The sequence below is a fragment of the Dyadobacter psychrotolerans genome, from assembly GCF_004349265.1.
Lineage (GTDB): Bacteria > Bacteroidota > Bacteroidia > Cytophagales > Spirosomataceae > Dyadobacter > Dyadobacter psychrotolerans.
This window is the reverse complement of sequence record NZ_SMFL01000004.1, coordinates 346,030-680,442: the sequence shown is the minus strand read 5'-3', so window position 1 is coordinate 680,442 and position 334,413 is coordinate 346,030. Positions and strand designations below refer to the sequence as shown.

The 334,413-nt window shown below is 42.3% G+C and carries 273 protein-coding genes, 4 tRNA genes and 2 pseudogenes; 140 read left to right on the top strand and 139 right to left on the bottom strand.

The genetic code is table 11. The annotated features are described in order from the left end of the window. The 3 genes and pseudogenes from E0F88_RS34035 to gyrA all read right to left on the bottom strand — a co-directional run. Positions 1–258, bottom strand: a pseudogene (locus E0F88_RS34035) (hypothetical protein); the annotation flags it as partial. A gap of 135 nt (positions 259–393) precedes the next feature. Continuing rightward, positions 394–1,851 (bottom strand): tetratricopeptide repeat protein, encoded by a 1,458-nt coding sequence (locus tag E0F88_RS14485; protein ID WP_131958962.1) that lies wholly within the window; start codon positions 1,849–1,851, stop codon positions 394–396. 73 nt (positions 1,852–1,924) lie between these two features. Continuing rightward, entirely contained in the window at positions 1,925–4,564 is a 2,640-nt protein-coding gene (gene gyrA / locus E0F88_RS14480) for a DNA gyrase subunit A (protein ID WP_131958961.1), read from the bottom strand. 274 nt (positions 4,565–4,838) lie between these two features. Between gyrA and E0F88_RS14475 the strand changes: the two genes are divergently transcribed. The 3 genes from E0F88_RS14475 to E0F88_RS14465 all read left to right on the top strand — a co-directional run bounded on the left by E0F88_RS14475 (position 4,839) and on the right by E0F88_RS14465 (position 7,873). Further along, positions 4,839–6,143 (top strand): gluconate:H+ symporter, encoded by a 1,305-nt coding sequence (locus tag E0F88_RS14475; protein ID WP_131958960.1) that lies wholly within the window; start codon positions 4,839–4,841, stop codon positions 6,141–6,143. A 63-nt stretch (positions 6,144–6,206) separates the two neighbouring features. After that, entirely contained in the window at positions 6,207–7,316 is a 1,110-nt protein-coding gene (locus E0F88_RS14470; RefSeq protein ID WP_131958959.1) for a D-TA family PLP-dependent enzyme, read from the top strand. Between the two features lie 305 nt (positions 7,317–7,621). Continuing rightward, positions 7,622–7,873, top strand: coding sequence for a hypothetical protein (locus E0F88_RS14465; RefSeq protein ID WP_131958958.1), 252 nt, complete (start codon positions 7,622–7,624; stop codon positions 7,871–7,873). A gap of 70 nt (positions 7,874–7,943) precedes the next feature. On the opposite strand, the gene E0F88_RS14460 is transcribed toward E0F88_RS14465, so the two are convergent. The 6 genes from E0F88_RS14460 to E0F88_RS14435 all read right to left on the bottom strand — a co-directional run bounded on the left by E0F88_RS14460 (position 7,944) and on the right by E0F88_RS14435 (position 19,035). Next, the gene (locus E0F88_RS14460; RefSeq protein WP_131958957.1) at positions 7,944–10,181 is read right to left on the bottom strand and encodes a bifunctional alpha,alpha-trehalose-phosphate synthase (UDP-forming)/trehalose-phosphatase; all 2,238 of its coding nucleotides are present in this window, start codon (positions 10,179–10,181) and stop codon (positions 7,944–7,946) included. Positions 10,182–10,526: 345 nt separating this feature from the next. Beyond that, entirely contained in the window at positions 10,527–12,017 is a 1,491-nt protein-coding gene (locus E0F88_RS14455; protein ID WP_131958956.1) for a RagB/SusD family nutrient uptake outer membrane protein, read from the bottom strand. A 26-nt stretch (positions 12,018–12,043) separates the two neighbouring features. Then, positions 12,044–15,211, bottom strand: a complete 3,168-nt coding sequence (locus E0F88_RS14450; RefSeq protein ID WP_131958955.1) for a SusC/RagA family TonB-linked outer membrane protein — start codon at positions 15,209–15,211, stop codon at positions 12,044–12,046. Positions 15,212–15,610: 399 nt separating this feature from the next. Beyond that, positions 15,611–16,720 (bottom strand): tyrosine-protein phosphatase, encoded by a 1,110-nt coding sequence (locus E0F88_RS14445; RefSeq protein ID WP_131958954.1) that lies wholly within the window; start codon positions 16,718–16,720, stop codon positions 15,611–15,613. 220 nt (positions 16,721–16,940) lie between these two features. Continuing rightward, positions 16,941–17,013: transfer RNA gene (locus E0F88_RS14440), tRNA-Thr, on the bottom strand. Positions 17,014–17,124: 111 nt separating this feature from the next. Beyond that, positions 17,125–19,035, bottom strand: coding sequence for a DUF349 domain-containing protein (locus E0F88_RS14435; RefSeq protein WP_131958953.1), 1,911 nt, complete (start codon positions 19,033–19,035; stop codon positions 17,125–17,127). 105 nt (positions 19,036–19,140) lie between these two features. Here E0F88_RS14435 and pdxH point away from each other — a divergent pair, with 105 nt between their 5' ends. Then, positions 19,141–19,779 (top strand): pyridoxamine 5'-phosphate oxidase, encoded by a 639-nt coding sequence (gene pdxH / locus E0F88_RS14430; RefSeq protein ID WP_131958952.1) that lies wholly within the window; start codon positions 19,141–19,143, stop codon positions 19,777–19,779. A 68-nt stretch (positions 19,780–19,847) separates the two neighbouring features. On the opposite strand, the gene E0F88_RS14425 is transcribed toward pdxH, so the two are convergent. From E0F88_RS14425 to E0F88_RS14395, 7 genes are all read right to left on the bottom strand, one after another. After that, positions 19,848–21,314, bottom strand: a complete 1,467-nt coding sequence (locus tag E0F88_RS14425) for a M56 family metallopeptidase (RefSeq protein WP_131958951.1) — start codon at positions 21,312–21,314, stop codon at positions 19,848–19,850. Beyond that, entirely contained in the window at positions 21,307–21,690 is a 384-nt protein-coding gene (locus E0F88_RS14420; RefSeq protein WP_131958950.1) for a BlaI/MecI/CopY family transcriptional regulator, read from the bottom strand. Before E0F88_RS14420 ends, E0F88_RS14425 begins: the two co-directional genes overlap by 8 nt. A 188-nt stretch (positions 21,691–21,878) precedes the next feature. Beyond that, complete coding sequence (locus E0F88_RS14415; RefSeq protein WP_131958949.1) at positions 21,879–23,162, bottom strand: citrate synthase; 1,284 nt, start codon at positions 23,160–23,162, stop codon at positions 21,879–21,881. Between the two features lie 304 nt (positions 23,163–23,466). Further along, positions 23,467–23,919 carry a hypothetical protein gene (locus tag E0F88_RS14410; RefSeq protein WP_131958948.1) on the bottom strand — a complete coding sequence of 151 codons (453 nt, stop codon included), beginning with the start codon at positions 23,917–23,919 and terminating at the stop codon, positions 23,467–23,469. A gap of 34 nt (positions 23,920–23,953) precedes the next feature. Beyond that, positions 23,954–24,898, bottom strand: coding sequence for a tRNA (adenosine(37)-N6)-dimethylallyltransferase MiaA (gene miaA, locus E0F88_RS14405; RefSeq protein ID WP_131958947.1), 945 nt, complete (start codon positions 24,896–24,898; stop codon positions 23,954–23,956). Next, positions 24,895–25,779 (bottom strand): hypothetical protein, encoded by an 885-nt coding sequence (locus E0F88_RS14400; RefSeq protein ID WP_131958946.1) that lies wholly within the window; start codon positions 25,777–25,779, stop codon positions 24,895–24,897. Before E0F88_RS14400 ends, miaA begins: the two co-directional genes overlap by 4 nt. A gap of 139 nt (positions 25,780–25,918) precedes the next feature. After that, positions 25,919–26,524: an outer membrane beta-barrel protein gene (locus E0F88_RS14395; protein ID WP_131958945.1), complete on the bottom strand. Its 606-nt coding sequence runs from the start codon at positions 26,522–26,524 to the stop codon at positions 25,919–25,921. A 317-nt stretch (positions 26,525–26,841) separates the two neighbouring features. Here E0F88_RS14395 and E0F88_RS14390 point away from each other — a divergent pair, with 317 nt between their 5' ends. Then, positions 26,842–27,486: a cysteine hydrolase family protein gene (locus tag E0F88_RS14390; protein WP_131958944.1), complete on the top strand. Its 645-nt coding sequence runs from the start codon at positions 26,842–26,844 to the stop codon at positions 27,484–27,486. Between the two features lie 10 nt (positions 27,487–27,496). Then, positions 27,497–27,802: a hypothetical protein gene (locus E0F88_RS14385; protein WP_131958943.1), complete on the top strand. Its 306-nt coding sequence runs from the start codon at positions 27,497–27,499 to the stop codon at positions 27,800–27,802. A 276-nt stretch (positions 27,803–28,078) separates the two neighbouring features. Here E0F88_RS14385 and E0F88_RS14380 read toward each other — a convergent pair whose 3' ends face one another. After that, positions 28,079–29,059 carry a Gfo/Idh/MocA family protein gene (locus E0F88_RS14380; protein WP_131958942.1) on the bottom strand — a complete coding sequence of 327 codons (981 nt, stop codon included), beginning with the start codon at positions 29,057–29,059 and terminating at the stop codon, positions 28,079–28,081. A 92-nt stretch (positions 29,060–29,151) separates the two neighbouring features. Between E0F88_RS14380 and E0F88_RS14375 the strand changes: the two genes are divergently transcribed. The 4 genes from E0F88_RS14375 (at position 29,152) to E0F88_RS14360 (ending at position 31,998) form a co-directional block, all read left to right on the top strand. Then, complete coding sequence (locus E0F88_RS14375) at positions 29,152–29,373, top strand: VF530 family protein (protein ID WP_131958941.1); 222 nt, start codon at positions 29,152–29,154, stop codon at positions 29,371–29,373. 64 nt (positions 29,374–29,437) lie between these two features. Next, entirely contained in the window at positions 29,438–30,319 is an 882-nt protein-coding gene (locus E0F88_RS14370) for a DnaJ C-terminal domain-containing protein (RefSeq protein WP_131958940.1), read from the top strand. A 12-nt stretch (positions 30,320–30,331) separates the two neighbouring features. After that, the gene (locus E0F88_RS14365; protein WP_131958939.1) at positions 30,332–30,631 is read left to right on the top strand and encodes a chaperone modulator CbpM; all 300 of its coding nucleotides are present in this window, start codon (positions 30,332–30,334) and stop codon (positions 30,629–30,631) included. Between the two features lie 131 nt (positions 30,632–30,762). Continuing rightward, positions 30,763–31,998 carry a DEAD/DEAH box helicase gene (locus E0F88_RS14360; protein WP_131958938.1) on the top strand — a complete coding sequence of 412 codons (1,236 nt, stop codon included), beginning with the start codon at positions 30,763–30,765 and terminating at the stop codon, positions 31,996–31,998. Between the two features lie 74 nt (positions 31,999–32,072). Here E0F88_RS14360 and E0F88_RS14355 read toward each other — a convergent pair whose 3' ends face one another. Both E0F88_RS14355 and E0F88_RS14350 read right to left on the bottom strand, forming a co-directional pair. Next, positions 32,073–32,510 (bottom strand): CHRD domain-containing protein, encoded by a 438-nt coding sequence (locus E0F88_RS14355; protein WP_131958937.1) that lies wholly within the window; start codon positions 32,508–32,510, stop codon positions 32,073–32,075. Between the two features lie 82 nt (positions 32,511–32,592). Next, complete coding sequence (locus E0F88_RS14350) at positions 32,593–33,327, bottom strand: SH3 domain-containing protein (RefSeq protein ID WP_131958936.1); 735 nt, start codon at positions 33,325–33,327, stop codon at positions 32,593–32,595. A 125-nt stretch (positions 33,328–33,452) separates the two neighbouring features. On the opposite strand from E0F88_RS14350, the gene E0F88_RS14345 reads away from it, so the two are divergent. The 3 genes from E0F88_RS14345 (at position 33,453) to E0F88_RS14340 (ending at position 35,085) form a co-directional block, all read left to right on the top strand. Then, positions 33,453–33,525: transfer RNA gene (locus E0F88_RS14345), tRNA-Lys, on the top strand. 255 nt (positions 33,526–33,780) lie between these two features. Further along, positions 33,781–34,134, top strand: a complete 354-nt coding sequence (locus E0F88_RS34270; RefSeq protein ID WP_229213773.1) for an Arm DNA-binding domain-containing protein — start codon at positions 33,781–33,783, stop codon at positions 34,132–34,134. 3 nt (positions 34,135–34,137) lie between these two features. Then, a complete protein-coding gene (locus tag E0F88_RS14340; protein WP_229213772.1) occupies positions 34,138–35,085 on the top strand; it encodes a site-specific integrase in 948 nt (315 codons plus the stop codon). 122 nt (positions 35,086–35,207) lie between these two features. Here the strand turns inward: E0F88_RS14340 and E0F88_RS14335 are convergent, their stop codons facing one another. Further along, positions 35,208–35,741 carry a hypothetical protein gene (locus E0F88_RS14335; protein WP_131958935.1) on the bottom strand — a complete coding sequence of 178 codons (534 nt, stop codon included), beginning with the start codon at positions 35,739–35,741 and terminating at the stop codon, positions 35,208–35,210. Between the two features lie 350 nt (positions 35,742–36,091). Between E0F88_RS14335 and E0F88_RS14330 the strand changes: the two genes are divergently transcribed. Further along, on the top strand, positions 36,092–37,186 hold the full coding sequence (locus E0F88_RS14330) for a DUF695 domain-containing protein (RefSeq protein ID WP_131958934.1): 1,095 nt from the start codon (positions 36,092–36,094) through the stop codon (positions 37,184–37,186). Positions 37,187–37,337: 151 nt separating this feature from the next. On the opposite strand, the gene E0F88_RS14325 is transcribed toward E0F88_RS14330, so the two are convergent. The 4 genes from E0F88_RS14325 to E0F88_RS14310 form a co-directional block, all read right to left on the bottom strand. Then, positions 37,338–37,658, bottom strand: a complete 321-nt coding sequence (locus tag E0F88_RS14325; RefSeq protein ID WP_131958933.1) for a hypothetical protein — start codon at positions 37,656–37,658, stop codon at positions 37,338–37,340. 98 nt (positions 37,659–37,756) lie between these two features. After that, positions 37,757–38,053: a sulfatase/phosphatase domain-containing protein gene (locus E0F88_RS35035; RefSeq protein WP_165940064.1), complete on the bottom strand. Its 297-nt coding sequence runs from the start codon at positions 38,051–38,053 to the stop codon at positions 37,757–37,759. A gap of 608 nt (positions 38,054–38,661) precedes the next feature. Next, positions 38,662–41,898, bottom strand: a complete 3,237-nt coding sequence (locus tag E0F88_RS14315) for a S41 family peptidase (protein ID WP_131958931.1) — start codon at positions 41,896–41,898, stop codon at positions 38,662–38,664. Between the two features lie 305 nt (positions 41,899–42,203). Then, a complete protein-coding gene (locus E0F88_RS14310; RefSeq protein ID WP_131958930.1) occupies positions 42,204–43,706 on the bottom strand; it encodes a choice-of-anchor I family protein in 1,503 nt (500 codons plus the stop codon). 343 nt (positions 43,707–44,049) lie between these two features. Here E0F88_RS14310 and E0F88_RS14305 point away from each other — a divergent pair, with 343 nt between their 5' ends. The 5 genes from E0F88_RS14305 (at position 44,050) to E0F88_RS33695 (ending at position 48,801) form a co-directional block, all read left to right on the top strand. Continuing rightward, complete coding sequence (locus tag E0F88_RS14305; protein WP_229213771.1) at positions 44,050–45,210, top strand: glycosyltransferase family 4 protein; 1,161 nt, start codon at positions 44,050–44,052, stop codon at positions 45,208–45,210. Between the two features lie 11 nt (positions 45,211–45,221). Beyond that, positions 45,222–46,235, top strand: coding sequence for a lysylphosphatidylglycerol synthase transmembrane domain-containing protein (locus E0F88_RS14300; RefSeq protein ID WP_131958928.1), 1,014 nt, complete (start codon positions 45,222–45,224; stop codon positions 46,233–46,235). Continuing rightward, a complete protein-coding gene (locus E0F88_RS14295; RefSeq protein WP_131958927.1) occupies positions 46,210–47,412 on the top strand; it encodes a glycosyltransferase family 4 protein in 1,203 nt (400 codons plus the stop codon). The genes E0F88_RS14300 and E0F88_RS14295 overlap by 26 nt, the downstream gene beginning before the upstream one ends. A gap of 148 nt (positions 47,413–47,560) precedes the next feature. After that, positions 47,561–48,634 carry an endonuclease/exonuclease/phosphatase family protein gene (locus tag E0F88_RS14290; protein ID WP_131958926.1) on the top strand — a complete coding sequence of 358 codons (1,074 nt, stop codon included), beginning with the start codon at positions 47,561–47,563 and terminating at the stop codon, positions 48,632–48,634. Next, a complete protein-coding gene (locus tag E0F88_RS33695; protein ID WP_165940063.1) occupies positions 48,634–48,801 on the top strand; it encodes a hypothetical protein in 168 nt (55 codons plus the stop codon). Before E0F88_RS14290 ends, E0F88_RS33695 begins: the two co-directional genes overlap by 1 nt. A gap of 34 nt (positions 48,802–48,835) precedes the next feature. Here the strand turns inward: E0F88_RS33695 and E0F88_RS14285 are convergent, their stop codons facing one another. The 4 genes from E0F88_RS14285 to E0F88_RS14270 all read right to left on the bottom strand — a co-directional run bounded on the left by E0F88_RS14285 (position 48,836) and on the right by E0F88_RS14270 (position 57,824). Next, entirely contained in the window at positions 48,836–50,911 is a 2,076-nt protein-coding gene (locus E0F88_RS14285) for a glycoside hydrolase domain-containing protein (RefSeq protein ID WP_131958925.1), read from the bottom strand. A gap of 193 nt (positions 50,912–51,104) precedes the next feature. Further along, positions 51,105–52,946, bottom strand: coding sequence for an alkaline phosphatase (locus E0F88_RS14280; protein WP_131958924.1), 1,842 nt, complete (start codon positions 52,944–52,946; stop codon positions 51,105–51,107). 136 nt (positions 52,947–53,082) lie between these two features. Continuing rightward, positions 53,083–54,681 (bottom strand): RagB/SusD family nutrient uptake outer membrane protein, encoded by a 1,599-nt coding sequence (locus tag E0F88_RS14275; RefSeq protein ID WP_131958923.1) that lies wholly within the window; start codon positions 54,679–54,681, stop codon positions 53,083–53,085. Positions 54,682–54,704: 23 nt separating this feature from the next. After that, positions 54,705–57,824 carry a SusC/RagA family TonB-linked outer membrane protein gene (locus E0F88_RS14270; RefSeq protein WP_131958922.1) on the bottom strand — a complete coding sequence of 1,040 codons (3,120 nt, stop codon included), beginning with the start codon at positions 57,822–57,824 and terminating at the stop codon, positions 54,705–54,707. Between the two features lie 322 nt (positions 57,825–58,146). On the opposite strand from E0F88_RS14270, the gene E0F88_RS14265 reads away from it, so the two are divergent. Next, complete coding sequence (locus tag E0F88_RS14265) at positions 58,147–58,752, top strand: WD40 repeat domain-containing protein (protein WP_131958921.1); 606 nt, start codon at positions 58,147–58,149, stop codon at positions 58,750–58,752. A 12-nt stretch (positions 58,753–58,764) separates the two neighbouring features. Here E0F88_RS14265 and E0F88_RS14260 read toward each other — a convergent pair whose 3' ends face one another. The 4 genes from E0F88_RS14260 to E0F88_RS14245 form a co-directional block, all read right to left on the bottom strand. Next, positions 58,765–59,613 carry a glycerophosphodiester phosphodiesterase family protein gene (locus tag E0F88_RS14260; RefSeq protein ID WP_229213770.1) on the bottom strand — a complete coding sequence of 283 codons (849 nt, stop codon included), beginning with the start codon at positions 59,611–59,613 and terminating at the stop codon, positions 58,765–58,767. 87 nt (positions 59,614–59,700) lie between these two features. Continuing rightward, positions 59,701–61,482 carry a cytochrome-c peroxidase gene (locus E0F88_RS14255; RefSeq protein WP_165940062.1) on the bottom strand — a complete coding sequence of 594 codons (1,782 nt, stop codon included), beginning with the start codon at positions 61,480–61,482 and terminating at the stop codon, positions 59,701–59,703. A 60-nt stretch (positions 61,483–61,542) separates the two neighbouring features. After that, positions 61,543–63,006 (bottom strand): PhoX family protein, encoded by a 1,464-nt coding sequence (locus tag E0F88_RS14250; RefSeq protein WP_131958919.1) that lies wholly within the window; start codon positions 63,004–63,006, stop codon positions 61,543–61,545. A gap of 363 nt (positions 63,007–63,369) precedes the next feature. Then, complete coding sequence (locus tag E0F88_RS14245; RefSeq protein WP_131958918.1) at positions 63,370–67,437, bottom strand: caspase family protein; 4,068 nt, start codon at positions 67,435–67,437, stop codon at positions 63,370–63,372. 261 nt (positions 67,438–67,698) lie between these two features. On the opposite strand from E0F88_RS14245, the gene E0F88_RS14240 reads away from it, so the two are divergent. Beyond that, positions 67,699–70,884, top strand: a complete 3,186-nt coding sequence (locus tag E0F88_RS14240) for a DUF7379 domain-containing protein (protein WP_131958917.1) — start codon at positions 67,699–67,701, stop codon at positions 70,882–70,884. Positions 70,885–71,067: 183 nt separating this feature from the next. Beyond that, on the top strand, positions 71,068–73,002 hold the full coding sequence (locus E0F88_RS14235) for an alpha-amylase family glycosyl hydrolase (RefSeq protein ID WP_131958916.1): 1,935 nt from the start codon (positions 71,068–71,070) through the stop codon (positions 73,000–73,002). A 213-nt stretch (positions 73,003–73,215) separates the two neighbouring features. Here the strand turns inward: E0F88_RS14235 and estT are convergent, their stop codons facing one another. Continuing rightward, positions 73,216–74,067, bottom strand: a complete 852-nt coding sequence (gene estT, locus E0F88_RS14230) for a macrolide hydrolase EstT (RefSeq protein ID WP_131958915.1) — start codon at positions 74,065–74,067, stop codon at positions 73,216–73,218. 78 nt (positions 74,068–74,145) lie between these two features. Here estT and E0F88_RS14225 point away from each other — a divergent pair, with 78 nt between their 5' ends. From E0F88_RS14225 to E0F88_RS14215, 3 genes are all read left to right on the top strand, one after another. After that, positions 74,146–75,171 (top strand): alpha/beta fold hydrolase, encoded by a 1,026-nt coding sequence (locus E0F88_RS14225; protein ID WP_229213769.1) that lies wholly within the window; start codon positions 74,146–74,148, stop codon positions 75,169–75,171. 28 nt (positions 75,172–75,199) lie between these two features. Then, complete coding sequence (locus tag E0F88_RS14220) at positions 75,200–76,027, top strand: helix-turn-helix domain-containing protein (RefSeq protein WP_131958914.1); 828 nt, start codon at positions 75,200–75,202, stop codon at positions 76,025–76,027. Positions 76,028–76,337: 310 nt separating this feature from the next. Further along, positions 76,338–77,090 (top strand): hypothetical protein, encoded by a 753-nt coding sequence (locus tag E0F88_RS14215; protein ID WP_131958913.1) that lies wholly within the window; start codon positions 76,338–76,340, stop codon positions 77,088–77,090. A gap of 28 nt (positions 77,091–77,118) precedes the next feature. Here E0F88_RS14215 and E0F88_RS14210 read toward each other — a convergent pair whose 3' ends face one another. After that, on the bottom strand, positions 77,119–78,075 hold the full coding sequence (locus E0F88_RS14210; RefSeq protein WP_131958912.1) for an amidohydrolase family protein: 957 nt from the start codon (positions 78,073–78,075) through the stop codon (positions 77,119–77,121). 686 nt (positions 78,076–78,761) lie between these two features. On the opposite strand from E0F88_RS14210, the gene E0F88_RS14205 reads away from it, so the two are divergent. After that, positions 78,762–80,345 (top strand): Na+/H+ antiporter, encoded by a 1,584-nt coding sequence (locus E0F88_RS14205; protein WP_131958911.1) that lies wholly within the window; start codon positions 78,762–78,764, stop codon positions 80,343–80,345. A gap of 203 nt (positions 80,346–80,548) precedes the next feature. On the opposite strand, the gene E0F88_RS14200 is transcribed toward E0F88_RS14205, so the two are convergent. Beyond that, a complete protein-coding gene (locus tag E0F88_RS14200; RefSeq protein WP_131958910.1) occupies positions 80,549–80,920 on the bottom strand; it encodes a hypothetical protein in 372 nt (123 codons plus the stop codon). 594 nt (positions 80,921–81,514) lie between these two features. Here E0F88_RS14200 and E0F88_RS14195 point away from each other — a divergent pair. Further along, positions 81,515–81,973, top strand: a complete 459-nt coding sequence (locus tag E0F88_RS14195; RefSeq protein WP_131958909.1) for an SRPBCC family protein — start codon at positions 81,515–81,517, stop codon at positions 81,971–81,973. A 133-nt stretch (positions 81,974–82,106) separates the two neighbouring features. Here E0F88_RS14195 and E0F88_RS14190 read toward each other — a convergent pair whose 3' ends face one another. From E0F88_RS14190 to E0F88_RS14165, 6 genes are all read right to left on the bottom strand, one after another. Continuing rightward, positions 82,107–84,263 carry a molybdopterin cofactor-binding domain-containing protein gene (locus E0F88_RS14190; protein WP_131958908.1) on the bottom strand — a complete coding sequence of 719 codons (2,157 nt, stop codon included), beginning with the start codon at positions 84,261–84,263 and terminating at the stop codon, positions 82,107–82,109. An 18-nt stretch (positions 84,264–84,281) separates the two neighbouring features. Further along, the gene (locus E0F88_RS14185; protein WP_131958907.1) at positions 84,282–84,941 is read right to left on the bottom strand and encodes a hypothetical protein; all 660 of its coding nucleotides are present in this window, start codon (positions 84,939–84,941) and stop codon (positions 84,282–84,284) included. Positions 84,942–84,964: 23 nt separating this feature from the next. Next, the gene (locus E0F88_RS14180; protein WP_131958906.1) at positions 84,965–85,444 is read right to left on the bottom strand and encodes a (2Fe-2S)-binding protein; all 480 of its coding nucleotides are present in this window, start codon (positions 85,442–85,444) and stop codon (positions 84,965–84,967) included. 217 nt (positions 85,445–85,661) lie between these two features. After that, entirely contained in the window at positions 85,662–86,294 is a 633-nt protein-coding gene (locus E0F88_RS14175; RefSeq protein ID WP_131958905.1) for a flavodoxin family protein, read from the bottom strand. A gap of 83 nt (positions 86,295–86,377) precedes the next feature. Continuing rightward, entirely contained in the window at positions 86,378–86,890 is a 513-nt protein-coding gene (locus E0F88_RS14170) for a nuclear transport factor 2 family protein (RefSeq protein ID WP_131958904.1), read from the bottom strand. Between the two features lie 27 nt (positions 86,891–86,917). Then, on the bottom strand, positions 86,918–87,403 hold the full coding sequence (locus tag E0F88_RS14165) for a nuclear transport factor 2 family protein (RefSeq protein WP_131958903.1): 486 nt from the start codon (positions 87,401–87,403) through the stop codon (positions 86,918–86,920). Between the two features lie 161 nt (positions 87,404–87,564). Between E0F88_RS14165 and E0F88_RS14160 the strand changes: the two genes are divergently transcribed. The 6 genes from E0F88_RS14160 (at position 87,565) to E0F88_RS14135 (ending at position 92,669) form a co-directional block, all read left to right on the top strand. Next, a complete protein-coding gene (locus E0F88_RS14160) occupies positions 87,565–88,470 on the top strand; it encodes a helix-turn-helix domain-containing protein (RefSeq protein WP_131958902.1) in 906 nt (301 codons plus the stop codon). Positions 88,471–88,541: 71 nt separating this feature from the next. Continuing rightward, positions 88,542–89,039, top strand: coding sequence for a cupin domain-containing protein (locus tag E0F88_RS14155; protein WP_131958901.1), 498 nt, complete (start codon positions 88,542–88,544; stop codon positions 89,037–89,039). Between the two features lie 117 nt (positions 89,040–89,156). After that, on the top strand, positions 89,157–89,516 hold the full coding sequence (locus E0F88_RS14150; RefSeq protein WP_131958900.1) for a hypothetical protein: 360 nt from the start codon (positions 89,157–89,159) through the stop codon (positions 89,514–89,516). A 156-nt stretch (positions 89,517–89,672) separates the two neighbouring features. Next, positions 89,673–90,239 carry a TetR/AcrR family transcriptional regulator gene (locus tag E0F88_RS14145; RefSeq protein ID WP_131958899.1) on the top strand — a complete coding sequence of 189 codons (567 nt, stop codon included), beginning with the start codon at positions 89,673–89,675 and terminating at the stop codon, positions 90,237–90,239. Between the two features lie 74 nt (positions 90,240–90,313). After that, positions 90,314–91,297, top strand: coding sequence for a ketoacyl-ACP synthase III (locus E0F88_RS14140; protein ID WP_131958898.1), 984 nt, complete (start codon positions 90,314–90,316; stop codon positions 91,295–91,297). A gap of 106 nt (positions 91,298–91,403) precedes the next feature. After that, positions 91,404–92,669 (top strand): tetratricopeptide repeat protein, encoded by a 1,266-nt coding sequence (locus E0F88_RS14135; protein WP_131958897.1) that lies wholly within the window; start codon positions 91,404–91,406, stop codon positions 92,667–92,669. 170 nt (positions 92,670–92,839) lie between these two features. On the opposite strand, the gene E0F88_RS14130 is transcribed toward E0F88_RS14135, so the two are convergent. From E0F88_RS14130 to E0F88_RS14110, 5 genes are all read right to left on the bottom strand, one after another. After that, a complete protein-coding gene (locus E0F88_RS14130; RefSeq protein WP_131958896.1) occupies positions 92,840–94,777 on the bottom strand; it encodes a KUP/HAK/KT family potassium transporter in 1,938 nt (645 codons plus the stop codon). 295 nt (positions 94,778–95,072) lie between these two features. Next, complete coding sequence (locus E0F88_RS14125) at positions 95,073–95,408, bottom strand: potassium transporter KefB (protein ID WP_131958895.1); 336 nt, start codon at positions 95,406–95,408, stop codon at positions 95,073–95,075. A gap of 114 nt (positions 95,409–95,522) precedes the next feature. After that, entirely contained in the window at positions 95,523–96,437 is a 915-nt protein-coding gene (locus E0F88_RS14120; RefSeq protein ID WP_131958894.1) for a helix-turn-helix domain-containing protein, read from the bottom strand. Positions 96,438–96,530: 93 nt separating this feature from the next. Beyond that, on the bottom strand, positions 96,531–97,421 hold the full coding sequence (locus tag E0F88_RS14115; protein ID WP_131958893.1) for an SDR family oxidoreductase: 891 nt from the start codon (positions 97,419–97,421) through the stop codon (positions 96,531–96,533). A gap of 148 nt (positions 97,422–97,569) precedes the next feature. Then, positions 97,570–98,058, bottom strand: coding sequence for an SRPBCC family protein (locus tag E0F88_RS14110; protein WP_131958892.1), 489 nt, complete (start codon positions 98,056–98,058; stop codon positions 97,570–97,572). A gap of 194 nt (positions 98,059–98,252) precedes the next feature. Here E0F88_RS14110 and E0F88_RS14105 point away from each other — a divergent pair, with 194 nt between their 5' ends. Together E0F88_RS14105 and tpx are read left to right on the top strand one after the other, a co-directional pair. Continuing rightward, on the top strand, positions 98,253–99,233 hold the full coding sequence (locus E0F88_RS14105; RefSeq protein WP_131958891.1) for a GlxA family transcriptional regulator: 981 nt from the start codon (positions 98,253–98,255) through the stop codon (positions 99,231–99,233). 142 nt (positions 99,234–99,375) lie between these two features. Beyond that, entirely contained in the window at positions 99,376–99,969 is a 594-nt protein-coding gene (tpx, locus tag E0F88_RS14100; RefSeq protein ID WP_131958890.1) for a thiol peroxidase, read from the top strand. An 86-nt stretch (positions 99,970–100,055) separates the two neighbouring features. Here the strand turns inward: tpx and E0F88_RS14095 are convergent, their stop codons facing one another. Both E0F88_RS14095 and E0F88_RS14090 read right to left on the bottom strand, forming a co-directional pair. Then, positions 100,056–100,877, bottom strand: coding sequence for an alpha/beta fold hydrolase (locus E0F88_RS14095; protein ID WP_131958889.1), 822 nt, complete (start codon positions 100,875–100,877; stop codon positions 100,056–100,058). 198 nt (positions 100,878–101,075) lie between these two features. Then, the gene (locus E0F88_RS14090) at positions 101,076–101,831 is read right to left on the bottom strand and encodes an MBL fold metallo-hydrolase (RefSeq protein WP_131958988.1); all 756 of its coding nucleotides are present in this window, start codon (positions 101,829–101,831) and stop codon (positions 101,076–101,078) included. A 364-nt stretch (positions 101,832–102,195) separates the two neighbouring features. Between E0F88_RS14090 and E0F88_RS14085 the strand changes: the two genes are divergently transcribed. Continuing rightward, positions 102,196–103,755, top strand: a complete 1,560-nt coding sequence (locus tag E0F88_RS14085) for a M12 family metallopeptidase (RefSeq protein ID WP_131958888.1) — start codon at positions 102,196–102,198, stop codon at positions 103,753–103,755. Positions 103,756–103,831: 76 nt separating this feature from the next. Here the strand turns inward: E0F88_RS14085 and E0F88_RS14080 are convergent, their stop codons facing one another. After that, on the bottom strand, positions 103,832–104,257 hold the full coding sequence (locus E0F88_RS14080) for a DUF1810 domain-containing protein (RefSeq protein WP_131958887.1): 426 nt from the start codon (positions 104,255–104,257) through the stop codon (positions 103,832–103,834). 463 nt (positions 104,258–104,720) lie between these two features. On the opposite strand from E0F88_RS14080, the gene E0F88_RS14075 reads away from it, so the two are divergent. Then, positions 104,721–104,793, top strand: a tRNA-Lys gene (locus tag E0F88_RS14075). 637 nt (positions 104,794–105,430) lie between these two features. Here E0F88_RS14075 and E0F88_RS14070 read toward each other — a convergent pair. From E0F88_RS14070 to E0F88_RS14030, 9 genes are all read right to left on the bottom strand, one after another. After that, positions 105,431–105,844, bottom strand: a complete 414-nt coding sequence (locus E0F88_RS14070; protein ID WP_131958886.1) for an ester cyclase — start codon at positions 105,842–105,844, stop codon at positions 105,431–105,433. 66 nt (positions 105,845–105,910) lie between these two features. Further along, positions 105,911–108,406: a T9SS type A sorting domain-containing protein gene (locus E0F88_RS14065; protein ID WP_131958885.1), complete on the bottom strand. Its 2,496-nt coding sequence runs from the start codon at positions 108,404–108,406 to the stop codon at positions 105,911–105,913. Positions 108,407–108,489: 83 nt separating this feature from the next. Continuing rightward, positions 108,490–110,097, bottom strand: coding sequence for a BspA family leucine-rich repeat surface protein (locus tag E0F88_RS14060; protein WP_131958884.1), 1,608 nt, complete (start codon positions 110,095–110,097; stop codon positions 108,490–108,492). 103 nt (positions 110,098–110,200) lie between these two features. Next, positions 110,201–114,169 (bottom strand): hybrid sensor histidine kinase/response regulator transcription factor, encoded by a 3,969-nt coding sequence (locus E0F88_RS14055; RefSeq protein ID WP_220466286.1) that lies wholly within the window; start codon positions 114,167–114,169, stop codon positions 110,201–110,203. Between the two features lie 437 nt (positions 114,170–114,606). Continuing rightward, positions 114,607–116,301, bottom strand: a complete 1,695-nt coding sequence (locus E0F88_RS14050; protein WP_131958882.1) for an ATP-binding protein — start codon at positions 116,299–116,301, stop codon at positions 114,607–114,609. Position 116,302: 1 nt separating this feature from the next. Further along, positions 116,303–117,313, bottom strand: coding sequence for an ATP-binding SpoIIE family protein phosphatase (locus E0F88_RS14045; protein ID WP_131958881.1), 1,011 nt, complete (start codon positions 117,311–117,313; stop codon positions 116,303–116,305). Next, positions 117,306–117,710 carry an anti-sigma regulatory factor gene (locus E0F88_RS14040; protein ID WP_220466284.1) on the bottom strand — a complete coding sequence of 135 codons (405 nt, stop codon included), beginning with the start codon at positions 117,708–117,710 and terminating at the stop codon, positions 117,306–117,308. The genes E0F88_RS14045 and E0F88_RS14040 overlap by 8 nt, the downstream gene beginning before the upstream one ends. Continuing rightward, a complete protein-coding gene (locus E0F88_RS14035; RefSeq protein ID WP_131958880.1) occupies positions 117,700–118,092 on the bottom strand; it encodes an STAS domain-containing protein in 393 nt (130 codons plus the stop codon). Before E0F88_RS14035 ends, E0F88_RS14040 begins: the two co-directional genes overlap by 11 nt. Positions 118,093–118,109: 17 nt before the next feature. Then, positions 118,110–118,973 carry an STAS domain-containing protein gene (locus E0F88_RS14030; protein WP_131958879.1) on the bottom strand — a complete coding sequence of 288 codons (864 nt, stop codon included), beginning with the start codon at positions 118,971–118,973 and terminating at the stop codon, positions 118,110–118,112. 868 nt (positions 118,974–119,841) lie between these two features. On the opposite strand from E0F88_RS14030, the gene E0F88_RS14025 reads away from it, so the two are divergent. After that, on the top strand, positions 119,842–121,509 hold the full coding sequence (locus E0F88_RS14025; protein ID WP_165940061.1) for a PQQ-dependent sugar dehydrogenase: 1,668 nt from the start codon (positions 119,842–119,844) through the stop codon (positions 121,507–121,509). A gap of 189 nt (positions 121,510–121,698) precedes the next feature. Here the strand turns inward: E0F88_RS14025 and E0F88_RS14020 are convergent, their stop codons facing one another. From E0F88_RS14020 to E0F88_RS14010, 3 genes and pseudogenes are all read right to left on the bottom strand, one after another. Then, positions 121,699–122,598, bottom strand: coding sequence for an SDR family oxidoreductase (locus E0F88_RS14020; RefSeq protein ID WP_131958877.1), 900 nt, complete (start codon positions 122,596–122,598; stop codon positions 121,699–121,701). A gap of 557 nt (positions 122,599–123,155) precedes the next feature. Beyond that, on the bottom strand, positions 123,156–123,401 hold the full coding sequence (locus E0F88_RS14015; RefSeq protein WP_131958876.1) for a DUF3253 domain-containing protein: 246 nt from the start codon (positions 123,399–123,401) through the stop codon (positions 123,156–123,158). A gap of 248 nt (positions 123,402–123,649) precedes the next feature. Continuing rightward, positions 123,650–124,408, bottom strand: a pseudogene (locus E0F88_RS14010) (SDR family oxidoreductase). A 107-nt stretch (positions 124,409–124,515) separates the two neighbouring features. Between E0F88_RS14010 and E0F88_RS14005 the strand changes: the two are divergent. The 6 genes from E0F88_RS14005 (at position 124,516) to E0F88_RS13980 (ending at position 129,299) form a co-directional block, all read left to right on the top strand. Continuing rightward, positions 124,516–124,872, top strand: a complete 357-nt coding sequence (locus tag E0F88_RS14005) for a winged helix-turn-helix transcriptional regulator (RefSeq protein ID WP_131958875.1) — start codon at positions 124,516–124,518, stop codon at positions 124,870–124,872. A 270-nt stretch (positions 124,873–125,142) separates the two neighbouring features. After that, a complete protein-coding gene (locus tag E0F88_RS14000; protein ID WP_131958874.1) occupies positions 125,143–126,468 on the top strand; it encodes a Gfo/Idh/MocA family protein in 1,326 nt (441 codons plus the stop codon). 331 nt (positions 126,469–126,799) lie between these two features. Next, positions 126,800–127,162: a VOC family protein gene (locus tag E0F88_RS13995; protein WP_131958873.1), complete on the top strand. Its 363-nt coding sequence runs from the start codon at positions 126,800–126,802 to the stop codon at positions 127,160–127,162. 228 nt (positions 127,163–127,390) lie between these two features. Next, positions 127,391–127,876 (top strand): MarR family winged helix-turn-helix transcriptional regulator, encoded by a 486-nt coding sequence (locus E0F88_RS13990; protein WP_131958872.1) that lies wholly within the window; start codon positions 127,391–127,393, stop codon positions 127,874–127,876. 67 nt (positions 127,877–127,943) lie between these two features. Beyond that, on the top strand, positions 127,944–128,678 hold the full coding sequence (locus E0F88_RS13985) for an MBL fold metallo-hydrolase (protein WP_131958871.1): 735 nt from the start codon (positions 127,944–127,946) through the stop codon (positions 128,676–128,678). A gap of 168 nt (positions 128,679–128,846) precedes the next feature. Continuing rightward, positions 128,847–129,299, top strand: coding sequence for a VOC family protein (locus E0F88_RS13980; RefSeq protein WP_131958870.1), 453 nt, complete (start codon positions 128,847–128,849; stop codon positions 129,297–129,299). 92 nt (positions 129,300–129,391) lie between these two features. Here E0F88_RS13980 and E0F88_RS13975 read toward each other — a convergent pair whose 3' ends face one another. Further along, entirely contained in the window at positions 129,392–129,697 is a 306-nt protein-coding gene (locus tag E0F88_RS13975) for a winged helix-turn-helix transcriptional regulator (protein ID WP_131958869.1), read from the bottom strand. Between the two features lie 276 nt (positions 129,698–129,973). On the opposite strand from E0F88_RS13975, the gene E0F88_RS13970 reads away from it, so the two are divergent. From E0F88_RS13970 to E0F88_RS13955, 4 genes are all read left to right on the top strand, one after another. Further along, the gene (locus tag E0F88_RS13970) at positions 129,974–130,891 is read left to right on the top strand and encodes a ClpXP adapter SpxH family protein (protein WP_131958868.1); all 918 of its coding nucleotides are present in this window, start codon (positions 129,974–129,976) and stop codon (positions 130,889–130,891) included. A 157-nt stretch (positions 130,892–131,048) separates the two neighbouring features. After that, positions 131,049–131,390, top strand: a complete 342-nt coding sequence (locus tag E0F88_RS13965) for a nuclear transport factor 2 family protein (protein WP_131958867.1) — start codon at positions 131,049–131,051, stop codon at positions 131,388–131,390. Between the two features lie 240 nt (positions 131,391–131,630). Further along, on the top strand, positions 131,631–133,595 hold the full coding sequence (locus tag E0F88_RS13960; protein WP_131958866.1) for a tetratricopeptide repeat-containing sensor histidine kinase: 1,965 nt from the start codon (positions 131,631–131,633) through the stop codon (positions 133,593–133,595). A gap of 272 nt (positions 133,596–133,867) precedes the next feature. After that, positions 133,868–134,749: a DUF808 domain-containing protein gene (locus E0F88_RS13955; RefSeq protein ID WP_131958865.1), complete on the top strand. Its 882-nt coding sequence runs from the start codon at positions 133,868–133,870 to the stop codon at positions 134,747–134,749. Between the two features lie 96 nt (positions 134,750–134,845). Here E0F88_RS13955 and E0F88_RS13950 read toward each other — a convergent pair whose 3' ends face one another. Further along, positions 134,846–137,326: a glutaminase family protein gene (locus E0F88_RS13950; RefSeq protein WP_131958864.1), complete on the bottom strand. Its 2,481-nt coding sequence runs from the start codon at positions 137,324–137,326 to the stop codon at positions 134,846–134,848. Between the two features lie 330 nt (positions 137,327–137,656). On the opposite strand from E0F88_RS13950, the gene E0F88_RS13945 reads away from it, so the two are divergent. Together E0F88_RS13945 and E0F88_RS13940 are read left to right on the top strand one after the other, a co-directional pair. Then, a complete protein-coding gene (locus E0F88_RS13945; protein ID WP_165940060.1) occupies positions 137,657–138,694 on the top strand; it encodes a sensor histidine kinase in 1,038 nt (345 codons plus the stop codon). Continuing rightward, the gene (locus tag E0F88_RS13940) at positions 138,675–139,433 is read left to right on the top strand and encodes a LytR/AlgR family response regulator transcription factor (RefSeq protein ID WP_131958862.1); all 759 of its coding nucleotides are present in this window, start codon (positions 138,675–138,677) and stop codon (positions 139,431–139,433) included. The genes E0F88_RS13945 and E0F88_RS13940 overlap by 20 nt, the downstream gene beginning before the upstream one ends. Positions 139,434–139,486: 53 nt before the next feature. Here the strand turns inward: E0F88_RS13940 and E0F88_RS13935 are convergent, their stop codons facing one another. Further along, positions 139,487–140,368, bottom strand: coding sequence for an AraC family transcriptional regulator (locus E0F88_RS13935; protein ID WP_131958861.1), 882 nt, complete (start codon positions 140,366–140,368; stop codon positions 139,487–139,489). Positions 140,369–140,646: 278 nt separating this feature from the next. Here E0F88_RS13935 and E0F88_RS13930 point away from each other — a divergent pair, with 278 nt between their 5' ends. Then, positions 140,647–141,861, top strand: coding sequence for an FAD-dependent monooxygenase (locus E0F88_RS13930; protein ID WP_131958860.1), 1,215 nt, complete (start codon positions 140,647–140,649; stop codon positions 141,859–141,861). Positions 141,862–141,949: 88 nt separating this feature from the next. On the opposite strand, the gene E0F88_RS13925 is transcribed toward E0F88_RS13930, so the two are convergent. From E0F88_RS13925 to E0F88_RS13915, 3 genes are read right to left on the bottom strand one after another with little or no spacing between them, the layout of a single operon-like run. Then, positions 141,950–145,075 carry an efflux RND transporter permease subunit gene (locus E0F88_RS13925; RefSeq protein ID WP_131958859.1) on the bottom strand — a complete coding sequence of 1,042 codons (3,126 nt, stop codon included), beginning with the start codon at positions 145,073–145,075 and terminating at the stop codon, positions 141,950–141,952. 10 nt (positions 145,076–145,085) lie between these two features. Next, positions 145,086–146,147: an efflux RND transporter periplasmic adaptor subunit gene (locus E0F88_RS13920; RefSeq protein WP_131958858.1), complete on the bottom strand. Its 1,062-nt coding sequence runs from the start codon at positions 146,145–146,147 to the stop codon at positions 145,086–145,088. Positions 146,148–146,154: 7 nt separating this feature from the next. Then, the gene (locus tag E0F88_RS13915; protein WP_131958857.1) at positions 146,155–147,495 is read right to left on the bottom strand and encodes a TolC family protein; all 1,341 of its coding nucleotides are present in this window, start codon (positions 147,493–147,495) and stop codon (positions 146,155–146,157) included. A gap of 321 nt (positions 147,496–147,816) precedes the next feature. Here E0F88_RS13915 and E0F88_RS13910 point away from each other — a divergent pair, with 321 nt between their 5' ends. Continuing rightward, positions 147,817–148,005: a hypothetical protein gene (locus E0F88_RS13910; protein WP_131958856.1), complete on the top strand. Its 189-nt coding sequence runs from the start codon at positions 147,817–147,819 to the stop codon at positions 148,003–148,005. Here the strand turns inward: E0F88_RS13910 and E0F88_RS13905 are convergent. Further along, entirely contained in the window at positions 148,002–150,584 is a 2,583-nt protein-coding gene (locus E0F88_RS13905) for a BamA/TamA family outer membrane protein (RefSeq protein ID WP_220466282.1), read from the bottom strand. The two genes, E0F88_RS13910 and E0F88_RS13905, sit on opposite strands and share 4 nt — an antisense overlap. Before the next feature lie 341 nt (positions 150,585–150,925). On the opposite strand from E0F88_RS13905, the gene E0F88_RS13900 reads away from it, so the two are divergent. Continuing rightward, positions 150,926–151,618: a phosphatase PAP2 family protein gene (locus tag E0F88_RS13900; RefSeq protein WP_229213768.1), complete on the top strand. Its 693-nt coding sequence runs from the start codon at positions 150,926–150,928 to the stop codon at positions 151,616–151,618. An 84-nt stretch (positions 151,619–151,702) separates the two neighbouring features. After that, on the top strand, positions 151,703–153,868 hold the full coding sequence (locus E0F88_RS13895; RefSeq protein WP_131958855.1) for a polysaccharide lyase family 8 super-sandwich domain-containing protein: 2,166 nt from the start codon (positions 151,703–151,705) through the stop codon (positions 153,866–153,868). A 35-nt stretch (positions 153,869–153,903) separates the two neighbouring features. Here E0F88_RS13895 and E0F88_RS13890 read toward each other — a convergent pair whose 3' ends face one another. Together E0F88_RS13890 and E0F88_RS13885 are read right to left on the bottom strand one after the other, a co-directional pair. Beyond that, positions 153,904–154,398, bottom strand: coding sequence for a DUF2306 domain-containing protein (locus E0F88_RS13890; RefSeq protein WP_131958854.1), 495 nt, complete (start codon positions 154,396–154,398; stop codon positions 153,904–153,906). A 232-nt stretch (positions 154,399–154,630) separates the two neighbouring features. Next, entirely contained in the window at positions 154,631–155,620 is a 990-nt protein-coding gene (locus tag E0F88_RS13885; RefSeq protein ID WP_131958853.1) for a ScyD/ScyE family protein, read from the bottom strand. Between the two features lie 335 nt (positions 155,621–155,955). Here E0F88_RS13885 and E0F88_RS13880 point away from each other — a divergent pair, with 335 nt between their 5' ends. Beyond that, a complete protein-coding gene (locus E0F88_RS13880; RefSeq protein WP_131958852.1) occupies positions 155,956–156,339 on the top strand; it encodes a T9SS type A sorting domain-containing protein in 384 nt (127 codons plus the stop codon). Between the two features lie 78 nt (positions 156,340–156,417). Here E0F88_RS13880 and E0F88_RS13875 read toward each other — a convergent pair whose 3' ends face one another. From E0F88_RS13875 to E0F88_RS13840, 8 genes are all read right to left on the bottom strand, one after another. Continuing rightward, positions 156,418–158,010 (bottom strand): DUF5060 domain-containing protein, encoded by a 1,593-nt coding sequence (locus tag E0F88_RS13875; RefSeq protein WP_131958851.1) that lies wholly within the window; start codon positions 158,008–158,010, stop codon positions 156,418–156,420. Positions 158,011–158,048: 38 nt separating this feature from the next. Next, positions 158,049–159,704, bottom strand: a complete 1,656-nt coding sequence (locus E0F88_RS13870) for a glycoside hydrolase family 43 protein (protein WP_131958850.1) — start codon at positions 159,702–159,704, stop codon at positions 158,049–158,051. A 32-nt stretch (positions 159,705–159,736) separates the two neighbouring features. Then, entirely contained in the window at positions 159,737–161,392 is a 1,656-nt protein-coding gene (locus E0F88_RS13865) for a glycoside hydrolase family 28 protein (protein ID WP_131958849.1), read from the bottom strand. An 84-nt stretch (positions 161,393–161,476) separates the two neighbouring features. After that, positions 161,477–163,123: a RagB/SusD family nutrient uptake outer membrane protein gene (locus E0F88_RS13860; RefSeq protein WP_131958848.1), complete on the bottom strand. Its 1,647-nt coding sequence runs from the start codon at positions 163,121–163,123 to the stop codon at positions 161,477–161,479. A 14-nt stretch (positions 163,124–163,137) separates the two neighbouring features. Then, positions 163,138–166,446 (bottom strand): TonB-dependent receptor, encoded by a 3,309-nt coding sequence (locus E0F88_RS13855; protein WP_131958847.1) that lies wholly within the window; start codon positions 166,444–166,446, stop codon positions 163,138–163,140. Between the two features lie 177 nt (positions 166,447–166,623). Further along, positions 166,624–167,646, bottom strand: a complete 1,023-nt coding sequence (locus E0F88_RS13850) for a FecR family protein (RefSeq protein WP_131958846.1) — start codon at positions 167,644–167,646, stop codon at positions 166,624–166,626. A gap of 195 nt (positions 167,647–167,841) precedes the next feature. Continuing rightward, the gene (locus E0F88_RS13845; protein WP_131958845.1) at positions 167,842–168,390 is read right to left on the bottom strand and encodes an RNA polymerase sigma-70 factor; all 549 of its coding nucleotides are present in this window, start codon (positions 168,388–168,390) and stop codon (positions 167,842–167,844) included. 224 nt (positions 168,391–168,614) lie between these two features. Further along, positions 168,615–168,821, bottom strand: a complete 207-nt coding sequence (locus tag E0F88_RS13840) for a hypothetical protein (protein WP_131958844.1) — start codon at positions 168,819–168,821, stop codon at positions 168,615–168,617. Between the two features lie 159 nt (positions 168,822–168,980). Between E0F88_RS13840 and E0F88_RS13835 the strand changes: the two genes are divergently transcribed. The 4 genes from E0F88_RS13835 (at position 168,981) to E0F88_RS13820 (ending at position 171,749) form a co-directional block, all read left to right on the top strand. Then, entirely contained in the window at positions 168,981–169,373 is a 393-nt protein-coding gene (locus E0F88_RS13835) for a YtxH domain-containing protein (protein ID WP_131958843.1), read from the top strand. A gap of 92 nt (positions 169,374–169,465) precedes the next feature. Beyond that, a complete protein-coding gene (locus E0F88_RS13830) occupies positions 169,466–170,077 on the top strand; it encodes an OmpA family protein (protein ID WP_131958842.1) in 612 nt (203 codons plus the stop codon). 29 nt (positions 170,078–170,106) lie between these two features. After that, positions 170,107–170,607 (top strand): PRC-barrel domain-containing protein, encoded by a 501-nt coding sequence (locus tag E0F88_RS13825; protein ID WP_131958841.1) that lies wholly within the window; start codon positions 170,107–170,109, stop codon positions 170,605–170,607. A 272-nt stretch (positions 170,608–170,879) separates the two neighbouring features. Then, positions 170,880–171,749, top strand: coding sequence for a sugar phosphate isomerase/epimerase family protein (locus tag E0F88_RS13820; RefSeq protein ID WP_131958840.1), 870 nt, complete (start codon positions 170,880–170,882; stop codon positions 171,747–171,749). 16 nt (positions 171,750–171,765) lie between these two features. Here the strand turns inward: E0F88_RS13820 and E0F88_RS13815 are convergent, their stop codons facing one another. Continuing rightward, on the bottom strand, positions 171,766–173,904 hold the full coding sequence (locus tag E0F88_RS13815; RefSeq protein WP_165940059.1) for a tetratricopeptide repeat-containing sensor histidine kinase: 2,139 nt from the start codon (positions 173,902–173,904) through the stop codon (positions 171,766–171,768). A gap of 141 nt (positions 173,905–174,045) precedes the next feature. On the opposite strand from E0F88_RS13815, the gene E0F88_RS13810 reads away from it, so the two are divergent. Next, positions 174,046–174,270, top strand: coding sequence for a hypothetical protein (locus E0F88_RS13810; RefSeq protein WP_131958838.1), 225 nt, complete (start codon positions 174,046–174,048; stop codon positions 174,268–174,270). A gap of 3 nt (positions 174,271–174,273) precedes the next feature. After that, complete coding sequence (locus E0F88_RS13805; RefSeq protein ID WP_131958837.1) at positions 174,274–175,668, top strand: caspase family protein; 1,395 nt, start codon at positions 174,274–174,276, stop codon at positions 175,666–175,668. A gap of 2 nt (positions 175,669–175,670) precedes the next feature. Here E0F88_RS13805 and E0F88_RS13800 read toward each other — a convergent pair whose 3' ends face one another. Together E0F88_RS13800 and E0F88_RS13795 are read right to left on the bottom strand one after the other, a co-directional pair. Then, positions 175,671–179,489, bottom strand: a complete 3,819-nt coding sequence (locus tag E0F88_RS13800; protein ID WP_131958836.1) for a caspase family protein — start codon at positions 179,487–179,489, stop codon at positions 175,671–175,673. A gap of 268 nt (positions 179,490–179,757) precedes the next feature. Beyond that, positions 179,758–181,245 carry an alpha-amylase gene (locus E0F88_RS13795; RefSeq protein ID WP_131958835.1) on the bottom strand — a complete coding sequence of 496 codons (1,488 nt, stop codon included), beginning with the start codon at positions 181,243–181,245 and terminating at the stop codon, positions 179,758–179,760. A gap of 216 nt (positions 181,246–181,461) precedes the next feature. On the opposite strand from E0F88_RS13795, the gene E0F88_RS13790 reads away from it, so the two are divergent. Next, the gene (locus E0F88_RS13790; RefSeq protein ID WP_131958834.1) at positions 181,462–181,899 is read left to right on the top strand and encodes a nucleoside deaminase; all 438 of its coding nucleotides are present in this window, start codon (positions 181,462–181,464) and stop codon (positions 181,897–181,899) included. 4 nt (positions 181,900–181,903) lie between these two features. Here E0F88_RS13790 and E0F88_RS13785 read toward each other — a convergent pair whose 3' ends face one another. Next, the gene (locus E0F88_RS13785) at positions 181,904–182,242 is read right to left on the bottom strand and encodes a winged helix-turn-helix transcriptional regulator (protein WP_131958833.1); all 339 of its coding nucleotides are present in this window, start codon (positions 182,240–182,242) and stop codon (positions 181,904–181,906) included. Between the two features lie 129 nt (positions 182,243–182,371). Here E0F88_RS13785 and E0F88_RS13780 point away from each other — a divergent pair, with 129 nt between their 5' ends. Further along, on the top strand, positions 182,372–182,779 hold the full coding sequence (locus tag E0F88_RS13780) for a DoxX family protein (RefSeq protein ID WP_131958832.1): 408 nt from the start codon (positions 182,372–182,374) through the stop codon (positions 182,777–182,779). Between the two features lie 17 nt (positions 182,780–182,796). Here the strand turns inward: E0F88_RS13780 and E0F88_RS13775 are convergent, their stop codons facing one another. Genes E0F88_RS13775 through E0F88_RS13760 form a run of 4 tightly spaced genes read right to left on the bottom strand, consistent with a single transcriptional unit; the run spans position 182,797 to position 185,208 of the window. Continuing rightward, the gene (locus tag E0F88_RS13775; RefSeq protein WP_131958831.1) at positions 182,797–183,120 is read right to left on the bottom strand and encodes a nucleoside triphosphate pyrophosphohydrolase family protein; all 324 of its coding nucleotides are present in this window, start codon (positions 183,118–183,120) and stop codon (positions 182,797–182,799) included. Between the two features lie 7 nt (positions 183,121–183,127). Next, entirely contained in the window at positions 183,128–184,051 is a 924-nt protein-coding gene (locus E0F88_RS13770; RefSeq protein ID WP_131958830.1) for a helix-turn-helix domain-containing protein, read from the bottom strand. A gap of 20 nt (positions 184,052–184,071) precedes the next feature. Next, positions 184,072–184,386, bottom strand: coding sequence for a hypothetical protein (locus tag E0F88_RS13765; RefSeq protein ID WP_131958829.1), 315 nt, complete (start codon positions 184,384–184,386; stop codon positions 184,072–184,074). A gap of 3 nt (positions 184,387–184,389) precedes the next feature. Next, on the bottom strand, positions 184,390–185,208 hold the full coding sequence (locus tag E0F88_RS13760; protein WP_131958828.1) for an SDR family oxidoreductase: 819 nt from the start codon (positions 185,206–185,208) through the stop codon (positions 184,390–184,392). A 495-nt stretch (positions 185,209–185,703) separates the two neighbouring features. On the opposite strand from E0F88_RS13760, the gene E0F88_RS13755 reads away from it, so the two are divergent. Together E0F88_RS13755 and E0F88_RS13750 are read left to right on the top strand one after the other, a co-directional pair. Further along, positions 185,704–186,039 carry a TfoX/Sxy family protein gene (locus E0F88_RS13755; protein WP_131958827.1) on the top strand — a complete coding sequence of 112 codons (336 nt, stop codon included), beginning with the start codon at positions 185,704–185,706 and terminating at the stop codon, positions 186,037–186,039. Positions 186,040–186,193: 154 nt separating this feature from the next. Next, complete coding sequence (locus tag E0F88_RS13750; RefSeq protein WP_131958826.1) at positions 186,194–186,922, top strand: SDR family oxidoreductase; 729 nt, start codon at positions 186,194–186,196, stop codon at positions 186,920–186,922. A gap of 9 nt (positions 186,923–186,931) precedes the next feature. Here the strand turns inward: E0F88_RS13750 and E0F88_RS13745 are convergent, their stop codons facing one another. After that, the gene (locus E0F88_RS13745; RefSeq protein WP_131958825.1) at positions 186,932–188,452 is read right to left on the bottom strand and encodes an ArnT family glycosyltransferase; all 1,521 of its coding nucleotides are present in this window, start codon (positions 188,450–188,452) and stop codon (positions 186,932–186,934) included. A 205-nt stretch (positions 188,453–188,657) separates the two neighbouring features. Between E0F88_RS13745 and E0F88_RS13740 the strand changes: the two genes are divergently transcribed. Continuing rightward, a complete protein-coding gene (locus tag E0F88_RS13740; protein WP_131958824.1) occupies positions 188,658–189,476 on the top strand; it encodes a transglutaminase domain-containing protein in 819 nt (272 codons plus the stop codon). 105 nt (positions 189,477–189,581) lie between these two features. Here the strand turns inward: E0F88_RS13740 and E0F88_RS13735 are convergent, their stop codons facing one another. Beyond that, positions 189,582–189,818: a hypothetical protein gene (locus E0F88_RS13735; RefSeq protein WP_131958823.1), complete on the bottom strand. Its 237-nt coding sequence runs from the start codon at positions 189,816–189,818 to the stop codon at positions 189,582–189,584. Positions 189,819–189,941: 123 nt separating this feature from the next. Continuing rightward, positions 189,942–191,261 carry a Gfo/Idh/MocA family protein gene (locus E0F88_RS13730; RefSeq protein WP_131958822.1) on the bottom strand — a complete coding sequence of 440 codons (1,320 nt, stop codon included), beginning with the start codon at positions 191,259–191,261 and terminating at the stop codon, positions 189,942–189,944. 329 nt (positions 191,262–191,590) lie between these two features. Here E0F88_RS13730 and E0F88_RS13725 point away from each other — a divergent pair, with 329 nt between their 5' ends. Next, on the top strand, positions 191,591–192,730 hold the full coding sequence (locus E0F88_RS13725) for a hypothetical protein (protein WP_131958821.1): 1,140 nt from the start codon (positions 191,591–191,593) through the stop codon (positions 192,728–192,730). 53 nt (positions 192,731–192,783) lie between these two features. Here the strand turns inward: E0F88_RS13725 and E0F88_RS13720 are convergent, their stop codons facing one another. Together E0F88_RS13720 and E0F88_RS13715 are read right to left on the bottom strand one after the other, a co-directional pair. Next, positions 192,784–194,967, bottom strand: a complete 2,184-nt coding sequence (locus tag E0F88_RS13720) for a catalase (protein ID WP_131958820.1) — start codon at positions 194,965–194,967, stop codon at positions 192,784–192,786. A gap of 22 nt (positions 194,968–194,989) precedes the next feature. After that, complete coding sequence (locus tag E0F88_RS13715; protein WP_131958819.1) at positions 194,990–195,541, bottom strand: YciE/YciF ferroxidase family protein; 552 nt, start codon at positions 195,539–195,541, stop codon at positions 194,990–194,992. Between the two features lie 304 nt (positions 195,542–195,845). Between E0F88_RS13715 and E0F88_RS13710 the strand changes: the two genes are divergently transcribed. Both E0F88_RS13710 and E0F88_RS13705 read left to right on the top strand, forming a co-directional pair. Continuing rightward, entirely contained in the window at positions 195,846–196,571 is a 726-nt protein-coding gene (locus E0F88_RS13710; RefSeq protein WP_131958818.1) for a hypothetical protein, read from the top strand. A gap of 129 nt (positions 196,572–196,700) precedes the next feature. Then, positions 196,701–197,546 carry an aldo/keto reductase gene (locus tag E0F88_RS13705; protein WP_131958817.1) on the top strand — a complete coding sequence of 282 codons (846 nt, stop codon included), beginning with the start codon at positions 196,701–196,703 and terminating at the stop codon, positions 197,544–197,546. Positions 197,547–197,613: 67 nt separating this feature from the next. On the opposite strand, the gene E0F88_RS13700 is transcribed toward E0F88_RS13705, so the two are convergent. Next, entirely contained in the window at positions 197,614–198,735 is a 1,122-nt protein-coding gene (locus E0F88_RS13700) for an AI-2E family transporter (RefSeq protein ID WP_131958816.1), read from the bottom strand. Between the two features lie 93 nt (positions 198,736–198,828). Next, positions 198,829–198,987, bottom strand: a complete 159-nt coding sequence (locus E0F88_RS33690) for a hypothetical protein (protein ID WP_165940058.1) — start codon at positions 198,985–198,987, stop codon at positions 198,829–198,831. A 79-nt stretch (positions 198,988–199,066) separates the two neighbouring features. Between E0F88_RS33690 and E0F88_RS13695 the strand changes: the two genes are divergently transcribed. The 7 genes from E0F88_RS13695 (at position 199,067) to E0F88_RS13665 (ending at position 203,583) form a co-directional block, all read left to right on the top strand. Then, a tRNA-Leu gene (locus tag E0F88_RS13695) sits at positions 199,067–199,150 on the top strand. 507 nt (positions 199,151–199,657) lie between these two features. After that, entirely contained in the window at positions 199,658–200,389 is a 732-nt protein-coding gene (locus tag E0F88_RS13690; protein ID WP_131958815.1) for an FxLYD domain-containing protein, read from the top strand. A gap of 16 nt (positions 200,390–200,405) precedes the next feature. Beyond that, positions 200,406–200,666 (top strand): hypothetical protein, encoded by a 261-nt coding sequence (locus E0F88_RS13685; protein WP_131958814.1) that lies wholly within the window; start codon positions 200,406–200,408, stop codon positions 200,664–200,666. Between the two features lie 41 nt (positions 200,667–200,707). Next, positions 200,708–201,709, top strand: a complete 1,002-nt coding sequence (locus tag E0F88_RS13680) for a HEPN domain-containing protein (protein ID WP_131958813.1) — start codon at positions 200,708–200,710, stop codon at positions 201,707–201,709. Positions 201,710–201,790: 81 nt separating this feature from the next. Next, a complete protein-coding gene (locus E0F88_RS13675; RefSeq protein WP_131958812.1) occupies positions 201,791–201,985 on the top strand; it encodes a DUF2158 domain-containing protein in 195 nt (64 codons plus the stop codon). Positions 201,986–202,513: 528 nt separating this feature from the next. Beyond that, the gene (locus tag E0F88_RS13670; protein WP_131958811.1) at positions 202,514–202,945 is read left to right on the top strand and encodes a hypothetical protein; all 432 of its coding nucleotides are present in this window, start codon (positions 202,514–202,516) and stop codon (positions 202,943–202,945) included. Positions 202,946–203,025: 80 nt separating this feature from the next. Continuing rightward, positions 203,026–203,583, top strand: a complete 558-nt coding sequence (locus tag E0F88_RS13665) for a DUF7010 family protein (RefSeq protein WP_131958810.1) — start codon at positions 203,026–203,028, stop codon at positions 203,581–203,583. 6 nt (positions 203,584–203,589) lie between these two features. Here the strand turns inward: E0F88_RS13665 and E0F88_RS13660 are convergent, their stop codons facing one another. After that, complete coding sequence (locus E0F88_RS13660) at positions 203,590–204,204, bottom strand: deoxynucleoside kinase (protein WP_131958809.1); 615 nt, start codon at positions 204,202–204,204, stop codon at positions 203,590–203,592. A 404-nt stretch (positions 204,205–204,608) separates the two neighbouring features. Here E0F88_RS13660 and trhO point away from each other — a divergent pair, with 404 nt between their 5' ends. Beyond that, the gene (trhO, locus tag E0F88_RS13655; protein WP_131958808.1) at positions 204,609–205,592 is read left to right on the top strand and encodes an oxygen-dependent tRNA uridine(34) hydroxylase TrhO; all 984 of its coding nucleotides are present in this window, start codon (positions 204,609–204,611) and stop codon (positions 205,590–205,592) included. Here trhO and E0F88_RS13650 read toward each other — a convergent pair. Then, complete coding sequence (locus E0F88_RS13650; protein ID WP_131958807.1) at positions 205,589–206,086, bottom strand: GNAT family N-acetyltransferase; 498 nt, start codon at positions 206,084–206,086, stop codon at positions 205,589–205,591. The two genes, trhO and E0F88_RS13650, sit on opposite strands and share 4 nt — an antisense overlap. A gap of 137 nt (positions 206,087–206,223) precedes the next feature. Between E0F88_RS13650 and surE (E0F88_RS13645) the strand changes: the two genes are divergently transcribed. Continuing rightward, positions 206,224–206,991, top strand: coding sequence for a 5'/3'-nucleotidase SurE (gene surE, locus E0F88_RS13645; RefSeq protein WP_131958806.1), 768 nt, complete (start codon positions 206,224–206,226; stop codon positions 206,989–206,991). 21 nt (positions 206,992–207,012) lie between these two features. Next, positions 207,013–208,596, top strand: coding sequence for a GH3 family acyl-acid amido synthetase (locus E0F88_RS13640; protein WP_131958805.1), 1,584 nt, complete (start codon positions 207,013–207,015; stop codon positions 208,594–208,596). Positions 208,597–208,599: 3 nt separating this feature from the next. Here the strand turns inward: E0F88_RS13640 and E0F88_RS13635 are convergent, their stop codons facing one another. Both E0F88_RS13635 and E0F88_RS13630 read right to left on the bottom strand, forming a co-directional pair. Next, the gene (locus tag E0F88_RS13635; RefSeq protein ID WP_131958804.1) at positions 208,600–209,214 is read right to left on the bottom strand and encodes a LysE family translocator; all 615 of its coding nucleotides are present in this window, start codon (positions 209,212–209,214) and stop codon (positions 208,600–208,602) included. Between the two features lies 1 nt (position 209,215). Beyond that, entirely contained in the window at positions 209,216–209,770 is a 555-nt protein-coding gene (locus E0F88_RS13630; protein ID WP_131958803.1) for an NUDIX domain-containing protein, read from the bottom strand. A gap of 356 nt (positions 209,771–210,126) precedes the next feature. On the opposite strand from E0F88_RS13630, the gene E0F88_RS13625 reads away from it, so the two are divergent. Next, positions 210,127–211,050 (top strand): sugar phosphate isomerase/epimerase family protein, encoded by a 924-nt coding sequence (locus E0F88_RS13625; RefSeq protein WP_131958984.1) that lies wholly within the window; start codon positions 210,127–210,129, stop codon positions 211,048–211,050. A 118-nt stretch (positions 211,051–211,168) separates the two neighbouring features. Here E0F88_RS13625 and folE read toward each other — a convergent pair whose 3' ends face one another. Together folE and E0F88_RS13615 are read right to left on the bottom strand one after the other, a co-directional pair. Next, a complete protein-coding gene (gene folE, locus E0F88_RS13620) occupies positions 211,169–211,858 on the bottom strand; it encodes a GTP cyclohydrolase I FolE (protein ID WP_131958802.1) in 690 nt (229 codons plus the stop codon). Continuing rightward, positions 211,818–212,234 (bottom strand): 6-pyruvoyl trahydropterin synthase family protein, encoded by a 417-nt coding sequence (locus E0F88_RS13615; protein ID WP_131958801.1) that lies wholly within the window; start codon positions 212,232–212,234, stop codon positions 211,818–211,820. The genes folE and E0F88_RS13615 overlap by 41 nt, the downstream gene beginning before the upstream one ends. 389 nt (positions 212,235–212,623) lie before the next feature. Here E0F88_RS13615 and E0F88_RS13610 point away from each other — a divergent pair, with 389 nt between their 5' ends. From E0F88_RS13610 to E0F88_RS13595, 4 genes are all read left to right on the top strand, one after another. After that, positions 212,624–213,850 (top strand): sugar MFS transporter, encoded by a 1,227-nt coding sequence (locus tag E0F88_RS13610; protein ID WP_131958800.1) that lies wholly within the window; start codon positions 212,624–212,626, stop codon positions 213,848–213,850. 287 nt (positions 213,851–214,137) lie between these two features. Next, entirely contained in the window at positions 214,138–216,147 is a 2,010-nt protein-coding gene (gene ispG, locus E0F88_RS13605; RefSeq protein WP_131958799.1) for a (E)-4-hydroxy-3-methylbut-2-enyl-diphosphate synthase, read from the top strand. A 30-nt stretch (positions 216,148–216,177) separates the two neighbouring features. Beyond that, positions 216,178–216,357 carry a DUF6728 family protein gene (locus E0F88_RS13600; protein WP_131958798.1) on the top strand — a complete coding sequence of 60 codons (180 nt, stop codon included), beginning with the start codon at positions 216,178–216,180 and terminating at the stop codon, positions 216,355–216,357. Further along, a complete protein-coding gene (locus E0F88_RS13595) occupies positions 216,354–216,722 on the top strand; it encodes an MmcQ/YjbR family DNA-binding protein (protein WP_131958797.1) in 369 nt (122 codons plus the stop codon). The genes E0F88_RS13600 and E0F88_RS13595 overlap by 4 nt, the downstream gene beginning before the upstream one ends. Before the next feature lie 67 nt (positions 216,723–216,789). Here E0F88_RS13595 and gldC read toward each other — a convergent pair whose 3' ends face one another. Then, the gene (gene gldC, locus E0F88_RS13590; RefSeq protein ID WP_131958796.1) at positions 216,790–217,131 is read right to left on the bottom strand and encodes a gliding motility protein GldC; all 342 of its coding nucleotides are present in this window, start codon (positions 217,129–217,131) and stop codon (positions 216,790–216,792) included. A gap of 56 nt (positions 217,132–217,187) precedes the next feature. Beyond that, positions 217,188–217,919, bottom strand: a complete 732-nt coding sequence (locus E0F88_RS13585) for a DUF4197 domain-containing protein (RefSeq protein ID WP_131958795.1) — start codon at positions 217,917–217,919, stop codon at positions 217,188–217,190. A gap of 109 nt (positions 217,920–218,028) precedes the next feature. Between E0F88_RS13585 and E0F88_RS13580 the strand changes: the two genes are divergently transcribed. From E0F88_RS13580 to E0F88_RS13560, 5 genes are all read left to right on the top strand, one after another. Then, the gene (locus E0F88_RS13580; protein ID WP_131958794.1) at positions 218,029–219,297 is read left to right on the top strand and encodes a competence/damage-inducible protein A; all 1,269 of its coding nucleotides are present in this window, start codon (positions 218,029–218,031) and stop codon (positions 219,295–219,297) included. 86 nt (positions 219,298–219,383) lie between these two features. Next, positions 219,384–220,754, top strand: coding sequence for a dihydrolipoamide acetyltransferase family protein (locus E0F88_RS13575; RefSeq protein ID WP_131958793.1), 1,371 nt, complete (start codon positions 219,384–219,386; stop codon positions 220,752–220,754). Further along, complete coding sequence (locus tag E0F88_RS13570; RefSeq protein WP_131958792.1) at positions 220,754–221,287, top strand: 5' nucleotidase, NT5C type; 534 nt, start codon at positions 220,754–220,756, stop codon at positions 221,285–221,287. Before E0F88_RS13575 ends, E0F88_RS13570 begins: the two co-directional genes overlap by 1 nt. Next, positions 221,284–221,964, top strand: coding sequence for a response regulator transcription factor (locus tag E0F88_RS13565; RefSeq protein WP_131958791.1), 681 nt, complete (start codon positions 221,284–221,286; stop codon positions 221,962–221,964). The genes E0F88_RS13570 and E0F88_RS13565 overlap by 4 nt, the downstream gene beginning before the upstream one ends. Next, positions 221,964–223,340: a sensor histidine kinase gene (locus E0F88_RS13560; RefSeq protein ID WP_131958790.1), complete on the top strand. Its 1,377-nt coding sequence runs from the start codon at positions 221,964–221,966 to the stop codon at positions 223,338–223,340. The genes E0F88_RS13565 and E0F88_RS13560 overlap by 1 nt, the downstream gene beginning before the upstream one ends. 323 nt (positions 223,341–223,663) lie before the next feature. On the opposite strand, the gene E0F88_RS13555 is transcribed toward E0F88_RS13560, so the two are convergent. From E0F88_RS13555 to E0F88_RS13545, 3 genes are all read right to left on the bottom strand, one after another. Continuing rightward, positions 223,664–224,410: an acyl-CoA desaturase gene (locus E0F88_RS13555; protein ID WP_131958789.1), complete on the bottom strand. Its 747-nt coding sequence runs from the start codon at positions 224,408–224,410 to the stop codon at positions 223,664–223,666. Positions 224,411–224,542: 132 nt separating this feature from the next. Beyond that, on the bottom strand, positions 224,543–225,187 hold the full coding sequence (locus tag E0F88_RS13550; protein WP_229213767.1) for a DUF4159 domain-containing protein: 645 nt from the start codon (positions 225,185–225,187) through the stop codon (positions 224,543–224,545). Positions 225,188–225,240: 53 nt separating this feature from the next. Next, positions 225,241–225,954, bottom strand: coding sequence for an RsmE family RNA methyltransferase (locus E0F88_RS13545; protein WP_131958788.1), 714 nt, complete (start codon positions 225,952–225,954; stop codon positions 225,241–225,243). A gap of 391 nt (positions 225,955–226,345) precedes the next feature. Here E0F88_RS13545 and E0F88_RS13540 point away from each other — a divergent pair, with 391 nt between their 5' ends. Further along, positions 226,346–227,356, top strand: coding sequence for a glutamine synthetase beta-grasp domain-containing protein (locus E0F88_RS13540; RefSeq protein ID WP_131958787.1), 1,011 nt, complete (start codon positions 226,346–226,348; stop codon positions 227,354–227,356). A gap of 73 nt (positions 227,357–227,429) precedes the next feature. Here E0F88_RS13540 and E0F88_RS13535 read toward each other — a convergent pair whose 3' ends face one another. Both E0F88_RS13535 and E0F88_RS13530 read right to left on the bottom strand, forming a co-directional pair. Next, positions 227,430–227,984 (bottom strand): hypothetical protein, encoded by a 555-nt coding sequence (locus E0F88_RS13535; protein ID WP_131958786.1) that lies wholly within the window; start codon positions 227,982–227,984, stop codon positions 227,430–227,432. A gap of 38 nt (positions 227,985–228,022) precedes the next feature. After that, positions 228,023–230,209 (bottom strand): glutamine synthetase III family protein, encoded by a 2,187-nt coding sequence (locus tag E0F88_RS13530; RefSeq protein ID WP_131958785.1) that lies wholly within the window; start codon positions 230,207–230,209, stop codon positions 228,023–228,025. A gap of 159 nt (positions 230,210–230,368) precedes the next feature. Between E0F88_RS13530 and E0F88_RS13525 the strand changes: the two genes are divergently transcribed. Together E0F88_RS13525 and mtaB are read left to right on the top strand one after the other, a co-directional pair. Further along, positions 230,369–232,204: an LTA synthase family protein gene (locus E0F88_RS13525; protein ID WP_131958784.1), complete on the top strand. Its 1,836-nt coding sequence runs from the start codon at positions 230,369–230,371 to the stop codon at positions 232,202–232,204. 39 nt (positions 232,205–232,243) lie between these two features. Then, positions 232,244–233,578, top strand: coding sequence for a tRNA (N(6)-L-threonylcarbamoyladenosine(37)-C(2))-methylthiotransferase MtaB (mtaB, locus tag E0F88_RS13520; protein WP_131958783.1), 1,335 nt, complete (start codon positions 232,244–232,246; stop codon positions 233,576–233,578). A gap of 131 nt (positions 233,579–233,709) precedes the next feature. Here the strand turns inward: mtaB and E0F88_RS13515 are convergent, their stop codons facing one another. The 3 genes from E0F88_RS13515 to E0F88_RS13505 form a co-directional block, all read right to left on the bottom strand. Next, complete coding sequence (locus tag E0F88_RS13515; RefSeq protein WP_131958782.1) at positions 233,710–235,035, bottom strand: ammonium transporter; 1,326 nt, start codon at positions 235,033–235,035, stop codon at positions 233,710–233,712. Positions 235,036–235,078: 43 nt separating this feature from the next. After that, on the bottom strand, positions 235,079–236,284 hold the full coding sequence (locus tag E0F88_RS13510; RefSeq protein ID WP_229213766.1) for a porin: 1,206 nt from the start codon (positions 236,282–236,284) through the stop codon (positions 235,079–235,081). Positions 236,285–236,630: 346 nt separating this feature from the next. After that, entirely contained in the window at positions 236,631–236,978 is a 348-nt protein-coding gene (locus tag E0F88_RS13505) for a 4Fe-4S binding protein (protein ID WP_131958781.1), read from the bottom strand. Positions 236,979–237,109: 131 nt separating this feature from the next. On the opposite strand from E0F88_RS13505, the gene E0F88_RS13500 reads away from it, so the two are divergent. After that, complete coding sequence (locus tag E0F88_RS13500; protein ID WP_181956090.1) at positions 237,110–238,132, top strand: acyl-CoA reductase; 1,023 nt, start codon at positions 237,110–237,112, stop codon at positions 238,130–238,132. A gap of 45 nt (positions 238,133–238,177) precedes the next feature. Here E0F88_RS13500 and E0F88_RS13495 read toward each other — a convergent pair whose 3' ends face one another. Continuing rightward, positions 238,178–239,014 (bottom strand): alpha/beta hydrolase, encoded by an 837-nt coding sequence (locus tag E0F88_RS13495; protein WP_229213765.1) that lies wholly within the window; start codon positions 239,012–239,014, stop codon positions 238,178–238,180. Positions 239,015–239,255: 241 nt separating this feature from the next. Here E0F88_RS13495 and E0F88_RS13490 point away from each other — a divergent pair, with 241 nt between their 5' ends. The 7 genes from E0F88_RS13490 to E0F88_RS13460 all read left to right on the top strand — a co-directional run bounded on the left by E0F88_RS13490 (position 239,256) and on the right by E0F88_RS13460 (position 246,764). Further along, the gene (locus E0F88_RS13490) at positions 239,256–239,963 is read left to right on the top strand and encodes an esterase family protein (protein WP_131958780.1); all 708 of its coding nucleotides are present in this window, start codon (positions 239,256–239,258) and stop codon (positions 239,961–239,963) included. 50 nt (positions 239,964–240,013) lie between these two features. Next, on the top strand, positions 240,014–241,156 hold the full coding sequence (locus E0F88_RS13485) for an ATP-grasp domain-containing protein (protein ID WP_131958779.1): 1,143 nt from the start codon (positions 240,014–240,016) through the stop codon (positions 241,154–241,156). A 31-nt stretch (positions 241,157–241,187) separates the two neighbouring features. Then, a complete protein-coding gene (locus E0F88_RS13480; protein ID WP_131958778.1) occupies positions 241,188–242,288 on the top strand; it encodes a carboxylate-amine ligase in 1,101 nt (366 codons plus the stop codon). A gap of 165 nt (positions 242,289–242,453) precedes the next feature. Then, entirely contained in the window at positions 242,454–243,311 is an 858-nt protein-coding gene (locus tag E0F88_RS13475; RefSeq protein ID WP_131958777.1) for a type 1 glutamine amidotransferase, read from the top strand. Between the two features lie 36 nt (positions 243,312–243,347). Then, entirely contained in the window at positions 243,348–244,541 is a 1,194-nt protein-coding gene (locus E0F88_RS13470; RefSeq protein WP_131958776.1) for a hypothetical protein, read from the top strand. 103 nt (positions 244,542–244,644) lie between these two features. Beyond that, complete coding sequence (locus tag E0F88_RS13465) at positions 244,645–245,859, top strand: aspartate aminotransferase family protein (RefSeq protein WP_131958775.1); 1,215 nt, start codon at positions 244,645–244,647, stop codon at positions 245,857–245,859. 26 nt (positions 245,860–245,885) lie between these two features. Then, positions 245,886–246,764, top strand: coding sequence for an aldose 1-epimerase family protein (locus E0F88_RS13460; RefSeq protein ID WP_131958774.1), 879 nt, complete (start codon positions 245,886–245,888; stop codon positions 246,762–246,764). A gap of 102 nt (positions 246,765–246,866) precedes the next feature. Here E0F88_RS13460 and trxA read toward each other — a convergent pair whose 3' ends face one another. The 3 genes from trxA to E0F88_RS13445 all read right to left on the bottom strand — a co-directional run bounded on the left by trxA (position 246,867) and on the right by E0F88_RS13445 (position 251,804). After that, a complete protein-coding gene (gene trxA / locus E0F88_RS13455) occupies positions 246,867–247,199 on the bottom strand; it encodes a thioredoxin (RefSeq protein WP_131958773.1) in 333 nt (110 codons plus the stop codon). A 207-nt stretch (positions 247,200–247,406) separates the two neighbouring features. After that, entirely contained in the window at positions 247,407–251,057 is a 3,651-nt protein-coding gene (dnaE, locus tag E0F88_RS13450; protein ID WP_131958772.1) for a DNA polymerase III subunit alpha, read from the bottom strand. Between the two features lie 72 nt (positions 251,058–251,129). After that, positions 251,130–251,804, bottom strand: coding sequence for a DUF2461 domain-containing protein (locus E0F88_RS13445; protein ID WP_131958771.1), 675 nt, complete (start codon positions 251,802–251,804; stop codon positions 251,130–251,132). Between the two features lie 729 nt (positions 251,805–252,533). Between E0F88_RS13445 and trpS the strand changes: the two genes are divergently transcribed. The 5 genes from trpS to E0F88_RS13415 all read left to right on the top strand — a co-directional run bounded on the left by trpS (position 252,534) and on the right by E0F88_RS13415 (position 256,267). Further along, a complete protein-coding gene (trpS, locus tag E0F88_RS13435) occupies positions 252,534–253,511 on the top strand; it encodes a tryptophan--tRNA ligase (protein ID WP_131958770.1) in 978 nt (325 codons plus the stop codon). Next, the gene (locus E0F88_RS13430; RefSeq protein WP_131958769.1) at positions 253,508–254,083 is read left to right on the top strand and encodes a phosphatase PAP2 family protein; all 576 of its coding nucleotides are present in this window, start codon (positions 253,508–253,510) and stop codon (positions 254,081–254,083) included. The genes trpS and E0F88_RS13430 overlap by 4 nt, the downstream gene beginning before the upstream one ends. A gap of 37 nt (positions 254,084–254,120) precedes the next feature. After that, the gene (locus E0F88_RS13425) at positions 254,121–255,068 is read left to right on the top strand and encodes a ribose-phosphate pyrophosphokinase (RefSeq protein WP_131958768.1); all 948 of its coding nucleotides are present in this window, start codon (positions 254,121–254,123) and stop codon (positions 255,066–255,068) included. 30 nt (positions 255,069–255,098) lie between these two features. After that, positions 255,099–255,665: a 50S ribosomal protein L25/general stress protein Ctc gene (locus E0F88_RS13420; protein ID WP_131958767.1), complete on the top strand. Its 567-nt coding sequence runs from the start codon at positions 255,099–255,101 to the stop codon at positions 255,663–255,665. Positions 255,666–255,766: 101 nt separating this feature from the next. After that, positions 255,767–256,267 carry a DUF421 domain-containing protein gene (locus E0F88_RS13415; RefSeq protein ID WP_131958766.1) on the top strand — a complete coding sequence of 167 codons (501 nt, stop codon included), beginning with the start codon at positions 255,767–255,769 and terminating at the stop codon, positions 256,265–256,267. 16 nt (positions 256,268–256,283) lie between these two features. Here E0F88_RS13415 and E0F88_RS13410 read toward each other — a convergent pair whose 3' ends face one another. Next, the gene (locus tag E0F88_RS13410) at positions 256,284–257,216 is read right to left on the bottom strand and encodes a 2-hydroxyacid dehydrogenase (protein WP_131958765.1); all 933 of its coding nucleotides are present in this window, start codon (positions 257,214–257,216) and stop codon (positions 256,284–256,286) included. A 96-nt stretch (positions 257,217–257,312) separates the two neighbouring features. Here E0F88_RS13410 and pdxA point away from each other — a divergent pair, with 96 nt between their 5' ends. The 7 genes from pdxA (at position 257,313) to E0F88_RS13375 (ending at position 267,194) form a co-directional block, all read left to right on the top strand. Beyond that, positions 257,313–258,422, top strand: a complete 1,110-nt coding sequence (gene pdxA / locus E0F88_RS13405; protein ID WP_131958764.1) for a 4-hydroxythreonine-4-phosphate dehydrogenase PdxA — start codon at positions 257,313–257,315, stop codon at positions 258,420–258,422. A gap of 28 nt (positions 258,423–258,450) precedes the next feature. Then, positions 258,451–259,338: a YicC/YloC family endoribonuclease gene (locus tag E0F88_RS13400; protein WP_131958763.1), complete on the top strand. Its 888-nt coding sequence runs from the start codon at positions 258,451–258,453 to the stop codon at positions 259,336–259,338. 5 nt (positions 259,339–259,343) lie between these two features. Continuing rightward, complete coding sequence (locus E0F88_RS13395; protein WP_131958762.1) at positions 259,344–259,958, top strand: DNA-3-methyladenine glycosylase; 615 nt, start codon at positions 259,344–259,346, stop codon at positions 259,956–259,958. A 171-nt stretch (positions 259,959–260,129) separates the two neighbouring features. Next, the gene (locus tag E0F88_RS13390; RefSeq protein ID WP_131958761.1) at positions 260,130–261,917 is read left to right on the top strand and encodes a tetratricopeptide repeat-containing sensor histidine kinase; all 1,788 of its coding nucleotides are present in this window, start codon (positions 260,130–260,132) and stop codon (positions 261,915–261,917) included. Positions 261,918–262,023: 106 nt separating this feature from the next. Continuing rightward, positions 262,024–263,208, top strand: a complete 1,185-nt coding sequence (locus E0F88_RS13385; RefSeq protein WP_131958760.1) for a class I SAM-dependent methyltransferase — start codon at positions 262,024–262,026, stop codon at positions 263,206–263,208. Positions 263,209–263,382: 174 nt separating this feature from the next. Continuing rightward, a complete protein-coding gene (locus tag E0F88_RS13380) occupies positions 263,383–265,704 on the top strand; it encodes an efflux RND transporter permease subunit (protein ID WP_131958759.1) in 2,322 nt (773 codons plus the stop codon). A 104-nt stretch (positions 265,705–265,808) separates the two neighbouring features. Continuing rightward, positions 265,809–267,194: a M28 family peptidase gene (locus E0F88_RS13375; RefSeq protein WP_131958758.1), complete on the top strand. Its 1,386-nt coding sequence runs from the start codon at positions 265,809–265,811 to the stop codon at positions 267,192–267,194. Positions 267,195–267,276: 82 nt separating this feature from the next. Here the strand turns inward: E0F88_RS13375 and E0F88_RS13370 are convergent, their stop codons facing one another. Further along, a complete protein-coding gene (locus tag E0F88_RS13370; RefSeq protein ID WP_131958757.1) occupies positions 267,277–268,002 on the bottom strand; it encodes a proteasome-type protease in 726 nt (241 codons plus the stop codon). 438 nt (positions 268,003–268,440) lie between these two features. On the opposite strand from E0F88_RS13370, the gene E0F88_RS13365 reads away from it, so the two are divergent. After that, a complete protein-coding gene (locus E0F88_RS13365) occupies positions 268,441–269,145 on the top strand; it encodes an SGNH/GDSL hydrolase family protein (protein WP_229213764.1) in 705 nt (234 codons plus the stop codon). A 107-nt stretch (positions 269,146–269,252) separates the two neighbouring features. Here the strand turns inward: E0F88_RS13365 and E0F88_RS13360 are convergent, their stop codons facing one another. From E0F88_RS13360 to E0F88_RS13350, 3 genes are all read right to left on the bottom strand, one after another. Continuing rightward, the gene (locus E0F88_RS13360; RefSeq protein ID WP_131958756.1) at positions 269,253–269,576 is read right to left on the bottom strand and encodes a 2Fe-2S iron-sulfur cluster-binding protein; all 324 of its coding nucleotides are present in this window, start codon (positions 269,574–269,576) and stop codon (positions 269,253–269,255) included. Positions 269,577–269,578: 2 nt separating this feature from the next. Beyond that, the gene (locus E0F88_RS13355) at positions 269,579–270,583 is read right to left on the bottom strand and encodes an NAD(P)/FAD-dependent oxidoreductase (protein WP_131958755.1); all 1,005 of its coding nucleotides are present in this window, start codon (positions 270,581–270,583) and stop codon (positions 269,579–269,581) included. A gap of 245 nt (positions 270,584–270,828) precedes the next feature. Beyond that, complete coding sequence (locus E0F88_RS13350; protein ID WP_131958754.1) at positions 270,829–271,731, bottom strand: diacylglycerol/lipid kinase family protein; 903 nt, start codon at positions 271,729–271,731, stop codon at positions 270,829–270,831. 85 nt (positions 271,732–271,816) lie between these two features. On the opposite strand from E0F88_RS13350, the gene surE (E0F88_RS13345) reads away from it, so the two are divergent. From surE (E0F88_RS13345) to E0F88_RS13310, 8 genes are all read left to right on the top strand, one after another. Continuing rightward, positions 271,817–272,554, top strand: a complete 738-nt coding sequence (gene surE, locus E0F88_RS13345; RefSeq protein WP_131958753.1) for a 5'/3'-nucleotidase SurE — start codon at positions 271,817–271,819, stop codon at positions 272,552–272,554. Positions 272,555–272,753: 199 nt separating this feature from the next. Then, positions 272,754–274,052, top strand: a complete 1,299-nt coding sequence (locus E0F88_RS13340; protein WP_131958752.1) for an MFS transporter — start codon at positions 272,754–272,756, stop codon at positions 274,050–274,052. A gap of 66 nt (positions 274,053–274,118) precedes the next feature. After that, positions 274,119–276,431, top strand: a complete 2,313-nt coding sequence (locus tag E0F88_RS13335) for a DUF7133 domain-containing protein (protein WP_131958751.1) — start codon at positions 274,119–274,121, stop codon at positions 276,429–276,431. Positions 276,432–276,493: 62 nt separating this feature from the next. Then, the gene (locus tag E0F88_RS13330; protein ID WP_131958750.1) at positions 276,494–278,188 is read left to right on the top strand and encodes a GMC oxidoreductase; all 1,695 of its coding nucleotides are present in this window, start codon (positions 276,494–276,496) and stop codon (positions 278,186–278,188) included. 68 nt (positions 278,189–278,256) lie between these two features. Beyond that, positions 278,257–278,814 (top strand): TetR/AcrR family transcriptional regulator, encoded by a 558-nt coding sequence (locus tag E0F88_RS13325; RefSeq protein WP_131958749.1) that lies wholly within the window; start codon positions 278,257–278,259, stop codon positions 278,812–278,814. Between the two features lie 63 nt (positions 278,815–278,877). Beyond that, positions 278,878–279,786 carry an NAD(P)/FAD-dependent oxidoreductase gene (locus tag E0F88_RS13320; RefSeq protein ID WP_131958748.1) on the top strand — a complete coding sequence of 303 codons (909 nt, stop codon included), beginning with the start codon at positions 278,878–278,880 and terminating at the stop codon, positions 279,784–279,786. Between the two features lie 118 nt (positions 279,787–279,904). Continuing rightward, positions 279,905–281,086, top strand: coding sequence for a THUMP domain-containing class I SAM-dependent RNA methyltransferase (locus E0F88_RS13315; protein WP_131958747.1), 1,182 nt, complete (start codon positions 279,905–279,907; stop codon positions 281,084–281,086). Between the two features lie 39 nt (positions 281,087–281,125). Continuing rightward, positions 281,126–281,305 (top strand): hypothetical protein, encoded by a 180-nt coding sequence (locus E0F88_RS13310; RefSeq protein WP_131958746.1) that lies wholly within the window; start codon positions 281,126–281,128, stop codon positions 281,303–281,305. Positions 281,306–281,371: 66 nt separating this feature from the next. Here the strand turns inward: E0F88_RS13310 and E0F88_RS13305 are convergent, their stop codons facing one another. Continuing rightward, positions 281,372–282,811: an arabinose isomerase gene (locus E0F88_RS13305; RefSeq protein WP_131958745.1), complete on the bottom strand. Its 1,440-nt coding sequence runs from the start codon at positions 282,809–282,811 to the stop codon at positions 281,372–281,374. 175 nt (positions 282,812–282,986) lie between these two features. Here E0F88_RS13305 and E0F88_RS13300 point away from each other — a divergent pair, with 175 nt between their 5' ends. After that, entirely contained in the window at positions 282,987–283,880 is an 894-nt protein-coding gene (locus E0F88_RS13300) for a helix-turn-helix transcriptional regulator (protein WP_131958744.1), read from the top strand. Positions 283,881–283,962: 82 nt separating this feature from the next. Here the strand turns inward: E0F88_RS13300 and E0F88_RS13295 are convergent, their stop codons facing one another. The 3 genes from E0F88_RS13295 to E0F88_RS13285 form a co-directional block, all read right to left on the bottom strand. Next, positions 283,963–286,848, bottom strand: coding sequence for a glycosyl hydrolase (locus E0F88_RS13295; RefSeq protein WP_131958743.1), 2,886 nt, complete (start codon positions 286,846–286,848; stop codon positions 283,963–283,965). A gap of 129 nt (positions 286,849–286,977) precedes the next feature. Beyond that, positions 286,978–288,702 (bottom strand): RagB/SusD family nutrient uptake outer membrane protein, encoded by a 1,725-nt coding sequence (locus tag E0F88_RS13290; protein WP_131958742.1) that lies wholly within the window; start codon positions 288,700–288,702, stop codon positions 286,978–286,980. A 12-nt stretch (positions 288,703–288,714) separates the two neighbouring features. After that, a complete protein-coding gene (locus E0F88_RS13285) occupies positions 288,715–291,843 on the bottom strand; it encodes a SusC/RagA family TonB-linked outer membrane protein (RefSeq protein WP_229213763.1) in 3,129 nt (1,042 codons plus the stop codon). A 306-nt stretch (positions 291,844–292,149) separates the two neighbouring features. Between E0F88_RS13285 and E0F88_RS13280 the strand changes: the two genes are divergently transcribed. The 10 genes from E0F88_RS13280 (at position 292,150) to E0F88_RS13235 (ending at position 303,494) form a co-directional block, all read left to right on the top strand. Beyond that, entirely contained in the window at positions 292,150–292,887 is a 738-nt protein-coding gene (locus E0F88_RS13280; RefSeq protein WP_165940057.1) for a DUF3891 family protein, read from the top strand. Positions 292,888–292,968: 81 nt separating this feature from the next. Beyond that, positions 292,969–293,541 carry a hypothetical protein gene (locus E0F88_RS13275; protein WP_131958740.1) on the top strand — a complete coding sequence of 191 codons (573 nt, stop codon included), beginning with the start codon at positions 292,969–292,971 and terminating at the stop codon, positions 293,539–293,541. A gap of 395 nt (positions 293,542–293,936) precedes the next feature. After that, a complete protein-coding gene (locus E0F88_RS13270; RefSeq protein ID WP_131958739.1) occupies positions 293,937–295,178 on the top strand; it encodes an ice-binding family protein in 1,242 nt (413 codons plus the stop codon). Between the two features lie 183 nt (positions 295,179–295,361). After that, complete coding sequence (locus tag E0F88_RS13265; RefSeq protein ID WP_131958738.1) at positions 295,362–295,637, top strand: hypothetical protein; 276 nt, start codon at positions 295,362–295,364, stop codon at positions 295,635–295,637. Positions 295,638–295,902: 265 nt separating this feature from the next. Further along, positions 295,903–297,492: a hybrid sensor histidine kinase/response regulator gene (locus E0F88_RS13260; RefSeq protein ID WP_131958737.1), complete on the top strand. Its 1,590-nt coding sequence runs from the start codon at positions 295,903–295,905 to the stop codon at positions 297,490–297,492. An 18-nt stretch (positions 297,493–297,510) separates the two neighbouring features. Further along, positions 297,511–301,101, top strand: a complete 3,591-nt coding sequence (locus E0F88_RS13255) for a response regulator (RefSeq protein ID WP_131958736.1) — start codon at positions 297,511–297,513, stop codon at positions 301,099–301,101. Between the two features lie 54 nt (positions 301,102–301,155). Then, complete coding sequence (locus E0F88_RS13250; RefSeq protein WP_131958735.1) at positions 301,156–301,524, top strand: response regulator; 369 nt, start codon at positions 301,156–301,158, stop codon at positions 301,522–301,524. 4 nt (positions 301,525–301,528) lie between these two features. After that, a complete protein-coding gene (locus tag E0F88_RS13245; RefSeq protein ID WP_131958734.1) occupies positions 301,529–302,338 on the top strand; it encodes a CheR family methyltransferase in 810 nt (269 codons plus the stop codon). Continuing rightward, positions 302,320–302,898 carry a chemotaxis protein CheB gene (locus E0F88_RS13240; RefSeq protein ID WP_131958733.1) on the top strand — a complete coding sequence of 193 codons (579 nt, stop codon included), beginning with the start codon at positions 302,320–302,322 and terminating at the stop codon, positions 302,896–302,898. Before E0F88_RS13245 ends, E0F88_RS13240 begins: the two co-directional genes overlap by 19 nt. 215 nt (positions 302,899–303,113) lie before the next feature. Then, entirely contained in the window at positions 303,114–303,494 is a 381-nt protein-coding gene (locus E0F88_RS13235; RefSeq protein WP_131958732.1) for a DUF983 domain-containing protein, read from the top strand. Between the two features lie 29 nt (positions 303,495–303,523). Here E0F88_RS13235 and E0F88_RS13230 read toward each other — a convergent pair whose 3' ends face one another. The 3 genes from E0F88_RS13230 to E0F88_RS13220 all read right to left on the bottom strand — a co-directional run bounded on the left by E0F88_RS13230 (position 303,524) and on the right by E0F88_RS13220 (position 306,351). Next, positions 303,524–304,414, bottom strand: a complete 891-nt coding sequence (locus tag E0F88_RS13230; protein WP_131958731.1) for an AraC family transcriptional regulator — start codon at positions 304,412–304,414, stop codon at positions 303,524–303,526. Between the two features lie 91 nt (positions 304,415–304,505). After that, complete coding sequence (locus E0F88_RS13225) at positions 304,506–304,805, bottom strand: hypothetical protein (protein WP_131958730.1); 300 nt, start codon at positions 304,803–304,805, stop codon at positions 304,506–304,508. A 154-nt stretch (positions 304,806–304,959) separates the two neighbouring features. After that, complete coding sequence (locus E0F88_RS13220) at positions 304,960–306,351, bottom strand: glycoside hydrolase family 140 protein (protein WP_131958729.1); 1,392 nt, start codon at positions 306,349–306,351, stop codon at positions 304,960–304,962. Positions 306,352–306,532: 181 nt separating this feature from the next. Between E0F88_RS13220 and E0F88_RS13215 the strand changes: the two genes are divergently transcribed. Together E0F88_RS13215 and E0F88_RS13210 are read left to right on the top strand one after the other, a co-directional pair. Continuing rightward, entirely contained in the window at positions 306,533–308,326 is a 1,794-nt protein-coding gene (locus E0F88_RS13215) for a cytochrome-c peroxidase (RefSeq protein ID WP_131958978.1), read from the top strand. 4 nt (positions 308,327–308,330) lie between these two features. Then, positions 308,331–310,433, top strand: a complete 2,103-nt coding sequence (locus tag E0F88_RS13210) for a metallophosphoesterase (protein WP_131958728.1) — start codon at positions 308,331–308,333, stop codon at positions 310,431–310,433. A 5-nt stretch (positions 310,434–310,438) separates the two neighbouring features. On the opposite strand, the gene E0F88_RS13205 is transcribed toward E0F88_RS13210, so the two are convergent. Next, positions 310,439–311,110 (bottom strand): class I SAM-dependent methyltransferase, encoded by a 672-nt coding sequence (locus E0F88_RS13205; RefSeq protein WP_131958727.1) that lies wholly within the window; start codon positions 311,108–311,110, stop codon positions 310,439–310,441. 310 nt (positions 311,111–311,420) lie between these two features. Here E0F88_RS13205 and E0F88_RS13200 point away from each other — a divergent pair, with 310 nt between their 5' ends. Then, positions 311,421–314,270 carry a S9 family peptidase gene (locus E0F88_RS13200; protein ID WP_131958726.1) on the top strand — a complete coding sequence of 950 codons (2,850 nt, stop codon included), beginning with the start codon at positions 311,421–311,423 and terminating at the stop codon, positions 314,268–314,270. A gap of 88 nt (positions 314,271–314,358) precedes the next feature. Here E0F88_RS13200 and E0F88_RS13195 read toward each other — a convergent pair whose 3' ends face one another. The 3 genes from E0F88_RS13195 to E0F88_RS13185 form a co-directional block, all read right to left on the bottom strand. After that, on the bottom strand, positions 314,359–316,314 hold the full coding sequence (locus E0F88_RS13195) for a CocE/NonD family hydrolase (RefSeq protein ID WP_229213761.1): 1,956 nt from the start codon (positions 316,312–316,314) through the stop codon (positions 314,359–314,361). A 73-nt stretch (positions 316,315–316,387) separates the two neighbouring features. Then, entirely contained in the window at positions 316,388–316,921 is a 534-nt protein-coding gene (locus E0F88_RS13190) for a DUF4199 domain-containing protein (protein WP_131958725.1), read from the bottom strand. A gap of 121 nt (positions 316,922–317,042) precedes the next feature. Beyond that, entirely contained in the window at positions 317,043–317,516 is a 474-nt protein-coding gene (locus tag E0F88_RS13185) for a response regulator transcription factor (RefSeq protein ID WP_131958724.1), read from the bottom strand. A gap of 175 nt (positions 317,517–317,691) precedes the next feature. Here E0F88_RS13185 and E0F88_RS13180 point away from each other — a divergent pair, with 175 nt between their 5' ends. The 3 genes from E0F88_RS13180 (at position 317,692) to E0F88_RS13170 (ending at position 320,229) form a co-directional block, all read left to right on the top strand. After that, positions 317,692–319,404, top strand: a complete 1,713-nt coding sequence (locus E0F88_RS13180; protein WP_131958723.1) for a GMC oxidoreductase — start codon at positions 317,692–317,694, stop codon at positions 319,402–319,404. A gap of 91 nt (positions 319,405–319,495) precedes the next feature. Beyond that, complete coding sequence (locus E0F88_RS13175) at positions 319,496–319,684, top strand: hypothetical protein (protein ID WP_131958722.1); 189 nt, start codon at positions 319,496–319,498, stop codon at positions 319,682–319,684. 59 nt (positions 319,685–319,743) lie between these two features. After that, on the top strand, positions 319,744–320,229 hold the full coding sequence (locus E0F88_RS13170) for a TlpA family protein disulfide reductase (RefSeq protein ID WP_131958721.1): 486 nt from the start codon (positions 319,744–319,746) through the stop codon (positions 320,227–320,229). Here E0F88_RS13170 and E0F88_RS13165 read toward each other — a convergent pair. Continuing rightward, positions 320,226–320,429, bottom strand: a complete 204-nt coding sequence (locus E0F88_RS13165; RefSeq protein ID WP_131958720.1) for a KTSC domain-containing protein — start codon at positions 320,427–320,429, stop codon at positions 320,226–320,228. The genes E0F88_RS13170 and E0F88_RS13165 overlap by 4 nt on opposite strands. A 90-nt stretch (positions 320,430–320,519) precedes the next feature. After that, positions 320,520–322,181, bottom strand: a complete 1,662-nt coding sequence (locus E0F88_RS13160; protein ID WP_131958719.1) for a serine hydrolase domain-containing protein — start codon at positions 322,179–322,181, stop codon at positions 320,520–320,522. Positions 322,182–322,424: 243 nt separating this feature from the next. Between E0F88_RS13160 and E0F88_RS13155 the strand changes: the two genes are divergently transcribed. Further along, positions 322,425–323,696 carry an NAD(P)/FAD-dependent oxidoreductase gene (locus E0F88_RS13155; protein WP_131958718.1) on the top strand — a complete coding sequence of 424 codons (1,272 nt, stop codon included), beginning with the start codon at positions 322,425–322,427 and terminating at the stop codon, positions 323,694–323,696. Positions 323,697–323,733: 37 nt separating this feature from the next. On the opposite strand, the gene E0F88_RS13150 is transcribed toward E0F88_RS13155, so the two are convergent. Next, on the bottom strand, positions 323,734–324,159 hold the full coding sequence (locus tag E0F88_RS13150; protein ID WP_131958717.1) for a winged helix-turn-helix transcriptional regulator: 426 nt from the start codon (positions 324,157–324,159) through the stop codon (positions 323,734–323,736). 204 nt (positions 324,160–324,363) lie between these two features. Between E0F88_RS13150 and E0F88_RS13145 the strand changes: the two genes are divergently transcribed. Beyond that, positions 324,364–324,843: a Dps family protein gene (locus tag E0F88_RS13145; RefSeq protein ID WP_131958716.1), complete on the top strand. Its 480-nt coding sequence runs from the start codon at positions 324,364–324,366 to the stop codon at positions 324,841–324,843. A gap of 88 nt (positions 324,844–324,931) precedes the next feature. On the opposite strand, the gene E0F88_RS13140 is transcribed toward E0F88_RS13145, so the two are convergent. From E0F88_RS13140 to E0F88_RS13110, 7 genes are all read right to left on the bottom strand, one after another. After that, on the bottom strand, positions 324,932–325,174 hold the full coding sequence (locus E0F88_RS13140) for a hypothetical protein (protein WP_131958715.1): 243 nt from the start codon (positions 325,172–325,174) through the stop codon (positions 324,932–324,934). A gap of 12 nt (positions 325,175–325,186) precedes the next feature. Then, positions 325,187–326,182, bottom strand: a complete 996-nt coding sequence (locus tag E0F88_RS13135) for a CobW family GTP-binding protein (RefSeq protein ID WP_165940056.1) — start codon at positions 326,180–326,182, stop codon at positions 325,187–325,189. 53 nt (positions 326,183–326,235) lie between these two features. Further along, a complete protein-coding gene (locus E0F88_RS13130; RefSeq protein WP_374756313.1) occupies positions 326,236–327,168 on the bottom strand; it encodes a metallophosphoesterase in 933 nt (310 codons plus the stop codon). After that, positions 327,161–327,928 (bottom strand): 5'-nucleotidase C-terminal domain-containing protein, encoded by a 768-nt coding sequence (locus tag E0F88_RS13125; protein WP_131958712.1) that lies wholly within the window; start codon positions 327,926–327,928, stop codon positions 327,161–327,163. Before E0F88_RS13125 ends, E0F88_RS13130 begins: the two co-directional genes overlap by 8 nt. 158 nt (positions 327,929–328,086) lie before the next feature. Beyond that, a complete protein-coding gene (locus E0F88_RS13120; protein ID WP_131958711.1) occupies positions 328,087–328,872 on the bottom strand; it encodes a hypothetical protein in 786 nt (261 codons plus the stop codon). Positions 328,873–329,027: 155 nt separating this feature from the next. Then, the gene (locus E0F88_RS13115; protein ID WP_131958710.1) at positions 329,028–330,608 is read right to left on the bottom strand and encodes a RagB/SusD family nutrient uptake outer membrane protein; all 1,581 of its coding nucleotides are present in this window, start codon (positions 330,606–330,608) and stop codon (positions 329,028–329,030) included. A gap of 11 nt (positions 330,609–330,619) precedes the next feature. Beyond that, positions 330,620–334,216 carry a SusC/RagA family TonB-linked outer membrane protein gene (locus E0F88_RS13110; protein WP_131958709.1) on the bottom strand — a complete coding sequence of 1,199 codons (3,597 nt, stop codon included), beginning with the start codon at positions 334,214–334,216 and terminating at the stop codon, positions 330,620–330,622. Positions 334,217–334,413: the final 197 nt, after the last annotated feature.

The window sequence follows — 334,413 nt, the reverse complement described above, 5'->3', positions numbered from 1 at the left end:
TTCCAAAGCCTTCAAATAAGACGCATCGGTTTTCTTTTTCATAGTAGTTCTGTTATAAAATGAAAGGGAAAAATAAGGTCTTAACCGGTGCTTAAAGTACCACCGGTTCATTTGGCGAAGTTCTGTCTGCGAGATGTGGAGACTCTGTTGGATCTCAAATTGACTGGATAACTCTGCACGGTAAATTTCCACAACTTTTCTCTTAAAAAGTACAGATCGTCTGCTTTTTTTATTTCTTTGTAAGTCATTAACATTCATAATGTTACAAGTTAAGTGTACACTTAAAATAGTAGCATATGATTTGTTTTATAATTTATATTATGTTAAATAGAATTTGATGCAATTTAAAAGGGACATTGTGCATGTCCCTTTTAAATTGATACTTCCTATTTGCTATTCTTCAACACATGCTACTTTCTTTTCCGCAAATTGTTCAAGAACACTGTTAACAGTCGCAAGATTTTCTTTTGCTTCTGCTTCGTCTTTTGAAGCAATTGCTTTTTCGAAATAAGGTTTAGCTTTTTTGAATCTTCCGCAAACACGGCCTTCAACCTCTTTACCTCTTGCCTGATATTCAGTCATATTCATGTTATCAACTTCGCTTTTTAACAAAACCGCTTCGTTGAAATAAAATACGCCCAGGTTATAAAGTGCATCGTAGTTGGTTGCTTCCAACTCCAATACTTTTTTATAATTAGCCATAGCCTCGTTTGAAGCATTAACTTGTTTTGCTTTTAACTCAGTTAGCTCCTTTTCCAGAGCAGCATTGTCATTACCTTTAGCAGATTCCGTTGCCGTTTTAATGTTCCCTTCAATTGTAGCAATGGCAGTAACTGCTTCCTTCTTCTTAGCATTTACTTCATCCAGCTGACGTTTAAGATCCGCACTTTTCGGCTGTTTTTTCAACAGAGCAGAAATACGTTTTACCTCTCCGTCATAAACCTCAATTTTACCCTTTTCACTTTCAAGATTTTTGGTAAGACCAGCAACTTTTGTTGTACCAGTACCTAACTTACCCTGAACTTCCTTGATTTTGTCTAGCGCTTTTCTGTTTGTGTTATCATACAGAATTGCAAGGTTTACAATATTCTGAACATTACTTGGATCAGACTTCGAAAGTGCTGTTAACTCATTGATGGCCTGATCTTCTTTACCTGATGCCAACAGAATGTTAACAATCTCAGCTTTTAGATCCTTGTTCCCCGGAGACTTTTCCAGTCCCTTATTCAGAATCTCTGTCGCTTTGTCGAAATCGTTGTCAGCACGATATAGTTGAGCTAAGCTATAGTACACACTTGGATCTTTACCGCCATTAGCGATATATGTTCCAAATTGTGTCTTAGCCTCATCTTTTTTATCTATTTGCTGAGCTGCGATACCACCGTACAATGCAGCAGTAGTATCTTTTTTATTAACCTGCTGTGCCAATTGGAACATCTCCAAAGCACCTGCAAGGTTTTTAGTCTGATATTTTTCCGCTCCTTGTTTTACAAAAGCATTGAACAAAGATGTACCTTCTTCTCCATTCAAAACTTTCTGTGCATCCTTAGAGGATTTCCCTGGCTCCCCTTTTTTAGTAAGATCCAGTTCAACTACTTTTTTGTAAGCCTCAAATGCAGTTTTCGATGCACTTGAATCTACTTCCGAACCCTGCAATGCTATATTTTCGTAAAGTTTTGCACGTTCAAGCCAGAAAGCAGCTTTTGCACTATTTTTTGGATCGGCTACATCTTTATCACTTTTCTCTTTATCCTTACGGTATTGATCTACCATCGCCTTGTTGATAGCATCCTGCGAAAACGCAGTTAAGCTAACAAGGCTAAGTGCAGAAACAAAAAACATTTTTTTCATAAATCTTAACTTTTATTGTGATTGATAATTCGAAAAGCTAAATATAAATCAATAATTACAAATTCTACAAAAATCATACCTCTTCATCGGCATCATCCTCTTCCGAATCTGCGTCTGTTTCCTCCTCTTCATCGTCTGCGTCAATATCTGCATCCAATTCTGAGTCATTTGAATCAGCCAGATCTTCGTCAGCAAGTGCTATAATATCAGGTGATTTCGTAACGATTACATTTCCATCTTCATCCAGTTCTTCAACCTTTTCATCAGGATCTTTCAGGATACGGGTAACGGAAGTTATTTCATCAGAGTTATTTAGTCTGATCAATTTCACACCCTGCGTATTTCTACCGGCCTGACGGATATCAAGAACACTCATACGGATAGCAATACCATTTCTGGTAATGATCATCAGGTCATCCTGTTCTGTCACTTCACGGATCGCAACAAGTTTACCAACTTTCTCAGTGGCATTCATTGTTGAAACTCCTTTACCACCACGTTTGGTAACACGGTAACTTTCGATGTTAGACCTTTTACCAAAACCATTTTCAGAAACAACCAAAAGCTGAGCATCTTCGCGATTGATACACACCATCCCAATTACTTTATTGCCTTCATCCGTCAGGTTAATTCCGCGAACACCCGCAGCAGTTCTACCCATTGGTCTAACTCCTTTTTCATTAAATCGAACCGCGCGGCCCGCACTTGATGCAATTACAATATCATTATCGCCATTGGTCAAAGCTACGTCCAACAGACGGTCGCCTTCGTGAATTGAGATTGCAATAATTCCGTTTGTACGCGGACGTGAGTAAGCTTCAAGCAAAGTTTTCTTGATCGTACCCTGTTCTGTACACATAATAAGGTAGTTATTATTGATATAATCCTCATTAGTAAGCGTACGAACATTGATAACAGACCTTATCGAATCGCCGTTTTCCAAACTGATCAGATTTTGTATCGGCCTTCCTTTTGATATTTTACTACCCTCAGGAACTTCGTAAACCTTCATCCAGAACAACTTACCATACTCTGTAAAAATGAGCAGGTAATTGAGCATCGTTGCAGAGAATAAATGTTCGGTAAAATCAGAATCCTTGGTTTTCACACCACGGGACCCAACCCCTCCCCTTGTCTGCGTACGATATTCTGCCAGAGGTGTACGTTTAATATAACCTTCGTGCGAAATGGTAATTAACATTTCGTCATCCGGTATCATATCCTCATCGCTGAATTCCTCAGCAGCAAACTCAATCTGCGTACGGCGTTCGTCTCCGTAACGTTCTTTGATTTCGCCTAATTCTGTTTTAATAATCTCAAACTTGCGCCATTCGTTGGCAAGAATATCTCTTAAATCAGTGATAAGAATCATGATCTCTTCGTATTCTTTTACGATTTTGTCCCGTTCAAGACCGGTTAACCGCTGCAGACGAAGTTCAAGAATTGCTTTGGACTGAATTTCACTCAACTGAAACTGCTCCATCAAACCATTCTTGGCTGTTTCAGGATCCCGCGCATTTCTGATCAGGGTGATAACCGCATCGAGGTTGTCAAGTGCAATTAGCAAACCTTCCAAAATGTGCGCACGTTTTTCAGCTTCACGAAGTTCGTATTCTGTACGACGTGTAATGACAACGATCCGGTGCTCAACATAATGTTTAATCAGATCTTTCAGATTAAGCATCATCGGGCGTCCTTTTACAAGAGCAACGTTATTTACACCAAAAGAGGATTGCAACGGTGTGTACTTGTAAAGGTGATTCAGAACGATATTAGGTATTGCATCTTTTTTAAGATCAAAAACGATACGCATACCATCCCTATCCGATTCATCACGGATATCTGAAATTCCATCCAGTTTTTTATCATTAATAAGTCCGGCGATCCTCTCGATCATCGCAGCCTTATTGGTCATGTAAGGAATTTCAGTAATAATGATCTGCTCCTTACCTGTTTTAGAAACTTCAAAACTGGCTTTTGAACGGATGATGATACTTCCTCTACCCGTTTCGAGTGCTGAGCGAACTCCCTGATAACCGTATATAATTCCTCCTGTCGGGAAATCAGGTGCTTTTACATGTTCCATCAATTCAGGAACAGTAATATCATTGTTATCGATATAGGCAAGCACACCATTTACAACCTCGGTAAGGTTATGCGGCGCCATATTTGTTGCCATACCGACCGCAATACCGGAAGACCCGTTTACAAGAAGGTTGGGAAATTTAGCAGGAAGTACAGAGGGCTCTGTTAAGGAATCATCAAAGTTGGGTTGAAAATCAACGGTATCTTTACCCAAATCGTTTAATAATTCATCAGCAAGACGTTTCAGTCTGGCCTCAGTATAACGCATTGCTGCCGGGTTGTCGCCGTCAACCGAACCAAAGTTACCCTGGCCGTCTACAAGAGGATAACGCAACGACCATGGCTGAGCCATACGAACCATTGTGTTGTAAACCGATGAGTCACCGTGCGGGTGATACTTACCTAAAACCTCCCCTACTATACGTGCTGACTTTTTGTGGGACCTGTTGTAGTTAACCCCTAAATCTGACATACCGTATAACACACGGCGGTGTACAGGTTTTAAACCATCTCTTACATCGGGTAAAGCTCGGGAAATAATAACGGACATCGAATAATCAATGTACGCGCCCCGCATTTCATCCTCAATATTGATGGGGATAATGTTTTCACTGGGAGATTCTGCCATAGATAATCAGAAAAGAATCGAAATTTAATTGTGGTACGCTTCAATAACAATACGCACAAGGTTAGTCAAAATTGTAAAATCTAAAGCTCAAATTTCGTCATTTTTGGGCACTCTAACAAACTATCTGTAACCTATTAACCATGTTCTTTTGTATTATGATGATTTTATGGATCTTACACGTACGCATCTGAGAAAAAACTTAAAAGTGATATGAACATTAAATTTATCACCAAAGTCTCTTCTATCTTAAAGTTAACTTCGCAACCCATTTCCCATGCCATTATTACTGACTTTCCTGGCTATTCTTTTGCTGATTTTATTAATAGCCTGGCTGAAAATCGATACGTTCATTTCATTTCTTTTAGTTTCCATCGCGCTTGGCTTATCCAGCGGACTTGATGTTCCGTCTGTGAGCAGGGCCATTCAAAAAGGAGTTGGCGGCACGCTGGGAGACCTTGTCCTAATTGTAGGATTTGGAGCCATGTTGGGAAAGCTGGTAGCAGACAGCGGAGCTGCACAGCGAATTACCGACGCGCTGATTGGTATTTTCGGAAAAAGATATATCCAGTGGGGAATGGCTCTGGCTGGTTTTGTTATAGGGATTCCTTTGTTTTACAACGCTGGTTTTGTGATTGTAATACCACTTATTTTCATGATCAGTGCAACAGCCAGGCTACCGCTTTTGTACATTGGGATACCCATGCTATCTGCCTTATCCGTCGCTCATGGCTATCTCCCGCCGCATCCATCGCCGGCAGCAATTGCGAGTCAGCTTAACGCAGATATCGGTAAAACACTTCTTTACGGACTTATTGTCTCCATTCCCGCAATCGCCATAGCCGGGCCGATATTTGGCAGCACTTTAAAACGTTTTCAGCCAAAACCTGATACAGACCTTTTTGACGTCCGTCCCCGTCCGTCGTCAGAACTTCCCGGACTTGGAATTAGTGTTGTCACTGCACTTTTACCCGTTTTTTTACTTACTTCTATGTCTGCGCTAAAAAAAATGTATCCTGAGAATCCGGTTATCGGGCTTCTGGCCGAGCCTTACTTTGGCATGCTGCTCTCCGTTCTTTTCGCGGCTTACTCGCTTGGAATCCTGCGCGGTCTAAATATGAAAGCCATCAGCAAATCAATGGAAGAAGCATTTAAAGGTGTTTCTGTGATATTGCTAATCATAGCCGGTGCGGGGGTTTTCAAAGAGATTATGACTGCCAGCGGAGTGAGCACTTACATTGCGGAAAGTTTGAAAGGTGCAGATATTTCACCTTTGGTTTTAAGCTGGGCAATAGCTGCTCTGATTCGCGTATGTGTAGGATCAGCAACCGTTGCAGGACTTACTACAGTTGGTATTCTATTGCCCCTTTTAACCAACTCAACAGTTTCACCTGAATTACTGGTATTAGCCATCGGATCGGGAAGCCTGATGTTTTCACATGTCAATGATGGCGGATTCTGGCTCTTTAAAGAATATTTTAATTTAAGCATTAAAGATACCCTGCTTACTTGGTCGGTGATGGAAACAATCGTTTCAATTATGGGGCTTATTGGCGTTTTGATCCTAAATTTGTTCATTTAGCAGATTCGTCATTGATTTGCGTCAACAGAAGCTACTTTTTATCAGTTAAAACAAATACCAGTTATGTGGTTTCAACTCAACAACCCTGAGCAGGTTATATCTCCCTCTCTATTATTTTACAAAACCAGGATCGAAAATAACATCGACCGGATGATTAATATGGCAGGCAGTGCGGACCGGCTTATTCCACATGTCAAAACGCACAAATGTTCAGAGATCGTTCGCATTCAACTGGATAAGGGAATCAGCAAATTCAAATGCGCCACCATCGCAGAAGCCGAAATGCTTGCCAGAGCCGGAGCAAAGTGGATTCTGATTGCCTATCAGATGGTGGGACCAAATCTGCAGCGTATAATAAAATTGAAAAAAACTTTTGCCGATGTAACGATATCATCTCTAATCGATAATGAAAAGTCTGCCGAACAGTTACAAAGCATTTCGGTTGAAAACGATCTGGTCTCCTCTGCGTTTATTGATGTTAACGTGGGCATGGATCGGACCGGACGGATAACTGATTTTAGCCTGCTTTCGTTATTCCGGGATCTGGAAAGTTTGCCTAACATTTCAGTTGAGGGAGTACATATTTATGACGGGCATATTCGAAATCAAGAATTCGCTGACAGAAAACTGGCGAGTGATGAGGCATTTGAAAAGGTACTTCCATTGTTAGATCTGATAACTAAAAATCAGGAGCATAAACCAATGGTAATTGCCGGAGGCTCTCCAACCTTTACTGTACATAAATCCAGAACCGACATTTTCCTAAGTCCTGGAACCAATGTGCTCTGGGATTGGGGTTATGGTGCCAACTTGCAGGATCAGCCATTTTTACATGCTGCGCTCATCCTAACCCGGGTTGTGTCAAAACCTTCATCCGGCATAATTACGATTGATCTTGGTCATAAGGCTGTTGCTGCTGAAAATCCGGTAGACAAGCGGTTCCAACTGCTGAATCTTACCAACTATTCGGTAGTCGGCCAGAGTGAGGAACACGGCGTAATTAGGGTTGGCGAACAGGCATGGGAAAACATTCAGATCGGCGATGTGCTTTATGCGCTACCCTACCACATATGTCCGTCCGTAGCATTACACGATTTTGCCTCTGTAGTGGATAGCGGAGATGTTACAGCTGAATGGAAAATCAGCGCAAGATCCCGGCGACTGACAATCTGATATTTTTGTTTGTATTTCAAAAATCTAAAATATTCTTTCCACCAATCATCAGTTTTATCACCACTTAAAGGCATAAATCACCTTCGGGCGCTGATTTAATAACAATTAACATTTGCTTAAAGTAATTGTCGGGAAAGCTTTGCAACTTTCCGCCCAGATCGAAAGTATTACCATATACGAGATCACAATATATATTTTACCAAAAACGAATCTTTATTTGGAATCATTATAAATTATTTGCAGTTTTGATTATTGTCTTCCTTTATAACAAAGAGAAGACACCTTACATTTTTCCTATTAAGTAAATGAGTTCAAAATATAAGATTTCCTTCCGCACAAAATTAAAAAACAGCCGTTCCTTTCAACGGCTGCATGATTGCCTCAAACAGCTCAACGTAAAACACTGGGCTTACGATTTTCAGGATTTACTGCTTACACTTACTTCTGAGCTTCCGGATTTTAAGAGAATTCAGGCTGCATTACAGTCAGCAGGTTATGTATGTCATTTTGTAAAACTTGAAAACCTGAACGAAGACGGGCACTTTGTTCTTTCCTGATTTGGACAAACAATAAAATGGTGATAACTTCTCAGCAGAGAAACTATCACCATTTTTCATTTACTCCCTATTATTCAGTAACGGACGAAACCATAAAACTCAGGAAATGAAATACTTCCTCCTGGTTTCGGATATGATTTCTTGCCGCTGACAAATCTTCACCTACTTTAATCGTATACGAAGTTTCCGGCAAGACCTCGAACATGTCCTCATCGGTGGTATCATCGCCAATCGCTAAAATAAAGTCGTAATCCGCACCATCTACAAAACTTCTTGCAGCGGTGCCTTTATTAAAGGCTGTCTTTTTAACTTCAACCACCTTATTGCCGTCGATAATCTGAAGGTTCAGCTCGGGCTGTATAAAATTTTTGAGCTGCCAGGTTAATTCCTGGGCTCTTCTGGCGGCATAATCCTTATCGTCCGCAGTGCGATAGTGCCAGGCTAGTGAAGTTTCCTTTTCTTCAACAAAGGCGCCTGGGCACCTTTTTGCATACATGGTAAGAATCGGCTTGATACTCTCTTTCCAATTCTCTTCATAATTCTCATTTAGCGTCCATTCATCGTCTCCTTTCACCTTGATGAGCGCTCCATGTTCAGCAATGATGTGAACTGGTAAATTCAGAAATGTGGTATCCAAAAAACGTCTGTCCCGGCCGCTGATGATGACAACGGTATCTCTTTTAGCGATGTCAAGTATCAATTTTTTGACATCTTCCGAAACAATAGCCTGCGAAGGATCAGAAACGATCGGCGCCAGCGTACCGTCATAGTCAAAAAAAAGAATTCTCTTCGATGACTTTTCGTAAGCAATTCTTATCGCATCGATTCCTTTATTAGTCAAAAAGACTTGTTTTAGCCTTTCATGTTCTTGTTCCAGCATAATCATTTGAGTAAAAAAATCATTGGTCCATGCAAATACATCATAATCGCGGATCCTTTCCCGCATGGCCGTCATTCGTTTTATTTGTTCCTTTTCGGGCATTTTGAAAGCTTCTTCAATTGCATCAGCAATACCCTGATTATCAAGTGGATTAATAATAAGCGCCTCGCCCAACTCTGCTGCCGCACCAGCCATCTCACTGAGGATAAGGATACCCTTAACGTCCTGCCGACTTGCCACATATTCCTTGCAAACCAGATTCATCCCGTCCCGTACAGGTGTTATCAGTGCCACATCGCTTGCTGTATACATGCCAACCAGTTCAGAATAAGACATTGACCGGTATTGATAAATAATGGGCTGCCAATAAATATTCCCAAAATTGGCGTTGATTGCTCCTACGGTTTGATCAATATCCATCTTCATGTTCTGGTATTGCTCGATGGTGTCACGGGAAGGAACGACCACCATCACAAATGAAACTCTTTCATGCCATTCCGGGTATTGTTCCAAAAACCTTTTAAAACCATTTAGCCGGTGGAGAATTCCTTTTGAGTAGTCCAACCGATCGACTGAAAAAATAATCTTTTCTTTCAAAGATTCCCTTGCTTCACTTCTCGCAAGGGCTACCTCGGGATCATTATAGGAATTGTTAAATTTGCCAAAATCAATGCTGATCGGAAACGAGTCAACCTTTACAATCCGGTTACTCATATTAATATAATGCAGCTTATTACCGTACCCAGACACAAGACGGGCCGCTTTCAGAAAGTATTCTACGTAATCGTTGGTATGAAAACCGACTACGTCAGCTCCGAGCATCCCATCAACGAGCGCTTTACGCCATTTAACAGGTAGCATACGGAAAAGTTCGAAGGATGGAAAAGGAATATGGAAGAAGAATCCGATTTTGTTATCCGGATATTTTTGCCTGATCATTTCCGGCAAAAGCATCAGCTGATAATCCTGAACCCAAACCACATCACCAGGCTGAATTACTTCATCCAACTTCTCAAAAAACAATTTATTTGCTATCTGATAAGCCTCAAAATAAGCATCATCAAACCGGGCAAGAGATGGAAAATAATGGCATAGCGGCCATAACAGGTTATTGCAAAAGCCTTCGTAGTAATTTTCGTTGACATCATCGTTTATAAATACCGGATGCGCCTGAAAGGAATCGTTTGCGAGCGACTGGCCTTCCAGTTCTTCCCGCGTATTCTCACTAAATCCAATCCACTGTATTTTATCATCCGATTTGAACATGGAATCTTCCTGTTCATTTACCAGGGAAAGTACTGCAGACACAAGTCCGCCTGAGTTTTGGAAGAGCTGCACCTGATCATTTTCACGTACAATTTTGAATGGTAATCGATAGGCAACAATGATTAATCTTCCTGAATTTTCTGTTTGTTTTAAATCTTTCATAAGCTTCAAAGCAGTCGGACTCTGACCGCATTTGATTAAATATAAGAAAATAGGTCTAAAAAAGGAAGTTTTGAACGAACTACTTTAGAAAATCCAAGTCCGGAAAGCAAGAAAATATTCCGCATTCAGCCAGTTTAATAGTAATTTATTTAAACACTTTTCGCCTTTTTATCCTCCTTTACGTAACTATGTTTCATGAGCACAAACCATGCCAGATTTACGCTATTGAACTTAAAGTGCAACAGAAGTGGCAGATTATGATAATCGGAGAACAATTGTTTTTTGAAAACACAATAAAAAAAGCCGGATCGACTGATCCGGCTTTTGAACTAAGCATATTGCCTTTTACAGTGGATTTTGAGCCACAAGGCCATTTGAATTATTAATTTCATCCTGAGGAATCAGAAACTGCCATCTTTTGTCATTGGCAGGCACATCAAGAATTCCATTTGTGAAAGTCGCGCTGTGGTTTCCGCCGTTCCTGTTTAACGGACTGTTAGTACGTTTCAAGTCATAGAAACGGAAGCCTTCTCCCCATAATTCAGCCCGGCGTTGTAACATAATTTCCTCTATAAGTGCTGCAGCTGTTTTTGTAGAAAGCACATAAGATGGATCACGGTTTACAGCCAGTTGATAAAGTACAGCTGCCGCTTCAGTATTTTTGTTCTGACGGGCCAAAGCCTCCGCTTCTACCAGATACATTTCTGCGGTACGCATGTAAGGAACATCTCCTATACTTAGTGACGCATCAGCAACTTTGAATTTCTTAGACAGATATTTATAACGCTGAAAAGTTGAAGCAGGCAATGGAAAATCAACTGTGTTTGTTCCTGTCGGATCCCACAACTTCTTGCGAACATCGGTCGCGCTGATTTTATCATACAGTACGGAAAACATCACTTTCGGCGTGGAACGGATCGCTGTTGAGTTGTAATTACTCGACATATATGCAAAAAACGAATAGAAGTAGTTGGTTTGATCCGAAACGATACGGGATGACCACAACCATTCTCTGTTGTCGTAGTTGTTAAATCCACCAAGATATTCTGCATTTGTCATCAGTGTAAAACCCTGCCTTGCTTCCTGAGCAGCCGTAACGGCCGAGGCATAATCCTGCTGGGTTAAGGATACCCGCGCCTTGATACCTTTCGCGACGTTCACGTTAAAGTGAGACTTGTTCGCTCTTGTATACCCCGCAAATAAAGCGATCGCGTCGTTAAGGTCTGTGTTTATCTGTGCATAAACTTCTGCAACTGTATTACGCGGTTTTGCCTCGGTGGATGGCTCCAATACCAATGGAATACCGGGACCGCTGTTAGCTGCACCAGCAACAAAACGTTCTCCAAACAACTGTACGGCCTGAAAGTATGCCCATGCACGATAAGTAAGTGCCTCAGCTTTGATCGCCTTTTTGTCTGCCTCTGCCCCTTCGGCCAGGTCAATGTTAGCAATGATCATATTGGCATTGCTAATAATCATGTAATAAAATGTGTAGTTGTAATAAACCATGGAACTGTTCGAATTCCTGTGGCTTATCCACTGATATTCCGATCTGAACCAGCTGTTGGATACGTTCGGAAAAACGAGGTCGTCACCAAGAACATCAACATAGATCATATTACCGGACTGTCCGCCCTGTGATTGTGTGCTGAAGATCTGTGAATACATCAAACGGTGAATTCCATTTAAAGCTGCCCAGGCATTTTTAGTAGTTTTAAATGCATCACCGGTTGACACCTGATCTGTGGGAGCCGTCTCAAGAAAATCTTCCTTACAGGCTGTGAACGCCAGAAGCATCGCCAGTACGAAAATTCCTCTTTTAAATATATTTTTCATTTTGTTTAATTTAAAAATCCAGACAATTAAAATTTCAATTTCGCTCCAACAGAAAGGACCTTGTTAAAGTTGTAAGAGTTAGAAACTATTCCGTTGAAAGAACCGGTTACGTTCATTCCTTTGCGGTGAGAAAGTAAACCAAGGTTTTCTCCCGAAACAAAAATGCTTGCATCCTTGGCAGCAATACGACTCATTACTACTGCAGGGATTTTATAACTCAGCGTCACATTGTTCAACATCAGGTATGATGCGTTTGTCAGATAACGGGAACTTGCTCCGGCCTGGTTGACTACTGCACCGGCATCCAGACGGGAAACTTCCGTAACATCTCCCGGATTCTGCCATCTGTTCAGTGCGTCTATGTGCATTGCAGTTCCGTAAGTTCCTCCGTGCATCAGCCCCGCGTATGCGCCATCGTAAACTCTGCCACCAACCTGATAAGTTAACAGGAATGTAAGTGAAAGATCTTTGTAGCTGAGGTTATGCGTCATAGAACCGTAAAACTTAGGAATCGCCGATTGTCCAACATATCTCAGGTTTGCCTCAGAGTGTATCGTTGTAAGCGTATCATTACCGATAATTTTTGTATTTGCGTTTGAAATATTCGTCTTATAAAGCGACAAGCCTGTTTCGGCATCCACTCCATAAAAGTCACGCAGATAAAAATCATAGATTGAATGACCAACACTGTATGCTTTTGTTCCGTCAATAATCAGCTTTTGGGTTTCCGGCATTTTGGTAATGCGGTTCTTAACTGTGGTCCAGTTTAAAGTTGTAGAGTAACTAAAATTTTCAGTTTTCACAATTTCACCCGTAATCTGGATCTCAAAACCTTTATTGTAGAGATTACCAATGTTTTTATCCACCTCAAACCCTCCAGTAGTTGTTCCGCCGTTGGACAGAGATAAGGGAACACTAAAAATCAAACCGTCGGTCATTCTCTTGAAGTATTCCACACTACCAGACAGGCGTCCGTTCAGGATTGTGAAGTCAATACCTGCGTCGAAATTCTTTGCAGACTCCCAGGTAAGCTCATTATTAGCAATAGATGCCTGGATGAAACCCGGCTCACCGGCATTGTTACGTCCCAGGTTGTACAGAGCCTGATATGGATAATAGCCCAGACCTCCATCATTACCAACAACACCATAAGAGGTCCGTAGTTTTAGTAAGTCAATCCATGATACACGGAAGAAATCTTCTCTGTCCAAGTTGTATCCAGCGCCGACAGACCAAAAATTAGCCCAGCGTACGTCTTTATAAAATCTTGAGTTTCCGTCTCTTCGCAAAGAAGCACTAAGGATATATTTTTTATCAAAATCATAACTGGCGCGTGAGAAGAAACTTTCAATTCCATGATTGTCTTCATAAGAAGACAGGGAAAGCACGGTTGCAAAGTTTGGCAATTCGGTGATACCATCAACGATTACGCCTGTACGACCACCGGTCAGCTCATTGTATTTGTAGGAATAATTTTCATGTCCTGCCAAAACGTTGAGCTGATGCTTACCAAATGCTTTGTCAAATTCAAGCAGCTGGTTCCAGGTGTAACTTGTAGTCCGGTAAAGATCATGGTAAGCACGACCAGCCGGAGCTCCGTCTCCAATGATTGCATTGTCGAACCTACGATAATGCGTGTCCTGTAAGTCGAAACTTAGATTTGAGGTGGCCTTCAAAAATGGCAGAATGTTTACCGTAGCAAATGTTCTGGCTCCAACTGTACCGCGAACCTGATATTTTTGATTCAATTCATTTTCCCAGATTGCATGCCGCCCGGGAGTGTATGGTCTGCTGTCACCCTGGTCGTAGACCTTGTTCCCGTTCTCGTCAAGTACATAAGCACCCGTTGTCGCATCATGTTTATAAACCGGATAAATCGGGCCGATAAACCGGGAAATATTAAATGGGTTTACAATAGAGGTACTTGCGTCCTCAAGACCATCAACATTAGACATTGCGTAAGATGCATTGATATTGATCCCGGTTTTAAGCCACTTTGTTGCCTGCGTATTAACATTCACTCTACCGGTAAAACGTTTAAAATCAGATTTGATCAAATATCCCTTCTCGCTTGTGTAACCAAGAGATACGAAATAATCAGACTTTGCCGATCCCCCGTCATAAGATAAAACATAATTTTGGCGGCTTTTACCACCTCTTTGCAGTGCTTTCGACCAATTCAAATCATCACCATAAAGCAATTGTGCATTTGGGTTAAGTGCCCCATTTACATCAACTATCTGATTAGCAGCCACGTTGAAAGGATTGTAACCAAGCAGACTGGCAATACCTGAATACGTTTTTCCTGCATAAGATGTCGTCAAACCGGATGCGATGCTGTTCGCTGTTTCGCGGGGAATCAGTGTAGCACCGTATAGAAGGTTATTTCTATAGGCCTCCCACATCAACGGATAGTACTGTTGCGCACTTACTGTCTCATATTCCGGCAAACCTCTGCTAATCGATCCTCCAGAAGCACTTAAACTAAAATTGCTCCTACCCACCTTACCTTTTTTTGTTGTAATGAGAACAACTCCGTTTGCTCCCCGTGAACCGTATATAGCAGTTGTGGAGGCATCTTTCAGAACAGAAATTGATTCAATATCATCCGGATTCAGGTTCGAAGTGCTACCGCTGTAAGGTACACCATCTACAACATACAGAGCCGAATTTGAAGCTGAAATCGAACCAAAGCCCCGAACACGTATTGTTGGAGCTGAACCGGGAGCCCCGCCTGACATGGTCGTTTGAACCCCAGGTGCCGCACCGACTAAAGAATTTAATGCGTTGGAATTTGGGCGCTTTTCAATATCACCTGCACCGACCTGTGCTGAAGAGCCGGTAAATGTTGTTTTGTTCACAGTTCCGTAACCAATGACAACCGCCTCTTCCATCATTTTGACATCCTGCTCCAATTTGATATCAACAACTGTTCGTTTGTCGGCGTTAACTTCTTTTGAAAGAAATCCGATAAAGCTGACAATAAACACCCGGTTTTCACCGGAAATACTGATACTGTATTTTCCGTCAGAATCAGTTACAGTCCCGTTGGTTGTTCCTTTTACAAGAAGATTTACACCAGGTAACGGTGACCCGTCTTCGGCAGAAGTAACAGTACCTCTGATAGTTGATTGAGCTTGGAGAAGGCCGACACCTAACAGAAATGTCAGGCAGACATGCAGAATTCTCTTCATAATTTAATTGTTTGGTTAGATAATTGTTATGCTAAATGTTAACACAAAGTTAATCTAAAAAGATATGAAAAATATGCTTTAAACAATATTCACCTACCTATACTAATCTATCGGACTAGTATATTTTTTACATTTACGATGAATATCTGTCATGTTAAGGCACCATAGAATGTTTATAAATTACTAATTAACAATTATTTATTAGTTAAAACACTTAAAATTAGTAGGCATGATGACAATTACCGTTTCGCAGACTGATTAAAACTTCTGGAAGTCAGTTTAGGACTATTCTTCTAATTGAAATATCAGCTTTTTCGACTTGCCCGCATACGAGCATCCTGCCCGCGGGGTTGTTTGTCGCAGTCAGAGCAGGAATCAGAAAAATAGTTTATTTGATAATCAGTAGGTAAATCTGGCAACAACAGCTTCACGCAATTTTGGATTGTACTCTAACTGATTTTCAATGAAGAGATCTATACCGCCATATTTTTTATCAATCACATTAAAAACCGCATTGATAAAACTTTCGTCGACGGTCATAAAAACCTGAATTGCCTTTAGATCCATTTTAGGTTTAATCACTTTGGCAAACTTTGCTTTTGACATTAGCTTTTGAGTTTTCTTCTGGCGGTAGTAATTGGACATGAGGAACTCATTCACAATTGTATCCCTGTCCACCTTTAAGATAGCCAGGATCAAAGCTGAAACAATACCGGTCCTGTCTTTGCCGGCGGAGCAGTGATAAAGTACTGGCTGCTCTGAATCGAGAATACGGTGAATGATACTGCGCATGGAATCAAGATTGACGGTGACCGCATCTTCATAAAATCGTATGGTCTGTTCTTTTGCCTGTTCTTCGGATATAGCACCATTAAGCACCTTTTTGCGCAGCTGTGCAATCTGACCTTCCCGGTCGGTAACCGTTGGCGTGTGAATGTATGTTACGTTTGCAGGAAGACGATCCTCTTTGCCGATTATTTCATGATCCGTGCGAAGATCCATAACGGTGGCGATATGCAGATCATTGAACTTTTGATAATCACCGGCATCAAGTTTTGACAAATTATCGGATCTGTATATTTTCCCCCAGCGAACTGTTTTACCATCTCTGGTAACCAGACCACCAAGGTCTCTGAAATTGACAGTATTTTTGAAATCGAAATGACGATTGGCAACAACTACTGTATCCTTTTCTGAAATCAGTTTATAGTAAGGTCTGGACGGCTGATCTTTTAAAGCCAGTGTGTTTTCGGTTTTACCAACTTTTAACTCCGGTTCATATTCTGCGGGCTTGGTCGAAACTTCAACGGCCGTGAGATGTTCTGATTTTGACAGATGCAGCGTATAGTTTTTTTTGTTATTGTGAACGTAAACATCTTCAACAAGCGTCTTTCTGTTAAATTTTTCAGGAAGCCTGGCGCATGACCAGAAGTTGGCAGCGAGAAAAACGCTGTAGATGCAGTAAGATAATTTTGACCATTTCGGCCCGGCGTTTGCAGGAGTATTCATACACTGACAACATCGTTTCCCGGAAATCGTTTCCCGGAAATCGTTTCCCGGAAACTCTCCAAAACAAACGGGTTTGATTAAAAACACAAACCTAAAAAAATCCTATGCACGCCACAAGTTTTTGACTTGATCCAAAAAGATTACAGAAGTTCCGGGTTAGAAAAATATCATTTAAACGAAAAAAGCACTTAGCAGTGATTGCTAAGTGCTTAATTTTAAGAGCCTCCAGTCGGGATCGAACCAACGACCTACTGATTACAAGTCAGTTGCTCTACCAGCTGAGCTATGGAGGCCTTTTTACTTGCTGATAGCGTTTGTTATTCCGTTATCATGGTGCAAAAGTAGTAGGAAACTCTATACAGCGCAAGTCTTTTTAAAACTATTTTAAAAGTTTTTTTCAACTTTTATATAGCTTCCTGAATTATAGATAGTTGATGTTTTAAATCTTCCAGCTGACTTAATGCAGTATTTATCTTTCTTTCGAATTCGGCTTTCAAACGATCAGAAGTTTTTGATTTTGCAAAGAACTCGATATTGTTCTGCCAAAGTGCGATGTCGTTTTCCAACTGCGTAGCTTTCCTGCGAATGTCACTTTCTTTTCTGAAAAGATTACGGCTGCTGTCACCACCATCACGAACAAGTTCTACTTCGCTTTCCAATACGGCCTGCTCTTTCTCTTTTGTAGAAAGCTGTCCAATGGCACTCACGTACGTATTGATCGCTGCTATGTAGCGTTTTTGTATCGACTGCATGTCCTTTTTGGGAACAAAACCAATCGATGACCATTCGCTCTTGAAAGCAGATAACAAATTCAGAGACGATTCATCTTTGCTGTTTGCTGCGAGTTCAATGCGCTCTATCAGATCCGTTTTCTTTTTTAAATTACCTTCAAACTCTTCTTCGACTTCTTTATTCTTTGCGCGCTTCTGGTTGAAGTAAGCATCACAAGCCTTCTTGAAACGATCATAAATCGTGTCCTTATATTTCTCAGGGACCTGGCCGACACCTTTCCACTTTTTCTGCAATTCAATAATCTTCTGGGTATTCGAAGCATTGTCATCACCCGTTTCGAGGATCGCCTCAGCATCTGCACACAGCTGGTTTTTCAATTCAAGATTTTGCTCCCTTTTGCCTTCAAGCTGACGGAAAAATTCCCCCTTGTTATTAAAAAAGGTTTTCAGACTAGCCCAAAACTTCTTGCTAAGGTCTTTACCTTCTTCTCTCGGCATGATCCCTTTTAAAGCAACCCATTGGTCCTGAAATGCCATGATCTCTTTTGTCTTGGCATTCCACTCCTTAATACTTCCTGAATTGTATGTCGTAAAGGGAACAATCTGCTCATAAATAGCCGCCTTTTGCTCAAAATTTTCCTGCATCGACTTCTTTTGCTCGGCAAACTGTCCGCGCTGTGCATCATACAGCACATCAAGCGCTACCTTGAAGCGCTGCCATAACTTCTCCTGATCTTCTTTTGGCGCCGGTCCAAGATGTTTATAATCTTCAAAGATGTGATTGGCCTCGTTCAATATTTCCCTTGACATCAGGCGGTTTTCTAATGACTTGCCAAGCTCTTCAACCTTCTCGCAAAGTTCTGCTTTTAGCTCCGCATTACGGCGGCGATCAAGCTCCTTCAATTCGAAGTAGATATTACGGTTGCTAAAATAGCGGTCAATTAAAGCATTATAGGTTGCCCAAAGTGTTCCGTTATGAGGAGACGCTATATTACCGGCAGATTTCCACTCGTCCTGGATCTTCTTGAATTCTTCCCAGCTTGTTTTAAGACCGGAAGCATCCGTTTCCCGTGTTCCCTCATCTTCAAGCAAAGATCTCAAACGCTGAAGCAAGGAAGTTTTTACATTAAAATTCTTTTCCTTTTCTTTTTCCTGATTTTGGTAAAAAGAGTTTTTAAGACCACGGATTTCACGGCTAAGAGAATCAATACGCTGCGTTTCGGCATCATACTTGTACTCAAAACCATCTTCGTCGCCGTTATCAGCAACAAATGCTTTTAACGCCGCTTCTCTGTCCGACAGTTTAATCTGATCCAGAACAGGACGAATTTCACGAACCACAGCTTCTGCTTTTTTCAAAAGTGCCGGTTTTGCACCTTCTCCATTTACAGCGGCCAGCTCATTTTCCAGAAGCTTAACAAGCTGCTCCTTGGAGAGTTGGCTGTAATCTACATCCGGCGTATGTTCCTCTTCATGCTCCTCAGCCAATTCATTGTTAAGATCAATTTCAAGGGTATCAATCGTTTTTTGTGTCAGGTCTTCCTGCGCGTTGCTTTCGACCCCTTCGTTTTGTTCTTGTGCCATCGTGATTCGTGTTTCGTACGTACGTTCTTATTGACTACAAATCTAACAATCTTTCCAATGAATTGGCTAATTTTGATTTCGTAACATTGAACATATTACCAGGAAATGAATCATAATATTGCAAATATTCGAAATGAATATACATTAAAAGGCCTGCACGAAGAAGATCTTGACCCGGATCCGCTTATTCAGTTTTCAAAATGGTTCGACGAAGCGGTTCTTTCAGGGCTTGATGAACCCAATGCCATGCTTTTGAGCACGCTACACGATACACGCCCATCGGCTAGAATCGTACTTTTGAAAGACCTGGATCACGGATTTAAATTTTTCACAAATTACTCAAGCAGCAAAGGAAAAGACATTGAAACCAACGCTCAGGTAGCATTAACCTTTTTTTGGAAGGAGCTTGAAAGACAGGTAAGAATTGAAGGTGTTGCTACCAAAACTTCCGAAGCAGAATCGGATGAATATTTCGCATCACGTCCGCGTGGCAGCCAGATTGGCGCATTGGTTTCAGCGCAAAGTGAAGTGATTGAAAACCGGGAGATTCTGGAAAACAAAAACCGGGATCTGGAGGCACAATTTAAAGGAAGGATCATTCCCCGTCCCGACCATTGGGGTGGATATCGCATCATTCCGGATTACATCGAATTCTGGCAGGGACGTCCCAGCCGGCTTCACGACAGACTGGCTTTTCAGAAAGTAGAATCGGGCGACTGGAAAATTGAGAGGCTTTCGCCTTGATTAAGTGGAGCCGTCATAAGCGGCCGTTGAAAAACTATATTTTCAACGGCTGTTTTTTTACATTTTTTTCACAATTCAGTAACTTCAAATTCCATATCCACGGTAGTAAATTCGTCACCTTTTACCTTTTCCCTTATTAGAGGATTTATGGCAATGGCATCCGATTTAAAAAGTCCTGATTTTGAAAGCTGACTTTGTGAAAGAATTAAGGCTGACCTATTAAACCCCGAACCTTCTTTAACTGAAATCAAATCCAAAACTTTTTTCCTGTCGGTTTTTTTAAGACCCTTTATGATCACCTTTCCAAATTTCGCTTTCTCCCCCTCATAAATTTTCATTTTGACATCAACCTGACCTCCGTTTTCTGTAATCACAGGTTCCGCTCTGAAAAATAAATGACCATCATCCATATATCGTGACACAACACCTTTACCATCATACAACCGTTTCTGTGTAAAAACTGAATCGTAAATATCACCGGGCTTAAGACCTAAAAAGCCCGTCAACTCGTCGTCACTATATTTCTCGTTACCCTCCCAGGAAATGACGGCAATTGTTTTGGCCCCCGAAGGCGAACTAGCTGACAAACCGGACAGATCTGATCCTTTGTCACTATCAGGCTTGCAACTATCTATAAAAGCGACCAATGTAATGATCAATACCAGCATGGGCACAACTGAAAAAAATCTGATTTTTTGCATAGGATTTGTTTTAGGTTTAGTAAGCATTTTGATTCGGCTAAAAATCTGAGAATCAGAAAAGGTGTGAGTTAGTCGTGTGCCCGAATGCTGCATAGCAAGTTTCACCAAGAGTTCGCCATAACCAACTGTGTCGTTCGAAACCGCGGATACGTACTTGTCTACAAGATATTCGTGCGTTTTACGCAGCGCGTCAGAGAGATGTTTAAGACACGGATTAAACCAAAACGCAATTGCAGCTATTTCAAATAAAATGATATCAGCAGTGTGGTATTGCCTGATATGTGTTTGTTCATGAAGCAGCACCTGTTCCAATTCCAAACTGCTGAGCACGACGGAATCTTCGTGCAGGAAAATACTTTTGCCAAAAGAAAAGGTTGGCTGAATATTTTGTGTGTAAGTCTTGCAGAATGACTCAGACTTTATTAAAGTAGCTTTCCTGCGAAGCCGGGATAAAAACGACAGGCTGCGGATAAGTAAAACCACTTTGTACAGGACACCAGTTATGTACACAGCAAGCAGCGTATTCAATAGTGTTTCGTAAAACGAACTCTGAATTGTTGGATAAATCTCGAAAGTAAAAGGAACAATCTGTGAAGAAAAGTCGGCTTGGATCTCGACAGTGTTAATGATCGCATTTCCCGGTGTTGGCTCAAAGACCGACAAAACCGCTGAGACGGAAACCAATGGCAGAATGATACAAACACAAAGTCCTCCCACCAGGTAGAATCGGTTCCACTCAAAAAAGGTGAGCTTTTCAAAAAGAAATTTGTAGACCAGTGAAAGCAGGACCAAACCGGCCGAAACCTGAACCAGATAGAGGAAAAAGTCATTCATCACTTTCTGTTTTATTTAAACCCTTTTGATTAAGCAATTCCTTCATTTTATCAATTTCCTGCTGCCCGAGATTTTCCTCTCTAACCATATAAGAAATCACATTCTCGGGAGAACCTTCAAAATAGTTGGTCACAAAATTTTTAAAGGTAAAACTCCGGTAGGCCAGTTTGGATATTGCAGGAAAATATTCGTGCGTTTTGCCATAAGCCTTGTGATCCACAAATCCTTTCTTTTCCAAGATCCGTATCAGTGAAGAAACTGTGTTGTAAGGCGGTTGCGGCTCCTCCATTTTATCGATCACATCCTTCACAAATCCTCTTTTCAGTTCCCAGAGAATCTGCATCACTTTTTCCTCAGTTTTTGTTAACATTTCCATATTTCAAATGTATAACGTATCGATCAGTTATACAACTAAAAACTAAATTATATAACGTTAAAATACGTTAACTGACTTTTCTTCGAAGGATTATCATCATAATAAATTAAAAATCAATTTTTTAGACAAAAAAAAATGGGCACCCGGAAATTCCGGATGCCCAACTTAGTCTTAATATGTACAGCGATCTATCGTTCGTTCATCTGAACAAAATCTCTTTTAGGAGCTCCCACATAAACCTGGCGCGGACGACCGATTGGCTCTTTATTTTCACGCATTTCTTTCCATTGTGCAATCCAGCCGGGAAGACGGCCGATTGCAAACATCACTGTAAACATATTTGTAGGAATTCCAAGCGCACGGTAGATAATACCTGAATAAAAATCAACGTTTGGATAAAGCTTACGTGATACGAAGTACTCATCTTCCAGAGCCGCCTTTTCGAGTTTTTGAGCTATTTCCAAAACGGGATCGTTAATACCCAACTTGCTCAATACCTCGTCCGCTGCTTTTTTAATAATTCTTGCACGCGGATCAAAGTTTTTGTAGACACGGTGACCAAATCCAAACAGACGGAAGCCGCTGGTTTTATCCTTAGCCATATCGATATACTTCTGTGTATCTCCGCCGTCGTTTTTGATTGCTTCCAGCATTTCTATTACTTCCTGGTTAGCACCACCATGAAGCGGCCCCCAAAGTGCACTGATACCTGATGAAATCGAAGAGTAAATATTTGCGTGAGAAGAACCAACTAATCTTACTGTTGAAGTAGAGCAGTTTTGTTCGTGGTCAGCATGAAGAATCAGTAACTTGTTTAGCGCATTGGCAACAACCGGGTCCACATCGTAATCCGCAACAGGAAGAGAGAACATCATGTTCAGGAAATTTGAACAATAATCCAGTCCGTTTTTTGGGTAATTTACCGGATGTCCCTGCGATTTTTTATATGACCAGGTAGCGATTGTTGGAAGTTTGGCCAACAAACGGATGATATGAAGCTGTGTTACGTCGTCTGCGTTCTGATCAAATGTTTCAGGATAAAACGCGCTCATTGCACTAACCAGTGAAGAAAGAACACCCATTGGATGTGCATTCACCGGAAATCCTTCAAAAATCTTACGCATATCTTCATTAACAAGCGTATGCGTTCTTATTTCATATTCGAAATCAGCAAATTCTTTTTCATTTGGAAGTTCTCCGTAAATCAAAAGATAGGCAACTTCGAGAAAAGAAGCTTTTTCGGCAAGGTCCTCAATCGAATAACCCCTGTAATTTAAAATCCCTTCTTCTCCATCCAGAAATGTAATGGCACTTTTCGTTGCACCTGTGTTTTTATAGCCTGCATCGATTGTAATGTAACCGGTCTGATCACGCAACTTAGCTATATCTATCGCTTTTTCCTTCTCACTGCCTTCTATTATTGGGAATTGGTAACTTTTACCTTCAAGGGTTAATTCAGCTATTTCGGACATATTAAAAAGAATAAAATAAAAAGGTTAGTATAATAAATGTGTTGATGACAGGCTTGCAGCATCAAAGAAACAACAAGCCGCGTATTACTTACTCAACATATTAATTTTGTGTTAAATCAAACGGGCCGCTAACAATTGCCCGTAAAACACAAGTCGCAATATCTTAAAAAACTGTGTACTTTCTATTATTATCTCTGTTTTATTTGTAAAAATTCAAGATCAGGACAACAATGTTTCACAATCCAAAGTATTTATGATATTATTCTATTGATATACGTTAAAAAGCGCCTTTACCGCCTGCTGACTATACTTTCTCATCCAACGATCCGGCTGTCGGCTGGTTTTTACGCCTGTCGGTCATCCACAATACTTTGACGAGATATCTGCCATAAAGCCCTATAAGAATTACCGGTAATAAATGCGCGCCGTAAATAAAAGCCTTTCCCGTAATCCTATATGAGAAGGTCGAAAACGTTGAAAAAACGTAAGCAAGCCATACAAAAGAGATGATCAGCAGCGCAGAATAAACCGCCGAACTGACTTTCCTGGAAGCAAAAATTCTCAACAGTTCACAAATTGCCAGTGAGATTCCCAGGATCAGCGAAACGGTGATCAGCGCGCTGGCGAAATTTTTAATATATGAATGTTTGTAAATTAAAACACCCAAACGACCAATCAGGTTTGGATGAGCCAGAAGGTACGCGTCGGTGATACCGAGTACCACAAGCAGAACCAGACTACTTATTTTTTTATTCATTTTTTAATCCCGGGTTGACGTTGTTGTAATTATTTTATATTTCTGAACTGCATTTACCTTGATAATCTGCAACGATATGTTTCGCCTTCTGATCGACAGATAAATTCTCGTCAAGCCAGTTGATAACCAGCCCATCCTTTTCCATTTTTCTAAAAAAGGTCATCTGACGTTTTGCAAAACGATGGATTTCCGTTTCCAATTTACTGCTCATTTCCTCTAACGAGAGCTCACCTTGCAGGTACATAGTCACAAATTTGTATTCAAGACCGTAATATATGAGCTGTTCTGCGGAAAGTCCCTTAGCTAACAGTTCTTCCACCTCCTCAATTAACCCGTTTTCAAGTCTGCTTTTTAAACGGGTAGTAATTCGGTCGCGTCTTGTTTCAAGGGCAAGATTTAATCCGTAAATGATCGCATTGTAACCAGGATTGGAGCCAAATCTTTCAGCAGTTTCATCCGGATGAGCAATCAGATATTCCGAAATTTCAATCGCACGTATCAAACGTTTTCTGGTGGAGGTATCTGCCAGGTCGTTATAGCCGGATATTGTTTTTGAAAATCTTTCAGCTAATTCTTCCTTAGAAAACAGCTCCAATGATTCGCGCAAATTTTCATTTACAGGAATTGAACCAAAAGCATGTCCTTTCAAAAGTGAATGGATATAAAATCCTGTTCCTCCGCAAACAACCGGAACTGCATTTCTTTGCTGAATGGATTGGTGAACTCTGATAAAATCCTTTTGAAATTCATTTACATTATATTGCTCGCCGGCATCAAGGATATCAATAAGGTGATAAGGAATCGTTTTCCCTTCCGTTGTGAACTCATGCAAATCCTTTCCTGTACCAATGTTCATGCCCCGATAGACTTGCCTGGAATCTGCACTAATGAGCTCCCCGCCTATTTGGGAACAAACCTTTGTTGCCAGATTTGTTTTTCCGGAGGCCGTAGGACCCAGTATTACCAGCAGAGGTTTCAAATTTCGATATTACTTTTACTAATTGTCTTGACAAATTTAAGGTTTCCTGCGTTGGTAATCTTTATCACTTGCCTGTTTTCAGGAATGTTTTTTCCCGAAAATCGCTCATTGGTTTGAGGATCAAGCAATAATTGCATCGATGGCTTTGCCGATATTTTATTGAATCCCAATTTGGTATATCCGGCACCATCAGACCATTCCAGATCAACATAGCTCATGATATCATCCGGATGAAATTCTTTAATAAAAGCAGACAGTAATTTATCCATGCCGCCGACAACCGTGGTGTTACGCAGGTTAGAAAAGCGGATCAGCTCATGCGACCGGAACGTCTTTTCGTTCTTTGCAAAAATCCGCGCATTGCTAAACGTTGCAACAGCTACGAGTAAATCCTGATTTTCTCCATTTGAGACAAAACCGTCCGGAAGCACCCGGAAATACCTTGCTGGCAGATATAAGCCATACCGGTATTTGGATGATACCGATCCCTGAAGATGATTACGTTCCAGGAAAGTTTCCGAAGTTTTTTTATGCAACCGGGAAATGTAGGTGAGCCGTCCAGGGATCCGGGTTGATTTTCCCAATAAGGCACTTATTCTGGATTGGACTATCTTCTTTTTAAATTTCCAAAGATCTTCCCAAAGAACAACACTTACAATTCCGGAATGACGAAGTTGCTGCTGATCAACCAAATAAGCTTCATATTCATCAGATGCAAACGGCATCAACCATAATTCAGTTTCTATTAATTTGATTTCCAGTATTTTCTTCTTACTTCGTATTACCGCTATCGAAGCAAAAAGCTTCCCGGAATCTTTTTGAATTATGCAGTCAAAATCTGATTCGCTAAGCCAGGCATAAACTTCTTGCTGATATGTCAACCTAGTGATCAATTTTATCCTGAATATATTATTAATGTAAAATCTGCTGTTGCCTGGCAAATGTAGCTTTCTTATTTGGGTGGTAAAAGAAAAAGGGCATCATAACTGATACCCTTTTGATTCCCAGCGCCTTGCAATCTTACTTTCCGCCCAGGCCAAAGATAAGACCGACATTCACACCTCCGAATTTCGAAGTAGATTCAAAGTCGATATTGTTGGCTGAACCTGTGTTTCCGCTGTGATCCTGGTTGCCAAAGACAAAGTGATAAATTCCTTCAATTTGTAACCCAACATTTCCAAAAGCAAACACTACACCCAGACGTGGAGCGGCACCGAAGTTACTGCGGGTCTTTGATTCAAAAACTGTTCTATTATTTAATTCAGCTTTGTATGAAGAAAGGTACACACCGGCATCACCGCCAAGATACGGGCGAACCGGACCGTCTAAAAAGTAATAATCTAAAGTTCCTGTGATTGGGGTAAGTCTTCCTTTTGTTTCAAACGTCTGACCGGCCAGGGTGTAATCGCTTCCATCAGCATATAACTTACCTGCTACACCTATTGCAAACTGTGGTGAGGCGAATACTCTTAAATTTACACCACCACCTACGATTGTTTTAGAATCTTCAACATCTGATTTTGCTAAACCACCCTGAACTCCTAACGAAAGCTGAGCGGAGGCTGCCGAACTTATAAATAGTACCAAAGCAGCTGCACTTATTGTTTGAATCAAAAACTTTTTCATGAATTAAATTATGTTTGATGAATACCGGATAAATTATAAAATCAATCCAGTATGGCGCTTTTGATCAAACACAACCTAAACCATTTCAAATCAAATATTTAAAAACTATCCTAAAATTCGGACAGGCAATTTAGCAAATAAGTTCTGTGCAAATTGTTCCTCAACTCAATGAAATACCGGACAAAACTCTTCCGGTGCTACCAGGCCATGCTTACCGTAACGGTCACGAATTTTCTCGCATTCAAAGGATGGTTCAGACAAGAAAAAGATGTTTAAAGAGTTATATTCACAACATTAAAAATTAAACAAAACACGTCATGGAGCTAAACCCAAAAGAAACTGCGCTCGTGCTAATCGAGTTTCAGAACGATTTTACAACAGAAGGCGGCATTTTTCACAGTGCTGTGAAAGGCGTTATGGATGCAAACAACATGCTTCATAACACAGCAGATACTGTGAAAGCTGCGCGTGTGGCGGGAATAAACATTATTTACGTTCCAATTTCGTTTACTTCCGATTATCATGAGGTCACACCAAAACCTTATGGTATCATGAAAGGTGTGGTTGATAACGGTGCATTTAAAAAAGATACCTGGGGAACAGAGTTTTCTGAAATGTTAACCCCTGAAAAAGAAGACATTATTATCGAGGGGAAACGCAGTTTTTGTGGCTTTGCCAGTACGAATCTGGATTTTGTTTTGCGGAGTCGCGGCATAAAAAATGTGGTACTGGCGGGATATCTGACCAACTGCTGCGTAGAATCAACCATGCGCACTGCTTATGACAAAGGATATAACGTAATTACACTTACAGACTGTTGCGCAACATTAAGCCAGGAAGAACATGACAACGCGCTGAAAAGCGATTTTCCAATGTTTAGCCAACCCATGTCGCACACCGAATTAATTTCAATTTTAACCAACGAAACAGTACTGGAATTAAAAGGAAAGGGTTACGAGTAAATCTTGATTTATGAAATACAAAAAATGGATCGCTGCTTTATTTGTAACGATAACTGTGCAGGCTGCGAATGCACAGAATTTTAAAGCAGATTTAAAAAAACTAAATGCTGAAATTGAAAGCGCTTACAAAGCTAAAAAACTGACAGCTATTGAATATGGTAAGATGAAGCGGGAGCAGGATATCATTAAACTCGCAATTGATAAAGCCAATGCCGACGACATCATGACACCGGACGAAAAGAATAAAATACATTCAAAGATTGTCCGGTCGAAGAAACGGCTGGCAAAGTATAAAACCAACCGGGAAATTTACTGACGAACTAAAACGGAGTCGATACGTATTTGAGTCGACTCCGCCAATACAGAATTAATAGTCTTTTTTTCCGTCTTTCTTAGCCTTTTTTTCGGCACGTTTTTCTTTGAGATTTTTCTCCGGTTCCTTTTTGGTACTGCCTTTGTCCAGATTTTTACCCTTTGCCATGACTAGTATTTTTTAATGTTAATTTTCGTAAAATAACTGAAATACTTCTGAATTTGGTATTTACCACACGACATTTTTCAAACATCAGTTATTCCAGTGTTAAACCAAGGCTTACTTTGCGGTAATCCAGTCCATAATCAGGTTCGCACGCGCTCCGGTTTGCCCATTGCTTGGACTTTTCCCCTCCCCTCTTAAATCTTTAACAATCTGTTCAATAAGCGGTTGCTGCACGTGTGCCGGATAAGGTATATTAAAAATCTCGGTACCCTGCTCTGTTTCAACAATGATGTCAAACTTTTCGAAGAATGAAAAAGAAATTCTGCCTTTCGATCCGGTGATGGTTGCTAAATCTTCCCGCTGAATCTTGTTTACCGTGTAACACCAGCTTCCATTACCCAGAATACCGGACTCGAACTCAAAATTAGCCACTGTAATATCATCCGCCTCGTATAAACCAGCCTGATTACGTGAAATCCCACTTGCAGTGTTAACCGGTCCGAAAATGTATTCAAGCAGATCAAACTGGTGGGAAGCCAGGTCATGAAAATGACCTCCTCCGGAAACTGCCGGATCCACCCGCCAGCGCGGTTTTGGATTACTTCCAACTTCTTCTTCGTATGGCTGCCATTGAAGACAGATATTTACAAACCGTATGTCACCGATAACCTTATTGTCAATCAACTCTTTCAGTTTAACAAAATATGGTAAACAGCGGCGGTAGTACGCTACAAAAAGCGGAACGCCGGTCTCTTTGCTGACCGCATTCATACGGCTGCATTCATCTGCATTGCGAGCCATGGGTTTTTCCACATAAACTGGTTTTCCTGCGCGCATTGCCTTTATGGCATATTCCTCGTGCACATCCGGAGGGGTTGCAATGTATATGGCGTTGACAGCTGGATCATTAATCAGTTCGTCCACATCAGAATACCATTTTGGAACACCATGCCTTTGGGCATAGTCAGCAGCTTTTTCTGCATCTCTTCGCATCACAGCTACAAGCCGGGAATTTTCGACTTTATTAAAAGCAGGTCCGCTTTTGACCTCCGTAACATTACCACAGCCTATTATTCCCCAATTAATCTGATCCATATAACTGAATTATTTTTTGAACTAATACCTAAGCATTATTATTATTTATTCTAATGAACTAGCTTTAACTTATTGCAAATTTAATCTTAACAATGTCTGAACAACTTAATAACCCGCTGCACGGAAAAACACTGGAAGTAATTCTCAATGAGCTCGTTGATCACTACGGCTGGGAAGAGTTGGGCCAACATATAAACATCAACAGCTTTCAGTTTGAACCTAGCATCAAGTCCAGTCTCAAATTTTTGAGAAAAACGCCTTGGGCAAGAAAAAAAGTTGAAGATCTTTACCTACGAATGATCGAAAGAAAATAACTTTAAAAGAAAAACACGGTTAGTACCAATCCGGATATTGACCACTTATAAGATATACTGAATTATGGCATTTGTTGACTATTACCAGATACTGGGTTTAGAAAAAACCGCATCGGACAAGGATATTAAAAATGCATACCGAAAACTGGCCAGAAAATATCATCCTGACCTGAACCCCGACGATAAAGAAGCACAAAAGAAATTTCAGGAGCTCAATGAGGCCAATGAAGTGCTGAGCGATCCTGAAAAACGTAAAAAATATGATCAGTACGGAAAAGACTGGCAGCATGGTGAAGAATATGAGAGAGCCAGGCAGTCAAGAGGACGTGCACAACAAAGTGCCGGATGGAACGCAGGAGATGATGGAGGAGGTTTTTCCGATTTCTTCGAATCTATGTTCGGCTCCTCCTCGGGATTTGGTGGCGGCAGACAGACCAGATTCCGAGGGCAGGATTACAAAGCAGAAGTTAATTTAACGCTGCTGGAAGCTTATGAAACACATAAACAGACCTTAAATGTAAACGGAAAAAATATCAGGATAACTGTACCGGCCGGCATTGAAAACGGACAAACCATCAAGATTTCAGGTCACGGAGGTCCCGGATCAAACGGCGGGCCAAATGGTGATCTGTACCTTACTTTTACCGTGGCAAACGACGACAAATTTAAAAGGTCGGGCAGTGACATTCATCTCAAAGCAGATGTCGATTTGTACACGGCAGTTCTGGGCGGTGACTTGATCATCGAAACACTCAGCGGAAAAGTAAAGCTGAGCGTACAACCCGAAACCCAAAATGGCACTGCTGTCAGACTAAAAGGAAAAGGTTTTCCGGTTTACAAAAAAGAAGGAAGTTTTGGAGACCTCTATGTGACATTTAATGTTAAAATCCCTACCAATTTATCAGATAAACAAAAGGAATTATTTACAGAATTGTCTAAATCGTAACCGGATAAAGATATGGAAACGGATCAATTGATAGCTGCTGATAAGTTTTGCACATACTACAACGTGGAATATACCTTCGTAGAATCTTTGGAAGAAATTGGATTGCTTGAAACTATTTTTGTAAAGGAAACACAGTTTATCCATATTCCGGAACTGCATAAAATTGAAAGAATGCTCCGACTGCATGATGATCTGGCAATTAATGCCGAGGGTATCGGCGCGGTCCATACGCTCCTTGATCAGATGGAGCTGATGAAACTGGAAATTATAAATCTTAAAAATAAGCTCAGATTTTACGAAGAAAGGCATTAACGATTTTCCAATTTAACCTATCACCATAATCCGATTTGCTGGAATTTCTGTAAAACACCGATAACGAACGTATCTTTGCCGCATGTTACATAAAGTGAACCCGTTTGCGGTTCACTTGAACAATCGTTATTATGAAATTTGATGATTACCATATTGCTCCGGAAATAAAACGAAGTCTGGAGAAAACCGGATTTAAACGTCCCACAGACATTCAGTTTAAAGCCATCCCGGCGATTATGAAGGGTGAAGACGTTCTTGCCATTGCACAGACAGGAACAGGTAAAACGGCAGCTTTCGCTATTCCGGTTATCGACATGTTGCACAATCAGAAAGTGTCTTCCCGTTCGGAAGGCATCCGGTGCATTGTCATGGTTCCTACGCGTGAGCTGGCCATCCAGATTACAGAAGTATTTGACAGGATCGGACAGTATACCAAAGTAAAAGCATTTAGTGTGTTTGGCGGTGTTGAACAGGGACCACAGATTGCACAGCTGGAAAAAGGGATTGATGTGCTGATTTCCACCCCGGGAAGAATGTTTGATCTGGTTAGCCAGGGACATATCAAGCTGAACCGTATTGAAGTACTGGTTTTGGACGAAGCCGACCACATGCTCGATCTGGGTTTTATAAAGGATATACAGGATTTGATTAAATTCCTTCCTAAAAACCGCCAGACATTATTTTTCTCGGCTACTATCAATGAAAAAATAAAGAAGCTTGCCTATTCACTTGTCAGAAATGCCATCCGTATTCAGATTTCTCCGAACAATCCGGTTGCCAGAAACATTACGCATTCGGTTGCTTATGTGGGCATGGATGATAAAAGATTTTTCCTTGAAAGGGTAATTAAGGAAAACCCGGAAAGTAAAATTCTTGTATTCGTAAGAACAAAGGTCCGAGCTGAACGGTTATTTGCAGCGCTTGAAAGGATGGAAATCAAAAGTCTTACCATTCACGGAGACAAAGATCAAACCGACCGCCTCGATGCTTTAAATCAGTTTAGAAAAGGCGAAACGAAGATATTAATTGCCACTGATGTCAGTTCAAGAGGTATTGATATTGCAAATGTTGACTATGTGGTAAATTACGATTTGCCCGAGCAGGCAGAAAATTATGTTCACCGTGTGGGACGTACCGGCAGAGGCACACAGAAAGGACTTGCTGTTTCTTTCTGCAGTCCTGAAGAAAAACCGATCCTTGAAGAAATTGAAGAGTATTTGGGAAAACCAATCGAGGTCGTTAAAATCAGCGCAAACGATTATTCAGAAACTCTGGATTTCACAACTGATACAACTTACGATTTGAAAGGTTTGATGAAAGAGGTAGAAGAATACGAAGGAGTTAAAAGGAAGAAAAAGAAGAAATAATATATGCTTAGGCAAAAAAATGAGGCTGTCAGAATCAAATCTAACAGCCTCATCTTTTATATTTTTATAAAAAATTAATCGAGTTCGTTTGGCAAAATCTGACCTCTAACTTCTTTAGTTGGATTGTCCTTTGGTGCGATGTTGACATAAAACAGGCCATTGATCAGTTCCGTTTGTTCAGCCAAAGTTAGAACACGCGTTTTGCCGGTAACCTGTGAAGCTGTGAAACCAGGAAGGTTCACGAGCACAGGTCCTCTTTGCCACCCCGGAGTAGCATGATTGATTGTTACCGCAAAAGGTACAATATTGGAATACGATACATTGTAGGAAAGCTCTCTGGTAACTTTATTGTATTCAAAAGCGCCTGTACCAACTGTCGGTGCACTGTTAATGGTTGCCGAAAATTTAACAATATCGTCTTTGTGAGGTCCCTCTTCTTTACAGGAAGACGCCATACCCAACATGGCAATACCGGTCATAAATAGTAAAATACGTTTCATTGGCTTTTTCATACAGCTTTAATTTTTAATAAAGTACCCTTTAAATATAAACACAAACTTTTCAGACTACAAAAATGATACCAGTAATGTCTAACTAAATCGACCAAATGTCATTTTTACGAATATAAACAATCTTATTATTCCAAATTACCCGATCCCAATGATCGACTGATCCAAATAGCGTTATTTTGTGTCCCTTTCTCACAATCTCAATAACACCGGAAGCCGACGAGGGCTCTTCCCGTAAAAACGTGTTGTCATTCATGATGATCCCCGTTTTATATAACGACGGAACATTTATCATACCGAGCAAAATAACAAGATATACAACCGTTGAGACCTTATGAATTTGCAAAATTGGTTCTTTCCGCCTTGTTTTCAAAATCATGATGAAAACGATATATGCCCCCAAAGTTAGGAGCAATATTGGTATGTAATCACCATAGCGCCTGTAAAAAATTATAAAATAATTGTAATCGTCAAATTCATAGCCACTTAAATTTTGCTCAGCCGCCAAATTATCCATTTTTTCAAAAAGACGGCGGGAAGGACTGACGAGTGCGAGTTTACTTAAATAAAACAGGCAATTGGTAACATTATTTGTCTTTTCAGATAAAAAAGCAAGCTTCAAAAGAAGGTTTTGATTATTTTTTTCATCTTCTGTAAAGTTTTTTTTGTACAATATTTCTGCCTCCGCATATTTAGCCATAGCAAACAGAGAATCAGCAGTTTTTAACTCAGATATACTGGCTGATTTGGCCGGTAAAAAAGCAAAAAAGAGGCTCGTTAAAAGCCAAAATGAAATGTATTTTTTTAACAGAATTTGCATTATACTTTTTAGAATTCTACTTTTGCATCGCAATAACGGAAAACGCTTCGGCTAATCCAACAGGTTGAAAGATTACTTGAATTGCGAAACTGAATGTTGAACAGTTTGAAATAAAGTCAGCAAATGATTCCGTAGCTCAGCTGGTAGAGCAATACACTTTTAATGTATGGGTCCTGGGTTCGAATCCCAGCGGGATCACTTGAAGAAATAACAAAAAGCATCAAAAGCCTGCAATTCAAGCGATTAGCAGGCTTTTTTCTTTTCCGATTGTCCCAAAATATTCAATTTTCCACAGATTTTTGGTGAGTAATTCGGTGAGTTCAAAGATCTGCAAATTTGACTCACCAGAATCGCTACAACTCCCTGTGTAACAAGATGTTTACCTAGTAAACATCTTGTGCTGATCAGGCTTGCAAGACTACTTTTGTTAAACTTTTTAACCTGAAAAAGGGTATGAAAACAAAGATCAGTCTGCTTTTTTATTTGAAGAACCCGAAAAATTATCAAAAAGGGCCGGCACCAATTTATCTGCGGATTACGGTTGAAAGTAAAAAAGCAGAACTTACGACCGGGCGCGAATGTGAGCCGAGCCGGTGGAATGCGGTTGCTGGCAGAGTGACTTGTGCGAAAGAGGCGGTGAAGTCTGTTAATGCCTATCTCGGCAATATCGAACAGCAATTGTTAGATGCCCACGCCGCTCTGGTTCGTGACGGAGCATTGATATCGGCGGAAACGATCAAAAACAAATATCCAGGCGTCGGTCCTAAGCAGCGGTTATTGATGGCAGTGATCGCTGACCACAACTAGCGGATGAAGGTATTGGTTGGGCAGGAATATGCGATTGGAACATTCAATCGCTACAAGGTGCTCGAACGTCACACCGTGGCATTTTTACAGTGCAATTACAGCACGACTGATTATGATATTAGCCGTATCGATTTCGCTTTCATCGCCAACTATGAACTTTATCTGCGGTCCGTTCCCAAGATGGGCAACAATGCGGTTGTGAAGCACATGAAAATGTTTCGCAAAATCGTAAACATTTGTTGGGGTAATGGCTGGATGAATTTTGATCCGTATTTGAATTTTAAGGGCAAGTTTAAGAAGGTTGACAAAGCGATCCTCACGTGGGCTGAACTGGACCTGATGGCTAACAAAGAGTTCGCGAGTGATCGACTTGCACAAGTTCGAGACACCTTTCTGTTTTGTTGTTTCACCGGCCTGGCCTACTCCGATGTCCAGAAGCTCGAAAAAAGGCAGATTGCAAGAGGAATTGATGGTGAACAGTGGATTTTCACCCAGCGGACAAAAACGAATGTTAAATTGCACATTCCGCTGTTGCCAGAAGCGCTTCAACTTATCGATAGATATAAAGATCACCCGCTTTGTGAATCACGCGGCCTCGTCTTGCCTGTGCCGAGTAATCAAAAGATGAATGACTATCTGAAAGAGATTGCCGTGATCTGCGGGATCGATCAGGTTCTCACTTCACACGTAGCCAGGCATACGTTCGCGACGACTATTACCTTGCAAAATGGCGTGCCGATTGAGAGTGTTTCCAAAATGCTTGGGCATACAAATATTCGGACAACTCAGATTTATGCGAAAATTCTAGATACCAAGGTGAGTGAGGATATGCAGGCTTTGAAAGGTCGGCTTTCTAAGAGATCTGCACGGAAGCTTAGCGCTGCACCATCTCTCTCACGACCCCTCCTGTTTGTGAGAGGGGATCGCGAGAGAGATGGTGAAAAAGAGTAGAGCAAAATTATATCATAACTAACTCACAAACAAATCAATAGGCTCTCCTGACTTGTCTTCCGAACTCATACATGCGAGTAAAATGAGATGTTGCTTATTTAGACGGAAATTTAGAATCAAGGCTACCAATGTTTCAATTCAGGATCCATATCTAGTACTTGCTTGCCTACCCAAAAATTTTTACCGTCTTTTTTGACAATTGCGCATTGCTTCTTGATAAGCGTTATGAGGTCTTTGTAAAACTCATTTAACCCATCGGGAGAGCCATATTCAATCGAACTATCAGAGTGAATATAATGCGAGTAATGTTCAACTATTGAGCATTTGTAGGGAAACAAAGCCTCATTTGCGTAGCCAGTATAAAAGGAGATATTAATGTATGGCCCACCTTTACGTTGATATATAGAATACTTAGGCTCCTCTGAAAATCTATTTTTTGACACCGCGAGGGGTTCAACCTCGAATCTGGTGTCGAGCAGCAAGAAGCCAACTTCGTTGTTTTGTAGGTGATTAAACAGCTCATTACCATTTTTCAGCGTTCGATAGTTAGCAATATCATACATGAGATCAGGAATGACCTTCGTCCCTTTCGTAATTAATTGATTCACGAGATCGCGTCGCTCGTCGTCGCAGATGTAGAATTTGAACTCCGGCATTTTAATTTTCTTGTTATAACTCGATGAATATTCCAGTACGGCGCTAAAATACTCTAATTCATATTATCAAACTTTATCTCACCAACCCTTCTTTTCGAGGGATATATAGTTATAACTTTTCCTGCTTCCTTTCATCAGCCACATTGGTATTGTCAAACATTGATTGCCTCTTAACCGCAATCGGCTAGATGTCAGATTGTGTCACAATCTAATCTGGCCCGCCTAAACGCTCCGGAGTCGCTGGCGGGAGAATTTTATAAATATTCTGAGATCAGGAAAATAAACTTTGCGAATGTATCACTCAATTGAGAGATTTTTGCTTAGTTACAACAAACACAATTATGTTGAATATGGATTTCGTAAAAAGCATTCTGGGCATAAAAAGCAAGCCACTCCAAAACTGTTCAGACTTCTGGAAATGGTTTGCAGAAAATGAGAGGAAATTTTTCAAAGCAGTTCAAAGTGGCCAGAATATAGAAAAATATTTTTTCAACAAACTCTCGGAGAAACTGGAAGAACTGCGGGATGGATACTTCTATCTAGCCGGCATGTATGACGATAATACTGCGGAGCTCATTTTGACAGCCGATGGGAATATAAAAAATATAGTGTTTGTAGAAGAGCTTGTTCAGTCCGCCCCTCAGTTAGCTGGATGGAAGTTTACAGCCTTAAAACCCGCAACGGACATCGAGAATGTTTCCATTTCAATGGCCGACTTAGAATTTTATTCAGATAATTTATTCTTTTATGCCAACGACCACAACGACTATCCGGATGAAATTGATATTTGCATCGTCCATAGTGATATGACAGATGAAAATCGTGAGCAGATAATCAGGGGTATCTATATCTTTTTGGAAAACTATTTAGGAGAACTTGACTTTGTAAACAATATTGACAATCTGCAAGTCATTGCTGAAAATGAAGCACAAGGAGAGTTGCTTCCTATTGGCAAGTTGAAAGACTTTTTAGGTTGGAGAGAAAAAGAATTTGTGGAGAAATATGAGGGCACCAGATATGATACAAATGAAGATGAGTATTCAATTTTGGAAGCTGAATTAGAGAATGGTAGCCCCCTCTTAGCAGTGATCAATTCAAAGTTGCTTGCGTGGGATAGGCAAGCTTCGCATCCTTGGTTAGCCATTGTGACGATAAATTATGATGGAATTGAAAGCAATGGTCTACCGAACAGTGTCGACTATGCGTTAATGAATGAGATTGAGGATGAAATTATGATGTTTCTAATTGAAAGCGAGGGATTTTTGAATGTCGGAAGGCAAACTGCGAAAAATGAGAGAGACATTTATTTCGCTTGCAAAGATTTCAGAAGGCCATCCAAGATATTTGATGAGATTCAACGTAAGCATCACAATAGCTTTGAAATCCAATATGACATTTTTAAGGACAAATATTGGCAAACATTTGAGCGATTTAGACAAAATTAGTTGATTAGCTTAGTCGTCAAGCATACCTGATCCAAATTCCATTCTGACCTTGGCTAGGTAGTTTTAATAATTCCTATCTTTGAGCTAATTGCAAGCCAGTCACGGCAATCTGGTGAGTGACAAGGTGATTATATGATTTGACAGGATACAATCAATTGATAAACAATTTGTTTTGCACGGCCAGCTGTCCGGCGAAGGCGTTACTTAAAAGAGTGACAGGTGCACTTTCAAGCCTTTCACCATCCAGATAACCTACCGACTGGACGAGCCTGTCTCTTGTTTGCTGACCATGCAAAAGGTTTAGTTTTAAAGGGCGAAAAACCTGCTGGTTTCCATTTACATGAACAGGCAAAGAATCGGTACTTGGGTCAGCTTGTAAAGCCAGACAAGCAGTATTCGTGACTGGTATAATTCCGCAAAAACATGCCAACGGAACCATCACCTTGTACCAGGGAAGTAAAAAATTTCTCATTTGAATTATCTGTCTAAACAATACTTGTTATTCTTTGGCAATAGGTATCCGTTTGAATGCGTGCATTCAAATCGTTTTCGCGACTCGGTGGGTATCAGTTATTGACCTTTTCTTGCTGCATTGGGTGGCACCGGCAAAGGGAGATAATCCTGATTAAGAATCATCCATTCCTGCAAACGCGTTTTCAAGTCCTTCTCAACTGCTGCGAATTCAGGTTTTCCTGCCAGGTTAGTAAATTCATCGGGATCATTTTTCAGATCAAAAACTTCAAACATGGATCGGTGCTCCCGAAAAAATAAACCAGTATATAAAGAATCCAGCTTGCCGGTTTTGTTTTGTTCCGAAATTGATTTCCAAAAAGACTGGCCGGCGAAATCAACGGGATGGTATGGCAACTGCCAAAGGGCGTTGTAAATGAGTTTATAGTTTTTATTAAAGCCGTAACAGGAGGTTTTGGCAAATAAGTGGAAAGTTTAGGAAGCATGGCGGTATAAGTTTTATTCAAATAAAGAAGATGCAAGAAAAAGTATACTTAATTGATAGACAAGTAAGTAAAACTTTTTTACAAACTTTCTTTAGGATCAAATTTTTCAAAAATTTATGTTGAAATGTTTCCGCACGTAGAAATAAAAAGACAGTGCCTGCCTGGGAGGTTTAGATAGTCTTACTAAATTCGAAAGTCTTTCAGATCTGATCACTTTACAAAATCGAGGGAAGATGCACGGATTGACCTATAAACAGGTGTAAGAAATAGTCTTAGTCAATGTTAAGCCTTAGCTGCGCGTAGCAATTGATCCACGGACTTACCTGAGAATTTCAGGTGTATTTTCCAGGTAAGAGGAGATTTGTGTCTTGGGTAATCTGCTACTATAATGATAAACTTTTTACATATCTTAAATTCATTTACGCAGCATCAAAGCCGGTTTACCTCTCCAACCGGCTTTGATGATTTTAATAAGCTATTTTCGGCATAAACGAACCAGATTCATAGAATCTTTTGTCACTATTTCGGAGCTATATCTTTCAACAACTCTTCGACGGCTTTTTCAAGTTGCTGATCTTTTCCGATTGCAATAAGCGCAGGATCATTTTTAACTTCAAAGCCGGGCCTGGTCTCGTTATTTTCCAGCCACTCCCCTGCTTTGTTTTTAGCACTGATTGGCACTGCGCCCCATCTGGTACCGTCTGGTAATAGTTCCCAGCCTGCAAAACTGCATGTTCCGGGAACCGGCATACCTACTGTTTTACCAATTTTAAGCTCAGTATAACCACAGGAAAAGCAGTGCCCGTCGCTGTAATTGGCCTCGTTAAACATGGCGAGTGTTGGTTTGGTCCAACGGAAAGTCGGCTCATACCCTATCGACCGATCTGCTGTGGCATAGGTGATGAATTTGTCGCCAGTAAAGAACATCGCAAGATCAGAAACAAGGTCGCCTCCGCCATTGAACCGAGTGTCTACCACTACGCCCTGCCGGTCAGCGTATTTACCCATCATTTCTTCATACACGTTTCGGTACTGGCCGTCGTTCATTCCCGGAATATGCACGTAACCCAGTTTCCCCTTTGACAGACTGTCAACTTCGGCTTGGTTTTGCTTCACCCAGCGCTTATAAAGCAATACATTTTCTTCTGCCAGTGTAATGGGTTTTACAGTAATTTGCTCCCGTTTTTTTGACTTGGGATCCAGAATTTCGAGCAATGTAAACTTACCAGCTTTGCGATTCAGGTACCGGGAAATATCTCTGTCAGAGACGATCGTTTCGCCATCAATTTTCTCAATAATATGACCCGGTTTTACGATAAAACCAGCCTTATCCAGCGGCCCCTGCTGTAAAACCTCAGTAATTAAAATCCCGTCAGTCGTATGGGAATAATCCAAAAGTATCCCCAGAGAAGCGGTTGCATCCGCCTCAGGTACACTGCGCCCGAAACGTGCTCCGGCGTGTGATACATTTAGCTCGCCGATCATCTCAGAAAGCAACTCAGCAAACTCATAACTATTACCTACATGCGGCAGCAAGCCTAGATACACCTTTTTCAATCCGTCCCAGTCTGCCCCGTGCATCTCCGGCGTGTAAAATATTTTCCTGGTTCTTAGCCATACGTGTTCAAACATGTATGCGCGTTCAGCCTCGGAATCCAGCATCATGTCACCCGCTATCTGGATTGCCTCTTTTTTATTTCCCTCAATCGTAATTTTGGTGATTTTACCGGCAGCAAGCAAAAACAGGTTTTTTTGTTCTTTATCCCATTTCAAACTTCCATCTGTATCGTCAAGCGACATCTCCATTTTTGTTTCCTTGGTTCTCAGGTTTGTGCTCCAAAGGTTGCTGTTTTTCTCAAAGCGCGCCAGATAATAAAGCTTTTCCCCATCTTTGGAAAGAACAGCATCACTCAGATTTGACGAATGAATAGTAAGGCGGGCTTTTCGGTCATAAATGCCATTCAGTTCAATGACAATCGGTTCATTTTGCTTTTCCTTTTCTATTTTTAATGAATCCTTTTTGTCCTTCGGTTTATCTCCGCCTTTCAATTTGTCTATCTCTTTTGACAAATTATATTCGTCCTTGCTGAGGTTGTATTTATCCCAGGCCTCTCTGGTAAGGAACATGGTGTAGACATCCGCTTGGGAACTGCCGCTTGATGCATGGTCTTTCATTCCGTGGCGATTGCTAACCCACAGGATTTGCTTTCCGCCGTTCACCCAATTAGCCTCGTAGTCATCATAGCCACTCTTTGTCAGATTGGTCATTGGCTTTTTCCCTTCTGCATCCAGCAACGTCACCTCTCCGTTTACCATAGTCGGTTTCACGTTAGCCAGGATCCACTTGCTGTCAGGACTCCATGAGAAGTACTGATCGCCGTCCTGCATATGATACAGCTCTTTTGGAGTCAGAAGAACTGTACTGTTTCCTGTACTGATCTCCATAACTTTCAAGGTACGCCTATCTTCGACATAAGCTAGTTTTTTTCCATCCGGGGAAAGTTTAGGCTGATAATTATCGTTTTTGGTTTTAACAAGTGCTTTCTCATCAATCAATGTTGAGGCGTAAAAGAAAGGCTCCTCCTTACGCCCCCTGCTTGCCTGAAATATTTGCCAATGGTTGTCACGCTCACTGGCATAAACCAATGATTTGCCATCCGGAGCAAATTCTACAAACCGCTCCTGCTGCGGTGTATTCGTGATACGTTTGGTCATTTTGCCGTCTACCGAAGTAACAAAAACCTCCCCTCTGGCAATAAAAGCAACTTCTTTTCCATCCGGCGAAACTGAAAATTCCTTTACGCCACCGTTGATCGCCACAAAGCTGTCTTTGTTGGACTTATCCTGGGTAATGATGCTAATGTCTAGCTTTTTGGGATTTTCTCCTTCCCGCACTGTATAGAGTTCGCCTCCAAAAGAGAAGCTAAGCAAACCACTGTCAGAAGCACTTAGAAATCTTACAGGATGTGTCTTCAAAGAGGTGATTTTTGTATTTTTAGAAGGTTCTGTCAGAGCAAGTTTATGAATGTTGAAATTGCCGCTTTCTTCCGAGAGATAATAAATACTTTTATCATTATCGGCCAATACCGGCTGGCGGTCTTCGCCATAAAATGAAGTTATTTTAGAATGCTTTTGGGTTTTGGTGTCATATGTCCAGATATCGCGGGCAATGGAAGATTTATGATGTTTCCTCCATTCATTTTCGCCGCCTTTTTTATCATGATAAACCAGCGTTTTTCCGTCTTTCGTGTAGCGAACATATTCCGCCGGACTGGTTAAGACCATTTTTACCCTTCCACCCTGAACCGGCACAGCATAAAGTTCTGGCTGCGAGGCCGCCGGATATTGCCTGTGTGAAGCCTGGTCTTGTCGCACTCCACCAAACACCACCGACCGGCCATCTGGCGTAAAAGTAAATGGCGTTTCGTCGTTGGAGTGAAAAGTAAGCCGTTTTGCTTCACCTCCCTGCGCGCTCATGATAAACAAGTCAAAATTGCCATAACGGTCTGAAGCAAAAGCAATTTGTTTCCCGTCCGGACTCCAAACAGGCTGGTAGTCATGCGCTTCATGGAAAGTAAGTTGCAGTGCCTGGCCGCCAGAGGAAGCAACCCGGTACAAATCACCTTTATAGGTAAAAACAATGGCACTTCCATCCGGAGAAATGGAAGGATACCGGACCCATTTTGGAGTGGTCTGTCCACACGCTATGAGAACACAAAATAATAACAATACAAAAATCGATATCCGATGATACATGTGCAGGCAAATATGAGGTTGATTTTAGTAACAGGTGTTACAAAGATATCAAATATAGCCCCTGTATCTCACTAAAATGGTCTTTTAAAGGTCTCCGACGTTTGGAAATGAATCACTGCGGCTATTTAGAACGTAAAGAATACAGGCAATCAGTTAACAGGATTAACAGCGTGGCCCGGTGATCCAAAAAATTTGCTCTTTCAAGGAGAGGTAAGACCCGGACGCATAGGACGAGTTGAAGCCAATGGGCAATAAAAATGCTGCTTTGGTCGAAAGCAGCATTTTTAAATTGAAACCGGTAATAATTAATTTGCCTGATAAAACTTTACCGTACCGTCACCTTCATTGCTGGATATCAACAGACTTTTACCATTCGGACTTTTATCTGAGGAAACAAATAATATTCCTTCCGGCGCATCACCGGTTTTTATAAGTTGCAGAAATACAGGCTTTGCAGGATCGCTTAAATCATAAACAGCGATTGCATCAACGCGCTCCAAGGCAATGAAGGCAACAGGTTTATTATTCATCCAGCCAACGGTGACTCCTTCGGGCTCAACACCTTTGTCATCTGAGCGGTCATCATCATAAATACCGGCATTGATCACTTCCTGTTCCAAACCTTTACCTGAATCATGAACAAGCTGTCCGCTGGCCGCATTGTAAATGCTAAATCCACGCCCTCCAAAACCATAAAGTACATCGTAATCTCCGTCGTTGTCGGTATCACCCAAAGTGCTTGTCACACGCAAACGTCCAAGATTTGCAGGCAATTGCAAAGTAGCTGCTGTTGGAAAAGCGGTCGGATCCAGTTTAAGTGTACTCACTCTTGCCTGCTCATCAAACGCAGTATATTCACGGGCATCTCCTTCGTTGGCAGTGATCAAATATTCAGCGCTACCCACAGAAAAATAAGAAATGGCATCAGGCAGATAAAGCGATTTTACCGGCCAGCTCCCCAGAGCAATTTTACTGTCTCTGTCGCTGGGATCCATTGCGTTGGCTGCCAAATTCATATCCTTGGTTCCCAAAGGGTTAATTTTCAGAATTGCTCCGCTAACAAGATCAACTTCTGCAATTCCGTTATTCTCCTGAAGGGTTACGAAAGCTTTTTTCGAATCAGAGGAAACGGCTACGTATTCGGGTTCGACGTCCTGGGCGAAATTAGCCTTCGGCCCGTATACCCTGAAGCCACCCGCAGCCAGCTGGCTGTAAGAAGAAGCAAATGAACTGAACGTGAGTGTTTTTACGCTATAATTATCCGCAACGTTAATGATGGATACAGAACCTTCGGGATCCACCGTGTAGTCTGCGCTGGGCTCTCCTTCATTGGCAGTTACGATGAATTTCCCATCCGGGCTGAAAGTAACCATGTCCGGCAGGACGCCTACTGTAATTTGCTTAATGGTTTGAAGTGAGCCGGTATTGATCACGATCACACTGCCATTTGCCTGCTTGTTGGTTGCTTCCAAAGCAATGGCAAGCTTGCCGTCAGAAACTGCGACACTGTTGGCTACACCTCCCAAGGCTGAAACGTTGATCGGCTGTAATTTGGTGATCACAGGAAATGCGGAAAGATCCAAAACGTCTACCAGCGCACTGGATTCATTGTTGACTGTAAAAAGTCTTTTTGATGCTGCATCATAGGCAGAAATTTCTGACGCAGCAGCTCCTCCAAGATCAATTGTAGCCACTTCCTTAAATGACGCCGGGTTCTCCACAGGGACCTGAGGAATATGATCCTTCATACAAGCATTTAATACAACTGCCACAACAAGGCAGGAAATAATAGAATTTGTAAATTTCATATAGTGATCTGAGTATGTAAAAAGCAAAACTAATATGCCTGATCAGATCCTAACGGTAGGAAAAGCAATCTTAACAATAACATAATGCCAGCAGGTTTAAAGCAGTGTTTTAGACGTGTTTTATCCATTAGGCTGATAAGGATAAATATAATTTATCTTCTTTTCAGACAATAAAACCAGGGTATTACATTGCAATCCATAAATGTTCCTCTTCGGAGAAACGCCTTACCGTTATAACGTGACTGATTCTGTATTAAATTATTGTGATCATTTCAGTGCATTAATTTTCAAATCAGCTGCCTTGGTATATTTATCAAATTTTAAAAAGATAAATCCGCAGAAATTGAAAAAAATCAAGATCGCCTTCTTTGCTGAAATTCTGATTGAAGACTTCGACGGCGCTTCCCGGACCATGTTCCAGATCATCAGAAGAATTCCGCAACAGCACTTTGAATTTCTTTTCATCTGTGGCAAAGGACCTGATGAGCTTTTTGGATTTGAATGTGTTTGCATACCTACGCTTACTGTCCCTTTCAACAAAAGTTACTCCATGGCACTTCCCTATCTGGCGGATAAAACACTCAGGGAAAAACTATCGGCTTTCGATCCTGATATAATCCATATAGCAACACCATCGCTGTTAGGCAGCTTTGCTCTTCAATATGCCCGATCCCTGCAGCTACCTGTTATTTCGATTTACCACACCCACTTTATATCCTATATAAGCTATTACCTCAGTAAGGCGCCTTTTCTGATCGATCTGGTAAAAGCGAAACTAATGGTCGCACAAAAGAACTTTTATAATCAATGTGAACTGGTGTACGTTCCATCAGAAAGCATTGCCGCCGAAATGCAACAAATGGGAATAAGTCAATCCGGACTAAAACTTTGGAAGCGAGGAATAGATACACACCTGTTTTCTCCGGAGAAAAGAGATACAACTTCACTCCGATTGACAACAGGCAATAATAATCCTAACATTTTGTTTGCTTCTCGGCTTGTTTGGGAGAAAAACCTTGAAACCTTAATCAGGATCTATGAATACTGTCAAAGCAAAAATCTAAAATATAACTTTATCATCGCAGGGGATGGTATTGCAAAAAAGGCTTGTCAGCAAAAGATGAATAAAGCATTTTTCACCGGAAGTCTTCAGCACGCTGAACTCGCGAAGTTGTACGCATCAGCGGATGTCTTTCTTTTTACATCCGTTTCTGAAACTTACGGCAATGTGGTTCTGGAAGCAATGGCCTGCGGGCTGCCGTGCGTTATTGCAGATGGCGGCGGCTCGAGAGACTTTATCGAGCAAGGAATCAATGGTTTTAAATGTCAGCCACAGAATCATGCCGATTACGTTGACAAAATTCAAACGATCCTTTCAGATGATCCGCTGAGAGCCCGTTTTTCTCAGAAAGGACGAAGTTTCAGTCTCGATCTGGATTGGGATAAACTAACCGATGTTTACTTTGATGACCTGCAAAGTATGGCAGGTGTGCTCCATATTTGACCTTCTGTTACGTGAAAATATTCAAGGTCACCGCCATTATTACAATTATCTTGTCTTTTTGTCTTTTTGTAAAGGCAACAGATATGCAGCAGGTTACCTTATCACTTAGCAAAATTGGATACCAATTCATCTACCTGCTGCTGATCACGTTGGCAGCGTACTGGTCGGCGACAATCGGCTGGAAATATACACTGGGCAAAAAAGCAGAAAAGATCAGCGTCACTTACCTGTTTTTAATCAGACACATTGGTGAAATGGTAAGCCTTGTCAACCCGGCCAGCGTCGTGGCCGGAGAGGCTGTCAAAGTCTATTTACTCCAAGATACACCGGTGAAAAAAGCGGAGATGATTTCCTCTGTGCTAATTTCCAGAATTATGATAGCCATCACTCAGTTGCTTCTGTTCTTTTTGACTTTAGCCTATGTTTTCCTTACCGATTACGACTTCTTTGAGCGTCTTCCCATGGCTACACTGCTGGTTTTCGCCTGGCTTATTGTACTTCTTGTCATAGTTGTTATCTTTTCCAGAAGCACTTACATAAGGGAGATTTTTGCCCGGTCAAAACTCAGTCTTAAAATTCAAAAACTGGCAGACATTTATAAGTTGAGGCAGGTTTTCATTGAATTCAATCATTTTTTTAAAACCAATAAAAAAGGGCTTTTACTGTGCACTTTGTTTTTCTCACTGCATTGGGTAATTGGCTCGCTGGAAATTTACGCCATCTTAAAATTTCTCGGTATAAAAACTGGTATTCTGCAAGTGCTTTTTGTCGATATGGGGATCATTCTGTTCAAATCTGCCGGTGCCTTTATTCCCGGACAGATCGGGGTTGAAGAGATTGGCAACAAGGTAATGCTCGAACTGGTCGGTATCCAGGATGCCGGTGTATGGATTACGGTCTCCGTTTTACGACGATCCCGCCAGGTTTTCTGGCTTATTTGCGGGATGGTTTTTTATTTTTTATATGATATGAAACGTAAAGGGTTGTCAAAATTTTTTAATGGAGATTCTGTTCATAAGTCATAAATTTCCACCTGCTGTGGGTGGAATGGAAAAGCAAAGTTTTGAACTGATTGATGGCATGAAGCGCTTTACAAACGTTCATTCCATCGTTTACACAGGTCAGCAAAGCAGGATTGCATTTTTTCTTTCGCTTGAAAAAAGAATACAGGATTTGTGCAGCGAATACCCTTCGATATCCGTGATTCACTTTAATGATGCGCTGATCGCCACTTTTTGTCTGCATCATAAAAGCTATGCGCATCTTTACCGTTCGGTAACTGTTCACGGACTTGACGTTGTTTTCCCGAGCACGATTTATCAAAAGTACATCCTTCCAAAATTCAACCGCTTTGATCTGATCATTGCAGTAAGTCACGCAACCAAACAGGCTTGCGTGCAGCGCGGCATCGGCGTGAGAAAAGTGGTCGTTATCAGTAACGGGGTCGACCATACGCTTTTACAGCATAGACCTGACAGTAATTTTCATCAATTGTTTAGAACTAAATACGGAATTGATCTGAGCGGAAAAACCATTCTGACAACCTTGGGCAGACCTGTGAAAAGAAAAGGATTTTCCTGGTTTCTCCAATATGTACTGCCAGAATTAGAAGGAAATCTCATTTTACTGATGGCCGGCCCATTCAATAAATCAAGAACCTGGCAAGACCGTTTTTATCACTTCTTACCGCCAATTTTCCGTACAAAAATTGAACTATTCACCGGTTATCCTGCCGATGAAAATAAAATCCGTATTCTTTTAAATACAAAGAAATATAGTCAGAATGTGCTTCATCTGGGCAAGTTGCCATTCGAAGAGCTAATTCAGATATTGCTAGCAACAGACGGATTTATCATGCCAAATATCGCCGTAGAGGGTGACATGGAAGGATTTGGGCTGGTTTGCCTGGAAGCTAGTTTATGTGGCAGCTGGGTATTTGCAGCAGATACAGATGGGATCACAGACGCTATTACGGATCAAAAAAACGGTACATTGATCCGCACCGGATCTACAAGTGACTGGACGGCAGTTTTAAACAATTTTATAGAAAATCCTGATGTTATCAAAAAGCAATTGGAATCAGCAAAAAGCTACACCCAAAATACTTTCAGTTGGGAGAAAATGGTGAGCTCGTATTGGAGCCAATTTAAATTACTTGTTCAAACCGGTCAAAAAGTCAAAACAAGTGATACAAACAGGTAAAGCAATGCAGCAGCCGGGGAAATTGAGACCTTACTTTACAATCATACCATTCAAAGGCAAACCGGCTAATACATAATAAAACGTTAATATACAGGTACTTTCGGGATCATAGTGGTGATGTAATTTTGAGAAACAAAACCACATTGTAATGATACGGAAGTCTGTCAAGAAAAAGACGTTGGAAACCCGGTTTGAAACACGGTTGGCAACCCGGTTGGCAACCCGTCTTGCCCCTACACTAACACTCGCCTCTCTGGTATTTTTCTCCTCAGGTTTTGAAACCAATTACAATTTGGATAAACAATCCGGTTTAGAACGAAATAACGTAACGACTGTTCCGGACAGCGCAAACAGCGGTGAATTTTCTGTGCTGACTTATAATATAGCCGGTCTTCCTGAAATCATTTCCAGCGCAGCAACCAAACGTGCGCCAAGCATTGCTGAAATCGGAAGAAGGTTAAATGCATTCGATATCGTACATGTCCAGGAGGACTTCAACTATAACAAATCTTTATACAACCACGGAAATACACATCCTTTCCGCAGCCGTTCAAAAGGCGGCGTTCCGTTTGGAGACGGCTTAAATACACTGTCTATATATCCGGTCCATTCCATACGCCGCATATCCTGGAATGACTGCACAGGCGCAGATTGTCTTACGCCCAAAGGTTTTACTTTTTCACGTTTAGAAATTGCAAGAGGATTATATGTTGACCTGTACAATGTTCATGCAAATGCCTACAACCACCCGGCGGCAGCGGCAGCAAGACGTGAAAATATCAAACAGCTTTCCGGTTTTATCAAACAAAATTCTCAAGGCCGGCCCGTTATTGTTATGGGTGATTTGAACGCACGTTACAGTTACGATCAGGATAATTTGGAACAGTTACTAAATTTTAACGGGCTTAGAGACGCCTGGCTGGTTTTGATTAATAATGATCGTTTACCAAAAGCAACACCGAACCTGCCTGAAAGCAATATTTTGAACTTAGATAGTTCTTTGGAGTCGATTGACAAAATCCTTTACCGCAGCAATGATCAAATACAACTACAGGTATCGGAATATAATCTTGAAAATAAACTTTTCAGTGATAGTAAAGGAACACCATTATCGGATCATCATCCGGTTAGTCTCCGGTTTTCGTGGAGTCTTCGACCAACAAAGCCTTTAATTAACACCCTCGCTGTGAACGGTGTGGTACAAATTAGCAATCAAAAGTAATGCAAGTCTTTTTCATCACACAGCTGACTGCATCCCGTAGACATGACGTTTTGAAAGACTTATCCTGCGATCGTTTCGGTTTTAATACCAAGATCTCCAACAACGTCAGTGAAGTAGGTAATCCTATCGATGCTACACCTAATACTGTTACCAGGGTAAGTGTATAAAGTGCCGATCAAACCAAATTGAAAACCGAGATGGCTATTTGCCATCCGAAATCCAAATCGTGTCTGAGCCGTAACTGGTGGGTTTGTCAGTTGCTTCAATGACCAATTTACCCCCTGTCATAATTTCCTGGTGGGTAAGCCAGATTCGGTTCAAGTCCTTTCCGTTCAATATTACCCGTCGAATATACTGTTTTAAGTCGGAGAAGCCAGGTACGCTGATTTCCAGTTTGCCGTTCGGCAGACGAATCGAAACTTTTTCAAACAAAGGCACATTCAGATAGTAAACCGGCTCTCCTACAAGTGGTTGCTGAATACCCATCGCGGTCAGAACAAACCAGCCGGACATGGCCCCGGCATCATCATCCATCGTGCGCACAAATGCCTTTGGGGTATTTTTATATATCCTGTCGATATGCGCGCCAATACCGCGGCTATTATCATTGAAATAATATTGAATCACCGTATCCACTGCCAGTTGATGTACAAGCTGCTGATATTTCCAGGGCTTTTCACTGGCGTAATACAAAGCGGGCGACTGCAGATCAGGCTCGTTGGCCCGGTTGAAATAGTGGCCATCAAAAAATTCGTCCAGTTGTTCAGTAAATGCAGTTTTACCGCCTGCAAGTTCGACCAGACCCTTAACATCAAAAGGTACTGCCCAGCGGTATTGGCGGATTGTACCCTGATACATTTTTCTGGCTGACATACGATCCACGTCATTTTTGCTTAAATCTTTGAATTCTCTTTCCCAAACAGGCTTATAAGATTGCGAACGTGTCAGAAAGTGCCTGGCTTTATCCTTGTCTGAGTTTGCAAACAATCCTGCCATCGTCCACATGTCAAAAGATGCTTCCAGATATTTATCCGGTTTTGAAAAGTCGAAACGGGCCGTATCCGTAAGCAGTGAATCGCGGATTGCCGCAAAATCCAGGTCGTGTCCCTTTTTAATCGCATCCAGCAATACAACGGCTGCATGCTCGGTGCGGACTGTATTTGCAGGCTCGAATGGACCTGCATAATCATATTTCCCATAGCGATAAAGATTAGCGACCGAATGAGCAATATCCTGGTAGAGAGCCGGATAAAGTATGGAAAACAATGGCATCTGCGTCTTATAATTATCCCATATCGCCCAACCATGATAACGTTTTCCGTCAGCCTGATGAATATTTCCATCTGTGCCGCGAAAGCGTCCGTCATTTTCTGAAACAAGATAGGGAGATTGAATCGTCCTGTACAGAAGCGAATAAAACAGCGACTTCCGTTCACTTGGCCCTTCCACCTGCACAACTCCAAGGTAGTCGTTCCAAAGAGATTCTGACTTTTTGAGCACCTCGTTATAAGAACTGGAAGTACCTAGCAGCAGTCTCTGTTTCGCAGAAGCCTCGTCAAGGGACGAAAAGGCAAGGCGAACTTGGCTTTGGCGAATGTCTGCAGGAAGATGAACCGTCAAAACATGATCGCTTTCATTTTCCCATCTCGCGTTGCCTGACAGGGTCATTGCATAATAAACTTTGTAAGTGCCTGCGTGGCATGTGCTGTGAGCCTCTATCCAACCCCAAAGTAGAGCCCCTTCAATCTGATGTTCTTCTTTGACAAAAGCATTGTTAAACGTGTGGGAAAGATCAAGACGAAAACCTTTCTCACCTTCGGGAAAGCTGAATTCCGATAGCCCGTAATTCTGATAGACAGCAGCTTTTAGACTAATTCCGTTGTTAAACGTGATTGAATATGCACCCGGTTTTGCCTGATCCGAAATCTTTTGCAGCGGCTTTCCATTGTCGCTTGTACCCAGGAACGGTTTCAATAGCAACAGCCCCCCACTTCCCTGACAGCCCACACCTTCAAACCGGTTATGGGTAAAACCCAAAACGTCTTTGGCCAGATTCTCATAACCGGTATGCGTCGCCGGGCTGGACTTAGACAATATACTCAACTGACTCAATGGCGAAGACGCAGCCGGTGAGAGCTGACCGTGATCGCCGGAAGAACCCAAAAACACATTGACCTGTGCGCTTTGCGCATACAGGTATTGGACATTAGCAACTGTCGTTAGCAAAAGTATCTTAGTGACCAGAATTGTGAAATTCCTTGTCGTATTGAAAATCATTTGTTTATCAGAGTGTTTATGATAATTTGAGACAGAATGGTCACTTCATCCACACAAATGTTACCTTATTTGATTGCCCGAGAAAACTCAATTAAATCAGTAAAAAATATTGTAAACGTTTATCGCCAGCCTTCTAAAAGGATTTGGTCCGCCACTAGCTCATCAAACTGAAGCAGTTTAGGCCATTTCACGACTACAACTTTTTGCGATTCAGATTTAATACGGCCATGATTTTTTCGAAAATTTCCGTGTTTTCATAAACACCGCGAAAATCCATGGAGTGAGGCCCATAGGCAAAAACAGATACCATAATTCCGGTATGATCGTTGGTACTAAAATGTCCATCGACATACCCTTTTGAAATACTTCCGTCAAGCAAGGTCAACCCGCCCGTTTCATGATCCGCCGTGACAATTACCAATGTTTGCCCGTTTGAGTCTGCATATTTCATGGCCTCTCCCACCAGCAAATCAAAGTCAAGCATTTCGGTTACCACGTATGACATATTGTTCGCATGGCCGCCGTAATCGATCTGCGCTCCTTCTGCCATAATGAAAAATCCATTTTTGTTATTCTCCAACGACCGATAAGTTTTTTTGAAAGATTGCGTTAAAAAATCTCCTCTTCCTTTTTGAACCGACCGGGTTTTATCGTCATTCAACAGCACAAAAGGTGGGTTCATTCCGGCAAGATCTGCCCAGTTATTTGAGTAGCGAATCCCTTTTAAACGCAGCGAATCACTCACTTTTTCATCGTTAAACATTTTTGCACCACCGCCAATCAGGATGTCAACAGAAGATTTCAGATAGTCATGTGCTATTAGTTTTTCGTAATCCCTGTAAGGCTGATGAGCAAAAAACGCTGCCGGAGTCGCATCCAAAATGTTACCTGCTGAGATCAGCCCTGTTTTTATCCCGAGCGGCCTGAGTTTTTCCGGCAAGTTTGCGATGACTTTAAAATCACTGTCAACGCCGATTGCCCTGTTTCTTGTTTTTTTCCCGGTTGCCATTGCGGTTGCACCTGCCGCAGAATCGGTAATATAACTATCAGAAGCACTCGTTTTCGAAAAACCTATATTCAGGAACTTCGTCAGGTTAAGCTCGCCTTTGTTGGCAGTAACACCCGAATAGATCTGCGCCAATCCCATCCCGTCGCCAATCAACAGAATGACATTTCGGACATCTCCGCTGCTGTCATTATTTCGATAGGTCGGTTTGTAAGCAGCATACGACTTAATTTCATAATATTCAGAAGCCGGCCTGCTGCGCAGATATGGACCTAATTCTTCGACTTTATCTGTATTCAGATAGTCAATACCCAGATTCATAAACATCTTCCAGGAATTAATGAAGTCCGGTGTGGCCCAAAGTCTTAATTTCTTACCAATAGCGTGGGTCTGTGTTACCACTTTTTCAATCGCCGATTTATCATCTTTGGTCAATACACCTTTCCCATTCCAATGACTAAAAGTGTCAAATGACTGGCTGATGAGTCCTACTCTTAAAAGCTGAGAAGCCGTGTAGACAATTCCGGGACGGCCATCAAAATATATAAAACTTGGATATTTCTCAAACTCCGCAGGAGGCGGCGTGTTTCCGCTGAGCACAATTTTGACAGGACCGTTTGGTGCCAATATAGATTTAAACTCCTGTAGCTCCCTCACTAAAACTGCAATTGTTTCCTTTCCCGATGTTTTCAGATCAATCAGTAACTGTAAGGAATCGGTTGTTTTGGAATAAACCACGCCTTTATTCTTGTTGATCTGCGAGAGCAAAGGGCTCAGGTACAGGGATTTCAGGGTACGTCCCGGGCGTATGTCCTTTGCATTATGTGCCACAAAAAGTGAGTCATTACGCAAAAAAATATCAGCCTCAACAGATCCGAATTGCTGATTGTAAGCAGACCAAAAGGGAAATTTCTGCTCGTAGTCGTTATGAGAATGTGCCTGTGCCGTGGTGTACGTTTGAGGAGTCTGCCCCCAGGATGAAAACGAAGCCAAAAAGCCAAAAAAAACGATTTGAAAGATTATTCTCATTATAAAAATTTAGTTATTAAAAACATAAATTCCGCTCAGTCGCCCAACCAGATCTGATTCTATCACAGGTAACAACAGTAAATACCGGCTAAAAAGCCAGCCTTTACTGTTGTTAAAATTTTAGCAGTGAACATTATTACCAACCCGGTGTTTGTTTGTATGCTCCGTTGGATCTTGAAATTTCATCAGGACTGATAGGCCACGCCATATGCTTTGCAGGGTCAAAACTACGTGCAGGCCAGATTTGCTGAACCGTGTAAGCAGAAGTCGGATCGGTTTTGCTTGCATGTATCCGGCCGTGTAATGGCGCGTTGATTTTCGCAAAATCACCCCATCTTTTCAAATCCTGGAAACGGTCAGTCCATTCGCATGCAAGTTCTACACGGCGTTCATGTTTCAAATCCGCAAGTGTTGGAACAGCAACCGGGGCAAGTCCAACCCGCGCTCTGACTTCATTTAAGGGAGCAGCAGCTTCCGCATTTTTGCCCTGTGCGATGAGTGCTTCGGCTTTCAAAAGCAAAATTTCTGCATACCGCATCAGAGACAAGTTCAGTTTCGTTGTAGGATAATCGCCGTTCTGGTTGATCATCGTATTTGTGCTGGCATCTTCATTGCTACCATAGCTGTAAGGTTCCATGTATTTGTTGATTTGGAAACCAGACAGGCTATTGGTTGAAAAGTAAGAACGTTCTTTTCCAAAGTAAGTAAACTTATCTCCGAATTTAAGTATGGTCACTTCCCGCCGCGGATCGTTGGCTTCATATTCCTGATATAGTTCTTCCGTTGGCTGAAAATAGCCCCAGCCATTAAAAACTCCCCAGCCCTTGTTTTCCAGAATCACTCCTACAAACTCAGAACCGCCCTGCAAACCGGAAGTAACAGACCAGATATACTCACTGCTGAAATTGTTTTCCACCTTGAACACGCCCTGATAATTGGCACGGGCACTTCCTTTTCCGCTAACAAGAGCACGTTTGCCCTCCGTTTTGATCTTGTCCGCAAGCGCAGGAACCAATGCCCATTTGCTTGCATCGTATTGTGCCCAGTAGGCATAGGTTTTAGCCATATATCCCCAGGCCGCGGCTTTATGTGCCCGACCCTGATCTGCAGCACCATAACTTTCAAATAATGGAAGCAAATCCGCCGCTTTTTGTAAATCAGAAATGACCTGAGCATAATTATCGGTCACAGATGCCAGCTGAGGCGGTACACGCTTTCCATATTCAGCATTTTCGGGACCATCGAAAGGCACGCCTTGATTTTTATGACCCCACAGATAGGCAATCCAGAAATGGGCAAAACCACGAACGAAATAAGCTTCCCCTAAGGCAGTATTTTTTACACTCTCAGACACGCCTGTTGCATTCGGTATCCCTTCAATTACCTGATTTGCTTTATTGATCATCCAGTACACATCATTCCATCCACCCGTCATGCCGCCCTCCCGACCTGTAACATTGAAGTTCTTGATGTTGTCGCTTTCAGCACGTACACGGCCGGTAACAAGGTCGTCACTTGCATTCTGCATCCAGAAAAGATTTCTGCCCCAGGTTGACTCATAACGCATAGGAACATACATGGCCGCAACCGCCTTTTGCACATCGTCTTCACTTTTCCAGAAAAAGGCCGTTGTTGGTTCTCCGTTTGGCTTGGTATCTACCCATTTTTCATTGCAGCCCGTAGCGGCTGCAAGGGTAGCAACCAGGGATATTTTATAAAGAATATTGAATTTCATTTTTGAAATATTAAGCTTACAAATTAGAATTTAAGTCTCAGCCCAGCCGAATAAGTCCTTGAAACTGGAAACTGGCCTCCATCAAGTCCGATTCCACCCACTTCCGGATCCATCCCTGAGTATTTTGTGAATGTCAAAAGGTTGTCTCCGCTGATATAAAACCGCAGGTTTTCAATCCCTTTCAATTTCTTAAAGGTGTAGCCAATCATCAGGTTTTTAAGGCGCAGGTAATTTCCGTTTTCAAGATACCAGTCTGAGTTTGTAGCAAAATTGCGGTTAGGATCGTTTGCCCGAACACGTGGGATGTCTGATCCCGTATTGGTTTCCGACCAGGCGTCCAGGATCTCATCCCAACGGTTATAACCCTGTTCAGCACCATTTAAAGTGGATTGCTTGAATGCGTGAAAAAGTTTCACGCCGCCGACACCCTGCAAAAAGAAACTGGCGTCAAAATTCTTCCAGGCTACATTAGCTGTAACACCGTAGGTAATTTTCGGGAAGGCACTGCCCATGAAAACACGGTCACTGTCATCGATTTTGCCATCTTTGTTTTCATCAATAAATTTCAGATCACCTGCTTTTGCATTTGGCTGGATACGGGTTCCGTTTTGAGCAACATAACCCTCGGCCTCCGCATTGCTTTGAAAAATCCCTGCATTTTTGATTAGCCAGTAAGAGTAATAAGGCTGCCCAACTACCGAGCGGTAAGGGTTCAATATTCCTCTCCACGAATCACCGTGTGACCAGAATGAACCCGGGTTTCCGTCAATATAATCTACCCTGTTTTTCAATGTTGCCAGATTACCATTTACTTCATAGCTAAAATCGTTGAAGCGTTCGCGCCATGATGCTGAGAATTCCCATCCGGTATTTCTGATTTTTCCCTGATTGATGTAAGGAGCACTGTAACCGAATGTATTAGGCCAGCCGGTATCCTGCTGCTTAATCAGGTCGTAAGTCAGTTTGTCAAAATAATCCACTGTCAATGAAAGTCTTTCTTTCAAAACACTTACATCCAAACCGATATCGGTCTGCTGAGAAGTTTCCCATGACAGTTCAGGATTAAACCGGCTGTTTACATAAAGTGCGCTGCTGATCGGAGCGTCGCTGCCAATCTGGTAGGTGCTGTTTGAACTTAATCTTGGATAACCATAGTAAGTACTGATCGAACCGATGTTTCCTATCCTACCCCAGCTTGCCCGGAGTTTGAGCAGATCAATTGCCGAACTGTTCAGGAAAGGTTCTGAACTGATCTTCCACGCACCGGTAATACCCGGAAAACCTTTTCCGCGATATCCCTCTGCCAGGCGTCCGGCGATATCAAACCGGTAACTTCCTGTCACGAAATAACGGTCCGCCCAGCTGTAAGACAAACGCCCGACGTAAGAGGCATTTTTATCTTTCCATTCATAGTCACTTGGACGGTCCTGATCAAAGATTGTAGCATTTACAAAAAAATTAGCCCATTCAGATTCATTTTCAAAACCTCTTGCACCTGCACCAAATCCGCGTGCACCATTTTCCTGGGCCGTGCTTGACAGCATCGCACCGATGTTATTTTTACCTAAAACCTTATTATAACTCAAAGTATTTTCCCAGATCCAATGGTAATTGCGATCGGTAGAGTACGCCAGGCTATTCTGATTATTTGGCTTACCCGGTTCTGTTCTTTTTGGATCAAATTTTTTCCAAAGCGAATTCCCCTGACGATAAGAAAAACGGGTAAAAAAATTCAGGTCTGGAATGATGTCTGAATAACCTAATTCTGATACCGACTGAACCTGGTTAGATTTGTTATAGGGATTGTTACGCAACAAGGTTCCTACCGGGTTTATTGCATCCCCGTGAATCCCCAGATACTGACTATCACGGGGACCAACGCCGCCAAAGCTTCCGTCTTCATAATAAGCAGCAGCAGATCTTGGCATGTAGATCGCAGAAAGGATTGTGCCGCTATATCCGCTGGACGTTTCCGTACCTCGATTATCGTTGTTGTTCCAAAATACGTCTTGTCTGAACTTCAAATGCTTATTGAACTGATAATTCGCATTCAGTCTAAGAGATAAGTTTTGGCTGAATGTATTAAGAAGCGTTCCCTCTTCTTTTTCATAACGCCCCTGAATCAGCGTGGAAAATTTGTCCGTTCCCGAATTGATACTCACATTGTGACGCTGCACGATTCCGGTTCTGAAAATTTCGTCTATCCAGTTTGTGCGGGTAATCTGCGCATAAGGATTTTTGGCAGCATCCCAGCCATCCAGAGGCGAAAGTCCTGCATTCGTGTAGGCAAGGTTTGAAATACGGGCTTCATCCTGCGCATTAAGTGATTGTGGAAGGCGCCATGCCTGTTTGGCACCAACGAATCCGCTGTATTCGATACTTGGCTTTCCCTGTGATGCCTGGCGAGTAGTGATAAGAATTACTCCGGCCGACCCTGAAAATGCACCGTAAATTGCCGCCGAAGCAGCATCTTTCAAAACCGTCATTGATTCAACATCGGATGGGTTAAAGGGCGCACCTGGCACACCGTCAACGACGTACAACACACTTTCGCCGCTGCGTGAACCCATTCCGCGAATTGTTACCGAAGGAGCACTGTTGGGATGACCGCCATTGCTGACGGCGGTAACACCGGCAACTTTCCCCTGGATCATGCTCTGCACATTTAAAACAGGCCTGTTCTTGATTTGCGCCATATCCGGCACTGTGGAAACCGCAGCAGACAAGTCGCTTTTCCGCGCAGTACCGTAACCGATTACGACCACTTCATCCAGGGACTTTGCATCCGCTTTCATGACCACGTCCAGAGTAGTGTAGTTTCCGAGTACAATTTCCTGAGACTGGTAACCGACAAATGAAAAGACCAGTGATACTTCTTCGTCGTCGCCAATTGCCAGACTGTAATGTCCGTTGACATCCGTAACAGCACCGCGTTGAGTGCCTTTGACAACAACACTTACGCCGGGAAGAAACTCACCCTTGTCGTCGCTCACTTTGCCTCGTATGTCACGAAGTGTCTGCTGAATTTGCCTTGCGTTAGCCGAAGCTATTAAAGGCTCCTGGGCCGTCAGCGAAAAACACGCCAGAAATAGCGCGCTTACAGCAATCTTTGGTTTAAAAGTGCTGGTAAAACATGAAAACATAAGTTGTGGAATTGGTAGTAAAAAATTAGGATTGATAGATTTTGTTCCATACAAACCTTAAAAACTGGGCAAAGAAACACCCTGTTAAACCCGGGAAAAAGCGCAGAAGCGTTTCTTAACAATTATTTAAAATAATTTAAAAACTACATAACGGCATAAATTATACTTCATGATGATATTATTATATGCCGTCAATTACAATGCTATAAAAAATGTCGGGAGAAGAAATTATTCACTAGCACCAGAAAAAAACTTGATACGATCATAGGGGTAAGCATGGCGATGGTTGTCCAATCTTTAAAGGCTAATCATCATCGAAACCATGACGCTCACAGATAGCAGAAACTGCATTGTCATTTTAATTTCAGGGATGTTGCTGATGGTCTCATGTAAGGCGACCCGGCCCGTATTACAGTCAAAACTGATAAATGAAACACCTACTTCAACCGTTTTTTCACCGGATGGAAAGCTCATCGCAGCCGGCGTGTGGGGTGGAGTCAGGATATGGGATCTGACATCAGACGTCCACACAGACTACCCTGCTAAATTGAGAAACGAAACGCCTAAAAACGTGAGTTTTTCGCCCGATGGTTTATGCATTGCGGCTGGGGTATGGGGTGCGGTGCGTATTTGGACAATAAACTCCACGGAAGTCAGGGATTATCCGGTAAATCTAAAATTCGATACCCCAGCCAGGGTTTACTTTTCTCCGGACGGTAAATGGATTGCCGCCGGAATTTTCGGAGCTGTCAGGGTTTGGAATCTGGAAGACGGCGTTTTTATCGATTATCCATTAAAAATCAGAACTGACACACCCGATGTTATTGCAATCTCTCCGGATAGCAAAGTGATAGCCACAGGCAGCTTTGGCGGCGTGATGAAATGGGAATTACAGCCATTCAAAAAGAATTTTACCGAGTTTAAATAGCTTCCTCAAAAACTACTGATGTAAACCAACAGCACGGAGGTATTTCAATAATTTTTCCGGCTCGTCGGTTTGAATAATATTTGCTCCGTTTTTTATAAGCTCCAATATGGCTTGTTTTCCGTTGCCCTGCCTGATTGCTTCATCCGGTTTGCCCAGCGCATTTATCCAAACTCTGGCATGTCCCTTTTTGATTGTACCAACCATCTCAGCTGTATTGGTTTTTTCATCGATATGAACAACTTCCGGACTGTACAGCTTTAAAGCCGAATCTGCCATAGCCATATTGTAAGCCCTTGGCATAATCATAAATTGTTTGGAAACCGAGTCCACTTTTGACAAGATGCTGTAATCACTGTCGAAAAAGAAAGCAATGTTTTCTGTTTTGGTACTTTTAATAACCTGCATTACCTGTTCTACATGACTGGTTTTCATGTCCAGATCAACCAGAATATGCCCTTTCGCAATCAGCAGCGCCTCCTTCAAGGTCGGGATTTGCTCATCAGTCAAATTGCCATTTGCGACAAGTCTTAGTTTTTTCAAGTCCTGATAATTCTGAGTTTCAAGGTTTCCTTTCCCGTTGGTTGTGCGATCCACTTTTCCATCGTGCATCAGCATTGGAATGCCGTCCTTGCTTACCTGAACATCAATTTCGATCACATCAACTCCCAGCCGGATCGCCTCTTTAATAGCCGGAATTGAATTTTCCGGATACTGATGGTGAACAGCCCTGTGAGAAGCAACCAGGACTTGGGAAGATTCAGGATTTAAAAATTCTTTTCTGATAGAATGTATCTTACCTTGCGCACAAACAGGTATGTTTACGCTTACAATAACAATGAAAACAAGAAGTAATCTGGTCACAATTTTAAAAGATTTAAAGACAGTAAATTCATTTTTTTTAAACACTATACGCAACGTTTCTTATTTATTTAGAATAGGTTGTGATTATCATCTATCCGTTAAGCTTTTCATAAAATCAATCACCAGCCCGATTTCTAGCGGAGTCAAATTGAGTTTGTCTCCCGACAGTGTTTGATTAGGAACGTTTAGACCTAAACCGGCACCTCCACCCTCATTATAAAAATCCATGACCTGCTCTAAGGTTTGAAAAGCTCCGTTATGCATATACGGCGCAGTTTTGGCAATGTTTCTAACCGTTTGTGTTTTAAAAGAGTTTTTCCATTGAGGAAACTGGTTGTGGACTCCTCTTCCCGGATCATTGTCCAAAACCGGATTTTTAAGATCAGCACTTTTGGTAATACCTAAAACTTCGGACTCGCTGCGCTGGTAATCCGGAGGAACTGTACCATTAAAAAGCGGCATAAAATGACAGGTACCGCAGCGGGCTTTACCCATAAATAAATTAAATCCCTTAACCTGATTATCCGTAAGTGCTTTTTTATCTCCTCGCATGTATTGGTCAAAGGGCGAATTAAAAGGGCTAAGTGAGCGCACAAAAACGGCCAGCGCACTCTGAATGTGCATAGGCTGAACCGAATCCAGTTTGGGATAGGCCTTTTTAAACAACTTTTTATAATCGCTGTCCGTACCAGTAAGACGAGCGATGTTCTTCAAAGAGCCAGACATTTCCTCTTTGTTATGAATTACGTCAGCCGCCTGGTCTTCCAGGGAAGGTGATCTCAAATCGTAAAACAAAGCCTGCTGAAGCGCCGAGTACATAATCGTAGGTGCATTTCTTTTGATGTTACCCGCAGTGACCCCTTTGCTGGTTGTAATACCGTCGCTGTAAGCAAGTGCAGGTTGGTGGCAGGTTCCGCAATTGGTTTTTCCGTTGCCGGAAACGCGTCCGTCATAAAACAATTTCTGTCCCAGACTGATTCGGTTGGCCGTCGAACCAAGTTTTGGATTTGAGAGCAGGTTTTCGGAATTAAAAGCGCCGTTTTCAAACAAAGTAGCAGCGTCACTATCCAAAAGTCTTCTGTCTTTTAGCGCAGGAATAGATGCCGCTTCACGATTTGTTTTCAATGAAACAGATATGGGATTGATGTAATCAGCAATAAACACAGCCCTGTTAAAAGTATTAAGATCCGGGTTTGCCTTTAGATATCCAATGGCCCTTTCAGTAAGATCTTTCAGGTTTTCATACTCTGGTAAAATGTCTTGGTAGGCAAGTAAATACCGGTCGAAAGATTCAAGGACAGCAACACTTTCTGCAATTACATTTCCCGAGGCAGGTGTGTCAAATCCGGAAATTCCAAGCGTTATTAACCTGAAAAGTTCCAGCCTGAGCGCATCGAATACATGTGAATCGGTAATTCGGATATCTTTCCAAAGCGTTTTTATCCTTTTAACGTTGACCTGCATTTTCCGTACATGGCGGATGAGTTCTTCCTGTTCAACAGCCTCTCGGGTATAAATCAGTTCTTCTATTACCTGTAAGCCGCCCGGCTCAAAAACAGCATTTTCCTCATCTTCAATTTCATCCAGCGGCGCACCGTTGACCAGCCTGACAGTAGAAGGAGCGAAGTATTCAGCGAAAGCTTCGACCTTTTTGAATTGCAGACGAAGTTTTAAAAATGGTATTTTTAATTCACCTGCCTGCTTTTTTTCTTTGACCAGCTTTAAGAATTCATCATTCATTAAAACAAGTGAATCGATATCGCTGTCAAAATCTGTATAAAGCTTATCCTTCCCGGTTTTTGGAGAAGAGCAGAAAGACAGCACTACCGAGACTAAGCCTATCAGCGCATATTGGATTATTTTGGACATAATATAAAAAATAGGAAGGCCCCGATAACAGGGCCTCCTATCCATTTGTTTAGCAAGTAATTATTGTTTTATACCTCTTACGATCACAGTTTGGCCGCCTTCCTGATTAGTAGACAGGCCACTTCCGTCAGCTCCTTTGTACTTCGGATCCTGCCATGTATGCGGGTGAAGATTGATCATAAAAGTTTCAGGAATACCTGTCTCCTCAGAAATGTCGATCATCGCACCATATTCCCAGGAGCTTAAAAGGTTGCTGTTTACAGAGTTGTATTTGGCATTAAATGCAGCATCCGTTCTTCTATGGTTCATTTGAAGCATAGCTTTGCTTTCTTTTGTAGCGATGTTATACTGCCAAATCGTTCCGTCGTGGTCATTGTCACGGTAAAACGAATCACCATCCTCCTGAACATAAACATAGTTTTTTGTCACGCAGATATTGTCCGGATTGACAATAAAATTACCTGGGCGGTCAGCGCCATCCATGATAATATCCAACTTTCCTTTTAACGGATTGATAGCGTCAAATTTCAGGTGATACACCCTACCCCACATATTTTTGCCAGCGACCGGGGTTACTTTGTCGGCCTGGCTTACACCAGTTGCTGTAAAGTAGATTTCTCTTCCGGCGCCATTTCCACCTTTCACATAATCGATGTCTTCAACCCTTGCGAACTGGATCATTTTTTTATCCACGGTTTGCGCCTGAAGTTGTGTTCCCGTACTGGTTTTCACATCATCAAAAGGCACAAATTCAACATCGTATGATTGTCCTTTAACCATATCTGTCTCAACACTTTCCTGATTGGTCCTGCGAAGTGCATACAGTTTCCCGTTATTCAGATCTCCAACTGTTTCAGATACGTAGGCTACCAGCTGTCCGTTGGTGTCATCTTCACCGATGATAATTACTGTTTTACCAGGGAAAGCATCTTTTGGAAGTGGCACTGCGTTCTCAGCATTCCATTTTCCAAATGCGCTTACCGTTCTGGATTTATTTTTCTTATCAGCGGCTCCAAACGGGTCAATTGCATGCGTCATCGACTCCGAATTTGTTTCACCAGCTGTCAGGAAAACTGGACCAAAGCCATGTTCCTTGGGCGTAGCCAGCGTTGCAGAGCATAACCGCCATTGACCGCCTTCGGCATCCACGATGTATTCTCCCTTTACCGGTTTGAGGTCTTTATCCAGATAAACCCTTGACACTGAAAACAAGATCTCATGATTGTTGATCATCACAAAACCTTCTCCGTTTGGGTTTCTTACAAATGCTCCGCCATCGGGCTGTGCGCCGTAAACAAAATCTGGAGATTCGGCGAGTTTGTCATCTGAGCTGATCAGCGTCGTGATCTGAAGGCTTTCGAAACCGGGCATCGATTTCAGTAAAGATGGATTTACTGATCTGTTAACCAGCTTAGATGCATCGACCGGCGGATTTTCATGGTCTTTGATACATCCGTTCAAAGTCATTGAGCCACAAATAATGGCAGCTGCAAGGCTTTTTTTGTTCATAAAATTCTTTGTCATGGTGAGTAGTATTTTTTACAAATCTACCCTTTGCCCAACACTAAGATTTTACGTAAATGTTATGAAATTATGAACACCTGGTTATGGATTATGACCCTTTCGGCTGGTTTCGATTGCAGGATTCCGGCATCAGGTTAAAGTTTTCTTAAAGAGTCATACCTTACATATGAATGCTGCTTAGACACGCTATATATTTGCACAGATTGACTATGTAAACTTGTTGGTCCCAAGCGCTCTTTGTTTGGAATGCCCGCTTCCATCATGGTCACTCTAAAATTTGGAGAGAACATTGACTGGATTGTCGTCTATATATTCACGAACAAAATATGCAACAAATGCAAGTAAATGTGCCAGATTCAGAGATTATTTAATCGCGCGTTTCCAGGCGGCTTCGTCACTGTAATTAAAAATTGCACCATAAGATCTCAGGTTCTTCATGACTGCATCGGAAAAAACAGACTTCGGATCTATTTTTCTGAAATCACAGCTCTGGACCAGCAATCCTGATACATTTGTAAAGGTGAGAACAGGACGATTGGTTGCAAGTTTAACAGTAACCTGCGCCTGAAAGCATTTCACTTGATATGATTTCGAGGATGCTTCGATGAGCGATTGCATTTGTGAGGCCAGTAAAGCGCTATTATCGCCATCATGCACGATTTCCTTACCTGTGTCGGTCGACCATTCACGATAATTATCACTGAAATCACACGAGATTATACTGGTACCGTTCAGATTAAAAACGGCGTCTTCAATGCGGTGTTGGTGTCCATGGTAAATATGTATACATTCTCCCGTTTCAACTGACCATTCCCTAACCGTTAAATCTTCCGAACCGGAGACTAATTTGGTACCATCCGAACTGTATCTAGCTCTTTGGATCCATTTTTCATGGCCACGAAACGTCTGAAGACAAATTCCCGTTTCTATGTCAATTTCACTGAAGGTCCGGTCATAGTTGACCGTCAGTAATTTTTTTTCATCCGGACTAATAACGCATCTGTTAAGTACCCAGTCCGACTGCCCTTTAATGGCAAAAAGCTGAATGCCGGTTTCAATGTTCCATTCACGAATGGATTTGTCGTTTGAAGCGGAGACAACATGCAACTTATTGGGACTGTAACTGACGAAGTTTACCTTATCCGTATGGCCTTCATAACTGCGGAGTTCCTTACATGTTTCACTTGACCATTCTCTGATGGTTTTGTCCGACGAGGCCGAGACTATTTTTGTACCGTCAGGGCTGTAAATTGCATTGAGCACCTCTGCCACATGACCATTGAGATAATTCAGCGGCTGGCCTGTCTCAGCAGACCATTGGATAATCGAGTGGTCGTCAGAGGCTGAAAGGATATTTTTTTCGTTTGGGCTATAACAGGCGGTATTAACTTTTTTGGTGTGGCCAGAAAGGACTCTTAGACAGTCGCCGGTAACGACTGACCATTCCCGGATGCAGGCGTCGGCTGAGGCGGAGATAATTTTTTGTCCGTCTTTACTGTAATAAGCCGACGAGACATTTTTACTATGCCCGGTGTAGATTTTAGTGCATTCCCTGGTTGCCACATCCCATTCTCTCACAAGTTTATCATCTGCCGCTGTTAGAATTTTAGTATTGTCAGGTGAGTACACCGCATTATTAACCTTCGCGCGAACATGTTCATATGTAGCTAACCGATCACCGGTTAGCTGAGACCATTCTATTACCAGGCCGTCGTGTGACGCTGAAAGTATTTTTTCTCCATCCGGGCTATATCTGGCTGATATAACCTTACCCATGTGGCCCGAAAATGTCTGTAAAAGCTTACATGTAGAAATCAGCCACTCTTTAACCGTATGGTCGTCCGAAGCTGTCAACAACTTTTTTCCATCGGCGCTGTAATGTGCCTGATTGATCTGTCCATAATGCCCGTCGAAACTAAAAGCCTGACCGTACAAGATACTGCCTTCGAATCGGGCTGAAAGATATGTCTTATTTTTGTGTTGCGTCAAAGGCAGGCCATTGAATTTAACTTGGGAGAGATCCAGATTAGTCAGATCAGCCCCCGCAAGTGTTTGGCGTAAATCAAGCCAGATGGCTATAATATTACGTACCACTGATGCTCGCTCAGCTTCGCTCGCAGCAATGCCAGAATTAGTCTTGCACAAGGCCATCAGGCGCGACAAGAGATTTTGTGGTTCCGGAAGTTCTAACTTTCCTTTTATATCATTCCAAAAAGGAACCACGTGATGTTCTCCTTCGATTTCGCCAATCATCCTGCGTAAATAAACAGGCATATCATTTTTGATAAATACCTCCGGAAGCGTTCGTCTCAGAATGGCTATTTCAGTCATATTACGTATATGACATACCGCAAAAAAGTCCCGGAAATTCTGGTGTAAAAAACGCAGGTCATCTCCTTCCATAACCAATACACGGAGACGTTCCACCAGAAATTGCGTTACCCTGGCGGCACGTTGCTCTCTTTCGTCCATATCCTCCAGATCGGCTAAACCCAGCACTTTTCTTTTTCCCGCAAAGGCCGGATAGAGTTCAGCAAGTTCTGGCGTGTTCAGATCCCTGAAGGCATCTTCGAGTATAAGTTTGAGATTAAAAACAGGGTCTATCAGCTTACGAATTGTGATGGCGTACCTTCCTTTGTCCTCCATCCGGTAGGCGATATAGGGAACAAGAACACGCAGAAGGAAGGTTTGATAAAGCGTTTCTTCGTCATTTGCCGACTCGGAAAGTTGCGCGAGCTGGGCTTCGTTGAAGTTCCACATAAGTTCCCCGTAAGCGGTCACTTTCTTAAACTGGAATTGATCGTCGTGTCTGTACTTCGCAGCAATACTATTCGCACCGGCATAAAGTGTGAGCATCATCGGGTTAGCGAACAGCCTGACAAGTTCCCCGCTTTTTGGTAATCCGAGTCCATTTAGGCCAAGATATTTTTCTATAATGTCTTTTGACAACGGAAGGATCTCCGCTATGGAGAACCGGTCGAATACCCGGTCGATCTTTTCGATTTGCTTATGTCTCGACGAAAGGACCATCTGCGCACCAGCAGCTCTTGACGCAAAATCTTCAAAATTGCTCATTAAGCGACTTTTCGGGACCGTAACTTCGTTCAGACCGTCCAGTAGCAGCACAACACGTGGCTTATCGTTTTCCGAAGTTTCAAAAAGCTCCCAAAGCGAGTCGATAGTGTGTGGAAGCGGTTCCGAAATATCGAGATGAGTCTTGCAGATGTAGCGGATCAAAAAGTCTTCCCGTTCTGATGCCGGGGCTGAGTTATATTCGTGGAGCGGGATGAAGATCGGAATTGGACCTTTTTTGTCAAAAAGGAAGCGTTGCCATAACAATAGCAACGACATGGTTTTACCCATACCGCCATCACCGAAAAGAAGCGTGTGTGGTTTTGGACTATTCCATAAGGCACTCACGGCCATGTCAAGTAATGCTATCCTGTCTCCTGTTTTTACCTGAACATCGAGGTACCCACCTTTATTGGCTTCCGAGCCTAATATTTTCTCAATATTAAGATATTTGTACCTGCCTTTCTGAAGTCGCTCGAAATGGTTGTCAGTCCCGATCCAGAGTTTTTTTGCAAGATCCGCACTGTCCGAACCGACAGCGGGTTGCAAGGTAGCTTTACGGTGGAAGAAAAATTCACCCAGCTTGTATTTGGTATCGACCAGGCTTTTACATAATGGTTCGAGAATGAACGGGTTGTTGGGCACGCGCTGGTTTGTACTACGGACCTGCTTTGTAACTTCGGCACCAAGCCAATTTATGGAAACGCTTTCAGTCTGATTTTTAGTCAGGATATCTACCAACGCGTTGGCAAACGGACTTTTATTTGGTACCGGTCCGTTACGTCCGGCAGTGAGTACCCATCTGGAAGGAAGATCCTCTGCTTCCGCGGCTTCGCTTTGTGGTTTCACTTCCACTTCCATTGCCGCAAAGGCTTCTGAAAAACAGGCATCCACAATTAATACGATATGGTGGGCATTGATGTTGGACAGCACCTTGACAACCTCGCTCACTGAAATCAGATTTTTTCTGATTTCTGATGGCTTGCTGTTTTTTTCGATTTTCGGTGCGTTGACGGCGACCCAGTACCCTTCCTTGTTTATGAAATGACCATGGCCGGAAAAGTAAATGATCAGGTTTTCGTCTGGTTTGACACGGGCCTCCCCGTTTTCATCTTTTCCTGCCAGATAGGACATCTCGTCGATCAGAATATCGGTTTCTGCCTTTTGGTCATAGAGTGGTTGAATGACCAGATCGCTGTCCGAAAAACCGTAGAAATCTTTCAGCACTGTATTGAATCGCTGGCAGTCGGACACTGGGTAAGTTAGCTTTGGCCAATGTTGGTATTGGTCAATACCAACCAGAAAGAGGTGGTTCTTCCGATTTTTCTTTTGTTTGAAGGCTGTTGTACCGAGTCCCATAGTAGTGAGGATTGCGCTGACTGGTGTTGAAGATCGCTATTTTTCCGAGGTATTATTTCTAGTAAGAAAAAAACTTATTAAACGGCCGGATGCTCAATTAAAGGTGTGAATTGCAATATGTACCGTTTAATAATTAGGAGTTAAAAAAGTTTGAATTTATTGGCTAAGGCAGGTAATTTTAAAAAAAAGGACCTTCTTTCAAGTGAGGCGACAGCGGTAACTTGTAACGATCTTTCTCCAAATCCTTCAACCAAAACCCCTATGAAAATTTTTGCATTACTGATTGGCATTAATGACTACAGTCCTTCTTCCAGTCCGTCTATCAGAGCGTTGAACGGATGTGTGAATGATGTGAATGATTTTAAAAAATTTCTTACAGAAAACTATCAGGATCTTATCCCTGATAGTAAACAAATTCATGTACTCACCAATGCCGATGCCTCACGTGCCAATGTAATTAAGGGATTCAGGGAACATTTGGCACAGGCCGGCCCTGAGGACATTGCTTTGGCGTACTACTCAGGGCACGGATCAACTGGCATTACCGCTGCCGAGTTCCAGGCAGAAACAATCGACGGTGAGGAACAGACATGGGTGCTTTACGACAGCAGGGAACCGGGTAAATACGATCTGGCAGACAAGGAGATTGCGCTGTTGCTGGAAGAGGTTAGTGCAAAAAAACCACAGATTGTTGTGATACCCGATTCCTGCCATTCCGGTTCTGTGACCAGAGAAATCGAACAGTTTTTGCAAATGCAGGCGCGTTTCGAAAAAGGGAGTACCGCAACCCGAACGCTTGACACGTATCTGGACGGGGCATACTTACGCCGCTCTGACCTCAGGATCCCTGCGACCGATCACCTGCTGCTGGCCGCCTGCGACCGTACAGAGCGTGCGTGGGAGTTTAAGGGACATGGGCAATTTACCCAATCATTGATCTCCGTGCTGAGCAAAAGCGGCGGTCAGGTAACCTATTCCGATCTTTTTGTTCAGGTCCGGGCGTTTATCAAAAACGCTTTAAAAAATCAGACTCCACAAATGGAAGTTCTCGGGATCTTTGATTTGAGCAGGGGATTTCTTGGCCGAAACGTCGAAGGCATCCAGTTGGGAAGATACCGTGTTTATCAAAAAACGAATAAAAAATGGACGATCGATCTCGGGGCCGGTATGGGATTAGAGGAAAAGGTTGGCGAGCCTGTAGAAGTAATGATTTACGATTCTGTGGCCGAAGGGCAGTTTATCGGCGAGGCTAGTCTTGATGTAATGAATGTCACTGAGAGTACATTAAACATAGGAGCACTACCGCTCGATGCCAGCAAAGTATACTGGGGAGAACCCGAATTTCTTAGATTGTCGCCATTTTTTGTTTATGGAGACAATACCGTCCGACAAGCTATGAACGACACCCTGTCGACGGCATCAGAGTCAGGGATTTTGCTTACCGACACCATCCAGGCTGCATTGTTTGAGCTTAAAGTCGAAAATGGTAACGTCGCCATTTATAAAACTGCAAACGGAGAGCGCGTTCAGACTATCGCCGGAACGGATAAATTCTCTACCGCCCACATGCTGAAAGTTCTGGAGACACTGGCCAGGTGGCAGCGTTTACTCCAGTTGCAGAACACGCGATCGGCCATCCAACAGGATCAGATTAAATTCGAAGTCGAGATTTCCGAGGGGAGACGTAACAAGGCTTTTGACGACCTGTCGATTACCCTGGATCACGATGGAACAAACATTCCGTTCAAAGTCAAATTCACCAATAATGCGAGCCAGAAGCTGTATGTCAGCCTGTTGTACTTGTCGCCTGATTACGGTGTGATCGTTCTTTTCATGGATGCCCAACCCGTCCCACCAGGCGGCTCTGCTGTGTTGACAAGCGATGTGTTTACATTGGACAGCGACGAGGAGATCGATACATTGAAGCTGATCGTGTCAACAGAAGCGATGGACAGCAGCCTTTTTGTACAGGAGCCTTTGCAAATAGGGGCTGTCGTCACGCCATCGGCAGGAAGGGGACTTTTGCAGGCGAAAGGAATCGGCACGACGAAATCGGACTGGCTCACAAAAGCGATGACGATCAGGCTCGTTAAAAAGGCGGAGAAGGAAGTAGGCTCTGAACAGCTGATCATCGGCAATGGTGTAATAATCGAACCACATGCTTCATTTCGGGGGAAATTGGGCTGGGCTCCGCTCGTGTCTGGCACAAGAGGAGTCGACAAGCCGGGTATCAATGAGGCATATACAACGAATCCATGGTTTCAGATTATGGACTTCGAAGAGGGTGCCAAAGGCGAAAGCCGGAGCGTCGCTGAGGTTGTGGATGTACGTAACACGCCGGATTTGAAGGACCAACCGCTGATCATCAATATTAAACCTGAAAATGACGAAGAAATTGTTTTGCCGTTTTTCTTCGATGGAGAGGACTTTGTGCCTATGGGGGTCATCTCGATCAATGATCCCGGCCTTATACAAGTTCAAATACATACAATTCCGGAGGAAACATCCGAGAAGACGAGAAGCCTTGGTGGTGCGTTCAGGATGGTATTCCTAAAATTTGCCGCCAAATTGGGTGTAAAGGCGGACCCTAACCAGCTGAGATGGGTTGACTATAATGACGATGCGACCCGAAAGGATGAGAGACTTGCCTCAAAAGTAAAGGATTCGAAAAACGTGTTGCTGCTTGTGCATGGGATCATCGGCGACACGGAGGATATGGCTAAAACATTTCAAATGGCACTAAACGGCGGTTATGACCTTGTGTTAACCTATGACTACGAAAACCTGAACACCCCGATTGAACAGATAGCCAGGATTCTTAAAGACAAATTAACCGGTCTGGGATTCCACGAAAATGATGACAAAAAACTCGTTTTCGTAGCGCATTCGATGGGCGGCCTCGTCTCGCGGTACCTGATTGAGGATCTCGGGGGCAGCAAATTTATCGACAAGCTGATTATGGCGGGAACGCCTAACGGAGGAAGCAGATTCGGTAAAATTCCGGGTTATGTGAGCTGGACATCCGTTGCCCTGGCACTCGGCACCAAGTTTTTCCCGCCACAAGTCGGTGCGGTAACAGGATTCTTATCGTCGGTATTAAAAGTGGGTAACAAGCAAGTTCTTTACACGCTGGAGCAAATGGATAGCGGCAGCGAATTCATCAAAAAGCTGAATCACAAGAGTGCGGCACCAATTCCATACTTCATTGTAGGAGGCGACCTCGAGACTTATCTGATTGCAAATGAGGGACTGCCGTTCATGGAGAAAGTGGTTGGCCAGATCGGCACCTGGGTGTACAGGGACACCGTTAACGACATTGCTGTAAGTTTAGATAGCATATTCGACGTTCACGCTGCCAGTGTGCCGCAAAAGATATCTTGTCATCACCTGAATTATTTTGTTAATGATGACTCAGTCCGTGCGTTGGCGAAACTGTTGCAGGTGTAATGGCTTTCCCGGCGAATGTTTTAAACGCAGCAAGGTCAATCTCGTAGCCAACTTACCCACTAACGCACTTCATACGCCAGTATGTGATGTTGAATAAAGGTATCAGGCGCGATGTATTTGGATGCATACAAAACCTGTAATGATTGATAAAATAAGCAGCAACCTCTATCTACAAATTATACCATGCCAGCATCTCAGCAACATATTACACCTTCCACGCCTATGGGGGCCAACTTGCTTCACGATGGAGCAACCTTTCGTGTCTGGGCACCACGCGCAAAACAGGTTTATGTTTCCGGCGGGTTTAACAACTGGGAACACGATGATAGCACATTGCTTATCCAAAACAATGACGGACATTGGACAGGTTTCATGGCCGGTCTGGAGGACGGAGAAACCTACAAATTTTATGTAATCGGCCAGGGAACCGAAGGTTTCAAGCGGGATCCATATGCACGTGAGCTGACCATAGAGTGGCCTAATCCATCTTGTATCCTAAGATCAGCATCCAGCTTCCCTTGGCAGGACGGCAATTGGAAAACGCCCGTCTTCAGTGATTTGATTATATACCAGTTTCACATTGGGACGTGGTATGGCCCTAACCGCGAGACCAGAGTTGCCAAGTTTCTGGATGTACTTGACCGTATAGAGTACCTTTCCGAACTTGGCGTGAATGCCATAGAGCCATTACCCATAGTGGAATACAGCACACCCCGCAGCATGGGTTACAATGGCTCAGATCTATTCTCTCCTGAAATGGATTATCAGGTAACGGATGATTCCGAACTGGATGGTTATCTTGAGCTTGCAAACCGGCTGCTTACCCGGAAAGGAAAGCCACCTCTTACAAAGCAAATACTTGCCATTGGGATCAATCAGTTCAAGGCGCTTGTTGATATCTGTCACCACTACGGTATAGCTGTCATTCTCGATGTTGTCTACAATCACGCTTCGGGAGATGTTACCGGACAGTCAGAGTCGATCTATTTCTTTGACCGTGCAGCAGGCGCCGATAAAAATGACAGCCTTTATTTCACCAATGAAGATCACACAGGCCCGGTATTTGCGTTCTGGAACGAAAGTGTCAGACAGTTCCTGATTGACAATGCAAGATTTTTCCTGGACGAGTATCACATTGACGGCTACCGGTATGATCAGGTGACGGTAATTGACAAACAAAATGTACCCAGTGGATGGTTGTTCTGCCAACATTTAAATTCAACATTGGCCGCGCAGGAGCCGGAAGCAATTAACATCGCCGAGTACTGGGGACCTGACCCTGCTGTCGTACGCACGCAACAGCAGGGAGGCGCCGGTTTTCATGCGAACTGGCATGACGGTTTACGAAATGCCATTCGAGGTGTCATTAGTCAGGCTTCGGGAGGGCAAAACGCTCATATTGATTGGCAACCTGTTGCAAACCAACTTATTGTTCCCGGTTTCGCTGATACATGGCGGGCAGTACAGTATGTAGAAAGTCATGACGAAGTATATCGTGACAGAGCTCCGCGAATTCCATCTCTGGCGGTCGGTGGAGGTGACACACGCAGCTGGTATGCGACCAGTCGTTCACGTGTTGCGACAGGACTTATTCTTACCTCACCAGGGATTCCGATGCTGTTCATGGGTCAGGAGTTTTTCGAGGACAAACGTTGGGCGGATGACGCGCCGAATCACAAGGACATGCTTATTTTTTGGAAGGGGCTGGATGATCAAAAAATTATGATTGATTTTCTCCGTTTCACCCGCGAGCTTATCTGGATAAGACGTAAGCACCCTGGCCTGCGGGGCGAAAGAGTAAAAGCCCTTTCAATGGAGAATAGTTCGCGTGTGCTGGTATTTCAGAGGTGGGTAGAAAGAACAGGGCGAGACGTAATCGTGGTGGTTAGCTTGAACGAGAATACGCTTTACAATTACCAGATTCCTTTACCGGCAAGTGGAAAGTGGTTTGAAGTGTTCAACAGCGATGTCTACGAGAATTGGGTAAATCCCGCATCTGCCGGTAACGGGGGTAGCATTGAGGCAATCGGCGGACCGATGAATGGATTGTCTGCTTCCGCATTGATAACGGTTCCGGCCAATTCAATAGTCATATTTTCCCGGGATTTAGGTGATTGACATATTTGTTGTGCTCAAATCGATCTTTTATTCAGTCCCCTTATTTTGGCATATGAATACAGTTTTTAAAATAATTTCATATAACATACACCCATTTCCAGTAGACGATGGATTTTAATGTAAGTACTTAGATCCTATGACATCAGAAGCCAAGCTAATGGCAGATTGCGTTTAAACGACAGGACTGCAATAAATAATCTACACGCATAAAGATCAATCCAACTGGCCAGTATGCCGGGCAATAGCATCGATAATAAGATTCCAGTCCAGTCGGTGTAGCTCGTGCCCAACGCCATCAAGAGTTAACAACCGCACGTTTGGCAAAGTCCTCTCCAGGGTAAGCGCATTGTTGTAATTCCAGATTTTGTCAGCGGTACCATGAATAATCAGTGTTGGCTGTGTGATTTCAGCGGTTCGATTGAAATAGTTTTCACCACCTTGAAGCTGCGCATGGTTATACATGCTTCTAAAATTGATTGCTCTTCTGAACTCTGCACGTGCAAGAATTTCAGACCTGTTTTTGTCGAAACTATGTTTGGTGCCGTTGAGCAATTCTGCTCCGCCAGCCAGGTATGATACCACCGCGTCTTCATCTGTCCAATCAATTTCATCAGCTTTTTTTTGAAACGTTATGATACGGTCATCCATCGGCGGAATATTCGGATCTGTTTCACCAAAAGGCCCCGTGGCCAATAATGTTAATGACAAAACCAGCCCGGGATATTTGAGTGCCGTAATCTGACTCAGGATACCCCCGAGCGACATACCAACCAGGTGAACCTGTTTTATTTTATAGGCATCCAGAATATGTAGGGCGTCGTCAGCCAAATCAACCAGGTCGTAAGCAGACGAACCAGATTCGTAAATTGTGCTTTTTCCGGTATCCCGGTTATCATAACGTATGACAAAATAGCCTCTGCTCGCTAACTGTTCACAAAATTCTTCATCCCACCAAAGCATTGAGGCCGTGGCTCCCATTATCAGTAAAATTGCAGGCCTGCCAGCTTCCCCAAAATTTTCTGTACATAAAGTCACGTTGTTGTTTTTTACAAGGAGTTCTTTCATTTGGGAATAAATCAGTTTCCAAATGTCAGGCAATAATTTTGCCAGGCCCATACCAACCAATAAGGAAAGAAATTTTAAATGAACAGACGTGTAAGAAAAAGTAACAAATCAAATCGTTGCCTGATACCTGGTCTGAAACCAATCACTTTGAATAAATGGCTCATAACAAAAAGTTTACCTATCTGTTTCCTGCCAAAGATTTACTATGTTTACCTGAATGAAAACTGTATCGTAATGCCGGATACCATGGTAAAATACTTTTGTTACCTTTTTGCGAGTGTACTACTTCTTTCCTGTAAAGAAACAAAACCAACTGAAAAGCCAATCAGGTACGGTTCAAATAATGGAAAGTATCTGAATATTCGCGGTACAAAGATTTACTATGAACAATATGGCAGTGGCACACCTCTACTGCTGTTCCATCAGGGACTTGGTTCAATTGAAAATCTGGGTGGTATTATTCCGGAGTTGTCAAAACATTTCCGAGTGATAGCGCCGGATGCTCCGGGTCACGGGCGATCACAACAAGCCGACAGTCTGAGTGGTGACTTGCTTGCTGAATATTGTTCGGATCTTATTGATTCCCTAAATCTGGACAGCGCATATGTTATGGGTTGGAGCATGGGAGGAAACACGGCACTGCTGCTTGCAGCTAACCGACCTGACAAAATAAAGAAAGTGGTGAGCGGCGCTTCAAATTCAAGGTCGAGCGGGCTGACACAAGAGGGACTGGACCTGTTAAAACAGTATACCGTGGAAGCGGTTAAAGAAGATAAAGACTGGCTGGAAAATTACCAAAAGATGAATCCCGAACCCGAAAAATGGATCAAGTTCTGGGAGGATACACAGAAAATGTGGTCAAGAGAAATAAAAATACCCGACGACAAACTTTCCGGTATTAATATTCCTGTGCTAATAATACGAGGCGATCGCGACATGATCAAATTGGATCATAGCATCAAAATTTTTCAATCGCTCAGCAAAGGCCAATTATGCATTTATCCAAATACAGGACACGAAATGCCAGATTCAAAAGGTGAGATTCTCTGCAAAATTGCGATTGATTTTTTCATGGAAGATCAGGATGGTACACCTGGTAAATGATTTGCTCTAACATTTAAACGATATTTAAATGGAGGTTAAAATATACAAACCGCACCCGGCCTTACAGACCTACGTATCTACCATACTCACCATTGACGTCACTTTGCCGGAAGGAATTATGGAGGTCGTTACCCCCTACCCTCCCTCACCCTTTCAATCGATCATGTTCTACTGCAATGACCCCATATCGATGGGCCGCATAGGGGATGAAAATTTCCACAAGCAACCGCTTACGTTACTGACCGGCCCGCAGATTTCCCGCGTGAACGTTAAAGTGCATAAGCAGCTTAAATCCGTACGCGTTGATTTTCTGCCAGGTGCGATGTACCGGCTTTTGGGAATTCCTATGAATGAATTGTTCGATGGCGGTTTTGACGCAAATGACATTTTTGGCAGCGAACTGAAAAGTGTCAACGACCAATTGCAGCAGCTTTACGATTTAGAAGCCTGTAAAATTATCGTTGAACAATTTCTTCTAAGCCGGACAAAAAATGTCAAGGCGCTGTTACCTTTTGATTCGGCCCTGCTGACGATGTTAAAGCACGAGGGCAACATCTCCATAGAAAAAACAGCCTCATTTTCCTGTCTGAGCCTAAAACAATTTGAAAGAAAATGTCAGGAAAGATTGGGTATGAATCCAAAACTGTACAGCCGGATTTTAAAATTTTCGAAGGCTTACAGATTGCATGAAGCTTTCCCATATCTTAGCTGGATACAAATTGCCTACGAAGCCGGATACTACGACCAAATGCATATGATCAGAGACTTTAAAGTATTTGCCGGCGTGAATCCATCTGTGATTGCACAGCAACTGATTTCCACTCCGCTGCGAATGCAAAGAGATATGCGTTACTAGCGTCAAAGTTGTCGATTTTATACTATGCAGGCCGAATTTCGAAGGTCTAAATTTGCTAAAAAAAATCATGGCAACACGAATCAATCATCAATCATTTTGGAGAATCGAAGCAGTCAATTGCGACAGAGCGGTTTCTGAATACGCAAATTTTTTAAAGCCATTTGGTATAAGACTGTCCTGCTTGCTGTTACTGGGCCTTTGGCTATTTGGCTGCAATTTATTTGCTCAATCGTACGAGGGTTTAAATAAATTGAAGGGTTACCAAACACCTGTCTATTTTAGTTCTGGCGTAGAAATCAAGGCAAAACGAATGGCGAAACAGCTTGATCAGGTTATTGCATTTTATAGCACTCAACTTCAATTCACCCCGTCCGTTACACTACTGATTCTTTCTCCTCAGGACTGGAACAAGCATACCAAATTTCCCTTTTATGGTATGCCGCACTATACCAGCAATAAAACGCTCATTGTGGCTTCGGAAGACAATGATTATTGGAAAAGTATGATTCCCGCGTTAGATAAAATGTCAAAAGAACAAGCTGACTTAATCACCAGCGCCTATTCAGACAAAAAAGGCGGGTTAAATATGGAACCCTTCTTTGATCTTCTGGCGATTCACGAACTGGGGCACGCATATCACAATCAAGGCGGCCTGGTGATGCAGCGCAGGTGGATGGGCGAACTATTTCCGAATATTTTGCTGCACACTTACATTGCTGAAAATGAACCCGGACTGTTGCCTGCGTTAACCGCTTTTCCAAAAATGGTGGTAGCCACTACAGAGAAGTCCACACTGAAATATACCACGCTGCAAGACCTGGAAACCTATTACAATGAGATAGGTCCAAAATTCCCCCAAAACTATGGCTGGTATCAATGCCGCTGGCACGTTGCAGCTGGCAAAATATATGATGATAGTAAAATTCCGGGATTTAAAAGTCTTTGGTATGTCTTAAAAACACAAAGGGAAATTTTGAACGATAAGGAGCTGGTGGATTTATTGAAAACCAAGGTTCACAAAAGCCTGGCGGATGTACCAATGAATTGGGATAAAATCGAGTAAGATGAAGTGTTTTAAAATGCTTTGACCGCTATGGCTGAGTAACGTCTCGTTTTCGCCAGTTGTAAGCCGCGACTGAGTTTTTCCAGAAATATTTTTCTGCAGCAGTCTGGCCCTTTTCCATAAAATATTCACGCACCAGGTTAAGTCCGGTTTCAAATGGCAGCCATTGATCACTATTCGGCCAATCGCTGCCATATAATAATCTATCTTCACCAAAGGTGGTAAACAGTTCATCGAGGCGCTCGCGGTAAAAATCCAGTTCAGTCGGGATCTGACCATTAACCCGGCGCAGCACCTCAGAAATTTTCACATAAACTTTAGGGCTTTGCCCTAGTAGACGAAGGTCGGCTTCATAATTGTTCTTAATCTGTTTATCCGCCGGAATGTTCATCTGCGGCAAATGATCGATGATGATCTTTAAATCGGGCACCAGATCTGTCAGATTAACAATCGCTGCCAACAAAGCCGGATTAGGATTGGCCGTGTCCAGAACCAAACCATCCCGCGCCAAAGCTTTCAGGTCTGAGATAAAACCAGGACTCTTTAATTGAATCGCAATATCCCGGCCCCAAAGGTTTCCATAACGAATACCAAGAAAAAGCGGATTGTTCTGAAAGCGGTCTAATTGTTTATTGAATTCCGGTTTGCCCGGTTCCAGATTACCAATTACACCGACAATGATTTTATCTTTTGCAGCCACCTCCAGCACCCACTGATTGTCTTCTGGCCAGGGACTGGCTTCCACTACAATAGCTCCAGCTACTCCAAGACGTCCCGCAATACCGCGGTAGCGTTCAGGGAGCGCAGGTTTGTAAAGAATTTTGTCATTTTTACCAGGCCACGGGATACCCTGGGGTCGGTTCGGATCAAAAAGATGAATGTGGGTATCAATAATGGGTATTGCTGCTTTTCGCTGCGCACTTACAGAAAGCCCGGTTGCTAGGGAAGCACCGGCAGATAAAGAAAGAAATGTTCTGCGGTTCATTGGTTAAATGATTTGGTCACAATTTCACACCCATCCTTTCACAGCTTGCACCATCCGGGACCACAGATTCAAAACGATTTTTTATCAAAGTTTACTCACGGGAACATAAAATGGTTTGGATTTAGCGGGTAACCGCTACTCAATGCTGAGCCCTGACAGATTCAGGCACGGTTCCGGTCATCTTCTAAAAGGTGTTATCAAAAATGGGTCGGACACAAGAACATCTGATTATCAACGGATTACATGGTAAATTGTCTTTCCAATAATTCTAGAAATAGTGAAGTAATGCGAAAAAATGAAGTCTTATGCATTTCAAACTGATCAGCAGATTCGCGTTTCAGCGCTCTAACTTCCAGTCAACTTTTGCCTAATATTCCCTTTTCAAAACAGATTCCAGCTACGGATGAAATTATAAGTACAAAATTACGACATGCCAGTACGGCAGAATTAAGGAAAACAAACAAAAAATTAAAACAGTCCACAGTCTTCATTTTCTATCAAAACCAAACTGATAGATAATCCTAAAATCTTTAACATTTTCAAATCCAATTAAATATTCGCAAAAAGCTTATTTTCGCAAAATGAAGAAGTTCTAAATGGTATACGCTGCCTTGATAACCTTCTGCCATAAAGATCCTGCCTGATCTTCATTTCTATTAATTGAAGGAATTATATACTGATTTTCGATGCACACCTATTTACCCTTTCTGCTTGCAATGATTGCCGCCATTGTGCTTCTCAACACACTGGCCAACAAATTAAAGATCGCCTATCCGATTCTGCTGGTTGTGGCCGGACTGCTTATTGGTTTCGTTCCGGGGCTGCCCATGGTACGGATAAATCCGGATCTTATCTTTTTTATCTTTTTACCGCCACTCCTGTTTGAGGCTTCCTGGAACATCTCATTCAAAGAAATGAAAAGGTGGTGGCGGATTATTGGTAGTTTCGCCTTTCTGGTTGTGTTTTTTACTGCTTTGTCTGTAGCAATTGTCGCTCATCATTTTATTCCGGGATTTACGATTGCGCTCGGATTTTTATTAGGTGGAATCGTTTCGCCGCCGGATGCGATAAGTACCGGTGCTATCACCAGGTTTGTAAAAATCCCTAAAACTACGTCGGCCATTCTGGAAGGTGAGAGCCTCCTTAATGATGCATCTTCGCTGATTATTTTCAGGTTTGCATTGATTGCCGTTGGAACCGGGCAGTTTTTCTGGCAGGAAGCTGCCCTCACTTTTGTTTGGATGATAATCGGTGGCGCTGGAATTGGTTTGCTTCTTGCATGGATTTTCGTACAAATACATAAGCGCCTTCCACTCGATGCGCCGTCCAACATAGCATTAACTATTATCGAACCCTATTTTATGTATTGGCTTGCAGAACAGTTTCATTGTTCAGGAGTTTTGGCCGTTGTATGCGGCGGTTTGTTCTTGTCATCAAAACGGCTCATCTTTTTTAATAGCACCAGCCGTATTCAGAGCTCCAGTGTCTGGGATAGTTTTGTATTTATATTAAATGGCTTTGTATTTCTGATCATTGGGCTCGAACTTCCCGAAATTGTAGAAGGTCTGCGCGACAAGGGCATTCCGTTATGGACCGCTATCTGCTCGGGTGTATTGATTACAGGAGTTCTGGTTGCTGCCCGGGTCATCAGTTCTTACGCCGCTTTAATTGCTACCTACATTTTTCGCCCTGGCGTAATGCCACGTGCGAGTTCCAACAAACGAAGATGGCTAATGCCCATGCTTCTTGGCTGGACGGGTATGCGCGGAGTCGTTTCACTGGCAGCGGCTCTGGCCATACCCATTACCTTAGACAACGGCGCACCTTTCCCGCAAAGGAACCTGATTCTGTTTATTACCTTCATTGTCATCCTGTTAACACTTCTGGTACAAGGACTTACGCTACCAATTTTCATAAGACGTACGCGATTGTTTGAAGGTGTAATAGAAGAAGAATCCGAAGAACTGACCAAACAAAAAATGAAACAGGGCTTGAAAGAACATGTTTACCAGTTTCTGAAAAATAAATATGAAACAGAGCTAAACGGTCATAGCGGTATGGAAAAATTCCTGAAGCAATGGGAAGAAAGAGCGAAAGCCAATGACGATAGCTGGATGAATTTAAAAACAAAAGTCATTTTTGTGGAATTACTGGAAAGCCAACGGCAGTATCTGACAGAACTTAATAAGGATCCAAAAATTGACGAAGACATGATCCGCCAACAACTGTATCAAATCGATTTGGAAGAAGAGCGGCTGAAGATTATTTAAATGATACTTTAAATTGTAGAAAGCACTGTCTGACTAAATATCTTTTAAGTATCATACACATCGTCCGTGTCAACTTCCTATTCAAAAAAACGCATTAACTATCAGCCAGTATCGATAGTCAATGCGTTATATTAGCTCCTTTGGTCGAACAAATTTTAAAAAACTGGCAGAGACCTTTGGAAGGTAATGAGCTTTTAAAGTCCCTATTTTCCCTGTCTGATCGCCCTTATTGCAAAATCACCGTATTGAGATGCGATCATTCCGGTTAGCGTATCGCCTTTTTGCATCAGGGTATACTTAAATGCGCTGCCCTGGGCTTCCGTTGTAAACGTTACCTTACCCTGATCAACAGTCAATTCTTTCATCTCGTTTTTTGCAGTGCCCTCCGTGTACCCGGTCATTTTATTATCCTTTTGTTCAAAAACCAGAGATCCCGTCTGGTACTCAGTCGGAACGTCACTGATCATGTATTTCCAGGTGCCAACCAGGTCATCAGCAATGAAAGCTTTTCGCGCTGCAAGCGAGAACATACTGATTGTAATAAGCATCAGGAAGATGTAGTGTTTTGTTTTCATGTTCTTTTGGAAAATTGTTTAGTTGATCTGATTCATCTGCTAATATTAAAAATAAATCCGGAGTTTGTTCTATTTCTGAATTAATTTGATCTGACTAAAAAAGCGATAGCACTTTTAGCGCTGGTAATACCTGATCTTCGGTACTTTCTGTCGGTTCGAAAATCCATCCAACTTTTTTTACACCGGTAAAACAATTCGGTTACCAGCTCGGGTGTGCGTGATAGAGATGTGAAGTGTATATAAAAGCTACCAACCTGTCTGCATTTTCGGCAAGTAGTTATTAGCTAAATATTTCTCATTCAGTAAAAGATTGTACCTAAACTACCCAACCTGAAACTTCGCTGAGACCGTCGAGCTTCACAATCATAGTAATCTGATATTTTGAACAGCTTGGCGCATTTGTCTGGTGATTACATAGGCCAGGGTTGCAGATATACGATCCGAAAATTAAGTGATTCATAAATCAGCTGAACCTCTTTCCAAAAAGACGCAAACTTTCTTAATTTTATAATAAAAAATCGGATGAATTATTTCATGAAGCGGGTTATTGGAAAACCCCTTTCTACAATGATCAATAACCTAAATCAATAAATCATGAAAAAGCTACAATTCAAAATACACATCAATGCAACCGTGGCCAAGGTATATGATCTAATGCTTGGCATCACCAGTAAATCAACGTATGAGCACTGGACTGCCATGTTTAACCCGACATCTACCTATGAGGGAAAATGGGACAAGGGAAGTAAAATCCTGTTTATTGGCGTAGATGAGAAAGGTGAAAAGGGAGGTATGGTTTCCAGGATAGCTGAAAATATTCCCAACCAATCTGTTTCAACTCAGCATTACGGCCTGTTACAAGCTGACAAGGAAATTACAGAAGGACCAGAAGTCGAAAAATGGGCAAATGGATTTGAAAACTACACTTTTGAAGATAACAATGGGGCTACAACCGTTACTGTTGACTTAGACACCACAGAAGATTTTGTTGATTACATGAACGAGTCTTACCCAAAAGCACTCGACAAGTTGAAAGAACTTTGTGAGAATTAACTATCTAAGAGTTTTCGAAAAGTTAAACAAATGCCTGATTCAATAGGTTTTAACACGAATACACAGTTCTAGAAAAAGCCATTCCTCCAAAAGAAACGGCTTTTTCTAGAACTGTGTACAGTGGCAACTAAACCTACACCATCCCCAAATTAAACGGCAATTTCCTTATCCGCTTACCAGTCAAGTCAAAAATCGCATTTGTCAGCGCCGGAGCAAATGGAGGTAAACCAGGCTCTCCTACTCCGCCGGCATCTTCGTCATTGTCCATGATGTGGATATCGATAGGCGGAATGTCGTTGATACGTGGCATTTGATACGTGCTGAAATTATTGTCAACTGCCATACCATCCTTGAATTTAACCTGATGGATCGTCGCGGCGCCAAGCGCCATTACTATCGAGCCTTCAATCTGCGCTTTGATCGTATCGGGATTTACGTACCAGCCACAATCCATTACTGCCCAAACTTTATCAACTTTTACACCGCCCCCCGGTGCCTTTGAAACCTTCACAACCTGCGCCACAGTACTAGAGAAACATTCAGTAATAGCGACCCCGTAGCCTGCACCCTTTGCCCTGCTTTTCCAGCCGGAAACTTCTTCAACTTTATCAATCAGTTTTTGCAGACGTTCTTCCTTCAAATAAACTCGTCTGAAATCCAGCGGATCTTTTCCTGCTTCGTGTGCCAGTTCGTCCAGAAAACTTTCAAAAGCAAACCCGTTCGTAGATGCATATACAGACCGCCACCACATGGTTGGAATCGGCGTCTCAAACGGAATGTCCATGATCGCCAGGTTTTTGATCGATTCGGTGTAAGGCTTCAGAAATCCTTCCGAAGCGCTTCCGTTAGGTACGTCCTTTTTTCCTCCACGCCAGTGGTTATTATTTTGCCCGGCCAGTTTGACCTTGAAAGCATCTATCCCGCCATCTTTGATCACCCCTTCGCAGCGGTAGGTAATTCCCGGGCGGAATGGTCCCTGTGTAGCATCATCCTCCCTTGTCCACACAACCTGTACCGGTGCTTTTATTTCTTTTGAGATTACAGAAGCTTCATGCGGATAATCCATAAATGCTTTCCGGCCAAAACCTCCTCCCAGAAAAGTCATATTCACAATCACCTTTTCTTTTGGGATCGACATTTCTTTACTGATGTAATCCTGCACCCATTCCGGTGCCTGGATAGGTCCCCAGATTTCCAGCTTGTCATCCTGATAATGGGCTACGCAGTTAAGCGGCTCCATTGCAGCGTGATACTGATATGGCGTTTCGTAAATTACATCTATTTTTTTAGATGCTTTTGCTATAACTTCATTTGGTTCACCCTGCTTTTTAAACGGCAAACCTTCCTGCGTTTGCAGTGCTTCCGCCTGACGTTTGTAAATTTCTTCCGTATCCAGATGCTCAAATCCGGTATCGTCCCACTCTACTTTTAACGCCTTTTTGCCCTGAATAGCTGCCCAGGTGGAATCTGCCACTACGGCTACGCCTTCACGGTAGGTATTAAAAACACCCATTTTGACCTTAAAAACATTTTTGACGCCTGGTATCAGTCTGGTTTTGCTGTCGTCAAAGCTTTTCACTTTTCCTCTTAGTCTTGGATTACGTTCAACCGCGGCGTACATCATGCCTGGAATCTGCTTGTCCAATCCAAAAACGGCGACACCATTTGTTTTAAGGGGTGTATCCAGCCTCCGTAATGGTTTTCCGATCAGTTTGTATTCTGAGCGTTTTTTCAAAACTACGTCTTTCGGCGCTTCCAGTTTTGATGCTGCTTCAACAAGTTGACCGTAATGCAACTTTTTACCGGAGGGTTTGTGAATGACGTCTCCGCCCTCAGCATAACATTCCAGTTTGGGGACATTCCATTTTTTCGCCGCTGCCTGAATCAGCATTTCGCGCGCGGTGGCACTGAGTTTCAAAAGGTTTTTATATGAACCGCGCACCGTAGAACTACCGCCGGTAACTTGGTTGCCATACTTCTTTGCATCGCCCTGGGCAAAAACCACATTGATTTCATTGAGGTTTACTTCCAGCTCTTCGGCAACGATCTGCGGAACTGCCTGGTACGAGCCCTGCCCCATCTCGGCGCGGTGATCGAAAATAGTTACCTTGCCTGAGGCATCAATATGCACCCAGGAATTCATTTCCACTCCAAATTTATTGGCTTCGGCGGCATTGATAACCTTTGCAGATTTGGCATTACCCGGCCAGTAAAAGCCAAGTGAAAACACAGCACCCGTTACGGCCGATGTTTTCAAAAAATTTCTTCTTGATACTGTTTGATTGTCCATGATGTCGTTGATGAGGTGTTACTTTTTAGGCGCATAGGCACCTTTTTTAATCCATGTCAACCATGCTTTTTTAAAATCAGCATGGCTTACGGGCGGCAAAGTCCTGCCTTCTCCCGGATTCCAGCCTGCGAGTACCAGACCATCATCAGCATGTTCTATCAGCTTTTTGATGTCTTTGTTGCCATTCTGTTTTTTGTCAATCAGTTGCCTGGCAAGCTCGTGTGGACTTTTTCCCTGAAAAACCATTTTCATAGCAGCCGGCGGCAAGTGCCACTCGGGATTTCCGGGAGGCGTATGAAGTCCCGGCGTATTGGTATCCTGATGGCAGTTCGAACATTTCATCGCGTAAACACCCTTGCCTTCGACGCCGCGCTTGGGAGCCATTGCATGTAAATGACTATCATCTCCTTGCAATGGAATATCACCTGCAGGATGGCAGTTCATACACCGAGGGCTCATCAGCACCTTGTAAACCGTTTCAAATGCCTTAACAGACTCTACACTATCACGGTTGATCGCGATGAGCCTGATTTCTTTTACAGGCGCATCGTCTTTCCGGAACGCAGATGCACCCACTGAAACGATAAAAATGAGTATGGTCAGGAATGCGGCGGCCGGTGCCGCTGCCGCCTGAACTGAGAAAAGCTTTCCTTTTCCAGCCTTGTTATTTTGCTTCATAATGTCAGATTGAGATGGATGAATTAACCCTGAGGAGCCGTTTTCTTTTGCGTTTCTGCGGCCAGATGTATAGCAGCGCGGATACGCAGATACGTACCACACCGGCAGATATTACCAGCCATGGCATCATCAATATCCTGATCAGTCGGATCGGGTTTTTCACGGAGTAAAACCACGGCGGACATGATTTGTCCTGAATGGCAATAGCCGCATTGTGGCACATCGATATCCTGCCAGGCCTTTTGTACAGGATGGGAATTTGTTTCAGATAAACCTTCGATTGTTACAACCTGCTTGCCGACAGCGCGGCTTACCTTGGTAACGCAGGAGCGAACTGCTTCCCCGTTTAAATGAACCACGCAGGCGCCACATTGTGCAACGCCGCAGCCATATTTGGTACCTTTCAAACCAGCCAAATCCCGTATGGCCCATAAAAGCGGCATTTGAGGATCGGCTTCCAGCGGATACTCCTTCTTGTTAATGTTTAATGTGATCTTCGTCATGGTGAGTAGTATTTAAAGTTATATTGTCATAAAAATTATGCCTGACTGTCAGGTATATACTTTTATCTCAGGGTGCTTCAAATTTAGGTGTATGGAGGTTGGTCAACTGACGTTATTCAAATAAGTTAGTATAAAAATCAAACATTCACGGCTCTAACTCCGGCGTTCACTTCAAACGAGAGCAATGCCAAAATCACAATTACCAGCTTAATAAGATTCATATTATTTTAAGTTTTTGCAACCAATTCTCAATCTCTGTCTCCGTCTGTTTTGCCTTTTCTTCTTTAATCATCAATAATTGACCATCTCTCTCCAATCCGCCCCGGGTCGAATAACCTTCCAGCACACGGCTGTCAGGGCAAAGCTGCTTTACCGTTTCGAAGGTACTCCCGATGCCATAACCTCCATTTGAATTAAACGGAATTATAGTCTTTCCGGTTAGATTATATTGTTTCAAAAAACTTTTCATAGGCGGAGGTAACTGCATGCCCCAGGTTGGAAAGCCAATAAAAACCACATCATATTTTTGAATGCTGTCGATCTTTGTTTTTAAAAGCGGCATAAAACCCGTTTCATTTTCTTTTGCCACCTGTGCGACAGTTGCCTGATAATTCTCCGGATACGGAGTCTGCAATTCAACGGCTACCAATTTGCCTCCCACGGTCTTTTGTATCATTTCCGCAATAGCCTTTGTATTGTTTGTCCGGGACAAATACACAATCAAAGTCTTATTTGGATCAATGTCGGAACTGGTTGCCGCTTCCACACGCTCTGTCTGGGTAGTGGAGCATGCGGAAATCAGACAAATAAACATCAATAACAAGTGTATCATAAAGATTGTTGTTTTCATTTTTATACGTTTCAATATGATGAGCTTGACATTAAAAAGTCAGGGATCGCGACCTAAAGCGATCTTCTATCTATCTGAAAACACTATTTAACCGGTCTGGCCAGCTTTGAGAAAGAGAGTGATCCCATCGTCCATTTTCCATTTTCTTTAACGTAAACCTCAGTTACCATGAACGGATTAATCACTTCGTTTCCGCCAACCACCGCCACCAGATCAATATCATTTAAAAGGATAGCCGTACTACCAATGAAATTTACGGAAGCCGAATGCACTGTTGCCTTTTTATACCAAATATTGCCCGATTTGATAACGTCCAATTCCCGGCTTTTACCCCAGCTTCCTCCCATGTGAACAAACACGGATTTTTCATTGAAAAGAGCATTCAGCTTCTCCACATTCTTGTCCGACATCCATTGCCATTTGTCTTTTGAAAGATCAAGGATTTCCTGGCCTGCAATGGAGCTGTTTCCGGAAGACGTACCTGCGTTTGTGGTCTGGGCAAAGCCGGCTTGTCCGTCAACCAGCATAAGACCTAAGCCAACAATGAAGACTACCAAGCTAGTCTTTAACCAATTGTGTTTGTTGATTGCTTTCATTGTCTTGACATTATATGGTTTAATTACTTAATGCTTAATTACATGGGTGTCGCGTACACTGCTGAATGTCAGGGCAAGCATTTTCCAGTTTTTACCTTTCTTTTTGTAGACCTCAGTCACTGTGAACTCCGTATTGGCCTCAGTACCCCGAACCATTGCAGACAACGTAATGCGAGACCAGATGATGGCTGTATCATCAAAGAGTTCTACTACCACATCGTGTACGTCGGCTCTTTTGTACCAGATGCTTCCGGTTTTTATGATTTCGAGCTCCTCACCCTTTTTCCAGGTTCCGCTCATGTGAACAAATTTTGCCTTATCGTCAAAAAGCTGAGCCAGTTTGTCCACGTTTTTGTCGGACATCCATTGCCATTTGTCTTTTGAAAGCGAGATGATTTGTTGTTCCACTCTAGCAGGAGTTTGCGCCTCTGAAATTTCAATATTGAATAAGAGAAAACACAATCCCAGTATTGATGCTTTAAGAAATGATTTTATGAATGTTTTGGTCTGCATAGATTTTCAGATTTTGTTATGGATACAAAGTTCCTCCCTTTCACTGGCACCGATGGTATACAGATTCCTGAAATGTCTACCAATATTCCTGATTTGGATGCCCTTGTTAACAAACACATCTCTGATATTGTAATTTAGCGTCAGTAAAATGAAATCAGATTATGGAAGATTTAATTCGGTTCGATACAGTAAGTCAATACAATATATTTAATCAGCAGGAGACTTTGCATCCGCTTGTAACTGTGATCGATTTGGCGACGGCCAGTCCCCGACGCAAGGCTAGCCAGTACATGGGATGTTACGGCGTCTTTTTAAAAGAGGTCATTTGCGGTGATCTTAAATACGGCAAAGAATATTACGATTACCAGGAAGGCACGCTCGTTTTCATGGCACCCGGACAAGTCTTCACAGTAGAAAATGACGGAGAACTGTATCAGCCCAAAGGTCATGCCCTGGCTTTTCACCCTGATCTGCTGCATGGTACGCCTTTGAACTCAAGGATGCACGAATTTTCATTTTTTGGTTATCAGGTAAATGAAGCGCTGCATCTCTCACAGCGCGAGACACAGATCGTTATGGATTGCCTCGGTAAGATCAGATATGAACTGGAACATTCGATAGATAAACACAGCAGGAAACTTATTGTTTCAAACATCGAGCTGTTTCTCGATTACTGCATCCGTTTTTATGATCGCCAGTTTCTTACCCGCGACGTAGTTCATAAGGGCGTTCTGGCTAAATTTGAGACGCTTTTAAGCAGCTATTTCACCTCTGATAAGCCGCAGACAATCGGCCTGCCGTCGGTAGCTTACTGCGCGAGCGAACTAAATTTATCTCCAAAATATTTTGGAGACCTGATTAAAAAAGAGACGGGTCAATCTGCTCAGGAATATGTCCAACACAAAGTTATTGAGGCAGCGAAAGAGCGCATATTTGACGGCAGCAAAACGATTAACGAAATCGCATTTGAACTTGGATTTAAATATCCGCAGCATTTCAGCAGGGTATTTAAACAACGCGTCGGTCAATCACCGAATGAATACAGGATACTTAGTGATTTGAATTAAAAATATGACCAGCAGTTAGCTGATAGCTAATAGCTCCGCCGTGGCTAACTGCGAATAACTCATCGCTACCTATGAAAAAAGAGACAAACTTATTTATTACACAGCTATTGGCCGTTTTTATCCTGACGGTTATTTCGGCCAGTGCTCAAGAGAAAACAAATTCATCACCTGATACGCAATCTATTTTTCCAAAGGGTTCGAAAGCACCAGCTGTAAATTTTACAGGAACTGCATGGGTACATTCGCTGATAGAATCTGACAGCACCTTCAATATCCCCGTTGCCAGTGTAACCTTTGAGCCGGGAGCCAGAACCAAATGGCACACACACGGAGGCGGCCAGGCACTGATTGCCATCGATGGCATTGGTTATTATCAGGAAAAAGGTAAGCCCATCCGGATCCTGCGAAAAGGTGATTCCGTTAAATGTGCTGCTGATACACCCCATTGGCACGGCGCTTCGCCTGAAACCGGTTTTGTCCAGATCGCCGTTACACCTAACGCGACAAAAGGGCGCGTTACCTGGTTACAGCCGGTGAGCGATGAAGAATACAAGAATTTAAAAAAGTAACCTCTCCAAGCCCTTTTCACTGGCGATCATACTGAATCAAACCTTCCCACCGGTTTGGATACAACTAACCGCAATCCGGAAACTTACCCTTTGTAATATTTTCCGATTTTTACCTCTATGAATTTACTAATAAAAATATCAGGCGGTATTTTGTTAACAGCAGGTTTTATCCTCGCAATCCGGCCCGATTTGTTTTTCAGGTTTCCAGCAACAATTGATGGGTACGTGATGATAGAAAAAAGAGTAAAATGGGGATTTGTGATTGGCTTTGGTGGATTCATGGTATTTTATAATGATTGGACTTCCCGGGGACTGACAGTTATAGCACTATTAGTATCTCTAACACTTGGTATTATCATAGCAAGATTAATAGGTTTTGCGCTGGATGGATTTTATATTAAACAATTGTATTGGTTGCTGATGGAATTGGCTGTGCTGATCATCTTCGGATTTTTTTATTGGAAGCAAAATTATTAATGTAACGAGCTTATCATTTAAGATGTGATGATTGCTTTTCTCAGATTGAGGTACCGGAAGATTTTGTTATTCATCAATCGGACACCTGAGTGATAGAGACGTTCTTGCTTAATTTTATTTTAACGAACGTTAAATAAAATTTTCTACCTTTACGGCATGCCCAAAGTTCAAACCTGCAAAGAAGACCTAATAGTAAAGTCCGCCGAAGTGTTTTTGAGAAATGGATACTATCATACCAGCTTTTCAGATTTGGCTAAGGCCTGTGAAATAGAAAAGTCTCACTTCTACTACTACTTTACCGATAAGAGAGATTTGATGAACCAATGCCTGATTTTCTTTTCAGGCAGAATCCAAAAGAATGTGTTTGATGTTTCAATGGATGGATCCATCAAGCCTTCGGAAAGAATAAAAAAGATGTTGGGCTTTGTTTGGGGTCTGCATTCTGAGAACGGCTATGGGTGTCTTTTCGGTAATACCTTGTTGGAAACAGTAGGTAAAGAACCCTATTTCGAGCCGATCATACGTGATTTTTTCAACCAATGGAAAAACGCACTGGGCCATCTGTATACTGAAATATCATTAACAACTGATTTAGAACAAACCGCGTTTGACGATATTCAAAAACTTCAGGGAAGCATTATGCTTATGAAGCTCTATAACGACAAATCCATTTTAAAAAGGGCTATCAATCAAATCTCTGACCGGTTTTCAACTTTTTCTTAAAAGTCAGAATTGGATCCTCCGATTGATGAGTGAATTCCTTTTTTCAGAATATATTTTAATGAACGTTAAATAAAATGAGTGCTACAATCAGTGCGATAGGTATTTATGTACCTGATACCAAAATTGATAATTCATATTTTGAAAAAATTCTTGATACCAACGACACGTGGATCCGACAGAGAACCGGAATCATTAACCGTTATTTTGCAAAAGAGGATGAGTTTACCAGTGATCTCTGCATAAAAGCGGTTAAGAATTTGATAGAAAATAATGACGCAGACGTTTCGAATGTAGATTTTATCATTGTTGCTACCAGTACACCCGATTATACAATGCCAAGTGTTGCCAGCCAGGTGCAAGCCAGCTTCAATATCAGTAAAGCGGGCTGCATGGATATTTCGGCAGCGTGTGCCGGATTTGTGTATGGGATCATTCTCGCAAAGGGACTGATCGCATCAGGAGCTAATAAAAAAGTACTGATTATTGGTGCTGAAACGCTTTCAAAAGTCATCAACCTCGAAGACAGAACCTCATGTATCCTGTTTGGGGACGGTGCCGGTGCAGTTATTGTTGAGGCAAGTGCTGAAAATCATATATTTCAGAGTATCACCGAAACGGAAGGTATACTGGGTCAAAACCTCTATCTGTCAAATCTGCCCGCTGCAATTAATGGCCAGAAGATCACAGGTGACAATAAAATACACCAAAATGGCCGTGCGGTATTCAAATGGGCCGTTTCAACGCTGGTAGAAAAGATCAGGGAACTCTCAGAGTTAAATGAAAGGAAACTTGACAAAGTTGACTGGCTGATCCCTCATAGCGCCAATCTGCGAATATTGGAAGCTGTATGTGAAACTCTGGATTTCCCAATTGAAAAGTGTCTGGAAAGTATCAGAAATTACGGCAACACCTCAGCAGCCTCGATTCCAATTGCCTGGTTCAACGGTTTGAAATCAGGAAAGGTAAAACCGGATGATATCATCATTTTCGCAGGATTTGGAGGTGGTTTGACCTCTGCCAGTATCTGTATCCAAAATAAAATTGCCTTGAAAAGATAACAAGGAAAGACCGAGATTGCCAGGTATTAGCAGGAACGTCTAAGGCATTCCATTCACAGGTATATTTTCGCGATATTTGCAGGATAATTAAGGCACCATTTGACTAATGATAAAAAGAATATCCCTTCTTCTGATTGTAATCTTCAATACGTTCTTGTCACAAGGGCAGTCCACCACGACGGTTTTAAAAGAAAAAAGTCTGGTAAAAGGTCAGACCATTTATTTAAACAGTAAAGCAAGGCTGGGTGGAAAAAACAGAATTGTCGTCCCGATCAGACTGCCGGCCAATACCGTGGCCTGGTATTATTCCTTTACAACGGTGACAACCAACAATGCAAAACAACATGTCCCGGGCTCCGGTTTGCAAATGCAGATCGCAAAGTTGATCACAGACGGTGCACTTAATTTAATCAGCGCGGGCCTTGTTACCAATATTGTCAGTCAGCTCATCAAGCCCACCGGCAGCGGCGCAGTTGACGTTTACCTAACTGATGCGAACGGCCTGAAACAATTTGAACGAAAAGACCTTGTGGGCATGTACGCTGTTAATGTTCCGACGTTTTACAGCGAAGGTACCGCACAGAACAGCCGAAACGGAGTTTTCCAAATCCCAATCATTAGAAACGACTTATCGCTTTGCTTGCGGAATCCCAGTGTGACTGAAGGCGTAGCTGTATCGGTGGATGTCGTGGCAATTGTATCTTCTAAAGAATACAGGGATATCTGGTCGACAAAAAACATTTCTTCCATTTATGATGACTGTCTTAACAAATTCAGTGTTAAAGATGCTGAGGCGGAAAAGGCGTGTAATTGCGCTAAAAGCAAAGTAAGCACCTCTTATAAACCCTCTTTTTATCTGGCTTTATCAGATTCAAAAAGAACTGATGTATTACAGGAAGCAATGAAACGCTGTCTGCAGGAAAGCGATTCTTCGGGTATTTCCGGTAAAGAAAAAAGAATTCAGGAAATTACCGAGTTGGTTAAAGGCCAGGAAATTACAAAAGAGTACGCAGGTGCAGTGCGTTCATACAACGAGCTCATTATATTGGGCGCTAATTCCTGGCAAAATTACAATGGGCTCGCTTATAACCAGCTTCGCCTTGGCTTGTTTGAAGACGCCCGAAAAAATATAACAACCGGACTGGGTAAAAATCCGGAAGATCTTTCTCTGCTTGCTAACCTTGGAAATTATTATCTCCTGACGAACAAGTATGATCAGGCTCTTCAGATATTTCAAAAGTACAAGAATAAAAAACGCTCTGACAAAAAGAAGTTTAAAGACATCCTGTCGGAAGATTTAAAGGAATTTGAACGGCTGGGTTTTGATAATGTTTATTTTAACAAAACGCGTCAGGATTTAAAAATCAAATAAGAGATAACTTTTGTCCAAAAGTTACTTCAATCAAATTATCCTGCACACTGCCTATTTTTATAAGTTTTAACGAAACGTAAAAAGCATGAAAACTGATGTTTAGTCCGCCAGTTTTCATGCTTTCTTAATTTGGCATTGCTAACTATAACTTTTAGCCTGTTTAAAACACTTTACATATAAACCCTTCGCATCCTAATCTGTTTGCTGGTATTTAGAACCAGAGGCACTTTCTCTACCTTCACTGAACTGTTGTCCAATCCAAACCATTGAGACTCCGTATTGGTAATACTTTTGACAGCAAAGTAAAACTTCATAATGAATTCTTCATGCCAGGGAAGATCATTTTCAACAGACAGATATCGTTCAAGAACTACAAAACGGAAGTCGCCGGTAATATTCTGGCGGTTTAAAGACTCGTACCGGCTGGTGATGTCTACCTCTTTATTCCGCACCATATCTTCGACCACGTTTCTTAAAAACATATTGATGCGCTGCTCAACACGAAAGCCGAGAATGAAATTGATTTTAATTACATCATCTTCCGCCACCACATTTACATGATAATCCATTGTGTAGGGCTCGTCGGTAGTCTCCACATGGACAAACCAGAAAATGTCAGCACGCTTTGGACGCTTTTGGAATATAGAATAAATGATTTTGCTCTCAATCTCATTGTCGCCTGCGGCATTGGACATAAAGATCAGATGGGTTGCATATTTTGGAATGCTAATATCATTGCTAAGCTCTTTAAGCGAAGGAATGTGTTTGTCCAGATCTACAAATTCGGTCAGTCTTAACTTGATCACGTTGGCTCTGAGCCACATGGCCATCAGATCCGCAATGATGATCGCAAGCAAAAGCGAAACCCAGCCTCCATGTGCAAATTTCAAAAGATTTGCGGCAAGAAAAGATCCTTCAATCGCGAGGTAAACGACCATAAAAGCACCAACCCAAATTTTATTGATCTTATGAACAAAAAGGTAATAAGAAAATAAAAGCGTAGTCATAATCATCGTCAGCGTGATGGCCAGACCATACGCAGCCTCCATGTGAGACGATTCTTTAAAGTAAAGCACGATTCCGATACAGCCAGCCCATAAAAGCCAGTTTACACTTGGTACATAAAGCTGTCCTTTCTGGTTGCTGGGATACACCAGACGAACCTTTGGCCAAAGATTTAATCGGATTGCTTCCGAGATAAGGGTAAATGAGCCGCTGATCAGCGCCTGACTTGCAATGATTGTGGCCATCGTAGCAACGCAGATTCCCGGCAGAAGCCACCAGTCGGGCATGATTTCGTAGAAAGGTTTACGGCCGTTCAGTGTTTCGCCTACATGCATGGCAAGCCAAGCTCCCTGCCCAAAGTAGTTGATAACCAGGCATGTCTTAACGTAAATCCAACTGATCCGAATATTTCCCCGGCCGCAATGTCCCAAATCAGAATACAGTGCCTCCGCTCCGGTTGTACAAAGGAAAACAGATCCCAGCAACCAAAAGCCCCCCGGATGTTTTGCCAGAAGCTCATACGCGTAATAAGGATTGAATGCTTTGAATATTTCGGGATGATAAAGTACCTGAGAAAGGCCCAGCACCAGCAGCATTAAAAACCAGATCAGCATCACCGGACCAAAAGCGCGGCCAACGATGGTCGTTCCGAATATCTGAATTACAAAAAGCAGCGTGAGTATCCCAATGACAATTGGAATGGTCTGAATGTGCGGATACAAAATCCGCAAACCTTCAACGGCGGATGACACTGAAATGGGCGGAGTAATGATACCGTCGGCAAGCAGCGTACTGGCGCCAATGATGGCAGGCACAGTGAGCCATTTAGCATTTTTCCGCACCAAAGCATAGAGTGCAAGAATACCGCCTTCACCATTGTTGTCAGCCCGCAGAATCAAAATGACGTACTTAACGGTGGTTTGTAAAGTTAATGTCCAGAAAATACAGGACACCGAACCATACACGACGTCAAGTGCGATGGGGGCATTACCGATGATAGCCTGCATCGCGTAAAGTGGAGATGTACCGATATCACCAAAGATGATACCAAGGGCAACCAGAAGGCCCGCAGCAGAGGCCTTTTCATTATGTTTTGAACTCATTTAACGTTCGTTTTCAGTTGTGGTGTTTTTTGTAGTTGTGCAATATTTCGCAAATATGCGGTAATACCTTCACATTGCATAATCTGTTCTTTCCAGATCAATGCGCCATCAAAAGGCATGTCATTTTTACCGCTATTTTATTCGAAAGAAATTTGTCGTATTGATACGAAAAACCTGAAAAATGGTAACCACTTCCGGACATCACCCCATAAAAAACAAAACAGCTGAAGCCGGAAAGTTTCCCGAGTTCAGCCGTTCACATTTTTTAAAATTGTATATAATATTCCTACATAGATCAATCCCACATCGTACCGTCCAAACCTAAAATAGTACCCATCCACAGGCCTATGATGTATATAACCAGACTTAATACGTTAGCCAGGACCTTTTTCCAGCCACCCTGATAACGCAGACAATCCAGATTGTAATAAACGGCACCTCCTACCGCACCTGCCAGCGGAACAATTACGAGCGGTCTGATCATCCAGAATTTTGGCCAGGCCGGGTTTGATTCTCCCGCGGAAAGAAGAAACGCTGTGATTAAAATCAAGGCAATGCCTGCACCCTTCAACATCCTTTTATTAAGGGGAGCCGGATGAAGCCCGTTGGTCAATTCGTTTTGCTGTGTCATGGTCTTTCGGATTTAAATTGAAACAAAATAAAGTACTTTGTATTACAAAGTAAATAAACATTCCAATATTTTCCAGGAATGTAGGTCAATTTATTTTTTAGGTACCAGCCAGACTTAATTAAACGATTGTCTGAATTCCAGCGGAGAAAGATTGGTTTTGGTTTTAAACAGTTTGCTGAAAGACTGAGGATGCTCAAAACCCAGTTCATATGCAATTTCACTTACAGATAAACCCGTAACAGACAGCTGTTCTTTTGCCTTTTCTATCAGTTTATCATGGATATGCTGTTGCGTACTTTGTCCGGTCAGTACCTTCAGAAGACCGCTTAAATAATTCGGTGAAAGGTTTAAAGTTTCAGCGACGTACTGAACGGTCGGCAATCCCTTCTTTGCCAGCGAATCACTGTTAAAGTAATCTTTCAAAATACTTTCCAGACGGTTGAGGATAGCATGGTTGGTGATTTTCCTGGTGATGAACTGGCGCTGATAAAACCTTTCTGCATAGGTAAATAGTAATTCCAGCTGAGCGATAATTACATCCTGGCTAAACTTATCAATGTTTGAATGATATTCCTGTTCAATATTTTGAATGATTCCCGCAATCATCGTTTCCTCTTTTTCCGAAAGATGCAGGGCTTCATGAACCGAATAACTAAAATACTCGTATTGTTTTATTTTTTGAGCCAGAGGTGTATTCCAAAGAAAATCCGGATGGATGAGCAACGACCATCCCGTATGCTTTATATCCCCTTCGGCCTCGATGGAAAAAACCTGCCCCGGTGAAATAAAAAACATAACGCCTTCTTCAAAGTCATATTCCTGCTGACCATATTTCATTTTTGCGTTGGGACTTCTTTTAAGCGCGATGGAGTAAAATTCATTTACAATACTCCTGGGTTCATCCTCACGCAGCCGTTTTACGTCCGCAAAATTGACCACGCTGATTAACGGGTGCTCAGGTTTTGGTAAGTACCTGAACTGATGCCATTCAGATATCGTCCTGAGACGGTAAGGTTCCATATTTGCCATATTACAATGTACTGATTATCTCGTTCATGCCAATGTCATGCCTTAGGTGATTTTCTCATTTTTGCCACTAAAAACACAAAGTTGCACGAGTGTTCATTTGAATGCTTCTGCAAATTCCAAAGCAAAATCCGCCAGTTTTACTTTTCCCATTTCTGCCGGCTTGTCAAGATGATAATCTTCGGCAAGTAATCCGGTTTGTAAAGCCCCATACATTTCAACCAGACCCGCTGCAATTTTTGGATTCATCCCAATCGCTTTCAGACCAGCCAGGGTTTCTTCATCAGAAATGACGATCCATTGCAGATCAGGTTTTCCGATGGCTGTGCCTAAAATTTTGGCAGTCTGCTGACCAGTGAGCTCTTCGCTGGCTACGTAACGAACTTTTCTGCCTGATGCTACTGACAATAGTTCATCTGCTATGGCCGCAGCAATGTCAATCGGAGAAACCCAGGGTATGCCTGTGTCGCCATAATTTGCTGCGATGTAACCCAAATCCTTTATCATGCTGGCATAACCATATAAATTATAGTAGAATGAGGTGGGACGCATATGGGTAATGGTTACGTCTGATGGCAGTGCGTTTAGTATTTGCTCTACATCATGTGCGCCGCGTAATATTCCGCTGCCTTTCTCCAAATTTCCTCCAATTGTACTGAGGTTAACCAAATGCTTTACACCCGAACGCTTAATGGCCTGCGCATAGTTGTTGCCGATGTTGTGATAATGTGCCAGCAAATCAATATTCAGGTCAAAATAGTTGCCAGGAGGCACCATTGTGTACACTGCATCTGCGCCGGAGAAAGCGGACGCGAGAAAATAAGTGTCTTCCATAGAACCAATTGCAGCGACAGCTCCTTCCGTCTCAATTTCCTTTTGTTTTCCCGGGTTGCTGCTGATTACGGTTACAGCATGTCCTTTTTGAACCAGCTCCTTTACCAGCGGTTTTCCTATGTGTCCTAGTGATCCTGTTAATGTGATTTTCATTTTGTTTCTGTTTTTTTGATGATGCAAAGTTGTGCCGCACCAGCCAAACAGAAGTAGCCGAATCTATGGTTGTTGTAGCCAAAAAAGATATCCTGCAATTTTATTACGGCTTTACTCCAGGTGAGCCATCCTAACCTGAAATAAAGCCTCATCCATTGACACTGATTTTTTTCTCATTTTCTGTCTGTGGCATTCCTGTCGCGTTTGGTTGGCCCTTTCCGGTGGTGATGAGATTTCTCAGGCTGATTTGAATATAAGTCGTCCAGGCATCCCGGCAGATCTCGAAACATTCATACTCCGGAACCAGGCCTTCATGTGTAAATCGTATCTGCGTTTTTCCGTCCTTTTCCGATAGGTCAAAAATAATTTTGGTACCGCTCCATTCGCTTTCATCCTTTGTGAACTTGAAGTAATTTTCCAATACAAGCCAAACCATTTTTCTATCAGCGATAACTTCAATTAGCTTCATTTTGCAGCGATGCACATCTTCATAATGATAAGCAAATTCGTCGTGAAGCTTTTCCGTACAGCCCTTAATTTCTTCTGACCACCATCGGCGGACATTACTGATAGCAGCGAAAGCCTGATTTGGTGTTTGGTCTACCAGCAGTGTGGTAGTAAAATCCTGTCCAGTCATATTTTGTTGGCAGTTAAAGGTTTAAAAACACAAGCATATCAGCATACTTAAAGAAAACGAGTCAGTTAATCTTTAAGGTTGAGTTAATTTTAAGACAAATGTATTTTACTAATATCACTTTCATACGGTGCAAAATGGACAATGTGACGGGTTGATTTGGACATGTCGGTTTTTTATCTTTGTTTAAAAATTCCATGAAACATCTAACAATCATTGTTCCCGATGGCGAGAATAACCTCAGCAGTATCGTGGGTACTTACAAAATCTTCACAAGGGCAAATGCTTACTGGAAAGAAAAATCCGGCAAGGAATTGTTTAGGATCGAGCTGGCTGGAGTTTCAAAGGAAATTGATTTTCACGAAGGTCTTTTTACCGTAAGGCCACACACTCATATAACAGCAATCGCAAAAACCAGCCTGGTCATTATTCCTTCTTTAAACCACAATTTTCAATCTGCGGTGAAGGAGAACAAATTAGTTATTGAGTGGATCGAAAAACAGTACAAACAAGGAGCAGAAATAGCGAGTATCTGCACCGGTGCTTTTATGCTCGCATCCTCTGGTCTGCTGGATGGAAAAAGCTGCTCCACACACTGGGCAGTTGCAGATACTTTCAGAGCAATGTTCCCCAAAGTGAATCTTCAGACAGATAAGCTGATCACAGATGAGAATGGCATTTATACAAACGGCGGAGCCTATTCATTTTTGAATCTGGTCATTTATCTGGTAGAAAAATATTACGACAGACAAACCGCCATTTTTTGTTCCAAAGTATTTCAAATCGAACTGGACAGGCAGAGCCAGTCGGAGTTTACCATATTCACCGGACAAAAACTGCATGGGGATGATATGGTCCAAAAAGCCCAGGCATATATTGAAAGCAAATTGGAAGAGAAAATCTCCGTTGAAGCGCTATCGTCACAATTTGCGGTTGGCCGACGAAATTTCGACAGAAGATTTATCAAAGCTACCGGCAACACACCCGGTGAGTATGCGCAGCGTGTAAAAATCGAGTCAGCCAAAAAGGCTTTTGAAACCAGTCGCAAAACGATTAACGAAGTAATGTACGACGTCGGTTATTCGGACGTGAAAGCGTTTCGTGAAGTATTCAGGAAAATTACGGGCATGTCTCCGCTAGAATACCGAAGCAAATACAATAAAAATGCTTTGGCTTGATTCGGGTCAGTTAGTTGTAAAACAGGTCAATTTAAGAATAATTACCAAGCGTTCATTCTTGGAGACTTTGTAGGAAAGTCAGCAGACTGGTGTCAGTTTTCTTCGTAAATTCGAAAATTCAACTTTATCCAAAAATAACTGCATGACCAACTTAGAAAAAACTTTATCTACCGTTAAAATCCTTTTGATTGGAGCAGCCGTGCTTTTGATCACTACTAACATTTTTGCTCAGACAGCAGGAACAGCCATCACATTGGGAGGTAAAACCATCCATACAGTTGGCAAATTACCTGCGGTTGGAACAGAAATTAAGGATTTCACTTTAACCGGAGTTGACCTTAAAGATAAATCCTCGTCAGATTTCAAGGGCAAATATGTGATCATGAATATTTTCCCAAGCGTAAATACCGGCGTTTGTTCCAAGTCTGTAAGAAAATTCAACGAAGATGCGGCGAGCCTGAAAAATACAACAGTGCTGTGTATCTCCAAAGACCTCCCGTTTGCACAAAAAGCCTTTTGCGGCGCAGAAGGAATTAATAACGTTGTGATGCTTTCCGATTTCAGATCTGATTTTGGAAACAAATACGGAGTGCAAATTGCGGATGGCCCCATGAAAGGATTGCTGAGCCGCGCGGTGATTGTTGTGAATCCGGAAGGTAAAATTGTGTACGAGCAACAGGTTCCCGAAATTGGACAGGAGCCTGATTATGCTGCCGCCATTGCTGCAATAAAATAGGATCATTATAACAAACCCTGTGCTATCTCGTCCGGAATCAAACGAGCAGCACAGGGTTGTTTTTTCTTAATTCTCAGATACTATGATCAGGCTTCAATAAAAGCCAAAAGATCTTTGTTGATCGTTTCTGCTTCGGTTGTTGGCATTCCGTGCGGGAAGCCCGGATAAGAAATAAGCTTTCCGTTTTTAACAAGTTTCGCAGCTTTCACAGCAGTAAGCTCAAAAGGAACAATCTGATCGTCTTCACCATGCAGGATCAATACAGGCACATCAACACTTTTCAGATCTTCGGTAAAATCGGTTTCCGAGAAAGCCTTGATACATTCGGTATGCGCATTAATTGCTCCCATCATTCCCTGACGCCACCAGTTATCCTGAATCCCTTGTGAAACTTTGGCACCTTCACGGTTATAACCATAAAATGCCACAGGGAAATCTTTAAAGTATTGCGGCCTTTTCGTAGCAGTTCCTTCCCGTATCTCATCAAATACAGACATTGGAATACCATCCGGATTGCTTTCCGTTTGAGCCATGATTGGCGTAACAGCACTTACTAACACCGCTTTTGCAACACGATCCTTGCCATATTTCGCAACATACCGAATTACCTCTCCCCCACCTGTTGAATGGCCAACATGAATGGCATTTTTCAAATCAAGTGCCTCTGTCAGTTCTGCAACGTCGGCAGCGTAAGTATCCATGTCATGACCACCGGAAGTTTGGGTAGATCTGCCATGTCCTCTGCGGTCGTGGGCGATAACCCGGTATCCTTTGCCAAGGAAAAACATCATTTGCGCATCCCAGTCGTCGCCCGATAATGGCCAGCCGTGGTGAAATACAATCGGTTGGCCAGTTCCCCAGTCTTTGTAGTAAATTTCAGTATCGTCTTTTAAAGTGATCGTAGCCATATTTGTTGTTGAATGGTTAAATTAAGTTCTGACAAGATAGCTTATTTCAGGAACAAATAGCCCTCCAAATAGCCTGTTTGTCTCTTTTGTTAAAAGATTGACTAAAATTCTGGTATAATTTCTATTCGCCAAAGACCATAAATCTGTCTCGCTTTCAACAAAAAAACCTGATAAGGCTGGATCCCAAATTAGACAAAGTTACTTTTTCGGATACCAGTTACGCAACCGTACATCAATGGAAGCGTTGGTGGTATTCACGGTTTTCTTAAAAGCTTCCGTGTCGCTGAATCCGTTTGCTCCGCGATAGTGATAAGGATAAACGATTTTAGGTTTGAAGTCAAGAACCGCAGAAGCTGCTTCGGTTACATCCATCGTATAGGGAAGATTCATACAAACGAAAGCAACATCGATGTTGTTTAGCGACCGCATTTCCGGAATGCCAGCTGTGTCCCCACTGATATAAATGGTTTTATCACCCATTTTCAGGACATAACCATTTCCTCTCCCTTTTGTGTGTTTTGCATCTGCCGCCTCGGGAAGGTTATACATCGGGATGGCCGTAATAGAAATACCCAGCTTATTGATGGTCTGTCCGTTGTTAACGATCACTACCATGGACTTTAATTTTTCAGACATCTTATCCGCTACTGCCTGCGGTACCACAAGTATTGCTTTCGACAGATCAAGTGCTTCCAGCGTAGCCGGGTCAAAGTGATCACCATGAATGTCGGTGATAAGAACAAGATCCGGAGCAGCTACACCTTCAAAGGTTTTAGCACCTTCATAGGGGTCCGCGTAAATCGTCTTGCCGTTCCAGGTCAGCGCCAAAGTTGCGTGGTTGAGCGGCTGAATTTTCAAGGGGCCTTTTGAAGTTTTTACCTCATCCGCAGCCGGAAGCTGTGCCCAAGAAGCGGCGCAAATGATCATTAATAAAAGTGTTAGCCTGGTTTTCATCATTTTGGTGATTTGTTTAATCAAAGATATGTTACAAGCGTCTTTCCATGGTTGTGTTGATCAACTTATTTGGTGTTTTGTAAATAGTAAATTTTGATTCCAGGTTAGCTGTTGGCTTACAGTGTAAAAGGGAAATGATCAGCTTATCAATTAAAAGAGTATTTATAATTCGATGCAAAGCCCGGCTATTTCCAGTCAGTACTTCCGTTTTTTTACCCAAAAATCTCCCGTAGATTACATTCAGCGATTTACTGGCGCCCTTCACCGATTAGTTTCAAGTTAGCGTGGCTCCCTGCCCTACTTTTGACCAACAGCAATTCCACCGTCTGTTCTTGTCAAGATTAACTTTTAAATCACAGCAATCATGAAAAGGATTTATGTTTTAGCCAGAATAAGCTTTGTTTTATTAACCTCAATTTACCTGATTTCCTGCAAAAATATCGAAGACCAAAACGGCGAACCGGGTATTTCGCCAAACCTGTCAGATAACATCAAAACAGAAGAGGCTTACCCGGGCGATTATGGAATTTTAAAAAAAGGTAAGCTTTTTGGGCAAACAATCAGCTACTCGGAAGTATATGGCCGGGCAGTTTTTGAGGGAGATATTATTTTAACACCCGATCAGCTGGCAGGTGAAGCCTCTAAAGCCCGCGAAGCAGCAACAGGCACCAGTCTGTCGACAGAGCGCTGGACAAATAACACTGTTTACTACACCATCGACCGGGCACTTTCAAATAAGGATCTTGTTCAGCAGGCAATCACGCACGTACAAAACAATACCCCGCTGAAATTTGTACTAAGAACCACCCAGGCCAATTATGTAACTTTTACACCGGCCAGAGGTTTTTCTTCATCCGTTGGCATGATCGGCGGACAACAATTTATTGAGTTGGGAGGTGGCTTTACAGCAGGAAATGTACTTCATGAAATTGGCCATACCGTTGGACTTTTTCACGAGCATACCCGTACTGACCGCGATCAGTTCATTAACATTAATCTTGCAAATGTTGCGCCGGCAGCGCAGCATAACTTCCAGACTTACCAGGCAAAAGGGCTTGCTGGTTTCGATTTTGATGTGATGGATATAGGATCTGTTATGATGCTGGATCCTTACGCGTATTCGAATAATGGTAAGGCAACGATGACTCTGGCAAACGGAAAAATATTTGGTGTTCAAAGAGATCATTTATCTACCCAGGATATCCGGTGCATAACGGTAATGTATGCAAACCTGTATGTGACGTTGAACGACCGCCTTTATGCTGTAAATGCAAGCAACGGACTGAAAACAGAAATCGGAAGCGCGTGGGGTGGAACAGAGGCGGTTACTTCCGATGCAAACTTCATTTATGCAGTGAGGGTGGACAATATTTGGAAAACCAATAAATTTAACGGAAAAGTTACGGCCCTTGCACATGACTACAGCGGCACCAAACAAATGGCCATGTACAAAGGTGACCTCTATGTTATCAAAAATGGCAACTTATTGAGGATCAATACAACTACGGGTGTTTCAACCAACGTGGGCGGGCAAATCTGGCTTCCTGCAACTTCCATGAGTGCATGCTATGGATTCTTATATATAGTTAGCGGAGATGTTCTTTACAGAGTCACACCTGAAACCGGCGTTTACGTAGCTGTCGCCAGTGGATATCTGGGCGTAAAGGAGACGGCAGCAATAAATCAGACATTGTGGTTTCTAACCAAGACCTTTCTGTTCAAAATCTATCCGATGAATGGCTATTCTGCACAGGTTGACTACAATTCCTGGGCAAACAGCGCCCAGTTAACAGGATTTGACGGGAACATATACGTGATCAATGGTGATTATTTATATAGAGTGGATAACGAGGGATATCGTACCTATTTGTCTGCCGGCTGGAATGGTGCAAGTCACATCACCGCCAACGACAATATTCACTAAGAACCCACTTACGACCAAAAGCCGCCTGGGAAGCCCCCTGGCGGCCTTTTATCGTTAATCTAAGATCAGATATCACCTAATTTCGTATCAGTGCAATGGTTTTCTGGTCCGGCTTTCCGTTGAAATATTTATCCAGAACGGCCTGGAAAACAGGATCTGCATTTTCGACCAAACTAAACAGCGTCATACTGGACCGCAGTTTCAGATCATCCGGACTACCCATAATTTGAATTGCCGTCTTTCCCTGTATACCTAAAACTGCATTTGACACTTCTTTTAATCTGCCGCCCAAAACCGGATGCGACCAATAACTTTCAGCTTCAGTTTTGTTTTGAATAGCGTAAAATGCGGAGGTGCTGCTAAATCCTAATCCAGCAATCTGCGGAAAAATATACCATATCCAATGACTTTGCTTTCTGCCGTTTCTGATCTCTGCAAGCGCGGTATGGTAGTCGCGCTCCTGTGCTTTCAGAAATCGCTCTAAACTGTTCTCTGGTTTCATAATCAATTTTGGTGCTAAATGTCACTTAGCCGCTTCCCTCAATTATTATTCCATTACCGAAAAAGTCTTCGGTCGCTTGCTTGGTACCCTATTTAAGTGAGAAGAAATGTATATCGAACCAAGTCAACACAAGTATCCAGAAATTTTTTTCACTTCTTTTCAATATTTAAAATTCTAAAAAACAGCCAATTAAAGCCAAATGGACTAAAAGGAAGAAAAAAATATATGATATAAATTTGCATTGTACCACAATAATCCTACTTTTGCACCACGATAACAATGTGACAAACGAAGCACATCTTATCAAGTGTTCAGTTGGCTTCCTGATGACTACAACAATTTGTACTTCAAGTACAGTATTCGAGTAAAAAGATTCTCCCCGAATCCCACATCTGAAAATTGAATATTAGATATAAGGTTGAATAGTTTAACCGGTTTTAATCGGACATAGATAACGTATAATGATTCCGTAGCTCAGCTGGTAGAGCAATACACTTTTAATGTATGGGTCCTGGGTTCGAATCCCAGCGGGATCACTAAAAGCGCCTTTTGAGGCGTTTTTTTTGTTTATAATGATCTAATAATCAGTCATTTTTGTAAAAAGCAGTTCATTCTGAATCAAGGTATTCGGTTACCTATTCAGTTACAATTCGAAATCCCTAAATTAGGTAACAGATTTTCCGATAGAGACTTTTGTGAGCAGATGTTTCGGAAATCAATGTGTTGGCCCCGGCTCTGCCGGAGAAAACCATTTGACAACTTAAACAGTGTGAACAATGAAAAATAATCAGAAACTCTCAATCCTGTTTTGGCTAATTAAGGCCAAAGCTAATGAGATTGCAGGGCTCCAATCTACGCCAGAATCGCTATTGAAGGTGTTGATGAAGAAATTTCATTGGTCCGAAAAACTTCTTCTAATTTGTAGTACAACAAATTTAAACTTGTCACCGAAGCAAAAATCACTAACCAAAATATTGGCAAGCTAAAAAGGTGATCTGGAAAGTCATTTTATAAATGCGGACATAATCTCTTAGTACTGGTTATTAAAATTATGGAAAAAATAAACCGTACACGGACATCGCGACGGTTTATCTACTGGACTGGTCATTAAGAGCGTTGACTGCACAGTAGGCGGTATCCTGGATGATCAGCTCTTCCTCGCTTTTCCTCAACTTATGGCATCACACCCAATTGCTGCAAAAGTCCAACCGAATCCATGATCATCCGGCTTTCTGAAAATAATCCGTTCCTGACAACGTCGATTACTACACCCCAAACTTCCACTTTTTTGCCGGTTGCAGGTATTCCCATAAATTCCCCCTGGTGTGTTCCTGTCCAGGTAAACCGGGTTACCACCTTTTCCCCCTCGGCAATTTGTTCATCGATTGTCCAGATCATATCCGAAAATCCGGTAAACATCGAATTAAGTACAAATTTCAATCCTTCCCTACCTGGTCCCTGCCCGGGAAACGGCACTTCTTCAATAAAATCTTCGGAGACGAGCTCGTTGGCCGCATCTAAATTTTTCTTATTGATGACTTTCTCGATAAAGTCATTCATAAATTTCTTGTTTTCTTCCGGAGTCATGTCGGCAAGGTTTAGATATTAATTGTGATGTTAAAATGTAAAGTATATTATTCAAATTCGAACTGCTTACTGCTTCACAAACGAAATCGATTTTTCCCTGTTTTCGGAAATAACGGCTATGAAGTATAAGCCAGCCGGAAGACTAGAAACGTCAATTTTTTGATTGACTATTGTTACATTCATCACCAGTCTGCCAAGAATATCAAAGATTTTCACACCGGACTCTACACGTTCTATATGCAGTATTCCAGATGTAGGATTTGGATACATTTTTACCAGGTTTGCACTTTCTGTTTCTACATTAACAATCCGCGACAATTCTGCACTTCCGTCAAAATCCAACTGACGCAACCTGTAATAATTCATACCGGATAACGGGTTTTTATCTAAAAATGAATAAGTCCGATTTTCTGTTGTGGTTCCATGGCCATCCATAAATCCGATGTTTTCCCATTTTCCATCATCATGTTTGCGCTCAATGCCAAAACCTTGATTACTGGTTTCTGAGGTAGTTTGCCAATCAAGTTTTACATCTTCTGCCAGTTTTTTGGCTGTGAAGTATACCAGGGTTACGGGCAGTACATTTGAATATACAAGGCTTACTTCTCCTGCATTTGGTGTGTTGTATTTTACAGTCCAGTTCTCTGGCAAGCCTGTTACCGAATTAAAAGTACCGGATAATTTTGTAGCGTCTAAAATTGTAATTACATCTCCGTCAATAGGTATTGGAAGGTTGAAAGTAAGCGCCAAAGTACCGCCCAATGTCGCTATTCCATTTACTGCCACCTGGTCGTAATCCGTACCTGCAACACCTGTTCCATTAATTTCCATGGACAGGGTGCTATTGCTAAAATCTTCATTTCCATCAAAAGCCAATAACCCAGGCGAATTTCCTAGTGAAATGATTCCACCGTCATTAGTGAAATAAGCAGATCGAATTTTACCACTACCATGCAAAGTTCCGGTTGAACTGTTGCTGATTGTACCTGAGTATGAGTCTACCAAATAGGGCGCTGTTTCCATCGTTTTGAGAAAAAGCGATGCACGATTTGTAAAAGTGCCGGAACCATTATAAAGCGCTGCCTGGTTAGCATGATCAATATTGATTGTCCCGGAGTTATGATTGAATGTTCCCTCATTTTTTATTCCGTACCAGCTGGTGCCAGTGGTGAGACCGATGTTGAGAATGCCATTATTCGTTACTGTTCCTGCATTTGAAATACCAAAACCATTACCGACGTTAATCGTCAGTATGCCGGCATCAGATATGTTAAGGACACCTCCGCTTTCCACACTGACTGACTTTGCGACCGCGTTAGCTATATTTATGACGGGTTTATAATCCAGATATCTGTATACAATAGTCACGTCATCGCTTGCCGTAGGTACTGTATGGACATTCCAGTTAGACGGAGTATTCCAATCCGCGCTGGTGCATCCTTTCCATATTAGTCCATTGGTGGTGATCGCGCCAGGACCAATTCTAATATTAAAGTTGCCACCATTCAGGTTTTGTACCATACCCGTGTTGTAGTAGATGTTGCTATTACCGGTAGAATTTTCAATGATGGTGCCTGAGTTGTTGAACGTTCCCGTACTATTTATGATATTATCTGATGCAATGTTTAAATAGGCTGCACAGCCGTTATTTTCGAAAGTGGCAGAGTTAAGTATTCCATAACCGCTAATACTTCCTTCCGCCCCAATGCTGATAGCACCTTGATTGGTAATTATTCCAATGGTATAATTGGCTATTCCGTCGCCACTAGCCTGGTCGATAGACAAGATTGCGCCAACCTGGTTAAAAAAAGTGCCGGAAGGGCCTATGTTCAATAAACCAATGCCAACGTTAAGTTCATCGGAAAACCCTCCGATATTGATGCGGGCCTTATTAATGAAGGAAGCTTCATTGGAGATAGCAGCACTGGCAAAAATTGATTTCCCTGAACTTAATGTTCGATTAATGGAAATAGAGCCGCTTTCGTTTACAAAACTACCAAAATTAGCAATACCTGAACCGGTAGTACCCCCCCCCGTAGTTCCGATGTTACCAGTATTTCCGATACTTAAAGTGCCCTTATTGGTGAAAAGGCTCTCTGTTGTTCTCATCAAAATTCCATCACGGCCTGTATTATTAATGCTCAGTGTACCATTGTTTTCTATAGAACCTGAATTATCTATTCCCCAGGATACTGAACCAGAAACTGCCAGTTCCCCGCCAATGGTAATTTTAAGAAAGCCTCCATTTATCACTACACTTTTGGCAACAGCCTCAGATGTAATGACGGGTGAATATCTGTTTTGGGCTAAGGGATTTATTCTAACGTCATCGTCTATATCGGGAATACCATTTGACCAGTTGCGCGGTGTGTGCCAGTCATTACTGACGCCGCCAAACCATATCGTAAATGCAAATGAAGCAGGCGCAAACAAAAGCATATAGCTTATTACCAGTAAGTATACCTTGTTAAACCGTGAAAATGGTTTGAACCTAAATCTTTTTTTCTTTATAAAATTTGTTTCTTTTAGCTGATGATCAGCAGATAAGGTAGAGTGATCCATAATGATTTGAAAAGTTTGTGATTTGACTGGGTGCGTAGGTTAAAATAAAATTGTGGAATCAGGATTGGCAATAAATCCATAGATTACCTTTTGATATACTTTGCATTCCAGCCGTCATCCATTTTGATGATGTAAGTTCCGGCTGGAAGCTGGCCCACTGAGATTTGCTGTTTTTCTGCTTTTATCTCTGTTTGCAATACTTCCAGTCCTGATAAATTATACATTTTTAAATGACCTTCTGGTTTTCCGGAAATTGTGATGGAAGTGGTGGCAGGATTGGGATAAAGATCATGACTTGCCGGACCGGGAGTATTAATAGCCCTGATTCTGGAATAACCCGCAATGCCTGACAAATCAACATATTTCAGCCGGTAGTACGAGGTGCCTCCCAAAGGGTCCGAATCTGTTACAGAATAGTTTTTGGCAGAGGTTACGGTTCCCGCTCCTTTGATGCGGTTGACGACTTGCCAGTTAAGTGCATTTTCTGACCGCTCTATTTCAAAATAATCATTATCAGTTTCGTTGGCTGTGGCCCATTCCAGCTTTACTTTTCCGGCTTCCTGGTGCGCATCAAACCGGATCAGAGATACATCCAGCGCAGTGCAGGCGACCTGAGATCCTATTGTTATGTTCCAGCTTTTATTATCTCTCAGGATTTTTAATGCGGCGGCACCTTCGCTGCCATAGGTACGATCAGATGCACCAAAGGTGATGTTATTGGATGTATTAATGTCAGCCGCCCAGCCTTGTAAAGTTTGCGTCATGTTCATGCAATCCATTGCAGAACCGTCCAGCATGTCGGTCATATAAGTAACTTTTCTTATTTCCCAGCCACCAATGGGTTGGTTAAATGCGGAATTCCGGAGCATAAACGACATGTGTGTGACGTTGCTTACGTTCCAGTTTTCTAATGGCTGGTTAAAAGCTCTTGCGCCGTTAAACATTTCAACCATTGACGTTACCTTGCTTACATTCCAACTGCCGATAGGTTGATTAAAACTCGCTGCGGCACCAAACATGTTGTTCATACCAAAAACACTGCTTACGTCCCATTTTTCCAGAGGTTGGTTAAAACGGGATGCTCTTGAAAACATATCGGACATAACTCTTACATCACTTACGTCCCAATCCTGGATAGCGCTATTGAAGAGTGTTGATTGGAACATATTACTCATGTCCACTACGCGGGAAACATCCCACTGATTTATGTTTGGGACGTCAGTAAGTTTTAAGCATGACGCAAACATACTTGCCATAAAATATACATTTTGTAAATTGGGGATATCCGGAGCGGTAACAGTCAAATTTGCACAGCCACTGTAAGCACCAGCCATTGTGCTCCACTGGATTTCACCCCATTGTTTTACTTCAAGGATTTTGCTCTTGTCTCCGGTGTTTGAAAAGTTAATTCTGTCAAATGTGCCACTGCCTGGAATAATGCTCACCTGATAAATACCCGCAAAAGGAAAAGTAAGCAGGTATGACCCTGATCCAGTTGCTGTTCCATTATTTACAGCATTACCTACTTCCTCCCAGGCAATGCTGTAATTGGTGCCTGTTGCGGGAATTATAATTTGGTTATCGGCGCTTGCGCCGGGATTGTCTGTTTTCCAGACTGTGATGTATTGTGCCTTTGCGTGAAAAGCTGTTGCCAAAAACAGGATGGCGAATAAATTGAAAAACCTGTTCATAGGTTAAGATTCGGAAGTTTTGTAACGTGGATTCATGTTACAAAACTATCTTTCAGCCCCGCTGATCCCTATCAGTTTTGGGTCAAATCCTATCAAATTTGGGTCAAATGGCCTTTGAAATGTATTCTGAGGGGGTCATTCCATATTGTTCTCTGAAACACTGACTAAAATAGGACGGGCTGCTAAAGCCTGTCTTAAATGTTGTGGAAGTAATATCCAGCCCGAAGTCGAGATATTCGGTTGCCTTTTGAAGCCTGTATTGCCGGATCAGATCATTTGGGGACATGCCGAGCAGCGATTTTAATTTCCGGTTCAGTGTACTGCGGCTCATCAACGAAACTTTACAAAGATAATCAACGTCCAGGCTGGGATCGGTTAGGTTGTTTTCAATCACTTCATACAAGCGGGCCAGAAAAGTGTCGGTAACCACCGGTGGTTTTTCCCGAGGCGTAGTACTGAAGAGCCGGGTTCTTAACTGGGTTCTTACCCTTTGCTGTAAACGAAAGAGGTTGGATACCCGCAAATCCAGCTCAGCCATTTGAAATGGTTTAGTCATGTAGTCATCAGCGCCGGCCTGAAGTCCCTTCATGCGTGCATCATGCGCGGATTTTGAAGTCAATAGAATAAAACCGATATGGGCAGTTCTTGGGTCTGTCTTACACAATTCACACAGATCAAAGCCATCGCGCCCAGGCATCATCACATCGCTGACCACAATATCCGGAAGTTCTTCCAACATCAATTCCCACGCTTTAAGGCCATTTGAAGCAGAGATTACATGGTACGTATCATCCAAGCTGTTTGTAATGAACGAAAGCAGTTCCGTGTTGTCTTCAACAATCATAACCAGCGCCTGTTCCCGATCGTCCCGGGTCGCCTGCGTACTGTTAATTGAGATCTGCGGCGAATTTTCCTGTGTCGCAAGAACCTTTGATAATGGTACTTCAACTGTGAACTTACTATACGCGCCCATCTCGCTATCGACCCTTATCGAGCCGTTCATTAGATCCACAAGTTCTTTTACCAGTGAAAGGCCAATACCTGTTCCGCCAAAATTTCGTATAGCCGAGTCGTCTGCCTGATAAAACCTGTCAAATATTTTCAACTGTTGATCGGCCGTGATCCCAGGTCCATTGTCGGTCACTTCAAGCCTTACCATGTCATCCGTGGCGGGCGTAAGAAATAAGGAAATTTCACCATATATTGGCGTAAATTTCAATGCATTACTAACCAGGTTGGAGACAATCTTTCGCCATTTTTCATGATCAAACATGTAATGGCCTTGTATCAGATCAACCGAGATAATAAGCCGGATGTTTTTTGCCAGTGCTGCCGTCTCAAAAGCCTTCATGCAGTCTGATACAAAGAATGAAAGTTCGCCAGAGGAAAGATTTAACCGGATTTGCCCATTGTTCAGTTTGGAAAAATCCAGAAACTCGTTGCTCAGATGCAGCAACTGAGAGGAATTCCTGTGAATTGTTTGTAAAGTTTGTATAACCGTTTGAGATAATGAGACATCAGTCAGGAGTTTTTCCAGCGGGCTGATAATCAGTGTCAATGGTGTTCTGAATTCATGGGTGACATTGCTGAAAAAGCGGTCTTTCATTTCATCCATTTCTCTAAGCCTTAATGCTTCCCGCTTTCCAAAAGCCAAATTTTGTTCTGTCAGGATTCTTCGCTCTCTGAAAACGAAATACCAGCGGCCTAGCGCAAGTAAAATCAGCCCATAAACAATGTAAGCCCATAAAGTTGCCCAAAATGCAGGACGGATTGTTATGGCTATTTCTTTGATACCCGAACTCCAAAGTCCGTTATAGTCTGTTGCATTGATCTGTAACTTGTATGAGCCGGCAGGGAGTGAGGCGTAGGAGGCCACATTGCTCGTGCCGTTTTCAATCCACCCCGTATTCTTTGTGCCCTGCAGCCGGTAGCGGTACTTTGTTTTCTGAGGCTGATTAAAAAGCATTGCTGCAAATTCGAACCGGAGATAGTTTTTGTCATATGGCAGCTCAATGCTTGTCAGCGACGCCAATGGTTCACTGATGATACTGTTTCGTTCGGTATGCCCCTGCGGTTCATTATTGATCTGAAGATTTGTCAGTTGTATCGGAACGTTAATTTCCTGTTTTTGCTGGTTAAAATCCGCCGGATTAAAAATCGTATAACCTTCCGTTCCTCCAAAAGCAATACGTCCGTCGGCAAACCTGAATTTATGTGCCCTGTTGAATTCATTGCCTTGTAGCCCGTCAGGTTTTTCAAAACTGTTAATCGCTTTCGTTTTCGGATCAAATCTAAAAATCCCTTTATTGGTACTGCACCAAATCTTGCCGGTGTTATCGGGTACTATACAATAAATGGTGTTGTTGGGCAGGCCATCGTCAACGGTGTATACCTTCTGCAATCCTTTGGCCAGATCCCATAGAATAAGCCCGCCGCCTCGGGATCCGATCCAAAACTGATTTTTGTTAAAAGGATTAATACAGATTTCTGTAAGTTCTCTCGGCATAAATCCGGCATTGCCGGGCTGTTTACCCGCAAACTGGTTGATCCGCTTGTTGCCCCGGTATTGCAGTAACCCTTCTGCATAAGTAGAAAGCCAGAGGCTGCCGCCAAGATAATACGCATCGGCCAGTTCAGTTTTGTTCATGTGTGCCTTCCCAAACTGAACCGAATCAGGAACCGACTGGGGTGTTTTCCAATTATACCAATTGGCACTTCTCTGGTCAAAAACGCTGATTTGATTATCAGGTGTTATAACAAGAGCAGAGAAAATTCCCATCTTTATAGTTTGCCGGAATTTTGCTAAAGTCTTGCCGTCATAGCTGAAAATTTCATTGTCATTGTAAGGGTTTTTACATAAATAAAGTCTGTTTTTACTGTCACGGGCCTGCCGGAAATAGTACGCACCTACAGGATCAAGCCATTTGGCCGGAATCAAAGAGGGTGCAATGCCGGCCTTTTCAAGAACGTCGGCGACAAAACTGTGCTTATACCGGTAAGACTGGAACGGCATTGCATTCAAATCTATCCTGATAATGCCCTGGGCATTTATACTCAGCCAAAGCACATTCCCGGAGTCGACAAAGAATGCCGTAATGTTGGTATTAGGAGAAGCGGTATTTTGCCATACCAGTTCAGGCTTGTCTTCCTTATCGATGCGAAATACGCTTCCGCCATTTATAAAGTAAGCCTGCCCTCTTGCATCCAGGCAAAGCAATTTTTCCATTTCCCTGTAAACGCCTGGTCTTGCCGCAGGAATAGCTATGTTTTTGGTTGTTTTTCTTGCAAGATCCAGCATTACAAGGGTATCAGACTGATATACCAGCAGCCTGTTTTCTGATAGCAAAGCCACAGATCCTGCGTACAACCTATTCTCGATATAACGCGCCGGAGCAAGTTTTTTTACGTTGGTTTGGAAACGGATAAATTCAAAGCGGTTTTTTGATGTATTGCTTATCTGAACGCCATCCTCTGAAACCAGGAAAATCCTGCCGTTGATAGTTTGAAAAAATGCGCTGATTGTGTCCTTTTTAAGCAATCTGTTAGCCACATTTGCGTAATATGTCTTTCCGGTTTTACTATTTCTCCATCCGATTCCCTTTCCCGGATTCATGGAAAAAATCCAGTCAGTGCCATTGTAAATGTTACCCGAATTCATCACAAGAGGCTTCGCGTTTGGAATTTTGTAGAGTGAAGGCAAATGAGGGCTACGAGCTGACCGGAAAGTTCGCAGGTCAAAAGTGTCATAAAATGCTCCTTCGTAGATTAAGGTCACCTTGTTATTGGCCTGCGGAAACATCTTGTAGATTGCATTCCGGGACAGACTGGTCGGGTCACCTGGCCGGTTCCTGAAATTTTTGAAACTGCGTCCGTCATAGCGGCTGAGTCCATCCAGAGTAGCAATCCAGATAAATCCATCTTTATCCTGCGTAATGCCTGAGACGAAACTCTGTGGTAAACCATCTTCTATACCAAAACGATGCTGACTGGTAAACATCGGTTGCTGCGCAAAGGCTCCACAAACAAGGGTTAGAAAAAACGTGAGGGATGTTAATAAAAAAGGCGTTTTCAAGTAAAACTGATATGACTTTGTCACAAAATGATGCAGGAAGATTAATAACCGGCAAGGTAGCCCTTTCAATTATACCTACACCTATTTACACAGATGAAATGTGTACAGGGACATTTTTGGTAACTTACTACACATTGGTCAACTATCCAAATATCTGACTTGCCGGTAAGATGTATTCTTACAAATATCAGAATAAAAAAAACAGGTAACTCTTCGCATGCCAGCATGCTTATGTTTCTGAAATAGACAACAACGAAGATATGTAAAGCACGAACGAAGAGATGCAGTCGGTCAACTAAGAACTGGTGCCGTTATTACCTTCAATAACATTAGTGAATTAAAAAAATCCATCAAAAGCTTAACAAAAACGAATCATGATATGACCTGACTTAAACTATATCCATCCATAACAAACTATGGCAGCTGCTGAGTTTTTTTTACATACGTGGATTAGTCCAATTTACCAGTGTAGGTAAATAGGGTAATGTGAGGGTAAATACGGACCCTTTACCCTCTTCGCTGGTCACTGAAATTCGGCCGCCATGCAGTTCTACAATCTTTTTACAAATCGATAGGCCGATACCCGTTCCTGTGTATTGAGTTCGTGAATGAAGTCGCTGAAAAACCTCGAAAATCCTTTCGGCGAAACTTTCATCAAAGCCTATTCCGTTATCACACACATCTATGGAAAGCCAGTCGGATCCGGGAAGATTCAGACTGGCAACTTGCAAATGAGACAATGGTTGTGCATTAATATTGATTACAGGAACCAAACCCATTCCAGCAAATTTAACTGCATTACCGATCAGATTCTGAAATAGTTGCTGAAGCTGAATGGTGTTGCCCAACAGAACATATGAGCCATTCAGGTTAATACGGGCGTTAACCTCACGGATTGTAAATTCCAGATTCTCGCTGGCAACACTGACAATGTCAGACAATTCCGCGTGTTCATCAAGCTTTCTTTCGCCGGAGTCTATTCGGGAGTAAACCAAAAGATCTGTTACAAGAGCCTGCATACGATCCGCAGACCCTTTAATACGATCCAGCAAACCATTAGCCTCCGGCGGAATAGTCGACTTATAGCGATCCATGATCATGCTGGAAAGAAGAATAATCTTTCTGGTTGGCTCCTGTAAATCATGGGATGCCACATATGCATATCTTGCCAGCTCCTGATTGCTCCTGTTAAGTTCCTGTATTGTTTGATCCAGTTGCTTTTCATGCGCTTCCATAGCGATTTTGATCTGGATCAATTCCTGGTTATCCCGAAGGGTTTTTTCAACGACTTTCTGTGCATGAATGTTGACAATGAAACCAAACCATTGTATGTTTTCCTGTTTTAAGTCGTTACCCTGAGGAGTTAGGGACAACAAATGCCAAACAGTCGACCCATCCAGCGTGGTGAGCAAAACTTCCTGCTGAAATGCCTGTTTTAGTTCAAGCAATTGCCTGAGACTTTCAAAATCAACCTGAACATGGTGAACACTAAGCCAGTTCAGCCAATTGGTTTTGTTCAGACTTTGAAGATTTTTGCCTGTAAAATTTAAAAACCATTCATTGGCATAAAGCATTTGTCCATCCTCGGCCAGGATAAACATCATCAATGGTAATGAGTTTGTCAGCTGCTGATAACGATTTTCGCTTTGTAGAAGACTATCCGCCATTTGCTGAAGTTCAGCATTCTTCCTCTTGACTTCATCGTAAGGTGAAATAGGTTGCGAATTCTTAAACCTGTTTTTGCACTTATCTATAAAGCTGGTGTTGAACGCCACATTCCTGGGAAGTTCCAAATACATGCAGACCTCTGTGGATGAAACCACAAACTCATTAACTAACCGTTTTGCATATTGAAACTTCTCATTAGAAATATCAATATTATTTATAGAAGGACTGTAAATACTGGCGCAAATCGCAGACAGATTCATGGGTGCTTTACCTAGCGAGAGGCGTATGCTTGCATGAGCCTGGATTTCGATCATGAACCTGGCAATTTCTGACACGGCCGTTGCAAGGCTTGTTTGGGCAACCAATCCTAAACCACACATTTCAGCGAGTTGCATGGATCTTTTGTGCGCCAAAACAATATCCTGGTCATTTTCCAGATTGAAAACACTTATCTGATGCATCATGCTAATTTACTTTAACAACAACGACGGACATATCATCGGAGTGACGCGCGAAATCCTTATATATTATGGCAGCCAAAATAGAAAGATCATACTTAAAAACAGACGGGTGTTTTGAAGTTTCCCAACGTGTGGAAATCCCATCAGAACAAAATACCATATATCCTCCTGTCTCATTCTGAATGGTTTGCGATTCAAGTCTTGATGAGATGTTCATTCCGACTATACCGTTATACGGCATATGCGTTTTAGATGTTATCGCATTACATAACCTGGTAGAGATATTACCAACGCCACATATTTTCCAATTTTTGTTGACAATATCATACACGGCGGCTGTGGCAACAAGTCCACGGGTATCCTTGACCTGCTTGTGAATATCATTAATGATGTCACTGGGATTGTTGAAGGTGGATTTGCGGAAAACCTCACAGGCTTTCTCCGAAGCCTGGTTTGCCAATGGCCCATGCCCCAGACCGTCTGCCAGCATAACCTTCACAAAATAAGGATTAAACTTAAATGCATAGGCATCACCACAAACTGTCTCCCCGGGCTTATTAAGTACTATCGGATATACTCCTATTTTCGAAACCGGAAAAGACACGGGAGGCTGCTGAAAAATTCTCGACAAAAGCACAGTTCCCCACCCTTTTACTGAATAGAGCTGAAACTGGTCTGATAGCCTTTTAATTGAACCCAGGCCATGTCCCAATGTGTTGGTTGTCGAAACACCGTCTTCAATCATTTTCGCAGGATCTGTCATCCCGGGGCCTTTGTCAATACTTAGCAGTTCTACACCCCGGTTATTTGGATCAATTAATGGCCTGACAATAATCTCGCCACCTCCTGCGTGTTTTAAAAGGTTTGTTGCAATTTCTGAAACGATCAAATCAAGCTCTGCGAGCTTCTTCGGACTTAGCTCTACTTTCTGACCGATTTTAAGAATATCCTTTTTTAAAATGTTTAGATAACTACGGTCTGTGAGGCTAAAAACCTGCTGTTTATAATTATCCATTCTTCCACTTTAAAATTTTCACCGTCGTTCCCTTGCCGACAACGCTTTGGATTGCAAATTCATTGACAAGCCTTTTTGCACCCGGAAGACCTAATCCCAGCGTATTTCCTGTGGTAAAACCATCCTGCATTGCCTTATTAATATCAGGTATTCCAGGGCCTGAATCTTCAAAGACCAATTGTAAACCTTCCAGCTTTCCTCTGGTTATAACTTCTACCTTCACATTTCCACCACCAGCATATCTAAGCATATTACGCGCGATCTCGCTGGTGGCAGTAATCAATTTAGTCTGGTTCACAATACCCATACCTATCTTGGCGGCAATTTCCTTAACCCGGTTACGGCAGTAAACCAAATCGCGTTCCTGCTGAATTGCCATGTTTTCTTTAATCGTCATCGGCATCGGAGGTATCATCCGGACGTGCAGACATCCGTGATTCAAGCAGTGCCATTCCCCTTTCCACATTTAGAGCCGTGTGAACTCCTGCCAATGGCAGACCTAATTCAATAAGGGTAATGGCTACTGCAGGCTGCATGCCAACAACGACCGTTTCGGCATCCATGATACTTGACATACCGGCAATATTTCCTATAATTCTGCCCATAAACGAATCGACTATCGATAAGGCAGAAATATCAATCAACACCCCGCTTGCACCAGTGTCGTAGACCATTTGGACGAGATCCTCCTCTAATGTTAGTGCGAGTCTGTCATATAAGTCTACCTGAATCGTGACAAGCAGAAACCTTCCCATTTTCAGAATTGGGATTCTTTCCATAAATTTTCAGTAACAGGTCAGTTTGCTTTATTTTTGTCAATGCGCCTTACTTCTAGCTGAAGGGTATTAAAGGCATATTTGAGGGCACTCTCCAGGGTCGCTTTTGTAATCATCTGGGAAAGATCAATTCCGAGATGCACCACAGTCTGGGCAATTTCAGGCCTGATCCCGCTGATGATACACTCTGCTCCCATTAGCCGCGTTGCATTTACAGTCTTAATCAAATGCTGTGCAACAAGCGAATCAACTGCCGGAACACCCGAGATGTCCAGAATGGCTATACTGCTTCCTGTATCAACAATTCCCTGCAAAAGATTTTCCATTACTATCTGCGTGCGGGCACTATCCAAAGTACCGATAATTGGCATGGCAAGAATTCCATTCCAAACCCGGATCACTGGTGTAGAAAGCTCAGCCATCTCATCTGACTGCTGAGAGATTACATCTTCTCTTCCCGTGATAAAAGTTTCAAAGCTAAGTATACCAATATTGTCAATGAACTTACTTATCTTAAGGGTAACGCTATAAAGCTTAGTTGGCTCGCCGGCAACAATTTCACCCAATACTTTTATTAGAGCATCTTTTAGGGTAAAGATGTAGGTCGCTGTCTCGCGAGGAGAGAAACCTTGCCTTGCTCTTGAAATAGTAAGGCTGGAAATATAATCGGTTAAAGGCTCGAGATCACCCGAAGAAAAATTATTTAGGGTATCTTCGTTTAAAGTGCTTAATAAGATATCTACAAGCTCAGCGGACTGACCTTCAAGCTCTTCATTTGTATTAAAGTTGTTTGAATAATCTGATGCTTCCGCCTGGTCTTTAAGCCATTGTTCTAAAACCTGATCTTTTTTTAATTTAAGGCCATCAATGATGTCTTGCTCCATGAATTTTATCCGGTGATTATGTGGAAATATACGTTAAATGACAATGGCTACAAGGTAGATTAAAAATAACTAATTTCTATTTTGAAAGTGAAATTATAAAAGTTCTAAGCCAGGATAATTCAAAAATCATCCTCCACAAAATCAACTGTGGCATGGCTGAAATTCGGGACAAAGTTTCTAATATCATCCCGACGACCTGATCTCTAGTCACAAAATTGATCTGCTCCGGATTTAAGTGACGAAACACAACTGAAAGGCATATTTTGGCTTTGAATCCGTAGTTTTTATGTTACTGCACGAATAAAACTAGGATAGCTTCACCGATGTTGATGTCATATTATTCGGAAATAAAATCAAGTTCTCAACTTAACGGCAATTTTGATTGCCGCTTTTGAAATTATTATATTGATTTAACCTCCGGTTATCCACTCTACTAAATCCTGATAGAATGCTCCAAAACTGAAACCGACCTGAGGTGTGCCCGCAATTAGTAGAGAATAAACACTTCCACAATGATTCATTTAGGAATACAGTCCCTATTCAAATAAGTCCATCCACATACGTTGTTTCTTTCAGGTCAAAAGATTTTCGCCGGACGATTGGAATTCCTGGCTTCTGATTGCCAATAGTTTATCTGGGGAAAGTGTTTGCTTCTCCTATTCCATTCGTTAGTTTATAAAACACTGTTTTTAATTTTCGCTCTGCGAGTAATATCATCAAAATAAAGGCACCATATTTGTGTATATACTTTTGGTTAAGACACAGGCCACGGAACAGGTTTGAGTAGAAAAATAGAATTTACACATTGAATTCATATTACTGGTCACCTGTTGCGTAGGTTATGAAATTCGTCCATCAAGTTCGCTCTATGAAACAAAAAGTTTTACACCTGATCTTTTTTCAAATCTTACTCGGCGGAATTCTTCTGGCTCAACCACCAATTTTTATTGAACATTATCTGTCTGGATTTACCCGGCCTGTCAAAATTACACATGCGTATGACTCACGGTTATTTGTTGCAGAGATAGGCGGAAAGATTAAGATCATTAAAAACGGGTCAATTCTGCCTACTCCATTTTTGGATATTAGCAGCAAAATCAACGATCCGGATTGGGCTGGAATTTATAGCATTGCATTCGATCCAAACTACTTGAGAAATGGTTATTTCTACGTAATGTACGTAATGTATGTTGTAAAGGGGAAGTTTGAAGTACAGATTTCCCGATTTCAACGCTTAGGCAGCACTACCTCTGACATTGCAGGTTCCATAGAAACACCTATTTTAACCATTCCTTATACGGACGTCTTAGGCGGGCACAGAGGAGGTGACATGGCCTTCGGAAAAGATAGTCAGTTTTACGTCTCAACCGGTGACAATGGACCAGGAAGCCGGGGCATGGTGGGTGACCCTGAAAATAACGCACAGAATATGTCCGGACTTTTCGGAAAAATATTAAAAATTAATCCTGATAACCCGCCGACAGCAGCAAATGCAACCGAGAGTATCTGGGCGCTGGGACTGCGAAATCCATGGCGTTTCAGTTTTGACCGGTCAAACGGCGATCTATGGATCGGGGATAATGGACAGGACGGATGGGAGGAAGTTAACTATTTCAGTGTTGCAAATACAATGACATCAAGAAATTTTGGATGGGATTATATGGAAGGTAACGCCGTTTACAGAGATTGCAATTGTGATATAGTAAGTACCTTCATCGCTCCAAAACTCACTTACCCAGGTTATGCCAACAACGCAAATCATACAAGCGCCTCTGTTATGGGAGGGTATGTGTATCGCGGGTCAAATTATCCATCGTTGAAAGGCACTTATTTCTATGGGGATTATCAGTCTTTTGACATAGGCGTTATCGTTCCAAATGGATATCAGGGTTTTCTTTCCAATGTTTCATATTCATCCCTTATTTCGTTTGGAGAAGATCAACAGGGCGAGTTGTATGTGATTTCGTTTTTCAATGGCACTTTGGGAAAATTGAAGCTTCCAGGTGTCCCCCTTCCAGTGAAGTTAGAATCATTTACCGCCCAGCCAATCGAAAACTCAGTTCAACTAAAATGGATAACCACATTTGAAACCAATTTTTCACATTTCGAGCTGGAACATAGTCCGGATGGAAAGAAATTTCAAAAATTGAAAGCCATCCAAGCCACTGAAAAAAACGATAACTATACCTATTTAGATAATTCCCCTTTTAATGATCTAAATTACTACCGCCTTAAAATGATTGATCGGGACAACAGCTATCAATTTAGTCATTTGGTTTTTGCCAAGCCTGTTTTTAATAGAGAAATCTCGGTTTTCCCAAATCCCGCATCAGAAAAATTTATGATCAAAGGGGTCAGGCCAGGAGATACGATTCGCATGTATAGTATTACCGGTTACTTTCTTGAAAGCAAAACAATCACATCAGAAGCCAAGATAGAATTGGACTTACAAAATTATCCAATCGGGGCTTATAATTTATCCATTGAGTACGGAGGTTCCGGTTTGGTTAAGAGATTTAAATTGGTAAAGGATTAAATCGTGCTGTACCGCCACCTGGATCTTCTCAGGAGTATTTATGAGAAGTTATTTCGATATTACCACCGACATTTCCGATATTTTTTGGAGTAAACGGATACGCGTTAATAATGCTTGTCAATAAATTTGTAATTGCAGGCAAGCACAATTACAGTTTGTAGTTGCCTGCAAGTGGCATAACATAAGAGGTTATGGATGTCCGCTGCCACCGGCAGCCCCATAAATCTGCCCCGTCGCATAACTGGCTTCCGGATCTGCGAGCTGTACGAATATAGATGCCAGCTCGGCAGGCTGTCCGGGCCTTCCCAAGGGTGTTGCCTCCCCAAATTCCACGATCTTATCCTGTGGCTGTCCACCGCTAACCTGTAGTGGTGTCCATACAGGCCCTGGCGCTACACCGTTAACCCTAATACCTTTTGGACCTAACTGCTTGGCGAGTGACTTAACGAAAGCAACATTTGCAGCTTTGGTTTGAGCATAGTCAAACAAATTTTCTGATGGGTCATATGCCTGAACCGACGAAGTGGCAATAATTACGGCACCTGCTGCTAAGTGCGCCAATGCAGCCTTGGTAATCCAAAATGGGGCATAAATGTTGGTTTTAATAGTGGCGTCAAAACCTTCAGAGGTAAGATCAAGCAGGGATTCCACTGCCTGCTGGTGCCCTGCGTTATTTACTAAAATATCCAAACCTCCCAATTTTTGTACGGCCTGCTCTACAAGCTCCCGACAAAAGGATTCGTTGGTAATGTCACCAGGGATGGCATATCCCTTTCTTCCCTCCGCCTCAATGAGTGCAATAACCTCGTCTGCATCTGACTGTTCCTGAGGTAAATAGTTTATGGCTACATCAGCACCCTCACGAGCGTAAGCAATTGCGGCCGCACGTCCTATTCCGGAATCACCCCCGGTTATTAAAGCCTTTCTTCCGCTCAGTCTGCCGGCCCCCTTGTAGGTTTTTTCGCCATGATCTGGTTGCGGATTCATCTTTGAAGCCAATCCCGGCACTTGCTGCGGCTGTTTTTCAAATGGTGGTTTGGGGTATTTGTCGAGTGGGTTTTGAAGCGCTGTTTTTACTGTTTTAGACATGTCAATAAAATTATGATGATAAATAAATCAGTGTTAGTGGAGACACTATAATAAAACTCTGCCAGTTGTCTGAGTTAGCAGCGCAGGCCTGGTAGAATAAACCGAATGCTGCAGGTTGCAAATGGAAAGAAGTGCCGAATATTTAAAAAAATCGGTTCTATAAACGGAATTGGAGCTCACACCGCTTATAGCTGTTTTGCGCTATTATGAGCTGGGCATAACAGGCCAGTTGATATCCATCAATCCAGCGGATTTGACAGCATGATCTGAATACAACTCAGGCACTTATAAAAGAAAAAAAATAGCTTTTTGAACACCGCGGAGAACGCTGGCTGGTATTACTAATATGGAATTATGGTTATCTGGCTGAAATTCCGCAGACACGGTCTGCGGAAATGAACATCTAAGACAAACAATCCTCTTATTGATCCGGTTCCAATATACTTTATCCTAACAGCCGGTACACATAATAACCATAAGTTGCTACGATGATAGGCGAGCTGTGCGCTCAAAACAAAATATCCCCGATAATCAATCACAAATACATACCGCTATGTTTAGATAATCTTGATGCGGACCGGCCCCTTGATATCCTTAACATCAACAGGTATTCCCTTTTGTGTTATTACTACACTACCTTTTTTGTGCAAATCAATTGCCACCGCGAGTATATCTTTCATATGCGTACGCCAGCCACCAGGAAATAGCATACGTGCAATTTCAGAAGGACAGGTACTTTTCTCAGCGCCACGATGAATGGCGGTAGATAGTATGGTTGATGCTATTTTCTCGTAATGCTGCATGCGTATACGATTTGGAATAAATTGTCGGAAAATTACATCAAAGATCCGGATCTGCCGCTAAATTAACCGCCGGAATCTTACGACTTTGCTTCTAGCTGGTTCAAAGGCTTTTTGAAGCCGAATGTATTAACAAGTCATATTTTGATAGAAGTGTCCTCGATGAAGTTGAATGCCAATACACCGCTAACAATATTGATTACTCAGTAAATTATAAACCAGTTTTCGAAGTATATGCTGTCATTAGAAGATTATTTCAGTGGATAGTTCGTCATACCACCATCGACTACACACTCACTTCCCGTAATAAAACTTGCATGGTCAGAAGCTAGGAATAGTACCATATTTGCGATTTCTTTCGGATGCCCCATTCTTTTCACTGCCGTGGTTGCCACAATTTTTTCTTTAACCTGAATTTCCACGTCTTTCAGCATCCCTACCTTGGATAAAATACCTGTGTCTATGGGCCCCGGCGTAACAATGTTTACACGAATTTTTCTTTCTGCCAATTCATTTGCTGCAACACGGGCAATCGTATTTACCGCGGATTTTGTTGCAGAATAGACACTGACATTTATGTTTGATAAATGTGCCGCGTTTGATGAGGTAAAGATGACCGAAGCTCCGTCTGCCAAATGCGGTATCATTTTTTACAGCGTAAAGAAATACCCCTTTACATTTGTATTGAACTGTGCATCAAAGTCCGCTTCTGTTGCTTGTTCAATAGGTGCGAATACTGCAACCCCTGCGTTTAAGAGCAGAACGTCCAATTTTCTACTGCTATCTGTAATTGCTTCTTCTAAAACTGCAATTCCTGCTAAATTCGAAGTGTCGGAAACAACCGTTTTTAATTTCGGGCTGTTGCTTTGTGCCGCTGCTTTATGCAGATTTTCGGCACTTCTTCCTGTTATCCAAACACTTGCTCCTGCATCGATAAACGCTTTTGCCGTTGCAAATCCTATTCCTGTGCTCCCGCCTGTAATGGCTACGTCTTTATTTATAAAATCCATTTTGAAAATATTTATTTTTTTAACGGATCAAAGGTAGAGACAGGTGGTTACTTTCAGTAACGTTATAACTAAAAGTAACAGTAATACAGAGATAAATAAGTAACATAATGGGGTGTAAAATCGAAGAGTTCAAACAGGAACAAAAGAGAAGAGTCAGAGCCGTTCAGGACTCAATGGACGTGCTAAATGGGAAATGGAAAATAGCCATTGTTACGTCCATTTGCTGTTATGGTAAAAGGAGATTTGCCGATATTTTGAATGATATAGAAGTGTTCTCCAATAGAATGTTGAGTAAAGAATTAAAGGAATTAGAGATAAACCATTTGGTAAAACGAACTGTTTTAGATACACAACCCATAATGGTTCAATATGAACTTACCCAACATGGCAATACCCTACAAACCATCATCAGTAATCTTACAGACTGGGGAATAGCACATCGAAAAGCAATTTTTAATCAATAAGCTTCCGCAGAAATATGCCTGGCGGCGAAGTGCGTGGTTTATCTTGGTGGATACTTGCAAATCCATGCTACCACCTAAAAATCCTAAAAAACTTAAAAAATCCCGACCAACATTCCCCTACCTCTTGGAATTGACCTAAAAACAGCTCAAATTTAAACTTTTCCAACCACCTGCTGTTTGAGCTTATTAGTTTTACATAAACCAACAAGTTTCCTAGCTCGTTTTGATATCCTTAATTTCTAACCCAAAAAAATTTAATCTTTTCAATTCATGAATAAAAGAGAGTTTCTTAAAAATGCGGCAGCTTTATCTTCGCTTGCCATAATACCTGCTGAATCATGGGCTTTTTCTGCCGACAAACGCTTGAGAACTGCTCATATAGGTTTAGGAGGAATGGGTCAGGCAGATCTGGCATCCATATCTTCTCATAGCAACGTGGATGTTGTAGCGCTTTGCGATGTTGATTCCACTGTCTTGACGCAGGTGAGTTCCAAGTTTCCAAATGCAAAAACTTATAAGGACTACCGTGTGATGCTCAAAGAACTTAGCAAGGATATTGATGCCGTGATCGTGTCCACGCCTGACCATACCCACGCGCCAGCATCGATGATGGCTATGGAAATGAATAAACCTGTTTATTGTCAAAAGCCGCTCACCCATTATGTAAAGGAAGCCAGGGCAATGGACAAAATTGCCAAAGATAAAAAACTGGTAACACAGATGGGCATCCAGGTGCATTCTTTTTATGATTATAAGCTGGCTACTTTGCTCATCCAATCCGGAATTGTTGGAAAGGTCCACACCGTAAGGGCCTGGTCACCAAAAAACTGGGGTTATAACGGACCCGTACCCGATACGGGAGATGCAGTACCAGCCAATCTGGACTGGAATTTATGGCAGGGAACTTCGGCAGAAAGGCCTTACAAGGATGGTTTTTATCATCCCGGCAACTGGCGGAAACTCGTTGATTATGGCTGCGCTACTTTGGGCGATATGGGTGTACATATTTTTGATACGCCGTATAATGCTTTGCAGCTAGATGTACCGAGAACGATCATCAACAATTGCAGAAAACCGAACGGATTTGGATATCCTGAAAAAAACATGGTTACCTATGAATTCCCGGGAACAAAATACACCGCAGATACACTGAAATGGGTATGGTATGATGGCGTAGGCGCAGATAAACAACGTGAAGATCTAATGCTTCCCGACGGAGCTGATTTACACGACCAGGGTGCAATGTTCATTGGAGAAAAGGGAAGATTGTATCTGCCGCATTTCCAGGTAATGCCTAAATTAATTGTTGACGGCAGCTACAAGGATATAGACATTTCGCAGTTCAAATTGAGTGAGCCGGTTCGGGAGTATAGCTCCGAAGTGCACAAACATTATCACGAGTTTGTAGATGCATGTCTGGGAAAAGCTACCTGTAGCGCTCCATTCTCTTATGCTTCCCGCCTTACAGAAACCATATTGCTTGGCGTAATTGCCGGCCGTTTCCCCAACAAAACATTGCACTGGGATGCAAAAAAAGCACAGTTCGCAGAAGAGGAGGCCAACCAATACCTGGGTGGCACCTATCGGAAATTCTAGACTGACAAGTTACCTCAAGCCTCACTCCAAAAACGAGGTTGCGAAGTAAATCTCAATTGTGAGACTATCTCCCACACGAGTTCGCAAACAATTTATCTGTTTTCATAACAACGACCGGCCACTTTTCCAGAGGTCGGTCGTTCTGTTTAATAAAAAAAAACATTCCACAGTTCTAACATTTCTTTCACATAATGATGAGCTTATCAGTTATCCAGGCCACACCTATACCGCAAGTCCACAGATCATTTGATTTAAAGTGAGAAAACAATAAACAAGTTTTAGTAAATAATATTCACATATATTATATTTGTGACAACAAAATATCACTACAATGAGAAAATTAGAATTTGCATCCCTTCAGGTTAGGGATCTTGAAGTTTCAAAAGAATTTTATATCAAAAAATTAGGGTTTGAGGAAGCAGGAATACCCAACCCGCAGGCTTGTGTTTTCAGATACAACAAGGGTGAAGCAAGTTTTGCCATCAGAACACCGATCGGAAATCTGGAAGGAAAGGAACTGGGCATCGGTGCATCACTCTGGTTCGCCATCGACGGAGAAATAGAGCATCTGCAGGCTCAATTATCAGCTAAAAATGTGACATTGTTAGGACCGGTCCAGGTTACACCTTTCGGGAAAATCATTATTGCCAAAGACCCCGACGGATATAATATTACTTTTTTGCAAGCAAACTAATTGTATCACTATAATCTGTTACAAGATACCGGATCCTTGTGGCATCAAACAGCAACTTGAAACCGATGCTTATGGAAGGAATTCGCCAGGTTGGGATGTCGCACTTCTATCGTTAATTCGCAGATAATCTTATCCAAAACAAACAGGCCGGAGTATTCACTCAGTTTGTTCCCGACGAGACCGGCCGTAATGACATTGAAATAATTCCTTACAGACGTCAGAAAGACTATGTCCAAAAAAATTGAATTTCATTTTAAAAGGCCGGAAGAAAGTCCGGGTTACCTTCTGGGACAGCTCACCATGTTATGGCAGCGAAAACAAAAGCGTGTTTTAGATCCATTGGACCTGACACATACTCAGTTCCAACTACTGTGTGCGCTTGCCTGGCTATCCAGAGAAAGTAATCAGGTTACACAGGTCGAAATAGCCAATCAGAGCAATGCGGACAGGATGATGGTGTCAAAAGTATTAAGGACGCTGGAAGAGAAGAAATTCATCACCCGACAAGAGCACCCGAAAGATACCAGGGCAAAGATTATCAAATTAACCCAGGAAGGAGAAATAGTCTTGCAAAAGGCAATTATCAGCGTGGAAACTGCCGATCTCGATTTTTTTAAAAAGTTGAGTACGGATCTTACGACCTTTAATTCAACGATGGTCGCACTTATCGAACAGAATACCAATGAAATATCAAACAGTAATTGGCTCAACTAAGCCAATTACTGTTTGCTTACAAAAATTACCTCACAAAGCCAGCCAGGCAATACTGATCTAAAATTCCATGGAAATATTGCCGTTAGAAGAGGGAATTTATAGTGTTGACAAGAAGAAAAATCTTTCACCCGTGACGGGGCTGGACAGTGCCCAGGTTCCGGGATTTTTGCAGATGGCGGTTCGTCCATTCTTAATCAGATTGAAGAATGATCTGGTGCTTTTGGATTGCGGACTTGGAATCGTGAATGGCAGTTATATGATGACTTCCGTCTTAGGACATCATGGCATAAATTCAGGTCAGATCACGAAAGTTTTGCTCTCGCACCTACATAAAGATCATATCGAAGGATTGGGTTATTTTCAGAACAGCGAATTCGTTCAGCAATTTGGGAATGCGACGATTTATGCCAACAGACAGGAGCATGATTACGCGCTCAGCCAGAAAGGAAACCCTTCCTATAATGATGATCTCGTTGAGCAACTCGCCGGATTCCCAAATCTGCAACTGATGGATGCTATGCAGGGAAACCTGTCACCTGAAATTTATTTTGAGGTGGTTGATGGTCATACTCCTTACCACCTGGCGTTCCGGATATCAGAAGGTGATCAAACGATCTTTTACGGAGGAGACAACCTTCCTCAGGCACATTATCTGGATTACCATATCGCCTATAAAACCGATTATGATGGCAAAAAAGCGATGACACTTCGGCAGAAATGGCAAAATGAATCAAAACACAAACACTGGACAGTTCTGCTATATCATGATCTTAAACTTCCAATGCTCAAATTTAATAATTAAATAAGCTTGGTTTTACTTTAAAAATGACTAGTAATCGCGAATAATAGTACTTATCATAAGTAAATATTGCCATTGACTTTCTCTAAAAACTATACAACATTATCCGGTTTGAAAGTGCGCCAATCGGCTGCTTAGGCCCAACCTATTCAATCTTAAAAAAGAAAAAAAATGGAAAGCAATAAATTACTCAGAATCGACAATGTCGGAATCGTTGTTGAATCACTCGATGACGCTATTGCTTTTTTCTCAGAAATAGGCTTGAAGCTGGAAGGCCGGACAATCGTGGAAGGAGACTGGGCAGGCCGGGTCACCGGACTTGTCTCTCAGCGTGTGGAGATTGCCATGATGATAACTCCGGATGGTCATAGCCGACTGGAACTTTCCAAATTTATCACACCCCCTACAGTATCTGATCACCGAACTTCGCCCGTAAATGCCCTTGGCTATCTGCGTGTCATGTTCACCGTTGAAGACATTGACGAGCTGGTGTCCAGACTAATCAAACACGGTGCCCGCCTTGTTGGAGACGTGGTTCAGTATGAGAATTCTTACCGGCTTTGCTACATCAGGGCAAGCGATGGACTTCTGATTGGGCTGGCACAAGAAATTGGTGACAAATGAGGAAAACCAGCGAATAAGGTAGCACTGACTTTTTCTTCTTTATCTGGAAGAAGATGAAAGACCTATATCATTTTACAGTCAGTCTCTGCCATTCAGCCCAAAAGTTCAAGCTGCTGAAAAATCGGTATGAGTAACTTTCCCCGATCTGAGAGCTTGTATTCGATGTGAAGTGGTTTTATTTTAATAACGGTCTTTTGGACCAAATCCTGCTCTTCCATTTCTTTTAGCGCGTTTGCAAGGGCCTGTTTATTTGAACCTTCCAGCTGTCGCAAAAGCGAATTAAACCGAACTGGTTCTGCTATCGCAATTCTGAATATTTGAGGCTTCCATTTACCAGACAGTTGCTTCAATAGTGTCTCAGCCGGGCATTGGCCCTGTTCTCTTCCATTTTTCTCCATAAAATTATTATTTTCTTACCACCCTAACCTGATTTCCTTTACCGGCGCTCTCATAAAAGTAAGTAAGTTTAGCTATGCTTTCATTTACATTACCATTTCAGGTAGTCAACTTTTTTTGACTAATTGAACCGGAACCAAACTTTGGCGAAATTTGCCTATTATCATTTCCAGTAGCAAAGCGAACGGAAGCTGACTTCAATATGTAAAGGTTAACATGATAAACTCCTGGCAGTAATTGCTTGCTTTTAAATTACCGAATTTTACGAATAATCTAAAATGGAAACCCAAAATAACAACCCGCTTTTGTGTGATATCGAATCAGGAATTTGCGAAATGCCTGATGTTTCATCAACAGTCCTGAAAGGCAATGGAAAGGCCGGTGGTAAACCTGTAAAAATAATATATTTCACTGATCCTATCTGCTCATCTTGCTGGGGCATTGAACCACAGTTGCGGAAGCTCAAAATGGAATACGGTCAAAACTTTGAAATTGATTACCGGATGGGAGGTTTGTTACCGGATTGGAGCTATAACAGTGGTGGAATAAGTAAACCATCAGACGTCGCCAGTCATTGGGATGAAGTTAGCCAACACTACGATATGCCTATTGACGGAGATGTATGGCTGGAAGATCCTTTGAACTCATCCTATCCACCGTCAATAGCCTTCAAAGCAGCTCAATTACAGGATTCGGAAAAGTCTGTCCACTTTCTTCGTGAATTAAGGGAAATGGTATTTCTTAGAAAAATCAACATAACCAAATGGGAAAACCTGACTATCGCTGCTAAAAAGGCAGATTTGGATATTCAACAGTTTGAAAAAGATTTCAACGCAGACGCCAACGAACTCTTCCGTTTTGACTTACAACTTGCTCTTCAGATGGGAGTCAGAGGCTTCCCTACCCTATTTTTTGTAGATGGAGCGGGAAGTGAAGAAAAAGTATACGGTACCAAGCCATACTCAGTTTATGAGACTGCACTGCTCAAACAATTACCAACCGCTACCAAAACAAAAACAGACAAAAATTGGGAAAAACTGTTTGTAAAATTTAAAACGCTGACTGCCCGTGAATTTTCCGAGCTTTCAGATACGCCCCGCCCGGAAACTGACGGAATTTTGCAAGGACTGGTTAAATCAGGAAACCTCACGGAACTGGTGACTAAGAACGGATCTTTATGGACAGTTATAGTTTGAAACATGATTCATAAACCTTCGTGCTTACTTCCGGTAGCATAAAATAATCCGGCTTTGGATTTCCGGATAAACAACATCGATACTTTACTATAAAATCAGTACCTTAAAACGCCGGGATCACCGATTATTGAACAGATGATCTTAAACTATCACTCAAATGAATTTAAACAATAAAGAAATTTTGCAAATCGCCAATGCAGCTGTCACAGAAGGTGACAATGAAGGTTTTTTGTCTTTCTGCACCGACGATACCAAATGGACTTTTGTCGGAGAACAGGTACTGCAGGGAAAAGACGCAGTTCGGCAATATATGGCAAAGGCCTACTTAGAACCACCAAAGTTTGTAGTCGAAAACTTAATTGCTGAGGACGAATTTGTAATCGCGATCGGCAAAATTAGTATGAAGGATGAAACTGGAAAAATGTCTGAGTATTCGTACTGCGACGTGTGGCGGTTTCGTGAAGGTAAGATGGCCGAACTAAAGGCTTTTGTCATTTAGTATAGAGAATGAATGTTGGTCAAAAGGCGTAGTATTTATTTCCACTAACCATTCAGCGCTTATAGAAACCATTGTCTGGTCATTTCGAACTATTTTCGCACTTTATTCAACAAAGTATTGACTTATTAGGGTGATAATTTGTTCGCATCATGCGATATTTAAGGAATAATTCTCAACGGCAGTACGGTTATGTTGCCCGCAAGAAGATACCCCACAATAAAGTGATGATGTCAGAAAAAAATGAAAAGAACTTTAAACCCACTTCTATTATTTACCATACTTTTTTTAATTCAAATTTTATCCCCTACCGCCCACAGTCAGACTTCAGCAGACTTACTTAATGACTTCAAAAGCTTTAAAGGAATACCCACAGATTCCCTTCAGGTCTCAGTAAGCAACCGACTTGCGGATAAATATATTTACAACCATCCGGATAGCTCGATCTTATTTGGCAAGACTGCATTGCACGCAGCAAAAAAGATGCACCTGACCAGAGAGACCGCCAAAGCTTACAACAATATTGCCAGAACACATTATGTCAGCGGGTCCTATTTTGAGTCACTGACCTATGCGGATTCTGCATTGAATACTGGCAAGAAATACGACTTTAAGCCTGAGGTTGCCACTGCGATCAATACCAGAGGAGTGATATATCTCGGTCAGAACAGATTGAATGAAGCCATTCCGGAATTTTCAAAAGCACTACTACTTAATGAAGCGCTGAAAGACAGCGCAAAAATCGCAGCAAATTATTTTAATATTGGATTGGCGTACGATGAACTTGGCCAGTTCGAAAATGCGTTCCTTAATCTAAAAAAAGCTCTTCTTGTTTCAAAATTATGTAAAGACGGGCACCTCAACCAAATGTCTTTGAACAGGATCGGAGAAATTCATTACCACTCCAAAAACTATCAGCAGGCTTTGCGTTACTACCGGGCAGCCCTTGACTTCAAAGCCTATCAGGACAATTGGGAAAAAGGTTTTGCGTATTCCGGGATGGCGCAGACGCTTTATGAAATGAAACAACACCAGCAGGCCCTTGAATATGCGACCAAAAGTTTTGTATTAATGAAAGAAGTGAATGCCGATTGGGATACCGAACGTGCAGCCAACATTCTCTCGAAATGTTACGCAGCGCTAGAAAATTATCAAAAGGCTTACGAATATCAGAGCATAGCAAGAGCTTACGGCGATAGCATTCTTAATGAGAAAAAGGAACAGGAAATTAATTATCTGCATTTGCAGGACAAAAAAGCTGAAAACCTGGCATTACTTCGAGAAAATGAAAATAGCAGGCAGGTAATCAGAAATAACAGGATTGTAATTTCAATTACCGTGTTATTCTCCCTGCTACTGCTTGCAGCACTGTTTTTATTAAGACGGAATATCAACCGAAAGAATGCTTTAAACACAGAGCTCAAACACCGAAACGACGAAATACAAATACAGAAAGAAGAAATTCAGGCGCAGCGGGAGGAGCTAATATCGATCAATAAAACCAAAGACCGGGTGTTATCCGTAATTGGCCATGATCTGCGAAGCCCTTTTGCCTCGGTACGCCAAGTGCTCGATCTGATCAGAAGCGGTGATCTTGACGAGCACGAACAGGAAATGCTATTTGACGATTTTCAGAAACAGATAACGCTGGTATCCGAGCTCATTGACGGTTTACTTGCCTGGGCAAGCAGTCAGCAAAGCGGAGGAGCAGTTAATTATGAAAAGATCAGTTTAACAGATACCACAGAAAAAATACTATCACTGTACAAGCCTGCATTTGATCAAAAAAAGCAACAGGTTGAACATACTAAAAATGAAAACATTTTCATTGAGGCTGATGAAAACCATGTTAGGATCATTCTCCAAAACATTGTGAGCAATGCTATTAAATTCACACCACAACAGGGAACAGTAAGTTTGTTCTACACAAAAGAAAATGATTTTGTAGCCATTCATATCAAAGACGACGGGTTGGGCATGTCGAAGAAAAAGCTGGCGGAATTATTTAATACTTCCGGCGTCGCCATTTCAGAAAATGGTACGGACATGGAACCCGGAACAGGACTTGGCTTACTGCTTATAAAACAATTTGTTGAAGAAAATAAAGGACACATCGAGGTGAAAAGTGAGATAGACAAGGGATCCGAATTTATCGTTTATTTCAAGGCAAGCCAAACAACCGCATCTGATTTGCAGAGTATTAAATGACCTGAGGTATCTCAAACCAGGGAAAATTCGCTTAAACCATCCATATTCTCACCAAAAACTTACATCAGGTACAATCCGATCATTCTCAATATCTTCCATGCAACAGCAGTAACCAATTGAAGGCATCCGGAATCTAAAAAATGGACTGCACGCAAGAATTAAGACGATTGTGTGGCATTGGTTTATTACCTTCGAATAAAATCAAATACCAAATAACTTTAATTTAAGCTGTTAGAACCAACATTACCTAATATTTTACAAGTAGAACAAACATGGCCTCAGGATTTTTTGCAATTTTAGATGATATAGCTTTTTTAATGGATGATGTTGCTTTGGCGACAAAAGTAGCAACCCGCAAAACAGCAGGTATCCTGGGTGATGACCTGGCCGTAAATGCCGAGAAAGCGACAGGCTTTCTGTCTAACCGGGAGTTACCGGTGTTATGGGCTATCACAAAAGGGTCGTTGATAAATAAACTGATTATCGTTCCCATTGCTTTGCTTTTGAATATATTCCTACCCAAAGCCATCACCTTCGTTTTGCTGTTAGGAGGGATTTATCTGGCGTTTGAAGGTGTAGAAAAGATAGTAGAATATTTTTTTCATAGTCACAAAAGTGATCACAAAACCGAGGAAGATGTTCCTGAACGATCAAGTGCGCTTACGCCTGACAATGAAAAAGAGAAAGTTAAGTCTGCCGTCACAACCGACTTTATTTTGTCAATCGAGATCGTGATCATTGCTTTGGGAAGTGTATTGGAAAAAAGTATGACTATACAGATTGTTACCGTTGCCGCAGTCGCTTTGCTGGCAACAGTGGGTGTTTACGGCATTGTTGCGCTAATTGTGAGAATGGATGATGCCGGTTACAAACTCATTAAAAAATCCGATGATAAGGGATTTCTTTCAAAGTTAGGGCACATATTGGTTAAGGCTTTGCCAGTAATAATAAAGATTTTAGGTGCGGTCGGAACAGTTGCTTTACTGCTGGTTTCAGGTGGAATTTTTGTGCATAACATCGAATTCTTACATCATGTTCTACCACAGCTCCCCGATATGATCAAAGAATTTGGAATGGGCCTTATTGTGGGTCTAATTGCGCTGTTACTCTTTACGGCTTATAAAAAAATAGCGTCTTTGTTCAAGCGCGCTTAGAAGAGACAGCAATTAACCGTTTCAATTGCTATAAAAAATGAGGTAAACAAAATCGAATGTTTACCTCATTTTTTTATAGAATGACATCGCATCACCTCACTTCCAGCGGTCTCCCAAAACCTTCATCCAATATCCACCTACAACGGATCTTGCCCGAAACCCTACTGACTTTCCATCCACGGTTTCATACCAGTCCGAAAGCGGAATGCGGTCCGGGGTTTCCATCGCAAATTTATAGACCGGATTTATAAACGCTTCAAAATCTTTCCGGTTCGTAGTTAATGTGGCTGTCCAAATGATCCAGTCGGATTTTGAATACGTTTTGCGGCTGTCAAGCGGAAGACCAAATGCTTTCTGTTTGGTCAGATAATATTTAATTTCCTTTTCTGCGACAGTTTTAGGAAATACATTCAGTTTTAAAAGGTCATCCCAAACCAGGTTATATTTCTGGCTCCAGGAATCCTTGTTGTCAAAAGTCAGCGCATAATGGTCACCACTGTCTGCCAGCTCCATCCATTTCTTGACAAAGTCTTTTACCAACGCGTTCACCTCCGCGGCTTCTGTGGTTTCTCCCAGCTGTTCAGCCATTTTTGCGTATGAAGCCAAACCCATAATGGCCTTAATTGACAAGTTGGCATTACGGGCAAGGTGGCCGGCAAAATCGTCAGTGCAAAGCTGGTTCGCAGGATCAAAGCCCTCCTTTTTAAGATAATTTGCCCAGATCGTGAGTACTTTCCAGTGCTTTTTAGCAAACTCAACATTGTTTTCTGCCTTGCATACGGCGTAGGCCAGCGTTAACATGTTACCAGATTCTTCCACCGGCATATCCTCACCGTAGGTTTGGCCGTTTGCCAGCGGATAGGTCCCGACATCATGCGCAGCGAAAGGTTTGGTCCATTTACCGCTTTCGGAATAATAGAAAATCGGTTCCATCATACCTTTCAACAATATAGGATTATAGAGCAAAAACAGTGGTGCCGAAGGATAGGTGATATCGACTGTTCCAATAGAACCATTACTAAAATTTTCTTTTGACAAAAACAACGGAGTACCGGCAGCGTCGGCTACAAGTTTGTGCGCTGCGATTGCCTGACGATAGGCTAAAACGCAAAGTTCGGCATACTGTTTTCCACCAGCTTTCAGCGCATCCTGATAAATCATTTCATCTGTAGCTTCACAATCTTTCAGGATTTTAGCAAAATCGGTTTCAGCACTTTTCAGCTCTCCCTGAATGGTTTTGTTGCCATCTCTATTCCACCAGGGCCTAAGATTTTGACCAAAGTACTGAACCGAATACCCGTCGTCATATCCAAGCATGGCATGAAGAGATTGTGTTTGGCTGCCTACATTTTGAGAGGAAAGTACAACGGCCATCGATTTTGTATCACCATTGGTCGCGCCAGTTTGATTAGCAATTACAGAACCGATTTTTGAAAAAGAACGGATCAGTTCAGCAGGTGAACCCAGTCCGGAACTTTTTACAGCCGCAGAAGGTGCAGAGAGATAAGCATATCCCCAGTCAATACGGACATCATCACCTTTCCGGTCGAGTAACTTTTGTTGATTATTTCCCAAAGAAAGCGTTACAAGACCATTCTCATTCCCTTTTTTACCAATTACTTTTTGATTTGCGTCATTCACCGCCCAAAGTCCCGAAACCGAATTGAGGATTTCGACCTGATGCGTTTTTCCGTCACCGGCCTTTAAATCATAAACCACATAATTGACAGGACGTGACACCATATTAAGATCTTTCAGGATTAATGGCGCTACAAAACGGACTTTAAGCTGGATGGGACCTGCTTCAAAGTCATAAATCGTCTGCGTAGCTTTCATATCAAAACCGGTTTGCTTTGCTGTCAGGATTACATCATCCCCTTTCGGTGCGATTTCATCTGCAAGACCGACATCGATATATCCCGGTCCTACACCATTTTTGCAATAAGCTGCTAATATGTTTTTACCCTTTTTAAGTGCTTTGCGTGCCGCTGCACTTATTGGCTTGAATTCATAATCACCTGTAAAACAAGGCGCACATTCAAATGCCGGAACACCGTTGATATAAACCTGAACATCGTCATCATGAAAAATATTCAGCATAGGTTTTTCAAAATCAGTTGCGGTCAATGTGAATTCACGTTTGTACCAAACTTCCTTTGGGAATTCCGTTCCGCTTTTTAGCATTGCATCATTGCGGTCTTTTGTTCCGAACGGCGCGGGAGCCTGCTTCCAGCTACTAACATTGTAGTTATCCTTATACCAAGCCGGACCCGGGTCAACGGTTGTAAACCTGGCTGAATATCCCGACTGTTTTGCGGTGGGTAACAGCGTTTTCATCACCGGCGTGGCCGCTCCCATGAAACGGTACGCCTTTCCGTCCACGCGTATGAGTCCGTCCATTGGCTGAACTTTACCGGTCCAGTGTCTTGTCGGTGAGCCATTTAACTGATCGCCAAAAGACCAAACACTTGTGTAGGGATCGATGGTAACTAGCGGCGTTGCCGGCGGCCGAAAGGTTTGCGAAAAGGACGTTAAAGTGGCAAAAATCAGAAGGATCAGAAGACCGGATTTCGACATTATATTAATTGTAGTGTTAGGAAATAAAACAGATTGGTATTCGAAACCCAAAAATAAGCTGGTTAAACTATAAATCCTCAGTTATTTTATTTTACCATTCCATTATTTTAGGGTGCAAGCCAAATTATAAAACTACTCCTAAAATAGATACTCTAAGCATTGCCCAAGGTAAACTCAATTGACAGAATCTGCCAAAGTGCGGAATTATTTCATACAAAATTGCGATGTTACATTGCCGGCCCCAACTACCATAACCTTTTCAAACCGGGTTTTGTCCGTTTCAACCAAAAACCTCCGGTGATTATTCCATTTGGAATGTTAACTTTATTTATGAAATCTTCTCTGCCCATTTCTAATCTTCACCGGATCACGCTGCTGATGGCTGTCTGGATCAACTTGTTTGTTCTGGTACTCATATTCAATAATCGTGACGCTGATGCTCTTATCATCCCCAAACTTCTTAAAAGTTTTGCCATCATTTACATATTAGGGCTGACCAATATTTTAGCTATATATCTGATTCAAAAGAAATATGAGCATGTTTTTAAGAAACCGGAAAGGGTCAGATATATCTTTAGCACCCTATTAAGTCTGGCTGTTTTCTTAGTTTTAAGCATTGCGCTCGAGAACATTGGTGCGGATGATAAAGAACTGGTTGGTCAGCAGAAAGTCAATGCGCTGATCCTTGTTTTCGTGATTTTTCATATGCTGACCGTTGTGTTACATGATCAGGTGATTTTGCAGCACAGCAAGGCACAGGCAGAACTGGAAAATATGCAGTTGAAGGCAGCGATCAGTGAAGCTTCTAACTTTCAATTACGTCAGCAAATACACCCCCATTTTCTTTTTAATTCACTGACAATCTTAAAGTCAATTTATAAAAAAGATGCGGTGAAAGGTGAATTTTACTTAACCCGGCTATCCAATTTTCTCAGGGCTTCGTTCTCTGACCACTCATCCAGAATCACATCCCTTCAAACAGAACTAACGCTGTGCACAGATTACATGGACATGCAGAAAATCAGGTTCGGTGATGCAATCCACTATGATGTAAATGTGTCAGAACAGGCTCAAATAAAGTATGTACCCTTCTTTTCAATTCAGGTATTGCTTGAAAATGCGATCAAACATAATGCAATGACGGAGGCAAATCCTTTGAAGATCATTGTCTTTGAAAGCGGCAGCTTTATTACGGTAAAAAATAATCTTCAGCCAAAAGCCAATAAGGAAGATTCTACCGGCCAGGGGCTCGCAAACCTGGCAGAAAGATACCGGCTTTTGTCAGGTGACCGGATCATAATCACACAGGATCAGGGCACTTTTTCAGCAACTATTAAAATGTATGAGAATGAAGATAGTTATCATTGAGGACGAAAAATGGACGGCGGAAGATCTGGCAGATACGATCATTCAGATTGAACCTCACAGCCAGATTGTAGCCGTACTGCAATCTGTAAAAGAATCCATCGCCTACTTTAAAGATAATGCCGTTCCGGACGTAATTTTTAGTGACATACAACTCGGGGATGGTCTGAGTTTCGAGATTTTTTCAGCAATTTCCATTACCACGCCAGTCATTTTCTGCACTGCTTTTGATGACTATGCGTTAAACGCTTTCAAAGCAAATGGTATAGAGTATATGTTAAAACCGTTTACACTTGAGTCGGTGCAGGCGGCGCTCGGCAAGTTTCATACGCTACGAAATACAAGCCCAAACGCAGATTACTTTCAGTCTTTCATAAAAGAAATAACTTCTCAAAACCGGCCAAAATCCGCCGCTATACTGGTCTATTACAAAGATGTTATATTGCCAGTCAAAGTAAATGATATTGCTTTATTTTATGTTGAAAATGAAAACACGCATCTGGTTACGTTTGACAACAAAACTTACTATCCCAAAAATAATCTGGATGAATTAGAAAGGATGACCGGAAACGACTTTTTCAGGGCCAACAGAAAATGCCTTATTAACAGAAAGAGTGTTGTAAACGCGTCGAGTTATCTTTCACGTAAATTATCAGTAAAAGTTTCCATTCCGTTTGATCACATCATCACGATCAGCAAGGAGAAAACACCGCATTTTCTTGCATGGCTGGCAGGCAATTAGGCTTGTACATTTTAAATGTTGCAAAAGAATATCAATAGATATTGAAAACCAATTCAGGTTTTTTGAGAATAAACTGCCGCTTGTAGCCGGAAGCCTAATGGCGTTGAATGTGTTGCTTTTCCAAACTGCCTGATAAAATACTTATAATCCTGGTAACCAAGCTCAAAAGCTATTTCTTTCACACTCTTGGAGGTATAAAAAAGTAGCCGCTGCGCCTCTCCGATAATCTCCTGCTGTATAATGTAGGTGCTGGAAAAACCAGTTACTGCTTTCAGCGTATCATTCAGATAACTTACCGTAATATTCATTTTATACGCATAATCGGCAGGCCTTTTCAGGGTTTTGTAATGTTCTTTTACAAGCTGACTGAATCCTCTCGCTATCTCAACGGCGCGTGTGGGATGCTTCTCAACGTTTCCGGCCTCTTGTGAATAAAGAATACCAGCTGTCTTATAAAAAAAGGCATTCAATAACGATTGAAGAAATTGTATGTGGAATTTGCCGGGCCGTTCTTCTTCAATGGCTGTGCTTATCGAATTTAACAGCCGACTAACTTCCGGTAAGTCTTCCTGTGTAAGATTCAAAAGGATCGTATTTTGCAAAGATTGCTCGATCGCCAACCTGGCTTTCTGGTCTATTATTTGCCCGTTAAAAAACATGATCCAGCCGGATACATTATTTGCCGCTTCTGTTTGATGTACCTGGCCGGGCCGCAACAGCAACATAGTAGCAGATTTTAGATCAATAGATTGAAAGTCAACCAGTAAACTGGCTTGCCCCGTTTCGAAAAAGATTAGAGAATAGTAATCATGACGGTGCGGGGTTGCAATGTCCTCCCTCACTTCCTCTGTGATGTTTTCAGGTAGCATCCTGGCCACCAATACGCCATATGGACTATCGGACAATTTTAAAAACCTGATCTCTTTTCCTTTCATCTTTTAGCTGCGATCCAACCTGACAAATGTTTTTCAAATTTAGACAGAATACTTCGTTAAACGGATCACAAACAGCAGCATCGAGTGGACAAAAGGCATATATACAACATGTAAATTTTTATTTAAACTTAAATACAATCAATATTACGATATGAATTTTTGCATTATCCATTTTGAAGTATCGGCATGCGATTTGTCAGGGACATTTCACTTATACCTAATCCGGTCTATTGTTATTAACTGATAATTAGTAAGTAAACACAATCAAAACTAAAATCATGAAGAAAATACTGGTTTCAGGCGCCAGCATTTCCGGTCCCACATTAGCATACTGGTTGCATAAATATGCTTTTGAAGTCACGCTCGTAGAACGTGCAGCGGAACTGCGGCTGGGTGGACAAAATATTGATGTCAAAGGTCCGGCTCTCGAGGTAGTCAGGAAAATGAACCTGGAAGAGGAAATTCGTGCTGCCAACACCACTGAAATCGGGATTCGGTTTGTAAACGTAAAAAATGAAATTATTGCTGAATTTCCGGTGGATAGTTCACTGAGCATGACCCAGGAACTGGAAATCCTGCGGGGTGATTTAGTTCAGATTTTGTATAAAAGAACGAAGGCTCATGTGCGGTACATTTTCGGTGATGCCATCACCGCCTTAAATCAAAATGCGGAACAGGTATCTGTCACATTTTCAAGTGGTAAAACAGAAGACTTTGACCTGGTTGTATCTGCCGAAGGTATTGGTTCTCATACGCGTAAACTGATTTTTGGTGATGAAATTAAATTCAAATATCTGGGTTTATATACCGCTTACCTGACGATCAAAAAAGCAAGCACGGATAGTCGCTGGGCCCGCTGGTGCAATGTTGTTGGCGGAATTATATTCGTTCTAAGACCAGATAATTACGAAACAACGCGCGCTTCTGTAACTTTTCTTTCACCAGAATTGGGTTATGAGAAGCTTTCGGTTGAGGAAAAGAAAGATGTTCTGATCAAAAAGATTAAAAATGTGGGCTGGGAAGCGGAAAGAATTGTTCAGGAAATCAAGGATTCGGATGATCTGTATTTTGAGAGAGTCAGCCAGGTAAAAGCGACTAAATGGAGCCATGGCCGGTTTTGTCTGACCGGAGATGCTGCCTGGTGTGTTACACCAATTGCCGGAAAAGGCGTGGATTTATCTATGTCCGGAGCCTACATCCTTGCAGGTGAGCTCTCCAAAACCGATGATTATGAACAAGCTTTCATGAACTATGAAAACCGGATGCGCCCTTTTGTGGAATCATCCCAAAAGCTACCGCCCGGCGTACCCCGGATCGTGTATCCCACTTCAAAAATCGGAGTAGCTATTTTGAATGGGTTATTCTCCATTGTCGGCAGTAAACCTGTTAAAAATATCATTGGCCTATTTAGCAGCAAAAACAAGGATCCGGAAAAGGAAATCGAGTTACCTGATTATGTTGTTGACACAAAACGAAGTGTAAGTAATGACTGAAATCAATTAAGCAACAAGGGAAAGTGAACAAAAAACATCCGGTTGCACGATCTTGCGAGCCGGATGTTCTATTTCAAGACAAAATTATTTATCCCTGATAAACCACAATCGCCTCTGCCTTTTGTTCTGGTTTTTTGCTAAACCTGTTGATCAGTTTTTCAATGATGATATACATCGATGGAACTACAAACAAAGTAAGGATCATGGAGCTTGTTAGTCCGCCAATAATAACCCACGCCATACCGTTTTTGATCTCTGATCCGGATCCGCTTGCCAGTGCGATTGGGAGCATACCGAGAATCATCGCAAGCGTCGTCATCAAAATCGGGCGAAGTCTTTCCTTTCCTGCTTCCACAAGCGCATCGTGGGCAGAATGTCCTTTTGCTTTCAATTCGTTCGTAAAATCGACAATTAAAATTGCATTCTTGGCTACCAATCCCAAGAGCATGATCACACCAATGATGGAGAAAATATTAAGCGTTTCCATCGTCAATGCCAAAGCAAGAAGTGCGCCGATCAATGCCACCGGTATTGAGAACAATACCACAAACGGATAAATAAGACTTTCATAAAGCGCTACCATGATCAGGTAAACCAGCAGGATCGCCGTTATAATGGCTATTCCCAGACTTCCAAATGCATCTCCCTGGTTTTTTGTATCACCGAGATACTCAATCGTTACGCCCTCCGGCAGTTTTATTTTTGCTGCCTTCACCGCAATTTCATCGGATACAGAACCCACCGGACGGCCAATTACGTTTGCATTCACGGTGATGGCACTCAGGCGGTTGTTACGCTGCAAAACGCTTTCTCCTAACCCGTCCCCTACCTGTGCAAACTGACTCAAAACAAAGCTCTGACCATCGCTATTGGTGAATGACAGATTTTTCACGTTGCTGATATTAGATCGGTTGTATTGATCCAGACCAATTTTTATATCATACTCATTTCCCGATTGTTTGAATTTGCTCTGGTCGTTCCCGCTGAAAGCATTTTGCAATGCAGCGCCAACCTGACTCGCGTCAAGGCCTAAAAGCGTCATTTTTTCACGGTTCAGCTTCACTTCTACTTCCTGCTTCTGATTCTTTACTGAAAGCTCAACAAACTGAGTTCCTGCAATGCTGGCAATGCTATCTTTAAATTGATTCGCCACTTTACGTACCTGGTCAATGTTAACGCCTTTGATCGCAACCTGTATGGGTGCCGCACTGGTTCCGGATACGCTGGTTGCCGCAGTGGTAACTTTTATGCCCGGGATGACCGCGCTAATTTCCTTTTGCATTTTGAGACCAAAAGCAGCCGGTGAAACATTCCGTTTCTTTTTATCTACAAGACTTACTGTTAAATCTGCCAGGTTACCGTTGTTCGCCGCTCCCGAAACACTTCCGGAAACAAAACCTACGCTGGTAAACACATTAACAACTTCCGGTTTTTTCATGATCATTTCTTCAACCTGCTGCGCAACCATGTTGGTCTGGTAAATGCTGGCTGAGGGATCCAGTTCCAGTTTGATGACCAGTTCTCCCTGATCAGAAATAGGAATAAACGCAGCACCGATGAACCCTTTCGCTACGAGCATAATCGCCCCAACAATAAGGACAATCACACCGGACAGCAGATACCGTTTTTTGTGCAAAACAATTTCCAGCAGATAACCGTAGCCGGCAATTAGTTGATCGATGAAGTGTTCAATGCCCAGGTTAATTCTTCCCCACAAAGTCCTTGGATTCAACTCTTCCACTTTTCCAAAACGGCTAGCCAAAAGCGGGGTAACCGTAAAGGAAACAAACAAACTCATCAGTGTGGAGATCACAACCACCAAAGAGAATTCGCGTAAAATGGCACCGATAATACCGCCTGAAAGCGCCAGCGGAAGAAATACAACTACGTCAACTAAGGTAATGGCAAGAGCGGTAAAACCGATTTCGCTGCGTCCTTCCAAAGCCGCTGTCATTTTATCTTTCCCCATTTCCAAATGCCGGTAAATATTCTCCAAAACCACGATGGAGTCATCGACCAGAATTCCGACAACCAGCGAAAGAGCCATCAAGGTCATCAGATTCAATGAAAATCCGAAAAAGTACATCGCGATGAATGTTGGGATAATTGAGCACGGAAGTGCGACCATGACAAACATCGAACTTCTGACACTATGCAAAAATGCAAGCATTACAAGTCCCACGATTACGATGGCTAATACCAAATCTTCCATCACCGCATGCGCAGAAGCAAGCGTATAAGTACTCTGGTCGTTGGTCACCTGGAATTTTACATCCTGGGATTTAAACTGGCCTTCCAAAGAAATAAACTCTTCTCTTACAAGCGTGCTCACATCCACCGCATTGGCATCGGTCTGTTTGATGATCTGGACACCAATTGATGGAATTCCATTTACGTGATTAATGGCGGTTGTTTTGGCGGTAGCATCTACTACTTCGGCCACATTTTCAAGATAAATCGTCCCACCCCTGAGGTCTTTGGCGACGATCAGCTTTCTTATCTGATCCAGAGAAGTTACATTGGCATCGTAGCGGATGGAGAACTGCTGGTTTTTTGTTTCAATCTGTCCTGCCGGGAAAGACTGGTTTCCTTTTGCAACAGCCTGAGTGATCTGATCTATACTTAAGTTATAACCTTTCAAACGAGCCTGATCGATGTTGACCTGAATCTGTCTTTCATCGCCGCCAATGATGTTAACCTGCCCAACTCCCTGAATATTTTGAAGAAGCGGACGCACCTGAAGATCCATCAGATCATACAATTCTCTTGGTGAAAGTTTACCAGTCACCCCGGCCTGTATCACCGGCGTTTCTTCCAGGCTGATTTTATTTACAACAGGTTTTTCGATCCCGTCTGGCAAATCATTTTGGGCCTGATCGGCCTTCCGCTGTATATCACGCTCTGCTTTATCCACATCGGCATCTGCTTTTAGCGTCACGGTAATTTGAGATACGCCTTCCTGTGATGTCGAGCTGATCTGGTCCAATCCTTCAATCGAAGCAAATGCATCTTCCAGTTTTTTGGTTACCGAACTTTCTACCTCCGCAGCACCCGCGCCCGGGTAAATGGTGGCCACACTGACTACGTTTACTGAAATGTTAGGCAGCAATTTGTAGTTAAGCAGCGTGTAACTCTGCACACCGAAGAGCATGAGTACCGTAAATATTACAACAATTAATAGTGGCCGTTTAACGGCTATTTCTGATATTGACATGTCCTTCTGATTAATTGGCTAAACTAACTTCAGTTCCGTTTTTCAGGTTGATCTGTCCGGAGGTAACCACACGGTCGCCAGCTTTCACACCACCAATGATTTCGATCAAACTGCCCATTTCTCTGCCCGGCTGTACAGGGGTTAAAACAACCTTGTTATCCGCTCCAACCACGTAAACGGATGCATTTTTCACACTCTCAGTCAGCGCTTCACGCGGGATCACCAGCACATTTTGTTTTGATTTTTGGGAGAAATCGGCATACACAAACGTTCCTGAGCGAAGTACCGTTTTCTGTGTATTTTCAATCATGATCTCGGCCATGTAGTTATGTGTCACATCAGCTTGCGGACTGATAAAAGATACTTTTCCGGAAAAAACTACGTCAGGATATACATCCGTCGTAATTTTTACAGACTGTCCCTGTTTGATCTGGTAAACTTCCGCTTCCGTCAGATTCACCTGCACTTTGGTTCTTGAAAGATTAATAATCGTCGCGATCTCTGAACCAGGACTTGCAAACACGCCTTGCTCCATATTTTTGGCGGAAATGATACCGCTCGTCGGCGCCTTGACCGAAGCATCGCCCATTTGTTTTCTGATCTGGTCTACCTGAACCTGCGCGTCGCTAACATTCTGACGAATATCATTGACCTTTTCACGGGTGGTTGCTTTTCCTTCCAAAAGCTCAGTGTAGGTTTGTAAATCTGCTTTTAATTTGATCAGATTACTTTCTGCTTTTTGAAGGTCGAGTTGTTGTGTACGGTTGTCCATAATGGCCAGAACCTGTCCCTGACGAACCTGATCGCCCAATTCAAAACGTACAGTTTGTAAAATGCCGCTACTCGTTGTAATCACTTTCGATTCTTTAAAAGGTGCGAGATTTCCTGTTTTTACAATACGTAATTCAAGCAGTTGCTCTTTTACCTCTGCATATTTTACCGGGATTTTTACCGCTACTTTTTTCTCAGGCGTGTTATTGGCGTCGATCTGCTTTTTGTTGGCAGAAAGTTTGTAAGCGATCAGGGCGATGATGGCAACGAGCGCTATGGAAATGATGTATTTACGTTTCATGGTGTTTTTATAATGAGGTATGAAAAGTTTTCAAAGTGCCGTTCGCCTTTTCCAGATCGATTTTGGCTATCAGAAAATTATAAAGGGAGTTGAGGTAATTGCTTTGGGCTTCTTTGAGAGAATATTGCGAATTTAGCCAGTCGGTCAGGTCGGTTACCCCTTTCTGGTATTGCAGATCCGTACTTTTGAAAACCGATTCGGCCAGTCCGATATTCCTCTTATCCATATCCAGACTGCTTTGCGCTTTAATCAGCTTCGTGCGGGCGTTGTCATATTCTAGATGGAAATTTTCCTGGTCCAGTTTCAGATTTTCACGGGCATTGACCTGTTTAATTCTGGCCTGGTTGTATTGAGAATTGCGTTTAAAACCATCAAATATTGGTATCGCAAGTTTGATACCAATCGCAGAATAATCACTAAAACCCGAAATCGATTCTCCCAAACGATCACCAAATCCGATGTAACCATATCTGGCATAAGCTGTCAGTTTCGGAAGCGAAGTAGCACGAATTCTAGCCTGATCAATATCTAAAAGTGCAATGTTGACTTCGGCCAGTCGGTAATCGATCCGGTTGGCTGCATTAAATGAAGCAAAATCACGAAAGCTGATTTGCGTTTGATCGGCAGCTGGTTCATCCAGTTCAAAATTCTGAATTTGAAGGGAGTCAGTAAGGGAATAACCCATTGCATTTTTCAACTGGTTTTGAGCAAGTTCCAGATCACTTTCGGCAGCTAATATCTGCGAACTGGTATTGTTATAATTCACCTGTATTTTGTTCACATCCGACTCCATCGCCACGCCTTTTTCAAGCTGCAGTTTTGAAATATTCAGTTGCTGCTGATAAGTTTCCCGGTTGGATTGAAGAAGAGTAAGCTGCTGACGGTAGACGAAAATCTGGTAATAGGCATTGCTGATATTGTAGATAATCGTCTCATCATTTTGCTCACCATTTAGCTGGGCCTGCTGCTGAGCAACTTTATTTGCTTTCAGGCCGGTGATCAGCGACTGATCGAAAATGGTCTGGTCAACCTGGGCGACCACATTGCTGTTGAATTTCTTGGTGAATGCTACTTTAAGATCTGTGGGCCCAAATATCCCCGCAGGAATAACCGACTGCTGTACTATAAGGTTATCATCGATGCTTCCGTTCAGGTTCACATTTGGCAAATAAGCCGCCAGTGCTTCCTTGGACTGATACCGCGCAGCCTCCTGGTTATTGCGGTAAACTAATGTGCTGCGGTGGTGTTTAAGTCCGTAATCGATGCATTGTTTCAGGCTCAGCCGCTCCTGAGCTTTGGCCGACACCGACAAAACAGAAAGAATTAATATTACGATATGCTTTTTCATTTGGCTTTCTTTGGCACTCCTTGTGCATGTTTAACATCACAAAATTGAGTTTCCCAGCCAGGCAATCTTAGCAGTTTTCAGCCGAAACGGACAAAATCAGCGTTGAATAGACAGCATATTGGAATTATTATATTTTTTCTAAAATTCCATTAAACAAAGATTTATGCGAAATCATCATGTTCAGAGATATGGAGAATAACAGGATGGTTGAACAGTTCAATAAAAAAGGAGGTTCAAACTCAGATTTGTCCGTTTGAATTAAAAAGGATTATGTCTTTCAAGCGGCTGCTGCGATTTTTACAACTTACCAAAACTTTAAACATGACACTTTACAGCTTAGCTCTGCGCATCAAAGAAGTGCGGGACCTTCAAAAAAACTACATGCAAACCATGGATTCTAATACCTTAACACAACTTACAGACAGAGAAACAGAACTGGATAAACTTGTAACCGGTATTACAGAGTCTTATGGAGGTGGGACTTCAAATAGTAGAATAATAATCAATTAATTCAAGCGCACTCCAAGTGTAAAATAAGGAATTACCCGTTCACGCGAGACACCAACCATGACTTCAAACACCAACATTTGGGCCGGAATAATATAAATACCTCCACCATAACCGACGTGTATTTTATTAGATTTTTCATCATGCACCCAAACTCTTCCCAGATCATGTAAACCGATAACTCCAACTGATCCAGGCAGCAGATAGGATTTAAAATCGAAAAGTTTTAACCGCATTTCGACATTGTTGTAAAGCATCTGCTGGCCGGTAAAACGGCCGGTATTGAAGCCGCGTAAATTGGCAAGCCCTCCCAGCCTCTCCTTTTGAAAAAATTCAGGTTCGCCAAAAACCGCTCCGCCTCCGGTCCGGTTGGTAACGATCAAAACCGAATCTTGGCCGGGATTTATGGTAAAGCCAAATTCAGATGAAATCTGCATAAGACTTTTGTAACTGCCCGATACCGCCTTATAGCCGGCAAGCGTGGTATTCCAGGTTATTCCACCGATGCGCACAATTCCCTTATTACGTGTATCCAAGGTGGAGTTGATCATCGCACCAACATAACCTTTGTTGGTAAAGACCCTTTCAGATGGAGTCAGTTTATTATACTCATTTAAGAATTTATCTTGGTTGTGGTCCTGCTTGCTGTTGTAATACTGCCCTGCAATACCTGCGCTGAACCGCCAGCCTCTAACATCTCTGTAAAGCGAAATATCACCCGTTAAATAGTCGTAACGGTTTCGGTAATAATCAATCTCTTTGTCGTCATCGTTCACAAAAACGCTTTCGTTTCCGACACCAAAAAAATTGCTAACATTATTGGGGCCTCTTGATCTGACGTTGATCATCAGGTTATTATTTCCAATCACCTTTTTAAAATCACCCAAATAGGTTATCAAAAATGACTCCCGGGCAATAGAATAATCGGCCAGTAACTCATGCCGGTATGCATAAGGTTGTTTGCGAAAGCCATGCTTTTCATAAGAAAATCCACCCATCAGCGAGACACCTTTATCCACTCCGTAAGTTGCTGTTGTAATTAATGCAAAGCGGTCATATTGATAGCTTGTTTTGTCATAGCTGTTTGCCAGTGTGTCATTCGACAGCCGCAGTGAAGCCTGTGACCGCAAAGGGAAACTGTTTTTTTCGTCTTTACGGTCATAGATATAGAGCCGTTGTTGATTGTAAAGATTTTTGGATATGGTAACGCTGTCTTCACCAGCTCCGGCGATGATTCTCACAGTTATTGGCGAGGGCGGTGAACCGTTTAAGTTGAACTTATCGCTGTTATCAAATCCATACAAACGCACCTCTTTTGTAGTTTCAGGGTAAAAAGTCCTCATGTAAGTAACATGATCGATACTTCCGTCTTTTTTGATCTTGTTTACTGTGACTTTTAAACTTCCGTCCGGGTTATTTTGTATGTCAAAATTATCGTGTTTGTCAGTCGCAGGAATTTCTACCTCTTTTGATAAAAAACGATAGTATTTCAACGCCTGGTCCGTTAGCATATTTCGGCGTTCTATAAACCTTGAAATAATTTCTTTACCTGAAATTTGAAAAACGGTATCAGGCATCAGTCTCACTGAGCCCGTGATCAGCTCATCGGTAAGACTTTTTTGGACAAGCGAAATTTGCTCTTTCCAGTCGTCCGCACCCAGCTGGTTGAGAAAATATCTGTCAAACGACTGATTTTGTAAGTTCCAGGTTTTAATGTCACGAATCTTATTTTCATATGGCTGAAACTTTGACCGCAGCCATCCATGTGAGACAAACCAGGGAAATATCCCGCTTGTTTTGTAAAAAACCTGATCACGGTCGCGGGGAACGGGCAAATAGGTATCGCCCTTTTTTCCCTTGATCCGTTCCCACCGCCATTGATCTTCATGCCGGTCCCAGTCGCCCAGCAGCATATCGAGCAAGCGTGCGCGAAGCACCATTTTTTCGTCGACACTGTTGTCATTATCATTGTGGATTTTGTCCTGAATAGTCCGGGTACTATATGTCTTATCCGCGTCCAGCGGCGCCCGTTCCTCAAACAAAAACACTTGTTTTGCAAAGTCATTATTGTAATTTCCTAAGGCGGTATCTTCTGCAAGATAAACGATTTCCGGATTAGCATGCGCGATGCCCAATGCTTCTGCCAGAGCCGGCACAACCAGTGAACTAAAAGGATGCGTTGCTGAAACCTGGTCTTTAAGAATGTCGCTGGCAATGGTATTTTTGAGGTTTTCGGATAATTTGCGGTCCGGATACTTTTGCAGCGTTCGCAGTACCCATTGACGCCCCGACGGATCCTGTAATCTCAAAGAACGGGTTTGATTTCCCCCGCCAAGCTGTACAATTTTCAGACCACCTTTTTCGGTCGACAAATACAGGACGCGCAGCTTTACCGGAGCGGCCCATACGGCACGGTTATGCGCACCGAGAAATATCTTATGCAGTTTGCTTACTTTATTATATTCCGGCCCCACCGCAATCGTAATACTGTCACCGAAAGTTGTCTGTGCCGTAGCGGCAGAGAAAACCAGGAGTAGGACAGTCGAAATAATTAAAAGATTCCGGTAAAGTTTATTCAGCACGTTTAACTATTTGATTTTAAAATTCAAATATCAATGCTTTCTCCAAACATCAAAGGGTTTAGGACATTTTTCTTTGTTATAAAATGAAAAACACATTATCAACCTACATTTTTTAATGTGATCCGAGTTTGCGAAATCAGAAACGGCGCCTTGAGAAATGATTTGTCCCCAGTTTGCGTTATCAAAACTCTGTTTCTTTTGGTGACCCTGCGTTTGAAATTGTAACTTATTAATTCCGCCGCTGCTTTTTTTGTCTTGCGATCATTTTGGTGCAGCTGGTAAAATCTGTTTTGTTAATCTATTTCGTGTCATTAATGCCAAATTATCTTTCAAAATTTTCTTTGTCACACAGATTTGTATCACTACTGCTTTTTCTGGCATCCTTTTCCTGTTTGGGCCAGCAACCGGATTCTGTCGCGATTGTAAACCGTCCGTTAGCATTTAAGCCAGCTAAACTTTATGTTCCGGCTGTTTTGATGAGCTCAGGGCTGGTGACAACTCTTTTTTTTAAAGATCAGATAAAATACAGGATCGCCGACCAGCGCGGTAAACATTTCGGCAATTTCAGAACAAGACTGGATGATTATCTTGAATATGCCCCCCTACCGATCGCCTATGGTCTGGATGTTTTTGGAGTAAAATCAAAAAATGATTTTTTAAACAAAACTGTAATCTTGATAAAGGGAGAAATCCTGTTTTATGCTTCTACAAATCTTCTAAAAGAGGTTTCCAGCGAACTTCGACCGGATGGAAGTGATTATAGATCTTTTCCTTCCGGGCACACCGCGCAGGCATTTGCAACGGCAACTTTTTTAAGCGAAGAATACAAAGACCGGCTCCCATGGATTCCTTACGCGGCATATACCATGGCCAGCACCACCGGACTGCTGCGTATTGCCAATAATAAACATTACATTGGCGATGTCCTTTTTGGAGCGGGTTTGGGACTGTTATCCATGAAAACTGCTTACTGGACCCACCGGTACAAATGGGGAAAAAACAGGAAAACAAATTTGTCTACGGTCCCGTATTAAAAAATGGCCTCGAACTAAATCGATAGAAATATCATAAAACCAGCTTTGTTAAGAACTCAAAGAAACTATAGTTAAAGTTCGATTATGAAGTTTTTAAACAAAAGCGCGTTTACTCTTTCAGCAATTTTTCTAATGGCACTTAGCTGCCTGGCGCAAAATGACATAAAGATTATCAAAGAGCGTATTGGCGCCGATTTGATGGAGACTAAAATCGAAGATGCCAAAGTGGAGTCGCTGATGGCAAATATGAACGAAGATGGCAGCTTCAAGGCGATCAATTACAGCGATTTGAGCCGAAACGCCAGCTTTCCGCACGGAGGACACACCCGCGATATGGTTTACATGGCCAAAGCTTATAAGAACAAAACCTCAAAATTCTATCAAAGTAAACCGCTTAAAGCACAAATTGAAAAGGGACTACTGTACTGGGTCGAGCATGACTTCGTGGGAGATAACTGGCATGATAACCAGATCACAACCCCAACAAACCTGGGCAACCTTATGCTGGTAATTGGTGATGAGCTCCCCAAGGAACTCGTCGCAAGAGCCCAGCCTATGATCGGAAGGGCAAATATGAACGCATCAGGAGCAAGGCCAAGCGGCGACCGTATTGTGATTGCAGGGATTCTGGCCAAAAATCTTCTTTTCCAGGGTGATTATAAGGAGTTTGATAAGATCATTAAAATTATAGAAGGAGAGCTGAAATTCGCTACCGGAGAAAGAGGTATGCAGCATGATTACAGTTTTCACCATCGCGTCGACCGGGTTAACAATACTTCCTCTTATGGATATGGAAAATATGCAAACGCTTACGGTGAGTGGTCCTATTATGTTTCGGGCACACCTTATGCGTTTTCCAAAGAGAAAATAAACCAGCTTGTCGATTATTATCTCGATGGAATCTACAAGCAGATGGTTTACGGAGTTTATGAAGATATCAGTGTAAAAAACCGCAGTATCTCCAATCCGTCCAACTTCCAGCCTTTTGGTACATTAGAAATTGAGCGCGTTCTTATAAGTACCGATTACAGAAAAAAGGAACTGGAAGAGATTATCAGACTCAGAAAAGGAGAGGCTAAACCTTCGGCTTCGTTTGCTAAATTTTTCTGGCAATCCGAGCATTTTGTTTTTCAGCGGCCAAACTTTTACACCACGGTTCGTATGTTTTCAACCCGCAACCGAAATATGGAAGAACCCTATAACGGACCGGGAAAATTGACCCACCACCGCGCTGACGGCACCAATTATCTGATGCTGAAAGGTGATGAATATTTGAACATCTGGCCTGCATACGACTGGCAGAAAATTTCAGGAACTACCATTGTACAAAAACCAGCCCTTCCTGGACCTGATGACATTCAAAAAGCCGGTTTGACGGACTTCGTCGGCGCAGTTACAGATGGGCTGTACGGAGCTGTTGTTTTCGATTTTAAAAGTCCTCATGATCCTTTGAAAGCGAAAAAATCCTGGTTCTTTTTCGACGAAGAGTATGTTTGCCTGGGCACTGATATCAAATCAGAGTCTGATATGGAAGTAGCCACTACACTCAACCAGGTCTTGATGCGAACCGATGTACACATGCTGCAGGGAGGAAATCTGCAAGTAGTTGCCAATGGCAGCAGAGTTCTGCAAAATGTGAAGTGGGTTCATCATGACAAAATCGGCTATATTTTTCCTGATCCTGCAACAGTAAATCTTTCCAATCAGACTGAAACGGGAAGCTGGGCGGCGATAACAGACCAGAAAAATATCAGTAAAGAGCCCGTGAATAGAGGAATTTTTAAACTATGGTTTAACCACGGAAGCAAACCTGATAAGGCCTCCTATCAATACATTGTTGTGCCGGATATATCAGAGAAAGATCTGGTCACAACCAGCAAAAATAATCGTTTCGTTGAAATCCTATCTAATACGTCTTCTTTGCAGGCAGTAAGACAAAGCAAATTGGGAATCACCCAGCTGGCATTTTATCAGCCGGGTAATTTACAGATTGAAAAAGGCTTAAATGTTCGTTTGGCAAGTTCCGGCATCATTATGCTTAAAACCAATGCAGGTAAACTAAAAACACTTACGCTGGCTGATCCATCCCGAAAGCTTGGTAGCATGGAACTGTCTGTCAGTGGTATATACAAAGCTGAGGGTGAAGGTTACAAAACAGTAGTTAACCAAAAACAAAACACTACAACTTTCATCGTGGATTTGCCCCAGGGTGTTTATTTGGGCAAAAGCGTAAGCTTATCTGTCAAATAATCAAAAGCGTTTTATCAGTTTTATATCGAAAGTTTTTATTTATTCTGATCGGTGTTTGAAAGCGATCTTTCTGTGATCAGCCGCTTTGCGTTACGCCGTATCAGGTATGATCCGATCATTGCTGTCACCGTGGCTGCCGCAAAAACAAGAGGCCAGAACTGGCGCACCGGCAGCGTTCGTGTTAAAGTTTCAGCCCAGAAGGCGGCATAAAGGCCAACGACCGACCAGTTCATAAAGTAGTAGTGCCAATCAAGCCAGTTTTTGACATGTTTTTTGAAAATTGCCGGTATAATTCCCCCTGACAGACAGATCAGACTCATGACAGACAGGGCATGAAATGGCCCAAATTTTCCGAACAGATAATAAATAAAAAATGCCGTGATATTCAGCGTATACATGCTGATTACATAAGTGTAACCTACCCTCTTATGAAAAATCCCTCCTTTTTTATTTAAGAGAACAAAAGCACCGCTGATCATGGCAATAAATGCGGCGGAAAGATGGATCAGACCTGTGGTAGAATGAAACATTGCAAACAAGTAGTTAGTTTAAATCAGATAGCCAAATTTAAATCATCAGGCTAAACACACTACATAATTTCCGATCAATGAATCATTTTTAAGGATAAAAGGCCATCTATTGGAGATGAAGTCTATGGTATAATTTGTCAAGATAAAATAGCCGGTATGGGCCCCAACACTAATGTGTTTGCAAACCATACCGGATTTTCAAATGCGGGCAGTGAAAACTGCTTTTTTAAGCCTAATAAGTCAGCTTTTGAACGGTTCCAGTTCCATTGCTCAGCACGTAATAGGTTTTATCACCGCTTCTTTCCAGATCAGTAGGCATGGTTAGACCTGAAAAAAGCGTAACCCCATCCTCATTGGCAACGCGGCCCGTTCCCGCCACAAAACCTGGCTGAGTGAGTGAAAATTCGGCAAATTCAGTTACGAGCGGTTTGTTATTCGGTGTAAGCACGATGCTGGTTAGCGTGGTAAGATTTGTTTTATAATCATCTACTTTACCCGATTTATCAACCTGGAAAATTTTTGCTGTGCCCTTAAAAAACGGACCTCCGCTGAAAGTAGTCAGCAGAAATTTCGAACCATCGTAAACAATGCTGGTCGGTACCGGCTCCTGATTTTGAGTGACGTTAGGAATCCTGGCAAACAGACTAAGTTCCTTAGTTGTCTGATCTCTTTTGATGATTGCATTGGAGCCTGCATCCAGAATGTACAGGTGACCATCGGGACCGAATGTCATATTAAAAACATTCGAGTTTAGCGGTGTCACCAATTTAAGACCATCAATAAAAGTCCCCAGATCCTGGCTCTCAAGAGCACCTAAAGCGATCTGATCGCCGGTTTTGTATGAAGAAACGTCTGCAATGTAAAGTCGGTTAGCCAATCCGTTTAGGATATAGAGCTTACCTTCTTTAAAGATCACGTGCCCCATTCCTTCAATTGCGCCATTGGCAAATTCGGATTTGAAACCGGTGATGACCTGACTGACCTTTCCATCGGTAGTGATCACAGAAACGCTGGCATCGTCTTTACCAAGTCCTCCCTCAGTGACCCAAATCTGTCCTTTGTTATCAAGGGTCATACCAATAGGCGCTTTAAGCCCGGAGGCATAGGCACTTGCCTGGAAGGAGGTTGGCTCAGATACCGAAGGGATGTGATCTTTTGTGCAGCTTAGAACAAGTGTCAGCGCCAAAGCGGAGCCAAAGGATAAAATTGAAGTACGCATCATGTTGAGAAATTTTAGATTGGTTAGAAGGCAATACTTTAGAAAGTGAACAAAAATAAGGTTCAATTAACATTCAAAAGTAACCGCTCACTAAGTCAGGCGCAACCAAAGCCATGTGAAGGCTACCCAAAAAGGAGGTGAAACGGCAATTTTAACAAGTGAAACATCACTTAGATACTTAGCCAAACCGCGTGCAAAATAGCATCAAACGCAATTTCTACCACTGATCACAATCCATCACCATTCATGTACTTTGTTATACATAGTACCTTTCATTGCCATTACATTTGTCATGTTCTTTTAATTATAACAGCCAGAAAAATAAAATATAAAAAGCCATGAAAAATTCAATTAAAACCTTCGTTTGCGCTTTGGCGCTTTTTGTTACTGCCACTTTCACTGCTAATGCAGAAGATAAAGAAACCAAAAAATCAACAGGCTTTGGTACCGGTATTTATTCAACCAAGAGCGGGAAAATCAATGTTCTTGTCGACAAGGTCAATGCGGATGCCTCAACTATACTTTTGCTTAGAAATGAAAGAGGTGAAATCGTATACCGTGAAACAGTAAGCAAAAACAGTCAGAAATTTGGCCGGACCTTAAACGTTGACGAGTTAGCAGCGGGCAAATATGAAATTGAGGTTTCCAGTAAAGGGGAAAAACAAACCAAGTCCTTTGAACTGTCTGAACAGAAGTCGGAAAGAGTATTAGCCGTCAAATAACACTTAAAGCCAAAATGCCGGAGGGTTAGATCTTTCCGGCATTTTGGGTTTACAATAAATTTATATCCTGACAGACAACTATTTATTTGAAACCTCAGTAATTCTCAAAGCAAGATATGGTTTCATCGGAAGGCGAATTGATTTTCGTCTCTTATCAAATATGCGGTAGTTTTCTACTTTGGCCATCTCAAATATTTCGGGCAGCTTTTTAATAGTCATGTCCCAGGTGTCGATCACTTCAACCTGAAAATTCCTCTTCTCCGAAGGTCCGCTTTTTCCCGGTAAACTAAACGTCCATTCGGCCTGCATCTCTTTACCAAAATACACAAGATAATAACTGCTGTCGGCTGTGGCTGTTTTGTGATCCTTCCAGGGATCGGCAAGCTGTAATGGACCGGGGCCCTCTTCCAGAATTTTTCGCAAAAATGATATACGCGCAGGGCTGCTGCCGATCAGTTTGCCGCCTTTCGCCCAGAAAATGGTGTCGCCAGCATTTTTGTAGGTTTCTCCGTGGGTAACGTAAGTTCCGGCAACGATACCCTGCCAGAACGCGGCCGTCATTTCCTCACCGCTCAAATGCCCCCATCGCTGTGGCAGATCGCCTTCATAGCAAACCTCGTCGTAAACCATTGGCTTAAAAAATACATCTCTAAGCAAAACAGCCCGGCCAAAGTCTTCTACCGTTGATCCGTTCTGAATGCTGACGTGTGTAAATTCAGGTTTCCAGTTATCGTAGTAAACACTTCCGTTGTGAATGGAACACAGGTGTTTGTAAGGATCTCCGGCAATAACGGCCCTTGTATAAATATCCCATGCTTCGCGCGGTTTGGTTTTGATATAATCGAATTCATTGGCCAGCGACCACCATACATTTCTAAAAGATGATAGCCTCGCGGTGAGATATTTAATGTATTTTAAATCGTTTTCCATGCCCAAACTATCAAAGCCCCATCGTCCTTTATCATAAGGATGAAAGATGATCACGTCAGCCTCTATTCCTAAATCTTTCAGATCATCAATCCGCTTTTCGAGATGCTGAAAAAATGCCGGATTAAATTTTGAAAAATCCCAGACAATTTTGACTCTGCCATTTGCTGCGGCTGACTGGCTCTTTTTTTCGTAAGGATAAAACTTCGGCTCATTTTCCACACCGGAATAATATTTTGGAAAAACGCACATTCTCACCTTATTAAATGCATTGTTTTTCAGCGTAGCAAGCGTTAGCTCTTCCAGTGATTGTGGCTGATGCGTCCAGGCATATAATGTCGTTCCGAAAGGATAGTATCGTTTTCCATCTGTATATTTAAAATGATAGGTATCTGCAACCTGAACCGGTCCGTGGTTGTTTTGTTTCGGTCCAATGCAGGTAAAAGTGCCGGTTTTGCCATTTAAAGACTTGCTGTTACTGATCGTTCTGTATTTCCAGACCCCGGTTTTTTGGGGCATAAAGCGAACTTTATAAGTACCCTCACCATCGTAAAATCCATTGACGGTCAGCTTTTCTGTTCCATTTGAAAACTCTGCGGTAAGACTGACGTCGGAGAACGGATTGCCTGTTTCAGGGCCTTTCAGCGAAACTTCAAACCGGTCCCAAATCTCGGTTTGCCCTTGAGAAAGAACACTTTGTTGACCACATAATAATACAAGCAAAAACAGGCTTAGCACTTTCATAAAAGTATGGGTAACGAATTTTGAGTGAAGTAAACAGTCTACCGAACAGGTTCTATGTGAAACCAGTCAAAGTCAGCATAACCTGAATCGTTGATCTGCGTTTCCCGGGTACAGAACAGTCCCATTTTTGCGCCAATCCACCGGCCTACTTCAGCCTTAAACACTCCACCGGCCGGAAGGTATTTTTGATTATCAAAACTATAGCTAAACTGGCAGGCTCCTCCCTGTGTTACCTGCACCCGGAGGTATACCGTTTGATTCGCTTTAAATCGTTCGATGACCATCGTTTTCTCCGGTTTATCCTCAGCAGCTTTCAAACAAACTGCCTGAATCAGTTCAAGTCCATCCTTCGTACTTTTTAAATACAAAGCGGCATAACTCAGTCCCATCACCACGAGACCTGCTTTTTCATTTTCCAGCTTGGTATTTGGCGTAAAAATTACTTTTGTGGTTGCTGTGAACTGCTCTGCCGGAAATTTTTGCAGCAGGATATTAGGTGTGGTCCAAAGGTTTTGATTGGGTTCAGGTGATTTATATGAATATAATCTTAGAAAACCGCTGGCACTTGTTGTAAACCAGGTTCCTTTCGCATTCGCCTGCCATTGCCATTGTTTTCCAAGTAAAAGCGAATTAAATTCATCCGACTCCGGTGGTGTAGCAATGGAGGAAACCAAGGCAACGTCTGGTTTTCTGTATGTCGTTACCGGCTCGCCTTTTCCATCGCCATCCGGATCAGCCCCGATCACGGGCCAGTCGTTAACCCATTTCATTGGCTGCAAATGAACGACCCTTCCGTATTCATTTTTGTCCTGAAAGTGAATAAACCAATCCTGAGATTTCCCATTTACCGGTTTTGTATCCACCCAGGCTCCCTGGTGCGGGCCGTTGACTGTCGATTTGCCCTGATCCATTACGACTTTGCGCTCATAAGGGCCATACACATTTTTTGATCTAAGTGCCAGCTGCCAGCCGGTAGCTACACCACCCGCGGGTGCAAAAATGTAATAGAAACCATTTCGTTTATAAAACTTGGGGCCTTCAACCGTAGGATCCAGTTCATGCCCATCGTAAACGACCACGCCGTTATCCAGCACTTTATCGCCTGTCGCATTAAGTTCTTTTACAGTCAAAATGCTCTTTATGCCTGCCCTGCTGCCAGCCCAGCCATGAGCCAGGTAAACCTTACCGTTATCATCCCAAAGCGGACAAGGATCAATCAGCCCCTTTCCACCTTCCACTAAGACCGGCTCGCTCCACGGTCCGTGAGCGCTTTTTGCCTTCGTCAGATAAATACCGAAATCAGGATCCGGATAATAAATATAAAATTCCTGATTGTGAAAACGGATGGCAGGTGCCCAGACTCCGTTTCCATGTTGTGTTTTTTCAAAATGTTCGATCGGAACCTGACGTTTGAGCGCATGTCCGATCAGTTTCCAGTTTACAAGATCTTTGGAATGAAGAATCGGAAGTCCCGGAACGGCATCGAAGCTGGAAGCCGTCATGTAAAAATTATCTCCTACGCGGCAAACGTCGGGATCTGAGTAATCGGCGTGCAAAACCGGATTTTTGTAACTGCCATTTCCTAAATCTGAAACCCAGACTTTGGACGGTTGCTCTGATACTTTTTGGACTGTTTGAGAGAATGCACTTACGCTCAAACAAGAAATAATTGGAATTAAAAAAATAGCTTTCATATAACTGTAAACAGGCGGCGACTCCGTGATTGTTATTTACCCGCCTTTTTTATCAAACTTTTTTCAAGCGCTCCCTTTTGAAATACTGCTTCTTTTTTGGCTTTGGAAACATCTGTTTTTGTCAAAGTAATATGCGTAGTGCGATCGCCGTTTACCGACATAAAAAGGTCTGAATCTTTATCAAAATCAATTTTGTCCAATGTAATATTACTGCTGTTGTCAATGAAAACAATAGGATTTTTGGATTCGGTTACCAGCTTAATATTGTTCAGCATAACACCTTTGGCATCAATAAGCTCAACGCCTTTGGAAGCTCTGACAACCAGATTTTCGATCCTGATATTTTCAACTGGCATTTCAGGCAAACCTCTAATGAACACAGCCTTTTCAGCTCCGTTACAAACAATATTTTCAAAATGCATGTTTCTGAAAACAGGCGTACCTTCATTGACAACCGGGCTCATATCGCGTTCGCCATCAGTAGCAAATTTTACAAAATAATACATATCAAAAAAGATCGCTTCCTGCACGATGTCTTTCATGAAAATGTCCTTTGCATAAATATTTTCAACCACACCGCCCCGGCCTCGCACGGATTTGAACCGCAGGCCTTTATCTGTGCCCATAAAAGTGCAGTTTTGAACAAAAATATTCCTTGCGCCACCGCTCATCTCGCTTCCCACTACAAAACCGCCATGACCTTTGTAGATAATATTGTTTCTGATTATACCGTTTTCGGTTGGCATACCGCGTTTTCTGCCTTCTTCATCTTTTCCTGATTTTATACAGATTGCGTCATCTCCAACATCCAGCACACAGCCTTCAATCATAAAATTGGCACAGGATTCCACATCGATCCCATCGCCATTGTGTGCGTAATCAGGGTTTTTGATGCGAAGATTACGCATGGTGATGTTTTGACACATCAGCGGATGAAGACACCAAGCCCCGGAATTTTGAAAAGTTATGCCTTCAAGTAACACCTTTTTACAATTGGTCAGAACGAGCAGATTTGGTCTTAAAAAATCCTTCATGTCAGCAAATTCGCTCAGGCTTTGACCCGGCTTTACAAGCATACTGCGGTTGGTAGTACTCGCAGCTTTAAACTGCTCACTTGGATACCAGGTTTTGCCATCATCTTTCAGAACGCCCCCACTGGCCACTTTCTCTTTCCATTCACTTTCCGTAAGCTGACTTTTGTGTACCGCACGCCATACATCGCCGTTTCCGTCCACAACACCTTTGCCGGTAATGGCGATGTTTTCAAGGTTTGTTCCTGAAATCGGGGATTGATTCCGGGCCGCTGTTTTGCCTTCATAGACACCGGCCACCAGGGCGTATTGGGTCTTATCAGCAGTAAAGTATAAAAGTGCAGATTCGCTGATATGCAAATTCACATTGTTTTTTAATTCAATTGGTCCTGTAAGCCACAAGCCTGGAGGAATCAAAACAACGCCTCCACCCTTTTTGCTGCAACTTGTAATTGCATCGTTTATTGACTTTGTATTCAGTGTAACTCCGTCTGGCCTGGCGCCAAAGTTAACTACATTCACCGTGTCCTTTTTAAAGACAGGCTGCTGTATAAACGGAAGATTGGTCCAGCTGTACTTCGCGTTTCCCTGCCCCACTGCACTAAAAGCAAGCGAAGCAAAAAGAGCGATCCCTAACAAACGGGTTTGATTCATCATAAAAAAAGCTACAATTAAATTAACACTAAACATTATAAAATGCGATCCTGAACAGGGTATATGCCCGCTCAGGATCGCGTTTACTTATTGATAACCAGCATTTTGCTTGAACTCATCCTTATTAACAACTGCATCGAGCTGAGTCTGAGGAATAGGTCTTAAAATATGGAAAGCCTGAACGTTCACCGCATTATCAGGACTGTAACCCTTGATGCGCTCTACAAGCTTACCTGTACGTTTCAGGTCAAACCACCGAAGCTGTTCACCGGCAAGTTCTCTGGCGCGCTCGTCCAGGATAAAATCGATGTTTACCTGAGCAGCTTTGATCTGCATCGCCGCGGCTTTACCTGGTTTGGCTGCCCTGGTGCGCAGTACATTGATATAATCTGCGGCTACCTGCAAATTGCCAAGCTGCATCTGCGCTTCGGCGGCAATCAGGTAAACCTCAGCCAGTCTGATCACAAATACGTCTCTGGCACTTTGCGCTTCATTCAGACTCGCGCGGGTCGGATCCATAAATTTGGATAGTGAAGGGTAACGCAGATTGTCTTTTACCGTCCCGTCGGCCAGGTAGATCTTACTGCGATCGATGGTCTGATATTTCTTGCTAGCCTCCACCGCATCAGGAATTTCTTTTCTTGTACAAAAAACCGCAGTATCACCAATGGCCACACCGGCCGGACGGGAAGTTGAATTGGCATACCAAACCTCATTAAAAGAACCTTCGTAACGCGCGTCGTCATCGGAATACAGATCAAGTAAAAACCGTGTCGGCATGTACCTGTTAAAAGGCCGGCCGTTGGCAAGGTCCCTGATCATTCCGGGCCGGTCATCGTATTTCATCAGGAAAAGCAGATGACCGTTGTTACTTCCTCTTCCATGTCCATAGGGATTAAATGTGGAATTGGCCAGATCGTTCAGGGCAAAATTTACTGAATAATCAACGACATAAATTGCCTCCTTGGTTTTCAGATTGCTCATTTTCCAAAGATTGGCGTAGTTATCTTCCAGTTTGTAGCCATAGTTTCCTTTCAGAACGGCTTCCGCCATTTCGAGGGATTCTTTGTACATGCCGCGTGTAAGATACATTCTTGCTAAAAAGGCCTGTGCGGCACCCTTGGTAACCCGGCCATACTGAGGCTGAGTAGCAGGAAGATTGTTCACTGCAATTTTCAGATCCTCAAAAATTTGTTTGTAAAAGGTCTCAACAGGCGTCTTGTTCGCCGTCGCTACGATGCCATTGGTTTCTTCTGTAGTAAAATGCACGCCGCCCCAGGTTTCAACAATGTGCCAGTAGTAAAACGCTCTCAGAAACCGGAGTTCTCCTTCCCTTACAGGTCTGAGTGCAGCGGATAATCCAGCCTGATCGATTCTTTTGATACCGCCATTGCAAAGATTGATGGCCGCATAAAACTCCCGCCATTCACTGGCCAAAGCCCCGTTGCTACCCTGAAGGTTGAGATATTGGGTAAGGTCGCGGTAAACTTCACCGGCACCAGCTGTCCAGATATCCGTTCCGGTTTCAGCGATGTTGTAAGCCTCCTCTTTACCATACCACCATCTTTGGTAAGTATAGGCAGCATTAACCAAAGTTTCGAATCCCTCCGGTGTAGTGTATACGGTCTCCGAAGTCAGGCCGCTTGGATTGTATTCGTCAAGCACGTTATCGCAGGCAAACAAGATCAGCATCAAAATCGCTGATAACCCTGATTTTAGAAAAAATGATTTCATGATTATCTTTAAGATTACAGATTAAGATTAATACCAAAAACGTAGAGCTTTGTCATCGGGAAGTTTTCAGATCCCCCACGCTCAGGATCATAATCAAGTTTTGTAAAAGTGAACAGGTTTTTTCCGGTAGCATATACACGCACCCCTTTGATCACTTTCCATTTTAAAACAGACGAAGGAATGTTATAGGCAACTGAAATATTTCTGATTCTCGCATAAGACCCATTCTGATAGCCCAGCGTAGAAAGATACTTCAAACCACCGTTTTTGTTCGGTCTTGGATAGGCGTTGGTTGGATTTTCAGGCGTCCAGTAATCCAGTCCTGCCGTACTGTTCCCTACTCCCTGTGCATCAAAGCGCGCATAACGATCCGAATTGATCATCTGTCCCACCCGGGCATAAAGCAATACATTCAAGTCAAAACCTTTAAACTTTACCGTGTTATCAAATCCACCACTCCACTTTGGCCTTGGAGAACCCAGAATTACCCGGTCATTTACCGCATCGATTTTACCATCTCCGTTCACATCCCTTACTTTTATCTCACCGGGAAGTTGTGTTGGAGAAAGCTTAGAAGCAGCATCTGCCTCGGAAGTTTGCCAGATGCCCAGTTTCTCATAATCATAAAAAACACTGATTGGCTGACCGATAAACCATCCGTTACCGATGTCGTTTCCGTCTGTTACCAATTCTGAGATACGCTCCTGGTTTTTGGTAAAGGTGAAATTACTTGTCCAGGTCAGATTGTTAGTCCGGATGTTTGTGCTTGTAAGTGCTATCTCAATACCGCGATTATTTGTCTTACCAATATTTTGTTTTACCGTGGTTACTCCCGTTGTTGGAGGAAGCCCTCTGTCCAGAAGGAGATCACTGGTGCGGGTATCGTACAAATCGACAGAAGCACTGATGCGTCCATCCAAAAGACCAAAGTCCAAACCTAAGTTAGCCGTATTCGAGAGTTCCCAGCCAAGTGCTGCATTACCTACGTTTCTGGAAAAAGTATAAGCAGGCAGAGCGACTTCATCAAAACCAAACGCAACACGGGTCAGTGTAGTCTGGGTGGCGTATGGCCCTGAAGGATCATTTCCTGCTACACCATAACTTACACGCACTTTCAAATCACTAAGTGCTTTTACATTCTGCATAAAACCTTCTTCGATGATTCTCCAAGCAAAGGCAGCGGAAGGAAAAAAGGTCCATTTATTTCCGGGAGCTAGCTTAGACGACCCATCTTTTCTTGCCGTAAGGGTAAGCAGGTAACGGTCACGAAAGCCGTAATTCAACCTTCCGGCATAAGACACCAATGTATTCTTGGAATAGGCAGAGTTTATTTTGATCTCCTCCGTAGCACTTCCAAGTGAGTAAAATAGCTGCGATGGCAAAAGCTGATTTACGCCTGATGCCGAAGCGTTCTGAGATGTACTTCCCAAATAACTGCCAATTCCCGTAAAGCTGAAATTATGCTGACCAATTGTTTTCTGGTAGGAAATAACGTTTTCCCAGTTGATCGTACGGCCGCTGCTGGTATTAAATGTGGCAAGTGATTTTCCGGATAACGAACGGTCAATTGATTTTGGCGAAGAAAATGCACCGTTTTCAGATGAGGAAAGGTTGGCACCGATGGTACTACGGAAGGTAAAACCCTTAAACGGAGCCAGTTCTACATAACCATTGGTCAGTATTCTGGTTGTGAGCACTGTATTGTTAAAAACACCAGGCTGCTCGTCTGACAAAGGATTAGCTGACTGTCCGTCAAGAAGCAGGAAAGCAAAATTGCCGTTTTCGTCATAAAGTGATCCCAGCGGGCTGATTTTATTAGCCTGATTCAAAGGGTCCCTCCTTACACTTTGGTTGTAATAGGTAAGCTGGCTTTGAAGCCCCACTTTCATCCAGTTATTCAGGGTATAATCGACATTCAAACGTGCTGTATATCTTTTGATCTCATCAAGTTTGAGGATGCCTTTTTCATTATAATAATCAACCGAAACGTAAGATTTTAGTTTATCAGTACCGGCTCGGAAACCTATTTGATAATCCTGCTGCAAACCATTGTGAATCAGCGCATCCTGAAAATCTGTCCAGGTTCCGCTTTGAAGCGCTTTGTAATCGGCTACGTTTGTGAAAATGGCCGGATCGTCCGCAGGACTTTTCCAAACACCGGCAGCCCGCCAGGCTTCTCTTTTTAAATCTCTGTATCCATTGATATCCATCGCTTTGGGATACATCGATACCTGTGATACACCAGAGTAGGCATTGAAAGAAATATCCGGAGCACCTGATTTTCCTTTTTTGGTCGTGATCAGAATAACCCCGTTTGCACCGCGGGATCCGTAAATGGCAATCGAAGATGCATCTTTTAAAACCTCCATAGATTCGATGTCGTTGGAGTTGATGTCACCAAGGTTGCCATATTGAACACCGTCTACAATTATCAGCGGTGAGTTATTTCCGCCAATGGATCGGTTTCCGCGAATGGTGATATTAACTCCTGAGCCGGCCTGTCCGCTGCTCCTGGTGATATCTGCACCCGCAATTTTTCCCTGCACCGCTTCGAGTACGTTGGCAGTCGGCACTTCTTTTAGTTGCTCAGATTTTAACTGTACAACAGAACCGGTTAAATCTTTTTTACGTACTGAACCATAACCGATAACAATCACCTCATCCAGAGCACTTTCGTCCGGACTTAATGTTATATTGAAAATGGCCTGAGCACCAAGCTGAACATCCTGACTTTTATAACCAACAAAGGAAAAGGTTAAAAGAGCCGTAGTTTCATCGGGAACGTCGAGGGAAAACTTTCCGTTTTCGTCGGTGCTTGTACCTTTGCTGGTTCCCTTGATCACAACGCTTACACCTGGCAAAAGCACATTTTTTTCGTCCTTAACCGTTCCCGAAACCTTTCGGTCGACGGCTGGTAAAGCGGCGTTCTTGATTTCAGGCTGGTTTTCCGGTTGACGTTCAAGAACAATTTGCCCGCCCACAAGCCGGTAAGAAAGTTTCAGTGGATCTAATAATTCATCAAGTACCTGATCGAGTCTTCTCTTTGTAGCTGAAATTGTTACGATCTGCTGGACGTTAATCCGCTTTGAGCTGTAAACAATTCTGGCACCTGACTGTTTTTCAAGAATGGTCAGCACTTTTTCGAAACGCTGATTCTGTGCATTGACGGTTACCAGCGCCATCATTACATCCTGTTCGGAAGAAGCCTGAACAGCTGAATTTCCCAAATAACAGACAGCAAACCAAACGCTGAAAAGTAAAAGCTTAACCCTGCTCAGGGTGGCTGAAAGCCGTTTAGAAGGTAAAGGTTCTGTTTTTTTCATACCTTTAATTGTTTTATTGAATGGATGTTTGATAAAATAATTTTTCCCGTCCTGTCAGATTCGCTGTCTGGCTGCGAGGAAATCCCATACGCTGGTCCATGTTCGCTGCATGGCCGGCGTTTTTTGTTGTAGTTTATTTAGGCATATAAAAGGTTTAATAGTGGTTGTTAAATAGGTCTAAGCCGGGTTGACGCTGCATCCTTTTCCTCTGATTACAATTCGGGTTGCCTCAAGGCGGTAGCTTGCCGCTATTGCAGCACAAATAATATCAAGCTGGGTAAACAAAGGCTGACCGGAAAGGTCCGCTGTGAGCGTACAACTGTTCATGTTTTTGTTTTCTATTATGATGTCAATACCATATGCGTCTTTCAAAATTGCCACCACATCGGACAAGCTGCTGTTACGAAACTGAAATCGGACCGGGCTCATCTTCGGATCAATCAGCCTGGGCAAATCGACGAGACTGGATGTGAATTTGTGTTCACTGGCATTGAAGGTGGCTTGTTTGTTGGCTGTAAGAATAATGTCTGTGGCTGGTTTAATACCGGATTCGGGATTTTCATAAACGGCTACCGTGCCGGTTACAACTTCTACTTTTGGCATTCTGGCCGCAGTACCGGTCTCAACATAAAAACTTGTCCCCAAAACCTTGGTAACAATTTCGCCGGATCTGACATAAAAGGGTCGTTTTGTATCTCTGTGAATACTAAAAAATGCATTTCCGGTAAGGTGCACCACTCTTTCTTTTAAGTCGAACCGGTCGGGAAATTTCAGTTTGCTGTTTGGTGAAAGCTCAACGATGCTCCCATCGCTTAGACTTACCTTTTTTACAGAGGATGTATTGTTTTCCTCCACCACCCAACCGCTTTCTGATTTTACCCGACTACTCATCCAGCTCCCGGTTTTTGGCCCGGACAAAAACAGGTACGATGCAGCGAGAATCAAACATGCCGCACTGAGCCATTTTATTGTAGAAAACAAAAAAACGGGTCTTTTGTACTGAATTGGTTCAGGTTGCATTTTGGTTTGCATACTAGCCCACATCCTGTCTTCAACCTCCTGCCAATCGATGTGCTGATCTTTCTCATTAGGTGAAGCTTCTATCAGACCAAACCAATACTCGACAAACTTTTTCTCCAACTGAGTACATTCTCCCCGCTGATATTTTTCTAGTAAATGAGAGAATTTTTTACGGCTCATGATTTTTATTCAACTGTTACAATACTACAGTCAAATAAATCAGACTCACACCGCAATTATTTTATTATTTAGAAGAAAATTTATATAACAAAGAAGCTAGATATCAAATATTCATGGAAATGTCATATTAACAATTATTCCAAAAACCAGCATACAAGCTCAATTGCTAAATTCTTCCAAAAGGGGCAAGATTATTTACAAATAATCGTGAAGTGAGATTCGTAAAGCCTGAACTACCCTGCTCAAATGTAATTCGACGGTCCTTTGCGGAATGTTAAGCTGTTTGGAAATCTCTTTGGTGGAGCGGTACTCCAGACGATGAAGACGAAAAATCTGCTGCCAGCTTTCCGGGAAGGAACGAAGCTGGTTTTCAATTGTGTTGATCAAATCATTTAAATCAAGCTGCTCTTCGGTCACGCTTATTTCCTCTGAATCGTAAGCATAAGTATAAAGCTCATACTTCTCATGCAAAACAGAAGCCTTGATTTGATTTATGCACCCAAACCGTACAGAGGTGACCAGATAGGCTTCAAGATTTTCAATTTGCAGCGACGTTCTTCTTTCCCAAATACTTAGAAAAATATCCTGAACAATACCCTCGGCTATATCAGTGTCACTCAATTTACGGAGCGCAATTACGTAGAGTTTTTTCCAGTAACGGTTGTAAATTTCTTTAAATGCCTTCTCATCCCCTTTTTGGAGACGATCGATCAAAATTTGGTCCGAAGGAAGCAAAAAAGTCATCTATAAACCGTAGTGAGACGCCGCTGACAGGCATTAAATATTTAATTATTCCGTGAATCCCATTAGGGCATCCTACAAAATCACGGTTAAGTACCACACGTTTACAGAGATAAGCAATAAGTACGCCTCTTTTTTCTATGCAATCGTTATCGGGAACGTTGCCGGATAAAAAAAATCCACAATAAAAATTAAAATTTTATGTAAAACAACAATTTTCAGCTGGGCTATTGAAAGATTAGAGATTGAACTTTGCCTTTATAATAATAGAATATTTGCTCCTGCTGACTGTCAAAAGTGAGCGAAGCGCCGTTGCTGGTTGGATATAAATATTCCTTTTGCAAAAATCCCAATGTGACATTAGCAAGATAAAAAATATCAACGTTAAAGCGATATCTGGTTTTGACGTAGCGAAATTCGTACAAGGCGATCATCGTGGTGACCTGTTTAATCAAAAAAAACAATCTGAAGTCACCACCGGCACGGCGGTGAAATTTTTAACAATATATACAGATGGCGACTTGACAAAGCTTCACTAATACTTGTGGCACGTTTTTATACATGGCGTTTTATTCACAATAAAACATACAAACATGAAATCGAAGTACGAAGATTACGAAAGAGAAGAATCCGATGGCGCCGGGTTTGTTACCGGCCTCTTCCTGGGTGCTGTTATCGGTGCAGTTGCTGCACTTCTTTATGCGCCAAAGTCAGGTGAAGAGACACGCCAGGAAATAAAAGACCTAGCGGATCAGCAAAAAGACAATCTTAAAAATCAGTGGGATCGCACAAAAGAGAAAGCCGCTGATGTGGTAAATACAGCAAAGGAAAAACTGGATTCAGTTGCACAGAAAGCTAGTAATTCTGTCGATGTTTATGCAGACAAGGCAATCGATAAGGTCATTCAGGTTGCGGATGACGCAAAGTCAACGGTTGACAAATTCAGACAAACGAATGATCAATTTGGTAACTCTGAGCAGATTTAACAATCCATTAGCAAAGTGTCACTTACTATAAAAACAACAAAGGCTTCTGGCAGACGGAAGCCTTTGTATTATAAACCAACCAATAAAATCTCATGGCTGAACTTGATGTACAACCTAAGCGTAAATCCCCATGGTGGATCTGGGTTACTCTAATACTGGTGATCCTGGCGCTAATCTTTTTTGTACGAGGCTGTGGCGAGACAAATCCAACAGCTTCCTCAGCGACCGATAGCACTTCACAGATCAGTGCTGCGACAAGTCCGAGCTGGGACAGTGTGGATTTTGATGCTCCTAATGCCACTTATGAGGAGATTACCGATACGAGTATCTCGGTAAGAGGAACTGACAAATACACCATTTATGGCTTAGGCGAAAATATCCTGTTTGAAACCGGTCAGGACCAGGTTCAGGGTAACGCCAAAGACAAGCTGGATCAGATTTCAAAGTCTATCGAAAAGCGTTTTAAGGGTTACTGGATTGCCGTTTATGGCAATACCGATTCGACAGGAGATCCTTCACAAAACAAGCAACTCAGCGAAAAACGTGCAGAAGCAGTTAGGAGCTGGCTGATTGATAATGCCGGAGTAACAAAAGACCGTATTTCTTTGGGCGCGATGGGAGAAGAAAATCCGGTCGCATCAAACGCAACTGAAAAAGGCAGAAAAATGAACAGAAGGGTAGAAATCGTAGTGATGAACCCATAACAGGTAATTACCATTTAAATAACATAAAAATGGATGCAAATGATAATTTAAATGAAAATGAACGACTTGAAGAGCTGGGTGGCAGTGATTTTGAAATCGTCGATGGACACCCCGACATTCGCGGTTGGCAAGTGCAGGATATCAACGGAAACTATGTTGGAGAGGCAGACGAGCTGATTTTTGACAAAACAAGCCGCAAAGTTCTGTACATTGTGGTAGATCTGGATGGTAATGAAATTGACCTTAAATCTAAAAAAGTACTGGTGCCAATCGGATTGGCCACTTTGCATGAAAACGAGGATGAAGTCATTCTGGCTGAGCTTGCATCGCTTAGGCTAAACAACCTGCCGGAATACACAAAAGGTAACATCACCCCACAGATGGAAGCGACAATTCATCATACTTTCACTGGACTTGCAGCGGCTATTGCTGCCGGGGAGACATCCTATCAAAGCCATCCGGAGGATTTTTATAAACATGAACATTTTGAACATGGTCGCTTCTATGGTGGCCGCAGATTGAAAGACTAAAATAATCCGTGTGTAATTACAGCCTGGGCACCGGATTTGAGGCAGTAACCAATGTAATGAGTTCAGATTGAGCCTTTTTTCTATAATAGAGAGAAGGTTTTTTCTTGTATATTGGAACAACACAGCGCTTTGACCAGTACTGAGTCAGATAACAAATCCTATAGCAACGCCAACGGTAGATTTAACCAGGTCTGTGGCTTATAGTAGAAAGACTGCGTTTCAGCGGTCATATTTTTAAATATAAAGCCGTCCGGTTACATCAAAATAACAATATGGGTATCGACAGAAAAACATTTTTAAAAGAGGTTTCCATGCTGGCAGGGGCAACCATGATTTCTTCGGATATACTTGCGGGTTTAGGCGCTCAAAAAAAGAACAGTTTCCAGCTGGGATTTGTAACTTACCTGTGGGGCAAGGACTGGGACCTTCCGACGATAATAAAAAATCTCACGCATACGAACATTGATGGTGTCGAACTGCGGGTGGAACATGCGCATGGTGTAATGCCTGAGCTTGGTGTTTCACAAAGACAGGATGTAAAAAAGATGTTCGCTGCCAGTCCGGTCAAATTAATTGGTCTGGGAACCAACCAGCAATATGACTACCCCGATCAGGAAAAACTAAAGGCCTCCATTGAACGGACGAAGGAATTTATCAGACTCAGTGCAGATGTCGGCGGAACGGGTGTTAAAGTAAAACCCAATGCACTTCATAAAGATGTACCTGTCGAAAAAACATTGGCTCAAATCGGTGCTGCGCTAAATGAACTGGCCAAATATGCCGCCGATTACGGACAACAACTGAGACTGGAAGTGCACGGCGAGCAGACCCAGGAACTCCCCAATATCAAAAAGATCATGGAATACGCCGATCACCCTAATGCGAAGATCTGCTGGAACTGTAACGCTCAGGATCTGAATGGTCAGGGTTTTCAGTACAATTTTGATCTGGTTAAACAATATTTCGGCGATACCATTCATGTCCGTGAGCTGGACAGAACGGATTATCCTTACAAAGAACTGATCTCAAATCTTGGAAAAATGAACTACAAAGGCTGGGTACTGCTGGAGTGTCATACGAATCCGGAAGACAAAGTAAAGTCGATGGCCGAACAGCGTAAGGTATTTGACAGTATGATATGAATCGTCGCTAAAATACCTAAGCTTTCAGGGATACGGTAAATGCCGCTCCCTCGCCCTCTACCGATTCAACGTCCATTGTGCCGCCATAGCCTTTGGTAACAATGTCATAACTTAGAGACAAGCCCAAACCCGTCCCCTGACCGGTTGGCTTGGTTGTAAAAAATGGTTGAAAAACTTTACTGCGAATGCTGTTCGCCATACCATTTCCGTTATCTGAAACGCGGATTAATATATGATTTTCAACCTTTTGTGTGCTTACTGTCACGGTTGGCTGATAGTCGGGATCGGCCAGTTGCTTTTGTTTTTGCTGCACAGCATAAAAAGCATTATTCGTCAGATTGAGAATTACCCTACCCATATCTTCCGGGATCACCATTAATTTGGGGACAGCCGGATCAAAATCCTGGTTAATTTTTGCATTAAAGGTCTTGTCTTTGGCACGCAGGCCGTGGTAGCTAAGCCGGACATATTCCTCGGTAAGTGCATTGATATCTGTAAGTTCTTTTTGTGCGCTGCTGCTGCGACTGTGCTGCAGCATTCCTTTTACAATCGAGTCCGCCCGTTTTCCGTGCTGATTAATTCTTTCCAGGTTTTCTATGACTTCACCGGCAATATCCCTGGCTTCCTGATCATTACCGTTATCCAGTTCTGCTTTCATTTCATCAAGCAGTTCGATACTGGTCTCCGAAAAATTATTGACAAAATTCAAAGGATTCTGAATTTCATGCGCAATACCTGCTGTAAGCTCACCCAAACTTGCCATTTTCTCTGACTGGATCAATTGGGCCTGAGTTGCTTTCAGCTCATCAAGTGTCACTTCTGCCTTCTGTCTCTGCAACTCAATTTCGCCATTCTTTTGCTGCAACTGCCTGTTGGTAAAATCAAGCCTGCGCCGGTTTCGATTGACAATCAATAAGATAGCACCCAGTAAAAATAGTGCAGCAAACGCAGAAAATGTAAACCATTTCTGAGTTAGGTTTTTACGGTTAAGATCTTCTTCCTTTTTTGTAAATTCGATCTTGGCATCATAGGTACTGGCAAGGCGTTCACTTTCCAGATTACGAAGACTGTCCGAGTACATTTTAAATGCTTTGAAATATCCAAGGCTGCTGATCCCATCACCCATTTTTTCATAAATGAGTGAAACAATTTCGCTGGCATCACGCTGTAATTGGGTGTGACCCATACTATTGGCTTGTAGTGAAGCTTCCAGGCCATATTTCAAAGCATCCTTTAACTTCCCCTGTCTTTCATACACTCTGGCAAGCCCTATCAAAGCCTTGCAGGCTGAGGTGCTGTAATTGTGCAGTTTTGCCAACTTCGAAGCAACTTCAAAATAAGCGGCTGCTTTGCCTAGGCTATCCATTCGAAAAAAAGTGTTACCCAGCGAATGCGATACGACGGTGAGCATCTCAGGATTCTTATTTCGGATGGCCAAAGAGTAGGCCTTATCCAGATTTTTTAATGCCAGAGGTAATAAATTCTGTTCAACATTCACTTCTGCTATATTGTTGTAAGCCAGGATGATCCCAATGGTGTCTGACAATTCTTTTGCCAAAATCAATGTCTTTTTATAGCTGCTGTCAGCTTCCTTCATCCTACCCTGGTAAAAATGAACAATTGCGATGTTGTTCAACGTACTGCTCATCACAAATCTATCACGGTTCGCCTCTGCTAATTGCAAAGCAGTATAAAACGAATTTAAGGCAGCCGTATAGTTACCCTGAGACATATACACCAAACCGATGTTGTTACGGATACCGGGAAACGCTTCCTTGTAATCTATCTTTTCAGCCAGCTCATAACTTTTGTTGTACCAGCTTAAGGCATTTTCATAGTAACCCTTAGTCATATAGGCATTGCCGGTAATTTTATAACCGTCCACTTCTCCCCTCTCATAGCCCGCATGTTTGCAGGTGGATATGTTTTCCTTCAGCATGGTAAGAGCGCTGTCAGGATAGCTGTCGGCATATAAAAATGCAATCTGGTTAATAACATTCAGGTAGGCAGTGTCACTCCGGTGAATTTTTAGCCTTTCCAGTTTATTTTTCCTTTCTTTCAAAACGGTCAGATTACCTGTTTGTGCAGTCGTTTGAGCCAAAAAGCAAAACCATAAGAAGGCTGTCAAAAGTGTAATTTTTGGCAATTGTTGCATGAATCGTATACAATTAATAATGAGCGAAGTAAGCAATCTTAGAGGGTTTTTCATATCCTGAAAAAGATATAAAATTTTCCGGATAATTTTTTAACAATTCTAAGAATAAATTATTATTTTAGCCTAACTAAATTTCACGTTATGGAAAAAATTACAAACAAAATCAAACTCTCCGGCTTATTTGCGGTTGTCGCGGTTGCGACACTAACATTTGCTTCATGTAGCAGTGAAAAAAAAGCAGAAGACACAGAGACTACTTCTGACAGTACCGGACAAATAATGGCACCGGACACTTTAACTCCGCCTGACAGTTTACCGACTGTTGACACCAGTGCCTCCACCCGTCCCGAACCTCGTAAAACCTGATATATGGCTAACTACAAAAAGCCTTTTTGCCGTAGATTGAAATGTGGGGTTTCTGTTAGTGCCGCACTGGGGCTTTTTGTTATTTTACTTTTACCTGCTGCTGCGAGATCATACGGACAATCGTATTTTTACTTCGAGAACAAACTTTCTGTTTCCGGCACTTCGCCTGTAACTTATTACACATTTTTGACGCTTCAAAATAATGGCACCGCCGTTGCGCGTATAAGGTATCTCGACCCATCATCCGGCAACCCGAAATTGGTTGAAATCAACCTGCTTGACTCGGCAGATACTGATAACGGAGCTGGTTCCCGAGAACAGTTTCTGATACCTGACGGAGAACCTTTACCCATTGAGGGAATTGACGCGAACGGATTTCGTTTACCGAGATTTATTTTTAAAAAGGAAACGGAAGGACAGGACAGCTTTTTTATTCCTCAGGCTGTTGTTTATAAGCTGCCAGATGGAAGCTGGCATTCCTCCGAAATGCTCGACAATCAGCAAAAAAGTAACACAGAACTAAAAGAACAATCCGATCTGGTTCGTATTTTCTTTAATGAAACCGATGAATTCTATCAGTACTTATTTGCTTTACGACGTTATTACAGAGCTCCGGTAAAACGAAAGGAGAAAATTTATTTGATCGTGGTTGCCAACACACTTGCTGACAAAATCGGAGTCACCACAAAAACAGATATGTCTAACGTGGTAGCCACTTTCAGCCAATTGGCCCAAGACCTGAATATGGACATCCAGACTCAAAAAATCATGGATAACGACTTTGGAAAATTGGCCGTAGAACTCGCTGTAGCAAATCTGCGACCCTCACCGATTGATATCGTTGTTTTTTACTACAGTGGGCATGGTTTCAGGTATTCAAATGATCCGGGCGATTACCCACGAATTTCATTACGAATTGGTACAGAGGCAGATATTGATAAAAATAATATCAGTCTTGAATACATTTACAAAAGATTGCTAAAAAAAAAGGCGAAAGTGACCCTTGTTATTAGTGATTGCTGCAATGACGATATCGGTGCCGCTGCGCCTTCCGGCCCCGGACTGATCATCACAAGAACATCTCCCGGGCAGATGAAACCGGCTTTAAATATGACAGTCTGTAACAGGCTATTTTTCCCAGCTAACCCCACATCTATCCTTATAGGTTCTGCTGAAAAAAATCAGCTTGCTGCCGGTAGTCCATCCGTGGGAGGGTATTTCACCAGCGTATTTAGTACAGACCTTCGCCGGGCGCTTTATACTCCCGGCAAAAATGTAACCTGGGTGGGATTACTGGCAGGCTCCAGAAAACAAGCCAGCTGGGAATCTCTAAAGGCTGAATGCGGACCAAAGAAAAACCGTTGTGTACAGTCGGCTGTATTTCGGGTTATACAATGAGTTCAGTTGCCCATCAGCTTTTTCAGGATTGAAGATGAATCAGGTATCTCCCGGGATTTATAGTCTTTTGCGTACAATTTCTGCGAAAACTTCTTTCTCAGTGTGTTCCATTGATCTGTTTCCCGCAGATGATTCCAGGCGCTGTCGTTGTCAAGCACATAGCCACAAGAAAAGTCTTTTTGTAGTGCCAACTTAAGATTGGACAATGCCTGCTCGTTTTGTTTCGAAAGCGCATTGATCCTTGCCATGAAATAATATCTGCCTGCCAGTATTGTATTGATACTGTCCTGACTAATCCCAATTGTATCAATTACAACAGATTCCATATTAATCAATGCCTGGGTATATCTTCCGTGGAGCGCATTTGAAAGCGCAGTAACTTTTGCTGATTCATGCTTTTGAGTTTTATCCTGCTCATTGGCATTGCTTAAAATAGAACGTCCCTTTTCTGGCAGGCCACTAAGAATAAAACATCTGGCAAGCTGAATGTTTTGCTGATGAGACGTTTGCCCAAGTTTGTAAAGAATTTCCAGTTGTTGCATGGCAAAGGTCCCCTCATATATCGCAAAGCAATAGCTGATAATTTTGCTTCGCAGTTTTGGATCCGGTTCGTTTTGCCTGATAAGCTGCTTATACGCTACAAAAGCCTCCTTTTGCCTGCCCATCCAACTGGTCAGATCGGCAATGGCTTCCATTGTTTTAGGGTTAGGAATTAAATCACCTGAGAGTTTTACGGACAGCTGCAAACTTTCCAACGCAATCAACAGCGGATCGTATTTGGGTAAAGGAATGACAATAATCTGACCGCTGCCAGGAAGCTTTAACTGTATTTCTCTTTCCATGTCTGCAGAATTATAGGTAGCGAAAGGATAAGCATTCACTTTAATGGCTTCGTAAGCGTCTTCGTACTCAGCCGGATTCAGCTTTTGAAAAGCGATCGTTAGTCTGTTAAATAGAAACATTCCCGCCTTTTGCTGCCACTCGTTGTCGCGCGGGAAAAGTTGTAACATCTTTTGATAAAAATCGAATGTCTTAGCCTCAGCCTGCCGGTTGACCGCAATCCAGTATTTACTTAAATTAACCTTATCTTCCAGCTCCCGGAGCGAGCGAAGCGGCTGTACATTTCTTAAATTTCCAGCCTGACGGTTCAGCTGCACTTGCCGGAGGTACATACTCTCAGCTTTTGCGTAATCACCGGCCATTTCATAAAGCTCACCCAACTTAAGATATCCGCCCATCATAACCGGTTGGTCAGATCTGGTGAGCGCATCACGAATGTATTTTCCTTTTATCAGCTCAACAGATTTTTTTTTATTCCCTTCTACCGGTAATTCATAATATCCACGGAAAGCAGCCTGGTCGTTTTGTCTCTTGTTTTCCAAAGCGCTTATGGTTTCATATTGTAACAATGCCTTATCTGTGTCACCCATTTTTTCATATATGCTTCCAAGCATGTAGTGATCCTCTGTCAGATCGTAATTGTAGCGCATGAGCTGCCCAAGCAAACAACTGTCGGCGTTATGCCGTGTCTTTAAATTATCAATAAGGTAAACCGAAAGGGCCGAATCGGTTTTATAACCCTGTCCGGCGTTTAACAGCATAGGTTCTGCGTCCTTCCACATTTTTTGAGCATAAAGTGCTTTACCCCAATAATGATACAGCAAAGGAATTTGACCTACTTTTTTTGAAACGGCATTCAGAATTTGAAGAGCCGATTCAGGATCAGCTTCAACCATGCCAAACGCTTTTAACATTTCAACATAAGGCTCCAACGGTTTAGGCAGTATTTTTTTAAAAAGGTCGCATGTGCCACCGTCCTGCGCTGCAGTGGCCTTTTCAATGGCCTCCACCCCTAGTTTTAAAAAGTTTGTTGTGATAGCAAAATCCTTCCTGCGCATGTGGGCAGCAGCTAAAAACCAATCGGCTTTCTGGTATTCACCAGTTTTGGTATAAATGTCTCCCAGTCTTTCGTATGGAAGAAAATGTATTTCGTTATTTTTAATTGCTTTGTGATAGTACCTTTGAGCTTCAAACAAATTCCCCTGCTGTTCCATGGCCAGGCCGGCGTTCATTGCCGTGTAGGAAAGATCGTCTTGCAAAGAGTCAGCTACGGCAATAGCATCTGTCGCTTTCCGGAAATTCCTGGTCGCTAGTCCAAGCCTGATTTGATTACTCCAGGGAATAGCCCAAGCCGGAGACAACTCTTTTGCCATATCCAGATGACGCGCCGCCGACCGGTACTTTTTGCTGCGCAGATAAAGATTACCCAGTTCGTTATGAATAAATGCTGCATAGGGTTCGAGCTTAACTGCTTTTTGCTGGAATTTCAATGCCCTTTTAAACAGTTCCGGCACATCTTTACTGGTGACCATTTCCATCCGAAGCACCAATCCGCTAATATACGCCTCCTGTACTGCAAGTAGATTGTGCAGATAATGGTCCCGGGGCGCTAATTGTAATGCCACGCGAAGCATACTTACAAAATCCCGGTATTGTCTGTTGCCTGCATAATAATATTGTCTCTTTTCAAGTTCCGCCACATCACCTTCCAGATAGGCGTTGACCATTTCCTGGGCCAGTCCGTGTACTACCTGGATAAATCTTTCATTAAAACTATTAACTGCCGAATTACTTCTTAACAACTGATTTTTAAGCAATTGAAGAGAATCAACGTCGGCAAACCAATAGTTGCCCTTCAGCTTTTCACCGATGGAAATCAGCGAATCGGCTTGTCGAGTTAATCTTTTCTGATAGGCAATGCAGGCATTTACTATTGTAATCGGAATACTCTCTGCCGGTATGTTGTCATAAGTCGAAAAAGGAATTTTGTCTTCCACTGATTTGAGCTGCATCAGTCTGAACAGATAGTCAACTGGCTGAACACTTAATGGTTTAAAAATTTTGAGCACAGAAGCACGCTGACTTCCTTTTTCAGGTTGTGGTGCCAGGCTAATTAAAGGCGGCATCGACTTATTCACCAAAACAAGGGTTTCATTGGGGTTACCATTCAGCACCGGATGCTGTTTATGGGCATTACTGATCAACACTCTGTCCTCCGCAAAACAGGAGTCCAGATAGCGATTTAACTCCCGCAGCTGTATGGTATCGTTCCGATTCAGGTCGGCCATGCCGTTAAGGCCTTTTAATAAATAATAGGAAAAAACACCCCGACCTTCGCCCCAATCGGTGCCTTCCGCTGCCAGCTCATCGACACCACATGCAGCCAGCCTAACCTGATTGTTCAAAATCAGTTTTAACTGGCTGGCCACCAGCTGCCTGCCCTTGTAATAATCACCTGCCAGCTGTCCCGAGTGACAGGCATCCGTAACCAGCACTACGGTAGCATTATTTTTCAGTGAAAGGTGGCTGGCCATCTCGTTAAGATCTTCGATGGTGATGGCATTGTTCCGGTAATTGGTAGTAGGTGAATTATAGGCTAACAGATAACCTTTACTGAAACTGTTTTCGGTTTCCACATCACCATGGCCGGAAAAATAAAAATAAGCTTTGTCGTTTTCAGTGCAGCGAGTTTTAAGCCAGTTGAGCGCATCATAAATCGCCGCGATGGTCGCCTGCTCGTTTAGCAGTAGTTTAACATTTGTGACGGGTAGATTGCCACCGGCCTTGGACTGAAGGTGCTCCGCGAATAAACTTGCATCCCTGTCTGCAAATTGCAAGGTAGATAGACGGGGATTCTGATATTTGGTGATGCCGACCACGATGGCATAAATATTACCCTGAGAAGCCGTTTGTCCGAACACAATTTCCGTACAGCAGATAAATAATATCCACAGCACCAAAAATCGCGTTAACCGGATCATAGATCTTTTTATTTAAAGTGGGCTATCTATTCCAACTGCAAATTAGGATTCACGGAAAAGATCTTAGCGTTGGATTAGCAGTGTGATACATGTTGAAACCTATTCAAACACCATCTCGTGCTTTAAGCAGAAATATAACAAAAAGAAAACATAATCACCTGATAACAAGCAAAAATTGGTTTCCCCTGAGTGGAGAAACCAATTTAAAGCTCGTCTTTTGAAGACTGTCCGGAAAATCCCCGGTAAAATCGAAAAGCTATTAAAATGCCTACATCTTTTCAGCCCACAAGGAAACAGATCTGCCTTTTACTTTGAATTCCGCAGAGCCATCGGGCCCAATTACTATTTCATCCTCAACATGGCCGAGATAATCAACAAAAACTTTATCTGCATTACGTTCTCCCAAATGCATCGTCTTTGCTGTTTCCTCGCTATTCGAAATAATGACGGCACAGCCTGAGTTTTCGTGCTCGTCGTCGCCCTCTCTTGTCCAGCCGATACAGTTAGGTTCATCAAAATAATCATTCTGCGCGCCATAAGCACGATGCTTTCTAAAGTAGAGCATGGTTTCAAGCTGGTCCAACTTTTCGAGTGTTATCTCGTGTTCCTCTCCGTCATTTCCCGTATCCTGATATTTTGAACCATACAAATCCGTATAAAAAATACACGGGTAACCATCCTGTCTGAATAATATTAAAGCATATGCGATTGGTCTGAACCAGCCTTCGACAGTTTGCTCCAGTGATTGAAGCGGCTGCGTATCATGATTTTCCACAAGTGTTACTGCCAGCTGTGGACATACCTGCACAAGTGTACCGTCGAGTATGGTTGTCAGGTTATAGTCGGCATTTTCCTTAGACGCCCTGAAAAAATTAGCCTGTAAAGGGGCATCAAAAAGCGATACTCTGCCGCCGGATGCATCAATATAATCCAGAATTGACTGAAGATCATACGGCGCCCAGTATTCACCAACAGTAAAGAATTCATTTCCATATTTATTTCGCAAATGATCAAGCCATTCGTTAAAAAACTGAGGATCCATGTGTTTGATCGCATCCAGGCGAAAACCGTCAAATCCAACTGTTTCATAAAACCACTCACCCCATCGAGTGAGTTCTTCCCGAACATGTGGGTTTCTGAATTCGATGTCTGACAGCATTAGGTAATCGTAGTTACCGTTTTCCAGATCAAGCACATCCTGCCAGCCGTCACCGTATTGGTTTTGGATAGAGTATATTGCAGTTTCCTGAGTTGAAGCATTGTAATCTACTCCTGAGAAACATTGATAATCCCACTGGAATTCAGAGTACTGACCTTCTCTGCCAGGAAAAGTGAATTTGGTATAAGCTTCAATTTCAAATGCCTCGCTGATAAATTCATTTCTGTTATCAGGCTCAACCATTTTTACCATTACCTTCTCCTTTTCATCTCCTCCTCCCATATGGTTAAGGACAATATCTGCATATACCGCAAGCCCGGCCTCTTTGCCTGCTTTTACCGCATCAATATACTCCTGCTTCGTCCCATATTTTGTACGAACCGAACCCTTCTGATCGAATTCACCCAAGTCATACAGATCGTAAGAATCATAACCGGAGGCCCGATCACCTGCCATTCCCTTGTGTGCCGGCGGAAGCCAAACCGAATCAATACCCAAACTTTTCAGCCGGACTGCTTCATTTTTGAAATGTGCCCAAAGACTTCCGTCAGCCGGGTAATACCATTCAAAAAACTGAAGCATTGTGTAATTATCCATAAAACAAATTTGCTCTTTAACAGGAAAGAAGTGTAAACTGTGAATAAACATCCCGGAATAAATATCATGCCCGGTTGATCCCTGCTTTATACACACCAGCTGAATATCCTGTATCAACGTGCTGGGTTGAACAAGGAACAAATCGGAATAAATGATTTTTAAAACCAAAGTTTGTTAATTGCATCTTTAACAAATGTGCTTCAAATGCGAATAAAAATGAATAATGAAGGACATGACTATTTCATGCAGAGATGTATTGAACTGGCCAAAATCGCCAAAAGCAATGGTGAAAGTCCCGTTGGTGCTATTATCGTAAAAGACGGAGTTATAATTGGCGAAGGTATCGAGGCCGGGAAAGCACATCTGGACATCAGTTTTCATGCTGAAATTGAGGCGTTAAGGAGTGCATCGCAGTTTCTGCAAACTCAGGATTTGTCGGGATGTGTCCTGTACACTACTCATGAACCTTGCATCATGTGTGCCTACATGATCCGGCACACGAAAATCAGTGAGATTATTGCAGCTATAATCACCGGTGAATACGGCGGCTTTTCATCGGGTTACCCACTTCTTTCGGACACTTCTATCCAGAAATGGGGAACTCCTCCGAAATTAGTTTTCGGAATTTTGGAAAGTGAGTGCAGGGACCTGTAAGCGGTTAATTTCCCATGACCTCTTTTCGGTGCTGCATTCCCCATTGATATAAAACATCCAAAACCTTTTCCACAGATTTGCCGTGTTCAGTAATGGAATACTCAACCGTCGGTGGAAAGGTATCATACACCGATCTTTTTACCAATTTATTGGATTCGAGGATTTTCAATTCCTTGGAGAGCATTTTATCTGTAATACTGTGAATCTCCTTAGATATTTGTTTGAAGCGTTTGTTGCCTGCGGACAGAGACAGCAGAATAAGTAGTTTCCATCGTCCTTCAAGCGCCTCCAGTGCATCTTTAATGGCAAGTACATTTTCCGGGCAATCATCACTTGTCAGCATGTTGTTTTTGTTTTATACAGAACATCATTTACGATACTATCCTAGCGGATATCGCTATCCAACCGGATAGTACTATATCAGAGATAGCAAATATAAATACTTTTGCTTCGATCAAAAAACAATCATTTTATGACAACAGTAAGTTCTTCAAAAAGCATTAACACGTTACTCTGGGCCGCACAATGGCTGCTGGCCATCACGCTTACATGGTCGGCACTGACCAAGTTATTAACACCGGTCAATGAATTAGCACAAATGTGGCCCTGGGTTGGCCAGACGCCGGTCGTTCTGGTCCAATTTACCGGATTTTCTGATATGTTAGGAGCACTCGGATTGTTATTACCCTCGCTGCTCCGAATTAAACCGATTCTTACTCCAATTGCAGCAGTATCTATAATTGTGCTAATGTTATGCGCAGCACTATTCCATATTGTCAGAGGAGAGACATCCCAAATCGGAGTGAATATAGTCTTTGCGCTGATTGCTGCATTTACAGCCTGGGGGCGATTTGGGAAGTCGGTAATAACAGCTAAATAAGCCGTTACATTTATAAACTATTCCAATAATTTCTCCGTTTTGGTCAGAAATTTTTCGGTAACATCGTTGATATCCAAACCCATTCTTTCAGCAAGTATGGTGAGCCACCAAATACATTCACCCAGTTTATGTTCGAGTTCAGGCACGGTCTGAGCTCCTTTGGGCCAGCGTCCCTGTTGAGACATGGCCAGCCTGCCAACCAGGCCCGCGTCGGTAAGAAATGCAAGTGCATCTTCCTCCACCGTCCATTCGCTGCCATGGTGTTGCTTTTCCAGCTTATGATAGCTCTGTCTGATTTTGACAGAGCGCTCTTTTATTTGCTTTAAATCCAGATCTTTCATGATGGTTTCAGTTTTTGTTGAAAGTATGTTTAAATTCGACAGGCGTAAGATTTGTTTTCTTTTTGAAAATTTTATTAAACGATTGGGGATGCTCGAAACCCAGCTGATATGCGACCTCGGCAACACTCAGATTGTCTGATGTCAGATACTGCTTGGCCTTTTCAATAAGTTTTTCGTGAATATGCTGTTGGGTATTTAGCCCGGTAAGCGAACGAAGCAGATCACCCAGATACCTTGGCGAAAGATTCAGTTTATCGGCAAGATATTGAACCGTCGGCAGCCCCTTCATCAGCGATTCTTTATCATTAAAGTAATGGTTCAGCATCTCTTCCAACTTGGTCAGTATATCGTGGTTGGCCGCTTTTCGGGTAATAAACTGTCTTTTATAAAACCGGTTACTGTAATTGAGCAGTACTTCGATGTGCGAGATAATTACATCCTGACTGAAGTCATCGATCGCACCGTTCAGTTCGAGCAAAATATGTTCAAAAACTTCTGAAATCGTTTTTTTCTCCTTTTCCGACAAATACAACGCCTCGTTGGCCGAGTAGGAAAAGAATCCGTATTGCAGGATTGTTTTTGCCAGGGAATAGCTTCTGAGAAAGTCCGGATGAATTAGCAGCGTATAACCGGAGTAATCTTTTTCATCCTCCGAAGCAGCAATGATCTGATTGGGAGACACAAATGAAATGCCGCCTTCATCAAAATCATAATAATGCTGCCCGTACTTTATCTTTCCCTGCAGCTTGGTTTTATATGATATTTTATAAAAATCCAGCAGCAGTGTTTGCGGCAGTTCGGAAGCCGGGGTGGTTATCATGGCATAATTTACAAGGCTTATCAGCGGATGCAGTGGTTTTGGCAAACCAAGTGCCCTGTGCAGACCGGATATGGAACTGAATTTATGCGGACGGCCGCTTTCGTTTTTCATTTTACAAATTTACAACATTACTACGCGTTAATTTCCAGAGCATGCTCAACTACGCCAATGTTCCAGGATACCGTATTCTGATTGATCATGTTATGCACCGGCGAATCGCTAAGCTCGTCCATAAGCCTGTGCATTGATTCGGTACCATTTTCGACGGTTCCCCAAATGAGCATATCCACAACTGTCCCGTCTTTTTGCTGCATTATTTTTCTGGACTGAAATCCCGGCTGACGTTTCAGAAACTGATCAATTTCCACATTAGCTTCTATAAACTGCTTACAAGTATAGCCGTTGAGTTTAAATGTTGTGATTTCTATAACTTCGGATTTTTTCATGGTTTAGTTTAGTTCTGGTGCAGATAGATTAAGTTTTTTCCTGAGTTTTATTCTGAAAATTTCACTTCCCATTTCAATTCGCTGCCCTGCGATCTTAACTGCATCATTGCCTGCAAGGTATCTCAATTGGTCCTTTCCATCAACGGCAGCTTCATAAACAACTTCCGCAATCGCCTCTGCTTCTGTAAATTCGATCAAAGTTCCGTCAGAAAACAGTTCACCCAAACGTGTATTCAAACTGTCGTAGTCTTTATCAACAACAGCCTGCATCCCGTTAATAAAATCACTTTTAATTCCTCCCGGAGCAACTGTTTTAATACCAATGTTAAACTGCGCCAGATCGTATGAAATACTTTCGCTGAACCCTTCCAGAGCCCATTTGGTCGCGTTGTAAACCGGAGACAAAGGGTTGGATGAAAAGCCGCAAACCGAAGTGGTCGTGATAAATAATCCATTTCTTTGGGTCCTGAAATAAGGAATAAATGATTTTATTACACGCAAAACGCCGGTAAGGTTGGTTTCTATTTGTTTGGTAATCTGATCATCCGAATAAGACTCCAATGCACCTACAAGCCCATAACCGGCATTGTTAAATACAACGTCGATCTTAGCGGTTTTCAGTGCTTCCGCTATTGTACTTTCAATCTGGGAAACATTTGTTACGTCCAGGGGAAGCAGTGTCACATTGGTAAGAAACTGCAATTCCGTTTCTTTTTCCGGGTTTCTCATGGTAGCAATTACATTCCACCCTTTGGCATGAAATAATCTGGCGGTGGCTTTTCCTAAACCTGTGGAAGCACCTGTGATGAAAATGGTTTTCATTTTTTGCTGTTTAAAATTTACATCACAAAGGTGGCTGGTTGAAAAGCGGTCGAAGTAGCCAAATGGAGTTTTGGTGTAGCCAAAATGGCGCTTTGATTCTTTACCGGTTTGCGCACTTGCATGGTTATGTGTACAATTCGGTAAGTGTTAGTTTTTTAGTGAAAAAGCTGTCGGATTAAACCAGATGATCATCCTATCTTTATTATTAATCTGACTTGTAAAATATGCGTGGTGAGAAAGTACAAGCAGCGTGCCTTTATATTCGGTAGACGTGTACGGTAAAATTTTCAGGTTTTGAATATCCCGATTATTTGAAGTCTATGGTTAACGAATTTGTGAAAGTTAACTCCTGCCTCATAGTTTAAAAGGTGATGAGATTGCACTTACTATCATTCCATTCTACACTGTATCTCTTTTTCAAAATATCGGCAAACGATTTCTTCAAGTAATACTTTAGAACTAAATTTCATTTTGCCTTTACTAAACGAATACGCAATGGCATTTAATGAAAAACTGAGCGACCGGATTCGTGAGGCGCTTTGCGATGTGGATAACGTAACTGAAAAGTACATGTTCGGCGGCGTTTGTTACATGGTTAATTCAAAGATGTGTGTTGGTGTGGCAGGCGATAAGCTGATGTGCCGAATCGGCAAGAGCATGTATAACAATGCATTGGAAAAGCCCGGTTGCGAAGAGATGACATTCAATGGTAAGCCTATGAATGGCTATGTTTATGTTAACGAAGACGGCATGAAAAACCGTGAGGATTTTAATTACTGGATCGGCTTATGCTTAAAGTTTAATCCGGAGGCAAAGGCATCTAAAAAATAGTTTTTATTACGGACGAAGATTCTTTCGGACCGATTATTTGAAGTTCGCAAGAAATGATTTGATTACTGCAATAGAGCAGCTAACCAACTGGTGTACTTTTGTCAGGTAAAACCAAAAAATAAGACTATCAGTAATCACTGCTAAAATCAAAAACATGAATATTTCAAACAACAAAATTTTAATAACCGGCGGAGCATCAGGTATCGGTTTAGGACTTACCGAAAGATTTGTAAGAGAAAATAACACGGTTATTATTTGCGGCAGGCGAGAATCTGTACTCAAAGAGGTATCGGATAAATACCCTTCTGTAATCACAAAAGTCTGTGACTTGTCGGTGTCTGAAGAGCGTGAAGAGCTACATAAATGGATCTCTGAGGAACATGCCGATTTATCTGTCTTGATCAACAACGCCGGCATGCAAAACTGGATGTCTGTTACCGACGAAGACTTTTTCAAGCGTGCGCAGCAGGAAATTTCAATTAACATTGAAGCTCCAATTCATCTTACTTCCCTGTTTGTAACCCTCCCTTCGCTCAAATCGATCGTAAATGTCACATCCGGATTATCCTTTGTGCCATTAACAAAGGTCCCGGTCTATTCAGCGACCAAAGCCTTTTTTCATTCCTTCACGCTTTCGCTGCGCGAGCTTGTTAAAAGCAAAGGAATTGAAGTAATTGAAATGATCCCGCCGGCGCTCAACACGGACCTGGGTGGAAAAGGCCTTCATGACACTGCGCCGCCGGTAAGCGCTTTTATTGATGCGATTTTCGAGCAAATGAAGCAAGGCCAAACAGAACTTACTTTCGGTTTTAGTGACCTCATGCACAAAGCGGCACCGGATGAACTGCGCGCAACGTTCAACAAAATGAACGGAGTGGTTTAAATCCAGGGGTTATTTCCACCTGTTTTCTTCCATATCCGACTTCAGAATTTTATTAATGGAAACCCTTGCGCCTAAAAGCACATAGATGCTTGTGCCCTTCTCGCGGGCGTAAGGGTTTTCAATTTTACCTCTCAGGCGTACTTCGTGAAATAACGGCTGCTCCTTTTTCCGCTCTTTGTCGTCATCATCCGCATTTTGCACCAGAATAACGTTTTTGATTTCCTCTTCAATTGGAAACCAGTTAATATAATCCGCATTCATCGTGACGGCCTGAATGTTTTTATATTTCGAATAGTAATTGATCGCCCCAGCCTGTCCGTAATTATCGCAGAGAATTAACGTGTGCTTTTTGTCCTCAATCTTTGCATATTCTGCATCCACCTTTCCCGCCAGTTCTTTCCATCCGAGCATATCTGCAAAATCCTGGGGGATATCGTGCTCCTGCCCATCTTCCCAGCGAAGCAAACCAAAATCTTTATAAGCTTTTGAATTTAAAGCGATAGCGTCAGGACTTTTTACAGGAAAAGCAACGCGATGAAGCGGGATAAACAATATCCATACAAAAACTACCGAAACTACTCGCAGCCACAAAAGCTTTTTGGTAAAAACAGATTCAAGATACACCGAACCAAAAGAAATGAACACCGGATATAGTCCGATTGCGTAATAACCCTTCGCTTTCATGTAAGTAAAAAGAGATAGTGTGAAAACAAAGGACCAGAAGAATATCCGGTATTTTTTGAATGGTTGATAAACGAAAAATGAAACGAAAGCCGCCAGGATGACAAATACAGAACCCAGAAAATAAATCAGCTGCTCTCTCAGGAACCCGACTCTGCTCACGTTGACAAGCTGCGTTTTGCTAAGCAGCTTCATGTGGTGAACGACCGGAAAGTTGTTTTGGTACTGCCAGATCAGATTGGGTAAGATGATCAGGATTCCAATGAGAAATGCAGCAAATAATTTCCTGTTTAGAAATAACTTACGATGTTCTGTCAGTAACAGTGCAGGCGCCAGTCCTGCCAGGAGAAAAACAATATTATATTTATTCAAAAAGGCAAATCCAAAGACAACTGCTGCTATATAAAGCCACTGATCTTGCTTTGTTTTGATATATTTCAGAACGCAAAAATAAAGCAGCGTCCAGCCAAGTATGTCAACGGAATTAGGTTGATACAGCAAATTGATCCTCAACAAAACCGAAAAGGTTATGGCACTTGCTCCCAAAATAAGTGCAAAAAGATTTCCTTCCAATGCTTCTATCGCTCTCCAAACCACAACCATGGTGAGCACACCATAAAGAACAGGAAAAAACTTAACCCAAAACTCTGCGTTTCCAAAGAGTAAAATCAGATAAGAATTCCAGGAGGTAAACGGAGGAACCGACAAATATCCCCACGCAAGATGTTTACCCTGGTCCAGATGCAGATATTCGTCCCGGTGCAGATCGTATTCCGGCGCTATGAGAATGGTGTGCAGACCAAACTTCAAAAGAATAAAAAAACAGAGCAGTAAAGTTTTCTTGGTCAAGTTGCTGGTAGTTACCGGTTATCTATTGGGAATAATCGCTTCCCACAACCCCTGGCTTAAAACCATATTTTACTGGTGATAAGCGGAAATTGGTAAAGCAGGCGGTTTCTGATTTATTACAAATATACATATTACCCCGGCCTCAACACGCGGGTGGCATGCGATTTTAAAGTGTTCAGAAGCAATTAATCTAAAATCGAATTTTATGAAAATGAAGGGAAGGAGCGTAATCACATATAGTGTATACGCACCTACAAATGTAACCACCATGCTCAGGCCACGCCGGCAAGACGGACAATCAATTATACAGGAAGGGTTTGAAATAAGCCCGTCAGTCCCATTCTCAGAATATACTGATTTATACGGTAATCCTTGTCAAAGGGCGATTTTACCGGCAGGACAGGTTACAATTACTACGGAAGTTCAGGCTCAGGTCAACATCACAAAACCGATTCCTTCCCCTGTTCCGGCATATATACTTGTAGGTGATTTGCCAGACGAAGTAATGCATTACATTTTGCCAAGCCGTTATTGCCAGTCGGATTTGCAGGAAATAAGCAATTTGGCGATGCAGATTGCGGGGAATTTCGTACCAGGTTATGATCAGGTTGAGGAGATTAGGAAATGGATTCATCAGAATGTGAAATATCAGTACGGGATCAGCGATTCCACCACAACCGCCTTGGATACAGCCAGAAACCGGATAGGTGTCTGCAGAGATTTTACCCATCTTGCCATCGCCATGTGTAGAAGTCTTTGTATCCCTACCAGAATGACGGTTGGCTACCTTGACAAACTTCAGGAAATGGATTTACACGCCTGGTTTGAAGTATACATCGGTAACGAATGGTATACATTCGATGCTGTGCAGGAGCAGACTGAGGGTTACCGTATCGAAATTGCGCACGGACGAGATGCAGCCGACGTTGCGATGGTTACACAGTATGGGAATGCAACCCTAGATTCGCTTCATGTTGAGGTTGAATTGATGGAGCCAGAGCCTGCTCCTGCACAAAACTCATAGTCAATCGCAATTATAGGTAGAATGAGATATAAAAAAACAGAGCAATTTCCTTTACAGGAACTTCGCTCTGTTTTTTTGCAAAAGACGTGAGACTTTTTAGGAGATTTATTTCTGGTCTTCAAAATCATCGTTACGGTTCCGACCTTTGCCATGACCGCCTGTTCCGCCTTTTATAGCGATTCTTTCTTCAAGCTCTTCTTTTGAACCCGGCTTGCTGTAATCGATGCCATAGTCATCAACCTGGTTATCAGCAAAGTTATCGTTGTCGTTTCTATTTATCGAGCCACGTTCCTGGCTTTTAGTATTTGGCTCCTCTTGCTTATGTTCCTGTTCGTTTTCCATGATTTCGGTTTTTAGTTTCAAACCCTGGGCTTACAAAACCTATTCCAGAAAAATATTTGCGAACAACTAAGTAGTCAAAGAAGACAGATCCAGTCAGAACTTCTTTCAGCCAATCCGGAACATTTAGATTTTAATTCCCCATTCGCTGTTCATGCTTCGTCCGAGCAGTTCATTTGCTTCTTTGTCGTCTTTGAACATTTCTTTTTTCGGATTCCATTGCAAGGGTCGTTTCAATCGGTAGGCAATGTTTCCGATGTTACAAACCGAAGCAGTCCTGTGGCCAATTTCGACGTCACTAACCGGTTTACTTCGTTTACGCATAGCTTCAAAGAAATCCTTGTAGTGATTCTCGCTTTTGTAAACATGTTTTTCATTTTCTCCTATAACCTTGTCTTTTAAAGAAGCAGGTGTGGTTTCCAGTTTCTTACGCTGAATTCTCAGTTCTCCCTGCGTTCCGGTAAACAGGATGCCGTTGTTCCATTCCCACTTTTCATGAGTCATGGTAATTCCATTCTCATAGCGGTAAGTCAGAAAAGGGTGCTCTTTACCATCCGGAGCGATTACTTCTACCGGGCCGCTGTCATCCATATCAAGCGCCCACTGTACGATGTCGAACATGTGAGCTCCCCAGTCAGTGACCATTCCTCCTCCAAACTCCCGGTAATTTCTCCAGTTTGGAAAAACGTCTTTGGTTATAGGTGGCGCCAGTTCGGAATTGAAAGCCACAGGTGTATTCGGCCCGAGCCATTTGCTCCAATCCAGTCCATCCGGAATAGGCTCAGCTGCAAGGTCATAAGCAACCGGAGGCGGGCCTACGTTTACCTTTATGCTTTTTATCTCACCTATGTATCCGTTTCTGATCAACTCAACGGTCTGTCTGAACTCGGGCCAGGAGCGCTGCATGTTTCCTGTCTGGAAAACACGTTTGTGCTTGCGTGCGGCATTCACCATCGCGCGGCCTTCTTTGACTGTTAAAGAAAGGGGCTTTTCACAATAAATATCCTTTCCCGCCTCTGCCGCGCGCACAGCCATTGCTGCGTGCCAGTGATCGGGTGTGGCAATGACTACGGCATCTACATCTTTGCGCGCCAGTATCTCTCTAAAATCGTTATATACATTAACTTCTGAATAAGCACCCGCCTGCGTATTTTTCTCATAATGAGTCTTAATGCGGTCAATCGCAAGATCAGCCTTTGCTTTGTATACTTCACTGATGGCAACAACACGTGCCTCGTTGGTTCCTAAAAAAGATCCGATCAGTCCCTTTCCCTGCTTTCCTGTACCAATAAAACCCAGCGAAATCATATCACTTGGCGCCAGATACATCGAACCATCCGGTTTTTTTCCTCCCAGAACAAATCTGGGGACAATCATAAATCCCGCCAGTGCGGCTGTGGTTTTGCCTACAAAGTCCCGCCGGGAAATTGGGTTTTCTTCTTTCATTTTATATACATTAAAGGTTTGGAATTGTATGCTGCTCAGGTATAATGACGATACTTTGACTCATTTACTCTTCAGATAAGCAAATTATTCCTTTAAATACTTAAAATGTTTCCGCTTTCCTGAAAACCAACTCAAATCTGACACCGCAGCCTGTTTACAAAGTCTGTTCTCACTGAATATGAATTGTACCATTTTTGACATTTAACAAAACGTTTTTCAACCGAAAAATATGTTTGCGGGCCGCAAAAGCAGATTATTGCCTCATGGAATATCACCATAATTTAAAAATCAATTTATCTTTGAAATACCTGTTTCAAAAAATCTGAAATATGTCAATACCTTTTCCCTATCACCGCACAACCTGGTTTTTCAAGTTTTGTGAATGTCTGCTTGCCATTTATGGTGCTTACAGCATCATCATATTGCCCTCCGAGCTTTTACCGCCCTCATTCTGGGAAAAGTATGGTAAGTTTCTTGAGTATGAGTCCATGGTAAGTTACAATCTTATTCTCATTTCCAGCCTCATTTATACCTGGATTTGGGAAAAAGGTGAGCGTGCGGGCAGAATCTCCAGCGTTATGCATCATGCATGGCTTCAGGGCATTATCCGCTACTGGCTGGCGCTGATGATCTCAACATACGGCTTTGCAAAAATTTTAAAGACGCAGCTTCAGTCACCGGATTACCGGCTCGACATACCTATGGGAGAAGTTGACGGATTTGGTCTGACCTGGTATTACTTTGGTTACTCCTACACACTGGCGGTGATCATTGCACTTTTTCAGATTGGCGGATCAGTGCTGCTGCTTTACAGGCGCACAACGCTATTAGGCGTGATGATTCTGCTACCTGTATTGGTTAACATTTTGTTTATCAACATCTTCTACTCAATCGCTACCGGAGCATTTGTCAATTCTATTCTTTTTAAGATTGGTTTAACATTTTTATTACTGGTTGATATTAAAAAGCTAAAATCAGTGTTCTGGGATTTGGCAGATCATCTTCCGCCGGTCGTTATTGGTGCAGGATGGATGAAAACTGCACTAAGGTTCTTACCCATTGCGGCTGCTTTTTCTTTGATCAATTATTATGTAGTCACCGACGAAAGCGACACGGTGTTGCGGGGCACCTGGAAAGTAGAAAAGATCACACGAAACGGTGAGGTTGTACCGGATGCTGCGTGGCTGACAGATTCCACTGCTTACAAACGTATTTATTTTTCCGGAAGGTCTGGCTGTGCATTTAGTCCCAACCCCTATCGTTATAAACCTTCTGAAAGTTTGCGTGGTTCATACCAGTATGATAGTTTGAAAAACGATTTAAAGTTATCATTTGCAGGTAAGAGCGATAAAAATCCGAAGAAAGATTCTGTCAGGGTTTTGGTGAGCAACCGGACGCAGAAGAAAATGCATCTGCATACGATTTTTAATAAAGATACCCTGGATTTTGAATTGGCTAGACTGCGGTAAAACAAAAGCCATCCGCATATAATCTACGGATGGCTTTCTTGTATAATTCAGGTTTATGCCGGAATCTTTCTTGGTTTTTCACGCTCCCAAAAGCGGTGCTGGGCAATTGCAATAATAAATTTGTCAGCTAGCGTTTCAGCATCGCCACCTACCACAATTCCTTCACGAAGAACAGTTTCTTCGGAAAAATCGGATGGTATCTTTTTGCTGAAATAGGTCGCTTCCAATACCTGTGCAGCAGATTCGTCAGCAGCGATTGCTTTACAGTGTTTAAAAGCCTCATTCAGGAAATGGATCGCATCAGCCTCTGCCTCAATTGTAGCTACGCTGTTGGTTCCTCCGGGAACATATACCGCATCATATAAAACCGAAGATGCAGTCAGAAAACTATGGCTGACATAAATCTCTTCGTCATTGGCTGAAATAATATAATTCAACCTTGGTGCGATAACCTCCACCACAGCTCCTTCTGCTTCCAACGCAGCTTTTACTGTTTTCAACGAAACTTCGTCGACGCCGTCAGCAGCTAGAAACGCTATTTTTCTGGTTTCAACGGTGTCCTTGATCGTATTAGCCATACTCAGCGCATCAGACGATTTTAAAGACCCTTCAACCATTACAGAATCGTAATCAGCCGGATCTCCGTCCGCAGGAATACTGTGATTTACAGGTAATGCAGGATCCTGTGGAACAGAAATACGTAGCGCAAATGCCACTTCGGCAGCGAGACCCTTATCAATCAGAGAAAGAATGCCAAGCATCCGCTCACGGATCGCGACTGTTTTAACCTTTCCCAGCTCAAAGCTCAGTGCATCTACAATGTGGTTCTTTTCGGGATCCGACTGGCTGTTAAAAAACAACCTTGCCTGACTGAAGTGATCGAAGAAGCTTTTGCTTCTTGCACGCACTTTACCGGCATCAATTCTTTCGGCATAACTGGTAAATCCGCCTTCCGAAGCTTTCGCTTGGGCAGGTGATCCGCCGCCAAGGGAATTTGGGCTGTAACTTACTTTTCCTTTATTGATCGTCTGACGCATGTGGCCGTCACGTTGATTGTTGTGAACGCTCACGATCGGTCTGTTGATCGGTATTTCCTGAAAGTTAGGTCCGCCCAGACGAAGCAGTTGTGTATCCGTGTAGGAAAACAAGCGGCCCTGTAGCAATGGATCGTTGGTAAAATCGATACCGGGCACTACATGTCCAAGGTGAAAAGCAACCTGCTCGGTTTCTGCATGGAAATTATCCGGATTTCTGTTCAAGGTCAACTTTCCAATTCGCTGGACGGGCACAAGCTCCTCGGGAATTAATTTTGTAGAATCCAGCAGATCAAATTCAAACTTGAATTCATCTTCTTCGGGAATAATCTGAACACCCAATTCCCATTCCGGGAAATTACCGCTTTCGATTGCATCCCAAAGATCTCTTCTGTGAAAATCCGGATCCTTGCCGGAAATATTCTGCGCTTCGTCCCAGGCAACCGAATGCACCCCCAGCAACGGTTTCCAGTGAAACTTCACAAAGCTGGAAACTCCTTCTTCATTTATAAAACGAAAAGTGTGTACACCGAAACCTTCCATCATACGATAACTTCGTGGAAGGGCGCGGTCACTCATAACCCACATAATCATGTGTGCAGATTCTGGCATCAGGGAAATGAAATCCCAAAACGTGTCATGAGCAGATGCAGCCTGCGGCATTTCACTATCCGGTTCAGGTTTCACCGCATGTATTAAATCCGGAAACTTTATCGCATCCTGAATAAAAAAGACAGGAATGTTGTTTCCTACAAGGTCAAAATTACCTTCCTGTGTATAAAACTTAACCGCAAAACCTCTTGCATCTCTTGCCAGATCCGAAGAGCCGCGTGAACCAGCAACGGTTGAGAACCGAACGAATACAGGTGTTTCAATTTCTGTATCATTCAAAAACCCCGCCTTCGTTAGTGAAGCCATTGGTTCGTATACTTTGAAAATACCATGTGCTCCTGATCCTCTTGCGTGCACGACGCGCTCAGGAATCCGCTCATGGTCAAAGTGAGTCATCTTTTCGCGGAAGATAAAATCTTCAAGCAGTGACGGTCCTCTGTCGCCCGCTTTCAAAGAGTTTTGATCGTCATTAATCCGCGTTCCTGTGTTAGTAGTCATCAGTTGGTCTGATGCAATTTCTGTATGTGGAGCCAGGGTGACTGTTTTATCATTTTCCGGCTGGACGGCCGGTTCTGCTTTTTTGGTTGCCATAAAAGTTTTATTAAGGGTTAAATCAGGCTTCCTCAGAAGCTTTATAGTTGACGTCATTTTCGGCCACTTCCGTAAGTAATTCATCCGCAAGTTTTTCCTCTGCAAGTGTTGCCGCAAGAATTTCAGCAACCTCATCAAGTCCAAGTGTTTTGGCAAGCTGTGTCAGCCCTCCATAAGTTGCAATCTCATAATGCTCGACTTTTTGTGAAGCTAGGATAATGCCCACATCACGGGTAGCAGTGCCTTCATCTGTACTTTCTACGATCCCCTCTCCTTCTTTTGACAAGCCTTCCATCGCATCACATTTTTTTGCGATGGCTTTTTCACCCATCAGATCAAAAATCTGCTCAAGACGAACAACATGTCCTTTTGTTTCTTCAAGATGGTTTGTGATGGCGGTAACCAGTTTTTCCGATGTTGCTGCCTGAATCATTTTTGGCAACGCTCTAACCAGATGATTTTCAGCCCAGTAAATATCCTGAAGACTGTCCAGAAACAATTCTTGCAGTGCCGGTTCAGCACTAGCCGAGGTTTTGGTCTTAAATTTTGGCTCTGAGCCCGATTCCGTTTTCATATGAATAATTGTTAATGTTTGCCCGCCCCTTAAAAAATGCGTTCCATTGCTTTTAGCAAGCCGGCAGCGCACATTTTTGCTTTCTCAAGCATATATTTTTGATTATCCGGAATTTGATGTAGAAAGCAATACACGCTATCGGTTGATTCAACGCTGTAAAACGCGTTAGAAGGAACTGCTGGTCTGATTTTCTCATATTCTTACACTTCAACTGGCAAGCTTTTTTCCGGCTGATGCTTAGACAAATTGATCTTGTTGATCTTGGCAGACCTAATAATCATAGACCTTTCACAATTATACATTTATGAGAAAACTATCCCTGCTCATTGCTTGCGGCTTTATTCTTTTTATTCCGACCCATAAGGTACTTGGGCAGCTTACCGTGTTTAATGTGTCCTCGTCCGATATTACCGATGTCCGTAAAATAAGTATTCAGCAGCAATTTGAAATTCAGGACCAAATTGAGTCTTCAACTACTCTGACCTACGGTTTGGGAAAAAAGTGGGAAGTGGGATTAAATTTGATCAATCTGGATTACAGCGCAAAAAACAAACACTTTGAAATCAACGACAGTACCATCGCCAGTCCTTTTGCTCCGTTGCTTCTGGCAAATGCACAAAAGGTTTTTGAACTAAATCAAATATGGTCGGTTGGTTTGGGAGCAGTAGCTGGCACTAATCTGTCGCATTTTCATCCCGACAAGTTTGTATATTACGGCTACACCAACCTTGTCGCTTCACTTGGAGATCATGACCGGTACAAATTTGCTGCCGGGCCTTACATCAGCAACCACCGGTATCTGAGTGACGGTGCCGTTTATGGGTTTCAGGGCGCGGTAGATGCCGGGTTATTTTATAAAAAACTGCATTTTTTAGCAGACTGGATATCCGGTACTCATAAAAAAGGGAAACTTTCCTTGGGCATAGAAGCCTTCCTTCTCGAACGCCTGCCGCTTTCTTTTGGCTGGCAAAGAAGCAATTCAGATGGTGCTAAGGCTGCTGTGGTTCAATTAACTTTTCTGCCTAAATAACTTTGGCTTTTATGTACAAAACCCGGTGAATTAATTTTTAACAGCAACAAATTAACTTATTTTTTGTCTTCAAACTTCCGGGCACATTTTTGTTTATGCTAAGTAAAAAAACACTAAAAACAGGAAATAATGAATTCAGTAAAGAAAGATCTTACATTTAAACTTGGTAATGAAATTGAAATAAACCGCCTGGGATATGGCGGCATGCAGCTCACAGGTTTTGGCGTTTTCGGTGAGGTAGCAGATCGGGACAATGCAAAAAAAGTTTTACAGGCTGCGCTAGCTTCCGGAGTGAACTTCATAGATACGGCAGAAGCATACGGCCCGCAGTTTAACGAATCGCTGATCGCTGATGCTTTATTTCCCTATAACAAGGATTTGATTATAGCAACAAAGGGTGGTTTTGTACGGCCCGGACCAAACAAGTGGGTACCAAACGGAGATCCTGAATTTATCCGCCAAAATATTGAGGGAAGTCTGGATAGATTAAAAACGGACACAATTGACCTTTGGCAGCTGCATAGAATTGATCCTAAAATTCCTGTGGACGAAACGCTTGCCCCGGTTGTTGATGCGGTAAAAACGGGGAAGATCAAATTTGTTGGCCTTTCCGAGGTAACCATCGAGCAGATTGAGCTGGCGGAAAAAGTACTTCCAATTGTTTCGGTTCAAAACCTTTATAACCTGGGAAATCGCCAGTGGGAAAACATTGTGGATTATACAGCGGAACGCGAAATGGCATTTATTCCATGGTTCCCGCTTGCTTCGGGCCCGGATAAACTGGCTGAAAAGATCACTAAAATCGCGGAAAAACATAAAGCTACAACTGCTCAGATCGCGCTTGCCTGGCTGCTAAAGCGTTCATCGAACATCTTGTTAATACCTGGTACAAAGTCAATTGCGCATTTACAGGAAAATATGAAGGCCGCAGAAATTGAACTCTCAGAAGAAGAATTTGCTGAACTGTCGAAGTAAGACAACTGATTAACAAAAACGGATCGCCTGACAACAGACGATCCGTTTTTTTGCTGAATGAGCTTTACTACGCTTTATCAACACCAGGTCTGGTGGTAACTTTTCCTTTCTTACGGAATGCGGGAAAGGTCATAGGACTTCTTTGCGGGCGCTCATCACCCAGAAGCACACCCCATTGTTTGAAAATATCTGTTCTGTCAAAGATTACTTTAAGAACTGCAATAATCGGCATGGAAAGGAACATTCCTGAGACACCAGCAATATTTCCTCCGATTATCACTCCCAAAATGGCAAAAAGCGCATTGATTTTAACTTTTGAACCGACAATGCGTGGCATTAAGATATTATTATCCAGAAATTGTACACCCGCAATCACACAAAGCACAGTCACAACCGGCCAAAGCTCTGTGGAAGAAGTCAGAGTCAGCAGAACGCCGATGATGTTGCCTATCAATGCACCTACATAAGGAATCAGGTTCAAAAAAGCAAAGATAACACCAATCAGAAGGGCATGTTTGATCCCGATCACCATTAATATAAGCCCCAGCAAGACAGTCATATAGGTCACTTGTATTAACAATCCAACCAGGTAACTTTTAATGATTGTCTCTGTTTCATAGATAGCCTCTTTCACCTTGGGATGGTGGTCCGGTGTAAACCACATAAAAATGAAACGCAGGATGATGTCTTTGTAGAAAAGCATCAGGTAAATGTAGATGGGAAGCAGTCCGACAAAAACGAAAAGCGAGCTTAATGTAAGAGCAGCACCACTGGCTCTTTTTCCTGCAAAACTGATCAGTTCATTGGTATTTTTATTGATAAATTCCATCTGTTCAGTAGTCGAATAACTGCTGATCGTAGAAACCCAGTCGCTTAAAGCCTTTACATGGATTGCCACGTTGTTTTTAATCTGGGGAAAATCAGCAACGAGGAGACCAACCTGGGCAGAAAAAAACCAGACGATCCCACCCAGAATGATCACCAGTAGCAGAATCGGCAGAACGATCGCTAGCGCTTCCGGGACTTTATGACCCTTCAAAAACCGAAAAACCGGCAGCAAAACAATACTGATAAAAAATGCCATTATAATTGGCATAATGATGTCATTTCCAATGACGAAGATACCCACCAGTAGAACCAACCCGAGTAATTCGATTGACCTTTTGACAGTTAATGGTAAATTGTTCATGTCCATTTAAAAAAAAATTCGTTTAGAAGCACCGGAATATAAGAATCTAAATCTGTTAAACAGATCATAAAGGCCAATATTTCAAATGCGGAGTTACGACAGATTAATCACATATCGTGCCAGAAGAAAGCCTTTAACTGCCAGACCTGCGATGTCACCACCATCAACATACGTCAGAGGAAACAAATCTCTTATTTTCTGTTCATTTACAAGACGATAGGAGAAATTGGTAAAAATCAACCACAAAAACATTTCTAACACCTTTGGATCATCTATTTAAAATTGTATTTTCGCATCTCGATTGGGAAAAGCCCAGTCAAAAATCGTCTATGGCCAGGTGGTGGAATTGGTAGACACGCTACTTTGAGGGGGTAGTGCCTTTACAGGTGTGGGAGTTCGAATCTCCTTTTGGTCACGAAAAATCAAGTATTAAAAGCTGCAAATCAAACATTTGCAGCTTTTTTTGTTTCAGTTAAAACTTTTGATCCGGAGAAACATTCCTGGGATCACTCTTTGGGAAATTCCCCGATGTTCTTGCTCGGCACAACTCCCGATATAAATTAAAATCTTTACCAGCGTTGGCTACGGGCTGCCGCTTATTAATCACTTCCAACTAAATCTACGAAAATTAATGATTTAGTTATATATTGGGATTTGTATTGTTTTTGACTTATTGGTACTCCCAACTATTACGTCGTAAGCGACTAAATACTAATGAATTTTGATTCATCCGGAACTTTAACATTTTAAGCTACCTCTCTGATAAAAATCTGTTTACTTTACAATATTATTTCTTGTATTTAGCTTTTCGAACATTGCCGAAGGTAAGCTTTCCGGGTACCGGAAAATCATTAATTAAATACAAAACCCACTCTCATTAATGTAAACATCTTTAATATACTCTCAATCTACCCTCCCTAAAATGAAAAACAACAAAATCTTGATCGCCATAGCGGTGATCCTACTTGTGTCGGCCTCAGCTGGCTTCTTTTTTAAAGATTCAATCTCGATTCTTTTTGGTCCAAAAGCTGCGGTGAATAAAGCACTGACCATGTTTAAAACTCAAAAGTTAGAAGAAGGGTCGACATCGGTTTTTGATTACAGCTACGTGAGCACAGCTCTTGAAAAATACAAATACTATCAAATAGATGAGTGGAAACTAACCTCGATAGAAAAAGATGGGAAAACATACGTCGAAGTCGATGGCACAACAACTAATGCTTTCGGCGCTAAGCTTCAACGAAATCCGGTTTTTGTTCTGACCAAGACATTAGGTGATTGGAGAATAATAGACAGCTATGGATTTTTTGTCTTCGATGGAGACATGGATATACCGGGCAAATCTGATTTGGAAAAAGATAAGCTTATGCAGGACATGAAGGAAAAGGTCAAGATCGATAAGTGGAGCTGGAATAGGACTGGTTATGGCGGAGCGGTTGAAGGAAAGGGTGTAGTAGTTAATGAATCAGAATTACCCATTAGTTATCTAAAAATGGAGGTTACTTATTCTGATAATGCCGGAAACGTTGTAAATACAGATGAAACGTACGTCGTAAGCGATAAGCTTGCTCCTGGCCAGCGAAAACAATTCACCTGGTACACATCGGATTGCTATGGTTGTGATAACGCGCAAGTAAAATTGCTTTTTGAATAATTGTCTGATTCAGATTATGACAGAAGAAAGAATCAGACAAAAACTTGACCGGGCACTGAGTGAAGGTCTGCTATTGGCTTGCAGAATGAAAACTGGCATTAGCGATATCGGAACTGTCAGGAAGATAGACCCGGAAACATACGATGTATTTGACTTTGTACCAAGAACCATAGTAGCGCCTGACGAATACCAGGGCATTGCTTATTTACCCAACGGATCAGAGCGGGAGATGAGCTTTGTGGTGGAGAATTTTATTGAGGTTTTTATTGCTGAGTGAAAAAGTATCAAAAAATATAGCCCTTCCAAACAAATTCGCAAATGAGCTACATCCAAGCAATCTCAGGTATTTTAAATTTAAAATTAAGTGAGGCCGTTAACTTTAAAGGGGATATTAAGCTAAGTCCAAACGGTCGTAATGAGTATAGCGATATCTACCACAATGAGGCTTTCCTAAGATGCTATGGTGAAACTGGTTACACATTTTTACGTGATCTACCAAACATGTACTATGCTCTACCGGAAGAAATGGCCAAATCTACAAGCACTATAGCCGATTCCTGCATAATAGCCTTTAAAGAGTTTCTTATGCCTTTATGGTTCATTAAGGATAACGCAGTTTGTATTGACAGGATTTTCGCTTCTGACGATTCATTTGTCAGATTTTCGATGGCACAATCAAATATCAATTTCACAAATTCATCTGGAGATCACAAACCTGAGAAATTCTCAAAAGAAGAATTTGATAAGGCATTTTCATTACTAGACCTCTTAATGCCAGCCATGGCTGAATCAAAAAGTCCCGCTGATCTGGCAAATGGGCTTACCGTATCAAAAAAAGAGAATTATGACGATTACGAGGCGCAGATAAGCACCTTTAATTTTAGCAACTACGATATTCCTAGGATTCACCGTGCATATAATTTCCTGCTATTGCTTCGGAATATATCATATTTACCAATAAAAATCATCCTTTATCTGTCCTTGCTAGAAGCTCTGGTAACGGACTTTGAGGAAAAAGGCCTTAAGCCCAAGGTTAATGATCGTGTCCGTAAATATCTGGCATCTTCCGAAGAAGATAATTCATTACTCTCATCTCAGCTCGATGCAGCGTACAACTTTAGAAACAAGTTTGCTCACGGTCAGCTACCTGTACTGGCCGATGATGACGGGAAAGATGTTCCATATTCGTTTGACGATATGAAAGTGATCAGTATCAGTGTTGACGATGTCGCCAGGCGCCTGTTTACTAAAATCCTAACCTCAAACCTTCAGGAGTTTAAGGAATTAGATAAAATCAAACCTTTTTTTGAGAATCTCTGAAAATCATGAAAAGTGGGAAGGTTGACGCCTTTCCACTTTTCATGATTAATAATAATTACCCAAACAATTAACAACAAAAAAATGGCTGACGACGCAAAGTTCAAAATTGGTGATACAATACGCTTAAAATCTGGTGGTCCTTTGATGACTGTAAGTGAAGTATACAAAAGCGATCCTGCATTCGGTGAAGCGATTTGGTTTACTACTAGTGAGGCCACTGGTGTTTGTAAGATGTCAGTAATATTCAAAACTGTTGATTTAATAACAGCCTCGTGATAAAAGCTTTACAAAAAGTCTTTGTAATCCCAGGAGTGAACAAAAACTGTCCACTTGAAAATTTTGAGAGTGCTTTTTGTAGGAATAAATTTATCACCTGACCAATATCCTGCCTTAATTAATGTGATCATTGCTTTTGCAAATGTTTAGTTTCTGCAATGATCACAATTCTTAATAAAAACACATCGGAAAGTTGCCGATTTCCATGTCGGAATAATGTCACATGTCGGCCGAATGTCTGCCATTTTTAACATAGAAAACATCCCTAAGCGTACTAAGAAGGCACCATTTCAGAGTTCGAATCTCCTTTTGGTCACTTTCAAAAAGTGCGTTTAGAGGCTCTAAACGCACTTTTTTTGTGAAAAAGTTTTTATGGGTCTAATTCGTGTCTAGCAAAAGCACAATTGCTGAGCTGTTTAAGATCGTATTACTATCCAATGTTACCGCCTAACTCTTTTTTAAGAAATTCTGATATTAACGGCTACCTTATCATCTAAATTAGTTTTACCAAAAAGTCGGACATCCAATATGGACCCAATTAAAGATTTTATGGAAGATCTTGTAAAAGCTGTTGAGGAGAAATGGCCCGGCTGTCAGGTCATCGGTAGTATTAATAATGGTAACGGATCTCCCATCTTCGAACATGCTATTCGCATAGATTCTAAGCGTTTCATAGTTATATCTAATGTTCCTGAAAGCCAGGTGAGGGTGGCCTGTCTTCGCTTTTCCAAAAAGATTGTATTGGACGACTATTATCAATTCCTCACAGAAGCAAGTCCGTCCATAGCACTGCGGGAAGAAAAGCACTTCCTGATATTGGATCGTAGTCTTAACAACGCTTTTACTATTCAGCATATTATGGACGATAAGCACTTTATAAGCGACATTAATGCACCTGTGGGTAACTATGTATTTTTAATAGAAAAAGCTTTCAGCGACTTAGGAACAGGGAAAATATAACCTGGCAAATCCATTGATCTGGAATATTTATCTTCCGTTTTCTCTATCTTGCAACTGTTATTTATCCTTCCTTAATTAAGATGAACCCAGAAGACAATTCCCTTTCAGTAAAAGCGGCGCAGCAGGAAATGCGTGAAAATTATTTCAACGGTGCAACAGGCGTTCTTGTCTCAGGATTAGTCTGGCTTACAGCTTCTGCTGTCACTTACAGTTCTTCAAATAAACACGGAATCTGGACATTACTAATCGGCGGCGCACTGATACACCCGATAAGTTTGTTAGTCAATAAATTGTTGGGTATAAAAGAATCACATAGCCAAACGAATCCAATGGGTGCGCTGGCTATGGAGGGAACGTTATTCATGCTTTTAACTATTCCTTTAGCTTATGTGCTCTCTTTCCAAAAACCTGAATGGTTTTTTCAGGGAATGCTTCTGATTATTGGTGGCCGCTACCTTACATTTCAAACCATCTATGGCAATAAAGTATTTTGGGTATTCGGCGGATTGCTGGCCATTTCGGGTTACCTGCTTTTCACGTTTCAGGCATCATCCTTTATCACTCTACTAACCGGCAGCCTTACAGAAGTATTATTTTCAATTTACTTTTTCATAACCAGCAAAAAACCACAAAGCTGATTACCCCTACACATAAAACAACTCCCGATCCAGTTTTTCTGTGATAAACTTAAAGTCTTCGGGATTTGAAGCAAAATCCATATTGTTCACATCGATTTCAATCATTCTTCCGTGATCGTAGTTTTTGGCAAAGTCCTCGTAATAGTTGTTGAGGTTCTGCAAATAGTCGGTTGACATATCCGCTTCAAATTCTCTTCCCCTTTTTTTGATCTGAGAAACCAGTTTGGGAATATCAGCCTTTAAATATATCAAAAGGTCGGGCTGGGAAACTGTGTTGATGATGGAATTAAAAAGCAGAAGATAGGTCTGATAATCCCTTTCTGTCATAATCTTTGATTCTACCAGATTTCTGGCGAAGATAAAAGCATCTTCATAAATCGTACGGTCCTGAATTATCGTTGCGTAGGTTGTCGAACGGATTTTCTGAACCTGTGCAAATCGGCTGTTCAGGAAATAAATCTGAAGATTAAATGCCCAGCGCTCCATGTCTTCATAAAAATCGGCCAGATATGGATTGCCTTCCACAGCTTCATACATCACATCCCATTTATAATGAGCGCCCAACATTTGGGTTAACGTTGTTTTACCTGCGCCAATATTTCCTACAATAGCAATGTGCATGAGCTGCCTGAATTAAATTTGTGAATGAATGGTTATAAATCCTGAGACTCGCCGGCAAAAATAGACAATTACGCTAAGAGCATGTTTAATTTGAATTGTAAAATTGTTTATAGCTCATTTTCTGAGCGAGACGACGCAAATTTTGCAGGGATAGCCTAAGCTATCGCGAAAAATTTAACGAAGTGGTAGCCAGAAAATAGCATAAAAAATTTATAATATAAGTTGTAAACAGGCTCAACATAGTTTGAGGTGATGAAAGTCAGTTTCTTTTCATTTTCTATAAACTTTCAATATTTGTATATTTGCGGCTGATTTCCATGAATACAGTCCGGTAAGTGCTTATTCATCATTTCCAAAGAAGATGTCGCCAAAGCTTTATCACGCTTTTGCAAAAAATAAAAACAATGAAGCCATTCAGGGTTATATTATATTACTGCTACGCTCCTATCGCCAACACGGAAACTTATCGCGATGAGCATCACTTTTTTTGCGTAGAAAACAATCTGCTCGGCAGAGTTATCATTGCTCCGGAAGGACTCAATGGCACCGTTTCCGGAACACCGGAGGACTGTGAAGCATATATGAATTATGTGCGTTCTGATGAACGTTTCAGTCATGTTCAGTTTAAGATTGAAGCACACGACACCATTGCATTCCAAAAATTACATGTGCGTGTAAAGGACGAAATCGTTAATTCCGATCTGAATGTTGATCCGTTGGTAAGGACCGGAAAGCATCTTGAACCTTCTGAATTTAAGGCGCTGTTAAACGATCCCGAAGTCGTTTTGGTTGACATGCGTTCTGACTATGAACATGAAGTTGGCAAGTTCAAAGGCGCAATCACTTTTGATATGCATAACCTGCGTGAGCTGCCTGATCACATTCATGAAATAGCGCATTTAAAAGATAAAAAGATCGTAACATATTGCACAGGAGGGATCAAATGTGAAAAAGCAAGCGCTTATCTTCTTGAAAAAGGCTTCACCGATGTGTATCAGCTTCATGGCGGAATTATCCGCTACGGACTTGAAGAAGGCGGAGAGAATTTTGATGGCAAGTGTTATGTCTTTGATAACCGTATTACCGTAGATGTAAACCACATTAACCCGACGGTTATTTCAAAATGCCACATTTGCGGTGACGAGTGCGACCGTATGGTCAATTGCGCGAATGCAGAATGTAACACCCATGTTCCCATTTGCCATAAATGCGGGGACGAAATGGAAGGAGCCTGCTCTCCGGAATGTAAAGCACATCCAGGAAAAAGAACATACGACGGAACCGGTTATTACGTGAGCAAAAGCAACCATTATCACCCGATGCAGGGACTGAAAAGCCAGAAAAGAAACATCAAAAAAATGAAGCTTGCTCAGCAGTCTCCTGCTTAAAACAAATCTTTTTCGAGCACATAGTCATTCATCCAGTAAGGCCCGATGGGTATGTCCTCTTCACGGATTACCTTGTAATTCATTTTTTCATAAAATGATTTGGCCTTATTGTATTTATTTACGTTCAGGGTCATTTTTCTTCCGCCTACCGATTTGACATATTCCTCAGCCGCCGTAAGCAGGTGCCTGCCCGCACCCGTTCCCTGGCTGGATGGAAGAAGATATACTTTATGAAGTTTGAAACATCCGGGTTCGGCTTCTGAAACAGCCGCAAAGCCAATTGTCTGCTCTCCTGAAATAAGAAGTAAAAACTGCTGTCCTTCCAACAGTATCGATTTTTTTAATGCATCGTACGAATATATTTTTTCAAACATATATTCAATTTGTTCCCTGCTAAGTATTTCCCTGTAAGTTGGTTCCCAGGTTTTTTCCTGAATGCCGATGATCGTTCCGATATCTTCTGTTCCGGCAAGCTTTATTGCGAATGAAGGCATTTTAGTTAAATTTGATTCTCTTGAAATGAAACGTCTGTATAAGCGGGCGTAAAACTATATATTTTTTCTTATCCAATTTTCGGGACCTTCGGCTACCTTTTTGACTGCCGCTGATGATCGGAAATGAAACAACAAATATGAAACCTCTGATTTTAGTTACCAACGACGACGGAATAACATCACTAGGAATTCGAACACTGGTAGAAACCATGCAGCAAATAGGCGACGTGGTGGTTGTAGCTCCAAACAGTCCTCAATCCGGCATGGGCCATGCAATCACGATCGGCGAACCATTAAGGATCTACGAGACACATATTTTTGATAATGTCGTGGAATATGAATGCTCCGGAACTCCCGCTGATTGTGTTAAACTTGCTAAACACTATATTCTGCAGGATAAAAAGCCGGACCTGGTTGTAAGCGGAATAAATCATGGAAGTAACAGTTCAATCAGCGTACTTTATTCCGGCACCATGTCGGCGGCCATTGAAGCTGCTATTGAAGGAATTCCTTCAATAGGTTTTTCTTTATGCGATTTTAGAGAGGATGCCGATTTTAGTCATGCAGTTCCTTTCATTAAATCCATCACCAAATCTGCTTTGAAACATGGTATTCCTAAGGGCGTTGCTTTAAATGTTAATATTCCGGCTAAAACCGAGTTTCCTATTAAAGGTGTGAAGGTTTGCAGACAGGCGCACGCTAAATGGCAGGAGAAATTCGATTACCGCGTGGATCCCAACGGTCGGGGTTATCTGTGGATGGCGGGTGATTTTGTTAACTTTGACACAGAAAAGGAAGATACGGATGTATGGGCACTGGACAATAATTACGTTTCTGTTGTACCTTGCCAATATGATCTCACAGAGTACAAGGCCCTTCAGGAGCTTGCTACCTGGGATTTATAATTAACGTTAGAAAAATTAGCTATGGCTTTAGTCGGAAGTTTACTTAAAAAAGGAATTCTGTTTAGTAACATTGTTGCTAACAGGAAAAAAGCAAGCCTTCATCAACAGCAGAAAAAAACACTGGCTAAACTTTTGGCCAAAGCAAGATATACCGAATTCGGAGAGAAATTTAATTTTGATGAATTGCTTTCGGCAATCCTTTTTGGCGAAAAAGGGGCATTTTATGAACAATACAAAAAGTCGGTTCCGGTTTACGATTACAACAAAATATTCCAGGAGTGGTGGCACCGTTCGCTGGATGGAGAGAAAGATATCTGCTGGCCCGGCCAGATTAAATATTACGCATTAAGTTCGGGAACATCCGAAGCAGCAACGAAACACATTCCGGTAACTAAGGCTATGTCCAAAGCAATCCAGAAGACGAGCATTCGTCAGATTCTGTCGCTTGGACATTATAAAGACCTGCCAAATGACCTGTATGAAAAGGGATTCCTAATGCTTGGCGGCAGCACAAATCTGAGTAATCAGGACAGTCATTTTGAAGGAGATTTAAGCGGGATTACAGCAAAGCAAATCCCCTACTGGTTTCGCCCTTACTATAAGCCCGGTGAGAAAATAGCTGCACAAAAGGACTGGGGCATCAAATTAGAGGAAATCACCAAACAAGCTCACGAATGGGATATTGGATTTATTGTCGGCGTACCGGCATGGATCCAGCTTTTAATGGAAAAAATTATTGCACATTACAATGTGAAAACCATTCATGACATCTGGCCGAACCTTCAGGTTTTTGCTCATGGAGGTGTCTCGTTTGAGCCCTATCGGAAAGGTTTCGAAAAGCTGCTGGCCCGGCCACTGATTTATATCAACACGTACCTGGCTTCTGAGGGTTTCATTGCCTACCAGACAAGACCGGGAGCCGTAGGTATGGAACTGGTTTGTGACAATGGAATTTTCTTTGAGTTCATACCATTTAATGAACAGAATTTTGATTCTGAGGGTACTTTGCTGTCTGATCCTGAAACGCTCATGGTAGACCAGGTAGAAGAAGGAAAAGAGTATGCTTTGCTTCTTTCCACCTGTTCGGGTGCATGGCGCTATCTGATTGGTGACACGGTTAAATTTGTAGATAAACAAAGAGGTGAAATTGCGATCACCGGCCGTACAAAACATTACCTGAGCTTATGCGGCGAGCATCTTTCGGTAGACAACATGAACAAAGCAATCGATCTTGTTTCAGACGAAATGGGACTCACCGTAAAGGAATTCACCGTGTGCGGCGTACCTCATGAATCGTTATTTGCGCATCACTGGTATATCGGTGTAGACGAAAGCAACATTGATACAGAGGTTCTTAAAAATAAGCTTGATGCGCGTCTTTCTGAGTTGAATGACGACTATGCGGTAGAACGCAAACACGCCTTAAAAGAAATATTCGTCACCGTATTACCAAATAAAGCGTTTTATGGCTGGATGGAATCCAAAGGTAAAATGGGTGGACAACATAAGTTTCCCCGCGTTTTCAAGAACTTTTTGATGGACGACTGGAAAACTTATCTAAACAAAAACGGATATTTGAGCGATTCGGAATTACTTAAACCGTAAATTTCATTTAAGAAAAGTAGTATACGCAATCTGACAGGCGATCAGGATAAAAACTGCGCCTGTCACCCTGTTAAAAATAAGTACCACTTTTGGAGTAAAAAGACGTTTGAGCCGGTTGGCATAAAATGCAATTGCGCATTCTACCGCAAATACGGCCACAACACTGGCACAAAAAAACGTGATGACCTGCGTCATGTTAAAGTGTAGATTGCTGCGGATATACGTAGCTATTGTGACCCAGGTGATGAAATTGACCGGATTCAAAGCATTCAGTAGAAAACCGGTTGTGAAGTAATAAAGCAGATTTCCAAAACGTGTTTTGGGATAGGCAATCTTTGGCTGTCCGTTAATGAAGTTATTTAATCCCAGAACGATCAGAAAAATGATCCCCGCTCCGGCAATCCATTTCTGGGAATTTGTGATATCAGGAAGCAGTGCTGTCCCGAATATTGCAAAAAATACAAATATCACATCACTGACGAATACTCCGAAAGCGATTTTGACTCCGGTCCTGAAACCATTGTCGACACTGTTTTGTACCAGGGAAAAGAACACCGTACCAAATGTCAGGCACAAAGCGATTCCAGTAAGCGTACCATAAAATAATGCTTCCAGCATACTAAATATTTTTAAGCCTGGCAGCCATTAAAATGGCGCAAACCGATAGGGAATCCGTTATTTTCGAACGCATCACCATCTCAACGGCTTCTTTTAAATGTACTTTTTTAACCTGAAGATCCTCGGTATCTTCCGGCTCAGCTTCCAGCTGGCTTAGTTCTTCTGCAATGTACAGAAACCCTTCCTCATTGGTCGCTGAGTTAGATGTATGAATTCTGGCAAGCTTTGTCCACTTAGCCGCAACCAATCCCGTTTCTTCCTTCAGTTCCCGTTTTGCAGCTTCTAAAACATCTGTGCCCAGAATACCTCCCCCCTCCGGAATTTCCCAGGAATACTCATCGATTGCGTAACGAAACTGCCCGACAAGATAAATATGATCGTTCTGATCAATTGGGATGACACCAATTGCCTGGTTTTTAAATTTTACCAACCCATAAATTCCGTTACTTCCTCCCGGCGTTATCACCTCACGGTGACTAAGTTCCAGCCAGGCATTCTCATAAACGGTTTCAGTAGAAAGTGTTTTCCAATTATTTTCTGTATTTGAAACCCGCATTTTCTTGTATTTTTAGCCCCTGATTCAGTGATTTAAAGTGCAAATAAACCAAATTAAGATTTAACTACACTTCGAAATTTTATATTTTATGTCCGAACACAGGAAGTGAGGTTAGAATAAATTCGCATTTTTAAACAACACGATGGCTGAGAATTTTGAGATCCCGACAATGTTCAATTCAGCCGTAACGTTTTGGTTAAAAATTAGTTACCTGAATCTTATTTTCAGTTTTAAAATAGCATAATCAGTAAAACGTTTAGGTTTTGACCGTTAACTTTTAAGCAACTACATTTTTTGAGTATCCGTGCAAAAATCAATTTTACCAGTTACCTATAATTTCTAAATTTTTAACCATGATGAATTTTTCTAGACGTGATTTCCTGAAACACGCTGGTGCAGCTGCACTTGCGGCTACAACAATTACAGACCTGCTGGCAGAATCTGCTGCAAAAAAACTTTGGTTTGACATATCTCTGGCAGAATGGTCCCTGCACAAGGAGCTTAACTCCAAGAAAATCACCAATCTTGATTTCCCCGAAATAGCCAGAAAAGAGTTTGACATCAGCATCGTTGAGTATGTTAACCAGTTTTTTAAAGACAAAGCCGAGGACAAAACTTACCTGAACGATCTTTTAAAAAGATGTAAGGATAACGGAATCAAAAATCACCTGATCATGATAGACGGCGAAGGCGGTCTTGGTGAGCTGGATGCAGCGGTGCGTAACAAGGCAATCGAAAATCATTACAAGTGGGTTGAAGCAGCAAAATATCTTGGCTGCAAAACGATTCGGGTAAATGCTTACGGAAGAGGAAGCAATGACGAGGTAGCCAAGGCTGCAATAGAGGGACTAAGTAAACTGGGAGAATTTGCTTCGAAAACAGGTATCAACGTGATCGTTGAAAACCATGGCGGATCGTCTTCAAATGGCCAGTGGTTATCCGGTGTGATGAAACAGGTTAATATGAAAAATGTAGGTACACTACCTGATTTTGGAAATTTCTGTATTACAAGAAAAGATGGCGGCTGTGCGGAGTCCTACGACAGATATCAGGGAACAAAAGAGCTGATGCCTTTCGCGAAGGGTGTAAGTGCTAAAACGTATGACTTTGACGAAAAAGGAAATTGTATCGAAACCGATTATAATAAGATTCTGAAAATTGTTAAAGACAGTGGTTTTAAAGGAATCGCCGGTATTGAATACGAAGGAAGTAAACTTTCCGAGCGCGAAGGAATTAAAGCAACAAAAGCTTTGCTTGAACGCGTAGGACCTCTGGTTTAATGATAAATTAAGAGTTAAGAATTAAGAGTAAAAAAGGCTTGGTGTCTCTAATAAAGATGCACCAAGCCTTTTTTTGTATTTTTAATTCTTCATTTTTAATTCTTAACTGAAAAAGGATTCACATTCCCAGATAACTCAGAAACTCCTTCTTGGTTGCTTCATTTTCGAATTTTCCTCCGTAGTATGCAGTCACTGTGGAGCTGGCAGAATCTCTAACGCCTCTTGACTGTACACACATGTGTTTTGCATCAATTACAACCGCAATGTCTTCTGTCTCCAAAGCCTGTTTAAGCTCGTTCGCAATTTGAACGGTCAATCTTTCCTGAACCTGCGGACGTTTACTAAAATATTCTACAATCCGGTTAAGCTTTGATAATCCGATAACCTTACCGCTAGAAATATACGCCACATGCGCCTTTCCGTAAATCGGGACAAAGTGATGTTCACAATTTGAGAACACTGTAATATCCTTTTCAACCAGCATCTGATCGTATTTGTACTTATTTTCAAAAAGAGCAATGCTGGGTTTATTTTTTGGATCAAGTCCGCTGAAAACCTCTTTGATGTACATCTTCGCAACCCTTTTCGGCGTACCTTTAAGGCTGTCGTCTGTCAGATCCAGCCCCATGATTTCCATGATGTGACGAAAATGCTTTTCGATCAGTTCAATTTTCACATCATCCTCCATTGCAAATGCATCCGCACGCATCGGCGTTTCGATGGAAGTGAAAAGATGATCGTCCCCTACTTCTTCAATTTCAAGCAAATCAATCGACGGGATATTCGACAAAGTTCCGTTCTGTTTCATATAATCGTATTTTCAGGGCAAGCCTGTCATCAATTTTTGTACGTAGAATATTATAAATAACAACAGCAATATTTTCAGCCGAGGGATTCAGGTGATGAAATTCTTCAACGTCAAGGTTCAGGTTGCGATGATCAAAACGATCGAGCACATATTCCTTGATAATAGCGCTCAGCAACTTCATGTCCATCACATAGCCTGTTTCCGGATCCACAACACCGGTAACCTGTACGATCAGCTCATAATTGTGTCCGTGAAAATTGGGGTTATTACACTTTCCGAATACAGCCTCGTTTTTTTCTTCTGACCAGCCTGGGTTATGAAGACGATGCGCCGCATTGAAATGTTCCTTACGAAACACAGCTACTTTATGAGCCATAAATAATACCAACTAAATTTAAAATGCCTTAAATGTCGTTACAAAGTATGTGTCCAACACACTTAAAGCCGCCGAGCGTCCTGTACCAGCTCTTTGGAGTTACTTGCATTCGGTTAACGCCGATCTTTCCAAATTTGTTCAATGTTCGAAGAAATAGATTCAGCCCTTGTGGCCGGACGATTTATTTAGATTAATAAAAAAATTTAAAAATGTGGTAAATACGTGTAAATTGCAAACTTGTCTGAAAACATGCCTGACGTGCTTCTGTCATCATCCATAACATGATATGTATAGACGTAATTTTTACAAAAAAGCAACAAAGCATGGTGTTTCAACTACCTGATCGTATTTCCATAATCTTAAACCTATAACTTTTAACACCAGCCTCAATGAGCAGCAATAAGAACAACAACTACCTGGTTCCTCTTATTATTATCGGTATTTTATTTTTTGTGATGGGTTTCGTTACATGGGTAAACGGGACCTTAATTACATTTTTCAAGAAGGCTTTCAGTCTTGACAACACCAGTTCCTATCTGGTAACCTTTGCATTTTTCATCTCTTATACCCTGATGGCTATTCCCGCATCGATGGTTTTAAAGAAAACGGGTTTTAAAAATGGTATGTCGCTGGCCTTGCTGGTAATGGCCGCGGGAACTTTAATTTTTATTCCTGCTGCTGAACTTGCCAGTTACAATCTGTTTCTTGTGGGGTTGTTTACCATCGGTATAGGACTTACCGTTTTACAGACGGCCTCAAATCCATATGTTACAATCCTCGGGCCGCGCGAAAGTGCAGCGCAACGAATCAGTATCATGGGAATTGCCAATAAAACTGCCGGTATAATTAGCCAGGTTGTGGTAGGAAGTCTGCTTCTTGCCGGTGCGACTTCTGTTGATCCAAAAGATGAGCTGGATAAGGTTGTAATTCCCTATTTGGTTCTTACAGGTATTTTGGTTGGGTTAGCTATTTTAATCCGTATGTCAAAAGGACTTGTAGAGGTAAGTGAAGAAGAAGAGACTCCTGTGGCATCTCAGGTGGTAGTCGTTGAAAAAACAAGTATTTTCCAGTTTCCAAATCTTATATTGGGCGTAATCGCTTTGTTCTGTTATGTGGGTGTTGAGGTAATTGCCGGAGACACGATCATTAATTACGGCGTTTCCCTTGGTTTCGCAGAAGAAGAAGCCAGACTTTTTGGAACCTATACATTGGGCGGAATGATGTTTGGATATATTTTGGGTATTGTTCTGATACCTAAATATGTTACCCAGCAGGGATATTTGCTGTTCTCAGCTATTCTGGGAATTTTTGTGACAATCGTTGCTATTTTCTCAACAGGTTTTACGTCGGTTCTTTGCATCGCTGTTCTCGGTTTTGCAAATGCGGTAATTTGGCCTGCACTTTGGCCTTTGGCATTGAGCGGACTAGGTAAATTCACTAAGATTGGTTCAGCTCTTTTAATTATGGGTATCTCCGGTGGAGCAATTATGCCATTGGTTTACGGCGGGATCGCCGATTCCATCGGAAGCACGCAAAACGCGTACTGGGTTATGCTGCCTCTATATCTTTTCATTATGTATTTCGGACTGTTCGGACATAAAAAGAGAAGCTGGTAGTTTTGATAAATGTTTGCAAGCCCGGGAATTGATGTTTCCGGGCTTTTTTTATGTCATGTAATCATTAATGCTTACGACTCCAGTATTATTAATTTTAACTCCTGCCATCCATACCAAATATTAAGATTATCGTTTTAAAGAATAAATGCACGAATGTAATTCCTAATGTGTTTTAGTTTTGTGAACTTTGCCTTTGGTTTCTGAGTAAGGCAACAAATCACTCAAACCAATTAAATTGAAAACTGATTCCGGTTTTGTTAAACATCCGGAAGGAATAAATACCACTGATGACTTTGATAACGGCTCCTGAAAAAACGATTATTTACTGCCCGTCACTGACGGAATATAAACGCCGTAAAACCATTACGATAAAGATCGGAGATATCCCAATGGGTTCCGATTATCCGATCAGGGTACAGTCTATGACAACTGTGGACACAATGGATACGCAGGGATCGATTGATGAGGTTGTGCGGATGGTTGACTCTGGCTGTGAATATGTACGTATAACAGCTCCAAGCGTTAAGGAAGCACAAAATCTTGAAAATATCCGGAACGGATTGCATAAAATCGGCATCCACGTTCCATTAATCGCAGATATCCATTTTACACCGAACGCGGCAGAACTTGCGGCAAGGATCGTTGAGAAAGTCAGGATTAATCCAGGTAACTATGCGGATCGTAAACGCTTTGAAGTCATAGACTACACCGACGCTTCGTATGCAGCGGAATTGGACCGGATTCGTGAGAAATTTATTCCGCTGATCAGGATTTGTAAAGAATACGGCACTGCCATGCGGATCGGTACAAACCACGGCTCTCTTTCTGACAGAATTCTGAGCCGTTACGGCGATACGCCACTGGGCATGGTCGAATCTGCTCTGGAGTTTCTCAGGATTTGTGAAGAATTCAATTATTTCAATATTGCCCTGTCGATGAAATCCAGCAACACGCAGGTGATGGTGGAAGCGTACCGCTTGTTGGTGCAGCGACTGGATGAAGAAGGTTTGAAACCGTATCCGCTGCATTTGGGCGTTACCGAAGCCGGCGAAGCCGAAGATGGCAGGATCAAATCGGCTGTTGGAATTGGAACCTTACTGGAAGACGGACTTGGTGATACAGTACGTGTTTCTCTAACAGAGGCTCCTGAAAAGGAAGCACCTGTTGCCAGAGCACTCATTGAGCGTTATACACTGCGATCCCCTCATGATTTCATAGATCCTGTTGAGAGCTCCCCGATCAACCCATTTCAATATACCAGGAGGGTTACCAATGAGGTTTACAATATTGGTGCATTAAATGTCCCCAGGGTTATTGCTGATTATTCGGCAATAACAATAAGTCAGCTGGATGATCTTAAAAGCATCGGGCATTTTTTTCTTCCCGTTCCCGATAAGTGGGCAATGAACGACCAGGGATCAGATTTTATTTACACGGGACTGAATCCGGCACCATTCATGTTGCCAAATGGTTTGAAGGAAATTCTGGATTATTCTATTTGGAAAAATCACGAGGACCGCTCAAATAAATTCCCAATAATGTCAGTGGATGATTGGAACGAAGATATATCAAAGGAAGGAATTTCTCATCAACTTACTTTTGTTAAGGGCACAATTCATTCCTTTGACTATGAATTCCTGATCGATGTGGGTTTGTTGAAAAATATAGTGCTTGTAGTTCAAACTGATAACACGCATGCTATGCCAGAGCTAAGGAGATTCTTCTTTAATCTTGTGAATATGGGCATAAAACTCCCAGTGATTGTTCAGAGAAATTACAGAGTTGATTTGGGAGACGAATTACCACTTTATTCGGCAACGGATATTGGCGGTTTATTGGTTGACGGTTTTGGAGACGGAATATTATTGTCACCTGTTTTTTCTGATGGTTCAGAACAACCTGAAAAATTAAAAAGCGCTTCATTATTTAACAGCATTGCATTCGGAATATTACAGGCCGCGCGTACACGCATGTCTAAAACCGAATACATATCCTGCCCTTCCTGCGGAAGAACACTTTTTGATTTACAGGAAACCACGGCGATGATCCGTAAGTATACTGAACACTTAAAAGGTATTAAGATCGGTATAATGGGCTGCATTGTAAATGGTCCTGGTGAAATGGCGGATGCGGATTATGGTTACGTGGGAATGGGAAAAGATAAAATCGCACTTTACCGCGGCCAGGAAGTGATCAAACGTTCTGTAACAGCTGCGAAAGCAGTGGATGAACTGATCGGGCTGATTAAAGAAGACGGACGCTGGATCGATCCGAGTGAGGTAGAAGTTCTCAATTAGATTAAAGTTGACTATCTAAAAAACATGATTATGAAAAAGTACTTTCAACTGGGTGATGTATTTCACTATTTCGTAAGGGTTTTCAAAAAACCTGATCCGAATGCTCCAACGTCTTTTAATTTGCGAATGATGCACGGAATAAACCGGATTTCAATCGTCATGTTTTTGTTTTGTGTAATCGTGATGATCTTCCGCGCATTTACGAGATGAACCTGGACACGCTGCGTGATTATTGCCTGGAATTGCCGGGAGTCACAGAAGAATTGCCATTTGGACCAGATACACTTGTATTCAAGGTAATGGGAAAGATGTTTTTGCTTACGTCTCTGGACGATTCGCCTTTATCCTTCAATGTTAAATGCGATCCTGAGAAGGCTGAGGAATTAAGGACAGAATATGAAGATGTCCTTCCGGGTTATCACATGAGCAAAAAGCATTGGAATACCGTCAAAGTGACAGGAAGCATACCTGGTGAGCTTTTGTTTGGCTGGGTCAAAGATTCTTACGAGTTGGTTGCCAACTCTCTTACAAAGGCTTTGAAGCTGGAATTGGAAAAGCTTAAATCTGGCCAGTAGCGTTACTACCAACAAAAAAATCCCGGCCATATATCCAGGATTTTTTGTTGGTGGCTGATTAAAAGAATTACTTTGCAGCCTTCATTTCTTCATCGAGCTTTTTGCTTAGCGTTTCACAAACTCCTTCGATGGCATCGGCCATCACTTTGTCGTTGGTAGCGGTGAGCAGCGTATCAGCAATACCACTCATTATTTCAATATAAAAACGTTTCATGTCAAAGACTTCCATGTCTTTTGTCCACAAATCGATTTTTAAAGTTCCTCTGTGGTAGTGATCCCACACTGCAATGGCAATTGCACGGGTATCGTTTATGCCTTCGTTTGGATTATCAGTCGCACTCCAGTGGATTTTTTCGGGTACGTTCTGGTTATCAAGATCTATGGTGAAATTTATTTCTGAATTTTTCATGTGGTGTTAAATTTTCACAAAAGTAATCATAAAACGCACATGCGGAGAAATTATCATCATTTTCCTGCCTGACTAAATACCTTTTTAAGCAGATCGCTGACCCTTGCAACCGGATCTTTTCTGATTTTCTTTTCTTCCTGGGCAATCAAGACATAGAGTCCGTCGATTGTTTTTTGAGTTGCATACTCTTTAAGGTTTGGATCAACCTTTTTGACCAGCGGCAGCTTGTTGTAGATATTGACAATATCAGCATAGTATTGCGTAGCCTTGTTGATTTTCAGCGTACTGTCTACAACCGGAAAAAAGGTTTTATAAAGATCCGAGTTGGTTGTCTTTTTAAGGTACTGGGTCGCAGCATCATCCTGCCCTTTCAAAATACTTACCGCATCCGTAATTGTCATGGATGTTACAGCTTTTACAAAAATCGGTTTGGACTTTTTCGCTGCATCTTCCGCTGCCCGGTTTAAAGACAAAGTAAATTTGTCGACCTCTGCTCCAAGTCCCATCTTACGCAAAGTCTCGGCTACCTTCTGGGCTTCCGGAGGGATGACTAGTTTGATCAGCTCATTTTTATAAAAACCATCCACCTTGGAAGCTTCCGCCGATCCGTTACTCACACCGATGTTCAACGCCTCTTTTAGCCCTTTGGCAATGTCTCCTTCACTAAGTACACCAGCCGGACTCTGAACCTGCTCAAACAACTTCCCAAGCTTTCCTTTGAGCTGCGCCTGTGAAGCACAACTGCTAAACAGCCCCAACATGGCAACCAATATAATTTTTTTATTCATTACACTTTCAGTTTGTTAACATTCTACTCCACTCCAAACGTAATCAATAACGATTAATTTTACTTATTTTTGGGAAAAATAACGGTTTAATTCAATCTCTTCCTTATATATGAATCCCACCGTACGGGCTGAAATAATTACAATTGGTGATGAGATCCTTTTTGGACAAATCACTGATACCAATACCCAGTGGATCGGGGCAGAACTTACCGGGATAGGAATACGGCCGGTTCGCAAAACATCGGTCGGTGATAAAAAGGAAGATATCATTTCGGCATTTACTGAAGCCAGCAAACGGGTTGATGTCATCATCGTAACCGGGGGTTTGGGACCAACGAAAGATGATATTACCAAACATACCTTCTGCGATTATTTTGGCAGTCAGCTTAAAATGAATGAAGAAGCCCTGGCACTGGTGACTGAATTCTTTGCCAAAAGAGGCAGGCCAATGACAGAACTAAATATTCAGCAGGCTGCACTTCCTGACAATTGCACTTACATCCCAAATCTTTGGGGAACAGCTCCCGGAATGTGGTTCGAAAAGGATGGAGTCGTTTATGTTTCTCTGCCGGGAGTGCCGTACGAAATGAAAAGCCTGATGCAGTTTGAAATCCTGCCCAGACTTAAAGCGCATTTTGTATTAAATATTATTCAGCATAAAATTGTCAAGACAATTGGTATTGGCGAATCTTTTCTGGCTGAGAAAATCGCTCCCTGGGAAGACGCATTACCCGACCACATCAAACTTGCCTATTTGCCTCATTTCGGACAGGTCAGGCTTCGGCTGACAGGTACCGGATCCGATCAGCAATTACTGGATTCACAATTGCAGGAGCAAGTCGATCTGCTCGTACCGCAGATTGAAGAACATGTATATGGATACGATTCCGATGAACTTGAATCGGTTATCGGAGCGTTACTAACAAAACATGAAGCAACGATAGGAACAGCCGAAAGCTGCACGGGAGGTTTTTTAGCTCAAAGGTTGACCTCACTTGCGGGATCATCCCGATATTTTGAAGGCTCTGTGGTGAGTTACAGTAATTTTTTAAAAATGAAGCTGCTTGGCGTTCAGGAAGAAACGCTGGAAACCTACGGAGCTGTCAGCGAGCAGACTGCCCGTGAAATGGCAGAAGGAGCACGTAAAGTTCTGAATACAACTTATGCTATATCCACAACTGGCATTGCCGGACCCGATGGCGGAACTCCCGAAAAACCGGTTGGCACAGTTTGGATAGCGTGCGCAACGCCGACAGAAACCGTTACGCAGTTACTGAAATTATCCAATATTAGAAATATCAATATTGAGTTGACGACCACCTATGCTTTGAATCTTTTAAGAAAGACGATTTTAAAAGCAGAAAAAGAAGAAGTTTAACACCAGCTTTGCTGGCATTAGGGTACCCGAGAATCATTGACAAATCACCAGCTTCGGCAACAACCTCGCTGGCTTTATAGAAAAATATGAAAATAGTTGAAATGCTGATGCCTCCGATGGGCGAGAGTATCATGGAATGCACCGTTCTTCACCGACTTAAAGAAATCGGTGATAAAGTTGCAGTTGATGACTCGGTATTGGAAGTTGCTACGGATAAAGTGGATACTGAGGTACCCTGCCCTTTCGAAGGAACAATTAAGGAATGGCTTGTTGATAAAAATGATGTTGTACCCATTGGCAGCCCTGTTGCTTTAATTGAAGTTGAGGGAGATGCAGACGGTGTACAACCCTCGTATTCCCCAGCTTCTTCCGGTGACGCACCAACTGAGAATGCCACGGCGGAAAAAAATCACGAACTAGAAGCTGTTACGGTCTCCCCGGTTGAAGCATCCGCTGTGGCAGTATCCACTGTGGCAGATCTTTTGGAACAAGATATTCAGGAAGCGGTTGGCAAAAAATCAGAGTCTCAGCCGGCTTCCAACGGAATAGAAGGTAACGGATTTTATTCTCCTCTTGTTCTCAGCATTGCAAAAGAAGAGAAAATCGGCGCGAATGAACTCGCTAATATTCCTGGCACCGGAGCAGAAAACAGAGTAACAAAGAGCGACATGCTGTCCTATCTGGATACGAGAAAGCGCAATACCGCTGTCATCGCTGAACCTGTTAAAGCAGTGTCGGTAAGCGGAGGCAATGAGATTATTGAAATGGACCGGATGCGCAAGATGATCTCCCAGCGTATGATGGAGTCCAGAAAGATCTCGGCTCACGTAACTTCTTTTATCGAAACAGACATGACCACGGTTGTTAAGTGGAGAGATGCCGTTAAAACAGACTACCGTAAGAAATCAGGAGACAGCATCACCTTTACGCCAATTCTGATAGAGGCAGTTGTAAAAGCAATAAAAGATTATCCGCTGATTAACATATCCGTTGACGGAGATAGAATCATCAGAAAAAAAGATATCAACATTGGAATGGCCGTTGCGCTGCCGGACGGCAATTTGATCGTTCCCGTAATTCATCATGCCGATCAGTACGATCTGCCCGGACTGGCCCGTAAGGTGAATGAACTGGCGAAAAAAGCAAGGGAAAATAAACTGAAAGCCGACGATGTTTCTGGAGGAACCTACACGGTTTCGAATATCGGTGCGTTTGGAAATTTAATGGGAACACCTATCATAGTTCAGCCACAGGTTGCAATTATGGCTTTTGGAGCTATAAAAAAGAAACCGGCTGTTTTAGAAACGCCCCAGGGAGATCTTCTTGGCATACGCAGTCTGATGTTTATTTCTCATTCTTATGACCACCGGGTAGTAGACGGATCGCTGGGCGGAATGTTCCTAAAAAAGGTAAACGACTATCTGGAAAATTTTGATGCACACAGAACACTGATCTAATGCTGAGACTGACTTTGGATATGGATGATGTGTTGGCAAACACACATGAAAAACTGATTCAAGTCGTGTTGAATGACTTCTCGACGAATTTGTCAGAGCATGATCTAAAAAAAGGCGCTTTGAAAAATCTGTTACATCCAAAGCAACTTACCAAACTGCATAAGATGATGAACTCACCAGGTTTTTTTGCAGATATTGCCGTTAAAGAAGATTCAGTGGAAACAGTCTACGCACTGTCCCGTTTCTACGAAATATTCATTGCTACGGCCTGCATGGAATTTCCGAATTCATTTAAGGATAAATTTGACTGGCTGGGCCGGAATTTTAGTTTTATCCCCTGGACCAACATTGTTTTCTGCGGATATAAAAGTATTATCAATTCAGATTATCTAATTGATGATCATACAAGAAACCTGGCCGCTTTTAACGGAGAAGGTATACTTTTCACGGCCGCACATAACCTGAATGATAAAACCTATCGAAGGGTGTCGGACTGGAAAGAAGTTTCCGAATTATTTTTACCAATTGTATGAAATTACTGCTGATTGAAGATGAACCGAAGACCGTACAATCACTAAAACAGGGATTGGAAGAAGACGGATACGACGTGGATATTGCATATGACGGACTGATTGGCAGACAACTGGCGAAAAACAATTCTTATCAGCTCATTATCAGTGACATTATCATTCCCGGTATTAACGGGATCGAACTTTGCCGGGAGATCAGAAAGTCCGGTGACGATACGCCTATATTGATGCTCACCGCCCTGGGAACAACCGACGACAAGGTTACCGGCCTGGATGCGGGTGCTGACGATTATCTGGTCAAACCATTTGAATTTAAAGAACTTTTGGCCCGGGTGCGCGCACTGACCAAACGCGGATCGGGTATTTCTCATACTTCACAGATACTAAAATTTGCTGATCTGGAAGTTTCCCTTGACGCAAAAACAGTTCACCGTGCAGGAAACAAGATCAATTTAACGGCACGTGAATTCAATCTGCTTGTGTATCTTATCCGAAACCAGGGAAGGGTTGTTTCGAAGGTTGAAATCGCGGAACAGGTCTGGGATATTGGTTTTGATACCGGAACAAATATCATCGAGGTTTACGTTAATTATCTCCGTAAAAAGGTAGATAAAGACTATCCCGTTAAGCTCATTCATACCCAGTTTGGGATGGGCTATGTACTTAAAATAGAAGACTAATGCAGATTCGTACTAGGCTTACTGTTCAGTTCTCATTATTGGTAAGCAGTATCCTTCTGGTGACTTTTCTAGCTGTATACTATTTTTCCTACGAAAATTTAACCCAGGATTTTTACGACCGTCTTAAATCCAAGGCCAGCTCGGCAGCGCGTTTGCTGGATGGCCCTGTTGTAAGTGCTGATATCGTGAGGGCACTTGAAGGATCAAACACCGACCGGATGTACAATCAGATTATTCTGATCTATGACGAAAAAAATCGTCTGATGTACACCAATTCAAGCTCTGCGGCAAAAAAAATACACGTCTCCAAATACTGGCTGGATGAAGTCCGCAAGGCAGGTGAAATTCGGTACACCGATGGCAATTCTAAAATTGTTGCTTTGACTATCTTTTTGACTTTCACCAGTACCAGAGCGGTGGTACTTCTCGGCGCAGAGGATCAGGTTGGACAGGTTAACCTGAGTAACCTTTTACAGTTATTGACAGCCTCGTTTGTGATCGTAACGATTATTGTTGCTTTCGCCGGATGGATTTTTGCAAAACGCGCACTTCGGCCGATTTCAAAAGTAATGAACGAAGTGGAGGGAATTCTGCCGCAAAAGCTGGATACCAGACTGGATGTTCCCAATCAAAAAGATGAGATCGGACGTCTTACAACAACCTTTAACAATTTGCTGGACCGGATTGAAACTGCGTTTCAGATGCAAAAGATATTTGTAGCCAATGTTTCGCATGAATTAAAAAACCCTTTGACCAAAATGCGATCTCAGCTTGAGGTAAGCATGTTGAAAGAAAGAAGCATAAACGATTATCAGCTTACAATTAAGTCGGTGCTGGAGGATATTCAGGAGCTTGCGCAGCTTTCCAATACACTTTTAGAACTTGCCAAAGTAAGCGAAGACCAGAAGGATCTGCTAACGGAAACGATCCGGATTGATGATCTTCTGTGGGATTCCCGCCAAATGCTTGCGCAGGCAAATAAATCGTATCAGATTAATCTTGACCTTGATGACTTACCCGAAGATGACACCTGGCTGGAGATTGCCGGTAACTCAACACTTTTAAAGACTGCCTTTCTTAACCTGATGGACAACGCCTGTAAATTTTCTGATGATTTGAGCGTGCACGTCAGCTTGAAATGTACTGCAAAACAAATTTCTTTAACATTCTCCGACCGTGGTAAAGGAATTCCCTTGAAGGATCAGAACCTGGTTTTTCAGCCATTTTACCGCAGTGACAATACAGCGAGCGTCAAAGGATACGGCATTGGGCTATCGCTCGTGGAGCGAATTGTCAAGCTGCACAGTGGCACTATTTCGATCCATGCTAACATCCCAAAGGGAACAACATTTGTAGTAAACTTTTCACATCTGTGATTTCAGTTAGCCCAACAAATAATTTTTCTCTCTAAGCAAATTCTAATTTAATATTAACGTGCTTTTAAGTATTGTTATATTAATTTGTATTGTTCTAATAAGAGCAGCGCTTCCCCATCGAAGCAGGCATTAACTGGATTTCATTTTTTGTGGTGTTAATAAGCAAACTTGGCAGGTGTTTCTCACACCTGCCAAAGTTTTTTTGCGGGCTGAGGCAAAAAACTTTTACCTGCTTTTACATTCAGCCCGGCTTTGCCGTTCAGACCATAAAAAAAGCGGGAGACAAATTGTCCACCGCTTTCTTTTACAGGTCAAAATTCCTATCAATTCTTTTTCCTGATCTCAATAATCTTCATGCGGTTAAGCATTTTTATTACCGGATATGTAGGATCCACTTCCCACCATTTCGATCCAAAATTGATTGAATTTGGACGTTTGTGATGATTGTTCTGAAACAGCTCTCCCATCATTAGGAAGTCAAAAATAAGCGAGTTCTTAGACTTATCTTCGTTGTCAAAATTCTGGTAACCGTATTTGTGCCCACTCCAGTTTACAATTGCACCGTGAATTGGTCCCATCAAAAAGTGAATTGGCAAAAGGAAGAAAAATGCCCAGTGCATATCAAGATAAATAAATGCCAGGATATAAAAAGCAGAATACAACAATGCCCAGCCCGCTCTTGATAACCAGGAATCACCTAATTTCTCAATAAATCTCCATTCAGGATAATTACGCTCAAACTGTGATTCAATAGCTCTTTTACGATTTAAAACAGCATTGTAGATATCTTTTGTTTCCCACATCATCGTAAAGACGTTTTTTGTATGGTGTGGTGAATGAGGATCTCTCTCTGTATCACTGAATGCATGGTGCATGCGATGTAGTATCGCGTAAGCGCGGGGACTTAGGTAAGATGAACCCTGTGAAAGATATGTTAATAAATAAAAAAAACGCTCCCATGGCTTGCTCATGATAAACATCTTATGAGCAGAGTATCGGTGAAGAAAAAAAGTTTGGCAAAAAAGTGATAGATACCAGTGTATTACAAATACGGCAAGAACTATATACATGAAACTATTAAATGTTAGAAACGAAACTATTTACAAAAATAAACCTAAGTCCTTAGAAAACCACGCCGTTTAAGACATAATTTGGAATTTATTTATATTGATTCTATTCAGAGACGCTACGGCTGTTATTCTTTATAAAATCATAAAAGCATAACTGACCAGATTGGCTCCCATCTGAAGCGCTTTTCTGCGCATCTCTTCCGGGTCATTATAAACGCTCTGGTCTTCCCAGCCATTGCCAAGGTCTGTTTCGTAAGAATAATAGCAGATCAGCCTGCCTTCATATATCAACCCGAATCCTTGCGGATGTTTGGCGTCATGCTCATGAATCTTGGGCAGGCCATCAGGAAAATTATATTTTACTCTATAAATTTCGTGATCATAGGGAAGCTCCAGAAAAGATAGTTCAGGAAAGACTTTTTTCATTTCCCTTCTGATAAACTGATCCAGACCGTAATTATCATCAATATGCAAAAAACCACCAGAAAGTAAATAGTTTCTCAGATTCTGCGCTTCAGCCTCTGTGAAAACCACATTTCCATGGCCGGTCATGTGAACAAAAGGATAAGTAAACAAATCGGGGCTTCCTACTTCCACAATATCCTCAGAAGGATTTATGTTCATTTTAAGCTCAGCGTTGCAAAACTTGATCAGGTTTGGCAAAGAGGTTTTATTGGCATACCAGTCTCCTCCGCCGCCATATTTTAATTTGGCAATTTTAAGTGATGACTGTGCATGAGTTATCGATACGACCGACGACGCCAAAAACACCAACATGAGGAAACATAATCTTTTTACCCGCATTATCATTTTCATAAGCATAAAATAATTTACAAGTCAGCAATATTAGCCAGATTTATCGCATGGCAGCCAGCCACAGCAGCCGTTTCGGTACGTAACCTTGTAGCCCCCAATGAAACGGTCTGAAAACCATGATTTATTGCAAAAGATACTTCGTCAGGAGTAAAATCACCTTCCGGGCCAATCAGTAAAAGAGCACTCTTGTTTCTGGTCACTTCTTGAAATACATGTTTTACAGACTGATTATTCGGCACATAAGCTAACAATTTAGCATTTTCTGTCCTGCTTTCAATAAACGACTCAAACTTATTATTCAATGTAATTTCAGGCATGTAAAACTGCTGGGACTGTTTCATGGCCGCAGCAGCGATCCGTATTAGCCGGGTAAGATTTACCACCCGGTTAATCGATTCCATATTCGTATTTTTTGTAATGATAAAATCAATCCGCTCTACGCCAATCTCTGTCATCTTTTCAACCATCCATTCGTTCCGTTCCGCTTTCCGGGTAGGAGCTATAGCCATATTTACGATGAATGGCCGCCTGGGGATCAACGATGATTCTATAACCTCATAAGACACCTTTTTCCCGGATAGCTTTAACCGGCACTTTTGTAGAAGACCTTTTCCATCCGTTACATGAATAACATCGCCGGTGTTTAACCGAAGCACTTTTGTGCTGTGTCTGGCCTCTTCTTCGTCCAGTTCTTTGATCCGGGTATCCGGCTGATAAAATAAATGCATACTACTATATTACTTCCTTATCCGGACTATCTGTCCGATTTTCAAAAGTAGGGATTATTAAGTAATAAATTTTTGTAGCAAAAGTGACAATTCCAAGAAACGTCAGTGAAACCTTAAAAGCATAATTTTGCATTTTGTCATTATTTCAATGATAACTGCTTATTTTTTCAACTTAAATTCTCTGCAATTACAAAAAACATTATTTGTTAATAATTTAATCGAGCAAGGACTGAATTATTAAAATAGTACAGTTTTTACTGACAATACTACCACGAACGCAATATAATTCTGCGTTTACTTAAATTTTCTTATATTTTATTTCCTGCAATTACATTTTTGCATTAATATTGTGTCGTTATAATAATTCGTCACCACCTTATCTAGTACTATTATGTCAAAATCCAAGCTGGAATATATTTGGTTGGATGGCTACAAGCCGACCCAAAGTTTACGCAGCAAAACAAAAATTGAAGAAGATTTTAGTGGAAAACTGGAAGATTGCAGCAACTGGTCGTTTGATGGTTCATCAACAGAACAAGCTGCTGGCGGTTCATCTGACTGTTTATTGAAGCCTGTTGCTATCATTCCTGATCCACAGCGCAAAAACGGGTACCTGGTTATGTGTGAAGTTTTGAATGCTGATGGAACTCCTCACGTAACAAACGGCCGCGCTACGATCGAAGATGATGACAATGATTTCTGGTTCGGTTTTGAGCAGGAGTATTTCCTTTGGGACAATGAAACAAATAAACCTCTTGGTTTCCCGGCAAATGGTTATCCTGCGCCACAAGGACCATATTATTGCTCGGTAGGTGCGAAAAATGCTTACGGACGCGAAATCATCGAAGAGCACCTTGATGCTTGTATTGATGCAGGTCTTAATATCGAAGGTATCAATGCTGAAGTAGCTGCCGGACAGTGGGAATTCCAAATGTTCGCAAAAGGTGCAAAACAAGCGGGTGATGAAATCTGGCTTGGACGCTACTTGCTGGAACGAATCGGTGAAAAATACGGTGTTTCTATCAACTGGCATTGCAAACCTTTGGGTGATCTTGACTGGAATGGTAGTGGTATGCATGCTAACTTCTCAAACTCTGCTTTGAGAACTGCTGGCAGCAAAGAAGTATTCGATAAAGTTTGCGAATCTTTCCGCCCTGTTGTTAAAGAACACATCGAAGTATATGGTGCAGACAACCATCTTCGTCTGACTGGTAAACATGAAACTGCCAGCATCCATGATTTCAGCTATGGCGTATCTGACCGTGGCGCTTCTATTCGTATCCCTGTTCTTGTTCCTCAAAAAGGATGGAGCGGATACCTGGAAGATCGTCGTCCAAATTCAGCGGCAGATCCATATAAAGTTGCAGCGCGTATTATCAAGACTGTTAAGTCTGCTCTGTAACAAATATAGAATTGAACAAAAAAACCACCATTTCTGGTGGTTTTTTTGTTGTTAAGTACTTTTACAAAACTGATCAGTCTTCGTCTTCGCTTCCTGTGTAGTGATATAAAGTCGGATCAAGCTGAATTCTGCCGGCATTGAAACGGATGATAAAGTCGTTAATCACCTTTTCATTGATTTCAGTTTTGTTCAAACCCACTTCCAGTCCTACTCCATATTCAAACTGATCGTCGGTTTCAATATGTTCTCTAACTGATATTTCTTCATTTTCCTCTATTTCCTCGATAAATTCTGTGAGCAGCAATTCAGCCTCTTCATCCTGATCAGGATCATCCGGATAGTCATCCGTTCTTTCATCAGGTGAAACGTAGTTAGGCATTTCCTTTTTTAATCTTTCAAGTGCCGCATCGTACACCAATGTAGAGTGGTGCAGTCTCAACGTGTAAATTAACGCGTCGTAAACAACTTCCTTGTCCTTATACATTCCTACGAACTGAACATGTGCATGCTCATTATTTTCTTCTTCTTCATCTTCAAATTCGTCTGATACGTAAACAAAGTTTAACCGTTCAGCCTTACATTCCCGCCTTAACTGAGCGATTTCTTCTGGATCAAATCCCGGATTCATAATTTACAAATTATTTGTTTGGAGCAATAATTACAAATTTATTCCAAAAATAGCATTTCGCGGTATTTTGCCAAAGGCCAATCTTCATCATCTATCAATAATTCGAGTTTATCTACATGATATCGGATCTCTTCGAAGTATCCTTTTACTTCTGAGCCGTATAATTTGGCCCTCTCAAAGAGCACATCCACATTGTTCGCAGTTTTGCGCGCTTCGGTCATTTCATGTACCAGGCGCTTGATCACAACTACATGTGACGAAATATCTTTGATGATTTCCTTAATTGGTTCGGCCTCTTCCAGCATTTCAAGATCGGTCAGCGCTCGGGCAGTTTGCGCCAGTTTGAACTGATATTTAATTACTGTCGAAACAATATGATTTAAAGCCAGATCACCAATTACACGGGATTCGATCTGTAATTTTTTCACATAATTCTCCAACTCGATTTCATATCTGGCGTGAAGTTCTCTGCTTGAGAGCACGCCCATTTTTTCAAATGCCTGAATGGTGGACTCGGTTACGTAAGCATATAGCGCATCATAGGTAGCGCTGATATTGCTGAGTCCCCGTTCCTTCGCTGTCGCAATCCACTCTTCCGAATAGCCATTTCCCTCAAAAAGTATTCTTTTTGACTCCTTGAAATATCGTTTTAGAATTTCAACCGTAGCAACTTTTTTCTCCTCCCCCGCGCTAAGCCTTTCGTCCATTTCTCTTTTGAACTCCATAAGCTGATTGGCTACAATGGTATTGAGAACGATCATCGGTGAAGCACTGTTCTGCGCGCTTCCCACAGCACGGTATTCAAATTTATTTCCTGTAAAACAAAACGGTGAAGTCCGGTTGCGGTCTGTATTGTCTCTCTGCAAGTTTGGAATGCGTGTAATTCCAAGTTTGTAATAAAAATTCTCTCCTTTTTCCAGCGTAATTTCACCCTTATTTACCAGCTCTTCCAGCATGCTGGTAAGTTCACCGCCCAGAAAAACGGACACAATCGATGGCGGCGCTTCATTGGCACCCAAACGGTGCTCATTACCGGCAGAAGATATGGAAGCTCTCAATAAATCCGCATGATCATGAACTGCTTTTACCACATTTAATAAAAACGTAAGGAAACGTAAATTTTCCTTTGGTTTTGTTGTCGGTGCCAGCAGGTTGATACCTGTATCGGTAGAAAGTGACCAGTTATTATGCTTACCGCTTCCGTTGATTCCAGCAAACGGTTTTTCATGAAACAGTACCTGAAAATTATGTTTATCTCCGATTTTTTGCATCAGATCCATCAGCAACGCATTGTGATCGATGGCCAGGTTCACCTCTTCAAAAGTGGGAGCGCATTCAAACTGTCCCGGAGCTACCTCATTATGACGCGTACGGACAGGTATGCCAAGTTTCAAAGCTTCAAACTCAAAGTCCACCATAAACGCATTGACCCGCGGCGATATTGACCCAAAGTAATGATCATCAAGCTGTTGGCCCCGAGCTGGACTATGACCAAAAACTGTACGCCCCGCCATCAATAAATCAGGCCTTGCATAGTACAGCGCTTTGTCTACCAGAAAATATTCCTGTTCGATACCTAGCGTGGGTGTGACCTTGTCAACATCCCGGTTAAAAAACTGGCAGACCGAAGTCGCTGCTTTATCGAGCATCACCAGCGACCGAAGCAGCGGCGCTTTATAATCCAGCGCTTCACCTGTGTAGGAAATAAAAACAGAAGGGATACACAAAGTCTTGCCTCCTGCCCCATTGTCCATCAAAAAAGCAGGTGAACTTGGATCCCAGCCGGTATAACCCCGCGCTTCAAAAGTTGCCCGAAGTCCTCCGCTTGGAAAAGACGAAGCATCCGGTTCCTGCTGAACAAGCGCACTTCCTTTAAATTTTTCAACGGCTTTTCCATCGAGCGTCAGATCGAAAAAAGAATCGTGTTTCTCGGCTGTGGTTCCCGTCAATGGTTGGAACCAATGCGTGTAGTGGGTGGCGCCTTTGGAAATAGCCCAGGATTTCATCGCAGCAGAAACTTCGTCTGCAACCTCACGATCAATTGTTGATCCAGAGCGAATGGCATTAGAGATTTTGGTATAGGCTTCCGGTGAAAGAAGCGTTCGCATTACGTCGTCACTAAATGTATTGCTTGCATATAAATCGGCAACTTTTTCTGTGGGAGGAGTTAAAACAGGTGCAACGCGACCCTGAGCTATTTCAAAAGCTTTGGAACGAAATGTCATTTTTGTATTGATTAATTATAATTTCTTCCCAAAATTATTTATTTACTTCCACCAACTACTATTTAAAGTCATTTTTTCTGCAAATTCCTGACACGGATGCTGTATTAATCTTGTTATCAGCTCAAAATTTAGGAATTTTGTAAATTCTGACTGACATCAATGCGTAAACGATTAATATTTATTGCCCTTTACGGGTTTATCTGGACTGTACTTTTTCAGTTTTTTCGGATCATTTTCCTGACTTACCACTACAAAAAAAGTATTGAACTTCCTGCATCCTATCTTGCCGAAAGCGCGTGGCACGGATTGCGAATGGACGTTTCCTTTGCCGGCTATATTTTAGTACTTCCAACTTTGTTTATTGGTTTTACCTGGAAAAGGTGGGATTGGTACAAAAAATTTATTACGATTTACACAGGCTTTGTTGCATTCGTAATCGTTTTCCTGACCATCGCCGATCTGGAATTGTTCCGTGCCTGGGGATTCAGAATTGATGCGACATCACTACATTATTTAAAAACGCCTCAGGAAGCCTGGGCATCAATGGCTTCTTCTCCTGTATTTGCATTGTCGGTTTTATTTACGGTTATATATTTTACCGCCTACCAAATATTTAAAACATTTGGCGAACGCACCATTCCATTTTTCCAAAAAACTTCCTGGTACCTAAGCCTTTCCGTTTTTGTATTACTGACCGGAGCATTAATTATTCCTATAAGAGGCGGCCTGCAGCTCGCTCCTATGAACGAAAGTGCCGTATTTTTTAGTGACAAAAGCTTTGCTAATTATGCTGCCGTGAATGTTCCTTGGAATTATATGAGTTCGGTAGTTCATACCCGATATTCAAAAAAGAATCCTTTTATCTATCAGGAACCGAAATCCGCTGATTCAGTCGTTGCTTCCTTATACAGTAAACCGGTCGACGTCAGACAAATTATAAATACTGATAAACCAGTTAATGTGGTTGTGATAATCTGGGAAAGTTTTACTGCAAAGGCAGTTGCCGGACTTGGCGGACTGAAAGGTATAACTCCGCAATTTGACTCCTTATCGAAAGAAGGCATCCTGTTTACCAACATGTATGCAAGCGGCAACAGAAGCGACAAAGGCATGGTCGCCATCCTGAGCGGTTATCCGGCGCAGCCAACGACTTCAATCATCAAGATCCCAAACAAGACAATTTCGCTGCCTTCTGTTCCTAAAACTTTTCATAGCAATGGCTGGTCCACTTCGTTTTACTATGGTGGAGAAACAGAATTTGCCAATATGAAATCCTACTTTTTACAACAGGGATTTGATAAACTGATTGATAAGAATGCCTTTGCTTCCAAGGACATGAATTCTAAATGGGGCGCGCATGATCACGTCGTATTTAAAAAATTGCTGACTGACCTGGATACTCAAAAGCAGCCATTTTTTTCGACCATGTTCACGCTAAGCAGTCATGAACCTTTCGAGGTGCCCGCTAAAACGGTGATAAAGGGAAATGACGTGGAGCACCTGTTTCTTAACTCCCTCCATTATTCGGACGCTTCACTGGGAGAATTTATAAAAGATGCGAAAACAAAATCCTGGTGGAAGAATACGCTGCTGATTATCATTGCAGACCACGGCCATCCTTTACCGGAAAGAAAACAGGCTAAACCCAGCGAATTTCATATTCCAATGCTTTGGCTGGGCGGTGCGTTAAAAGAAAATGGCATCCGGATTGATACCTTGTGCTCTCAAACCGATCTTGCATCAACGCTTCTCAAGCAGTTAAAACTACCGTCTAAATCTTTCAAATGGAGTAACGATATTTTCAGTTACAATAGAAAGCCATTCGCTTATTTTGCCTTTAATAATGGATTTGGGTGGATCAAACCAGGTGGATTTATTATCAGAGACAACATAGGAGGCAACATTACCGGGCAGGAAGGAAACCTTAAACCGACTGAAACTGAAATTGGTAAAGCCTATCTGCAGGCATCTTACACGGATTATTTAAGGCGTTGACCGTAAAAAGTCGTAATTTTGCAGCATTAAGTTAATTACATGAAAAAAGTCGCCTTTTATACATTAGGTTGTAAGTTAAATTATTCTGAAAGTTCTTCAATCGGAAGGATGTTCGAGGAGAAAGGATATTCCAAAGTAGAATTTAACGAAACACCGGATATTTTCATCATCAACACCTGCTCAGTTACCGAAAACGCAGATAAAAAATGCAGGAAAATTGTTCGCGAAGCCCAGAAAATAAATCCGGATGGTTATGTGGCCATTATAGGATGTTATGCACAGCTTAAACCAAAGGAAATTTCTGAAATTCCTGGCGTAGATGCTGTTTTGGGTGCAGCTGAAAAATTCAGGCTTGTTGAGCTGATCGATACATTTGAAAAAGAACCCGGTAACCATCCTGCACAGATACTTGCTTCGCATATTGATGAGGCAGTCGACTACCATACATCTTACTCGCTGAATGACCGCACCCGTACATTCCTGAAAGTACAGGATGGATGCGACTACCCTTGTGCATACTGCACTATACCTTTGGCAAGAGGAAAAAGCCGTTCGGACACCATTGCAAATGTGGTTGCTGCGGCAAAAGACGTTGCGAGCCGCGGTGTGAAAGAAATCGTTCTGACCGGTGTGAACATTGGAGATTTTGGAATTCAGAATGGAGAGAAAAAAGAAAGCTTTCTTGAACTGGTTAAAGCGCTTGATGAAGTTGAGGGCATTCTCCGGTTCCGGATTTCTTCGATTGAGCCCAATCTGCTGACTGATGAGATAATAGAATTCGTATCGAAGTCAAAAAGATTTGTACCTCATTTTCACATCCCGCTGCAATCAGGTTCTAATAAAACGCTGAGTCTGATGCGCCGGCGTTATAAAAGGGAGCTGTACGCAGAACGTGTTGCCAAAATAAAATCTCTGATGCCCGATTGCTGTATCGGTGTGGATGTGATTGTTGGTCATCCCGGCGAAACATCGGAATTGTTTTTGGAAAGCTATCAATTCTTAAACGAGCTTGATATTTCTTATCTGCACGTTTTCACGTACTCGGAGCGAGAAAACACAACTGCTTTGGCAATTAAACCGGTTGTACCAAAACATGAAAGGGCGGAGCGATCCAAAATGCTTCATATTCTCTCCGAAAAGAAAAAGAGGTATTTCTACGAGCAGCAGATTGGCAAAGAAGCAACTGTTTTATTTGAAGATGAAATTCAAAATGGTCAAATGCTTGGTTTCACAGAAAACTACGTCAGGGTTGCCGTGAAATACGATCCATTGCTGATTAATGAAACAAAAAAGATTCAGTACGATCATTTGAATGAAACTGGCCTGATGGAGGTCGTTGAGCTTCAGGAGGAAAATTATCTGGTGCATTCTTAGTTAAGAAAGGAGAAGTTAGGAAGTTACAGGAGTTATCACTTTTTCTTTTTAAAATCTTATTTCCATTACCACAAAATAAAAAACCCCGGAAATCCGGGGTTTTTTATTGAAATAATATCCAAATCCAGTTTTTAAGCTTCTACAAGAAATTCATCGTGCTGGCTGATATCAAGACCAAGTTTTTCATCTTGTTCAGATACACGAAGTGGCAAGATAAGATCAGTAATTTTAAGTAACAGAAGTGATCCTAAGAATGCGAAGGCAGATACACCTACCAGAGCAATTACATGGTTGATGAAAAGAGTTGTTTCACCAAATGCCAATCCCTGATCTGTAACCAGTGAGTTAACACCGCTTGTTGCGAATACGCCGGTCATCAACATACCAACCATACCACCTACACCATGGCAAGGGAAAACGTCCAATGTATCATCCAAAGTTGAACGTGTACGAAGGTGAGCAACATAGTTACTTATGATCGCTGCAACTGTTCCGATAAAGATAGAAGCAGGGACGGTAACAAAACCAGCAGCAGGTGTGATAGCCACAAGACCTACAACCGCACCGATACAAAATCCAAGAGCAGATACTTTTTTGCCTTTTGCAGCATCAAACAATACCCATGACAAACCAGCTGCACCAGCGGCAGTGTTGGTAGTTGCGAAAGCTGAAACTGCCAACGGAGAAGCTGACAGAGCAGAACCCGCGTTAAATCCGAACCAGCCAAACCAAAGTAAACCTGTGCCCAAAAGTACGAACGGGATGTTTGCAGGAGGAAGAACATGATCTTCAAGTAATGACTTACGTCTTTTCAGGTAAAGAGCACCCGCCAATGCAGCCCAACCGGCCGACATGTGAACAACAGTACCACCAGCAAAGTCAAGTACACCCATTTTGAAAAGAATACCTTCTGCATGCCAGGTCATGTGAGCCAATGGCGAGTAGATGAAAACACAAAACAAGATGATGAATAGAACGTAAGAGCGGAAATTAACACGCTCAGCCATAGAACCTGTAACCAAAGCAGGTGTGATTACAGCGAATTTCATTTGAAACATTGCGAACAAAGCGAAAGGAATTGTTCCGAAAACCGGACCATCCAGTACACCTTTGAACATAAAGTGAGTCATTGGATTACCCACAAAACCTAATCCGGCAACGTCTTCACCGAAAGCAAGACTGAAACCAACTACTACCCAAAGTACGCTGATAACACCCATTGCGATAAAGCTTTGTAACATGGTAGAGATAACGTTTTTGTTGTTTACCATTCCACCATAGAAGTAAGCCAATCCTGGTGTCATAAGTAAAACCAGTGCTGCAGATACAAGTAACCATGCGGTGTCACCTGAATTGAGCCCCTCTGTTGCAATTTGCGTTGGCACATTTGGAATAAAAGCACCCAGGATGCTGATAACCAATAAAATGATCAGTGGGACATAACTACGTTTTTCCATTTTTGTAGATGTTAATTATTATAGATTAAAAGAGGTATACAGATTAGAATTTGTAGATCATAGCAAGACCAAATGTTGTCTGGCTGTTTTTAGACCAGGCTCCTTTTGAATCCTGGAACTGCTGCTCTGAATTAGCACCGCTCACTTTTGGATAAGTGTCAAGACGGAATTCAGGTTTTAATAAAATATGACCATCTGCAAGGGTGATATTTCCTGTAAGTGTAACAGAGTTTACACTTGTTCCTGCACCGGTTGCTGTACGCAATCCGCGTACTCCATTGTCATTATTGAAGTACTCATAACGCAGACCTATTCCAAAGTTGTCGGTGATAGATGTGTTTGCATAACCTGCAATACCTCCCCATGACTCAGTATCGGCTGGTCCGCCACCGCCCTGGAAATCACCTTTTTGCAATCCGTAAGAAGCATTAACACCTAACAGGAATTTTTCAGTAATTTGGTAGCTGGTAGCTAAATCAAACATTGTGTAAGATGCATCCGGAGTAACGCCTGTATCGGTGTCATCATTTGCTTCATTACTTGTGATAAAGTTCAGGTATACATTCCAGTTTTCAACAGGTGCGACATAAAGCTGACTGATAATACCTTTTTTACGGTTATTATCTTCGATACCATCCACATTGTTAACAACACCAACCATTAAAGAAGCTCTTTCTGAGAAGGCGTATGTTGCTTTCAATCCTGTGTGGTAAAAAGGACCGTTGTTAAATTGATTTGAAAGAGAGTAGTTAAAGTTTGCAGGCGCGTCAATTACTTCATAACCGATATGTGTTCCGAACTGCCCGGCAGTCATCGAGAATTTGTCTGTAAATTTATAGGTAAAGTATGCCTGCTTGATTGCAAGAGCCGTACTGAATACAGCGTTACCATAGTTTCCCAAATTAGCGTTAGGCCCGAAAGTAAGGTCAACTACTGCTTCTGATTTGTCATTTGTGTAAGCAACCTTCGTTTGAACCAACCCTAGTGAGAACTGACCTGATCTTGTATCAAAAACACGGGCAGTTCCGGCAGCTCCTCCATTTGAACGGGAAGCAGGTTTGTTAAAGTTCGCAGAGTAATAAGAGTCCAAATATCCGGAAAAAGCAAATGCACCTTTAGATTCCTCTTCTTCTTTCACTTCCGCAACAGTTGTTAAAGTGTCAGCCTTAGTTTTTTTGTCTTCAAAAGACTTTGTAAAACCCAAAAAAGGGATCATTAAAGATAATACTGTACAATAGACTTTTTTCATAATTTTATTCTGTTTAAGTTGTATTTACTTCCTGGCATTAAACTTGTGTCAAATATTGTACTAATTTTATATTTATCAAATATTATCCATGTAAATTATATGAAAAAGGTTAATTTTCATGTTTTTGTACTCTTTTTTATGAAATTCAGAACATAAAAACGCTAAAAACGAAATTTTTTAAACAAAATTAATATTCTGCCTATGACTGATAAGACAGAATATTATAGACTATTTAACCAAACAATTATTAAGAAATTTTATTATTAAATTACCATTTATCGGAACGTTAGGACATAAAAAAACCCCGCTTAAAGCGGGGCTGCAAAATCTTATTTGGTGCAGGAGGTTATTCTCCATGCATCCAGGCCTTTTTAGCCAATAATGTTTCTTCCTCCTCCTCATTTTCGGGGTCTGGCACACAGCAATCAACCGGACAAACGGCAGCGCATTGCGGTTCTTCATGAAACCCAACACATTCTGTACACTTGTCTGTAACTATATAGTAAAATTCATCTGAAACCGGTGATTGTTTTTCTTTACCGCTCACCAAGGTTCCATCGCCAAAATCTACTTCATCTAAACTCGTTCCATCACCCCACGTCCATTCCACTCCACCTTCATAAATAGCCGTGTTGGGGCACTCTGGCTCGCATGCCCCGCAGTTTATGCATTCATCGGTTATCATTATAGCCATAGTCGCCGGATTGTTTATATTTGTTGTTATTTTCTTGCTTATAGAGTAACAAATATAACTATTTAAAGTTTCACAACAATCAGAAAAATAAAAACCTTCATAACCATTAAACTATTCATAGTTCACCTAGAATGATATCAAGAAATCAACGAATAAATGCTGTTATCGAATTGGGTAGATTTCTTACCGATCTTCAAAATACAGATGAAATTGAGGAGTGGGCAACCGCCGCTTATCGTAAAAACAACTGGTTCACCCCTGAAAACGTAAAATCTTCGCTGCTGGCAATTGGAAACGAGTTTTTAGAGCACGATAAAATCACCACCTGGGCAGCTTCGTACGCGGAACCTGAAAATGTAAAAAAGATAGGTATTATCATGGCGGGGAACATTCCGGCTGTCGGATTTCATGATGCGTTATGTGTTTTGGTAAGCGGTCATATCTTGCTTGCCAAGCCAGCTTCTGACGACCCGTTGCTGATTCGGTATTTACTTCAAAAACTTAGCGAAATAGAACCGGGCTTCAAAGAAAATATTCAGTTTGTAGAGCGTTTAAATGACGCTGATGCATACGTGGCCACAGGAAGTGATAATACGGCAAGATATTTCCACTATTATTTTTCAAAAAAACCACATATCATCCGCAAAAACAGAACCTCAGTAGCTATTCTGACTGGAGGCGAAAGTGACCAGGATCTGGCAGCTTTGGGTAATGATATTTTCCAGTATTATGGTTTGGGGTGCCGCAATGTTTCAAAACTATTTGTACCGGCTGGATATGATTTTACCAAGTTCTATAAAGCAATTGATTCTTACAGTGTTACCTGTATGCATCACCATAAGTACTTTAACAACTATGAGTACAACAAGTCAATTCTGCTGGTAAACCGGGTGCTGCATTTTGATAATGGCTTTCTACTGTTGACCGAAAATACGGCGTTTGTCTCCGCGATCAGCGTCGTACATTTCGAATATTATAATTCACTGGACGAAGTAAAGCCACTTCTGGAAGAGTCAACGGAGAAAATTCAGTGTGTGGTTGGCGGAAAGGACCTGGCAATAGACAGCGCCGTAGCGTTTGGACAAGCCCAGGAACCTGGACTTTCGGATTACGCCGACTCTGTTGATACGATGCTGTTTTTATCGAAACTGTAAGCTGAAATGACCGGCCCGGGTTGAAATGATTCCGGGCTGATTATTTTACCAGATTGCAGGGAAAACTTCCATATCCGCTTTCGTCTTGCCAAAGGCCCAGGTTAAAAACAACGGCATTGCCAAAGACCACGTATTTATATTATGCTCACCGTAAGGCATTTCCAGATATTTGATGTCCTTATTCCAGCTATATCCCTTTCGTTCCAGCTCTGCAATGCATTCCAGCGTATCCTGAATTGAATCAATTATTCCGTCGCCATCCCGATCATCTGTTTCATCCAGCCCGCCGCATTGAAACCAAAACTTTAAATTCTGCTTGTTTTTTGAAGATCTGATCTGTGCATGCATGATTCTGTCCACATCATGATAGCCTTCATTCAGCGCCTTTTGCCTCCACCAAAGCGCACCGGAAAAAACAGCGGCAGTCGAGAATATATCAGCATGGTTAAAAACAATATCCAACGCCATTAAACCTCCCAAAGAAAAACCGGCGTACACGACCTCTTTGTTATAGATGTTATAATTGTTTTCCAAAAAGGGCAGAAGTTCATTTAAAACAAAATCCCTTGTTTCCGAAGCGCGATTACCCCTGTTTGCGTAATCCGGCTGTAAACAGGTTCCGTACTCGTAAAGCCGGTGCTCTCCTGCATGTATGCCGACAACAACCGACGGTTCAATCGATTTTTCTTCCCAGAGTTGCTTTAAAATTTTCGCCATACCCATTGCTTCAAAATCCTGACCATCATTACAGAGCATTAAGCGGTAGGTATTGGTTTGGTTGTATTCCAAAGGAAGTAAAACAGTGATAATGACTTCCCGGTGCAGGAAATCAGAATATATGGTTTGCTGGATACATGTAATTTGCTGACTGACGTGCTTCAAACTTTGCTTATTCAATTGAAAAATCCTAAAAACTTACAAGATAACAGAATCAGGACTTTTATAAAAGTCTAAAGCGGACGCTTCGACTAATGTTGGTTAAAATTACTCTCATCTGCTTTCTATCTGCCACCATCATGTTTGGTAAAAAGTAACTTTCCCCATAAATTGAATCTGACCGGCAATTTGCAACTAATATTTTCTTTCGTATATTTCATTTATTAACATCAAAAAAGCAGCCGATTTGGAAGAGAAGCACATAAAATACTACTCGCATCATCTTGAACGCGAAATCGACATGCTGGTGTACGGAAGCTGGGGCTACCCTATTCTGCTATTCCCAACTACGCTTGGCAGATATTATCAGGCGAAGGACATGGGGCTTATTGAGTCCATTCGCAATTTGGTGGATGCAGGAAAGTACAAAATTTATTGCATTGATTCCGTTGATGCTGATTCCTGGTATGCCAAACACATCAATCCGCAATACCGGGTTTTAAATCACATGGTTTATGACCGCTTTCTGACCAACGAGCTTATACCATATATTAAAAATGAATGTAATGTTGACAAGATCGGCGTAGCAGGCTGCAGTTTTGGTGGTTTTCATGCAGCCAACCTTGCCTTTCGCCATCCCAATCTGGTCGCATATCTCATCAGCATGAGCGGCGCATTTGATATAAGAAGTTTTCTGGACGGTTTTTACGACGATACGGTGTACTTCAATAACCCCGTCGATTATATGCCCAATGAGCAGGGCTGGAAATATGGTCATATGAAAATAGTGCTTGGCACTTCCGATTGGGATATTTGTCTTGAAAGTAATCTCAAAATGTCGAATATTCTGAACTCAAAAGGGATTGATCACTGGCTGGATATTCGTGGGTGGGAAAAACACGACTGGCCGCTTTGGAACAAAATGTTTCCGCATTATTTATCAAGAATTCTTTAAAATCATAATTAATAAATTGCTTTCATTCAACACAAAAATTAAAACTGATTATGAAAAAAATAGGCATTCTCTTCGGCATGGAAAACACATTTCCCCAAGCCTTTATAGATCGCGTAAATAGCAAAGGAGAAACAGATATCATAGCAGAAGCCGTAAGAATAGATAAGGTTGTACAAGCAGATCCAACCGAATATGCTGTAATCGTTGATAGGATTTCGCAGGATGTTCCTTTTTACCGGGCATACCTTAAAAATGCTGCGCTTAGCGGAACAGCTGTAATTAACAATCCGTTCTGGTGGAGTGCTGATGAGAAGTTTTTCAACAATGCACTTGCAGAAAAAATTGGAGTGCCGGTTCCAAAAACGGTTTTGCTTCCGTCCAAAGAGCGCCCGGTAGATACCAGTGAGACGTCTTTCCGAAATCTTGCCTTTCCGATGGCCTGGGAGGAAATGTTTCAATACGTGGGTTTCCCTGCATACATGAAACCCCACGATGGCGGTGGCTGGAAAAGTGTGTATAAGGTTGAAAACATACAGGACCTTTGGAACAAACATCAGGAAACCGGGCATCTGATTATGATGCTTCAGGAAGAAATTATATTTGACGATTATGTCCGCTGTTACTGCATCGGTCAAAAAGACGTCCTGATCATGCCTTACGAGCCGCGAAATCCGCATCATCTACGTTACGCTTCCGAGCTTAAAGCAACCGGTGAAGAGCGGGAAAAACTTTTGGCAACCATTAAAGATTATGTATTGAAATTAAATATTGCGCTGGGATACGATTTCAATACTGTTGAATTTGCAGTAAGAGACGGTATACCAATTGCAATTGATTTCTGTAACCCGGCACCTGACGCAGATATCTATTCTGTGGGTCATGAAAACTTTGAGTGGGTGGTTGAGGCCGCTGCCAACATGGCCATTGACCGTGCAAAAAAACATGTTCCGGGCCAGACAAATTTAACCTGGGGTTCATTTGTACAGAATTCCGCAGCTGCTCCTATGGCACTGAATGATACGGCTTCGCCAGCCGCTGCTGAAACGACAAGTCCACCGGTTAAGGCGGAAGAAGTAATCGCAAAAGTGGCAGTAAAAAAAGCAGCAGCAACTAAAAAGACATCCGGTGTAAAAGAACCGGTGGCTGTAGAAGCTCCCGCCTCAGCGAAAAAATCTGCAAAAAAGAAAGAATAGACATCATCACAATTAAAAGAACCATCAGCACATGGCTAGTTTCACGCTGGGAATTGAAGAAGAGTTTCAAACCATAGATCCTGTAACGCGGAACCTCAGATCACACATGTCCAAACTTGTTGAGGACGGAAAGATCACCTTAAAGGAACGTGTCAAGGCAGAAATGCATCAGGCCGTCGTGGAGGTAGGGACAAATATCTGTCACAATATTCAGGAGGCAAGAGAAGAGGTTACGTATCTGCGTAAAATGATCCTGGATTTGGCATCCAAGCAGGATCTGCAGGTTGCAGCAGCCGGAACGCATCCTTTCGCCGATTGGGTGGAACAGCTAATAACGCCCGATCCGCGCTACGACGAAATTATCGATGAAATGCGTGATGTTGCGCGGGGAAACCTGATTTTTGGCTTGCACGTGCATGTGGGAATCGAAAACCGTAACGAAGGCATTGAAATTATGAATGCGGTTCGTTACTTCCTTCCGCATATTTATGCTTTGAGCTGCAATTCTCCTTTCTGGTGCGGACGTAATACGGGCTTTAAGTCATACAGGTCAAAGGTATTTGATAAGTTTCCACGAACAGGCATTCCTGATTTTTTTTCGAGTGCGGCGGAATATGATGAATATATCAACCTGCTAATCAAAACAAAATGTATTGATAATGGTAAAAAAATCTGGTGGGACATTCGCCTCCACCCATTTTTTAATACCATCGAGTTCAGGATGTGCGATGTACCGATGCGGACTGATGAGACGATTTGTCTGGCAGCTATCATGCAGGCACTGGTTGCCAAAATCCATAAACTACATCGAATGAACCTTAGTTTCAGACCGTATCACCGAATGCTGATCAATGAAAATAAGTGGCGGGCAGCCCGCTACGGCATTCACGGAAAACTGATTGATTTTGGTAAACAGGAAGAAGTAGAATATAGCATATTGGCTGGTGAGCTTCTGGAATTTATTGACGATGTGGTCGATGAACTGGGTAGTCGCAAAGAGATAGAATATATCCACCAGATCATGGAAATGGGCACCGGCGCAGACCGGCAGCTGGCAGTTTTTGAACAAACCGGCGATTTGAATGCGGTGGTTGACTACATTGTTTCTGAAACTAAAATTGGTATTGAATAATTTTACTTTTTGTAAAGCAAGGCGTAAGAAAGAAGGCGCAAAGTACTGTTAAAGAGCAAACTAGTAATTTCTCTTCGGACTTTGCGCCTACTTGTTTAACTTTGCGCCATATATTTAATAGGAAAGCTAACTGCCCGACCATCCGCAGCTAAAAGCTAAATAGAAATGAATACTTACAAAAAACCATTCAGAATTGCCATTCTGGATATGTACGACGGTGTTGCTAATGAAGGAATGCGTTGTATCAAAAAGATCATCACCGCATTTGGCGAAAACGAAGCTGTCGATATTGAGTATCAGGTCTTTGATGTCCGCCAGAAATTAGAAACACCAAACCTTGATTTTGATGCTTACATCTCTACCGGTGGCCCGGGCAATCCCATGCCAGCCGGTGAACTTTGGGAGAGAAAATTCTTTTTCTTCTTGGATTCTCTGATGCATTTTAATGCAAACCGGCATAATCGGACAAAAAAACCACTTTTTTTGATCTGCCATTCTTTTCAGATGGCGTCTATCCACTGGCAGCTGGCAGGCGTGAGTAAAAGAAGAAAGACCTCATTTGGTACATTCCCGGTACATAAAACTTCTTTTGGAAGAAAAGATCCTCTGCTAAGTTTGTTAAACGATCCCTTCTGGATTGTTGATTCAAGAGATTATCAGGTAACCCAGCCTAATCAGCATGCACTGGACCAGTTGGGAGCGACGATACTTTGCCTGGAAAAAATACGTCCTCACGTTCAGCTTGAACGTGCAGTAATGGCCATCAGATTTTCAAGCGAAATCGTGGGAACCCAGTTTCATCCCGAAGCCGATGCGGAAGGCATGCTTCGCTATTTTCTTCAGGAAGATAAAAAAACTACAATAATTGCCAATCACGGAGAGGCTAAATACAATGATATGATCACCCATCTTAATGATCCCGAAAAGATTCTGATGACTGAATCCGTTGTAATCCCGACCTTCCTGAAAAATGCACTAAACAAAATTCAGATTGCAGATTCGCAACTGGCCAAAACAGTTTAATTACACTTCACAATTTTGTAACCCGCACGCGGATTTATGCATAAGGAAGCCCGTAAGCAATTTAACTCGACTTTCAGTGAGGAACATTATCAAAATTTTGTTTCCAACATTGCTACCGATTTTCCCGGACAGCTGGATTTTCGTGTAGCGGAAACGCCGGTATTCGTTCCTGCCGGGTTGAAAGAAAGTTTGGTGCAGGCTTGTGATGAAATTATCCGGACACTTTTGTCTCCGGATTTTTCAAAAAACACCGACCGAGCAGTACCTGCGGGCCAAAATGTGCCCAACGAAAACAGTCACACATCATTTTTGGCTATCGACTTTGCCATTTGCAAATCGCCGGAGGGTACACTTTTACCTCAGCTGATTGAATTACAGGGATTTCCTTCCCTGTATGGCTATCAGGCATATTTGTCTGAAACATTTCCCAAGCATTTTGATGTTGCAGACGATTTTAACTATGCGTTGAATAGCTCCTCCTATGAAGATTATGTGCAAAAGCTTCGGAAATTGATCGTTGGAGATCAGGATCCTGAAAATGTGATTTTACTCGAAATTTTTCCTGAGAAACAAAAAACAAGAATCGATTTTGCAGTTACAGAAAAGATGACCGGTGTTAGAGCTGTTTGTTACACCAAACTCATACGTGAAGGACGAGATCTTTTCTATGAAAAAGATGGAAGAAAAATTCAGGTTAAACGCATTTATAATCGTTTGATTTTTGATGATCTGGCCAATTACCCGGATTTGAAAACCAGTTTTAAATTTACCGACGATGTTAATGTAACCTGGGTTGGACATCCGAACTGGTTTTTCAGAATCAGTAAATTCGCTCTCCCGTTTTTAAACAGCAAATACATTCCTGAGACTAGGTTTGTCAGCGACTATCAGGGTAATTTCCCGGCAGATCTTGAAAATTATGTACTCAAACCTCTGTTTTCTTTCGCGGGTAGCGGAGTCAAAATCCATGTTAAGGAGGAAATGCTGGAAGAATTGACTGATCCCGAAAATTACATTCTGCAAAAGAAAGTTGTTTATGAACCTGTTATTCAGGCACCCGACGGTTTGGTTAAATGCGAGGTCAGAATGATGTATGGCTGGCCTGACAATGCTTCCAAACCTGAACTGATGATCGGCCTCAGCAGGCTAAGCCGCGGTGAAATGATTGGGGTCGACTATAACAAAAACTTCACCTGGGTCGGTGGAAGTGCCTGTTACTTTCAGGTATAATCCTGTTAAGAAATATTGAGTTGCGGTTTATAGCACCTTAAAATATAATACTTTAACTAAAATTAAAAAGATATATACTTCATAAAAGTATTGTCCATTTAAAATGCACATTTCTCATCGTCAGCACTTTTTCAATCATCTTGCACAAACATCAGATTATCCGCTTGCCCTGGAAATTGAAAGGGCAGAAGGCGTGTACATGTACGGAACAGACGGAAAGCGTTATCTTGATTTAATTTCAGGAATCGGCGTCAGCAGTGTGGGTCACCGGCACCCGGAAGTACTCAAAGCAATTCATGACCAGCTCGAAAAACACATGCATTTGCTTGTTTACGGAGAGTTTGTGCAGGGCACGCAGGTGCAGCTGGCCAAAGCGCTATCGGATACATTAGACGTTCAAACAAGCTACCCCTCTCCTTTTGGGTTGATTGATAATGTCTATTTTACCAACTCAGGAACAGAAGCCGTTGAAGGCGCTATGAAATTAGCAAAGCGCTATACAGGCAGGTCTGGTTTTATATCCTGTTTCAATGCATATCATGGCGCGACACAGGGGGCTTTAAGCCTATCCGGATCAGAATGGTTTAAAAAGAGCTTCCGGCCATTACTTCCGGGCATTACCAATATTAAACATGGCTTAATAGAGGACCTTGATAAAATTACAGAAAAGACTGCCGCAGTTATCATCGAAATCGTAGGAGCGGAATCAGGTATTCGCATTGCCTCGAATGAATATATAATTGCATTGCGAAAGAGATGTACAGAAACAGGGACCTTGCTCATCCTCGATGAAGTGCAAACCGGCTATGGCAGAACGGGCACGTTCTGGGCGTTTGAACAATATGGTATTTATCCTGACATTGTTTTGAGCGCCAAAGGAATGGGTGGCGGCATGCCGATTGGTGCTTTCATGGCTTCTCAAAAACTGATGGGCGTTTTGAAAACTAATCCGATCCTTGGCCACATCACCACTTTTGGCGGGCATCCGGTGAGCTGCGCTTCTGCACTTGCTGCATTACAAATAACACTAAATGAGGACCTGTCTAGCCAGGCAACTGCAAAAGGTGAGCTCATAAAAACGCTTTTGGTCCATCCCAGGATCAAAGAAGTAAGGGGGAAAGGCCTTATGCTGGCGGCAGAAATGGAATCCTTTGAAAAACTTAAAGAAACAATTGACAAATGTATTGAGCTCGGCGTGGTAACAGACTGGTTTCTGTTTTGCGATAATTCCATGCGCATCGCCCCTCCGCTGACAATAACAGAAGATCAGATACGGGAAGGCTGCGATGTGATTCTCACAGCACTTGATACAATTTAATCCTTGTCTAAACACTACTCGCAATTATGATATATCAACTCGAAAACGATAAGCTTCAAATCGCAATTCAGCAAACCGGCGCTGAACTTTGCAAAATACAGTCGGCCACAACCGGCAGGGAATTCATGTGGGACGCGAATCCGGATGTCTGGGCGAGTTATGCTCCTGTTCTTTTTCCAATCATTGGCGCTGTAAAACATGGCTATGTAAAGCATAATGGCCAGGAATATGCTTTGCCGCGTCATGGTTTTATCCGTAACAATAGTAACCTTACCCTGCTAGAACAGACAAGCAATAGCGTAACGCTTGGTTTAAAATATGACGAAGAGCTATTGAAAATATACCCTTTTCAATTCGAATTTCTGATAACTTACACGTTGAAGGAAAATAAAATTCTGGTAAGCCATAAGGTTATCAATCATGGAAATACACAAATGTTTTTTTCACTTGGAGCGCATCCGGCTTTTAAGTGTCCGCTAAATGAGGGAGAAACCTATGAAGACTATTACCTGGAATTTGAGAAGGTCGAAACCGACTCTACCTGGCTTTTGGAAAGTGACGGACTTGTTGGAAATTTCACAAAACCGCTCTTGCACAACACGAACGTGCTTCACTTAAATGGTCATTTGTTTGATCGTGACGCGCTGATTTTTAAGAATCTGAAATCAAAACAGGTTAGTCTAAGAAGCACCAAATCCGGACAGGTCATTACTTTACACTATGAAGATTTTCCTTACCTTGGCATTTGGGCAAAACCCAATGCACATTTTGTTTGTATAGAACCCTGGCTGGGCATTGCCGATAGTTTCGATTCAGATCAAATCCTGGAAAAAAAAGAAGGAATTCTAGGTCTTGGGGCTGGGAAAACTTTCGTAGCCTCTTACACCATTGAGGTTTTTGAGTAAAAAGTAGTAACAAGGAGTCTGATTTTAAACCGACGTACCGGGTTGATATAAAAAAAGGCTCTGACGAGCCTTTTTTTATATCAACAATTAAAAAGGAACTGATTAAACAGTCGCTTCAATTTGTGCGTTCAATTTATCTTCTAATGTCGACTTTGGAACAACACCAACTACCTTATCAACCAATTGTCCCGATTTGAAGATCATAAGCGTTGGAATACTGCGAATACCAAATTTGGCTGGTATCGAAGAGTTCATATCAACGTCCATTTTACCAATAACTGCTTTCCCTTCGTACTCGCCAGCCAATTGCTCTACAACCGGTCCGATCATTTTACAAGGCCCGCACCATTCGGCCCAGAAATCTACAAGTACAGGTTTATCGCTTTGGATAAGTTCTTCAAAGGTGCTATCGGTAATTTCAAGTGCTTTTCCCATGTCAAAAAAATGTCTAATGTTTTTTATTAATCTGAATGCATAATCAATATATATTCTTAAAAGTTCCGTGCCAATGTCAGTATTCTATGTTTTTGACATTGAAAAAATTGATTCAGACATTCCGCTTTTTTACAGGTTTTTGATTCGTTAACATCCAGGTATTTCTGACTTTAAATCCTTATGATTAAGTAGCTGAAAACATGTTCATTAATTCAAAAAGAATTTGACGCCTTCCATAAGATTTAGACTTTTAAACAATTCATTAGTCGGAGCCACACGATACCCGCGTGACACCATTTCTACTTCTACCCGTGTCTCCGGATCAGTTACCGTCATATTGACAGAGCATGATCCCGGGTTGTTGCTAAGCGTTTCGTTTATTAGAAAAATCATTTGCTCGTTGATGTGATCAAGAGGCAAATTGATTCTTATTTTTTTGCAAAGTTTCTCCCTGATTTCCGTCAGCAACTGAATGTGAAGTATTTTGAATTCAAACTGATCTTCCTGTTTCCAGCGGTTTTGTATCTTTCCTTTGATGTGAAGAAACTGACCAACCTGTAAATAATTCCTGAACCTGACGCAGTCCTCTCCGCCCAGCAACATTTCGATTGATCCTTTATAATCTTCAATTTTAAAGATCATGAACGGACTCCCGTTTTTGGACATCCTTTCAATAGCACTTGTAACGATTCCGCCGATTGAAATTTCTTTTTCAAAGTTTCTTGGCTTTTTCTCACCTTCATTGATTACCATGACCTGATCTGCCGTGCAGGTACAAAAATTATCGAGCTCAATCCGGAACGTATCCAAAGGGTGCCCCGAAATGTAAAAACCTACCACGTCCTGTTCGTACCGCAATCTTTCCAGATCTCCCCAGGGCGCTACATCAGCTGCTTTGGGTTTGGACATCAAACTTTCGTTACCTCCAAATGCACCGAAAAGAGATGACTGCGCCGAAGATTTTTCTGCATGATAATTATTTGCATAGCGAATCAAGCGCTCAATGAAGGTGCCATTATCGCCTGGTTCGATAGCGAAGTACTGAGCACGGTGATATTCGGGAAAACAGTCAAAACCACCCGCATAGGCCAGGCTTTCAATGGTCTTTTTATTAACAGTCCGTAAATTAACCCTGGTTATAAAATCAAAGATATCCTTAAACGGACCACCATTGTTTCGTTCTTCAATGATTGCTTCAACCGCAGCATCTCCGCTTCCTTTTACTCCCGCCAAACCAAACCGGATCTCACTTTTTTTATTGGCATTAAATTGTCTGTCAGATTCATTCACATCAGGCCCTAGTACAACAAGTCCTTGGGCTTTACATTCCTCCATGAAGAATGTAATTTTTTCGATGTTTCCAAGCGAACTTGTTAAAACGGCAGACATGTATTCAGCCGTGTAATGCGCTTTCAGGTAGGCTGTCTGGTAAGCAACAAATGCATAACAGGTTGAGTGAGATTTGTTAAATGCGTAAGATGCAAACGCCTCCCAGTCGGTCCATATTTTCTCAAGTTTTTTGGGATCCAGATTTTTTTCGGCCCCGCCTTTCATGAAATAGCCCTTCATTTTGTTCAGGGTCTCAATCTGCTTTTTACCCATTGCTTTACGCAAAGTATCTGCCTGGCCTTTAGTGAATCCACCCAGTTTCTGAGACAAAAGCATTACCTGTTCCTGGTAAACGGTTATACCGTAAGTATCAGCAAGATACTCTTCCAGTTCCGGCAAATCATAAGTAATTTCCTCCTGTCCGTTTTTCCTACGTATAAAGTTAGGAATGTAAGCAATCGGGCCCGGGCGGTAGAGCGCGTTCATGGCGATCAAGTGCTCAAAACGGTCCGGAATCAGATCACGCATGTGCTTTTTCATCCCGTCGGACTCAAACTGAAAGATCGCATTGGTATCACCGCGTTGAAAAAGTGCGAAAACCTCAGGATCATCCAGCGGAATATCGTCAATAACAATTTCGATATTCTTGTTTTGTTTGATCAAGCGAAGCGCTTCTTTAATGATGGTTAAATTGCGAAGACCTAAAAAGTCCATCTTAATTACACCTGCATCCTCGATGATCTTTCCCTGATACTGGGTGATCAGAAACTCGGATTCCTTTGAAGTGCTTACGGGGATAATCTCAGTTAAGTCACTGGGCGCTATGATGATACCGGCAGCGTGAATTCCTGTATTCCTCACAGTCCCTTCAAGCCTTCTTGCTTCCTGCAAAACACTGGCCTGCAAATCATTACCAGCAATTATACTCCTTAATTTTTTAACATTATCCAGCTCTTCCGGCGCAATTCCTTCTTTTTTGGTGAGACTACCCTCACCTTCAAGAGGCGCGGAAAAAATCCGGCTCAGCGTCATGTTATAAGCCGGCTTATCCGGAACCAGCTTTACAAGCATATTTGCATCAGACAAATGCAGATCCATCACGCGGGCAACGTCTTTGATAGCCGATTTGGCCGCCATTGTACCATAGGTAACAATTTGCGCCACCTGGTTATATCCGTATTTTTTTACCACGTAATCAATCACCTTCTGGCGACCTTCATCGTCAAAGTCCGTGTCTATATCGGGTAGTGAAATCCGGTCAGGATTAAGAAAACGCTCAAAAAGCAGATCGTATTTAATCGGGTCAATGTTGGTAATACCGGTGCAATAAGCAACCACCGATCCCGCTGCCGATCCACGTCCGGGACCGATAAATACTCCCATTTTCCTTCCTGCGTCAATAAAATCTGCAACGATCAGGAAGTACCCGGGAAAACCCATGTTCCGGATTGTTTCCAACTCGAAATTAAGCCGGTCTTCGATAACTGACGTGATCGTTCCGTATTTAAATCTCGCTCCTTCGAAGGAAAGGTGCTTTAAGTATTCCCATTGATTTAACACATCGGCAGTAAGCTCCTTTGTTCCTGACATTTCCGACAAAGTATGCGTCTTAAACTCTTCGGGAATCGGGAAATTGGGAAGCAGAATATCCTTTCTTAAATCAAGGGTCTTTATTTTATCAACAATTTCATTAGTGTTGTCAATCGACTGGGGAAGGTCGTTGAACAACTTGGTCATCTCACTGGTATTCTTAAAATAAAACTGATCATTGAAAAAGGCGAACCGTGATCCTTTCGGGATTCCTTTATCATCGTCAAAATCTTTCGCAGACGGCGTACTTTGTTTATCACCGGTGTTGATACAAAGCAAAATATCATGTGCATTCCAGTCCTCCTGATCTACATAATGCGAATCATTGGAGGCAATGATTTTAACGTTATATTTTTTGGCAAAACGTACCAGCACCTCATTTACGATGTACTGGTCCCGGATTTCATGTCGTTGTAATTCAACATAAAAATCATCTCCAAAAAGATCCAGCCACCATTTAAATTCTTTCTCGGCTTCTTCCTCTCCCTTTCTGATAATCGTTTTTGGAATGATCGCTCCGATACAGCAGGTCGTGGCAATGAGTCCTTTGTGATATTTAACGATCAGCTCCTTATCGATCCTTGGATACTTACCGTACAAACCTTCAATAAAACCCAGCGAGCACATTTTCACCAGGTTCTTGTAGCCTATCTCGTCTTTTGCCAAAAGAAGCTGATGGTGACGGACATCTTTTTTGTCCTTGGTAAACTGACGAATATGCCGGTCTTCTACGACATAAAATTCACAGCCAACGATCGGCTTGATACCCTGTTTATTTCCCTCCGCTACGAATTCAAAAACCCCAAACATATTTCCGTGATCCGTAATGGCCACAGCAGGCATGTTATCTTCTTTTGCCTTTTTAAAAAGCTTCTTGATATCAGCTGCACCATCCAGAAGTGAAAATTGGGTATGGCAATGTAAATGAGAGAATTGCATCAGTATCTTATTTAAAGTTCAGGCTGAAACTTGCTGAATTGTTGTGTCAAATTCGAAAAACAGACGTTTGTGTTAGTCTTGTTCTTCTGTGTGGTTCAGTATATAATTCATATAATCGCAATAAGGTTTCAGCAATTTTATGCCTTTTACAATGTTATTGGCAAAATCCTTCGCCGTCACGTCTTTATCAGAGAAAGGATGTACGAAAAAAAGCTCTTTTCTTTTTAATAGCTCAATTTCAGGATGATCTTTTGCATACCCTTTCGGAGTCGTTTTTAGCACCTCGCCATGTATTACGGGAAAGAATTCCCGGAAACCCTGTTCATGAATAATGGTTTTTAATTCATCTGCATTATAATCAACTTCCTGGCGGTATTTCGCGAGCTGCTCGGGAGAAGGTGCCCACATTCCACCCCCAAGAAACGACTGACCGTTGGGCTGAATGTGCAGATAATAGTCAATTTTACCCGAGCTTCTCCCCCCGGGACCGATTCCTGCACTGAGATTGCTTTTATAAGGGGCTTTATTCTTTGAAAACCTGACATCTCTGTTGATCCTGAAAATACAATCTTTGACCTGTAAGTTACCTAGATCCTGAAATTTACTTACTTCTTTAATAAGCTGACCTACAAGCTTTTCAAGGTCAGATTTGGCTTCGTCATATTTTTTTCTGTTTTCCTGAAACCATTCTCTGTTATTATTTTGAACCAGTGCTTTTAAAAATTCAAGTGTTTTAGTCTGAAGCATGTTTATTGTAAGAATTTATTGTCAGCGAAAAGCCTTTTACCAGATTTGAAACCTGCAAAAGCAAGCTGTGTATCGGCGGCTTCGGCTGATTATTTTCAAATTTACTACGATTTTCTGATTCAATTTAACGAATTTTGGCAATTGGAAGTGCGATTTTTTCTTAAAAACTGATAATCAACTGAAAGTTATGAACGTTCAATTTTTGTCAAAAGAAAATGGTAAGACGACTTCTGTTGTAATACCGATTAATTATTGGGAAGAAATTCAGGAAAACCAGCCAGAGAAAAATTCTTTCAATCCCTCACCCGCTCGGTCAAAGAAATGCACCTAACGCGCAAAGGGAAGTTAGCAGAACCAAAAATTGACGATCTGTTTAATGATTGAAATCACATATACACACGAATTTAAAAGAGAATTAAAAAGGCTTTCAAGAAAGTACTCCTCTCTTACAGATGATGTAAAAGCTTTAACATCTGAATTAGGAGATAACCTTCTGCAGGGAAGTCGCCAGGAGGTAATGTTTTCAAAGATCGCCTGGCGAAAAAAAGTAAAGAAAAAGGCAGAAGTGCCGGAGCCCGGGTCATTACATATTTGTTTTTGTAGGAAGCAAAATTGTATCCTTGCTCATTTACGACAAATCTGAAAAAGCAACTATTACCTCCCAGGAGATTCGTACCCTAATTGACTCGATTACCAACTAATACTATATTTCATTACCTCGTTTATAAAATGGCCAGAATCCTTACAGGCATTCAAAGCAGCGGACGCCCACATTTGGGCAACATTTTGGGAGCAATCCTTCCTGCAATTGAACTTTCAAAAAATCCACAGAATGAATCTTTCTTTTTTATTGCAGACCTTCATTCACTTACAACACTAAAAAACGGAAAAGAGCGCGCAGAGTACGTTCGTGCCATTGCGGCAACCTGGCTTGCATTTGGTTTCGACTACAAAAAAAATGTTTTCTGGAGACAATCCAGGGTTCAGGAACACACCGAACTGGCTTGGTATCTGAACTGTTTTACGCCGTTTCCCATGCTGGCCAATGCCACATCTTTCAAAGAGAAATCAGAAAAACTCGCTGATGTAAATGCGGGTCTGTTTACTTATCCCGTTCTTCAGGCTGCTGATATTTTACTTTACAACGCCAATATTATTCCGGTTGGTAAAGACCAAAAACAACATCTGGAGATGTCCAAAGACATTGCCAGCCGTTTCAATCAGCTCGCCGGTGAAGACATTCTGACATTGCCTGAACCGCAAATTGATGAAAGGATCATGACCATTCCCGGGGTGGATGGCCAGAAGATGAGCAAGTCGTATCACAACTATATCGATATTTTTCTTCCTGAAAATGAATTAAAAAAGGTAACTAAAAAGATTGTTTCCGATTCGACACCTTTGGAAGAACCCAAAGACCCCGATAATGATATTACTTTTAAGCTTTATTCGCTGCTTGCCTCAGCAAGCGAGGTTGAAGCCATGAGGCAGAATTATTTGAACGGCGGTTACGGTTATGGCCATGCCAAACAGGCTTTATTCGAACTAATGCTTGAAAAATTTGCAGAGCCCAGGCGGATTTTCAATTATTATATGGAGAATAATGATGAACTGGAAGGCATTCTTGCAGAAGGCGAGATTAAAGCCCGGGCCGTGGCTCAGCAAACAATTGACAAAGTCAGAAGCGTACTGGGATTCAGCTCATGACCGAAACAATTAACTCACTGGTGCATTTTGATCAGGAACTTTTCCTGCGGCTCAACGGAGCGCATGTTCCCTGGCTGGACAATATTATGTACTGGGTAACCTACAAGTTTACCTGGATACCGATGTATCTGGTCTTGATTTTACTAACTGTGAAAGCCGAAGGCAAAAAGTCCATCGCAATTATTGTTACCGTGCTTGTCGCTGTGATTATAGCCGACAAGATCACTTCCGGGCTGATGAAACCGTATTTTGCCCGTTACAGGCCTTGCCACGAGCCACTGTTAGCTGGGTTGGTTCATGAAGTAAATGGTTGTGGCGGTTCTTTTGGTTTTGCATCTTCCCACGCTTCAACGAGTTTTGCAGTGGCAATGGTTTGGTTTACGCTTCTTAAAGACAAGGTGAAATACATGTGGCTGCTGCTGGTTTGGGCAGCACTGTATTCTTACAGCAGAGTCTATGTAGGAGCACATTATCCGGGTGATATTTTAATTGGAGCGCTGGTCGGAATACTTACAGCTTTGACGTGTATTCGACTTTACTTCATTTTTTTGGTAAAATATTATCGTAATTAATTGATTTTTATTAATTTTGCGCAAATTTTAGTTAGCCATGGGCTCATTTAATACAGTAAAAATATTTTCAGGAAGCCAATCAGAATATCTGGCAAAAGACATTGCCCGCTTTTTTGGTAAGGAACTGGGAGGATACACTTTAAGGAAATTCAGCGACGGAGAATTGTCTCCGAGCTTTGAAGAATCGGTAAGAGGTTGTGATGTTTTTTTAATCCAGTCGACCTTCCCCCCGGCGGACAATCTGCTCGAACTGCTTTTGATGGTTGATGCAGCCCGCCGTGCTTCTGCTCACTATGTGACTGTTGTAATTCCCTATTTCGGATATGCACGCCAGGACAGAAAAGACAAACCGCGTGTTGCCATTGCTGCCAAGGTTGTTGCCAATCTGCTGACCTCGGTAGGTGTTGACCGCCTGATGACTATCGATCTGCATGCAGGACAGATTCAGGGATTTTTTGATTTGCCTGTTGATCACCTGGAAGGAACTTCTATTTTTGTTCCTTACATTCAGTCACTTGGCCTTAAAAATCTTTTAATTGCATCGCCTGACATGGGTGGAGCGGCCAGGGCGCGTAACTTTGCCAAATTCCTGAATGTTGACATGATTCTTTGTGATAAACACAGAAAACGGGCCAACGAAATTGCAAGTATGCAGGTAATCGGGGATGTGGAAGGAATGGATGTGGTCCTGGTAGATGACCTTATTGATACGGGTGGTACGCTTTGCAAAGCAGCAGAACTGATCCTGGGAAAAGGTGCAAATTCAGTTCGCGCGATCAGCACCCATGCAATTATGTCAGGAAAAGCGCACGAAAATATTGCCAATTCTGTTCTTGAGGAATTAATCATTACCGATACAATACCACTTAAGCAACAAAATGAAAAAATCCGCGTATTGTCAGTTGCAGAGATATTTGCAAAAGCAATTGGGCGGATTCGGGATCACGAGTCTATTAGTTCATTATTTATAAATTATCATCAGTAATTTTTTTTAACTTTTTAATTTTTTATTCTTATGAAAACGCATGAGATTGTAGGGTTTAAAAGAGCGAATCTCGGCAAGACGGAAGCCATGGAACTTCGTTCACAGGGTTATGTTCCGTCTGTGCTGTACGGTGGAGCTGAGCAGGTTCATTTTTATGCACCAGCTATGTTGTTCCGTCAGTTGCTTTTCACTCCGGATATTTTTAACGTTACCCTGAATATCGAGGGAACAATTTATAACGCTATTTTGCAGGAAAAACAATTCCACCCTGTTAATGACGCATTAATCCACGCGGATTTCCTGCAGATCATCGACGGCAAGGAAATTAAAGTTGATGTTCCTGTAAAATTAACCGGTACCTCTTCCGGTGTAATGAAAGGTGGTAAAATGAATCAAAAATTGCGTAAATTGCGTGTACAAGGTCTGGCTGAAAATATTCCTGATTTTGTAGATGTTGATGTTACGGAACTTGATTTAGGAAAATCAGTTAAAGTTGGTGCGGTGAATGCACAAAATTTTGTTATATTGACAGCCGCTAGCAACCCGATCGCATCTGTGGAAATCCCACGTGCACTTCGCGGTACACTCGGCAAATAATCAAGTATTTTATTTTTCATGGCTAATAGATGCAAACGTGCCGACCTTTGGTCGGCATTTTTGTTTGTATAGCTTTGTAAAAATTATGCTCTCACAAAATCATGGACAAAATTTTAGGTCTCGACTGGCAGGGCATGCTCATTCCCAGTCAGTCGCTGTTGGAAGTTTTCGTACGCGGAACGGTTACCTACTGGATTATTTATCTGTGTTTTCGTCTTTTCAGGAGAGGCACCGGCCAGCTCAGTATCAGCGACCTCCTATTGATCACGATGATCTCAGATGCCGCACAAAATGCCATGGCAGGTACCTACAATTCCATTTCGGAAGGTGCCGTTCTGATTCTTACTTTGCTATTCTGGGATTATGCTATTGACTGGATGGGCTATAAAAAGATCCTGTTTGGAAAACTTGCCAGGCCTGAGCCCATACTGCTGATCAGAAACGGGCGTATGCTTCAAAAAAATATGGAGAAAGAACTCATTGATGAAGAAGAGCTGCTGGGACTACTGCGCGAAAAAGACGTAGATGATTACAAAAAAGTAAAATCCTGCTATCTTGAATCCACCGGAAACATCAGTGTAATTTTAAAAGACGAAGCATAGAAGCATCCTCCAGCCCTTACGCTCTGTCCCATTCACTGATTTGCCTGACTAAAACTTCATTAATTCGTTGGTAGCTCTCATGGGTCCAGCCGCCAATATGCGGTGTAAGCACAACATTTTCCGACTCGCAGAGGAAGTCAAATGCTTCCTGTTGTTCAGAGGTTAAATTTTTTATTTTTTCATTTTCCAAAACATCCAGACAAGCACCTTTGATCTTGCCGGATTTCAACCCATTTGTGATCGCGTTTAGTTCTGCCGTTTCGCCTCTTGACAGGTTCAGCAGATAAAATGGTTTCGAAACGCTGCTTACAAATTCATCATTGATCAAAAACCGTGTTTCATCCGTAAGTGGAATGTGCAGACTAATAATGTCTGCCTGCTGCATGATTTCTTCCAATGAAGCTGCTGCAGCAAAGCTGTCACCATAACTGTCCCGGTATTTATCATAAGCCAATACCCTGCACCCAAAACCACTCAATCGTTTTGCTGTAGCGCTGCCATTATTTCCATAGCCGATTAAACCGACTGTTTTATTCATAAGCTCTACTCCCCTGTTTCCTTCCCTGTCCCACGTTCCGCTGCGAACCTGCCGGTCTGCTCTGAGAATGTTATTAAATAAGGAAAGCAACATGCCTAACGCATGTTCTGCAACGGCATCGCGGTTTCCTTCTCCTGCATGAAATACTTCAATGCCAAGTTTTTTGGCCACATCAAGATCAATCAGATCCAAACCGGCACCGGCCCTGGCAATAAATTTCAACTCTGTTGCAGCTTCCAGAATTTGGCTGTCGACAAAAGTTTTACTTCTGATTATGAGCCCGTCGTAGCCGGCAATGGTATCGATAATATCCTGACGCTTAATGTCAGGTTGGTAGGTATAAGTCCAACCCCGGCTGTCTAACATATTAAAAAGAGACGAATGCATGGAGTCAGCTATCAGGATTTTCATAGGAGCACAGGAATTTTTGTAACTTGCCGGTCGATTACTTCCGCAAAAGTAATAGAGAAATGCACATTAGGATTGTTATAATATCTATTTAAGTTCATGAGCGATCAGATTAGAGATAAACCCGTCATAGGAATTACGTTAGGCGATTACAACGGTATCGGGCCGGAAGTAATCCTTAAAGCACTAGAAGGAAACCAGTTAGCAAAGTTATGTACACCCATAATTTATGGTTCATTACGAGTGCTAAACCAGTATAGAAATCTCCTGGAAATGAAAGACTGGACCCTTCACGGGATCCACAAAGCAGAGCAGCACAACCCAAAACTGGCCAATGTGATTACCTGCTGGCACGACCACCAGACTGAGATTGAACCCGGAAAGATTACCGCAGAGGCAGGACAGGGCTCACTTGCTTCTCTAAAAAGAGCGGTCGAGGATCTTAAGGCCGGAAAAATCCAGGCCATTGTAACTGGTCCTATTAATAAGGACAATATCCAAAGTGACGACTTCAAATTTCCGGGGCATACCGAATTTTTTGCACAGACTTTCGGAGTTGAAGAAGCGCTGATGTTTATGGTTTCAGGCGATTTGCGTGTGGGCGTGCTTACGGGGCATATACCGCTTGAACAGGTCCGCTCACAGGTTACGGCAGAAAATCTAACTGCTAAAATTGATCAGATCCTTAAATCGTTAAAGGGTGATTTTGGTATCAAAAAACCGAGACTGGCCGTATTGGGATTAAATCCGCATGCGGGTGAAAACGGGTTGTTAGGTTCAGAAGAGATTGATATTATAGCGCCGGTTATTAAAAATTTCAAAGAAAAAGGTCAGCTCGTTGTGGGTCCTTTTCCCGCCGACGGATTTTTCGCAGCAGGAACTTACAAAAAATATGACGCTGTACTAGCGATGTATCACGATCAGGGACTGATTCCTTTTAAAACATTGGCATTTAACGAAGGGGTAAATTTCACGGCAGGACTTTCAGTGGTCAGGACCTCCCCCGATCATGGAACTGCCTACAACATCGCAGGCAAGAACCAGGCATCTGAAGGCTCATTGTTACAGGCCATCTACCTGGCCTGTGATGTGTCCCGATACCGTGTAGACAGTAGTGAAGTCGATAAAAATGCTTTGATATCAAAGCCACAGCAATCCGAAAGCCAGCACCCGGCAAAATCGGGAGGCAAACAAAGATTCAATTCTTAATTTAAATTCTTAATTACAAGACTCTTCCATGTTAAAATCAATGACCGGGTACGGTGTATCCAACATCGAATCCGAATCAATCAATGTAACGGTTGAAATAAAAACACTTAATTCCAAGTTCCTGGACATTTATTGCCGTATCCCAAGAAATTATTCAGAACGTGAAATTGAGATAAGAAATCTGCTGACACAGTCTCTGGAACGTGGTAAGGTTGAATTTACACTAACTGTTCAGCCAATTGGAAAAGCTGTTGCTTCAACGACTGTGAACCGTGCGCTCGTGAAAGCATATTACAACGATCTGGCTCAAACCGCGAGTGACCTGGGATTTTACCCCTTAGAAACCGAGCTTTTCAGAGTTGCTCTTCAGCTTCCTAATGCCTATAACAACGAGTCGGTGGACGAGTCGAGCCGTGAAAACGACTGGGCGCAGATTAAAGTAGCGGTTTTGGAAGCAATCAGAAAGTGTAATGTTTTCCGTGAGCAGGAAGGTAAGATGACCTCAGATAAATTCCATGACTATATTGGAACCGTAAAAACACTTCTGGACAGCGTAACCGAGCAGGACAAACTCCGAATCCCGGCAGTTCGGGAAAGACTTGAAAAACAGGTTAGGGATTTGCTTTCGGACGATAATTTTGACCCTAACCGTTTTGAGCAGGAACTTATCTATTACATTGAAAAATTTGATATTTCAGAAGAAAAAATTCGCCTTGCCAATCACCTTACCTATTTCATGGAAACACTAACCTCTCCGGAAAGCAATGGTAAAAAGCTCAACTTTATCGCTCAGGAGATCGGAAGGGAAATAAATACAATCGGCTCCAAAGCAAATGATGCAACAATACAGCATCAGGTAGTTCAAATGAAGGATGAATTGGAAAAGATTAAGGAGCAGACCATGAACATCATCTAAAACGAATGGGGAAAAATTCACTCCCGCTTTCATTTTACCAATCTTACGACACGCTGACGCTGGCCCAAAAACTGCTGGGCTGCGAGTTGGTTCACGATAGTCCCGATGGTATTACCAGCGGGATTATTGTTGAAACGGAGGCTTACCTGGCCAATGACCCGGCCTGCCATGCCTATAATCGGAGAACTGCGCGTACTGAGCCTATGTATTCGCAAGCAGGGACGATCTACGTTTATTTGATTTACGGTATGTATCAGTGCGTCAACGTGGTCAGTAACGCCGAAGGAATTGGTGAAGCGGTACTAATACGAGCCTTACAGCCTGTTCAGGGTATTGAACTCATGCATCAGCGGCGATCACTGATTGAAACAAAAACAGCTAAAAAAATCAAGGCTGTTACTGTAAAGGAACTTTGCAGAGGACCCGGAAAACTGGTTAAAGCAATGGGAATAGAACGTGATCTGCATAACAATCAGCTACTTGATGAAAGCACGTTATACATCAACAAACCGGAGTTTCTTGATTTTGAAATTGCATCTTCCGTCAGAATAGGGATCAATGTCGGAGTAGCTCTACCCTACCGGTTTATTATTAAGAATAACTTATTTGTGAGTAAATAGAATTAGTTTAATAAGCCGTCAAAAGTTGAATACAATATTAGAATTGCGTTTAGGTTTAAGTATAGATTATTTATCTTTACTTTGTCAAAATAGCTCTCAACGTTGTACCATGATAAATTTAGGATTTTCTCCGAAAGGCTACTTTGCTGATTCGGCCTGGTATAGAGAAATATGATCAACATCTACAAGTTAGGAATACTTCTTTCGTTAACCCTTGTCCTTTCCGGAATTCAATGCTCAAAGTTGAATTCCAAGCTGGATATATCAAAGGACCGTGATCCATTTGTTGAAAAACACCTGGCCGGTTTTGCTCAGGATACCGTTGCAATTCATGCTCATCTGGATTCAGCCAGAATGTTTCTTTACAAAGATGCCTCACTGGTGCTTGGGCATGCCAGGATTGTATTAAAACTGTCACAGAAACATCAATGGGCAAAGGGGAAAATACTGGCATACAACCTGTTGAGTGCGTACTACCTGCTCGACGGAAGTCATGATATTCTTAAAGAGCTTTCCAACGAAACGATTACATTGTCGGAGCGGCTTCATATGCCCTTTTACACGGCTCATGCCAGGAGATTTATGGCTGAAAGCAATTCTGAATACCGCGAATGGGATTCAGCAAAAGCAAATTATCAATATGCGTTAAAGGTTTTTTCTGAGTTAAAAAACGATAGTTCCAGAGCAGTTTGCCTTGAAAATATTGGAAATCTCTACCGAGAAAATAATGACAGTGAAAAGGCTTTTGAAAGTTACGATGAAGCCTACCAAATTTATGGTAAAATGGGCTACAAAAGCGGTCAGGCAACGGTTTTACAAAGTAAGGGATATTATTTTGTCAGAAATGGTGAATACCAGAAGGCAGAAATGCTCTACAATAAAGCTATGCAGCTCTTTAAAAGTGACAAAAATTTTTATGGCGAAATTAATCTGCTCAACGATATCGGTAATGCTTATTACTGTGATAAGAAATACGACCAGGCCATAGAGGCGTGCTCAAAAGCACTTATTTATTCAAAAAAATACCAGTCAACCCAGCAGACGAACTGGGCTCATCAGACGCTTGGCAGGGCATATAAAGAAAAGAATATGCTCGAGAAAGCAATCTACTATAGTGAAAACGCTTATTATGCCCGGCGTAAACTTCACGATGACAATATTTACAGACAGTATACCACCTATCAGCTGATCTATGATAATAAACAAAAGGATTCGGCAATACAGCAACAGATTATTAAAGAACAAAAGCAGGTTCAAAATTTTCTGATTGGGATCATCAGCATGATTATTGCTTTCGCAGCTTTCCTTTGGTACAACAACAGAAAATTAAGAAGAAAGAATACTGAGATAAAAGAGGCAATGATTCAGGGCCAAACCATTGAGCGTAAGCGCGTGGCTGCTGAACTTCACGATCATTTGGGCGGCACGCTTGCTTCATTAAACTGGTATTTGTTTGGTATTGATAAAAAGTCGCTGTCCGAAGAAGAACAAAAAATATACAAAAGCGTCCATCAGATGGTCGGTGCAGCTTACAAAGAAGTACGCAGTTTATCTCACAACCTGATGCCGGCCGAACTGGAAGAATACGGCCTGTTTGTGGCCCTGAGCAGGCTTATCGGGAAGTTAAACGAAAACAAAAAAATCGAATTTGTTTTCAGCGACAACGGACTGGACAAAAGATACGGAAACAAAATTGAATTCGAGCTATACAGTATTGTCCTTGAACTAACCAACAACATAATTAAACATTCAGGCGCAGATCACGCAGAAATAAGCATCACCGAACACGGCAGGAACGTAAAACTTGTCATCACAGATAACGGCAATGGTATTGACAAAACGTCCAGGCAAGGTGTTGGTTTGAATAATGTCCGAAATCGCGTGGCAAGTTTGAACGGCAGGCTGATGATCGCCGAGCAGGAAAAAGGCACGCGAATTGAAATAGAAATACCTAACTGAGAATAGGTTCTTAGCAAAAATAAAAGTTAAGAATTCAAAAAAGATCGCAAAAATTAAACTGTAACCGCTTTTATAAAGTTCTTTAAAGTAAAGGCAAATACACCTCATGACAGAAGTCACCCAAAACTCCGAATTCACTTCATATATAAAGGAAAGTTTTCAAAATCATACTTTCGTAAATCTGTCCCTTGGTAACTACAAAGGCACCGACGAGAATCTTAAAAATATTTATGCTAAAAGGATTCTGATAAAAAACCAGGAAAAATTAAGCTTTACTTACCGTTATAAAACCCGGGACATCGTTAAAAATTATGACCTGACAGAAGCGGTTTCTTTAATTGCTGGTTTTTTAAACACTGGTTTCCGCCTGGCAACGCTGTTTACAACCAAAGCTGATTTCCATCTTGAAAAAACCGGCAGCGGTAAGGTGATTTTGAAAAAGAAAAACCCCGTCAACGAAACACAGCCATCCGCGCAGCACGACAAAGAGAAAAGCAGGCTGATTCCTGCCAAAAACAAATCATATCTGACCGAGCTAAAAATCACCGATGCGGAAGGAACTGTTTTCAAAAATGCCCAGGACAAATACCGCCAGATTAATCATTACGTAGAAATCTTAAGTTCGTTGATTAAAGAAATTCCAACTTTCGGAAATCTTAAAGTGGTTGATATGGGTTCGGGTAAGGGCTATCTGACTTTTGCTTTGTACGATTATCTCCACAATGTGCTGGATGTTGATGCTGATGTAACAGGTGTCGAGTTTCGGCAGGACATGGTCGAATTGTGCAACAGCATTGCTGAAAAATCATCCTTCAAAAATCTGCACTTTGAGGAAGGCACCATAGACGCCTATGACAGCACAGATACCAACATATTAATTGCACTGCACGCCTGCGACACAGCGACAGACGATGCAATTTTCAAAGGAATAACTGCTGGTGCGGATCTCATCGTAGTTGCCCCATGCTGCCACAAGCAGATCAGACGAGAGATCGAAAAAAATAAGACAACCAACGATGTTGATTTTTTAACGAAATACGGCATTTTTCTTGAACGCCAGGCAGAGATGGTTACCGACGGAATAAGGGCGATGATCCTGGAATACTACGGTTATAAAACCAAAGTATTTGAATTTATTTCCGATGTGCATACGCCGAAAAATGTAATGATCGTTGGTATTAAAAATAAAAAGGCCAGTCAGGATCAGCAGGCGATCTTACAAAAGATCAAAGATGCCAAAGCCTATTTTGGCATTGGATATCACCATCTTGAAAAAATTGCCCAGTTATAAAGTGCATCACAACCTTGTTTTCAGATGATTTTATAATTCAGAAACATTCGAATTGTAAAAGCATTGGAGCGGCTTTTGTATTGTCAGTAAAATACGGGATAAACCCGTCAAAAACCTTAAATTCTGCCTCAGACGCTTATCTTTGCAGCTTTGGCAGAAAAACTTAACCGAAATATGTGGAATAAAATAGCAACTTACATTATCCGCTACCGGCTCATGTGGGTTGCACTTGTGTTGATCTCTACGGTGTTCATGGCCTACGAAGCCAGTAAAATTGAACTTTCTTATCAATTTGCCCGCATTCTTCCTTCCAACGATCCTGTTGAAAAAGAATACCAGGACTTTAGAAAATTGTTTGGAGAAGATGGAAGCGTGATGGTGATCGGCTGGCAGGATCCTGAGCTTTTTGAGGTAAATAAATTCCGCGACTGGTGTAAGCTTTCTCAGCAAATCCGGGAAACAAAGGGAATCAAAAATGTGCTTTCGCTGGGAAATCTGCAAAAGGCAGTTCGCAACGACAGTCTTCGTCAGTTTGATTTTGCTCCGGTAATCGGTCAGATTCCTACAACGCAGACGGAAGTAGACAGCATTAAAAAAGAGATTTTAAATCTTCCTATATATGAAGGTCTGGTTCTGAATTCAAAATCAAATGCTACGCTGATTGTCATTACTTTTAACGACAAAGAACTTAACTCCAAAAGACGTCTGACCATTGTAAGTGATATTGAAGCGATGGCAGAAGAGTTTGCAGTAAAGTATAAAACTGACCTTCACTATTCCGGTATGCCTTATATCCGGACTGTCAACATGAAAAAGATCTCCGGTGAAATGGAGCTTTTTATGGGATTGGCAGTTTTTGTGACGCTTCTTATTCTTTGGGCATTTTTCAGATCTTTCCGTCTCACTCTTTTGTCAATTGTAGTGGTACTGATCGGGGTAATATTTTCGGTTGGCATCCTGCATCTATTTGACTATAAAATAACGGCATTAACAGGGCTGATACCTCCCCTGCTTATTGTAATCGGTGTACCAAATTGCGTTTTTCTGATCAATAAATATCAAACCGAGCTGCGCGCGGAAACCAGTAAAGACGATGCGATCAGGGAAATGATCAGACAAATCGGACTTTCTACGTTTCTTGCAAATATTACAACTGCCATCGGCTTTGGCGTTTTTTACTTTACAAACAGCAGCCTTCTTGTTGAGTTTGGTGTCGTAGCGGCCATCAGCGTAATGGTTACTTATGTGCTTTGCTTGCTTTTATTGCCAATTACGCTGCACTACATGAATGTTCCAAAGGCCCGTCACATGAAACATCTTGACGGAAAATGGGCATCAGGTTTCCTGACAAAAGTAAACTATCTGGTTCATTACAAACGCAAAGAAATCTATATGGCCATGGTGGTGATGATTATTGTCTCTGCCTATGGAATGACAAAGATTAAAACGATTGGATATGTGGTAGATGATCTTCCCAAAAAGGATGTTGTATACACAGACCTTCGTTTTTTTGAGAAAAACTTTAATGGTGTTCTGCCCTTTGAGGTAATGATCAATACAAAGCAACCCAACGGCGTATTTGCAGATCAGGCGCAGGCTTTATACAAAATAAAATCCCTGCAAAACGAAATGGCGAAGTTCCCGGAATTCTCCAAACCGGTTTCGATAGTGCAGGCTTCCAGGTTTCTTTATCAGGCTTACCGAGGAGGTGATGCCAAATACTTTGCTTTACCGGGAGTATTGGAACTTTCCAAAATGACAGGTTATATAGAGGGAAAACAGGGAGCGGCCAAACAGGTTAATTCATTTTTGAATCAGGATAAAAGTGTGACAAGGGTGAGTTTCCAAATGGCCGATGTAGGTTCCGAGCGAATCAAAGAGCTCATGAACCAGATTCGTCCAAAAGTAGACTCCATTTTCAGCCCTAAGCAATACAAAGTGAGTTTAACAGGTCATAGTTTGGTTTTTCTGAAGAGTAACGATTATCTTCTTAGCAACCTTTATGAAAGTCTTCTGATCGCAATAGGTCTTATCGCAATAGTTGGAATGGTGCTTTTCCGTTCTGTTCCTATTATACTTTTATCAAAATTACCTTGTCTGATTCCGCTGGCGCTAACGGCTGGTATCATGGGCTATTTTGGAATATATTTTAAACCAACAACGATTCTGATTTTCAGTATCACTTTTGGTATTGCCTCCGACGGAACCGTTTACTTTTTGACAAGATATCGCCAGGAGCTATATGAGAAGGGTGTCAGTCCATCACAAGCTGTCACAAATTCAATTTTTGGAACGGGGCTGAGCATGATGTACACTGCCGTAATTCTGTTTTGTGGATTTATCATTTTTGCAGCTTCAAGTTTTGGCGGAACTGCCGCAATGGGTGTGATGGTATCCATTACACTGCTGGTTGCGATGTGTACCAATCTCATTCTGCTTCCGGCGCTATTGCTGTCAATAGCCAAAAGACAGGGCAAGGATGTGAAACCGGCTTAATTAATCCCAGGCTGATACCTGGGATTAATACATCTAAAAAGCCGAAACCTTGCTATCTTAGCCTAATTGTAATTTCCTGTTACCTGTTCACTCCTTTTAACCAGATGAAAAAAATTCTTTTGGCGGTTGCATTGCTATCGCCTTTAACGAAAACTTCTGTTTTCGCTCAGGCCGACTATCAGGCTGATTCTGTTTTTATCCGTAAAATCTTTAATACCGCTTTAAGTGAAGGCAAAAGCTATGAAATGCTCAAAACCCTCACACAGGATGTAGGTCCCCGTTTAAGCGGATCTGCAGGAGCAGCCAAGGCTGTCGAATATACACGTGATGTGATGAAACAGCTTCAATTCGACAATGTATTTTTGCAAAACGTGATGGTACCGCATTGGGTTCGAGGTGCGAAGGAACAGGGGGCCATTGTCATTGGAAAACAAAAAATCAGTGTTCCCATTGCAGCACTTGGCGGCTCGGTAGCGACAGCAAAAGAAGGTCTCAAAGCCAGAGTAATTGAAGTAAAAACATTTCAGGAACTAAGAGATCTCGGGACAGAAAAAGTAAAGGGCAAAATCGTTTTCTTTAACCGTCCAATGGATCCAACCAGGTTGAATACTTTTGAAGCTTATGGAGGAGCGGTTGATCAGCGGGGTGCAGGCCCGAGCGAAGCTTCCAAAATGGGAGCAGTTGGCTGCATCGTCCGTTCGATGACTACCCGGCTGGACGATATCCCACACACAGGAAGTATGCGTTATGCAAGCGGGGCGCCAATTATTCCGGCCGCTGCCATTTCTACCAATGCAGCCGAACTTCTAAGTAAAACCTTAAAGGAAAAACCAGAAACCGAATTTTATTTTAAACAGAATTGCGAAACATTACCAGACGCTCCGTCTCATAATGTGATTGGGGAACTGAAAGGTGTCAAAACTCCGGCTGAGTATATGGTTGTGGGTGGGCATTTGGACTCCTGGGATTTCGCCCAGGGTGCGCATGACGATGGCTCGGGCTGTGTTCAATCCATAGAGGCGGTCAGACTGCTGAAAGTATTGGGCTATAAACCCAACAATACACTCAGGGCCGTGATGTACATCAACGAAGAAAACGGGCTCAAAGGTGGTATAGCCTATGCGGATTCAGCAAAATCGAAAAACGAAAAACACGTGGCGGCCATTGAATCCGACCGGGGTGGCTTTACACCGCTCGGTTTTGGGATAGTGGGCACTCCGGCCCAAAAAGCAAAAATTATGGGTTGGCAAAAACTGTTTTCAGCTTACGGTATTCATGAGCTGGGTGTTGGCGGAGGCGGCGCTGATATAGGTCCGCTGGGCCCTCAGGGAACTGTGTTACTTGGACTAATCCCCGATTCGCAGAGGTATTTTGACTATCACCACGCTTCAAACGATTCGTTTGATAAGGTCAGCAAACGCGAGCTGGAACTTGGCGCGGCATCCATGGCGGCGATGTTATATCTGCTCGATAAGTATGGCGTCAATTAGAGTTTAGCCCCTACCCCGGCATACAAAAAGCCCGGTAACGCAGAACAGCATTACCGGGCTTTTTAATTTTATGCGAGAAATTTTACTGAGGAATTTTATCAAAAGATTTGTCCATCCAGTCCTCCGGAATATCATCCAGCGCCTGTTTTAATTTTTCTGCCCAAAGCTCTGATACTTTTTCGAGATCCTTTTTCTCATAGCGATGTTCGACGATCTGGAAACTATCCTTTTTATAAAGCACCACATCAATCGGAAACTCTACATCATTATTGCTCACACGCGTCGAGTCGAAGGAAAGAAATCCTGCCTTCAAAGCCTGTTTCATGGTGGATTCTTCGTTGAGCACCCGGTTGAGAATCGCTTTCCCCTGACCGGAATTACCAATGATCACGTAAGGAGAACCTTCATCTAGCTCAACCCAATTGCCTTCTGAATACAACAGAAAAAGCTTGTGATCCTTATCGTCTTTTAGCTGTCCGCCAACGATCGTGTTCAAATTAAACTTCAATCCTGCTCTTTCAAGCGATGCCCTGTCCTCTTCGGCGACACGCTTAATTTGCTCCCCGAAAGCGTTGACAGCTTTATAAAGTTTGTTATAAACAATGCCGTCATTTAATAGTTCTTCAAAATAATGTACCGCTTTGTCGCGTACAGAGCGAAGGCCGCTCGTCATGATAAAAAGAGAATAATCATCCTTTTGGGTAATGTACATTTTCTTTTTAACGGTGGTGTTTGTACCCGCAGTGATACGCGTATCGGCAATCGCAACCAGACCTTCCTTTACTTTTATTCCTAAACAATAAGTCATTTTTTCTTCTTTACTAATAAATCAGAACCGTCTCAAATCTTAAATTCCTGTCCTGATAACTAAATTTTAAAAGCCAAAATTACCAAATTGAGAGGCTTGGTTTAAAAATTCAGGCATTTACTTTTCCAATTTTAATTGCAACTTAATAACGAAACATCCTTAACCTATTCAATGACAACTAATTAAACAGATGTCATTTCCTAAATAAAAAATAAAAATCACATTTAAAATATTTACAATTACTTAAAATAAACCTGTTTTTTTCTGCAACTACGAAAAGGACAAAAACTATTTCGATAGATATTCCACCTGGTAAACTGACATGATCTTTCCACTAAAATGAAGCATTATAGACAACCTTTGATCTAAACGCCACAAAAAAATAGTATATAGATAAAATGGAAACCAGCACACTCGGCTGAGTTAAAATATTTTACCATGAAAATGTTGCAGTTAGTTATCGCAATTTTACTTTTTTCAAGCGCCTGCAGTGAGCAGGGCGAAATGGAAAACCCGGTGCCGCCAACGCCACAGGAAATTGAAACAGGCCTTTCATATCTGGCTCTGGGAGATTCCTACACCATTGGACAAAATGTGACTGCGGATCAGCGCTGGCCGGTATTGCTGGTTAAAGACTTGAAAAGTATTGGCAAGGCAGTCAAAACGCCTGACATAATTGCTACAACAGGATGGACAACGGGTGATCTGCTCAACGGTGTGAAATCATTACCAGCATCCAAAAAATATGATATGGTTTCGCTTCTTATTGGCGTGAACAACCAATACCAGGGCAGAAGCCTTGATCAATACCGAATCGAATTTCGCGAGTTACTTGGAAAAAGTGTAGGTTTTGCCGGCGGTAACGCTTCGAAGGTATTTGTTTTATCCACACCTGACTGGGGCGTAACACCTTATGCCGGCGGAAGCAATACTGCATTGATTGCCCAGGAAATTGACCGATTCAATGTAGTTGCAAAAGAAGAATGTAACAAGCTAAACATCAGATTTATCGACATTACGCCAACCTCCCGCAAGGCCCTAAATGACCCAACTATGGTTGCAAGCGACGGACTTCATTTTTCAGGTAAAATGCATCAGCTTTGGGTAGATCTGGCTTTCCCGGTTGCGAAAACCATTCTTTGAGAATATAAATTATCCAACAAGCCTAACACACACACTATAAACAAAAAACCTTCGCTGTATGTCACGGCGAAGGTTTCTGTACTATTATTCCAAAATTCTATTGCCTTTTAAGTTTCCTGAAGGTTCTTTAATTTGATTACTAATCCATCCATGTTTTCACCCGGCCGAATTTGACAGGCCAGCCGGCTGTTAACATCTGCGTCCGGCAAAGTATCCAGTGTATCAAGCTCGTTGTCGTTACATTCCGGTAAATTTTCTGCACCTCGAAGCACTTCGATGTGACACGTAGCGCAAAGTCCCATTCCGCCGCAAGTCGCTAAAATATCATACTCATAGGCTTTTAATACCTCCATCAGATTTAGTCCGATATCAGTAGGTACGTCTAGCAACTGACTATGACCATCGGGGTCTTTAACTGTGATATTGATCATGACTAAAAAGCATTGACACCGTTAACGGTTGTGTATTTAAAACTTAATTTCTGGTCCGGATAAACATATTTGAAAGCGCTTTGCATCATAATTGCTGCTTCATGAAATCCGCAGAGAATCAGTTTGAGTTTTCCCGGATAGGTGTTGATATCACCGATTGCATAAATTCGTTCAACATTTGTTGAATAATCAACTGTGTCTACCACAACAGCAGATTTTTCCACGCCCAGATTCCAGTCCGAAATCGGACCCAGTTTGGGGCTCAGACCAAAAAGTGGAATAAAACTATCTGTCGGAATGCTGGTCAGACTTTTGTCATTTCCCAAAACAGACACTTCCTTAAGCACTCCATTACCACCCAGACTGTTTACCTGCGATTGCAGAATCAAATCTATTTTACCGGCCTCAGCCAATTCAAAAACCTTTGCTGCGGAATCAGGAGCACCTCGGAAAGTTTCACCTCGGTGTACCAGGGTTACTCTCTGAGCAATATCAGCCAGAAAAATGGTCCAGTCAAGTGCAGAGTCTCCTCCACCAGCCAATACGATTTTTTGGTTTCTGAATTGTTCGGGGCGTTTCACCATATAATGCACCCCCTTCCCTTCGAAATGTTCGAGCCTTTCAACAGCAGGTTTGCGGGGCTCAAAACTACCAAGTCCCGCAGCGATAACGACCACCTGGCAATGTACTTCTGTAGCTTCATTGGTTTTCACAATGTAGGAGCCGTCCTGCTGCCGGTCCAGTTCTTCCACGCGCTCGCCCAAAGTAAACCCCGGCTTAAATTCTTCAATTTGAAGCAAAAGATTTTTTATCAAATCCTCTGCAATAATTCCCGGAGCACCGGGTATATCGTAGATGGGTTTTTGTGGATATATCTCGGAGAGCTGTCCGCCTACCAGCGGAAGAGCATCAATAAGATGACAGCGCATTTTCAAGAGCCCCGCTTCAAATACTGCAAAAAGACCCACCGGGCCTGCGCCTATAATACAAATGTCTGTGGTGATCATGATAACTTTTAAGAATATTGGAATGATGAAAATTAAATACAGGATCAACTATTTCTCCCATATTTCTGCATCAAAGGTAACTTGCCGGCCAGTCGTGAGCCAATCACAATTTGTTATCACCAATAATCAAAAGTTATCGTACGATAATTGATAGACGAAATCTTATTAAAAAAAAGCCAAAAAACCGGCAACCAGCAGGGATAACTTGCTGATTACCGGTTAATATCCATACGTTTTCCTACCAATTATTCTCCCGCAACCATGAATTCAAGCATTCCGGGCTGCACCTGAATTGTTATTTTGGCTGGCTTTTCCGGTTTAAGTCTTTCGTCGTCTACATGAATGTCCTTTCCCTCCCACTCCAGCTCAATGTTTTTAGCCTTGATAATAGTGAAATTATATTCTTCATCTCCGCCATTTATTCTGTCGAGCAGGAAATCTTCGAACTTCTTCTGGTGACTTTCAGGAATCAACACGATTTCAAGCTCTCCATCTCCCGGATCAGCCGAATGTACCAGTTCAAGGTTAGGGCCAATCGAGCGCGTATTCATAATTTCGACCATGATATATTTACCCGAATGCTCAACGCCATCGGCAATGATCTTGCAGTTAAGTGCTTTATAATTAAGAACGATGTCATATAGAACCGCTCTTGCCGCCTTGATTTTTTCGTCGACAGAATCACCAATTTCATCATCCATCTTTTCCATGACCTTTATTAATCTGGGAAAAATGCCGCAGCCAAAGCCTTCAAGAAAGAACATTTCCTCCTCCAGACCATAAATCTTTCCAATATCAAATTTCTTAAGTACTCCAGAATGCCAGGTTTTTACGATGTCCTTTACTTTGCCACTGATGTTCAAAGTGCCGGCGATGTTATTCGCCGTCCCGTGAGGAAGGATTGCGATGGGATATTGTTTGTCGAGCCGTCTCCTTTTCATAAGCGCTTTTGCTATTCTGCGAACTGTACCGTCACCGCCGGCGATGATCAGAAAATCGGTTTCATTTGAAAACTCATCCCATCCGTCTTTTTTAACCGATGCATAATTACACTCAAAACCTTCGTCTTCTATTACTGAGGTTAATTCAGATTTTGAAAAGTCTTTTTCTCCCGCAGTTGGATTGTGTAAAAGGGTAGCTTTTTTCATAGTGGTCGATGTAGTAGTGAAGGAAAAAGCATAAAAAACATACCAGGCATAATTTTATTAAGTTTTTTGATAAAATGATATGCTTATGAAAATTCTGGTAACAAACGACGACGGAATATACAGCCCGGGAATAGCGGCCCTGGCTAAAATCGCCACCAGGTTTGGTGAAGTCAAAATCGTAGCCCCTGATGTAGAACAATCTTCTATGGGACACGCAATTACCGCTTCAAGACCATTGTCATATAAAAAGTCTCCGGTCAGTTTTGACGGTATCGATGCATGGCGTGTGAATGGTACGCCTGCCGACTGCGTAGCACTGGGACAGCATCTTTGGGATAAGCCCGATGTTGTGCTTTCGGGAATCAATATGGGTCCCAATCTGGGGAATGCCATGTGGCACTCAGGAACGCTTGCCGCGGCAAAACAGGCGGTTTTGTTTGGTATGAAGGGCATTGCCCTTAGTACGCCTGTTGGCGATATCGAACCGGATTTTGAAGGATTGGATCCATTTATAGAAAAGACACTTGATCTGTTATTCAAAAATCCGCACTTAAACCTGATTAACGTCAACTTTCCACGTAAGCCGAAAGGTGTTCGATGGACGAGGCAATCTGTACGGTTATACGATAACAAAATCGAACCTGGCCTGGATCCGATGGGTAGAAAACATTATTGGTTTACAGTGATTCCACTGGAACCGGCAGAAGAAGGATCAGACCGCTGGGCCGTTGAAAATGACTTTGTTTCTATTACACCACTACGTCTTGACCTAACAAACGAGGCGGAATTGGTAAAAGCACAGCTTGCTTACCCGATTGCCTGACTTTAAAATACTTCAACAATATTATTTCATCAATAAGTTAAAATTCTAAAATCCCTCCCGGACGCTACGTCGTTTTGGAGGGATTTTTTAATATTCGACGGTTACATTAAGGGGTAGAATGGCCATATTGCAGTCTTATCTGAAAGTATCATTATTAAACCTATTCCCCTGATCCGAAAGGAACCCATTTGTTCACATCATGGAAGAAACCAAAATTGGCAATTATCGTTGGGTCATCTGCGCTTTACTTTTCTTTGCAACCACAATCAATTACGTCGACAGACAAATCCTCGGTTATTTAAAACCCACTCTTGAAGTTGAATTTAACTGGACCGAAACCGATTATGCAAACATCGTTATGGTTTTTGCCGGATTTTATGCTTTGGGTTATGTTGTTTTCGGAAATTTTATTGACCGGCTCGGATCAAAAAAAGGCTATTCAATTTCGATCACCATCTGGAGTATCGCTGCAATTTTACATGCTTTTGTTTCCGGAACGATTGGTTTTGCTTCCGTACGGGCACTTTTAGGGCTTGGTGAAGCTGGTAACTTTCCTGCTGCTGTTAAGGCTACGGCAGAATGGTTTCCTAAAAAAGAGCGGGCACTGGCAACAGGTATTTTCAATTCCGGAACCAGTATCGGAGCTGTCGCAGCCCCTATTCTAGTTCCTTGGCTACTAGGCACTTATGGTTGGCAGGAAGCTTTCCTGATCACGGGTGCACTGGGTTTTATATGGCTTGTATTCTGGATTATCCTTTATGAAATTCCATCACGCAACAAAAAAGTCTCAGCCGCAGAATACGAATACATTCACAGTGACAACGAACCTGCAGCCAGTGTTAACGATAAGCCTATCAAATGGTCGGCACTCCTTGGTCTAAGACAAACCTGGGTTTTTATCGTTGGAAAATTGCTGACTGACCCAATCTGGTGGTTCTTCCTATTTTGGCTACCTCCCTATTTTGCGTCTACATTTGCATTGGACCTAAAAAAACCGAGTTTGCAGCTGGTGGTTGTGTATACTGCTACAACTTTTGGAAGTATCGGCGGTGGCTGGCTGTCGTCTTACCTGATCAAAAAAGGTTGGGCTCCGCTTCGCGCCAGAAAGGCAACTTTGCTGATTGTGGCATTCGCAGTTCTTCCGATCATGCTGGCTCAGTTTGCCACCGATGTATGGGTTGCAGTAGGTATTATCAGCCTTGCAACAGCAGCCCATCAGGCATGGAGTTCGAATATTTTCACGACCGTTTCAGATATGTTCCCAAAACGTGCAGTAAGCTCTGTAGTCGGTATCGGAGGAATGGCAGGATCTTTGGGATCCACATTTTTCCCTCTTTTGGTTGGTGCGCTTCTGGATCACTATAAGTTGCTTGGAAATATCGGGGCCGGTTATAATATCCTGTTCACTATCTGTGGTTTAGCTTACATGCTGGCATGGATTATTATACATTTTTTAACAAAAAATATGAAACCGGTTGAAGAATCGTTAACTGTGTAACATTCACGACCGCACCGGAAAATTCCGGTATCACACCTTGAACTAATCATTGGAACGATTACAAAAATGAAAAAATTAAAATATCCGTTTCTGATACTTGCCGTATCGTCTGTGCTCTTCTATTGCAAGGCGAACAAGCAGACCTCAGCCGGACAGACTTCGACGAACACGTCGGCGGTGGAAGATTCAAAGATCGATTTTAGCCAGTCACCGTTTGTCTCTGCCGAAGCCTCCATCAGCAAAATGAAGGTAGAAGATGGCTTTGAGGTCAAGCTGGTAGCTTCCGAGCCATTGGTGAGCACTCCCGTCGCAATGCTTTTTGATGATAAGGCCAGAATGTGGGTTGTAGAGATGACGGGTTATATGCCTGACACAATCGGAACCGGCGAAGATGTACCAAACGGAAAAATTGTAATTCTGACCGACAAAAATAAAGACGGAGTTTATGACGACCGCAAAGTTGTAATCGACTCCCTGGTTTTGCCACGTGCGATCTGTCTGATTGACAATGGTATTCTGGTGGCAGAACCGGCCAGTCTTTGGTTTTATGAATTAAACAATGATAAGGCTCTAAAAAGACAGCTTGTTGATGACAAGTATGCCGAAGGAGGAAACGTTGAGCATCAGCCAAACGGACTTCTTCGTACACTTGACAACTGGATTTACAACTCAAAGTCTGATAAACGGTACCGTAAAATCGGGGATAAATGGGTGGTTGAACATACACATTTCAGAGGCCAGTGGGGAATTACCCAGGACAACTACGGAAGGGTTTATTATAATACGAATTCACAAAACCTAATCGGCGATTATTTTTCACCGGGTTTTGGAGCGATGAATAAAAACCAGCGTGGCGTTGCGGGTTTTAACGAAAAATCAGTAACAAACAATAAAGTTTATCCGATTCGTCCGACGCCTGGTGTGAACCGCGGATATATGAAAAATATCCTCGATGACAGTCTTCGTTTGAATGAATTTACTGCTGCTGCCGGGCCGGTGGTTTACCGTGGTGACCTTTTTGGTAGAGTTTACGAATGGAACGCCTTTGTTCCCGAACCATCCGCGAACCTGATCAAACGTAACATTTTGAAAGAAAACGGTTATGTGACAAAAGGAGAGCAGGCCTATAAGTTTAAGGAATTCCTGGCCAGCACCGACGAGCGCTTTCGCCCGGTGAATCTGTACAACGCGCCGGACGGTTCAATGTATGTGCTGGATATGTACCGCGGAATTATTCAGCATAAAACCTACCTGACGCCATACTTAAAAGATCAGATCGGAAAACGTGGACTGACGCAGCCATTAGCAAGCGGCAGGATTTACAAAATCGTTCCGAAAGGCGCCAAACCTCAGATGGTAACCATCCCTACTGATCCTGGTTTGCTGGTGAAACTGCTGGGCCATCCAAATGGCTGGGTACGTGACAATGCGCAGCAAAAATTAATCGATTCAAAATCTACTCAGGCCATACCTGCACTGCGTGCTGCGCTTCAGCAGACCGAGAATCCATTATTTGCTATCCATGCACTCTGGACTCTGGAGGGTTTGCATGCTTTGAAAACAGAAGAAGTGATTGGCATACTTAACCAGCCAAACTGGGTGATCAGAATGCAGGGACTTACCGCTGTTCCTTCGGTAATTACCAAAGATAATTTTACGCAGTTTGCCTCGGCTTTCGATCAGATTCTGGTTCGCAATGATACTTTGGCAGCGCCATACCTGGCTTTTCTGGCTCCGTTCATTAAAACGTATGATTCGAAAGCGTCCAATGATCTGCTTAAAAAACTGACAGTAAAATATCCTCAGAACAGATACGTTTCGGATGCGGTTATCAGTAATTTGCAGGATCAGGAAGAGGCTTTCCAGAAGGAGATTACTGCTTCTGTTGGAGATCCGAACTTTGCTTTTAATAAGCAGCTTCAAAGAGCAATCGCAAATGCAAAAAGTGCACAGGGCAACCGTAATCCTGAATTACTCAAGAAAGAATTTCCAAAGGGAGAAGCACTGTTCACATCCATCTGCCAGACTTGCCATGGTATTGACGGAAACGGAGTTAAATCCCTGGCGCCACCTTTAAATCAATCTGACTGGGTTACCGGATCAAAAGACAGGCTGATTCCAATCGTATTGTTTGGTCTAACCGGACCTGTGAAAGTGAACGGTCATGTGTATCAGGCTCCTGAGATAAACGGTGATATGCCGGGTATAGGATATGATAAAGATATGCCAAGTGAGGACATTGCGCAGCTTTTGAGTTACATCAGAAAATCATGGCGAAATAATGCGGATAAAGTAACGACGGAGGAAGTGGTGAGAATGCGTGAGAAACTGAGCAAACGTGAAAAAGCATACACGGAAGCTGAATTAAACGGAATTTAATTTAAAAGTCAATTAAGATTTACCGGCAGCGTCTTTGGATGCTGCCTTTTTTATAGCTGCAAATGAATTTAAATATTAAGGCAGTAAAACAAAACACCTATGATGTTATTGTTGTAGGTTCGGGGATCAGCGGCGGCTGGGCAGCTAAGGAGTTTACCCAAAAGGGGTTAAAAACACTCCTTATAGAACGTGGCCGAAAACTCGAACATATCAAGGATTATACAACCGCCATGCTTCCTTCCTGGGAGTTGCCCCACCATAATCAAACTACGCAGCAAAATCTTCTTGACCACCCTACGCAATCCAAATCCTATGCGTTCAATGAAGGAACGAAACACTTTTGGGTCAATGATAATCAACATGCCTATGAGCAGGAAAAGCCATTTGACTGGATACGAGGTTATCATTTAGGTGGCAAATCACTGATGTGGGGCAGGCATAGCTACCGATTTAGCGACCTGGATTTTGAGGCTAATCTGAGAGAAGGAATTGGTGTCGACTGGCCTGTCAGGTACAAAGAGCTCGCTCCCTGGTATAGCTATGTGGAAAAGTTTGTCGGTATCAGCGGGCAAAATGAAGGATTTGCACAGTTGCCTGATGGCGATTTTCTGCCGGCAATGCCGCTAAATTGTGTGGAAGATCATTTTATCAAAAATGTAAAAAAAGCGATGGGACGAGATGCGACTATGGGCAGGATAGCCAACCTGAGTCAGCAACACAACGGCAGAGGTCCCTGTCAGCACCGAAATCTTTGCGCGAGAGGCTGTCCCTTTTCCGGCTATTTTAGCACCTTGTCTGCAACACTTCCTGCCGCTGTTGAAACCGGCAATCTGACGATCCGGACCGACAGTATCGTAAGTGGAGTTTTATACGATGAAAACACAAAAAAGGCAAAAGGAGTTAGTGTCATTGATGCGCTCAGCGGAGAAAAGTCGGATTATTTTGCTAAGATTGTTTTTCTGAATGCATCCACACTAGGAACTACCTTTATCCTAATGAACTCGGTTTCAGACCGTTTTCCGAATAGTTTGGGCAATGACAGTGGAGAACTGGGACACAATTTGATGGACCATCACCACATGACCGGCGCATCCGGCGAGATTCATGACTATGACGATAAATACTACTTTGGCAGACGTCCGGGGGGCTTCTACATTCCGCGCTTTCGTAATCTGGATCAAAATAACCGTGACTATATCCGCGGATTTGGTTACCAGGGTGCAGGTTCGAGAGATAACTGGCAACAGGCAAGAAGCCAGGACGGGTTCGGCGCTGAATTTAAAAATGCAGTAACCAAGCCCGGTTCATGGCGACTTGGTATACAGGCCTTTGGAGAAATGCTTCCTTACCACGAAAATCACGTCAGGCTTGATGATACAAAAAAGGATGAGTGGGGCCTGCCCCAACTGGTGATTTCCTGTGAATACAAAGACAATGAGCTTGCCATGCGTAAAGACATGCGTCAGGACGCGATTGAAATGCTTGAGGCGACAGGTTTTAAAAACATAACTTCTTTCGATAACCTGCATGCCCCCGGACTGACGATTCATGAAATGGGAACTGCACGCATGGGAAAAGATCCGAAAACTTCTGTACTCAATGGAAACAATCAGCTTCATGCTGTAAAAAATGTATTTGTCACAGACGGCGCCTGTATGACTTCCTCTGCCTGCCAGAATCCTTCGCTGACTTACATGGCATTAACCGCCAGAGCCTGTGATTTTGCCATGAAAGAAATGAAGGCACAAAGACTCTGAACCTAAATATTTTTCAAATTTCTCCAAACAGATGTCTCACATTTGAGACATCTGTTTATATTTGTGTCATGATCACAGATACCAGGCACGCAATCATAGAATCAGCCATATTGGTTTTTAATGAGGATTTGTCAGCACCTTTGGAGAAAATTGCTGATTATGCCGGTATTACCCGCCGTACACTTCACCGCTATTTTAAGGACCGTAAAGAATTGATGGAAAGTTGTGAATGTGCAGTTCAGAGAGCCTGCTACAAGACAAACACACTTGCTTATAATAGTTCTGACGATCCTGTGGAAAAATTGGAAAATATGTTTCATGCCGGAATGAGCTGCGGTATAAAGTATACTTTCCTTCACAAACTGCATAGTTTGCATGACCACCAGCATAGCCAAAACAGCCAGCACTGCACGGATTACGACATGACATTTACACTTTGGCGTGAACACCTGCTTGTTTTGCAAAGCAGGAAATTGATACATACAGACCTTTCAATTGAATGGATACAAGCCTTCTTTCGCGGGATTGTTTCAGCTTCGGTCCAGTCTCAGATTCCTGGCCAGCCCCTTAGCGATCAAGTCATAAAATCTGCCTGGTTTTCATTTAGCAAGGGAATCGGCATGTAAAAAAATTTGCTTTATCATGTCTCAAATCTGAGACATTCACTTAAATAAACACTAATAACTACCATGAAAGAAGAGCAAAAGTTTGACGTTATCATTATTGGAGGAAGTTACGCCGGACTGGCGGCCGCAATGTCTTTGGGCCGAGCGATCAGAAAGGTTTTAATCATCGACAGTGGAAAACCATGTAACATACAAACGCCCTACTCGCATAATCATCTTACGCAGGACGGATCAACACCGGCAGAAATCGCAGCGATTGCTGTAAAACAGGTGCTTGCTTACCCAACAGTAAAGTTGAAACAGGGATTTGCAGTCAGTGTTAGCGGGAAAAATAACAAATTCGAAGTTTTCACCGAAACAGGTGAGCAATATGCAGCAAAAAAAATAATATTCACGACCGGAATACGTGATCTTAAACCCGCTATTCCCGGTTTCTCAGAATGCTGGGGAATAAGTATAATTCACTGCCCATACTGTCATGGATATGAGTACCGAGACGAACCTACCGGAATATTTGTAAACGGTGAGGGCGCTTTTGAATTTGCACGGCTGATAAAAAACTGGACTCAAAAGGTTACGATTTTAACAAACGGAGCGGCAACTTTTGAGGAAACGACGCGGCAGAAAATCTATGAAATTGGTGTTGAAATTATCGAAAAGCAGGTCAAAACGTTTGATCACAAAAACGGCCTTTTAGAAAATATTCATTTTACCGATGAAAGCGCTTTTGCCCTGAATGTAATGTATGCCAGAGTGCCTTTCGAACAGCATTCACAAATCCCGCTTAACCTGGGCTGCGAGTTTAATGAATTGGGTTACATTAAGATCGACGACTTTCAAAAAACGAACCTTCCGGGAATTTATGCTGCCGGGGATAATACAAGCATGATGAGATCCGTTTCCGGTGCGATTGCGGCAGGAAGCAAAGCTGGCGCGATGATTAACCTTGAGTTGATTCATGAAGGATTATAGCTTTTGTTTTACAAACATTTGCTCTAAAACCTGAATCTTCAGCCGCAAACAAGTAAGTTTGTGTTTTCCAAGATACATTCATCAATTCTGGCATACTCCAGGAAAGAAAACAAAATTCATGTCATTATACGATACAACCGCTCCGGTAACAATTACCTGTAATAAACGTTTAGCTCCATACCTTGAACAGGAGGTAAAAGATCTCGGCTTTCAAATTGAGGAAGCTTTTGTTACAGGTGTGCGTGTACAAGGCTCGATAAATGATTGTATAAAGCTAAATTTGAACCTGTACTGTGCAAGTCAGGTTTTATACAGCCTTGAACAGTTTGAGGCAAAAAACGCCGATGATGTCTACAACCACTTGCTTAAAATAAGCTGGGAAGACATTATTCCCGATCTGGGCTATTTTTCGGTGACCAGCAATGTTCAGAATCCGACGATAAACAACAACATGTTTGCCAATGTGCGTGTAAAAGACGCCATCGTCGACCGGCTCCGTGAAAAACGCGGGACCAGGCCGGCAACGGGATCTGACTTAACAGGCGCAGTAATTCATCTTTTTTGGAAATACGATTTTGCCGAAATATTTATAGACACATCCGGCGACTCGCTTGCCAGGCACGGATACCGGAAGATTCCCGGACGTGCTCCGATGCTTGAAGCCCTGGCTTCTGCCACGATTTTGGCCAGCCGCTGGGACAGAACATCACCATTTATTAATCCCATGTGCGGATCCGGAACCCTTGCCATTGAAGCGGCTCTGATTGCCAGTAACAGCCGACCCGGGTTATTCCGCAACAATTACGCTTTCATGCATTTGCAGCACTACGACGAAGAAATATATTTTGCCGAGCAGGATAAACTCGAAGAGCAAATTATAGAAGTTCCGGGCCTGCGTATTCTGGCAACTGATTATAGTGATTTGGCCATTGTAAATGCAAAGAAAAATGCGATAGCCGCCGGGGTGGCCAATATGATTGAATTTGATGTCTGCGATTTTGCTGATACGGAAGTACCTCAGGGCGAAAAAGGTGTATTTTTTGTTAACCCCGAGTATGGCGATCGTCTTGGAGAAGTCAGTGAACTGGAAGAAACCTATGGAAGAATCGGTGATTTCATGAAGCAAAAATGCGGAGGGTATTACGGTTATGTTTTTACCGGAAATCTGGATCTGGCCAAAAAAATCGGTTTAAAAGCAAAACGTAGAATTGAATTTTATACCAGTACCATCGACTGCCGTCTTTTAGAATATGAACTTTATGAAGGAACCCGGGCGGTGAGAAAGGAAGTTGTGGCATAATTTTAATACCTGTTATGACATAATCAATTTGATATTGTTATGAAACAGGCACAAACATCCAAAACGGCACACGGTAATCAGAGCCAGACTCAGAGTACAAGACATGTGGAAAATAAAGATAACCTCGACAGCAGGCACAAAGAAGAGGAAATGGTGAAGGGAAATGACCTTACCAATAACGAAAAGGAACATCATAGTTTGGGTAAGAGCAAACATTAATGTTGCTTCAAGACAAAAAGAAGCGAAATCTGAAATCAGGTTCCGCTTCTTTTATTTTAGGATAAGTTAGCAAACGAATATCGTCTCAATTCCCAAGAGCTGACCGAGTTTTTCGAGCTTCGAGTTCATGTGCCCTACTCCAACCGCGCAATGATGCGCCGGACCGTGACTGTTCCAGCTTTCGATAAATTTCCTGGCACTGATGGGAAATTTATATCTGCTGTTGGTATTTCCGATTTCAAGGATAGGTCCGGCGACGGACTCTCCCTGAGCAGCCAGCAAAACTACTTTTCCGTCAACAGTTTCTACGACGGATAAAAGCGTGACAGGCCCCAGTTTAACACGCATTTCCACCGACAGCCCCTTACCTACCTTGCCATGATATACCTGCAAAGGTCTGACTTTAATTTTACCTTCGTATATCGCAACATGACCCGGTCCGTCATGTCCCATCAGCACAACATCATCGTTAAAATCAATGGCATAATATTCAGTAAATGAGCCGCCTGCACCAAAACTATCCATGATTTTCATAGCCTGTGCATTTTTGACTTCATATTCTCCGGCAACCGGAACTCCTTTTGCCGTCAGAAGCGAATTGCCCAGGATTACCGAACTCATCGTATCTTCATTCGCGCCGTTTCCCGTTCCTCTGTGATAGTAGGCCATTGAACCAAGTGCATGTTTCTCAACCAGTTGATTTAAAGCAAACGCAGTACGCGCTGCTCGTTTTAGTTCAAACTCCGGGCAGTCCTCCTGAATATCAAAAGTTGCTTCAAATTCCTGAACCATTGTCTCCACTTCCGTTTCACTAACCTGGCTGCAAAGTGAGGAAAGTTCATCTACTTCAATCACTTCGATATGCCCGCCAAAGGTGGCACATTGCCGAGTCAGATCGGAATAAATATCCAGCATACCGCCATAGTAATTTCCCATGACTCCCATCCGGTTGTGTGACATGATATGTGCAACCCTTGCGGCCTGAATCCATTGTGAAATTTCGTCCCAGGCAACCGGATCATTGCGCAACATCCCCGTTACCTGATAAAAGGGAATCTGCGAGCGCTTAAATACATTGGCAATTTCAGGAACCGGACAGGCAGAGCAAAAAGCCAGCCATTCTCCCGTCATTTTAGTACGGTCACTCAGGCTGTTGAACCACTTGTAGTCAATTGCCGCTTCCGGAGCCAGATTAAGGACAATAACAGGTACTTTGGCCCGCCTCACGACTGGCAAAACTGTGGAAGATAGGGCGTAGGTGGTCACGTATAAAAAAATCAGGTCCACATCCTGCTGTCTGAATTCATGTCCGGCATCCGACGCTTTTTCGGCTGAATCAATCAAACCCAGATTTACAATATGTGCACCAAATCCTCTTAAATTTTCCTCCACTTCCCGAAGATAACCTTTCAGCCGCTCTTCAAGCCCTTCAAACTGCTCCCAGTAAGCTTCTAAACCGATACCAAAAAGGCCGACTTTAAGCGGATATTTATTAATTTTATTCATATCAAAAAATATATATTTTTAGTTCGACGGCTTTATTTTGAGAGTATTATTTCGGAAAATAAGTAAGTAGATATTAATACCTATCTGCTTCATTTATAAATTTCTAATGCAAAAGTAGGATATCACATAGCACTAATTAAATAGTTAATCTGATTCTTTATTTACACTTCTTGATATGAGCATCTACCGGAAATACTTCACACAGGAGCAGTTACAAAACCTTGTTGATTCCGAGCCTAACTGGGGTGTATCCATTCTGAATGTGGGGCATAATCTGCATCCTGCAAAAAAGAGTTATCCTGACCAAAACCATCCCGATAGCTACTATTTTAACTGGGAGAAAGGACGCAGGTTAGACGAATTTCAATTGGTGTACATTTCCGGAGGAGGCGGAGTTTTTGAATCAGAAAACCTGCCTCCGACAATCGTTGAGGCAGGTACTGCCTTTCTACTTTTCCCAAATGTATGGCACCGTTACAAACCCGCACACAATACCGGCTGGGAAGAATTCTGGGTTGGTTTCGGAGGACATTATTCCGAGTATCTGATGCGCCAGGAATGTTTCAGCCCGGAAAGTCCGCTTCTCAAAATTGGTTTTGATGCAGAGCTGCTAGCCGTATTTCTGCGGTTGGTTGACACTTTAAAGTACGAAGGACTGGCTCACAAGCAAATTTCATCCTGCCTGGTTATTCAGCTTTTAGGGCTCATTTACGCATCGGCACTTATGTCCAAGACCGTGCGCACGCGAAAAGAAAAGCTGATTCATCAGATCCGTTACGAAATTCATGAAAACTGGATGATCCCGATCAGCATGGAAGATCTGGCAGCGAAACATGATGTGGGCTATGTTTGGTTCAGAAAGGCTTTTAAGGAGATTACTGGCACTTCACCGGGACAGTATCACTTAAATATCAAGCTTGACAAAGCCAGCCAGATGCTTAGACAAACCACGCTTTCCGTATCGGAAATTGCCTATCAGGCTGGGTTTGAGTCAGAATTTTATTTTTCCAGAATATTCAAGAAAAAAATGGGCAACGCCCCGTCTCAATACAGGCATAGCCTGCTTTGATAAAATTCATTTTACAAAAACAAAAAAGCCGAAACCACCTTTTATGGCAATGTTCCGGCTTTTCTGTAACGAAGGACATTTATTATTGCTCCATTGCTTTCATTAATCTAACCGGTCCCAGCAGTCCGGATGGTGTTAATTGCCAGGTATCCAGAACCTTTACGTTGGTTTTGGTCAGCTGCTTTTCCGCCGGTTTTGTCCGGTCGCCGATCAGACGGTTACGCCAGGTATTGACAACTTCGACTTTCAGTTCGTTGTCCTTTTCCTTCAATAAACCGCTTACTGGTACACGCAACGGTGGCGCCCAGAGAATACCCAGATCTTTTCCATTCAAAAATACTCTTGCAATACCAATATCCTTCACCTCTCCAAGGTCCAGATAAGCCTTCCGGCCCGAAACAAGCTCTTTGCCGGCATCAAACTTTTTGCTGTAAACCGCCTTCCCTGAATAAAACTTAATTCCTTCTTCCGTCCTGTCCGACCAGCTGGTTAGCTCATTGAAAACTACACTTGCAGGTGCTCCCCACTTCGGATCAAAAGTCACATCCCAGGCACCGTGGAGCGTTGTTGCAGGTTCCAGCTTCACGTAGTTAGATTGCTGCTCTCCTTTCTTGTCTTTGGAAATATCTTTTTGAAAAACAACAAAAACAGAACCGTAAGGATCGAATTCCAGCGGAACGTAGGTTTTTCCACCCTTTTGATAAAACGATGTGGCTGGCTTGGTTTCTCCTGTTACCGCGTTCCAGAGTTCAGGTTGTTTTCCGCTGATACGGAACGCCGCGGTCATTTTGGACGCTGCCCGGTTCTGACTGCTTACGAAATAATAGTCAACGGCGGTATCTGCACGGTGGATGTAGTCGTACTTACTTCCGTTTTCACATTCAACGATTTCCATGTCAAAATCTACACCATCGGATCGCAGGTATTCAGCCGCTGTTTTCCCCCAAACGATTTTGCCCGCTCCTACTTTACGTACTCCGTTTTTCTCGATTGCGGTTCCCCACAGTTCATCTGCTATCGTTTTAAGTGTCTGTTCCGAAGCAGGGTATTTAACAAGACTTGCTGTTGTTACCGGTTTCATACCTATCACCGTTGCTCCTGCTTTTACCAAAGCCTGTATTTTTTGCAAAGCGGCAAGTGAAAGCGTTTTATGATCAGGCAAAGCCAATATCCGGTAAGAAACACCGTGCGGCAGAACGATCTTTCCGTTTTTCATTTCCAGTGCCAGCAAACGATCCTCATCAATTAAATCGTAATCAAAACCAGGCAATGCACCGGATGGATCATCCTCTTTTAATCGTCCCAGGTTTGGAGAGTGATCTCCGTAATAATATAAAACATCAGCCACCGAAATACCGCTTTGATGCATGTATTGGCACCGGGTCAGATATTGAATAAAAGCGGTTGACTGATTCCACCAGGTAACATTCGGATTAAAATGCGTACCGGCAAAATACTCCTGCCCAGGCAATCCCATTGATTTAGGTGAAGCTGTGAAGGTATGCAAATAGACCAGGTTCAAGCCAGCGCAGAACTCATGGTCCGCACTAGGTTTCATATCAGCCCACATTACATCGTTCCAATGTGGCCCGATGGTGGTAAATGACTCTGCTCCCACCAGCTTTTTATTATAAATTTTCGCAGCGCTTCCTGCTTGTTTTACAAAAAAGCGGTCAACAGGTTTTGCACGGTGCGGTGAGGGCGACCAAAATTCACTCATCATAATTTCACTGTAACCGTAATTTTTCAGTCCGTCAAACGGTCCGGCGTGAGGTCCGGCAGATTCCGGCTGAATACCGATTCCGTATTCTCTGGCACGTTTAGCAAAAGTTCCGTAGTGTTTTTCCGCAATCAGGTCTGCCAGCGTTTTACGCAGATCTGATAAAAAACGGTTACTAACTTCTCGGTTTTCAATAATTTTTCCGGCCAGAACAGGCAGGTAGGGAACCGGATCATAACCACGATATTTGATAAATTCTTTTTCAAACCCCTCTGTCCAGTTAAGTCCACCTGCTTCAAAACTATCGGTCTGGAGATACTTTAAGGTTTTACCGGCCATCGGCCCGATTGCTTTCAGTAACGGCTCTACGTTGGTATCCCAGTAACGATTAAAATTCTTTTCACTTAAATAATCAATAACATTCCCCTGCCATTTTCCGCTGGATGTGGAAACCTCAGCATCCGTAGGAGTAAATCCCACACGTAAAATCGTCCATTCGCCGGCTGGTGCTTTCCAGTCAAGCTTGCCATCTTTAAAATACTTTGTGATGTTTAATACCTGTTTAACACTTGCATCCTCCTCCCCTTTTGTACCGGCGATATCTGTTAAAAGAGGACGGGTTTCAGGTACCGACCAGCCTACTTCACGAGTAGCAGCCTTGTTCTCAAAATCCCTGATCGGCGCACGGTTTGTAAATGTTTTTGCAGGGATCGCCAAAATCACAATGTCCCGGTAATAATCATACCTGATTTTTGGCACAGCAAGTTCCTTTTGTATTCTTGCCGAACCTTTTACCTGTAATTGCGAAAAAACAACCTGTTTGGCTGTTTCTGCAGGCGTGATGTCAGGCCCTCCCAAATTCCAGCCGCTTTGGATACTCACGGACATAACCAAGCCCAGGCGGTCCGCTTCTTTAATTGCATGCACATAAAGTTCCTTCCAGGCAGGAGAGCCAAACATGGGACCTTCCGGAACCTGTCCGTTACCTCGCTGGTCAGCACCTCCGGCATCAAAAATACAGGCGCCACTAAACCCTTTCGCCTTCATCTCTTCCAAATCGCGGGTAATCACCTCTTTATCGACATTTCCATTCAGCCACCACCACCAACAACGAATCCCATAATTTGAAGGAGGATTTTGAAAAACCGAACTTTCAACGATAGCCGTACTTTTTTGGGAAAATACTGTTTCACCTGAAAACAGCAGAAAGGCAGTCAACAGGCAAAAGGAACTCAACTTTTTAAACATTGTATCAGGAGTTTAGTAAAAAATCAGGCAGGTGGCCTGTGCAAAATATGATGGTTTATTTACGAACAATTGCCCGGATCATCCACCCGGGCAATTGCGTTTATAATTATACGGCAAACCTTTTACAAACTACCTCTTCCAGCCAGGATTTTGTTCCAAAACAACATCTTTATTGGTATCGATGATGGTTTGCGGAATTGGCCAAAGATTGTAATTAAAGGTCAGAGTAGCCTTGGCTTCCGGCCAGAATGCATACTTTTTAATACGGTCAACGGCAATGGTTCCGCCCATACGAAGAAGTGTATTCCATCTTGCTTCCTCGTAAACAAGCTCACGTGCACGTTCGTCCAAAATCATATTGAAGCTATCGTCCATATCCGCAGCGCTTACCAAATAGGTTGCATTCGCACGGGATCTCAACAAATTAACATCTGCTGCTGCTCCGGCTTTGTTGCCGCTGCGCTGTTTCGCTTCTGCACGCAACAGAATTGTCTCAGAAAGGCGAATGAAATAATCGTCACGAAACAGATTGCTCATGTTTTCTCCATCAGCAAGTCCCGTGTATTTATCAGTAGCGATTTTACAGGAAATAGGGTAAACCAAACTTCTGTTGTTCATATTTGTTGTCGCGTCCGCGCTTCCGTTGTAGAGCACATCCCATGGAACAGGCTTACCAAAATAAGGCGAGGTTTTCACGTTACCATTAAACACACGGCGGAAAACGATCTCTGAGTTACGTAAATCCGTAGCATACTTATCCGCATAGATGTCATCTCTCACATAGAACGTTGGGATCATCTGTGCAATACCACGACCACCTACATCTTCCGCTGTGCCAGTCAAATGATCCTTGGCACCATCACGAAAAACAGCTCCATAAGTACGGGAATAAGGTAATTTCGATTTTCCATCTTCTGCCCGGTAAGCTGCATAGTCAACCTGCAAAGTCCAGATACTCTCTTTGTTTCCGTTTTGGTAGTTTACGTTGTTTTCCTGAAAAAGGTCCCAATACACATTTCCCTGCGCTTCGGTGCTTCTTGCGCCAAAACGTGTTTTCATTAAAGAGTAGGTTCCGCCATCAATCACTTTGGTAGCGTAAGCGATTGACTGAGCGAAGGCAGCCTGTCCTTCCGATGCTTTTCCATCTGCCACCAGCTGCGTTCCCATGGCAAGATATAATTCAGCCAGATAATGCTGCGCAGCACCTTTCACTACGCGTCCACCACTTACAGTTGTCTCTGGCAAATCCTTTTCAGCTGCCAGAAGATCGTCAATCGCAAACTGATACGTTTCAACCCGTGTAGATCTTTTGAAATCATACTGAGGAACCTTTGAAACCGATGTTACAATGGATACACCACCGAAAAGTTCTCCCAGGTTCCTGTAAGCATATGCCCGAAAGAACTTTGCCTGTGCAATGATGTTTGCCTTTTCTGCCTCAGAAGAGAATGATATCTGCGGAAGCTGTGCGGCTTCCAAAGCGAGATTAGCCTTTGCAATCATCTGATAATAGGTACTATAGATGTTGTAGAATGTCCCGTTATCGACGTTGATCAAGCCGTAGTTGTTAAATGTAGCACCTCTTCTGATACTTGCCACATCGTACATATCGGTTCCGTTTCCTCTCAATACAAAAATCCACCCTTCTTCTGCCGGGTTTGCCCACAAATCCCTGATCTGTGAATAAATACCAACCAAAACCTGATCCACCTGTGCTGAGGTAGAAAATGCGTTGTCGACGGTATAAAACGTTTCGGGATTTTCTTTAAGAAACTCGTCATTGGACTTACAGCCAATCACGTTCAGAAGAACCATCAGCGCCCAAAATGACTTTTTTGACAATATATTTTTCATAAAAATTGATGTTTAGAAACTGATATTAGCTCCCACTGAATAGGTTGATGGAACAGGGAAAGTATTTTCACGCACTGGAGTACCTGTTTCCGGATCTCCTCCAAACCATTTTGTGAAGGTTGCAAGGTTTCTTGCGCTCACAAACAACTTAACCGAATTCAACTTTGCTTTTGCTGCCAGTTCGGGCTTCAAACGGTAGGAAAGCGTAGCATCCTGAACTCTGACAAAAGTGCGGGACTGTAAACCCTGAAAACGACCATCACCTGCAAAATAGGCCGAAGGATATTCATTGCTTGCATTCTCAGGAGTCCAGTATTCCTTGGACGTCATATTGTCATTGAAACGTCCTGTACCAGCTGTAAGATAAGCAGCAGCATTACTTTTCTTATACCAGTCACCACCTCCAAAAATACCTGATACAAGTACATACAAGTCAAAATTCTTATATGACAAAGTATTGCTCATGTTTAAACGGAAATTCTCTTTGGTATAACCTATAATCTTTCTGTCTGCCGCTGTAATACCAGCAACGCCGTCGATATCCCTGTATTTTGGTGCACCAGGAGCAGCTCCTGTTAAGGTTGTGTATTCTGTATCTCCTGCCTGAACGATTCCTATTTGTTCGTAACCGTAGATCACACCCAGTGGCTGTCCGATGAAAAGGCTGTTTGCAATATCGTCGTCTTCTTTACCATTGCCATCTTTATCTTCACCATAAAGCTTTACAAGCTTGTTTCTGTTTTGCCAGAAGGTAAAAGAAGTTCCCCAGGTCAGATCCTTACTCTGGTAGTTGACGGTTCTCAAAGTAATTTCAAGACCTGTATTGTTTACCTGCCCCATGGAAGTTTTGATGGTTTTGAAACCGGTCATTACAGGAATATTTCTGGTAAAAATCTGATTGGTGGTTGCTCCGTAGTAAGCATCTACATCCAGAAACAAGCGGTTGTTTAACCAGGCTGATTCGAAACCTGCATTCCAGGAAGTTGTCGTTTCCCAACCCAAATCGGAATTACCCAATGCACTTTGATATAAACCGTAGTTGATCACACCCGGTGTATTAGACCATTCATAACGTACACCACCAGCAGCGGCATTCGCAACCGTTGACAATGTCCCATAAGGATCCACCCCTTGGTTTCCGTTTTGACCGTAAGAAAATTTCACTTTCAGATTATTCAGCGGTGTGAAGCTTTTCAGGAATTCTTCATTGGTCACCTTCCAGGCTACACCAGCTGCAAGGAAGTTCGCAAATTTGTTGTTTGCACCAAAAACCGAAGCACCGTCACGACGATAAGACCCTGTGAAGAAGTACTTGTCGTTGAAAGAGTAGCTCAAACGACCCAGATAGCCAATGTTCGAACGTTGGTAAGCATCCAGGTTTACCCGTTGAACTGTTGCCTTATGAAGTCCCCATAATCCCAGCGTTGTGTTACCATTTGCCGCAAAGTTCGAGCCGGTAGAATTGATATAAGTGTATTTTTGATTGTCTCTGGTTGCAACAAGTGTTACATCAATACCGTGTTTTCCAAACGTATTCTTGTAATTGATGATATTATCAAAAACATAACTTGAAATACCGCTCCGTTCCAGATTACCATTTGCATTTGTCAAAAAGCCCTGGATCACAGAAGGAGAATATCTGCTTGCCGCATCACCTTCCTGCACGTAGTACTTTTCGTTTGTAAAGTTTCCCCTTTCATTCTTTGTCACATTGTTCAGGAAATTGACACGGTAGGTCAGCCCCTCCACAAATGGAATCGTAACCAGTGCATTGGCATTTAACCGATAGCTATTAAGTATATCTGTATTACTGCGGGTGTCGTCGTCAACTCCCCATAATGGGTTCACGGCTGACTGCGTATAAGGATATTTCTCCAGATTCCCCTGATCATCACGATACATTACTCCATAGGGTGACATCGTTTGAGCCTCGCCGATATTGGCTGCAAATCCTGAATAATCTCTTTTTGAATAACTACCATCCGCTCCAATTTCCAGCCATTTGGTTATTTCTGTTTTGACTTTACCCAGGACAGATATGCGGCTAAACTGATCACCTTTTACAATGGCCTTATTGTCGTCATAGGATGTTGAAAGATAATAGTTAATTTTTTCGCTGGCACCGGAAACGGCCGCCTGGTAAGTTTGTATCACACCTGTGCGGGTTGTTTCATCCAGCCAATTTGTTTCCTTGCCAGCTGCACGGTTTGCCAACTCACCTGGTTTTAACCAGTTTGTCGATCCTTCGGTATATTTGTTACGCGCATTGACAACACTAATCCATTCTTCACCTTTCATCATTTCAGGCCTTCTCTGCCATGACTGAAAACCGGTTGAAGAATTAAAAGTAATAACTGGTTTTCCAACCTTACCTCTTTTAGTTGTAATTGCGATTACACCATTAGCCGAACGGGAACCATAAGCAGCAGCTGATGTTGCATCCTTTAATACGTCAAAACTAGCAATGTCACTTGGGTTGATGTCAGCAAGACTTCCTAAAAATACCACCCCATCCAAAACAATTAAAGGGTCGTTGGATCCGCTGATCGAATTTTGACCGCGAATCTGAACCGATGGCTGTCCTCCTGCAGAGTTGGTTGCCCCAACATCAAGACCCGGAAGACTTCCTTTTAAAGTTTCCAGGGCATTCATACTTGGAAGAAGTGCAACTGCCGAGCCTTCCAGTTTGAGTGAACTTACTGAACCCGTAAAATCCTGGCGTTTTGTCGTACCATAACCGATTACAACCACTTCGTCCAACGCTTTGGTGTCGGATTTCAAAGTGATGTCAATGGATGTGCGGTTGCCTACTGTGATTTCCTGCGCTAAAAAGCCTACATAGGAAACCACCAGAACCGAACTTGCATTTGGGACAGAAATAGAAAAATTTCCATTTACGTCCGTGATCGCGCCTGCCTGTGAACCTTTAAGCAAGATGCTCACACCCGGAAGACCCTCTCCCTTTTCATCTTTGATAATCCCTGTTACGGTCTGGTCCGCATACCTGGAAACAAAACTGTTACTTGGGAGATTTCCCGCGTGAAGATCGGCAGAAACAGCCGAACCTAAAATAACCAACGATAACAGCCACGCACCGCTTCTCCTGTGGCCTGGAGTCTTTTCACCTGGTCGCTGATTCATTTACTGAAATGGTAATTGTTGAACATATAATAGAAAGATTAAAATATCATTAAATGCATGTGATATTCTTTCTGTCGAAAAAAACGAAAACATGAAAGTTAATGATATATGAACGATTAGAATTATTTTCATCAAAATTAGGACTATAAAAACACTCTTCTTATGCAGGAATTGATCAATAATATGTATATTTTGATATTAACTTGTATGTCATGATTTAAGCCGCCGAATTAATCGCCATTTAGTGATATTCTAGCAGGCATGGAAATTTATTGGTTTGATGCTTCCCATTTCAAACCCAACAAAATGATAGTTGTTTATCAGGAAAATGGCTGGCAGATTATCTCTCAGCGTGCTCACGGCTTGCTTGCCGGTGAAATTTGCTCACACTGGAAAAATGAGAACCATCCTGAAAGATGGCTGGAAACCATTATCGCTACCGCCGAACATGACGATGCATACAACGAATTTGACGAGGACAATGTCCTGCTCAATGAAAACGGCGGGCCGGTAAATTTTAAAATGAGAAACTTCGAAAAGGAAAAGTGTGATAAATTAATCAGCCACGCACTCACTAAAAGCAGATACATTACTTTACTGGTAGCCAGACACATACGTTTTCTTTATGAGAATGAGCAGGATAGCGTTGTCAAAAAATATTGTGCGGCACTTCAAAAGAAAGAAACAGGCTGGATGAAAGAAATTGCTCTGAAGGCCAAAGATCTTACCGCAGCCTATTCCATTCTGGAATGGTGTGATGCGTTGTCTCTGCTGATTTGTCAGGGATTGATACAACCAGAAAACCGTTCAATAGAAATAAGCAGTGGCCCGGACAATAAACATTACAAACTGCACTCACCTGAACGGTATGTATTAAACGTCAACCCATGGCCTTTTGAAAGAGATCAGTTCTCAGTTTCCTACGAATCAAGAACAATCTCGCAGCTCACCTTTCAAAATATCGGGCAGTTTAGAAATGCTTTAATGGAAGCTACTGTAGACTTTCATAAATTCAATTTTGTGAAACATAATTTAGCTAAATGATGTAAACACAGCAGACAGACATAACTACATAATATTTGTTTCATTATAAACGTTTAGCAACAGGAGTTACCGGTAAAATACATGAAGATTTATTTCGGCTTATTGTTTATTTTGTTTTGCTGTATTTCTTGTAACTGGCTTGGCAATGCGCCCAGTTTTGGCGATGACTATGTTACTTACACAATCAAAGCCGGCAGCCACGAAATTGAAAACAATTCAAATGGATTATTTACCGCTGGTTCATTGCGCTTTCAGGTACAGTTCGATAGCAGCTGTATCTACAAAACCACGATTCCCGAAAATCAAAACGATATCAATAAATTATTGGGCTTTTCGGACTGTAGTTCGCCACATCAAACCAACAGCGCGCGCTTTGGCTGGAACTGGCGGGAAGGCTCCTTACGAATCTATGCCTATATTTATGTAAACGGCCAAAGACAGGAAAAGGAACTTGGCACCGTAGAACTTTTAAAAACCAGCACCCTGGGCCTGAGAACGGACGGAAATACATACATTTTTTCTTTAAACGGACAGGAAACGTCTATGCCAAGGCACTGCACAGGTGGTTTGGGTGTCTCTTACAAGCTTCTTCCCTACTTTGGCGGAGATGAGCCTGCGCCGCATGACATGCGAATTAAGATCAGAGATATCTGATTCCCCAACTTGATTAAAATATAACTCATTAATTTTGAGATTTATAACACTTAATGGGGTATTGTATACTCATATTGACAAATACCTACGCTTCTCGTACTAATACTAGTACAGGAACAGTTGTTGTCTATTAACTCCTATAAACAAGTAGTTCGACATTAGGACTCAACTTTATCTCTTTTCCGCAGCTTCATCACATTCTCATACAACAGGATTATTGCAATCCTGAGGAGGATCCGCCTGTTTTTTTCACAATATTTTTGTCTTATTTACTTCATCATCTGATGATTGAATTGACAATATTGTTGAACCGGTAATCTGATTTAGTATGATAACTCAGTCGGTTGTTTGTAGAACATTTAAGAAGTTAAATCACAAAATCAACCGAAATTTTTATGAAAAACAAATTACATCTACTATTAACAGGATTTGGTGTTTGCTTAGCAGGCATCAGCTATGGACAAGCATTATTGACACCAGCATTGCGTAACTACGCGTTGTTTACATCGAACGGTGCTGTCACCAATACCGAGACTTCAACTATCAAAGGAAATCTGGGTACCAATGTTGGGTCCGTTACCGGATTTCCCGGTTATGCAAATTCAGGTACCACAACAGTTTCCGGAACAATCAATGTACAAAACGACGAAACACTCGCCCGGGCCGCTGATGTGCAGACAGCCTACAATTCATTAATTACCACTGCGACAGATTTTATAGTGACAAATCCAACTTTCGGAAATGGTCAGTCACTTGGACCAGGAACATATTTTCTTGGCGAAGCGGGTTCCGTAGTAGGCACATTGACTCTTACCGGGTCTGTCAACGACATATTTATTATTAAAATAGGAGGTGCTCTGTCAGCAGCCGAAGGATCCCAGGTTGTTTTGTCGGGCGGAGCCGTTCGGGAAAATGTTTACTTTAACGTCTCCGGTCAGGTAAGTCTGGCAACAGGCGCTGTATTTAATGGTAATATCGTTTCTTCCGGCGCTATCATCCTGGAGTCGGGAGCGTCACTTAACGGCCGGGGCCTGACAACCGCCGGAGAAATTAATCTGTCAGGAAATAATGTCGACAACGGACTCACGTCACTTCCAGTTAGATTAACATCATTCATTGTAAAAAAAGGCGAATTTAAAACTGCCGAACTTACCTGGACGACCGCAGCTGAAACCAACAGCGAATCATTCCAAATTCAGCGCAGCTCAAACGGGAAAATCTGGGCAAGTATCGGCTCTGTTGCTGCAAAGGGAGAAAGTAACATTTCATTATCGTATAACTTTACAGACGGATCTGCCGCTCAGGGAACAAATATGTACCGTTTGAAGATGATTGACAGAGACGAGACTTTTGCTTACAGCTCCATAAAAAGCATTGAGTTCGCGCAACAAAGCCGAACAGTTCTCTATCCTAACCCAACAATAGACAAGCTGACCTTAGATGTGGAGGATATGAATAACATTCAGCGTATACAACTCACAAACATTCTGGGTGCATCTGTTTACAACCAGAGCAAAACAACAGCTTCACCTCTATCACCATCGGTAGATACAAAAGCACTTGCAACCGGCTTATACCTTGTTCGGGTAACGCGTACGGACGGATCGATTTCAGTATCAAAAATTGTAAAAAACTAACTGGTTCTAAAACGGAGCTTTGTAAAATATAAAAATTAAACGATGCATGATATCCTTAGGATGTCATGCATTGTTCGTTAGCATAAAATTTGCGGTATTGAGGAAAATGTGTTATCGGAAGCATTTTCGGGTAAAAAATTCCCACAAATAAGGAAAAATTTAAACAACCAATTTGCATCTAAAATGGAACAGACCACACTTTCCACAAGTCTGCTACGGAATGTTATGGATTTTTTGAGCACAATCAGTGAAACCAATGAGGATACCGATTTTGATGCCTCGCAGGATTATCTGGTCGAAGCAATAAAAACGCTGGTAAGCGAAAAAGACAAAACATCTGTTGTAGAGGATTTTGAAGTCCCCTACCTGCATCCAATGATTACTATTCAGAAATGGAATGAAGAATTAAAACTGATCGTCTCCGAAGCCATTTTAGAAAAAGAGGCTCAAAACATTTAAAAACCCCTATTTTTCCATTTTACTATGCTTTTATACCAGTAATGTGGAACGGTTTTAGCGTTCAGTCCATACGAAATGAATAATTAAGATGATGATCAATGAAGGTACTCATTTGAATTGCCAGCACAAATGGAATTTTTTGTTAAGTAAAAGTTGCAATTCAGGCCCTTTTTTATAAAAATTAAGTAACCAGAATTAACATAGTGAAATTACTAAACCCACAGGCAGGTGGCCAATAGCCGACAAACAATAATTTTTAACAAGTATGATTCTTATTGTTGACGACAGACCTGAAAATATCCTCCCATTAAAAAGAATACTTGAACTCCACGGTTTTGAAACAGAAAGTGCGGAGTCGGGTGAGGAAGCGTTAAAAAAGATTCTTGGCACGAACTACTCCGTTATTATTATGGATGTGCAGATGCCCGGCATGGACGGCTTCGAAGTCGCAGAAACGATTTCGGGTTTTAGCAAGGCGAAGGACACGCCGATTATTTTTCTTTCAGCAGTTAACACAGAAAAACGGTTTATAACCAAAGGATACACTTCCGGAGGAATCGATTATCTGACAAAACCTGTTGATACGGACATATTGCTTTTGAAAGTACGGACTTTCAAAAAGCTCTATGAACAACAGCAGGAGCTTAAAGCGATTCAAACATCTCTTCAAAAGGAAATAGAAATACGAAAGCAGGCCCAGGAGGATCTGGCAGAAAGGATGCAGGAGATGCATTTCGTTCTGGAATCCCTTCCGCAGGCCGCTTTTACTATTGCAACCGACGCCAAGATTGAGTACGTCAATGCGCACTGGTTTCAGTATTCGTCAAATGCTTCAAAGTTTCCGGAAGTTCATCCCGATGACCATGAGATTAGTGATAACTTCTTTAAAAGTCTGCCCGGTACACAGGAATTTTCCAGTGAGCTGCGATTGAAAAACATAGTTACCCAGGAATTCAAATATTTTCTGTTAAAAGCAATTCCCATCGCCCAGCATGGTATGGTCAACCGCTGGGTTGCCACTTTCACAGATATTCACCAGCAAAAAGTAGCCAACGAAGTGCTCGAACAGCAGGTAGCTTTAAGAACACATGAACTCTTGGATAAAAATGCCGAGCTGGAGATCACCAATCATGAATTACAGCAATTCGCCTGGGTAGTATCCCACGACTTAAAGGAGCCACTTCGTAAGATTCAGACTTTCAGCCAATTGGTGAAAGATAAGTTTTTAAAGGAAAACCCTGAGGCCATCTCGTACCTCGACCGGTCTATAGGTGCCTCAGCGCGTATGTCCAGACTGATCAGTGACCTGCTTGATTATTCCCGGCTTTCTATACAGGCGCAGTTTCAGCCTACTGATCTGACAGTACTCGTCAAAGAGTTGCTTACCGATTTTCAGGAAGCGATTGAAGAGAAAAATGTTAAAATTCACATAGGTCCAATACCAATAATTGATACCATATCCAGCCAGATCCGTCAGGTATTTCAAAACCTGATCAGTAATGCGTTGAAATTTTCAAGAGACCAGATTGCGCCCTTTATAAACATTACTTCTGAACTGATAGAAAGTAAAGAAATAGGTGCATCTCAAAAAGAAAACGGTGACTTCTGCCGGATTCTGATAGAAGATAACGGAATAGGTTTCGATGAAAAATTCCTCGATCGTATCTTCGTGATCTTCCAAAGACTAAACAACCACACCAGCTATGAGGGAACAGGAATCGGACTGGCCATAGCGAAGAAAATAATAGACAAACACAATGGCCTGATTTCGGCCCAAAGCCGCGAAAACGAAGGTGCACGTTTTATCATCGTGCTGCCCGTGACCCAGTTGAAATCCCCTTCCCACCTTAATTAAAGCATTATTTATTGCACCATGCAGAAAACTTCTAATTCTATTATTCACCAGCTTCAGATCGTATTTTCAGTATCGATTATACTTTTGATTCTAAGTCTGGTAGCCTCCTTTTACAGTACGCAAAAACTGATATATAATTCCCAGCTGGTTAATCATACGAATCAGGTTCTGATAGAAGCGGAAAATATCATTTCGCACATGAAAGATGCCGAGACAGGACAGCGTGGTTTTTTACTGACTCTGGATCCAAGTTTTTTAGAGCCGTATACCGGCGCTTACAACAAAACAACTACCTCATATAACAATCTGATCAGTTTGACCCTGGATAATCCGGTACAGCAAAAAGCACTAATACCGCTAAAAGAAAGATATGAGGCAAGATTTGCGCAGATGGAACGCGTGATTGATCTTGCTAAAAAACAACCGGACTATGTCCTGCAATCCGAGCAGCGGTACAATGAAATGAAAAAGGGCAAAAAGATTATGGATGATGCCCGCCTTATTGTTAATCAGGTAAAATCTGAGGAAGCACAGATGCTTCAAAACAGACTCGGGCAGCAGGAAATTTACATCACATATACCCCTTTTCTTCTGCTCGTTGCAGCACTGATTTCCATTCTGATCACAGGTTTTGCATACATCCGTATTAAGAAGGATATGGACAAGCGTATTCTTCAACAAAAAGAAGAAGAGCGTAAATATCAGGAAACCAGGATGCGAATCGGTGACATGGAAGAAATTACCAGAAAAATTTCATCCGGGGATTATGCTGCCAGGAGTGAAGACCATGGCGATGATGACCTTGGTAGAATTGCAGGCGCCCTTAACACCATGACAGGTTCACTTGAAGAAACATTTACTGATCTGAACAACAAATCATGGCTGCAGACTGGCAGCATGCAAATCGCTGACTCTATTCGCGGCGAGCGTATTTTGAAAAAACTTGCTTCCAATCTGATTAATGCCATAACCAGCTACATTCATGCTCCGCTTGGCACGGTATACATACAGGACAATGACTGGAATTTTAAATTGACAGCCGCACACGCCGCCTCGGATGCTCCGGACTATATATTTTCCGGCAACGGAATCACAGGACAGGCTATTGAAAACAAAAAAATGGTCATCGTTGAAGATATTCCTGAAAACTACGTCAATATCACCTCAACGCTGGGTACGACAAAACCAGCTGCCCTTGCTGTTTTGCCGCTAGTTTATGCCAATGAATGTATAGGAGTGATTGAACTAGGCCTGCTGAAAAAGCCGAATGAGCTTCAGGTAAAATTCCTGACTGAAAATCTGGAAGCGATTGCCATTGGCGTTAATGCTGCGCTGGATTATGTCAAGCTCCAAAATTTCCTTGAAGAAACCCAGGCACAGTCCGAAGAGCTTCAAACACAGCACAATGAACTTGAAAATCTGAATGCTGAACTGGAGGCACAATCTCAGAAATTACAAGCCTCAGAAGAAGAGCTTCGTGTGCAGCAGGAAGAATTGCAGCAGACTAATGAGGAGCTGGAAGAAAGAAGTGTGCTGCTTGAAGAAAAAAATTACGAAATACAAAAGAAAGCGGCTGAACTTGAACTAACAACAAGGTATAAATCGGAGTTTTTAGCCAATATGTCCCATGAGCTGCGCACACCGCTAAATTCAATTCTGCTGCTCAGCCGTCTCCTTGCTGAAAATGAAGATAAAAATCTCAATAGCGACCAGGTTGAATATGCTACCGTAATCCGTTCGTCAGGAAATGGTTTGCTTGGGCTGATCGATGAAATCCTTGATCTTTCCAAAATCGAGGCAGGTAAGATGGAACTTCAGTACGAAATCACTTCCCTGAAAGAAATAAGCCAGGACATTCATTCCCTGTTTGTACAGGTTGCCAAAGAAAAAGGCCTTGATTTTGCCATCCAAATCGATCCGGAGGTAACACCGGTTATAGAAACTGATAAAACACGTCTTGAGCAGATACTTAAAAATCTTGTATCCAACGCCCTGAAATTCACCTCGCAGGGATCAGTAAAAATTGACATAAAACAGCACAAGGACGGTAAACGCATTCTCTTTGTCGTGAAGGATACCGGCATAGGGATTGCCCCTGAGAAGCAGCACCTTATTTTCGAAGCTTTTCAACAGGCAGACGGTTCGACCAAACGCAAATATGGGGGTACCGGCCTGGGACTATCCATCAGCAGGGAGTTGGGCAGATTGCTTGGCGGTGAAATCTCGGTCAGCAGTGTTCCAGGGCAGGGAAGTGAGTTTACCTTAGCAGTTCCCTCAAAGTCAGAATATAAATTACAGATTGAAGAAATCCCGGAATTTTTCCACGGCAAAGCGGACTTAAAACCGGATACAAAATTATCAGACGTACCGGCAAAATACGTAAGCACCGTCATCCCTGAGAATATACCAGATGACCGCGGTGAGATTACCGAAACTGATAAGGCAATCCTGATTGTGGAGGATGACACTTTCTTTGCAAAAACACTGCTGGACTATACCCGCAAAAAAGGTTACAAGGGAATTGTTGCTGTGCGTGGAGACGAAGGCCTGGCGCTGGCCGGTACGTTTAAACCAATGGGTATTTTACTTGACATCGAATTACCGGTTATGAATGGCTGGGACGTGATGGATGCCTTAAAGGCAGATCCGGAAACCAGACATATTCCCGTTCACATCATGTCTTCTCATCGTATGAAAAACGAAAGTCTCCTAAAAGGGGCCGTAGATTTTATCGATAAACCCTTGGTTGTTGACCGCATGAAAGAGGTTTTTGAAAAGATCGAGTATGTGATCAGCAAAAAATCTAAAAAAGTCTTAATCGTTGAGGATAACAGCAAACACGCCAAAGCACTGGCTTATTTCCTGGGAACATTCAACATCAATTCAGAACTGAAAAGCGAAATCTCAGAGGGTATCACCGCATTGGAAAACAATGAGGTCGACTGTGTTATTCTTGACATGGGTATTCCTGATAAAAGAGCTTATGAAATGCTTGAAGAAGCGAAGAAAAATCCTGGGTTTGAAAACATACCGATTATCATTTTCACCGGTAAAAGTCTTTCAATGACAGAAGAGCTGAGAATTAAACAGTATGCGGATTCGATTATTGTTAAAACGGCCCACTCCTACCAGCGCATGCTCGATGAGGTTTCTTTATTTCTTCATGTAGTAGAAGAGAACAAAAAACCCGTATCCGATGGCAGACGTCTTGGTGGTTTAAGCGAAATCTTAAACAACAAGACCGTTTTGATTGCAGATGATGATGTAAGAAATATTTTCTCGTTGTCTAAATCTCTGGAAACCTATAAAATGAATGTCGTCACTGCTCTCGATGGAAAAGAAGCTTTGCAAAAGCTGAATGAAAATCCTGATATTGACGTAGTATTACTCGACATGATGATGCCTCAAATGGACGGATATGAAACAGCGACAAGGATTCGTGAGAATTACCAGTGGAAAAATCTACCCGTTATCGCAGTAACAGCCAAGGCAATGACCGGCGACAGAGAGAAATGTATTAATGCAGGTGCCTCAGATTACATCACAAAACCAGTTGATATTGACCAGCTCATGTCGCTGCTTCGTGTGTGGTTATATGAGAAATCGTAAAAGGAAAATAAGTTGCTCTCTATAATAAACCCTAAATTTTTTACAGCTGAAAGTATGAATAAAAAAAAGGTATTAATCATTGATGACGATGCAAGAAATATTTTTGCACTTTCAGCAACCTTAAAGTCAAAATCTTATGAATGTGTATCCAGCCAAGGTGCTCCTGAAGCACTTGATCTGTTAAAAACGGATATCGAAATTGACGCTATTTTAATCGATATGATGATGCCCGAAATGGATGGTTATGAAGCTATTCCGCTAATAAAGGCATTGGAAAACAGAAAGGAAACGCTCGTGCTTGCCGTTACTGCACAAGCCATGGTCGGCGACAAAGAGAAATGCCTGCAGGCAGGAGCTGACGGGTACATTTCCAAACCTATAGATGTGGATCAATTATTGCTGTTACTCGATAAAAAACGATAATTCAATGATTGAAGACGAGGAAATAGAAATACTGCTTACTGATTTATTTGATATACATGGATATGATTTTACCAGTTATTCACGCGCGTCGCTAAAAAGAAGAATCAGCAGGCTTTACTCCCTGGACAAATTTCCAAGTTTTGCTGAATTAAGATACCGCGTGCGAACAGATGAAAGCTATCTTAAGCGGTTTGTTGAAGAGATCACGGTAAATGTGACGGAGATGTTTCGTGACCCATCCTTTTACCTTTCCCTTAGAAACGATGTGCTGCCAATTCTGGGAACCAAACCGTTTATAAGAATATGGCATGCCGGATGTTCAACGGGAGAGGAAGTATACTCGATGGCTATTTTACTAAAAGAAGCTGGACTACTCAAAAAATCATTATTGTACGCGACCGATTTGAATCCAAGTGTTTTAGAAAAAGTCCGGAAAGGGATCTTTCCTTTGATCCAGATGAAGCAGTATTCTGAAAGCTACATTAGTTCGGGAGGCTTGGCGGATTTCTCTACTTATTACACAGCAAATTACGGGCAGGCAAAATTTGACCAGGAATTATCTGATAAAATCATAATATCGACCCATAATCTGGTGTCGGACAGCTCCTTTAATGAATTTGATTTGATACTTTGCCGTAACGTCTTGATTTATTTTGATAAGGATTTGCAGGACAGGGTTTTAAAATTATTTGACGCAAGCCTGGGATCCCTGGGTTATCTGGCCCTGGGGTCAAAGGAGACGCTCAAATTTTCAGCCGTTCAAAATAACTACAAACAGTTGAACCGGGAGAAAATATGGAAGAAGATAGTTTAAATCCCGAAATTGAGCTTGTATTAATCGGTGGTTCTGCGGGAAGTCTGGAGGTACTGTTCAAACTTTTACCACTTCTGAAGGCGGATTTAAAACCCGCAATTATCGTCGTTCTTCACCGTAAAAGTGCCGGAGATTCATCCCTGATTGATTTGCTTTCAACAAAAACAGTTTTGCCTATACAGGAAGCTGAGGACAAAGATCTTATCCTTCCTGGCAATATGTATCTGGCGCCCTCGGACTATCACCTGCTGATCGAGAAAAACCGCACATTTACTTTGGATTATTCAGAGAAGATCAATTTCAGCCGGCCAAGCCTGGATGTAACTTTTGAAGCAGCGGCGGATATTTTCGGCGCCCTGACTGCGGGTATCATTTTGTCGGGTGCCAATGACGACGGAACCATTGGCTTGCGGGCAATAAAAAAAGCAGGAGGAAAGATTATTGCACAGGACCCAACCACTGCCCAAATGCCGCTGATGCCCCAGCACGCAATCAATAATCTCAAAATGGATCACATCTTTAACACTGTTGAAATGGCAGGCTATCTTAACAATTTATAACCTCTGGTCTGAATGCGAACCAAATGAACAGACCCGAGACGCGATCTACCGATCAGCCCGCTGACGCGCTCAGACTGGGTAATCGTTGATTAATACCATAGAAAGCACTTTCTGTATTTTCATGAGCCAGCAGTAATAACGAGATTTGTGCATGAATCACAGGCCCGATAATTGTTAGGATCCGGTGTTCGGTTTAAAAATAAATTCAGGAAACCATGGCACATACAAACCGTTTATACAGCGTCCTTTTTAACAAATGCCCTAGATGTGGCGAGGGTGACTTTTTTATTACCAAAAGCGCCTACAGCCTCAAAAATTTTGACAAAATGAACAAACACTGCCCCAAATGCGGTGAGAACCTGGTACCTGAACCGGGTTTTTACCAGGGTGCTTTGTATATGAGCTATGCTTTTTATGTGGCATTTATGGTGATTTATTTCCTGATATTCGTCAACTTTTTCGAGCAGTATCTCGACTATTTTCTAATCAGCATTATTCCTATATTAATTCTTCTCACACCGTTGTTCTACAGGATTGCAAGAAGGGCATGGCTGGCGCTTTTTATTAAACCGGCGGAAAAAAAGGTGATACCTTGAATGAATGTGAATGCGCCGGAAGCTTATCGTTAATTTTTTTGGTGAACTGATTTCTTTCTAAAATCTTCCGGCGCCAGACCTGTGTACTTCCTGAAAAATTTCGTGAAATAAGAATTGTCGTTAAAATTCAGTTTGTAGGCTATTTCCGAGACGGTGAGGTCCAGATTGATAAGAAGCCGTTTTGATTCCAGAATAATTCTTTCACGAATAACCTCGCCGGCCTGTTTACCCAAATGCTCTTTTGTTAACGCATTCAGGTGATTGGGCGTAATATTCAGCAACTCTGCGTATTCACCTGGCAAGCGAAGGGCAACAAAATTCTGGTCTATTAATTTTTGAAAATTTCTGATTAACGAAGTTGGCTTATTCTGCACAACTTTACTTTCAAGATTTATCCTGCTTTGCTCCGTTCTAATAAATATCTGCAATAAAAGAGACCGTATCATGTCCTCCTGCAACACATGATCCGGCTGTGACTGCTCTATAATTTGTTCAAACAAGGCGACAATGGTCTCCATCAAGGCCTCAGTCAGATCTACAACACACTCTGTTGTGGAACCATTAAAAAACGAAAAGGTTTCCAGGTAATCGGGCCGGAGCAAGAACGACTGAAAGAATGTGTCGGAGAAATTAATAACATAACCTTCCATTTCTCCTTTAAAAAACCAGGCATGAACCTGCGCGGGAACCATAAAATAAATTTGCGATTTTCTGACATCGAATTGCTGAAAATCAATAGTGTGTACCCCTGCCCCTTTTGTGAATAAAACAAGGTGATAGAAGCTGTGCCGGTGCGGAAAAACCAGATTCTGATGCTCCTGCAAATAGTCTGACAGCCGGCTGACCATCAGATTCTCTTTCCTGGATTCAGAAAGTGTACAAATGTCGAGCTGCGGGAATTGCTGTGTTTTATTGGACATGGTAACATTAAACTAACGTTGCAAGTTATACATTAATAAAAAAACCCGCCCGGTCTGGGGCAGGTTTTGCAAACAAACAGTTAAGCTTGAACTACTCTTTTTTTACATCCTCTGCTACTTTCTTAACGCCGGTCTTTGTTTTGTCATAGGCTTTTTCGGTACCGGCCGCCACTTTTTTAGCAACTTTTTTTGTTTCCTGACCCACAATTTTTGCATCCTTAGAAACCTCTTCTCCAACGACTACTGCCCCTTCTTTTACCTTCTTACCTACTTTTCTTGCAGTTGTCTTTGTAGCTTCAACCGCTTTCTGTGTTTTTGTTTGTGTGGTATCCTGCGCGTAGGAAACAACTCCAACTGCCAGGAATGCGGCAACTAAAATTAACTTTTTCATTTTCAGATTGTCGATTTTAAATAATTCCGCTACATAACGGAAGAAGCTTAACAACCTGTATGTTTAGAGTTCATAAATCATATTCGAAATTCTCTTATCGGAAATCCTGGCCGATACCAGGTCAGTTATTATTGGGCCAGCCAACGTATTTATATCAATTAAATCCATAATTTTTATCAGCGTCGTCTAAGACCAATATCCAATCCTTTCCGTAACCGGTGGAGGGAGGCACAAAAATCTGGCTGCCTTTGTTGGCAAACTTCCCGATCAATTTAGCCTCTCCTTTCCTTGGATCAAACCAGTAGGCGTTAAAATCTGAGCCTGATATTTTTCCTGTATGCACTGAAACACGTTTGCCGGCCGCGCTGTACACAAATGCGTAATCCTTGCCTCTGGTTGCCTGGATACGATCAGCCGGTCCATTATTATTTTCAACGATCAACGACTGGTCGGGCACACGGTCATTCATAGGCCTTGAAGTCATTAGTTTTTTTACAAAGCTCATCTGTTTGGCACCCGGCAAATCCAGCGCATCCTTCCAGGAAAGATGCGGTCCGTTAACCGGCTCTCTGCCCTGATCATACATCTGCCATACGTCATGACAACCATACGTATGCCCAAATGCACCTGCGAACAGATCCAGATAGGCAAACTTTCGGACATCATAAGCGTTTGAGATGCCCAGGTCGGCTACATTAAAGCATACCGGGTGATCTTCATAAATCGGTTCGGAATCTATTACCGGCTTGGCCGGGCTGCGGTTGTATACAAAAGAAACCTTATCGTAGGTCAGCTCATCACGGCAATGACCATCCTGTAACATGTTAAAATCCAGCCATTCGTCCTTATGAAACCAGTGTGAAGATCCACCCATATCGACTGCATTTGGCTGAGGATGAAAACTCATCAGCGTTTTACCATATCCCCCTGCTCCTCTTCCAATACCGGCCGCCAGAGCTCTCCATACCTTTACATCATTTGAATTTTGCCTGGGGGTTCTGTCTCCGCCCAAAATCCAAATCACGTTCCGGCGGTTTTCATAGCGTTTGCCTATCCATTCTCCAAAGATAGCGGCATTGTTTTCATTGAAAATCTCAGGGCCCTTACCCCATTTATCTTTAAAAACTTTGTCTCCCCAGGTGGGTAAAAGCGCGATAACGATGCCATATTCCGCAGCTTTGTCGATGATGTAATCAACATGCTTAAAATAAGCATCGTTTGGCTTTGATGGATCATTGTCGATTAGTGGTTTATCTCCAAGCGCATTGGGTGTATTTAGACCATCGAGCTCGGCAAGTGCTACCGCCTGAACAACGGTAAATCCCTGTTTTGCACGATGGTTTAGATACAAATCCGCTTCCTGGCGGTTGAGACGGTGAAAAAGCTCCCAGGCTGTGTCGCCCAGCCAGAAAAAAGGAGTTCCATCCTGATGCACCAAATAACGGTTATTTTCAGACACCTGTAATTTACCATGTGAAAAAGGTTGCTGGGCTCTTGAAAAAGCAGAAAACAAAACCATAAACATGGAAAAAAATAAAGATTTCATCTTGTGTATCTTTTTGATTAACAGTTAAAGACCCAACCCTGTCAAATTTACCAGTATGAAGATTTACAGAATTTTAACCTTTCCCTAAATTAACCACACTTCTTCTTCATTACGGATTATCTTTGTTAAACTGCTTTCCGGGAAACTGCATATGAAGCGCATTTTACACACCTTGGTCTTAATGGTTTCTTTTCTGCTGCTGATTGCGGCTGCAAGGATCCGGGAGAACAACAGCACCGGTGTACAGCAAAGTGCCGACCTGTTTCGGATTAATTCAAAATTATTTGCAGCAGATTTAACGGACCTTGAAAAAAGCCTGATGCAGCTGGACTCTACCCGGCCTGAGACAATTCAACACGCAAAACAGTCACTACAAAACAGCCGCATTGCGTATAAGCGGATTGAATATCTGCTCGAATATTTTTTCTATACTTCTTCCCGTATCTACAACCGGGCTCCCAAAAATGAGATTGAAGAACCTTTTCTGGAATATCAGCAGCCGGCCGGACTTCAATATATAGAAACGCTGCTCTTCGATAGCTCGCCCGAAAAATACAAAGAAGAGCTTTTAACACAAATCCGGTTCGTGCTGTCATCTGCCCATGATCTGAATTCACTGCTTTATAATTTTAAAGCGACCGACGCTCAGATTCTTGAAAGTGTCCGAATTGAATTAGTCCGTGTTATATCTTTGGGTATTGCCGGATTTGATGCGCCGCGGCTGAAGTCAGGTATTTTGGAGTCCGAAACATCTTTGCAAAATCTACGGCAGATCCTGAAACCTTATTTAAACAAAAAATCCCCGAAAGCTGAAAGTGTCTCGTATTGCTTAGAAAATTCAATTTTATTCCTTCATCAAAATGCGGATTTTGATACTTTTAACAGAATGGTATTTCTGACTGCTCATGCTTTGCCGCTTCAAAATGCCTTGAGTAATTTCATTCGGGACCAAGGTCTGGAAATGAATCGGGACAACATTTTGAACTACAAGGCGGAACATCTTTTTACCCGGGATGCTTTTAATATGAACGCTTTTTCCGGTACCGGAAAATCCGATGCCAATCAAACGGTTTCACCTGGAAAAAAGCTGTTTTTCGAAACAAAGCTCTCCGGAAACGAGACTAAAAGTTGCGCCAGCTGCCATGATCCTGATAATTATTTTATGGACGGGCTGGCAAAAAGTATCGGGTTTGATCCTAAAACCTATGTAAAAAGAAATGCTCCTTCCCTGCTTTACGCTTCGATGCAGCACAGCCAGTTTTGGGATGGCCGGGCTAAAACTTTGGAACATCAGATAGAAAATGTGATTAAAAACTCATTGGAAATGCATGGAAATATGCCACTGACACTGACTAAACTTAACAATACGAAAAGCTACCGTAAGGCTTTCAATAAAAAACGAACAGAAAAAATAACCGAATCCGAGATTTATCAGGCTATCGCATCCTACGTCAGAACATTGACCCCCTATAACTCTGCTTTTGATCAATACATTAAGGGGGACAAAAAAGCGCTGACAGAAAACCAGATCGCAGGATTTAATCTTTTCATGGGCAAGGCTCAGTGCGGCACCTGTCATTTTGCTCCCCTTTTTAATGGTCTGATTCCACCGCTTTACAAACTGACCGAATTTGAGGTTTTAGGAACAACAAAAACAGATATTCTTTTAAAAGCCGAACCGGATGCTGATCAGGGTCGTTTTGTTTTCAAGCCCATTCGGTTTTATCAGGGAGCGTTTAAAACACCGACTGTGCGTAATTCCGCTAAAACAGCGCCTTACATGCACAATGGCGCTTTTCAGTCGCTGGATATTCTACTTGAATTTTATAATCAGGGTGGCGGTGCAGGATTGGGGCTGGATTTGCCCAATCAGACACTTTCAGCTTCGCATTTGAATCTATCCAACAGAGAAAAATCAGATATTATTGAATTTTTAGGTGCGTTAACAGATGATGTAAGCACAAAAAAGAATTGAATTTATGAAAAAAATAATACTTGTCATTCTCCTGCTGCTGGCGGCATATCCGAATTTTGCTCAGCTGATCAGAGGACCTTATTTGCAGGCGGCAACGTCAACGGGCATCGTTATTCGCTGGCGTACAGATGTTCCGGCAAATTCCAGAGTACGCTACGGAAGTTCGGGCGGCTCGCTTACCATGTCAAAGGATGATAACACCCTGGTGACCGAGCATGAGATAAAACTGACAGGCCTGACACCCGCTACCAGATATTACTATTCCATTGGCTCAATATCAGTTGTTTATCAAGGCAACGATGATAATTATTTTCAGACCACACCACTGGCCGGAACCATTGCCAAATACCGTTTTGGTGTTCTTGGAGATTGCGGTACTAATTCGATCATTCAGGATCAGGTCCGTGATCAGCTGACAGCCTACGTTGGAAATAACTACATCAATGCTTTGCTGCTTCTGGGAGACAATGCTTACTCTTTTGGCACCGACGCAGAATATCAATCCAATTTTTTCAATCATTACAAGGATGGATTTCTTAAAAAGTATCCCATTTATCCTTCGCCGGGGAATCACGATTACGACAATGACAACCTGGCCAGGCAAAACGATCACAACATCCCTTACTACGATAATTTTACCATGCCTTCACAGGGAGAAGCCGGGGGCGTCGCTTCAAAAACCGAATCTTTTTATTCCTACGATTACGGCAATGTGCACTTTCTTTCTCTGGATTCTTATGGTCGGGAGGATCAGTCAACCAGGCTTTATGACACTTTGGGGAAACAGGTGCAGTGGATCAAAGCAGATCTGGCAGCCAATCAAAACAAAGGCTGGGTAGTTGCATACTGGCACCATCCACCCTATTCGCTGGGTTCCAGAAACGGTGAAACAGATCCTGAAATGACACAGATACGGGAAAATTTCATCCGCATATTAGAAAGGCTTGGCGTAGACCTGATTATATGCGGGCACAGTCACGTGTATGAAAGAACGAAACTGATGAAAGGGTTCTACCAAAAGTCAGAAAATTTCAACGCCTCCGCATTCAACGTCAGCCAGTCCTCCGGAAAATATGACGGCTCGGAAAATTCCTGCCCCTACATCAAAAATCCTGCTTCGCAAAAAGGCACCGTTTATGTAGTGGCGGGTTCTTCAGGACATTTGGGTTATCCAAGCCCGGGTTTTCCGCACCAGGCCATGTATTATTCAAACTATGAACATGGCGGTGCGATGTTGCTGGAAGTAGAAGGAAACCGGCTGGATGCCAAATGGATCAACGATGACGGCCAGATCAGAGACCAGTTTACAATGGTAAAAGATGTCAATAAGGCAAGGTCTTTAACGGTTGACATTGGAAAAAGTGTAAATCTGGAAGCTTCCTTTACCGGCAGCTATATCTGGAATACCGGAGCAACTTCCAAATCGCTTACTGTTTCGCCAACAACGGATACCAACTACGAAGTAAAAGATGGACAAAACTGCATTCAGGACGTTTTCCAGGTTAAAGTGAATACACCCCTTCCGGTTAAACTGGATTCATTCCAGTCCGCAGTGGATGCAGGCAATATGGTAAGGCTGAACTGGGCAACTTCCATGGAATACAATTTTTCATATTTTTCAATAGAGCGTTCAGTCAATGCCCGGGACTTTGCCGAGATCGGGCGCGTTAATGGGGGGCCGAACTCAGCCCAAAACAAACAATATGAATTTAAAGATACGAAAAGTCCGGAACTCAATACCAGTGAAACTTATTACTACCGTTTGAAAATGGTCGATCAGGGAGGAAAGATCGAATACTCACGGATCCTTTCCGTGAAACTCGCAGAACTTATTCTCGCAGGAGAATCTCCAATTGATCAGGTTGACATCGAGGTCATACCAAATCCTTCATCAGTTGACAATATTCAGATCCGGCTCATCGGACGGGCTCAGGCAATGACTAAATTGACAATCACCAGTGCTTCCGGAAAAGTAATACTAAGCAGAAGCGTTAAACTAACCCACAACCTGACGCCATTCGTTCCAACGCAGCTACCGGCAGGTGTTTATTTTGTAAAGGTGATCATCGAAGGAAGAACGATAAACCGAAAATTTGTGATTTATTGAACCTGTTAATCAGCATACTTTGTACAAATCAAAACCATGATATCACGCTCTACGGGCTGACCCATATTGCCTATGGTAATGTCAATTTGCTCTATTATTTCCTGAACCTGAAATCCAGCCTCGCTCATAAGCGAAACTGCGGTTTCTTTGTCATAGAGCTGAAAACCATATTTGGTAAAAGGCAGCTTTTTCATAAAAGATTTGGTTGCCAGCGCAAGGTTAAAAGTGCCGTCTGTTTTGAGAATCCGGTATATTTCAGAGGCATATTTTACCGGATCTTTCCAGAAGTAAATGGTATTGACTGTAAATATTTTGTCAAAAAAATCACTTTGAAAAGGTAGTTGGTTTCCATCAGATAGGATAAAATTGACATTTCCTTTCAGCACATCTTCACTATATCTTCGGGAAGCTTCCTCAATCATGGTCAGCGATATGTCTACTCCTGTATAAGTGATTTCATACAACTTCATCAATTCGCTGACATGGTTGCCATTTCCAGGTCCGATCTCCAAAACCCTGTTACCTTCTTGTATAGAAAGAAGTGCAATGGTTGTTGCAATCATCCCGTTGTTGCTCAGGTTCATCATTTCTCCGGTTTTAATTCCGCCTTCACCGGTGGGATTTGCCAGCTGACCTGCAATAGCTGCCAGATCAGTTTCAGACCATTCTTTTTTCATAAACCATTAATTTTTACTAACACTGTTGTAACACTTTTACCTTTTTCGATTTCACAAAAAGCTATTAATTCGGTCCGGAAACCAAATACCTAAGGCATCCGTCCATAATTATGTATGAATATTGAAAGATTAACTATTCCAATAAAAAGCTCGGTATAATCCCGTTTCCAAGTTAGCAGCAAAATGCTTATGTTTGAACTTATACCAGGCATATTTTAGCGTTCACAAACCATATTAGTAAAAGTTATTCTTTTATGGTTTTCCGGATAAAATCTATGTCGTTAAAAAAATCAAAACTCCCTTTACTTCGATGAGAAAGTTTCTCCAAATTAGTATTCTTGTTTTGTTGGCAGTGCCGGTTATGGCCCAGCAAAAAGCCAGGAAAAAGACAGCGGACAAAAACGGAGCCGTTGTTAAAAAACCGCTTGCCCACAGCGTTTATGATTTCTGGCAGGATAACACAGAGCGGTTGATCACCAATGATGGCCGGTTTTTTGTTTACGGACAAAACCCACAGGAAGGTGATGGAAAAATCATTGTCCGTGAGCTGGTTACCTCCAAAGTTGATTCTGTTAAGCGCGGTTCCGGTGCCCGGATTACTTATGATTCTGAATTTGCAGTTTTTAAAATCAAACCGCAGCTGGCACTCGTTACGGCAGCCAGAAGAGCAAAAAAGAAAAAAGAAGAACTGCCGAAGGATTCGCTGGCTATTTATAATTTGAGAGCCGGGAGTGTCGAAAAAATCCCCGCAGTTACCTCATTTAAACTTCCCGAAAAAGGAGGAAGCTGGCTGGCATATCAGCTGGAAGCGCCTTTGAGTGCCAAAGACAAAAAGGATACGACTGCAAAAGCTGTGAAGCCTGCAAAAGCACCGAAAAAGGAAACAGAAGAAAACGGTTTTAAACTGATCGTTCGTGATTTGAAAACCGGAGCAGAACAGCCTTATGGTTATGTAAAAGAATATGCTTTTTCTGAGAACGGGAAATGGCTTGCTTTCACTACAACAGGAAATGATTCTGTTTATAAAGCGGGTGTTTACGTCTGGGATGCTGCCACCAAAAACGCAAAATTAATTCACGCAGGTCATGCCAAACAGAAATTCACAAAACTGTCATTCGCGAAATTCAACGATGAGCTGGCATTTATCGCAGATGCAGATACGAATTCAAAAACGCAGATTCGTTTGCCAAAACTGTATTTCTGGAAAGGCGGTTTGGAAACTGCGCAGCTGATTGCAGATGAAAGCAAACAGCCCGGCCTGGCAGGATGGCTTGTAAGTTCAAACCAGACGCCCGAATTTTCAAAGGATGGGACAAAACTTTTTTTCGGAACAAATCCAAAGCCCGTTGTCGCCGACACAACTTTACTTCCTGAGGAAATTGTAAGTGTAGAGGTCTGGCATTGGCAGGACCGTAATCTGCAAACCCGCCAAAAGGTTACTGCCGAACAGGATAAAAAACGGGCTTACATGGCCGTTTATCACATTGCTGAAAACAAGTTGGTTCAACTGGCAGACAAGGACATTGAAAGTACTGACTTGGTCAACGAAGGCAATGCGGAATACATCCTGGCCACTTCCGATCACAAATACTCCCACGAGCATTGGGATTGGAACCCAAAACAGGATGTGTACCTGATAAACACGAAGGATGGTTCGAAAAAACTAATTAAGGAAAAGCTTGAAGGAAATGTAAGAATGTCTCCTGAAGGTAAATATGCCTACTGGTTTTCTAATCCGGATTCGGCCTGGTTTGCTTATGACGTTGCCAAATCTCAGCTGATTCAGCTTACAAAAAACAAAGATGTGCGCTTCACAGACGAAGAGGACGATCACCCGGATTTCCCTAATCCTTACGGTGTTGCCGGCTGGACCAAAGGTGATGAAAGCATTCTGATTAACGAACGTTATGATATCTGGCAATTTCCTCTAACCAATGTAGCGGGTGCAAAAAAATTAACCAATGGAAGGCCTGAAAAACGTGTGTACCGTCATGTAAGACTGGATCAGGAAGAACGCGGTATCGACTTCTCGAAGCCAGTTTTACTGTCATCAGTTCATGAGCCAACAAAAAAAGAGGGATATTTTAATTTTGATCCCGCTACCGGACTGTCGACCAAGCTTTACGAAGGCGATTTTAAAACCGGCCGGGTGATCAAAGCCAAGGATTCAAACCAGCTATTGTTCACAAGAGAAACATTCAAAGACTATCCTGATTACTTTGCAACCGACGGTACTTTTAAAACCATCACCCAGGTAACTTTCACCAATCCGCAGCAAAAAGAATATTTATGGGGAAGCGTTGAATTGGTTGACTGGATCGCCGGGGACGGAACGCCACTGCAAGGCTTACTTTATAAACCGGATAATTTTGATCCTGCGAAGAAGTATCCTATGATGGTTTACTATTACGAAAAAAACACGGAGAACCTTCATACGCACTACGCACCAAGACCGATACGTTCTTACATCAATTTCAGCTATTTTACCAGTAACGGTTATGTTGTTTTTGTTCCGGACATTGTCTACAAAGTGGGTTACCCTGGACAAAGTGCATACAACTGTTTGATTCCCGGCGTATTAAGTCAAATCAGCAAAGGTTTTGTGGACAAAGACAGAATTGGAATTTCAGGCCATAGCTGGGGCGGTTACCAGACTGCTTATCTGATAGGCCAAACCAATTTATTCCGCGCCGCCGAAGCAGGTGCGCCGGTTTCAAACATGACCAGTGCTTACGGAGGAATTCGCTGGGATACGGGCCTTACCCGCCAGGCACAGTATGAAAAGACACAAACCCGTATCGGAGGATCTCTTTGGGAAAAACCAATGCAGTTTATTGAGAACTCACCGCTGTTTTATCTGCCAAAGGTGCAAACGCCCGTTTTGGTTATGCACAATGATGACGATGGCGCCGTACCCTGGTATCAGGGAATTGAGTACTACATGGGCTTAAAACGACTTGGCAAACCGGTTTGGATGCTTAATTACAACGGAGAAAAACACGGACTGGGAAAACGCCAAAACATGAAAGATTTTGCGGTAAGGATGTATCAGTATTTTGACTATTACCTGAAAGATGCTCCGAAACCTTCGTGGCTGGGTGAAGGTTTACCTTACATTGAAAAGGGAATCAATCAGCATCTGGAGTTGATGGATAAGTAATTTGGGTGTGTTAAATGTAAGATGTTAAATGTGAAAAAGGGAGATAGGTCCAAAATCGGATCATCTCCCTTTTTTGATGTTCCCAGAGTTATTCCACAACCCTGACACCAACATAAGATGAACTGGTGCCGGAGGTATATATCCTGTGTTTTGCAACCTGAAAATCCTGCTCGGATGCCTTGTAGATATTGACAAACTTCTGAGGATTACGGTCTACGAGCGGAAACCAGGAACTTTGCACCTGCACCATTATTTTATGTCCCTTTTTGAACCGGTGAGCTGCATCCTGCATATCGAACTTAACATTCTCGATCTTGTTTGGCACCATTGCAACCGGCTTTGAAAAGCTCTTTCTGAACTTTGCCCTCATAACCTCTCCCCTGACCAGCAGCTGAAATCCACCCATTTTCATGTTTGGATTTACCGGGCTGTCATTGGGCGCATCTCCCGGGTACACATCGATCAGTTTAACTACAAAATCTGCATCTGTACCCGTTGTTGACACAAAAAGATCCGCAAAGACATTGCCGGAAATCGTTACATCTTCTGTCAAAACTTCCGATTCATATACCAGTACATCCGGACGGGTTGACGCAAAACGCTGGTCTTCGTACATAAAATCGCTGCCTCGAATGATGCGGATCTCCGAGGTGTACGGGACAGGTTTTGCAGGATCGCTGGTGTATTCATGAAAGGAAGGTTTGACGCCAACCTGCATAATCGTCATCGTTGGAGAAAATGACAACGTACCGTCCGGATGCAGATAGAGCTTTTTCTCTACGGTATTTTCAGGAGGCCATTGATCGTATTTGCGCCACTCGTTGGCACCAGTCTCGAAAATATAGGCTTTGGGAAGCGCGGCATCTTTCTGATCTTTAAGGTATTGATTAAAAAAAGCCAGCTCAATGTCTTTTTGATAAAAAACGCTTGTCTGCGCTCCAAAACGAATATTACCTAATGACTCACCTGTTCCGCGGGCCCAGCCTCCATGAATCCATGGCCCCATTACAAGCAGGTTTGGCGACTTGGGGTTGCTTGTCTCAATCCCCTGATAGGCTTTCAGCGGACCATATAAATCTTCCTGATCAAACCAGCCACCTACTACCATTACCGCCGGTTTAATATTTTTCAGATGCGGAACCGGCGTACGCGCTTTCCAGAAATCATCGTAAACTTCATGTTCCATCAGCTGGTTCCAAATCCGGTTTTCGCCCTTGAAAATCTTTTCATTCACATTCTTTAAAGGGCCGAGATTTTTATAAAACTCATAGGAGTCCGGTGTACCATAAGCTGAAAACCCCGGCGTACCTTTGGTCGTTGGAACCGGTCTTGGTGCACCGTAGGAGGAAATAAAAGAAAATGTTCCCATCAGAAAAAAAGCGCCGTTATGATGACGGTCATCGCCCATAAACCAGTCGCTGACAGGCGCCTGGGGTGATGCTGCTTTCAGGGCTGGATGCGCATCCACTGCCGACATGGTAGCATAATACCCGGGAGCTGAAATGCCCCAGCTGCCCACTCTGCCACTGTTACCGTCAACATTTTTGATAATCCATTCAATCGTATCGTAAGTATCTGAGCTTTCATCAATGTCCGCTTTTGTCTTTTTTACAGGAATAAAAGGCCTGTATGCTTCAAATTCGCCCTCTGACATATACTTTCCACGCACATCCTGATAGACTACAATGTAACCGTCACGGGCAAAATGCATGCTTGGGCCGATGACAGTTTTATAAAGATTTTCTCCGTACGGTGCTACACTATACGGGGTACGGTTAAGAATCACCGGGTACTTTTTCGAAGAAATATCCTTAGGAATGTAAATGGACGTAAACAATTTTATCCCGTCGCGCATGGGGATTTGCCGTTCAATTTTTGTGTAATGCTCCCGAATGTAGAGTGAATCTTCATTTATTTTGGAGCGCTGCGCAGTAGCCGAATTCCCAATAAGGAAAAAAAGCAGCATTGAGCTCAGCCCGGCGCGAAGCAGGCTGCTACTCAACTCTTGAGCAGGCAAGCGAAGGAAGTAAATCAGTTTATTCAAGGAAAGGACAGATAAGTATGAACGGACAATTTAAGAATTTTGCCCGCCTTTTTGAAATCGTGCTAAAATCGTACTACAAACCTGCACGGTCAGCAGACTTTCTTTTCAAAATCAGCGCACTGATAAGAGAAATTACCAGTCCGATCGGTAAAACCTCTGCATAGGTGAACAGCACTACGTACGCAGGATTTTTATACATTTCAACATAACCTTGCATTTCGCTTTCTTTCAGCGAAATTTCCTGCGGAGTCGCGCCGCCGGCGACAAATTCCTTCATGGTGTGGGCTGTGTATCTGTCCATGAAATCCGGAATGATTAAATAATATTCAAACAGCCAGGCAACAACATAAAAGGTGGATGCTATAAGTGTAATAAGCAAACCAATTTTAAAGGCCTTCCCAAAACTGATTACACCCATATTGTGCTTGTCCCGATAACTTTTGATTCCAACAAAAATCGAAGAAAATGCTGCAAGCATAAATGTATAGCCGAGCAGCATGTTACTTTCAAAATCCTCATTTTTATAACATTGCCAGGTTACTATCATCGAAAACACGGCAAGCACAACTCCGGAAATCAACCCAAATACAACTACATTTCTTTTCATTTGAATAAATATTTTAGCGTTTATTAGATGCTGTAAAGTTGTCAAAACCAAGGTTTACCGGCTTCATACTTTTGGGTGATTTTTACCAAATTGAATCTGTTTCACCCGAAAGTATTAGTTTTTAAGCAATGATATGCAGCCTTTTACCCTGCTCGATGGCCTGCGTGCGGCTTTTCACTTCCATTTTCTCAAAAAGTCTGGAAGAGTGTGTTTTGATTGTATTTAGTGAAAGGAAAAGCCGCTCTGCGATTTGCTGGTTGCTTAACCCTTCGGCTATTAATTGTAGCACTTCAAGTTCACGCCCGCTCAGTCCAAGCCTGGCTATTTCACTATCATTTTGTTGAAAGACTTCAGTTTGTGCGAGATAAACTTCTTTTTCAACAACAATCGTTTTCACTTTTGGCGTTGTTAACTTCAAGGCTAACCATATTCCCATTCCGGTAAATACAAAGGCAATTGCTCCCGCGTATATTTCAAAAGCATGGCTGAGAATAATGAATCTGAGTTCAAGCCATTTGAGCAAAAACAAAAGCACTGCCAGGCAAATCCCGTAGAGAATAATATGTTTGTGCCGGGATATTAATTTAAAATCCATTCTAAATGCCGGTTGCCGATGTGATAACCCAAAGTAATAAATAAAAAATTTTACACAAAACTAAGGGGGAGGTCCAATCGAAATCTCGTCCTGACATTAAATCTTTTAGTGCTGTTTTATCAGTAGCTGGCTACTTTCCTGCCTTTTAAAAGAAAGCCATTCACCAAATTCTGATATGTCGTATTTTAATATCGATTCCACCAAAGAGCAAACATTTGATGCCATAGTAATTGGCACCGGAATCAGTGGCGGCTGGGCTGCCAAAGAACTTACCGATAAAGGTTTGCGAACCCTGATTCTGGACCGTGGAAAAGACGTCAAGCATATTGTAGATTATCCTACCACCAACATGCAGCCATGGGAATTTGAGCACCGCGGGCAGCCGTCACTGGCAATGCGGGAGCAAAATCCTATTGCCAGCAAACATTATATTTTCAGAGAAGATGCCATGCATTTCGTTGTAAAAGACGCCGAACACCCCTATGTTCAGGATAAGCCCTTTGACTGGATGCGCGGATATCAGGTTGGTGGCAGATCGCTCTTGTGGGCACGCCAGACGCAGCGCTGGTCGGACTTTGACTTTGAGGGACCTGCGCGCGACGGATTTGCTGTTGACTGGCCGATACGTTACGCGGACATTGCTCCCTGGTATAGCTACGTTGAGAAGTTCGCAGGTATTTCGGGCAATAAAGACGGGCTGGCTCAGCTTCCCGACGGAGAGTTTCTGAGTCCGCATGAGATGAGTTGTGTGGAAAAGCATTTTAGTGAACAAACAGCAAAAAACTATAAAAACAGCCGGCCGGTTATTATTGGAAGGGCTGCACATATCACCGACCCGCAACCGATACATACGCAGCAAGGCAGAGCCAAATGTCAGCATCGTGTGATGTGCCAGCGAGGATGCCCGTTCGGAGGTTATTTCAGCACCAATGCATCGACATTGCCGTGGGCCGAGAAATCAGGAAAACTAACACTCCGTCCTAACTCAGTCGTGCATTCGATTATCTACGATGAAAAGAAAAAACGGGCGGCAGGCGTGCGAGTGGTAGACACCCACACGAAAGAAATGACCGAATACTTTGCAAAAATCATATTTGTCAACGCCTCAGCGATCAATTCGAACCTGATCCTGTTAAATTCAAAGTCATCCAGGTTTCCAAACGGGCTTGGCAACGACAGCGGTCTGCTTGGCAAGTTTATTGGCTTTCACAATTATCGTGGCCGGGTCAGCGCCGACTATGATGGCTTTCATGAGTTTACCACAGATGGAAGGCGGCCAAACGGAGCTTATATTCCCCGGTTCCGCAATGTGTTCAAACAGGAAACTGATTTTCTACGCGGTTATGCGACTTCGTTTTCCGCTTCTAAAATGGGAAATACCAATAAGGGAATCGGGGAATCTTTAAAGGAAAACCTTTTCAAACCCGATACAGGAGGATGGAGCCTGGGTGCGCAGATGATGGGCGAAACCCTGACAAAGGAAACAAATATGGTAAGTCTGGATCCAACATTAAAAGACAACTGGGGAATTCCTTTGCTGAGAATGTCTGTGGACTTTGACGACAACGACATGAAAATGGTCCAGGACTTTTATACCGAATTGTCTGAAATGCTTTCCAAAGCCGGTTTCACCAACATACGCACATCAGATACAAAAAGAAATCCGGGAAGTGAAAACCATGAAATGGGCGGGGTACGTATGGGAAAAGATCAGAAAACCTCTTTGCTTAACAAATGGAATCAAATGCACCACGTCTCAAATGTTTTTGTAACTGACGGCGCTTCAATGACTTCCACAGCAACGCAAAATCCATCTTTAACCTACATGGCCCTTACGGCAAGAGCCGTTGATTATGCCGTCTCGGAGATGAGAAAGGGAAATATATAAAAAGAATTACGGTTGGGATTCACGCTGTGATCGTATAAAGTCAGTTTGCGCCGGACATTTTAATTATATTTGCCCGGAAACAAATATTAGCATGGCTGTACAAAAATATAACGACGGAGTAAAAGTTCTGGTAAAGAACAATCCCGGCACCTGGATTATCCTTGAACATGAAACCATAAAAAAGGGAGCAACGACCAAGGTTACCGGCAAGGTGAAGTGCAAAAATATTGAAACAGGTATGATAAAATTTTTTAGTGAAAATGGCTGTTCGCCTGCCTGAGGCGCATAATTATCTTACCAGGTTCGTTTCTCTATTTTGTACCAACAATCAGCTCCACAATGAACAAAAGAATCATTAATCTGTTTTTCGTTTTATTCTTGGCAGTACCTGCTTTTTCTCAGACTACAGCAAATCTCAAAAAGATAGCACCGTTTAATATCAAACTCACCAATGGTCAGCAGTATACCTCTGCGCAACTTTCGCCGGGTCCCGTTGTCCTTATTTATTTTTCCCCAGACTGTGATCATTGCCAGGCTTTTACGCAGGATATGATCAAGAATTATAGCGCAATCACCAACAAGCAGGTAATCATGGTCACTTTTCAGGCGATGGATATGCTGCAGCCATTTGCTAAAAAATATAAGATCGCACAGTATCCTAACATAAAAATTGGAACGGAAGGTCTATCTTACACTGTTCAGAAATATTACGGCATCAGATCTTTCCCATATATCGCCATATATGATAAACAGGGAAATCTTGTAAAAACCTACGAGGGCGAACAACCGCATGCTGAGATTTTCAAAACTTTGAAAAAGTATTAGAGCAATTCAACTTTCCGGAATTCATAGTTGCCTTTGATTTGCTGATTTAAAAAGGTTCCTTTGGAAAATGCGGCTTTCATCGCCAGGTACTTTTCCTCAGGCACATTCAGATAATCATAAACCATTCCGGAAACATAGATTACTCTTAAAATCTCTGTATCAGCATTATAATGAAATTTTGAAACAACCGATGATGGCATTTTCTGAATTAGAATAATTATTATAACCAAACCGTTTTGCCTAACACATCTGGTTACAATAATTATTCCGGTTCGCCTCGGCAAAAATGCCTAGCGCCTGGTGAAAGTGATATTCTTAATACGGCTTCCCGAAAGTTTAAAGCCCGAAATTTTCTTCTGACTATTTCTGATGAACTGAATACTTCCTGCACCTCCATTAAAGAGGTCCGGTGCAGATGAATCAGGCAGAATAAAACCTTCACCTGTTCTTCGGTTGCTCATTTCGAGCTTGTTATCTTTAACATAAATTTTGTATTCTACTGCCAGTTCTTCGCTGTAAAATGTTCCGGTATATTGGCCGAAAAGCTTGGGATCTGGAACCCATGGCTTAACTCTTTTTGCATTAATACCTCTGTATTTGAACATCACCGCTTTACCGGTTTGACCTTTAACAAAAGTCATCGGCGCGCCGTAAGCCTCAATCCAGATCGTTGAGTCCGATTTAGCCTCAGTTGGGAATTTTGGCTCGCCGGTTGCCTGCGTCATTAATTTTCCATCTTCGTAGGTTATATCAACAAGCTTTCCGGGCCTGAGAAGGTATGTTCCCGCATACTGTTTGGCTAAAACAGAATCCAGTACAATTGATGGTAACTCTTTTATTTTATTGGTAACGGCTGGCGCTGTTTGCCATTTTTTACTTAAAAATAAGTCCGCAACTTTCGAAACGTACAGATTCGGATTAAAATCTGCGGCATTGCTTAAAATAATGATCGACAAAGATTCATCAGGATAGTTTTCAATAATTGTCCTGTAGCCCGCCCAACTGCCCGTGTGGGAAACCGTTTTAATTCCGCGATCTACATCCGTTCCAAGACCGTATCCATAAGGAACGTTATTGCCATTATTCAGCTTACCAGTTGTCAGCATGTTGAGGTAAACCGGATTTTTTAAATCTACTTGTTTATCAAAATTAATAACCCATTTACCCAAGTCATCCACTGTTGTAAATAAGGAACTGGAACCATAGGCGGTAAGTGCACCGGGAGTTTTAACAAAGCCATGATCTGTAGGTTCATAGGAATAGGCAAGATTTTTAATGATTCTTGTATAATCATCCTGAAATTGAGACGAATTCATTCCAAGTGGTTTAAATATCCTTTCGTCAGTCCAAACCCTGAAAGATTGCCCACTAACCTTTTCAACGATAGCAGCAAGTAAATTATAACCGGTATTAGAGTAAGAATATTTACTACCCGGTTCAAAATCAAGTTCTTTCTGGTTTTTTACCATCCGCATAATATCATCAAAAGAAAATACCTCGTCCCAGCGCCATCCGGCAATGGCCAAGGCTTCCGGCCAGTCGCGTAGGCCACTTGTGTGATGAACCAAGTGCCTTATAGTAATTGTCTTGCCAAAAGAGGGACTCTCGGGCAGATATTTGCGAATATCATCGTCGGGAGAAATTTTACCTTCCTGAATCAACGTTGATATAGCAAATCCTGCAAACTGCTTGGAGACCGAAGCAATATCAAATACACTAACTGGTGTAATCGGAATGTCATATTCCAGATTGGCCATGCCAAAACCGTTGCTATAGATAACAGAATCGTTTTGCACGACAGAAACTGCACAGCCAGGACTGGTCTTCGTGTTAAAAGTCTGAAAAATAGCATCGATCTTCTGTGTAAGTGAGTCTGACTGAGCGCGAAGTTCTGAACCGGCCAGTAAAATTATAAGAAGTAAAAAACAGTGGCAAAAATTGATTCGTTTCATTTAAAATGGTTTATCATGGCTATTGTATTTAAAGTTAATACAACAACTCCAAGACGGCCGAAAATGTGAAAAGGTTGCATAAAGGTTATCTGAGAGGTTGGAATAATTTTAGTCTTCTAAATTCTTTTAGGAAAATTATGATGGTAATGGAATCGTTTCCATCAATTTAAAGTATTTTCGGACTTATTCCTTTCGAATGATTTTCGTCACGAACGACAGGATTATCACAACAAATTAAAGCGGATGCATATAGTTATAATTGGTGGCGGTTTTGCAGGAGTAAATCTTGCGCTGGCCCTTGGAGATAATAAAGATTTCGAGATCACACTCGTCGACAAAAATAATTACAATTTCTTTCCACCGCTCATATACCAGGTGGCAACCGGATTTTTGGAACCATCGAGCATCAGCTATCCCTTTCGTAAGTTGTTTTCCAGCAAAGAAAATGTGCATTTCCGTCTGGGCTATTTGCAAAAGGTTATCCCCGAAGCCAATAAGATAATCCTGCACAACGGAGAAGTTGAATATGATTACCTCGTGTTTGCAACGGGCGCAAAAACGAATTTCTTTGGCATGGAAAACGTAAAGCAAAATGCCATAGCCATGAAAACCCTCGACGATGCGATTGAAATGCGAAATAAGCTTCTTCAGCAGATGGAACAGGCAACAATCTCAACAGACCCGGAAGACATCAAAAAACGTTTAACGATCGTCATTGCAGGCGGCGGGCCCACCGGCGTGGAGCTGTCTGGCATGTTTGCAGAAATGCGAAACGGTATTATGCGCAAGGAGTACCCGGAGCTGGTTGGCAAAGGAAGTGAAATTTACCTTATTGACGGAGGCGACGCTTTGCTTTCCCCGATGAGTGCCAAATCCCAGCAGGAAACCTATAAGGAGCTCAAAAAACTGGGTGTGAATATTATGCTTAAAAGTCGTGTTAAAGACTTTGTAAACGATACAGTTTATCTGGCCAGTGGTCAGACGATCCCTGCTAAAACCCTGATCTGGGCAGCCGGGGTAACAGCTAAAGTCTTTGAAGGCCTGCCCGCAGAAAGCTATGGCCGTGGCGGAAGAATGGTGACCGATGAATTTAATAAGGTGCATAGCACAGCTAACGTCTATGCGATCGGCGATACTGCGCTGCAATTAACCGACACAGATTGGGAATTTGGGCATCCGCAGGTTGCACAGGTAGCTATTCAGCAGGGAAGACATCTTGCAAGAAACTTTAAATTAATGGTGGCAAATAAACCTTTGCAGCCATTTAAATACAAAGACAAAGGCTCGATGGCAATAATTGGAAGGATGGAAGCCGTGGCAGATCTGCCAAAACCGAAAGTTCACTTCAACGGAGTCATCGCCTGGTTTGCATGGCTGTTCATTCACCTGATTTCCCTGATTACATACCGAAACCGCGCCAGGACACTTTACAACTGGATGATCGCCTATTTTACAAAAGACCAGTCGTTAAGGATGATTATCAAACCTACATTGAGATCTTATAAAGAAGATTAGATGTGATCATTTAATACAAAGGATTAGGAAAATGCAGTTATGCGATACGTTTCCTGAGCATTTTGGTAAGTTCTTTAATGGCTTTTTCCTTATCCTTTTTCAAAACTTTGGCCAAATCGGTACTCGTCGCTTCCGGGTTATTGCCCGTTCCCCAAATATTCATCTCAACTAAAACCGGAAGCAAACTGATTCCTTTCTCGGTAAGTGCGTAAACAAACTTTGATTTTGTTTGAGCGGACTCACCTTTCGTAATAAAACCATTGGCGGATAGGGAAGCTAGCCTGTCGGCCAAAATATTTGTAGCGATCTTTTCATCGGATGCAAGAAACTCTCCGTAAGACGACTTTCCGTAGAAGATCATATCCCGAAGGATCAGCAGTGACCATTTATCACCCAGAAAATCCAGAGTGAAGCTTACCGGGCAGTCGGAGCGATGCGTAATTTCTTTGCTAGCTTTCGTCATTAAAGTCTGATACCTTTTGATAATAAAATCTAAAATACAGATTCTTTCGAGAAAACTACACGAAATTTTTTAGCCGGGATTTCAGGAAAAAGCGTTTAATTGAGAATCATTATAAGTTTACGTATATCGGCTAAAACCTGCGTTTACTGGTACGATTGTTTATGATTTCTGGAAAGAAAATATACCTATTAAATCGTTACCAATATGAACGCTGAAGCAATTAGCTTAACTGAAAAAGAAGTAAAACCGGTTGTTGACCTTCTTAATGATTACCTAGCCAACTATCATATTCACTACCAAAAACTCAGGGGTTGCCACTGGAACATAAAAGGGCAAAACTTCTTCACTCTGCATGTCAAATTTGAAGAGCTCTATACCAATGCCCAGTTGACCATAGATGAAATTGCGGAACGCGTTCTGACACTTGGCAAACCACCGCACAGCCGTTTCGCGGATTACATCAGCGAATCAAAAATTCAGGAAATCAATACAATTGGCATGCAGGATCTGGCTATGGTTGATGCAATACTGGACGACATGGCGAAATTGATTGAACTGGAACGCGAAATACTGGAAGTTTCAGACAGCGCAAGTGACGACGGAACCAATGATATGGTCAACCGATTTATGCAGTTTAAAGAAAAAAACACCTGGATGCTTCGCTCGTTCGCAGGAAAGAAATAAATATCTTGACTAGTCCTAAAAGGCCATTCTTAGCAGAGTGGTCTTTTTATGCTTGTAGCAAATAATACTTTACTTATCGATTGCATATTCAGGTTAGTTGCCCGTTAAAGTTTTCAGCGGATGATACTTTTTTCAATCGTGCAAACGCATCCTTCTTCATTTTGACATCACCCCTTTCAAAGCATTTAAAACAATCCCAGCTCACCCAGGCCTGGTTTGACTCCACATGCAAAAAGCCCCATTCTCCTGTTTTGTCGATCCGTGGAAGATACAAAACAGAAAGGGTGATTGCTTTCTCATATTTGGGATAAAACGTCCAGGTTAACCTCATGAATACAATTGACTAATTTCCGGTGACCGCCTTTCGCGCTGCTTTCGTTTTGGCATTGACAATTTTGATGGCTGGCCTCAGAATACGCTGGATAGCAGGAGTTTGTAAACCAATCCCGATAAAAACCAGCTCAGAAACCGGATCATCAGTTTCCCAGTTACCATGACTTTCCAATGTCAATCGTTTTCCTGTAGATTGCAAAAGTATTTTTTCATTACTTTTTTCGAGCTTTATAAAGCCTTTGATACGATAAATCTGACTATAATGGATCATCAGTGTCACATTAAGCGTATGCAGCAGATAGTCTTTATAAAACTCATTTTCTGTTCTGTAGGTAACGGTAACGATCTTATGCTTGTTGGCCCCTAAAAATGCACCCAAATTTTCATTAAGCAGTAATTGGTTTTCTTTTCTCGTTTCGTATAAAAGTTGTTCAGGAATCGTTCCGTCCTTTGAGAAGATCACTTCCGCAAAAGGATTGGCAGAAGACATTAAGTCTTTCAGCTTCAATGCATATTCCGGAGTAACTAAGTCTATTTTATTAATCACGATCAGATCCGAAGCGATGACCTGGCGGATCGTCTCATTGGTCTCGCCCAGATAATCTTCCACCGTCTCGGCATCTGCGATACAAATTACTCGCCTGAGATTAAAGACTTTGGAAACATCTTCCCGCTTGAAAATAGCGGCGACGTTGCCCGCATCGGCCACACCGGTTGTCTCAATAAAAAGATTATGCGCCCTTTCATTACTTCGGGCAAGCAGAGACAACACATCGTAAAGTTCCTCATCCAACGAACAACATATACATCCGTTATTCAGCTCATAAAGATCACTGTACGACTTACTGATCAGACTTCCGTCTACCGAAACTTTGCCAAACTCATTTTCGATCACCACATTCCGCTCGCCTTCCAAACTTTTAAGCAAGTGGTTCAATACGGTCGTTTTTCCTGCTCCTAAAAAACCGGTGATCAGATATACATTAATTTTTTGTTCCGCTTCCATATTTACCATTTGCAACAATGATGCAAATTTAATGATTTATTCTGATGGTAACATCACACAATACACCTGCCATCAACAGGGCATACAGCTGCCACCATTTTCTTCTTACCCGAGCTTCGGTCAAAAAAGTAATCCAGCCTTCCAAGATTTATACCTGCAAAGCCAACCTGATTTATGGTGGTGATGGTGCCGCCCAGGTTCACTACATCTTCCGGCAGTTTCAAAAACGTGTGCGTGTGGCCTCCGATGATCAGATCGATGTTTCGTGTAGATTTAGCCAAAACCAGATCAGAAACTTTCTCTTCCTTGTACTTGTAGCCAAGGTGTGAGAGGCAAACGATCAGATCACATTTCTTTTCATTTTTCAGCATGGCAGCCATCTCGTTGGCTTTGGCAATCGGATCCTGATAAACCAGGTCTCCATAGTTTTTTTTATCAACAAGGCCTGCCAATTCGATTCCCAATCCAAAAACGCCGATTTTGATTCCCTGCTTTTTAAAAATTTTATACGGTTGGGTTTTGCCTTTCAGATCCGTATTGGACATCTCGTAATTACTCACAAGAAATGGAAATTTCGCATGCGGAAGCTGTTTTACAAATCCCTCAATTCCGTTGTCCAGATCATGATTTCCGATCGTTGAAGCATCATAACCCATATCGCTCATGAGCTTAAATTCCAATTCTCCACCAAACATATTGAAATAGGGCGTCCCCATGAAAACATCGCCTGCATCAAGCAAAAGCACATTTTTCTGCTCTTTTCTGATCTGACTTACCAAAGCAGCTCTTCTTGCTACGCCGCCCATGCCCTGATTACGCGAACCGTCCATTGGAAAAGGGTCAATCCGGCTGTGCACGTCGTTGGTATGAAGGATCGTCAGCTGAACTATCTCTTCATTTGCAAAAGCAGAAAACGGTAACCCTGAAAGTGCGATTAATCCGGCTGCCGCCCCACCCTTTTTTAGAAAATCTCTGCGATTAGTCATTTGTGACAACAATTCTTCCATCTAACTGAGGTGTTATTTTTCTACCATTTTTAGTCTGTTCACTGATGTAATCGATGAGAACATCCCGAATCTTTTTTCCTGCATTCTTTCTCTCTAACGGATTTGCCAGACTTTTCTGCTCATCGCCGTTGTTAGCGATGTAGTCTGAGGTCACCATGGTATAGGTCTGACTGACATCAAACGGTTTTCCATCAATGGTCACATCGTAGGGTTCTTTATTTTTGATTTTCATCCGAAGCCCGGAAACAGGCTGTCCGCTGCTTGTAGCAAGATAATCGATCAGAATTTTCATGTTCTGACCTGACAGCTTCAAAATGACTACCTCATTTTCAAACGGCATCAGTTCAAAAACATGGGTGATGGTGATATCTCCTTTCGGGACCGAAGTCCGTATGCCTCCTTTTGTTGTTGGGAAAGCAAACTGGATGGAGGGGTCTATTTTCCGGCTTTCTGCCAGAACTGCATCTGCGTAAAAATCACCTAAAAGACTCTCCGGTGCAGAAGACTTGGTAATTTCTGCGGTTGTAAATCCAATGACACGGTTCATCTCCGCCTCCATTTTTTGCTTGTAAGGCGCATAATAGCGCAGCATGGACGAATCCGCGTTTAGTTGGCTGTCCATGGCGTACTGTTTGTACTCGCTGTGTTTAACGTCAAAGTGTTTGGCACAGGAAGAAATTACGATCAGGGAGAACGCTGAGGCTGCGAACTTAACGGCTGTTTTTTTATAAAACTTCATGCGATTTTAAGATTGAGCAGCAAATGTAACATCCGCATGACTAGAATGTACAGAATCGCATAAATTTGATTTCCGGAATGTAGAAACAATTAAAAAACAGTAATTTTTCTGAATATATATTTATAATTACCTAACAATTTTGATAACAAATAGATTAGCTAAAACTCATACTTCACATTTTTGGGCAGCGGTTCTACCACGACCTTCATCCATTTCCCATCCACCTTAATCACAACGATATTGTTGTCCTTATCATAAAACATTGTCCCGTTGTCTCCGCCTTTAAGTTCTTTAAAATTAACATGTTTGGCATCTTCTCCAAAATTTTTCTCAGCGTCCTGATCCGGTTGCGTTTGAAGAAGATCAGCTTTTCCAATGTTGCCTAGCGTTAGTGCGTTTGATAGTTTGAGCGAGCCGTAGAAAATAGCCTTATCCCTTCCAAAAAGAAAAGAATGCTGACGGACATCCGATCCAATTTTGAACCAGTTATAGGCGCCTTCTGAATGATCATAAACCGTGCTGTAATAGTATGCTTCGGCCACTGGTCGCTCCATTTCAACGTGTTTATTAACCAGCATCGTGATCCGCGATTTATCATCGGTTGCATAGCCCTCAAACACATGGTAACCCCAGCGCTTACGGTTTCTTTCCTGCGGGTTACCCCTTACCTGAATCATATACGGTGTGCTCAAAATTCCGTCTATGGTCGTGTACATAGGCGTAACCTTAGGATTAAAACCAAAATTATAACCCCTCTCCTTCCAGCGTTCCCAGGTTGAATCCACATCTGACGATATTACCACACGGTTTAAACCTGAATGGTCAGAACCGGGACTTATTCGCAGATACCGCTCCAGGCCTGGCCTGTCTGAAAACTGGGCATATGTTGCCGCCGGGACCAAAATGAACAATTGTAAAACTAAAATGAAGGCAAATCTGAGCATGACCAGTAGAGAGTAAACGATATTTTAATTGCTTAATTTTTTTATTCTTTTTGGTTAAAAGCAACCCCTAAATTTTAATTACTTAACATTAACTGAAACAAAAAATGCGTGGTCTTCCGAAGATTACCACGCATCTGCCCGGTTTTCCGGAATTGTTACCAGAGTTCGTTTTGCTTCAAATTGGGATTTGCATCAATTTGAGATTGTGGTATCGGATAAATTTCCAGCTTAGGCGTGTAAGGCAGTAAGATATTATCCACGATCTGATCAGGGGACATAGCCGCTATTTCTTCACTCAGTGTTCCCCAGCGGCGTATGTCAAAGACGGTATTAAATTCACCGGTTAATTCCAGCCGGCGCTCTTTCCGGATAGCTGCGCGAACATCAGCTGCGGAAACTGCTTTTGAAGCGGTAGCTTTTGCACGCGCCCGCACACGATTTAAAAGTGGCAGTGCTTCTGCTGGTTTGCCGGTTTCAACAAGTGCTTCTGCCAAACAAAGCAGTACATCAGAAAAACGAAGTTCTATTAAATCGGCTCCGTATCCCTGCACAGCAGCACCGGCGGCTCTGGGCTCGCGGGCAAGTTTACCATAAGCAATTCCATATTTGTAGTCGTCATGGCCCAGTGACAGTTTGGTCCTTTTTACAATGTAATTAGCTTTCACCGAATCATATAGAATGCTATCACCAGGTTGAACATCCGTTCTGGCAGTACCTTTATAAACATACTTTTCAACTAAGGTGAAATCACGGCGCGTATCCGTTTTTTCAAAAAGTTTGTAAAAGTTATAAGTCAGCCCATAATTTGTTTGTTCATCGCCGTTTACCAAACCGGGCGGAAACAAATTGAAAGGCAAAATGTTTCCGTTAGGATTTGAAGAATTTACAAAATACCCAAAAGATAACACGATTTCTCTGTTTCTTTCATTGGCAAGGGCAAAAACACTAGCAAAATCAGGAAGCAACTGAAAAGCATATTTCGTTTCATTGGCAGTGCCTGTAACTTCTTTCAGTTTATCAACTGCCTTCTGGTAGTTCTCTGTTTTGTTTAGCGGTTTACCTGCCATGGTGAGATATACCTTTCCAAGCAGTGCTTTTGCCGCTCCGGCCGTTACGCGGCCAAGTTCAACCCCACCCCTGGCATCGGGCAGATTATTCTCTGCAAAGGTCAAATCCGCAATGATAGCATCATACACTTCTGTCGAAGTTTTCTTGGCACCAAAAATAAGATCCGTGTCATTTAAAGAATTGATTTCCTGTAAAATAAGCGGAACGCCGCCAAAGTACCTTACCAAATTAAAATAAGCATAAGCTCTGAGAAATCTGGCCTCAGCAACGTACGGATTGGCTTCGCTTTCGTCGTCAGGTACGGCGAGTTTGGCATTATCAATGACGACATTGGCCCTGAAAATAATTTTATAAAACCGGTTCCAGACAGACTCAAATGCGCCCGAGTTAGGAACATGTGCAAACCTGTAATAAGGATCTGCACCAATTCCTATGCCAGCTGTGGCATACCTATGACCGGATTCGGTTAAAATAAAACGGTTGCTTATGTCTGTAAAATCAGGAGCTGTGTAGGCCTGATAAACACCCAGTGTCGCCTGGTTCAACCCATCTTCATCCTTGAAGACGATTTCTTTACTTAAAGAAGAAAATGGGGTTTCTTCTAAATTGTCTTTGCACCCAGCCATACCGAGCACCAACAGAAAAAGAGATACTATATTAAATTTCATATTTTTCATGGTTAAAAATTGCAGGAAAAACCAATAGTATAAGACCGCTGCATTGGATAAGCACCGTAGTCAATCCCCTGCTGAAGCAGCGACTGTCCGTAAGAACTTACCTCAGGATCATAACCTGTATACTTGGTTAGCGTCAGAATGTTGGTGCCTGTAACAAATAGTCTTGGATTCTGAATCGGGCCGAGCTTTGGAAAGGTATAGGCAAGTGAGAGCATTTTCAGTCTGACAAAGCTTCCGTCTTCAAGCATTGTAGAATTAATATCTCCCGAAGCGATACCTCTTTGAATACCAGGATACTTCGGATTGTTATGCGGATTGCTTTCTGTGTAGCGGTTGTTGTACCATTCTTCAGATTGGTTAAAACCTACCCCGCCATAATCAACCACTCCGTTGGCGATGTAAAAACTTGTCAGGTTCAATACATCATTTCCTACCGATCCGGTTACCAGGGCACTTAAAGAAAGATTTTTCCAGGTGATGTCATTGGTCCATCCGAAAGTAAAATCAGGCGTTGATTTCCCCAGCACCACTCTGTCCTCAGCATCCACCCGGTTACTTCCGTCTGTGTCTGCATAAATCCATGAACCATAAACCGGAGTACCAGTTGATCCTGCCGGAGCGGGCCCCTCGAAGGTAGCAAAGGTTGGATTGCCGTTGCTGTCAAAGTCGGTTGTCTGCGTTAAACCCGCAACGCGGTAACCAAAGAAACGGCCGACTTCCTGTCCTGGCACCAATATTCCCGATACGCCGCCCAGCAAATTACCATTAATGCTCACGTAGTCTGGCTGTGTACGCTCTCCTAAGTCAATCAGCGTTGTTACATTTTTTGAGATATTAAATCTTGAAGAAAATGTCACATTTTTCCTCTGAATAATATTTCCCTGAATGCTTAGTTCAACGCCCCGGTTACGCATCGTTCCGTAGTTGTCGATGATCGAATTTACTCCCGACTGCGTTGGCAGAACCCGGTACTGCAACAGATCAGACGTTACTTTGTTGTAATAATCAAAACTGATTATGATTCTGTCTTTCGCTGTGTTAAAATCAAGACCTGCATTAAACTGGCGTGTTCTCTCCCAGGTCAGATTCGGGTTGGCCAGTGATGTGGGATATATGCCTGTGCCTATCGTGCTGCCCCCTTCTCCAAGCTCATAAAAGCCGCTGCTGTATTGAGACAGGGATGAGTATGGACCGATTGCCTGACTACCTGTCTCTCCGTAAGAAGTTCTGAGCTTGGCATTAGAAACAAACTTGACATTTTTCATAAATTCCTCTGCATCCAGATTCCAGGCAAGTGCTATGGAAGGAAACATTCCGTATTTTTTGTTTTCGGCAAAGGCAGAAGCTCCATCGATTCTTAGGGATGTATTCAGAACATATTTACCTTTAAAGGAATAGTTAGCCCTTGCAAAAGCAGACTGCAATACCCTTTTCTCTTTGTACGAGCCAATGTTTTGTGACTGAGCACTTCCAATATTGTCAAGTCCAAAATAAGGGACATCAAACCCCGAAGAATTTGTGTTGACGAAATCAACAACCTGGTCGTTATATTCTACACCCGCGGTAGCATTCAGATAGTGATTTTTCCTGTATGTCTGTTCATAGAGCAAATAAGCATTTGCGTTGTAACTGTAAGTATTGGAGGTATTGTTACTTCCCCGTCCTTTAACCTGATTTCCCTCGGCTGTGCTTGGCGGCAGAAAAACGTTACGACGGGTTAGGTTCTGGTTGGTTCCAAGGCTTACAACAAGCTGCAAGCCGGGAACGATCTTGAAATAATTTTCAAGGTTGATAATCGAATAGTCATTTTTGGTAACATCCGACTTGGCCATCAGCTCATTGTAGGGGTTCGAAAAGTAATAACCCTGATAACCAGGAATACCTAGGCTGTTGTTTCCCAAATAATCCAGCGGCAAGGTCGGCGCTGCACGAAGCCCGTCCATCAGACCACCCGAACTCGGCCAGGCCCGCGAAGCTGTTACTGCCCGGTCTGAATTTTGCCGTGTAAAAGCCAGCTGTCCTTTAATGGTATACCAGTTGTTTACCTCATTATTCAGGTTAGCCCGGATACTTCCGCGTTTATTGAGAGAATTGATGATCGTTCCCTTTTCCATTAAATAATTAGCTGAAATATAATAGGAGGATTTGGCACTCCCGCCTGAAATAATTAGCGTTATATCTTCCCGAAAACTTGGCTGGGTTACCGCATCGACCCAGTTGGTGTTTGTCAGCGCGCTGTCAAGGTTGGTAAACGGTGGATTACGGTTTGTCTGACTATAACTTTGATTAATGATTTCAGCATATTGCTTTGAATTCATCATCCGGATTGGATTCGATACTGTTCCAAATGAGGTTTTATTGACCAACTCGACCCTGCCTGTTCCACGTTTACCAGCTTTGGTTGTGATAAGTACTACTCCATTTGCACCTCTGGATCCGTAAATAGCCGTAGCAGAAGCATCTTTTAATACTTCCATGCTTTCAATATCATTCGGGTTTATACCATACAAACCATTTTGTGTTGATGCTCCGGTAAAGTTCGCACCCGCTTCACGGTATGGTGGCATCGGGAAACCATCTACCACATAAAGAGGCTCATTGTTACCACTTAGCGAATTATTGCCTCGTATACGTACCACTGCGGCAGCTCCCGGTTCTCCCGAAGTTTCCACAACCTGCACACCGGTTGTTCGTCCCTGAAGCGCCTGATCAACGGTATTTACAACCGCAGATTTATATTCGGTACCCGATACACGCGTGGTAGAACTGGCCAGATCCCGCTTACTTTGCGCGCCGTATCCAACCACGACAACCTCCTTCAATGCCTTTGCTTCGGGAAACATTTGAACGTTATAAGTAACGGATCTTCGCACCGCAACTTCCTTTGTAGTGAATCCAACATAGCTAAACACCAAAACTGCCTTTTCAGCCGGCACTTTCATCGTATAAACTCCCTCTGGCGTTGTAACCACCTGGATTTTAGTGTTCTTCACCAACACACTTACCCCTGGCAGCCCGGTGCCATTTTCGTCAATGACAGTGCCTTGGATTGTCTTGGCACCGGCTCCCGGATCCGGAATCGAATCTGCACTCATCACAACAGCGGTTGAGTCAGACTTGGGTGCAAGGCTTGTCGAATCTTTGGTTTGCACAACAGAAGTTCCTACATTTCCAGGGATCCGGTTCATGGCTGTACTGTCCGGAACATCCTGCTCTTTGCCAGTTACTACGGTTGTTGAAGTTGTATCGGTCTTAACTGCGGTTTTGTTTAAGGTATCAGACTGTGTTTTTTGTTTAATCAGGGGCTGAGAAACCTGACTTTGTTTTGGAAGGGAATCTGATGAAGACTTCCTGATCATTATGGAATCCTGCTTAACTGATTGCCTGGGAAGCGTATCTTTTTTGATAACCTGTTTGGCAGCTGAATCAGGACGGGATAAGGTGTCCTTCCTGATTATTTTAATGCTATCCTGAGGAATTTGCTGAGCCTGGCTTACAAACGAAACCGCTAATATAAGAACCGGAACAGCGGCATTTTTAAATAACCTGAGAGGCCAGGGCACAGTCCCGTCCTGATCTAATCGTTGAGTTTTTTGCATATACATTTTGGCTAAGTGAAGGGGGCAAAGCCCCTGGTAATCGTGCTTTATCGAAGTTAGCCCGGCAAAAATCATACCCTACGTACCATTTCAGACTCTGATGTAGTATCAATTCTGTATTATGAATGCATAAATATCGAATCTTGACTACCCCGATTCTGCAAAACTGGACGGACTTAAGAATTTATTTTCAGAAA

Bases quoted from the DNA above. Each gene is read 5' to 3' on its own strand.
- E0F88_RS14485 (WP_131958962.1), bottom strand. From the start codon at position 1,851: ATGAAAAAAATGTTTTTTGTTTCTGCACTTAGCCTTGTTAGCTTAACT.
- gyrA (WP_131958961.1), bottom strand. From the start codon at position 4,564: ATGGCAGAATCTCCCAGTGAAAACATTATCCCCATCAATATTGAGGAT.
- E0F88_RS14475 (WP_131958960.1), top strand. From the start codon at position 4,839: ATGCCATTATTACTGACTTTCCTGGCTATTCTTTTGCTGATTTTATTA.
- E0F88_RS14470 (WP_131958959.1), top strand. From the start codon at position 6,207: ATGTGGTTTCAACTCAACAACCCTGAGCAGGTTATATCTCCCTCTCTA.
- E0F88_RS14465 (WP_131958958.1), top strand. From the start codon at position 7,622: ATGAGTTCAAAATATAAGATTTCCTTCCGCACAAAATTAAAAAACAGC.
- E0F88_RS14460 (WP_131958957.1), bottom strand. From the start codon at position 10,181: ATGAAAGATTTAAAACAAACAGAAAATTCAGGAAGATTAATCATTGTT.
- E0F88_RS14455 (WP_131958956.1), bottom strand. From the start codon at position 12,017: ATGAAAAATATATTTAAAAGAGGAATTTTCGTACTGGCGATGCTTCTG.
- E0F88_RS14450 (WP_131958955.1), bottom strand. From the start codon at position 15,211: ATGAAGAGAATTCTGCATGTCTGCCTGACATTTCTGTTAGGTGTCGGC.
- E0F88_RS14445 (WP_131958954.1), bottom strand. From the start codon at position 16,720: ATGAATACTCCTGCAAACGCCGGGCCGAAATGGTCAAAATTATCTTAC.
- E0F88_RS14435 (WP_131958953.1), bottom strand. From the start codon at position 19,035: ATGGCACAAGAACAAAACGAAGGGGTCGAAAGCAACGCGCAGGAAGAC.
- pdxH (WP_131958952.1), top strand. From the start codon at position 19,141: ATGAATCATAATATTGCAAATATTCGAAATGAATATACATTAAAAGGC.
- E0F88_RS14425 (WP_131958951.1), bottom strand. From the start codon at position 21,314: ATGAATGACTTTTTCCTCTATCTGGTTCAGGTTTCGGCCGGTTTGGTC.
- E0F88_RS14420 (WP_131958950.1), bottom strand. From the start codon at position 21,690: ATGGAAATGTTAACAAAAACTGAGGAAAAAGTGATGCAGATTCTCTGG.
- E0F88_RS14415 (WP_131958949.1), bottom strand. From the start codon at position 23,162: ATGTCCGAAATAGCTGAATTAACCCTTGAAGGTAAAAGTTACCAATTC.
- E0F88_RS14410 (WP_131958948.1), bottom strand. From the start codon at position 23,919: ATGAATAAAAAAATAAGTAGTCTGGTTCTGCTTGTGGTACTCGGTATC.
- E0F88_RS14395 (WP_131958945.1), bottom strand. From the start codon at position 26,524: ATGAAAAAGTTTTTGATTCAAACAATAAGTGCAGCTGCTTTGGTACTA.
- E0F88_RS14390 (WP_131958944.1), top strand. From the start codon at position 26,842: ATGGAGCTAAACCCAAAAGAAACTGCGCTCGTGCTAATCGAGTTTCAG.
- E0F88_RS14385 (WP_131958943.1), top strand. From the start codon at position 27,497: ATGAAATACAAAAAATGGATCGCTGCTTTATTTGTAACGATAACTGTG.
- E0F88_RS14380 (WP_131958942.1), bottom strand. From the start codon at position 29,059: ATGGATCAGATTAATTGGGGAATAATAGGCTGTGGTAATGTTACGGAG.
- E0F88_RS14375 (WP_131958941.1), top strand. From the start codon at position 29,152: ATGTCTGAACAACTTAATAACCCGCTGCACGGAAAAACACTGGAAGTA.
- E0F88_RS14370 (WP_131958940.1), top strand. From the start codon at position 29,438: ATGGCATTTGTTGACTATTACCAGATACTGGGTTTAGAAAAAACCGCA.
- E0F88_RS14365 (WP_131958939.1), top strand. From the start codon at position 30,332: ATGGAAACGGATCAATTGATAGCTGCTGATAAGTTTTGCACATACTAC.
- E0F88_RS14360 (WP_131958938.1), top strand. From the start codon at position 30,763: ATGAAATTTGATGATTACCATATTGCTCCGGAAATAAAACGAAGTCTG.
- E0F88_RS14355 (WP_131958937.1), bottom strand. From the start codon at position 32,510: ATGAAAAAGCCAATGAAACGTATTTTACTATTTATGACCGGTATTGCC.
- E0F88_RS14350 (WP_131958936.1), bottom strand. From the start codon at position 33,327: ATGCAAATTCTGTTAAAAAAATACATTTCATTTTGGCTTTTAACGAGC.
- E0F88_RS34270 (WP_229213773.1), top strand. From the start codon at position 33,781: ATGAAAACAAAGATCAGTCTGCTTTTTTATTTGAAGAACCCGAAAAAT.
- E0F88_RS14340 (WP_229213772.1), top strand. From the start codon at position 34,138: ATGAAGGTATTGGTTGGGCAGGAATATGCGATTGGAACATTCAATCGC.
- E0F88_RS14335 (WP_131958935.1), bottom strand. From the start codon at position 35,741: ATGCCGGAGTTCAAATTCTACATCTGCGACGACGAGCGACGCGATCTC.
- E0F88_RS14330 (WP_131958934.1), top strand. From the start codon at position 36,092: ATGGATTTCGTAAAAAGCATTCTGGGCATAAAAAGCAAGCCACTCCAA.
- E0F88_RS14325 (WP_131958933.1), bottom strand. From the start codon at position 37,658: ATGAGAAATTTTTTACTTCCCTGGTACAAGGTGATGGTTCCGTTGGCA.
- E0F88_RS14315 (WP_131958931.1), bottom strand. From the start codon at position 41,898: ATGTATCATCGGATATCGATTTTTGTATTGTTATTATTTTGTGTTCTC.
- E0F88_RS14310 (WP_131958930.1), bottom strand. From the start codon at position 43,706: ATGAAATTTACAAATTCTATTATTTCCTGCCTTGTTGTGGCAGTTGTA.
- E0F88_RS14295 (WP_131958927.1), top strand. From the start codon at position 46,210: ATGGAGATTCTGTTCATAAGTCATAAATTTCCACCTGCTGTGGGTGGA.
- E0F88_RS14290 (WP_131958926.1), top strand. From the start codon at position 47,561: ATGATACGGAAGTCTGTCAAGAAAAAGACGTTGGAAACCCGGTTTGAA.
- E0F88_RS33695 (WP_165940063.1), top strand. From the start codon at position 48,634: ATGCAAGTCTTTTTCATCACACAGCTGACTGCATCCCGTAGACATGAC.
- E0F88_RS14285 (WP_131958925.1), bottom strand. From the start codon at position 50,911: ATGATTTTCAATACGACAAGGAATTTCACAATTCTGGTCACTAAGATA.
- E0F88_RS14280 (WP_131958924.1), bottom strand. From the start codon at position 52,946: ATGAGAATAATCTTTCAAATCGTTTTTTTTGGCTTTTTGGCTTCGTTT.
- E0F88_RS14275 (WP_131958923.1), bottom strand. From the start codon at position 54,681: ATGAAATTCAATATTCTTTATAAAATATCCCTGGTTGCTACCCTTGCA.
- E0F88_RS14270 (WP_131958922.1), bottom strand. From the start codon at position 57,824: ATGTTTTCATGTTTTACCAGCACTTTTAAACCAAAGATTGCTGTAAGC.
- E0F88_RS14265 (WP_131958921.1), top strand. From the start codon at position 58,147: ATGACGCTCACAGATAGCAGAAACTGCATTGTCATTTTAATTTCAGGG.
- E0F88_RS14255 (WP_165940062.1), bottom strand. From the start codon at position 61,482: ATGTCCAAAATAATCCAATATGCGCTGATAGGCTTAGTCTCGGTAGTG.
- E0F88_RS14250 (WP_131958919.1), bottom strand. From the start codon at position 63,006: ATGACAAAGAATTTTATGAACAAAAAAAGCCTTGCAGCTGCCATTATT.
- E0F88_RS14245 (WP_131958918.1), bottom strand. From the start codon at position 67,437: ATGGGACTCGGTACAACAGCCTTCAAACAAAAGAAAAATCGGAAGAAC.
- E0F88_RS14240 (WP_131958917.1), top strand. From the start codon at position 67,699: ATGAAAATTTTTGCATTACTGATTGGCATTAATGACTACAGTCCTTCT.
- E0F88_RS14235 (WP_131958916.1), top strand. From the start codon at position 71,068: ATGCCAGCATCTCAGCAACATATTACACCTTCCACGCCTATGGGGGCC.
- estT (WP_131958915.1), bottom strand. From the start codon at position 74,067: ATGAAAGAACTCCTTGTAAAAAACAACAACGTGACTTTATGTACAGAA.
- E0F88_RS14225 (WP_229213769.1), top strand. From the start codon at position 74,146: ATGAACAGACGTGTAAGAAAAAGTAACAAATCAAATCGTTGCCTGATA.
- E0F88_RS14220 (WP_131958914.1), top strand. From the start codon at position 75,200: ATGGAGGTTAAAATATACAAACCGCACCCGGCCTTACAGACCTACGTA.
- E0F88_RS14215 (WP_131958913.1), top strand. From the start codon at position 76,338: ATGGCGAAACAGCTTGATCAGGTTATTGCATTTTATAGCACTCAACTT.
- E0F88_RS14210 (WP_131958912.1), bottom strand. From the start codon at position 78,075: ATGAACCGCAGAACATTTCTTTCTTTATCTGCCGGTGCTTCCCTAGCA.
- E0F88_RS14205 (WP_131958911.1), top strand. From the start codon at position 78,762: ATGCACACCTATTTACCCTTTCTGCTTGCAATGATTGCCGCCATTGTG.
- E0F88_RS14200 (WP_131958910.1), bottom strand. From the start codon at position 80,920: ATGAAAACAAAACACTACATCTTCCTGATGCTTATTACAATCAGTATG.
- E0F88_RS14195 (WP_131958909.1), top strand. From the start codon at position 81,515: ATGAAAAAGCTACAATTCAAAATACACATCAATGCAACCGTGGCCAAG.
- E0F88_RS14190 (WP_131958908.1), bottom strand. From the start codon at position 84,263: ATGGACAATCAAACAGTATCAAGAAGAAATTTTTTGAAAACATCGGCC.
- E0F88_RS14185 (WP_131958907.1), bottom strand. From the start codon at position 84,941: ATGAAGCAAAATAACAAGGCTGGAAAAGGAAAGCTTTTCTCAGTTCAG.
- E0F88_RS14180 (WP_131958906.1), bottom strand. From the start codon at position 85,444: ATGACGAAGATCACATTAAACATTAACAAGAAGGAGTATCCGCTGGAA.
- E0F88_RS14175 (WP_131958905.1), bottom strand. From the start codon at position 86,294: ATGAAAACAACAATCTTTATGATACACTTGTTATTGATGTTTATTTGT.
- E0F88_RS14170 (WP_131958904.1), bottom strand. From the start codon at position 86,890: ATGAAAGCAATCAACAAACACAATTGGTTAAAGACTAGCTTGGTAGTC.
- E0F88_RS14165 (WP_131958903.1), bottom strand. From the start codon at position 87,403: ATGCAGACCAAAACATTCATAAAATCATTTCTTAAAGCATCAATACTG.
- E0F88_RS14160 (WP_131958902.1), top strand. From the start codon at position 87,565: ATGGAAGATTTAATTCGGTTCGATACAGTAAGTCAATACAATATATTT.
- E0F88_RS14155 (WP_131958901.1), top strand. From the start codon at position 88,542: ATGAAAAAAGAGACAAACTTATTTATTACACAGCTATTGGCCGTTTTT.
- E0F88_RS14150 (WP_131958900.1), top strand. From the start codon at position 89,157: ATGAATTTACTAATAAAAATATCAGGCGGTATTTTGTTAACAGCAGGT.
- E0F88_RS14145 (WP_131958899.1), top strand. From the start codon at position 89,673: ATGCCCAAAGTTCAAACCTGCAAAGAAGACCTAATAGTAAAGTCCGCC.
- E0F88_RS14140 (WP_131958898.1), top strand. From the start codon at position 90,314: ATGAGTGCTACAATCAGTGCGATAGGTATTTATGTACCTGATACCAAA.
- E0F88_RS14135 (WP_131958897.1), top strand. From the start codon at position 91,404: ATGATAAAAAGAATATCCCTTCTTCTGATTGTAATCTTCAATACGTTC.
- E0F88_RS14130 (WP_131958896.1), bottom strand. From the start codon at position 94,777: ATGAGTTCAAAACATAATGAAAAGGCCTCTGCTGCGGGCCTTCTGGTT.
- E0F88_RS14125 (WP_131958895.1), bottom strand. From the start codon at position 95,408: ATGACACAGCAAAACGAATTGACCAACGGGCTTCATCCGGCTCCCCTT.
- E0F88_RS14120 (WP_131958894.1), bottom strand. From the start codon at position 96,437: ATGGCAAATATGGAACCTTACCGTCTCAGGACGATATCTGAATGGCAT.
- E0F88_RS14115 (WP_131958893.1), bottom strand. From the start codon at position 97,421: ATGAAAATCACATTAACAGGATCACTAGGACACATAGGAAAACCGCTG.
- E0F88_RS14110 (WP_131958892.1), bottom strand. From the start codon at position 98,058: ATGACTGGACAGGATTTTACTACCACACTGCTGGTAGACCAAACACCA.
- E0F88_RS14105 (WP_131958891.1), top strand. From the start codon at position 98,253: ATGAAACATCTAACAATCATTGTTCCCGATGGCGAGAATAACCTCAGC.
- tpx (WP_131958890.1), top strand. From the start codon at position 99,376: ATGACCAACTTAGAAAAAACTTTATCTACCGTTAAAATCCTTTTGATT.
- E0F88_RS14095 (WP_131958889.1), bottom strand. From the start codon at position 100,877: ATGGCTACGATCACTTTAAAAGACGATACTGAAATTTACTACAAAGAC.
- E0F88_RS14090 (WP_131958988.1), bottom strand. From the start codon at position 101,831: ATGAAAACCAGGCTAACACTTTTATTAATGATCATTTGCGCCGCTTCT.
- E0F88_RS14085 (WP_131958888.1), top strand. From the start codon at position 102,196: ATGAAAAGGATTTATGTTTTAGCCAGAATAAGCTTTGTTTTATTAACC.
- E0F88_RS14080 (WP_131958887.1), bottom strand. From the start codon at position 104,257: ATGAAACCAGAGAACAGTTTAGAGCGATTTCTGAAAGCACAGGAGCGC.
- E0F88_RS14070 (WP_131958886.1), bottom strand. From the start codon at position 105,844: ATGACTCCGGAAGAAAACAAGAAATTTATGAATGACTTTATCGAGAAA.
- E0F88_RS14065 (WP_131958885.1), bottom strand. From the start codon at position 108,406: ATGGATCACTCTACCTTATCTGCTGATCATCAGCTAAAAGAAACAAAT.
- E0F88_RS14060 (WP_131958884.1), bottom strand. From the start codon at position 110,097: ATGAACAGGTTTTTCAATTTATTCGCCATCCTGTTTTTGGCAACAGCT.
- E0F88_RS14050 (WP_131958882.1), bottom strand. From the start codon at position 116,301: ATGATGCATCAGATAAGTGTTTTCAATCTGGAAAATGACCAGGATATT.
- E0F88_RS14045 (WP_131958881.1), bottom strand. From the start codon at position 117,313: ATGGATAATTATAAACAGCAGGTTTTTAGCCTCACAGACCGTAGTTAT.
- E0F88_RS14040 (WP_220466284.1), bottom strand. From the start codon at position 117,710: ATGACGATTAAAGAAAACATGGCAATTCAGCAGGAACGCGATTTGGTT.
- E0F88_RS14035 (WP_131958880.1), bottom strand. From the start codon at position 118,092: ATGGAAAGAATCCCAATTCTGAAAATGGGAAGGTTTCTGCTTGTCACG.
- E0F88_RS14030 (WP_131958879.1), bottom strand. From the start codon at position 118,973: ATGGAGCAAGACATCATTGATGGCCTTAAATTAAAAAAAGATCAGGTT.
- E0F88_RS14025 (WP_165940061.1), top strand. From the start codon at position 119,842: ATGAAACAAAAAGTTTTACACCTGATCTTTTTTCAAATCTTACTCGGC.
- E0F88_RS14020 (WP_131958877.1), bottom strand. From the start codon at position 122,598: ATGTCTAAAACAGTAAAAACAGCGCTTCAAAACCCACTCGACAAATAC.
- E0F88_RS14015 (WP_131958876.1), bottom strand. From the start codon at position 123,401: ATGCAGCATTACGAGAAAATAGCATCAACCATACTATCTACCGCCATT.
- E0F88_RS14005 (WP_131958875.1), top strand. From the start codon at position 124,516: ATGGGGTGTAAAATCGAAGAGTTCAAACAGGAACAAAAGAGAAGAGTC.
- E0F88_RS14000 (WP_131958874.1), top strand. From the start codon at position 125,143: ATGAATAAAAGAGAGTTTCTTAAAAATGCGGCAGCTTTATCTTCGCTT.
- E0F88_RS13995 (WP_131958873.1), top strand. From the start codon at position 126,800: ATGAGAAAATTAGAATTTGCATCCCTTCAGGTTAGGGATCTTGAAGTT.
- E0F88_RS13990 (WP_131958872.1), top strand. From the start codon at position 127,391: ATGTCCAAAAAAATTGAATTTCATTTTAAAAGGCCGGAAGAAAGTCCG.
- E0F88_RS13985 (WP_131958871.1), top strand. From the start codon at position 127,944: ATGGAAATATTGCCGTTAGAAGAGGGAATTTATAGTGTTGACAAGAAG.
- E0F88_RS13980 (WP_131958870.1), top strand. From the start codon at position 128,847: ATGGAAAGCAATAAATTACTCAGAATCGACAATGTCGGAATCGTTGTT.
- E0F88_RS13975 (WP_131958869.1), bottom strand. From the start codon at position 129,697: ATGGAGAAAAATGGAAGAGAACAGGGCCAATGCCCGGCTGAGACACTA.
- E0F88_RS13970 (WP_131958868.1), top strand. From the start codon at position 129,974: ATGGAAACCCAAAATAACAACCCGCTTTTGTGTGATATCGAATCAGGA.
- E0F88_RS13965 (WP_131958867.1), top strand. From the start codon at position 131,049: ATGAATTTAAACAATAAAGAAATTTTGCAAATCGCCAATGCAGCTGTC.
- E0F88_RS13960 (WP_131958866.1), top strand. From the start codon at position 131,631: ATGAAAAGAACTTTAAACCCACTTCTATTATTTACCATACTTTTTTTA.
- E0F88_RS13955 (WP_131958865.1), top strand. From the start codon at position 133,868: ATGGCCTCAGGATTTTTTGCAATTTTAGATGATATAGCTTTTTTAATG.
- E0F88_RS13950 (WP_131958864.1), bottom strand. From the start codon at position 137,326: ATGTCGAAATCCGGTCTTCTGATCCTTCTGATTTTTGCCACTTTAACG.
- E0F88_RS13945 (WP_165940060.1), top strand. From the start codon at position 137,657: ATGAAATCTTCTCTGCCCATTTCTAATCTTCACCGGATCACGCTGCTG.
- E0F88_RS13940 (WP_131958862.1), top strand. From the start codon at position 138,675: ATGAAGATAGTTATCATTGAGGACGAAAAATGGACGGCGGAAGATCTG.
- E0F88_RS13935 (WP_131958861.1), bottom strand. From the start codon at position 140,368: ATGAAAGGAAAAGAGATCAGGTTTTTAAAATTGTCCGATAGTCCATAT.
- E0F88_RS13930 (WP_131958860.1), top strand. From the start codon at position 140,647: ATGAAGAAAATACTGGTTTCAGGCGCCAGCATTTCCGGTCCCACATTA.
- E0F88_RS13925 (WP_131958859.1), bottom strand. From the start codon at position 145,075: ATGTCAATATCAGAAATAGCCGTTAAACGGCCACTATTAATTGTTGTA.
- E0F88_RS13920 (WP_131958858.1), bottom strand. From the start codon at position 146,147: ATGAAACGTAAATACATCATTTCCATAGCGCTCGTTGCCATCATCGCC.
- E0F88_RS13915 (WP_131958857.1), bottom strand. From the start codon at position 147,495: ATGAAAAAGCATATCGTAATATTAATTCTTTCTGTTTTGTCGGTGTCG.
- E0F88_RS13910 (WP_131958856.1), top strand. From the start codon at position 147,817: ATGACACTTTACAGCTTAGCTCTGCGCATCAAAGAAGTGCGGGACCTT.
- E0F88_RS13895 (WP_131958855.1), top strand. From the start codon at position 151,703: ATGAAGTTTTTAAACAAAAGCGCGTTTACTCTTTCAGCAATTTTTCTA.
- E0F88_RS13890 (WP_131958854.1), bottom strand. From the start codon at position 154,398: ATGTTTCATTCTACCACAGGTCTGATCCATCTTTCCGCCGCATTTATT.
- E0F88_RS13885 (WP_131958853.1), bottom strand. From the start codon at position 155,620: ATGATGCGTACTTCAATTTTATCCTTTGGCTCCGCTTTGGCGCTGACA.
- E0F88_RS13880 (WP_131958852.1), top strand. From the start codon at position 155,956: ATGAAAAATTCAATTAAAACCTTCGTTTGCGCTTTGGCGCTTTTTGTT.
- E0F88_RS13875 (WP_131958851.1), bottom strand. From the start codon at position 158,010: ATGAAAGTGCTAAGCCTGTTTTTGCTTGTATTATTATGTGGTCAACAA.
- E0F88_RS13870 (WP_131958850.1), bottom strand. From the start codon at position 159,704: ATGAAAGCTATTTTTTTAATTCCAATTATTTCTTGTTTGAGCGTAAGT.
- E0F88_RS13865 (WP_131958849.1), bottom strand. From the start codon at position 161,392: ATGATGAATCAAACCCGTTTGTTAGGGATCGCTCTTTTTGCTTCGCTT.
- E0F88_RS13860 (WP_131958848.1), bottom strand. From the start codon at position 163,123: ATGAAATCATTTTTTCTAAAATCAGGGTTATCAGCGATTTTGATGCTG.
- E0F88_RS13855 (WP_131958847.1), bottom strand. From the start codon at position 166,446: ATGAAAAAAACAGAACCTTTACCTTCTAAACGGCTTTCAGCCACCCTG.
- E0F88_RS13850 (WP_131958846.1), bottom strand. From the start codon at position 167,646: ATGAGCCGTAAAAAATTCTCTCATTTACTAGAAAAATATCAGCGGGGA.
- E0F88_RS13845 (WP_131958845.1), bottom strand. From the start codon at position 168,390: ATGACTTTTTTGCTTCCTTCGGACCAAATTTTGATCGATCGTCTCCAA.
- E0F88_RS13840 (WP_131958844.1), bottom strand. From the start codon at position 168,821: ATGATCGCCTTGTACGAATTTCGCTACGTCAAAACCAGATATCGCTTT.
- E0F88_RS13835 (WP_131958843.1), top strand. From the start codon at position 168,981: ATGAAATCGAAGTACGAAGATTACGAAAGAGAAGAATCCGATGGCGCC.
- E0F88_RS13830 (WP_131958842.1), top strand. From the start codon at position 169,466: ATGGCTGAACTTGATGTACAACCTAAGCGTAAATCCCCATGGTGGATC.
- E0F88_RS13825 (WP_131958841.1), top strand. From the start codon at position 170,107: ATGGATGCAAATGATAATTTAAATGAAAATGAACGACTTGAAGAGCTG.
- E0F88_RS13820 (WP_131958840.1), top strand. From the start codon at position 170,880: ATGGGTATCGACAGAAAAACATTTTTAAAAGAGGTTTCCATGCTGGCA.
- E0F88_RS13815 (WP_165940059.1), bottom strand. From the start codon at position 173,904: ATGCAACAATTGCCAAAAATTACACTTTTGACAGCCTTCTTATGGTTT.
- E0F88_RS13810 (WP_131958838.1), top strand. From the start codon at position 174,046: ATGGAAAAAATTACAAACAAAATCAAACTCTCCGGCTTATTTGCGGTT.
- E0F88_RS13805 (WP_131958837.1), top strand. From the start codon at position 174,274: ATGGCTAACTACAAAAAGCCTTTTTGCCGTAGATTGAAATGTGGGGTT.
- E0F88_RS13800 (WP_131958836.1), bottom strand. From the start codon at position 179,489: ATGATCCGGTTAACGCGATTTTTGGTGCTGTGGATATTATTTATCTGC.
- E0F88_RS13795 (WP_131958835.1), bottom strand. From the start codon at position 181,245: ATGGATAATTACACAATGCTTCAGTTTTTTGAATGGTATTACCCGGCT.
- E0F88_RS13790 (WP_131958834.1), top strand. From the start codon at position 181,462: ATGAATAATGAAGGACATGACTATTTCATGCAGAGATGTATTGAACTG.
- E0F88_RS13785 (WP_131958833.1), bottom strand. From the start codon at position 182,242: ATGCTGACAAGTGATGATTGCCCGGAAAATGTACTTGCCATTAAAGAT.
- E0F88_RS13780 (WP_131958832.1), top strand. From the start codon at position 182,372: ATGACAACAGTAAGTTCTTCAAAAAGCATTAACACGTTACTCTGGGCC.
- E0F88_RS13775 (WP_131958831.1), bottom strand. From the start codon at position 183,120: ATGAAAGATCTGGATTTAAAGCAAATAAAAGAGCGCTCTGTCAAAATC.
- E0F88_RS13770 (WP_131958830.1), bottom strand. From the start codon at position 184,051: ATGAAAAACGAAAGCGGCCGTCCGCATAAATTCAGTTCCATATCCGGT.
- E0F88_RS13765 (WP_131958829.1), bottom strand. From the start codon at position 184,386: ATGAAAAAATCCGAAGTTATAGAAATCACAACATTTAAACTCAACGGC.
- E0F88_RS13760 (WP_131958828.1), bottom strand. From the start codon at position 185,208: ATGAAAACCATTTTCATCACAGGTGCTTCCACAGGTTTAGGAAAAGCC.
- E0F88_RS13755 (WP_131958827.1), top strand. From the start codon at position 185,704: ATGGCATTTAATGAAAAACTGAGCGACCGGATTCGTGAGGCGCTTTGC.
- E0F88_RS13750 (WP_131958826.1), top strand. From the start codon at position 186,194: ATGAATATTTCAAACAACAAAATTTTAATAACCGGCGGAGCATCAGGT.
- E0F88_RS13740 (WP_131958824.1), top strand. From the start codon at position 188,658: ATGAAAATGAAGGGAAGGAGCGTAATCACATATAGTGTATACGCACCT.
- E0F88_RS13735 (WP_131958823.1), bottom strand. From the start codon at position 189,818: ATGGAAAACGAACAGGAACATAAGCAAGAGGAGCCAAATACTAAAAGC.
- E0F88_RS13730 (WP_131958822.1), bottom strand. From the start codon at position 191,261: ATGAAAGAAGAAAACCCAATTTCCCGGCGGGACTTTGTAGGCAAAACC.
- E0F88_RS13725 (WP_131958821.1), top strand. From the start codon at position 191,591: ATGTCAATACCTTTTCCCTATCACCGCACAACCTGGTTTTTCAAGTTT.
- E0F88_RS13720 (WP_131958820.1), bottom strand. From the start codon at position 194,967: ATGGCAACCAAAAAAGCAGAACCGGCCGTCCAGCCGGAAAATGATAAA.
- E0F88_RS13715 (WP_131958819.1), bottom strand. From the start codon at position 195,541: ATGAAAACGGAATCGGGCTCAGAGCCAAAATTTAAGACCAAAACCTCG.
- E0F88_RS13710 (WP_131958818.1), top strand. From the start codon at position 195,846: ATGAGAAAACTATCCCTGCTCATTGCTTGCGGCTTTATTCTTTTTATT.
- E0F88_RS13705 (WP_131958817.1), top strand. From the start codon at position 196,701: ATGAATTCAGTAAAGAAAGATCTTACATTTAAACTTGGTAATGAAATT.
- E0F88_RS13700 (WP_131958816.1), bottom strand. From the start codon at position 198,735: ATGAACAATTTACCATTAACTGTCAAAAGGTCAATCGAATTACTCGGG.
- E0F88_RS33690 (WP_165940058.1), bottom strand. From the start codon at position 198,987: ATGTTTTTGTGGTTGATTTTTACCAATTTCTCCTATCGTCTTGTAAAT.
- E0F88_RS13690 (WP_131958815.1), top strand. From the start codon at position 199,658: ATGAAAAACAACAAAATCTTGATCGCCATAGCGGTGATCCTACTTGTG.
- E0F88_RS13685 (WP_131958814.1), top strand. From the start codon at position 200,406: ATGACAGAAGAAAGAATCAGACAAAAACTTGACCGGGCACTGAGTGAA.
- E0F88_RS13680 (WP_131958813.1), top strand. From the start codon at position 200,708: ATGAGCTACATCCAAGCAATCTCAGGTATTTTAAATTTAAAATTAAGT.
- E0F88_RS13675 (WP_131958812.1), top strand. From the start codon at position 201,791: ATGGCTGACGACGCAAAGTTCAAAATTGGTGATACAATACGCTTAAAA.
- E0F88_RS13670 (WP_131958811.1), top strand. From the start codon at position 202,514: ATGGACCCAATTAAAGATTTTATGGAAGATCTTGTAAAAGCTGTTGAG.
- E0F88_RS13665 (WP_131958810.1), top strand. From the start codon at position 203,026: ATGAACCCAGAAGACAATTCCCTTTCAGTAAAAGCGGCGCAGCAGGAA.
- E0F88_RS13660 (WP_131958809.1), bottom strand. From the start codon at position 204,204: ATGCACATTGCTATTGTAGGAAATATTGGCGCAGGTAAAACAACGTTA.
- trhO (WP_131958808.1), top strand. From the start codon at position 204,609: ATGAAGCCATTCAGGGTTATATTATATTACTGCTACGCTCCTATCGCC.
- E0F88_RS13650 (WP_131958807.1), bottom strand. From the start codon at position 206,086: ATGCCTTCATTCGCAATAAAGCTTGCCGGAACAGAAGATATCGGAACG.
- surE (WP_131958806.1), top strand. From the start codon at position 206,224: ATGAAACCTCTGATTTTAGTTACCAACGACGACGGAATAACATCACTA.
- E0F88_RS13640 (WP_131958805.1), top strand. From the start codon at position 207,013: ATGGCTTTAGTCGGAAGTTTACTTAAAAAAGGAATTCTGTTTAGTAAC.
- E0F88_RS13635 (WP_131958804.1), bottom strand. From the start codon at position 209,214: ATGCTGGAAGCATTATTTTATGGTACGCTTACTGGAATCGCTTTGTGC.
- E0F88_RS13630 (WP_131958803.1), bottom strand. From the start codon at position 209,770: ATGCGGGTTTCAAATACAGAAAATAATTGGAAAACACTTTCTACTGAA.
- E0F88_RS13625 (WP_131958984.1), top strand. From the start codon at position 210,127: ATGAATTTTTCTAGACGTGATTTCCTGAAACACGCTGGTGCAGCTGCA.
- folE (WP_131958802.1), bottom strand. From the start codon at position 211,858: ATGAAACAGAACGGAACTTTGTCGAATATCCCGTCGATTGATTTGCTT.
- E0F88_RS13615 (WP_131958801.1), bottom strand. From the start codon at position 212,234: ATGGCTCATAAAGTAGCTGTGTTTCGTAAGGAACATTTCAATGCGGCG.
- E0F88_RS13610 (WP_131958800.1), top strand. From the start codon at position 212,624: ATGAGCAGCAATAAGAACAACAACTACCTGGTTCCTCTTATTATTATC.
- ispG (WP_131958799.1), top strand. From the start codon at position 214,138: ATGACTTTGATAACGGCTCCTGAAAAAACGATTATTTACTGCCCGTCA.
- E0F88_RS13600 (WP_131958798.1), top strand. From the start codon at position 216,178: ATGAAAAAGTACTTTCAACTGGGTGATGTATTTCACTATTTCGTAAGG.
- E0F88_RS13595 (WP_131958797.1), top strand. From the start codon at position 216,354: ATGAACCTGGACACGCTGCGTGATTATTGCCTGGAATTGCCGGGAGTC.
- gldC (WP_131958796.1), bottom strand. From the start codon at position 217,131: ATGAAAAATTCAGAAATAAATTTCACCATAGATCTTGATAACCAGAAC.
- E0F88_RS13585 (WP_131958795.1), bottom strand. From the start codon at position 217,919: ATGAATAAAAAAATTATATTGGTTGCCATGTTGGGGCTGTTTAGCAGT.
- E0F88_RS13580 (WP_131958794.1), top strand. From the start codon at position 218,029: ATGAATCCCACCGTACGGGCTGAAATAATTACAATTGGTGATGAGATC.
- E0F88_RS13575 (WP_131958793.1), top strand. From the start codon at position 219,384: ATGAAAATAGTTGAAATGCTGATGCCTCCGATGGGCGAGAGTATCATG.
- E0F88_RS13570 (WP_131958792.1), top strand. From the start codon at position 220,754: ATGCTGAGACTGACTTTGGATATGGATGATGTGTTGGCAAACACACAT.
- E0F88_RS13565 (WP_131958791.1), top strand. From the start codon at position 221,284: ATGAAATTACTGCTGATTGAAGATGAACCGAAGACCGTACAATCACTA.
- E0F88_RS13560 (WP_131958790.1), top strand. From the start codon at position 221,964: ATGCAGATTCGTACTAGGCTTACTGTTCAGTTCTCATTATTGGTAAGC.
- E0F88_RS13555 (WP_131958789.1), bottom strand. From the start codon at position 224,410: ATGTATATAGTTCTTGCCGTATTTGTAATACACTGGTATCTATCACTT.
- E0F88_RS13550 (WP_229213767.1), bottom strand. From the start codon at position 225,187: ATGTTGGTGTTTTTGGCGTCGTCGGTCGTATCGATAACTCATGCACAG.
- E0F88_RS13545 (WP_131958788.1), bottom strand. From the start codon at position 225,954: ATGCATTTATTTTATCAGCCGGATACCCGGATCAAAGAACTGGACGAA.
- E0F88_RS13540 (WP_131958787.1), top strand. From the start codon at position 226,346: ATGTCAAAATCCAAGCTGGAATATATTTGGTTGGATGGCTACAAGCCG.
- E0F88_RS13535 (WP_131958786.1), bottom strand. From the start codon at position 227,984: ATGAATCCGGGATTTGATCCAGAAGAAATCGCTCAGTTAAGGCGGGAA.
- E0F88_RS13530 (WP_131958785.1), bottom strand. From the start codon at position 230,209: ATGACATTTCGTTCCAAAGCTTTTGAAATAGCTCAGGGTCGCGTTGCA.
- E0F88_RS13525 (WP_131958784.1), top strand. From the start codon at position 230,369: ATGCGTAAACGATTAATATTTATTGCCCTTTACGGGTTTATCTGGACT.
- mtaB (WP_131958783.1), top strand. From the start codon at position 232,244: ATGAAAAAAGTCGCCTTTTATACATTAGGTTGTAAGTTAAATTATTCT.
- E0F88_RS13515 (WP_131958782.1), bottom strand. From the start codon at position 235,035: ATGGAAAAACGTAGTTATGTCCCACTGATCATTTTATTGGTTATCAGC.
- E0F88_RS13510 (WP_229213766.1), bottom strand. From the start codon at position 236,284: ATGAAAAAAGTCTATTGTACAGTATTATCTTTAATGATCCCTTTTTTG.
- E0F88_RS13505 (WP_131958781.1), bottom strand. From the start codon at position 236,978: ATGGCTATAATGATAACCGATGAATGCATAAACTGCGGGGCATGCGAG.
- E0F88_RS13500 (WP_181956090.1), top strand. From the start codon at position 237,110: ATGATATCAAGAAATCAACGAATAAATGCTGTTATCGAATTGGGTAGA.
- E0F88_RS13485 (WP_131958779.1), top strand. From the start codon at position 240,014: ATGAAAAAAATAGGCATTCTCTTCGGCATGGAAAACACATTTCCCCAA.
- E0F88_RS13480 (WP_131958778.1), top strand. From the start codon at position 241,188: ATGGCTAGTTTCACGCTGGGAATTGAAGAAGAGTTTCAAACCATAGAT.
- E0F88_RS13475 (WP_131958777.1), top strand. From the start codon at position 242,454: ATGAATACTTACAAAAAACCATTCAGAATTGCCATTCTGGATATGTAC.
- E0F88_RS13470 (WP_131958776.1), top strand. From the start codon at position 243,348: ATGCATAAGGAAGCCCGTAAGCAATTTAACTCGACTTTCAGTGAGGAA.
- E0F88_RS13465 (WP_131958775.1), top strand. From the start codon at position 244,645: ATGCACATTTCTCATCGTCAGCACTTTTTCAATCATCTTGCACAAACA.
- E0F88_RS13460 (WP_131958774.1), top strand. From the start codon at position 245,886: ATGATATATCAACTCGAAAACGATAAGCTTCAAATCGCAATTCAGCAA.
- trxA (WP_131958773.1), bottom strand. From the start codon at position 247,199: ATGGGAAAAGCACTTGAAATTACCGATAGCACCTTTGAAGAACTTATC.
- dnaE (WP_131958772.1), bottom strand. From the start codon at position 251,057: ATGCAATTCTCTCATTTACATTGCCATACCCAATTTTCACTTCTGGAT.
- E0F88_RS13445 (WP_131958771.1), bottom strand. From the start codon at position 251,804: ATGCTTCAGACTAAAACACTTGAATTTTTAAAAGCACTGGTTCAAAAT.
- trpS (WP_131958770.1), top strand. From the start codon at position 252,534: ATGGCCAGAATCCTTACAGGCATTCAAAGCAGCGGACGCCCACATTTG.
- E0F88_RS13430 (WP_131958769.1), top strand. From the start codon at position 253,508: ATGACCGAAACAATTAACTCACTGGTGCATTTTGATCAGGAACTTTTC.
- E0F88_RS13425 (WP_131958768.1), top strand. From the start codon at position 254,121: ATGGGCTCATTTAATACAGTAAAAATATTTTCAGGAAGCCAATCAGAA.
- E0F88_RS13420 (WP_131958767.1), top strand. From the start codon at position 255,099: ATGAAAACGCATGAGATTGTAGGGTTTAAAAGAGCGAATCTCGGCAAG.
- E0F88_RS13415 (WP_131958766.1), top strand. From the start codon at position 255,767: ATGGACAAAATTTTAGGTCTCGACTGGCAGGGCATGCTCATTCCCAGT.
- E0F88_RS13410 (WP_131958765.1), bottom strand. From the start codon at position 257,216: ATGAAAATCCTGATAGCTGACTCCATGCATTCGTCTCTTTTTAATATG.
- pdxA (WP_131958764.1), top strand. From the start codon at position 257,313: ATGAGCGATCAGATTAGAGATAAACCCGTCATAGGAATTACGTTAGGC.
- E0F88_RS13400 (WP_131958763.1), top strand. From the start codon at position 258,451: ATGTTAAAATCAATGACCGGGTACGGTGTATCCAACATCGAATCCGAA.
- E0F88_RS13395 (WP_131958762.1), top strand. From the start codon at position 259,344: ATGGGGAAAAATTCACTCCCGCTTTCATTTTACCAATCTTACGACACG.
- E0F88_RS13390 (WP_131958761.1), top strand. From the start codon at position 260,130: ATGATCAACATCTACAAGTTAGGAATACTTCTTTCGTTAACCCTTGTC.
- E0F88_RS13385 (WP_131958760.1), top strand. From the start codon at position 262,024: ATGACAGAAGTCACCCAAAACTCCGAATTCACTTCATATATAAAGGAA.
- E0F88_RS13380 (WP_131958759.1), top strand. From the start codon at position 263,383: ATGTGGAATAAAATAGCAACTTACATTATCCGCTACCGGCTCATGTGG.
- E0F88_RS13375 (WP_131958758.1), top strand. From the start codon at position 265,809: ATGAAAAAAATTCTTTTGGCGGTTGCATTGCTATCGCCTTTAACGAAA.
- E0F88_RS13370 (WP_131958757.1), bottom strand. From the start codon at position 268,002: ATGACTTATTGTTTAGGAATAAAAGTAAAGGAAGGTCTGGTTGCGATT.
- E0F88_RS13365 (WP_229213764.1), top strand. From the start codon at position 268,441: ATGAAAATGTTGCAGTTAGTTATCGCAATTTTACTTTTTTCAAGCGCC.
- E0F88_RS13360 (WP_131958756.1), bottom strand. From the start codon at position 269,576: ATGATCAATATCACAGTTAAAGACCCCGATGGTCATAGTCAGTTGCTA.
- E0F88_RS13355 (WP_131958755.1), bottom strand. From the start codon at position 270,583: ATGATCACCACAGACATTTGTATTATAGGCGCAGGCCCGGTGGGTCTT.
- E0F88_RS13350 (WP_131958754.1), bottom strand. From the start codon at position 271,731: ATGAAAAAAGCTACCCTTTTACACAATCCAACTGCGGGAGAAAAAGAC.
- surE (WP_131958753.1), top strand. From the start codon at position 271,817: ATGAAAATTCTGGTAACAAACGACGACGGAATATACAGCCCGGGAATA.
- E0F88_RS13340 (WP_131958752.1), top strand. From the start codon at position 272,754: ATGGAAGAAACCAAAATTGGCAATTATCGTTGGGTCATCTGCGCTTTA.
- E0F88_RS13335 (WP_131958751.1), top strand. From the start codon at position 274,119: ATGAAAAAATTAAAATATCCGTTTCTGATACTTGCCGTATCGTCTGTG.
- E0F88_RS13330 (WP_131958750.1), top strand. From the start codon at position 276,494: ATGAATTTAAATATTAAGGCAGTAAAACAAAACACCTATGATGTTATT.
- E0F88_RS13325 (WP_131958749.1), top strand. From the start codon at position 278,257: ATGATCACAGATACCAGGCACGCAATCATAGAATCAGCCATATTGGTT.
- E0F88_RS13320 (WP_131958748.1), top strand. From the start codon at position 278,878: ATGAAAGAAGAGCAAAAGTTTGACGTTATCATTATTGGAGGAAGTTAC.
- E0F88_RS13315 (WP_131958747.1), top strand. From the start codon at position 279,905: ATGTCATTATACGATACAACCGCTCCGGTAACAATTACCTGTAATAAA.
- E0F88_RS13310 (WP_131958746.1), top strand. From the start codon at position 281,126: ATGAAACAGGCACAAACATCCAAAACGGCACACGGTAATCAGAGCCAG.
- E0F88_RS13305 (WP_131958745.1), bottom strand. From the start codon at position 282,811: ATGAATAAAATTAATAAATATCCGCTTAAAGTCGGCCTTTTTGGTATC.
- E0F88_RS13300 (WP_131958744.1), top strand. From the start codon at position 282,987: ATGAGCATCTACCGGAAATACTTCACACAGGAGCAGTTACAAAACCTT.
- E0F88_RS13295 (WP_131958743.1), bottom strand. From the start codon at position 286,848: ATGTTTAAAAAGTTGAGTTCCTTTTGCCTGTTGACTGCCTTTCTGCTG.
- E0F88_RS13290 (WP_131958742.1), bottom strand. From the start codon at position 288,702: ATGAAAAATATATTGTCAAAAAAGTCATTTTGGGCGCTGATGGTTCTT.
- E0F88_RS13285 (WP_229213763.1), bottom strand. From the start codon at position 291,843: ATGAATCAGCGACCAGGTGAAAAGACTCCAGGCCACAGGAGAAGCGGT.
- E0F88_RS13280 (WP_165940057.1), top strand. From the start codon at position 292,150: ATGATAGTTGTTTATCAGGAAAATGGCTGGCAGATTATCTCTCAGCGT.
- E0F88_RS13275 (WP_131958740.1), top strand. From the start codon at position 292,969: ATGAAGATTTATTTCGGCTTATTGTTTATTTTGTTTTGCTGTATTTCT.
- E0F88_RS13270 (WP_131958739.1), top strand. From the start codon at position 293,937: ATGAAAAACAAATTACATCTACTATTAACAGGATTTGGTGTTTGCTTA.
- E0F88_RS13265 (WP_131958738.1), top strand. From the start codon at position 295,362: ATGGAACAGACCACACTTTCCACAAGTCTGCTACGGAATGTTATGGAT.
- E0F88_RS13260 (WP_131958737.1), top strand. From the start codon at position 295,903: ATGATTCTTATTGTTGACGACAGACCTGAAAATATCCTCCCATTAAAA.
- E0F88_RS13255 (WP_131958736.1), top strand. From the start codon at position 297,511: ATGCAGAAAACTTCTAATTCTATTATTCACCAGCTTCAGATCGTATTT.
- E0F88_RS13250 (WP_131958735.1), top strand. From the start codon at position 301,156: ATGAATAAAAAAAAGGTATTAATCATTGATGACGATGCAAGAAATATT.
- E0F88_RS13245 (WP_131958734.1), top strand. From the start codon at position 301,529: ATGATTGAAGACGAGGAAATAGAAATACTGCTTACTGATTTATTTGAT.
- E0F88_RS13240 (WP_131958733.1), top strand. From the start codon at position 302,320: ATGGAAGAAGATAGTTTAAATCCCGAAATTGAGCTTGTATTAATCGGT.
- E0F88_RS13235 (WP_131958732.1), top strand. From the start codon at position 303,114: ATGGCACATACAAACCGTTTATACAGCGTCCTTTTTAACAAATGCCCT.
- E0F88_RS13230 (WP_131958731.1), bottom strand. From the start codon at position 304,414: ATGTCCAATAAAACACAGCAATTCCCGCAGCTCGACATTTGTACACTT.
- E0F88_RS13225 (WP_131958730.1), bottom strand. From the start codon at position 304,805: ATGAAAAAGTTAATTTTAGTTGCCGCATTCCTGGCAGTTGGAGTTGTT.
- E0F88_RS13220 (WP_131958729.1), bottom strand. From the start codon at position 306,351: ATGAAATCTTTATTTTTTTCCATGTTTATGGTTTTGTTTTCTGCTTTT.
- E0F88_RS13215 (WP_131958978.1), top strand. From the start codon at position 306,533: ATGGTTTCTTTTCTGCTGCTGATTGCGGCTGCAAGGATCCGGGAGAAC.
- E0F88_RS13210 (WP_131958728.1), top strand. From the start codon at position 308,331: ATGAAAAAAATAATACTTGTCATTCTCCTGCTGCTGGCGGCATATCCG.
- E0F88_RS13205 (WP_131958727.1), bottom strand. From the start codon at position 311,110: ATGAAAAAAGAATGGTCTGAAACTGATCTGGCAGCTATTGCAGGTCAG.
- E0F88_RS13200 (WP_131958726.1), top strand. From the start codon at position 311,421: ATGAGAAAGTTTCTCCAAATTAGTATTCTTGTTTTGTTGGCAGTGCCG.
- E0F88_RS13190 (WP_131958725.1), bottom strand. From the start codon at position 316,921: ATGAAAAGAAATGTAGTTGTATTTGGGTTGATTTCCGGAGTTGTGCTT.
- E0F88_RS13185 (WP_131958724.1), bottom strand. From the start codon at position 317,516: ATGGATTTTAAATTAATATCCCGGCACAAACATATTATTCTCTACGGG.
- E0F88_RS13180 (WP_131958723.1), top strand. From the start codon at position 317,692: ATGTCGTATTTTAATATCGATTCCACCAAAGAGCAAACATTTGATGCC.
- E0F88_RS13175 (WP_131958722.1), top strand. From the start codon at position 319,496: ATGGCTGTACAAAAATATAACGACGGAGTAAAAGTTCTGGTAAAGAAC.
- E0F88_RS13170 (WP_131958721.1), top strand. From the start codon at position 319,744: ATGAACAAAAGAATCATTAATCTGTTTTTCGTTTTATTCTTGGCAGTA.
- E0F88_RS13165 (WP_131958720.1), bottom strand. From the start codon at position 320,429: ATGCCATCATCGGTTGTTTCAAAATTTCATTATAATGCTGATACAGAG.
- E0F88_RS13160 (WP_131958719.1), bottom strand. From the start codon at position 322,181: ATGAAACGAATCAATTTTTGCCACTGTTTTTTACTTCTTATAATTTTA.
- E0F88_RS13155 (WP_131958718.1), top strand. From the start codon at position 322,425: ATGCATATAGTTATAATTGGTGGCGGTTTTGCAGGAGTAAATCTTGCG.
- E0F88_RS13150 (WP_131958717.1), bottom strand. From the start codon at position 324,159: ATGACGAAAGCTAGCAAAGAAATTACGCATCGCTCCGACTGCCCGGTA.
- E0F88_RS13145 (WP_131958716.1), top strand. From the start codon at position 324,364: ATGAACGCTGAAGCAATTAGCTTAACTGAAAAAGAAGTAAAACCGGTT.
- E0F88_RS13140 (WP_131958715.1), bottom strand. From the start codon at position 325,174: ATGAGGTTAACCTGGACGTTTTATCCCAAATATGAGAAAGCAATCACC.
- E0F88_RS13135 (WP_165940056.1), bottom strand. From the start codon at position 326,182: ATGGAAGCGGAACAAAAAATTAATGTATATCTGATCACCGGTTTTTTA.
- E0F88_RS13130 (WP_374756313.1), bottom strand. From the start codon at position 327,168: ATGACTAATCGCAGAGATTTTCTAAAAAAGGGTGGGGCGGCAGCCGGA.
- E0F88_RS13125 (WP_131958712.1), bottom strand. From the start codon at position 327,928: ATGAAGTTTTATAAAAAAACAGCCGTTAAGTTCGCAGCCTCAGCGTTC.
- E0F88_RS13120 (WP_131958711.1), bottom strand. From the start codon at position 328,872: ATGCTCAGATTTGCCTTCATTTTAGTTTTACAATTGTTCATTTTGGTC.
- E0F88_RS13115 (WP_131958710.1), bottom strand. From the start codon at position 330,608: ATGAAATTTAATATAGTATCTCTTTTTCTGTTGGTGCTCGGTATGGCT.
- E0F88_RS13110 (WP_131958709.1), bottom strand. From the start codon at position 334,216: ATGCAAAAAACTCAACGATTAGATCAGGACGGGACTGTGCCCTGGCCT.